General features: G+C 67.9%; 445 protein-coding genes, 2 tRNA genes, 2 pseudogenes and 2 riboswitches (1 of these 451 cut by a window edge). Of the genes and pseudogenes, 225 read left to right on the top strand and 224 right to left on the bottom strand.

Features of this window, described 5'->3' with window-relative positions:
* Positions 1–212, bottom strand: partial view of a ferrous iron transport protein A gene (locus tag EIK80_RS02200; RefSeq protein WP_125155324.1) — the 5' portion only. Its footprint begins 106 nt before the window's first position; 212 of the gene's 318 nt are visible here — the first part of the coding sequence; its start codon is at positions 210–212; its stop codon lies beyond the left edge, outside the window.
* A gap of 265 nt (positions 213–477) precedes the next feature.
* On the opposite strand from EIK80_RS02200, the gene EIK80_RS02195 reads away from it, so the two are divergent.
* From EIK80_RS02195 to EIK80_RS02185, 3 genes are all read left to right on the top strand, one after another.
* Entirely contained in the window at positions 478–1,752 is a 1,275-nt protein-coding gene (locus EIK80_RS02195; RefSeq protein ID WP_199743381.1) for an EAL domain-containing protein, read from the top strand.
* Positions 1,753–1,851: 99 nt separating this feature from the next.
* Positions 1,852–2,589, top strand: a complete 738-nt coding sequence (locus EIK80_RS02190) for a methylated-DNA--[protein]-cysteine S-methyltransferase (protein ID WP_125155322.1) — start codon at positions 1,852–1,854, stop codon at positions 2,587–2,589.
* Positions 2,586–3,272, top strand: a complete 687-nt coding sequence (locus tag EIK80_RS02185) for a 2OG-Fe(II) oxygenase (protein WP_125155321.1) — start codon at positions 2,586–2,588, stop codon at positions 3,270–3,272. Before EIK80_RS02190 ends, EIK80_RS02185 begins: the two co-directional genes overlap by 4 nt.
* Here the strand turns inward: EIK80_RS02185 and EIK80_RS02180 are convergent.
* Both EIK80_RS02180 and EIK80_RS02175 read right to left on the bottom strand, forming a co-directional pair.
* The gene (locus EIK80_RS02180) at positions 3,269–3,835 is read right to left on the bottom strand and encodes an NnrU family protein (protein WP_125155320.1); all 567 of its coding nucleotides are present in this window, start codon (positions 3,833–3,835) and stop codon (positions 3,269–3,271) included. The two genes, EIK80_RS02185 and EIK80_RS02180, sit on opposite strands and share 4 nt — an antisense overlap.
* Before the next feature lie 30 nt (positions 3,836–3,865).
* Positions 3,866–4,930: an aspartyl beta-hydroxylase gene (locus EIK80_RS02175; RefSeq protein ID WP_125155319.1), complete on the bottom strand. Its 1,065-nt coding sequence runs from the start codon at positions 4,928–4,930 to the stop codon at positions 3,866–3,868.
* A 58-nt stretch (positions 4,931–4,988) separates the two neighbouring features.
* On the opposite strand from EIK80_RS02175, the gene EIK80_RS02170 reads away from it, so the two are divergent.
* The 8 genes from EIK80_RS02170 to EIK80_RS02135 all read left to right on the top strand — a co-directional run bounded on the left by EIK80_RS02170 (position 4,989) and on the right by EIK80_RS02135 (position 13,547).
* On the top strand, positions 4,989–5,585 hold the full coding sequence (locus tag EIK80_RS02170) for an aspartyl/asparaginyl beta-hydroxylase domain-containing protein (protein ID WP_125155318.1): 597 nt from the start codon (positions 4,989–4,991) through the stop codon (positions 5,583–5,585).
* Between the two features lie 47 nt (positions 5,586–5,632).
* Entirely contained in the window at positions 5,633–6,493 is an 861-nt protein-coding gene (locus EIK80_RS02165) for a TIGR01459 family HAD-type hydrolase (protein ID WP_125155317.1), read from the top strand.
* Positions 6,494–6,512: 19 nt separating this feature from the next.
* A complete protein-coding gene (locus EIK80_RS02160; protein WP_199743345.1) occupies positions 6,513–6,938 on the top strand; it encodes a MaoC family dehydratase in 426 nt (141 codons plus the stop codon).
* On the top strand, positions 6,938–7,879 hold the full coding sequence (locus EIK80_RS02155) for a bifunctional riboflavin kinase/FAD synthetase (protein WP_125155315.1): 942 nt from the start codon (positions 6,938–6,940) through the stop codon (positions 7,877–7,879). The genes EIK80_RS02160 and EIK80_RS02155 overlap by 1 nt, the downstream gene beginning before the upstream one ends.
* Before the next feature lie 108 nt (positions 7,880–7,987).
* On the top strand, positions 7,988–9,091 hold the full coding sequence (locus EIK80_RS02150; RefSeq protein WP_125155314.1) for a S1C family serine protease: 1,104 nt from the start codon (positions 7,988–7,990) through the stop codon (positions 9,089–9,091).
* A 166-nt stretch (positions 9,092–9,257) separates the two neighbouring features.
* The gene (ileS, locus tag EIK80_RS02145; protein WP_125155313.1) at positions 9,258–12,221 is read left to right on the top strand and encodes an isoleucine--tRNA ligase; all 2,964 of its coding nucleotides are present in this window, start codon (positions 9,258–9,260) and stop codon (positions 12,219–12,221) included.
* Between the two features lie 99 nt (positions 12,222–12,320).
* The gene (lspA, locus tag EIK80_RS02140; RefSeq protein ID WP_233586429.1) at positions 12,321–12,848 is read left to right on the top strand and encodes a signal peptidase II; all 528 of its coding nucleotides are present in this window, start codon (positions 12,321–12,323) and stop codon (positions 12,846–12,848) included.
* Between the two features lie 126 nt (positions 12,849–12,974).
* Entirely contained in the window at positions 12,975–13,547 is a 573-nt protein-coding gene (locus tag EIK80_RS02135; RefSeq protein ID WP_125155311.1) for a DUF3035 domain-containing protein, read from the top strand.
* A gap of 61 nt (positions 13,548–13,608) precedes the next feature.
* Here the strand turns inward: EIK80_RS02135 and EIK80_RS02130 are convergent, their stop codons facing one another.
* On the bottom strand, positions 13,609–14,625 hold the full coding sequence (locus tag EIK80_RS02130) for a TraB/GumN family protein (protein ID WP_125155310.1): 1,017 nt from the start codon (positions 14,623–14,625) through the stop codon (positions 13,609–13,611).
* Between the two features lie 141 nt (positions 14,626–14,766).
* Here EIK80_RS02130 and mutL point away from each other — a divergent pair, with 141 nt between their 5' ends.
* Positions 14,767–16,677 carry a DNA mismatch repair endonuclease MutL gene (gene mutL, locus EIK80_RS02125; protein ID WP_125155309.1) on the top strand — a complete coding sequence of 637 codons (1,911 nt, stop codon included), beginning with the start codon at positions 14,767–14,769 and terminating at the stop codon, positions 16,675–16,677.
* Here mutL and EIK80_RS02120 read toward each other — a convergent pair.
* From EIK80_RS02120 to EIK80_RS02110, 3 genes are all read right to left on the bottom strand, one after another.
* Positions 16,674–17,450: a MerR family transcriptional regulator gene (locus EIK80_RS02120; RefSeq protein WP_125155308.1), complete on the bottom strand. Its 777-nt coding sequence runs from the start codon at positions 17,448–17,450 to the stop codon at positions 16,674–16,676. The two genes, mutL and EIK80_RS02120, sit on opposite strands and share 4 nt — an antisense overlap.
* A 78-nt stretch (positions 17,451–17,528) precedes the next feature.
* The gene (locus tag EIK80_RS02115; RefSeq protein WP_125155307.1) at positions 17,529–18,893 is read right to left on the bottom strand and encodes a hypothetical protein; all 1,365 of its coding nucleotides are present in this window, start codon (positions 18,891–18,893) and stop codon (positions 17,529–17,531) included.
* Between the two features lie 86 nt (positions 18,894–18,979).
* Positions 18,980–19,576 (bottom strand): GNAT family N-acetyltransferase, encoded by a 597-nt coding sequence (locus tag EIK80_RS02110; protein ID WP_125155306.1) that lies wholly within the window; start codon positions 19,574–19,576, stop codon positions 18,980–18,982.
* A gap of 151 nt (positions 19,577–19,727) precedes the next feature.
* Between EIK80_RS02110 and EIK80_RS02105 the strand changes: the two genes are divergently transcribed.
* Both EIK80_RS02105 and EIK80_RS02100 read left to right on the top strand, forming a co-directional pair.
* A complete protein-coding gene (locus EIK80_RS02105) occupies positions 19,728–21,035 on the top strand; it encodes an acyl-CoA dehydrogenase family protein (protein WP_125155305.1) in 1,308 nt (435 codons plus the stop codon).
* A gap of 148 nt (positions 21,036–21,183) precedes the next feature.
* Positions 21,184–21,696 (top strand): methylated-DNA--[protein]-cysteine S-methyltransferase, encoded by a 513-nt coding sequence (locus EIK80_RS02100; protein WP_125155304.1) that lies wholly within the window; start codon positions 21,184–21,186, stop codon positions 21,694–21,696.
* Here the strand turns inward: EIK80_RS02100 and EIK80_RS02095 are convergent.
* Together EIK80_RS02095 and EIK80_RS02090 are read right to left on the bottom strand one after the other, a co-directional pair.
* Positions 21,693–22,118 (bottom strand): DUF4345 family protein, encoded by a 426-nt coding sequence (locus EIK80_RS02095; protein WP_125155303.1) that lies wholly within the window; start codon positions 22,116–22,118, stop codon positions 21,693–21,695. The two genes, EIK80_RS02100 and EIK80_RS02095, sit on opposite strands and share 4 nt — an antisense overlap.
* 29 nt (positions 22,119–22,147) lie before the next feature.
* Complete coding sequence (locus tag EIK80_RS02090; protein WP_125155302.1) at positions 22,148–22,531, bottom strand: VOC family protein; 384 nt, start codon at positions 22,529–22,531, stop codon at positions 22,148–22,150.
* Positions 22,532–22,707: 176 nt separating this feature from the next.
* On the opposite strand from EIK80_RS02090, the gene groES reads away from it, so the two are divergent.
* From groES to EIK80_RS02075, 4 genes are all read left to right on the top strand, one after another.
* Entirely contained in the window at positions 22,708–22,998 is a 291-nt protein-coding gene (groES, locus tag EIK80_RS02085) for a co-chaperone GroES (RefSeq protein WP_013080760.1), read from the top strand.
* 57 nt (positions 22,999–23,055) lie between these two features.
* The gene (gene groL / locus EIK80_RS02080; RefSeq protein WP_125155301.1) at positions 23,056–24,699 is read left to right on the top strand and encodes a chaperonin GroEL; all 1,644 of its coding nucleotides are present in this window, start codon (positions 23,056–23,058) and stop codon (positions 24,697–24,699) included.
* Between the two features lie 246 nt (positions 24,700–24,945).
* Entirely contained in the window at positions 24,946–25,077 is a 132-nt protein-coding gene (locus EIK80_RS26545; RefSeq protein WP_233586400.1) for a hypothetical protein, read from the top strand.
* A gap of 39 nt (positions 25,078–25,116) precedes the next feature.
* Positions 25,117–25,431 carry a hypothetical protein gene (locus EIK80_RS02075; protein ID WP_125155828.1) on the top strand — a complete coding sequence of 105 codons (315 nt, stop codon included), beginning with the start codon at positions 25,117–25,119 and terminating at the stop codon, positions 25,429–25,431.
* A 4-nt stretch (positions 25,432–25,435) separates the two neighbouring features.
* Here EIK80_RS02075 and EIK80_RS02070 read toward each other — a convergent pair whose 3' ends face one another.
* Positions 25,436–26,443, bottom strand: a complete 1,008-nt coding sequence (locus EIK80_RS02070) for an IMCp domain-containing protein (RefSeq protein ID WP_125155300.1) — start codon at positions 26,441–26,443, stop codon at positions 25,436–25,438.
* Positions 26,444–26,584: 141 nt separating this feature from the next.
* Here EIK80_RS02070 and EIK80_RS02065 point away from each other — a divergent pair, with 141 nt between their 5' ends.
* The gene (locus tag EIK80_RS02065; RefSeq protein WP_125155299.1) at positions 26,585–27,739 is read left to right on the top strand and encodes a DUF3089 domain-containing protein; all 1,155 of its coding nucleotides are present in this window, start codon (positions 26,585–26,587) and stop codon (positions 27,737–27,739) included.
* A gap of 84 nt (positions 27,740–27,823) precedes the next feature.
* On the opposite strand, the gene EIK80_RS02060 is transcribed toward EIK80_RS02065, so the two are convergent.
* Entirely contained in the window at positions 27,824–28,006 is a 183-nt protein-coding gene (locus EIK80_RS02060; protein WP_125155298.1) for a DUF1328 family protein, read from the bottom strand.
* 139 nt (positions 28,007–28,145) lie between these two features.
* Here EIK80_RS02060 and cobT point away from each other — a divergent pair, with 139 nt between their 5' ends.
* The 4 genes from cobT to EIK80_RS02040 all read left to right on the top strand — a co-directional run bounded on the left by cobT (position 28,146) and on the right by EIK80_RS02040 (position 32,235).
* Positions 28,146–30,071 carry a cobaltochelatase subunit CobT gene (gene cobT, locus EIK80_RS02055; RefSeq protein WP_125155297.1) on the top strand — a complete coding sequence of 642 codons (1,926 nt, stop codon included), beginning with the start codon at positions 28,146–28,148 and terminating at the stop codon, positions 30,069–30,071.
* Positions 30,068–31,165 carry an esterase-like activity of phytase family protein gene (locus tag EIK80_RS02050; protein WP_125155296.1) on the top strand — a complete coding sequence of 366 codons (1,098 nt, stop codon included), beginning with the start codon at positions 30,068–30,070 and terminating at the stop codon, positions 31,163–31,165. The genes cobT and EIK80_RS02050 overlap by 4 nt, the downstream gene beginning before the upstream one ends.
* Before the next feature lie 206 nt (positions 31,166–31,371).
* On the top strand, positions 31,372–31,683 hold the full coding sequence (locus EIK80_RS02045; RefSeq protein ID WP_199743344.1) for a hypothetical protein: 312 nt from the start codon (positions 31,372–31,374) through the stop codon (positions 31,681–31,683).
* Between the two features lie 252 nt (positions 31,684–31,935).
* On the top strand, positions 31,936–32,235 hold the full coding sequence (locus tag EIK80_RS02040; RefSeq protein WP_125155295.1) for a hypothetical protein: 300 nt from the start codon (positions 31,936–31,938) through the stop codon (positions 32,233–32,235).
* Positions 32,236–33,430: 1,195 nt separating this feature from the next.
* Here EIK80_RS02040 and rpmB read toward each other — a convergent pair.
* Positions 33,431–33,730: a 50S ribosomal protein L28 gene (rpmB, locus tag EIK80_RS02035; protein WP_125155294.1), complete on the bottom strand. Its 300-nt coding sequence runs from the start codon at positions 33,728–33,730 to the stop codon at positions 33,431–33,433.
* A gap of 267 nt (positions 33,731–33,997) precedes the next feature.
* On the opposite strand from rpmB, the gene EIK80_RS02030 reads away from it, so the two are divergent.
* Positions 33,998–34,492, top strand: a complete 495-nt coding sequence (locus tag EIK80_RS02030; protein WP_125155293.1) for a DUF3617 family protein — start codon at positions 33,998–34,000, stop codon at positions 34,490–34,492.
* 206 nt (positions 34,493–34,698) lie between these two features.
* Here the strand turns inward: EIK80_RS02030 and EIK80_RS02025 are convergent, their stop codons facing one another.
* A complete protein-coding gene (locus EIK80_RS02025) occupies positions 34,699–35,274 on the bottom strand; it encodes a methylated-DNA--[protein]-cysteine S-methyltransferase (protein ID WP_125155292.1) in 576 nt (191 codons plus the stop codon).
* 83 nt (positions 35,275–35,357) lie between these two features.
* Between EIK80_RS02025 and EIK80_RS02020 the strand changes: the two genes are divergently transcribed.
* A complete protein-coding gene (locus EIK80_RS02020; protein WP_125155291.1) occupies positions 35,358–36,989 on the top strand; it encodes an amidohydrolase in 1,632 nt (543 codons plus the stop codon).
* On the opposite strand, the gene EIK80_RS02015 is transcribed toward EIK80_RS02020, so the two are convergent.
* Positions 36,986–39,091: a hypothetical protein gene (locus EIK80_RS02015; protein ID WP_125155290.1), complete on the bottom strand. Its 2,106-nt coding sequence runs from the start codon at positions 39,089–39,091 to the stop codon at positions 36,986–36,988. The two genes, EIK80_RS02020 and EIK80_RS02015, sit on opposite strands and share 4 nt — an antisense overlap.
* A 163-nt stretch (positions 39,092–39,254) precedes the next feature.
* Here EIK80_RS02015 and EIK80_RS02010 point away from each other — a divergent pair, with 163 nt between their 5' ends.
* Both EIK80_RS02010 and EIK80_RS02005 read left to right on the top strand, forming a co-directional pair.
* Complete coding sequence (locus tag EIK80_RS02010; protein ID WP_125155289.1) at positions 39,255–41,813, top strand: helicase-related protein; 2,559 nt, start codon at positions 39,255–39,257, stop codon at positions 41,811–41,813.
* The gene (locus EIK80_RS02005; protein ID WP_125155288.1) at positions 41,810–42,097 is read left to right on the top strand and encodes an RNA-binding S4 domain-containing protein; all 288 of its coding nucleotides are present in this window, start codon (positions 41,810–41,812) and stop codon (positions 42,095–42,097) included. Before EIK80_RS02010 ends, EIK80_RS02005 begins: the two co-directional genes overlap by 4 nt.
* On the opposite strand, the gene EIK80_RS02000 is transcribed toward EIK80_RS02005, so the two are convergent.
* The gene (locus tag EIK80_RS02000; RefSeq protein WP_125155287.1) at positions 42,094–43,428 is read right to left on the bottom strand and encodes an ATP-binding protein; all 1,335 of its coding nucleotides are present in this window, start codon (positions 43,426–43,428) and stop codon (positions 42,094–42,096) included. The genes EIK80_RS02005 and EIK80_RS02000 overlap by 4 nt on opposite strands.
* Before the next feature lie 36 nt (positions 43,429–43,464).
* On the bottom strand, positions 43,465–45,567 hold the full coding sequence (locus tag EIK80_RS01995) for a bifunctional diguanylate cyclase/phosphodiesterase (protein WP_125155286.1): 2,103 nt from the start codon (positions 45,565–45,567) through the stop codon (positions 43,465–43,467).
* Between the two features lie 263 nt (positions 45,568–45,830).
* Here EIK80_RS01995 and fdxA point away from each other — a divergent pair, with 263 nt between their 5' ends.
* From fdxA to EIK80_RS01965, 6 genes are all read left to right on the top strand, one after another.
* Entirely contained in the window at positions 45,831–46,172 is a 342-nt protein-coding gene (fdxA, locus tag EIK80_RS01990; RefSeq protein WP_125155285.1) for a ferredoxin FdxA, read from the top strand.
* A gap of 461 nt (positions 46,173–46,633) precedes the next feature.
* Entirely contained in the window at positions 46,634–47,137 is a 504-nt protein-coding gene (locus EIK80_RS01985; protein ID WP_125155284.1) for a CarD family transcriptional regulator, read from the top strand.
* Positions 47,138–47,283: 146 nt separating this feature from the next.
* Complete coding sequence (locus EIK80_RS01980; protein ID WP_125155283.1) at positions 47,284–47,646, top strand: BlaI/MecI/CopY family transcriptional regulator; 363 nt, start codon at positions 47,284–47,286, stop codon at positions 47,644–47,646.
* The gene (locus tag EIK80_RS01975; RefSeq protein WP_125155282.1) at positions 47,643–48,863 is read left to right on the top strand and encodes a TonB family protein; all 1,221 of its coding nucleotides are present in this window, start codon (positions 47,643–47,645) and stop codon (positions 48,861–48,863) included. Before EIK80_RS01980 ends, EIK80_RS01975 begins: the two co-directional genes overlap by 4 nt.
* Before the next feature lie 107 nt (positions 48,864–48,970).
* Complete coding sequence (locus EIK80_RS01970; RefSeq protein ID WP_125155281.1) at positions 48,971–50,260, top strand: DUF5690 family protein; 1,290 nt, start codon at positions 48,971–48,973, stop codon at positions 50,258–50,260.
* A 113-nt stretch (positions 50,261–50,373) separates the two neighbouring features.
* On the top strand, positions 50,374–50,763 hold the full coding sequence (locus tag EIK80_RS01965) for a DUF6491 family protein (RefSeq protein WP_125155280.1): 390 nt from the start codon (positions 50,374–50,376) through the stop codon (positions 50,761–50,763).
* A 46-nt stretch (positions 50,764–50,809) separates the two neighbouring features.
* On the opposite strand, the gene EIK80_RS01960 is transcribed toward EIK80_RS01965, so the two are convergent.
* The 13 genes from EIK80_RS01960 to EIK80_RS01900 form a co-directional block, all read right to left on the bottom strand.
* Positions 50,810–51,814 carry an acyltransferase gene (locus EIK80_RS01960; protein ID WP_125155279.1) on the bottom strand — a complete coding sequence of 335 codons (1,005 nt, stop codon included), beginning with the start codon at positions 51,812–51,814 and terminating at the stop codon, positions 50,810–50,812.
* A gap of 40 nt (positions 51,815–51,854) precedes the next feature.
* Entirely contained in the window at positions 51,855–53,222 is a 1,368-nt protein-coding gene (locus tag EIK80_RS01955) for a DUF1501 domain-containing protein (protein WP_125155278.1), read from the bottom strand.
* Between the two features lie 8 nt (positions 53,223–53,230).
* The gene (locus EIK80_RS01950) at positions 53,231–54,949 is read right to left on the bottom strand and encodes a DUF1800 family protein (RefSeq protein ID WP_125155277.1); all 1,719 of its coding nucleotides are present in this window, start codon (positions 54,947–54,949) and stop codon (positions 53,231–53,233) included.
* 78 nt (positions 54,950–55,027) lie between these two features.
* Positions 55,028–56,023: a P-type DNA transfer ATPase VirB11 gene (gene virB11, locus EIK80_RS01945; protein WP_125155276.1), complete on the bottom strand. Its 996-nt coding sequence runs from the start codon at positions 56,021–56,023 to the stop codon at positions 55,028–55,030.
* Positions 56,020–57,126: a TrbI/VirB10 family protein gene (locus EIK80_RS01940; RefSeq protein ID WP_125155275.1), complete on the bottom strand. Its 1,107-nt coding sequence runs from the start codon at positions 57,124–57,126 to the stop codon at positions 56,020–56,022. Before EIK80_RS01940 ends, virB11 begins: the two co-directional genes overlap by 4 nt.
* Positions 57,123–57,869, bottom strand: coding sequence for a TrbG/VirB9 family P-type conjugative transfer protein (locus EIK80_RS26050; protein ID WP_158624626.1), 747 nt, complete (start codon positions 57,867–57,869; stop codon positions 57,123–57,125). Before EIK80_RS26050 ends, EIK80_RS01940 begins: the two co-directional genes overlap by 4 nt.
* Positions 57,866–59,035 carry a type IV secretion system protein gene (locus EIK80_RS01930; protein WP_125155273.1) on the bottom strand — a complete coding sequence of 390 codons (1,170 nt, stop codon included), beginning with the start codon at positions 59,033–59,035 and terminating at the stop codon, positions 57,866–57,868. Before EIK80_RS01930 ends, EIK80_RS26050 begins: the two co-directional genes overlap by 4 nt.
* Entirely contained in the window at positions 59,035–61,407 is a 2,373-nt protein-coding gene (locus EIK80_RS01925; protein WP_125155272.1) for a VirB4 family type IV secretion/conjugal transfer ATPase, read from the bottom strand. The genes EIK80_RS01930 and EIK80_RS01925 overlap by 1 nt, the downstream gene beginning before the upstream one ends.
* Entirely contained in the window at positions 61,386–61,673 is a 288-nt protein-coding gene (locus EIK80_RS01920) for a type IV secretion system protein VirB3 (RefSeq protein ID WP_056045755.1), read from the bottom strand. The genes EIK80_RS01925 and EIK80_RS01920 overlap by 22 nt, the downstream gene beginning before the upstream one ends.
* 3 nt (positions 61,674–61,676) lie before the next feature.
* Complete coding sequence (locus EIK80_RS01915) at positions 61,677–61,997, bottom strand: TrbC/VirB2 family protein (RefSeq protein ID WP_125155271.1); 321 nt, start codon at positions 61,995–61,997, stop codon at positions 61,677–61,679.
* Entirely contained in the window at positions 61,997–62,617 is a 621-nt protein-coding gene (locus tag EIK80_RS01910; protein WP_199743343.1) for a lytic transglycosylase domain-containing protein, read from the bottom strand. Before EIK80_RS01910 ends, EIK80_RS01915 begins: the two co-directional genes overlap by 1 nt.
* A gap of 591 nt (positions 62,618–63,208) precedes the next feature.
* On the bottom strand, positions 63,209–65,518 hold the full coding sequence (locus EIK80_RS01905; protein WP_125155270.1) for a TonB-dependent receptor: 2,310 nt from the start codon (positions 65,516–65,518) through the stop codon (positions 63,209–63,211).
* Between the two features lie 103 nt (positions 65,519–65,621).
* On the bottom strand, positions 65,622–68,150 hold the full coding sequence (locus EIK80_RS01900) for a TonB-dependent receptor (RefSeq protein WP_233586399.1): 2,529 nt from the start codon (positions 68,148–68,150) through the stop codon (positions 65,622–65,624).
* Positions 68,151–68,434: 284 nt separating this feature from the next.
* Here EIK80_RS01900 and EIK80_RS01895 point away from each other — a divergent pair, with 284 nt between their 5' ends.
* The 5 genes from EIK80_RS01895 (at position 68,435) to EIK80_RS01875 (ending at position 72,719) form a co-directional block, all read left to right on the top strand.
* Positions 68,435–69,010, top strand: a complete 576-nt coding sequence (locus EIK80_RS01895) for an RNA polymerase sigma factor (RefSeq protein WP_125155268.1) — start codon at positions 68,435–68,437, stop codon at positions 69,008–69,010.
* Positions 68,964–69,995 (top strand): FecR domain-containing protein, encoded by a 1,032-nt coding sequence (locus EIK80_RS01890; protein WP_125155267.1) that lies wholly within the window; start codon positions 68,964–68,966, stop codon positions 69,993–69,995. Before EIK80_RS01895 ends, EIK80_RS01890 begins: the two co-directional genes overlap by 47 nt.
* A 115-nt stretch (positions 69,996–70,110) precedes the next feature.
* The gene (locus EIK80_RS01885) at positions 70,111–71,595 is read left to right on the top strand and encodes an amidohydrolase (RefSeq protein ID WP_125155266.1); all 1,485 of its coding nucleotides are present in this window, start codon (positions 70,111–70,113) and stop codon (positions 71,593–71,595) included.
* An 88-nt stretch (positions 71,596–71,683) separates the two neighbouring features.
* A complete protein-coding gene (locus EIK80_RS01880) occupies positions 71,684–71,920 on the top strand; it encodes a hypothetical protein (RefSeq protein ID WP_125155265.1) in 237 nt (78 codons plus the stop codon).
* Positions 71,921–72,155: 235 nt separating this feature from the next.
* Positions 72,156–72,719, top strand: a complete 564-nt coding sequence (locus EIK80_RS01875; protein ID WP_158624625.1) for an HdeD family acid-resistance protein — start codon at positions 72,156–72,158, stop codon at positions 72,717–72,719.
* A 121-nt stretch (positions 72,720–72,840) separates the two neighbouring features.
* Here the strand turns inward: EIK80_RS01875 and EIK80_RS01870 are convergent, their stop codons facing one another.
* Positions 72,841–73,638, bottom strand: coding sequence for a helix-turn-helix domain-containing protein (locus EIK80_RS01870; RefSeq protein ID WP_125155263.1), 798 nt, complete (start codon positions 73,636–73,638; stop codon positions 72,841–72,843).
* Between the two features lie 311 nt (positions 73,639–73,949).
* Here EIK80_RS01870 and EIK80_RS01865 point away from each other — a divergent pair, with 311 nt between their 5' ends.
* Together EIK80_RS01865 and EIK80_RS01860 are read left to right on the top strand one after the other, a co-directional pair.
* Positions 73,950–74,726, top strand: a complete 777-nt coding sequence (locus tag EIK80_RS01865; protein WP_158624624.1) for an oxaloacetate decarboxylase — start codon at positions 73,950–73,952, stop codon at positions 74,724–74,726.
* A 104-nt stretch (positions 74,727–74,830) separates the two neighbouring features.
* Positions 74,831–76,054, top strand: a complete 1,224-nt coding sequence (locus EIK80_RS01860; RefSeq protein WP_125155261.1) for a CaiB/BaiF CoA-transferase family protein — start codon at positions 74,831–74,833, stop codon at positions 76,052–76,054.
* On the opposite strand, the gene EIK80_RS01855 is transcribed toward EIK80_RS01860, so the two are convergent.
* A complete protein-coding gene (locus EIK80_RS01855) occupies positions 76,055–76,747 on the bottom strand; it encodes an isochorismatase family protein (protein WP_199743342.1) in 693 nt (230 codons plus the stop codon). It lies immediately after the preceding gene.
* 29 nt (positions 76,748–76,776) lie between these two features.
* A complete protein-coding gene (locus tag EIK80_RS01850; RefSeq protein ID WP_125155260.1) occupies positions 76,777–77,967 on the bottom strand; it encodes an acyl-CoA dehydrogenase in 1,191 nt (396 codons plus the stop codon).
* Positions 77,968–78,204: 237 nt separating this feature from the next.
* Here EIK80_RS01850 and EIK80_RS01845 point away from each other — a divergent pair, with 237 nt between their 5' ends.
* The 13 genes from EIK80_RS01845 (at position 78,205) to EIK80_RS01785 (ending at position 91,198) form a co-directional block, all read left to right on the top strand.
* On the top strand, positions 78,205–79,482 hold the full coding sequence (locus EIK80_RS01845; RefSeq protein ID WP_125155259.1) for a 3-isopropylmalate dehydratase large subunit: 1,278 nt from the start codon (positions 78,205–78,207) through the stop codon (positions 79,480–79,482).
* Positions 79,482–79,979 (top strand): 3-isopropylmalate dehydratase, encoded by a 498-nt coding sequence (locus tag EIK80_RS01840; RefSeq protein WP_125155258.1) that lies wholly within the window; start codon positions 79,482–79,484, stop codon positions 79,977–79,979. The genes EIK80_RS01845 and EIK80_RS01840 overlap by 1 nt, the downstream gene beginning before the upstream one ends.
* Positions 79,972–80,871 (top strand): oxaloacetate decarboxylase, encoded by a 900-nt coding sequence (locus EIK80_RS01835; RefSeq protein ID WP_125155257.1) that lies wholly within the window; start codon positions 79,972–79,974, stop codon positions 80,869–80,871. The genes EIK80_RS01840 and EIK80_RS01835 overlap by 8 nt, the downstream gene beginning before the upstream one ends.
* A gap of 4 nt (positions 80,872–80,875) precedes the next feature.
* Entirely contained in the window at positions 80,876–81,823 is a 948-nt protein-coding gene (locus EIK80_RS01830; RefSeq protein ID WP_125155256.1) for a polysaccharide deacetylase family protein, read from the top strand.
* 3 nt (positions 81,824–81,826) lie between these two features.
* Positions 81,827–82,753 (top strand): polysaccharide deacetylase family protein, encoded by a 927-nt coding sequence (locus EIK80_RS01825; RefSeq protein WP_125155255.1) that lies wholly within the window; start codon positions 81,827–81,829, stop codon positions 82,751–82,753.
* A 363-nt stretch (positions 82,754–83,116) separates the two neighbouring features.
* Entirely contained in the window at positions 83,117–85,288 is a 2,172-nt protein-coding gene (locus EIK80_RS01820; protein WP_125155254.1) for a TonB-dependent receptor, read from the top strand.
* Between the two features lie 83 nt (positions 85,289–85,371).
* A complete protein-coding gene (locus EIK80_RS01815) occupies positions 85,372–86,391 on the top strand; it encodes a zinc-dependent alcohol dehydrogenase family protein (protein ID WP_125155253.1) in 1,020 nt (339 codons plus the stop codon).
* Complete coding sequence (locus EIK80_RS01810; RefSeq protein WP_125155252.1) at positions 86,388–87,731, top strand: MFS transporter; 1,344 nt, start codon at positions 86,388–86,390, stop codon at positions 87,729–87,731. Before EIK80_RS01815 ends, EIK80_RS01810 begins: the two co-directional genes overlap by 4 nt.
* 29 nt (positions 87,732–87,760) lie before the next feature.
* Positions 87,761–88,432, top strand: coding sequence for a hypothetical protein (locus tag EIK80_RS01805; protein WP_125155251.1), 672 nt, complete (start codon positions 87,761–87,763; stop codon positions 88,430–88,432).
* Positions 88,433–88,440: 8 nt separating this feature from the next.
* Complete coding sequence (locus EIK80_RS01800) at positions 88,441–89,121, top strand: acetoacetate decarboxylase family protein (protein WP_125155250.1); 681 nt, start codon at positions 88,441–88,443, stop codon at positions 89,119–89,121.
* Between the two features lie 77 nt (positions 89,122–89,198).
* Complete coding sequence (locus EIK80_RS01795) at positions 89,199–89,687, top strand: cupin domain-containing protein (RefSeq protein ID WP_125155249.1); 489 nt, start codon at positions 89,199–89,201, stop codon at positions 89,685–89,687.
* On the top strand, positions 89,684–90,718 hold the full coding sequence (locus EIK80_RS01790) for a hypothetical protein (RefSeq protein ID WP_125155248.1): 1,035 nt from the start codon (positions 89,684–89,686) through the stop codon (positions 90,716–90,718). The genes EIK80_RS01795 and EIK80_RS01790 overlap by 4 nt, the downstream gene beginning before the upstream one ends.
* Before the next feature lie 3 nt (positions 90,719–90,721).
* Complete coding sequence (locus tag EIK80_RS01785) at positions 90,722–91,198, top strand: VOC family protein (protein WP_125155247.1); 477 nt, start codon at positions 90,722–90,724, stop codon at positions 91,196–91,198.
* Between the two features lie 78 nt (positions 91,199–91,276).
* On the opposite strand, the gene EIK80_RS01780 is transcribed toward EIK80_RS01785, so the two are convergent.
* Positions 91,277–92,548: a cytosine permease gene (locus EIK80_RS01780; RefSeq protein WP_125155246.1), complete on the bottom strand. Its 1,272-nt coding sequence runs from the start codon at positions 92,546–92,548 to the stop codon at positions 91,277–91,279.
* Between the two features lie 321 nt (positions 92,549–92,869).
* Here EIK80_RS01780 and EIK80_RS01775 point away from each other — a divergent pair, with 321 nt between their 5' ends.
* From EIK80_RS01775 to EIK80_RS01720, 12 genes are all read left to right on the top strand, one after another.
* Positions 92,870–94,045, top strand: coding sequence for a class I SAM-dependent methyltransferase (locus EIK80_RS01775; RefSeq protein WP_125155245.1), 1,176 nt, complete (start codon positions 92,870–92,872; stop codon positions 94,043–94,045).
* Positions 94,046–94,078: 33 nt separating this feature from the next.
* On the top strand, positions 94,079–94,426 hold the full coding sequence (locus tag EIK80_RS01770; RefSeq protein WP_125155244.1) for a hypothetical protein: 348 nt from the start codon (positions 94,079–94,081) through the stop codon (positions 94,424–94,426).
* 317 nt (positions 94,427–94,743) lie between these two features.
* Entirely contained in the window at positions 94,744–95,304 is a 561-nt protein-coding gene (locus EIK80_RS01765) for a cysteine hydrolase family protein (protein WP_125155243.1), read from the top strand.
* Positions 95,305–95,321: 17 nt separating this feature from the next.
* The gene (locus EIK80_RS01760) at positions 95,322–95,954 is read left to right on the top strand and encodes an isochorismatase family protein (protein ID WP_125155242.1); all 633 of its coding nucleotides are present in this window, start codon (positions 95,322–95,324) and stop codon (positions 95,952–95,954) included.
* On the top strand, positions 95,955–97,364 hold the full coding sequence (leuC, locus tag EIK80_RS01755) for a 3-isopropylmalate dehydratase large subunit (protein WP_125155241.1): 1,410 nt from the start codon (positions 95,955–95,957) through the stop codon (positions 97,362–97,364). It abuts the gene before it with no gap.
* A 2-nt stretch (positions 97,365–97,366) separates the two neighbouring features.
* On the top strand, positions 97,367–97,984 hold the full coding sequence (gene leuD, locus EIK80_RS01750; protein WP_125155240.1) for a 3-isopropylmalate dehydratase small subunit: 618 nt from the start codon (positions 97,367–97,369) through the stop codon (positions 97,982–97,984).
* A 130-nt stretch (positions 97,985–98,114) separates the two neighbouring features.
* A complete protein-coding gene (locus EIK80_RS01745; RefSeq protein ID WP_125155239.1) occupies positions 98,115–98,984 on the top strand; it encodes an oxaloacetate decarboxylase in 870 nt (289 codons plus the stop codon).
* Positions 98,981–100,138: an iron-containing alcohol dehydrogenase gene (locus tag EIK80_RS01740; protein WP_125155238.1), complete on the top strand. Its 1,158-nt coding sequence runs from the start codon at positions 98,981–98,983 to the stop codon at positions 100,136–100,138. The genes EIK80_RS01745 and EIK80_RS01740 overlap by 4 nt, the downstream gene beginning before the upstream one ends.
* A gap of 59 nt (positions 100,139–100,197) precedes the next feature.
* Positions 100,198–102,246, top strand: a complete 2,049-nt coding sequence (locus EIK80_RS01735) for a hydantoinase/oxoprolinase family protein (RefSeq protein WP_125155237.1) — start codon at positions 100,198–100,200, stop codon at positions 102,244–102,246.
* A 10-nt stretch (positions 102,247–102,256) separates the two neighbouring features.
* Positions 102,257–104,131: a hydantoinase B/oxoprolinase family protein gene (locus EIK80_RS01730; protein WP_125155236.1), complete on the top strand. Its 1,875-nt coding sequence runs from the start codon at positions 102,257–102,259 to the stop codon at positions 104,129–104,131.
* A 42-nt stretch (positions 104,132–104,173) separates the two neighbouring features.
* Positions 104,174–105,670, top strand: coding sequence for an NAD-dependent succinate-semialdehyde dehydrogenase (locus EIK80_RS01725; RefSeq protein ID WP_255414575.1), 1,497 nt, complete (start codon positions 104,174–104,176; stop codon positions 105,668–105,670).
* Between the two features lie 95 nt (positions 105,671–105,765).
* Positions 105,766–106,461, top strand: a complete 696-nt coding sequence (locus EIK80_RS01720; protein WP_125155235.1) for a dienelactone hydrolase family protein — start codon at positions 105,766–105,768, stop codon at positions 106,459–106,461.
* Here EIK80_RS01720 and nagE read toward each other — a convergent pair whose 3' ends face one another.
* From nagE to EIK80_RS01700, 4 genes are all read right to left on the bottom strand, one after another.
* Positions 106,462–108,273, bottom strand: a complete 1,812-nt coding sequence (nagE, locus tag EIK80_RS01715) for an N-acetylglucosamine-specific PTS transporter subunit IIBC (protein ID WP_125155234.1) — start codon at positions 108,271–108,273, stop codon at positions 106,462–106,464. It lies immediately after the preceding gene.
* 5 nt (positions 108,274–108,278) lie between these two features.
* Positions 108,279–110,795, bottom strand: a complete 2,517-nt coding sequence (gene ptsP, locus EIK80_RS01710; RefSeq protein WP_125155233.1) for a phosphoenolpyruvate--protein phosphotransferase — start codon at positions 110,793–110,795, stop codon at positions 108,279–108,281.
* 23 nt (positions 110,796–110,818) lie between these two features.
* Positions 110,819–113,101 (bottom strand): beta-N-acetylhexosaminidase, encoded by a 2,283-nt coding sequence (locus tag EIK80_RS01705; protein ID WP_125155232.1) that lies wholly within the window; start codon positions 113,099–113,101, stop codon positions 110,819–110,821.
* A 144-nt stretch (positions 113,102–113,245) separates the two neighbouring features.
* Positions 113,246–115,912, bottom strand: coding sequence for a TonB-dependent receptor (locus EIK80_RS01700; protein WP_125155231.1), 2,667 nt, complete (start codon positions 115,910–115,912; stop codon positions 113,246–113,248).
* Positions 115,913–116,037: 125 nt separating this feature from the next.
* On the opposite strand from EIK80_RS01700, the gene EIK80_RS01695 reads away from it, so the two are divergent.
* The 4 genes from EIK80_RS01695 (at position 116,038) to nagA (ending at position 119,192) form a co-directional block, all read left to right on the top strand.
* Positions 116,038–116,106, top strand: a complete 69-nt coding sequence (locus EIK80_RS01695; protein ID WP_125155823.1) for a hypothetical protein — start codon at positions 116,038–116,040, stop codon at positions 116,104–116,106.
* A gap of 79 nt (positions 116,107–116,185) precedes the next feature.
* The gene (locus tag EIK80_RS01690; protein WP_125155230.1) at positions 116,186–116,926 is read left to right on the top strand and encodes a GntR family transcriptional regulator; all 741 of its coding nucleotides are present in this window, start codon (positions 116,186–116,188) and stop codon (positions 116,924–116,926) included.
* Between the two features lie 38 nt (positions 116,927–116,964).
* Positions 116,965–118,056 (top strand): SIS domain-containing protein, encoded by a 1,092-nt coding sequence (locus EIK80_RS01685; RefSeq protein WP_125155229.1) that lies wholly within the window; start codon positions 116,965–116,967, stop codon positions 118,054–118,056.
* On the top strand, positions 118,056–119,192 hold the full coding sequence (gene nagA, locus EIK80_RS01680; protein ID WP_125155228.1) for an N-acetylglucosamine-6-phosphate deacetylase: 1,137 nt from the start codon (positions 118,056–118,058) through the stop codon (positions 119,190–119,192). The genes EIK80_RS01685 and nagA overlap by 1 nt, the downstream gene beginning before the upstream one ends.
* Before the next feature lie 80 nt (positions 119,193–119,272).
* Here nagA and EIK80_RS01675 read toward each other — a convergent pair whose 3' ends face one another.
* From EIK80_RS01675 to EIK80_RS01615, 13 genes are all read right to left on the bottom strand, one after another.
* On the bottom strand, positions 119,273–122,080 hold the full coding sequence (locus EIK80_RS01675) for a TonB-dependent receptor (protein WP_125155227.1): 2,808 nt from the start codon (positions 122,078–122,080) through the stop codon (positions 119,273–119,275).
* 270 nt (positions 122,081–122,350) lie between these two features.
* Positions 122,351–122,821 (bottom strand): chemotaxis protein CheE, encoded by a 471-nt coding sequence (locus EIK80_RS01670; protein ID WP_125155226.1) that lies wholly within the window; start codon positions 122,819–122,821, stop codon positions 122,351–122,353.
* Entirely contained in the window at positions 122,818–123,420 is a 603-nt protein-coding gene (locus tag EIK80_RS01665; protein WP_125155225.1) for a response regulator, read from the bottom strand. Before EIK80_RS01665 ends, EIK80_RS01670 begins: the two co-directional genes overlap by 4 nt.
* A 7-nt stretch (positions 123,421–123,427) precedes the next feature.
* The gene (locus EIK80_RS01660) at positions 123,428–123,808 is read right to left on the bottom strand and encodes a chemotaxis protein CheU (RefSeq protein WP_125155224.1); all 381 of its coding nucleotides are present in this window, start codon (positions 123,806–123,808) and stop codon (positions 123,428–123,430) included.
* 5 nt (positions 123,809–123,813) lie between these two features.
* On the bottom strand, positions 123,814–124,380 hold the full coding sequence (locus EIK80_RS01655; RefSeq protein ID WP_125155223.1) for a chemotaxis protein CheD: 567 nt from the start codon (positions 124,378–124,380) through the stop codon (positions 123,814–123,816).
* Positions 124,377–124,766 carry a response regulator gene (locus EIK80_RS01650; RefSeq protein ID WP_010918325.1) on the bottom strand — a complete coding sequence of 130 codons (390 nt, stop codon included), beginning with the start codon at positions 124,764–124,766 and terminating at the stop codon, positions 124,377–124,379. The genes EIK80_RS01655 and EIK80_RS01650 overlap by 4 nt, the downstream gene beginning before the upstream one ends.
* A 3-nt stretch (positions 124,767–124,769) precedes the next feature.
* Positions 124,770–125,804: a chemotaxis response regulator protein-glutamate methylesterase gene (locus EIK80_RS01645; RefSeq protein WP_125155222.1), complete on the bottom strand. Its 1,035-nt coding sequence runs from the start codon at positions 125,802–125,804 to the stop codon at positions 124,770–124,772.
* Complete coding sequence (locus EIK80_RS01640) at positions 125,804–126,682, bottom strand: protein-glutamate O-methyltransferase CheR (protein ID WP_125155221.1); 879 nt, start codon at positions 126,680–126,682, stop codon at positions 125,804–125,806. The genes EIK80_RS01645 and EIK80_RS01640 overlap by 1 nt, the downstream gene beginning before the upstream one ends.
* Complete coding sequence (locus tag EIK80_RS01635) at positions 126,682–127,149, bottom strand: chemotaxis protein CheW (protein WP_125155220.1); 468 nt, start codon at positions 127,147–127,149, stop codon at positions 126,682–126,684. Before EIK80_RS01635 ends, EIK80_RS01640 begins: the two co-directional genes overlap by 1 nt.
* Positions 127,150–127,152: 3 nt before the next feature.
* The gene (locus EIK80_RS01630) at positions 127,153–129,441 is read right to left on the bottom strand and encodes a chemotaxis protein CheA (protein WP_125155219.1); all 2,289 of its coding nucleotides are present in this window, start codon (positions 129,439–129,441) and stop codon (positions 127,153–127,155) included.
* 85 nt (positions 129,442–129,526) lie between these two features.
* Positions 129,527–129,892 carry a response regulator gene (locus tag EIK80_RS01625; RefSeq protein ID WP_062095129.1) on the bottom strand — a complete coding sequence of 122 codons (366 nt, stop codon included), beginning with the start codon at positions 129,890–129,892 and terminating at the stop codon, positions 129,527–129,529.
* A complete protein-coding gene (locus EIK80_RS01620; RefSeq protein WP_125155218.1) occupies positions 129,889–130,176 on the bottom strand; it encodes an STAS domain-containing protein in 288 nt (95 codons plus the stop codon). The genes EIK80_RS01625 and EIK80_RS01620 overlap by 4 nt, the downstream gene beginning before the upstream one ends.
* A complete protein-coding gene (locus EIK80_RS01615) occupies positions 130,176–132,149 on the bottom strand; it encodes a methyl-accepting chemotaxis protein (protein WP_125155217.1) in 1,974 nt (657 codons plus the stop codon). The genes EIK80_RS01620 and EIK80_RS01615 overlap by 1 nt, the downstream gene beginning before the upstream one ends.
* Before the next feature lie 344 nt (positions 132,150–132,493).
* Here EIK80_RS01615 and EIK80_RS01610 point away from each other — a divergent pair, with 344 nt between their 5' ends.
* Positions 132,494–132,805: a hypothetical protein gene (locus EIK80_RS01610; RefSeq protein WP_099444777.1), complete on the top strand. Its 312-nt coding sequence runs from the start codon at positions 132,494–132,496 to the stop codon at positions 132,803–132,805.
* A 103-nt stretch (positions 132,806–132,908) separates the two neighbouring features.
* On the opposite strand, the gene EIK80_RS01605 is transcribed toward EIK80_RS01610, so the two are convergent.
* The 5 genes from EIK80_RS01605 to EIK80_RS01585 form a co-directional block, all read right to left on the bottom strand.
* Positions 132,909–134,504, bottom strand: coding sequence for a globin-coupled sensor protein (locus EIK80_RS01605; RefSeq protein ID WP_125155216.1), 1,596 nt, complete (start codon positions 134,502–134,504; stop codon positions 132,909–132,911).
* 226 nt (positions 134,505–134,730) lie between these two features.
* Positions 134,731–135,879, bottom strand: a complete 1,149-nt coding sequence (locus tag EIK80_RS01600; RefSeq protein WP_125155215.1) for an acyl-CoA dehydrogenase family protein — start codon at positions 135,877–135,879, stop codon at positions 134,731–134,733.
* Between the two features lie 83 nt (positions 135,880–135,962).
* Positions 135,963–137,399, bottom strand: coding sequence for an amino acid permease (locus EIK80_RS01595; protein ID WP_233586397.1), 1,437 nt, complete (start codon positions 137,397–137,399; stop codon positions 135,963–135,965).
* Positions 137,400–137,466: 67 nt separating this feature from the next.
* Positions 137,467–138,468, bottom strand: a complete 1,002-nt coding sequence (locus tag EIK80_RS01590) for a putative sulfate exporter family transporter (protein ID WP_125155213.1) — start codon at positions 138,466–138,468, stop codon at positions 137,467–137,469.
* On the bottom strand, positions 138,465–138,737 hold the full coding sequence (locus EIK80_RS01585) for a DUF6356 family protein (protein WP_125155212.1): 273 nt from the start codon (positions 138,735–138,737) through the stop codon (positions 138,465–138,467). The genes EIK80_RS01590 and EIK80_RS01585 overlap by 4 nt, the downstream gene beginning before the upstream one ends.
* Positions 138,738–138,859: 122 nt before the next feature.
* On the opposite strand from EIK80_RS01585, the gene EIK80_RS01580 reads away from it, so the two are divergent.
* Positions 138,860–139,327 carry an Lrp/AsnC family transcriptional regulator gene (locus EIK80_RS01580; RefSeq protein WP_125155211.1) on the top strand — a complete coding sequence of 156 codons (468 nt, stop codon included), beginning with the start codon at positions 138,860–138,862 and terminating at the stop codon, positions 139,325–139,327.
* Between the two features lie 1,073 nt (positions 139,328–140,400).
* The gene (locus EIK80_RS01570) at positions 140,401–141,975 is read left to right on the top strand and encodes a hypothetical protein (protein WP_125155210.1); all 1,575 of its coding nucleotides are present in this window, start codon (positions 140,401–140,403) and stop codon (positions 141,973–141,975) included.
* Between the two features lie 121 nt (positions 141,976–142,096).
* On the opposite strand, the gene EIK80_RS01565 is transcribed toward EIK80_RS01570, so the two are convergent.
* Positions 142,097–142,726 carry a TetR/AcrR family transcriptional regulator gene (locus EIK80_RS01565; protein ID WP_125155209.1) on the bottom strand — a complete coding sequence of 210 codons (630 nt, stop codon included), beginning with the start codon at positions 142,724–142,726 and terminating at the stop codon, positions 142,097–142,099.
* 294 nt (positions 142,727–143,020) lie between these two features.
* Here EIK80_RS01565 and EIK80_RS01560 point away from each other — a divergent pair, with 294 nt between their 5' ends.
* Positions 143,021–143,863 (top strand): UDP-2,3-diacylglucosamine diphosphatase, encoded by an 843-nt coding sequence (locus EIK80_RS01560; RefSeq protein ID WP_125155208.1) that lies wholly within the window; start codon positions 143,021–143,023, stop codon positions 143,861–143,863.
* On the top strand, positions 143,863–144,954 hold the full coding sequence (locus EIK80_RS01555) for a glycosyltransferase family 1 protein (protein WP_125155207.1): 1,092 nt from the start codon (positions 143,863–143,865) through the stop codon (positions 144,952–144,954). The genes EIK80_RS01560 and EIK80_RS01555 overlap by 1 nt, the downstream gene beginning before the upstream one ends.
* Here EIK80_RS01555 and EIK80_RS01550 read toward each other — a convergent pair.
* The 3 genes from EIK80_RS01550 to EIK80_RS01540 are packed head-to-tail and all read right to left on the bottom strand — an operon-like array spanning position 144,951 to position 146,332.
* Positions 144,951–145,631: an HTTM domain-containing protein gene (locus tag EIK80_RS01550; RefSeq protein WP_125155206.1), complete on the bottom strand. Its 681-nt coding sequence runs from the start codon at positions 145,629–145,631 to the stop codon at positions 144,951–144,953. The genes EIK80_RS01555 and EIK80_RS01550 overlap by 4 nt on opposite strands.
* Positions 145,628–146,098, bottom strand: coding sequence for a hypothetical protein (locus EIK80_RS01545; RefSeq protein WP_125155205.1), 471 nt, complete (start codon positions 146,096–146,098; stop codon positions 145,628–145,630). Before EIK80_RS01545 ends, EIK80_RS01550 begins: the two co-directional genes overlap by 4 nt.
* An 18-nt stretch (positions 146,099–146,116) precedes the next feature.
* On the bottom strand, positions 146,117–146,332 hold the full coding sequence (locus EIK80_RS01540; RefSeq protein WP_125155204.1) for a DUF4287 domain-containing protein: 216 nt from the start codon (positions 146,330–146,332) through the stop codon (positions 146,117–146,119).
* 92 nt (positions 146,333–146,424) lie between these two features.
* Between EIK80_RS01540 and EIK80_RS01535 the strand changes: the two genes are divergently transcribed.
* The 3 genes from EIK80_RS01535 (at position 146,425) to EIK80_RS01525 (ending at position 149,295) form a co-directional block, all read left to right on the top strand.
* Positions 146,425–146,919, top strand: a complete 495-nt coding sequence (locus EIK80_RS01535; protein ID WP_125155203.1) for a hypothetical protein — start codon at positions 146,425–146,427, stop codon at positions 146,917–146,919.
* A 240-nt stretch (positions 146,920–147,159) separates the two neighbouring features.
* Positions 147,160–147,975 carry a LytTR family DNA-binding domain-containing protein gene (locus EIK80_RS01530; protein ID WP_158624622.1) on the top strand — a complete coding sequence of 272 codons (816 nt, stop codon included), beginning with the start codon at positions 147,160–147,162 and terminating at the stop codon, positions 147,973–147,975.
* 114 nt (positions 147,976–148,089) lie between these two features.
* Positions 148,090–149,295, top strand: coding sequence for a serine hydrolase (locus tag EIK80_RS01525; protein WP_158624621.1), 1,206 nt, complete (start codon positions 148,090–148,092; stop codon positions 149,293–149,295).
* Between the two features lie 258 nt (positions 149,296–149,553).
* On the opposite strand, the gene EIK80_RS01520 is transcribed toward EIK80_RS01525, so the two are convergent.
* The 10 genes from EIK80_RS01520 to phnC all read right to left on the bottom strand — a co-directional run bounded on the left by EIK80_RS01520 (position 149,554) and on the right by phnC (position 162,540).
* Positions 149,554–150,621, bottom strand: a complete 1,068-nt coding sequence (locus EIK80_RS01520; protein ID WP_125155200.1) for an alpha/beta fold hydrolase — start codon at positions 150,619–150,621, stop codon at positions 149,554–149,556.
* 290 nt (positions 150,622–150,911) lie between these two features.
* Entirely contained in the window at positions 150,912–151,271 is a 360-nt protein-coding gene (locus EIK80_RS01515; RefSeq protein WP_125155199.1) for a hypothetical protein, read from the bottom strand.
* 927 nt (positions 151,272–152,198) lie between these two features.
* Positions 152,199–152,813 (bottom strand): DsbA family protein, encoded by a 615-nt coding sequence (locus EIK80_RS01510; protein ID WP_125155198.1) that lies wholly within the window; start codon positions 152,811–152,813, stop codon positions 152,199–152,201.
* A 106-nt stretch (positions 152,814–152,919) separates the two neighbouring features.
* Positions 152,920–154,233, bottom strand: a complete 1,314-nt coding sequence (locus EIK80_RS01505) for a hemolysin family protein (protein ID WP_125155197.1) — start codon at positions 154,231–154,233, stop codon at positions 152,920–152,922.
* A 144-nt stretch (positions 154,234–154,377) separates the two neighbouring features.
* Positions 154,378–155,421, bottom strand: a complete 1,044-nt coding sequence (locus EIK80_RS01500; RefSeq protein ID WP_125155196.1) for a substrate-binding domain-containing protein — start codon at positions 155,419–155,421, stop codon at positions 154,378–154,380.
* 70 nt (positions 155,422–155,491) lie between these two features.
* Entirely contained in the window at positions 155,492–156,751 is a 1,260-nt protein-coding gene (locus EIK80_RS01495; RefSeq protein ID WP_125155195.1) for an OprO/OprP family phosphate-selective porin, read from the bottom strand.
* 295 nt (positions 156,752–157,046) lie between these two features.
* A complete protein-coding gene (locus EIK80_RS01490; protein WP_125155194.1) occupies positions 157,047–159,455 on the bottom strand; it encodes a TonB-dependent receptor in 2,409 nt (802 codons plus the stop codon).
* A 411-nt stretch (positions 159,456–159,866) separates the two neighbouring features.
* Complete coding sequence (gene phnE / locus EIK80_RS01485; RefSeq protein ID WP_125155193.1) at positions 159,867–160,700, bottom strand: phosphonate ABC transporter, permease protein PhnE; 834 nt, start codon at positions 160,698–160,700, stop codon at positions 159,867–159,869.
* Positions 160,701–160,708: 8 nt separating this feature from the next.
* Complete coding sequence (gene phnD / locus EIK80_RS01480) at positions 160,709–161,734, bottom strand: phosphate/phosphite/phosphonate ABC transporter substrate-binding protein (RefSeq protein ID WP_125155192.1); 1,026 nt, start codon at positions 161,732–161,734, stop codon at positions 160,709–160,711.
* Positions 161,731–162,540, bottom strand: a complete 810-nt coding sequence (phnC, locus tag EIK80_RS01475) for a phosphonate ABC transporter ATP-binding protein (protein WP_125155191.1) — start codon at positions 162,538–162,540, stop codon at positions 161,731–161,733. Before phnC ends, phnD begins: the two co-directional genes overlap by 4 nt.
* Positions 162,541–162,889: 349 nt before the next feature.
* On the opposite strand from phnC, the gene EIK80_RS01470 reads away from it, so the two are divergent.
* The 8 genes from EIK80_RS01470 to EIK80_RS01435 all read left to right on the top strand — a co-directional run bounded on the left by EIK80_RS01470 (position 162,890) and on the right by EIK80_RS01435 (position 170,684).
* Complete coding sequence (locus EIK80_RS01470) at positions 162,890–164,149, top strand: type III PLP-dependent enzyme (RefSeq protein ID WP_125155190.1); 1,260 nt, start codon at positions 162,890–162,892, stop codon at positions 164,147–164,149.
* Positions 164,150–164,289: 140 nt separating this feature from the next.
* Positions 164,290–166,044: a 6-pyruvoyl-tetrahydropterin synthase-related protein gene (locus EIK80_RS01465; protein ID WP_125155189.1), complete on the top strand. Its 1,755-nt coding sequence runs from the start codon at positions 164,290–164,292 to the stop codon at positions 166,042–166,044.
* A gap of 113 nt (positions 166,045–166,157) precedes the next feature.
* Positions 166,158–167,210 (top strand): deoxyhypusine synthase, encoded by a 1,053-nt coding sequence (locus EIK80_RS01460; RefSeq protein WP_125155188.1) that lies wholly within the window; start codon positions 166,158–166,160, stop codon positions 167,208–167,210.
* Between the two features lie 62 nt (positions 167,211–167,272).
* Positions 167,273–168,046 (top strand): phosphatase PAP2 family protein, encoded by a 774-nt coding sequence (locus tag EIK80_RS01455; RefSeq protein ID WP_125155187.1) that lies wholly within the window; start codon positions 167,273–167,275, stop codon positions 168,044–168,046.
* 68 nt (positions 168,047–168,114) lie between these two features.
* The gene (locus tag EIK80_RS01450) at positions 168,115–168,912 is read left to right on the top strand and encodes a phosphatase PAP2 family protein (protein ID WP_125155186.1); all 798 of its coding nucleotides are present in this window, start codon (positions 168,115–168,117) and stop codon (positions 168,910–168,912) included.
* Between the two features lie 42 nt (positions 168,913–168,954).
* Positions 168,955–169,440, top strand: a complete 486-nt coding sequence (locus EIK80_RS01445; RefSeq protein WP_125155822.1) for a Fur family transcriptional regulator — start codon at positions 168,955–168,957, stop codon at positions 169,438–169,440.
* A 45-nt stretch (positions 169,441–169,485) separates the two neighbouring features.
* Positions 169,486–169,671, top strand: a complete 186-nt coding sequence (locus EIK80_RS01440; RefSeq protein WP_125155185.1) for a hypothetical protein — start codon at positions 169,486–169,488, stop codon at positions 169,669–169,671.
* 65 nt (positions 169,672–169,736) lie between these two features.
* Positions 169,737–170,684 carry a thioesterase family protein gene (locus EIK80_RS01435; RefSeq protein WP_125155184.1) on the top strand — a complete coding sequence of 316 codons (948 nt, stop codon included), beginning with the start codon at positions 169,737–169,739 and terminating at the stop codon, positions 170,682–170,684.
* A gap of 121 nt (positions 170,685–170,805) precedes the next feature.
* On the opposite strand, the gene EIK80_RS01430 is transcribed toward EIK80_RS01435, so the two are convergent.
* Positions 170,806–171,696 carry an alpha/beta fold hydrolase gene (locus tag EIK80_RS01430; protein ID WP_125155183.1) on the bottom strand — a complete coding sequence of 297 codons (891 nt, stop codon included), beginning with the start codon at positions 171,694–171,696 and terminating at the stop codon, positions 170,806–170,808.
* 74 nt (positions 171,697–171,770) lie between these two features.
* On the opposite strand from EIK80_RS01430, the gene EIK80_RS01425 reads away from it, so the two are divergent.
* Positions 171,771–172,205: a DUF488 family protein gene (locus tag EIK80_RS01425; RefSeq protein WP_125155182.1), complete on the top strand. Its 435-nt coding sequence runs from the start codon at positions 171,771–171,773 to the stop codon at positions 172,203–172,205.
* Positions 172,206–172,212: 7 nt separating this feature from the next.
* On the opposite strand, the gene EIK80_RS01420 is transcribed toward EIK80_RS01425, so the two are convergent.
* Positions 172,213–173,001 (bottom strand): SH3 domain-containing protein, encoded by a 789-nt coding sequence (locus EIK80_RS01420; RefSeq protein WP_125155181.1) that lies wholly within the window; start codon positions 172,999–173,001, stop codon positions 172,213–172,215.
* A gap of 103 nt (positions 173,002–173,104) precedes the next feature.
* On the opposite strand from EIK80_RS01420, the gene EIK80_RS01415 reads away from it, so the two are divergent.
* The 4 genes from EIK80_RS01415 (at position 173,105) to EIK80_RS26540 (ending at position 175,964) form a co-directional block, all read left to right on the top strand.
* Positions 173,105–173,965 carry a crotonase/enoyl-CoA hydratase family protein gene (locus EIK80_RS01415; RefSeq protein WP_125155180.1) on the top strand — a complete coding sequence of 287 codons (861 nt, stop codon included), beginning with the start codon at positions 173,105–173,107 and terminating at the stop codon, positions 173,963–173,965.
* Between the two features lie 267 nt (positions 173,966–174,232).
* Positions 174,233–174,646: a hypothetical protein gene (locus tag EIK80_RS01410; protein ID WP_125155179.1), complete on the top strand. Its 414-nt coding sequence runs from the start codon at positions 174,233–174,235 to the stop codon at positions 174,644–174,646.
* Positions 174,647–174,899: 253 nt separating this feature from the next.
* A complete protein-coding gene (locus EIK80_RS01405) occupies positions 174,900–175,847 on the top strand; it encodes an MBL fold metallo-hydrolase (protein ID WP_158624620.1) in 948 nt (315 codons plus the stop codon).
* Positions 175,848–175,856: 9 nt separating this feature from the next.
* Positions 175,857–175,964: a fumarylacetoacetate hydrolase family protein gene (locus tag EIK80_RS26540; RefSeq protein WP_233586396.1), complete on the top strand. Its 108-nt coding sequence runs from the start codon at positions 175,857–175,859 to the stop codon at positions 175,962–175,964.
* A gap of 3 nt (positions 175,965–175,967) precedes the next feature.
* Here EIK80_RS26540 and EIK80_RS01395 read toward each other — a convergent pair whose 3' ends face one another.
* Genes EIK80_RS01395 through EIK80_RS01385 form a run of 3 tightly spaced genes read right to left on the bottom strand, consistent with a single transcriptional unit; the run spans position 175,968 to position 179,697 of the window.
* Positions 175,968–177,293 (bottom strand): c-type cytochrome, encoded by a 1,326-nt coding sequence (locus EIK80_RS01395; protein WP_125155177.1) that lies wholly within the window; start codon positions 177,291–177,293, stop codon positions 175,968–175,970.
* Positions 177,290–179,068 (bottom strand): GMC family oxidoreductase, encoded by a 1,779-nt coding sequence (locus tag EIK80_RS01390; RefSeq protein WP_125155176.1) that lies wholly within the window; start codon positions 179,066–179,068, stop codon positions 177,290–177,292. Before EIK80_RS01390 ends, EIK80_RS01395 begins: the two co-directional genes overlap by 4 nt.
* A complete protein-coding gene (locus tag EIK80_RS01385; RefSeq protein ID WP_125155175.1) occupies positions 179,065–179,697 on the bottom strand; it encodes a gluconate 2-dehydrogenase subunit 3 family protein in 633 nt (210 codons plus the stop codon). The genes EIK80_RS01390 and EIK80_RS01385 overlap by 4 nt, the downstream gene beginning before the upstream one ends.
* A gap of 49 nt (positions 179,698–179,746) precedes the next feature.
* On the opposite strand from EIK80_RS01385, the gene EIK80_RS26880 reads away from it, so the two are divergent.
* The 13 genes from EIK80_RS26880 (at position 179,747) to EIK80_RS01325 (ending at position 189,845) form a co-directional block, all read left to right on the top strand.
* Positions 179,747–179,872: a hypothetical protein gene (locus EIK80_RS26880; RefSeq protein WP_255414574.1), complete on the top strand. Its 126-nt coding sequence runs from the start codon at positions 179,747–179,749 to the stop codon at positions 179,870–179,872.
* Between the two features lie 252 nt (positions 179,873–180,124).
* Positions 180,125–180,523: an OsmC family protein gene (locus tag EIK80_RS01380; protein WP_125155174.1), complete on the top strand. Its 399-nt coding sequence runs from the start codon at positions 180,125–180,127 to the stop codon at positions 180,521–180,523.
* The gene (locus tag EIK80_RS01375) at positions 180,520–181,449 is read left to right on the top strand and encodes an AEC family transporter (protein WP_125155173.1); all 930 of its coding nucleotides are present in this window, start codon (positions 180,520–180,522) and stop codon (positions 181,447–181,449) included. Before EIK80_RS01380 ends, EIK80_RS01375 begins: the two co-directional genes overlap by 4 nt.
* Positions 181,450–181,795: 346 nt before the next feature.
* Positions 181,796–182,158: a response regulator transcription factor gene (locus tag EIK80_RS01370; protein ID WP_125155172.1), complete on the top strand. Its 363-nt coding sequence runs from the start codon at positions 181,796–181,798 to the stop codon at positions 182,156–182,158.
* Between the two features lie 122 nt (positions 182,159–182,280).
* Positions 182,281–182,937 (top strand): hydrolase, encoded by a 657-nt coding sequence (locus tag EIK80_RS01365; RefSeq protein WP_125155171.1) that lies wholly within the window; start codon positions 182,281–182,283, stop codon positions 182,935–182,937.
* A 65-nt stretch (positions 182,938–183,002) separates the two neighbouring features.
* Positions 183,003–183,296 carry a DUF1427 family protein gene (locus EIK80_RS01360; protein ID WP_125155170.1) on the top strand — a complete coding sequence of 98 codons (294 nt, stop codon included), beginning with the start codon at positions 183,003–183,005 and terminating at the stop codon, positions 183,294–183,296.
* 71 nt (positions 183,297–183,367) lie between these two features.
* Positions 183,368–185,224 carry an amidohydrolase gene (locus EIK80_RS01355; protein ID WP_199743340.1) on the top strand — a complete coding sequence of 619 codons (1,857 nt, stop codon included), beginning with the start codon at positions 183,368–183,370 and terminating at the stop codon, positions 185,222–185,224.
* A 58-nt stretch (positions 185,225–185,282) separates the two neighbouring features.
* Entirely contained in the window at positions 185,283–185,663 is a 381-nt protein-coding gene (locus EIK80_RS01350; protein WP_233586395.1) for a DoxX family protein, read from the top strand.
* 15 nt (positions 185,664–185,678) lie between these two features.
* A complete protein-coding gene (locus EIK80_RS01345) occupies positions 185,679–186,569 on the top strand; it encodes a VOC family protein (RefSeq protein WP_125155167.1) in 891 nt (296 codons plus the stop codon).
* 2 nt (positions 186,570–186,571) lie between these two features.
* A complete protein-coding gene (locus EIK80_RS01340) occupies positions 186,572–187,996 on the top strand; it encodes an alginate export family protein (protein ID WP_199743339.1) in 1,425 nt (474 codons plus the stop codon).
* Between the two features lie 2 nt (positions 187,997–187,998).
* Positions 187,999–188,202, top strand: coding sequence for a hypothetical protein (locus EIK80_RS01335; protein ID WP_125155166.1), 204 nt, complete (start codon positions 187,999–188,001; stop codon positions 188,200–188,202).
* A 99-nt stretch (positions 188,203–188,301) separates the two neighbouring features.
* The gene (locus EIK80_RS01330; protein WP_125155165.1) at positions 188,302–189,165 is read left to right on the top strand and encodes an alpha/beta fold hydrolase; all 864 of its coding nucleotides are present in this window, start codon (positions 188,302–188,304) and stop codon (positions 189,163–189,165) included.
* A 98-nt stretch (positions 189,166–189,263) separates the two neighbouring features.
* Entirely contained in the window at positions 189,264–189,845 is a 582-nt protein-coding gene (locus tag EIK80_RS01325; RefSeq protein WP_158624619.1) for a M17 family peptidase N-terminal domain-containing protein, read from the top strand.
* Between the two features lie 113 nt (positions 189,846–189,958).
* Here the strand turns inward: EIK80_RS01325 and EIK80_RS01320 are convergent, their stop codons facing one another.
* From EIK80_RS01320 to EIK80_RS01305, 4 genes are all read right to left on the bottom strand, one after another.
* Positions 189,959–190,927, bottom strand: coding sequence for an MBL fold metallo-hydrolase (locus EIK80_RS01320; protein ID WP_125155163.1), 969 nt, complete (start codon positions 190,925–190,927; stop codon positions 189,959–189,961).
* A gap of 13 nt (positions 190,928–190,940) precedes the next feature.
* Positions 190,941–192,041, bottom strand: a complete 1,101-nt coding sequence (locus EIK80_RS01315; protein ID WP_125155162.1) for an NADH:flavin oxidoreductase/NADH oxidase — start codon at positions 192,039–192,041, stop codon at positions 190,941–190,943.
* 53 nt (positions 192,042–192,094) lie between these two features.
* Entirely contained in the window at positions 192,095–192,898 is an 804-nt protein-coding gene (locus EIK80_RS01310) for an alpha/beta fold hydrolase (RefSeq protein ID WP_125155161.1), read from the bottom strand.
* A gap of 86 nt (positions 192,899–192,984) precedes the next feature.
* A complete protein-coding gene (locus EIK80_RS01305) occupies positions 192,985–193,806 on the bottom strand; it encodes an alpha/beta fold hydrolase (RefSeq protein WP_125155160.1) in 822 nt (273 codons plus the stop codon).
* 289 nt (positions 193,807–194,095) lie between these two features.
* Here EIK80_RS01305 and EIK80_RS01300 point away from each other — a divergent pair, with 289 nt between their 5' ends.
* A complete protein-coding gene (locus tag EIK80_RS01300) occupies positions 194,096–194,743 on the top strand; it encodes a response regulator transcription factor (RefSeq protein WP_125155159.1) in 648 nt (215 codons plus the stop codon).
* On the opposite strand, the gene EIK80_RS01295 is transcribed toward EIK80_RS01300, so the two are convergent.
* Positions 194,740–196,668, bottom strand: a complete 1,929-nt coding sequence (locus EIK80_RS01295) for a PAS domain S-box protein (protein WP_125155158.1) — start codon at positions 196,666–196,668, stop codon at positions 194,740–194,742. The two genes, EIK80_RS01300 and EIK80_RS01295, sit on opposite strands and share 4 nt — an antisense overlap.
* Before the next feature lie 146 nt (positions 196,669–196,814).
* Between EIK80_RS01295 and EIK80_RS01290 the strand changes: the two genes are divergently transcribed.
* The gene (locus EIK80_RS01290) at positions 196,815–197,402 is read left to right on the top strand and encodes a helix-turn-helix domain-containing protein (protein ID WP_125155157.1); all 588 of its coding nucleotides are present in this window, start codon (positions 196,815–196,817) and stop codon (positions 197,400–197,402) included.
* Positions 197,403–197,535: 133 nt separating this feature from the next.
* Here the strand turns inward: EIK80_RS01290 and EIK80_RS01285 are convergent, their stop codons facing one another.
* Both EIK80_RS01285 and EIK80_RS01280 read right to left on the bottom strand, forming a co-directional pair.
* Positions 197,536–198,381, bottom strand: a complete 846-nt coding sequence (locus EIK80_RS01285; RefSeq protein WP_125155156.1) for an AraC family transcriptional regulator — start codon at positions 198,379–198,381, stop codon at positions 197,536–197,538.
* A gap of 262 nt (positions 198,382–198,643) precedes the next feature.
* Positions 198,644–199,270 (bottom strand): hydrolase, encoded by a 627-nt coding sequence (locus EIK80_RS01280; protein WP_125155155.1) that lies wholly within the window; start codon positions 199,268–199,270, stop codon positions 198,644–198,646.
* A 226-nt stretch (positions 199,271–199,496) separates the two neighbouring features.
* On the opposite strand from EIK80_RS01280, the gene EIK80_RS01275 reads away from it, so the two are divergent.
* Both EIK80_RS01275 and EIK80_RS01270 read left to right on the top strand, forming a co-directional pair.
* The gene (locus EIK80_RS01275; RefSeq protein ID WP_125155154.1) at positions 199,497–200,069 is read left to right on the top strand and encodes a MaoC family dehydratase; all 573 of its coding nucleotides are present in this window, start codon (positions 199,497–199,499) and stop codon (positions 200,067–200,069) included.
* A 165-nt stretch (positions 200,070–200,234) separates the two neighbouring features.
* Positions 200,235–200,918, top strand: a complete 684-nt coding sequence (locus EIK80_RS01270; protein ID WP_233586394.1) for a DedA family protein — start codon at positions 200,235–200,237, stop codon at positions 200,916–200,918.
* Positions 200,919–200,926: 8 nt separating this feature from the next.
* Here EIK80_RS01270 and EIK80_RS01265 read toward each other — a convergent pair whose 3' ends face one another.
* A complete protein-coding gene (locus EIK80_RS01265; RefSeq protein ID WP_158624618.1) occupies positions 200,927–203,914 on the bottom strand; it encodes a sensor histidine kinase in 2,988 nt (995 codons plus the stop codon).
* Positions 203,915–204,145: 231 nt separating this feature from the next.
* On the opposite strand from EIK80_RS01265, the gene EIK80_RS01260 reads away from it, so the two are divergent.
* Positions 204,146–204,508 (top strand): hypothetical protein, encoded by a 363-nt coding sequence (locus tag EIK80_RS01260; protein WP_125155152.1) that lies wholly within the window; start codon positions 204,146–204,148, stop codon positions 204,506–204,508.
* Here EIK80_RS01260 and EIK80_RS01255 read toward each other — a convergent pair.
* The gene (locus EIK80_RS01255) at positions 204,505–205,128 is read right to left on the bottom strand and encodes a response regulator transcription factor (protein WP_125155151.1); all 624 of its coding nucleotides are present in this window, start codon (positions 205,126–205,128) and stop codon (positions 204,505–204,507) included. The two genes, EIK80_RS01260 and EIK80_RS01255, sit on opposite strands and share 4 nt — an antisense overlap.
* 306 nt (positions 205,129–205,434) lie before the next feature.
* On the opposite strand from EIK80_RS01255, the gene EIK80_RS01250 reads away from it, so the two are divergent.
* Both EIK80_RS01250 and EIK80_RS01245 read left to right on the top strand, forming a co-directional pair.
* Positions 205,435–206,364 (top strand): helix-turn-helix domain-containing protein, encoded by a 930-nt coding sequence (locus EIK80_RS01250; protein ID WP_125155150.1) that lies wholly within the window; start codon positions 205,435–205,437, stop codon positions 206,362–206,364.
* 242 nt (positions 206,365–206,606) lie between these two features.
* A complete protein-coding gene (locus tag EIK80_RS01245; RefSeq protein WP_199743378.1) occupies positions 206,607–207,443 on the top strand; it encodes an alpha/beta fold hydrolase in 837 nt (278 codons plus the stop codon).
* Between the two features lie 200 nt (positions 207,444–207,643).
* Here the strand turns inward: EIK80_RS01245 and EIK80_RS01240 are convergent, their stop codons facing one another.
* From EIK80_RS01240 to EIK80_RS26045, 3 genes are all read right to left on the bottom strand, one after another.
* Positions 207,644–208,846, bottom strand: a complete 1,203-nt coding sequence (locus EIK80_RS01240) for an MFS transporter (protein ID WP_199743338.1) — start codon at positions 208,844–208,846, stop codon at positions 207,644–207,646.
* Between the two features lie 175 nt (positions 208,847–209,021).
* On the bottom strand, positions 209,022–210,482 hold the full coding sequence (locus EIK80_RS01235; RefSeq protein ID WP_125155148.1) for a catalase: 1,461 nt from the start codon (positions 210,480–210,482) through the stop codon (positions 209,022–209,024).
* A 681-nt stretch (positions 210,483–211,163) separates the two neighbouring features.
* A complete protein-coding gene (locus EIK80_RS26045) occupies positions 211,164–211,844 on the bottom strand; it encodes a hypothetical protein (RefSeq protein ID WP_158624617.1) in 681 nt (226 codons plus the stop codon).
* On the opposite strand from EIK80_RS26045, the gene EIK80_RS26980 reads away from it, so the two are divergent.
* The gene (locus EIK80_RS26980; RefSeq protein WP_370450190.1) at positions 211,788–212,315 is read left to right on the top strand and encodes an ATP-binding protein; all 528 of its coding nucleotides are present in this window, start codon (positions 211,788–211,790) and stop codon (positions 212,313–212,315) included. The genes EIK80_RS26045 and EIK80_RS26980 overlap by 57 nt on opposite strands.
* On the top strand, positions 212,239–212,409 hold the full coding sequence (locus tag EIK80_RS26975) for an ATP-binding protein (protein ID WP_125155817.1): 171 nt from the start codon (positions 212,239–212,241) through the stop codon (positions 212,407–212,409). Before EIK80_RS26980 ends, EIK80_RS26975 begins: the two co-directional genes overlap by 77 nt.
* A gap of 134 nt (positions 212,410–212,543) precedes the next feature.
* On the opposite strand, the gene EIK80_RS01220 is transcribed toward EIK80_RS26975, so the two are convergent.
* On the bottom strand, positions 212,544–213,146 hold the full coding sequence (locus EIK80_RS01220) for a tyrosine-type recombinase/integrase (protein WP_370450189.1): 603 nt from the start codon (positions 213,144–213,146) through the stop codon (positions 212,544–212,546).
* Between the two features lie 80 nt (positions 213,147–213,226).
* Between EIK80_RS01220 and EIK80_RS26315 the strand changes: the two genes are divergently transcribed.
* Both EIK80_RS26315 and EIK80_RS01215 read left to right on the top strand, forming a co-directional pair.
* On the top strand, positions 213,227–213,373 hold the full coding sequence (locus EIK80_RS26315; protein ID WP_199743337.1) for a hypothetical protein: 147 nt from the start codon (positions 213,227–213,229) through the stop codon (positions 213,371–213,373).
* A 14-nt stretch (positions 213,374–213,387) separates the two neighbouring features.
* Positions 213,388–215,064, top strand: coding sequence for a recombinase family protein (locus EIK80_RS01215; RefSeq protein ID WP_125155816.1), 1,677 nt, complete (start codon positions 213,388–213,390; stop codon positions 215,062–215,064).
* On the opposite strand, the gene EIK80_RS01210 is transcribed toward EIK80_RS01215, so the two are convergent.
* Positions 215,020–215,096 (bottom strand) — tRNA-Arg (locus EIK80_RS01210). The two genes, EIK80_RS01215 and EIK80_RS01210, sit on opposite strands and share 45 nt — an antisense overlap.
* Before the next feature lie 264 nt (positions 215,097–215,360).
* Between EIK80_RS01210 and ggt the strand changes: the two genes are divergently transcribed.
* Positions 215,361–217,103 carry a gamma-glutamyltransferase gene (gene ggt, locus EIK80_RS01205; RefSeq protein WP_125155146.1) on the top strand — a complete coding sequence of 581 codons (1,743 nt, stop codon included), beginning with the start codon at positions 215,361–215,363 and terminating at the stop codon, positions 217,101–217,103.
* Between the two features lie 52 nt (positions 217,104–217,155).
* Here ggt and EIK80_RS01200 read toward each other — a convergent pair whose 3' ends face one another.
* The 6 genes from EIK80_RS01200 to EIK80_RS01175 all read right to left on the bottom strand — a co-directional run bounded on the left by EIK80_RS01200 (position 217,156) and on the right by EIK80_RS01175 (position 221,638).
* Positions 217,156–217,371: a hypothetical protein gene (locus EIK80_RS01200; protein WP_125155145.1), complete on the bottom strand. Its 216-nt coding sequence runs from the start codon at positions 217,369–217,371 to the stop codon at positions 217,156–217,158.
* Positions 217,372–217,486: 115 nt separating this feature from the next.
* Positions 217,487–218,977: a HAMP domain-containing sensor histidine kinase gene (locus EIK80_RS01195; protein WP_125155144.1), complete on the bottom strand. Its 1,491-nt coding sequence runs from the start codon at positions 218,975–218,977 to the stop codon at positions 217,487–217,489.
* Positions 218,978–218,986: 9 nt separating this feature from the next.
* Entirely contained in the window at positions 218,987–219,736 is a 750-nt protein-coding gene (locus EIK80_RS01190) for a TVP38/TMEM64 family protein (protein WP_125155143.1), read from the bottom strand.
* A complete protein-coding gene (locus tag EIK80_RS01185) occupies positions 219,733–220,791 on the bottom strand; it encodes a quinone-dependent dihydroorotate dehydrogenase (RefSeq protein ID WP_125155142.1) in 1,059 nt (352 codons plus the stop codon). Before EIK80_RS01185 ends, EIK80_RS01190 begins: the two co-directional genes overlap by 4 nt.
* Positions 220,788–221,132: a DUF952 domain-containing protein gene (locus EIK80_RS01180; protein WP_125155141.1), complete on the bottom strand. Its 345-nt coding sequence runs from the start codon at positions 221,130–221,132 to the stop codon at positions 220,788–220,790. The genes EIK80_RS01185 and EIK80_RS01180 overlap by 4 nt, the downstream gene beginning before the upstream one ends.
* Positions 221,129–221,638, bottom strand: a complete 510-nt coding sequence (locus EIK80_RS01175) for a histidine phosphatase family protein (RefSeq protein ID WP_125155140.1) — start codon at positions 221,636–221,638, stop codon at positions 221,129–221,131. Before EIK80_RS01175 ends, EIK80_RS01180 begins: the two co-directional genes overlap by 4 nt.
* Before the next feature lie 79 nt (positions 221,639–221,717).
* Between EIK80_RS01175 and EIK80_RS01170 the strand changes: the two genes are divergently transcribed.
* From EIK80_RS01170 to EIK80_RS01160, 3 genes are read left to right on the top strand one after another with little or no spacing between them, the layout of a single operon-like run.
* On the top strand, positions 221,718–222,866 hold the full coding sequence (locus EIK80_RS01170; RefSeq protein ID WP_125155139.1) for a homoserine O-acetyltransferase: 1,149 nt from the start codon (positions 221,718–221,720) through the stop codon (positions 222,864–222,866).
* Positions 222,863–223,555: a methionine biosynthesis protein MetW gene (gene metW, locus EIK80_RS01165; RefSeq protein WP_125155138.1), complete on the top strand. Its 693-nt coding sequence runs from the start codon at positions 222,863–222,865 to the stop codon at positions 223,553–223,555. Before EIK80_RS01170 ends, metW begins: the two co-directional genes overlap by 4 nt.
* Entirely contained in the window at positions 223,552–224,298 is a 747-nt protein-coding gene (locus EIK80_RS01160) for an endonuclease/exonuclease/phosphatase family protein (RefSeq protein ID WP_125155137.1), read from the top strand. The genes metW and EIK80_RS01160 overlap by 4 nt, the downstream gene beginning before the upstream one ends.
* Here the strand turns inward: EIK80_RS01160 and EIK80_RS01155 are convergent.
* The 3 genes from EIK80_RS01155 to EIK80_RS01145 form a co-directional block, all read right to left on the bottom strand.
* Complete coding sequence (locus tag EIK80_RS01155) at positions 224,288–225,799, bottom strand: phospholipase D-like domain-containing protein (RefSeq protein ID WP_125155136.1); 1,512 nt, start codon at positions 225,797–225,799, stop codon at positions 224,288–224,290. The genes EIK80_RS01160 and EIK80_RS01155 overlap by 11 nt on opposite strands.
* Positions 225,800–225,976: 177 nt before the next feature.
* Positions 225,977–226,321, bottom strand: a complete 345-nt coding sequence (locus EIK80_RS01150) for a P-II family nitrogen regulator (RefSeq protein ID WP_010918409.1) — start codon at positions 226,319–226,321, stop codon at positions 225,977–225,979.
* A gap of 72 nt (positions 226,322–226,393) precedes the next feature.
* Positions 226,394–227,200, bottom strand: a complete 807-nt coding sequence (locus EIK80_RS01145; RefSeq protein WP_125155135.1) for a class I SAM-dependent methyltransferase — start codon at positions 227,198–227,200, stop codon at positions 226,394–226,396.
* 71 nt (positions 227,201–227,271) lie between these two features.
* Between EIK80_RS01145 and gloB the strand changes: the two genes are divergently transcribed.
* From gloB to EIK80_RS01130, 3 genes are all read left to right on the top strand, one after another.
* Positions 227,272–228,021: a hydroxyacylglutathione hydrolase gene (gene gloB / locus EIK80_RS01140; protein ID WP_125155134.1), complete on the top strand. Its 750-nt coding sequence runs from the start codon at positions 227,272–227,274 to the stop codon at positions 228,019–228,021.
* Positions 228,018–228,500, top strand: a complete 483-nt coding sequence (locus tag EIK80_RS01135) for a cupin domain-containing protein (RefSeq protein WP_125155133.1) — start codon at positions 228,018–228,020, stop codon at positions 228,498–228,500. The genes gloB and EIK80_RS01135 overlap by 4 nt, the downstream gene beginning before the upstream one ends.
* 144 nt (positions 228,501–228,644) lie before the next feature.
* The gene (locus EIK80_RS01130; RefSeq protein WP_125155132.1) at positions 228,645–229,085 is read left to right on the top strand and encodes a hypothetical protein; all 441 of its coding nucleotides are present in this window, start codon (positions 228,645–228,647) and stop codon (positions 229,083–229,085) included.
* A gap of 112 nt (positions 229,086–229,197) precedes the next feature.
* Here the strand turns inward: EIK80_RS01130 and EIK80_RS01125 are convergent, their stop codons facing one another.
* The 4 genes from EIK80_RS01125 to EIK80_RS01110 all read right to left on the bottom strand — a co-directional run bounded on the left by EIK80_RS01125 (position 229,198) and on the right by EIK80_RS01110 (position 233,362).
* Positions 229,198–230,187: a LacI family DNA-binding transcriptional regulator gene (locus EIK80_RS01125; RefSeq protein WP_233586393.1), complete on the bottom strand. Its 990-nt coding sequence runs from the start codon at positions 230,185–230,187 to the stop codon at positions 229,198–229,200.
* A 237-nt stretch (positions 230,188–230,424) separates the two neighbouring features.
* Positions 230,425–231,207: a DUF4908 domain-containing protein gene (locus EIK80_RS01120; protein ID WP_199743336.1), complete on the bottom strand. Its 783-nt coding sequence runs from the start codon at positions 231,205–231,207 to the stop codon at positions 230,425–230,427.
* A gap of 134 nt (positions 231,208–231,341) precedes the next feature.
* Positions 231,342–232,064 carry a beta-ketoacyl-ACP reductase gene (locus tag EIK80_RS01115; RefSeq protein WP_125155130.1) on the bottom strand — a complete coding sequence of 241 codons (723 nt, stop codon included), beginning with the start codon at positions 232,062–232,064 and terminating at the stop codon, positions 231,342–231,344.
* A gap of 122 nt (positions 232,065–232,186) precedes the next feature.
* On the bottom strand, positions 232,187–233,362 hold the full coding sequence (locus tag EIK80_RS01110; RefSeq protein WP_125155129.1) for an acetyl-CoA C-acetyltransferase: 1,176 nt from the start codon (positions 233,360–233,362) through the stop codon (positions 232,187–232,189).
* Between the two features lie 218 nt (positions 233,363–233,580).
* On the opposite strand from EIK80_RS01110, the gene phaR reads away from it, so the two are divergent.
* The gene (gene phaR / locus EIK80_RS01105) at positions 233,581–234,246 is read left to right on the top strand and encodes a polyhydroxyalkanoate synthesis repressor PhaR (RefSeq protein WP_125155128.1); all 666 of its coding nucleotides are present in this window, start codon (positions 233,581–233,583) and stop codon (positions 234,244–234,246) included.
* A 49-nt stretch (positions 234,247–234,295) separates the two neighbouring features.
* Positions 234,296–234,625: a hypothetical protein gene (locus EIK80_RS01100; RefSeq protein ID WP_125155127.1), complete on the top strand. Its 330-nt coding sequence runs from the start codon at positions 234,296–234,298 to the stop codon at positions 234,623–234,625.
* Here the strand turns inward: EIK80_RS01100 and EIK80_RS01095 are convergent.
* Positions 234,622–234,924 carry a helix-turn-helix domain-containing protein gene (locus tag EIK80_RS01095; protein ID WP_125155126.1) on the bottom strand — a complete coding sequence of 101 codons (303 nt, stop codon included), beginning with the start codon at positions 234,922–234,924 and terminating at the stop codon, positions 234,622–234,624. The genes EIK80_RS01100 and EIK80_RS01095 overlap by 4 nt on opposite strands.
* Before the next feature lie 73 nt (positions 234,925–234,997).
* Here EIK80_RS01095 and EIK80_RS01090 point away from each other — a divergent pair, with 73 nt between their 5' ends.
* On the top strand, positions 234,998–235,063 hold the full coding sequence (locus EIK80_RS01090) for a hypothetical protein (RefSeq protein WP_125155815.1): 66 nt from the start codon (positions 234,998–235,000) through the stop codon (positions 235,061–235,063).
* A 57-nt stretch (positions 235,064–235,120) separates the two neighbouring features.
* Here EIK80_RS01090 and EIK80_RS01085 read toward each other — a convergent pair whose 3' ends face one another.
* Complete coding sequence (locus EIK80_RS01085; protein ID WP_125155125.1) at positions 235,121–236,404, bottom strand: acetyl-CoA C-acyltransferase; 1,284 nt, start codon at positions 236,402–236,404, stop codon at positions 235,121–235,123.
* Between the two features lie 115 nt (positions 236,405–236,519).
* Between EIK80_RS01085 and hemF the strand changes: the two genes are divergently transcribed.
* On the top strand, positions 236,520–237,407 hold the full coding sequence (gene hemF, locus EIK80_RS01080; RefSeq protein WP_125155124.1) for an oxygen-dependent coproporphyrinogen oxidase: 888 nt from the start codon (positions 236,520–236,522) through the stop codon (positions 237,405–237,407).
* Between the two features lie 4 nt (positions 237,408–237,411).
* Here hemF and EIK80_RS01075 read toward each other — a convergent pair whose 3' ends face one another.
* Positions 237,412–238,068 (bottom strand): O-methyltransferase, encoded by a 657-nt coding sequence (locus EIK80_RS01075; protein WP_125155123.1) that lies wholly within the window; start codon positions 238,066–238,068, stop codon positions 237,412–237,414.
* An 86-nt stretch (positions 238,069–238,154) separates the two neighbouring features.
* Here EIK80_RS01075 and EIK80_RS01070 point away from each other — a divergent pair, with 86 nt between their 5' ends.
* Complete coding sequence (locus EIK80_RS01070) at positions 238,155–238,793, top strand: TetR family transcriptional regulator (protein WP_125155122.1); 639 nt, start codon at positions 238,155–238,157, stop codon at positions 238,791–238,793.
* On the opposite strand, the gene EIK80_RS01065 is transcribed toward EIK80_RS01070, so the two are convergent.
* The 7 genes from EIK80_RS01065 to EIK80_RS26310 form a co-directional block, all read right to left on the bottom strand.
* Positions 238,790–239,437 (bottom strand): Isoquinoline 1-oxidoreductase subunit, encoded by a 648-nt coding sequence (locus tag EIK80_RS01065; RefSeq protein WP_125155121.1) that lies wholly within the window; start codon positions 239,435–239,437, stop codon positions 238,790–238,792. The genes EIK80_RS01070 and EIK80_RS01065 overlap by 4 nt on opposite strands.
* 42 nt (positions 239,438–239,479) lie before the next feature.
* Entirely contained in the window at positions 239,480–240,184 is a 705-nt protein-coding gene (locus tag EIK80_RS01060; protein WP_125155120.1) for a type 1 glutamine amidotransferase, read from the bottom strand.
* A 23-nt stretch (positions 240,185–240,207) separates the two neighbouring features.
* Positions 240,208–241,428, bottom strand: a complete 1,221-nt coding sequence (locus EIK80_RS01055; RefSeq protein ID WP_370450188.1) for a CCA tRNA nucleotidyltransferase — start codon at positions 241,426–241,428, stop codon at positions 240,208–240,210.
* A gap of 230 nt (positions 241,429–241,658) precedes the next feature.
* On the bottom strand, positions 241,659–242,309 hold the full coding sequence (locus tag EIK80_RS01050) for a CoA pyrophosphatase (RefSeq protein ID WP_125155814.1): 651 nt from the start codon (positions 242,307–242,309) through the stop codon (positions 241,659–241,661).
* Positions 242,310–242,320: 11 nt separating this feature from the next.
* Entirely contained in the window at positions 242,321–242,914 is a 594-nt protein-coding gene (locus tag EIK80_RS01045; protein ID WP_125155118.1) for a DUF1285 domain-containing protein, read from the bottom strand.
* 49 nt (positions 242,915–242,963) lie between these two features.
* Positions 242,964–243,512 (bottom strand): GNAT family N-acetyltransferase, encoded by a 549-nt coding sequence (locus EIK80_RS01040; protein WP_125155117.1) that lies wholly within the window; start codon positions 243,510–243,512, stop codon positions 242,964–242,966.
* A gap of 64 nt (positions 243,513–243,576) precedes the next feature.
* Positions 243,577–243,621, bottom strand: coding sequence for a hypothetical protein (locus tag EIK80_RS26310; RefSeq protein WP_199743377.1), 45 nt, complete (start codon positions 243,619–243,621; stop codon positions 243,577–243,579).
* A gap of 96 nt (positions 243,622–243,717) precedes the next feature.
* Here EIK80_RS26310 and EIK80_RS01035 point away from each other — a divergent pair, with 96 nt between their 5' ends.
* The gene (locus EIK80_RS01035; protein WP_125155116.1) at positions 243,718–244,983 is read left to right on the top strand and encodes an MFS transporter; all 1,266 of its coding nucleotides are present in this window, start codon (positions 243,718–243,720) and stop codon (positions 244,981–244,983) included.
* A gap of 3 nt (positions 244,984–244,986) precedes the next feature.
* Here the strand turns inward: EIK80_RS01035 and EIK80_RS01030 are convergent, their stop codons facing one another.
* Positions 244,987–245,466 carry a GNAT family N-acetyltransferase gene (locus tag EIK80_RS01030; protein WP_125155115.1) on the bottom strand — a complete coding sequence of 160 codons (480 nt, stop codon included), beginning with the start codon at positions 245,464–245,466 and terminating at the stop codon, positions 244,987–244,989.
* On the opposite strand from EIK80_RS01030, the gene EIK80_RS01025 reads away from it, so the two are divergent.
* Entirely contained in the window at positions 245,453–245,806 is a 354-nt protein-coding gene (locus EIK80_RS01025; RefSeq protein ID WP_370450162.1) for a TfoX/Sxy family protein, read from the top strand. The two genes, EIK80_RS01030 and EIK80_RS01025, sit on opposite strands and share 14 nt — an antisense overlap.
* On the opposite strand, the gene EIK80_RS01020 is transcribed toward EIK80_RS01025, so the two are convergent.
* Genes EIK80_RS01020 through EIK80_RS00995 form a run of 6 tightly spaced genes read right to left on the bottom strand, consistent with a single transcriptional unit; the run spans position 245,803 to position 250,543 of the window.
* Entirely contained in the window at positions 245,803–246,672 is an 870-nt protein-coding gene (locus EIK80_RS01020) for an NAD(P)-dependent oxidoreductase (protein ID WP_125155113.1), read from the bottom strand. The genes EIK80_RS01025 and EIK80_RS01020 overlap by 4 nt on opposite strands.
* A complete protein-coding gene (locus tag EIK80_RS01015; protein WP_125155112.1) occupies positions 246,669–247,184 on the bottom strand; it encodes a hypothetical protein in 516 nt (171 codons plus the stop codon). Before EIK80_RS01015 ends, EIK80_RS01020 begins: the two co-directional genes overlap by 4 nt.
* Entirely contained in the window at positions 247,184–248,155 is a 972-nt protein-coding gene (locus EIK80_RS01010) for an SDR family NAD(P)-dependent oxidoreductase (protein WP_125155111.1), read from the bottom strand. The genes EIK80_RS01015 and EIK80_RS01010 overlap by 1 nt, the downstream gene beginning before the upstream one ends.
* Before the next feature lie 35 nt (positions 248,156–248,190).
* The gene (locus EIK80_RS01005; RefSeq protein WP_125155110.1) at positions 248,191–248,961 is read right to left on the bottom strand and encodes an enoyl-CoA hydratase-related protein; all 771 of its coding nucleotides are present in this window, start codon (positions 248,959–248,961) and stop codon (positions 248,191–248,193) included.
* Positions 248,958–249,401, bottom strand: coding sequence for a MarR family winged helix-turn-helix transcriptional regulator (locus EIK80_RS01000; RefSeq protein ID WP_125155109.1), 444 nt, complete (start codon positions 249,399–249,401; stop codon positions 248,958–248,960). The genes EIK80_RS01005 and EIK80_RS01000 overlap by 4 nt, the downstream gene beginning before the upstream one ends.
* A gap of 44 nt (positions 249,402–249,445) precedes the next feature.
* The gene (locus tag EIK80_RS00995; protein WP_199743334.1) at positions 249,446–250,543 is read right to left on the bottom strand and encodes an MBL fold metallo-hydrolase; all 1,098 of its coding nucleotides are present in this window, start codon (positions 250,541–250,543) and stop codon (positions 249,446–249,448) included.
* 154 nt (positions 250,544–250,697) lie between these two features.
* Between EIK80_RS00995 and EIK80_RS00990 the strand changes: the two genes are divergently transcribed.
* Positions 250,698–252,053 carry a hypothetical protein gene (locus EIK80_RS00990; protein WP_125155108.1) on the top strand — a complete coding sequence of 452 codons (1,356 nt, stop codon included), beginning with the start codon at positions 250,698–250,700 and terminating at the stop codon, positions 252,051–252,053.
* Between the two features lie 64 nt (positions 252,054–252,117).
* Here the strand turns inward: EIK80_RS00990 and EIK80_RS00985 are convergent, their stop codons facing one another.
* On the bottom strand, positions 252,118–253,656 hold the full coding sequence (locus EIK80_RS00985) for an acetolactate synthase large subunit (RefSeq protein WP_125155107.1): 1,539 nt from the start codon (positions 253,654–253,656) through the stop codon (positions 252,118–252,120).
* Positions 253,657–253,771: 115 nt separating this feature from the next.
* On the opposite strand from EIK80_RS00985, the gene EIK80_RS00980 reads away from it, so the two are divergent.
* Positions 253,772–254,473 (top strand): lysoplasmalogenase, encoded by a 702-nt coding sequence (locus EIK80_RS00980; protein WP_125155106.1) that lies wholly within the window; start codon positions 253,772–253,774, stop codon positions 254,471–254,473.
* Here EIK80_RS00980 and EIK80_RS00975 read toward each other — a convergent pair.
* The gene (locus EIK80_RS00975; RefSeq protein ID WP_125155105.1) at positions 254,385–256,196 is read right to left on the bottom strand and encodes a feruloyl-CoA synthase; all 1,812 of its coding nucleotides are present in this window, start codon (positions 256,194–256,196) and stop codon (positions 254,385–254,387) included. The genes EIK80_RS00980 and EIK80_RS00975 overlap by 89 nt on opposite strands.
* A gap of 152 nt (positions 256,197–256,348) precedes the next feature.
* Here EIK80_RS00975 and EIK80_RS00970 point away from each other — a divergent pair, with 152 nt between their 5' ends.
* Together EIK80_RS00970 and EIK80_RS00965 are read left to right on the top strand one after the other, a co-directional pair.
* Positions 256,349–256,699 carry a YciI family protein gene (locus EIK80_RS00970; protein WP_125155104.1) on the top strand — a complete coding sequence of 117 codons (351 nt, stop codon included), beginning with the start codon at positions 256,349–256,351 and terminating at the stop codon, positions 256,697–256,699.
* Positions 256,696–257,928 carry an RNA polymerase sigma factor gene (locus tag EIK80_RS00965; protein WP_125155103.1) on the top strand — a complete coding sequence of 411 codons (1,233 nt, stop codon included), beginning with the start codon at positions 256,696–256,698 and terminating at the stop codon, positions 257,926–257,928. The genes EIK80_RS00970 and EIK80_RS00965 overlap by 4 nt, the downstream gene beginning before the upstream one ends.
* On the opposite strand, the gene EIK80_RS00960 is transcribed toward EIK80_RS00965, so the two are convergent.
* Both EIK80_RS00960 and EIK80_RS00955 read right to left on the bottom strand, forming a co-directional pair.
* The gene (locus EIK80_RS00960) at positions 257,925–259,259 is read right to left on the bottom strand and encodes a dihydroorotase (protein ID WP_125155102.1); all 1,335 of its coding nucleotides are present in this window, start codon (positions 259,257–259,259) and stop codon (positions 257,925–257,927) included. The genes EIK80_RS00965 and EIK80_RS00960 overlap by 4 nt on opposite strands.
* A 64-nt stretch (positions 259,260–259,323) precedes the next feature.
* Positions 259,324–260,475 (bottom strand): glycosyltransferase family 9 protein, encoded by a 1,152-nt coding sequence (locus EIK80_RS00955; RefSeq protein WP_125155101.1) that lies wholly within the window; start codon positions 260,473–260,475, stop codon positions 259,324–259,326.
* A gap of 109 nt (positions 260,476–260,584) precedes the next feature.
* Here EIK80_RS00955 and EIK80_RS00950 point away from each other — a divergent pair, with 109 nt between their 5' ends.
* Positions 260,585–261,382: a folate-binding protein YgfZ gene (locus tag EIK80_RS00950; RefSeq protein ID WP_125155100.1), complete on the top strand. Its 798-nt coding sequence runs from the start codon at positions 260,585–260,587 to the stop codon at positions 261,380–261,382.
* On the opposite strand, the gene EIK80_RS00945 is transcribed toward EIK80_RS00950, so the two are convergent.
* Positions 261,383–261,805 carry a hypothetical protein gene (locus EIK80_RS00945; RefSeq protein ID WP_125155099.1) on the bottom strand — a complete coding sequence of 141 codons (423 nt, stop codon included), beginning with the start codon at positions 261,803–261,805 and terminating at the stop codon, positions 261,383–261,385.
* A gap of 127 nt (positions 261,806–261,932) precedes the next feature.
* Here EIK80_RS00945 and EIK80_RS00940 point away from each other — a divergent pair, with 127 nt between their 5' ends.
* Complete coding sequence (locus EIK80_RS00940) at positions 261,933–262,523, top strand: DNA-3-methyladenine glycosylase I (protein ID WP_125155098.1); 591 nt, start codon at positions 261,933–261,935, stop codon at positions 262,521–262,523.
* Here the strand turns inward: EIK80_RS00940 and EIK80_RS00935 are convergent.
* Together EIK80_RS00935 and EIK80_RS00930 are read right to left on the bottom strand one after the other, a co-directional pair.
* On the bottom strand, positions 262,520–263,446 hold the full coding sequence (locus EIK80_RS00935; protein ID WP_125155097.1) for a family 16 glycosylhydrolase: 927 nt from the start codon (positions 263,444–263,446) through the stop codon (positions 262,520–262,522). The two genes, EIK80_RS00940 and EIK80_RS00935, sit on opposite strands and share 4 nt — an antisense overlap.
* Entirely contained in the window at positions 263,443–265,470 is a 2,028-nt protein-coding gene (locus tag EIK80_RS00930) for an acyltransferase family protein (protein ID WP_158624614.1), read from the bottom strand. Before EIK80_RS00930 ends, EIK80_RS00935 begins: the two co-directional genes overlap by 4 nt.
* Before the next feature lie 119 nt (positions 265,471–265,589).
* Here EIK80_RS00930 and EIK80_RS00925 point away from each other — a divergent pair, with 119 nt between their 5' ends.
* Together EIK80_RS00925 and ccrM are read left to right on the top strand one after the other, a co-directional pair.
* Positions 265,590–266,228 carry a ribonuclease HII gene (locus EIK80_RS00925; protein WP_125155095.1) on the top strand — a complete coding sequence of 213 codons (639 nt, stop codon included), beginning with the start codon at positions 265,590–265,592 and terminating at the stop codon, positions 266,226–266,228.
* Between the two features lie 137 nt (positions 266,229–266,365).
* On the top strand, positions 266,366–267,442 hold the full coding sequence (ccrM, locus tag EIK80_RS00920; RefSeq protein WP_125155094.1) for an adenine-specific DNA-methyltransferase CcrM: 1,077 nt from the start codon (positions 266,366–266,368) through the stop codon (positions 267,440–267,442).
* Here the strand turns inward: ccrM and mutY are convergent.
* On the bottom strand, positions 267,439–268,488 hold the full coding sequence (gene mutY / locus EIK80_RS00915) for an A/G-specific adenine glycosylase (RefSeq protein WP_125155093.1): 1,050 nt from the start codon (positions 268,486–268,488) through the stop codon (positions 267,439–267,441). The genes ccrM and mutY overlap by 4 nt on opposite strands.
* Positions 268,489–268,535: 47 nt before the next feature.
* On the opposite strand from mutY, the gene EIK80_RS00910 reads away from it, so the two are divergent.
* From EIK80_RS00910 to smc, 4 genes are all read left to right on the top strand, one after another.
* The gene (locus tag EIK80_RS00910) at positions 268,536–269,075 is read left to right on the top strand and encodes a DUF721 domain-containing protein (protein ID WP_125155092.1); all 540 of its coding nucleotides are present in this window, start codon (positions 268,536–268,538) and stop codon (positions 269,073–269,075) included.
* A 133-nt stretch (positions 269,076–269,208) separates the two neighbouring features.
* Positions 269,209–269,832: a DsbA family protein gene (locus EIK80_RS00905; protein WP_125155091.1), complete on the top strand. Its 624-nt coding sequence runs from the start codon at positions 269,209–269,211 to the stop codon at positions 269,830–269,832.
* Entirely contained in the window at positions 269,832–270,437 is a 606-nt protein-coding gene (locus EIK80_RS00900; protein WP_125155090.1) for a thioredoxin domain-containing protein, read from the top strand. The genes EIK80_RS00905 and EIK80_RS00900 overlap by 1 nt, the downstream gene beginning before the upstream one ends.
* A gap of 130 nt (positions 270,438–270,567) precedes the next feature.
* A complete protein-coding gene (smc, locus tag EIK80_RS00895; RefSeq protein WP_125155089.1) occupies positions 270,568–274,011 on the top strand; it encodes a chromosome segregation protein SMC in 3,444 nt (1,147 codons plus the stop codon).
* Here smc and EIK80_RS00890 read toward each other — a convergent pair.
* Positions 274,008–274,787: a TSUP family transporter gene (locus EIK80_RS00890; RefSeq protein ID WP_125155088.1), complete on the bottom strand. Its 780-nt coding sequence runs from the start codon at positions 274,785–274,787 to the stop codon at positions 274,008–274,010. The two genes, smc and EIK80_RS00890, sit on opposite strands and share 4 nt — an antisense overlap.
* A gap of 84 nt (positions 274,788–274,871) precedes the next feature.
* Entirely contained in the window at positions 274,872–275,261 is a 390-nt protein-coding gene (locus EIK80_RS00885; RefSeq protein WP_125155087.1) for a DUF6481 family protein, read from the bottom strand.
* Between the two features lie 359 nt (positions 275,262–275,620).
* Between EIK80_RS00885 and EIK80_RS00880 the strand changes: the two genes are divergently transcribed.
* The 5 genes from EIK80_RS00880 to EIK80_RS00860 all read left to right on the top strand — a co-directional run bounded on the left by EIK80_RS00880 (position 275,621) and on the right by EIK80_RS00860 (position 278,218).
* The gene (locus tag EIK80_RS00880; protein WP_125155086.1) at positions 275,621–276,001 is read left to right on the top strand and encodes an AtpZ/AtpI family protein; all 381 of its coding nucleotides are present in this window, start codon (positions 275,621–275,623) and stop codon (positions 275,999–276,001) included.
* Positions 276,002–276,006: 5 nt separating this feature from the next.
* Entirely contained in the window at positions 276,007–276,768 is a 762-nt protein-coding gene (locus tag EIK80_RS00875) for a F0F1 ATP synthase subunit A (RefSeq protein ID WP_125155085.1), read from the top strand.
* 46 nt (positions 276,769–276,814) lie between these two features.
* On the top strand, positions 276,815–277,039 hold the full coding sequence (locus tag EIK80_RS00870; protein WP_004615714.1) for a F0F1 ATP synthase subunit C: 225 nt from the start codon (positions 276,815–276,817) through the stop codon (positions 277,037–277,039).
* Positions 277,040–277,164: 125 nt separating this feature from the next.
* Complete coding sequence (locus tag EIK80_RS00865; protein ID WP_125155084.1) at positions 277,165–277,698, top strand: hypothetical protein; 534 nt, start codon at positions 277,165–277,167, stop codon at positions 277,696–277,698.
* A 10-nt stretch (positions 277,699–277,708) separates the two neighbouring features.
* The gene (locus EIK80_RS00860) at positions 277,709–278,218 is read left to right on the top strand and encodes a F0F1 ATP synthase subunit B (protein ID WP_125155083.1); all 510 of its coding nucleotides are present in this window, start codon (positions 277,709–277,711) and stop codon (positions 278,216–278,218) included.
* Positions 278,219–278,647: 429 nt separating this feature from the next.
* On the opposite strand, the gene EIK80_RS00855 is transcribed toward EIK80_RS00860, so the two are convergent.
* From EIK80_RS00855 to EIK80_RS00815, 9 genes are all read right to left on the bottom strand, one after another.
* Positions 278,648–279,115: a hypothetical protein gene (locus EIK80_RS00855; protein ID WP_125155082.1), complete on the bottom strand. Its 468-nt coding sequence runs from the start codon at positions 279,113–279,115 to the stop codon at positions 278,648–278,650.
* Positions 279,112–279,531 (bottom strand): hypothetical protein, encoded by a 420-nt coding sequence (locus tag EIK80_RS00850; protein ID WP_125155081.1) that lies wholly within the window; start codon positions 279,529–279,531, stop codon positions 279,112–279,114. Before EIK80_RS00850 ends, EIK80_RS00855 begins: the two co-directional genes overlap by 4 nt.
* 133 nt (positions 279,532–279,664) lie before the next feature.
* Positions 279,665–281,242 carry an aminomethyl-transferring glycine dehydrogenase subunit GcvPB gene (gene gcvPB / locus EIK80_RS00845; protein WP_125155080.1) on the bottom strand — a complete coding sequence of 526 codons (1,578 nt, stop codon included), beginning with the start codon at positions 281,240–281,242 and terminating at the stop codon, positions 279,665–279,667.
* Positions 281,239–282,585, bottom strand: coding sequence for an aminomethyl-transferring glycine dehydrogenase subunit GcvPA (gene gcvPA / locus EIK80_RS00840; protein WP_125155079.1), 1,347 nt, complete (start codon positions 282,583–282,585; stop codon positions 281,239–281,241). Before gcvPA ends, gcvPB begins: the two co-directional genes overlap by 4 nt.
* A gap of 69 nt (positions 282,586–282,654) precedes the next feature.
* A complete protein-coding gene (gcvH, locus tag EIK80_RS00835) occupies positions 282,655–283,020 on the bottom strand; it encodes a glycine cleavage system protein GcvH (protein ID WP_125155078.1) in 366 nt (121 codons plus the stop codon).
* A gap of 15 nt (positions 283,021–283,035) precedes the next feature.
* Entirely contained in the window at positions 283,036–284,148 is a 1,113-nt protein-coding gene (gcvT, locus tag EIK80_RS00830; protein WP_125155077.1) for a glycine cleavage system aminomethyltransferase GcvT, read from the bottom strand.
* Positions 284,149–284,311: 163 nt separating this feature from the next.
* A riboswitch (glycine riboswitch) is annotated at positions 284,312–284,402 on the bottom strand.
* Positions 284,403–284,460: 58 nt separating this feature from the next.
* Positions 284,461–286,968 carry a zinc-dependent metalloprotease gene (locus EIK80_RS00825; RefSeq protein WP_125155076.1) on the bottom strand — a complete coding sequence of 836 codons (2,508 nt, stop codon included), beginning with the start codon at positions 286,966–286,968 and terminating at the stop codon, positions 284,461–284,463.
* Between the two features lie 82 nt (positions 286,969–287,050).
* Entirely contained in the window at positions 287,051–288,853 is a 1,803-nt protein-coding gene (gene argS / locus EIK80_RS00820; RefSeq protein WP_125155075.1) for an arginine--tRNA ligase, read from the bottom strand.
* The gene (locus tag EIK80_RS00815) at positions 288,850–289,566 is read right to left on the bottom strand and encodes a Tat pathway signal sequence domain protein (RefSeq protein ID WP_125155074.1); all 717 of its coding nucleotides are present in this window, start codon (positions 289,564–289,566) and stop codon (positions 288,850–288,852) included. The genes argS and EIK80_RS00815 overlap by 4 nt, the downstream gene beginning before the upstream one ends.
* A gap of 142 nt (positions 289,567–289,708) precedes the next feature.
* On the opposite strand from EIK80_RS00815, the gene ispH reads away from it, so the two are divergent.
* Genes ispH through rnhA form a run of 3 tightly spaced genes read left to right on the top strand, consistent with a single transcriptional unit; the run spans position 289,709 to position 292,122 of the window.
* Positions 289,709–290,680, top strand: a complete 972-nt coding sequence (gene ispH, locus EIK80_RS00810) for a 4-hydroxy-3-methylbut-2-enyl diphosphate reductase (RefSeq protein ID WP_125155073.1) — start codon at positions 289,709–289,711, stop codon at positions 290,678–290,680.
* A gap of 42 nt (positions 290,681–290,722) precedes the next feature.
* On the top strand, positions 290,723–291,676 hold the full coding sequence (gene thrB, locus EIK80_RS00805) for a homoserine kinase (protein WP_125155072.1): 954 nt from the start codon (positions 290,723–290,725) through the stop codon (positions 291,674–291,676).
* Positions 291,673–292,122 (top strand): ribonuclease HI, encoded by a 450-nt coding sequence (gene rnhA, locus EIK80_RS00800; RefSeq protein ID WP_125155071.1) that lies wholly within the window; start codon positions 291,673–291,675, stop codon positions 292,120–292,122. The genes thrB and rnhA overlap by 4 nt, the downstream gene beginning before the upstream one ends.
* Here the strand turns inward: rnhA and EIK80_RS00795 are convergent.
* Positions 292,119–292,538, bottom strand: a complete 420-nt coding sequence (locus EIK80_RS00795; RefSeq protein WP_125155070.1) for a rhodanese-like domain-containing protein — start codon at positions 292,536–292,538, stop codon at positions 292,119–292,121. The two genes, rnhA and EIK80_RS00795, sit on opposite strands and share 4 nt — an antisense overlap.
* Before the next feature lie 87 nt (positions 292,539–292,625).
* On the opposite strand from EIK80_RS00795, the gene ftrA reads away from it, so the two are divergent.
* Entirely contained in the window at positions 292,626–293,579 is a 954-nt protein-coding gene (gene ftrA, locus EIK80_RS00790) for a transcriptional regulator FtrA (protein WP_125155069.1), read from the top strand.
* A 12-nt stretch (positions 293,580–293,591) separates the two neighbouring features.
* Here the strand turns inward: ftrA and EIK80_RS00785 are convergent, their stop codons facing one another.
* Positions 293,592–293,993, bottom strand: a complete 402-nt coding sequence (locus tag EIK80_RS00785) for a helix-turn-helix domain-containing protein (RefSeq protein WP_125155068.1) — start codon at positions 293,991–293,993, stop codon at positions 293,592–293,594.
* An 80-nt stretch (positions 293,994–294,073) separates the two neighbouring features.
* Here EIK80_RS00785 and EIK80_RS00780 point away from each other — a divergent pair, with 80 nt between their 5' ends.
* Together EIK80_RS00780 and EIK80_RS00775 are read left to right on the top strand one after the other, a co-directional pair.
* A complete protein-coding gene (locus EIK80_RS00780) occupies positions 294,074–294,919 on the top strand; it encodes an SDR family oxidoreductase (RefSeq protein ID WP_125155067.1) in 846 nt (281 codons plus the stop codon).
* Between the two features lie 62 nt (positions 294,920–294,981).
* Complete coding sequence (locus EIK80_RS00775) at positions 294,982–295,440, top strand: recombinase family protein (RefSeq protein WP_125155066.1); 459 nt, start codon at positions 294,982–294,984, stop codon at positions 295,438–295,440.
* Here EIK80_RS00775 and EIK80_RS00770 read toward each other — a convergent pair.
* The 5 genes from EIK80_RS00770 to EIK80_RS00750 all read right to left on the bottom strand — a co-directional run bounded on the left by EIK80_RS00770 (position 295,437) and on the right by EIK80_RS00750 (position 299,176).
* Positions 295,437–296,198, bottom strand: coding sequence for an ABC transporter permease (locus EIK80_RS00770; protein ID WP_125155065.1), 762 nt, complete (start codon positions 296,196–296,198; stop codon positions 295,437–295,439). The two genes, EIK80_RS00775 and EIK80_RS00770, sit on opposite strands and share 4 nt — an antisense overlap.
* Entirely contained in the window at positions 296,195–297,145 is a 951-nt protein-coding gene (locus tag EIK80_RS00765) for an ABC transporter ATP-binding protein (protein ID WP_125155064.1), read from the bottom strand. The genes EIK80_RS00770 and EIK80_RS00765 overlap by 4 nt, the downstream gene beginning before the upstream one ends.
* A gap of 103 nt (positions 297,146–297,248) precedes the next feature.
* Positions 297,249–297,710, bottom strand: a complete 462-nt coding sequence (locus EIK80_RS00760) for an NfeD family protein (protein ID WP_125155063.1) — start codon at positions 297,708–297,710, stop codon at positions 297,249–297,251.
* Positions 297,711–297,713: 3 nt separating this feature from the next.
* Positions 297,714–298,649: an SPFH domain-containing protein gene (locus EIK80_RS00755; RefSeq protein ID WP_199743376.1), complete on the bottom strand. Its 936-nt coding sequence runs from the start codon at positions 298,647–298,649 to the stop codon at positions 297,714–297,716.
* Positions 298,650–298,735: 86 nt separating this feature from the next.
* Positions 298,736–299,176: a TIGR02301 family protein gene (locus EIK80_RS00750; RefSeq protein WP_125155062.1), complete on the bottom strand. Its 441-nt coding sequence runs from the start codon at positions 299,174–299,176 to the stop codon at positions 298,736–298,738.
* Between the two features lie 158 nt (positions 299,177–299,334).
* Between EIK80_RS00750 and EIK80_RS00745 the strand changes: the two genes are divergently transcribed.
* Positions 299,335–299,562: a hypothetical protein gene (locus EIK80_RS00745; RefSeq protein WP_125155061.1), complete on the top strand. Its 228-nt coding sequence runs from the start codon at positions 299,335–299,337 to the stop codon at positions 299,560–299,562.
* Positions 299,563–299,566: 4 nt separating this feature from the next.
* Here EIK80_RS00745 and EIK80_RS00740 read toward each other — a convergent pair whose 3' ends face one another.
* The gene (locus EIK80_RS00740; RefSeq protein ID WP_125155060.1) at positions 299,567–300,109 is read right to left on the bottom strand and encodes a hypothetical protein; all 543 of its coding nucleotides are present in this window, start codon (positions 300,107–300,109) and stop codon (positions 299,567–299,569) included.
* A gap of 122 nt (positions 300,110–300,231) precedes the next feature.
* Between EIK80_RS00740 and EIK80_RS00735 the strand changes: the two genes are divergently transcribed.
* Positions 300,232–300,990: a Crp/Fnr family transcriptional regulator gene (locus tag EIK80_RS00735; RefSeq protein ID WP_125155059.1), complete on the top strand. Its 759-nt coding sequence runs from the start codon at positions 300,232–300,234 to the stop codon at positions 300,988–300,990.
* A 3-nt stretch (positions 300,991–300,993) separates the two neighbouring features.
* Here the strand turns inward: EIK80_RS00735 and EIK80_RS00730 are convergent, their stop codons facing one another.
* The 9 genes from EIK80_RS00730 to EIK80_RS00695 all read right to left on the bottom strand — a co-directional run bounded on the left by EIK80_RS00730 (position 300,994) and on the right by EIK80_RS00695 (position 307,609).
* Positions 300,994–301,959 carry a nitronate monooxygenase family protein gene (locus tag EIK80_RS00730; RefSeq protein WP_125155058.1) on the bottom strand — a complete coding sequence of 322 codons (966 nt, stop codon included), beginning with the start codon at positions 301,957–301,959 and terminating at the stop codon, positions 300,994–300,996.
* A gap of 138 nt (positions 301,960–302,097) precedes the next feature.
* Entirely contained in the window at positions 302,098–302,235 is a 138-nt protein-coding gene (locus EIK80_RS26305) for a hypothetical protein (protein ID WP_199743333.1), read from the bottom strand.
* A 136-nt stretch (positions 302,236–302,371) separates the two neighbouring features.
* The gene (locus tag EIK80_RS00725; protein ID WP_125155057.1) at positions 302,372–303,154 is read right to left on the bottom strand and encodes an SDR family NAD(P)-dependent oxidoreductase; all 783 of its coding nucleotides are present in this window, start codon (positions 303,152–303,154) and stop codon (positions 302,372–302,374) included.
* Between the two features lie 62 nt (positions 303,155–303,216).
* Positions 303,217–303,978 carry a site-2 protease family protein gene (locus EIK80_RS00720; RefSeq protein WP_125155056.1) on the bottom strand — a complete coding sequence of 254 codons (762 nt, stop codon included), beginning with the start codon at positions 303,976–303,978 and terminating at the stop codon, positions 303,217–303,219.
* A 33-nt stretch (positions 303,979–304,011) separates the two neighbouring features.
* Positions 304,012–304,431 (bottom strand): NUDIX hydrolase, encoded by a 420-nt coding sequence (locus EIK80_RS00715; protein ID WP_125155055.1) that lies wholly within the window; start codon positions 304,429–304,431, stop codon positions 304,012–304,014.
* 11 nt (positions 304,432–304,442) lie between these two features.
* Entirely contained in the window at positions 304,443–305,504 is a 1,062-nt protein-coding gene (locus EIK80_RS00710; RefSeq protein ID WP_125155054.1) for a patatin-like phospholipase family protein, read from the bottom strand.
* 10 nt (positions 305,505–305,514) lie between these two features.
* Positions 305,515–306,312, bottom strand: a complete 798-nt coding sequence (locus EIK80_RS00705) for a 3-hydroxybutyrate dehydrogenase (RefSeq protein WP_125155053.1) — start codon at positions 306,310–306,312, stop codon at positions 305,515–305,517.
* Positions 306,313–306,400: 88 nt separating this feature from the next.
* Positions 306,401–307,168 carry a peroxide stress protein YaaA gene (gene yaaA / locus EIK80_RS00700; protein WP_125155052.1) on the bottom strand — a complete coding sequence of 256 codons (768 nt, stop codon included), beginning with the start codon at positions 307,166–307,168 and terminating at the stop codon, positions 306,401–306,403.
* 42 nt (positions 307,169–307,210) lie between these two features.
* On the bottom strand, positions 307,211–307,609 hold the full coding sequence (locus EIK80_RS00695; RefSeq protein WP_125155051.1) for a DUF1801 domain-containing protein: 399 nt from the start codon (positions 307,607–307,609) through the stop codon (positions 307,211–307,213).
* Positions 307,610–307,735: 126 nt separating this feature from the next.
* Between EIK80_RS00695 and EIK80_RS00690 the strand changes: the two genes are divergently transcribed.
* Both EIK80_RS00690 and EIK80_RS00685 read left to right on the top strand, forming a co-directional pair.
* Complete coding sequence (locus EIK80_RS00690) at positions 307,736–308,188, top strand: hypothetical protein (protein WP_125155050.1); 453 nt, start codon at positions 307,736–307,738, stop codon at positions 308,186–308,188.
* Entirely contained in the window at positions 308,185–308,481 is a 297-nt protein-coding gene (locus EIK80_RS00685) for a transcriptional regulator (protein WP_125155049.1), read from the top strand. The genes EIK80_RS00690 and EIK80_RS00685 overlap by 4 nt, the downstream gene beginning before the upstream one ends.
* On the opposite strand, the gene EIK80_RS26300 is transcribed toward EIK80_RS00685, so the two are convergent.
* Complete coding sequence (locus EIK80_RS26300; RefSeq protein WP_199743332.1) at positions 308,478–309,476, bottom strand: hypothetical protein; 999 nt, start codon at positions 309,474–309,476, stop codon at positions 308,478–308,480. The two genes, EIK80_RS00685 and EIK80_RS26300, sit on opposite strands and share 4 nt — an antisense overlap.
* Before the next feature lie 103 nt (positions 309,477–309,579).
* Between EIK80_RS26300 and EIK80_RS00675 the strand changes: the two genes are divergently transcribed.
* Positions 309,580–309,903, top strand: a complete 324-nt coding sequence (locus tag EIK80_RS00675) for a hypothetical protein (protein WP_125155048.1) — start codon at positions 309,580–309,582, stop codon at positions 309,901–309,903.
* Here the strand turns inward: EIK80_RS00675 and EIK80_RS00670 are convergent.
* The 5 genes from EIK80_RS00670 to EIK80_RS00650 form a co-directional block, all read right to left on the bottom strand.
* Positions 309,878–311,287 (bottom strand): FAD-binding oxidoreductase, encoded by a 1,410-nt coding sequence (locus tag EIK80_RS00670; RefSeq protein ID WP_125155047.1) that lies wholly within the window; start codon positions 311,285–311,287, stop codon positions 309,878–309,880. The genes EIK80_RS00675 and EIK80_RS00670 overlap by 26 nt on opposite strands.
* 56 nt (positions 311,288–311,343) lie before the next feature.
* Positions 311,344–311,667, bottom strand: a complete 324-nt coding sequence (locus EIK80_RS00665) for a 1-deoxy-D-xylulose-5-phosphate synthase (RefSeq protein ID WP_125155046.1) — start codon at positions 311,665–311,667, stop codon at positions 311,344–311,346.
* Positions 311,668–311,671: 4 nt separating this feature from the next.
* Positions 311,672–312,649: an L-threonylcarbamoyladenylate synthase gene (locus EIK80_RS00660; protein WP_125155045.1), complete on the bottom strand. Its 978-nt coding sequence runs from the start codon at positions 312,647–312,649 to the stop codon at positions 311,672–311,674.
* Complete coding sequence (locus EIK80_RS00655) at positions 312,580–313,899, bottom strand: YceI family protein (RefSeq protein ID WP_125155044.1); 1,320 nt, start codon at positions 313,897–313,899, stop codon at positions 312,580–312,582. Before EIK80_RS00655 ends, EIK80_RS00660 begins: the two co-directional genes overlap by 70 nt.
* A gap of 72 nt (positions 313,900–313,971) precedes the next feature.
* Positions 313,972–314,595 (bottom strand): YceI family protein, encoded by a 624-nt coding sequence (locus EIK80_RS00650; protein WP_125155043.1) that lies wholly within the window; start codon positions 314,593–314,595, stop codon positions 313,972–313,974.
* A 184-nt stretch (positions 314,596–314,779) separates the two neighbouring features.
* On the opposite strand from EIK80_RS00650, the gene EIK80_RS00645 reads away from it, so the two are divergent.
* Positions 314,780–316,537, top strand: coding sequence for an acyl-CoA dehydrogenase (locus EIK80_RS00645; protein WP_125155042.1), 1,758 nt, complete (start codon positions 314,780–314,782; stop codon positions 316,535–316,537).
* Positions 316,538–316,603: 66 nt separating this feature from the next.
* Here EIK80_RS00645 and EIK80_RS00640 read toward each other — a convergent pair whose 3' ends face one another.
* Complete coding sequence (locus EIK80_RS00640; protein ID WP_125155041.1) at positions 316,604–317,581, bottom strand: alpha/beta fold hydrolase; 978 nt, start codon at positions 317,579–317,581, stop codon at positions 316,604–316,606.
* 126 nt (positions 317,582–317,707) lie between these two features.
* Here EIK80_RS00640 and EIK80_RS00635 point away from each other — a divergent pair, with 126 nt between their 5' ends.
* Positions 317,708–318,166 carry a MarR family winged helix-turn-helix transcriptional regulator gene (locus EIK80_RS00635; RefSeq protein WP_125155040.1) on the top strand — a complete coding sequence of 153 codons (459 nt, stop codon included), beginning with the start codon at positions 317,708–317,710 and terminating at the stop codon, positions 318,164–318,166.
* A 33-nt stretch (positions 318,167–318,199) separates the two neighbouring features.
* Here EIK80_RS00635 and EIK80_RS00630 read toward each other — a convergent pair whose 3' ends face one another.
* Positions 318,200–318,682, bottom strand: coding sequence for a peroxiredoxin (locus EIK80_RS00630; protein WP_125155039.1), 483 nt, complete (start codon positions 318,680–318,682; stop codon positions 318,200–318,202).
* A 129-nt stretch (positions 318,683–318,811) separates the two neighbouring features.
* Here EIK80_RS00630 and EIK80_RS00625 point away from each other — a divergent pair, with 129 nt between their 5' ends.
* Positions 318,812–319,411, top strand: a complete 600-nt coding sequence (locus EIK80_RS00625; RefSeq protein ID WP_125155811.1) for a YqgE/AlgH family protein — start codon at positions 318,812–318,814, stop codon at positions 319,409–319,411.
* Here the strand turns inward: EIK80_RS00625 and EIK80_RS00620 are convergent.
* The 12 genes from EIK80_RS00620 to coxB all read right to left on the bottom strand — a co-directional run bounded on the left by EIK80_RS00620 (position 319,408) and on the right by coxB (position 331,108).
* Complete coding sequence (locus EIK80_RS00620) at positions 319,408–321,075, bottom strand: bifunctional diguanylate cyclase/phosphodiesterase (RefSeq protein WP_125155038.1); 1,668 nt, start codon at positions 321,073–321,075, stop codon at positions 319,408–319,410. The two genes, EIK80_RS00625 and EIK80_RS00620, sit on opposite strands and share 4 nt — an antisense overlap.
* A 35-nt stretch (positions 321,076–321,110) precedes the next feature.
* Positions 321,111–321,689: a GNAT family N-acetyltransferase gene (locus EIK80_RS00615; protein ID WP_125155037.1), complete on the bottom strand. Its 579-nt coding sequence runs from the start codon at positions 321,687–321,689 to the stop codon at positions 321,111–321,113.
* A gap of 40 nt (positions 321,690–321,729) precedes the next feature.
* Positions 321,730–322,998, bottom strand: a complete 1,269-nt coding sequence (locus EIK80_RS00610; RefSeq protein ID WP_125155036.1) for a pitrilysin family protein — start codon at positions 322,996–322,998, stop codon at positions 321,730–321,732.
* Between the two features lie 46 nt (positions 322,999–323,044).
* Positions 323,045–324,442 carry a threonine synthase gene (thrC, locus tag EIK80_RS00605; protein ID WP_125155035.1) on the bottom strand — a complete coding sequence of 466 codons (1,398 nt, stop codon included), beginning with the start codon at positions 324,440–324,442 and terminating at the stop codon, positions 323,045–323,047.
* Positions 324,442–325,128 (bottom strand): SURF1 family protein, encoded by a 687-nt coding sequence (locus tag EIK80_RS00600; RefSeq protein WP_125155034.1) that lies wholly within the window; start codon positions 325,126–325,128, stop codon positions 324,442–324,444. Before EIK80_RS00600 ends, thrC begins: the two co-directional genes overlap by 1 nt.
* Positions 325,121–325,498, bottom strand: coding sequence for a DUF983 domain-containing protein (locus EIK80_RS00595; RefSeq protein WP_125155033.1), 378 nt, complete (start codon positions 325,496–325,498; stop codon positions 325,121–325,123). The genes EIK80_RS00600 and EIK80_RS00595 overlap by 8 nt, the downstream gene beginning before the upstream one ends.
* A 127-nt stretch (positions 325,499–325,625) precedes the next feature.
* Positions 325,626–326,498 (bottom strand): cytochrome c oxidase subunit 3, encoded by an 873-nt coding sequence (locus EIK80_RS00590; protein WP_125155032.1) that lies wholly within the window; start codon positions 326,496–326,498, stop codon positions 325,626–325,628.
* A 68-nt stretch (positions 326,499–326,566) separates the two neighbouring features.
* On the bottom strand, positions 326,567–327,232 hold the full coding sequence (locus EIK80_RS00585) for a cytochrome c oxidase assembly protein (protein ID WP_125155031.1): 666 nt from the start codon (positions 327,230–327,232) through the stop codon (positions 326,567–326,569).
* Positions 327,210–327,371, bottom strand: coding sequence for a hypothetical protein (locus EIK80_RS26295; RefSeq protein ID WP_199743331.1), 162 nt, complete (start codon positions 327,369–327,371; stop codon positions 327,210–327,212). Before EIK80_RS26295 ends, EIK80_RS00585 begins: the two co-directional genes overlap by 23 nt.
* Entirely contained in the window at positions 327,368–328,390 is a 1,023-nt protein-coding gene (gene cyoE, locus EIK80_RS00580; RefSeq protein ID WP_125155810.1) for a heme o synthase, read from the bottom strand. Before cyoE ends, EIK80_RS26295 begins: the two co-directional genes overlap by 4 nt.
* A 119-nt stretch (positions 328,391–328,509) precedes the next feature.
* On the bottom strand, positions 328,510–330,177 hold the full coding sequence (gene ctaD, locus EIK80_RS00575; protein ID WP_125155030.1) for a cytochrome c oxidase subunit I: 1,668 nt from the start codon (positions 330,175–330,177) through the stop codon (positions 328,510–328,512).
* A gap of 25 nt (positions 330,178–330,202) precedes the next feature.
* Positions 330,203–331,108 (bottom strand): cytochrome c oxidase subunit II, encoded by a 906-nt coding sequence (gene coxB / locus EIK80_RS00570; RefSeq protein WP_125155029.1) that lies wholly within the window; start codon positions 331,106–331,108, stop codon positions 330,203–330,205.
* Positions 331,109–331,475: 367 nt separating this feature from the next.
* On the opposite strand from coxB, the gene EIK80_RS00565 reads away from it, so the two are divergent.
* From EIK80_RS00565 to tldD, 4 genes are all read left to right on the top strand, one after another.
* Positions 331,476–331,802 carry a PadR family transcriptional regulator gene (locus EIK80_RS00565; protein WP_125155028.1) on the top strand — a complete coding sequence of 109 codons (327 nt, stop codon included), beginning with the start codon at positions 331,476–331,478 and terminating at the stop codon, positions 331,800–331,802.
* The gene (locus EIK80_RS00560; protein WP_125155027.1) at positions 331,799–332,362 is read left to right on the top strand and encodes a DUF1700 domain-containing protein; all 564 of its coding nucleotides are present in this window, start codon (positions 331,799–331,801) and stop codon (positions 332,360–332,362) included. Before EIK80_RS00565 ends, EIK80_RS00560 begins: the two co-directional genes overlap by 4 nt.
* Before the next feature lie 19 nt (positions 332,363–332,381).
* Positions 332,382–333,194, top strand: a complete 813-nt coding sequence (locus EIK80_RS00555) for a GIN domain-containing protein (RefSeq protein ID WP_125155026.1) — start codon at positions 332,382–332,384, stop codon at positions 333,192–333,194.
* A gap of 73 nt (positions 333,195–333,267) precedes the next feature.
* Positions 333,268–334,713, top strand: a complete 1,446-nt coding sequence (gene tldD / locus EIK80_RS00550; RefSeq protein WP_125155025.1) for a metalloprotease TldD — start codon at positions 333,268–333,270, stop codon at positions 334,711–334,713.
* Here the strand turns inward: tldD and EIK80_RS00545 are convergent.
* From EIK80_RS00545 to EIK80_RS26535, 3 genes and pseudogenes are all read right to left on the bottom strand, one after another.
* Positions 334,710–335,207 (bottom strand): GNAT family N-acetyltransferase, encoded by a 498-nt coding sequence (locus EIK80_RS00545; RefSeq protein ID WP_125155024.1) that lies wholly within the window; start codon positions 335,205–335,207, stop codon positions 334,710–334,712. The genes tldD and EIK80_RS00545 overlap by 4 nt on opposite strands.
* 277 nt (positions 335,208–335,484) lie before the next feature.
* Positions 335,485–337,380 carry a peptide MFS transporter gene (locus tag EIK80_RS00540; RefSeq protein ID WP_125155023.1) on the bottom strand — a complete coding sequence of 632 codons (1,896 nt, stop codon included), beginning with the start codon at positions 337,378–337,380 and terminating at the stop codon, positions 335,485–335,487.
* 51 nt (positions 337,381–337,431) lie between these two features.
* Positions 337,432–337,500, bottom strand: a pseudogene (locus tag EIK80_RS26535) (hypothetical protein); the annotation flags it as partial.
* A 91-nt stretch (positions 337,501–337,591) separates the two neighbouring features.
* Here EIK80_RS26535 and EIK80_RS00535 point away from each other — a divergent pair.
* Both EIK80_RS00535 and EIK80_RS26290 read left to right on the top strand, forming a co-directional pair.
* Positions 337,592–338,092, top strand: a complete 501-nt coding sequence (locus tag EIK80_RS00535) for a DUF427 domain-containing protein (protein ID WP_125155022.1) — start codon at positions 337,592–337,594, stop codon at positions 338,090–338,092.
* Between the two features lie 105 nt (positions 338,093–338,197).
* Positions 338,198–338,335 carry a hypothetical protein gene (locus EIK80_RS26290; protein WP_199743330.1) on the top strand — a complete coding sequence of 46 codons (138 nt, stop codon included), beginning with the start codon at positions 338,198–338,200 and terminating at the stop codon, positions 338,333–338,335.
* Between the two features lie 9 nt (positions 338,336–338,344).
* On the opposite strand, the gene EIK80_RS00530 is transcribed toward EIK80_RS26290, so the two are convergent.
* From EIK80_RS00530 to EIK80_RS00520, 3 genes are all read right to left on the bottom strand, one after another.
* On the bottom strand, positions 338,345–338,851 hold the full coding sequence (locus tag EIK80_RS00530; protein WP_125155021.1) for a molybdopterin-dependent oxidoreductase: 507 nt from the start codon (positions 338,849–338,851) through the stop codon (positions 338,345–338,347).
* 63 nt (positions 338,852–338,914) lie between these two features.
* Positions 338,915–340,276 carry a glutamate--cysteine ligase gene (locus tag EIK80_RS00525; protein WP_125155020.1) on the bottom strand — a complete coding sequence of 454 codons (1,362 nt, stop codon included), beginning with the start codon at positions 340,274–340,276 and terminating at the stop codon, positions 338,915–338,917.
* Positions 340,277–340,409: 133 nt separating this feature from the next.
* Positions 340,410–341,126 (bottom strand): 16S rRNA (uracil(1498)-N(3))-methyltransferase, encoded by a 717-nt coding sequence (locus EIK80_RS00520; RefSeq protein ID WP_125155019.1) that lies wholly within the window; start codon positions 341,124–341,126, stop codon positions 340,410–340,412.
* Positions 341,127–341,172: 46 nt separating this feature from the next.
* Between EIK80_RS00520 and ppk2 the strand changes: the two genes are divergently transcribed.
* Entirely contained in the window at positions 341,173–341,934 is a 762-nt protein-coding gene (gene ppk2 / locus EIK80_RS00515; RefSeq protein ID WP_125155018.1) for a polyphosphate kinase 2, read from the top strand.
* On the opposite strand, the gene EIK80_RS00510 is transcribed toward ppk2, so the two are convergent.
* Entirely contained in the window at positions 341,931–342,314 is a 384-nt protein-coding gene (locus tag EIK80_RS00510) for an iron chaperone (RefSeq protein WP_125155017.1), read from the bottom strand. The genes ppk2 and EIK80_RS00510 overlap by 4 nt on opposite strands.
* A 67-nt stretch (positions 342,315–342,381) precedes the next feature.
* Positions 342,382–343,878, bottom strand: a complete 1,497-nt coding sequence (locus EIK80_RS00505) for a S10 family peptidase (protein ID WP_125155016.1) — start codon at positions 343,876–343,878, stop codon at positions 342,382–342,384.
* A gap of 100 nt (positions 343,879–343,978) precedes the next feature.
* Here EIK80_RS00505 and EIK80_RS00500 point away from each other — a divergent pair, with 100 nt between their 5' ends.
* Positions 343,979–345,769 (top strand): DUF4153 domain-containing protein, encoded by a 1,791-nt coding sequence (locus EIK80_RS00500; RefSeq protein ID WP_370450158.1) that lies wholly within the window; start codon positions 343,979–343,981, stop codon positions 345,767–345,769.
* On the opposite strand, the gene EIK80_RS00495 is transcribed toward EIK80_RS00500, so the two are convergent.
* From EIK80_RS00495 to EIK80_RS00485, 3 genes are read right to left on the bottom strand one after another with little or no spacing between them, the layout of a single operon-like run.
* Entirely contained in the window at positions 345,770–347,563 is a 1,794-nt protein-coding gene (locus EIK80_RS00495; protein ID WP_125155015.1) for an ABC transporter ATP-binding protein, read from the bottom strand.
* Positions 347,564–347,594: 31 nt separating this feature from the next.
* Positions 347,595–347,891, bottom strand: a complete 297-nt coding sequence (locus tag EIK80_RS00490) for a DUF454 family protein (RefSeq protein WP_125155014.1) — start codon at positions 347,889–347,891, stop codon at positions 347,595–347,597.
* A 38-nt stretch (positions 347,892–347,929) separates the two neighbouring features.
* The gene (locus EIK80_RS00485; RefSeq protein ID WP_125155013.1) at positions 347,930–348,175 is read right to left on the bottom strand and encodes a hypothetical protein; all 246 of its coding nucleotides are present in this window, start codon (positions 348,173–348,175) and stop codon (positions 347,930–347,932) included.
* 133 nt (positions 348,176–348,308) lie between these two features.
* Between EIK80_RS00485 and ubiA the strand changes: the two genes are divergently transcribed.
* A complete protein-coding gene (ubiA, locus tag EIK80_RS00480) occupies positions 348,309–349,244 on the top strand; it encodes a 4-hydroxybenzoate octaprenyltransferase (protein WP_125155012.1) in 936 nt (311 codons plus the stop codon).
* A gap of 3 nt (positions 349,245–349,247) precedes the next feature.
* On the opposite strand, the gene EIK80_RS00475 is transcribed toward ubiA, so the two are convergent.
* Entirely contained in the window at positions 349,248–349,610 is a 363-nt protein-coding gene (locus tag EIK80_RS00475; RefSeq protein ID WP_125155011.1) for a lysozyme inhibitor LprI family protein, read from the bottom strand.
* A gap of 66 nt (positions 349,611–349,676) precedes the next feature.
* Between EIK80_RS00475 and EIK80_RS00470 the strand changes: the two genes are divergently transcribed.
* From EIK80_RS00470 to EIK80_RS00450, 5 genes are all read left to right on the top strand, one after another.
* Positions 349,677–350,621 carry a fatty acid desaturase family protein gene (locus tag EIK80_RS00470; RefSeq protein ID WP_125155010.1) on the top strand — a complete coding sequence of 315 codons (945 nt, stop codon included), beginning with the start codon at positions 349,677–349,679 and terminating at the stop codon, positions 350,619–350,621.
* Positions 350,622–350,706: 85 nt separating this feature from the next.
* Entirely contained in the window at positions 350,707–351,366 is a 660-nt protein-coding gene (locus EIK80_RS00465; RefSeq protein WP_125155009.1) for a methyltransferase, read from the top strand.
* A 46-nt stretch (positions 351,367–351,412) separates the two neighbouring features.
* Positions 351,413–351,766: a VOC family protein gene (locus EIK80_RS00460; protein WP_125155008.1), complete on the top strand. Its 354-nt coding sequence runs from the start codon at positions 351,413–351,415 to the stop codon at positions 351,764–351,766.
* A gap of 3 nt (positions 351,767–351,769) precedes the next feature.
* Positions 351,770–352,297, top strand: a complete 528-nt coding sequence (locus tag EIK80_RS00455) for a hypothetical protein (RefSeq protein WP_125155007.1) — start codon at positions 351,770–351,772, stop codon at positions 352,295–352,297.
* Between the two features lie 78 nt (positions 352,298–352,375).
* Positions 352,376–352,879 (top strand): YkgJ family cysteine cluster protein, encoded by a 504-nt coding sequence (locus tag EIK80_RS00450; protein ID WP_125155006.1) that lies wholly within the window; start codon positions 352,376–352,378, stop codon positions 352,877–352,879.
* Here EIK80_RS00450 and EIK80_RS00445 read toward each other — a convergent pair.
* Complete coding sequence (locus EIK80_RS00445) at positions 352,876–353,736, bottom strand: NAD(P)-dependent oxidoreductase (RefSeq protein WP_125155005.1); 861 nt, start codon at positions 353,734–353,736, stop codon at positions 352,876–352,878. The two genes, EIK80_RS00450 and EIK80_RS00445, sit on opposite strands and share 4 nt — an antisense overlap.
* A 34-nt stretch (positions 353,737–353,770) precedes the next feature.
* On the opposite strand from EIK80_RS00445, the gene EIK80_RS00440 reads away from it, so the two are divergent.
* The 10 genes from EIK80_RS00440 (at position 353,771) to EIK80_RS00395 (ending at position 361,592) form a co-directional block, all read left to right on the top strand.
* Positions 353,771–354,130 carry an MmcQ/YjbR family DNA-binding protein gene (locus EIK80_RS00440; RefSeq protein WP_125155004.1) on the top strand — a complete coding sequence of 120 codons (360 nt, stop codon included), beginning with the start codon at positions 353,771–353,773 and terminating at the stop codon, positions 354,128–354,130.
* Between the two features lie 118 nt (positions 354,131–354,248).
* The gene (locus EIK80_RS00435) at positions 354,249–355,088 is read left to right on the top strand and encodes an aldo/keto reductase (protein ID WP_125155003.1); all 840 of its coding nucleotides are present in this window, start codon (positions 354,249–354,251) and stop codon (positions 355,086–355,088) included.
* 52 nt (positions 355,089–355,140) lie between these two features.
* Positions 355,141–355,374: a type II toxin-antitoxin system ParD family antitoxin gene (locus EIK80_RS00430; protein WP_125155002.1), complete on the top strand. Its 234-nt coding sequence runs from the start codon at positions 355,141–355,143 to the stop codon at positions 355,372–355,374.
* Positions 355,371–355,760, top strand: coding sequence for a type II toxin-antitoxin system RelE/ParE family toxin (locus EIK80_RS00425; protein WP_125155001.1), 390 nt, complete (start codon positions 355,371–355,373; stop codon positions 355,758–355,760). Before EIK80_RS00430 ends, EIK80_RS00425 begins: the two co-directional genes overlap by 4 nt.
* Positions 355,761–355,825: 65 nt before the next feature.
* Entirely contained in the window at positions 355,826–357,100 is a 1,275-nt protein-coding gene (locus tag EIK80_RS00420) for a glutamate-5-semialdehyde dehydrogenase (RefSeq protein ID WP_125155000.1), read from the top strand.
* Entirely contained in the window at positions 357,066–357,716 is a 651-nt protein-coding gene (locus EIK80_RS00415; RefSeq protein ID WP_125154999.1) for a nicotinate-nucleotide adenylyltransferase, read from the top strand. The genes EIK80_RS00420 and EIK80_RS00415 overlap by 35 nt, the downstream gene beginning before the upstream one ends.
* Positions 357,717–357,849: 133 nt before the next feature.
* On the top strand, positions 357,850–358,281 hold the full coding sequence (gene rsfS / locus EIK80_RS00410) for a ribosome silencing factor (protein WP_125155808.1): 432 nt from the start codon (positions 357,850–357,852) through the stop codon (positions 358,279–358,281).
* A 167-nt stretch (positions 358,282–358,448) separates the two neighbouring features.
* On the top strand, positions 358,449–358,913 hold the full coding sequence (gene rlmH / locus EIK80_RS00405) for a 23S rRNA (pseudouridine(1915)-N(3))-methyltransferase RlmH (protein ID WP_125154998.1): 465 nt from the start codon (positions 358,449–358,451) through the stop codon (positions 358,911–358,913).
* Between the two features lie 118 nt (positions 358,914–359,031).
* A complete protein-coding gene (locus tag EIK80_RS00400; RefSeq protein WP_125154997.1) occupies positions 359,032–360,087 on the top strand; it encodes a murein hydrolase activator EnvC in 1,056 nt (351 codons plus the stop codon).
* A 113-nt stretch (positions 360,088–360,200) separates the two neighbouring features.
* Positions 360,201–361,592: a S41 family peptidase gene (locus tag EIK80_RS00395; protein ID WP_125154996.1), complete on the top strand. Its 1,392-nt coding sequence runs from the start codon at positions 360,201–360,203 to the stop codon at positions 361,590–361,592.
* A 69-nt stretch (positions 361,593–361,661) separates the two neighbouring features.
* Here EIK80_RS00395 and EIK80_RS00390 read toward each other — a convergent pair whose 3' ends face one another.
* Together EIK80_RS00390 and EIK80_RS00385 are read right to left on the bottom strand one after the other, a co-directional pair.
* On the bottom strand, positions 361,662–362,882 hold the full coding sequence (locus EIK80_RS00390) for a dipeptidase (protein WP_125154995.1): 1,221 nt from the start codon (positions 362,880–362,882) through the stop codon (positions 361,662–361,664).
* A gap of 57 nt (positions 362,883–362,939) precedes the next feature.
* Positions 362,940–365,342, bottom strand: coding sequence for a TonB-dependent receptor (locus tag EIK80_RS00385; RefSeq protein ID WP_125154994.1), 2,403 nt, complete (start codon positions 365,340–365,342; stop codon positions 362,940–362,942).
* A gap of 383 nt (positions 365,343–365,725) precedes the next feature.
* A riboswitch (glycine riboswitch) is annotated at positions 365,726–365,816 on the bottom strand.
* 205 nt (positions 365,817–366,021) lie between these two features.
* On the opposite strand from EIK80_RS00385, the gene EIK80_RS00380 reads away from it, so the two are divergent.
* From EIK80_RS00380 to EIK80_RS00365, 4 genes are read left to right on the top strand one after another with little or no spacing between them, the layout of a single operon-like run.
* Positions 366,022–367,203, top strand: coding sequence for a divergent polysaccharide deacetylase family protein (locus EIK80_RS00380; protein ID WP_125154993.1), 1,182 nt, complete (start codon positions 366,022–366,024; stop codon positions 367,201–367,203).
* 22 nt (positions 367,204–367,225) lie between these two features.
* Positions 367,226–367,714, top strand: coding sequence for an RNA pyrophosphohydrolase (locus tag EIK80_RS00375; RefSeq protein WP_125154992.1), 489 nt, complete (start codon positions 367,226–367,228; stop codon positions 367,712–367,714).
* A 23-nt stretch (positions 367,715–367,737) separates the two neighbouring features.
* Positions 367,738–369,234, top strand: coding sequence for an alpha/beta hydrolase (locus EIK80_RS00370; RefSeq protein ID WP_125154991.1), 1,497 nt, complete (start codon positions 367,738–367,740; stop codon positions 369,232–369,234).
* A 57-nt stretch (positions 369,235–369,291) separates the two neighbouring features.
* Positions 369,292–370,041 (top strand): alpha/beta fold hydrolase, encoded by a 750-nt coding sequence (locus EIK80_RS00365; protein ID WP_125154990.1) that lies wholly within the window; start codon positions 369,292–369,294, stop codon positions 370,039–370,041.
* On the opposite strand, the gene sugE is transcribed toward EIK80_RS00365, so the two are convergent.
* The 12 genes from sugE to EIK80_RS00305 all read right to left on the bottom strand — a co-directional run bounded on the left by sugE (position 370,038) and on the right by EIK80_RS00305 (position 378,934).
* Positions 370,038–370,361 (bottom strand): quaternary ammonium compound efflux SMR transporter SugE, encoded by a 324-nt coding sequence (gene sugE, locus EIK80_RS00360; protein WP_125154989.1) that lies wholly within the window; start codon positions 370,359–370,361, stop codon positions 370,038–370,040. The genes EIK80_RS00365 and sugE overlap by 4 nt on opposite strands.
* Before the next feature lie 132 nt (positions 370,362–370,493).
* The gene (locus EIK80_RS00355; protein ID WP_125154988.1) at positions 370,494–371,246 is read right to left on the bottom strand and encodes a hypothetical protein; all 753 of its coding nucleotides are present in this window, start codon (positions 371,244–371,246) and stop codon (positions 370,494–370,496) included.
* A gap of 225 nt (positions 371,247–371,471) precedes the next feature.
* Entirely contained in the window at positions 371,472–371,732 is a 261-nt protein-coding gene (locus tag EIK80_RS00350) for an ATP synthase F1 subunit epsilon (RefSeq protein WP_066686484.1), read from the bottom strand.
* The gene (locus tag EIK80_RS00345; protein ID WP_125154987.1) at positions 371,732–371,983 is read right to left on the bottom strand and encodes a hypothetical protein; all 252 of its coding nucleotides are present in this window, start codon (positions 371,981–371,983) and stop codon (positions 371,732–371,734) included. Before EIK80_RS00345 ends, EIK80_RS00350 begins: the two co-directional genes overlap by 1 nt.
* The gene (gene atpD, locus EIK80_RS00340) at positions 371,983–373,611 is read right to left on the bottom strand and encodes a F0F1 ATP synthase subunit beta (RefSeq protein WP_125154986.1); all 1,629 of its coding nucleotides are present in this window, start codon (positions 373,609–373,611) and stop codon (positions 371,983–371,985) included. The genes EIK80_RS00345 and atpD overlap by 1 nt, the downstream gene beginning before the upstream one ends.
* A gap of 46 nt (positions 373,612–373,657) precedes the next feature.
* A complete protein-coding gene (locus tag EIK80_RS00335; protein ID WP_125154985.1) occupies positions 373,658–374,533 on the bottom strand; it encodes a F0F1 ATP synthase subunit gamma in 876 nt (291 codons plus the stop codon).
* Positions 374,534–374,540: 7 nt separating this feature from the next.
* Complete coding sequence (locus tag EIK80_RS00330; protein WP_125154984.1) at positions 374,541–375,170, bottom strand: pseudaminic acid biosynthesis-associated methylase; 630 nt, start codon at positions 375,168–375,170, stop codon at positions 374,541–374,543.
* Between the two features lie 10 nt (positions 375,171–375,180).
* Entirely contained in the window at positions 375,181–376,713 is a 1,533-nt protein-coding gene (gene atpA / locus EIK80_RS00325) for a F0F1 ATP synthase subunit alpha (RefSeq protein WP_125154983.1), read from the bottom strand.
* Between the two features lie 49 nt (positions 376,714–376,762).
* On the bottom strand, positions 376,763–377,317 hold the full coding sequence (locus EIK80_RS00320; RefSeq protein ID WP_125154982.1) for a F0F1 ATP synthase subunit delta: 555 nt from the start codon (positions 377,315–377,317) through the stop codon (positions 376,763–376,765).
* Positions 377,318–377,509: 192 nt separating this feature from the next.
* A complete protein-coding gene (locus tag EIK80_RS00315) occupies positions 377,510–377,749 on the bottom strand; it encodes a hypothetical protein (RefSeq protein ID WP_125155807.1) in 240 nt (79 codons plus the stop codon).
* A 154-nt stretch (positions 377,750–377,903) separates the two neighbouring features.
* Complete coding sequence (locus tag EIK80_RS00310) at positions 377,904–378,236, bottom strand: hypothetical protein (protein ID WP_125154981.1); 333 nt, start codon at positions 378,234–378,236, stop codon at positions 377,904–377,906.
* Positions 378,237–378,517: 281 nt separating this feature from the next.
* The gene (locus EIK80_RS00305) at positions 378,518–378,934 is read right to left on the bottom strand and encodes a hypothetical protein (RefSeq protein ID WP_125155806.1); all 417 of its coding nucleotides are present in this window, start codon (positions 378,932–378,934) and stop codon (positions 378,518–378,520) included.
* Between the two features lie 151 nt (positions 378,935–379,085).
* On the opposite strand from EIK80_RS00305, the gene EIK80_RS00300 reads away from it, so the two are divergent.
* The 8 genes and pseudogenes from EIK80_RS00300 (at position 379,086) to EIK80_RS26285 (ending at position 384,991) form a co-directional block, all read left to right on the top strand.
* Positions 379,086–380,399, top strand: a complete 1,314-nt coding sequence (locus EIK80_RS00300; RefSeq protein ID WP_125154980.1) for an acyl-CoA dehydrogenase family protein — start codon at positions 379,086–379,088, stop codon at positions 380,397–380,399.
* An 80-nt stretch (positions 380,400–380,479) separates the two neighbouring features.
* The gene (locus EIK80_RS00295) at positions 380,480–381,115 is read left to right on the top strand and encodes a LemA family protein (RefSeq protein WP_125154979.1); all 636 of its coding nucleotides are present in this window, start codon (positions 380,480–380,482) and stop codon (positions 381,113–381,115) included.
* Between the two features lie 34 nt (positions 381,116–381,149).
* Positions 381,150–381,917: a YgcG family protein gene (locus EIK80_RS00290; RefSeq protein ID WP_370450156.1), complete on the top strand. Its 768-nt coding sequence runs from the start codon at positions 381,150–381,152 to the stop codon at positions 381,915–381,917.
* Between the two features lies 1 nt (position 381,918).
* The gene (locus tag EIK80_RS00285; protein WP_125154978.1) at positions 381,919–382,620 is read left to right on the top strand and encodes a TPM domain-containing protein; all 702 of its coding nucleotides are present in this window, start codon (positions 381,919–381,921) and stop codon (positions 382,618–382,620) included.
* 21 nt (positions 382,621–382,641) lie between these two features.
* Positions 382,642–382,725: pseudogene (locus EIK80_RS00280) on the top strand (CPBP family intramembrane glutamate endopeptidase); the annotation flags it as partial.
* A gap of 25 nt (positions 382,726–382,750) precedes the next feature.
* Positions 382,751–383,182 (top strand): DUF1330 domain-containing protein, encoded by a 432-nt coding sequence (locus tag EIK80_RS00275; RefSeq protein ID WP_125154977.1) that lies wholly within the window; start codon positions 382,751–382,753, stop codon positions 383,180–383,182.
* A gap of 95 nt (positions 383,183–383,277) precedes the next feature.
* Entirely contained in the window at positions 383,278–384,465 is a 1,188-nt protein-coding gene (locus EIK80_RS00270; RefSeq protein ID WP_125154976.1) for an acetyl-CoA C-acyltransferase, read from the top strand.
* Between the two features lie 388 nt (positions 384,466–384,853).
* Positions 384,854–384,991: a hypothetical protein gene (locus EIK80_RS26285; RefSeq protein WP_199743329.1), complete on the top strand. Its 138-nt coding sequence runs from the start codon at positions 384,854–384,856 to the stop codon at positions 384,989–384,991.
* Between the two features lie 67 nt (positions 384,992–385,058).
* Here EIK80_RS26285 and EIK80_RS00265 read toward each other — a convergent pair whose 3' ends face one another.
* On the bottom strand, positions 385,059–387,017 hold the full coding sequence (locus tag EIK80_RS00265; protein ID WP_125154975.1) for a methyl-accepting chemotaxis protein: 1,959 nt from the start codon (positions 387,015–387,017) through the stop codon (positions 385,059–385,061).
* A 176-nt stretch (positions 387,018–387,193) separates the two neighbouring features.
* Complete coding sequence (gene polA / locus EIK80_RS00260; protein WP_199743328.1) at positions 387,194–390,085, bottom strand: DNA polymerase I; 2,892 nt, start codon at positions 390,083–390,085, stop codon at positions 387,194–387,196.
* A 126-nt stretch (positions 390,086–390,211) separates the two neighbouring features.
* Between polA and EIK80_RS00255 the strand changes: the two genes are divergently transcribed.
* The 3 genes from EIK80_RS00255 to rarD all read left to right on the top strand — a co-directional run bounded on the left by EIK80_RS00255 (position 390,212) and on the right by rarD (position 393,685).
* A complete protein-coding gene (locus EIK80_RS00255; protein WP_125154973.1) occupies positions 390,212–391,561 on the top strand; it encodes an energy transducer TonB in 1,350 nt (449 codons plus the stop codon).
* Positions 391,562–391,658: 97 nt separating this feature from the next.
* Positions 391,659–392,687, top strand: coding sequence for an aspartate-semialdehyde dehydrogenase (locus EIK80_RS00250; protein ID WP_125154972.1), 1,029 nt, complete (start codon positions 391,659–391,661; stop codon positions 392,685–392,687).
* A gap of 92 nt (positions 392,688–392,779) precedes the next feature.
* A complete protein-coding gene (gene rarD / locus EIK80_RS00245; RefSeq protein WP_125154971.1) occupies positions 392,780–393,685 on the top strand; it encodes an EamA family transporter RarD in 906 nt (301 codons plus the stop codon).
* Here rarD and EIK80_RS00240 read toward each other — a convergent pair.
* The 4 genes from EIK80_RS00240 to EIK80_RS00225 all read right to left on the bottom strand — a co-directional run bounded on the left by EIK80_RS00240 (position 393,682) and on the right by EIK80_RS00225 (position 399,632).
* Positions 393,682–394,806 (bottom strand): serine hydrolase domain-containing protein, encoded by a 1,125-nt coding sequence (locus EIK80_RS00240; protein WP_125155804.1) that lies wholly within the window; start codon positions 394,804–394,806, stop codon positions 393,682–393,684. The two genes, rarD and EIK80_RS00240, sit on opposite strands and share 4 nt — an antisense overlap.
* Positions 394,807–394,810: 4 nt before the next feature.
* On the bottom strand, positions 394,811–395,662 hold the full coding sequence (locus EIK80_RS00235; protein ID WP_125154970.1) for a bifunctional hydroxymethylpyrimidine kinase/phosphomethylpyrimidine kinase: 852 nt from the start codon (positions 395,660–395,662) through the stop codon (positions 394,811–394,813).
* Positions 395,663–395,807: 145 nt separating this feature from the next.
* Positions 395,808–397,199, bottom strand: a complete 1,392-nt coding sequence (ahcY, locus tag EIK80_RS00230) for an adenosylhomocysteinase (RefSeq protein ID WP_125154969.1) — start codon at positions 397,197–397,199, stop codon at positions 395,808–395,810.
* Between the two features lie 120 nt (positions 397,200–397,319).
* On the bottom strand, positions 397,320–399,632 hold the full coding sequence (locus EIK80_RS00225; RefSeq protein ID WP_125154968.1) for an ATP-binding protein: 2,313 nt from the start codon (positions 399,630–399,632) through the stop codon (positions 397,320–397,322).
* 152 nt (positions 399,633–399,784) lie between these two features.
* Between EIK80_RS00225 and EIK80_RS00220 the strand changes: the two genes are divergently transcribed.
* Positions 399,785–400,186 carry a metallopeptidase family protein gene (locus tag EIK80_RS00220; protein ID WP_125154967.1) on the top strand — a complete coding sequence of 134 codons (402 nt, stop codon included), beginning with the start codon at positions 399,785–399,787 and terminating at the stop codon, positions 400,184–400,186.
* Positions 400,183–400,602: an SWIM zinc finger domain-containing protein gene (locus EIK80_RS00215; RefSeq protein WP_125154966.1), complete on the top strand. Its 420-nt coding sequence runs from the start codon at positions 400,183–400,185 to the stop codon at positions 400,600–400,602. Before EIK80_RS00220 ends, EIK80_RS00215 begins: the two co-directional genes overlap by 4 nt.
* On the opposite strand, the gene EIK80_RS00210 is transcribed toward EIK80_RS00215, so the two are convergent.
* A complete protein-coding gene (locus EIK80_RS00210) occupies positions 400,599–401,084 on the bottom strand; it encodes a GFA family protein (RefSeq protein WP_125154965.1) in 486 nt (161 codons plus the stop codon). The two genes, EIK80_RS00215 and EIK80_RS00210, sit on opposite strands and share 4 nt — an antisense overlap.
* Before the next feature lie 127 nt (positions 401,085–401,211).
* Here EIK80_RS00210 and EIK80_RS00205 point away from each other — a divergent pair, with 127 nt between their 5' ends.
* The 4 genes from EIK80_RS00205 (at position 401,212) to mmcB (ending at position 404,275) form a co-directional block, all read left to right on the top strand.
* Positions 401,212–401,835, top strand: coding sequence for a class I SAM-dependent methyltransferase (locus EIK80_RS00205; RefSeq protein WP_125154964.1), 624 nt, complete (start codon positions 401,212–401,214; stop codon positions 401,833–401,835).
* 163 nt (positions 401,836–401,998) lie between these two features.
* On the top strand, positions 401,999–403,141 hold the full coding sequence (locus EIK80_RS00200) for a ferritin-like domain-containing protein (protein WP_125154963.1): 1,143 nt from the start codon (positions 401,999–402,001) through the stop codon (positions 403,139–403,141).
* An 88-nt stretch (positions 403,142–403,229) separates the two neighbouring features.
* On the top strand, positions 403,230–403,763 hold the full coding sequence (locus EIK80_RS00195; protein WP_125154962.1) for a lipocalin family protein: 534 nt from the start codon (positions 403,230–403,232) through the stop codon (positions 403,761–403,763).
* Positions 403,764–403,816: 53 nt separating this feature from the next.
* On the top strand, positions 403,817–404,275 hold the full coding sequence (gene mmcB, locus EIK80_RS00190; RefSeq protein WP_125154961.1) for a DNA repair putative endonuclease MmcB: 459 nt from the start codon (positions 403,817–403,819) through the stop codon (positions 404,273–404,275).
* A gap of 12 nt (positions 404,276–404,287) precedes the next feature.
* Here mmcB and EIK80_RS00185 read toward each other — a convergent pair whose 3' ends face one another.
* Positions 404,288–404,617: a hypothetical protein gene (locus EIK80_RS00185; RefSeq protein WP_125154960.1), complete on the bottom strand. Its 330-nt coding sequence runs from the start codon at positions 404,615–404,617 to the stop codon at positions 404,288–404,290.
* A gap of 47 nt (positions 404,618–404,664) precedes the next feature.
* Positions 404,665–406,506, bottom strand: coding sequence for a DNA helicase RecQ (gene recQ, locus EIK80_RS00180; RefSeq protein ID WP_125154959.1), 1,842 nt, complete (start codon positions 406,504–406,506; stop codon positions 404,665–404,667).
* Between the two features lie 229 nt (positions 406,507–406,735).
* Here recQ and EIK80_RS00175 point away from each other — a divergent pair, with 229 nt between their 5' ends.
* On the top strand, positions 406,736–408,697 hold the full coding sequence (locus tag EIK80_RS00175; RefSeq protein ID WP_125154958.1) for a transglycosylase domain-containing protein: 1,962 nt from the start codon (positions 406,736–406,738) through the stop codon (positions 408,695–408,697).
* 122 nt (positions 408,698–408,819) lie between these two features.
* On the opposite strand, the gene EIK80_RS00170 is transcribed toward EIK80_RS00175, so the two are convergent.
* The 3 genes from EIK80_RS00170 to EIK80_RS00160 form a co-directional block, all read right to left on the bottom strand.
* Positions 408,820–409,554: a SprT family zinc-dependent metalloprotease gene (locus EIK80_RS00170; protein WP_125154957.1), complete on the bottom strand. Its 735-nt coding sequence runs from the start codon at positions 409,552–409,554 to the stop codon at positions 408,820–408,822.
* Positions 409,555–409,603: 49 nt separating this feature from the next.
* A complete protein-coding gene (locus EIK80_RS00165; protein ID WP_199743327.1) occupies positions 409,604–410,866 on the bottom strand; it encodes a polyhydroxyalkanoate depolymerase in 1,263 nt (420 codons plus the stop codon).
* 114 nt (positions 410,867–410,980) lie between these two features.
* Positions 410,981–411,571, bottom strand: coding sequence for an SCO family protein (locus EIK80_RS00160; RefSeq protein ID WP_125154955.1), 591 nt, complete (start codon positions 411,569–411,571; stop codon positions 410,981–410,983).
* A gap of 74 nt (positions 411,572–411,645) precedes the next feature.
* Here EIK80_RS00160 and EIK80_RS00155 point away from each other — a divergent pair, with 74 nt between their 5' ends.
* On the top strand, positions 411,646–413,046 hold the full coding sequence (locus EIK80_RS00155; RefSeq protein WP_125154954.1) for an ActS/PrrB/RegB family redox-sensitive histidine kinase: 1,401 nt from the start codon (positions 411,646–411,648) through the stop codon (positions 413,044–413,046).
* Between the two features lie 76 nt (positions 413,047–413,122).
* Positions 413,123–413,680 carry a stationary phase response regulator transcription factor SpdR gene (spdR, locus tag EIK80_RS00150; protein ID WP_125154953.1) on the top strand — a complete coding sequence of 186 codons (558 nt, stop codon included), beginning with the start codon at positions 413,123–413,125 and terminating at the stop codon, positions 413,678–413,680.
* A 42-nt stretch (positions 413,681–413,722) separates the two neighbouring features.
* Here spdR and EIK80_RS00145 read toward each other — a convergent pair whose 3' ends face one another.
* From EIK80_RS00145 to EIK80_RS00135, 3 genes are all read right to left on the bottom strand, one after another.
* Positions 413,723–414,508 carry an SDR family oxidoreductase gene (locus EIK80_RS00145; RefSeq protein WP_125154952.1) on the bottom strand — a complete coding sequence of 262 codons (786 nt, stop codon included), beginning with the start codon at positions 414,506–414,508 and terminating at the stop codon, positions 413,723–413,725.
* Between the two features lie 94 nt (positions 414,509–414,602).
* A complete protein-coding gene (locus tag EIK80_RS00140) occupies positions 414,603–414,884 on the bottom strand; it encodes a 4a-hydroxytetrahydrobiopterin dehydratase (RefSeq protein ID WP_125154951.1) in 282 nt (93 codons plus the stop codon).
* A 61-nt stretch (positions 414,885–414,945) separates the two neighbouring features.
* Positions 414,946–415,587, bottom strand: a complete 642-nt coding sequence (locus EIK80_RS00135) for an HAD-IA family hydrolase (protein ID WP_125154950.1) — start codon at positions 415,585–415,587, stop codon at positions 414,946–414,948.
* Positions 415,588–415,732: 145 nt separating this feature from the next.
* On the opposite strand from EIK80_RS00135, the gene EIK80_RS00130 reads away from it, so the two are divergent.
* The 3 genes from EIK80_RS00130 (at position 415,733) to EIK80_RS00125 (ending at position 418,635) form a co-directional block, all read left to right on the top strand.
* Positions 415,733–416,299 (top strand): hypothetical protein, encoded by a 567-nt coding sequence (locus EIK80_RS00130; protein ID WP_233586392.1) that lies wholly within the window; start codon positions 415,733–415,735, stop codon positions 416,297–416,299.
* A gap of 76 nt (positions 416,300–416,375) precedes the next feature.
* Positions 416,376–416,480 (top strand): hypothetical protein, encoded by a 105-nt coding sequence (locus EIK80_RS26530; RefSeq protein ID WP_233586391.1) that lies wholly within the window; start codon positions 416,376–416,378, stop codon positions 416,478–416,480.
* 4 nt (positions 416,481–416,484) lie between these two features.
* A complete protein-coding gene (locus EIK80_RS00125) occupies positions 416,485–418,635 on the top strand; it encodes an AsmA family protein (RefSeq protein ID WP_370450187.1) in 2,151 nt (716 codons plus the stop codon).
* Between the two features lie 6 nt (positions 418,636–418,641).
* Here EIK80_RS00125 and EIK80_RS00120 read toward each other — a convergent pair whose 3' ends face one another.
* Complete coding sequence (locus EIK80_RS00120) at positions 418,642–419,124, bottom strand: GNAT family N-acetyltransferase (RefSeq protein ID WP_125154948.1); 483 nt, start codon at positions 419,122–419,124, stop codon at positions 418,642–418,644.
* Between the two features lie 260 nt (positions 419,125–419,384).
* On the opposite strand from EIK80_RS00120, the gene EIK80_RS00110 reads away from it, so the two are divergent.
* A complete protein-coding gene (locus EIK80_RS00110; RefSeq protein WP_125154946.1) occupies positions 419,385–419,660 on the top strand; it encodes a YjhX family toxin in 276 nt (91 codons plus the stop codon).
* 1 nt (position 419,661) lies between these two features.
* On the opposite strand, the gene rsmD is transcribed toward EIK80_RS00110, so the two are convergent.
* Positions 419,662–420,225 (bottom strand): 16S rRNA (guanine(966)-N(2))-methyltransferase RsmD, encoded by a 564-nt coding sequence (gene rsmD, locus EIK80_RS00105; protein WP_125154945.1) that lies wholly within the window; start codon positions 420,223–420,225, stop codon positions 419,662–419,664.
* Entirely contained in the window at positions 420,225–420,845 is a 621-nt protein-coding gene (locus tag EIK80_RS00100; RefSeq protein WP_125154944.1) for a TMEM175 family protein, read from the bottom strand. The genes rsmD and EIK80_RS00100 overlap by 1 nt, the downstream gene beginning before the upstream one ends.
* A 123-nt stretch (positions 420,846–420,968) precedes the next feature.
* Between EIK80_RS00100 and EIK80_RS00095 the strand changes: the two genes are divergently transcribed.
* Positions 420,969–421,940 (top strand): CPBP family intramembrane glutamic endopeptidase, encoded by a 972-nt coding sequence (locus tag EIK80_RS00095; protein WP_125154943.1) that lies wholly within the window; start codon positions 420,969–420,971, stop codon positions 421,938–421,940.
* Here EIK80_RS00095 and EIK80_RS00090 read toward each other — a convergent pair.
* Positions 421,937–423,214, bottom strand: a complete 1,278-nt coding sequence (locus EIK80_RS00090) for a pseudouridine synthase (RefSeq protein WP_125154942.1) — start codon at positions 423,212–423,214, stop codon at positions 421,937–421,939. The genes EIK80_RS00095 and EIK80_RS00090 overlap by 4 nt on opposite strands.
* A 58-nt stretch (positions 423,215–423,272) precedes the next feature.
* Here EIK80_RS00090 and tadA point away from each other — a divergent pair, with 58 nt between their 5' ends.
* Positions 423,273–423,755 carry a tRNA adenosine(34) deaminase TadA gene (gene tadA, locus EIK80_RS00085; protein ID WP_125154941.1) on the top strand — a complete coding sequence of 161 codons (483 nt, stop codon included), beginning with the start codon at positions 423,273–423,275 and terminating at the stop codon, positions 423,753–423,755.
* Here the strand turns inward: tadA and EIK80_RS00080 are convergent.
* On the bottom strand, positions 423,752–424,171 hold the full coding sequence (locus EIK80_RS00080) for a hypothetical protein (protein ID WP_125154940.1): 420 nt from the start codon (positions 424,169–424,171) through the stop codon (positions 423,752–423,754). The two genes, tadA and EIK80_RS00080, sit on opposite strands and share 4 nt — an antisense overlap.
* Before the next feature lie 131 nt (positions 424,172–424,302).
* On the opposite strand from EIK80_RS00080, the gene pseB reads away from it, so the two are divergent.
* The 3 genes from pseB (at position 424,303) to EIK80_RS00065 (ending at position 427,732) form a co-directional block, all read left to right on the top strand.
* A complete protein-coding gene (gene pseB, locus EIK80_RS00075; RefSeq protein WP_125154939.1) occupies positions 424,303–425,343 on the top strand; it encodes a UDP-N-acetylglucosamine 4,6-dehydratase (inverting) in 1,041 nt (346 codons plus the stop codon).
* Positions 425,340–426,512 (top strand): UDP-4-amino-4,6-dideoxy-N-acetyl-beta-L-altrosamine transaminase, encoded by a 1,173-nt coding sequence (gene pseC / locus EIK80_RS00070; RefSeq protein WP_125154938.1) that lies wholly within the window; start codon positions 425,340–425,342, stop codon positions 426,510–426,512. The genes pseB and pseC overlap by 4 nt, the downstream gene beginning before the upstream one ends.
* 119 nt (positions 426,513–426,631) lie before the next feature.
* A complete protein-coding gene (locus tag EIK80_RS00065; protein ID WP_199743326.1) occupies positions 426,632–427,732 on the top strand; it encodes a DUF5694 domain-containing protein in 1,101 nt (366 codons plus the stop codon).
* 50 nt (positions 427,733–427,782) lie between these two features.
* Here the strand turns inward: EIK80_RS00065 and EIK80_RS00060 are convergent, their stop codons facing one another.
* A complete protein-coding gene (locus tag EIK80_RS00060) occupies positions 427,783–429,483 on the bottom strand; it encodes a hypothetical protein (RefSeq protein WP_125154937.1) in 1,701 nt (566 codons plus the stop codon).
* 221 nt (positions 429,484–429,704) lie between these two features.
* On the opposite strand from EIK80_RS00060, the gene EIK80_RS00055 reads away from it, so the two are divergent.
* From EIK80_RS00055 to EIK80_RS00025, 7 genes are all read left to right on the top strand, one after another.
* The gene (locus EIK80_RS00055; RefSeq protein ID WP_125154936.1) at positions 429,705–430,424 is read left to right on the top strand and encodes a response regulator transcription factor; all 720 of its coding nucleotides are present in this window, start codon (positions 429,705–429,707) and stop codon (positions 430,422–430,424) included.
* Positions 430,399–432,018, top strand: a complete 1,620-nt coding sequence (locus tag EIK80_RS00050) for an ATP-binding protein (protein ID WP_125154935.1) — start codon at positions 430,399–430,401, stop codon at positions 432,016–432,018. The genes EIK80_RS00055 and EIK80_RS00050 overlap by 26 nt, the downstream gene beginning before the upstream one ends.
* Before the next feature lie 23 nt (positions 432,019–432,041).
* Positions 432,042–432,473, top strand: a complete 432-nt coding sequence (locus EIK80_RS00045) for an HPr kinase/phosphorylase (RefSeq protein ID WP_233586425.1) — start codon at positions 432,042–432,044, stop codon at positions 432,471–432,473.
* 75 nt (positions 432,474–432,548) lie between these two features.
* A complete protein-coding gene (locus EIK80_RS00040; RefSeq protein ID WP_125154933.1) occupies positions 432,549–432,956 on the top strand; it encodes a PTS sugar transporter subunit IIA in 408 nt (135 codons plus the stop codon).
* A 3-nt stretch (positions 432,957–432,959) separates the two neighbouring features.
* The gene (locus tag EIK80_RS00035; RefSeq protein WP_125154932.1) at positions 432,960–433,229 is read left to right on the top strand and encodes an HPr family phosphocarrier protein; all 270 of its coding nucleotides are present in this window, start codon (positions 432,960–432,962) and stop codon (positions 433,227–433,229) included.
* A gap of 223 nt (positions 433,230–433,452) precedes the next feature.
* Positions 433,453–434,355 carry a hypothetical protein gene (locus tag EIK80_RS00030; protein WP_125154931.1) on the top strand — a complete coding sequence of 301 codons (903 nt, stop codon included), beginning with the start codon at positions 433,453–433,455 and terminating at the stop codon, positions 434,353–434,355.
* Between the two features lie 1,033 nt (positions 434,356–435,388).
* Complete coding sequence (locus EIK80_RS00025; protein WP_125154930.1) at positions 435,389–435,655, top strand: hypothetical protein; 267 nt, start codon at positions 435,389–435,391, stop codon at positions 435,653–435,655.
* A 3-nt stretch (positions 435,656–435,658) separates the two neighbouring features.
* Here EIK80_RS00025 and bioB read toward each other — a convergent pair whose 3' ends face one another.
* Positions 435,659–436,702 carry a biotin synthase BioB gene (bioB, locus tag EIK80_RS00020; RefSeq protein ID WP_125154929.1) on the bottom strand — a complete coding sequence of 348 codons (1,044 nt, stop codon included), beginning with the start codon at positions 436,700–436,702 and terminating at the stop codon, positions 435,659–435,661.
* A gap of 99 nt (positions 436,703–436,801) precedes the next feature.
* Here bioB and EIK80_RS00015 point away from each other — a divergent pair, with 99 nt between their 5' ends.
* Both EIK80_RS00015 and EIK80_RS00010 read left to right on the top strand, forming a co-directional pair.
* A complete protein-coding gene (locus EIK80_RS00015) occupies positions 436,802–438,283 on the top strand; it encodes an inorganic triphosphatase (RefSeq protein ID WP_125154928.1) in 1,482 nt (493 codons plus the stop codon).
* 114 nt (positions 438,284–438,397) lie between these two features.
* Entirely contained in the window at positions 438,398–440,422 is a 2,025-nt protein-coding gene (locus tag EIK80_RS00010) for a phytase (RefSeq protein ID WP_125154927.1), read from the top strand.
* Positions 440,423–440,479: 57 nt separating this feature from the next.
* Here the strand turns inward: EIK80_RS00010 and EIK80_RS00005 are convergent.
* Positions 440,480–440,556 (bottom strand) — tRNA-Met (locus EIK80_RS00005).
* Between the last annotated feature and the right edge of the window lie 37 nt (positions 440,557–440,593).

Below are 440,593 nucleotides of genomic sequence, written 5' to 3'. Positions count from 1 at the left end.
TCATGCAGAACCTCGATGGCCGCGCCCTCGACGAAGCCCATCTCCAGCAGGCGTCGCTCGAGCTCCTCCGCCACCACGGCCTCGGCCGCGCCGGACACGCCGGTGACCTTGACGATCACCCCGCGATCGCCCCGCCCGGCCGTGGCCAGGGGACGCACGTCGAGAGTATCGGCGGGATTGAACTGAGGGGACAACGCGAACGCTTCGGACATAATGGCTCCGATTAGATTGCGAACGATTATCAGTCGAAGAGGCCAATGTCGATTCAACGATCCGCGCGTCTTGGGTTATGATCGTCCTTAAGGGTGTTCCGCCGAAGCGTGTTTGCGGTTCGACGGCCGGAAGACCCGCAACTAAGGGGCGCTCGCCTGCCCGGCTGGCGGGCTGTTGGGACCGAATGGCGCAGGGTCGTTAATAGATTCGACTCTTCGACCGTGGGTCGGTCTGATTGCGTGTTACGATTCGTATGGGCGAATGATGCGTAGGCTGATGCTGGGGCTCCTGACGGGGGCTTATCTTTGTCTGGCTCTGATCGTCTCCCTCTTCCTCTGGAGGATGGGCGCGACCCCGGCTGTCGGCGTCTCGGCCTTCATCGGCGCGCTGGGCCTGTGCTTCGCCTTCCACGGCCTGCTGGGCCAGACCTTCCTCGCCGCCGCTCTGCGCGGCGATATCGACACCGTGCGCGAGGCGCACGCCATCCTGCTGGACCAGATCGAGAAGGTCGACGCGCGCGTGTCGGATCTCGTGGAGTCGGTCGCCGCCGACGCCCAGCGCCGTACGGAAGAGCTGTCGACCGAGGTCCATCAGTTGGAAGACCTGATCGGTCAGATGAACGACCGGCTCGAGCACCAGCTCAGCCACCAGGTCGCCGCCGCCTCGGCCCGCAGTCACAATCTGGGCCGCGAACGCGCGCCGCAGACCAGCCACATGCTTCAGGTCGTGCAGGACGCCCTGGCCGAGAACCGCGTCGACCTCTACCTGCAGCCGATCGTCAGCCTGCCCCAGCGCCGGACCGTGTTCTACGAGAGCTTTTCGCGCCTGCGCGACGAAACCGGTCGCGTGATGATGCCGGCCGAGTACCTGGCCGTGGCCGAGCCTGAAGGCCTGATGACGGCCATCGACAACCTGCTGCTGTTCCGCTGCGTGCAGATCGTCCGTCGTCTGGCCAAGCAGGATCGCAAGGTCGGGATCTTCTGCAACATCTCCCTGGCCAGCCTGGGCGACGAGAGCTTCTTCCCGCAGTTCCTGGAATTCATGCAGGCCAACAAGGACCTGGCCGGCGCGGTGATCTTCGAGCTGGGCCAGGCGGCGTTCGATCGCCGGGGCCCGGTCGAGGCCCGCCACATGGCCCGCCTGGCCAGCCTGGGCTTCAGCTTCAGCCTCGACAAGGTCAGCGACCTGGACCTGGATTTCCAGGATCTGGCCCGCGCCGACGTCCGCTACCTGAAGGTCGGCGCCCAGATGATGCTGGACCAGCTGGAAGAGCAGGACGGCAAGCTGGTGATCGCCTCGCTGCCCGACTTGAACGCCGCCGACTTCGCCGCCCTGACCCGCCGCTATGGCATCGAGGTCATCGTCGAGAAGGTCGAGGCCGAGAAGCAGATCGTCGACATCCTGGATCTCGACATCGGCTACGGCCAAGGCCACTTGTTCGGCGAACCGCGCGCCATCCGCGACGCGGTGCTGGCCGAGGCCGAGCCGCCGCAGGACTTCATCCGCGGCGCCCTGCGCCGCCGCGCCGTCGGCTGGTAGGCCCTTTCGACTGCTGACAGCTTTGGGCGCGGAGCCGCAAGCTTCGGAATGATCGCCGGCATAGTCCGGCGCATGGTCTCCTTACGAAAGGAGATCCCCATGATCGCTTCGACCTATCCCGATGATGACGCGCGCTGGGACGCCATGCGCGCCAAGGACCGCGCCGCGGAGGGCGCCTTCTATATCGGCGTGCGCACCACCGGCGTCTATTGCGTCGCCAGCTGCGGCGGCCGTCCGCTGCGCAAGAACGTCGCCTTCTACGCCACCCGGGAAGACGCCCGCGCCGCTGGCCTGCGCGCCTGCCTGCGCTGCAAGCCCGACATCAATCGCGAGACCCTGCGCTGGGCCGTCGGCGAGACCAGCCTGGGCCTGACGCTCGTGGCCCGCTCGGACGCTGGCCTGCGTCTGGTCACGCTGGGCGACGACGTCGAAGCGCTGAAAGCCGACCTGGAAAAACGCTTCAGGCACGCCCGCATTGCGCCGGACGCCGAGGGGTTGGCCGTCGACCTGAACGCGGTGGCCGATCTGGTCGATCATCCCGACCGCGCGCCGAACCTGCCGACCGACGCGCAAGGCACCGAACTGCAGAAAGCCGTCTGGGCCGCCCTGCGCGAAATCCCGGCCGGCCGGACCACCTCCTATGCCGAGATCGCCCGCGCCATCGGCCGGCCCAGCGCCGCGCGCGCCGTGGCCCAGGCCTGCGGAGCCAATCCGCTGGCGGTGATCACGCCCTGCCACCGCGTGGTCCGCGCCGATGGCGGCCTGTCGGGCTACCGCTGGGGCGTCGAACGCAAGCAGGCCCTCCTGGCGCGTGAAGGGGCGCGCGTGGCCGCGTGACACTCGACTGGATTCGCATCGGCTCCGAGCTCGACGCGCGCGGCTGGGCCCTGACCAGCCCGATCCTGAAGCCCGAGACCTGCCAGGGGATCGCCGACCTCTATCCCCAGGAGGCGGGCTTCCGCAGTCGGGTGGTCATGGCCCGCCACGGTTTCGGACGCGGCGAGTACAAGTATTTCAGCTATCCCCTGCCGGACGTCGTGCAGCGGCTCCGGCAGCGCCTCTACGGTCCGTTGTCGACGATCGCCAACCGCTGGGCCGAGCGTCTGGGCGAGGACCGCCGCTTCCCTGAAGCACTGGACGACATGCTGGCGCGCTGCCGCGAGGCCGGCCAGGCACGGCCCACGCCCCTGCTGCTGACCTACGGCCCCGGCGACTACAACTGCCTGCACCAGGATCTCTACGGCGAGCACGTCTTCCCGCTGCAGGCGGCGTTCCTGCTGGACGAGCCGGGCCGGGACTTCGACGGCGGCGAGTTCGTGATCGTCGAGCAGCGGCCCCGCCAACAGAGCGCGCCGCAGGTCGTGCCGCTGAGGCAAGGCGAGGGCGTGATCTTCGCGGTGCGCGAACGGCCAGCCCAGGGCGTGCGCGGCGTCCACCGTCGCGTGCTGCGGCACGGCGTGAGCGAGATTCGCTCAGGCCGGCGGCGGACCCTGGGCGTCATCTTCCACGACGCCACCTAGGCTAGCGGCGAGACCCCGAACAGCAGCCGGTGCAGGAAGACCACGAACACCGCATACAGCGCCGTGCCCGCCACGACCGCGATCACGTCCGCGATCGGCTTGGTCACCACCGGCGCCGGCTCCCCGCGTCCCAGCGCCGAAATCAGGTCCACGATCGCCCAGACCAGAAACGCCCCGAACAGCAGCGCCGAGGCCTGGTCGCCATTGGCCAGCAGGTGGCCGGCCGACCACAGGATGGTCCCGAGCAGCATCGGGTGGCGCACGGTCGCCTTGATCCGTCCGACCGGCCCGTTCGAGCCGGCCAGCAGCACGAAAGCGATCCAGACCAGGCCCATCGCGGCGTGACGGCCCCAGGGTGGCGGGTCGTAGAGCTGCGGCGCCATCGGCCGGAACTGGATCCAGCCCCAGATGATCAGCCCCAGCCCGACGGCCGAGATGACAGAATAGAGCCCTTTCCAGCGCCCCGGATTGGCGGCGACCTGGGCGTTGCGAAACGGCGCGGCCAGGATCCGCACCGAGTGGACGCCCAGAAACAGCGCCAGCCCCAGGATCAGTATCGTCATCGGCCCCTCCCGCTTATCCCGGGATCATAGTCACGGAACGACGATTTCCGAAAGCTGGCGCAACCGCGCGTGAGCGGTCGCCAGGCGGCCCTCGCACGCCGCCAGGATCGCGGGGCTGATCTCGCGGCGCTTGGCCTCGCTGTCGGGCGTGAAGGCCTCGCCCGGGACCTTGGCGTTCACGCCCGCGACCGCCCGCATCGCCGCCTCGACGTCGCAAGCCAGCGTCAGTCCGAAATGCGGCATCACCCGCGTGAACACCGCCTCCGGCAGGTCGCTGTAGTCGATCAGCAGCCCGCCGCCGCTCGCCCAGCCGTCCAGCGCGCCCTCGCAGACGCTCGCCAGAACGGCCGCGTGGTAGAACGGATCCCGCGGGTTCCCCCACGCCAATCCGAGGATCGAGGACGGAACCAGCGAGGGGACCATCTGGCTTCCGGCGCGGCGGGCGTGGGAGACCATCACCTCGACGGGCGCGCGGTAGGAGAAGATCCAGGGCGTGTCGGGAAAGGCCGCCCGAAACAGTGGGAGCGCCCGACTGTTCCAGCAATCCAGCTTCAGGAACAGCCGCGCCTCGCCGATCCCGCGCGGCCGGGCGAAGGCGGCGACCACGGCGCGCAGCAGGGTCGGGTCGCCGGTCCGCACCGCCGCGTCGATCGGCTGAGCCTCCGAGATCACGGTGGCGTCGCGATCGGCCGCCAGCATTCGCCCGATCAGGGTCGAGCCACAGCGGGACATGTGAAAGACGAGGCCGTCCGGCGCGCGCGAACCGGGCGGCAACGCCGAGAGCGGCGTCTCGACGGCGAACAGCCGGTTGATCGCCAGAAAACCCGCCGTCTGCAGTTCGTGCGCGTAGAAGCCGTCGTGCAGCCCCCGGCGCCCGAACCACCGCCAAGACACCCGGTCGTCGTCGATCGCGGCCGGCAGCCAGCCTGGTGGCGGCGCCTGGTCGAGCCGGATCGGCTGAGCCTGCCAGCCGGGCTGTTCCAGACCCAACGCCAACGCGGCCGCGCCGATGTCCTGCTCCTCGGCGAGACGCGCGCGAAGATCCGCATCGGACAGCAGCCGCCCGAAGGCCGCCAGGCTCGGCGCGAGGGTCATTCGGGCTCCGGAAGATCACCGCTTGTGGCGACGCGGAGCACCAGCATAAGCTGAAACCATGCGCTTTCCAGACCGCGTGCGTTTGCCCTTGGCCTTCGATCCGGACCGGCTGCGCGCGGATCTCGCGCGGGTCGAAGCCGACACGACCTGGGTCTCGCATTTCGTCCGCCAGAACTATGACGGCGACTGGAGCGCCATCGCCCTGCGCTGCATGGCCGGCGAGACCCATCCGATCCGGATGATCTATTCCGACCCGGTCCGCACCGACTACGTCCCGACGCCGTTCTTGGAGGCCTGCGCCTATTTCCAGGCGGTCCTGGCCGCCTTCGAATGCCCGCTGACCAGCGTGCGGCTGATGAAGCTGGCGCCCGGCTCGGTGATCAAGGAGCATACCGACCTCGACCTGTGCGCCGAGGACGGCAAGGCGCGGATCCATATCCCGATCACCAGCAATCCGGACGTCGAGTTCAGGGTCAACGGCGTCGCCGCGCCGCTGGCCCCGGGCGAGGCCTGGTACCTGCGCCTGTCCGACCCTCATACGGCGGCCAATCGCGGGGCCACGGACCGTGTTCACCTGGTCATCGACGCCCGCATGAACGACTGGCTGGCCGAACAGATGAGCCTGGCCCTGGCGATCGAGGGCGCGAACGCCTAGATGGCTCCTGGTTGACGCCCACTCCCGCGAGCTTTACCGCCCAATCCATGATGGACTTTCCCGCTGGCCTTTCCGCCCTTTCCGACCGCTACGACGTGGTGCTGTGCGATGTCTGGGGCGTGATCCACAACGGGGTGGAGAGCTTCCCAGAGGCTTGCGCGGCGCTGACCCGGTGGGGCCAGACCAAGGGTCCGGTGGTGCTGATCTCCAATTCGCCGCGCCCCTCGTACGACGTGGTCGCTCAGCTGGACGGCCTGGGCGTGCCGCGCTCGGCGTGGCAGGGCTTCGTCACCTCGGGCGACGCGACCCGGGCCCTGCTGACGCCGCACACGGGAACCAAGGTCTGGAAGATCGGTCCCGAGCGCGACGGACCGCTGTGGGCGGGCTTCGACCTGACCCTGGCGGGCCCCGAGGACGCCGACTTCATCCTGTGCTCGGGCCTCTACGAGGACGAGAAGGAAATCCCCGAGGATTATCGCGATCGCCTGAAGGTCGCCGCCGACCGGGGGCTGCTGTTCATCTGCGCCAATCCCGATCGCGTCGTGCAGCGCGGCGAGCGCCTGATCTTCTGCGCCGGGGCCCTGGCCGATCTCTATGAGACCCTGGGCGGCAAGGTGATCATGGCCGGCAAGCCCTATGCGGCGATCTACGACCTGGCCGTGGCCGAGGCGGCGCAGCTGCTGGGCCGTCCGGTCGACCGCGACCGCGTGCTGTGCATCGGCGACGGCGTCATCACCGACGTCAAGGGCGCCCACGACCAGAGGCTGGCCTGCCTGTTCATCGCCAAGGGCATCCATGGCGAGAAGGCGATCGGTCCCGATGGCCTGCTGATCCCGGACGCCGTCCGGGCCCTGCTCGACGCCGAGGCCGTGGGCGCGACCCACGCCATCGGCGACCTGGTCTGGTGACAACAAGAACAAGGGGATCGTGATGCAGGGCAAGTTTCTCGAAGAGCTGAGCGTCGGCCAGTCCGCGCAGCTGGTCCGCAAGGTCGGCGAGGCCGACATCGTCGCCTTCGCGCAGGTGACCGGCGACACCAATCCGGTGCACCTGGACGCCGACTACGCGGCCACGACCAGCTTTGGCGAGCGCATCGCCCACGGCATGCTGTCGGCCGGCTACATCTCGGCGGTGCTGGGCACCACCCTGCCCGGGCCGGGCGCGATCTACCTGTCGCAGACGCTGAAATTCAAACGCCCGGTCAAGATCGGCGACGAGGTCACCGCCGTGGTCACCATCTCCGAGATCAACGAGGCCAAGGCCCAGGTCACCCTCGCCACCGTCTGCAAGGTGGGCGGCAAGGCGGTCGTCGACGGCGAGGCCGTGGTCATGGTTCCGCGCAAGGCCGCCTGATGTCGCTCAAGACCGTCAACGCCTGGAAGAACCTCCCCGCCGACGAGCGCGGCGCCGCCGTGGCGCTGGGCAATTTCGACGGCGTGCATCGCGGCCATCAGCAGGTGATCGCCCAGGCCGCGAAAGCGGCCCTGGCCGACAAGACGCCGCTGGGCGTGATCACTTTCGATCCACACCCGCGCCGCCTCTTCCGGCCGACCGAGCCGGCCTTCAAGCTGATGACCCACGGCCAGCAGGCCCGGGCGCTGGGCGGCCTCGGCGTCGACCTGCTCTATCTGCTGCCGTTCGACTTCGAGATGGCCAGCTTCAGCGACCGAGAGTTCGTCGAAAAGGTGCTGGTCGAGGGCCTCGGCGTGAAGCACGTCGCCGCCGGCTTCGACATCTCGTTCGGTCGCGGCCGCAGCGGCAGCGCCGACCTGCTGAAGACCTATGGCGACGAATACGGCTTCACCGTTTCGATCGCCGAACCCGTGGCCAGCCGCGACGGCGACAAGTTCTCCTCGACCGGCGTCCGCGACGCGCTGCGCAACGGCGAGCCGGACCAGGCCGCCCGCATCCTGGGCCGGCCCTTCGCCATCGAGGGCGTGGTGCGCCGGGGCCAGCAACTGGGCCGCCAGTTGGGCTTCCCCACCGCCAATGTCGAGGTCGAGGACTATGTCGTCCCCAAGCTCGGCGTCTACGCCACCCGCACCCGTCTGCCCGACGGCCGCGAGGTCCCCGGCGTGGCCAATCTCGGCAACAATCCCACCACCGGCATGGTCGAGACGCGGCTGGAGACCTGGCTGTTCGACTTCGACGAGGATCTCTACGGCCAGATCATCGAGACCGACCTGATCGCCTTCCTGCGCCCGGAACTGAAGTTCGACAGCCTTGAGCTGATGATCGAACAGATCCACCGCGACGAGCAGGCGGCGCGGGCGATCGTGGCGCCGGGGTTCTAACTATTTTTCCCTCCCCTTGATGGGGGAGGGGGGCTCTCCCGACGCACGAAACCCTTTCCCCTCTTCCCACGCCCCGTTAACCTTGTTTAACGGCTGGGTGGGGACCGCATGCTCAAGGGGCGCAAGTACCAACATTTCGCGCGCGCCAAGCGGCCGAAGACGCACACCCACGAGATCCTGGCCTATCCCGAAGGCGCGCGGTTCGTGTTCGACACCGGCAAGGCGCTCGAGGTCGAGGGCGGCTATTGCGCCCTGCCCGACGGCGACTTGCTGGACGCCTATTCCAACGCCGTGGTCCGCGCCGTCGAGCGGGTCGGCCCCAGCGTCGTGCGCATCCATCCGATGCTTGAGGATCCCCGGATGTCCGGCGTCGGCTCAGGCTTCGCCATCGGCGCCGACAAGGAGCTTGGGGGCGGGCTGATCCTGACCAACAGTCACGTGATCCAGGGCGCCAGCCGCTTCGTGGTCATCACGGCCGAGGGCCGCAATTTCACCGCCCGCTGCGTCGGCGACGATCCCGACACCGACCTGGCCGTCATCAAGATCGACCAGGCGGCCGACATTCCGGCGGCCCGGCTGGGCGACTCCAAGAAGCTGCGGCGCGGCCAGCTGGTCATTGCCATCGGTGCGCCTTTGGGCTTCGAGGCCACAGTGACCACCGGCGTCGTCTCGGCCATGGGCCGGTCGTTGCGCGGCGAGCGCGGCCGCCTGATCGAGGACCTGATCCAGACCGACGCGGCGCTCAACCCCGGCAACAGCGGCGGACCGCTGGTCAACTCGACCGGCGAGGTGATCGGCATCGCCACGGCGATCATCGCCGGCTACCAGGGCCTGTGCTTTGCGGTGGCGGCCAACACCGCCAGGTTCGTGATCGGCGAGCTGCTGGCGCACGGCCACGTGCGACGCGGCTCGATCGGCCTGATCGCCCAGCAGGCCCCGATCCCGCCCGCCCTGGCGCGAGCCACCGGCGTCCAGCAGCCCTATGCGGTCTATGTCGCCCATGTCGATCTCGGCGGCCCCGCGGCCAAGGCGGGCGTCAAGGAGGGCGACCTGCTGATCGCCGCCGGCGACCGCCCCTTGACCGGCCTTGACGATCTGCTGCGCGCCCTTGACCACCACAGCATAGGCCATCCGACACCGTTCCTGGTCATCCGCAACGCCCGCCTGATGACCGTGACCGTGACGCCGAAGCTGCGGAAGCCGGGGGCTTAGCCGAAGCCTTTGCGCCCCGGCCCTCCCTCTGCTATCCCGCTGGCCATGAATTTCGTTCGGAAGATTTCGCGAATTATCCGCCCGGCGTGACGCCGCCGGACGATCCTCCAGCGCGCGCCGGGTTTTCCCGCCCTCTTCCGATACCTTCAAGCCGGACACCTATTCCATGGCCGACGACGCCACGACCGCCCGCGACTATCGCGAAACCGTCTTCCTTCCCGACACCCCGTTCCCGATGCGCGGGGGCCTGCCCAAGAAGGAGCCCGAGATCCTGGAGGGCTGGGCCGCCCTGTCGCCCAAGGGCCTCTACGGCGCTGTTCGGGCGAAGAGACAAGCCGAGGGCGCCCCGCTGTTCGTGCTGCACGACGGCCCGCCCTACGCCAATGGCGCGATCCACATCGGTCACGCCCTGAACAAGACGCTGAAGGACTTCGTGGTCCGCTCGCGCTTCGCCTTGGGCTACGACGTCGACTACGTGCCGGGCTGGGACTGCCACGGCCTGCCGATCGAGTGGAAGATCGAGGAAGAGTTCCGCGCCAAGGGCCGCCGCAAGGACGAGGTCCCGGCCGAGGAGTTCCGCACCCGCTGCCGCGAATATGCCGGCGGCTGGGTCGAGGCCCAGAAGACAGAGTTCCAGCGCCTGGGCGTCCTGGGCGACTGGTGGAACCGCTACGCCACCATGGACTTCACCTCCGAAGCCACGATCGTCGCCGAGTTCCACAAGTTCGCGGCCTCGGGCCAGCTCTATCGCGGCTCCAAGCCGGTGATGTGGAGCCCGGTCGAGCGCACGGCCCTGGCCGACGCCGAGATCGAGTATCACGACCACGTCAGCCCCACGATCTGGGTGAAGTTCCCGGTCAAGGTCTATGACGACGAGCACTATGCGCTATCGGGCAATCCGGCCGGCGACAACGTCTTCCGCCTTCAGCCCAACGACGCCTCTGTCGTGATCTGGACCACCACGCCGTGGACTATCCCCGCCAACCGCGCCATCAGCTTCAACCCGAAGGTCGAGTATGGCCTCTATGAGGTGGAAGCCATGGAGGAGAACCTCGAGTTCGCCCCGTGGTCGAAGGCCGGCGACCGCCTGATCATCGCCGACAAGCTGGCCGAGGACGTCCGCAAGGCCGCCAAGGTCGCGACCTGGCGCCGGATCGAGCCCGTCGATCCCACCGGCCTGATCTGCGCGCACCCGCTGGCCCAATTCGACGAGGGCTTCGGCTTCGACGTGCCGCTGCTGGCTGGCGACCACGTCACCGACGACGCCGGCACGGGCTTCGTCCACACCGCCCCGGGTCATGGCGCGGACGACTATCTCGTGTGGCTGAAGAGCGGATACGCACTGGACTCCATCCCCGACACCGTCGACCCGGACGGGGCCTACTACCCGCACGTCCCCCTGTTCGCGGGCCTCAAGGTCATCGAGACCGAGGGCAAGAAGGCCGGCAAGTTCGGTCCGGCCAACGCGGCGGTGATGGACAAGCTGATCGAGGCCGGGAACCTGCTGGCGCGCGGCCGCGTCGAGCACAGCTATCCGCACAGCTGGCGCTCGAAGGCCCCGATCATCTTCCGCAACACACCCCAGTGGTTCATCCGCATGGATCAGCCGCTTGAGAGCGGCAAGACCCTGCGGGAGACGGCCCTCCAGGCCATCGCCGACACCGCCTTCCACCCCGACGCCGGCCGCAACCGCATCGGCTCGATGGTCGAGACGCGCCCCGACTGGCTGGTCAGCCGTCAGCGCGCCTGGGGCACGCCGCTGGCCATGTTCGTCGACAAGGAGACCGGCGCGCCGCTGATGGACGCTGACGTCAACGCCCGCATCCTGGCGGCCATCCGCGAGGGCGGGGCCGACGCCTGGTTCTCGCGTCCCGACGCCGACTTCCTGGGCGACGCCCATGACCCAGCCCAGTACGAGAAGGTCGGGGACATCCTGGATGTCTGGTTCGACTCCGGCTGCACGCACGCCTTCACGATCGAGGGCCGCGACGACAGTCACTGGCCAGCCGACCTCTATCTGGAAGGCTCCGACCAGCACCGCGGCTGGTTCCAGTCATCCCTGCTCGAAGGCTGCGGCACCCGCGGCCGCGCGCCCTACAAGGCGGTTCTCACCCACGGGTTCACCCAGGACGAGAACGGCGAGAAGATGTCCAAGTCCAAGGGCAACACCGTCGAGCCGCAGACCATCACCAAGGAAAGCGGCGCCGAGATCCTGCGCCTGTGGGCGGCGATGGTCGACTATTCGGAAGACCAGCGGATCGGCAAGACGATCCTGGCCACCACCACCGACGCCTATCGCAAGCTGCGCAACACCACGCGCTACCTGCTGGGCGCCCTGGCCGGCTTCGATGAGGCCGAGCGGGTCACCGACTACGCCGACTTCCCGCCGCTGGAGAAGTACATCCTGCACCGCCTGTGGGAATTGGATGGCCAGGTGCGCGCCGCCTACGAGGCCTATCGCTTCGCCGACGTGACGCGCCCGCTGATCGAGTTCTGCCAGGGCGATCTGTCGACGCTGTTCTTCGATATCCGCAAGGACAGCCTCTATTGCGACGCGCCCAACGCTACGCGCCGTCGGGCCTATCGCACCGTGCTGGACTATGTGTTCGAGCGCTTGACCATCTGGCTGTCGCCCTTGACCAGCTTCACCATGGAAGAGGCGTGGCAGACGCGCTTCCCCGAAGCGGGCTCCAACAGCCTGCGGGTGATCCCGGCGACGCCGGCCGAGTGGCAGAACGACGCCGAGGCCGCCCGCTGGGCCAAGGTCGAGACCGTGATGTCGGTGGTCACCGGCGCCCTGGAAGTCGAACGCCGCGAAAAGCGCATCGGCTCGGCGCTGGAGGCGGCGCCGGTCGTGCACGTCGCCGACGCCGATCTGCTGGCCGCCTTCGACGGCCTGGACGCCGCCGAGGTGTTCCGCACGTCGGCCGCGACCCTGGTCGCCGGTGAAGGCGGCGCGTTCACGACCGACGAGGTCAAGGGCGTGTCGGTGGATCCCAAGCTGGCCGAGGGGAACAAGTGCGCCCGCTCGTGGCGCATCCTCCCCGAGGTGGGAACCGATCCCCGCTATCCGGAGCTTAGCCTTCGCGACGCCGAGGCCGTGGCTTATTGGGACGCGACGCACAATTAGCCCCCTTCCTTCTTGATGGGGGAAGGGTTGGGGATGGGGGTGACGGGGCGCTGGCCGTGCTCGCGACGATCGCCGCATCACCCCCACCTACGCTCCCCCATCAAGGGGGAGGGAAGAACGGAGAAGGCCTTGAAAATCACCCGCCTCGGCTGGACCGCCTACGCCGTCGCCGCCGCCACCCTGGTTCTGGACCAGATCTCCAAGCTCTGGATCCTGGGGCTGCTGGGCCGCGAGCAGGGCTCGTCCGTGCAAGCCATTGGTCCGCTCTACCTGACCATGGTCCATAACTACGGCATGAGCTTTGGCCTGCTGAAGGACCACGACTGGGGCCGCTGGCTGCTGATCGGCTTTTCGATTCTCGTGGTGATCGGCCTGTCGTTCTGGGCGCGCAAGGCCACCAAGCTCCTACCGGCCATCGGGGTCGGCATGATCATCGGCGCGGCGATCGGCAACAACCTGATCGACCGGGTGCTGTACGGCTATGTCGTCGACTTCATCGACGTCTCGCGCCTGAACTTTCCCTGGGTTTTCAACATCGCCGACTCGGCGATCAACATCGGGGTGGCCCTGCTGCTGATCGACAGCTTTCTCTACGGCGAGAAGAAGCTGGCCGACCCCGCCGAGTAGCCTGGCCGCGCGAGTTCGGGCCGAATAACGCCGCATTCGCGTGGGAGATTGGCGCCCGGGCGCGGATGTCGTATCGAGAGCGTCCAAATTTCTGGGCCGGGGGTCGGCCTGCTGGAGCATGGTTTGATGAGTTTCAATCGGGTCGCGACCGTGAGCGCCCTGACCGCCATTGCCGCGATCGGCATGGCTGGCTGCACCTCGACCCAGAAAGCCCTGGGCATGAACAAGGTGGTTCCCGACGAATTCCGCGTCGTCAGCAAGGCCCCGCTGGCCGTGCCGCCGGACTATGCCCTGCGCCCGCCGGCGCCTGGCGAGCCGCGTCCGCAGGAACTTCAGCCGGAAAGCGCCGCCCGCGCCGCCCTCATCGGCCAAAGCAACGCCGCCGGTCGTTCTGAAGGTGAAAAGCTTCTGGTCGCCCGCGCCGGCACCGACAAGGCCGATCCGCTGATCCGCTTCGTGGTCGACGATGAGAACGGCGACCTGGCCCACAAGGACGAGAGCTTCGCCAGCAAGGTGATGTTCTGGAAAAAGGGTCAGCCCAAGACGACGAACGTGGCCACCGCCGCCGAGTCGGGCGCGAACGCCCCGGCCGAGATCGACGCCGCCGCAGAGGAAGCCCGCCTCAAGAAGCTGGTGGGCGCCGGTGGCGTGGTCATCAGCCGCGAGAAGAAGACCGGCATCAAGCTGCCGGGCCTCTAAGGCTTTAACGACTTCAAGATACGAACGGCCCGGAGCCTCGCGGTTCCGGGCCGTTTCGTGTTCAAGGCTGGACTTCGTCCGGCGTGGTGATCGTGTAGCCCTTGGCCTTCAACTTGCTGAGTACGCCCTCCTCGGACAGCAGCGGGCGGAAGTTGACCAGCGCCACCGACTTGCCGGGCGTCTTCAGGGCCTGATCGATGGCCTTGGTCGAGCGATCGATCGTCTTGCGGATCTCGGAGGCGACGCCCGGCGTCGCCGACAGGCAGGCCTGGTAGCCGCGATCGGCCGCCGCGAGCTTGACCACGTCGCCCTCGGCCCAGCGCTGAGCGGTCTCGACGGTCCGGAAGCCGCCGGCGTCGGCCTCGCGCAGGCCCGCGTCCAGGCAGAACTCCTGCATCGGCTTGGGCAGCGAGCCGACCGACTTCAGGGCGTCGATCACGTCGTAGCCGTCCAGCTTCTGGATGCGCGGGCGCTTCTTCAGCTCGCCCTTCTTGGCGATCTCCTCGACCTTGTCAGCCACGCCGCCGCTCTGGATGTTGATCGAGCCGCCCTTCTTCATGTTGGCGACCAGGAAACCGGCGAAGGCCGGCTTGATGTCGTCCATGCTGTCCAGCTTCTCGTCGCTGTCGGCGAGACGCTTCTCCAGGCGAGCCCGCAGCTCGGGCGGCAGGGTGTCGCGCATCGGCTTGTCGGCCAGGAAATAGCGCCGGCCGCCCATGGCCAGGCCGATGACCCGGACGATGCTGATCTCCGGCTCGGGAGCCATGATCAGACGATTGGCGCCATCAAGGCGACGTTCCAGCACCGAGGTGTCGAACGCCAGGGTCTTGGGCGACAGGGCCGGGATGGCCAGAATGTAGACGGTGCTGTCGGCGTCCGACACCTTCCACCAGGCCGGTCCGGGCAGCTTGGCGTTGACGACCAGTTCCTCGACCAGGGTTCCTTCCGGATCGACCGCGCGCAGATCGACCGGCGCGGTCTGGTGGATCGAGACCTCATTGCGAGCCTGCCCCAGCGCCGATCCCCCGCAAAGCAGCGAAAGGGCGAGGCCGGCGGCGGCGAAACGGCGAAGGGTCACTATCTGTCTTCCTCGAACGGCGGCGGAATCGAGATAAACTCCGCATTCTCCCTTCGTTGGCCGATCCGTGTTTGGCCGGTCAACTTAAGGAGTTGCAATGCTGGCGCTTCCGCTCCGGCCTGCCTGGTGAAAGTCCGTGTGATGCCCATCCGTCGCCTGCCGCCCGAGACCGTCAACCGCATCGCCGCCGGCGAGGTGGTCGAACGGCCCGCGAGCGCGATCAAGGAGTTGGTCGACAACGCCATCGACGCCGGCGCCACGCGGATTGAGGTCGAGGCCCACGGCGGCGGCCTGACCCGGATCCTGGTCGCCGACGACGGCTGCGGCCTGTCGGCGGACGAACTGCCGGTGGCCATCGAGCGCCACGCGACCTCGAAGCTGGCGCCCGACGAAGACGGTCTCTGGGACCTGTTGCGCATCCACACCATGGGCTTCCGGGGCGAGGCCCTGCCGTCGATCGGTTCGGTGGCGCGGCTGTCGATCAGCTCGCGGGCCAAGGGGTCGAGTGACGCCCACTCGATCCTGGTCGAGGGGGGCCAGGTGGGCGAGGTTTCACCCGCCGCCTTCCCTGGCCCGCATGGGGCGCGGATCGAGGTGCGCGACCTGTTCTACGCCACCCCCGCGCGGCTCAAGTTCATGAAGTCCGAGCGCGCCGAAGCCCTGGCGATCACCGAGGAGATCAAGCGCCAGGCCATGGCCAACGAAAGCGTCGGCTTCTCGCTGGACATCGACGGCCGCCGCATCCTGCGCCTGCCGCCCGAGCATCCGGGGCCGCAAGGTCGACTGGCGCGCCTGGCCGCCGTGCTGGGCCGCGACTTTCAGGACAACGCCATCGAGATCGACCAGGTGCGCGACGGCGTGCGGCTGTCGGGCTTCGCGGGCCTGCCGACCTACAACCGCGGCAACGCGGCCCACCAGTACCTGTTCGTCAACGGCCGGCCGGTGCGAGACCGCCTGCTGCAAGGCGCCCTGCGCGCGGCCTACGCCGATTTTCTGGCGCGGGATCGCCACCCGACGGCGGCGCTGTATGTGACGCTCGACACCAGCGAGGTCGACGTCAACGTCCACCCCGCCAAGGCCGAGGTCCGCTTCCGCGACCCGGCCCTGGTGCGCGGTCTGATCGTCGGGGCCCTGCGCCACGCCCTGGCCGGGGCCGGCCACCGCGCCTCGACCACCGTCGCCGCCCAGGCGCTGGACAGCATCCGCGCCCAGCAGAGTCCGTTCCCGGGGTATCAGCCGGGGCCTTCTCCGGCTGGCTTCTCGGCCTGGCGCGAAGGCGGCTGGACGCCGCCGACCCAGCGTCCGATGGATCTGCCGGGCCTGAACGCGGTGTCGGCCCGCGTCGAACCCGGCTATTCGCCGGGTTTCGGGGGCGAACTGGCCGAGGTGGTGCGCGAGGCCTATGCCAACGTCGCCTTCGAGGACCGTCCCGCCCCGGACTACGCGTCCGCCGCGCCGTTCGACCCCGTCGACTTCCCGCTGGGCGCGGCCCGGGCCCAGGTGCACGAGACCTATATCGTCGCCCAGACCCGCGACGGCATGGTCATCGTCGACCAGCACGCCGCCCACGAGCGCCTGGTCTATGAGCGCATGAAGGGCGAGATGGCCGCCGGCGGCGTGTCTCGCCAGACCCTGCTGCTGCCCGAGGTGGTCGACCTGGACCCCGCCGAGGCCGAGCGCGTGGTCGCCCGGTCCGAGGAACTGGCCAGCCTGGGTCTGGTCATCGAGAGCTTCGGCCCCGGCGCGGTGCTGGTGCGCGAGACGCCGGCCCTGCTGGGCAAGACCGACGCCGCCGCCCTGGTCCGCGACATCGCCGACGACCTGGCCGAGAACGGCGCCGCCCTGGCGCTGAAGGAGCGGCTGGAGGAGGTCTGCTCCACCATGGCCTGCCACGGCAGCGTCCGCGCCGGTCGCCGCCTGAACGGGGCCGAAATGAACGCCCTGCTGCGCGAAATGGAGGCCACGCCCCACTCCGGCCAGTGCAACCACGGCCGCCCGACCTATGTCGAACTGAAGCTGGCCGACATCGAGAAGCTGTTCGGGCGGCGCTAAGCCGTCCGCCGCTCCGCGAACGCGCGCATCGCTTCAGCCAGATACTCCGTCAGCCCCGGCGCGACCGCTTCGTAGCGAGCGGTGAACTCCGGATTGTCCAGGTACAGCCGCCCCAGGCCCGTGAACGCCTCCGGCGTGGGTTCGCGGTTCCAGCCCTTCGCGATCCAGCCCCACCAGCGGCGCATGACCGCGCTGACTGCGTCGCTATCGGCGGGCAGGCCTTGGGTCAGGGCCTTGGCGACTTCCGCCTCCATCTCCAGCTGCTCGGCCTGGAAAGCGTTGAACTCCGCCTTCGTAAGGCTGCTCAGCTTGGCCTTCGCTGTGGCGATGGCCTCTACGGCCTTGCCTTCGCCGAGGCGCTCGGTCAGCCAGGCCTCCCGCGCGGCCTGCTTCGCCGGGTCGAAGCCATCGAACATCTGCTTGTCGTCCATCGTCTCGTCTCCTTTAAGGTCGGCGAGGGTGCGGTCCACGATGTCCACAAGCTTGGCGTAGCGCTCGACCTCGGCCGCCAGGCGTTCGCGATGGGCGCGAAGCGCGGCGGCGAGGTCGAAGACCGGGTCGTCCAGCGCGGCCCGGATGTCCTTCAGCGGAGTCTCCAGGGCGCGATGGAAGAGGATCTGCTGCAGGCGCAGCAGGTCCTGACGGTCATAGTAGCGATAGCCGTTGGCCCCGACGGCGCGAGGCCGCAGAAGACCGATGGCGTCATAGTGGTGCAGAGCCCGCACCGAGACACCCGACAGCTTCGCCATCTGTTTGACCGTGTAGACGCTCAAGTGAGACCTTCCCTCTCGATGGGGCGATCAGTCAGGTCTGACGCGACGTCAGGGTCAATGCATGAAGATAGGCAGGTTCTAGGCGGCGTTTGCCGCCGCCAGGGTCGCGCCGTCGGGACTTGCGACCGGCTTGTCCAGCAGCTCCGTGACCGCCGGGCCGCGGACGATGGCGATGCCGCCGGCCTTGCAGGCCTCCAGCTCCACCGAAGAGCCGACATTGGCCACCGCCTGCGCCACGTCCTTGGCGACATAGGCGGCCTTGCGCTCGACGAACTTGAGGATCTGCTTCAACCGGTCGTGCTCGGTCTCGCCGTTCAGCACCAGGGTGATGCTATCGACCAGCTCGGGCGGCAGACCAGAGATCGGGAAGGTCGGGTCGGTGACCTGGACGTCCATCCGCGAGAAGCTGCTCTTCAGGAGCAGGCGCATCTGCTGCAGCATGCCGATCGAAGCCTCGCGCGGCGTGGCGTAGATCGTGGCGGTCAGACGCGGCTGCTGGTCCAGCGGATAGCGCGACAGGCGGCTCTTATAGGCGTCCTGCGAGGCGGGCGTGGTCAGGTTCCAGAACCCGAACGGCACATGGATCTCACCGAAGGTCGCGGTCTTCAGGGCGGCCTGCGTGTCGGTCAGACAGATCAGGTCGCGCTTCAGGAGCTTGGCGTCGTCCTCGGGCGGCGGACCGATCAGGTCCGAGCGCATGCTGATCGCCGAGCCGACAAAGGCCCCCAGGGCAAGATCATAGACGCCCCACCAGCCGGTCTCGGCCGGCGGCGGCGGCGGCGCGACCTTGGCGGCGGGCTTGGGCGCGGGCGCCGGCTGAGCCTTGGGCTTTTCCGGCGCGACGGGCGCGGTGGCGGGCTGCGTGGCCTCGGCGGAGACCGGCTTGATCGGTTCGGCCGTGGGAACGGTGGACACGGGCGCGGCGGCCTTGGCCGCTCGCTCCGGCGTGACGGTCGTGGCGGCGGTCAGGCCCTGTTTCTTGGCGCTGGCCTTGTCCTCGGCCAGGGTCTTGGCTTCCGCGCGCGTGCTGGGGCGGGGCTCGACGCTGTCGGCGGTGACGACGTGGACACGGCCGGCCGGGCCCTCATAGCCCTCGCCCGCCATCAGCCCGGCCAGCTCGGCCTGCGACAGGGCGGCGAACTGCAGAACCGCCTGCTCGTCGCCCTCGAAGGTCATCAGGGCGATTTGACCAATCGGACGTCCGGGGAACAGCACCTTCTCGAGCTCGGCGGCCAGGGCCTGCATCTCGGTGGGGTTGAGGGTCTCGACCCGATTGTCGGCCAGGACGAAGGCCAGGGGCGCCACGGCCCCGCACTTGCGCGGCTTGCGCCATCTCGCCTTCAGGAACGCGTCCGCCACCCCCTGAGCCTTGTGCTTGGGGACTTCACCCGGCTGGCTCTCGCCAACGGTGAACAGGATACGCAGGCAGCAGATGGCCGTCATGAGGCCAGACCCTAGCGGCCGAAGCTTTGTGAACGGTTACAACCGCCGGGATAACGACGTTTTATTTCGCTGGCGCGGGAACCTTTTTAGACGAAGGTCTCGCTAAGGCGGAATTCCAGCCGTTCGCGGACGGCCGGCCAGTCGTAATCGGTGATCGAGAACACCGCCGTGTCGCGGATGTGGCCGGTCCAGGTGACCTTGTGATTGCGCAGCACGCCTTCCTTGCTTGCCCCCAGCTTCTCGACGGCGGCCTGGCTGCGGGCGTTGCGGACGTCGATGTTGAACTCGACGCGGATGGCCCCGGCCTTCTCGAAGGCGTGGGCCAGCATCAGGCGCTTGCTCTCGGGATTGACCGGGCCCGAACGCGCGTCGGGGTTCAAGAAGGTCGAACCGATCTCCAGCCCCCCATGCAGGCGACGGATGTTGAGATAGCTGGAGGTGCCGACGATCTTGCCGTCCGAAAGGCGGCGGATGACGTAGCCGATGCGCTCGCCGCGGTCGGTCTCGCCTTGCAGCGCGCCCCAGAAGTCCTCGAAGCCCTCGCCGCAGCCGTTGACCGACATGATCTCCCAACTGGCGGGATCGCAGTCGACGGCGTCCCGCAGGGCGTCGCGGTGATCGATGGTGATCGGTTCGAGCCGGACATAGCGGCCCTGCAGGGTGTCGGCGGTCAGGTTCAGCATGGTCCCGTTGTCGGACAGGACGCGCGCCCTGACAACCCGCCTCGAAAGTCTCCTTGAGCAAGACGGGACCGCTTGCCGCCCGCGTAAAGCCAGTCTACAAACACTTCAAACAAGCGTTTGACACATTGAGAACCGGGCAGAGGGAACGACCATGGATTTCGACATCTCCCCCACGCAGCGCGCCTTCCTGGACCGCGTCACCGCGTTCATGGACGAGCACATCTATCCGGCGGTCCCCGTCTACGACGCCGAGATGAACGTCCTGGGCGCCGAGCGCTGGAAGGTCGTCCAGGTCGTCGAGGAGCTGAAGGCCAAGGCCAAGGCCGCCGGCCTGTGGAACTTCTTCATGCCGCCGCACAGCGGCCAGGTTCATGTCGACGACACCTTCCAGTTCGAAGGCGTCCAGCTGACCAACCTGGAATACAGCCTGATCGCCGAACAGCTGGGCAAGGTCGGCTTCGCCTCGGAAGTCTTCAACTGCTCGGCGCCCGACACGGGCAACATGGAAGTGCTGATGCGCTACGGCACGCTGGCGCAGAAGGAAAAGTGGCTGCGCCCGCTGATGAACGGCGAGATCCGCTCGGCCTTCCTGATGACCGAGCCGGCCGTGGCCAGCTCGGACGCAACCAACATCGAGACCCGAATCGAGCGCGACGGCGATCACTATGTGATCAACGGCCGCAAGTGGTGGTCCTCTGGCGTGGGCGATCCGCGTTGCAAGGTCGCCATCGTCATGGGCAAGACCGATCCGGACAACCCCAGCCGCCACGCCCAGCAGAGCCAGGTGCTGGTGCCGCTGGACGCGCCGGGCATCGAGATCGTCCGTATGCTGCCGGTGTTCGGCTATGACGACGCCCCGCACGGCCACGCCGAGGTCATCCTCAAGGACGTGCGCGTGCCGATCGAGGACGCCCTGCTGCTGGGCGAAGGCCGCGGCTTCGAGATCGCCCAGGGGCGCCTGGGCCCCGGCCGCATCCACCACTGCATGCGCACCATCGGCACGGCGGAAGTCGCGCTGGAGAAGATGTGCAAGCGCCTGATGAGCCGGAAGGCCTTCGGCAAGTACGTCTCGGACCACTCGGTGTGGGAAGAGCGCGTCGCCGACGCCCGCATCGACATCGAGATGTGCCGCCTGCTGTGCCTGAAGGCCGCCGACATGATGGACAAGGCCGGCAACAAGTCGGCCCGCCTGGAGATCGCCATGATCAAGGTCGCCGCCCCGCGCCTGGCCCTGAAGATCATCGACGACGCTATCCAGGCCCATGGCGGCGCCGGCGTGACCACCGACTTCGGCTTGGCCAAGGCCTATGCCGGCATCCGCACCCTGCGCCTGGCGGACGGCCCGGACGAGGTGCACCAGCGCACCATCGCCCGCATGGAATACGGCAAGTACGGCGACCTCGTTTACAAGCAGAAGGCCGAGAAGGAAGCCGCGCTGCACGTGCCGGGGATCCGTTGATCTAGCGCCTTGCTTGCCCCCTCCGCGCTTCGCGCTCTTCCGCCCCCCGAGGGGGCGGACGACCGCGAAGCGGTCAGGTGGGGGCAAGTGAGGCGGCCGCCACAAGATCCGGGCGGACACCCTCGCCCTGCCCGGCGATGATCGCCCCATGAGTCGCCCCGCTCGCCTCTTCCTCGACCGCGCGCCCTCGCCGATCGGCGAGCTGCTGATCGTCACCGACGAGACCGAAACCCTGCGCGCGCTGGACTTCCACGACCACGAGCACCGCCTCCACCGTCTGCTGAAAACCCACTACGGCCCGCTGCGGCCGAACGTCGGCGCCGCGCCCGCCCGGATCCGCGACGCCGTGGCCGCCTATTTCGCCGGTGAGTTCCACGCCCTGAACAGCATCGCCTGGGCGACCAACGGCACGACCTTCCAGCACGCGGTGTGGACGGCGCTGACCCAGATCCCGGCCGGCGCGACCATCACCTATTCGGAGCTTGCCCGTCGCGCCGGGCGTCCGCTGGCGATCCGCGCCGCCGGCCACGCCAATGGCTCCAATCCGTTGAGCATCGTCGCGCCCTGCCACAGGGTGATCGGCATGGACGGCGCCTTGACGGGCTACGGCGGCGGCGTCGAACGCAAGCGCTGGCTGCTCGCGCACGAGAAGGCGCTTTAGGCTAGCCTCGCGCCGTCCAGCACCACGCGGCCGATATTGAAGAACGGCAGGCTGAGCGTGACGCCGATCAGCGCGTTGAACACCATCGCGCCGCTGTTGTAGCGCCCGGCCTCGCCGTCCAGCGCCGCCGAGACCGCCCGGCCCGCCGCCGCGCCCAACCAGGCGACGGCCAGCGCCATGGCCATGGCGGCCCCAATGCGGGGCTGATAGCCCAGATAAAGCGCCGCCACGCCGTGCGAGGCGATCAGCACCCCGCCCAGGGCTCGCCCTTCCGCGAACAGCGGCGGCTTGGGGGTGTCGTCATCGGCGAGCCCCGCCAGGCCCAGCATGGTCTGCGGTCGCGCCAGGATCATGCCGCCCAGGGTCCCGCCGATGACGCAGGCCAGGACCGCCAGGAACAGCGACAGGACGTAGCTCGACATAGGCCTTGGTGCTCCTGCTATTCTCGACGCTATTCCGGCGCGCGGCAGACGGCCTCGACGTTGAAGCCGTCCGGGTCCAGAACGAACGCGCCGTAATAGTCCTTATCGTAATGTGGGCGAAGTCCGGGCGGACCATTGTCTTTTCCGCCGGATTTCAACGCGGCTTCGTAGAAGGCGTCGACCTGGGCGCGCGTCTCGGCCGCGAAGGCCACGTGGAGCTTGCCCTGGGTCGCGTCTTGCTCGGAAATCCAGAACATCGGCCGTGTGACGCCGTAGCCGGCGGCGTCCACCCCGCCGGTGAATTCCTTCGGCACGACATAGAGTCGGCGAATCCCCAGCGGGTTTAGCGCGGCGTCATAGAAGACCGCCGAGCGCTGGAAATCGGCGACCCCGAACCCCACATGATCGAACATCGAACCCTCCCGCATTAACCGGCGCCGCAAAAAGTTCGCGGGCGTCGTCCTTGACTCCCCCGAGCCTCCTGCCTAACTCACGTCCGACGTTGGCACTCGATGGGAGCGACTGCTAACAAAGCAGCTCCCTCGGTCCGACGCAGCCTTACTTGAAACCGTTCCGACGGAGAACACCCATGAAATTTCGTCCCCTGGGCGACCGCGTCCTCGTGAAGCGCGTCGAAGAAGAAACCAAGACCAAGGGCGGGATCATCATCCCCGACACCGCCAAGGAAAAGCCGCAGGAAGGCGAAGTCGTCGCCGTCGGCCCCGGCGCGCGTAACGATAAGGGCGAAGTCGTCGCCCTGGACGTCAAGGCCGGCGACCGCATCCTGTTCGGCAAGTGGTCGGGCACCGAAGTGAAGGTCGACGGTCAGGACCTCCTGATCATGAAGGAAAGCGACGTCCTGGGCGTGGTCGAGGCCTAAGGCCTCCCCGTTCCCATCGCTTCCGAACTCAAGTTTCTCTTTTAGAAGGGCTCTCAGATGGCCGCTAAAGACGTCTATTTCTCCTCCGACGCGCGCGACAAGATGCTGCGCGGCGTCAACATCCTCGCCAACGCGGTGAAGGTGACCCTGGGCCCCAAGGGCCGCAACGTCGTCATCGAAAAGTCGTTCGGCGCTCCGCGCACCACCAAGGACGGCGTCTCGGTCGCCAAGGAAATCGAACTGGCTGACAAGTTTGAGAACCTCGGCGCGCAGATGATCCGCGAAGTCGCCAGCAAGACCAACGACAAGGCCGGCGACGGCACCACCACCGCCACGGTGCTGGCCCAAGCCATCGTCCAGGAAGGCCTCAAGTCGGTCGCCGCCGGCATGAATCCGATGGACCTGAAGCGCGGCATCGACAAGGCCGTCCTGATCGCCGTCGAGGACATCAAGGCCTCGTCGAAGAAGGTCACGACCAACGCTGAAATCGCTCAGGTCGGCACCATCTCGGCCAACGGCGACAAGGAAGTCGGCGAGATGATCGCCAAGGCGATGGACAAGGTCGGCAACGAAGGCGTCATCACGGTTGAAGAAGCCAAGACCGCCGAGACCGAACTCGACGTCGTCGAAGGCATGCAGTTCGACCGCGGCTACCTGTCGCCGTACTTCATCACCAACGCCGACAAGATGGAAGTTCAGCTGGAAGAGCCGCTGATCCTCCTGTTCGAAAAGAAGCTGTCGTCGCTGCAGCCGCTGCTGCCGGTGCTGGAAGCCGTCGTCCAGTCGGGCCGTCCGCTGGTCATCATCGCCGAGGACGTCGAAGGCGAGGCCCTGGCCACGCTGGTCGTCAACAAGCTGCGTGGCGGCCTGCGCGTCGCCGCCGTCAAGGCTCCGGGCTTCGGCGACCGCCGCAAGGCCATGCTGGAAGACATCGCCATCCTGACCGGCGCTCAAGTCGTGTCGGAAGACCTGGGCATCAAGCTCGAGAACGTGTCGCTCGACATGCTCGGCAAGGCCAAGAAGGTCTCGATCACCAAGGACGACACCACGATCGTGGACGGCGTTGGCGAGAAGGCCGACATCGAGGCCCGCATCGCTCAGATCAAGCGCCAGATCGAAGACACCACGTCGGACTACGACAAGGAAAAGCTGCAAGAGCGTCTGGCCAAGCTGGCCGGCGGCGTCGCGGTCATCCGCGTCGGCGGCTCGACCGAAGTCGAAGTGAAGGAAAAGAAGGACCGCGTTGACGACGCCCTGAACGCGACCCGCGCGGCCGCCGACGAAGGCATCGTCCCGGGTGGCGGCACGGCTCTGCTGAAGGCCTCCAAGGCCCTGGCCGGCGTGACCGGCGACAACGACGACCAGACGGCCGGCATCGCCATCGTCCGTCGCGCCCTGCAATCGCCGATCCGCCAGATCGCCGAGAACGCCGGCGTCGAAGGTTCGATCGTGGTCGGCAAGATCCTGGAAAGCGACAGCGCCTCGTTCGGCTTCAACGCCCAGACCGAGCAGTATGTCGACCTGGTCGCCGACGGCGTCATCGACCCGGCCAAGGTCGTCCGCACGGCTCTGCAGAACGCCGCTTCGGTGGCCGGCCTGCTGATCACCACGGAAGCCGCGATCGTCGAAGCCCCCAAGAAGGGCGGCGGCGCTCCGGCCGGCGGCGGCATGCCGGGCGGCATGGGCGACATGGACTTCTAAGAGAAGTCCATAAAGTCGCCCATCTTCCAAGGAGATCGGGATCGGCAAGCCGATCCCGAGCGGCGACATGGACTTCTAAAAGAAGTCCTGTCAGCTAAACGCTGAAATGATCGAGGGCGGGGCCGCGAGGCTCCGCCCTTTTTCTTTGTCCGCATGGCGACGATCTCACACTCCCGTGACGAGCGAGAACCAAGGCCAAGGATCGACGTTAACCTTCCGCTCACGTTTCAGGGCATGGAGGCTGAAATGTCGTTCGTGCGTTCGTATTCCACTCATCGTCGGCGCCGCGCGTCTCGCGCCAATCTTATCGTATTGGGCGTCTCCGCCTGGCTCGTGCTGGGCCTGATCAGTCAGGCCGCGTTCCAGCTGATCGGCTAGGCCCTATCCGCGAGGCCGAGCGAGCGCTACATGCGCTCCATGTTCCGCCAACGCCCCGACGCCGATCTGATCGTTCAAGGCTGGGTCATCGGCGTGATGGTCGAGGTCCAGGGCGAGCGCTTGCCGGTTCGTCACTACTTCGCCGTTGGAAAGGCCGATCGCGCCCGGGCCGAGTGGACGGCCGTAGACCTGGCGATGGACGCTGGCTCGGTGGCTTCCAGCCCCATCGGCGGCCAGGAGCCCGTCGAGGCCCTGCGCGAGATCGTCGCCTACAGGATGCGCGAGCTGGGCCTGAAACCCGGCGAGGCCCGCGCTCTGGGCGACAAGAGCCCGAGGCGCTGGCTCTCCCTTTGAAATCCTAGTGACGCTTGCCGCCGCCGCCGCAGGCGCTACAGCCGCCCTTGCCGCCACCGCCGTGATAGCCGCCGCCGATGTGGATCGAGGACGACGCCGAAGCGGAGGCCGAGCTCGAGGCGTAACCGCTCGAAGAACCGCCAGCATAGCCGCCTGCGTAGCCGCCACCGCCAGCTAGGCCGGGACCGCCGTAGCCGCCGCCGCGTCCGCCGGACTGCGCGCCGATATAGCCCATCGGCAGAGGCGGCGGCTCGATATAGTTGCCCCAGGCCGAGCTGCCGGCCGAACCCGCGTTCCAGCCGCCGCCGGCGCTGTAGCGCGACTCCGAATAGTCGTAGGATGACCGCTCGCGGCTCTCCTCGTAATAGCTGTCCTCATAGCGATGACCCCCGCCGCACGGGCTGCACTGCTGCTGGACGACAGCGCCGCCGCAGACGCGCGGCTGGCAGGCGCCTTGCGGCTGGACCGGCACATAGACGGGACGATCGACATAGACGTAGATCGGCACCTGGACGATCTTCTCGACGACCTCGCCGCCGCAGGCCCGTTGGCACGGGGCGGGTTGCGGGACCGGCACGGGGCGATCCACGGGAACGGGACGATCGACATAGACCGGACGATCAACCGGCACTTCGACCCGCTTCTCAACAATCTTCTCGACGGGACGGTCGATATAGACGGGTCGCTCCACGATCTTCTCGACCGGCACCTGGACCAGCTTCTCGACCGGCACCTCGATGCGCTTTTCGACCACGACCGGCCGCTCGACGATCACCGGCTTCTCGACGATCTTCTCTACGACCTGGGTGGTGGGACGGTCGACATAGACCGGCACGCGGCGCTCCACCACGCGATCGACATAGACCACCTTGGCGCGCGGCTTGACCCGTTTTGGCGCATGGGCCTGACGGACGGGCGCGCGCTCATAGCCGTCGGCCAGCACGGGCGAAGTCAGGGTGAGGCTGGCGAAAGCGGCCAGCACGCCGACGCGGAGAAGGATCTTGGGGCTCATGGCCAACCTCGATGCGGAACACGGAACGTCCCTTGTCGGGACAGTCCCGGCTGGCGTCGCAAGCCCGGCGCCAAGCCCCCTTGGCGATCCGCGTTCCCTCGGCCATTGTCCGGGCCAAACAAGTGTTCGGGGAGGATGACGATGGCGAGATTTCTGACGGCCCTGGGGCTGACCATGGGCTTGGCCCTGACCGGTGTGGCCTGCGCCCAGGTCCCGGCCAACACCGCCCCCAACGACTACGGCAAGAAAGAGAACTGGCTGTGCCTGCCGGGCCGACAGGACGCCTGCGCGGTCGACCAGACCACCACCATCGTCCAGGCCGACGGCAAGACCTCGACCGAGACTTTCAAGCTGGCGACCAACCCCGCCTACGACTGCTTCTACATCTATCCGACCGTCTCGACCGATCCGGGCGGCAACAGCGACATGGTCATCGACGAAGCCGAGCGCCGGGTGGTCGAGCAGCAGCTGGCGCGCTTCGGCGGTCAGTGCCGCCTGTTCGCGCCGATGTACCGTCAGGTGACCCTGGCGGCCCTGCGCGCCGTGATGATGGGCCAACCCTCGCCGGGCGACGGCGTCCTGGCTTACGGCGACGTGCGCGACGCCTGGCGCTGGTATCTGGCGAATGAGAACAAAGGGCGCGGCGTGGTCTTGCTCGGCCACAGCCAGGGCTCGCGAATGTTGCTGGACCTGCTGAAGAACGAGGTGGACGGAAAGCCCGCCCAGAAGCAGATGATCTCGGCCTACGTCCTGGGCATGAACACGCCGGTGACCGACGGCCAGTTCGGCTCCATCCCGCTGTGCGACAAGGCCGATCAGGCCGGGTGCCTGGTGACCTATGTCTCGTTCCGCGCCGCGAGCCCGCCGCCGGCCAACAGCCGCTTCGGCAAGACCGACGAACAGGGTCGCCGCGCCGGCTGCGTGAACCCCGCCGCCCTGGTCGCCGGCAAGGCCTCGACCGACGAGACGCCGGTGCACAGCTATCTGAGCAGCAAGGGCTTCCTGTCGAGCGGCGAACCCAAGCCGTTCGCCAAGGATGTGACGGTCTCGACCCCGTTCGTCTCGCTGCCCGGCCTGATCTCGGCCCGGTGCGTCAGCGAGGGCGAATTCACCTATCTGTCGGTCGCGGTGAACGCCGACCCGGCCGACCCGCGCACCGACGAGATCACCGGTGATGTGATGGTCGCCGGCCAGCCGCTGAAGGACTGGGGTCTGCACCTGATCGACGTCAATCTGGAGATGGGCGACCTGAATGCGCTCGTGGCCCGTCAGGCCAAGGCGTACGCGGGACGCTAGGACCTCTCCCACGGGGTCCTAGCGCCACACTGATGCCGGCGGCGGGGTCGACATCCGCTCCGGCCCGCGCAAGGCGCGCGGCGGCTATTTCGGGCCGGCCGCCGCCTTGAACACGGTCACGCCCAGCAAAGCGACGATCACGAAGCCGAGCAGGAACAGGAAGAACAGAATCTTGGCGACGCCGGCCGCCGCGCCGGCGACGCCGGTGAAGCCCAGGGCGCCCGCGATCAGCGCGACGACGGCGAGAATGATGGCCCACTTGAGCATTTGCGTCTCCTTACGAGGGCGTCAGAGCGGCGCCATTGACGGATTCCGGAGGCGCCGAAGCGGCGCCGATGAAAAATCAACGTCTCGTCCAAGCACGGCGTTCCTTGTTTTCGCCGCCCGGCGCCGCTAACTCGAAGCCATGGCCTCCAAGCCCGAAAGCCCGACCGAACCCTTCAAGCGCGCCCTGGCGCACGCGGCGCGCTCGCTCGCCGAAACGCCGGACCTTGAGGTCGTGTTCTCGGGCGACGGCCCGCAGCTCCTGGGCAAGCGGGCGGTTCTGCCGCATCCGCCGCGGGACCTGAACGCCAAGGAGGCCGCGCGCATCCGGGGCCTGGCCGACCAGATGGCCCTGCGTCTGGCCCACCACGACCCGATGGCCCACGCCCGCGCTCGTCCGGCCTCGCCCGACGGTCAGGCGGCGTTCGAGTCGATCGAGCAGGCGCGCCTGGAAGCCATCGGCGCCAACGCCCTGGGCGGGGTGCGCCAGAACCTGACCGCCGCCCTCGAGGCGCGGCTGGAGAAGCAGGGGCTGACCCGCGCCATCGCCACCGATCGCCAGTCCGCGCCCATGGCGGAGATCCTGGGCCTGATGGTCCGTGAGCGCCTGACCGGCGACGCGCCGCCCGACGGCGCCAAGGCCCTCGTGGACATCCTGCGTAACGACATCGAGATGAAGGCCGGCAAGGACCTGGATCGCCTGGCCGCCGCCATCGACGACCAAGCCGCGTTCGCCCGCGTGACCCGCGAGATCCTTCGCGATCTCGACTTGGGCGAAGAAATGTCCGACGCCACCGACAGCGCCGACGAGGACGATGGCGAAGAGGAAGGCGCGACCGAGAATTCCGACGAGGATCAGGGCGAGGGCGAAGGCGAGCAGCCCGAGGGATCCTCGCCGCAGGAAAGCGAGGCCTCCGACCGCGAGACCGAGGCCGGTGACGAGGAGATGGTCCAGTCGGACCAGGAGGGCGAACCCGAGGAGTCCGACGAGCAGCCCGAGATGGGCGACGGCGCCAAGCCGGCCCGTCCCGATCCGGGCGCGTCGCAGGGCGGCGAGCCGCTCTACAAGATCTTCACCACGGCCCACGACGAGGTCGTCGACGCCGAGGACCTGTGCGACGCCGAGGAACTGACGCGCCTGCGGGCCTATCTGGACCAGCAGCTGTCGGCGCTGTCCAGCGTCGTCTCGCGCCTGGCCAACAAGCTGCAGCGCCGCCTGCTGGCCCAACAGAACCGCGCCTGGACCTTCGACCTCGAGGAAGGGATGTTGGACGTCGCCCGCCTGACGCGGGTGATCATCGATCCGACCGCCCCCCTCTCCTTCAAGCAGGAAGAGGACCAGGAGTTCCGCGACACGGTCGTCACGCTGCTGATCGACAATTCCGGCTCTATGCGCGGGCGACCGATCATGGTGGCGGCGATCTGCGCCGACATCCTTGCTCGGACCCTGGAGCGCTGCGGGGTCAAGACCGAGGTGCTGGGCTTCACCACCCGCGCCTGGAAAGGCGGAACCAGCCGCGACGAGTGGATCAAGGCCGGCAAGCCCGCCGCGCCGGGCCGCCTGAACGACCTGCGCCATATCATCTACAAGGCGGCCGACTCCCCGTGGCGCCGGGCCCGCAAGAACCTGGGCCTGATGATGCGCGAGGGGCTCCTGAAGGAGAACATCGACGGCGAGGCCCTGATGTGGGCCCACCAGCGGAACATCGGCCGGCCCGAAGCCCGCCGCATTCTGATGGTGATTTCCGATGGCGCCCCGGTGGACGACTCCACCCTGAGCGTCAATTCGGGCCACTATCTGGAGCGTCACCTGCGCCAGGTCATCAGTGAAATCGAGACCAAGAGCCCCGTTGAGCTGATCGCCATCGGTATCGGCCATGACGTCACGCGCTACTACCGCCGGGCCGTCACCATCGTCGACGTCGAGCAATTGGGCGGGGTGCTGGTCGAGCAGTTGGCCGCCCTGTTCGAGGAAGAGCCGCGCCAGATCGCCCGCGCGCGGGGCCTGCTGGCCCCGCCGCCCGTCGTGACGCCGCAAGCGCCCAAGGTCGGCAAGGTTTCCGCGTGATCGGTCTTCGCGCCGCGCTCGTCCTGGGCATGGTCGGCGGCTTGAGCGGCCTAGCCACCCAGTGCACGCCGCGCAGGCCGCCGCCGGTGGTGTCAACCCCGCCGGCGCCGGTGAAGGTTGGGCCTGAGATCACGGTCACCGCCACGCCCGTGCCGCTGGACGCGTCCAACCCGGCCAAGACCGCGCTGGACGGCGGCTTCTCTTACGCCGGCGGCCTGGTCCTGACCAGCACGACCACCTCGCGCCTGCATGGCCTGTCGGACCTGTCGGTCACCGCCGATGGACGGCTGACGGCGATCAGCGATGAAGGCGACGTCTTCGAGGCCAAGGTCCAGTTCGACGCGGCCGGCCAGCTCGTCGGCCTCACCGACACCAAGCTGTGGCCGCTGAAGGGACCGGACGGCCAGCCGCTGCGAAACAAGCAGCAGGCCGACGCCGAGGGCTTGGCCGTGCTGCCCAACGGCGACCGCCTGGTCAGCTTCGAGCGCGACCACCGCATCTGGCGCTACGCGGTCGGACCCGATGGGACGTGGAGCCTTCCAGCCCCCGCGCCGAAGCCCGCCACCATCTTTCCGGACAACGAGGGCATGGAGGCGATCTCGGCCTACCCCGCCGCCGGTCCGGACGCCTATATCGTCGGCGGCGAGGAGGGCGAGGTGTGGCTGTGCCGGTTGTCGGCTGATTGCAAGGCGCTGCCGCCGCAGTCGGGCCCGGACTTCACCTGGGGCCTGACCGGCTTCGCGCCTTTCCAGGGCGCGGCCGTGGCCACCCTGCATCGCGGCTACGACCCCATCCGCGGCTGGCGCTCGATCGTGCGTTTCATCTCCGACCCGACCCAGCCCACGGCCCGCCAACGCACCGCCGCGACCTTGCGAATCGAAGGCTCCTTGCCGCGGGACAACTTCGAAGGCGTGTCCATCACCGCCGCGCCGCCAGGCGCGCCGGCCGGCGCGACGCGCCTCTATCTAATCTCGGACGACCAGGCGATCGGCGCCAACCAGCGCACCCTACTGCTGGCCTTCGACTGGGTCGCCCCGCCCCTGCCCGCGCCCATGCCGCCCAAGGCGATCCGCAAGCCCGTTCGCAGACGCTAAATCCGTTTCGTTTCAGACGAGACGGTTTCATTGCCAACCATATGATTAAATTGGACTTTTTGTCTCATAGGCCGATTTCGCACTTGCGAAAGGTACCGGTACCATATATTCAGAACCTCGACGGACGACGAGGCGAGATCCTGGGGGCCGTCAGAGGAACGCGTCGGGAGGCGGTTGCCCTCAACCTCCTTTCCGGGACTACCAACATGATCCGTCTTCTCGTTATCGCCCTTACGGCCCTCATGGCCACCACCGCCGCTACCTCGGCCAGCGCTGGCGAAATCAAGGTCAAGGTCGCCGGCCGCGACACGGCCGCCGTGCACGCCGAAATCGTCCAGGCCGCCAAACAGCTGTGCCAGGAAGACCTCTTCGGCAATCCCTACGCCGTCCAGATCGCTCCCTATTGCGTGCGCGACGTCGCCCGCGACGCCATCAGCCGCGCCCGCAGCCGCGACCTGATCGCCTACGACAAGGCTCAAAGCCGCGACGTCTATTTCCTGAAGATCGCCACCCGCTAACAGCGATCAGCGCTTAGACGACAGAGCCCGCGAAACCCCCGTTTCGCGGGCTTCTTCGCGCCTGCAATCGGTTGTTCGCACGCGAAGCACGGCCGGACTCCACCTTGGGTGCACTGCAACATAATCGTTGATAACTCATGAGAACGTTGCTATAGGCGACGGGACGGGCTGAGCAGGCGATAGACCGGGGACGGGCCGTCAGAGGAACGCGTCTGGAGGGGGTTGAACCCAACCCTCTTTCGGAACATCGACATGATCCGCTCCATCGTTCTGGCCGCCTCGGCCATCGCCCTGTTCGCCGCCGCTCCGGCCTCGGCCGCCGAAGTCCGCGTCAAGCTCGCCGGCAAGTCGGCCGCCGAAGTCCGCGCCGAAATCGTCAAGGCCGCCTCGACCGTCTGCTGGCAGGACGTCCGTGGCGAAGCTCTCGCTGGCTATCTGTACCCGGCCTGCATCCGCGCCTCGGTCAACGACGCCGTGTCGAAGATCAACAACCCGGCCCTGAGCGCCTACAACTCGGCCAACCCGTCGTCGGGCGCCGTCGTCGCGCGCTAAGCGACAACAGCTTTCAGTACCAAGCTTACCAGTACCAAGCGTTCAAAACCCGCCGCGGCTCAGTCGCGGCGGGTTTTGCTTTGTCTGGATGGGAAGGCTGCTTCCGGGACGATGTGAGGTTCGGTTGTCGACCCAAGTCGGACCTTCGCTATGGAAGAGGGTCCGAAGATTTTGCCGCCTTAGTATAGCCCAGATTACGACACAACCCGAGGGCGATATATTCGTCTCGAGTTGGGGGCGGCATGCAAGTTTTCCGACGGCGGCGGCTTGCCTCCATCGCTGCGCTCTCACTAGCGCTCCACATTGTGGTACTGGCCTGGCTGGCTCGCCCTGCCACTCCAAATCTGCTGACGACCGGCCCTGACCTGCCCTTGATGTCAGTTGAATTGTTAAGACCCGTGAGGCCGAATCCGCCGTCAGTACGAACCGCCGCCGGTCGCGTCGTGCCGCAAGCTTTTGCGCCCGCGCGCGCTGTGGTGACGACCCAAGCTCCATTCCTACCCGCCGTACCTGCTGAGACCGGCACTGTTCCAGTACCGGCTAATCCCGGCGTCGCGGAAAACCTGCGCGCCGCGCTGCGTGCTGGCGCTGGCTGCGCGGAAGGGACCTTCCGGTCACGGGAGGAGCGAGAAGCTTGTGCTGAGCGGCTTGGCCGGCTCCGCGCCGGGGCTCCTAGCTACAATGCCGCGATAGACCCTGGGAAGCGGGCCTACTACGATGCGGTCGTCGCAGCGGGATCGTCGGGCGGGAGCTATGGCGAACCCAAGCCCAAGGGCGCGAACCCGGACGGCGACTACTTCCGCGTCTTCAACTGTTCGATCCCCTTTGGCGTCGGCAAGAAGCCGAAGAGTCGCCAGGGCGAGCTTCGCCTAGGGCGAACACCATGCTCCATTCCCTTGCAAGGTAGCTTTTTCACGCCCGAAGCCAGCGTCCCAAAGCAGTAGACTATGCCCCCCTCCGCCAACACGTGAGGACGGGCTGACGAACCATCCCCTGAACCTGCCGATCGATACGCCGCCGCGGTGCTCTCCGCGCCGCCGGCGCTTAAGCTTGGGAATGGCCCAAACCTACCCAACGGCGACGCTCTAAACGTCCGCCATGGATCACGCTCGCCTTCCGCGACCTCGCCCACGACGAAAAGCCCGCCGGGATCGCTCCCGGCGGGCTTTCAATCGTCAGTCGAGACCGTGAAGCCTTAGGCGGCTTGAGCGGCGGCCTTGGCCTTGGCCTTGACCTGCGACTTGATCTTCAGGGCGCGCGGCGACAGCTGCTCGTCCTTGGCGCCCAGCAGGAACACGTCCAGGCCGCCCTTGAAGTCCAGGGTGCGCAGGGCCGCGTTGCTGATGCGCAGCTTGAAGCTCTGGCCCAGCGACTCCGACTGGAGCGTGGCGGGCGACAGGGCCGGCAGGAAGCGGCGCTTGGTCTTGATGTTCGAGTGGCTCACATTGTGGCCGACCATCGGACCGATACCGGTAAGTTCGCAACGGCGCGACATGGTGGTTACCTTGGCTTGGGCGAAACCGTCTGGCTCGGTGAAGAGCCTGGTCCCGATAAGATATGAATTCGGACACGCGACTGGACCAGGCCGACCGCGCGAGAGCGGGCGATATAGGCGAAGGGTCGCCCCTGAGTCAAGGCGTCTGGCCAAGGATGTCCCGCATCCGCGCCGGCGCCCCGACAAGGAACCGGCCGCCCAACCTCCGCCTTCAAGCAGGGTTCATATGCCGCTCTATATAGGAGCGGTATGAAGGAGACCCGCCGCATGCGTTCGACCGCCCTTGCCGCCGCCATTCTGGTTCTCGCCGCTGGCGGCGTCACCCTGGACCAGCCCGTTGTCCACGCGGCGACAGCCAAGACGTCCGCCTCGAGCAAGACGACGATTCTCCCGGGGCAGTGGGAGTACGACTACAAGGTCGGCGTGATCCCGGTCAGCAGCGAGCGAAAGTGCCTCAAGCCCGCCGACGCCGAGCAGTTTTCGCGCGGCATCTGCACCCGGCGCTACCGCTGCGACTACACGACCAATGTCGTCAGGGACGGCAAGATCCAGCTGAAGGGCACCTGGACCGACAAGAAGGACCGCGTCTCACCGGTGACGGCCGAGGGCAGCTACACGCCCGAGAGCTTCAAGATGGACATCCACATCAAGACCATCAGCGGCATGAACCTGGCCGGCAGCATGAACGCCAAGCGCGTCGCGACCGAGTGCGCGCCAGAAGAGAAGACGGCGGAAAAGGCCCCGGAAACGACATCGAGGTAACGCCGCTCCGCGAAACCCATTTGTGGTTAATCCGCTTTAAGCTACAATAGCTTGTAGGGAACAAACACCGAATTGGCCGACGTCGCCGATTCGGTCATGATTCGTTTCGCCCCTGTTCGAAGAAGCGTTACCGCGCGTTAAGAGGCGTGAGCGGACGGTCCTCGGAGATCGTCGAAACTCCATCGCAGGAAAGCGGGCGTCCGCCTTCAGCCCCCACGCCGCGGCGCGACCGAGAACTCCAGGTCGAACAGCGTCGGGACCGCGTCGGTCCGCGCCTTCTCGAGGGTCAACAGCCTGGCCTTGGTTTCCGCCCCGCCCGGCGCGGAAAAGCCGCCCATATTGCCCGAAGCGCCCAGCACCCGATGGCAGGGCACCACGATCGGCCAGGGGTTCTCGCCCAAGGCCTTGCCGACGGCCCGCGCCGCGCCCGGCTCGCCCATCGCCTTGGCCACCTCGCCATAGGTCGAGGTCTCACCCGGCGTGATGGCCCGGGCGATCTCATAGACCCGCAGGTTGAAGGCCGGCTGGCCGTCCAGGTCGAGCGGGATGTCGGTCAGGTCGTCGCGACCGCCGGCCAACAGTCCGCGGATACGCTCGATGATCGCCTCGATCTCGGCGGTCGGCTCGTCTTCGACCGCGTCGGGGAAGCGCTTGCGCAGCTTTGCCCAGGCCGCGCCCGGCGAGCTCTCCGGCAGTTGCAGGCCGATGAGGCCGCGATCGCCCCAGGCGACGCCGCAGCGGCCGATGATCGTGTCGAACAGGACAAAACGCTGGGCGCTCATGACGAAAAAATAGCAGGCCTGTTGCGACTTGGGAGGGGCGCGCCGTACGTTTTCCGAAACTTGCCAAGCTTCGGAGGTCGCCTTTGCGCCGGACCCTACTCGCCGCCCTGCTGGCCGCGACCTCTTTCACGGCCGCGAACGCCGGCGATATCCTGATCCATGGCGGCCCGATCCACACCGGCGTGGACGCCAAGCCGACCGCGCAGGCGGTGCTGCTGCGCGACGACAAGATCCTGTTCGTCGGCGATCTGGCCGCCGCCAAGGCCAAGGCCGCCAAGGACGTCCGCGACATCGACCTGAAGGGCGCCGCCGCCTACCCCGGCTTCGTCGACGCCCACGCCCACTTGACCGGCATCGGCCTGCGCGAACTGACCCTCAATCTCGATCAGGTGAAGTCGGTCGCCGAGCTGGTCGCCGCCGTGAAGGCCTATGCCGCCGCCCATCCGGAGGGCGTGATCTATGGCCGGGGCTGGATCGAGACCCACTGGCCCGAGAAGCGCTTCCCCACCAAGGCCGATCTCGACGCCGCCGCGCCGGGGCGGATCGTGGTGCTGGGACGATCGGACGGCCACGCCAGCGTGGCCTCGTCCGCCGCCCTAGCCAAGGCCGGGATCACCGCCGCCACGGCCGCGCCGGCGGGCGGCCAGATCCTCAAGGGCGTCGATGGCCAGCCGGACGGCATGTTGATCGACCACGCCCAGGCGCTGATCGAGGACGTCATCCCGCCTCCCAGCGAGGCGCTGAAGCGCGAGGCCCTGCGCAAGGCGGGCGCGCTCTACGCCGCGCGCGGCTGGACCGGCCTCGACAATATGAGCGTCATGGCCGACGACCTGGCCTTGCTGCGCGACGAGGCCGCCAAGGGAAGCTTCCACATCCGCGTCGACAACTACATGGACCCCAGCGGCGCGGCCGAGGTGCTGAGCAAGGGTCCCCAGACCGACGCCACCGGCCTGATCCGGACGCGCGGGATCAAGCTCTACATGGACGGCGCCCTGGGCTCGCGCGGCGCGGCCCTGCTCGAACCCTATAGCGACGCCGAAGGCCTGGGCCTGCAGCTCACCCCGCAGGACAAGGGTCTGGCGCTGATGAAGCAGGCCAGGGCCGTGAACGCCCAGGTGGCCATGCACGCCATCGGCGACCGCGGCAACCGCATGACCCTGGACTGGTTCGAGCAAAGCCTGGCCGGCGATATGAAGGCGCGCTGGCGCATCGAGCACGCACAGATCGTCGCCGACACCGACGTGCCGCGCTTCGCCAAGCTGGGCGTCATCGCCTCGATGCAGCCCAGCCACGCCATCGGCGACCTCTATTTCGCGCCCGCGCGCCTGGGCAAGGACCGCCTGCACGAGGGCTATCGCTGGAAGGACTTCCTGAAGGCCGGTGTCGTGGTCGCGGCCGGCTCGGACGCCCCGGTCGAGGTCGGCGACCCGCGCATCGAGTTCTACGCCGCCGTCTATCGCCACGGGCTGGACGGCTTCGCCAACGCCGACTGGCATCTGGAAGAAGCCGTCACCCGCGCCGAGGCCCTGAAGATGCTGACCCTGGCTCCCGCCTACGCGGTGTTCCGCGAGAACGAGCTGGGCACGCTGGAAGCCGGCAAGAAGGCGGACCTGACCGCCTTCGACAAGGACCTGATGACCATCGAACCCAAGGAGATCCTCACCGCCCAGCCGGTGCTGACCGTGGTCGACGGCAAGGTGGTGTTCAGCCGTTAGGAGTTCAGCGGGACCACGCGGATCTCGTTGACCCCGATACCCAGCAAGCGGGGATCAGGGACCCCATGGAACGGGGGCGGCGCGGCGGCCTCGGGCAGGCGCAACTCGACCCTGGTCGGCTTGCCTGGGGTCGCGCCGCCGATCTGGACCGAGAAGACGCCACGGGTGATCCGCGTGCGACGCTGGACCTTTCCGTCCAGCACCACCTCGATCGCCTGGGTGTCGTCCTTTGACGGGCCGATGGCGATGACGTTCAGAAGCAGCACGAAATCGCGCGCGCCTTGGGTGTCGAGGATCAGCCACGCGGCCTTGCCGTCGCTCCAGATGGCGAACTGCTCGGGCAGGCCCCAGCCCGGCCCGAGCTCCGGCGGCTTGACGCCCTTGTTCAGGTAGATCACCGGCGCGGCGGCCAGTTGCTTGGCGGAGACGGCGACATAGGGCTGCAGCCCCCGGACCGTCTCAAGGCCGCGCCCGCACAGCAGGCCTCGAACGAAACGGTAGCAGTCAGAACGCTGGCCGAAGGCCTCGAACAGGGCAGGCTTCTCGACGGGGTCGCCGATCACGGCGGTGATCGTCCGGTCTCCGGGCGCGGCGTCGACCTTGGCCGCCGACTCGACCTCGCAACTGACCACAAGCGGGCGGGCCACCGGTCCGGAATTGGAAACGCCGTGGCGGCGCAACGCCAGATGCGACAGCTGCATCGTCGCCCAGGCGTCGACATTGCTGGAGCACTCGATCACCGGCTGGAAGCGCCAAGGACGGCCTTCGAGCGCCGGATCGGTGCGCAGCACGGCGTCGTAGAAAGGCGTGGTCCGCACATAGACGCCGCGCACGGCGCGGATCATCTGGCTCATGTCGGCGACCTGCAGCGCCAGGGCCAGGATTAGCAGGCCGATGCCCAGGCGGCCGGGCTGGAGACGATCGACCTGGACGACGCCGAACGCCAGGATCGCGTAGCCGACGATCCAGAAGAATCGTCCGTGGCAGCGGAACAAGCCGACGATGTCGCCGAACAGTCCTGTCGGACGCCCGACGTCGAACATCAGGAAAGGCCCGAAATAGGGGCGCGGTCCGATCGCGTAGACGATCAGCACGACCAGAGCGGCGATCAACGGCCCAAAGCGGCGCCAGGCCGCGGCGTCCGGCTTCCAGCCGCGCACCAGGCCAATCACGACCTGGACTCCGGCGGCGAAGACGATCAGCAGCACGCCCGCGCCGAGATAGTTGTAGCCCTCGAAGGGCTGGCCCAGGACCTCCAGCGTGCCGGTGAACCAGACGCCGTTCCATGTCTGCCCGGCCAGGGCCGAGGCCTGGGGCCAGAGCGGGCCCAGAACGTTCATCGAGAAGGAGCCCAACGACACGCCACCGCCGGACATGCCGACGCCGCCATAGCCCAGCGCCCAGGCGGCGAAAGCGACGGCGGCGACGAAGGCGACCGCGGTGACAGCCGCATTGGTCCAGGCCTTGGCGCGCCGCTGCAGCAGCTCCGACAACAAGCCCGCGCCGAGGCAGGCGGCCACCGGCACGAGATGGTAGGGGTGGGTTCCCGTGACCACCAGACCGAGCATGGCGATCTCGATGATCCGCCGCCGAGTGAGGCCGAACCGCGCGACCAGTACGGTCCAGGTCGCGCCCAGGATCAGCAGAAAATGGCCAGCCAGGGCGATATGGCCCAACTGGCGTGAAAGCCAGGCCGGGAAGAACAGCGACAACAGTCCTCCCAGCAGCAGGGACGACAGGCGCGTCACGCCGCAGGCCCGCAGCAGAGCAACCATGGCCAGGGGCTGGGCGACGTAGGCGATCAGCAGGAACAGGGCCAGCGGGTTCAACACCCGACCGAGACCCAATGCTTTCATGATCAGCGTCAGCCACGGCAGGCTGTCGGTGTAGACGATCGATGTGGGTACGGCCTCGCCGCGCAGCGCGGTCGTCACGCCCAGCGGGAAATGCCAGGTTTGGTCGATGATGGCGTAGTGACCCGCCATCATCGTGGCCATGTCGCCGCCCGGCTCGAGCCAGTAGTCGTGGTCCGCGCTCAGCAGCGGCAAGCCGATGACGATGTGAAACAGGACGACCGCCGCCAGAACGAGCACGGCCAACATGGCCGATCTGGCCGATACAACACGCTGCACGACGCTCTAGCCCCCAAGAACGTTGCCCTAGCGCTACCCAAGGGTGAGGGAGTTGTCCACCTCCATCGGACGTGAAGTCACGGCGGCGCCGCACCGCCTTGCCTCGTCACGATTCCCGCCCCACCTTGAATCCATGAGTGATCGTTCGACCGGCCTGGCTCCTTCGAAGCTGACCGCGGTCCTGGGCCCGACCAATACCGGCAAGACCCACCTGGCCGTCGAACGCATGTTGGCCCATGGCTCGGGCATGATCGGCCTGCCGCTGCGCCTGCTGGCGCGCGAGATTTATGATCGGGTCGTCAAGCTGCGCGGCAAGGCCTCGGTGGCGCTGATCACCGGCGAGGAGAAGATCGTCCCGGCCCGGGCGGTCTATTTCGTCTGCACGGTCGAGGCCATGCCGCTGGCCCGCGAGGTCGAGTTCCTGGCGGTCGACGAAATCCAGCTGTGCGCCGATCCCGAGCGCGGCCATATCTTCACCCACCGCCTGCTGCACGCGCGCGGCAAGTTCGAGACCATGTTCCTGGGCGCGGGCACCATGGCTCCGCTGGTCCGTCGCCTGCTGCCGGACGCCGAGATCGTCTCGCGCGAGAGGTTTTCGAACCTCTCCTACGCCGGCTCCAAGAAGCTGACCCGCCTGCCGCGGCGCACGGCGATCGTCGCCTTCTCCACCGACGCGGTCTATGCGATCGCCGAGCTGATCCGGCGCCAGAGGGGGGGCGCGGCGGTCGTGATGGGGAGCCTCAGCCCCCGCACCCGCAACGCTCAGGTCGCGCTCTACCAGTCGGGCGAGGTCGACTTCCTGGTGGCCACCGACGCCATCGGCATGGGCCTGAACATGGACGTCGACCACGTGGCCTTCGCCGGCCTGCGCAAGTTCGACGGCAAGCGCACCCGCTGGCTCTATCCGCAGGAGGTCGGCCAGATCGCCGGCCGGGCGGGCCGCTACACCCGCGACGGCACCTTCGGGGTCACCAGCGACTGCGAGGAGATCGACGAGGACCTCGTTGAAGCCGTCGAGAGCCACACGTTCGAGCCGATCACCCAGGCCGAATGGCGCAACGCCCGCCTCGACTTCGGCTCCCTGCCCGGCCTGCTGCGCTCGCTGAACGAGACGCCCAAGCGCAACGGCCTGTCCCTGTCGCAGGAAGCCCTGGACGAACGCACCCTGCGCGCCCTGGCCCAGCAGGAAGACGTGATCAAGCGCTGCAAGACCGACCGCTCTGCCCTGCTGCGTCTGTGGGACGTGTGCCAGACGCCGGACTTCCGCAAGACCACAGACGACGACCACCAGCGCATGGCGCGCACTCTGTTCGACGACCTGACCACCGGCCGCAAGCGCCTGCCCGAGGACTGGATCAACAGCCAGTACAAGGCGCTGGACCGCGTCGATGGCGAAATCGACAGCCTGGCCGGCCGCCTATCGGGCGTGCGCACGCTCAGCTATATCGCCAACCGCCCGGACTGGGTGGCCAATCCCGCCCACTGGCAGGGCCTGACCCGCCAGCTTGAGGATCGGATCAGCGACACCCTGCACGAGAAGCTGATGGCCCGGTTCATCGACCGGCGCACCAGCGTGCTCATGAAACAGCTGGGCGAACGCGAGACGCTCTATGCCGGCGTCGGCCAGGACGGCGAGGTGACGGTCGAGGGTCACGTCGTCGGCCACCTGTCGGGCGTCGCCTTCACGCCGGTCAAGGCGACCTCGCCCCTCGAAGAGAAAGCTCTGCGCAACGCCGCCCAGCGCGCGGTCGGGCCCGAGATCGCCAAGCGTTTGGGCTTGCTGGCCAGCGAAGCCGACGACGCCTTCGCCCTGACGCCCGACGGCGCGATCCTGTGGCGGGGCGAGGCGGCCGGGGCCGTGCGCCGCGACCTGCCCCTGCTGTCGCCCCGCGCCCGCCTGCTGGGCGAGCTGGGCCCCGCCGCCGTGCGCGAGCGAGCCGAGCGGCGTCTGGACGCCTTCCTCGCCTCGGAGGTCGACAGGCACTTGGCCCCATTGCGCAAGCTGGAGCGCGCCCTGGCCGGCGGCGAGCTTCGCGGCCTGCCCCGCGGCGTCGCCCACCGTCTTCTGGAAGCCGGCGGGGTGCTGGACAAGCGTCCCGTCGACCCGGAACTGAAGGCGCTGAGCCAGGCCGAGCGCCGCACCCTCAAGAGCCTGGGCGTGCGGATCGGCGCGTTCAGCCTCTATTGCCCCGCCGTGCTGAAGGCCGAGGCCGTGGCCTGCGCTCGCGCCCTTAACCCGACCGGCTGGCGCGGCGCGCTGACGACGCTTGAGCCCCTGCCCTCGCCCGAGCCGTCGGCCCGCGAACTGTCGGCCAGCGGCCTGCGCGCCGTGGCCGGCTTCAGCATTCCGGTGGGAGCGCTGGAAGCGCTGGACGCCCTGCTGCGCGCCGAGCAGCAGCACGGCGGCGTGGTGCTGACCGACAAGGCGCTGGAGACCTTGGGCTGGACCGCCAAGCAGGCGTCCAACGTCCTGCGCGCGCTCGACTACACCCCGGCGATCCGCGCCAAGCCCCACCAGCCGATCGTCTGGAAGCGTCGCGGCGCCGCCAAGCTGGAGCAGAAGCCGGTCAAGGCGCGCCCGGACTCGCCATTCGCTGCGCTCGCCAAGCTGACCGAACCGCCGCCTCCGCCCGAGCGCCGCAAGCGGCCGCGGCGGCGCAAGCCAGCCGCGGCCAAGCAGGCCGCGTCATGACGGACGTCCATGGAGACTCCGTCCGCGCCGACGTGTGGCTGTGGCGCGCCCGCTTCTTCAAGACCCGCTCCCTGGCCGCCAGGTTCGTCGACGAGGGCCGCATCCGCCTGACGCGCGCCGGAACCGAGAGCCGTATCGACAAGCCCTCGCGCACGGTGAAGCCCGGCGACGTGGTGGTGTTCGGCCTGGGCGGCCGCCTGATCGCCGTGCGCGTTCTGGACTGCGGCGAGCGCCGAGGTCCGGCGACCGAGGCGCGCGGACTGTACGAGGCCGTCGAGGGTTAGCCCTCCGTCGCCGCCGCGGGCGGCCAGATCCTGGCGACGACTCCGCCGCCGTCGCGATTGCCGATCGCCAGCTTGCCGCCGAATCGATTGATCAGCCGCTCGGCGGTGGGAATGCCGAGGCCGAAGCCGCCGGTGTCGCGAGCCCGCGCCGCGTCGCCTCGGAAGAACGGTTCGTAGATGCGGGCCATGGCGTCGGCGGTCAGGCCCGGCCCCTGGTCCAGCACCTCGATTAACGGCCCCTCCGGACCGCCCGCGACAAGCCTGACGCGCGCCTGACCGCCGAAGCGCACGGCGTTGTCCACCAGCCGGATCAGCGCCTGCTCCAGAGGGCCACGATGGGTGGTGATCTCCAGAGCCTTGCCGCCTTCGTAGCGCGCCGCCTCCGGCCATCGGGCCGTCACGCCCTGGATCAACGAAGGCAGGTCAACGACCTCGGCGGTGCTGGACGAGTGCTGGGCGCGCAGCCAGTCCGAGAGCGATCGCAGCATCGCGTCCAGTTCGCCGACATTGTCGGCCACCAGGGTCTTGATGTCGTCCGGCTCGATATAGTCCGCCGCCAGGGTCAGGCGGGCCAGCGGCGTGCGCAGGTCGTGGCTGAGCGCCTCCATGGCCCGAGCCTGGTCTTCGATCAGGCCCGCGATGCGGCGCTGCATGTCGTTGAACGCCCGGCCCAGCTCGACGATGTCGTTGGGCCCTTCGATCACGATGGGCGACGGCGGCGCCGCGCCGACCTGGCGCGAAGCCTCGGTCAGGCGACGCAGCGGCTCGCCCAGCTGACGCAGCGCATAGGCGCCCAAAGCCACGCAAGCCAGGGAGAAGACCAGGGTCGTGGCCACCGCGCGCAGGGCGATCGGCCAGGGTCGGGGGAAGTTGCGCGAGCGGAAGGTCAGCCACCGGCCGTCCTCCAGCCCCATGACCCCGACCAGGTCTCGGCCGCCCTCGGGCCGGCTTTCGGACCACAGGCGCAGCGGCCGCGCGGCGAGGCTCGGCTCCCACTGGCGGACATAGTCGGCGATGGCGTTGGCCTCGGCCATCCGGCTGCGCGTGACTGGCGGCCCCTCCGGCGGCAGGATCGCGACCTTGGCCTCCATGTAGTGCGAGGTCATGACCTTGTCGAAATCGGCCTCGCCCAGCCTGGCCACTCGCTCCCCGACGACCAGCAGTTCGCCGATCCGCCGCGCGTGGTCTTCGCGCAGCGTCTGGCGATCGATGGCGCTATAGAAGGCGACGCTGGCGCCCAGCTGCACCAGCACGACGGCGACCACCACCCAGATGGACCGCCCCACGAAGCCGCGAGATCGCCACGGCGCCTTGCCCATCGTCAGAGTCATGCCCTCAGGCTATACGAGGCCGTGGGCCCAAGGCCACTAGGGGTTGACCCCGAACCCCTTCAGAAATCCCGCTACCTCGTCCGCCGGCATGGGCCGGCCGAAGTGATAGCCCTGAACCTGGTCGCAGCCGTAGTGCTCCAACGCCTTCAGTTGCGCGGCGTCCTCGACCCCTTCGGCGACCACCTTCATGCCCATCGAGGAGCCCAGGGTGATCACCGCTTTCACGATGGCCTCGTCCTCGGTGTTCTGGACGAAGGACTTGTCGATCTTCAGGCGGTCGATCGGGAATTGGCGCAGGTTGGCGAGGCTGGCGTAACCGGTGCCGAAGTCGTCCAGCGCGATCATCACCCCGGCGTCGTGCAACTGCTTGACGGTGCTGCTGACGAGATCCGAACCCCAGCCCATATAGACGTTCTCGGTGACCTCGATGGTCAGCCGCTCGCACGGCACGTTCCAGCGGGCCAAGCGCTCCTGGATCTCCTCGGCCAGGCGGCCCGAACGGAACTGGGCCGAGCTGATATTGACCGCCACGCGGCCGAATTCGACGCCGTCCTCCAGCCACTGGCGCATCTGCTTCAGCGCCGCCTCGAAGGCGACATCGCCTAGCTTCAGGGAAAGGTCCTGGTCCTCGAACGCCGCCATGAAGCGGGCCGGAGTCAGCACGCCCTGCTCGGGGTGAACCCAGCGCATCAGGGCCTCGAATCCGGCGACCTTGTTCTCGCGGATATCGACCACCGGCTGATAGAACAGGGTGAACTCGTTCTCGACCAGGGCCGCGCGGACGTCGCGCAGCAGCTCGAGCCGCCGCTCGACCTCGGAGCGCATCGACGGCTCGAACACGATGCTGCGGTTCCGGCCGGCCTCCTTGGCGCGATACAGCGCGATGTCGGCGTTCTTGATCATGTGGGCCGGATCGGCGTCCGGGTCGCCGTGCAGGGCGGCCCCGATGCTGGCGCTGGCCGTGAAGCTGCGGCCGCCGTGCTCGATCGGCTGGCGCAGCAGGTCCTGCAGCTTGCCGATCGGCCGGGTCATGTCGGCTTCGCCGTGCAGTCCCCTGAGGATCACCGCGAACTCGTCGCCGCCAAGGCGCGCCACCGTGTCGTTGCTGCGGAAGGCGCGCTGCAACATGCCGGCCAGTCGCTTGAGCAGGGCGTCGCCGGCGTCATGGCCCAGGCTGTCGTTGATGTCCTTGAAATGATCGACATCGATCATGATCAGGCCGAACATCTCGCCCAGCGTCTCGGACGCCGTCACCGCCTCCTGGAAGCGGTGCTGGAACAGGGCGCGGTTGGGCAGCCCGGTCAGTGGATCCTTGAAGGCCAGGGTCTCGATCGCCTCGGTCTGGCGGCGGCGGTCGGTGATGTCCTTGAAGAGATTGACCAGCTTCTCGGGCTTGCCGTCGGCGCCGACGAACACCTTGCCGACCGAGCGGACCCAGGTCTCGACGCCATCCTCACGATTGAGCTTGAACTCGAAGACCCGCGCCTCGCCGATCTTGCGGGTGGCCACCAGGTCGGCGCAGCGCTGGCGGTCCTCGGGATCGACGATCTCGAGCGGGTCGTCCTTGAAGGTGCAGTACTTCTGCAGAGCGGGCGCGTGGCCCGAGAAATAGACCTCCTTGGTCCGCAGGTCGTATTCGCGGACCAGCAGATCATCCAGTTCCAGAGCCATGGTCAGGCGCTGCTTGTCGCGCTCGGCGCGCAGTACGCTGTCGGCATAGCCGGTGACGTCGCGCGCGGTGATCATCACCGCATAGGTCTCCTCGCCCCCTGAGGCCGCGTCCCGGCAGGCGCTGAACTCGGTGCGCCAGACACGCTGCGCGCCCTCGGCGTCGACGGTCGGCAGGTAGCGCGAGAAGGCGATACCCGCCTCGGCGCAGATCAGCAGCGATCCGACGTCCTCGGACGCCACCAGACCGCCCGCTCCGGCGTCGTCGCCGAGGGTCAGGCTGGGCGCTATGCCTTGCCGCGCCCACTCGCGGCTGACGGCGACCAGCACAAGGTCGCGATCCAACAAGGCCGCGGCGAACGGAACCTCGCGGACGAACTCGCCGAACGCACGGGCGCGCGCCTTGGCCAGGGCGCGCGTGGCGGCGTCGGCCTCTGGAACGGGTTGGGCGGCCAAGGCTTCAATTTTCATCGGTGTCGGCTTCCCGACTTTGTTTTTATTGGGCGTTTCCAATCCCACATATTGGCGTTCGTTCGATAAGAAAGTGTTTGCGGCGGCAACACCTCCGAAGGGCGCATTGTCGCGTCCGTCGGGCACGGCCTCAGAAAGAGGGCAGAGACTGGCTACGCATAGAGAATTCCTGGGCGCGCGCGCGGCCAAGCCGCATTGACAAGCGAGCTTCAGACTTCGAAAACGCCCGCGCCGAACTCTGTCCGACATCATTCGAGTTATCGATGACCTACATCGTCACCGACGCCTGCGTCCGCTGCAAGTTCATGGACTGCGTGGAGGTATGTCCGGTTGATTGCTTCTACGAGGGCGAGAACTTCCTCGTCATCAATCCCGACGAATGCATCGACTGCGGCGTCTGCGAGCCGGAGTGCCCGATCGACGCCATCAAGCCGGACACCGAGGATGAACCGGACGGCAAATGGCTGAAGATCAACGCCGACTACGCCAAGATCTGGCCGAACATCACCGTCAAGGGCGAGCCGCCCGCCGACCGCGAGGATTTCGAGCGCGAGACCGGCAAGTTCGAGAAGTACTTCAGCGAAAAGCCCGGCAAGGGCTCGTAAGCTCGCTGGCGCGCCCGTTCTGGTGGGATATCAGAAACGGGTCGGCAGGCTCGGCTTCCAGCGCCAGGAATGTGGCGGGCGTTGAAGCCGCTTAGATTTCGACTGCCGCGCTCCGTCGCGATTTCTCAAGCTTGATCCCCCGCCAAGCCGCGAAAGCTTGGCGGCGCGCCCGCCTTTGCCGGACGCAACCCTTTCATAGGGCTGAATTTTATGCTATTGTCGCTGTCGACGTGACGGTTGCGGCTAATCGCGACGGTCCGTCTTGTCGAAGAAGCCGTTTCAGCAAACCAGTTTGAACCGGCCCGCCCGATCGAAGGCGAAGGGTGTCTTAGAGATCTATTCCCAATCCTGACAGGTCTGGCCCCGCGCACCTTCTTCCGCGGAGCAAGAACCTGTCGTTTTTGATTTGGGAATGGAACACGGCGTTCGGGCCCCGCGGGCCCGCATAGATGAGGACGAACATGAGCAAGAGCGGTCTGGAATTCTCGGTCAGCGACCACGTCGTTTACCCCGCGCACGGCGTTGGCACCATTCAGGCGGTCGAGACCCAGGAAGTGGCCGGTATGTCGCTCGAAGTCTACGTCATCACCTTCGACCACGAGAAAATGACCCTCCGCGTTCCGACCAAGAAGGCCAAGACGGCCGGTCTGCGTCCGCTGGCGGAAGGCGGCACCGTTTCGCAGGCGCTCACCACCCTGAAGGGCCGCGCCCGCGTGAAGCGCACCATGTGGTCGCGTCGCGCCCAGGAATATGAAGCCAAGATCAATTCGGGCGACCTCATCTCGATCGCCGAGGTGGTCCGCGACCTGCACCGCGCAGAGAACCAGCCGGAACAGTCCTACTCGGAACGCCAGCTGTATGAATCGGCCCTGGACCGCATGGCCCGCGAAGTCGCCGCCATCGAGCGCATCGACCGCGAAGCCGCCATCGGCATCCTGACCAAGTCGCTGGTCAAGGCCGCCTAAGCGTCCCTACCGTTCCGGCTACCGAAAACGCCCCTCGCCTCGCGGGGGGCGTTTTTGTTTGCCCGCGCCCTGGACGAACAGCGGTTGACCAAACCGATGACAGCTGTCAACGTCGACTCGTTGACAGCTGTCATCAGGAGGCGACCATGAAGATCAGTTCGGCGGAAAGCGTCGTGATGGAGGCGCTGTGGCGCCGTAGCCCCCTGACCTCGGAGGCCATCATGGCCGAGGTCCGCGAACCGCAAGGTTGGACCGAGGGCACCGTGAAGGTGCTGATCAGCCGCCTCCTGAAGAAGAAGGCCATCGCCGCCCAGGCCGAGGGCCGGCGCTACCTCTATTCGCCGCTGGTCTCGCGCGGATCCTATGTCCAGAGCGAGAGCCAGGGCCTGCTGGATCGGCTGTTCGGCGGCCGTCTGGCGCCGCTGGTCACCCACTTTTCTGAAGGCGACAAGCTCAGCGACGAGGACATCGCCGAGTTGAAGGCCCTGATCGAGAAGATCGGCAAATGAGCGCGGCGATCCTTCCCGTCGTCCTCCAGGCCAACCTGGTCCTCGCCCTCGCCGTCCTGGCGATCCTTGCCCTGCGCCGACCCGTGCGAGAGCGCTTCGGCCCGCTGGCCGCCTACGCCCTATGGCTGGTCGCCCCGATCTGCTTGCTGGCGGGCCTGCTCCCCGTCCATGCCCCGCCGGCGGTCGCCACGCCCGTCGTAACCCTGGTCGGCGCCGGCGCGCGCGGCCTGGCCCCCGTGGCCCGGCAGGCGGCAAGTCTGACGCCCTGGCTGGTCGCGGTCTGGGCGTGCGGCGTGATGATCACGGCGGCGTTGTTCGCCGCGCGCCAGGTTCAGTTCGTCCACGCGCTGGGCCGCCTCACAGCGCTGGAGAGCGATCCCGACATTCTGCGTGGCGAGCACCTGGGCGGCGGGCCGATGCTGCTGGGCGCTGTTCGGCCGCGCATCGTCGTCCCGGCCGACTTCGAGACGCGCTTCGCCGGCCCAGCCCGCCGTCTGGTCCTCGAACACGAGCGGGTCCATCAGGCGCGCGGCGACGCCGCGATCAATGGATTGGTGGTCGGCCTGCGCTGCCTGGCCTGGTTCAACCCGCTGGCTCACCTCGGCGCCCGGCGTTTCCGCGTCGACCAGGAGATCGCCTGCGACGCCGCCGTCACCACCGCCAGCCCCGAAGACCGGCGCCTCTACGCCGAACTGCTGCTCGGCGCCGCCATGACCCCTTTTTCCGCACCGTTCGGCTGCCACTGGCCGGCGACCGGCGTCCATCCCCTGAAGGAGAGACTGATGATGCTGAATGTTGTTTCCACGACGACCGCCCGCCGGCGCGCGGGTCTGGTCCTGGTCGGCGCGATCGCCCTGGCCGGCGCCGGCACGGTCTGGGCCGCCACCCCCGCGCCCGCCAAGCCTTCGATCATCGCGCCGGATTGGGCCACGAAGCCGACCGCCCAGGATCTGGTGCGCTACTATCCCGCCGAGGCCGCCAAGGCGAAACTCCCCGGCCGGTCGACGGTCAGTTGCGACGTCAAGCTCGACGGGCATCTTGAGAACTGCACGGTGCTTTCGGAAAGCCCGACGGAGGCTGGCTTCGGCGAGGCGACCCTGGCGCTGACCCAGTACTTCCAGATGAAGCCGGCCTCGCTGGACGGCAAGCCGACCGCCGGCGGCAAGGTCACCATTCCGATCGTTTTCCAGGCCGGGCCCGACGCCCCCAGCCAGTAGCCTGACCAGAAGGCGCTCCGACCACGGAGCGCCTTCGTTCCCCTGATTGCCCGCGCGCGACAAAGCAGGCTAGCTGAATACCTTCAGCCTTGGGGACGAAATTTCGCATGGACGCCAGGGCCGAAGCCAAAGCCCCGCAAGGCGCGGTCACCCACTTCCTGGCCTCGGCCCCGCCCTGGGTGTTCGCGCTCTACGGCGGTCTTTCGTCGTTCGCTGTCTATTTCGCCATGTTCGGCTATCGCAAACCGTTCACCGCGGCCGCCTTCGCCCATCCCGACGGCTGGCCGTTCGCCTTCGACTTCAAGATCGCCCTCGTGATCGCCCAGGTCGCCGGCTACGCCACCGCCAAGTTCATCGGGGTCAAGGTGATCTCCGAGATGAGGGCCAGCCGCCGGGCCGCGGCCATCCTGATCCTGATCTTCGGGGCTCAGTTGGCGCTGCTGCTGTTCGGCGTGCTGCCGACGGTGATCGGGCCGATGGCGCTGTATCTGAACGGCCTGTGCCTGGGCATGATCTGGGGCCTGGTGTTCGGCTTTCTGGAAGGCCGTCGCCTGACCGAGGTCCTGGGCGCCATGCTGTGCGCCAGCTTCATCCTGTCGTCGGGCGTAGCCAAGTCGGTCGGCAAGATGCTGCTGCTGTCCAATGTCGCCGAAAAGTGGATGCCGGCCGTGGCGGGTCTGGTCTTCGCGCCGCTGATGCTGATCGCCGTGGTCGCTCTGGCCCAGTTGCCGCCGCCCTCGCCCGCCGACGAGGCCGAGCGCGTACGCCGCGCGCCGATGAACGCCAAGGATCGCGCCGCCCTGTTCGCCGCCCACGCCCCGGCCCTGATCCTGCTGATCGCGGTCTATGTGATGCTGACGGCCCTGCGCGATTTCCGCGACAACTTCTCGGCCGAGATCTGGACCGAGCTGGGTTTTCCGAACGCCGCCTCGATCTTCACCCTGTCGGAGTTGCCGGTGGCGGCCATCGTTCTGGTCGGCCTGGCCGCCCTGATGGGGGTCAAGGACAACCGCCGCGCGGTGACCTTCAACATCGGTTTCGTGGCCCTGGGCTTCGCCCTGCTGGGCGCCTCGACCCTGGCCTACCAGTTGCACATGCTGCCGCCAGTCTGGTGGATGATCCTGGCGGGCGCCGGGCTCTACATGGGCTACACGCCGTTCAACGCCATGTTGTTCGACCGGATGATCGCCGCCACCGGCAAGGTCGGCACCGCCGGCTTCCTGATCTATGTGGCGGACTCGTTCGGCTATGTCGGCAGCATCTCGCTGCTGCTGGTGAAGTCGTTCGGTCACTTCGACATCGCCTGGGGCCAGTTCCTGGCCATCGGGGCCTATGTCGCCTGCGGACTGGGCCTGGTCGGCCTGTTCTTCGCCAACCGCCTTCTGGCGAAGCCATGACCCCGTCCAGGTCGGCATGCGATCTCGCGACGAACCACGCCCGGCGCCCCTTGAACTTTAACCAGCGTCGGCGCGACAATGCCGACGGCGGGCGTCCTTGGAAGTAAGAGCTCATGCGTGTTCTGATCGCCTCGGCGGCCGTGCTGGCCATCCTCGGCGCCGCTCCAGCCTTCGCGGCCGATAAGCCCGAAAAGCCCAAGCCCGATCGCAGCCAGTGCTTCCGGGCCGACGACATCAACGGCTTCAGCGTCGTCGATGACCAGACCGTCGACGTCTCGATCGGTCCGCGTAATGTCTGGCGCCTGACCCTGTTCTCGCCGGCCCGCGACATCGACACGGCCGTGCGCATCGCGGTCGAAGCGCGCGGCAGTTCGTGGGTGTGTCAGGGCATGGACGCCATGGTGATCGCACCAGGCCCGTTCGGCGTGCAGCGCTATCCGGTGACCGCGGTCCGCAAGCTGACCCTCGAAGAGCTGGCGCTGAAGAAGAAACCGAAGTCCTAGAGCATTTTCCGACGAAGCGGATGCCGGTTCGTCGTCAGAAAATGCTCTAGACGGGCTGTTCCACCCGCCCAGGGACCAGGTTCACCGCGCCAGGCAGGCGCGCCTTCAGACGCAGGGCCGGCTTCTCGACCAGGAACCACGACGCCGCCGCGAACGGCAGGGCCAGGGCAAGCGAGGTCAGCACATCGAGGCGGCCGTGTTCGGCCAGCACCTGCTGAAGCGGGAAACTGTAGATATAGAGGCCATAGGACAGGTCGGCCGGCAGCCTCGGCGCCGGCATTCGGCCCAGGGCCACGACGGCCAGGGGCAGACCCAGGAACCAGGCCGGGGTCGGCAGCAGGACGAGACCGACCGCCGCCGTCCAGGCCGGCGGCTTGACGTCAAACGCCTCGAGCGCCGCCCCGCACAGGAACAGCCAGCCATTCAGAGTCGCCAGCGAGGCCAGTCGCGCCAGTTCGCCCCGCGTGTCGAGGCCGGTGAAGTGGACGACCAGGAAAGCTCCACCCGCCAGCAGCGCCAGCCCGGCCAGCACCGGCGCGCGCGCCAACCGCAGGGCGCCGAGCGCGGCCAGACCCAGATAGGCGGTGAACTCCAGCCGCAGGCTCCACAGCGAACCATTGACGACATTGGGGTACGGCGCGTCCGCGAAAACACCCGGCAGGTCGTAGGTGACGGCGTAGAGGCTGAGATTCTTGAGCACATAGAGCAACGGCGCGGCGTCGCCGAAATAGTCCGCGACCGGAAGGTCGCTGACCAGCGGCCCCAGCACCAGCGCGGTCAGAAGCAGCGCCGCCAGCAGGCCCGGCGCGATGCGCAAGACCCGCTTGGCCAGGAAGACGCCGACGCCTGGCGTGCGGCGCAGACTTGCGGTGACCAGATAGCCGCTGATCACGAAGAAGATCCCGACGCCCAGCGCGCCGGGATCGGGTCCCCATCCGATCATCCAGGGCGCGGCGCCGTTCAGCACGCGGGCGTGATGAACCACCACCAGCGCGGCCGCGATCAGCCGGAGGCAGTCGAAGCCATTCGCGGGTGAGCCGGGCCGAGACACCCACCCTGCTTAAGGGCGCCCGTCCCGACCTGGCAAGCGGTTAGCCGAACAGCGGCACCGGCCCACGCCCGCCGCCGTTCCAGGCGCTCCAATTAGGGAATACATAGGGCAGATCGGCGGCGCTGACGCCGTACCATCGGGCGATAGCGCCGACATATTCCTCGGTGGCGATCGAGGGGATCCAGCGGCCGTCGTTGGAGGCGTCCTCCGGGCCGCCGAAGGTCACGTCCGGATAGCGGCCGTGCACCTTGCCGTTAGCGAGCGCCCCGCCGACCACCAGGTGGTTCGAGCCCCAGGCGTGATCGCTGCCGCCGCTGGCGTTGCCTTTGTAGACGCGGCCGAAGTCCGACATCGTGAAGGCGGTGACGTTGTCTTGCAGGCCCAGGGCCTTCATGGCGTTGTAGAAGCCGGCCAGGGCGTTGCCGAGGTCGGCATAGAGGTTCTTGTGCGCCGCCACCTGGTTGGTGTGGGTGTCGTAGCCCCCCTGGCTGACGAAGAAGGTCTGCTTGGCGTGGCCCAGGGTGTTGCGCGCCTCGATCATCCGGGCCGCCCGTAGCAGCTGGCGGGAGATGTCCGAGGTCAGGGCCGCGCCGGTGGTCGGATTGACGAAGTGCTTGTCCACCGCCGAGGTCGTCGCCGTGACGATGCTGTTGGCCTGCACCGCCTGGGCGTAGGCCGAGGACATGCCCTTGCCGGTCAGGTCGGTGATCGCGCCGTACGAGGCGGCGTCGGCGAAGACGTCCAGAGCGGCCTGGCGGGCCTTCACCGCCGCGTCGGTGCTGGCGGCGTTATAGCCGTTGCGGACGATCGAGCCCGACGACGGCAGGATCAGCGGCGCGGTGCGGTCGCCGATCAGGGCCAGGTTCGAGCCGCCGATCGAGATCAGCGGCGGCAGGTTGGCCGTACTGCCGGCGCGGTCGTGGATCCGCCCCATGAAGCCGTCCTTGTTGGCGGCCCGCATGCGCATGCCCTGCCACTGGTTCTGCTGGTCCTCGTGGGACATCAGGTTGACCGGGCGCAGGTCCGGGCGGCTGGTGTAGAGGGCCTTGGTCAAGGGCGCGAACAGCGTGCCGGTGTTGAGCACCACGCCCAGGCCGCCGTCGTCCCAGACAGACTTCAGGGCGGTCATCGACCCGTGGAGGCCAAAAGCCGTGCCGGTCAGGGGCGCGAGGCTGCTCTGAGCCAGGGCCAGGCTCGCCCCGCGCTGCTTGGCGTAGTCGGCGTAGCGGCCGTCGGTGGGCGCCACCATGTTCCAGGCGTCGTTGCCGCCGAACAGGAAGACGCCGACCATGGCGCGGTAGGCGCCGCCATCGGCGGCGAGCGCGCTGGAGAGGCCCAGTTGGCCCAAGGCCGCGACAGCCGAGCCGCCCGCGACCATCTGCATGATTTCACGACGAGAAACGGTCATGGTTACGCCTACCGATCGACTTGGAAGAGCGGCGAGGAAGCCGCGATGTAGAGAGCGACCTGGGCGCGCTTGCGGGCCTGCAGGGCCGGGTCGTTGTTCTTAACGGCGGCCATGGCCGTCACCAGCGCCTGGCGCTGGGCGGACGTCATCGTACCGTTCAGCAGCACGAGGTTGATGCGGTCGATGGTCTTGCCGTCGTTCGTCCCGTTGGCTTCCCAACTGGCCCAGTTGGGGATCGTGCCGGTGGCGCCGAGGGTCGGCTTGAACTCGCCGCGCGTGGCGTCGCCGCCGACCGTCCAGTCGTAGAGGAAGTTGTGGCGGGCGATGATGGTGGAGGTGGTCATCAGCTTGGTGACCGGGCTGAGCAGACCCGCGCCTTGCGGCAACGGGAAGTCGTAGGGGTAGTAGTTGAACACCGACGGCGCGCGGAACGGGGCCTGGCCCATGCCGGCGTCGCGCGTCGTGAAGGCATAGCCGTCGGTCGTGTAGCCGATCGCCCGGGCAAGCGACGTGGCCAGCAGCACCGGCTCCTTGACCTTGCCCGGCAGTTGCGAGCCAGTGCGGGCCTCGCTGTCCAGGTAGATCGCCTTGACCACCGCCTTCATGTCGCCGCGCACGCCCGCGCCGTTGTCGGCGAAGACGGCCGCGACCCGCCCGACATAGGCCGGGGTCGGATTGGCGATGGTCAGTTGCTGGATCAGCCGCTTGCAGATGTAGGGACCGGTGTTGGGGTGGTTGAACACCGCGTCCACCACGGCGTCGACGCTGACCTGCTGGGTGGCGTTGGCCGGCACGGTCTTGCCCAGGAAGCTCTTGGCGCCGGTATCGTAGCGCGCGGCATAGACCACCATCGGCTTGGTCCAGTCGCGATTGGTGTTGTCGGTCAGGGCCGCGCCGTTCAGGCGGGCGTAGGTCCAGCCGCTGAGCGCCCGGGCCACTTCCTTGACGTCGGTGTTGCTGTAGGCGGCGATGGTCGCGCCGGCGTTGTCCGTCTGCGGCGTGCCATCGGGATTCAGCAGGACCGTGCCGACCGAGAACAATTGCATCAGTTCGCGGGCGTAGTTCTCGTTGGGCTGGCTCTTGTTGCTGTCGGCCATGTCCAGGTAGTCGCCCATGTACGGGTTCAGGGTGACGGCCTTGAGGATGTCGCGGTAGTTGCCGAACGCGTTGCTCAGCAGGATCTGGTTGAAGGTCGCCAGGCCTGCGGTGTTGCCGACTTCGACGGCCGAGGCGACGATGATCTGCGACAGGGCGAAGGCGACCCGCTGGCGCAGCTGGTCGTCCTTGCCGATGGCGTTGGCGTAGAACCGCATCTGCATCGGCGTGGCCGTGAAGTTGTCGCGATTGCAGTTGGTCAGATCGGTCCCGGTCAGGGTCGAGCAGAAGTTGCTCGGCACGGGCTTGGCCGCCATGTCGGCGTAGCTGCTCGAGGAAAGCGCGAACTGCTCGTTCAGCCACGCTTCCGCGCCGCCCAGGGCGTAGATATGATCGATCAGCTCGAGCGTCGGCCCAAAGCTGCCCTGCTTGGCGAGACGGGCGGCCGTTTCGCGGGTGAAGTCCTCCGGCGCCGTCGGCGAGGTGCCGCCCAGGCCGCCGGTCGCGATCGACGCGGGCTTTTCGGCGCTGGACGATCCGCCGCCGCTGTCGCCGCTTGAGCCGCCGCCGCAGGCGGTGAGGAAGAAAGCCAAACTCAGCGCGGCCGCCGAGCCAAGGTCCTGTTTACGCATGACAAGGTCCCTGACGCGCCGCGAGGGGGCAACGCGCCTTAAGCTGGAAAACCAGGAAAATTGAAGGGTTGTGCGGGCTTAGCGGTCTGGGAAGACGACCTCCCGGACCACTCTGACGCCGTTCTGGCGGTGAAGTTGGACGAACACGTCGACGACGCGCCCGACATGGTCGACCACGTCGGCGCGGCGAAGATTGGCGCCGGCCTGCAGCGCCATCAGCGCCAGCTGTTCGACCGCGCCGGCGGGATCGTCGGCATGAACCGTGGTCATCGAGCCAGGGTGTCCACTGGACACGGCGCGCAGGAACGAGAAGGCTTCGGCCCCGCGCAGCTCGCCCAGGATGATCCGGTCAGGCCGCAAGCGCAGCGAGGCCTGCAGCAGATCCTCGGCCGTGACCCGCGCCTCGCCCTGCTCGCCGCGCGTGGCCACCAGGCCGACGGCGTTGGGGTGGACCAGGCGGATCTCCGGCGCGTCCTCGATCAGCACGAGACGCTGGTCGAGCGGGACTTCCTTGAGAAGGGCGTTGAGAAAGGTGGTCTTGCCGGCCCCGGCGCCGCCGCTGACCACGATGTTCTTGCCGGCCCGCACGGCGCCGGCCAGGAAGTTGCGGATGTCTCCCGCATCGAGAAAGGCCCGCAGGATCGCGTCGGCGTTGGCCTTCGGGACCAGGACCTGATCGAAGGCGCCGGACGCGGCGTAGTCTGTCAGGGACAGATCGCTGACCACGTGCTTGCGGATCGCCAGGGCCAGGCCCTCGCGCGTCGCCGGCGGGGCGACGACCTGCACACGGGCGCCGTCGGGCAGCACGGCCGAGAGCAGCGGATGCTCGCGACTGACGCCCTGGCTGGACAGGCTGGCGACCTGGCGGGCCAGCCGCCACAGGTTGGTCTCGTCCAGGGCCGGGACCTCGACACGTTCGGCGACGCCTCCCAGGCGCTCGACCCACAGCTCGCCGGGACGGTTGACATAGAGGTCCGTCACGGCCGGCTCGGCCAGCCACGGCGCGAGCGGAGCGAGATAGGCCTCCAGATAGACGCCCAGTCTCGAAAGAGGGAGCTTGGCGGGGGCGGTCATTGCCGCACGCCCGAGAAGTCGAGGTCGCGGGCCACGAAGATCGTCACCGGCGCGCCCTGCGGAGTCTGGATGGTCGGGGCGACCTGGTCGCTCTTCATCACCGTGCCCGCCAGGTTGGCCGCCTCCGACGCAGAACCGATATAGATCTGCGAGGTCGAGCGGGTGTTGCCCACGGCCGCGACGCCGGCGTTCAGCACCGACATCAGGATCGAGCCGCCGAAGCGGCTGAAGAAGTGGCGGTCGACCTTGCCTTCCAGCCCGCCGCGCCCCAGCGGGTCGGCGGCCGGAGACGCAATCTGGATCGAGACGCCGTCCGGGCGGATCACCCGGGTCCAGACCACGAAGACGCGCGAGGCGCCCATGGCCACGCCCGACTTGTACTGACCGATCACCCGGCTGCCGCGCGGGACCAGCACGGTCGAGCCGTCGAAGCTCTTGATGTCGCGGGTGACCATGGCTCTCGCGAGGCCCGGCAGGTCGGAATTGATCGCCGTTTCCATCACCGCCGGGATCACCGCGCCCTGCGGAATCATGGCGTCGAGGTTGCGCATGGCCGTGGCCTTGGCCGGCTCGGCGTCGCTGGTCCCGACTCGGTCGGCGAATTTCTCGTCGGCGTTCAGGCCGTTGTCGACGGCCTTGCCAGCCATCGGCGCGGCCTGATCCGTCGCGACGCGGGCCTTAATCAGAGCTGGCGCGCCGCCGAAGTCGACCACCAGGGTCGGGGCGCGGCGGCGCTGGTCGAGATCGGCTGGCGGGGTCGGCGGCAAGGGCTTGGCGGTCATGGCCGCGACCTGAGCCGGAGTCGGCGGCAGGCTGTTGTTCTCGGTGAACTGCGGACCTGGGATGACGGCTGGCGGCGCGGCGGGCGCGCTCATAGCGGTCGTAGCCGCGGCCTCGACCTTGGCTGGGCGCGGCGGACGCGGCCGGGCGTCGGCGCGGTGACTGGCCATCCACAGGAAGACCGCGACGCCGAGCAGGCCAAAGCCCGCCACGATCACCGGCGTCGGCAGACCGGCGTGAGCGCGGGCCACGGCCGGGCGCGCCAGGGCGTCGGCGTCGGCGAGATCCCGCTGGACTTGGGCGGACTGGCGGGGATCGCTCATCGGACGGCCTGCTGTGTAAAGGCGGCGTTGGTCACGGTCAGGCTGGACTTGCCCGAACGCAGGACGAAGCGCGGGGCCAGTTGGTCGACGACCAGATAGCCCTCGCGGACCGCGGCGTTGGCCAGGCCCTCGACGCCGTCGCCGCCGACCACGAACACCGCCGGCAGGTCGGCCTGGACCGGCCAGGCGAAATAGGTGGCCACACCGTCGTCGAAGACGCGGGTCGGCTGGATCACGGCGTCGCCCTTCACGACATAGGCGCTGTTGCGGACGACCGGCGCGCTCGGCGGCGCGGGCGGCGGCGCGATGATGGCGACGGGCGCGGGCGCCGGGACCAGGAGCCGGACCACATAGGCCAGGTCTTTCGCCGAGGCCTTGGGTCCGGCCACGACCAGCTCGAACACGTAGCGGCGGCGGTCGGTGACCACGGTCATGTTGGTGGCGGCCGTGCGGTCCAACGGCTTGAGGAACAAAAGGTTGGCCTTCTTGTTCGGCGTCACCTGCCAGCCCATGGCGTCGCCGATCGAGACGTTCTCGATCCGCTCGTCGGGGGAGAACTCCAGCATGGTCTGGATGCCGAAATAGCCGGTCAGGCGCACGACCTGGTCGGGGTCGTAGGCGACGGTGCGGATGCGCGGATCGACGGCGCCGGGGCGCGGGGTCTCGGTAGCCAGCGCGGGGCCGGCCAAGGCGACGCCCAGGGCCACGGCGGCCAGAAGAATGCGGGGGCAAGCGAAGGTCACAGGTCTCTCCGGGCGCTGGAGGCGGCGCGGCGGGGGGCGGGCGTGCGGCGATAGCTCTGGCCCAGAGGCGCGATGGGACCGGCCTGGGCGGCGGAGCCGGCCGTCGGGCCGCGATCCGACACGACGGTCAGCATCCGAGGCCCGATCGGATCGGACGACGGGGCGACGGGCTCTCGGCGGTCCATGGCCACGGCGGCGGCGGCGATGGCGGCCGCCCGGCCCATCGGCTCGACCTGAGCGGTGGCGTAGCGCGGGGCGCCAGGAACGGCGTTCCGGTCCGACCAGGCGGCGCCGGCCAGGCCGCGCGGCAGGCGCAGGCCGGCGGCGATGACGCCCAGCGCGATCACGGCCAGCAGCATGACCAGGGCGAAGACCGTGGTCAGCACCAGCACCGTCACGGCGGGGTTGATGTCGAAGGCGGCGAACTGCTGGGCCGCGCGCGCATCGGCCAGGGCTCTCAGCGATGGGGCCAGCATGGCCAGCTCCAGCGAGAGGGTCAGGGTCGCGACCAGCGGGGTCAGGGCCAGGGCGATCATCGCCTTCAGCCACCCCTCGACCAGGCCGCGCGTGGCCTCGAACAGGGCGAGGCCGACGACCAACGGCGCCAGGGCCAGAAGGATGGCCAGCACGACCTTGCTGGCCAGCAGCACGCCCAAGGTGGACAAGACGAGCGTCATGCCGCCGGTGTTGACCGCGAAGGCGCCGAAGCCCGGCCCGCCCTGGGTGGCGGCGGCGCCGACGCTGGCGCGACTGGCCATCAGGGTCGCCGACTGCTGCAGGCCGTCGAAGGCGTCCTGCAGGCGCGTGAACGGCGCCTGGCCCTCCAGCAGCACACCACCCAGTTCGGTCGGGGCCTTGGTCAGGGTGTCGTAGACCAGGATCTGGAACAGGCCCCAGTTGGAGGCCAGGGCCACGACCAGACCGATCTTCAGCATCGACAGGGCCGCGTCGCCAACCCTGAGCCCCCCGCGCCCCAGGATCAGGCGATAGCCGATGAACACGATATAGAGGGTCAGCAGCCCGGTCAGCAGCAGACCGACCGGCGAGCCCGGTCCGGCCAGGGCCGCGAAGCCACGCTCGGCCAGATCATGAACCCGGCAGTCGACCGAGCCCATCAGGCCCGGGACCATCGGGGCGTCGACGGGGAGTTGGGCGCAGGACGCCATCACGCGGCCCTCACCAGTTGGGCCATCCAGGCCTGGGGATCATCGCCCAGCTGTTCGCGCAGGGCGTCCAGCTTGCGGACGCTGGTCTCGCGGCCCGACAGCACGGTCAGCAGCTCCGGCGCACCGGCCAGGTTCAGACGGGCGACGACGCTGTCGGTCCCGTGCTTGATCAGGAAGCAGCGCGAGGTGTCCGGCAGGGTCTTGACCAGCTCGAACTCGTACTGGGTCAGGCCGAAGCCTTCGCAGTAGTCCTTCGCTTGCGCCTTCGGGTTGGCCATGAAGATCTGGGTCGCGGCCTGTTCGATGATGGCGCTGGCGATGCGACTCTCAAGGGCGTCCTGCGCGCTCTGGGTGGCGAAGCCGACCACGCCGTTGCGCTTGCGCAGGGTCTTTTCCCAGTCGCGGATGCGCGCCACGAAGACGTCGTCGTCCAGGGCCTTCCAGCCCTCGTCGATGACGATCAGGGTCGGGTGACCGTCCAGGCGCTGCTCCACGCGGTGGAACAGGTACATCATGGCCGGGGTGCGCAGAGCCGGGTCGTCCAGCAGCTGGGTCATGTCGAAGCCCAGGGTCAGGGCGTCGAGGTCCAGGCCGTCGGCCTCGTTGTCGAACAGCCAGGCGTGCTCTCCGGTCCCGTGCCAGGGCGCGAGGCGCGCGGCCAGATCGGCGGCGTCGGGACGGCGGGCGCCCCGGAACAGCTCCGCGAAATAGCGCAGGCGGCGCAGGCCCGGGGCCTGGTCGAAGCTGGCGTCGACAGCGTCCTTGATCCGCGCGATGTCGTCGGCAGACAGGGCCTCGCCCGGAACCGAGACCAGCTTGGCGACCCACTCTGTCAGGAAGCGACGGTTACCGGCCGTGTCCGGGAGGACCAGCGGGTTGAAGCCCGTCGGCTGGCCGGGACGCAAGGTCTCGTAGCGGCCGCCGATGGCGCGCAGGAAGATCTCCGCGCCCCGGTCCTTGTCGAAGAACACGATGCGCGGGCTGTACTTGCGAGCCTGGGCCAGCAGGAAGTTCAGCACCACGGTCTTGCCCGAGCCCGACGGGCCGATGACCGTGAAGTTGCCGAGATCGCCCTTGTGGAAGTTGAAGTGATAGGGGCCGGCCGAGGTGGTCTCCAGCAGCGTGACCGCCGGGCCCCAATGGTTGGCGTCGGCCTGGCCGACCGGGAAGTTGTGGCCGCTGGCGAAGCCGGCGAAATTGGCGGTCGAGATCAGCGCCTTGCGCGCGATGTCCTTGAAGTTGCCCGGGAACTGGGCCCAGAAAGCCGGCTCCAGATTGATGTCCTCGCGCACGGCGATGGCGCCCATCTCGGTGAAGGCCGACATCACCTCGGCGGCCAAGCGGTCCAGGCCGTCCAGACTCTCGCCGCGCACCAGCACGGTCAGGTGATGCTCGCCGAAGGCGGCGCGACCCGAGACGACATCGTCCTTGGCGCGGGTCAGGTCGGCGCGCAGGGACAGACCATCGTCGTCGGCGGCCTTCATCCGGCGCAGGGCCAGGTTCATGCGCTCCAGGGTCGGCTGGCGGTCGACGAAGCCGAAGCTCTGGGTGATGACCATCTCGCACGGCAGGCGAAGCAGATCGTCCAGCATCCCCGGCGTGGTCTGGGCCGGATAGTCCTTGATCGAGACCATGGCCCCGAAGCCGCGCGCCAGGGCGCCGGCGCGGGAGAGCTCCAGCGTCTCCAGGCCGAAGCTGGCGCGGCGGTACGGCAGGTACTCGCCGGCGTCGCCCTGCGGGACCAGCACCGGGCGCATCTCGCCATTGTAGAGGCAGGACAGGAATTCCAGCGGCTCGGAGCAGCGGCCCGTGGCGCCGTCATAGACGCTCAGCACCCGGGCGCCGTACGGGGCCAGGGCCGAGATCAGGCTGTCGCGGGCGCTGTCCAGCTCGCGGCGGTCGGCGGCCTGGACGGCGGCGGCCTCGGCCTTGCCGGTCCCCTTCAGGGCGCGCAGAACGCCGTCGATGACGCCGCCGTGGCCCTGCAGCGGACGGCGGACGATCGTCAGGAACAGGTCGTTGACGTAGAGCTTCCGCGCGGCCAGGCGCTCGCTCCAGGCAGCGTCGAGCTCGGCGCTGAAAGCGTCCGGAAACGCCCCCTGCGTGCGGGCGTCGACCTGGCGGCGGACCACGTGGTGGTAGATGGCGAAACGCGAGCTGGAGAGGCCGCGCAACATCACGTCGCGCACGGCCTTGCGGTAGTTCAGCTCCTCGCTGTCGGCCGTCTCGAACGGCAGGCCGGCCAGATGGATCACCTGCATCAGCAGGCCATCGCGCGTCTCCAGCGTGACGTCGTCGAGGTGACGGGCGTACGGCAGGCGCTTGCCGGCCGTCATTTCCTTGCGGGGGTTCAAGCGCTGTAGCTGTTGCATCGCCAGGCTCGGAAATTGGGTACGCGGGGACAGCGGCTGACCTTGGTCAGCCAGAGATCGAAGATGCGGGGTTCACGCAGGCACGCCGCGTAGCCGATCGCGTGGATCACCAGCGCGGCCGCGATGGCCCAGAACGACTTGGTGATCAGGAAGAGTTCGGCCGTCACCACGCCGTTGATCACGAAGTAGCTGTAGGTCACGCCCGCGAACATCTGCGGGCGCGTCAGGGCGCCGAACACCACGTCGCGATCCAGCGGCGCGGCCATGGCCTAGGCCGCGCCCGAGGCGGCGCGGATGCCGCTGACGATCGTGGTGGCCCCGAACAGGATGAAACAGCCCAGGATGACCGTCGCGCCGTAGCGCCAGTTGAGACGACCGGTCAGCATCATGAAGCCGACCGCGGCCACGGCCATCACCGCCACGGCGGTGGCGACATTGCCCATCAGCGACCCTTGCAGCCACATGACGCCGGCCAGCAAGGCGCTGGAGCCTTGCGGATCGGACGGCGCGGCCTGGGCGTGAGCCTGACTGGCGGCGGCGGTGACGGCGGCGGCCAGGCCGGCCGCCTTCGGTTGGAAGAACTTACGCATCACTGGGAGGCTCCAAGAACGGGGACGGCGAGAGGCGCGCCGGAAGCGGCCATGCGACCGAGGATCGAGGTCACGTAGGCCTGGGTTTCAGCATAGGGCGGCACGCCGCCGTGCTTGCGGACGGCTGCGGGGCCGGCGTTGTAGGCGGCGAGCGCCAGGCGGACGTCGCCGCCGAACGCCGACATCATCCGGCGCAGATAGAGCGCGCCGCCGCGAATGTTCTGGACCGGGTCGTGGGGATCGACGCCCAGGTCGCGGGCGGTGCCCGGCATCAGCTGCATCACCCCGATCGCGCCCTTGTTCGAGCGGGCGTCGGGACGGAAGCGGCTCTCGCGCCAGGCCACCGCCTCGACCAGCTTCGGGTCCAGGGCGTAGACGCTCGCGGCGGTCGAGATCTGCTGACGGACGGCGTCCGCGCCGATCGCGGCGTCGGCGGCGGGCGCGTCCAGGATCAGCGTCTTGGCGCCGTCGTCTGTGAACACGACGGGACCGTCGAACCGGGTCACAGCGCCGTCGGCGCCGATCTCCAGCACCTGGGCCGAGGCCGGCCGGGCCACCAGGCCGCCGATGAACATCGCCACGGCCAATAACGCGGCCTGACGGGCGAAAACAAAGCTCAAGTACGCCCCCTTTACTCGACGGGTACAAATCGGTCCGATCGACCAATATGTATCCGGAGTACTCAATCGGGGTAATGCGGCAGGTTAGCGCATTCGCATTTTGAATTCAGCGTCAAAAATACTGATCAATAAGAGCTTTTTATGCTCAAGCTTGGCGAAATGTCGACCTTTCAACTTATATTAGATTATTAACTATCTCTTAATTCATGGAATGGCGCGACACTCTGCTTCCAGAGAGCTGATCGCGAGAGAACATAATCCAACAAACTTCGCCGAAGGCCTCCGAACACGATTGCCTGTGGATAGAATCACTCGGCAGCCTACGGTTCAGTTTAGTCAGGGGCGTTCCATGTCGGCGTTGAACAAAACCAGGAACTGGCTGTCTCGTAACTTCGCGGGCAGCCTGCTCGGCGGATGGCTGATGATCGCGATTATCGGCGGGTACAACGTCTTCCACTGAGTTCGCCAAATCCGCGCCGGCCAAGGGCGTCGGCGAACTGGCGAGAGCATGGCCGATGACGCTGGACACGCAGCTGGCGCGTGAAGCGCCCGAGGCGACGGGCGGGCGCTAAGCCCACCCGTCACTGGACTCTAGAAGCGCTTGCGGACCTGGAAGCCCGCCGTGCGCGGATTGATGCTCACCACCTGCTGCTTGTTGTTCACAGCCGAGGTCACGCTCATCAGCCCGACTTCATCGGTCACGTTGTTGACGAAGAGGTACGCGCCCCAGTCCGCCCCCTCGACCCCGGCGCGGAGGTTGGCGTAGCCGTAGTCGCCCTGCTTCTCGTAGTAGACGTAGGTCGGACGGAACTGCGAGGCGGACTCCCCGACATAGGCGTAGTCAGCGCGAACCAGACCGTTCATGTCGCCCTTCAACGGCCAGGTGTATTCGACCGCGGCCGAACCGCTGAACTTGGCCACGTTCGGGAACTTGTCGCCGCGCAGGCCGGTCGAGCCGGTGATCAGGATGGTCGAGTTGGCCTGGTCTTCCGTCAGCTTGGCGTCGACGACGGCCGCGGTGCCGCTGATCGTCAGGCCGGAGATCGGACGGGCCGTGGCCTCTATCTCGAAGCCCTTGATCTTGGCCTTGCCGGCGTTGGTCAGATAGCTGAAGGCCCCGTTGGCGCTGGTCGCCGAGATCTGCATGTTCGACCAGTCGATCTGGTAGACGGCCGCGTTCAGGGTGAGGCGACGGTCGAACCACTGGCTCTTGATGCCGCCTTCGTAGTTCCACAGGCTGTCGGGCTGGTAGGCCAGAAGCGCGCTGGCCAGGCCGGGCACGTTGTTGGCGCCGCCCGGACGGAAGCCCTTGGCCGCCACCGCGTAGACCATGACGTCGGACGTGACCTGGTACGACGCGTTCAGCTTGCTGACCCAGCCATCCGCGCTGGCGTCGACCTCGGCGGCCGGCCCGACGTAGGACTGGGTGATGAAGTTGCTGATCAGGACCTGGCCGGAGACGGTCTTGTCGTACTTGAAGCGGCGCAGGCCGCCGGTCAGGGTCAGCTTGTCGATCGGCTTGTAGGACACTTCACCGAAGAAGGCGGTCTGCTTGGTGTCGGTGCCGACGTGACGCCAGGCGGTCAGGTCGTTGGGATTGATGACGCCCGTGGTCGCGTCGCCCTTGGCGACCTTGCTCTCGATATAGTCCTCGCGCTTTTCGAGATAGGCGCCGGCCGTCCAGTCGAGCTTGTCGTCGAACAGCGAGCCGGTCATGCGCAGCTCGTGGTTCCACGAGGTCAGGCCCATGGGTTGATACAGCGCGCCCGGGGTGCGGCTGTCGGCATAGGCGGTGAAGGCCGTCAGCTGCGTCGCCGTACAGGCCGGGTTCGTGGAGCCCGTCGCGGCCGGACCGCCGGCGACCCAGTTGCGGCACGCGGTGGCGTTGGCCCGGCTGCCCGACAGCGTCGGGCTGTAGTCGGAATTCCGCAGCAGCGTCCACTTGTAGTAAGACGAGGTCGCCGTGACCGTGGCGAAGCTCAGGTCCCACTTGCCCGTGACGTTGTAGAGCCGCAGGTTGTCACTGGTCGGGGCGATGACGCGGGCGTTGGTCTTGTACTCTTCCTTACCCAGCGCGGGGTACCAGCTGTTCTGACCGTCCAGGGTGGTCTTCTGGTACAGGCCCGTGGCGTTGATCGTCAGGTTTTCGGTGGGCGTGAAGCCCAGCATCAGGCGACCGCCGCTGGAGTGCTGGTCGTTGATGTCCTTCTTGTTCAGCAGGACGTCGTCGACATAGCCGCCGCCCTCGGTCTTGTAGAGCACCAGGCGCGCGGCCAGCTTGTCCTCGATCAGCGGCACATTGACCATGCCCTTGACCGAATAGCCGTTGCTGCCGCCCTTGGTGCTGGTTCCCTGGGCTTCGACGGCGCCGGCGTAGCGGCTGGTGTCGGGCTTGTTGAGGATCACGCGCAGGGTGCCGCCCATCGAGCCCGAGCCGTAGAGCGTGCCTTGCGGACCGCGCAGGACCTCGACGCGCTCGGCGTCGAACAGGTTGACGTCGGCGCTGGTCGAGCTGGCGTCGGCGGTCGTGCCGGCGGGACCCGTCAGCGGGGTTTCGTCGTAGTAGAGGCCCACGGTGGCTTCACCGGCGCTGCGCACGCCGCGCAGGGTCAGGCGACGGCTGGTCGGCGAGTTGCCGTCGACCTGCAGGTTCGGAACCGTGCGGAAATAATCCTGGATGCCCTGCGCGCCCAACGCCTGTAGCGACTTCTCGGTGACCGCGCTGACGCTGATCGGGGTGGTCTGGACGGTGGTGGAGCGCTTCAGCGCGGTGACGATCACTTCCTCGATCGTGCCGGCGTCCTTGGGTTCGCTCGACTGGGCGAACGCCTGGCCGGCGACGAGGCTCGTCAGGGCGCTAGCGCCCAGGGCGAGGGCCCGAAGGCCTCGAAACTGCATCATTGTAGATCCCCTATTGTCGGCGCGCTCGACGGCGGCCTGTAGGATCAGACGCAAGGGCGAGACGCTTCCTCACCCCGCCGGCGCCAAAAAGGACGCGCCCGGATCAGAAGCGGCGTTCGACGCCCACGCGCAGCATGCGCGGCGCCACGCCGAAATACTCGACCGGGCCCGAGGTGTTGCGCGTCGCGGTGGCGCGACCGGCTCGGTCCAGCAGGTTGTCGAGCGACAGGTCAAGGGTCCAGGCCCGGCCCTCGAGGCTGAAGCTGACGCCGAAGACCGCGTAGCCGCCCATCTTCAGATAGTCGCTATTGGCGGCGTTGAAGGCCGAGCGCGCGGTTCCGGCATAGGAGCCGTCGAGGCGAAGCCGGCCGGCAAGGTCGCCGGGCAGGGCCCAGCGACGCTCCATCGAGGCCGAGGCCGTCATCCGGGGTACGATCGGCAGGCGGTCGCCCTCCAGCCCCAGGCCGATCGCGGTGTTGGTCAGTTGGTCGGCGGTCAGGCGCGCGTCGGTCACGGTCAGGGAGCCCGCCAGAGTCCAACCCATCACGCCCTGGGCGGCGGCCTCGAGCTCCAACCCATGGATGCGCGCCGCGCCGATATTGGTGACGTAGTTGAAGGCGCGGTTCTGGGTTTGGGCGGCGTACTGCATGTCTCGCCAAGCGATCCTATACAGCGCCACATTGCCGGTGAGGCGTCGGTCGGCGCTCTGGACCTTCAACCCCAGTTCGGCGTTGTTCAGGCGGTCCGAGCGATAGACGGCAAGAGTCTCGGGCAGTCCAGGCACCACATTGACGCCGCCGGGGCGAAAGCCCTGCGAGACCTGGGCGTAGCCGAACAATCCCGGTCCGAACTGGCGGCTGGCGAGCGCCTTCAGGCTCCAGCCCTGCTCCTGGGTCCGCGCGTCGATCGCATAGTCGGCCCAGGTGCCGGAAACGACATTGGCGACCTGCACCGCGCCACGGTCTCGCTTGTGGTAGTCGAAGCGCCGCGCGCCCAGGGTCAGCTGGGTCCGAGGCGCGATGGCGTAGGACATCTCGCCGAAGACCGCGCTTTGAGTGAGATGGTTCTCGATGTCGCGACGGCCGATCAGCACCGGCGGTTCGGCCAGGGCGCCGGTATCGGGATCCACGTGCCGCACCTGACTGTCGATGGAGTCGCCGCGCACCTCGCGGTAGGCGCCCAGCGTCCAGGTCAGTGGCCCCTCGCCGACCGACGAGACCCGGACTTCGTGGATCCGGGCGGTCAATTCAGCCGGTTGGTTCAGGATCGCCGGATAGACGCTGTCGACATAGGCCGAGTAGCTGGCCATCTGCGTGGCGTCGCAGGCCTGGGCCAGGGGGAACATCCGCGCGCAACCGGCCGCGTTGGTTCGTTCGCCCAGCAGTACGCCGCTGTAGTCGGAGCGGCGGGTCAGTCGCCAGCGGTACCAGGACGACACCGCCGTGAGATCCACCGCGTCGCCACGCCATTTCAGGGTCGCCGCCGTCAGGTCGATGTCGCCGTCGAAGGGCGCGCGAGCGGCGTGGACGGTCCGCCAGGGGCCGGCCGTGTCGTTCCAGGCCGAGATGTCGTCGCGGCGGCTCGCCTGATGCGTCGCCGACACCAGGGCCGAAAACCGCGACCCTGGCGCCCAGAACGCCGCCAGCCGCGCGCCCCGCACGCGGCTGGCGTCGACATCCTTCAGCCCCAGCCGAACATTGTCGATCACACCGGGCTGGCGCTGGTCGTAGGCCGTCAGGCGCAGGGCAAGGGTCTCGGGGATCGCGACGAGGTTCAACGCCGCGTTCGCCCCACCGCCTTGCCCGCCGTGAGCGGCGGAGGACAGCGCAGCGCCGACCGAGGCGGAATCCGCCGAGAGTTCGGGGCGCTTGAACAGAATCCGTAGCGCCCCGCCCATCGCGCCCGAGCCGTAGAGCGTGCCCTGCGGTCCCCGCAAAAGTTCGACGCGGTCGACATCGACCAGGGCCAGCTCCGGCGCCATCACCCCGGGATCAGCCGTGGTGCCCACCGGTCCGGTCATCGGCGTCTCGTCGTAATAGAGCCCCGTCGTCGCTTCGCCAGCCCCGTAGACCCCCCGCAACACCAGGCGCCGGCCAAAGGCGGTGGAGATCAGCTTCAGACCCGGCAGCAGGGGCGCGGCCTTCTCCAGGTCGACTATGCCCGCTCGCGACAGTTGCTCGCCAGAGAGCACGGTCATGCTGATCGGCGTCTGCCGCGCCAGACTGGAGCGCTTCAGGGCCGTCACGACGACCGAATCGATGGCCACGGACGGCGGTGGCGGCGCGGCCGCCCGCGCGGTCGCCGCCGAGCTTCTCGCCGGCTGGGCGGCCGGCAGCACCAGGAAGCTGCGCCCTTCGAGCTGGACCGTGAGTCCCGACCCCGCCAGCAGCTGGTGCAGCGCCGCCTCCGCCGTGAACACCCCGCTCAAGCGCTCGCTGCGCTTGCCCTGGGTCAGGGCGGGCGAAAACAGGATTTCGCGATCGCTCCTTAGCGCCAGCTGATTTAGCGCCTGGCTCAATGGTTGCGCGGGGATGTCGAAGCGGAGGGCGGCGTCCGGGCGGCGCGGCGCGGCGATCGCCGCCGCCGCCGCGGTCGCCGCGGCTGTCAGGGCCGTGGCGCACAGCAAGGCCAAGACGGCGCCGCGCCTCGCGCGCGCTTCCGAGCCTCTGACCCTGGGCAACAACGAATACCGACCTCCCCTGGCGGCCTGGAATCTCACGCCGTCGAGGGCGCGCACCATGCCTTACTTCGCCGGCCCGCCGTGCTTCGCGGCGTCTCCTGACGGCGCAAGATCGCGTATTGCATAGGCAATAGGCAACCGGTCACAGGTTGCGCCCTCGTGGCCTCGCTCGGGGAACCTCTCTTGACAGGGGCGAGACCGCAATTTCACCTGACGGTCATGTCGGGGCGTAAACAATGATCTGGGGCCGCAAGCCCGCCGAGCCTCCCGGGGAGGTTCGCGACCTGTCGGACAGCGGCGCGCGCTTCACGCCGGCGCTGCGCGCCTTCTTCTCCCGTCGCGCGAACGCCAACGACGTCGAGGATCTGGTGCAGGAGGTTCTCCTCCGGATCCAGAAGCGACAGCCGGGCGCCGTGGTGACCAATGTCGAGGGCTATCTCTTCGAGGTCGCGGCCAATGTCCTGATCGATCGCGGACGGCGCGACCGCACCCGTCGGCGGTCCGACCACTGCGAACTGCAAGAAATTCATCATCCCGTTGATGAAGTCTCGCCCGAACGCGTCTTACAGGGACGTGAGCAGATGGCGCGCGCCATGGCGGCCCTCAACGAGCTGCCGGAACGCACGCGACGGGTTTTCATTCTCGTGCGCTTCGAGGAGATGAGCTACAAGCTCGTCGCCCAGCGCCTGGGGGTCTCCGTCAGCGCTGTCGAGAAACATGTGATGAAGGCGCTGCGTCACCTGCACGCGCGTCTGCGAGACCAGGATGACGTCGACCACGTCGGGCAAAGAGATACACGACGACCCGGATAGCGCGGCCGCCCTCTGGTTCGCGCGACTGCAAGGCGATGACGTGCCGCCGCGCGACCGGCGGGAATTCGAGCGCTGGCTGAAGGCCGACGCCCGCAACGCCGCCGCATGGGAAGATCTCGACCGCACCTGGAACAACCTCGCCGCCATCGAGCGCGATCCGGCCTTCGCGGCCCTGCGCACCGATGCGCTGGGCGCGGGCGAAAGGCGTCCGCATTGGAATCGCCGCACCCTCGGCCTGGCGGCCGCCGGTCTGGTCGCCGCCGTCGGCGGCGGCATCGTCGGCAAGCGCTGGCTGAGCGGAGAGGCTTCGCGTGCGCCGGCCGCCGACGAACCGGTGTTCAGCACGGCGGTAGGCGAGCGCTCGACCTTCCGTCTCGCGGACAATTCGGTGGTGACCCTCAGCACCGACTCCGCCGTGCGGGTGAACCATTGGGCCGAGGAGCGGCGGCTGACGCTGCTGCGCGGCCAGGCCTTCTTCCAGGTCGCCAAGGATCCCTCGCGCCCCTTCGTGGTCGCGGCCGGCGACAAGCGCGTCACCGCCGTCGGCACGGCCTTCGACGTGCGCATGGAGCCGGGCAAGCTGTCGGTGACGCTGGTCGAGGGCCGGGTCCGCATCGCCGCCGACGCGCCCGCCAATGGACAGGGGGGCGAACGGCGCGTCGAGATGTCGGCGGGCTCGCGCTTCGTGGCCGCCGATCCCGCCGACTGGCTGATCTCGGCCGTCGACACCGCCAAGGAATCCGCCTGGCTGAAGGGGCGGCTGGTGTTCGACGGCGAACCGCTGTCGGCCGTCGTCGCCGAGATGAACCGCTTCTCCGAGCGCAAGCTGATGCTGGCCGATCCGGGCCTGGGGGCCACGCCGGTCAGCGGCGTCTTCAAGACGGGTCAGATCGACGCGTTCGTGGCCGCGCTCAAGACCTACGGCCTAGCCGACGTCGGCCGCGCCGACGGCGAGCGGGTCGAACTGGTGCGCCCCCGCGCCTGACGCGCCGCGCGGCCCGACAAATTTTTCACGCTCCAGGTGAGGAGCGCTCTTCGCCCTACGTCGTATAGATGGGCGCCTGTCTGGCGTCGTCCTTCGCCACCGGGGAAACCGTTCCATGAAGCTTTCCGCTCTGAAGCTCGCCCTTCTGTCCGCCAGCATGGCGACGGGCGTGCTCATGACCCAGGCCCAAGCCGCGCCGCTCAGCGACGCCGCCCGCGCCCAGATCCTCAAGGCCGTCGACGCTGACGCCCCGCAGATCCAGGACGCGGCCCTGAAGATCTGGGGCTTCGCCGAGGTCGGCTATCAGGAGGTCAAGAGCTCGGCCCTGCTGCAAGGCCAGCTGAAGGCGGCCGGGTTCGACGTGAAGGCCGGCGTCGCGGGCGAACCCACCGCCTTCGTGGCCAGCTTCAAGAACGGCGCCGGCCCGGTCATCGCCATCCTCGCCGAATTCGACGCCCTGCCCGGCCTGGCCCAGACCGCCGCGCCGGTGAAGACCGCGATCCCTGGCCAGATCGCCGGCCACGGCTGCGGCCACAACCTGTTCGGCGCGGCCTCGGTCGGCGCCGCCGTCGCCATCAAGGACTGGATGGTCAAGAACAACATCAAGGGCGAGCTGCGCGTGTTCGGCACGCCCGCCGAGGAAGGCGGCTCGGGCAAGGTCTATCTGGTCCGCGACGGCCTGTTCAACGACGTCGACGCCACGCTGCACTGGCATCCGGCCAACGCGAACTCGGCCGTTCAGGGCGTGTCGATGGCCAATATCAGCGGCAAGTTCCGCTTCCACGGCATTTCGGCCCACGCCGCCGGCGCGCCCGAGAAGGGCCGTTCGGCGCTGGACGGCGTCGAGGTCATGGACGTGGCCACCAACTTCCTGCGCGAGCACACCCCCGACAAGACGCGCATCCACTATGTGATCACCGCCGGCGGCACCGCGCCCAACGTCGTCCCCGACTTCGCCGAGGTCTATTACTACGTCCGCCACCCCGATCCCGCCGTCGTCAAGGACGTCTGGTCGCGGGTCGAGAAGGCCGCCGAGGGCGCGGCCCTGGCCACCGGCACGACGGTCGACAAGGAAATCACCGGCGGCGTTTACGCCCTGCTGCCCAACGACACCCTTGGCCGCGTCATGGACGCCAACCTGCGCAAGGTCGGCGGCATTACCTGGACTCCCGAGGAGCAGGCCTTCGCCAAGAAGATGCAGGAGACCCTGCCCGGCGCGCCGTCGATCGACACTGTCAAGACGATCGAACCCTACAAGATCGAGCTGGAAGGCGGCGGCGGCTCGACCGACGTCTCCGACATCAGCTGGGTCACCCCGACCGTCGGCCTGGGCACCGCCACCTTCGTTCCGGGCTCGGCCGGACACAGCTGGCAGAACGTGGCCGCCGCCGGCTCCTCGATCGGCGTCAAGGGCGCGGTCAACGCCGCCAAGACCCTGGCCCTGACCGGCGCGGATCTCTTCTCCAATCCCGACGTCGTCAAGAAGGCGAAGGCCGAACTGGACCAGCGTCGCGGCCCCAACTTCGCCTACAAGGCCATGCTGGGCGACCGCCCGCCGGCTCTGGACTACCGCAAGCCCGCCTCGGCGGGACGCGAATAACGATCGCTTCCCCCAAGCGATCGTCAGCGGCCGGCGCCGTCCTCCCGGGCGCCGGCCGCGCCTCTTTAGACGCCCATTGGAGTTCGACGTGATCCAGACCATCACCATTAGCCTCGAGCGCTTCGAAGCCCTGAAGGCCGCCCTGCCGGCGATCACCCGCGAGCACCTGACCGACGTCTACGGGATCAGCGAGACGACCTGGACCAAGCTGCGCAAGGGCGAGCCGATCAAGCTGAAGACCTGGGAACGGATCCAGGCGCGACTGGCGCGGCGGATACAGACAACGCCGTCGAATTTCGAAACCGCCCGGTCCGAGGCCGCCTGAGCGCCTCCAAAGCCTGACCCGGGCCCGTCTTTCGAAGGCCCGCGCACCGTTCCCTGCTTCCAACGCACCATGACGTCCCGCATCGCCCGCGGGGAAGCTTGACGGCGATCAATACGGAGCCGCGCCCGCCGCGCATTGTGGGGTCTCGGATGGGAGCCCGATCGGACAGGCGCATCCGTCGGCTTGGCGGCGCTGGGCGCCGAGGCCGCACCGCATGGTCAAGAGGAGCAAAGTCATGACCACCTCGCATATCGAGAGCCCCTTTGGCGTTCAGATCCAAAAAGGGGCCAACCGCCTGATGTGGCTCGGCGGCGCGCTGCTGGTGGTCGGGATCGCGGCGCTGGTGTTCCCCGTTCTTTCGACCCTGGTGGCCACCGCCTTCGTGGGCTGGCTGGTCTTCATCTTCGGCCTGGCGACGCTGTTCGCGTCCTTCTCGATCCGCGAGGCGGGCCCCTTCTTCGGCGCCCTCCTGAGTTCGCTCCTGTCGATCGCCGGGGGCGTCTTCATTCTGATGCGCCCGGACGTCGGCGCGCTTGGCCTGACCATCTGCCTTGGCGCGCTCTTCATGGTCCAGGGCGCGTTCGAAATGATGCTGGCGTTCCATCTGCGGCCCGAAAAGGGCTGGGCCTGGATGCTGGTGTCCGCCGTGACGAGCATCCTTTTGTCGCTCGCCATCGTCTCGGGCCTGCCTGGGACCTCTCTGATCTCGCTGGGCGTGATCCTCGGCTTCAACTTCATCAGCACGGGCGTCGCCTACCTGTTCGTCGGCGGGACCGTGAAGCACGAGGTCAGGACCTAGAGGTCGTCTACGGCAAGGTGGCTCAAGCCCCGCCAGCGCGCGAGGCCGCCGAGATGCCGGAGTGGAACCGGCAGGCGTAGGGCCGAAAATGGCCGCGCCCGGCGCCGCCTGTCGGATAGCGTCAGGCGGCCGCGCGGCCCTGAACGTCCCGCAGCTCATCGCTGATCATCCGGGCGGCCGCGATCAGATCGTCGGCGTAGCGGCTGGCGGCCTCGTCCATCTTTATCGCGGAAGAGAAGAACACCAGCGTCAACGCGCCGCAGACCACGCCGTCTTCGAAAATGGGCGCGGCGATCGAGGACGTCTTGCCCGGCGTGGAGGTGAAGCGGTTCCTGGCGCGCGTCGCATAGCCCGCGTCGCGGATCTCTTCAAACAGGATGCCCGACTGGAACAGCGATAGCGTATGCGGATCGATTCCCGGCCCGACCTCGTCGATGCTCTCCAGAATGCCCGCCCTCTCCTCTTCGGTGGCGAACGCCATGTAGGCCCGCCCGGACGCGCACTCGAGCAAGGGGAAGGTGTCGCCAGGATGGTAGTTGTTGAAGCTCAACGATGTCAGGGCATGGGTGCTGTCGCGCACCATCATCGATTGCCCGACGCGGGTGGCGATCAACATCGGCCAGAGATGCTTCTTCGTCAGGGCGACGATATGGGGGCGCGCGATTGAGGTGACCCGGCTGAAGTCCTGGTAACCGCTGGCGAGCGTCTGAACGAGCGCCGTCGGGCGATAGTGCTTTCTGGCGGGCTCCCGCTCGATCATGCCCTCGTGCAGCAAGGTCTGCACAATCCGACAGGCGGTCGGATAGGGAACCTTCGACTGAACGGCGATATCCATCATCGACAAGGAGCCGGCGCGGTTGATCGCCCGCAGGACGGCCAGGCTTCGGGTAACGGACCGAATGGGAACGCCTTTTTCCATTTGGCGAGCTCTCCTCAGAACATTGTTCGAAACTCTGTGCCGGATTCCACGCTCGCGAACCGCTTAGCCATATTTATCCGCCAGGCGATAAAATTTGAACTTCAATCGAGCCGGATAGGAAGTTTGGCTCGCCTAAACGACCGACCAGCGGCTAAGCGGATTAAGTTGCGGGCGCCCGCCGAGGGTTAGGCACCCAACGCGTGACGGTTTCGAAAGCTCTCCCTATGCTTACAAAGCTATTTCCCGTTGGACTCTCGGGGGAACTGACGAGCATGGCCGCAAAGGCCCACGTGTCGAACTTCGAAGCCATGGTGGCCGCGCGCGCGCGGGGCGGCGGCGGCCTGCTGGCGGCGCCGGGCTGCTGGGACGCCTTCAGCGCCCGTATCGCCGCCGAAGCCGGGGCCGTCGCTCTCGGTCTGTCGCCCCGTACGGTGGCCATGGCCCGGTACGGTCGCCCCGACGAGGATCAGGTCACGTTCGGAGAGATCGCCGACCTCACGCGGTCCATCCGCGAAAGCTCCGATCTGCCTTTGATCGTCGACGCCCAGGCTGGATACGGCAACGCGCTCAACGTCATCCGGACGGTTAAGCTGTTCGAGCGCGCCGGCGCCTCGGCGATCAACATCTCGGACGCCGTCAGCCCCGGCAGCGCGCAGGAGGGCGCTGGCGACATTGTCGTCCGTCCGGCCGACATGATCGGTAAGCTCAAGGCGGCTCTCGACACGCGGGCGGACGCCTTGATCATCGTCCGCACCCAGGCCGCGGGTGTTGAAGGCTTGGCCGCGGCGCTCGACCGCCTGGAGGCCTATCTCGAAGCCGGCGCCGACCTGATTCTGGTGGATCGCGCTTCGGATCGCGCGTCAGCACAGCGGGTGGCGGCGCACTTCGCCGGCCGCATCCCGTTGATCTACGACCTCGAGTTCGACCGCGGCGAAGGTATGACGGCGGCGGTGCTGGAAGATCTCGGCTATGCGATGGCGTTGAGCCCGTTCGCCCTCCTGAACGCTATGTCGCAAGCCGCGCCGCGGGCGCTGAGCGGCCTCACGCCACCGCGCCGGCTTCGGCCCATCGGAGTCGTGAAATCCTGACGCCTTCCGTGCGCCGCTATCCGCAGTTCGGGTAGCGCGCGCGAGCCCCCTCGTCGACCGCCCCGGTGACGCTAGTGTTCTCGCCAAATTAGGAGAGCGGGCTTTTGGGACCTCTTAGGGGCGTAACGGTGCTGGATCTCACGCGCGTGCTCGCGGGGCCATGGGCGACCCAGACACTTGCCGATCTGGGCGCCGAAGTGGTCAAGATCGAACGGCCTGGCGCGGGCGACGACACCCGCGCCTGGGGCCCGCCGTTCCTCGACGGTGACAACGAGGCGGACGCGCGCCGCGACGCGGCCTACTTCACTTCGGCCAACCGCAACAAAAGGTCGGTCACCGCGAACCTGGCGACCGAGGAAGGTCGAGACATCGTCCGCGCCTTGGCGATGCAGGCCGACATTCTCGTCGAAAACTTCAAGGTGGGCGGACTCGGCCGCCATGGTCTCGACTACGCCAGTCTCGCCAAGCTGAACCCCCGGCTGATCTACTGTTCGATCACCGGCTTTGGCCAGACGGGGCCGGAGGCCAGTCGCGCTGGCTACGACGCCATGATCCAGGCCATGGGCGGACTGATGTCCATCACGGGCCAACCCGCCGGCGCGCCGGGCGACGAGCCCATGAAGACGGGCGTGGCCGTCGTCGACCTGTTCACCGGCATGTACGCGGCGACCGCGATCCTGGCGGCCCTGCTGCACGTGCGGGCGACCGGGCAGGGTCAGCACATCGATCTGGCCTTGTTCGACGTCCAGCTGAGCATGCTCGCCAACCAGGCGTCGAACTACCTGGCTTCGGGGCGATCGCCCGGGCGGCTGGGCAATGCTCACCCGAACCTGGTTCCCTATCAGGTGTTCGAGACCGCTGACGGCGCCCTGGTCCTGGCGATCGGCAACGACGCCCAGTTTCGCGCCTTCGCGGCCCTTTGCGACGACGAACTGGCGACCGATCCGAGGTTCCAGACCAACGCCTCGCGCGTCAGGAACAGAGCCGAGCTCGTGGAGGTCCTGAGGTCGCATTTGCGCGGACGCACGACGGCGGAATGGGCGCGACTGCTCGATCGCGCCGGCGTGCCTTGCGGCCCGATCAATTCGGTCGCCCAGGCCTTCGCCGAACCTCAAGCGATCGCGCGCGGCGCCGTGGTCGAGCAGGCCCGCGACGACCTTGAAGCGCCGATCCGCACCGTCGCCTCGCCGATCCGGCTTTCGCGGACGCCGCTGGAGTATCGCTTGGCGCCGCCGGCCCTGGGCGCCGACACCCGCGCCGTTCTGGCCGAACGCCTGGGGCTTTCGGAGGACGCGCTCGACAGCCTGGCGTCGAAGGGCGCGATCTGACTACCGCGCGGAAAGCCAGGCCTCGACCTCACCGACATCAACCACATCGGCGTACTTGAGCAGAAGGTCGGTTAGATTGGCGAAGTGGTAGCTCTCATGCTTGTCGGCGACGCACTGCTCCGGAACGATGGTGCGGTAGCCGTGGGAGAGCGAGTCCACCGCCGTCGCCCGCACGCAGCCCGAGGTCGAGCCACCGGTGATCACGACGGTGTCGACCTTGTGCCAGACGAGGTAGCTGGCCAGCGGCGTCTCGAAGAAGGCCGATGGCATCCGCTTGGTGAACACGAGGTCGCGCGCTTCGTCGATCTCCACCCGCGGATCGAACAGATGGCGCTCGCTCTCGTACTTAATGTTCTGCAGGGAATCTGGCGTATCGGTTCGCGTACCCCAGACGCCCGCGTCGCCCCCGTCGGGCTTATAGGCGACGCGGCTCCAGATCACTGGCATGCCCTTGGCGCGCGCGAGGGCCGATATGCGGTTGGTGTGTTCGATCTGCCTCGGGTCGGTGACATAGGCGCTCTTCGGAAACAGATCGGGCCGCGTATAGGCCTGCTGAAAGTCGATATTCATGATCGCCAGCTTCTCGCCAAAGCCGAACCGCGCCCGGGCGGGGTTGGCTTTCACGACATCGTAGAGCTCGCGCGCGGTTTTGTGCTCGCGGACCATGGTTGGTTCGAAGACAAGATCCGTCATCGGTTCAACTCCCTTGCTTGCGGGTCATTCTAGAAGGCGCTCTCGCCGGTGATGGCGCGGCCCAGGATCAGGGCGTGGACGTCATGGGCGCCCTCGTAGGTGTTCACCGTCTCGAGGTTCGCGGCGTGACGCATGACGTGATACTCGCCGGAAATTCCGTTGCCGCCGTGCATATCGCGAGCGACACGGGCGATGTCGAGCGCCTTGCCGCAGTTGTTGCGCTTCATCATCGAGATGGCCTCGGGAACCCACGCCCCCTCGTCGAGCAGCCGGCCGAGCGCCAAGGCCCCTTCGAAGCCGAGCGCGATCTCGGTCTGCATGTCGGCGAGCTTCTTCTGGACGAGCTGACGCGACGCGAGCGAGCGCCCGAATAGCGAGCGGCTGGAGACATAGTCGCGGCTGGCGTGGAGGCAGAACTCGGCGGCGCCCATGGCGCCCCAGGCGATCCCGTAGCGCGCCTTGTTGAGACAGGAGAACGGCCCGCGCAGGCCCGATACGCCCGGCAAGATCATGTCCTCGGGCACGAACACGTCGGCCAGCGCGATCTCTCCAGTGACGGAGGCGCGCAACGACAGCTTGTTGCGGATCGTGGGTGTTCTGAAGCCTTCCGCGCCCCGCTCGACAAGGAAGCCGCGGATCACGCCGTCGAGCTTGGCCCAAACGATGGCCACGTCGCAGATGGGGCTGTTGGTGATCCACATCTTGGCGCCATTGAGCACATAGCCGCCGTCAACCTTTTTGGCGACCGTGCGCATGGAGGCCGGATCGGAGCCGCCGTCGGGTTCGGTCAAGCCGAAGCACCCCACCACCTCGCCCGCCGCCATGGCCGGCAGGAACTTCCGCTTCTGCGCCTCGGAGCCGAAGGCATGGATCGGATACATGACGAGTGAGGATTGCACGCTCATCGCGGACCGATAGCCGGAATCGGCAGCCTCGATTTCGCGGGCGATGAGCCCATAGGCGACGTGGCTGACGCCAGCGCCGCCGTACTCTTCGGGCAGGGTCGGGCCGAGGAAGCCCAACGCGCCCATTTCCGTGAGGATCTCTCGGTCGAAGCGCTCCTCGGCATAGGCCTCAACGACCCGGGGCATGAGCTTTTCGCGGGCGTATTGCCGCGCTGTCTCCCAGATCATCCGCTCTTCGTCAGTGAGTCGAGCGGCGAGGTCGAATGGATCTTCCCAGCGAAACGTCTTCTGGCTTTGCCCCGGGGCGGCGGACATGGATGCTCCTCTGGCCGGACTTTGGGATCGGCCGCTATCGGTTCGTGCTCGCGTTCCAACTCCGCCGAGCCCGGCCGGATCGCCAGTTCGGAGACGGTCTTGGTCGCACAGCGGATAAGGCTGTAGCTTCGACCTATACGGATCCGCGCCGCCGCTTAGGGTGGGCCCATGATGCGAAGGAGCGGGGAGAGCAAGCTGTTGCCTGGTGCGATCGGGGATGCGGAGAGCCGGGCCGCGATGACAATGGTCGAGAAGATCATCGCGCGCGCCGCCGGCTTGAACAGCGTCAAACCCGGCCAGATGGTGACCGCCAAGGTCGACTTGGCCTTCGCTCATGACTCCTCAGGCCCGCGCCGTTGGCGCCCGATGCTCGAGGAGCTCGGCGTCGGGCTCTGGGACCCCGACAAGGTGGTCATCGTCTCCGACCACTACGTTCCCGCCGTCGACGCCGAGACCGCCGAGATCCTGCGCGTCACCCGTGAATTCGTCCGCGACTATGGCGTGCGCAATTTCTTCGACATGGTTGGCATCAGCCACCTGCTCCTGCCCGACCACGGCCTGATCCGCCCCGGCGCCTTTATCGCCGGCGGGGACAGCCACACGCCGACGGCCGGCGCCTTCGGAACCTATGCGGCGGGCTATGGCGCGACCGACATGGCGGGCATCGTGGCCACAGGCGAGACCTGGCTCCAATGCCCTGAGACCGTGCGCGTGATCCTGAACGGCCGCTTGCGGCGCGGGATCTCGGCCAAGGACGTCATGTTGCGTCTCTGCAAGACGCTCGGCCTCGACAACGCCTTCCGCGCCATCGAGTACGCGGGGACCGCCGTCGAGGCCATGGGCATGCCCGAAAGAATGGTGCTGGCCAACATGGCCGCCGAACTCGGAGCCGAGACGGGCGTCGTCGCGCCCGACGACGTCACCTTCGCCTATCTGCGCGAGCGCGGTCGTCCTGTGGAGGACGAAGTCGCCGCCCTGGCGCTCGCCTCCGATCCCGACGCCGTCTTCGCCGCGACCCATGTCTTCGACGCATCGGAACTCGCCCCGCAGATCGCCGCGCCGCACTCACCGGCCAACACCTTCGACGTCGGTGAGCTGGCCGGCCAGAAGATCGACCAAGCCTATATCGGCGCCTGCGTGGGGGCGAAGATCGAGGATCTGCGCATGGCCGCGACCGTGCTCAAGGGCCGCAAGGTCGCGCCCGGCGTGCGGCTGCTCGTGGCGCCGGCCTCGTCGAAAACCACGGCCTTGGCCGCCGCCGACGGCACGCTCTCGGTGCTGATGGAAGCCGGCGCCACGCTGATGCCGTCCGGCTGCGGCGCCTGCGCGGGCTACGGGGCCGGCGTGCTGGCTCAGGGCGAGGTTTGCATCTCCTCGACCAACCGCAACTTCCAGGGCCGCATGGGCTCATCGGGCGCGAAGGTCTTCCTGGGCTCGCCCTATTCGGTGGCCGCCGCCGCCGTCGTGGGCGCGATCAGCGATCCCCGCGAGCTTCTCGAACAGGAAGCGGCGTGATGGGCCGCGCGTTCGTCTTCGGCGACAATGTCGACACCGACCTCCTGGCGCCCGGCGCCTACATGAAATCCAGCGCTCGGGAACTCGCCAGCCATTGCCTGGAGGCGCTCGACCCGTCCTTCCCCTCCAGCGTGCGTCAGGGCGATCTCGTGGTCGCCGGCGCCAATTTCGGTATGGGGTCATCGCGCGAACAGGCGGCGGTGTCACTGAAGCTGCTGGGCGTCTCGGCGGTCTTGGCGACGTCGTTCGCGCGAATCTTCTTCCGCAACGCCATCAATCTCGGCGTCCCGGCGGTCGTGTTCCGACAGGCGGCTGAAATCTCGCCAGGCGATCAGTTGCAGATCCGCTTGGAGGAAGGCGCCCTCGATAACCTAACGACGGGCAAGACCTATGAGCTCGAGCCCCTCCCCCGTCATATCATGGCGATGATCCGCGACGGCGGGCTATTGCCGCACCTAAAGCGCCGTCTGGCGGCGCCGGAGTCCGACGATGAATAAAACCCTGTCGCAGAGGCTGGCCGGGAGTGAGGCCCTTCTCGCCCCCGGGGCCTACGATCCTCTTTCGGCGCTGATGATCGAGAACGCCGGGTTCGAGGCGGTCTATCTTTCGGGCGCGGCGATCTCCTACACCCAGCTGGGCAGGCCCGACATCGGGCTCGTAAGCCTCGACCATGTGGTCGACGTGACGGCGCGGATTCGCGAACGGGTGTCCGTGCCGATCATCGTCGACGCCGACACCGGCTTCGGCGGCTCGATCAGCGCTCGCCGCACGATCAAGCTGCTGGAGCGCGCCGGGGCCTCGGCGATGCAAATCGAGGACCAGTCCTTCCCCAAGCGCTGCGGCCACCTGGCGGGCAAGACGGTGATCTCCGTGGAGGAGATGTGCGGCAAGCTCGCCGCCGTGCTTGACGCCCGCGAGTCCGCCGAGACCCTGGTGATCGCGCGAACGGACGCCATCTCCGTGATCGGCTTCGAGGAAGCGATCGAGCGGGCGGTGCGCTATCGCGAGACCGGAGCCGACGTCATTTTCGTCGAGGCGCCGCGCACCGAGGCGGAGATGAGAGCCATCGTGAAGGCCCTGCCTGGCGTTCCGCTCATCGCCAACATGGTGGAGGGAGGAACGACGCCGCCCTTCACCCTGGCCCAGCTCTCCGACATGGGCTTCAAGCTGGTGATCTCGCCGGGCGCGCTCGTGCGCAATCTGGTGCATCAGGCCGAAGTCTTCCTGAAGAGCCTGCGCGAAAACGGCTCCACTCAGCCGATGCTGCGCAGCATGCTCGACTTCAAGGGACTGAACGAGCGCCTCGGCATCGACGAGATGGCCACGCTCGGAGATCGCTACGATCCAGGCCTCAAATTGGAGCTCTACCGTGCGGCCGCGGAGCGCTGAGTCCATGCGCGCCGATCCGAACCTCTACGACTATTGGCCGTATCGGAACCGGCCCAAGATCGTCTGGCCAGGCGGCAAGAAGCTCGCCTTCTGGATCGCGCCCAACATCGAGTTCTACGAATTCGACCCGCCGAAGAACCCGTCGCGGCCGGGCTGGCCCAAACCGTCCCCGGATGTGGTCGGCTATTCCCAGCGCGACTGGGGCAACCGCGTCGGTCATTGGCGGCTGATGGAATTGATGGATCGCTTTGGCCTGCGCGGCTCGATCTCGCTGTCGACCGCGCTCATCGACCACCATCCGGAAATCATCGAGGCCTGCGCCAAGCGCAATTGGGAGTTCTTCTCCCACGGCATCTACAACACCCGCTACTCCTACGGCATGGATGAAGCCCAGGAGCGGGCTATCATCGAGGACTCGATCCGCTCGATCCAGAGCGCCACTGGGCAGCGGATCCGCGGCTATCTGGCCCCGGCGCTCACCCACACCGAGCGGACCTTCGACCTGCTGGCGGAATACGACTTCTGGTACACCTGCGACCTCTTCCAGGACGACCAGCCGCAGCCGCTGAAGACCAAAAGCGGGCGTCTCGTCTCGATGCCCTATTCGCTGGAGGTCAACGACGTCATCACCTATGGCGCGCTCGCCATGGATCCCTGGCGTTACGCCGAGGTGCTGAAGCGGCACTTCGACCAGTTGCTGGAGGAGGGCGACCGCAGCGGCACGGTGATGTGCATCCCGCTTCACGCCTATCTGGTCGGCCAGCCACACCGCATCCGCGCGTTCGAAGACGCCCTGACCCATATCGTCGACCACGGCTCCGACGTCTGGTTCGCGACCGCCGCCGAGATCGCCCAGGTCTATCGCGAACAGTACTGGGACCAGACGGTCGCCGACATCGAGGCCAGAGGACTGGCGACCGGCGGGACCGGCTTCGAACTGACGGAGGACTGACCGATGCCGATGCCCTCGGAATATCTGGACTATCCGCATCGCGCCTACGGCATGGACCAATCGCTGTACGACTGGCGGCCGGCGATCTCGCGGCCAAGGATCGCCTGGCCAGGCGGAACGTCGGTGCTTGGCGTCATCGTCGTTCCGCTCGAGCATCACATGCTCAATCCGTCGGGCAAGCCGTTCAAGCATCCGGGCGCGATGGTCACGCCCTATCCGGACCTGCGCCACTACACCACCCGCGACTATGGCGCTCGCGTCGGTGTCTTCCGCATCCTCGACGCCCTCAAGCGGGAAGGTCTCAAGGCTACCTTCCCGATCAACGCCGTGTTGCTGCCGCGGTTGAAGCCGCTCATCGAGTCGATCCTGGAAGACGGCCACGAGGTGGCGGCCTACGGAGTCGACACCGATCACATCCACTGGGGCGGCCTGGACCGCGAGACCGAGAACGCCTGGATCGAGGAGACCAAGGCGGCGTTCGCCGAGGCGGGACTTTCGCCCAGGACATGGATGAGCCCAGCTCGTCAGCAGTCGTTCTCCACACTGGAATTGCTCGCCGGAGCGGGCTTCGAGGTCTGCCTGGATTGGGAGTCGGACGAGGTTCCGCTGCCGATGGCGACGCCGGCCGGCGGGATCCTTTCGCTGCCTATCTCCAACGAATTGGATGACCGCGCGCTTTTGAACGATCGACGCCAGACCGAGGACCAATGGGCCGATCAGGTTCTGGCCGCGCAGGCCTACCTTTCAGGCGACGCCGAGCGTTTCGGCGGCCGGGTGCTCGGGTTCACGCTGACGCCTTATGTGGCTGGCCAGCCTTTCCGGATCGCGTCCCTTCGCCGGATGCTCGCCGGTCTGGCGGGCGCGAGCGGCTTCGCGGCGGTCACGGCCGGCGAGGCCGCGGATCTATTCGCGGAGAGCGAGCAGGCCTGAGCCTGGTTCGCCTCGCCCGGCCCATCAAAGGCCAGGGCGAGGAAGATCACGCCTGGTATCGAGAGTCCCTGAGCGCTCCAGAAAATTTCAGACAAGGACAGGTTGTGATGACGCCGGCGCTTTGACTGGCGTTGAGCTTCGTTTTTCTGCTGATCCGTGCTCGTGATTTCTGTGCGTGGGCGGAGCGCATATCCGATAGACGATCATGTACCTTATTTCAGGTTCAAATCCGAAGACCCGCACATAGTCTGCGTGATGAGATCATCAATTGGCGCCGAGCCGCGCCTTGGATTTTCGCACTCCAAAGTTACGGATTTATAAAAACGCACCAATATACGCGACACAGAAGGGGACCGTAGAAAAATGACTAAGATCTATAGGCGCAAGTCTTCCATTTATATGGGAATTACAGTCTTCGCGACGGTCTCGTCGGCAGCTTTGCTATCGGCGCCTGGAGCCTGGGCCCAGGATCAAGCGAACGATCAGAGCGCTCTGGAAGAAATCATCGTCACCGCTCAACGCACGTCCGAGAACCTTCAGCGCTCGCCCGTGGCTGTGACCGCCCTCACCGCCCAAACGCTCAAGAACCGTCAGATCACGAGCGTTCGCGACCTCAGCAACAGCCTTCCCAACACCCTGATCTCGCCCCCGACCGCCGTGTCCAACGCGGCCCGGATCTATATTCGCGGTGCGGGGCAGGACAACTCCGGCATCCTGGCCGACCCGGCCGTGGCGATCTACGTGGACGGCGCCTATATGCCGCGCACCAACGGCGCGCTGTTCGACTTCTCCGACGTGGATCGGGTGGAAGTGCTGCGGGGGCCGCAAGGCACCCTCTATGGCCGCAACGCCTCGGGCGGCGCGATCAACATCATCACCAAGACGCCCGGCCAGACACCGGAGGTGTCAGGCGACGTCGCCTACGGCAGCTTCAACACCCTTGACGCCCGCGCCTATGTCGCGGGTCCGCTCGCGGACAATCTCACCGCCTCGATCAGCGGGCTTTACCGCCGCCGAGACGGGCTCGTGGAGAACACGATCACCGGCGACAAGCTGAACAACCGCAACCTCATCTCGACGCGTGGGAAGCTGCACTACACGCCCACCGACAGGTTCACCATCACGGCGACCGCCGACTACACCAAGGACAAGTCCCATTCCCTGACGGGCGTCAACCTGACCAACTATCCTGGGGTCACCTTTCCGCTCGCCAAGCCCGACCGCGATCCGTTCACCACCGAGATCACCGGGAAACACTACGGCAACCTGACGTCCTGGGGCGCCGGCGTGCAGGCCCGCTACGAGGTCGGCGACTGGACCCTGAACTCCATCAGCAGCTATCGGCGCCTGAACAATCGGTTGATCATTCCGCTGGTGATGGTGACGAACACCGCGCCGATCCTGATCGACTTCGACATTCACGACAAAAGTTGGAGCCAGGAGTTCAACGCGAGCTACGACACGGAACGGTTCAAGGGCGTCGTGGGAGTCTACTACTTCAACGAAAACGCCTACGACTTCGAGCCGATCACGTCGCCGCCCAAGAACCTGTATCGCAAGACGGACGCCGCGGCGGCCTATGCCCAGGGGACGTTCAAGATCACCGACACCGTCGGGCTGACGGGCGGTCTTCGCTACACCTACGAACAGACCAAATTCACGCAGGCCTATTATACGCAGCGGACCTACGGTCAGGCCGCGAAGCAGGACTGGAAGGCCTGGACGCCGAAGATCGGGCTGGAATGGCAGATCCAACCGTCGTTCATGACCTATGTGTCCTTCACCAAGGGCTTCAAGAGCGGCGGCTTCAACGCCATCTCGCCAAACACCAATACCGGTACGGGGATCGAAGGCGGCCCGATCGCCTATGATCCGGAAAAGGTCAAAAGCTACGAAGCTGGCTTCAAGTACCAGACGCCCGACAATCGCTTCCGTCTGAACGGCGCGATCTTCAGGGCCGTGTACAACGGCCTGCAACTGCCGGTCTATTTCCCCGGAACGGTCAACACCTATACGTCCAACGCGACGGGCGCCCGGGTCCAGGGCATCGAACTGGAGGCCAACTATCGGCCAAACCAGGCGCTCGAGCTCTACGGCTCCTTCTCGCACCAGGACGGCAAGTACACCGCGCCGTTCTCTTGCAGCGACGCCTACAACGTCATCCGCAACTGCCAGGATCGCGAGATCAAGGCGCTCATCCCGACGCAGGCCTCGGCTGGCTTCACCTACACCCCCGACCTCGACATCCAGGGCAAGATCCGTCTGAATGGCGGCTGGACCTACATCTCCGGCTACTGGAACAACGTGTCGAACACCGTCGATCTCGAGAAGACGGGCTCGCGCGGCTTGCTCAACGCGTCGGTCGCCTATCAGACCCCGAACGGCCATTGGACCTTCTCGGTCGAGGGCAAGAACCTCGCGAACGAGAAGTACTACGCGGCTGTACTGCAGGTCGCCAACGCCACCTCGCCGTCAGTGGCCGGCTACCCGGCCGACCCTCGCGTCGTGATGGCTCGGATCAGCTTCAACTACTAGTCTGACAGGTCCCGGGGACGCCGCTGGCGGGCGGCCCCGGGACCGAACCTGAGTGTGCTTTCTTCGAACTTGCGAGTGGCCTGATGAAAACCTTGGCGGTCGTCTATAAGCGCAACGGCGCCCCTCTCGAGGTGGCCGAACTTGATACGATTGATCTAGGTGACCCGCAGGCCGACGAAGCGATCGTGCAGATCGAGGCCACGCCGATCCACATGGCGGACCTCTTCTACATGGAGGGGCGCCTGCCCCAGTGGGCGCCCGCGCCGCCGGCCATGGCCGGCATCGAAGCGTGCGGACGCATCGCCCAGATCGGCGCCGACGGCGGCTTCGAGATCGGGGATCGCGTCTTTCTTCCCCGTCGCGGCGGCACTTTCAGCCAGTATGTAAAGGTCAAGACCGAGAAGCTGACCAAGGCCGTCAATCACGGCGATCCGGTGCAGTTGTCGCTGATGCCGATCAACGGCGCGACCAGCTACGCGATGATGACACGCGTCGTTGATTTGAAGCCTGGCGAGTGGGTCCTTCAGAACGCGGCGAATTCCAGCTGCGGCCGGTTCAACATCAGCATCGCCAAGCAACTGGGCCTGAAGACCATCAATGTCGTGCGGCGCCAGGAACTCGTTCCCGATCTGCTCGCGCTAGGCGCGGACAAGGTGGTGGTCGACGGCGACGATCTGCGGGAACGCGTCTCGGAAGCCACCGGCGGCGCGAAAATCCGCTATGGCATCGACGCGGTGGCCGGCGCGGCGACGAACCGCATGGCCGAGAGCCTGGACATTGGAGGCGTGCTCGCGGTTTACGGCATGATGTCGGGCCAACCCTGCCAGGTGGCCGGCGACCTTTTCCTGATGCGGGACCTGACGTTGCGCGGATTCTGCACTCCCTATTTCGAGGTCGACCTGTCCGTCGACGACAAGCAGAAGATGATGACGTCCTTGGCCAACTGGTCGGCGGACGGCCTGCTCGTCGCCAAGATCGCCGCGACCTATCCGCTCAGTGATTTCAAGGACGCCATGCGTCACGAAATGGAGAGCGGCGCGGCGCGGGACGGCAAGGTCGTGATCCTGCCCAATCCCGAGCTCATCGGCGGGAACGCACTATGACGACCGAGAGCGCCCCCACCAGCGTTGCGCCTTGGCCCTCGCCCGTCCGAGCCTGGTACGTTGTCGCCGTCCTGGCGTTCGCCTACGCGTTCGCGATCCTGGACCGCATCGCCATCGGCATCCTCGTCATTCCAATCCAGACCGACCTTGGGCTGACGGACACCGAGATGGGCGTGCTGCAAGGCGCGGCCTTCGGCGTTTCCTATAGCCTGTTCGCCATACCGCTTGGCCGCTTCGTCGATCGCCACAGCAGGCGCACGCTCCTGGCCGCGGGCATCTGCGTGTGGAGCCTGGCGACCATAGCCTGCGCCTACGCCCGCGACTTCATGGGCTTTTTCATCGCCCGAATTTTCGTGGGTATCGGCGAGGCGAGCGTTTCGCCCGCCGCGGCGTCGCTGATCGCCGACTATTTCCCGCCCGAACGCCGTGGACGCGCCTTCAGCGTCTTCATGCTGGGCAGCACGCTGGGCATCGGCCTAGCCTATCTTCTGGGGGCCGTGGCGCTGCACCTCTCCGGCTTCGTGAAGGGGCTGGGCTGGACGATGCTCGCGGGGATGAAGAACTGGGAGATCGTCTTCATCCTCGTCGGCGTGCCTGGTCTACTGCTGGCCATCCTGGCCCTGACCACGGTGCGCGAACCCGTTCGTCGAGAAAAAGGCGCGGTCGCGACCGGGTCCTCCATGTCCCTGAAGCAGGCTCTCGCGAAGAACCGTTTCGCCTACCTCGCGGTGATCAGCGGCGCGGCCCTGATCATGATCACGGTCTACGCCCAACTGGCCTGGCTGCCGACGCACTTCATCCGGCGCTATGGCTGGAGCGCCAGCGAAGTCAGCGTCGCCTTCGGGGTCGGCTTCCTACCGATCGGGGTCTTCAGCAGCCTGAGCGCCGGATGGGTGCTGAACTGGCTGCGCAAGCGTGGCCGTCAAGACGGCCCTCTGTTGGTGATCGCTTTCCAAGGGTTGGTCGTGATGACCTGCGGGGCGCTGATGTGCGCGGCTCCGACGGCGCCGCTCGCCTACCTCGGCTTCATCCTGGTCACGGTCCCTGGCACCTGGTCATACGTCGCGGCGCTCGCGGGGCTCAACGAAATCACGCCCAACGAACTGCGCGGACAGGTCACGGGCCTCTTCACCCTCGTCACCGGCCTGATCTCCCTGGGCGGAGGCGCGTTCGCGGTCGGGTTCCTGTCCGACACCCTTTTCCCCGGGCCGAACGGCGTCGGTCTGGGCCTGATGGCCGTCAACACCGTGGCGACGGTCATAGCGGTGATCATCGTGCTGCTGACGATCAAGGAATACCGCGACACCGTCAGCCGGTCGACCTGGTTGGGCCAGGCATAGGGCGTCACATGTCGAACGAGGCGTAGGCGATGAAGATAGGCCAGGACTTGCTCGTGCTTTCCTTCGAGCCCCCGAAGGGCCTCGAGGACCTGATCGTCGATCCGGCCTGCCCGCGCACCGGCCCCGCGGTCCTGTTGTTCGCCGACTCCATCGACCTCGACCTCTGGGCGAAGAAGCCCCTGGAGCCGCAAGAGGCGCTTTGGACGGAGGTCGCGGTCGGCTACGGCTGCGAGGTGGGCGGCCAGCCCGCGACCGCGTTCCACTATCCCTACCTCATGCTCTCGGGCGCCAAGAGCGACCGGGGCATCGCCGTCGCCGACGTCGAGATGACCCGCTTCCACGCCGCCTGCCCCTACTATGAGGGCGGCGCGCCCGGGCGGGGTTGCGCGGCGACAGCCCGGACCATCGGCGGACGGCCGATCGTCGACCTCGACATCACCCTCGAACAGCCGGCGGCCAAAACTCCCGAGGGCCTGCTGCGCTGGGTCAACAGGGTCCGCTACGGCGACGTGACGGCGCCCGGCCACGATATCGATCGTGGCTTGTGGCTCGTAACCGCTATCGACCCGCGGGTCGCCGACCTCTGGACAGGCGTCGGTAGCGCCACCTTCGCCGAGGGGATGGGCTGGTCGGGCACGGTGCGAGGCGACGCCTGGTCGCTCGGCGTGGTCTACGATCTCGCGGTCGGAGAACGCTTGTGAATCCATCGATGATCAAACGCGCCTGCGGACAGACCTCGCTCGCCGCGGTCTGCGAGCTGGAACCGGGCCGCGTGGCGAAGCTGCTGCCCGCGCCCCTCACGGCCATCGCCGACCGGGCCTTCATCTACCTGGTCTGGTGCTCGCTCTACAGCGAGACGAGCACGGTCCGCGAGCGCTCGTTTCTAGAGGCCAATATCGCCATTCCGTGCGATGGGCCGGCTGGAGAAGGCACCTGGTTCGCCGCCGCCTACTTCAACTCGCGCCAGATCGTGCGGCACGCGCATCTGAGCGGCTGGGTCGGAGAGCATGCCCAAATCGAGATCGGCCGCGTGCCCGCGGGCGTCGCTCGTCTCGTGTGGCCTTCACGGGCGCCGGTCGGCGGCTGGGTGGCGCGCGGCGGTCGGCGGGAGATCGAGATGGTCGTCCGCCCTGGCGAAGAGGTCGACCTCGACACGACCCCGCTGCACAGGTTCCTGCGCGTCTACGGCGTGCGCCAGTTCGCTGATCAGCCCGACGTCACGCTTGAATGGCACAATGAAGACGTGATCCACCGCATCCGCGAGGCGAACGCCGAATTGACCCTGGCTGGAGACGCCGCGGCGCTGCTGGGGCCCGTGACCGTCTCGTCGGCCTATCTGATGGAGTTCGGCATCGACCTGGGGGGATCAAGGCTCGTCTCCGGCAGGTGATCAGCCGCCCCTTTCCTCGCCGCCGATCTACGCGGCCGACCTAGTCTCGACGCTCCTGTTTCCCGAGGAGCAATGACATGTCCAAACAAGACGACGCGCCGGAGAACACGCTCGGCTACACCGCCTCGAGCGCCATCGCGTACTCGCGCTTTCGCATGTACCAGGTCGACGAGAGCGACCTGGAAAAGGCGCCGCTGTTCTCCTTCCCCATGCTCGAAGGGGTGATGAACAAGGCGATCAACGTCGGGATCGATGAGCCCGCGACCCAGGTGAATTTCGAGGAATTCCTTCCCGGCCACGACATCAGCTGGGCGATGTTCCACGACGAACTGCACTACGTGACGTCTGGCGAGTGCGAGGTCACCTATCACCTGGCGCCGATGATGACGATCAGCGGCACGGTCATCGCCAGGCCAGGCTGCATCTATCTCTTGCCGCGCGGGGCGCACATCAAGTGGAAGGTGCTGGGCGACAAGCCGTTCCGCCACCTCTGCATCTGCATCCCCAATCCGGGCTATCCGGTCCCGTTGGCCGACAGCGTGCGCAGAGCCGAGGGCGGTCAATGAGCAAGTCGGCGCACTACCGTCGCGATGAGCCGGCCTTCTACAACTTCCTGTCGCTTGAGCGTGAAGCGCTCGACGCGCCCGATCTGATCGCGGGGATGCGCGGCTCGCTGATGAGCATGGACGCCCACAGCGGCTCGCGGACCTATGTCTGTGAACTGCCGCCCGGCTTCCGCGTCCGCACGGACGGCAAGGAAGCGTCCCTGGAGTTCTTTGTCCTCCGAGGCGATCTGGCCCTGAACGGATCGTCGGTCGGCGTCAGCGGCTACATCCATGCCCCGCAGCTTTGCGGCGGCGGGGAGGTCAGCACGGTCTCCGGCGCTCTCGTCCTGGCGTTCTGGAACCCCAACATGCCGGCCTATGCCTATCCGGTGACGCGCAACCGCGTGATCCAGACCGACAAGATCGAGTGGGTGAACAGCGTGCCCGGCTCGCACGGGGTGATGCACAAATCCCTGCGCGTGCCCGACGCCGTGCCCGGCCCGAGCGGCGAAGGCTTCGACGGCGGCCCCGGCGGGTTCCTGCGCTTCCAGTACATTTCCCCGCAGGCGATCGCGGACCTGGAGCACGTGCACCATGAATGTTGGGAGGAGATCATCGTGCTGAGCGGCGACATCCTGCTGGTCAACGAGGGCCAGATGGGCGCCGGCAGCGTCGTTTCCCACCCGCAGGAATGGTACCATGCGCCCTTCGTCTCGCGCAGCGGCGCCCTCATCCTGTGCCACACCGACGGGCCCATGGGTTATCCGTGGCCCACGCGGGACTACCCTCGGGGACGCTGCTTCTGCGAGCGCTACATCGCCGAGACCCCCTGGGATGAACCGGCGAGGCACATCCCTTGGGCCGAACATCCCTATGCGGCCGAACAAGAGGCGTCGGAGGCCTATCAAGCCTATCGCGCCTCGCCGGGGGGCGTCCTCTGGGGCGGTGACGAGCCCGACGCCGAGGTGCCTCGCGCGCCCGCGGGTCGCGGCCGGCAGAGCCGTTTCCGCGCCAGTTGGGTGCGGTCCGAAGACGATGAGTCGAAGAGCTGAGCCATGATCACAGACCTGCATCACACGACCCTGTTCGTGAGCGACATCGATCGCTCGATCGACTTCTATCGCGACGTTCTCGGTCTGGAGCTCGTCAGCCGTTCGGACGCCTGGGGCGGAACCTATCTCGGCAAGGTGTGCGGCATGCCCGACACCGACATGAGGCTCAACATCGCGCTCATTGGCGTCGGTCCGAAAGGCAAGATCTTCGAGCTGATCGAGGTCCTGCAGCCGCTGGGCGAGCCGACCGACGTCTCATCGCGCGGCCGCGGCATCGCCCGTATCGGCTTTGAGGTCGATGACATCGATTCCGCTGTCGCCAAGCTGAAGGAACGTGGCGTCACCTTCCTCAGCGACGTCATCACCGTCGCGGTGGAAGAAGGTCAGCACTACTCGGACGGCAAGGCCGTGAAGTTCCTCGATCCGGACGGCATCGTGTTGGAACTGCAGCAACCCCCGGTTCCTGGCCGGGTGACCTGAGACCGGCCGCCAGCGCGCGGCGTCTCCTGCCCCCACCTCCCCCGAGCACGCTCGCCGGCGCGCTCGGGGGAGTTTTTGTCAGGTGCGTTCGCTGACCAGTTGGGCCCGGCTGCCGGTCCGGCCCAACAGGCGATAAAGGCCAAAGGTGATCGCGAGCGTCACCGGGGAGGAGAAGCTCGCGACCGCCCCGCCGCTGGCCATCATGGTCAGGCCAACGGCCGCGCCGGCGAACCAGGCGACCAGACCTTGGGGAATGAAGGTCCGCGTTTCCACCGCCGTCGCGGCCTCCGACGACGAAATCGCGCGCGAGGTGATGTAGGCGAGAGCCACGCCCACCCAGGCGGTCAGGATCACGGCCTGATAGTTCACGGCGATCAGGATGTACTTCAGCACGTCGCTCGCCGCGGTGAAGGCGAACACCACGGCGCCCACGAGCAGCGTGCAGATCAGCCGAGGCACGCGCACGCGGAGGGCGTCCCGCAGGAAGGCTTGCAGATTGCTCGACGAGAGGAAGAAGTTCGCCGTGTTGATCCGGGTCTGGGTCACCCAGATGAACAGCAGGCCCAGCGGCCCGCCCAGCACCATCAGGCAGACGTCGATCACCGCTGTCTCGGACACCACCGCCATGTTGGCGCTGGCGGCCAGATAGATGCCGACGCTCATGTTCACCAGGAAGGTGGCCACGTAGAACGGGAAGCCAAAGGTGATCTTGGAGTGGTGTTCGATGTCCTCGGTCTTGCCGAACCGGCCGATGTCCAGCGTGATCATCATCAAGAGCTGCATGCCGAACACGGCGATGAAGCAATACCACCAGCCCGCTGGCGTCGGGTTCGCGGCCGGGATGTTCAGCCACTCGCGCGAATAGCCGAAGCGATGGATCGACATGGCGACCACCGCGATCAGGCCGATGACGTAGATCGGCAGCAGGACGGCGTTCAGCTTGTCGAGCCACTTCTGGATGCTGCCGACCGCGAGCGCGATGCTGTAGACGGCGATGATCGCGCAAGCTTGGACGTAGTTGATCGCGCTGAACACCTTGACCGCCGCAGCGGCCACGACCGCGCTTTCGAACACCGCGTAGTAGATCGCGATCACCGCGAAGATCAGGGTGGCGAGGGAGGCTCCCAGCGTTCCAAATATCCGGCGCGACAGCAGGTAACAGCTCTCGCCGCTTCGGATCGCGAAGCGTGAGAAGATGTAGCCGAGGCCGCTCAGGGCCACGACGCCGAGAAATGTCCCGATCAGGGCGTTGCGCGTCCCGAAGGTCGTGGCCAGGGTCGCGCCCAGCAGCAGGTAGAAGATCGCGCTGCAAAGCGAGAACCACACCATGGTGAGCGGACCACGGGACATTCTGTCCTCGTCGCTGACCCGTTTGGTCGCTGAATCGTGGGATTCGCTGTGAGCCATTCCCCGGTCTCCATCCTGGCTTTAAGGCGCGCGCGCCGTGGGGCGCCCCCGAGGCGCCATGCCAGGCAGCCTGTTCGCGCGGCCCCTAACCACAATGTCGTTCGCAGATTTATCCGAGGTCCGGACAGTTTCGCGGTCCGGCATTGCTCGGCGTCGAGCGGTCGTCGCTAAATCGCCGGCGTGGGCTCATCAAGTCGCAGGCCTTGCTTCCTCAAGCCCACACGCCGCTGGCCTTCCGCAATGACTGATGTTGGAGTGACGAATATGGCTGTGACCGGAGAACTGACCGAACAGTTTGCTCACGCGGTTTTGCCCGAAACCACGTCGGAGGAATATTCACGGCAAGAGTTCGTGAAGTCGCTGAAATTCCACTTGGCGTCGACGGTCAGCCTCGGCATCAAGGCGGCCTATCAGGTGCGCGCCCAGCCGCAGTTCAAGCAGGCCAAGGGCCGCGAGCCGGAAACCTATCGTGAAGTCCAGCACGCCATGGCGGGCGAGCCCTACTACCAGTTCTGGAGCGCGATGCAGCGCAACAGTCAGGAAATGATGTGGAAGGCGGCGCAGGTGCCGGTCGAGCGCCAGCTCCCGTCCCTGATCGACGCCTTCAAGAACGCTTCGGGCTCGAAGGGCTCGCTGACACTGGATCCGACGCTCGAGACTCCGCGCTATCACCGCCTGGTCGACATCCACTGCATGCCAGGCGGCTACCACACCGAGTTCGCCGAGGAGGACATCGCCAACGGCGCCGTCTACGACCGCGCGGTCTATGTCTATGTGATGGGCCGCATGGGGCCGCTCAACTCCGATATCGGCGACAGCACCGCCAACTTCATCAAGGCCAAGTTCCCTGATCTGAAGCCGCGCCGGATCCTCGACATGGGCTGTGGCGTGGGCCACTCGACCCTTTCATACGTCGACGCCTATCCGGACGCGGAAGTCCACGGGATCGACGTCGGCGCACCGATGCTGCGCTATGCGCACGCCCGCGCGGAGTCGCTGGGCAAGCCCGTCCACTACAGCCAGCAGAACGCCGAGAAGATGAACTTCCCGGACGGCTACTTCGACCTGATCGTCAGCCATATCCTGGTCCACGAGACCAGCCACGTGGCGATCCGCAACATCATGCGGGAAACCAACCGACTGTTGTCGCCCGGCGGCGTCGTGGCCCACACCGAGACCCCGCCCTACCGCCAGTTGGAGCCCTTCGACGCCTTCATGCTCGATTGGGACACCCGCAACAACAACGAGCCCTTCTGGGGGGCCAGCCACGAGATCGTTCCGGCCGACATGGCCGAGGAAACCGGCTTCGAGGGCGCCAAGGCGTTCGAGGGCCTGCAACCCAGCGCCTACGAATCCGCCGACGCCCAGCGCACCAAGGTGTTCCAGGGCGGCGACTTTGGCGGCGGCGGAGCCTGGTACATCTGGGGCGTTCAGAAATAGACGCCGCGTCCGTTAGACCTCGGGAGTTTTTTCATGAATTTACAACAAGGGGCCAAGGGGGAGCGACCGCGTTATTTCGCCGACCCCGGCATCGACAAGGTGCTCTCGATGACGATGGCTCTGGCGGGCGAGGTCGCGGTGATGCGCGATCGCATCGACAGCCTTGAGCGTCTGCTGGAGACCCAGCAGCCCGTGAGCCGCGCGACTCTCGACGCCTATACGCCCGACGACGAGGCCCGCGCCGAACGGGACCATTGGCGCGCCCGGTTCCTCGACATCGTTCTGCGCGCCGTCCACCAGGAGCGGGAGGCCTTGGAGCGGCGACTGAACGCCCAGTCCTACACGGCCGTCATCGAGGACGTTGAAGCGACGACCGCATAGGCATGCGGTTTGTCTGGCGTCAGCTTCCGGAGCCTGTCTCTGGAAGCTGACGCCAGCATCGTTTCCTTTCTGTTCGGCATTTCGGCCAGCGGCCCGATCGGCGGGCGCGACGCGGACGCCGGCCTTTGGCCTCCCACGACCGGCCGCCTAAGAAGCCACGCACCGAGGGTTGGCCGTGAGGCGGCGGTTCCCGGCGTTGGCGCGCAGAGCGCCTCAACACGTCAGCGACGTCACGCGAACTCTATCCAGACCGGTCGCCGACGAGGCGGAGCGGGACGATCGCCGGCAAAAGCGATTAGCAATCTTCAAGGAAATCAATGTCCGAGACCCATTCCAAGACCGCCGTTCTGTTCATGGACTTCCAACCCGGCATCATCGGCGGCTTGCCCAACAACAACGAACTGATCGCCACCGCGGCCGACGTGCTGGCGCGCGCGCGGGCCGCCAGCCTTCCGGTGATCTTCATCCGCGTCGCGTTTCGCCCTGGGCATCCGGAAGTCAGCGACCGCAACCAGATGTTCAGCGCGATCAAGAAGGCCGGCCGCATGCAGCTGACCGATCCGGCCAGCGAAATCGATCCGCGCCTGGCGCCGCTCGACACGGAGTTCGTGGTGGTGAAGCACCGCGTCGGCGCCTTCTACGGCACCGAACTGCAGCCGATCCTCAGCGCGCACGACATCGACACCCTTGTCCTGCTGGGCGTGGCCACGGGCGGGGTGGTGCTGTCCACGGTCCGCGCCGCCGCCGACCAAGACTATCGCCTGCTGGTGGTGCGCGACGGCTGCGCGGACGCCGATCCGCAGATCCACGAGACGCTCATGGACAAGGTGTTCCCCCGCCAGGCCCAGGTGGTCTCCGCCGCCGACCTGCCGTTTTGATCGGAAGAGCGGCGACCATGACCGGTCACGAAGACCTCGATGCGAACTACGCCGTCGCCTTCGACGGCGCCTTGCCCTTCGGCGAGCGCCCCGCGCTGCTGATCGTCGACGTGGTCGTCGCCTATCTGACACCTGGATCGCCGCTCTACGATCCGGCCTTCGAGACGGCGCTGGCCAGCAATGAACGGTTGGTCGCCGCAGCTCGCGCCGCGGGCGTGCCGGTGATCTTCACCAATGTCGTCTATCAGCCTGGCGGGGCCGACGGCGGCCTGTTCTACCGCAAGATTCCGGCGCTGAAGCTGTTCGATCGCGGTTCGGCCGCCGGCGCCTTCCCAGCCAGCCTTCAGCCGCTGCCGACCGAAACCGTCGTCTCGAAGCAGTACGCCTCGGCCTTCTTCGGCACCTCGCTCGCGGCAACCCTCACCACCATGAGGGTCGACTGCCTGCTCATCACCGGGTTTTCCACGTCCGGCTGCGTCCGCGCCACCGCTCTGGACGCCATGCAGCATGGGTTCGCGCCCTTCGTCGTCAGCGACGCCTGCGGCGACCGTCACCGCGCGCCGCACGAGGCCAACCTGTTCGACCTGCGGGCCAAGTACGGCGAGGTGGTCACCGAGCGCGAGGCGATCGCGCTGATTGGAGAGACCTGAATGTCGGCCCCGGCGAAGACGCTCTACGACAAACTCTGGGATGACCACGTCGTGGCCGACGAGGGTGACGGCGTCTGCCTGCTCTATATCGATCGCCAGATCCTTCATGAGGTCTCCAGCCCCGTGGCCTTCGCCGGCCTGGAGGCGCGCGGCGCGAGCGTTCGTCGCCCCAAGGCGCAACTCGCCACCGTCGACCACGCCATCCCCACCAAGGACCGAGACAAGCCGGTCGCCGATCCTCTCGCGCGCTCCCAGATCGCGCTGCTTGAGAACAACGCGACCGCCCACGGGATCACCCTCTATGGCTCCAGAAGCCCGCGCCAGGGAATCGTCCACGTCGTTGGGCCCGAGCAGGGCTTCACCCAGCCGGGCATGACTCTGGTCTGCGGCGACAGCCACACGGCCACGCATGGCGCCTTCGGAACACTGGCCTTCGGCGTTGGCACCTCCGAGATCGAATGCGTGCTGGCCACGCAGACGCTTCGCCAGTCCAGGTCTCGCAACATGGCGCTCAGGGCTACAGGAACGCTGGGTCGGGGCATCTCGGCCAAGGACTTGGCCATGGCCGCGGTGGGCCGCATCGGCGCGGGCGGCGGGTCCGGTTACGCGATCGAGTACATGGGCGCGGCCATCTCGGCCATGTCGATGGCCGCCCGCATGACCCTTTGCAACATGACGATCGAGGCCGGCTCCCGCATCGGCATGGTCGCGCCCGACGAGACCACCTTCGCCTTCCTTGAAGGCCGTCCCTTCGCGCCCAAGGGCCCGCTGTGGGACGAGGCCGTCGCCTATTGGCGCACGCTTCCCAGTGACACGCGGGCGCGCTTCGACCGGGTGCTGGAGATCGACGCCGGCGCGCTGGCGCCGCAAGTCACCTGGGGCGCCAGACCCGACCTGGTGCTGCCAGTCACTGGCCGGACGCCCCATCCCGACAACGCCGCCAGCGCGCCGGAGCGAGAAAGCCTCCTGAAGTCGCTCGCCTATATGGGCCTGACGCCCGACACCGCGCTGCAGGATATCTCCATCGACTACGCCTTCATCGGGTCGTGCACGAACAGCCGCCTCGAGGACCTTCGGGCGGCCGCCGAGATCGTGGCGGGAAAGCGCGTGGCCAAGCACGTCACGGCCCTGGTCGTCCCGGGCTCAAGCACGATCAAGCGCCAGGCCGAGGCCGAGGGGCTTGACCTGATCTTCCGCCAAGCCGGCTTCGAATGGCGCGACGCCGGCTGCTCCCTTTGCGTGGCCATGAACAACGACCGCCTCGCGCCGGGCCAGCGCAGCGCCTCGACCTCCAATCGCAACTTCGAGGGGCGGCAAGGCCCGGGCGCGCGCACGCACCTGATGAGCCCGATGATGGTCGCCGCAGCGGCGATCGCCGGGCATATCGTCGACGTGCGGGAGATCGGCTGACCATGGAGCCGTTCGTCAGCATCGCCTCGATCGCCGCGCCCTTGCCCGAGCGCGATATCGACACCGACATCATCTTCCCTGCCCGTTACCTGCTGCTGACCAGCAAGACCGGCCTGGGTCGATACGCCTTCTTCGAGCGGCGCTACGAGGCCGACGGCAAGACCGAAAAGGCCGACTTCCCGCTCAACCAACCCGCCTTCCGGGGCGCCCAGATCATCGTCTCCGGATCGAACTTCGGCTGCGGCTCCAGCCGCGAACACGCGGTCTGGGCCCTGGCCGATCTCGGTGTGAGGTGCGTCATCGCCGACAGCTTCGGCGACATCTTCTATTCGAACTGCTTCAAGAACGGCCTGCTGCCGGTGATGGTCACGCCCGGACAGCGCGCCGACCTGACGACCCGCGCCTCGGCGGGAGAATCTCTGGACGTGGACCTCGAACACCAGGAGATCCGCACCGCCGACGGCGGGGTCATCGCCTTCCGGGTGGACGGCTGGCGGCGGGAGGCCCTGCTGAACGGTTGGGACGAAATCGCCACGATCTCGCAGACGCGCGGCCAATCCATCGCCGCCTTCGAAGACGCGCAGAGGAGGCGGTCCTCCTGGCTCTACGCGGACGAGTGATCGCGGGGCGCGCGTATCCGGGCTGTCCGCATCGCGGATAGTCTCGCCTCCGTCCGAGCGAATTCCAGCCACTGGCCTAAGTCTCGCGACGTCGCGGACTTCGCGCGGCGCCTCGTTGCAGGGTTGTCAGATGGCCGATCCCATCATCCGGCGGAAGCTCGACCTTAAGGAGTTCTTCGTCGCGCCGGGCGTGCAGGACATGATTACCGCCGCCATCTGTCGGAAGGTCGGCTTCGAGGTGGTCTATGGCACGGGCTACTGGCTGACGGCCTCGGCCTATGGTCTGCCCGACGCGGGCATCGCCACCTACAGCCAGATGCTCGACCGCATGGCGACCGTGGTCCGCTCGTCGACCGGCGCGGTCATCGCCGACGCCGACACTGGCTACGGCGGCCTGCTTAATGTGCATCACACCGTACGCGGCTACGAGTCCGCCGGCGTCACCGCGATCCAGCTGGAAGACCAGGAATTCCCTAAGAAGTGCGGCCACACCCCCTTCAAGCGGGTGATCTCGCTCGAGGACATGGTCGACAAGATCCGGGTCGCCGTGGATGCCCGCGAGGACAAGCAGAACTGTCTGATCATCGCACGCACCGACGCGCGGGCGAGCGAGGGTATGGACAAGGCCCTGAAGCGCGCCGAGGCCTACCGGAAGGCCGGCGCCGACGTCATCTTCTTCGAGGCGCCCCAAAGCGAAGAGGAGATGCGCCGGGCCTGCGAGACCATCGATGCGCCGATGATGGCGAACATGGCCGATGGCGGAGTCACCCCGATCCTGCCGGCCCAGGTGCTGAAGGACATTGGCTACGCCTTCGCCATCTACCCCTCGATGACGAGCCTGGTCGGCGCCGCCGCGATGGAAGCGGCGCTCGTCAAGCTGAAGACCACGGGCGTCAGCGCCGACCCGGCGACCCCGATGTTCGACTTCAAGGAGTTCTGCGGCCTGATCGGCTTCGAGGAGGTCTGGGCCTTCGAACGCAAGTGGGGGGGACAGGCGTGACCGGCTTCACCTTCGAGACCACCCCACGCATCCTCTGTGAGGACGGCGCCAGCGGCAGGCTCGGCCAGCTCGCCGCCGAGCTCGGGATCAAGCGGCCACTGATCGTCACCGACCGCGGACTGTTTGAGCTTGGCGTCCTGGACGACGCGCTTGACAGCTTCAAGGCTGCGGGTTTGCCCGTCGAGCTGTTCCGCGATGTGCTCGCCGACCCGCCAGAAGCCTCGATCGAGGCCGCCGCGCGGTTCGCCAGGGCTCGCGACACCGACGGCGTGATAGGTCTCGGCGGCGGCAGCTCGATGGACACCGCCAAGCTGGTCGCCCTGCTGGCGGGCCTCGGCGGCCAGACCCTGACGCAGGCCTATGGCGTGGAACGGGCGCGCGGCCCGCGCCTGCCGCTGATCCAGGTTCCGACCACCGCGGGCACCGGCTCGGAAGTCACCTCCATCGCCATCGTCACCACGCCGGACGATCAGAAGGTCGGCGTCGTTTCCCGCCTGCTCTATCCCGACATCGCCGTCCTGGACGCGACCCTGACGTTTGGCCTTCCGCCCCGCATCACGGCCATGACCGGCATCGACGCCATGGTCCACGCCATCGAGGGCTATACCAGCCGCATCAAGAAGAATCCGGTCTCCGACAGCCTGGCGCTGAAGGCGTTGGAACTGCTGTCGGGCTCGATCCGCGCCGCCGTGGCCGACGGGCGCGATGTCGTCGCCCGCCGCGCCATGCTGCAAGGCTCGCTTCTGGCCGGCATGGCTTTCGCAAACGCACCGGTGGGCGCGGTCCATGCGCTCGCCTACCCCATCGGCGGCCTGTTCCATGTGCCGCATGGCCTGAGCAACGCGCTGGTACTGTCGCCGGTGCTGGCGTTCAACCAGGAGGCGGCCCAGGCGCACTACGCCGAGCTCTGCCGCGTGGTCGCTCCGCGAGCCGCGGGCGCCACCACCGAGGCCGCCGCCGCGGGCTTCGTCGCCGCCATGCGCCAGCTGGTCGCCGACATGCCCATGGAGCAGCGCCTGACCCAAGTCGGCGTCCGGCGCCAGGACATCGAGCGCATGGCGACCGACGCCATGAAGGTCTCGCGCCTGCTCGTGAACAACCCCCGCGACGTCAGCCACCAGGACGCCGTGGATCTCTATCTCAAGGCGCTCTGAGGCGTCGAACCGACAGATCGAAAGGGCGGGGGCGACCCCGCCCTCGGGAGCAGATCAGAATGGCGTATCGATTGGGTGTTGATGTCGGCGGGACCTTCACGGACCTGCTGTTGCTCGAGGAGCGGACCGGCGCGTTCTGGCGGCACAAGACGCCATCCACGCCCGCCGACAGCTCCATCGGAATCCTGAATGGCGTAACCGCCATCTGCGAGGCCGCGGGCGTCGCGCCGGCCGACATCGAGGTTTTCCTGCACGGCACGACCGTCGCCACCAACGCGGTGCTGGAAGGCAAGGGCGCCCGCGTCGGCCTGATCGTCACCCGAGGCTACCGTCAGATCATGCAGATCGCGCGCAGCTTCGTACCCGGCGGCCTGGCCGGCTGGGTGGTGTGGAACAAGCCCTCGCCGCTCGCGGCCCTCGTTGACACCTTCGAGATCGGCGGTCGCATGGACGCCCGCGGCGCCGAGCTCGAGCCCATCGACGACGCCGAAATACGATCGGCGCTCGAACGTCTCAAGGCCCAGGGCGTGGAAGCGATCACGGTCTCCCTGATGAACGCTTACCTGAACGGGGCCCACGAAAGGCGCGTCGGCGAGCTGGCGGCCGAGATCATGGGCGATGTCCCGACCTCGCTGAGCCACGAGGTCCTGCCCGAGATGCAGGAATACGAACGCACGCTCACCACGGTGGCGAACGCCAGCGTCCGGCCCATCGTCGGACGCTATGTCCGCAATCTGCGCACGAAGTTGCGCGACGCGGGCGTGGCCGGAAAGCTCTCCCTGCTGCGTTCGGACGGCGGCCTGATGTCGTCGGAGAAGTCCGAGCACCATCCGGTCTCGCTCCTGATGTCGGGCCCAGCGGGCGGTGTCACCGGCGCGCTCTGGGTCGGCAAGAAGGCTGGCATCCACAACATCCTCACCTTGGATGTCGGCGGGACGTCGACGGACGTCGCCCTGATCGAGAACCTGGACGCGCGCCGCGTCCGCACGACGGAGGTCGGCCACCTCTCGGTCCGCGCCTCGGCTCTGGACGTGAAGACCGTCGGCGCCGGCGGCGGCTCCATCGCCTATGTTCCCGAACTGACCAAGGCCCTTCGCGTCGGCCCGCAATCGGCCGGCGCCGTGCCCGGACCGGTGGCCTATGGCAAGGGCGGGACCCTTCCGACCGTGACCGACGCCAATGTCGTTCTGGGCTATTTGCCCGAGGCCCTGCTCGGCGGGACCTTCAAGCTCGACCGCGAAGGCTCTATCCGCGCCGTGCAGACAATCGCCGACGCGCTTGGCATCGGGCTCTATGAAGCCGCGCGCGGCATCATAGACATCGTCAACGAGAACATGTTCGGCGCTCTGCGCATGATCTCGGTCCAGCAGGGCTATGATCCGCGCGATTTCGCCCTCATGGGCTTTGGCGGCGCGGGTCCCTTGCACGTCAACGCCGTGGCCCGCCTGATGGGCAGTTGGCCGGCGATCTCGCCGGTTTCCCCGGGGGTGCTCTGCGCGCTTGGCGACGCGACCACCCGGATGCGCACCGAGACCGCCCGCTCGTTCTCGCGGCGATTCGACCAGACGACGTCGGAGGAAGTCATCGCCCTGCTCGAGGAGATGGCGCGCCAGACCCGCGACGAACTCATGGCGGACGGCCTGCCCGAGGCCGAGATCACCTCGCTCTTCGAGATCGACGTCCGCTACGAGGGACAGGCCTTCGAAGTGCCGCTCGCCATTGATCCGGAGACCTTGCGGCGCGATGGCCTGGCTGGCGTGACCTCGAGGTTCGATGAGGAGCACCAACGGCTCTTCACCTTCAAGATGGATACCCCGCACGAGCTCGTGAACCTGCGGGCCGTGGCGCTCGGGACCGCTCTGGACCTTCCGGCGGCCGAGCCGCCTCAGGGGACCGGCGACCCCATCGCCGCCAAGATCCGCGACCATGAGCTCTGGATCGACGGGCGGATGCACCCGGCTGTGATCTATGAGCGCGCCAAGCTCTGCAAAGGCGACGTGATTCCGGGGCCGGCGATCGTCACCGAGATGGATTCCACCACCCTGATCGAGCTCGGCTGCGTCGGCACGGTCGACGCTATCGGCAACATCCTGATCACTCTGGCTTGAGGAGCAGACCATGCCCGCCACGATCATCCAGAGCAATTCGACGCCGTTCGAGAAGATCGCCATCGACCCGGTGACCCTCGAGGTCATCGAGAACGCCCTGCGCAACGCCCGCGTCGAGATGGACGCCACACTGGTGCGCACGGCCATGTCGCCCGGCATTCGCGAGCAAGGCGACGCCTTCCCCCTGATCGCCGATCACAAGGGTCGCATGGTCGTGGGCCAGTTCGGCTCCTACATCGGCCCGTTTCTCGAAGGCTTCGAGGGCACGGTCGAGGACGGCGACATGATCTTCCTCTCCGACCCCTACTCGGTCGGCGGCGCGATCAGTCATTCCAACGACTGGCTGGTGCTGCTGCCGGTGTTCAAAGACGGCCGGCTGATCGCCTACACGTCGATGTTCGGCCACCAGTCCGACATCGGTGGCAAGGTGGTGGGCTCCATGCCGATCGACGCCCGCTCCATCTTCGAGGAGGGTGTCCGCATCCCGCCCGTGAAGATCTGGAAAGCCGGGGTCTACAACGAGGACCTGATCCGCCTGGTCATGCACCAGACCCGCAAGCCCGATTGGTGCGCGGCGGATCTCAACGCCCTGGTCGCGGCTTGCCGCGTGGCCTCGCGCCGGGTGATCGAGCTCGCCGAGCGTTTCGGCGACGACGTCTATGTGTCCGCCACCGAAGAGCTGCTGGCCCGCAACTACCGCGCCATGAAGCAGCTGATCCTGACCTCAGTCAGCGAGGAGGCGGTCAGCTTTGAAGACTATGTCTGCGACGACGGTCTCGGCTATGGGCCCTACAAGATCCGTTGCACCATGCAGCGCGTGGGCGAGAAGGTCGTGCTCGACTTCTCCGGCACCGATCCCCAGAGCCAGGCCTCTATCAACTTCTTCCTCAACGAGAACATGCTGCGCATGTTCTTCGGCATCTACATGATCATGGTCTTCGACCCGCAGATCCTGTTCAACGACGGCTTCTACGACCTGATCGAGGTGCATATCCCGGAAGGCTCGCTGCTGAAGCCCGCCTTCCCCGCGGCGCTTTCAGGCCGCACTCACGCGCTCGGCCGCATCTTCGACATCCTGGGAGGGCTGCTCGGCCAGAAGACGCCCGAGTTCCTGACCGCGGCGGGCTTCTCGTCCTCGCCGCACCTCTTCTATTCGGGCTTCGACGCCAAGGGGCGGTGGTTCCAGCTCTTCCAGATCGGGTTCGGCGGCATCCCCGGCCGGCCCATCGGCGACGGCCCGGACGGCCACTCGCTCTGGCCGGGCTTCACCAACGTGCCCAACGAGTTCCTGGAGCGCTACTTCCCGCTCGTCATCGAACGCTACGAGACCGTGGCCGACTCCGGCGGCCCCGGTCTTCATCGAGGCGGCAACGGCATCCACATGACCTACCGGTTCCTGGAGCCCGGCACGATCGCCATCCACGATGATCGCTGGTTCATCCCGCCCTGGGGCGTGAACGGCGGCGAACCGGGAGCTCGCGCGCGCAAGCTCCTGGAAAAGGCCGATGGTACGACCACCGTCGTCGGCAACAAGGTCGAGGACGTGCCGGTCGAGGACGGCGACCGCCTACATTTCATCACCTGGGGCGGTGGCGGCTGGGGTGATCCCCTGGATCGCGATCCGTCCCTTGTGGCGCTGGAAGTGACGCAAGGCCTGGTCACGGTCGAGGGCGCCCGCCGCTATGGCGTGGTGATCGCGGACGGCGGACTGGACGCGAGCGCGACCTCCGCGCTCAGATCCCGGATGCGCGCCGCGCGTCCCGCCGAGCAGGGCGTGTTCAACTACGGTCCCGACCTGGAGACCTTGCGCCGTAACTGCCTGGCCGAGACCGGCTTGGAGCCTCCCAAGCCGCCGATCCGGCCGACGCGCCTCGCCGCCGAGTGACCCGCGGCGATGCACGCCGGGGAGAGCATCCGGACGGTGGAGATGTTCCAGGACATGGGGGTGGGTGTGAACGTGCGGAATGTCAGCCGAATTCCTGGTCTGCAGCGTGCCGACCTGGTCCGTAGCGAGGCGTTCATCGGTGGCGCGTGGGTTGGAGCCGAGAGCCGGATTCTAGTCGACAACCCCGCGGACGGCTCGGTCGTCGGCGACGTCCCCAACCTCGGCGCGGCCGAAGCGATGGACGCCGTGACCGCCGCCCGGGATGCGATGCCCGGCTGGCAGGGGCTCACCGGCAAGGCGCGCGGCGAGGTCCTTCGCCGCTGGTCCCAACTCATGCTGGCGCACGCCGAGGATCTGGCGCGGATCATGACCGGCGAGCAGGGCAAGCCGTTGACGGAGGCCCGAGGCGAGGTCGCTTACGCCGCGGGCTTCCTCGAATGGTTCGCCGAGGAGGCGCGTCGCGTGAACGGCCATGTCCTGACCCCGCACGCCGCGGACAAAAGGCTCACGGTGCTGCGGCGGCCCGTGGGGGTGGTGGCGGCGATCACGCCCTGGAACTTCCCTCTGGCGATGATCACGCGAAAGGCCGGGCCGGCCCTGGCGGTTGGCTGCGCGATGGTTCTCAAGCCTTCGGAGCTCACCCCCCTGTCGGCGCTCGCGCTTGCGAAGCTCGCCGAGGAAGCGGGCGTCCCGCCCGGCGTGTTCAACGTGATCACGGGCGAGGCCGCCCCGATCGGCGAGGTGCTGACCGGCGACCCTCGCGTCCGCAAGTTCACCTTCACGGGATCGACGGCGGTCGGGAAGATGCTCGCTGCACGATGCATGGCGACGGTCAAACGGGTGTCGCTGGAACTCGGCGGCAATGCGCCTTTCATCGTCTTCGACGACGCCGATATCGAGGCCGCGGTGGACGGCGCGGTCGCCTCGAAGTTCCGCAATACCGGCCAGACCTGCGTCTGCGCCAATCGGTTTTTCGTCCAGACGGGCATCCACGATCGCTTCGCCGCCGCCCTCGCCGAGCGCGTCGGCGGCTTCCGGCTCGGCTCCGGCCTGACAGGTGAATTCGACCAGGGCCCCCTCATCGACGCACGGGCCGTCGCCAAGGTTCGCGCTCACATCGCCGATGCGGTTGAAGCCGGCGCGCGCATCCTGACCGGGGGCCAGTCGGCGGGTGGACTGTTCTTCGAGCCGACCGTGCTCGTGGACGTGAAGCCGGATGCCCTGGTGAACCGCGAGGAAACGTTCGGGCCCCTGGCGGCCATAACGCGGTTCGAGACGGAGAGCGAGGCCGTCCGAATGGCCAACGACACCTCGGCCGGGCTCGCCGCCTACGTCTTCACCAAGGACATGTCTCGAAGCGTGAGGCTAAGCGAAGCGCTTGAATGCGGCATGGTCGGCCTGAATACCGGTCTGATCTCGACCGAGATCGCGCCATTCGGCGGGATCAAGGAGTCTGGCATGGGACGAGAGGGATCGCGATATGGACTGGAGGACTACCTCGACCTGAAGCTCGTCTGCGCCGAGATCGACCTCGAATAGTCGACGCTCACACGGTCCGACAGGATCGTTCAAGCGTGGGGGCGCGCCAAGGTCGAAACTCGCGGCATCCCCAGATCCGCCGCAGGAGCGCGACCGTGTCCGAGTATCTGACCATCACTGTCCCCGATGGCGACTTCCAGGCCCTGGTGGCGCGTCCCCGTTCGGAGCCCGCCCCGGCCATCGTCCTCATTCAGGAGATCTTTGGCGTCAATGACGGCATAAAGCAGATCGCCGGCGAGCTGGCCGCCCAGGGTTATATCGTCATCGCCCCCGACCTCTTCTGGCGCTTTGAACCCGGCCTGGCGATGTCCGAGGCCTCGCCCGAAAACTGGGAGAAGGCCTTCGGCTTCTACAACCGCTTCGACTTCGACAAGGGCGTCCAGGACGTGGTCGCCACGATCAAGGCCGCGCGGACGATCGACGGCGCCAACGGCAAGGTCGGGGTGACCGGTTACTGCCTGGGCGGACTGATGACGTTCCGGGCCATGGCGGCCAGCGACGCCGATGTCGGCGTGGTCTATTACGGCGGTGGGACCGACAACTACGTGGCCGAGGGCGCGCGCATCAAGAAGCCGCTGCTGATGCACCTGGCCGGCGACGATGAATATATCGGCAAGGAGGCCCAGGCGAAGATCCACGACGCCCTGGACGGCCATCCGCTCATCCAGATCCACACCTATCCCGGCCGCAACCACGCCTTCGCCCGGCCCGGCGGCGACCACTATGACGAGGCCGACGCCAAGCTCGCCAACGCCCGCTCGGCGGCCTTCTTCAAGGCCCATCTGTTCTAGCTAGGGCAACTGGCGGCGCACCGCTTCGCCGACGCGCTCGGCGTCGGGACCCAGCACGACGTGGACGACGTGTTCGCCGACCCGGACCACGCCGCGCGCGCCCAGGGCCTTCAGCGCCGGTTCGCTGACCGCGCCCTGGTCGGCGACGACCAGGCGCAGACGACTGGAGCAGGTCCCGACACTTCTCAGGTTCGCGGGCCCGCCCAGGGCGCTCAGCAGCTTCTCGGCCTTGCGGTCGTCGTCGATGCTGGGCGCCGCCGCGGGGGCGGCTCTGGCGACTCTGGCGGCGACCGCGGGCGTCGCGGGCGCGGGCGCCCTCGCGTCACCTCGGCTCAGGGCGGCGCGGATCTCGCCGGCGACGCTGTCGGCGATCGGGCCCAGAACGACTTGCAGCGCCTTGTCGGAGGGCTTGACGATACCGCGCGCACCGAGGGCCTTCAGAGCCGGTTCGCTGACCGCGCCCTGGTCGACGACGATCAGGCGCAGGCGGGTGGTGCAGGCGTCGACGCTGGTCAGGTTGCCCGCGCCGCCCAAGGCCGCCACGAAGTCCGCGCCCCGGCCGCCGCCAGTGGTGACGGTCTCGACGGCGACGGCCTCCTCGTCCTCGCGGCCAGGGGTCTTGAGGTCGAAGCGGAGGATCGCGAAGCGGAAGACGCCATAGTAGATCGCGCCATAGACCAGACCGACCGGGATCAGCAGCAGCGGGTGCGTGGCCTTGTTGAAGTTCAGCACATAGTCGAACAGGCCTGCCGAGAAGCCGAAGCCCAGCTTCACGTCGAGAATGTTCATCAGGGCCATCGACAGGCCCGTCAGCACCGCGTGGATCGCGAACAGCGCCGGGGCCAGGAACATGAAGCTGAACTCGATCGGCTCGGTCACCCCGGTCAGGAACGAGGTCAGGGCCAGCGAGCCCAGCATGCCGGCGACGGCCTTGCGCCGCTCGGGCTTGGCGGTGTGCAGCATGGCGAGGCACGCGGCCGGCAGGCCGAACATCATCACCGGGAAGAAGCCGCTCATGAACGCGCCGGCGGTCTTGTCGCCGGCGGCGAAGCGGTTGAGGTCGCCGGTGACGCCGTTGAAGTCGCCCAGGATGAACCAGACCACGTTGTTGAGGATGTGGTGCAGGCCGGTGACGATCAGCAGGCGGTTGAATAGGCCGAAGACGAACAGACCAACATTGCCCGACGCCGTGACCAGATGGCTCAGCCCGTCGACGCCGGCCTCCAGAGCGCCCCAGCACGAGCCGAAGATCAGGGCCAGGATCACGCCCGCCAGGCCGGCCACGATCGGCACGAACCGACGGCCGCCGAAGAAAGCCAGGTACTCCGGCAGCTTGATGTCGCTGTAGCGGTTGTAGAGCCAGCCGCTGATCACGCCCGACAGGATGCCGACGGGGATCGACAGCTTGCCGATCTCCTTGGCCTTCCAGGCCGCCGCCGTCAGGTCCTTGGCCTCGGCAACCACCTTGGCGGCGACCTCGGGGGGGACGACCATCAGGGCGTCGACGCCCTTGGTGGCGATCACGTAGCAGACGACGCCGGCCAGGCCCGCCGCGCCATGGTTCTCCCTGGCCAGACCCACGGCCACGCCAATGGCGAAGATCAGGCCCAGGCTGCCAAAGATCGCGCCGCCGGCGGCGGCGAAGACATTGGCGATGCTCAGCGAGACGCCGTGGGTGATGACGGCCAGCCCCGGCGCGCCCAGCAGGTCGGTCTGGCCGACGCGCAACAGTAGCGCCGCCACCGGCAGCACCGCGATCGGCAACATCAGGGCCCGACCCAGGGGCTGAAGGATCTCGAGCGGAGACTTCATCGGGTTCAGGCTCCGAAGGATTTCACGAGGGCGCGGACCGCCTCGGGCGAGGCCTGGTCCAAGGCCTGGGCCGCGAGGCCACGGCAAGCTTCAAGAGAAAGGCCACGGACCCGGGCCTTCACCTCGGGCGCGATCGAGGCCGTGGTCGAAAGCTCGGTCACCCCCAGGCCCAGCAGGATCGGGGTGGCGGCGACGTCGGACGCCAGCCCGCCGCAGACGCCGACCCAGCGATGATGCCTGGCCGCGCCCTTGCAGGTCTGGTCGATCATCCGCAGCACCGCCGGGTGCAGGGCGTCGATGCGGGCCGCCAGCTCGGGATTGCCCCGGTCCATGGCCAGCACGTACTGGGTCAGGTCGTTGGTGCCGATCGACAGAAAGTCGGCCTCGGCGGCGAGCAGGTCGGCGGTCACGGCCGCGGCCGGGGTCTCGATCATCACGCCCAGCTCGATCTTGTCGGCGACGCCCATCTCGCGCTTGGCCTCATCCAGCACGGCGCGGACGGCGCGCAGCTCGTCCAGGCTGGCGATCATCGGGACCATGATCTTGCACTGACCGAGTGGTCGAACACGCAGGATGGCCCGCAACTGGGTCTTCAGCAGATGCGGACGCCACAGGCTGACGCGGACCCCGCGCAGGCCCAAGGCGGGGTTCTCCTCGGCCGGGATCGGTAGGTAGGGCGCGGCCTTGTCGCCGCCGACATCCAGGGTGCGGATGATCAGCGGCTTGCCCTCCAGGGCCGAGGCGATGGCCTGGTACTGGCGAGCCTGCTCGTTCTCGTCGGGCGGGGTCTCGCGGTCCAGGAACAGGAACTCGGTGCGCAGCAGGCCCGAGCCCTCTGCGCCATTGGCCAGGGCGGCCAGGGCGTCGTTCAGCGAGCCCGTGTTGGCGAAGACCTCGATACGGACGCCGTCCTTGGTCACGCAAGGATCATGCGCGGCGGCCTGGGCGGCGGCCTTGCGCGCCTGACGTTCGGCCAGGGCTGTCTGGGCGGCTTCGAGGGCCGGCGCGTCGGGCGCGACACGCAAGACCCCGCTGTCGGCGTCGAGGATCAGCGTCGCGCCGTCCTTGACCTTGAGCAGCGCGCCGCCCAGGGCGACCATCGCCGGGATGCCCATGGCGGCGGCCAGGATGGCGACGTGCGAGGTCGGGCCGCCGCGCGCGGTGGCGAAGCCGGCCACGGCGCTGGGATCGACGCCCATCAACTGCGAGGGCAGCAGTTCGTCGGCCAGCAGGATCGAGCCGGGCGGCAGGACCGGGCCTTCGTCCTCTTCACCCGACAGGGCGCGCAGCACCTGGCGCTCCAGATCCACGAGGTCGTCGACGCGTTCTGCCAGGCGGCGGTCGCCCAGGCCGCGCAGAGCCTCGACATAGCCGCCGACCGCCTTGCGCCAGGCAAAGCCGGCGCTCTTGCCCTCGCCGATCAGGCGGCGGGCGCCGGCGGCCAGTTCGGGATCTTCCAGGAAGGCCAGGTGGGCGCCGAGAATGGCTTTGCGGGCCTTGTCCCCCTTGGCGGCGTTCTTCTCGATGCGGGCGCGGACCACGTCGAGGGCGGCGGCCAGAGCGGCCTCCTCGTGGGCGGTCCCCTCGCCCTGCTCGCGCACGACGATGTCGGCGGCGGCCAGGCGCACGGCCTTGCCGATGGCCAGGCCCGGCGCAGCCAATACGCCCTTCAGCACGCCATCGCGCGGCAGTTCGACCGGCGCGGTCGGCTCCGACGTCACGGCGGCCGGCGCGGTGGCGAGGCCATCGGCGGGAACCGACCCGCCTTCGCCCATGCCGCCCTCGATCAGTTCAGCCACCGCCCGGATCGCCGCCTCCGCGTCCATGCCGGAAGCCACGACTTGTATGGTGTCGCCGTGGCGGATGGCCAGGGACATGACGCCCACCGGGCTCTTGGCGCTGGCGCGGCGATTGACCGCCACCAGGGCGACTTCGGCCACGAACTTGCGGGCCGTCTCGGCGATGCGGGCGGCCGGACGGGCGTGGACGCCGTGGACCAGGGGAACGATGACCGCGCGCGCGACCTCGCCGTCGCTCACCAGGCCGGCGGCGGCCGTTCCGCCGATCGGCGCCAGCTCCATCAGGAAGTCGCCGACCGACACCTCGAGGTCCTGGTCGCGGCGGACGATCTCGAAGGCGTCCGGATTGGTGATCACCACGGGGGAGATCAGGCTTCGGGCGCGCTGGGCCAGGAGGTCGATGTCAAAGCCCAGCAGCTTGTCGCCGGCCTTCACGCTCTGCCCTTCCTTGACGAAGACGCTGAAGCCTTCGCCATTCAGGGCCACGGTCTCCAGGCCGACATGCATCAGGATCTCGGCCCCGTTGGCGGCGCGCAGGGTCACGGCGTGACGGGCGCGGTGGACGGTGGTGACCACCGCGTCGCAGGGCGCGTGCAGGGTCGAGTCCAGCGGATCGATGGCCAGGCCGTCGCCCAGCATCCGCTCGGCGAACACGGCGTCGGGAGCCTCGTCGAGCGGCGCGATCCAGCCCTTCAGCGGCGCGGAGAGTACGAGGTTGGACACGGGCGCTACTCTGTCTGGAACGCTTATTGGGACTTCAGGGTCACGCGCTCGATCACCCAGAAGGGATCGAGGGTCTTCGAGGTGAAGGTCAGGCACAAGTCCGCCCGGCCCGCGCGGGCCGGCAAGCGGGCGGTGACCGTCGACAGGCCGGGATTCCTGGCGGCGTCGCCCAGCGGGATGGCGGCGATGCGTTCGCCAGCGCAGCCGAGACGCACTTCGAGCTCGCCGCCTGGCGTGGCCGGCGGGTGGAGCGGAATGTTGTCGCGATCCTTCCCGACCTGGAAGTTGAACGGGATCTGGGTGATCCGGGCGGTCAGCACAGCGCCCTTGTCCAGCTTGGCGTCTTCCCAGATCCAGCACGGGTTGAAGATGTCGACATACATCATCGGCCGCTTGTCGAAGGCGGCCGGCGCGTCGTCGATCAGCGTCAAGGGCACCTTCTCGGTGCAGGCCTTCAGCTGGCCACTGACGCGAGTGTCCAGCAGGGCCGGCGTGATGGTCCAGGACCGCGCGCGGCCCAGGGCCTGGCCTTCGACGAAGGTCTGGGCCTTCACCGTCGCGCCGCTGGTCAGCGCCAGGGCGCCCGCATAGACGCTGGAGGCCGCCGTCGGGGCCTTGCCGTCGGTGGTGTAGCGGATCTCGCCGACGCCAAGGCCGGTCGAGAGAACCAGATTGGTCTTGCCGCTCTCGCCCTCCGACGGCGAGCCTTGCGGCTCGAACGGCACGGTGTTGGCGGCGACGCCCAGGATCTTCAGGCGGGCCATCTCGGCCGGCAACCGGCGGGCGAAGTCGTCCCAGTTCGCGTCCGCTTCAGACGACCAGCCGCGCTCGGCCAGGGCCACGGCGCGCGGGAAGGCCATCAGCTCCATGCGCTGGTCGGTCTGCATGTGCTCGGTCCAGACATTGGCCTGGACGCCCAGGATGTGCTCGCGCTCGTCCGGGGTCAGCTGGGCCGGGGCCGGATCGAAGGCGTAGACGTCCTTCAGGCTGGAGACATGGCCACGACCGGTCGGCTCCTCGGGCGACGTGCTCTGGCGGTTGTCGAGATAGAGCACCGGATGCGGCGACAGCACCGTGTCGTGGCCCTGCTTGGCCGCGGCGATGGCGCCGTCGATGCCGCGCCAGGACATGACCGTGGCGTTGGGCGCCAGGCCCCCTTCCAGGATCTCGTCCCAACCGATCAGGCGGCGGCCGCGCCTGTCGAGCGTCTTGCCGACCCGCTGGATGAACCAACTCTGCAGTTCGTGCTCGTCCTTGAGGCCCAGTTCCTTGATCTTGGCCTGGATCCTGGGGCTGGCCTCCCACTGGTCCTTGACCGCCTCGTCGCCGCCGACGTGGATGAAGGTCGAGGGGAAGATGTCCATCACCTCGTTCAGCACGTCGTCGAGGAAGGCGAAGGTCGCGTCGTCGGTGTTGTAGAGCCAGGGAAACACACCCCAGTCGCCCATCTTGCTGGCGTCCGGCGCGGCCGTGCCGAGCGAGGGGTAGGCGACGATCGGCGCCAGAGCGTGGCCCGGGGTCTCGATCTCCGGCACCACGGTGATGTTACGGGCGGCGGCGTAGGCCACCAGCTCACGGGCCTGATCCTGGGTGTAGAAGCCCCCGTACTTCGGATAGCCGCGCGCCGCGCCCGGATCGGTGCGCCAGGCGCCGACCTGGGTCAGCTTCGGATACTTCTTGATCTCCAGCCGCCAGCCCTGGTCGTCGACCAGGTGCCAGTGGAAGGTGTTGAGCTTGTGGGCCGCCATGGCGTCTATGACCGCCTTCAGCGTGTCCAGCGACTGGACGTGGCGCGCGCTGTCGACCATCAGGCCGCGCCAGGCGAAGCGCGGGGCGTCCTCGATCGACGCGGCGGGCACGGCGACCGGGCCCTTGGCCGCGTCCGGCGTCGCCAGCTGCCACAGCGACATGGCGCCGTAGAACAGGCCCGCGCGCTTGGCGGCCGCGATGGTGACGGATGTCGGCGAGACGTCCAGCTTGTAGGCCTCGCCCGCAGGGCCTCCGCGGGTCAAGACGATGGCGGCCTCGCCGACGGCGGGCGCCCCCTCGACCACGCCGGGCTTGAAACCGCGAGAGCGCTGAATCAGGTCGGCGAGTTGGGTGGCGACACCCTTGGCCTCGACATCACCCTTGGCGACGTGGATGCGGGTGGCGGCGGACAGCTGGAAGGCCCCTTCGGCGCGAACCGCCTTGGCCGGCGCGGGGGTCAGGGTCAGGCCGGCGGAGTCGGCCAGGGCGCTCGTCGCGAGCGCGGAAGCCAGAACAACCGCCGAAACGGCGATGGTGCGCAGCGGAGTCTTGGTCACGCGGCCTCGCGGGGGAACAGGCGGCAAAAAGCGGGCGGGACAGCCAGGCCGCCCCGCCCCAGCTCCATGCTTGCAGTCAGGAGGTGTTCGATCAATGCGCCGTGGTGGCGGAGGCCCCGTGAGGAGCCCCCGCCACCGAGCGGCCTAGAAGGCCACGTTCAGCGTGGCCTGCAGCTTGCGGCCCGTGCGATAGACGCCGCGCGGCAGGGCCGTGGTGTTGGCGTAGGCGTAGTACTCGCTGTCCAACAGGTTCTGGCCGGACACCGACATGGTGATGTTCTGGTTGATCGCGTAGCCGACCGTCGCGTCCAGCGTCTTCGACGCCTTGACGAACATGTCGTCGCCGCGGTCGACGCCCGTGAAGTACTTCGAGCGCCAGTTGAACGTCGCCCGGGCCGAGAACGGACCATGTTCGTAGAAGGGGCTGACGTTGATCTGGTTCTTCGAGTTGTACGGCAGCGGCGCCCCGCCCTGGCCGGAGCCGTCGGCGTAGGTGTAGTTGGCCAGGAGGCCGAAACCGTAGGCGAAGTTCTGCTGGTAGGCGACCGCCAAGCCCTTCACTTCGGCCGAGCCCGCGTTGAACGGACGGCTGATCTGATAGGTCGTGACCTTGCCTTGCGACTGGTTGAAGTACGATTCCGGCTGCGTGCGGGTCAGGATGTAGTTCGAGATGTCCTTGTAGAACACTTCGGCCGACAGGATCGCTTGCGGCTGGAAGTACCACTCGGCCGAGGCGTTGACGTTGCTCGACTTGTAGGGCTCCAGGTTCGGATTGCCGCCGCCGCCCGTCAGGATGCCGTCCGACAGCCAGAAGTAGTTGGTCATGTCGGCGTAGTTCGGGCGGGCGATCACCTGGGCGGCCGCGAAGCGGAACACCAGGTCCTCGCGGGCGTCGACGATGATGTTCACGCTGGGCAGGACGTTGTCGTAGCTCTTCTTCGTCGTCGCCCAGGTCCAGTCGGCGGCGGCGTTGCAGGCCGCGCCGGGCTTGCAGACATAGCCGGCGCTGTCGACCGAGGTCTTCACGTAGCGGACGCCGAAGTTGCCGCGGACGTTGTCGGCCTTGAAGTTGGCCTGGGCGTACAGCGCGTCGATGTTTTCCTGGATGTTCCAGTTGCCGGCCGTGAACTCGGCGGCGGCGAAGATCGACGGCTTGGGCATCGAGGCGCCCGGAGCCAGCCACTTGCCGCTGTCGACGTACGAGACCATCGACTGGCCATCGATGCGGAAGCGGTTCGCCATCTGCTCGCCGACGCCGTCGAAACCCTTCAGATAGTTGCTGGGCACAGTCGACGGGTCGAACAGCGAGGCCGGGGCCGCGACGCCGGTGATGGCGATGCCCGAATACTGCTGGCCGGTCTGGTGCTCACGACGCTTGTAGCCGACCTGGACGCGCTGGATGACGCCGTCGAAGTCCTTGCCCAGATCGAGCTGGGCGTACTTCTCCTCGTCGCTGGTCGGCTTGCTGACCAGGTTGCCGCTCCAGCCCGGATCGGTCGCGAAGGCCGACGGATTGCCCATGACGTTGGTCGTGTAGGTCAGGCTGCCGGGGCTCTTGGGCGCGCCGGAGATGTCGACGGTGTAGTTGGCCCAGTTCAGGAACTCGAGGAACACCTGACGCTTGGTGCCGCCGTCGGCGGTCGACTTGCCGATCTCGCCCGACAGATCCCAGCCGTCGGCCTTGTACTGGCCCTTCAGGTGGTAGGTGTCCGACTTCAGCTCGGCCTCGCGGTACTGCACGTCCAGCACGCTCAGCGCGTTGTTGAACGAAGCCTTGGTGACGACGCCGTTGTTGACGGTGAGGTCCGTCAGGGCGCCCAAGCTGTTCCAGGTGTTGCCCTGGAAGGCGTACATCGACTGGTTGGTGTTGTCGTAGTCGGCCTTGATCTTCATCCAGTTGAAGTCGAACGACAGGGCGTCGGTCGGCTTCCACTGCAGGGCCGTGGTGTAGGTGGTGCGGGTGCGGTCCTGCTCGAAATACGAGGCGCCGAAGGCGTTCGGGCTCCGGGCCGTCAGGTTCGAGGTCAGGGTCGTGGCGCACGAGCCGGTGCAGCCCTTGGTCCGCGAGTCGACCGGGTTGTCCGGATTGCCGCCGGCCCACTGGTTGGCGGCCATGGTGCCGTAGCTCTCGACGCCGTCGCGACGCAGCTGGTCCTCGGCCCGCTGGACCGAGAAGCTGGCGCCGAAGGTCTGGGCGTCGTTCTTCCAGCTCAGGAGCAGCGAGCCCTGGGCGTCGCCCTTCTTGGAGCGATCATTGTAGAGATAGCTCACCGCGCCAGCAACGAGGCCGGCCTTCAGATCCAACGGCTTGCGGGTGTTGACGATGACCGTGCCGCCGATGCTGCCTTCGTCGATACGCGCTTCGGGCGACTTGAAGACCTCGACCTTGCCGACGATCTGCGGGGCCAGAAGGGCGTAGTTGAACGTGCGACCCGGAGAATCCAGGATGAACCAGTCGGCGGACGCCACGGTCTGGCCGTTGAGCAGAGTGCGGTTCAGCGCCGGGTCGGTGCCCAGGATGCTGACCTTCTCGCCTTGACCGAAGGCGCGGTCGACGGTGACGCCGGGCACGATGGTCAGGGCTTCGGCGACGTTGCTGCTCGGGAACTTGCCAACATCCTCGGCGGTGACGACGTCGACGATGGCGTCGGCGCGGCGCTTGGACTCGATGGACTGCAGCAGCGAAGCGCGGATGCCGGTGACAACCACCTCTTCCACGGCGGTGTTGTCTTGCGCGAAGGCCGGCGCGGCGGCCATGACGGCCAAGGCGCTGACTGATACAGCCAGCACGGATTTGCGGAAATTAGACATAACTCGGCTTCTCCCCATTTTTGCCGGGCCTACTGGACCGGAGCCGAACCCCGAAGCCCAATGTGATACCAATTTTCCGGGATGTTCCGCAGAAAGTGGCGCTTCTCAGGCCTCGGAAGAGAACTGTGACGGAAATTTTTCGGATGACAAGGCCAAAAAGAAACCAATTGCAGACCACGTTCTTATTGGTATGAAAATGGTCATATGCTATTCAACGCTCACTGAGGGGCGCCGCCGGTTTGCGCGGAGAAATCTGGTCGGGGGAGGCTGTAAATGACGTTTGCTGAACGGATCGGGCGGCTCGACACCGCCGATCACGCCCCGCTTTACAGGCAGCTGCAGCGCGCCCTGCGCGAGGCCATCCAGAAGAAGGTCTTGGCGCCCGACGACGCCCTGCCGGCCGAGCGCGATCTGGCGGACGAGTTCAGCGTCTCGCGCATCACGGTTCGCAAGGCGCTGGACGGCCTGGTCAGCGAGGGCCTGCTGACGCGCCGCCAGGGCGCGGGCACCTTCGTCGCCGCGCGCGTCGAGAAGAGCTTTTCCAAGCTCTCGTCCTTCACCGAGGATATGATTTCGCGCGGACGCGTGCCGCGCAGCGAATGGATCAGCCGCGCCGAGGGCCAGGTGACTCCCGAGGAGTCGCTGACCCTGGGGCTGTCGCCCGGCACGCCGGTCTATCGTTTCGCCCGGATCCGCTACGCCGACGGCGCGCCGATGGCCGTGGAGTACACCACCATCGCCGCCTTCGCCCTGCCCTCCACCGAAGTGGTCGGCGTCTCGCTGTACGAGGCGCTGGAGAGCACCGGCCACCGGCCCGTGCGCGCCCTGCAGCGCCTGCGCGCGGTGTTGTTCCAGGCCGAGCAGGCCGACTTGCTGGGCGTACCCGTCAAGGACGCTGGTCTGCTGATCGAGCGGCGCGGCTTCCTGCGCGACGGCCGGGCGGTGGAAGTCACGCAATCCTACTATCGCGGCGATGCGTACGATTTCGTCGCGGAACTGAACTCACTGTCGTGAGCGCCAGTCCCGAGCGTTTGGAGTCTGAGGAGTAAAGTTTGGAGGCGACCGTCTTGACCCGTCCCGAGACCCCCGCGCAGACGCGGCCGGCGCCCCGGAATCTCGCGCCAGAGTCCACGCGCATGTTCCTGGAAGCCGGCCAGGCCTCGGAGGTCACGGCGATCCAGCTGGCCGCCAACGCCCGCAAGATCGAGGCCCTGGCCGAGCGCCTGCGCGCCAACCCGCCGCGCGTCGTCGTCACCTGCGCCCGAGGCAGCAGCGACCACGCCGCGACCTTCGCCCGTTATCTGATCGAGACCAAGGCCGGGGTGTTGACCTCGTCGGCCGGTCTGTCGGTCAGCTCGGTCTATGACGCCTCGCCCAACCTGGAAGGCGCGCTGGTTCTGGCCATCTCGCAGTCGGGCAAGAGCCCCGACCTGCTGGCGGCCGTGAAAGCGGCCAAGGCCGCCGGCGCCTATGCGGTGGCCCTGGTCAACGTCGTCGACTCGCCCCTGGCCGAGCTGGCCGATGAGGTGATCCCGCTGCACGCCGGCCCCGAGCTCAGCGTCGCGGCCACCAAGTCCTACATCGCCGCTCTCGTGGCGATCACCCAGCTGATCGCCGCCTGGACCCAGGACGATGCGCTGACCCAGGCGCTATCGGCCCTGCCGGCCGCCTTGGCCGAGGCCTGGACGCTGGACTGGACCCCGGCCGTCGAGCGCTTGAAGCCGGCCCGCAATCTCTATGTCCTGGGGCGCGGCGTCGGCTTCGCGGTCGCCCTGGAGGCGGCCCTGAAGTTCAAAGAGACCTGCGGCCTGCACGCCGAGGCCTTCAGCGCCGCCGAGGTGCTGCACGGGCCGATGGCCCTGGTGAAGGCGGGCTTTCCGGCCCTGGTCTTCGCCCAGAACGACGAGAGCCGCGCCAGCGTCGACGAGATGGCCGAAGGCCTGCGCGAGCGCGGCGCCGATGTCCTTTTGGCCGGGCCCGGCGCCCCCGCGCCAGGCGCGCTGCCGACCCTGGCCAGTCATCCGGTCCTCGAACCGATCCTGATGATCCAGAGCTTCTACCGAATGGCCAATGCGCTTTCGGTCGCGCGCGGCTACGATCCCGACAGCCCGCCCCACCTCAACAAGGTCACTGAAACCGTCTGATGCAGGCTGCACTTATAAATGGCCGCGTCCTGATGGAAGCCGGCCTCGTCGAAGACAAGGCCATTCTGATCGAGAACGGCGTGATCGCCGCGATTGTCGACGCTGGCGCGATCCCGGCCGGCGCGCGAGCCCACGACCTGGCTGGCGGCCTGCTGGTTCCCGGCTATATCGACACCCAGGTCAATGGCGGCGGCGGCGTGCTGTTCAACGACTCGCCTACGCCCGAGGCCATCGCCGCGATCGGCGCGGCCCACAGGGCCTATGGCACGACCGGCTTCCTGCCGACCCTGATCAGCGACGACCTCTCGGTGGTCGACCGGGCTATGCGCGCCACTGAGCAAGCCATCGCGCAGGGCGTGCCGGGCGTGCTGGGCGTCCATATCGAAGGCCCGTTCCTCAACCCCAAGCGCAAGGGCATCCACGACGAGGGCAAGTTCCGCGTCATCGACGACGAGGCCCTGGACCTGCTGACCTCGCTGAAAGTCGGCAAGACCCTGGTCACCCTGGCTCCCGAGCGCACCACGCCGGACATGATCAAGCGCCTGGCCGACGCCGGCGTCCGCGTCGCCGCCGGCCATACCAACGCGCTCTACAAGACCATGCGCCAGGCGCTGGACCATGGCCTGACCGGCTTCACCCACCTGTTCAACGCCATGTCGCCGCTGACCAGCCGCGAGCCGGGCGCGGTGGGCGCGGCGCTGGAGAGCCAGACAGCCTGGGCCGGAATCATCGTCGACGGCCGCCACGTCGATCCGGTGACTCTGAAGATCGCCCTGCGCGCCCGGCCGCTCGACCGCTTCATGCTGGTGACCGACGCGATGCCGACCGTGGGCATGACCGACAAGCGCTTCGTCCTGCAGGGTCGCGAGATCGTCGTGCGCGACGGCGTCTGCGTCGACGAGAACGGCACCCTGGCCGGCTCGGACCTCGACATGGCCGGCGCGGTGCGCAACGCCATCGCGCTGCTGGGCGTCAGCCTGGAGGACGCCGTGATGATGGCCTCGGCCGCCCCTGCGGCGTTCCTGGGCCTCGAAGGCCGACGGGGAAGGATCGCGCCCGGCTTCGCGGCCGACCTCTGCCTGCTCGACGACGCGCTCAACGTCACGGCGACCTGGATCGACGGGGTCGCCAGGTAACCCTCCGCTCCGGCCGTCCCCGCAAAGAAAAAGGCCGCCGGTCACCCGGCGGCCTTTCCCGTTCACGCCTTGCGGCGTGACTACATCTTGTAGCGGACCCCGAACATGATGGTCCGGCCGAAGTGGTTGTATTCGTAGTTGCGATCAGCCGCGAGGTCGGTGAAGCGGTCGCGGTACTCGTCCGTCAGGTTCACGCCTTCCAGCGAAACCTCGAAGTTGTCGTTGAGGCGATAACGCATCGAGGCGTCGACATTGACGGAGCTGTTGTAGCCCTCGAACACGTTGCCGGTGTCGCTGGCGGCGTCGATATAGCCGCTGCGATAGGCGATCGAGGCCCGGGCGCTGAACTTGTCGGCCTCGTAATAGAGCGTGGCGTTGACCGCGCGCTTGGACAGGTCGAACAGCGACGCGCTTTCGTTACGCGCGACCAGGATCGGGAAGTTGCCCGTCGCGGTCGGGGCGGCGGTGGCCGCGCCATTGACCCGATAGTCGACGTTGGAGTCGACCAGCGTCAGGTTGGCGATGCCGCCGAAGTTCGACCAGAAGCCCGGCAGGAAGCTGAACGGCCCCTGCACGGCGAACTCGACGCCCTTCAAGGAAGCGCCCTTGCCGTCGATCGTGGTGCCGATCGTCCAGGGACGCCCTTCGGGATCGGCCGCCGCCGGCGAGCTGGCCAGGATCAGCGAGGTCGGCAGACCGGTCGACGCGTAGGTGCCCTGCACCGAAGTGCTGAGCGGGAAGCTGGCGATGTCCTTCTTGAAGACCGCGATCGAGAAGATCGACTCGCGAGCGAAGTACCATTCGACCGAAGCGTCATAGGCCTTGGCGCGATAGGGCTTCAGTTGCGGGTTGCCCGAGGTGACCCGATAGTTGAAGCCGTCCACCGAACCGCCGGGCGTCAGCGAGCTCAGGTTCGGGCGGGTCATGACCTTGGCGGCCGAGGCGCGCAGGATAACCTTTTCCATCGGATAGAGCACCAGGTTAGCCGCCGGCAGCCAGTCGTCGTAGCTGCGATCCACGGTGACGGTCTGGCCGCTGTTGATGCCGGTCGAGGTCTGCTCGGTCTTCACGTACCGCACGCCGGCGTTCAGCGCGTAGTCGAGATCGCCGATCTGGCTCTTCACGTCCATTTGGACGAAGGCGCCGGTGTCCTTCTCAGTGACGGCGCGGGTGTTACCGGCCTGCTGGATGAGAGGACGGCTGTAGAGATTGACCAGGGCCGCCGCCGCATCGAGGTTCGGAGCCGCCCAGCTGATCGTCGTGCCGGCCGGGGCCTCCGCGCCGGTCAGGGTGAAGTTCGTGGTCAGCGCCGAGGTGACCGGCGCCCCATAGGTCCCGGCCGCGCAGGTGAAGGCCGCGCAGTAGGTCGAATCGCGGGCCCCTTCGCGCAGGTTCAGATCGAACTGACGGAACGACGCCCCACCCTTCAGCGTGATCGCATCGTTCATCGCCCAGTCGCCATTCAGGCCAACGGTCTTGAACTTGTTGGTGTTGTTCGAGGGACGGTCGCGGAATTCGGCGAACTGGAAGTTCGTCGGATCGCTGATGCTGGTGCCGAACGCCAGCACCGGCTTCTTCATGTTGGTGTAGTCGTAGCTGTAGCCGGTGGCGTCCCGGTCGTCGAAGATGATCGTCGTCTCATACGGAATGTCGGCGTCCGACTTCGAGAAGCCGGCCAGACCCTGGATCTTGAACCGGTCCGAGAACTCGTGAGTCAGGTTGGCGCCGAGTTGGTAGAACGTGGTGTCCAGCTTGCGCTCGTAGTGCTCCAGGCGCACCCAGGCGTTGTCGAACGTGCCTTTGATCAGGTTGTTGTTGCTGTCCAGCGTGTAGTCGCGGACGTTGATCGAGCGCTCGTTGGAGCGGAACAGGACCTCGGCCCACTTCTCGTTGCGGGTGGCGCTGTACTTCGAATACAGGCCGTCGATCGACAGCTTGGTGCGGTCGGTCGGCGCATACTGGAAGCTGCCGGTCAGCCCCAGGCGCTCGCGATCATGGGTGACCTGGCCGTAACGCGGAATGCGAGGATGGAAGGCCAGCGCCACTTCGTTACAGGCCGCGCTGGGCACGTAGGAGCCGCCGCTGTTTTGCGTGGTGAAGCAGTTGGTCGAGCCCACGCGGTTGAAGCGGGCCTGGGCCCAGCGCACCGTGTTGTTGGTCGACTCGATCTGTTCCTGCTGGGAATAGGCGGCCGAGATCGACGCGCCCCACTTGCCGCTCGGATGACGGTAGTTGACCAGGCCGGCCAGGCGCGGCCCCAGATCCTTGCTCAGGCTGTTGTATTGGCCCTGGGCGCTGAGGGCGAGCGTGAAGCCGTCCTTCCCGGCCAGCGGATTGCCGGTGTTCAGGTCGACGACCGCGCCCAGAGAGCCTTCGTCGAGCGAAGCCTCGGCGGTCTTGTGGACGACCAGCGAGCTGAACAGCTCCGAAGCGAAGACGTTGAAGTCGAAGCCGCGCTCGCGGTTGGCGCTGGCGCCGTCCGAGGTGGTGGCGACGGCTTCCATGCCGTTGACCCGCACGCGGGTGAAGCGCGAGCCCAGGCCGCGGACGGTGATGGCGCGGCCTTCGCCGCCGTCGCGAACGATCGAGATGCCCGGAACGCGTTGCAGCGACTCGGCGAGGTTCTGATCGGGGAACTTGGCGATGTCTTCGGCGACGATGACGTCGACCGACGAGACCGAGTCGCGCTTGGCGTTAAGCGCGGCATCGAGCGACTTGCGGAAACCGGTGACCACGATGGCCTCGACTTCGTCGGCGGGCGGGGCCGCGACTTGGGCGTCAGCCGTCTGCGCGGTCGCCGCGCCGGCGAACGCCATCGCCAGGGCCAGAGCGCCGGCGGACACGCCATATTGCAGGGCGCGCACGCGTCCCGTGATTTTCTTGGACATAGAACCTCCTCCCGATGAGACCATTTGGAGACGGCGTTACCGCCGCCCTTGGCCTTCGTTCCGGCTTCGCGTCCTTCCCACGAAGCCGTCCTCCGGCCATAGATCTTGATTTTTGCCACCGGTGTCAGAAGCAGACACTCGTTTTTGACACCGGTATCAGAGCACTAACAAAGCGATTAGCGGCCGACAAGGCCACAAAGCGGACACAACCCTTCAGACTGTTGCAGCCGTTGCGTTTCCGACACATGGGACGGTTGGTCGCGGGGCCCGTCAGACCTCGTCGGGACGGTGGTGACTGACCTGATAGAGGCCTTCCAGCATCGCGTCGCGCTGAGCCGCCGGCAGCTGGGCGCCCATGGCCCGCAGCAGCTTCAAGGCGTTGAGATGCACGTCGACCGCGTCCCAGCGCCAGACCCCGGTTTCCGCCAGGCTGTCGGCCAGGGTGCAAAGCGACACCGCCGCCTTATCGACCCCCGTGTCGGAGACGAAATGTCCGACGTCGATGATCCGTGAGCTGAGCAGATAGAGCCCCTCGAACGGCTCATGCTCGCGGTCTTCGGCGCCCTTGCCGAAGCGGCGCTCGATCTCGGCCAGCGTTTCGTCAAGCGCGGCCAGCGAGGCCTCGCGCAGGCTCTCGACCCCCGCCTCGGCGGCGACGAGGGCGTCCTGGGCCAGGATGCCGCCCCGCTCCTTGATCATGTTGGCCAGGCGGTTGGGGGGACGGAATTTACGGACGGTCATATCTGCACCTTCGCTGGGCGCATCAGGTTGGCGATTTCATCATCCGACATGTTGGGCGTCTGCGCATCGCCCACCTCCGCCGGGAGGTCATCCTTCCGCCGTCCGTCCGTCCCCGGCGGGGGTCCCTCGTGCTTGAAACGTCGATCGGGCCCGATGTAGCTGTCGCACTCGATGAAGGCTCGCTCTTCCCGGGCCACCCAGAAGATACGCTCCAGCAGAACCTTGGGCGTGATCGGCTTGGCCACCACATAGTTCGACCCCGCGTCGCGCAGTTTGAAGATCTGCGAGGTGCGGGTGTGACCCGTGACCAGGATGACCGGGACATAGCGGTTGTTCTCGCCGCCTTCCTTCCGCAGCCACTCTATGAACTCTATGCCGTCGGTGACGGGCATCTGCACGTCGCTGATGATCAGATCGAAGGTCTTGGTGCGAATCAGCGCCTGGGCGTCCGCTACGCTTTCGGCGCGGAACAGCTGCTTGACGCCGAAGCCGGAGACCACCTGCGACAAAATGTCCAATGAGGCGCCGTTATCGTCCAGGACCAGAACCGTGGCCTTTTCGAGATTGATCCGCGTCGAGGGCAGGAGCGGGTCGGCCATCGCGCGCCTAGAAGAAGTCGAGTTCGCCGGGGTCGGCGCGCTCGCCCTGCCGCTCCTCGGCGCGCAGCCTCACGACCATGTCTGAAAGGCCCAGGCCGCTCAGCAGGGGCTCGATCGAGACGTTCCATTCTCCGGAGGCGTGCTGGCCGATGCGCTCGAGCACCTCGGACAGGCCGTGCAGGCGCTGGCTCAGTTCGTCCAGCGACTGCAGGCGCGTCAGGTTCTCCAGCGTCGCCCCGCCCTTGGCGAGGTCGCCAGCCAGGTGCTCGCAGTCCCGGCACAGGGCCGCGGCCGAGGCCAGCTCCACCGCTAGGCGTCGCGACAGCTCCCCGACCGGCAGGTGCTCGGTCGGTGCGATCGTCGGCGTCTGGAGCGGCAGCGCGGTCATCAGGCTCAGAACAGATCCACGTCGCCGCTGGCCACCGCCGGCATCGGCGGCGGAACGGGACGGCGGACATCCTGCGGCGCGTTGTCGACCGCCACCAGACGCTGGCGCACGCGCCCCGAGGTGGGCCAGAACTCGACGCGACGGGCCGAGACCCCGCCGGTGCTGGACGAGACGATCGGGATGCCTTCGTCGCGCAGGAAGCGTTCGGCGAAGGCGGCGTTGCTGGCGCCGACGTCCGAGAGACCGTCGAACAGCTTGGCCCCGCCGAAGATCTTGGCTTCCATCCGCTCGCGGCGGGCGCCCTTCTTCAGCAGATCGTTGATCAGCACTTCCATGGCGTAGGCGCCATAGCGCACGGCGTCGCCGCCGGTGCGGCCATCGCCCGAATCCGGCAGCAGGAAGTGGTTCATGCCGCCGACACCGGCTTGCGGATCGCGGATGCACGCGGCGATGCACGAGCCCAGCACCGTGGTCATCACCACCTGAGGGTCGCCGGTCACATGGCTTTCGCCCTGGGTCACGTGAACCTTGACCGCCCGTTCCGTGTCGTCGTTGTGGGAGAATGGCGTCATGTCAGCTGCCCGAACACTTGTTCGATCTTCTCTTTCAAGCCCTGAACCGTGAACGGCTTGACGCAGTAATTGTTGACGCCGAACTGCACGGCGCGCTGGACCAGCTCGCGGTCGGCGCGGCCCGTCAGCATGACGAAGGCGGTCTGGCGGATCGGCGGGTGCGAGCGCACCGCGCGCAGCAGCGCCAGGCCATCCATCTTCGGCATGTTGAAGTCCGAGATGACGAGGTTGGCGGGCTTGGCCAGGAGGTTCTTGAGAGCCTCCTCGCCGTCCGGCGCCTCACGGATGTCCTTGAAGCCGATCTGCTGCAACGCATTGCGGATCAGAGCCCGCATGGTGAGCTGGTCGTCGACCACGAGTACGGAGATGGTGCTAGCTTGCGGCATGGTTCATCGCCTCGCGGAGGCCAGATCGAGGATGGATTGGCCCATGTGGGACAGGGAGACCTGCTTCTCCACAGCGCCAATTTCGAAAGCGGAGCGCGGCATGCCGTAGACGACGCAGGAAGCTTCGTCCTGGCCCAGCGTCCTGGCGCCGGCCTTGCGCATGGCCAGAAGGCCCTGGGCGCCGTCGCGGCCCATGCCGGTCAGGATGGCCCCAACCGCCTTGTCGCCGACGGCGTTGGCCACCGAGTTGAACAGCACGTCCACCGAAGGACGGTGGCCGCTGACCGGGTCGCCCTGGACCAGGCGGCAGCGCAGGCCGGCCGAGCGAACGACCTCCAGGTGCGCCACGCCGCCGGGGGCGACATAGACCTTGCCGGGTTCCAGCAGGGCGCCGTCGACGGCTTCCTGCACCTTGGCCCCGCTGGCGCGATCCAGGCGCGCGGCGAAGCTGGCGGTGAAGGTCGCCGGCATGTGCTGGGTGATGACCGTCGGCGGGCAGGTCTCGGGGAACAGGGTCAGGATCGACAGCAGGGCTTCCACCCCGCCGGTCGACGAACCGATCGCCACGATGTCGCCCGACGGCATGAAGTCCTTGCGACGCACGGGCGCGGCGGCCGGCGCGGCGCCGGCGTTGGTGCGGACCGAGGCGCGGGCGGCGATCTTCACCTTGGTGACGATCTCGGCCAGGGCTTCCTGGGTTCCGGTGGCGTCGGCGGGCTTGCCCACGCAATCCACCGCCCCCAGTTCCAGGGCCCGCAGCGTCATCTCGGCGCCGGCCTGGGTCAGGGTTGAGACCATGACCACCGGCATCGGCCGCAGGCGCATGATCTTCTCGAGGAACTCGATGCCGTTCATGTTCGGCATCTCGATGTCGAGCGTGACGACATCGGGGTTCAGGGCCTTGATCATGCCCCGGGCCTCGAACGGGTCGCCGGCGCCGCCGACCACCTCGATCTCCGGGTCGCGATTGAGGGCCGCAGTGATCAGGCTGCGCATGGTGGCGGAGTCGTCGACGACGAGAACGCGAATCTTCGGCATCAGCGGCCCACCTTCCGATAGGCGGTCAGGCCGCAGCTTTCGAACGCGGTGACGTTGGCGCCCACGCGCTCGGAATGGCCGACATAGAGACGGCCGCCCGGCGCGAGGAGCGGCGCGAAGCGGCTCCAAACGCGTTCCTGGGTAGGTTCATCGAAATAGATCACGACATTCCGGCAGAAGATTGCGTCAAAAGGCCCCTTCATAGGCCATGACGGACCGTTGAGATTTAGTTCCCGGAACGCGACCAGGCTGCGGGCCGCGTCGCAAACGCGCCAGGCGCGTCGATCCGAGGCGTCGCGCTCGAAAAACTGGCTCCGGGCCGAGGCCGGGATCCCTTCCAGCAGCGATTCGTCGTAGACGGCCTCGCGACCGGTCGCCAGCACGTTGGTGTCGATGTCCGTGCCCAGGATCCGGATGTCCAGATCGGCCGCGTTCGGCCAGACCGACAGCACCGTGAAGGCCATCGAATAGGGCTCCTGGCCAGACGAGCTGGCGGCCGACCACAGCCGCAGCCGCCCCCCGGCGCGCACCTTGTCGGCGACGGGCTCCAGCACGTTGGCGCGCAGGTCGTCGAAGTGGTGCGGCTCGCGGAAGAAGCGCGTGACGTTGGTGGTCAGCGCCCGGAGCATCTCCTGGCTCTCGTCCTGGCCCTTGTCGCTGGCGACGAAGGCGCAGTACTCGGTGAAGGTCCGCAGACCCAGGGTCCGCAAACGCTTGGCCAGACGCGAATAGACCAGCGTCGCCTTGCTGTCGGGCAGGCTGATGCCGGCCAGGTCGTACAGCAGCGCGGCGATGCGCTTGAAGTCCTGGGTCGTGAACGCGAACTCGCCATCGACGATGGCTTCGCGACGTTCTGAGGTGGAAGCGAAACTCGTCATCAGGCGGCCAGGGCCTCCCGTTCGGGCAGGATGCGGTCCAAGGAGATCTCGCTGATCATGCGGCCCTCGATCGAGATGATGCCGCGCACGAAGTTGCGGACGGTGTCGCAGGCCATGTCGGGGGTGGGCTGCATCATGTCGTCGTTGATCGACAGGATGTCCGACACCGCGTCGACCAGCAGGCCGACGGTGCGGTCGCCCGCCTTGACCACGATGAAGACGCTGCGAACGGTCGGCTCGATCACCGGCATGCCCAGACGGCAGGCCAGATCCATGATCGGCAGCACCGCGCCGCGCAGATTGATCACGCCGCGCATGAAACCGGGCGACTGCGGAAGCACCGTGGCCGGGCTCCAGCCGCGGATCTCTCGAACCGCCATGATATCGACGCAGTACTCCTGGTCGCCGACGCGAAAGGAGATCAGTTCCCGGCGGTCAATGCCTGTGGCGGTGGCATGGTCGGTCATGACTTACTCCGCGGCGATGAGGGTGGGTTCTGTGGGGCGAGGCGCGCCGCCTTCGCGGCGGCGCATGGCGATCGTTGCGTCGACGTCGAGGATCAAGGCCACGCGGCCATCGCCCAGGATCGTCGCGGCGGCGACGCCTTCGACCTGCTGGTAGTTCTGCTCCAGCGACTTGATGACGACCTGGCGCTGGCCATGGATCGCGTCGGCCACCAGGGCCGCGCGAGAGCCGTCCTCGCCCTCGACCAGCAGCACGACGCCGTCGGTCGGGTTGGGGCTATGGTCGCGGTAGCCGAGCGTCAGGCCGACGTCGATCAGCGGCACGAAGCTGTCACGGACGGCCAGCACCGAGCCGACCGGCCCCAGCGGGCGAACCTCTTCCGGCTTCGGACGCAGGCTCTCGACGATGGCGGCCAGCGGCACGACCAGGGTCTCGCCGGCCACGTCGACCACCATGCCGTCCAGGACCGCCAGGGTCAGCGGCAGGCTGAGGGTGAAGGTCGAACCGTGACCCGGACGCGAGGTGATCGAGATGCGGCCGCCCAGGGCCTGGACCGAGCGCTTGACCACGTCCATGCCGACACCGCGTCCCGACACGTCCGAGATCTTGTCGGCGGTCGAGAAGCCCGGAAGGAAGATCAGGTTGTCGATTTCTTCGTCGGTCAGGGTCAGGTCGGGCGAGATCAGCCCCTTCTTGACCGCGATCGAGAGCACCCGCTCGCGGTTGATCCCCTTGCCGTCGTCCGAGACCTCGATGACGATCCGGCCGCTGCGGTGCAGGGCCGCCAGACGGACCACGCCTTCGGGATTCTTGCCGGCCGCCTTGCGCTCCTCGGGGCTTTCCAGCCCGTGGTCGATGGCGTTGCGCAGCATATGGGTGATCGGGTCGGACAGACGCTCGATGACCGTCTTGTCGACCTCGGTGTTTTCGCCGTCCATGACCAGACGGGCCTGCTTGCCCGTCATGTTGGCGACTTCGCGGACCAGACGCGGCATGCGCTGGAACACCGACTTCACCGGCTGAGCGCGGATGGCCATGACGCTGTCCTGGATCTCGCGGGTGAGCTGTTCCAGCTCATCCAGACCCATGGCCAGGTTGGAGGACGGGGCGATGCCATACTCGCCGACGCGCTGCGCCAGCATGGCCTGGTTGATGACGAGTTCGCCGACGAGATCGATCAGGCGGTCGATGCGCTCCGGATCGACGCGGATGACCGACTGCCCGGGACCTGGGACCTCGACCTGCGTGGCCTTCGGCGTCGGGGCGGCGGGCGCGGCGGGCTTGGCGGCCTCAACCACAGGCGCGTGGGCCGGCGCGACGGGCGCGACCTCGGCGACGGGCGCCAAAGCCGGTTCGGGGGCGTGAATTTCGATGACGGCCGGAGCGGCGGGCTCGACGGCCGTTTCAGGGATGGCCTCGGCGGCGGTCAGCAGCGAGGCCAGGGCGTCCTCGACCGCGGCTTCGCCACGGGTGATCTCCAGGTCGCAGTCACCGTCGACGAACTCGAAGACTTCGCGGATCGCGGTCTCGTCCTCCTCGGTCTCGAGGCGGACGCTCCAGGTCACGAAGGCGGCTTCGGGATCCAGGTCTTCCAGGGCCGGCAGGGCGCGATCGTCCAGCGTCGCCTTGATCGGACCCAGGCGGTTGAGCTCGCGCAGCAGCAGCGCCGTCTCGTTGGCCTTGCGGTAGAGGTCCGACTTCGGACGGATCGACACCGTCCAGACATTGGCGGGGATCAGGTCGGCGTCGGCGGCCTGCGCCTCGACCGAGATGGTCTGGGGCACGAAGACGAAGCCCAGATCGTCATCATCCATCGCTTCGTCGGCGGCCGCGTCGGAAGCAATCGTGGTCGGAGCCGGAGCGGCGTTCTCGATGATCGGAGCGGCGGCCGCCGGCGCGGGCGCGGCGTTCGGGTCGGTCCAGGTTTCCAGCTCGGCGGCCATGGCGGCCGAGGCGGCCATGTCGACATCGCCCAGGCCGCGCGCGGCGCTGACGTGGTCGGCCAGAATGTCGGAAGCGCGCAGCAGGACAGCCGCCAGCTCGACCGTATTGGGCACCGAACCGGCGCGCACGGCGTCCAGCAGGGTCTCGAACACGTGGGCGAAGCGCACCAGCGGCTCGAGGCCGAAGGCGCCGGCGCCGCCCTTGATCGAGTGGACGGCGCGGAACACGGCGTTGACCGTTTCGCTGTCGCCGGCCCCTTCCTGCATGGCCAGGAGACCGCCTTCGAGGTCGGCGAGGAGCTCCTCGCATTCCTGGAAGAAAGTAACCTTGATGGCCTCTAGCTCGTCCATGTCCCGTACGTCCTAATTCGCGTCTAGCAACGGGTAGTCAAAATTCGGTACGCGGTACTTGGGCCTGGATCAGCCGGCCCCGGACCTAGGCGGCGACGCGGCGGATGGCGTCGACCAGCTTTTCCGGGTTGAACGGCTTGACGATCCAGCCCGTCGCGCCGGCTTCACGAGCCCGCTGCTTCTTCGCCGGGTCGCTTTCCGTGGTCAGGACCAGGATCGGGATGGCGCGATAGTCGTCATCGACCCGCACCGCCTCGATGAAGCCGAAGCCGTCCAGCTTGGGCATGTTGATGTCCGTGATGATCACGTCGGGGCGATGGGCGGAGAGAACCTCCAGGCCATGTTCGCCGTCGACCGCTTCGACCACGTTGAAGCCGGCGCCGGCCAAGGCCATGCGCAGCATGTCCCGCATGGTGCGGGAATCGTCGACCGTGAGAATCGTACGCGTCACGACTCAGCTCCTTGGAATTCCGCCGAGAGGAGCGCCCCTTCGGCGCCGAAAAGACGGGTGGTTTCGACAAAGGCCTCGGAAGGCCCCTTGATGGAAAAGGCTTGCCCGTCCTGGTCCCACGCCTTGCGGGCGGCCAGCAGAACCTGCAGGCACAGGCCGCCGAGGCGACGGACCTGATCGGCTTCCACGGTGATCGCCGCGCCGCGGCGTTCGAGGAAGGCGGCCTTGAGAGGGGCCGCGGCCTTCAGATCCAGGGTTTCGGGCAGCGCGATCGCGGCGGCCATCAGAATTCCTCCCAACCATCCGTGGCGGGGGCCTGAGCGACAGCCGCCGAACCACTGCTCCGGCCCGGACGGGCGAAGGTGTTCAGGCGGGCCTGCTGCTCGGCCACCGGGTTGCGCGCCGGAGCGTGCTGCGCCGCGTCGGCCATCGCCGGGCGGGTGTAATTCGAAGCGCCGTTCCCAACTTGGAAGCGGGCCATCAGGCGCACCAGTTCACCGGTCTCGCCTTTCAGCGAGTGCGTCGCGGCGGTCGATTGCTCGACCATGGCGGCGTTCTGTTGCGTGACCTGATCCATCTGGTTCACGGCCGTGTTGACTTCATTCAGACCGGTCGCCTGCTCCGCGGCCGAAGCCGCGATCTCGGTGACCAGAGCGTCGATCTCACCGACCTTCGCCACGATCCGTTGCAGCGCCTCGCCCGTCTGGCCGACCAGGCTGACGCCTTGGCTGACCTGCTGGGTCGAGCTGGAGATCAGAGCCTTGATCTCCTTGGCCGCTTCGGCCGAGCGCTGAGCCAGGGCCCGAACTTCCTGGGCGACGACCGCGAAGCCGCGGCCGGCTTCGCCCGCGCGCGCGGCCTCGACGCCGGCGTTCAGGGCCAGAAGGTTCGTCTGGAAAGCGATCTCGTCGATCACCCCGATGATCTGGCTGATCTGCTTGGACGAGTTTTCGATCTCCCCCATCGCCGACACTGCCTGATGAACGACCTGGCCGCTATGCGTCGCTTCGCCACGCGTCGTCGAGACCACGTCCGAAGCCTGGCGGGCGCCCGAGGCCGTGCGGCGCACGGTGGCGGTCAGCTCGTCCAGGGCGGCGGCGGTTTCTTCCAGGCTGGCGGCCTGCTGTTCGGTGCGGCGCGACAGGTCGTCCGACGCGTGGGCGATCTCGTCGGCGCCGGTGCGCAGGCCGTCGGTCGAGGCGGCGATGACCTTCATCGTCTCCTGCAGCGAACCCATGGCGCCGTTGAAGTCGTCCTTCAGCTTGCGGTACTCGCCGGGGAAGTCGGCGGTCACGCGGAAGGTCAGGTCGCCCGAGGCCAGCTTTTCCAGGCCCTGGGCCAGGTTGCTGACGACGGTCGAGGCTTCCTGAGCGGCGGCGGCGGCGGCGGCTTCCTTGGCGCGGCGTTCGTCGGCCGTGAGGGCGGCGGACTTTTCCTGCTCGGCGCGCAGCGTGTCGAGGTGCAGTTGGTTGTCGCGGAAGACCTTCAACGCCGTGACGATGGCGCCCAGCTCGTCGCCGCGCGTCAACTTCTCCAGGTCGATGGTGTTGTCGCCCTTCGACAGCTTGTCGGTGGCGCCGGCGATGTCGTTGATCGACTTGCGGGTCGTCATGACGGTGAACCAGGCCAGACCGCCGACAGCGGCGAGGGTGATTAGCGACATCACGATCGTAACGCTCATCGCGGCGGTCGCTTCGGCCTGACGCTTGGCGCTCTCGGCTTCGATGCGCTTGTTGGCGGCGTTGACGACCTGGTCGAGCGTGCCGGTCATCTTGGCGTACTGTTCTTCGAACGGCGCGATGAAGCCCACGGCCATGTTGAAGTCGACGCCGATCATGCCGCTGACCGTGTCGATGGCGCTGCGGCACTCATCGAGCTGCTTGATCAGTTCGACGATCTTGGGTTGTTCAGCCGCTGGCAGCTTGGCCTTGAGCGCGGCCAGCTCCTTCTTGATCGAGTCGGTCTCGGTCAGCACGGCGGCCATGCGAGCGTCATTCTTGGCGACGTCGATGTTACCGGCCTTGTGGGTCATGACGGTGTAGAGCTCACCGTTGACGTTCGAAATGCGCTTGGAAATCTTCTGGATTTCCAGGTTCTCGCGCATGTCCCTTTCAACGACCTGCTTCATGGCCGCCGACTGGCTTTTCTGAACGACGATGGCGCCGCCGGCCATGAGAGCCAGCATGAGCAGCGCGAAAGCCGGCGCAAAGCCGATTTTGATGATCAACGGCAGATCGACAAGACGGATCCGTTTCATCGCGAGGTCCCCTCCAACCAGCGCTCCGTGCCCACGGATCGCTAAACTGAAGCCGGATAATCCCGATAGATTCCTAACAACCTCTGACTTGGTTAAAGGGAATTCGATATAACCTTCACTTGCGGCCTCCAGACGGTCATTTGGCCGCAGGCCACGGGCGCGGCGTCTATAAGGAGGGGCTCCCATAGCGCGAGTCCCGCGAAGGCGAGGCGATGGTTACTCGGCAGTAAACTACAATATTATTTGGCGACTCAGACTCTCTTAACTCGCTTCTGCGAGAAAGCCCCTGCGTCCGATTGGCGCGTCGTCCACAGGACGTGACACTTTTACTTGGGAGCAGCGGGATGAAATATCCGATCGCTATTGCCGCGGGAATCGCTGGCAGCTTTTTCGTCGCTCAGGCCGCTTCGGCCGCCGGCGGTTTTGAAGACCAGATGGGCCGTTGCCTGCAGCAGTTCGCGAACACCCGCGACGCCGCCCAGGTGATGCTGGAATGCACCGCCGACGCCGGCAAGCTGTCGGACTGCAAGGTCGTCGACAACAGCGCGGCCGGCAAGGGCTTCGACAAGGCCGCCATGTGCATCGCCGAAAAGCTCCCCATGGGCGCCAAGACCGGCACCGTGAAGGTCCCGTTCCGCTTCCCGGGCGGCGCGTAAGCGTCAATCCCTTCCGGGGAACACATAACGCCCTCGCCGACACCGTCGGCGGGGGCGTTCTGCTATTCGCAGGTCAAGATCCGCGTCTGCCCCGCGCCTTTACTCAGAACTCTTCCCACTCTTCCTTGAACGCCGCGGCCGCATTGCCTCGCGTCGCTGGAGCGGAGCCGCCGGGGCGGCTGACGGGGCGGGCGACAGGCGGCGCGCGCGTCGGCGTGGGCGTCGCCGGCGCGGCGGCCTTCTGGCGCGCCGAGATCGAGAATGTCGCCACCTGCTTGACCAGTTCCAACGTCTGACCCTTGAGGGAATGGGTCGCGGCCGTCGTCTGCTCCACCATGGCGGCGTTCTGCTGAGTGACCTGGTCCATCTGATTGACGGCCGTGTTCACCTCGTTGAGCCCCTGGGCCTGCTCCTGGGCCGAGCTGGCGATCTCCACGATCAGGGCGTCGATTTCGGCCACCTTGTCGACGATGCCGCGCAGGGCCTCGCCCGTCTGGCCGACCAGACCCACGCCGCGATCGACCTGGGCGGTCGAGCTGGCGATCAAGGTCTTGATCTCCTTGGCCGCGTCGGCCGATCGCTGGGCCAGGGCGCGGACTTCCTGCGCCACGACGGCGAAGCCGCGACCGGCCTCTCCCGCGCGCGCCGCCTCGACCCCGGCGTTGAGGGCCAACAGGTTCGTCTGGAAGGCGATCTCGTCGATCACCCCAATGATATTGCCGATCGACCGCGAGCTGGTTTCGATCTCGCCCATGGCGGCCACGGCCTGGTCGACGACGATGCCGGACTTCTCGGCCTCGGCCTTGGCGCCGATCACCACGTCCTGCGCCTGCTTGGCGCCGGCCGCCGAACGGCGGACGGTCGAGGTGATCTCGTCCAGAGCCGCCGCCGTCTCTTCCAGGCTGGCGGCCTGCTGTTCGGTGCGGCGCGACAGGTCGTCGGCGGCCTCGCCGATCTCGTCGGCGCCCGAGCGGATCCCGTCGGTGGCGTCGGCCACGCGGCTCATCGCCTGCTCCAAGATGCCGACGGCGTTGTTGAAGTCGTCCTTCAGCTTCTGGAACTCCGGCGTCACTTCGGCCGACAAGCGGCCAACCAGATCGCCCTGGGCCAGGCGGTCCAGTGCGTCCCCCAGAGCCTGGACCACCGCGTTCTGGCTGGCCTCGTTGGCCAGGCGCACCGCCTCCAGGCGCTGGCGTTCGGCCTCGATGGTTTCCAGATAGATCGAGATGGCGAAGTCCATGTCCAGCATGACCGCCTTCATCAGCGCGCTCACCGCGTCGCCGGCCTTCGCCGCGTCGCCCTTGGCCATGAAGCCCTTGGGCCACTCATGGTCGATCGTGGCGCGGATCAGGTGCTCGCTGACCACCGCGTAGCCGCCGATGTACCAGCGCGGCTCCAGGCCGATGCGGGCGTGGGTCTGGCCGATGGCGCGCACGGCCTTGACGTAGGTGTCGTCGAACTCGGCGCGCGAGATCAGGTCCCAATGGGCCTGCTGGCGGCTCGAGGCGGACTGCATGTGCTTGTCGTCGGCGAAGAACTTGCGGGTCTCGGGCGTGGCGCGGACCTTGGCGTAGAAAGCATCCAGGGCGGGGCCGACATTGGCGCGGACGACGGGCTGAAGCGCGCGGAGGGCCGCTCGCGCCTTGTCGTCCAGACCCATGAAAGCCACTCGTTCACTGATCGCGTGATCCTGGCTCATGGCCGTCCTCGTTCTAAAATCCTGGGACAACCTCGTCTGGCATACTTAACGCCAGCTTAAATATTCTCCGCACGCGGGCGACAGGATGACGCATACACTCAAGGGTCGCGGATATTCCTTTGAGTAACGACGCGTTAAAGACATTTGCGCGCATGGAAGAGAGCCGCCTCCATGCGGCGTGACGCCACGGCTCCGCCGAGCGTCTAACGCGACATCTCGCCGCGGCCTAGCCGCCGCGCTTCAAGGTCTCGCGGGCGATGACCAGCTGCTGGATCTGGCTGGTGCCCTCGTAAATCCGGAAGATCCGCACGTCGCGATAGAGACGCTCGATTCCATAGTCGGCGACATAGCCGGCCCCGCCGAACACCTGCACCGCCCGGTCGGCGACGCGGCCGACCATCTCCGAGGCGAACAGCTTGGACGCCGCCGCCTCCAGGGTGACGCCAACGCCGGCGTCGCGCTTGCGGGCGGTTTCGAGCACCAGGGCCCGGGCCGCCAAGGCCTCGGTCTTGCTGTCGGCGATCATCGCCTGGATCAGCTGGAAGCTGGCGATCGGCTGGCCGAACTGCTTGCGCTCGCTGGCATAGGCCACGCAGTCGGCGATCAGCCGCTCGGCCACGCCGACGCAGACGGCGGCGATATGCAGCCGACCGCGGTCCAGCACCTGCATGGCGACCTTGAAGCCCTCGCCTTCCTCGCCCAGCCGGTTCCAGGCCGGCACGCGAACATTGTCGAAGGTGACATCGTGGATATGGGCGCCCTGCTGGCCCATCTTCTTCTCAGGCTTGCTGACCGACAGGCCGGGCAGATCGCGCGGAACCAGGAAGGCCGAGACCCCCGACCCGCCCTTGGCGTCGGGGTTGGTGCGGGCCATCACCGTGAACAGCGAAGCCTTGCCGGCGTTGGTGATGTAGCGCTTGGCGCCGTTCAGGACGTAGCAGTCGCCGTCCAGCGTGGCGCGGGTCTGCACCGCGGCGCTGTCGGAGCCGGCTTCCGGCTCGGTCAGGGCGAAGGACGTGATGATCTCGCCCGACGCGATGCCCGGCAGCCACTTGGCCTTCTGGTCGTCGGTTCCGAACATCACCAGGCCCTGGCTGCCGATGCCGACATTGGTGCCGAACACCGAGCGGAAGGCCGGCGAGGCGCGGCCCAGCTCGACGGCCACCAGCGCCTCTTCCTCCATGTTGAGGCCCAGGCCGCCGAATTCTTCTGGGATCGACAGGCCGAAGAGACCCAGGCCCTTCATCTCCTCAACGATGTCGGCGGGCACCGCGTCGTCCTCGGCGACCTTGGCCTCGATCGGCCGCAAACGCTCGGCCACAAAGCGGGCCACCGTCTCGATCAGCTGCTCGCGGGTTTCCAGATCGAGGGCCATGCGCTTCTCCCGGCATCAAACACTTGTTTTGACGCGGACTGTAGCGATGGCCCCCAAGAATGGAAGAGAGCGATTGGAAGAGCCTAGCGCGCCGCCTTCTCCGCCTGGGCCAGCACGCTCTTGCGCATGCCGTAGGCGAGGTAGACCACCGCGCCGATGATGTGGGCGAACAGGAAGTAGATCTGGGTCTTGGCCGGCAGGCTGTAGAACAGATAGAGGCACCCCAGGATGCCGGCGGGGGCCACGATCTGCCAGGCCGGGGTCGAGAACACGCGCGGGCGGTTCGGCTCGCGCCGGCGCAGCACGATCACCGACAGGCCCACGGCGATGAACGCCGCCAGGGTGCCGGCATTGGCCAGCTCGGCGATGTCCTTCAGCGACAGGAAGCCCGACAGCACCGCCGACAGGGCGCCGGTCAGCAGGGTCATCAGCACCGGCGTGCCGGTCTTGGCGTTGACCTTGGAGAGAGCGCGCGGCAGCAGGCCGTCGCGGGCCATGACGAAGAAGATCCGGCTCTGGCCGTACATGAAGGCCAGGATCACGGTCGGCAGGGCCACGACGGCGGCCAGGGCCACCAGCTGGGCCATCTTGCCGTGCTGCAGGCTCTCCAGGATGAAGACCAGCGGTGCCTCGCTCTTGGAGAAGATCTCGGTGCGCGACGCGCCGATCGAGGCGGCGGCGACGATCATGTAGATGGCCGTGCAGGCGGCCATCGAGCCGACGATGCCGATGGTCAGGTCGCGCTTGGGGTTCTTGGTCTCCTCGGCGGCGGTCGAGACCGCGTCGAAGCCGTAGAAGGCGAAGAAGATCAGGCTGGCCGCGGCCATCACGCCGATCTTGGCGGCGTCCGGCGCGGCCCCGGCCGGCACATGGGCCGAGAAGCCGTTGGGCATGAACGGGGTGAAGTGGCTGGCGTCGAAGGCCGGCAGGCAAAGGGCGACGAAGATGACCAGGGCGATGATCTTCACGAAGACCAGGACCATGTTGACCGTGGCGCTCTCGCGGGTGCCCAGGGCCAGCAGGCCCGCCACCGCCATCGAGATGATCACGGCCGGCAGGTTGACGACGCCGCCGGCGTGCGGTCCGGCCAGCAGGTAGTCGGGAAAGCCCGCCATCTTGAACAGGCCATGAGCGTGGGCCGACCAGCCGACGGCGACGGCCGCGCAGACCAGGGTGTATTCGAGGATCAGGCTCCAGCCGACGAACCAGGCCACCGGCTCGCCCATGGCCGCATAGCTGTAGGTGTAGGCGCTGCCCGCCGCCGGCATCAGGGTCGACAGCTCGGCGTAACACAGCGCGGCGCAGGCGCAGACCGCCCCGGCGATCAGGAACGACAGGATCACGCCCGGCCCGGCCAGGCCCGCGCCGACGCCGGTCAGGGTGTAGATGCCGGTGCCGACGATGGCCCCGACGCCCAGGGCGACCAGGTGCGGCCAGCTCAGGGTCTTCTTCAGCTGATGGCTGTCCGCGTGGCCCGCGGTGATGGTGTCGATCGCCTTGCGACGCGTCCAGATGCTCAAAATCAGGTCCCTCCGACTCTTGGGGCGGACCATGGAGCGGGTTTCGTTCCCCGCCAAGGCCTGATCTTTAGAAGAATATTCTCGTCAGGGCGTAGGCCAGGACCGCGACGGCGACGGTGACCGTCGCCAGCATGACCGCCAGCTTGGGCTCGACCTCGAGCAGGGCCTTGGGGCCGAGCTTGGCCGAAATGGCCCCGACGCCGGCCAGCAGCAGGAAGCCGGAGCAGGCCGCCATGGCCGCGACCAGGGCCGGCGGGATCAGGCCCAGGCCGCGGGCTGCGGCGAGAGCCGCAAAGCCTAAAACAAAAAGCGGCGGGGCCTTCAGCCCGCCGACCACGCCGCCTTGCTGGGTGCGGGTCAGCATCAGGCCGATCAGGACGACCGCCGGGCCCAGCCAGACGATGCGGGCCAGCTTGGCCAGGGCGGCGGTGCTGGCCGTCTCGGGCGAAACCGAGGCCCCGGCGCCGGCCACCTGGGCGACGTCGTGGATCGAGAGGCCGAAGAACACGCCCGACTGGTGGGCGCTCAGGCCCAGGGCGTGGGCGATCGGCGGATAGGCCAGCATGGCCACGGTCGACAGCAGGTTGACGCCGACGATGACCAGCGCCGTCGTGCGCTGGTTGGCCGGACTGGCCGGCGCGGCCTGCGACGCGGCCAGGGCGGCGGAGGCCCCGCAGATCGAGCAGGCGGCGGCCGCGATCAGGGCCTCGGCGAACGGCAGGCCCAGGGCCGTGCCCGCCAGCGCCCCGACGCCCAGCCCGCCCAGCACCACCGCGCCGCTGGCGACGATGGCCGGACCGCCCAGAGCGGCGAACTCGCTCCAGCTGATCTGGGCGCCCATCATGGCCACGCCCAGCCGCAGGCCGGGCTTGGCGAAGACGTCGAGACCCGCGCCCAGCTGGGCCTGCAGGCCCAGGGCGCCGAGCATCATGCCCAGCACCACCGCGACCAGCGGCGCCGGAGCGTGCAGGTTCGCGGCCAGCAGCTTGGCCAGGATCGCCAGCAGCAGGCCGGCGATCAGGCCGGGCCCCAGCCTGCCGGCGCTCAGGCGCAGGGCGGCGGTCGTCATCCGCGGACGGTCTCGCCGGAGATTTGCCCCGAGAGCGGCGCGGCGGCGGCGAAATGGGCGTCGGCCTTGGCGCAGCGGCTGGACAGCCGCTCGTGCAGCCGGCGCACCGTCTGGCTGCCGGTGCGCTCGAAGGCGAACGGCAGCAGACCGTGGACGAGACAGGCCAGGCCCGCGCCCAGCAGGGTGAAGCCGAAGCTCCAGGCCACGCCCATATGCTGGCCATAGCTTTCGCCGACCGACTTGGGATGACGCGTGAAGGACAGGTCCATGGGAGCCCCGTTGCTGTGCCGAGGCCCCCTAGGATGGCGAGGATTCGAAGAAAGACATGGTTTGAAAGGTTACCCGTTCCGCGATACGGAGAATTTCATTCTCCAAAACAGGGGATCGCGAGATGATTGATCTCGATCAGGTCGACCGCCGCCTCCTGGCCATCCTGCAGGAGGACGCCACCGTCGCCATCGCCGAGCTGGCCGAGCGGGTCGGCCTGTCCCAGACCCCGTGCTGGAAGCGGGTCAAGCGCCTGCAGGACGCCGGCGTCATCACCGCCCGCGTCGCCCTGCTGGACCGCGCGGCCCTGGACCTGTCCCTGACCGTCTTCGTGGCGGTCAAGACCGGCCGCCACGACGAGGCCTGGCTGACCCAGTTCGCGGCCGGCGCCAGTTCCCTGCCCGAGGTCGTCGAGTTCTACCGGATGAGCGGCGAGGTCGACTATCTGCTCAAGGTCGTGGTCAAGGACATCGCCGCGTACGACCGCTTCTACAAGCGCCTGATCGCCACCGCCCCGCTGACCGACGTCTCGTCCAGCTTCGCCATGGAGCAGATCAAGTTCACGACGGCGCTGCCGATCTGCCCGAGCTAGGCTCACGGCTTCGCCGCTTCACGCGGCGCGACCGCTGAAGGCGTGTGGGGAGGCGACGGAGCGGCCGGGCGAACCCGGAGACCGTGAGGTTTGTTTTTGTTTCGGCTCGCTGACCGCTCCGCCAGGCTGTTCTTGCCCGTGAGGTCGGGAGGCGTGAGCGTTATCTGCTCGGGTCCCCGTTTACCCCCGGACGGGCGCGGACCAAGTCGATCGGCTACATCCGTCTCGACCCCGACGATCCACGATAGGCGGCTTGTACGATCACCGCCCTGTCGATCCGCTGTCGGCTTTGGCCCCGGAGACTGCCCGTTCGCCAACCGATCCGCCTAAAGAGTACGGACGGGGCGACTTTCGAGCCTCCGGGAACCGCCAGCGGCCCCGCTCAACCTACCCCCGCCGCCGTATTGGGCCGGATCCAAACGCCCTCCCCCGCGACGGGGACGCATTGAGTATCGCGGCGGATTCAACGCGGATCATTCAGCGGCGTGAAAAATCGACAAGCCATTGATTTCGTGGGGTTCGGCGCCGCGAACGCCGAGGATACAGCCCCCTCAATCCCCGTAGATCCTCCCCCGCGATGCGGGGGAGGTGGCCCAGAGGGCCGGAGGGGGCCAGCTGGACCTATGCCGCGCTAGCCCCCTCAGTCGCTCCGCGACAGCTCCCCCGCATCGCGGGGGAGCATCTGGGGCGTGCGCCCTCTTCCCGTCCAAGCCGCCTTCCGCCCCGGAAGAGCGCCCGCCTTACATCTCACGGCGAGACGATCGCAGGGCTGTCCAGGTCACTCAAGGACCGCCCTCCGGGCGGCCGCGCGCGGCGGCGAAGCCGTCCTTGACTGACCTGGACAGCCCTGCACGCTGCAGCCTCCAAGAGATTTAAGGAGGACGCCCGGCGCGGGCGTCGGCTTTGCCTCGCCTGAGGCATTGGAAGGCCCGCCGCCTTAGACGGGATAGCCTTCCATTTGGTAACCTAGGCGCGACTTTCGTTCTTGATATATTCCACTCAGCCGTGCCAATCTTGACTCTATGAAGTTCCCACGGCTCAGCCTCTATCGGACCGGTGGCACGACCACCAATATGAAGCTCAGCTTGCCCGTCCCGCGAACGCCCGACGGCAGGGCTTACCGCTTCTCGCCGAACGAGGACGCGCAACCGCGCCACTTTGTAATAGGCAGCGTCGTGGCCGACGTACCGCTTACCGCAGAGCTCCGCGCGCGAATGAAGCACGATCCGCACATACCGAAGACGGTCTGCCCGTACAGCGGCACAATCGCAGACGATGCGGCGTTCACACATCCAGAAGATCAGAAGGCAGCACGGGAGCTCGTGAAGCACGAACTCGACCGCGACGTCGAAGATGCCGTGGCGCAGATGTTCAAGGACGCATTTAAGGGCAGCAAGCACGTCACCTTCAAGCCCCGCAACCGCAGCATGCCGAAACCGAAGCCACGGTTCACGCGGCAGGACCTCATGCGCGAGCTGGTCTGCGACCACTGCGGCCGCGACTACGGTGTGTTCGCCATTGGTCTCTTCTGCCCCGATTGCGGCGCACCAAATCTCCGGCTGCATTTCACACGCGAGGCCGAGCTCGTCGATGACCAGGTGTCGCTTGCTGAGCAGATCGACGGCGACAGTGAAGAGCTCGCATATCGGCTCCTCGGAAACGCGCACGAGGACGTCCTCACAGCCTTCGAAGCCACGCTGAAAGCGGTTTACCTATATGGCAAGGTTCAGGCCAGTGCGCCCCTCCCCCCAAAGGTTGGCAATGACTTCCAAAACGTCGAGAAGGGTCGGAAGCGCTTCGCCGAACTGGGCATCGACCCGTTCGTCGGATTGAGCGATGCCGAACTCGCGGCGCTCAAGCTCAACATCCAGAAGCGCCACGTGATCGGGCACAATCTCGGCGTCGTCGACGACAAGTTCGCGACCCACGACGGTGCCGCAAAGGTCGGTGAAACCGTGCATCTTGTCGGTGAGGACATCCGCCAGTTCGCAGCCATCAGCCAGAAGGTCGTTGACGCGCTGGACACCTGGCTCGGCGGCAGCGCGTCGCCAACGATCAATCAATCACATTTATTACTGAACGTGAAGGAGCCCGAGGCGCACCCGGATGATCCGAAGAACCTCATGGACCTCGACCTCGAACTCTCTCTCCTCGCGCGGAAGATTGCGGTCTGGGTCGCCGAGCAGGATAGCGATGGTTGGCGCAACTTTGTCGACCCCGACAAGCTGCGCGAGGCCTTCAAGGACAATAGCGACTCGGAACTCGAGGAAGCGATCGCGGAGCTGGAGACGGATGGATTCGCAGAGATGTCGCGCACACTCGGCGGCGGCCTGCCGGCCTTCCGACCTTCACTCGACCTCTACTTAACGTTCGATAGCCTGGCGTTCGATCGGGATTCAATAGCTGACACCATAACGGTCGGCGAACTTGTGCTGGCAGGCGATGACAGCGTCAGTGGCGAGACGATCTTCGAGCAAACCGGCTGGGATGAACGCCGGTTCAATCCGGCGTTCGAACATATCGCGTCGCAAATTCCCGACGGCCGCGTGAGCAAGACCTTCGGCACAAAGTTCACAGTGCCGTGGTTCCACATGCTTCCTGAAGATCGCGTCCGAATGAAGCGCTTCGTCGCCAACCTCAAAGGCTAGCCAGCCCCCGAACGTGAGCGTTGGCAGTGTTATCCGCTTCAACGAGCAAGGATTACCGGGGCAGCTTAGAAGGTCTGGTTCGCAGCACGCTCCCAAAGACTGCTTCTTGCGAAACTCCCCCCTATTCCGGCCACAAATCCTGCACATCACCTTTCCGGTTCAGCATGTGCGTGGCCCGCTTGATCAGCATCAGCAGGCGCTCTTTCCGGCCGTCCTTGTCGTAGGTCAGGGTCGTGCGGGCCAGGCCTTCCAGCATGAAGCGCGCCAGGTCGCGGCTGGCCTGGAAGCGGGGGCCGGCGCCGGCGTGGAGGATCTTCAGGAAGTGGTCGCCGGCCTGGGCGCGGTCGAACTCGGCCTGGGCCGGGGCCAGCAGGGCGTGGATGGCCGGGTCGGTGCGGCCTGCGTCCTCCAGCTCGCCGAAGGCCAGGAACGGCACGCTGTGCAGCAGGTCCCAGTAGCTGTCGATGGCGTGCTCGGTGACGTCGGCGCCGGCGGGCAGGTTCTCGGCGGCGGCGCGGAACAGGGTCGAGCGCTCGGCCTGGATGTGGGCCACGGCGGCCTCGACCAGGGCCTCGCGAGTCGGGAAGTGGTAGAGCATCGCCCCGCGCGTCAGGCCGGCGGCGTCGGCGATCACCGGGTTGGTGGCGGCGTGGTAGCCGATCTCGGCGAACAGGCGCATCGCCTGGTCCAGAATCCGCGCGCGGGTCTTCTGGGATTTCGGCGTGTCCTTGGCGAGGCGGGCGGCGTCCATGCCGGTGATCTAGTCGCCGCGATGCTGCACCGCAACAGGCTTGCCGCCCTCGAGCAACCCCAAGCGGCGAAAGGGATTGCTTATCGGTCCAGAATTTTGACAATCACGTCGAAACTGCGCGTTTCGCGGGCAGAGCCGGGCCGAAGCGCGGGAAGCGGCGCCGGGCCGGCCGGCGGATCGGCCGGGCCCCCGTTTCATTAAAGCGACATGCAATCAGCTTAATCGCCTGCCGTTGGCCGCCATCTTCCGATCCGGGGACGGAACGATCTCGCGGCGCCACACGGGGGTTCGACCATGAGCGCCGACGTCGCCGTTCGCCGCTACCGCTCCATCTTCATCAGCGATCTGCACCTGGGCACGCGCGGGTGCCAGGCCGAGCTGCTGCTGGACTTCATCCGCCATGTCGAGTGCGACAAGCTCTATCTGGTCGGCGACATCATCGACGGCTGGAAGCTGCGCAGCGGCTGGTACTGGCCCCAGGCCCACAACGACGTGGTCCAGAAGATCCTGCGCATGGCCCGCAAGGGCACCGAGGTGATCTACGTCCCCGGCAACCACGACGACCGGATCCGCGACTTCTGCGGCGTCCACTTCGGCGGGGTGATCGTGGCCCGCGACGTGATCCACGAGGCCGCCGACGGCAAGCGCTATCTGGTCGTCCACGGCGACGAGTTCGACGGCATCGTCCAGCACGCCAAGTGGCTCGCCTTCCTCGGGGATTGGTCCTATAGAACCATCCTCATGCTGAACACTCTGGTGAATCGCCTGCGGCGCCGCCTGGGGTTCGGCTATTGGAGTCTGTCGGCGTTTCTGAAGGTCAAGGTGAAGAACGCGTTGCAGTTCATCGAGAACTTCGAGGCCGCCGTGGCCGACGAAGCGCGACGTCGGGGGGTGGACGGCGTGATCTGTGGTCACATCCACAAGGCCGAGATGCGCGACATCGACGGCGTCCGCTACATCAATGACGGCGACTGGGTCGAAAGCTGCACGGCCCTGGCCGAGCACGCCGACGGCCATCTCGAGATCCTGGAATGGGCCAAGCTGCGCTCGTGGTCGGTGATCGACCGCGCCCGTTCGGTCGCGCCTCAAGCCGCTGAAGCCGCCGACGAGCCGTTGCCGGAGCCCGCCGCCGCCTGATGCGAATTCTGCTTGCGACCGACGCCTGGGAGCCTCAAGTCAACGGGGTGGTCCGGACCCTGACCCGGGTGGTCGAGGAACTGCGCGCCATGGGCCACGAGGTCGATGTCGTCAGCCCCGAACAGTTCCCGACCTTCCCGCTGCCGACCTATCCCGAGATCAAGCTGGCGATCGGCGCCTACGAGCCGGTGCAGGAGCGCTTCAAGCAGTTCGAGCCCGAGGCGATCCACATCGCCACCGAGGGTCCGATCGGCCTGGCCGCGCGCCGCATCTGCCTGGAGTGGAAGCTGCCGTTCACGACCAGCTATCACACCAAGTTCCCGGAATATGTCTCGGCCCGCCTGCCGCTGCCGCTGGCGGCCGGCTACACCTACATGCGCTGGTTCCACAAGCCGTCGGGCCGCCTGATGGTGGCCACGCCGACCATGCGCGACGAGCTGGCCAAGCACGGCTTCCGCAACCTGTCGCCCTGGTCGCGGGGCGTCGACACCGACATCTTCAAGCCGCGCGTCGAGGGTGATCCCGACCCGTTCGAGGGCCTGCCGCGCCCGATCTTCCTCAATGTCGGCCGCGTCGCCGTCGAGAAGAACATCGAGGCCTTCGCCAGCCTGGACCTGCCGGGCACCAAGGTCGTCATCGGCGACGGCCCGCAGCGCGAGGAGCTGGCCGAGAAATATCCCGAGGTGAAGTTCCTGGGCGCCAAGTTCGGCGACGAGCTGGCCCGCTATTTCGGCGGGGCGGACGTGTTCTGCTTCCCCTCCCTGACCGACACCTTCGGCCTGGTGATCCTGGAGGCCATGGCCGCCGGCGTGCCCGTGGCGGCGTTCTCGGCCCCGGGTCCGGTCGACATCATCCCCGGCTCCAACGCCGGCGTGCTGGCGCCCGGCCAGACCGACGGCCTCAAGGAAGCCTGCCTGGCCTGCCTGGACCTGGACCGCACGGTGGTCCGCAAGTTCGCCGAGAAGTTCTCGTGGCGCTCGTGCGCCGAGGAGTTCTTCCGCAACCTGCAGCCCTATCCGGAGCCGGAGAAGACCCGCTTCTGGCGGCGGCTGCGGCGCCTGGCGCGGCTGCGCAAGAAGACGGCCGCCTAGAGCAGCCGTCCCTGCAGCCACAGGATGGCCGGATAGGTCGCCAGCCAGGTCCAGAAGAACCGGTTGAGGCCGAACAGGCAGGCATTGGCCAGGTGGAAGGTCGCCGCGACCGCCAGACCGGCGACCAGGGCCGGCTTCCACAGCAGGGTCAGCGGAAAGGCCAGCTCGAAGCCCATCACCGCCCAGGACATGACCCGCAGCAGCTGGGGCCGCTCGGCGAAGCGACGCAGATTCTGGGAGACCGGATAGGCGGAAAACTGAAAGACGTCGGCCAGCGCCCGGCCCGAGCGCCAGTCGGGATTGACGATCTTGACCCCGCCCGAGATGAAGTAGCTGAGCATCAGCTGCGCGCCGAGATAGCCGAACGACAGCTCCTTCAGCGCCGGGGTCGGCAGCAGCCGGGTCAGGACCAGGCACCACAGCGCCAGGAGGCCCATGCGGTCGCTGCCGCCGTTATAGGGCCCCTGGAAGCGGTGAAGGATCAGCAGCGACAGCCCCGCCAGCCCGACCAGCGGCCAGGGCGCGGCGACGCCGGCGATCACCAGGCCGCACAGGACGACGCGGACGCCGAACAGGATCCGCTCGTCGCGGAAGCCGCGCAGGTGCTCCAGGCTCTGCTGGACCAGGGCCAGCGCCAGCAGGATCTCGGTCAGGCGGACGGCCGCTTCAAGGCTCATCGGATCGCGATGTCCTTCAGCAGCCGAGGCGCGGGCTGGACCATCACCTCCTCGGTCAGCGCCTCGCCCTCGCGGCTGACGAAGACCAGCCGAAAGCACAGCCACGGCCGCGTGGGGTCCTGGGGCTCGAGGGCCCCATCCGCGACGAGGTCGGCGGCGATGCGCTTGAAGAGTTCGGCCTCGCTGTGGGCCGGGTTGCGGTCCTCGGCCAGTCGCTCGGCGCAGCTCATCACGAACAGGGTCTGGTTCCAGCGCGGGTTCCAGAAGAGGCGCTTGAGCAGGGTCGCCAGCGACACGTGCTCGGGCCGAGGCCGGAACGCGCGCCAGACGCCGGTCGTGTCGCCGGGCGAGGCCAGCAGGGCGTACTCCACCCGCGGCGCCGGCGCGATCACGTCGAAGAAGTTCCACGACGGGATCAGGGCGGGGAGCAGCAGCCTGAGGGGGGCGAGGAGGGTTCCAGTCGTCATGCTCCGCTCCTCCTGGCGCTACTTCAGACCATCCTGCGCCAAGGTGTGCGCGACCACCGCGTTGGCGTGGCCATGGCCCATGCCATGCTGATCCTTCAGAAGCGCGACCAGGTCCATGTGCCTGGCGGGATAGCCGTCCCGCACGATCTGCTGCCAATGGGCGATCGGCTGGCCGTATTTCTTCTCGATCGAAGGAAAATACGACGCCGGTCCCTTCACGGGGTCTTGGGTCATGGGCAACTCCTGATCGCCCCGATATCGCACCGGGCGACCGGGCTCCGCAACGGGTGGTTGTCGGACTTCACGCGACCGAGCATCATCCGCGAATGGTCACGTTTCACCAGTTCGAAGACAGTATTCCAGACGAAGCCAAAGCCCTTCGATTGATCGGCATGCCTGTGTCGGTATTCGACCATTGGCTCACGGAAGACGAGTTTATCAACACGACCCCGTTTCTTTCATACGGCGAGGCCAGGGAGAAGGGTTTCGCCGCCGACTACCTTGAGACGGAAGACCGGTTCCTGACACTTCTCGATGGCATGGCGAAGGGCGGAGTCTCTTTGATCCGCTTTCCGGATGGGCTTCAGCGGGTGAGCGAGACCTCTTCTAAATGGCGAAATATCGTTCGCAGGGGGCTGCGCTACAAATCCTCGGATGAGCTGTACTTTCATCAGTACGAAGCGCGCTTCCTCTTTGGCTGGGATCTCACGCACTGGTTCATTTTCCGGGAGAGAAGCAACACCGTCGCCGTCGCTGATCTGGTGAGGAAGGCGGGTCTTCATGTCCTCGACTTGCACCCATCCGTCGTGGCGGCCGACTAGGTCATCCTAACCCACAAGCAGACGCCTGAAGGGGCGGACAAGGGTGGATGGAAGACGTTCGCTGCGCGTCTAGGCTATCGTTGTTGCGCGCCAATAGCTGACCCGGCCCGCGTGTCGCCATGCGGACATCGCCGATCCCGGATGGACGGGAGCCATTGCGAACGCCGGCGCACAGTGTGACCTTGGAGGATGCGTTTGCGCCCTCGCCTCACAATCGGAAACCCATTCGGACCGGACACGGTGGCGACCGGCGGGCTGCTGGGTCTGGGCCTGGCCTTGCTCTTTCTCGGGTACCTGATGGCGTTCGCCGCCACCTTGGACCAGCCGTTCGTTCGGTCGGCTGGCTTCGCCGCCGTCAACACGCTGGGCGCCGGCGTCACCGCGTTTCTCTTCCAGCCGGTGCTGAACCGCCTGGTCTTGGGCCGTCGCGCATGTAAGCTGATCTTGCTCCACCCGCTTTTGGCGGCGGCGTTCTCCATCATCTGGTACTTCTGCACCTTGGCCGGCTACGCGCTGTCGCCTGACTGGCTGGACCGCGGCTTGAAGGCCGCGCCATTCGCCCAGGGGGCGCTTAGCTGGCAGATCTTTCAGGGCGTAACGGTCTATGCGGCTCTGGCGCTGTTCACCGCCTGGCGCGCCGCCGTACAGGAGTTGGCGGTCTTGCGTCGATCGAGCACGGTCACCAGCCCCCAGGCCGCTGCTCCGCCGTCCGGCCCCGCCAAACCCCCTCTGTCCGCCTCGCTCCTGATCCGCTGCGACAGAGAGGTCGTGCCCATCCTGGCCAACGATCTGATCCGGATCACCGGAGCCGACGGCTATTCGGAAGTGGTCACGCGCCAGCGCCGCATCCTATCGACCACGCCCCTGTCGCGGTTCGAGGAAATGCTTCAGTCCGATCAGTTCGTACGGGCCCACCGCTCCCACATCGTCCGCTTGGGCGCGGTGGCGCATGCCGAGCCGGCCGGAAACGCCCGCATGTTGCTGCACCTTGAGGACGGCGAGAGGATCATGACCAGCCGCGCCGGCGCCAAAAGGCTGCGAGAGCTCACTGTTTAGCCGGCGCGGCGCGTCGGTTCGGCCGTGCATGCGTCGATTGGCGGGTTTTTCCTCGGCGTCTTCCGACGCGAGGCTAGACCCATGAGCTCTCTCTCCGGCCTAGCGGATCCTTTCATGTGCTCCCGACACCTGGGTGCGATTTCGCGCCTCACCATCACCGCCGTCTTGCTGCTCGCCAGCACCCTTCCCGCGCAGGCGAAGGCGCCTCGGAACGCGCTTCCATCGGCGACCGACGTCCGTGCGATCGACCGGCTCGTCAAGCGCCACAGCGTCGTCACCGCCGGCATGGGCGTCATTCGCGGTGGGGTCCTCGTCTGGCAGCACCATGCCGGCGAGCAGTCGCCGGGCGTTCCGGCCAGCCCCGCGACGCGCTACAACGTCGCCTCGATCACCAAGACGGTCACGGCCGAGACGATCCTGCGCCTCGTGGGCCAGGGGCGCCTGTCTCTCGACGAGTCGATGGCGGCCTATTGGATCGATCCCGACTTAGCGAGCGACCCGCGCGTGAGGCTGCTCACGCCGCGCATGGCGTTGAACCACACCACCGGGTTGCCGAACTGGCGCTTCTTCCTGCGCGGCGGCAAGCTGGCCTTCCAGCAGACGCCCGGCGAGCGCTACGGCTATTCCGGAGAAGGCCTGGACTACGTCGCCCGCTACGCCGAGCGAAAACTCGCCACGCCCTTCCCCGACCTCGTCGACGAGACAGTATTCAAACCGATCGGGATGAACCACAGCAGCATCGTGGTGCATCGCGGCGATACCGAAACGATCGCTCGGCCCATCGACGAGCGCGGCGTCTTCCACGGCTACTACTGCCGTCCGGCGGGAAAGGCCGCCTGCCGAGCCGAGGGAAGCTATGCCGCCGCCGACGACATGGTCACGACGGTGGACGACTACGCGGCCTTCCTGCGCGCGGTGGTCGACGCCAAGGGCTATGGCCCGGCCCTAGCCGCCGATCGCGATCGCATCCAGACGGACAAGGCCGACCAGCGGGTCGTCGACTGCGCCGCGCGCCCAGCCGTCCTTTGCCCCGACGCGCAGGGCTACGGCCTGGGCTTCAATGTGCTGCGCTATGGCGACGCGGTCATCCTTGAGCACGGCGGCGCCGACTGGTCGGAGCTAGCCGTGGCCTATATCGCCAAGCCGTCTCGCTCGGGGGTGATCGTCTTTCTCAACGCGCCCAACCGCCGCGCCCTCGCCGCCATGCCCGAGATTCTGGAACGGATCGATCCCGGCTCGCCATTCCTGCAGGAATACCGGCGGTGGCTCGCCGAAGCCCAGGCGCAAGAGGCAAAGGCCGCGACAACACCGAAGTCCTAGGATCGGAAAGCGCCAGCTTTTCGCGTTTCGCCTGACCAAGCCGAATGTCCGCTCGGGGTCGGGTGCAGCAGTGAACGCCGCGCCGGTACCGGACATTGGGCACCATTCAGGTAGCGGACCTGGCGACGGTCTGCTCGGGGTGGGGAACGGCCATTTATTCGTCGTTGGGCGCAAGGACCAGCGAGCCTATTTTCGCCTGTGCTGCGCGAAGACTTCGAGCCGACATCGTACGATCGGATATCGGTGGCCGCGCGCACCTCACTGTCCGTCCTTCACCATGGCCTCGCCGCGAACCTGCTCCAGAGCCGTGAGTTGGGCGTCGATCATCGTCTGGTTGGGGTCGTGCCCCGTACGGGCGAGCGGCACGAACACCTTCTTCGGCGCGGTCAGATCGTCGAAATAGGCTTTGGAGACCTCCAGCGGGGTCACCAGATCCGCCTCGCCCTGCAGCATGTAGACTGGCATGGAAAACGCCATTCCCAGCTTGCGCAAGTCGATCTTCGGCCCCATGCCGTCGCCAGCGAGGCCGACGAAGTTCAAAAAGGAATAGTCCTCGCCGGCGGTGTAGTCGGTCTCGTAGGCGGGGGTGTCGTAGCCGGGGCCGAACGTGAACCAACCCTTGGGCGGGGCGTCGGTCGCCAGACCCTCGTACTTGCGGGTGATGCGGCGCAAGATCCCGAAAGCACGGGGATTGGTCCACGGCGGGGCGCCGAGATCCTCCAGCTTGCCAATCGACTCCGTGTCGCCGGCGGCTCTCGCCAGACCCAGGGTCTTGGCGTAGCTGGCCGCCATGTCCAGTTGGTAATTCACAAGCTGGGCTGTGCCGACATAGGCGCTGAATAGGTCCTGGGCCGCCATGGCGATGTTGACCGCCAAGGCCGAGCCCCAGGAGCCGCCCATGATGATGACTCTGCGCTTGCCGAAGCGCTGGGTCGCATAGCGGGCCATCTCGACGCCGTCGGCCGTCAGGTGCTGGAGGGTCAAAGGCTCGTCTTCGGCCGGCTTGTTGGCCCCATAGGTCTTGCCCGAACCACGCTGGTCCCACTGGACGACGGTGAAGTCCCTTGCCCACTCGCCGAACAGGGCGTGGGCGAAAGGTGTGTTCGGGTTACCGGGACCGCCGTGGACGATCAACACCACCGGATTGGCGCAGTCGCGCCCCTCGACCGTCACCCACTGCCGGATGCCGCCAATGGTGATGAAGCCGGACTCGTTGATGGGCTGGCCCAGCGTTCGACATCCCGGGCTAAGCTCCGTCGCGCGGGACTCCCCGACGATGCCCCAGGCCAACAGCAACGCCGCCGTGGCCAAACTCAATACCCTCATGTCGCCCCCAAGACGCCGCTCATCACCCAGGATGGACGTGCGAGCTGTGGCGCTTATCACCACGGGCGCTTGTGGCGAAGTCGAAACCCAGGGCGTCGCTCAAGGTTTGTTTCGCTAGAACAGCCCTTGAAGCGCAAAGATGAACCGCCTCGGAAGTCTAGGGCATGTGCAATCAGCGCCACGGCCCCGCTCGCCCAAAGCGGACAGTTTCAATTTCTGAGAGGGGTGGATCCAAGACATTGGCGTGCTGGAACTGCTCTAGTCACTGATGGCTTACGCGAGGTCCGCCTTCAAACCGGATTGGCCTTGATAAACTTCCGCCAGCGCCTTTCCAGGCCGGCATTGGAGAGCGGCGAGCCAGGCTTCCTTCGATCCAACGAGGTCAACCATTTGTCGATTTCCAACTTGTCGAACGCTTGGCCGAGAGGCGTAAGCTGCGAGTGGAAGATGACCAAATCGGCGCGGCGTGAAACATCAATGTCCGCAGCGATCAAGCCATGTTCGGCAAGAAACTCCGCGAGCAGATAGTAGCTTTCAGAGACCCGGCGATGCCACTCGCCATCGTCGGGGATCTCATTCAAATGCTCATCATAGCTCCGAACAACGCGCTCGAAGACAGAGGGTAGGTCAACGACCTTCCAGTCAGCCATAGGGAAACGATGACATGGCGGGCGCCGCCTTCCAAGATTGGACGAGCCCGTCAACGGACCGAGCGAAGGTCTGGCTAGGGTCGTGAGCCGTCTTCCCTAGTCACCCCCGCAGCAGACGCCGACGTTCGTTGATGCTAGGTAGGCGACGCGGCGGAGGGAAGGACACCCCGTTAGGGTCACCAGAGGGTAATGCTGACCGCGCCCAGGGTCTTGGGCACCGTCTGCGTAATAGTCAGGCGCAGACCCAGCCCCGCCGCACCTTCATGTCCGACTAGGGTGGTCAGGAGACCTTCACCTGACGCCGATGACGTGGCAACTTCGCGCATGGGCCTGATCCTACTGCCAGCAATCCTCTGCCTTGCGACATGGGCATACAGGGCCGCGTTTGGCGCTGCGTTGCTGGTAACCCGCGCCGAAATGAACTGGCCGCGACGCCTTGGCGACATAGCAATCGCTATAACGACGCTATTTGCGGCAGCGATTATACTTGATCAGATTCCAGCTGCGCGGCGTTGCTTTCTTCTCGTGGATTCTAGCTGCCCCGTGCCGGGAGTTGACCTGATAGGCGAGGTTGGCTTCGGCCTTCTGTTCCTATGGCCTCTAAGCGTTATTGCCACTGCGTGGGCTGTTTTTGAGATTTTCCTTCGGTTCAAACGTAGACGTGCAGTACGCGGCGACTGAACCTAGCTCTGCCAAAAACTGGACGTGCCCCAACGTCCGACTTGGGTCGGGAGGGGAAATCAGCCCCCGGCCACAAGCCCGTCATCCCCCGCATATGCGCGGGGCCCATCTGTCCGCCGCGGGTGCGGAGCGGAAGAAAGCTTACGTTGACGTTGAACCATGAGCCCCGCGCATGAAGCGCGGGATGACGACGAGGATTGGGGCCGCTTGCGGACGCCCGGCTCGGCAGCGCCCACTCCCCTTCAGCTAGGCGGCCGGCGGCGCCGCGCGGATCTTCGGGATCAGGTCCTTTAGCTGCTCGTCCGAAAGCGCGCCGCGGATCAGATAGCCGTTGATCACCAGGCCCGGCGTGCCTTGCAGCGCCAGGAGGCCGGCCTCGCGGGCGTTGCGCGCCAGGATGGCGTCGATGTCGCGGCCGTGGGCCTTCAGGTCCCTCGCCAGCCTGGCCCCGTCGACGCCGGCCTGCCTGGCGACGGTCTCGACCATGTCCTTGTCGCTCAGCCGCGTGGGCGAGAGCATGAAGGCCCGATGCACCGCGTCGTACCGGCCTTGATAGGTCGCCGCCAGGGCCACCCGCGCCGCGTACTCGGACACGTCGCCGAAGATCGGCCACTCCTTGTGGACCACGGCCAGGCGGCGGTCCGCCTTCAGCGCGTTGGCCAGCACCGGCTCCATGCGTTTGCAGTAGCCGCAGTTGTAGTCGGCGTACATCACGATCACGACGTCCGCGTCCGCCGCCCCCGCGCGCGGCGCGCCAGGCTCGCGCAAGAGGTCCTTGAAGCCGTAGTCGCCGGCGCCGGCCGGCGCGGAAACGGCGAAAGCGACCAAGGCGGCCAGAGCCATGACGTGACGAAAAAGCATCGGGTGCTCCAGGAACGGTCGATCGGCTGGCTGGGCAAGGGCGGCGACGCGCCTTGAGATCCAGAACCTGTCCTGGGCGCCTCAAGATCGCGACGCTGGAATGGCCCTACCCCTCCAGGGGGCCCTTCCTGGGCTTGCCGGGCTTGAGGATGACCTTGTCGATCCGCGAACCGTCCATGTCGACGATCTCGATGTCGAAGGCGCCGATGGCGACGTGCTCCCCCTCCTCGGGTATGCGGCCCAGGCGGTCCAGGATCAGACCGGCGACGGTGTGATAGCCGCCATCGGCCTCGAAGTTCTCGCCCAGGTGATCGTTCAGTTCCTGGATGTCGAGGCGGGCGTCGATCAGCCAGCTGCCGTCCTCGCGACGGATGAAGCGCTTCTCGTCGTCCTCGTGGTCCTCCGGGAAGTCGCCGGCGATCATTTCCAGCAGGTCCAGAGGCGTGATCGCGCCCTGCAGCGAACCGAACTCGTCGACGACCAGGGCCATGTGCAGGCTGGTCTGCTTGAATACCCCCAGGGCCTTGAGCAGCGACATGGTCTCGGGGATGGCGATCGGCTGCTGGACGTGGGCCTTCAGGTCCAGGGGCTCGTTCGACAGGCAGGCGTCCAGCAGGTCCTTCTTCAGCACCACGCCGACCCCGCCGTCCAGATCGTCGTCGGTGGCGACCAGGATGCGCGAGTGGGCGCTGGCGCGGATCTCGGTCAGCACCTGCTCGGGGCTGTCGGCCAGGGACACCCAGAAGAGGTCGCGGCGCGGGGTCATGGCCACGCGGACGGGACGGTCGCCCAGGCGCAGCACCTCGTTGATCATCGCCCGCTCCTCGGGCTCGATCAGGCCGGCGTCGGCGCCCTCGGCCAGGACGGTCTCGACCTCCTCGGAGGTGATGCCGCTGTTGCGCTCGTCGCGCACGCCCATCAGCTTCAGCACGGCGGCAGTGGAGACGGTCAGCAGGGTCACGAACGGGCGCAGCACCGTGGCCACGATGGCCAGGAACGGCGACATGCGGCGGGCGATCACGTCGGGGAACATCAGCGCCAGGCGCTTGGGCACCAGTTCGCCGAGGATCACCGAGACATAGGTCAGGCCGATGACCACGATCGTGGTGGCGACGGCCTCGGAATATTTGGCCAGGGCAGGGAGGGTGGTCTCCACCCATGTGTCCAGCGCGCTGGCGATGGTGGCCTGGCCGTAGGCGCCGGCGAAGATGCCGATCAGGGTGATGCCGACCTGGACGGCTGACAGGAACCGCGTCGGGTGCTCGGCCATGTCGAGGGCCAGCTTCGCGCCTCGATCCCCCCGCTCGGCGAAGCCTTGCAGACGGGCCTTGCGGGCCGAGACGACGGCCAGTTCGGACATGGAAAAGACCCCGTTCAACAGAACGAGGAGAAAGACGACGGCGAGCGCGACGAGGATCATGGCCCTGCAGGGTCAAGGACGCGGGCCCGGACGGCGACCGCGGCGCGGGCATGGGGAGACCCGGCGCGGCCCACTATACAAAGAAAAACGCCGCGGCCCATAGGACCACGGCGTCTGTCTTGGTCTAACTCGACCGGCGCCGGCTTAGGAAGCCGGACGCGCCATCGTGGTCTTGTTGGCCACGGCCGCCTTCTGGGCTTCGTGCTGACCCGGAGGCAGCGGGATCAGGCCACGGCCTTGCAGGTAGCCGCCACGGCCCGTCGCGGCGTCCGAGGTGAACTCCTTCAGGAACTCTTCCAGGCCCGGGGTGACGCCGATGTTGGCCTTCTTCACGTAGATGAAGAGGGTGCGCGACAGCGGGTACGAGCCGTCCGAGATGGTCTGGGCCGAGGGACGCACGCCGTTGACCGAGGCGCCCTTGATCTTGTCCATGTTCTCTTCGAGGTACGACCAGCCGAAGACGCCCAGCGAGCCGGGGGTCTTGGTCAGGGTGCCGACGATGGCGTTGTCGTTTTCGCCGGCGTCGATCCAGCCGTCGCTCCGCAGCGGGTCGACCTGGGCCTTGAACTTCTTTTCGTTGTCCGAGCGGATGGCGTCCAGCGTCGGATACTTGCGGGCGCCGGCCTCGATGGCCAGCTCGACGAAGGCGTCGCGGGTGCCCGAGGTCGGCGGCGGGCCGTAGACCTGGATGCGGTTGCCCGGCAGGCCGCCGGCCACGTCGTCCCAGTTCTTGTTCGGGTTCGGGATGAACTGGCCGTTCTTATACACGAGCTTCGAGAGACCCATGTAGAGGTTCTCGGTCTTGAAGTTGTAGTCGGCGCCGTCCTTGTCGGTGGCGACGACGATGCCGTCGAAGCCGATCTTGATCGCGATGATGTCCTTGACGCCCTTGGCGGCGCAGGCGTCGAACTCGGACTTCTTCATCGGACGCGAGGCGTTGGCGATGTCCGGGAAGCCTTCGCCGTTACCCGAGCAGAACAGCTTGATGCCGCCGCCGGTGCCGAGGCTTTCGATCTTCGGAGCCTTCTTGCCCGACTTCTTGGCGAAGTTCTCGGCCGTGCGGGTGGCGAACGGGAACACGGTCGACGAACCGGCGGCCCACACATAGTCGCGGGCGGCGTGGGCGGGCGCGGCGGCCAGGCCCGACAGGGCGACGGCGGCGGCCGCGCAGGACAGGAGCTTCTTCATGGTCATTTCCTAAGGGAATGAAGCAAAGGAGGTCGGGCGGACCCGAGGGTCCGCCCGAAAACTGGGTGTCTTAGAAGTCCAGCTGAGCGCGCAGCTGGAACTGCTTGATGTCGTAGTCCTGGTTCAGGCCGACATTGTCGGACTTGCCGTCGGTGTAGTTGGCCTGGAAGCGGACGTACGAGGTCGGGTAGTAGTTCACGCCCAGGGTCCAGCCCGTGTACTTGCCGGCTTGCGAGGTGGCCGGCTTGACCTTCAGGGTGTCGTAGGCGTCGCTCAGGTCGGCGTAGTCGTAGCGCACCGCCAGTTCCAGGCCGCCCATGCCGCCGGCCGTGACCGGGTTCAGGATCTTCGGACGCTTGAACTCACCGGCGGCGGCGTCGTAGTTGCGCATCTCGCCGGTCGGCCAGAACGACACGAACGCGTAGCCGACCTTCACCTTCGGATCGTCGCCGACGACGGCCGGGTTCTGGCGGGTGACGTCGATGTTCGAGTACTCGCCCTGGATCGAGAACGGGCCGTGGACATAGGCGCCTTCGACGGCCAGGGTCTTGTCCCGGTTGCCGATGCCGCCCGTGGTGTAGAACGTGGTGCCGTTGCTGTAGGCGGTCGTCGTGCGGCCGGTATAGGCGAAGGCGTTCTCGTCGCCGCGGTTGCGGTAGCGATACGACAGGGCGACGTGCAGCTTGTCGGTATCGGTGTTGATCGGGGCGAAGTGACCGCGCGCCGTCAGGCCGAAGCGCTCCTTGCTGTCGGCGCCGGCGTTGGCGACGTCGGCGGAGTTGATGCTGTTGCCTTGGACGGCGAACGTGGCCGAGTAGTTGAAGCCCTGGTACTTGGCGACCGCGCTGAGCAGGTAGCTGTCGACGCCGAAGTCACCGTAGGGACCACGGTCCATGAAGGTGGTGAAGCGGGTCGAGGTCAGGTTCTCAAGGCCGGCGGCCTTGATGTTCCCGAACAGCAGCGAAACTTGTTCGTTCGGCTTGTACTCGATGACGACGTCGTCCCACGAGGCCGAGCCGCCGTTCACCCAGCCGCCTTCGGCCTTGTAGGCGAAGTAGTTGTTCAGCTTGCCTTCGACGCCCAGGAACACCTGGCGACCGCGCCAGTTGCTGGTCTTGTAGTCGCCGCCGGGGCCATCCCGGCTCACGTCCTGATTGACGTAGTCGACCAGGATACGACCCCGAAACTTGAACATCGTGTCGTCGTTCGAGAACTGCGGCGCGCCGCTCCACTTGTAGGCCATGTCCTGGGCTTGGGCCGCGACGCCCAGGCTCAGAGCAAACGCGACGCCCAGCGCCGAACCGGCGACCAGCGAGGTCTTGATGCTCATTGTGAAGTTTCCCCTTGAAGTGCCCCTGCCTCTCTCGCCCGATGAAGGACGGGATCAGGACAGTCGCGGGCTTACCGGGGGGCCATGACGGTTCCGCCAATGATTTGTGACAGCCGCGCAACAACTGTTGTTCGCCGGCTAAACTGTGTCACGGCGGCAACATGGGAAAATCACGGGAATAAAGCAGAAGATCCGGTCTCCGGGGCGGGGGATAGAGACCGGAAATCCGTATCCCTCCCCCTCCCGGATGTCGGAAGGGCGGCCCGTCGCCGAGCCGCCCTTCGTCACGTCGGGCCTAGTATTTCACGCGCAGTTCAATGCCGTAGGTGCGCGGCGGGTTGAAGTTGGCGTAGTCGCCGATCGTGCCGCGGTTGGCGGCCGAGATGCGGTAGATGTGCGACTCGTTCAGCAGGTTGCGCGACCACAGCGACAGGCTGGCCGAACCGGCGTCGCCCATCGTGATGTCGGCCAGGGTCAGGTTGCCGTTGACGATGAAGCTGCTGTCGCCCTTCACGGCGACGTTCTGGACCAGCTTGCCGGTCGGCGAAACGTCGGCGAACTCGGTCTGGAACGAGTACTGGGCGTCGGCGTAGTTGGCGTCCAGGTGCGCCTTGAACGTCATCGAACCCACCGGCTGCTTGAAGTCGATATAGGCCGAGGCGGCGTTCGGCGGCGTGTAGACCACGTTGACCGGGAACGGCGTGCCCTGCGGGACGTCGGCGTTGCCAGTGAACGGGAACGGCGCGGCCGGCACCTTGACGTCGGTGTAGGCGTACGAGACGCCGACCTGGATCTGGCTGGTGACCTGGGCGGTCAGGTCAGCTTCGAAGCCGCGGATCTTCGAGGTGCCCGGCGCATTGCGGGTCTCCTCAGTGTGCGCGCCTTGCGTCGGGCTGCCGGGGGTGGTGTCGACGTTGTCGAAGTCGATCTGGGTGCCGTCGCGGTTCATGGCGTAGGCGGCCAGGTTCAGACGGACGCGGTTGTCGAGGAAGTCCATCTTGGCGCCGATTTCGTACGCCTTGACCTTTTCGGCGTCGAACGCCTGGAAGGTCTGCGAACGGTCGTTGGCGCCGCCGGCGCGATAGCCGGTCGAGAACTTGGCGTACAGGTTCACGCCTTCAGCCGCGTCGTAGGCCAGGTTGACCAGCGGGTCGAAGCGGCCCTTGTCGTAGGTGAACGTGAAGTTCGTGGCCTTGCCGTTGACGATGTAGAGCGTGCCGTCGCGCTTGTCCTTGGTGTAGCGACCGCCGACCGTCAGGTGCAGCTTCTCCATCGTGGCCGGGGTGTAGGTGCCCTGGCCGTAGATGGCGTAGCTCTCGGCGTCGGCTTCCGAGGCGCGGGTCAGGAAGCGCGTGCCGCGCTCCCAGCCGGCGGTGCCGGCCGCGGCCTTCGACGTGCCCGCCGACGAGCGGATGGTGTAGGCGGTGCCGTCGGCGTTCCACTGGTTGGTGAACGGCGTGGCGGCCGATTCCTTGGCGTGTTCCTTGAAGTAGTACAGGCCGGCGACGTACTGGAAGGTGTCACCGAAGTCGCCGACCGCCTGGAATTCCTGGCTGTACTGGTTCTGATACAGGTCCGAGAGGCTGTAGCGGCCGAAGTTGGCGTTCGGGGCGAAGACGTTGCGGGCTTCGATGCCCGAGTTGTCCCACTGGTTCGTCGCGACGGCGCGGGCCGCCGTGATCGAGCGCAGCTGCAGGTTCGGCGAGACGTTGTACTTCAGCGTCATCATCGCGCCGCCGGTCTCGTCGACGCTGGGCTGCTGGACGGTGCCGATGTCCGAGACCTTCTGGCGGTCGGTGTGGACCTTCACCAGCGAGGCCAGCGGGTTGATCGTTCCGGCCGGAGCGCTGGCCGTGGCCTGGACTTCAGCCAGGGTGCGGACGCGCTTGCCATAGGGGTTGTAGTTGATCAGCTGGCTGAAGAACGGGGTGTTCTCGTCCTTCGCGTAGTCGACGGCGACCAGGGCGCTGAACTTGTCGTTCGGGCGATACAGGGCCTGGATGCGGCCGCCCTTGCGGTCGTACTGGTTCCAGCCGGCTTGACCCGACATCGGGTTCTTCACGGTCGGATCCTGGTGTTGCAGCAGGCCGTCGACCTTGATCGACAGGCCGTTGAACTCCTGGAAGTCCTGGTGCAGCTCGGCGGTGTAGGCGCCGTAGTTGCCGACGCCGGCGACGATGCGGCCGCCGGCCACGCCCGACGGACCCTTCGAGACGATGCTGACAGCGCCGCCTTCGGTGTTACGGCCGAACAGCGTGCCTTGCGGGCCGCGCAGCACTTCGACGCGCTCCAGGTCCAGCAGGGCGACGTTCAGGCCTTGCTGACGGCCCAGATAGACGCCGTCGATATAGACGCCGACGCCCTGGTCGCGGGCGGTCTGGTTGGCGTCGAACGGGACGATGCCGCGGATGCCGACGGTCAGGGCCGACTGACGAGCCTCGAAGGTGGCGACGCGCAGCGAGGGGATGGCGCCGTCCATCAGGCTGATCAGGCTCTCGGCGTGGCGGTCGGCCATGGCCGTGGCGCTCAGCACCGACACCGCGATCGGCGTGGTTTGCAGGTTGGTTTCACGCTTGGTGGCCGTGATGACGACCTGCTCCAGCGCCGTGCCGTCCGCATCGGGCGCGGGATCGGCGGCGTAGGCGGTCGAAGCCGTGGCGACCATCAGAGCGACGAGCGCCGCCCCACCGAAATAGTTACGCATTTGGAGGTACCCCTGTTTGGTTGGCCGGGGGGATAGTCCGCATGCAGTGATGGTTCAGTGACGCCACTGTGTATGTTTTAAGACGTGATAATTTTGCGCCACGCCGGCTCAACTCAGAATATCCGAACGCATTCGCCCGCCGCGCGAACCCAGACACAAAACGTTACGATACAGAAACAAAACGTCTTGATCTGGACAAGTTTCAGAAATTCGATACCGGCGTTATCTGTTTCATTTCGATACATGAAACAGCTGTATGATCTCGATGAATATTCCACCCAATACTGAGGATCGAAGCCCAAAAGGCGCCACGCTCCGGCTCCGCGCGGAACGTCGGAAACGCGACGGGCGCGCCAGCGTCTGGCTGGCGCGCCCGGGTTTTTCGATCGGGCCGGAACGAAGGATCGGCGGCTAGAGCAGCCGCGTACGGATCACTTGCGACAGCAGGTCGATGATCGACACCGCCACGACGATGACCAGCACGATGCAGCCGGTCTGGTCGAACTGGAAGGCGTTGATCGAGTCGAACAGGATCTGGCCGATGCCGCCCGCGCCGATGATGCCCAGCACGGTGGCGGCGCGGGCGCTCGATTCGAAGCGGTAGAGCGCGTAGCTGGTCCACAGCGGCGCCACCTGCGGGATCACGCCCCAGACGATCTCCTGCAGCTTCACCGCGCCCGTGGCGCGGACGCCCTCGACCGGGGCCTTGTCGATCGACTCGACGGCTTCGGCGAACAGCTTGGCCAGCACGCCGCCGGTGTTGAACATGATCGACATCACCCCGGCGAACGGCCCCAGGCCCACGGCGGTGATGAAGATCAGGGCCACGACCAGGTCGGGGATCGAGCGGATCAGGTCCAGCAGGCGGCGAACCGGCTGCTGAATCCACACCGGCGCGATGTTGCGCGCGCCCAGCAGACCCAGCGGGATGGCCGCGATGATCGCCAGCGCCGTGCCCCACAACGCCATCTGGATGGTCTGCCACATCTTGCCGATGAACAGGCCCCACTCCATCGACATGAAGAGCTTGGGATCGGTGAACGGCTTGAAGAACAGCTTGGCGAAGCCGCTGGTCCGCTCGGTGTCGGTGAACAGCTGCGGGAACTTGTCGATCTCGGCCGGCCTGAAGCTGACGATCAGCAGCAGGATCACCCCGCCCCAGAGCAGGACGTCGAAGGCCAGGGCCGAAGCCGAGCGCTTGGGCGGCGCCGGGATGGCCCCATCACTTTTGGCGGCGTCGCTCATCGAGGACCTCAGTTGGCCGGCGTCGCGGCGACGCCCGCCTTGCCCTCGGCGGCGACGCGTTCGGCCTTGACGCCCTCCAGCGTCTTCTGGGCCGCGGCGATCTTGGCCTGGTCGCCGGACTCGCGGGCCAGGCCCAGCTGCTCGGTGGCTTCCATTTCGCGCACCACCAGCAGGTGGGTGTCATCCGCCGGCTTGAAGCCGCCGATCGACAGCTTCTTCAGATAGCCGCGCTGCTGCTGCGCCGCCGGCGTGTCGCCCTGGGCGTAGGTCAGGAAGAACTGGCGCAGCTTTTCCTTCACCACCGGGTCGAGATCCTTGCGCCAGACGATCGGGTCCTCCGGCAGGGTCGGCGACTCCCAGATCACCCGGATCCGGTCGGTGACGCCCTCGCCGCGCGCCCTGGAGAGATTGATGGCGGTCGAGTTGTTGGTCGCCGCGTCCAGCTTGCCGTTGGCCACCGCGAACAGGTTGGCCTGGTGGTTGGCGCTGATCACGGTCTTGAAGCACTCTTCGGGCTTCTTGTTGGCCGGGATGAACACATAGGTCATCGGGGCCAGGGTGCCCGAGGTCGACTTCTTGTCGCCGATGCCGAAGTTCAGCGACTTGTCGCACTTCAGCAGGTCCTGGATCGTCTGGACCTTGCTGGCGGCCGGGACGATGATCACCGACTTGTAGCCGTCGGTGCCCGACGGATCGAACGTGCGGGCGAAGACCTCGCCGTTCGAGCGGCGCACGGCTTCCAGGCCCGATTGGTTCGAGAACCAGCCCAAATCCGTCTGCTTGGCGCCCATGGCCACGATCAGAGACGAGTAGTTGGACGAGAAGAACGGCTTCACCTTCAGGCCGGTCTGCTTCTCCATGTCGGCCAGGATCGGCTTCCAGTAACCTTCCATGTTCTGGGCGGACTCGGTCGACAGGATCGAGAAGGTGACCGTGTCCTTGGCGGCCGGGGCGTCGGACTTCTGGCCGCACGAGGCCAGGGCCAGGGCCGACAGGCCGGCGGCGAATACGAGGGCCGAGCGGCGGCTGATCATTGGGGAGCTCCTTCCCAGAACACGTCTTCGAATTCCGGGCCGTAGATATCGATGAGTTTTTCACGCTTCAGGCCGGAGGCCGGGCCGTCATAGACCTTCCGGCCGGCCTTCAGGGCCACGACCCGGTCGCAGTAGCGCAGGGCGTAGTCCACCTGGTGCAGGGTGACGACAACGGTCAGGCCGTCGCTTTGATTGAGATCACGCAGGATCTCCATGACCTTGCGCGCCGAGACGGGGTCGAGCGAGGCGACCGGCTCGTCGGCGAGGATGATCTTGGCCTTCTGGACCAGGGCCCGGGCGATGGCGCCGCGCTGCTGCTGGCCGCCCGACAGGGTGTTGGCGCGCTGGCCGGCATAGTCGGCGACGCCGACCCGAGCCAGGGCCGCCATGGCCGCTTCCCGCGTTTCCTTCGGCCACTGGCCGAACAGGCCCCGGACGAACGGGATCCGGCCCAGTGAGCCCAGGGCCACGTTGCTGAACAGCGACAGGCGGCCGACCAGGTTGAACTGCTGGGCGATGAAGCCGATGCGGATGCGCGCCTTGCGCACCTCGCCCGACACCCGACCCTTGGCCTGCACCGGACCGCCGAAGGCCTCGATGTGGCCGCCCTCTTCGCCTTCTCTAGGGGCATCGATGGTCTGCAGGCCGTCGATGGAGCGAAGGAGCGTGGATTTCCCCGAGCCCGAAGGCCCGATGAGCGCGATCATCTCGCCTCGATTGACGTCGAGGGAGACGGTGTCCAGCGCACGGCGAGACCCGAAGGTCTTGGAGGCGGCGCGGATCGAGAGAACAGGGTCCGACGTCATGGTCGGGGCGAATCCTTAACGTGGTTTCGGTGCTTGGGAAATGCGTTCTCCGGTTTGGGCCAGGTAAGCAATGGATTTGTGACGGCCCGAGCCTCTTATCGGGTTCGGATCAAGCCATCCGGGACGGACAATGGGCCCCGTTTTTCTTGTCTGGAGCGCGTTCCGCGGCGAAACCGCCCATACTTTCGCCTGACGCGCGCCCCTGGATCGTTTGGTCTCAAACGGGGCCGCAAAAGGGACTTTACATCCCCGACCATTGCCCCTATCTCGCTCGCTCCGGCGGACCCGAAGTCCTCATAAGCGCTGCTAACGCCGGCCTGGGTTTAACTTCTGCAGGGGTCTACGTGAATTGCACACGTACCATACTCCCCTGGACCTGGTCCGTGAGCGGTCACCGGAACGTCCTGTCGCACTCGTGCGACCGGACGCGGTGTCGGTAGCGGCGCGCTGGTTCCAGTCCGAATTTAAAGGCGACGTCTTCTACGCGGTGAAGGCCAATCCTTCGCCGTGGGTGATCCGCGAGCTGGCGCAGGCCGGCTTGCGGTCGTTCGACGTCGCGTCGCTGAACGAGATCGAACTCGTGGCCAACGAGGCCCCGGGCTCGCGCATGGCCTTCATGCATCCGGTCAAGAGCCGGGTGGCCATCTCGGCCGCCTATTTCGACCACGGCGTGAAGACCTTCTCGTTCGACACCCACGAAGAGCTGGCCAAGATCCTGGACGCCACCGGCCAGGCCAAGGACCTCAACCTGATCGTCCGCATGGGCGTGCAGGCCGAGGGCGCGGCCTACAGCCTGTCGGGCAAGTTCGGCGTCGAGCCGCACAACGCCCCGGGCCTGCTGCTGGCCGCGCGCCGCGCCACCCAGGACCTGATGGGGCTCAGCTTCCACGTCGGCAGCCAGTGCATGCGCCCGACGGCCTATCAGGCCGCGATGGCCCAGGCCTCGCGCGCCCTGGTTCGCGCCGGCGTGCTGGCCGATGTCGTCGATGTCGGCGGCGGCTTCCCGTCGATCTATCCGGGCATGGTCCCGCCGGATCTCTCCGAGTACCTGGCGGCCATCGACCGCGGCTTCGCCGAGATGATGGTCCACGAGACCACCGAACTGTGGTGCGAGCCGGGCCGCGCCCTGGTGGCCGAGGCCTCGTCGCTGCTGGTCAAGGTCGAGCTGAAGAAAGGCGACGCGCTGTATCTGAACGACGGATCGTACGGCTCGCTGTTCGACGCCGCGCACATGAAGTGGCCCTTCCCGGTCAAGCTGTACCGCAAGAACGGCGAAGTCGTCGAAGAGGGTCTCAAGCCCTTCCGCTTCTACGGCCCGACCTGCGACAGCGTCGACCACATGCCCGGCCCGTTCTACCTGCCGGAAAGCGTCGACGAGGGCGACTACATCGAGATCGGCATGCTGGGCGCCTATGGCGTCGCCATGTCGACCCGCTTCAACGGCTTCGGCGAGAACGAGACCGCCGAGGTCCAGGACGCGCCGATGGCCTCGATGTACGGCCTGGCCAAGCGCTCGATCCCGGCGGTCCGCCAGGAGAACGAGGAGCGCAAGATCGTCCGCTTCTCGCGACCCAAGGGCGCGGCCGGCAAGCGCAAGCGCCGCCGCTAGACGCGGACGCCGCAACGATCCGGAGGCCAGGGCCTGTCCCTGGCCTCTTTCGTTTCGGCCCGACTTTTCAGCCTGAGATTGCGGCTGGACTTTTCCACGCGCGTCCGACACACGAACCGCTCGAATCCGGCGGAGCAGGCATGACCACGATCTCGGAATCCGAGCACGCGACCGACGCTCCATCGGGCCGCCAGCCGCGTCCGGTCATCGTCCTGGCCACCCTGCTGCTGACCGCTCTGCTGCTGGTGGGCTCGACCCTGGTCCGGGGCGCGGGTCCCAGCGACAGCGTGGTCTACAACACCGTCTGGGTTCACGAGTTCATCGAGGCCCTGCGCCGGGGCGACCTGCCGCCCCGCTGGCTGCCCGGAGCCTTCCAGGGCCTGGGCGCGCCGTCGTTCTACTACTACCCGCCGATGGCCTTCTACGTGGCCGCCGTGGTCGACTTCGTCACCCTGCACAAGCTGAACGCCCTGCAGGTGACGGCCTGGGCGAACTTCCTGCTGCTGCTGGCCTCGGGCGGCGGCATGTTCGCCTGGCTGCGCGGCCGCGCCGGCGACCGCTGGGCCCTGATCGGCGCGGTCGCCTACATGCTGGCGCCCTATCACACGATCGACTTCTACTTCCGGGGCGCCTTCGCCGAGGTCACCGCCTACGCCGTCCTGCCCTGGCTGCTGCTGGGGCTGGAGCGCGCCGCCTCGCAGAGCCGGGGGATCGCGCTCCTGGCCCTGAGCTACGCGGCCCTGATCCTGTCGCACCTGCCCAGCGCCCTGCTGGTCACGCTGATCATCGTTCCGGCGGTCGTCGGCTGGCGGGTGTGGACCGCCGCCCCGGCCGACCGGATCGCCGTCGCCGCGCGCTGCCTGGCCGGCGGCGTGCTGGGCCTGGCCCTGGCGGCCGTCTATCTGGGTCCGGCCCTGCTGATGCAGAAGGACGCCCAACTGGTCTGGCTGTGGGGCGGCGACACCGACGGCTGGAGCCTGCTGGCCTTCAGCCGCTGGCCGGCCGGCGGCTTCATGACCAAGATCGCCCTGTCCAGCTGGTGCGCCGGCGCGGCCGGCCTGGCCGCCCTGTTGGCGGCGATCGACGCCCCGCGGCGCCGCACGGCCGTTCCGGCGATGCTGTTCGGCGCGGTGGCGGTGCTGGCCACCGTCCTGCACGCCCTGCCCTGGGTGTGGAAGGTCCAGCCGCTGTCGCAGGTGCAGTTCGCCTATCGCATCATCGTGGTCAGCGAGGCCGCCGCCGTGGCCGCCGTCTGTCTGGCCGCCGTGTCCGGCCGCCCCCGTCGCCTGGCGGCGCTGATGGTGGTCCCGGCGGTGCTCGCCGGCTGGCTGCTGGTCCTGGCCTGGCCTGGCCTGCGCGCGGTCACCACCATCCCCGTCGACCCGGGCGGCGAGGCCCTGATCGCCGCCGGCCGCGCGCCGAACGAGCACCTGCCCGCCGGCTATCCCGTCTATCCCGCCTTCGACGACCACGACCTGCTGAACGCCTTCCCCGGCCAGCCGCTGGTGGCGCTGGGCGAGGCCGGCGGCAAGGTGCTGGCCGCCAGCGGCTTCCCGGACGGCAGCGTGGCCATGGACCTCGACCTGCCGGCCCCGACCACGGTGACGGTCAAGCGCTTCTACTTCCCCAGCTGGCGCGCCGAGCGCGTCGACGGCCGCCAGAAGACGCCGCTCCAGGCCCTGCCGATCGGCGCGACGCGCTTCGTGTCGTTCCAGGCCCAGGCCGGCCGCCACGTCTACCGCATCCGCCAGGTCGCGACGCCGGTGGAGCGCGCCAGCAACGCCGTGACCCTGGCCGCGCTGCTGGTCGTCGCCGCCCTGCTGGCCGCGCCGGCCGTGACGCGTCGGCGACGCGCGCGGCCGGAAAAGACGGAAACCGCGATTGGGACTCGATAATCGTCGCAAACCTTCTATATAGCGCGCCCTTGCAACCAATCCCCTCGCCGGTCGCTCCGTCCCGGCGTGCTCGCGGGACACGACGGGCGCTCACCTTCAGAGGATCCTCTGTCATGAACGCTCCCGTTCCGAACAACACCAAGGCCGAACTGCTGCAGACCGTCGTCGAGCACATCGACATCACGTCGTTCGACGCCCGTCCGATCATCGACTCCATGCGCAAGATGTCGTTCTCGAGCCGCGACACCGCGCGCGCCGCCGACATCTTCAACATGGCCCTGGCCGACAAGGGCTGCTCGCCCTGGCTGATCCTGGCCGGTTCGACCTCGGCCGGCGGCTGCATGCACGTCTACCGCGACATGGTGAAGAACGGCATGATCGACGCCGTGGTCGCCACCGGCGCCTCGATCGTCGACATGGACTTCTTCGAGGCCCTGGGCTTCAAGCACTATCAGGCCGCCGGCCCGGTCGACGACAACGTGTTGCGCGACAACTACATCGACCGCATCTACGACACCTATATCGACGAAGAAGAGCTGCAGAACTGCGATCACACGATCCTGGAGATCTGCAATCGCCTGGAGCCGCGCGCCTATTCCTCGCGCGAGTTCATCTGGGAAATGGGCAAGTGGCTGAGCGAAGGCAACGCCAAGAAGCCCGGCTCGCTGATCCAGACGGCCTATGAAGAAGGCGTGCCGATCTTCTGCCCGGCCTTCGTCGACAGCTCGGCCGGCTTCGGCCTGGTCAAGCACCAGAAGGAAAAGATCGCCGCCAAGCAGCCCTATCTGATGATCGACGCCGTCGCGGACTTCCGCGAACTGACCGACATCAAGATCGCGGCCGGCACCACGGGCCTGTTCATGGTCGGCGGCGGCGTGCCGAAGAACTTCGCCCAGGACACCGTCGTCTGCGCCGAGATCCTCGGCGTCGAGGCCGACATGCACAAGTACGCCGTCCAGATCACGGTGGCCGACGTCCGCGACGGCGCCTGCTCGTCGTCGACGCTGAAGGAAGCCGCCTCGTGGGGCAAGGTCTCGACCACCTACGAACAGATGGTCTTCGCCGAAGCCACCACGGTGGTGCCGCTGATCGCCAGCGACGCCTATCACCGCGAAGCCTGGAAGGGCCGCGAGAAGCCGCGCTGGAACAAGCTGTTCGGCAAGTAAGCTTGATCCGACTCCAGTGAAAATGCAGGGTCCCCGGAATTGCTCCGGGGGCCCTTTTTCATATGCGTATTCTGGCCTTGGCCGCCCTTGTCGCCCTCACGGGCTGCGCCACGCTCGGCGGCGACACCGCCCCGGCGGGCCGCTACCTGACCAAGGCCCAGTTCGACGCGCGCGATCACTTGGCCCCGCCGCCCGCCAAGGGCTCGCCGGAGGCCGAGAAGGACCGCCAGATCTTCCTGGCCACCCGCAAGCTGGAAGGCACGCCGCGCTGGACGATCGCAAAGGCCGACGACGAGGAGGAGAACGTCCTCGCCGCCTTCACCTGCGCGCTGGGCTACACGCCGACCCGCGAGAAGAACCCCAAGCTGGCCGCCATGCTGCTGCGGATGAGCCGCGACGTGCGCCCGGCGGTGTCGGGCCCGAAAATGAAGTACCTTCGCGCCCGCCCCTTCCGGTCGCAGGGCGGGCCCTTGTGCATCAAGCCCGGCCTCGGCTTCTCGCTGTCGCCGGACTACCCATCAGGCCACGCCACCTGGGGCTGGACCGTGGGCCTGCTGCTGGCCGAGGCCGCGCCGGACCGCTCCGAGGTCATCCTGGCCCGCGCCCGGGCCTTCGGCGAGAGCCGGGTGATCTGCGGCGTTCATAACGCCAGCTCGGTCGAGGCCGGCCGCAAGAACGCCGAGACCCTGTTCGCCGCCTTGTGGGGCTCGGAGGCCTTCAAGAACGACCTGGCCGGCGTGCGGGCCGAGCTGGACGCCACCCGCGCCCAGGCCTCGCCGCCCGATCCGGCCCGCTGCACCGCCGAGGCCAACCTGCTGAGCGCGCCGCTGCTCTAGTCGCGGCCTTGCGAGTGTCACGCTTGGGAGTCAGGGTCCGCCGCATCATTGTTCGGGGACCTGTCTTCATGCGCTTCAAGCTCGCTCTCGCCGCCGGCGCCGCCCTAGCCATCGCCGCCTCGGGCCTCTCGGTCTCGGGCATGGCCTTCGCCCGCCAGGAGGCCCCCGCGCAGAAGGGCTACCTGCCGCCGGGCGCGCTGGACACCTCCAAGATCCTGCCGCCGGCGCCCAAGGAAGGCGAGGCGCGCTACGAGAACGACCGCAAGATCTTCCTGGCCACGCGGGGCCTGAAGGACACCCCACGCTGGACCCTGGCCCAGAACGACGTCGACGAGCGCAAGATCATCGGCGACTTCGCCTGCGCCCTGGGCTTCACGCCCGACCCGCAAAAGCTGCCAAAGACCACCGCCCTGCTGATGAAGCTGCGCTTCGACGTGATCGACGCGGTCAACAAGCCCAAGGACCTCTACCAGCGCAAGCGTCCCTACCTGATCGACGAGGGCCCGATCTGCGTCGACAAGACGGACGGCCTGGCCAAGAGCCCGGACTATCCGTCGGGGCACACCACCTGGGGCTGGACCGTCGGCCTGATCCTGGCCGAAGCCGATCCGGCCCACGCCACGCCGATCCTGGCCCGGGCCCGCGCCTTCGGGGAAAGCCGCCTGGTCTGCGGCGTGCACAACAACAGCGCGGTCGAGGCTGGCCGCACCAACGGCGCGGCGCTGGTCGCGGCCCTGCACGGCTCCAAGGCCTTCCGCGACGACGTCGACGGCGTGCGCGAGGAGATCGCGGAAGCCCGCAGGGCCGCGACCGCCCCAGCCCAGTGCGACGCCGAGAGCGCGCTGGTGGCCAAGTCCCCGTACTAGGCGAAGGTTGCGCTGGAGAGCCGTGGCCTCTACCTGTTGGCCATGGCCCACGGCTCTCCTTGCGGACACGATCACCATAATCACGGCGTCGCCGGCGCGAGCCTCGCGGCCGAGCTCGAGGCGGCCGAGGCCCGGTGCGCGGCCGCCGAACAACGCCTGACGGCCCCGCGTCGCCGGGTGCTGGAGCTGCTGCTGGAAGCCGGCCAGCCGGTGAAGGCCTATGACCTGATCTCGACCTTCGGAGGCGACGGCCCGCCGGCCAAGCCGCCGACCGTCTACCGCGCCCTCGACTTCCTGGAGAAGCAGGGTTTCGCCCACCGGATCGAGAGCCTCAACGCCTATGTCGCCTGCCGCAAGGAGGCCGACGGTCACGCCGCCGCGTTCCTGATCTGCGACTGCTGCGGCGCGACCCGCGAGATCGAGCCCAAGGCCAGCGCCGAGATCATCGCCGCAGGCGCCGCGGCCGGCTACGCCCTGACCGCCGTGACCATCGAGGCCCACGGCCTCTGCGCGGACTGCCGGAACTAGGTCACGCCCAGCCCGGTTGTTTCCTCGAACCGCGAGGAGATCGTCATGGCCGACCAACCCAATACCGATGGCCGCGAGGCCAATGAGGCCGAACCGCTGGGCGACTTCACCGCGCTCGGCGGCAAGAAGGCGGTCGAGAAGACCGGCGAGGAATCGCGCAAGCGCGCCGGGCCCGACGGCGGCGACGCCAAGGAAGTCGGCGACACCTTCAAGAACGCGGGCAAGCGTTAAGCTAGCCAAGCTTCGTCGAACACCGCTAGGCTCGAACGGCTGTTCAACACCGTGCGAGAGACGCCATGACGACCGCTGAGACCCTCCCCGGCGTCGAGATCTGGCGGGGAGGCGTCAACACCTGGGACTGCGACGAGATGGGGCACATGAACGTGCGCCACTACGTCGTCCGCGCCCAGGAAGGCCTGATCGGCCTGGCCGCCGAACTGGGCCTGCCCCAGGCCTTCTCGCCCCACGCCAACGCCACGCTTCTGGTCAAGGAACACCACATTCGCTTCCTGCGCGAGGCCCACGCCGGCGCGCCGCTGACCATGCTGGGCGGGGTGATCGAGATGAGCGAGACTGAGGCCAGGCTGCTTCAGTTGCTGATCCATCCGGCCTCCGGCGAGCTGGCCGCGACCTTCCAGACCACCGTGGTCCACGCCACCCCGCGCGAAGGCCAGCCCTTCCCCTGGCCCAGGATCGCCCATGCGCGCGCCGAAGCCCTGAAGGTCACGATCCCCGAGAAGGCCCGCGCCCGGAGCATCGACCTGTCGCCGTTCACGCCGACCGCCAGCCTTGAGCGCGCCGCCGCCCTGGGCCTCTCGCGGATCGGCCTGGGCGGCCTGCTGCCGTCCGATTGCGACGTATACGGACGAATGCGCGCCGAGCAGTTCATCGGGCGGGTTTCCGACGGCATCGGCGCGTTCATCCATCCATTCCGCGACATCGTGGTCGACCACGCGGACTCCAGGCCCTCGCGGTACGGGGGCGCGGTTCTGGAGTACCGGATCGCCTACCTGGCCTGGCCCCGGCCCGGCGACCGCGTCGAGCTCCGCTCCGGCCTGATCGGCACGGACGCCCGCACCATGCGGATGGCCCACTGGATGCTGGACCCGGCGACGGGGCAGCCGTGGGGAACCTCGGAAGCCGTAGCGATCACCTTCGACCTCGACGCGCGCAAGGTGGTGCCGGTGACGGACGCGGCGCGAGCGGCCCTCGCGGCGCATGAGGTGGAGGGGCTCAGCCTCTAAGCCCAATTCTTGTCATCCCGGCAGCCTCGTAGAGGCTGTCCGGGACCCAGGGGTCACCGCCCGGCCATTGGCCCCTGGGTCCCGGCTCGGCGCGCTACGCGCTTGGCCGGGATGACAGTTCCTATTGTGTCGCCATGTCGAACAGCGCGTCGCGCACCACGTCCGGCCGTTCCATGGGCAGGAAGTGGCTGGTTCCCGCGATCGTCTCGATCTTCACGTCCCGGCCCCGCCGCGCGAAACCGTCGCCGGCCATGCAGGTCGAGTGCTTCTCGGCCTTGAGGATGCGCACGGGCGCCTTGACCCGCTTCACCGCCCGCCAGGGATCATGCGCCTGGGCCGCGTAGTTCGAGGCCTCCCACGCCGGCGCGCAGGCCAGCTCGACCTTGCCGTCGTCGCGGGCGACGAAGCCGCCGGCGACATAGTCGGCCAGCATGGTCTCCGGCCAGGTCTTGAAGGCCCCGCGGCCCTTGTAGCCGGCGAACACCTGCTCGCGGTCGTCGAACACGGCCCGGCGGCGGAGGGCCGACTGGACCAGGGGCATGTGCTTCCAGAGACGGCCCGAGGTCCACGGCGCCTTGGCGTAGAGGGTGGCCAGCCACGGCATGATCACCGGGTCCAGCAGGACAAGGCCCTTGACCCGGTCCGGACGCTCGGCGGCGGCCAGCAGGCTGACCGTGCCGCCCATCGAGTGGCCGGCCAGCACCAACGGCGGGCCGTCCAGGACGTCGAGCAGTCCGGTCAGGTCGTCGCGCAGGTCGCGCCAGGACCGGCGGCCCTCGGGATTGGCGGGCAGGGTGGTGTCGCCATGGCCGCGCTGGTCGATGGCCAGGATCCGCAGGCCCGCGCCCAGCGGCGACAGCAGCACGCGATAGGTCTGGGCGTTGAAACCGTTGGCGTGGACGAACACCACGTCGATCGGCCGGTCCTGGGGGCCAAACTCCAGGGCCGCGATCTCGCCGCCGGGCACGGCCACGGAGCGCTTGCGAGGTTCGCGAAAGACGGCCGCGTCCATCGACTTGGCTCCCTTGGGACTGATGGGCGTTAAGGTAGGCTGGCGGAGACCCCGCGTCCATGGAGCCTCGCGATATGAATAAGCTCGCCACCATCGGCTACGAAACCGACACGCAGGGCGGCATGATCGCGCGGCTGAAGGCGGCCGAGGTCGAGCTGGTCGTCGACGTCCGCGCCGTGGCCAGTTCGCGCAAGGTCGGCTTCTCAAAGACCCTGCTGGGAAACAGCCTCAAGGACCAGGGCGTCGGCTATCTGCACCTGCGGCCGCTGGGCACGCCGAAGGCGGGCCGGGATGCGGCGCGGGCCGGGCGCACCGACGAGATGCGCGCCATCTTCAACGCCCATCTCGAGGAGCCCGAGGCCCAGTTGGCCCTGGCCCAGGCGACCGACCTGGCCAAGACCAGGCGGATCGCCCTGCTCTGCTACGAGGACGATCCGAACTGCTGCCACCGGCGGATCGTCGCCGACCGGATCCGTCAGACGCTGAAATGCGAGGTCATCGACCTCTGAACGCCCCTTAGGCCTGGGTCACCTGCCACTCGCCGCGCGCGTCCTTGCAGGCGCTGTAGCGCTGGCTGGTGGCGCGCTGACCGCCGCCCGACACCGACGCGTCGATCACGCGGCAGCTGGCGACCTGCTGGCCGTACGGGCGCACCAGCGAGGCGGCGGCGTAGCCGACGCCGTAGCCGCCGCGACCGACCAGCACCCAGCCGCCCGTCGGGACCACGCCCAAGGCGTCGAAGCTCTCGCCCGCCGCGATCTTGCCGACCACCTTGGCCTTGGTCGACGGGCCCGCGCGCAGGTTGGCCGTGGAACTGGCGACATAGGCGCCGCCGGCGGCTTCAAAGCTGGGCAGGCTCTGAACGCCGGCCGAATAGCGCAGGTCGCGGCCGTCGATCGGCGGGCCATAGCTGGACGAGACCACCGCGATGCGGCCCGAATTGCCCGTGCGACTGTTGGACCAGGTCTGGGCGACGCCGGTCTCCAGCGCCTTCTTGGTGGCCTGCTCGGCCAGGGCCGCGTCGGTCGACTGCATGCGGCAGCCGATATAGCCGCCCGCGGCCGCGCCGGCGGCGGCGCCGACCAGCGTGCCCAGGGTCTTGTTCTTGCCGCCGATCTTGTTGCCCAGCAGGGCGCCGGCCGCCGCGCCGATCAGGGCGCCGCCTTCCTGCTTGCCGCCCGAGCCTTCGCAGGCGAACAGGCCGCTAAGGCCGCGCGATTGGGCCAGGGCCGGAACGGGTGCGGCGGCCAGGCTGGAGGCCGTCACGGCGATCGCCAGGGCGGCGGAAATCTTGCGGGTGGTCATGGCGGCGTTCCTCTTCCGTCAGGTCAGTGTTGTGGTCGCCCTCGCCCCGGTTGATAGTCCGTGATCAACGATCATCAAACCTATCCATGGGGGAGAGCCAGGCATGAGTGGCCACGATCAGAACGAGTATAGCTGTTTCAAGGTCGAGATCGAGGCCGGCGTCGCGCACATCCAGTTGAAGCGTCCCGAAGCCATGAACACCATGACACGGCCCTTCTGGAACGAGCTTCCCGCGATTGTAAAAGATATTGATGACAACGCGCGCGCCCGCTGCATCGTCATTTCCTCGACCGGCAAGCACTTCAGCGCCGGCATGGACCTTTCGGTGTTCACGGACGACGAGGGCGTCACCGCCCGCCAGGACGCCGACCGCTGGGTGGCCGCCGAGAGCTTCCGTCGCTTCGTCCACGTGCTGCAGGACAGCTTCTCGTGCCTGGACAAGGCCCGGATGCCGGTGATCATCGCCATCCAGGGCGGCTGCATCGGCGGGGCGGTCGATTTCGTCAGCGCCTGCGACATCCGCTACGCCAGCGCCGACGCCTTCTTCCAGATCCAGGAAATCAACATCGGCATGACCGCCGACGTCGGCACCTTCCCGCGCCTGTGCAAGCTGATTCCCGAGGGCTGGGTGCGGGAGCTGGCCTATACCGGCCGCCGCCTGCCCGCCCAGCGCGCCCGCGATATCGGCCTCGTCAACGAGGTGCTCGACACCCACGAGGAGGTCGTCGCTCACGCCCTGGCCACGGCCCGGGAAATCGCCGGCAAGTCGCCGCTCGCCGTGGCCGGCAGCAAGGTGATGATCAACTACGCCCGCGATCACTCGATCGCCGACAGCCTGGACTACATCGCCACCTGGCAGACCGGCATGTTCTCCGGGCCCCACATGGCCGAGGCCTTCACGGCCAAGGCGCAGAAGCGGGACCCGGTCTATCCGGACCTGCTGCCGCTGAAGAAGAAGATGTAGCGCTCATCCCTCTCCCGGTCCGAACGCCGGCGGGAGAGGGCGGCCCGCCGGCTCTGGACGGGATGCTGAGCGCTCTGCCCGACGGCTTTCCGCCGTCGATCAGCGACCCGATCGCCGAGGGCGTCCGCGCCCCGCATGGTTCCTGAACGCCGCGAGCCCCCCATTTCGCGCGATATTGGTACAAGCCAGCCCTGCGGCAATTCCCCAGTGTACGGTGCCGGCCCTCGATCGAGGATTGCCGGACGGACCTTCGAACGAGGACGCCCCATGCAAGCCGCGCCGCCGCCTGTGGTCACACAGGAGCTCAGAATCATCGATCCGGAGGGCCACGACCGTATCGTTATGTCAGCTGCTGGAGGCGCGCCCCAGATCAAGATGATGCGTCCCGACGGCCATGACGGCCTGGCCATCACGCTCGATGGCGCCGGGCGCGCCAGCATACGCCTGGCCAACCCCCTGGCGACCGGCCCGAAGGCGGCGCTGGAGGTCGACGACAAGGGGGCCCACGTGAAGTTCGACCGTGAGGGCGGGGCGTCGAGCTACCTCTTTCTGAACAACGAGGGGGCTTCGGGCGTGGTGCTGATCGACAGCCAGGGCGTTCGCCGACTGAACATCACGCTCGATGCCGCCGGAACGGTCGCGATCACACGCTTCGACGCTCAAGGTCGGGCGCTGCCCTAGGTCCGCGTCCGGCCGTCGGCGGTCAAAGCGGAAGTTGCGCTTTCAAAGAGAAGTGAACATGCGTCCGGGACCGCCTCTGTGGCGGCCAGGCCGCCCGCCGAGCGCGGTAAGTGACGGCCGTGAGACCGTCGCTCCCCGCCGCGCCACGCCTCTTTTCAGCACGCGGGACCAAACCTCCGCTCATACAAGCAAGCCAGCCGGGCGCCCGCGTGAGACCCATTAGCTTCAGCATTTCCCTATGGAGGTTTCCGCCATGCGCATTTTGCCGCTCTTGATCGGCGCCGCCGCCTTGCTGGCGCCGATGGCCGTCCCGGCGCTCTGCGCCGCCGCCGAGCCGTCGCCCACGGTCGCCACGTTCCGCCTGAAGGTCGGCGAGGCCAGCATCGTCGCGCTCAGCGACGGCGTCTTTCCTCTCCCCGCCGACCAACTTCTGATCGCGGACCGCCCCGGAGTGGTCGAGCCGTTGCTCCAAAAGGCGGGTCTTCCGGCGGCGCCGGAGACCACGGTCAACGCTTTCCTCATCGAGGTCGGCGGACGCCGCATTCTCGTCGACACCGGTTCCGGCGCGCTGCTGGGTCCAAGTCTGGGGGGTCTCGCCGCCTCCCTCAAGGCTGCGGGCTACGCTCCCGACCAGATCGACGAGATCTTGATCACGCATCTTCACCCCGACCACGTCGGCGGACTGACGGCCGACGGCGGAGCCGTCTTTCCCAATGCGACCGTGCGCGTAGCTAAGGCAGACGCCGACTACTGGCTCGACAAGGCGCATCAGGCCAGCGCCGATGCAAGCGTCAAGGGCGCGTTCGACGGCGCAGCCGCCTCGCTTGCCCCCTATATCGCAGCGGGAAGGTTCAAGCCTTTCGAGCCCGGCCAAGCCCTGTCCCCCGGCCTGACGGCGCTGTCGACACCCGGTCACACGCCCGGGCACGCCTCCTATCGCCTGGTCAGCAAGGGCCAGACGATCGTCTTCTGGGGCGACATCGTTCACGTCGCGGCAGTTCAGTTCCCCGATCCGGCGGTGACCATCCATTTCGACACCGATCCGACCCAGGCCGCGGCCACCCGCAAGGCGCTCTACGAACAGGCCGGCGGCAATCATGCGCTGGTCGCCGCCTCGCATATCGCCTTCCCCGGCGTCGGCCGCGTCAGCCAGGTCGGCAAGACCTTCATCTGGTCGCCGGTCTCCAACGTCGGGCGCTAGCCCCCCGGCGTGGGCTTTGCCCGCAAGCCGCCGCTTTGGATGCAGCCGGGCGATATCTGCACCGTCGAGATCGAGCGGGTGGGCGTCCTGCGCAACCCGATCGTCCAGGGCGGCTAAGGCCTACCGGCCGGCCGAGGCGCGCCGGCCCCTGGCCACCTCGCCGCGGCTGACGGGACGCGCCTGGTTGCCCCAACTCGTGCGAACATAGGTCAGAAGCTGGGCCATTTCGCGATCGTCCAGGCGATCGGCAAACCCCGGCATCGAGAACTGGGCGGGCGAGCTGGGCGTCAAGGGTGTCTGCCCCCCGAACAGGGCGATGCGCACGATCGACTCGGCGCGCTCGTCGACCACGGCGGGATTGCCGGCCAGCGGCGGAAAGACGCCGCTATAGCCGCGGCCGTCCGATCGGTGGCAGGCCGCGCAATTGTCGAGATAGGCCTGCGCTCCCGGCGAGGACAGCTCACCGGCCTTCAAGCGGCGCGCCTCGGCCGCATCGTAAGCGAAGGCGCGACCAGGGGGCTTGGGCAGGGATTTCAGGAAGCGACCGATCGCCTCGGCGTCGCCCGGCGTCAGGCGGGCTGTCCCATGCTCGATGGCCGGCGCCATCGCCCCGAAGGCGGCGCCGCGAGCGTTGCCGCCGTGACGCAGGAAGTCGGCGATGTCCTGTGACGTCCAGTCGCCAAGGCCGCCTTGCCCGCCTGCCCGCAGGCTCGGCGCGGACCAGCCATCGATGCTGGCGCCGGCGAGGAAGGCGGGTCCTTCGGCGGCCGAGCGCGCCTTGACCTGCAGGGCGAACCCCCTCGGGGTGTGGCAATCGCCGCAATGGCCGGGCCCTTCGACGATGTAGGCGCCCCGCGCGACGGCCGGGTCGGCAGCGCTCGGCGGGGCGATGGCTTCCGGGGCCTTGGCGAACAGCCAGCGCCACAGGGTGAGCGGGAAGCGCATCGAGAGCGGAAAGAGGATCTCGTTCCTGGGCGCCGGCGTGGCGGCGGGCGCTACGCCGGCGGAGAAATAGGCGTAGAGCGCCTCGGTGTCGGCGCGGCTCATGCGCGCATAAGCGACGTAGGGCATGGCCGGGTAAAGCGACTGATCGCGCCGATTGACGCCATAGCGGACGGCGCGGTCGAAGTCGCCGAAGCTCCACCCGCCGATGCCGTAGGTCTTGTCGGGGGTGATGTTGCTGGTCATGACCCTGCCGATGGGCAGCGCCATGGCCAGCCCTCCGGAATAGTCGGGACGGTCCGGGACGCTGTGGCAAGCCGCGCAATCGGCGAGCCGGGCGACATAGGCGCCGCGGGCCACCAAAGCCGGGGTGACCGGCTGCGACAGCGTCTCGCGGCGGTCGCCCGCCGCTCGATCCGACAGCGCCGTCGCGGTCAACACCGCTCCCCCCAGCACGGCGGCGGCCCCGCCGACCAGCCAAGCCTTTTTGGCGATCGGCGTCATGCGTCCACCAGCGGACCGGGGGCCTTCAGATAGCGATCGCGGATCTCGGCGGCCGAGAAATAGGCCAGACCCGCCAAGAGGCCGGTCGGATTGTAGCCGAGGTTCTGCGGGAAGGCGCTGGCGCCCATCACGAAGAGGTTTGGCACGTCCCAGGACTGGGAGTAGCGATTAATGACGCTGGTCGCGGGATCGGCGCCCATGATCGCGCCGCCCGTGGTGTGGGTCGACTGATAGCGGCGCACGTCGTAGTTCTCGCCGGGCTTGATCAAGTTGACGCCGATCGACTTGGGCTTCATGGCCTCGACGATGGACCTGGCCTTGGCGTTGGCGTGGGCCGCCAGCCGGTACTCGTTTTCATGCCAGTTGAAGGTCATGCGCAGCAGCGGCTGGCCGAGTGCGTCGCGATAGGTGGGATCCAGGTCGAGATAGGCGTCGCGGTAGGACATCACCGCGCCCATCGTCGCCACGCTCATGCTGTGGCCATAATGTGCGGCCGCGGCCGCCTTCCAGCCAGCCCCCCAACGGGGCGCATCGGGCGGCAGGTTCATCTGCTCGATAGGTCGCGCGCCCGTGGCGCCGGCGAAGATCAACGAGCCGCCGATGAAGCCGAGGCCGGTGTGATCGAAGTGGTCGGAATTGAAGTCGTCGATCACCTGCTGGCCGCCAGCTCCAGCCCCGATAAAGGGGTTCAGGTGGACGTCCTTGTCGAAATAGGCCGAGACCGACGAGACCATCTGGTAGGCGTAGTTCTTGCCCACCACGCCCTTGCCGGTGGCCGGATCATAGGGCTCGCCGATCCCCGACAGCAGCAGGAGACGCACGTTGTGCATCTGGAAGGCCGAGAGGATCACCAGATCGGCGCGCTGCTCGATCAGATCGCCCTTCTCGTCGACATAGGCCGCGCCGACGGCGCGCTTGCCGTCGCTGTCCAGCAGGATGCGGGTGACCTGGGCGTTGGGGCGCACCTCCAGGTTCGTGCGGTGCTTCAGGATCGGCAGGATGGTCGTCTGCGGCGAGGCCTTGGAATAGAGGAAGCAGCCGAACCGTTCACAAAAGCCGCAGAGGTTACAGGGCCCCATGCGCACCCCATAGGGATTGGTATAGGCGCGCGAGGCGTTGGCCGCGGGCATCGGAAAGGCGTTGTAGCCAAGCTCTCGCGCCGCCCTTGCGAAGCGGATCGAGCTTTCGATGTCGGCGACAGGCGGATTTGGAAACGCATCGCTGCGCGGACCCTCGAAGGGGTTGCCGCCCGGCATCAGGGTTCCGCGCAGATTGCCCGCGCGCCCCGAGACGCCCGCCACCTTCTCGAAGTGGTCGAAGTGCGGCTCCAGCTCCTCGAACGTGACGGGATAGTCCTGGATGGTCATGTCCGGCCCGATGGCCTGGGCGCCGTAGCGCTCCAGAACGTGGCTGCGAAATCGCAGATCCTCGGGCGAAGCGCGCCATTGCTGGCCGTTCCAATGCGTCCCCGCTCCGCCGACCCCGTTGCCGAGCACGAAGCTGCCGTATTGGCGATAGGGAACGGCCTCCTGATCGAGGCGATGGCGGATGGTCACGGTCTCCCGGGCCAGCGGTTGCCAGTACTCGCCCCGGATCCCGTGTCGAAGTTCGTCAGCCACCTGGGGATAGGAAAAGTCGGGGCTTGTGTCGCGCATGGGTCCGCGCTCGAGGGCCACGACGGAAAGACCCGCATCGGTCAGGGTCTTGGCCATGATCGCGCCGGTCCAGCCATAGCCGATGATCACCGCGTCGACGGGTTTGGGACGTGGGCTCATCCGAACTTGCGCCCGCCGATCGAGACCGGGCCCAGCGGATAGGGCGCGCCGGGCTTGTCCATCCAGTCGGTAAAGTCGGCCCGCGCGCCCGGAAACCCGACCATGCGCCAGGCGGCCATGCCGCGATTGCCGCCGTGGATCGGGTCGGAAAAGTACCCTTCCCGGGTGTTGCGCCAGGCCAGGTCGAAGAATGCGGAGGCCGAGACGCCCTCGAGACCCACGCCGTCGGCTTCGACGAGTTTCAGGTAGGCGTCGCGCGCATCCGGGGAGAGCGCGGCGAAGGCTTTGCCGTGACGCCGGCGGACATCAGCGTCCAGGCCCGCGATCGCCTGGCGATACAGCGCGCGCGGCGTATGGGGATGCTGATAGCCGAGCGTGGCCGGCGCGTCCGGGTGGAAGGGGCCGCTCATGTACCAGTAAGCGCCCGCGCCGTAAGGACCGGCCAGTTGCAGGTCGATGAAGCCCGGAACACCTGCCTCGATCGCGCCGGGTCCGGTCGCGTCAGGCGGAATAAGGCGGTCGACCCACGCATTGACGAAACGCCATTCCGCGCGCGTGAAAAACTGTGGCTCTCGGTCATCGAGCTGCGGCGCCGCCGAAGGCGCGCACCCGCTGACCATGCCGGCCATGCCTCCGACCGCGAGGGGTCCAACACCGGCGGCAAGGACCGCGCGACGCGTGGGCCTGCTCGGCTGCGACGCGGGCCAGGATGGCTCGAGCGCCGGCGCGTCGGGCGCTGGCGAGGACGTGTTCTCGGCCTCGGTCACGGGCTTCTCCACGATGACGATCACACCGCAAGGCTAGCCAGACGAACCTTGGCTCGACATCCATACCAAGGGTCTAGGCTTGGCGTGCGCCGCCGCAGGCCAGAGACCGCGGCGCCGGAAGAAGGCGAGGCAATCCAGGGCCCTAATCTTCGGGTGAAGCCCCCAACCTTGGTATGGGGCCCCGCGGACAGGCGAGAACATCGCGCCAATTCCAGCCAAATCACCGCCAAAGCCGACACGACGCGCCGACGGCGCGGGCGCAAGACGGCGGGGGAGAAGGAGAATAATCATGGCCTCTCGCGCCCAAGGCTCGACCTCCCCCACGCCCTTCCAGGTGATGATCGACGTCGGCGGCCACAGGCTTGTCGCCGATGAGCCCCACGCCCTGGGCGGAACCGACGCGGGGCCTTCCCCCTTTGGCTTGGTCTTGGCGGGCCTGGTGGCTTGCACCGGCACGACCTTGCGCATGTACGCCGAGCACAAGGGGTGGGCGCCGGTCGAAATCCGCGTCGAACTGGCCTTGGACCTGCGCGGCGAACGACCCTTGATCGATCGCAAGGTCGTGGTCGTCGGCGCGCTCGACGAGCCGGCGCTGTCGCGCTTGCGCGATATCGTCGAACGCACGCCCGTGACCCTGGCGCTCAAGTCGGGATTCGACATCGCCACCGAACTTGGCGCGACGGCGTGACCGCCCTGGCGACCATCGTCCTGCCGATCTTCGCCCTGATCGGCGCGGGCTGGGGTGCGCGCCGCCTGAACTGGTTGGGACCGACCGCCGCGCGCGAACTCAACCGCTTCGTCGTCTGGCTCGCTCTGCCGGCCTTGATGTTCGACATCATCGCCAAGGCCCAGTGGAGTGAGCTCTACCGACCCGGGTTCATCGCGGTGTTCGGCCTGGGCTGTCTTTTGGTCTTCTGCGCGACCACCGCGCTCAGGATGGCGAGCGGCGCCGCCGCAGCGGATGCCTCGGTCGACGGACTTACGGCCGGCTACGCCAATGTCGGCTTCATCGGCTTCCCGCTTCTTGGAGCGGCGTTCGGCCCGACCAGCATGGTGCCGGCCAGCATCGCCTCGATCATCACCGTCTGCCTGCTCTTCGCTGTCGCCCTGGTCGTGGTTGAGGCAGGTTCCGCCGCCAAGGGCAGCGCTTTGAGCATTGCGGCCAAGGTCACGCTTGCCCTGGGCAAGAATCCCATCGTCATCGCGCCGATCGCCGGCGGCCTGATGTTGGCTTCGGGCTGGACGCTTCCGGCCGGGATCGATCGGTTCCTGACCTTGCTGGCCTCGGCCGCCAGCCCCGCCGCGCTGGTCTCCCTGGGCCTGTTCCTGGCCGGTTCGCCCGGCAAGATCGCCTGGCCGGTGGTCACGCCGCTCGTGGCGGCCAAGCTGATCGGGCAGCCGGCGGCGACCTGGCTTCTAGGACGCTACCTCCTGCCGCTCCCGCCCGGCGACCTGGCGATCGCGGTCATCCTGGCGGCCCTTCCCACGGGAACAGGTCCCTACATGGTCGCAGACCTCTATCAGCGGGATGGCGCGATCGTCGCCAACGGGGTTCTGCTTTCGACCATCGTCTCGATCGCGACCGTGACCGTGCTTCTGGGGGTGTTCGCATAGCGGCGCGCCGTCGGACGGATTTGGCCTGATTGTCCAATTGCAATATTTTGCAGGCTGGCCGAGGGCGCGGCGCGTATCAGGAAGTCTTGTCGGCGCGCGCAAACGCGATACGACCGCCTCCGGCGGACTCCATAACGGTTTGCGCCCCCCCCTGAAGGCTGCCGGCGAGCGGCCCTTTGCGGCGCCGAGGCGCTGCCCTGGAGCCGGCGGCCAACGCCCGCCGAGCCGGAAGTTTGCATAAAAAATCACAGTTCACCCTAAACTTGTGTAGGGGTTTGAACCGGTTTCGACAGGGTCTAAGGCGTGAAGCTCTTGCGCTCGCGGCGAGCGCATACCGAGATCGCTCATGACCCAGCGGCGCGCCATCGCGCTCATCGACGACGACGCCTTGGTGCGTTCGAGCATGACGAGCTTGTTGCGATCGTTCGGGCTGTCGGTTCGCGCGTTCGATTCGGCCGTCGCCTTCCTCGAGCTTGACCCCTCGCAGTGGGACTGTCTGATCTCCGACGTCCACATGCCGCAAATGTCGGGCCTGGACCTGGCCCGCCGGCTGTTCGAGAGCCATCCCAGCCTGCCGATCATCCTGATCACGGCCTTCCCCGATGCGGGTGTGCACGAGCAAGCCGGCGGTACACGTCGCGTGCTTGAAAAGCCCTGCGCGCCCGAGGCCATCCAGGAAGCCTTGGAAACATTCCTCGGCCCTCTGTAGCCGGGCGGTTCACGGTCACGGTCGGATCAAGTCAGACCAAATCGCCGTGGACTGGAACAAGACCCCCCAACGCCTCGGCGACAGTATCGACGGACCATTCTTTCCGCAGCAAGGAACCGCCGATGCCGATCAAGGCCACCCCCACGCCGGGCGCTCAACTGATCTCGCCCAAGGATCACACGCTGATCATGATCGATTTCCAGTCGCAGATGGCGTTTGCGACCAACTCGATCGATCCTGTCAGCCTGCGCAACAACGCCGCCCTGGTGGCCAGCGCCGCCGCCGGCTTCGGCGTTTCAACGATTTTGACCACCGTGGCCGAGAAGAGCTTCTCCGGCCCGATGTTCTCGGAAGTCACCGATCCGTTCCCAGGCGAGAAGCTGCTGGACCGCACCTCGATGAACACGTGGGAGGACGCCGCCGTCATCGACCGGATCAACGCCATCGGCAAGGACCGGATCGTGCTGGCGGGCCTGTGGACCGGCGTCTGCATCGTCGGCCCCGCCCTCTCGGCGCTGGCCCAAGGCTATGAAGTCTATTTCATCTCCGACGCCTGCGGCGACGTCTCCGCCGAGGCGCACGAGCGCGCCGTCCAGCGCATGATCCAGGCTGGCGCCCGGCCGATGACCGCGCTGCAGTACATGCTGGAGCTTCAGCGGGACTGGGCCCGCAGCGAGACCTACGACCTGACCACCGGTATCGCCAAGAAGTACGGCGGCGGTTACGGCCTGGGCATCATCTACGCCAGGACCATGTTCAACGCCTCCGAAGCCCACTGACCGCGATGGCGCGCGGCCTGCTGGCCGCGCGCGTGTTCCCATTCCATCCGCGCGGGAGAGTTCCGATGAAGATGTATGTTGTCGCCCTGGGCGTCGGCCTGCTGGTGGGCGCGATCTACGGATTGCTGCATGTGCGCTCGCCGGCTCCGCCGGTCGTGGCGCTTGTCGGGCTGCTAGGCATGCTGGTCGGCGAACAGCTGGCGCCGCTGGCGCGCGAGGCGATCGCCGGCCGATCGCTGGCCGCCTACCTCCACATCGGCGCGACCCATCACGTGTTCGGCAAGCTGCCGGATGGCGCGACGCTCGCCCAGGCCAAGGCCGCCGCCATCAAGAGCGCGCACGAGAGGTCGCAGACATGACGCCCTCGCGCCGCTCGGTCATGGCCGCGGCCCTGGTTTCCGCCTTTGCAACCCCGACTTGGAGCGCCCCTATGGCCGCAAGCGACCTGCTGCTGATCAACGGCAAGTTCACCACCCTCGACCGCAGCAACCCGCGCGCCGACGCGGCGCTGGTCCGCGACGGCAGGTTCGCCGCCGTCGGCGAGGAGGGCGAGGTTCGCGCCGCGGCCGGCCCGAACCCGACGATCATCGATCTTGCGGGCCGCCGCGTGATCCCGGGCCTAATCGACAGCCACATGCACATCATCCGCGGCGGGCTGAACTACAATATGGAGCTGCGCTGGGACGGCGTGCCGACCCTGGCCGACGCCATGGCCATGCTGAAGAAGCAGGCCGCCAACACCCCGCCGCCCCAGTGGGTGCGCGTCGTGGGCGGCTTCACCGAGCACCAGTTCGTCGAGAAGCGCTTGCCGACCCTGGACGAGATCAACGCCGCCGCGCCCGAGACGCCGGTGTTCATCCTCCACCTCTACGACCGCGCCCTCCTCAACCGCGCCGCCCTGCGCGCCGTCGGCTACACCAAGGACACGCCCAACCCGCCGGGCGGCGAGATCCAGCGCGACGCCTCGGGCGAACCGACGGGCCTGCTGCTGGCCCAGCCCAACGCCACGATCCTCTACGCCACCCTGGCCAAGGGCCCCAAGCTGCCGCCCGACTACCAGCTGAACTCGACCCGCCACTTCATGCGCGAGATGAACCGCCTGGGCGTGACCGGGGTGATCGACGCCGGCGGCGGCTTCCAGAACTACCCCGACGACTATGAGATCATCGAGAAGCTGCACGCCGACGACCAGCTGACCCTGCGCATCAGCTACAACCTGTTCACCCAGAAGCCCAAGGCCGAGCTGTCGGACTTCCAGTCGTGGTCCAAGCAGGTCAGGCCGGGCCAGGGCGACGACACGTACCGCCACAACGGCGCGGGCGAGATGCTGGTCTACAGCGCCGCCGACTTCGAGGACTTCCGCGTCGAGCGTCCCGAGATGCCACCAAGCATGGAGACCGACCTGGAGCCGGTGATCCGCCACCTGGTCGAGAACCGCTGGCCCTGGCGGCTGCACGCCACCTATGACGAGACCATCTCGCGGGCCCTGGACGTCTACGAGAAGGTCAATCGCGACATGCCGTTCGACGGCCTGCACTGGTTCTTCGACCACGCCGAGACGATCAGCGATCGCAACATCGACCGCATCGCGGCCCTGGGCGGCGGCATCGCCGTGCAGCACCGCATGGCGTTCCAGGGCGAGTACTTCATGGAGCGCTACGGGGCCAAGGCCGCCGAGGCCACGCCCCCGATCGGCAAGATGCTGAAGGCCGGAATCCCCGTGGGCGCGGGCACCGACGCCACCCGCGTGGCCAGCTACAACCCGTGGGTCTCGCTGAACTGGCTGGTGACCGGCAAGACGGTGGGCGGCACGCGGCTCTACCCGCCGGCCAACCGCGTCGACCGCGAGGAGGCCCTGCGCCTCTGGACCACCGCCAACACCTGGTTCTCGAACGAGGAAGGCAAGAAGGGCCAGATCGCCGTCGGCCAGCTGGCGGACCTGGCCGTGCTGTCGGACGACTACATGACCGTGCCCGAAGATGAGATCCCGCACCTGTCGGCGGTGCTCACCCTGCTGGGCGGCAAGGTCGTTCACGGTCAGGGCGACTACGACAAGCTGGCGCCGGTGCTGCCGCCGCCCATGCCCGACTGGTCGCCGGTGCGGACCTTCGGCGGCTATCAGGACCGCTCGCGCGGCCACGCCCGGGCTCTCGCCAGCGCCTGCGGCTGCGCCAGCCGCTGCAACGTCCACGGCCACGACCACGCTTCGGCCTATGCCCGCGCGGCGCCGACCAGCGACGCCCGCTCCTTCTGGGGCGCCATGGGCTGCGGCTGCTGGGCGGTATGACCATGGACACCCCCGCCCTTCTTGGCCGAGCGCGGGACGCGCCTACCTCGCGCCTTGGGTGCGATGGATCGCCTTGCTCGGCCTCTGCGCGGCGTATCTGCAGGGCGGGCTGACCAAGGCCTTCGACTTCCCGAGCGCCCTGGTCGAGATGGAGCATTTCGGCCTGGCGCCGGCCGCGCCTCTAGCCGCGGCGGTCATCGTCCTGGAGATCGGCGCCTCAGCGCTCATTCTGGCGGGACGACTGCGGTGGCTCGGCGCGCTGGCCCTCGCGGGTTTCACCATCATGGCGACCTTCCTGGTCAACCGGTTCTGGGAGATGGCCCCGCCAGAACGCTTCGCCGCGACCAACGGCTTCTTCGAACATCTGGGCCTGGTCGGCGGGTTTCTGCTCGTCGCCTGGCACGACCTCAAAGGCCGCGACGCCGGCGCGCGCGCCTGACGACAGGATTTCCCCATGCGTCTTTCTTCCCTCGTTCTGGCCGCCGCTCTGGCGCTCAACGCGCCCATGGCGGCAAGCGCCCGGCCCGCCGCTACGCCGATGGTCGCCGTCGCGCCGCAATACGACACGACCCATGTCTACGTCGCGCCCCAGGACGTCGACGCCTTCGTGGCGGCGTTTATCGGCGTCTTCGGCGGCAGGAGCACCCGGCAAGTGGTCGCCACGGTGACGCCCACGCCCAGCAGCACCACGTCCCAGCTCCTGCAGACGCCCGTCGGGACCGTGTCCCTGTTCGGCTTCAAGACGCCCGCGCCCTATCCGTTCGGCGCCGAACGGACCGGCTATCTGGTCGAAGACATGGACGTGGCGGTCAAGGCCGCCCGCGCCGCCGGCGCGGACGTGATCGTCGAGCCCTTTCCCGACCCCATCGGACGCGACGCCGTCATCCAATGGCCAGGCGGCGTCAACACCCAGCTCTACTGGCACACGAAGACGCCGGACTATCCGGCGTTCGAGACCCTTCCGGAGAACCGGGTCTATGTGTCGAGGGACCGCGCGGACGCCTTTCTCAAGAGCTTCGTCGCCTTCTCCCATGGACGGATCGTCGACGACGACGCCAAGGCTTCGGCCCGGGAGATCGGCCGTCCCGCGGAGACCTTCCGCCGGGTTCGGGTGAGCTCCAATTTCGGCAAGCTGACCGTCATGGTCACCGACGGCCACTTGCCGTTCCCGTACGGTCGCGAGATGACCGGCTACGAGGTCGCCGACCTCGACGCTACGCTCGCCAAGGCCCGCAGCCTCGGCGTCCAGGTGCTGGTCGAACCACAGGACCTCCAGGATCGCCGCAGCGCGATGGTGAGCTTCCCCGGCGGCTACATCGCCGAGATCCACGCCGGGCGGCGTTGATCATGTCGCCAGCCCGACATCACTTCGCGGGACTTCTGCTCGCCGCCGGCATGTCTCTGGCCAGCGGCGCGCATGCGCAGACGGCCGCGTCGGAGAGCACGACCGACAGCGCCGTGAAGTCGCCTGCCCGTCCGGCGATCAAGACCAACCGCTGGCAGGAGGACTGGTCGGCCCTTGCCAATCCCGCCCTCCGCACCGAGCCGCTCGACCGCCTGAAGTATCTGCCGCTGGGCGACGCCGGATATCTCACCCTGGGCGCGACCCTGCGTGAACGCGTCGAGACCAACAACGCCGCGGCGTTCGGCGTCACCGGATCCGACGACACCTACCTGCTTCAGCGCCTCCAGGCGCATGCTGACGCCCGGCTGGGCGAGAACTGGGAGGTCTTCACCCAGCTCGAAGACGTGCGCGCATTCGGAAAGCGCCAGCGCGGCGGCGCCGACCAGAACCGGCTCGACCTGCGCCTGGCCTTCGTCGCCTATGAGAACACCACCGCCCAAGGGACGTTCAAGGCCAGGGTCGGGCGCCAGGACATGGCGTTCGACAAGCAGCGGTTCATCTCCTCGCGGGACGGACCCGCCGTACGGCAATCGTTCGACGCGGTGTGGGCCGATTGGGAGACCGGTCCGTGGCGGATCCTCGGCTTTCTGAGTCAGCCGGTGCAGTACGCCGACCACAAGGCCTTCGATGACACCTCCAGCGGCCACTTCCGCTTCGACATGCTGCGCGTCGAGCGCCATGTCCTGGGGACCAACGAGCTGTCGGCCTACTACGCGCGCTATGCGCGCTCCTCGGCCCGCTATGGCGACGCCGCGGGCGAAGAGGACCGCGACGTCTTCGACGCGCGCTACGCCGGCACGGTCGGGGCGCTGGACTGGGACGTGGAGGGCATGGCCCAGCGCGGCTCGGTAGGGCCAAGCCAGGTCCGCGCCTGGGCGCTGGGCGCCATCGGCGGATACACGCTCAAGAACGTGACCTGGACGCCGCGCCTGGGCCTTCAGATCGACGCGGCCAGCGGCGATCGCCACAAGGGCGACGGCAAGGTCGAGACCTTCAACCCGCTCTTCCCCAACGGCGTCTATTTCACCAAGGCCGCCTACACCGGTTACGTCAACCTGACGCACGTTCGCCCGTCGGTGACGGTCAAGCCCAACGCCAGGCTCTCGGTGCAGATGGCCGTGGCGGGTCAATGGCGCCAGACGACCCGAGACGCGATCTACACGGCGCCCAACATCGCCCTCCCCGGTTCGGCGGGGGTCGGCGGACGCTGGACGGGCGCCTACGGCCAGGTCCACGCCGACTATGTCTTCAACGCGCATCTGACCGGCCTGATCGAGGCGGTCCACTACGAGGTCGGCCGGTCCATCCGCGATGTCGGCGGTCGTGACAGCGACTACCTCGGCGTCGAACTTAAGTTTGGATGGTGACCATGGCCCGATCCCTCAGCCTGCCGCTGGTGATGAGCTTCAACGGCGGCTCTGTCGACACGGCGGGGTTTCTGGCGCTGCAGGGTCTTTTCACGGCGCACGTCACCGGCACGTTCGGCGCAGCGATGATTCAGGGCGCCAGCGGCGGCGCTTTGACGGCCACTGACGTCGTTTACCGGCGCCCGGAGCAAATTTGCAGAGATTGAAGCAAGCCCTGGCCGCCACCCGGCGGTCAAGATCTCGACGGCGTCGGGCCGCTTCTACTTTCCCAAGGCGTGACCTCCACGCCGCCCTGGATGAACACAATGATTCAAGCCGAAAGCCATACCGTACGCGCCAACGGCATTCGCCAGCACTATCTGGCGGCGGGCGAGGGCCCGCCGGTGATCCTGTTGCACGGCTTTCCCGAGACCTCCTACGCCTGGCGCTACCAGATCCCGGTTCTGGCCGCGAAATATCGCGTCATAGCGCCCGATCTTCGTGGCTACGGCGAGACCGACAGACCCTCGACCGGTTACGACAAGCGCACCATGGCCAATGACGTTCGCGCGCTGATGGCCGAGCTCGGCATCGAGAAGGCCGCCATTGTCGGCCACGATCGCGGCGCCCGCGTCGCCACCCGGTTCGCCAAGGACCATCCTGGCCTGATCGATCGCCTGGTGGTGATGGACAATGTGCCCACGCGAATTGTCGCGCGCGAGATGAAGCCCGCCGTGGCCAAGGCCTACTGGTTCTTCCTCTTCCACCTAGTTCCCGATCTCCCCGAGGCGCTGATCGCCGGGCGTGAGGATCTGTGGCTTCGTCACTTCTTCTCCGACTGGTGCTACGATCCCCACGCGATCTCGGGCGAGGCCTTCGACACCTACGTGGCGGCCTATCGGCGCCCCGGCGCGGTGCATGGCGCCATGCTGGACTATCGCGCCAACGCCGAGGATCTGGCCCAGGACCAAGTGGACGCCGACGTGAAGATCTCCGCGCCGACGCTGTCGCTGTGGGGCGCCAATTTCTACGCGGTGGGCGAGATGTTCGACATGGCCGCGATCTGGGCGGAAATGGCCTCTGACCTGCGGACGGCGGCGATCCAGCGCTGCGGACACCTCCCGCAGGAAGAGCGTCCCGAGGAGGTCAATCGCCTGTTGCTCGACTTCCTCGCCCCCTGGGAAGGCTAGGCTTTGGTGCGCCGACGCTCGGCCCTGTCGACCGCAAGCTCCTCCTGCCGGATCGCGCCCCGGACATGACGGGACCAGAGCGCCGTTGGGTTGGACGCGTGGCGGGCATCGACATCGAGGTGGCCGCCGTCGACGCCGTCACCGCGGCCGTCGACCTGGCGGTTGCGGGCCTCTTCACGCGAGAGGTGTCGCGCCTGGCCGGGGGCATGGAGCATCTGGACCGCGCCCTGCAAAGGGTTCCGACCCGCCTGCGGGACGAGGGCGTCTTCACGGGCGCGGCCTCGAGCTCGATCCTCATTCGCCACCCGCCCGCGCCGATCATGTCCGGCGCGATCCTGGTCGTCGGCCTAGGCGAGCCAAGCGAGTTCGCACCGGAAGTGTTGGCGAACGCCACCCGCCGCACCTTCGACACCGCCATGCTGCTAGGGGCTCAATCGATCGCCTTCGCGCCCAGCATCCTGGACGGCGGCCTGGTTCCCGACGGCGACGAGAACCTGAGCCAAGCCATGGTGACCGGCATCGCCCAGAGCGCGCGAGCCGCTCGGCGGCTGGCGGCGCTGGGGTTTTCCCCACCCAGCCCCCTGGTCTGCTGGCGGTTCGCCGCCAGCCCAGCGCACTTGGCCAAGGCCGCGGACGCCTTTCGCCGCGCCGTCGCGGGAACGCCGGATCCGCGTGAATGAGGGCGCCGTCCACAGCTAGGGATTCGACCTGGTCAGCAGGTGGTCGCCGAGGCGGCACTTGGACGGCCGTCGCCTCGACAGTCTTCGGCCTATGCCGGTCCTAACGGGCCGCGCTACCGGTTCAGGCTATAGTTGACCGGCGTCCAGATGAAGCGTCCTGCCCCGGCGTCGCGCACATAGCCAAGGCCTGGGAACGAGATATGGGCGGCTGCTATAAGGTAACCCTTGGCGGCCGCGTCGGCGAAGACACTCTGGCGTGCGGCGATCGCCGCCTTGTCGTCGCTGTCATAGCGGATCGCCACGGCGGGATCCTCGAACTGGACCGGCGCGAAATGAACCGTGTCGCCCCAGATCAGGAGTTTCTGCCCCTTGCTTTCGACCGCGTAGTAGGCGTGACCCGGCGTATGGCCTGGAGAGAGGATTGCGCGAATGCCTGGAGCGACCTCCTCATTCTCGGAAAAGGTCCTGAAGCGGCCTTGGGCGATATAGGGCGCCAGCACCTGCTGGGCGCCGTCGAACATCGGCCCCAGGAAGGGGGCGGCTTTGCTACGATTGCCGTCGTCCAGCCAGAAGTCTGCGTCGCGCTTGGAGGCGTGGATCACGGCCCTGGGGAAGACGGCCTGGCCCTTCAGCATCACCCCGCCCACATGATCGCGGTGCAGGTGGGTGAGGTAGATCTCGTCGATCTGGTCGGGCCGGTAGCCGGCGGCGGCCAGGTTGGCCAGCAGCAGGCCGCCGTCCTTGCCGTAGAGTTCGCCCGCGCCGGTGTCGATGAGGATGAGCTTGTCGCCGGTGTTGATCAGGAAGGCGTTGATCATGCCTTCGACCGGAGAGGTCATGTGTGAGCGCGCAAGCAGCCTCTCGACCTCGCCCGGTTTGGCGCCCACCGCCAGTTTGTCGACGTCGACCCCATGGGTGCCATCCAGCAGCGCGGTGACCTCGTAGTCTCCCAGACTGTAGCGATAGAAGCCCGGCGCCTGGGCGTGGGCCTGGGGCGCGCCGGCCCGGGCGGGCTGCACCGCAGGCGGGGCCATCGCCATCAACACCGCCGCGGCGGCGGTCACGAAGAAATACGAGCGCATGGCGGCGTCCTTGTCAGGGGATGAAGAGGTCGGGAAAGCGCCGGGGCTGGCAGCGAAGGTATTGGCTGGGAACGTGCACGCTGGCGCCAAGCTTGGCGGCCGCATGCCACGGCCAGCGCGGGTCGTAGAGCATGGCCCGGGCAAGGCCCACGAGGTCGGCGTCGCCGACGCCGATAATGGCGTCCGCATGCTCGGGCTCGGTGATCAAGCCCACCGCGATGACCGGAATGTTGACCACCTGGCGCACGGCCCGGGCGAAGGGGACCTGATAACCGGGATAGGGCGCGATCGCCTGATCGGGCGAAAGACCGCCCGAGGAGATGTGCAGGTAGTCCGCGCCGCGCGCGGCGAGCGCCTGAGCGAGCGCCAGCGTCTGCTCTAGGTCCCAGCCGCCGGCGACCCAGTCGGTGGCCGACAGGCGCACCCCGACGGGCCGTCCGGCCGGGAAGGCCTCGCGAACCGCCTCGAAGACTTCCAGCGGCAGGCGCATGCGATTTTCGAGCGAGCCGCCGTAGGCGTCATCGCGCTGGTTCGCCAGCGGCGAGAGGAACTGGTGGAGCAGATATCCGTGGGCGGCATGGATTTCGATCAGGTCCAGGCCCAGCATCGCCGCGCGCCGGGCCGCGGCGGCGAACTGGGCGCGCACCCGGGCGAGGCCGTCCGCGTCGAGCGACAGGGGCGTCGTGCGATCGTGACGAAAGGCGAGCGGCGACGGCGCGAGCGTCCGCCAGCCGCCCTCGGCGAGCGAAAGTTGCGCCCCGCCGGTCCAGGGAGGATGAACCGAAGCCTTGCGGCCGGCATGGGAGAGCTGCACGCCAAGGGGCGTGGGCGACCAGGCGCGGACGGCTGCGAGCACATCGCCCAGGGCCTTGGCCGTCTCGTCGGAATAGAGGCCAAGGTCGGCGGCGCTGATCCGACCTTCCGGGGCCACGGCGGTGGCCTCGAGAATCACCAGACCCGCGCCGGAAACGGCCATCTGGCCAAGGTGCATCTGGTGCCACGCGCCAGCCTCGCCGCTCTTGGCGGAATACTGGCACATGGGCGCCACCACGATGCGATTGGCCAGGGCCAGGTCGGCCAGGCGGATCGGCTGGAACAGGGAACTTGCGGTCATGGTCGCCTTCGCAGGGACGAGCGCCGGGCTCGGCGAGGAGCCCGGCGCGGTTGTCAGCGGGCCTGGGCCTGCACCGACTTGACGGCGTCTTCGATCACCGCGGCGACTTCGGCCGGGTGCGACAGGAGCGACACGTGGCTGGCGGCCAGGACCGTGGTCTTGGCGTTGATCTTCTTGGCCAGGTCACGCTCCATCTGAGGGTTGATGACCCGGTCGTTGGCCGAGACGATGTACCAGGAGGGTCGCGTCTTCCACGCCGCGTCGGTGACCTTGTCGCCGAAGGTGCTGGCCGCCAGCGGCCCTTGCGTCACCGCCAAGGTCCTGGCCTCGACCTTGGGGATGTCCGGCGCGAAGTTCTCAAGGACGCCCGCCTCGCTCTGTCGCAGGAAACCTTGGCCGTCGTCGACCGCGGTGCTCAGGGCCGGGGGCTTTTCGTAGGCGCCGACGAGGTCGCCGCCCGACTGGCCATCGCTGTTGGCGAAGGCGGCGACATAGACCAGCGCCTTGACCTTCGGATCTGTCCCGGCCTGGGTGATCACCGTCCCGCCCCAGCTGTGGCCGACCAGGACCACCGGCCCCTTGGCGTTGTTCAGGACGCGCCGGGTGGCGATGACGTCGTCGGCCAGGGACGTCAGCGGGTTTTGCACGCTGAGCACGGTGACGCCCTTGGCCTGCAGCAGCGGGATGACCTTATTCCAGCTCGAGGCGTCGGCCCAGGCGCCGTGGACAAGCACGACGGTGACCGGGCCAGAGGCCGGCGTTTCGGCGGCATGGACCGGGGTGACTGCGAAAAAGCCGGCGGCGGCCAGGAGGACCGAGGCGGCGGCGCTGACCGCCAATTTCTTGAGGGTGTTCATGAGTGATCTCCGGCCGCGCCGCCACGCGGCGCGCCTATGCGAGGGTGTCGGGAGAGACCTGCGGCGTGCGCGGGCCACGGGGGGTCTCAGCCTTTCAGGAAGGCCAGGAGATCCTCGTTGAGCTGATCCTTGTGGGTGTAGACCAGACCGTGCGGCGCGCCCGGATAGATCTTCAGCTGCGAGCCGGGGATCATGGCGTGGGCGAGCTTGGAGGTGGTGTTGATCGGCACGACCTGGTCGTCGTCGCCGTGGATGATGAGGGTGGGCACCGTGAAGGCCTTCATGTCGGGCCGGAAGTCGGTCTGGGAGAACGAGCCGACGGTATCGTACATGGCCTTGATCGACGCTTGGTTGGCGATCTGCAGCGTCTGGGCCTTGATGCCGTAGGGGACGTCCTTGCCTTCCCGATTTGAGCCGAAATAGGTGTCGGCGAAGCCGTTGACGAAGTCGCTGCGGTCGTTGAGCAGACCCGAGCGGATCCAGTCGAACACCGAGGGATCGACGCCGTCGGGATAGTCGGCGCTCCTGCCGAAGATCGGCGTGATGCAGGAGACGAGCGCGGCCTTGGCCACGCGCGCGGTTCCGTGGCGGGTGAGGTAACGGGCCACGTCGCCGCCGCCCATGGAGAAGCCGACGATCGTCACGTCCTTGACGTCGAGATGGTCGAGGACGGCGGCGATGTCGTCGGCCAGGGTATCGTAGTCGTAGCCGGTCCAGGGCTGGCTCGAGCGACCGAAACCGCGACGGTCGTGGGCGACGACGCGATAGCCGTTCGAGGCCAGGAACATCATCTGGTATTCCCACATGTCGGCGCTCATCGGCCAACCGGCGCTCATGAAGACGACGGGACCCGCCCCCCAGTCGTTGAAGTAGATTTCGACTCCGTCGCGCGTGGTGACCTTCGACATGGTGACTCCTTCAGTCCGCGGTTGAAGCCGCCGGCGCCGTTCGAGGCCGCCAGCAACGTCGCGACCCTAGGCCCGCCCGAACAGCCCGGGCTTGTATCGCTTGGGCGCGTTTGGGTGTGGGTTGCTGCAAAGCGCGGCGCCGCCCGCCCGGGGCCGGCGGCGACTTGGATAAAAGGGCTGGGTTTGGAACGAGAGGGCGGTCGAAGCGCAGCGCGCGTCTTGGCGCGCCTTGAGACGCTGGCGGCGTCTTCGTAAGAGCGTTGCGAGTTTGAGTTTTCAGGTGCGAGTCATGCCCACGACCACGACCGCCGGACGGTCCAGGGCGGATGATGCCGCCCAGACGGTCCTGATCATAGACGACAACGAACTCTTCCGCGGGTCGATGGACACCCTGTTCCGGTCCATAGGCTTGAAGACGGCCCTCTACGCGTCGGCCCAGGAGTTTCTCGACGCGCCCATGCCGCAGACGGCCAGTTGCATCGTCGTGGACGTCCGCATGCCCAAGATGAGCGGACTTGATCTTCAGATGGAGCTGGTCAACCGGCGTGTGCGCACGCCGATCATCGTCATGACCGGGCACGCGGACGTGCCCATGACGGTCCGGGCGATGAAGGCCGGCGCCATCGACTTCCTGGCCAAGCCGTTCAGGGACCAGGACATCATCGATGCGGTCACCGCCGCTCTCAGCAAGGACGCCGCCCGCCGTCGTCAGGAGTCCGACAGCTTCGATGTCCAGGCGCGGTTCGAGGCGCTGACCCCGCGCGAGCGCCAAGTGATGCTGCTGGTCGCATCAGGGCTGATGAACAAGCAGGTCGCCGGCGAGCTGGGGCTGCAGGAGATGACCGTCAAACTGCACCGCGCCAGCCTGATGAAGAAGATGCAGGCGCGCTCTCTCGCCGACCTCGTGCGCATGGCTGACGCCATCGATCCTGGCTAGTCGGGCCGGTCGGCCAGGGGCAGCCGGATGCGCACCTGTCCGCCCGGGCGATGGGGGCCGGCCGCCAGGATATGCATGGAGCCTTCGTGCGCCGCCACGGTGGAGGCGCAGATTGCCAGGCCAAGGCCCATGCCGCTGGCCTTGGTGGTGTAGAAGGCCTGGCAGGCGCGCTCGGCCGCTTCTTCGGAGAAGCCCGGGCCGGTGTCCAGGACATCCAGGACGACATGACCGGCCTCGAGATGCGACCGGAGGGTCAGGATGCGAGGCGCAGGGGTTTCGGACATGGCCTGTGCGGCGTTGAGCATCAGGTTGATGAGAACCTGTTGAAGGAGCACGCGCTCGCCGGCGACCTGGGCTTGGGCGCAGCCCAGTTCCAGGATCAGCTCGACGCAGGCGGCCTCCAGGTCACGGCTCACCCAGCGGGCGGCTTCGGCCACGAGCGGGTCCACGGCCAGATTGGCCAGCCGGGTCGGAGCCTGGGCGAGCAGGTTGCGCACGCTCTTGACGACCTCTCCGGCGCGATCGCTCGCGCGCGCCACATCGGCCAGCGCCAGGTGCGCCTCGTCCAGGTTGGGCGGATCCTGCGCCAGCCATCGCCGCGCCGCTCCAGCGGCGTTGGAGGCCGCGCTGATCGGCTGATTGACCTCATGGGCGATGGAGGCGGTCAGAACGCCGATCGAAGCTGCACGGAGGGCATGGTCGAGCTCGGCTCGCGCCTGGTCGAGGCGCGCCTGGAGCCTTCGGCGTTCCGTGAGGTTGAAGACCGAAGCCTGGATGCTGTCCAGGCAGGCGCCGCCGGGGGGGAAGGACAGGGCGACGATGACGGGAATCAGCTCGCCCGAGCGGCTGCGCACGGCGGTCTCGGATTCAAACCTCTCATGGCCCTCGTCGATGGCGATCAGGCATTGCTCGAAGCTCTGGTCCGTCTCCGGAAGAAAGTCGTGCAGGTGGGCGAAGAAATCTGTCTTCTCGGCCACGCCCATCATCTTGAGCGCAGTCGCGTTTACGTCCGTGATGCGGACCATCGCCCGGGCCTCACGGACAAACTGCGGATTTTCGGCCAGATAGGCTCTCAGATCGGTGACCCCGGCCGCGTGTAACGCTTCGAGCGCGGCCTTCACCGGCCTGAAATCGTGCTCCCAGATCGAAACGGCCAAGGTGTCGAAGATCGTGCGGTAGCGCGCCTCGCTTCGCCTCAGCGCCTCAATGGCCTGATGAAGCTGGGTGACGTCGGTGTTGGTCTCGAGGATCACCGCCTGCCGCCCCTCGTCGAGTTCGAGGGTCCATTGGCTCAGGACCGTACGGATTTCGCCGTCGCGCCGCCGCTGGACGATCTCCCCCTCCCAACGCCCCTTGCGGGAGAGATGTTCGAGGATCGCGTCTAACGGCTCGGGAAATCGTGTGTCCAAGACCTCGTGCGCCGCACGTCCAAGCATCTCCGCGCACGGCCAGCCGTAGAGCCGCTCGGCGCCGCGGTTCCAGAAGGACACGCGCCCTTGCCAATCGCGCGTGAAGAGCGCGTCGGAGGTGACGTCCAGCAGCCTTGCCTGCGTGACCAGCAACTGTCGGGCCGCATGGTTGCGCTGCATCAGCAAGGCCGCGGCGGAGATCGCCGCCAGACTGAACACCAGGCGTAGGAGGGCGGCGAGAGACGGGGCGTGACCGTGCGCCACCAGAAAGCTGACGACCGCCAGCGCCGCGCATCCGACGGATAGCATCCAGATGCCGCGTCCGGAGATGACGTCCGCGGCTAGCATCAGGACGACGACATAGAGCACGGCCACCGCGCTGCTCAGCGCCGTGAAGGTGTCGATCCAGAAGATCGCCGCCCCGATGACCAGAGCCACGCCGAGCCGAGGCCAGCGCTCCTGCAGGGAGGCGCGGACAGATGGGCGGGGCTTGAGAATTAGAACCTGCGGGGTCAAGGGCGGCGCGTCTCCGCCGCCACCCCAAACCAAGGCATAGGGTCACCAAACTTAGTCGATACGCTCAACCAACGTCCGTTCGATGGTTCCGGCTCGACTTGGTCTCCTAGTCTCCTGGTCACCGAGGGCGGCTGGAGACCAGGACGATGTTGCAGATCAATTGCGAGCACAGCGGACTGCGCAGCGCTGCGCCGCTCAACCGAACCTACGCGCCGCGAGCCCTGAATCTGGTCGAGCGGCTGCGCGCGGCGATCGACGAGGATCCGCAATCGGCGCGTCTGATGCTTGACGAGCTGAGCGTCGTGCTCGCTCCGGCGCTGGCCGGCGAAGGGCCGAGCTTCGCGCCCGTCGTCCCCGCCTCCCCTCAGCGCGGCGGTCTGGCCGCATGGCAGCTTCGCCAGGTGAAGATCCATATCGAGGAGAACCTCGCCGACCGCCTCCACGTCGAGACCCTGGCCTCGCTGGCGCGATTGAGCACCAGCCATTTCTGCCGAGCCTTCAAGAACAGCACCGGCGAGACAGCCCACACCTACATCATGCGCCGTCGGCTCGAGCGAGCGCAGGCGTTGATGCTCGGGACGGCCGAGAGCCTCTGCCAGATCGCCGCCGCCTGCGGTCTGGCCGACCAGGCGCATCTGACTCGTCTGTTCCGCCGCTACACCGGGCAGACCCCGTTCAATTGGCGGCGCACCTTCCGCACCCTCGACCCGGCGCTGGCCCTGCCGGCGGCTTGACAAAGACAAAGGCGCAGGGGTCATCCAGCCGGCCCAGAAAGATCATTGGCGTGCATCACAGGACGGGTGGCGCGGTCGCGGCTGGCGATCTTGTAGATAAGTCCGTTTTTGGGATCTGAAGGCCGTTTGCTGGTCAAGGCCGCAACTGCCTGCGCCAGGCGCCGGGCGTCTGCCCCGTCACCCGCGTGAAGACCCGGGTCAGGTGGCTCTGGTCGCTGAAACCGCAAATCGACGCGATCTGAGCGATCGGCATATCTGTCGAGAGCAGGGCCTTGGCCTCCGACACGCGGTGCTCGATCAGCCAGCGATGGGGAGTCACGCCGGTGGCGGCGCGGAAGGCCTTGATGAAGTACCCGCGTGACAGGCCGCATTCTTCGGCGATTTCGGCGATCGAAACGTCGCGTCGGCTGTGGGCGGCCATGAAATCCGTCGCTCGGACCTTCTGCCGATTGGACAGGCCTCCGCGGTGCGGATGCCCGCTGGTCTGGCCATAAGCATGGAGCAGGTGGGCGGCCAGGGCGTAGGTCATCTGATCCACGAAGAGGCGTGAGGCGCTGGCCGGGTCGGCCAAGGCCGGCGCCATGGCCTGCGCGATCTGGAAGACCACGTCGTCGCGCGCCCCCTGCGGACTGCGCAGTTCCACGAGCTTTCGCCGTCCCTCGCCCTCGGCGAAGGCGGCCAGCTCGGCTCTGGGCAGATGGAAACGCACGTTGTCGAACGGCGAGCGATGGTCGCATCGCCAGGTCTCCCGCATGTCCGTGATCGCCAAGCTGCCGGCGGCGTGACCGCCCGCATGGATCAGTCCGCCGCCGCGGTAGAGCCGGTGGTCGGCAAAATCCCGAAGCTGGACGATGACGCTGTAGCCGTCCGAAAGCGGAAGGGTCTCGCCGGGCGGAAGATCGTGGCGCTGCGAAGAGATCCGCATGATCGAGAAGGCCTCGCCCGAGAGCCTGCTGATCTGGATCCCAGGCCTCGTCATGAGCGATGGCGCGTCGGCGCAATCCCTCTGGATGGGGTCGGTCAACCGCGCCCCCGCGAGATCGCGCCGGTTTAGCAAAGCGCGGCGGCTCCTCGGGACCCCAGGTCAATTCGCCTCAAGACAGCTCCTCGTCCGGCCGGCGCGGTGTTGCGGTCCCGCAGCGGACACGACTCAAGATCCGAGCCTTAGGGCGCAGCTGGAAGCCGCGCTTGAACAAAAGGGACGGAACTTGCACAAAAGTCGCCGCCGATCCGGACTGGCGTCAGGCCGGGCGGATCATGTCCCTGGCGTAGGCCAAGCCGATGCCGTAGCCGCCCGCATGGTCTTCGACGATGGCGCGGGCGGCGTCGTAAGTGGCCTTGCGGGTCCAGTCGCGCTGCAATTCCAGCAGAACCTGGATCCATGACGTCATGGCGGCCCCAGCGGCCTCCAGACGCCGAAGGGCCAGGTCGTGGCTGGCGGGCGTGAGGCCGCCACAGGCGTCGCCGACCACGAAGACCTCATATCCGGCCGCCAGAGCCGAGAGCACCGGCTGGGTCACGCAGGCCTCGGTGAGCAGGCCCGAGACAAGCAGGCGCCGTCGCCCCGACGCTTCCACCGCCGCCCTCGCCGCATCGTCCTCCCAGAGGTTCATGCTGCGGCGCTCGAAGACCTCGACGTCGGGGATGACCGAGCGAACGGCGGGCATGACCGGACCGCTATAGACCTTGGTCGCCGAGGTCGAGGCGATGACCGGAATCCGGAAGGCGGCGGCCGTCTTGGCGAGGGCCACGACGTTGTTGAGCAGACCTTGGCGGTCGATCGAGCCGACACCGAAGGCCAAGCCTGCCTGCTGGTCGATCAGCAGCAGGGCGCAATCTTGCGGTTCGAGCAGATGGGTTCGGGTCATGGACGCCTCCGGGGTTGAGCCAGCTGGTCCTAGCGCGACGTGCGCCTCGCGGGCTTGGACGGGGTGTCGCCGTTTTGCCTCGAACGCCGGTGACGTGGCCGCGGGCGCTTTGCATCCAGACGGTTCAAACGATCGCCTGTCGGGCCAAGACCGTCCCGGGGTCGGCCGCCATGCTCGCCGGGTTGAATGAGGCGAGCTTCATCCTTGACCTCGACGGAGATAGACCATGAGCCAAGGCTTCGACCCTTCTCGCTTCCAGATCGTACCGCCGCGGCGGTTCGAGGACCTGAAAATCGGCGAGGTCTTCCGGGCGCCGAGTCGCACGGTGACGGACGCTCACGCCACGGCGTTCCAGGCCGTCTCGTGCGACAACCATCCTATCCACTACGACCAGACCTACGCGCGTGCGCACGGTCATCGCGCCCCGGTCGTCCATGGGCTGCAGGTCCTGGCGTTCACGGCGCCGGGCGCGACGCTGTTGCCGCATGTCTTCGGCGCGGTGTTCGTCGCCTTCGTCGAACAGAGCTGCGCCTTTCTGGAGCCGGTCTATGCCGGCGACACCCTCTATCCGGCCTTGGAAATCACCGCCCTGACGCCGCAGGGCGACACCGGCCTGGTGACGACGGCCGTCACCGTCCACAATCAGGACGGCGCGCTCGTGCTGGAGGGCTCCCACACCTACCGCCTTCGCACCCAGCCATCGCTTTGGGAGCCCTCCTCCCCGACCGATCAGGACCGGCTTCTCGACGAAGCGCTCGAAGAAACCTTTCCCGCCAGCGATCCCATCTCGCCGAGCTGAGCGGCCTTCGCGCGCGGCGGACGCGGCGTCACGCGCGGCCTTGCGACGCTCTCATGCGGCAAGGTTATGGCGCATTTTTAGAAACGATGACTTTCCATCATTTCCATTTCGGACAGACCCGCGTGGCTGCATCTTCGTACGCCTAACACCAGGAAAGCATGCGCAGTGGCCAACCTTGCTCAGACCGCATCCGTCTTCATCGCCGAGCATCGCGCGCTGGGCGCGGCGCTCGTCGGCCTCGTCGCCTTCGGCGAGTCGATGATGGTGGTGGGCGCCTTCCTGCCGGCCACGGTCCTGCTGATCGCCGCGGGGAGCCTGATCGCCGCGGGATTGCTGGACGGGCCTTCGGTGCTCCTTTGGGCGACCGTCGGGGCCGTGGCGGGCGACAGCTTGTCGTTCGCGATCGGCAGGACGTTGGGGCCCCGCCTTCTACGGGGGCGGCTTTTGAAGCCTCACGCCCGCGCCATCGCCCGCACTAGGCTTCTGATCCGTCGCTTCGGCGGCCTGACGATCTTCATCGGCCGCTTCGCCGGTCCGCTTCGCGCGCTGGTCCCGGTCATGGCGGGCATGGCGGGCATGCCGCAACGACGCTTCCAACTGGTCAATTTCGCCTCCGGGATTGTTTGGGTCGCCGCTTTCGTGGGCCCAGGCTATGCGGGCGCTCGCGGCATGGCGCTCTTGTCGCATCTGAGCTGGCAGGCCCTGGCCCTCTCGGCGGCCGCTTTTCTGCTGGCGGCGACGGCAGCGTTCAATCGCCGCCGGATCGTCGGGGCGGTACGCCTTGGCCTGCCGAGTATCCGCGCCAGCGCGGCCATCCTGGGTGGCGCGCCTCAACTGGCGGCGCGCTAGGGCCGGCTTCAGACGGGCCGACGCAGATCCCACCAACGCCGCGGCGCGGCTCTGTACGCCGAGCTCGACGGGACGACCAGCTCGACTTCCACGCCGGCCGCAGGCCGGCTGCGGATCGCCAGCGCCCCTCCGATCCTCGCGGCGCGCTCGCGCATCCCCGTCAATCCGAAGTGCCCCTGACGCCCCCCCGCCACGAGCACGGCCTGTTCAATCCCCACGCCATCGTCGCGCACCCTGACGCCCAGCTGGCGCGGGTCGTAGGTGACTTCGATCACCACAAGCTTGGCCTTGGCGTGGCGGTACGCGTTGAACAGCGCCTCCCCCACGATCATCTCGATCTCGTCGGCGACGATCGGATCGAGCGATTGAACGGCGCCCTCGGTCAGCAGCCGGGTCTCGACCTTACGGTCCGGATCGGCGCGGGCGGCCAGTTCGGTGAGCGTCAGCGTGAGATCCTCCCCGCTGGCGGTCCGCAAGCTGCGCACCCGCTCGCGCGCCTCGCGCATGACGTCGTCGGCGCGATCGAGCGCGCTCTCAAGCTGACGGTGGGCGGGAAGGTCCTCAGGCACATGCCGGGTGGCGGCATGGAACTTCAGCATCAGGCCCTGCATGCCCTGAAGGAGGGTGTCGTGGAGGTCGCGGGCGATGCGTTCGCGCTCGGCGATGCGATCCTGCATTCGGCTCTGGATGCTCCGCGAGACCTGCCGAAGACGCAGGGCGTAGGCCAGCCAGGCGGCGAGCGCGCCGGCCAGGATGCACAGCGCGGCGAAAAGCTTGCTCTGCGCGAAGGTCGGCGGCAGCTCAAAGCGCAGGCTTGCGCCGGTCTCGTTCCAGACGCCGTCTTCATTGGCCGCCTTAACCTGGAAGACGTACCGACCGGGTTTGAGGTTGGTGTAGAAGGCTTGCCGGCGGCGCCCCGGGTCGACCCAGTCGCGATCGACGCCTCCTAGCTTGTAGCGGAATTTGACGCGTTCGGGGGTCGACAGGCTCAGGCCCGCGTAGTCGATCTGCAGGCTCCTGGCGCCCTTTGGCAAGACGACGTCCTGCGGCTGGAGCGTGGCCTTTCCATCGACCGTCATGCTGGTGATGGACACAGGCGGCGCGATGCGATTTCGGTAGAGGTTGCGGGGATCGATGACAAAGACGCCCGAGGTGGTGGCCAGCCACACGCGACCGTCACCGCCGACGGCCACCGCATCCCTGAGGGCTCCGGTTCCCGACCCGACGAGGCCGTCCAGGAGCGAAAAGGTGCGGCTCGGCGGCGTGAAGGCCTGATCGTGGAACGCGCGATCAAGGTCCGAAGCTCGCACCTGGGTCACCCCGCCCTTGGCCCGCACCCAGGTGGCGTCGCCGGGCGCGCGGGCGAGGCCGTTGATGTCTTGCAGCCAGGACAGACGATCGTCGCCGATGAATCGCGCCTGGTCCTTGTCGAGGCGCGTCAGGCCATTGCTCGACACGACGATGGTCGCGCCGCGATCGCGCCGGATCTGGACGAGGTTCCCGGGGAAGAAGCGCTCGGCGCCATAGTCGATCGGCTTCAGACTTTCCGCGTCCGCCTGGAAGAGGCGGCGGTTTCGCACCAGCAGCGCTCGCCCGGCCCCATTGGCCACGACCGATGAGAAGTCCGGGATGTCCTCGGCCCTATAGGCTCGCCAGCGCGCGCCGTCCCAGCGCCGGGCGGGCGCGTCCTCGGCGGTCACCCACAGGCCGCCGGCGTCGTCGACGGCGCAGGCCCTGGTGCGGGACGGCGCAGACGGGAGGCGAACCTCGGTGCGGCGACCATCCTGAACGCGGAAGACCCGATCGGGCCGCCCGGCGCCTTGCGCTGCGAACATCCAGAGGACGCCGGAGCGGCCTTCGCAAATGACCCCGGGATTGAAGTCGCTGAACCAAGGCTTGAGTCCCTGACCAGGCTCGGCCTTGAAGAGGGCCTTGCGGTCGCCCACCAGCACGGCGCCGGCCAGGGTGGCGGTAATGCTGTAGCCGAAGGGCGAATCCGCGCCGATGATCGGCTGGCGCATGACGTTGGCATGGCGGAACCGGTCAAGTCCGCCGTTGGTGCCGACCCAGATCGTTCCTTCGCGATCTTCGAACACCGCCCAGACGACCTCGCCGGTCAGCCCGTCCTTGACGTTGAAGCCTTCGACCTTGCGGGATTGGGCGGGACCGCGGGTCGCGGTCGCCTGGGCGCGGACCCGGAAAAGGCCCGCCCCGAACCCTCCGCCCCACAGGTTCTGGTCGTGATCGACGAGGATATGGCTCCAGCGCGAGGCGGTTGCGACCAGCTCGGCGCTGCCGGGCGCGATCCGCCCGCTGCGCGGGTCGGCGAAGCGCCGCACACCCAGGGAGTCGCCGATCCAAAGCCGGCCGGCGCCGTCTTCGGCCAGGCCCGGCCCGACGCCAACGCTCGTCTGCACGGTGCGGATCGTCTGTGTTCCCGGCGCGAGATAGCCCAGCCAGTGGTCTCTCCCGAACCACAAGGTCCCGTCACGCGCCGGATGGATCGTCGTGAGCATGCCCGGCGGCAGGCCCCAGTCGGCGCCCATGATCCGCCAGACGCCGTTGTGGAAGCGTGCAAGCTGGCTGTTGTTGCTCCCGAGCGCGACCCACAACGCGCCGTCCTTGTCCTCGGCGATCGCGCGAACCGTAGCCCGAACCCTCCTGTGTTCCAGGTAGGTGAACCGTCCCCGCTCATAGACCCCGACCCCACCCAGATCGAACCCTACGACCAGCGCGCCGGACCGCGTCACCAGCAGGGCGTTCACGCCGGAGCCGTGGCGATGCTTGGGATTGGGCGTCGCGATCGGTTCGAACCGCGCGCCGTCATAGCGGTAAAGTCCATCGTCTGCGCCGAGCCACAAAAATCCGTCCGGCGTCTGGACGATGGCGCGCACCTCGGTGGGCGCCCCGTCGTCGGAGGTCCAACGCGTGTGGTGATATTGCGCCAGGCTGCGGGCGGGATCCAAGGCCAGGGCGGGCTGCAACCCTGCGAGCAAGAAGAGTATCGCCCCGACAAGGCAGGACCGCCAAGGCGCGCGCGCGCCCAGCCTGGCGCCCCCCTGACCGACAGCCTTCGATTTGGCCCAAGCTCTGCGCAACATGAACCTCACGAGGTGACGACACTCAAGCCTGCCCAACCGACCAGCGCTCTGGAGACCGTTTGGGTGGCCCCCAGCCCCCCTGGACGGAGCTGACGCGAGCGCAGCCGATGGCCTAGACTTTCCATCATGGCCAGATCCTTTCCGATTTTTCCCGTCGGCGCGACCGGCGTGGGGATAGCGCTCGCTCGAGCCGCCTGCGGCCTGCTGCTGGCCTTGGGCTCGGTGAGCGCCGGACGGCCCGATTGGATGGAGTTGCCCGCCGTCCTGCTGGCCATAGCCCTGGTGCTCGGAATGTTGACCCGGATCGCCGCGCTGCTCGGCGCGCTGCTTACCGTTGTCGCCGCGCCCAACCTGCACCAGGCGCCGCTCGTGGTGCTGCTTCTGTGCGCCATGAACATCGGCTCCCTGGCCTGCACCGGCGCGGGCGCCTATTCGATCGACGCCCTGCTGTTTGGCCGGTCGAACATCCGGCTGCCGGGGCAAGGCTAGATCTGGATAATGCCCCGACGATGGGCGACGGTCACGGCCTGGGTTCGATCGTCCACGTCGAGCTTGGCGAAGATGTTGCGCAGGTGACCCTTGATCGTGTCCTCGGAGAGGGACAGCGCCCGGGCGATCTCCTTGTTGGGTCGGCCGGAGGCCACCCGCCGCAGCACCTCCACCTCGCGATCGGTCAGCGCCTCGCCGATCGCGTTGACGGCGATCTCGTGGGCCACTTCCGACTGCAGATGGCGCCGGCCCGCGTGGACGGCCCGGATGGTTTCGATGAGCTCCCGCCGAAGGCTGCTCTTGAGGAGATAGCCGCTGGCCCCGGCGCGAAGGGCTCGAAGCGCCTGGGCGTCTCCGGCGTAGGTGGTCAGGACCACGATCCGCGCATCGGGCGACTCGGCCCGAATCGCGCTGATCGCCGAGACCCCATCCGCGCCCGGCATCTTCAGGTCCATCAGGGTGACGTCCGGTGCGAGCGCGATGAACTTGGCCAGCGCCTCGGCGCCGTCCCCGGCTTCGCCGGCGATGATCATGTCCGCTTCTGCGCCGACCACGGCGGCCACGCCTTCGCGAAGCATCGGGTGATCGTCGACGATCAGGACGGAGATCTTGTCACCCATCTGTGCGCGCAGCGTCCTTGGGATGCTTACCGAGCCCCGGCCAAGGCCGGGTTCGAAAAGCGGATATGGGCCGGTTTGCCCCTATCCTCGAAGCTAACCAAATGGAGACGCGCCAGCTAGTCCCACACCCTGCGCGGACGCGAGGACCGCGCCCGGTGACCGAAGGACGGTCGATGACGCTGCGTCCGTTGAGCCGACACGGGCGGATCGAACGACACTTTAGTGTGGGGCCCAAGCCACCCGCCCGAGATTTACCTTGAACCGACGCTGGCCGACGCTGGGCGGCTTTCCCGACGGAGTCCGGACATGGCCTGCATCGCGCGATCGATGGATCGAACGCAGACGCGAGAGGCGAGCGCAAACCCGGCCGACGCCATCGAGATCCACGAAGTCGACAGTCAGCGGGCTCCCGTCCGGCTTCCCGACGTCGGCCCAGCAATCCTCGTGCGGCATATGCTGGGGCCTTATCTGGGCGAGGCCGACGTCGGCGCTCCGGGGGCGTCCAGGCTCCTGGCCTTGCGCGCGGGCGCGACGCTGATCGAGGACCTCCAGCTTGGGTCACGCCTTCGGATGGCCCGGCCCTTCCACGCCATCGACGTCGTCATTCCCTGGTCGGTGCTGGACATCATCGCCATCCAGGCCCACGCCGCGCCGATCGAGGGCCTGGAGGCGTCCTCGGGCGTCGATCTGGCCGACCCGACCATCGAACATCTGATCGGCGCGATGCTCGCGCCGCTGGGCGAAGGCTTCTTCTCCTCACGGCCCTATCTGGCCCACTTGAAGCTGGCCCTGGCCACGCACGTCGCCCACGCCTACGGCCGGCCGCGCCCGCACGAGCGGCTGGCGCGCGGCGGTCTCGCGCCACATCTCCTCCGCCGCGCCCAGCAGATCCTGCAAAGCAACCTGCAAGCGGGCCTCTCCCTCGTGACGCTCGCCAAGGCTTGCGGCCTCTCGACGCGCCATTTCGCGCGCGCTTTCCAGGAATCGGCGGGGGTCACCCCGCACCAGTGGATGACCACCGCTCGCATCACGGCGGCCAAGGCCATGATGCGCCAGACCGCCCTGCCGCTGGCGCAGATCGCCGACCTGTGCGGCTTTTCCGACCAGAGCCACCTGACGCGCGTCTTCAAGCGCGAGGAAGGCCTGCCGCCGGCAAGCTGGCGACGCGATCACCGCCAGACGCGGGAGTCCTGTCGCGGCGTCGGCGGCGTGATTGGAGCGGTTGGTCCAAACTAGCGACACGGCGGTCAAGCCTTCGGCCGGCCGCCACCCCAAAGTGGCCTTGGATCGAATGCACCGCAGCTCGGCGCGATCGCAAAGGGATTCAGATGAGCCAAGACCAACCCGAAGACGCCGGCGCGTCGCGCCGCGCCGTCCTCACCGCGGGCCTGAGCCTCGCGGCCCTGACGGCCATGCCGTCGCTTTCCCCGGCGTCGGCCATGGCCGCGCAATCCACCACAGCCAAAGGAATTCCGCACATGAGCAGCGGCTATGTCACCACCAAGGACGGCGTGAAGATCTTTTATAAGGACTGGGGTCCCAAGACCGCCCAGCCGATCGTGTTCCATCATGGCTGGCCGCTGAGCGCCGACGACTGGGACGCCCAGATGATGTTCTTCGCTCTGCAGGGCTATCGGGTCATCGCCCACGACCGCCGTGGCCACGGCCGTTCGGACCAGACCGACACCGGCAACGAGATGGACACCTACGCCGCCGACGTGATCGCCCTGACCGATCACCTGGACCTGAAGAACGCCGTGCACATCGGCCACTCGACCGGCGGCGGCGAGGTCGCCCACTATGTCGCCCGCGCCAAGCCGGGCCGCGTGGCCAAGGCGGTTCTCATCGGGGCCGTGCCGCCGATCATGGTCAAGACGCCGGCCAATCCCGGCGGCCTGCCGATCGAGGTGTTCGACGGCTTCCGCGCCTCTCTGGCCGCCAACCGCTCCCAGTTCTTCCACGACGTGGCGGCCGGCCCGTTCTACGGCTTCAATCGCGAAGGGGCGAAGGTCTATCCCGCCGTCGTGGAGAACTGGTGGCGCCAGGGCATGATGGGCGGCGCCAAGGCTCACTACGACTGCATCAAGGCCTTCTCGGAGACCGACTTCACCGAAGATCTGAAGAAGATCGACGTGCCGGTCCTGATCCTGCACGGCGAGGACGATCAGATCGTGCCGATCGCCGACAGCGCTCTGCTTTCGGCCAAGCTGGTCAAGAACGGCACGCTGAAGACCTATCCGGGTTATCCGCACGGCATGGCCACCACCCACGCGGACGTCATCAATCCGGACCTGCTGGCCTTCATCAAGGGCTAGTCCGTTCCGCCCTCGCCGGGCGCCCCTGCACCGCAGGGGCGCCCGCTGCTGCGTCCGGACGCCGGAAACGGCCCAAGCAACCCTGCGGCTCGTCCGCTCCGCGATCGTCGCGCAGCAGCAACCGCTCGGGCGGCCAGATGAGCCGACGCCGCAGCGCCTCTTTGACGGACCGATGGAAGTACCGGCGGCCTGCCGCCACCCTAGACGGCTTTGGCCGCGGGCGTCGTGCGGGAGAAGTTGAGACCCTGAAGGGCGGTGGCGATAGCGCCCAAGGAAAGGCCCAGGAGCGTCACGGCCAACCAGCCGCCTGATTTCCAAGCCGCCGAAGCGGCCGCCGAACCGAAGGCGCCGCCAAGGAACATGGAGCCCATCAGCACGGTGTTGAGACGCGCGCGCGCCTCGGGCTGCAGGGTGAAGGCGATGTGCTGGTTGGAAACCAGGGCCGACTGCATGGCGAAGTCCAGAACGATGACGCCAACGACCAGCCCCACCAGCGACGTCCAAAGGCCGAAGATCAGCCAGGAGACCAGGATCAGGCCGGCGGCCAGGATGACGATCGGCTTGGGGCCACGCTTGTCGGCGAACCGCCCGGCCAGAGGCGCGGCGAAGATGCCCACCGCGCCGACGACGCCGAACAGGCCCGCCACGTCCGCCCCCAGGCGGTAGGCCGGCGACTGCAGACGAAAGGCCAGGATCGTCCAGAAGGCGGTAAAGGCTGCGAAGATCAGGCCTTGAGTGACCGCCGCCAGACGCAGGGCGGGGAACGCTCGCCACAGGCCGATGATCGAACGCAGCAGTTCGCCATAGCTCAGCCTGGAGTCGGGCGCCACGCGCGGCAGGGTGGCGTACATGAGCGCGCCGGCGATCATCGCCATCGGTACGCCAAGCCAGAACATCTCGCGCCATCCGGCGTGGGTGGCCACAAAGCCGGCGAGCGTCCGGCTCAGCAAGATCCCCGTCAGTATGCCCGAGAGCACGGTCCCGACGGTGGCGCCGCGCTTGTCGGGCGAGGACAGGTGGGCGGCCAGCGGTACGATCTGCTGGGCCACCGTCGCGGTCAAACCCACCGCGAGCGAGGCGATCACGACCAGAACCGCGCTGGGGGCGATCGCCGCAAGAGCAAGCGCGACGGCCAAGACCATGAACTGGACCCCGATCTGCCGCCGGCGATCGATGATGTCGCCCAGCGGAACCAACAGGAAGAGGCCCACGGCATAGCCGAGTTGAGTGGCGGTCGGGATCAGGCCCGCGAGCGGGCCGGGCAGGTCCTGCTCGATCAAGCCGAGCATGGGCTGGTTGTAGTAGATGTTGGCCACCGCGACGCCGGCGGCGGCGGACATGCACAGGGCCATCAGGCCCGAGAGACCGGTCTTGGCGGGGGGCGGTGCGGGGTCGGTGGACATGACGGGGTCCTAAAGGCGCGTTTTCGTCGGCAGGGCGCCGAGCCAGGCTGAAGATGTTGTCGCGGGCCATGCGAGCCGATGCTCGGCAGGGAGTGGGCCGTCCTTCGTGACGGGGGCGTTGAAGGACGGCCCGCGGGTCCGGCAAGCTGCGGTGGGCCGGACCCGAATTGATCGGCTATTCGGCCGCCACGGCCGGCGACGACAGGCGCGCCAGCGCTTCGGCCACACCCTCGCCATAGGCCGGGTCGGCCTTGCAGCAGTTGGCGACGTGGCGACGCTGGATGTCCGTCGAAGCCCCGCCGATGGCGCGGGCGGTGTTGTCGAACAGAACCTGGCGCTGGTCCGCGCTCATCAGGCGGAAGAGATCGCCTGGTTGCTGGTAGTGGTCGTCGTCGAGACGATGGTCCCAGTGCGCCGCGGCGCCGTCGATAGGGAGGGGGGGCTCGGCCAGATCCGGGCGGTCCATCCACTCGCCGCGGCTGTTGGGCCAGTAGGTCGGGGTGGCCCCCAGGTTGCCGTCGGTGCGCATCGCGCCATCGCGATGATAGCTCTGGAACGGGCACTTGGGCGCGTTGACCGGAATGAGGTTGTGGTTGACCCCCAGGCGATAGCGATGGGCGTCTCCATACGAGAAGAGCCGCGCCTGCAGCATCTTGTCGGGTGAAAACCCTATGCCCGGCACGATATTGGCCGGCGTGAACGCCGCCTGCTCGACCTCGGCGAAGACGTTATCCGGATTGCGGTTGAGCTCCAGTTCGCCGACCTCGATCAGCGGAAACTCGCCCTTCGGCCAGACCTTGGTCAAGTCGAACGGATTGAAACGAAAGGCCCGCGCCTGTGCGTCGGTCATCACTTGAACCGACATCGTCCAGCGGGGATAGTCGCCGCGCTCGATCGCCTCGAAGAGATCGCGCTGGCTGCTTTCACGGTCCTTGCCGACCAGGATTTCGGCTTGCTGGTCCGTCAGGTTTTCGATGCCCTGTCGGCAGCGGAAATGGAATTTGACCCAGATGCGCTCGTTCTGCTCGTCGATGAAGCTGTAGGTGTGGCTGCCGAAGCCGTGCATGTGACGGTAGCCGCGCGGCAGGCCGCGCTCGCTCATCAGGATGGTGACCTGATGCAGCGCCTCCGGAAGAAGCGTCCAGAAGTCCCAGTTGTTTTGGGCGCTGCGCATGCCGGTGCGCGGATCGCGCTTGACCGCATGGTTGAGGTCCGGAAAGCGAAGCGGATCGCGGAAGAAGAACACCGGCGTGTTGTTGCCCACCAGGTCCCAGTTGCCCTCCTCGGTGTAGAACTTCAGGGCGAAGCCGCGAATGTCGCGCTCGGCGTCGGCCGCGCCGCGCTCGCCGGCCACGGTCGAGAACCGGGCGAACACCGGCGTCTTCTTTCCGATCTCCGAGAAGAGCTTGGCCTTCGTGAAGCCGGAGATGTCGCCGGTGACGGTGAACACACCGTAGGCGCCCGAGCCCTTGGCGTGCATGCGCCGCTCGGGGATCACCTCACGATCGAAGTGGGCCAGCTTTTCCAGCAGCCAGATGTCCTGCAGCAGAGCAGGTCCGCGCGGGCCTGCCGTTTCGATATTGACGTTGTCGGCGACCGGCGCGCCGTTGGCGCGGGTGAAGCGGGCGTCGGACATGAGGGGCTCCAGCGTTCAAGTTCGACGCGAGCTTCACGATATCGGCAGCCGAGAGATTGAACGGCGTGGCGACAATTTGGTCCAAATGTCAGGGCTGTCCCGCCCGGACGGAAAGCGCTCCTCCCCTCGCCTCTTCAGCGAGGGGCGATCGAATGGCGCGCCGCCACGCGGACCAGAAAGGCGCCGAAGCTCCGCCCCTGAGCTGACCGGAAGCTGCGAAAGATCGCTTGAATTCACTGACCCCGGTCTAAACGGCCGACCACAACGGGCCGAGCCCGCAGAAAATCGCAAGCGTTTGATTTAATGCGGGAAAGTGGCGCGCCCGGAACGAGAAGGCGTTGGTGGTCGGCGAAGCGCCGAAATCCAGCCCGGCGGGGCTTCGCGAGGGCTTTGACGTTCGAATGTGGGACATGATTGTGGGACAGTTTTGTGGGACAGAAATCGCCGCTTGAGCGGGCTTCTCTGCTTCTCGGTGGGAGACCGGATACGGGGCCGGGTGTGGCCAGTTTTGGCGGCTGTGGGAACTTGGAAGACTGACGGCAGGTAGGTTGGTGTACCTGAGCTGTTGAGGCCGCTTTCAGCCCTTTATTTCCGGATCGGCCATTTAGGCCACCTCTCGCTTGCCGAGCACAATCTCCCTCCGGAAGCGGTGCAGTTCAGGCAGGGATTGGGCCGTGGCGGCTAGCAGGGCCCGGCGCTCTTCAACTGTACCGACGCCGCTATAGGCCAGGACCAGGTCGTCGATCCTGTCCGCCAGGGCGTCGAGCTGGGGAGAAGACCCCGCCTCGCAAGTTTTCCGCCCTCGACCGCGAAGACAGCTTCGAAGAGCGACCCGTTCCTGTCCGCCGAAGAGACCTTGGCCAGGGCATTAGCAACAACGGGGACCGACATCAGCCGCTTGATAGCAGCCTGTCCGGGGCGGGTGTGCATGTCGTAGCTGCAGGACAGAATCTGGCCAAGACCGGGGTCGTCCGGCAGATCACCGGGAACGAACCGGAGCTGATCCTCGTCGGCCTGGATCATCTGCCACATCGGCAGCAAGGAGGCGTGCATACATCCACCGCCTCGAATCGCGGCCCGGTCTGCCAGATAGCAGAGCACGAGCGGCATACCCGCCCGAACCATGAGGCTCATGAGCCGTCCCCTCGGACGATCGTTCCAAGACGGCGCGTTCAGGTTCGGAAATCGCTTGGTGCCTGCAAGCATCCAGGTTGCAGCCATGCGGTCCACCACCGGACGCCCAAGGTCCGTAGCCGCATCGGCAAGTGCTTCGTCAGACCAAGCGGCCAGCGCTTCCATTTCGCTGTGGCGGGCTCGGTCGAAGTCGACGGCCACAACGAGATTGCAGGCGGTCCGATCCATCGCGCCGGATGCCAGCGCTTGCGCCAGCCATACGACCGTCCTGAGATCGCCAACCGCTCGGCGGGCGACGTGGTTTACCGCCCTGGACGAGGTCTGGATCGCGGCTATCTCGCGGACCTATTGACCTGTCGCTGGGCCGAGCATCGGCGCAACATTCTCATGACCGGGCCGACTGGCACCGGCAAAACCTGGCTGGCTTGCGCTTTGGCTGTTCAAGCAGCAAGGAATGGCTATTCCGTTCGGTATGTACGGACCAGCGCCCTTCTCGCCGATCTGGCGATCGCACAGCAGGACGGATCTGTTGTCCGATTTCGGCAGGCCCTGGCGAAAGCCAAGGTGCTAGTGCTCGATGACTTTGGGTTAGGAACCCACGCCAGCTGGGAAGCAAGGTCTACTGGATCTCCTCGACGATCGTATTGGAGCGACCTCGACCATTGTCGCCGGCCAACTGCCTGTCGAAGAGTGGTTTGACTATATCGCCGAACCTGCGGTTGCCGACGCCATCCTCGACCGGCTTGTTCATAGCGCCCATCGGTGGAAGCTGACGGCGTCCGCCATTCCCTAGCGACATCTAAGCCTGAGCTCTGGACCACTACGATTACGGCGATGTGTGTCGTCGGTGCCGGAGCGGACGATTTCTTGGCTCTCGCCGGACGAGGGCGCTGGCCGGGGATGGTCGAACCACTCGGCTCGCCCCGGTCAGAATTTCGGCTGTTTGCACCAGAAGGGGCCACCCAGAACATTGACCACGTCGAAGCCGAAACTCAGCTTCAGGAGGGCGTCGCGCTTTCGAGAAAGCGGAAAAGCGCCCCCGTACTTCGAGGTCATCGTTCCGGCCGAGTGCCCGACCAGCGCGCCGATCTCTTCATCAGGGCAACCAACCTTCCGCAGCCGATCGACAAAGGTATGCCGCCAAACGTGGTTGGCGCGCCCCGGAGCGTGCAGCTTCAGCGCCTGGAGGTAGCGGCGAGAAAACTGGGTGATGCCGTCGGTGAACTTGCCCGGACCGCCGAGCCGGAAGCAGCCAAACAGCCGCTCGCCCGAATGACGCTTGGCGCAACGCTCGACGAACGCACGCAAGCCAAGCGTAATCAGGTCGGGATGCAGCGGCACATCACGCACGGAGGTCTTGTTCTTGACCGACTTGGTGGCTTTGCCGCTGTCGTCGGTCTTGCGCACCTTCAGATGGGGGATATCCGCGTCAAACCTGAAATCAGCAGGAAGCAGTTGGCACAGCTCTCCCGCCCGCATCCCAGTATACATGAGCAGGATCCAGGCCTCGGCACGCCGCCATGACGGCATCTCTGTCGGCCGGTGGCCGGGCAAGAATCGCTTCGACCGCCCGCTGAACGCGAAACCCCTCCTTTATGAACTCGCCACTGTTGGCCAAGCCCCCGGCAGGAACCGCCTCCATCACCGTCACCGATGACTGGCCCGACGCGGTCCCAGTGACGGACCACGAAGCCCGGATCATCGAAGCCTTCTTCGCCGACGTGCTCGACGACTTGTTCGGTGATCTCCCTCGATAGAGCAGGAGTCTCCCATGCGCGACGCGATGGTCCCCGAACAGACCTCCACGGCGTCGCGAGCGGCCCTTTACCTGCGGGTCTCGACCGGCCGTCAGGCCGAGAGCGATCTTTCCATCCCCGACCAGCGCCGCCAACTGGAGGCCTATTGCGCCGGCAAGGGCTGGACCTTGGGCGAGGTGTTCGTCGAGCCGGGCAACACCGCCACCGACGACCACCGGCCCTCGTTCCAGGCAATGATCGAGGCGGCCCTGGCCAAGCCGGCCGCGTTCGACGTCATCATCGTCCACTCGTTCTCACGCTTCTTCCGCGATCAGTTCCAGTTTGAGTTCTATGTCCGCAAGCTCGCTAAGAACGGCGTGCGTCTGGTCTCCATCACCCAGGAACTGGGCGACGATCCGATGAGCACCATGATGCGCAAGATCATGGCGCTCTTCGACGAGTACCAGTCGCGCGAGAACGCCAAGCACACCCTGCGGGCCATGAAGGAGAACGCCCGACAGGGGTTCTGGAACGGCTCGCGCCCGCCGCTGGGTTATCGCATCGTCGTGGCCGAGGAGCGCGGCGCCAAGCTCAAGAAGAAGCTGGAGATTGACCCGATCCAGGCCGACAAGATCCGGCTGATCTACAAGCTCGCCCTCTTCGGCGTCGATGGCTGCGGCCCCATGGGCTTCAAGGCCATTTGCAACCACCTCAACGACAACAACGTCCGCACCCGCGATGGCGGACGGTTCGGGATCGACGCGATCCACAAGATCCTCAACCGCCCCACCTACAAGGGCGAGCACCACTTCAACGCCAGGGACCACAAGACCAAGACCAAGCGCCCCGAGGAGGAGCATGCGGTCTGCTCCGTGCCCGCCATCGTCTCGGCCGAGGAGTTCCAGGCCGTGCAGGACTCGCTGCGTCTGCGCCATTCCTCGTTCATGAGTCCGCGCTTCGTGGCCGCCGGCACGCTCTTGGGCGGCATCTGCTTTTGCGGCCTCTGTGGCGGGGCCATGACCCTACGGACGGGCAAGAACGGGGCCTATCGCTATTACACCTGCTCGACCAAGGCGCGGATGGGCAAGGAAGCCTGCGCGGGCATCACTGTGCCCATGGACAAGCTGGACGACGCCGTGGTCGATCATCTGGAGCGGCGCCTGCTGCATAGCGAGCGCCTAGAGGTGCTGTTGGGGAACGTGCTCGACCGCCGGGCCGAATGGATCGACCGTCGCCACGCCCACGTCACCGAGCTTCGTCAGCGGGCCAGCACCGCCGCCGCCAAGCTCTCGCGGCTCTACCAGGCGATCGAGGACGGTGTGGCCGACACCGCCGATCAGGACTTCAAGGATCGCATGAAGGAGCTTGCCTCCATGCGGGACGAGGCTCGTGCGGACGCTGACAGGGCCGAGGCGGCCATTGATCGCCTGGGGCCGAACCTCACGCCTGAGAAGCTCCGGGCCTTCGCCCTGGCCGCCCAGGCGCGCTTAAGAGCCGAAGACGGCTCATACCGCCGCGAGCACGTTCGCGCGGTGGCTCAGCGCGTCGAGGTGCTCTCTACGAAAGAGATCCAGATCATGGGAAATCGGACTGATCTGCTTCGAACCCTGGTCGCCTCAACGGGCGAAAACACAGCGATTCTCGAAGTTCGCAGTTTCAAACCGAAATGGCGCGCCCGGAACGATTCGAACGTCCGACCCTCAGATTCGTAGTCTGATGCTCTATCCAGCTGAGCTACGGGCGCGCATTGCCTTTCGGCGAGGCGGGGGAAGTAGCCCGTCCCTTTCGGGAACGCAAGCCCGGTTTGCAGGAAAATTCGAAAAGTTTCGCACGCCGGCGTTCGCTCGGCGGGACGGCCTTGCCGCGCAACGGTTCAGGGCGCGGGATTGAAGCGGCTTGCAGACTATCTGGACGTGACAGCGTCGCTTGATTGGTGTCCATGGGTGGCCTCGGGACGGCGGGCAGGCCCTCCCCAATGTTCGCCCCTCGTCCGCCATAGAGGATCCGTATGCGTCGTTTCGTTTCCCTGCTCGCCCTCGCCGCGTCGCTCCAGCTGGCGCTGGCTCCGGTCTCCGCCGCCCACGCCGAGTCGATCCCGCTGGGCATGCCGGCGGCCAAGCCGGCCTCCATCTCGACGCCCGCCAAGGGCATGGTCGCCGCGGCCAATCCGCTGGCGGTGGAGGCGGGCCTGCGGGTGCTGCGCGACGGCGGCTCGGCCGTCGACGCCGCCGTGGCCATCCAGGCCGTGCTGGGCCTGGTCGAACCACAGAGCTCGGGCCTGGGCGGCGGGGCGTTCATGGTCTTCTACGACGCCAAGACCGGCAAGGTGACGGCCTATGACGGCCGCGAGACCGCGCCCGCCGGCGCTTCGCCGGACATGTTCATGGGATCGGACGGCAAGCCCCTGCCCTTCGTCACGGCGGTGCTGTCGGGCCGCTCGTCGGGCGTGCCCGGCGCGGTGGCCATGTTGTCCCTCGCGCAGAAGGAACACGGCAAGGTCGCCTGGAACACCCTGTTCAAGGACGCCGAAAAGCTGGCCGACGACGGCTTCGTGGTCAGCCCGCGCCTGGCTGGCATGATCGTCAGCCGCGCGCCGCAAGCCTCGCAGCCGGACGCGGTGAAGTACTTCACCAAGCCGGACGGAACCCGCTACCAGGCCGGCGACCTGCTGAAGAACCCGGCCTATGCCGAGACGGTGCGCAAGATCGCCGCCGAGGGCACCGCGGCCCTGCTGGACGGTCCGATCGCCCAGGCCATCGTCGACCGCCTGCACGAGGGAGACCTTCCCAGCAGCATCACCCTGGCCGACCTGAAGGCCTACAAGCCGCGCGAGGCGCCGGCCCTGTGCCGGCCGTGGAAAGTCTACACCGTCTGCGTCCCCAACCCGCAATCCTCGGGCCTGGCCGTGATCCAGGCGCTGCGGATGCTGGAGCACACCGACATCGGCAAGCGCGGCCCGACGGATCCGGTGGCCTGGACCCAGCTGGCCCAGGCCGAGCGGGTCATGTACGCCGACCGCGACCGCTATGTCGGCGACCCCGCCTTCGTGACCGTGCCGGTCGACGGTCTGCTGGATCCGAAATATGTCGCCGAGCGCGCCAAGCTGATCACCGACACGGCCGGCGCGGCCCCCCCGTTCGGCAAGCCGAAGGGCGCGCCCAAGGTCGGGATCGACATGACCAAGGAGCCGGGCGGCACCACCCATCTGGTCGTGGTCGACCCGGCCGGCAATGTCGTGTCGATGACCACCACGGTCGAGAGCATCTTCGGCAACGGCCGGATGGTGAACGGCTTCTTCCTCAACAACCAGCTGACCGACTTCTCGTTCTCGCCGAAGGAGAAGGACGGCGCGCCGGCCGCCAACGCCATCGCGCCGGGCAAGCGCCCGCGCTCGTCGATGTCCCCGATCATCGTGCTGGACAAGAAGGGCAAGTTCCTGGCCGCCGTCGGCTCGCCGGGCGGCAACGCGATCCTGTCCTACAATCTCAAGGCCATGGTCGGGCTGTTCTACTGGAACCTGAACATGCAGGAGGCCGTGTCGCTGCCGAACGTCGTGGCGCGGGGCGACACTTATTCCGGCGACGCTCAGTGGTTCGGACCCGCGATGCTGTCGGCGCTGAACGCGCGCGGCGTCAACATCAAGGTCGGCCAGGTCGAGGGCTCTGGCCTGCACGGCGTGATCGTGCGGCCGGGCGACGTGCTGGAAGGCGGCGCGGACCCGCGTCGCGAGGGCGTGGCCAAGGGGCTCTGAGCCTCTTCCCAAGGACTAGGCGTGAGCTTGGTGTTCTTCCCTGATCGAACGATCAGGGCTCCAGGCCCGCCTCGACCTCGGCGCGAGAGAAGACTTCCTCCTGGCCGTCCAGCAGCAGTTCGGTGTCGGACGCCTCCTGCACCGTCACCATGGCCGCCACGCGGCGCAGGGCGGTCGGAACGTCGGGCGCCTCTACGGTGATCTCGTGGATTGGCGCGCTGTCCGCCGAGGCGCCGATCATCACCGCGATGGTCCAGGTAGTCGTCATCGGACTCTCCTAGAGCCTGTCCGTTCTGATCAAAACACCAGAAACGGACAGGCTCTATCTCAAACATTTGGAGCGTGGCAGACGCCGAAACCGCTCACACTTCGGCTGCCACGCTCTAGGACGCTGAAGCGTCAGCCTTGTCGTCCGGCTCTGGCAGCGGTTCGGGCGCGCCCGCCAGGGTGAGGTCGAACACCGAGCCGCCGGGCCCGGTCTCGACCAGCGCCAGGTCGCCGCCATGACCCTGGGCCAGCTCGCGCGCGATGGCCAGGCCCAATCCGGTGCCGCCGCGGCGCACCGAGCCGACGAAGGGCTGGAAGAGATTGGCGCGGGCGCGCTCGGGCACGCCGGGCCCGTCGTCCGACAGGCGCAGGATGCTGTGGCCGGCGTCGCGGCGCAGCTCGACGAAAACCTTGCCCTTGCCGCCGCGGTCGGTCGCGCCCTCGATGGCCTCGCGGGCGTTGCGGAACAGGTTGGTCAGGATGCGGTGCAGTTGGTCCGGATCGGCGACCACCTGTTCGCGCGGACCGATGACAGTCTCCAGCGCCACGCCCCGCGGAGTCAGCCCGGCGTCCTCGGCGGCCATGTCCAGGGCCGGGCGCAGCGGGATGATCCGCGTCACCGGCTCGGGCTCCTTGGACTTGCCATAGGCCATGACGTCCGAAGCCAGGGTGATGGCGCGGTCCAGGGCCCGTTCCAGGCGGGGCAGGGCCTGGGCCACCTTGGGATCGCCGAGGGCGGCCAGGCGGTCGGACGCCATCTGGGCGCTGGTCAGCATGTTGCGCAGGTCGTGATTGATCTTGGCCACCGCCTCGCCCAGGGCGGCCAGGCGGGCCTTGGAGGCCAACGCCGCCAGCAGGTCGACCTGCATGCGGTCCAGCTCGGCCTCGGCGCGGCCGATCTCGTCGCGGCGCTTGGAGACGGCGATGCGCGCCTCCGGGTCGCCGGGATCGACGCGAAAGGCTTCCATGGCGCGGGTGATCCGCTGCATGGGCCGGACCAGGAAGATGTTGAGGAAGGCGTAGACGAACAGACCGGCCAGGGCGGCGACGAAGATGGTCACGCCGGCCAGCCGCCAGAAATACTCGACCAGCGCCGCCTTCAAGGGAGCGTCGGGAACCACGACCTCGACGAACTCGGCCTTGCGGAAGCGCGGCTCGGCCATCACGCGGACCATGCTGCCCTTGGGGCTGGTCAGGGTGAAGAACGGCGCGGCCAGCCATGAGCCGGGGTTCTGGCGGCGCAGGTCCACCAGATACGGCGTCTTGAACGGCTCCTTGGGCGGCAGGACCAGGCGGCGGGCGCCCTCGGCCTGGACGGCGACGGTAACAGCCCCGGCCTGGTCGAACATCTGGTTGGCGACCGCGTCGCTGACCCGCAGGTCCGGATCCGACTCGGCGATGGTCGAGGCCAGTTCCCCGGCCCGCACGCGATCCAGCAGCCACTGCTCCTCGTAGGCCGCCAAGGTCGGCGGCAGGGTCAGCAGGCCGCCGAAGGTGACGACGATGGCGGTGAACAGCAGCAGGCGCGCCGACAGGCCGCCGGGCCACGGAAATCGCTTCCGGGGCGGGGCGGGCTCAGTCTCTGACGGCGAAACCGTTTCGACCATCCGGGGCGGCTACTTCTCGTCCAAGGGCTTTGGCAGGGGCGCTGCTCCGCGCCGATTGCGCCAATGGCGCCACAACGGCGGCAGAAAGGCCAGAACGCCCATGCCGACAATGGGAAGATAAATCCGTGGCGAGAAGAGGGTCTCCAGCGTCACGGGGCCGCCCCGCGCGAAGAGATGGCCAAGTCCCGCGCCGATGCCGGCATAGACGAAGGAGCTCGGGATCATGCCCAGCACCGAGGCCAGGACGAAGGTGCGGGCCGGAATGTTCATCAGCCCGGCCGCGACATTGACGATCAGCAGCGGAAAGGCCGGGATCAGGCGCAGGGTCAGCAGGTAGTTGAAGGCGTCGTGCCTGAAGCCCTCCTCGACCCGCGCCAGGAACGCGCCGGGTCTGCGGCGCAGCATGTCGCCGAACGCGGTGCGGAACACGAGATAGATGATGGTCGACCCGCCCGTGGCGCCGGTCACCGCCGCGAATCCGCCGCCTATGGGTCCGAACAGGAAGCCGCCCGTCAGCGACAGGATCAGGGCGCCGGGCAAGGATACGGCGACGGAGGCGATATAGATCGCCAGATAGATGGCCGCGCACAGCAGCGGCTTTTCGTGCGCGAAGGCCTGGAGCCCGGCGCCGCGCGCGCGCAGCTCCTCCAGCGAGATGTGATCGGCGACGCCGCTGGCGAAGGCGGCCACGAACAGGATCACGATGACCACCAGCGGGCCAAAGCGGCGCAACAGCATCAGAGCGCGGTCTCGCGTCATGCGGCGCCGACCGCGTCCTCGACGGCGGCGAAGCCATCGGCCCGTAGGCGGGCCGCGAGCTCGCGCTTGATGCGGGTGACCAGGCCCGGGCCGCCGTAGACGAGGGCCGAATAGAGCTGCACGGCCCGCGCGCCGGCCCGGATCTTGGCGTAGGCCCCGGCGCCGTCGGCGATCCCGCCCGCGCCGATCAGGGCCACACGGCCGGCCGCGGCGGCGTGGAAGCGCTTCAGCACCTGGGTCGAGGGCTCCAGCAGCGGCGCGCCGGAAAGGCCGCCGCTCTCACCGGCGTGGACCGACTTGAGGCTGGCGGGGCGAGCGATGGTGGTGTTGCTGACGATGATGGCGTCCAGGCCCGCGTCGACCACCGCCTCGACGATGGCCTCGACCTCGCCGTCCTCAAGGTCAGGCGCGACCTTCAGGAAGATCGGGTAGTCCGCGCCCGAGGCGACCTTCATCGCCTCGCGGGCCTCGGAGACACGGCCCAGCAGGTCCTCCAGCGCCGCCTTGGTCTGCAGGGCGCGCAGGCCCGGCGTGTTGGGCGAGGAGATGTTGGCGGTGAAATAGTCCGACAGGCCCCAGAGGCGGGTCAGGCCGGTGACGTAGTCCTCGATGCGGTCGCTGGCGTCCTTGTTGGCGCCGATGTTCGCGCCAACGATCCCGCCCTTGCCCTGGCGCGCCTTCAGCCGTCGGACGAACGGGTCGAGGCCGCCATTGTTGAAGCCCATGCGATTGATGACCGCTCGATCCTCCGTGAGACGGAAGAGCCGCGGACGCGGATTGCCGGCCTGGGCCAGCGGCGTGACGGTGCCGGCCTCCACGAAACCGAAGCCGGCGGCCAGCATGGGATCCGGAACCTCGGCGTTCTTGTCGAAGCCGGCGGCCAGGCCCACGCAGTTGGGCAACTCGAGGCCGGCGATCTTCACCGCCAGGATCGGGTCGTCCGGGCCGGTCTCGCGCGGGCCCAGCCCCATCTTGAGGCCCCGGATGGCCCAGCCGTGGGCGTCCTCGGGATCGAGGGCGCGCAGCGCGCGGGCGGCGAGGTCATGCGGGCTCATGCGAGATGATCTCCCAGCCGGGGAACGCCATCGGCGTCGAGACCAAGATCGGCCTCGGTGACCACTTCGCTGGTCAGCAACGGGCGATAGAGATGCGGGAACAGCGCGCCACCACGCGAAGCCTCCCACTTCAGGTCCGCACCCAGGCCCTCGGCTTCGACGCCCAGCAGGACGAGGTCCGGCTGATCCTTGAAGTATCTGGCGGCGGTCTCCTGGGCCTGGTCGGCGGCGGAGAGGTGGATGAACCCGTCCTGAAGATCGACGGCCGAGCCTTCGAAGCGGCCGGCGGCCTTGGCGGCGTCCCACTCGGCGCGGGACAGGATCTTGTAGATCAGGGTCATTCGCCGCCGGCTCCGCCGTTTTCGTGCGCGTAAAGGAGGTGCTCCAGCACGGGACCCCTGTCGGTCCAGCCGAACACCACCGTGGTCGAGGTCGGGAAGCGACCGCGCAGCTTGTTGGTCTGGATCGGCGAGGCCTCGCCCTGCTGGGCCAGGCGCAGCGCCAGCTCGTGCAGGCCCGGATTGTGCCCGACCACCATGATCGTGGCCGCGCCCTCGGCGTGCGCCTCGATCACCTGAACGACATCTTCCGGGTCGGCGTGATAGAGGTCACGGAGCTGCTCGACCCGCGCCTTGGGGAAGTTCGGCGCGACGCGCTCGGCCGTCTCGCGCGTGCGGCGGGCCGACGAGACCAGCAGCAGGTCGGGCGCGACGCCCGCTCCGGCCAGCACCTGGCCCATGACGGCCGCATCGGCCCGGCCGCTTTCGGCCAGGGCGCGTTCGAAATCACCGCCGCTCTGGGCGTGCCGCTCGGCCTTGCCGTGGCGCATCAGGATCAGTCGCTCCATGCGACCTCCATAGCCGTCCCCAGCCTTGTCAGGAAGCCGGCGGTTGACACCTTCTTCGCCAAGGGGTCCAAGGCGGACCATGGCTGCGCTCGATCTGGTTACACATGCCGGCGGGGGAACCTGGCGGTTTCCCGCGAACGAACCCCTGCGGCTCGATTCCGGGGCCATGCTCGAGGGCCTGGAGATCGGCTACCGGACCTATGGCGAACTCAACGCCGACAAGTCCAACGCCATCCTGATCTGCCACGCCCTGACCGGCGACCAGTACGTCGCCTCGCCGCACCCGACCACGGGCAAGCCCGGCTGGTGGCTGCGGATGATCGGCCCCGGCAAGCCGCTGGACCCCGAAAGGCACTTCATCATCTGCACGAACGTGATCGGCGGCTGCATGGGCTCGACGGGGCCGGCCTCGATCAACCCGGCCACCGGCAAGGTCTACGGCCTGGCGTTCCCGGTCATCACCATTCCCGACATGGTCCGCGCCCAGGCGATGCTGGTCAGCGCGCTGGGCATCGAGACCCTGTTCGCGGTGATCGGCGGCTCGATGGGCGGGATGCAAGCCCAGCAGTGGGCCGTGGACTATCCCGAGCGGGTATTCAGCGCCGTGGTGCTGGCCTCGGCCTCGCGTCACTCGGCCCAGAACATCGCGTTTCACGAAGTTGGCCGCCAGGCGATCATGGCCGATCCGGACTGGCGCGGCGGCGCCTATGCCGAGCATGGCGTGCAGCCCGGCAAGGGCCTGGCGGTGGCGCGGATGGCCGCGCACATCACCTATCTGTCCGAGCCCGCCCTTCAGCGGAAGTTCGGCCGCGAGCTGAAGCGCGACGGCCTGTCCTGGGGCTTCGACGCGGACTTCCAGGTGGAGAGCTATCTGCGTCACCAAGGCGCCAGCTTCGTCGACCGGTTCGACGCCAACAGCTATCTCTACATCACCCGGGCCACCGACTATTTCGATATAGCCGCCAGCCACGGCGGGGTGCTGGCCAAGGCCTTCACCCGCGCCCGCGACGTGCGGTTCTGCGTGCTCAGCTTCACCAGCGACTGGCTCTATCCCACCGCCGAGAGCCGCCATCTGGTCCGCGCCCTGACCGCCGCGGGGGCCCGCGCCGCCTTCGCCGAGATCGAGAGCGACAAGGGCCACGACGCCTTCCTGCTGGACGAGCCGGTGATGGACGCCGCGCTGGCGGGCTTCCTGAGTTCGGCCGAACGGGATCGGGGACTGATTTGACCTCAAATTCCCAGAATAAGGTCCGCGAGGACTTCCGAGAGATCCTGCGACTGGTGCGCCCCGGCTCGCGAGTGCTGGACGTCGGCTGCGGCGAAGGGGCGCTGCTGGATCTGCTGAGCCACGAAAAGCAGGTCGACGGCCGGGGCCTGGAGATCAGCGCCAGCGGCGTGGCCGCCTGCATGGCGCGCGGCCTGTCGGTGGTGCAGGGCGACGCCGACCTGGACCTCGACCACTTCCCTAACCGCTCGTTCGACTATGCGGTGCTGTCCCAGACCCTGCAGGCCACGCGCCATCCGCGTCACGTGCTGGACGAACTGCTGCGCATCGCCGACAGGGCCATCGTCTCTTTCCCCAACTTCGGCCACTGGCGGGTGCGCTGGTCGCTGCTGAGCCGAGGCCGGATGCCCGAGACCAAGGCCCTGCCGATGCCGTGGTGGTCGACGCCGAACATCCACCTCTGCACCCTGGCCGACTTCCTGGCCCTGACGGCCGAGCTCAACCTGCGCGTCGACGCCTGCGCCGCTTTCGCGGGCGCCGGTCCGGCCCGACCGATGAATCCGGCCAGCGCGCTCGAGAACTGGCGGGCCGAGACCTGCCTGTTCATGCTCAGCCGCAACGCCGCGACGACGCAAGGAAACCATCCTGGGGGGGAACTTCCGCCGGTCTCGGGCGATCTGTTCGACGGATGAAGACGCTTCGTCTCATGACCTACAACGTCCACCGCTGCGTGGGCACGGACCGCAAGCTCGATGTCGAGCGGGTGGCCGAAGTCATCGCGGCCGAAAAGCCCGATGTCGTCGCCCTGCAGGAACTGGACGTCCTTCGCGCCCGCACCAAGGGCGTCGACCAGGCCCACCGCCTCGCCGAACTGCTGAAGATGAGCTTCCACTTCCATCCGGCCATGGCCGTGGAGGAAGAGCTCTATGGCGACGCCATCCTGACCGCCCTTCCCGAGCGACGGGTCAAGGCCAGGAGCCTGCCGCTCTACAAGCGCGTGCCGGGCCTGGAGCCGCGCGGGGCCCTGTGGGTGGAGGTGGATGTCGGCGGGACCAAGGTCCAGATCATCAACACTCACCTGGGCCTGGTGCCACAAGAACAGAAGCGCCAGGCCGCCGCCCTGCTGGGTCCGGACTGGATGGGCGCGGACGAGTGGCTGGCCCCTGGCGTGGTGCTGGGCGACTTCAACGCCACGCCCTATTCGGCGACCTACCGGATGCTGCGAACCGCCCTGCGCGACGCCCAGGCGCCGACGCCAAGCTGGCCGCGACCGGCCACGGCGACCTTCCCGTCCAGCTTCCCGTTCATGCGCATCGATCACGTCTTCCTGACCAAGGGCCTGGAGACGCGCGGGGTCAATTCGCCGTTCAGCCCGTTGGCCCGCGTGGCCTCCGACCACCTGCCGCTCGTGGTCGAGCTGGAGGTCACGGCTTAAGCCGCTCCGGAGGCTCGGGCGGCGGCTGAGTAAGCCGGGCGATGTCGCGCTTCAGGCGCGTCCGGCGGCCCCAGGGTCGCCAGGCGTCGTCGGGCGCGATGGCGTCGCCCAGGCTCCAGTCGGCGATGAACTTCTGAACCCCGCTCAGGTGACGCGCCGGCACCGGCCGCAGCCGGCGTGGCGGGCCGCCCTTGACGTCCAGCGCGTTGATCGCCGCGCCCAGGCCGCCTTCGCGATCCATGGCCTCCAGGACATCGGCGGCCGGACGATCGATGAAGTGGCCGACCAGACGGCCCAGGAAGGCGCGCACCGTCTCGCGCTCGATCTCGCTCCTGGCCTCGAAGGCCAGGTCGCACTCGCTGTCGAGCCCGATCGAGCGGTTGTTCAGGTTGGCGCTGCCGATCCGCAGCATCCAGTCGTCCATGATCGCCACCTTGGAGTGGACGATGATCGGCGCCCCCTTGGGCGTATGGGCCGAGAAGGCCGAAAAACGCCCATGGATATCGACCTCGCGCAGGCGGTTGATGGCCGAGGTCCGCGCGCTGTCCATGGTCATCTGGTCGAAATAGCTGGGGCTGCGCGCTGGCCCGACCGTGACCACCTCGGGCCCATCGGGCTCGGCCAGCCGTTCGGCCAGGGCTTCGACGATGATCGGCGAGGTCAGGTACTGGTTCTCCAGATAGATCAGCCGCTTCGCGCGCTGGATCGCCGAGAGATGCAGCAGAAGGCACTCGATGATCTCCGGGCGCTGCTGCCACGCGGCCGACGTGCGGGCCACGGCGACCGGCAGGCGGCGCAGATCGGGCAACAGGCCGTCGGGCCAGGGCGTCTCATCGGGGCGGTCGGGGCGGTCGACCGGATCGCCGCCCGAGGCCTTCCAGCGATCGACGAACAGGTCGGCCATCGCCTCGCCCGCCCGGCCGTCGACCAGGATCGAGACCTCGTGCCGGGCGGGATAGTGTCGCCCGGTCGGCAGTCGGCGCAGGGGATTGTTGTCCAGGTGACGAGTGTCGTCCCAGCGGTCGACGCCGATGTCGCCGCCGCTGACCAGCGCGGTCACGCCGTCGACGATCACCGCCTTCTGGTGATGGCAGGCGCTGGCCGGCAAGGTGGCGTCCAGCCGGTACTTGACGCGGGATCCCGCGAAGAAGGCCGCGCCGCGATGCGGACCGAACAGCTGCGAGGCGGCGATCGGAAGCGGCATGTCCCAGGTCAGCACCCGCACGTCGAGCGCGGGATTGAGCGCCGCCTGCCGCCGCAGAATCAGGCCGATGCGGTCGGCGTGGCTGGGATCACGGCTTTTCCTGACGCGGTCGGGATCCAGGCGCGTCAAGGGGTCGAACACCCAAGCCAGGATCCAGATCGACTTCCTGGCGGACAGGATCAACGGCTTCAGCGCGTCGAACGCCTCGTCGTTGTCGATGAACAGGGCCACGCGATCGGCGGGCTCGACCCGCCAGCAGTTGTATCCCGGTTGGAAGACTGAAGACCGTGGATCCATGTGCCCCTTGAGCGTGGCAGCCGAAGTGTGAGCGGTTTCGGCGCCTGCCACGCTCGGAATGTTCACCCCCCGTCAGGTTCTGAACGACCTGGCGGGTGGACGCCGTGAGCTTCGACAACGCGCGGGGCCGGTTATGGCTCCGCTTGTTCACGACTTCACGACGTCGCGGCGAATCGGTCAGCCGGCGATGGCCGCCGCGTCGCGTTCGCCGGTGCGGATGCGCAGGGCTTGTTCCAGGTCCATGACGAAGACCTTGCCGTCGCCGATCTTGCCGGTGTTGGCGGTGCGCTGCAGGGCTTCGATGACGGGCTCGAGCACGTCGGTCGGCACGGCGATCTCCAGCTTGACCTTCGGCAGCAGCTTCACCTCGTATTCGGCGCCGCGATAGACCTCGGTCTTGCCCTTCTGGCGGCCGTAGCCGCGCACCTCGGTGACGGTCAAACCCGACGCGCCCGCCTCGGTGACCGCTTCAAGCACCGCATCCAGGCGGCTCGGCTTAATCACGGCGACGATCATCTTCATGGCGGTGTTCCCGAGAGCGAACGGTTGTCAGGACCACAAGCTAGGCGTCCGCGCGCTTCGCTCCAAGTAAGATCAGACGTCCCGACCGCTCGGCGCCTGAGGAACGGGCGCCTGATGAGCGGGAACGGACCTCCCGCCTTCGTGCCGCGCCGGAGTCGGTCCGGCCGGACTGGGCAGCAGGACGCCGGGCGCGAACACCCGGGCGCGGGCGCGATGGCCGCGGGGCTTGACCGCGAAAGTCTGCTTGATGGCCTCCATCAGGATCACCCCGGCGAAGCGCGGCCACAGTCGCGCGCCGACCTGCTCGAAGCCCTCGGCCCACGACGCCATGGCCCCGACCGGCGGCACATAGAGCGCCCGCGTCCAGCCGGCCGGCTCCAGGTCCGCTTCCCGAATCAGCGACTCCAGCTGGCTGCGGCTGTAGGGGCGGCCGTGGCCGAACGGCGTGGTCTCGGCCCCCGTCCAGACGCCATCGCGCGACGACACCGCCACGATCAGACGGCCCGTCGGCGCCATGACGCGGCCGATCTCGGCCAGCAGGGCGGCCGGGTCGTCAGCCTCTTCCAGCGCGTGGACAGCCAAGACGCGATCGAACATGGCGTTGGGCAGGGGCAAGGCGGTCTCTTCGACCAGGCAGGCCTGGTTGCGACCGCCGTGCGGCCAGACCTCGACCCCCTGTTGAGCGGGCATGGCGGCCACCACCCGGCGGGCGTTGCCCCGGGCGGCGTCCAGGAAGGGGGTGGCGTAGCCGACGCCCAGCACGTCGAGATCCCGCGTATTGCCCCAGGCCTCTTCCACCTTGCGGGTCAGCATGGTCCGCGCCGCGCGGCCCAGCGGGGCGGCGTAGAAGGCTCTCAGGTCCAGCACGTCGCGGCGCATTGAGTCTCCCGAGCGTCGAGGCCATCCTTGTAGGCGCGCCCGCGTCGGCGCGATAGAGCAAGCGCCCCGTGATGCCCCTGACAGTTCATCAGTTCCCCTGCCTGTCCGACAACTACGGCTTCCTCGCGCGCGACGAGGCGACCGGCAAGGTCGCGACCATCGACACGCCGGACGCCGACGCCATCCTCGCCGAGCTCGACACGCTGGGCTGGAGTCTCGACCTGATCCTCAACACCCACTGGCACCCCGACCACGCCGGCGGCAACGCGGCGCTGAAGAAGGCGACCGGCGCGATGATCGCCGGCCCGGCCGAGGTGACCCGCATCGCGCCGCTGGACCGCGTGCTGCGCGGCGGCGACGTCGCGCCGCTGGGCGAGACCCGGTTCGAGGTCATCGACAGCGGCGGCCACACCCTGGGCCACATCGCCTATCACGACGCCGCCGACGGCATCGCCTTCGTCGGCGACACCCTGTTCGCCCTGGGCTGCGGCCGCCTGTTCGAGGGCACGCCCGAGCAGATGTGGGCGTCGCTATCCCGCGTCACCGCCCTGCCCGACGACACCACCGTCTACTGCGCCCACGAATACACCGCCTCGAACGCGCGGTTCGCGCTGTCGGTCGACGACGACCCCGCCCTCAAGGCCCGCGCCGACGCGGTGTTCGCCGCCCGTGAGCGCGGCGAACCGACCGTGCCCACCACCATCGGCGCCGAGAAGGCGACCAACCCGTTCCTGCGCGCGCCCCTGCTGCGGCCGAGCGCGCCCACCCCCGCCCAGGCCTTCGCCAAGATCCGGGCCGCCAAGGACAGCTTCAAGGGATGAGTGACAGCGTGATCGACCCAAACATTTCGGAGCGGGCTATCGCCGGCGACCTAGGCGCCAAGGAAATCATCCGCATGCTGGACATGCAGCCCCATCCCGAGGGCGGCTGGTACAAGCGGACCTTCGAAGACGAACCCGGTCCCGACGGCCGCGCCCATTCCACCTGCATCTACTACCTGCTCGAGGCCGAACAGATGTCGGCCTGGCACCGTGTCGACGCCGTCGAGACCTGGCACTGGTACGCCGGCGCGCCGATCTCGATCACCCTGTCGCCGCCCGACGGCCGGGGCGCCGCGGCCCATGTCCTGGGTCCGGACCTGCGCGCCGGCTGCCGGCCGCAGGTGGTCGTGCCGATGCTGTGGTGGCAGACCGCGGTCAGCCTGGGCGCTTGGACCCTGGTCGGCTGCACTGTCGCCCCGGGCTTCCGTTTCGAGGGCTTCGAGCTGGCGCCCCCCGACTGGAAGCCCTCGAAAACCTGAGCCCTCCATGCCTGCGACAACCGGTCGCGGATGCTCAGATAGGGTACCCATAGTGGGCAACTTGGTCGCATGGCGTCGTTCATCGAGCCATGCAATCCTTTTCACGTCGCGTCGCAACGTCGACCCTGGGGAACCGAGTAACCTATGTCCGATGAGTACATCAACGCTCGCGCGGCGACCCGCTACGCGACGGACTACATTCTGCGCTGGGTCGAGATCGCTAACGAAGTCCATGGTTCGGACCTCCTCTACGCCCTCGTTTTCACGACCCTTTGGGCGGGCAATTGCTCGCACATCCGAGGTGGCCTCTATGCCGAGGTCGACGACATTCCCCCGGACCACGAGCGTCGCCCCCTGACCGTGCGCCAGGTGGCCGACTCGCTGGCCCTGCCCTACGAGACCGTGCGCCGCCGCTTCGTCGAGATGCTGGAAAAGGGCATGGCCCAGCGCGTCGGCCGCGAGGGCTTCATCGTCCCGCAATCGGCCCTGTCCAAGCCCGAGGTCGTTCAGGGCCTGCGCCGTTCGCACCAGAGCCTGGCCCGCTTCCTCAAGGAACTGAAGTCGATCGGCGTCGAAGCGGCCTAGAAACGGCCCCAGCGAACGCCGGAGCGCGGATGCCCGGCGCCGCTGCTTGTCCAGCGGTCGCCGCCGGCGCGGGCCTTCGATCTCGTGAAGGATCCCGATCGGCAAAACGCCGCTAAACGCTTGAGCCGCGCACCACCAGTTCGACCGGCGACAGGGTCCCGGGCGCATCCTCGCCGGCCATGCGGCGGAACAGCAGGTCGACCATCGCCCGGGCCCCGAACGCGAGATCCTGTCGGATCGTGGTCAAGGGCGGATTGCCGTAACGGGCCAGGACGATGTCGTCGAAACCGACCACCCCCACGTCGCCAGGCACGCTCTTGCCGGCCGCATTCAGGGCGCTGATCGCCGCCAGGGCGATGACGTCCGAGAAGGCGAAGGCGGCGTCGAACGACGCGCCTGTCGCCAAGAAGGCCGCGATCGCTTCCTGAGCCTCTTCCATCATGTAGGGCGCGGGCACGACCAGACTCGGGTCGAAAGGAAGGCCCGCCTCCGCCAAGCCCTGCTTGTAGCCCTCGAAACGCTGAGCGGCCTCGGGCGCGTGGACCGCGCCGAGGAAGGCGATGCGCTTACGGCCGGTGGCGGCCAGGTGCGCGACGGCCAGTCGACCGCCCTGAACGTTGTCGCTGCCCACCGCGCAATAGCGCTGGCCCGGCAGTTGGGCGCCCCAGACCACCATAGGCCTGTAGGTGTCGGCGACGACGTTCAGCGCCTCATGCTGGGTGCTCTGGCCGATCAGAACCAGGCCATCGGCGCGATGCGACTGGATGATGCGGTCCAGCCAGCCCGGTTCGGTCACGACCACCTTGTTGAGCAGGACGGAGTAGTCGCGGCGCGTAATCTCGTCGGCCAGCCTCCCGAACATCTCGAGGAAGAACGGGTCGGAGATCAGCTGCCCCGCCTCGTGGGCCAGCGGAATGATGACGCCGATGGTGTCGGTCTTGCGCAGGCGCAGGGACCGCGCCGACTGGTTGACGACATAGCCGTGGGTCTGGGCGATCTCGACGATCTGGTCGCGCAGCGTCTTGGGGATCAATGGATTGCCCGCCAGAGCGCGCGACACCGTCGAGATCGACACGCCCGCCATGCGGGCGATGTCGGCCATCTTCAGCCGCCCACGTTCAGGAAACTCGGCGAGGTCGGAGCTTTCCATGACCAGACAATAGAACCTTGCGGATGCACGAAAAGCCTCGCTGGCGTCGCACTAGCGGGGTTGATCCCGCGCGGCGGCGCCATCGAAGCCGTGTGCCATCAAGCTAGACCATTCGGGTAAATGGTCGCTGAGGACTTATGGTTACGCTTGAAGAACGATGTTCGCTAGAACTCAATGACCCGAGGTCGATCAGCGGTTCATGACCTTGATGATCCGCTTGGACGATGGCCGGCCGGCCAGGCCCTGGTCCGGCGAATAGGTGATGGTCAGCGCCCCGTCCTTCAGCGCCGCTGACGGTTTGCGGCCCTCGGCCAGCAGGACGCGGAAGACCTTGGCGATGATCGAGCGGTCACCCTTGCGAGCCATGCGCTCGAAGGCCTCGGCCACGACGGTGGCGGAGTCGGCGGCCAGGACCGAGGTCTCGGGCCGCACGTCCTCGACGGTCGAGAACTCGATATCACGCTGGGCCGCGCGGCTGGCGCGGGCCGTGGCGATGCGGACGCGCTGGACGAACACGTTGAACGACATGATCGCCGGCGGCTGGATCGACGAGGCGCGGCCCGACAGGGCGGCCGCCGCGCCCATCGGGGCGTCGTCGGTGAACAGGATGATGCCGCCCAGCTTGGTCACCCGCAGCACGGGCTCGCCAAGATCGTTGCGGTAGATGGTGTCGCCGCGCGAGGCTGGCTGGGCCGACAGCACCCAGACCTCGGCGCTGTTGTCGAACTTCATCAGCGGCTGGGGCGCGGCCTGGTCGAAGATGAAGGCGCCGCCGCTTTCGGAGACATAGCGCCCCACCGGCGGGGCGGCGACGCGGCGGGCCTCGGCCGGTCCCTTATGACCAAGCAAGGCGTCCCGCAGCGAATGCGGAAGCTGCTGGGCGTTCGCGGACGCCGTCATGACCATCAGAGCCGCGATCGCCAGGGACGCACGGGCCCCGAGGTCAGCCAACTCCGCCTTACAGAATTTCATGCGATCCGTACTGCCCGCCGACTGGGGCGAATCTTGGACGCGTTAACGTCCATTCCCCGAAGCCGGCGGCATGAGGCCCAACCGCAACAGTCGGCGTCAAGCCTTGGACTTCGGGGAACCAGGATCAGCCCGCGTCAGGCCATGTATTGGCCGCCGTTGAGGCTCAGCGTGGCGCCGGTGACGAAGCCGGCGCGTTCGCCCGACAGGAACGAGACCATGTCGGCGATCTCCTCGCCCTTGCCCAGGCGACCCACGGGGATGCCGGCGATGATCTGGGCCAGCACGTTCTCGGGCACGGCCGCCACCATCTCGGTGTCGATATAGCCGGGGCAGATCACGTTGACCGTCACGCCCTTCTTGGCGTTCTCGAGCGCCAGCGCCTTGGTGAAGCCGATCAGGCCGGCCTTGGCGGCCGAATAGTTGGTCTGGCCCATCTGGCCCTTCTGGCCGTTGATCGAGCTGATATTGACGATGCGGCCCCAGCCGCGGTCGCGCATGCCTTCGATCACCGGACGGGTCATGTTGAAGGCCGAGTCCATGTTGACCCGTATCACCTCGGACCACTGCTCGTAGGTCATCTTGTGCAGCATGCCGTCGCGGGTGATGCCGGCGTTGTTGACGAGGATGTCGATGGGGCCGAGCTCGGCCTCGACCTTTTTCACGGCGGCGGCGCAGTCGTCGAACGAGCCGACATTGCCCTTCACCACCATCACGCCCAGCGCCTTGGCGCAGGCCGCGGCCGCCTCCTCGTTGCCGGAATAGCCCGCCGCCACCTTGTGGCCGTCGGCGATCAATCGTTCGCAGATCGCCCGGCCGATTCCGCGGGTGCCGCCGGTCACGAAAGCCACTCTCGTCATCTGATCTCTCCCGAACGCAGTTTTCTTATGGTTCACGTGATCCGCGCGCCCCAGCAAGGCTGAAAGCGCGCGGCCACGGTTAAGGTTGCGCGAAGGTTTTTAGTCAGCCGCCGCGTGTGCCCCTAGACGGCCTCGACGCACATGGCCACGCCCATGCCGCCGCCGATGCAGAGGGTGGCCAGACCCTTCTTGGCGCCCGAGCGCTTCATCTCGTGCAGCAGGGTGGTCAGGATCCGCGCGCCCGAGGCGCCGATCGGGTGGCCGATGGCGATGGCGCCGCCGTTGACATTGACCTTGGCCGGGTCGAGGCCCAGTTCGCGGACCACGCACAGCGATTGGGCGGCGAAGGCTTCGTTGCTTTCCACCAGATCGAGGTCTGCGACGGTCCAGCCGGCCTTTTCCAGCGCCTTTTTCGAGGCCGGGATCGGCCCCGTGCCCATGATCTCGGGCTCGACGCCGGCATTGGCCCAGGAGGCGATCCGGGCCAGCGGCTTGAGGCCGCGCTTGGCGGCTTCGTCGGCGGTCATCAGCACGAGGGCGGCGGCGCCGTCATTGAGGCCCGAGGCGTTGGCCGCGGTGACCGAGCCTTCCTTGTTGAACACGGGCTTCAAGCCCTGGACGCTTTCCAGGGTCGCGCCGTGGCGAATGAACTCGTCCTTGTCGACGATGGTGTCGCCCTTGCGGCCCTTGATGGTGACCGGAACGATCTCGGCGTCGAACTTGCCGGCCTTCTGGGCGGCCTCGGCCTTGTTCTGGCTGGCGACCGCGAAGACGTCCTGGTCCTGGCGGGTGATCTGCCAGCGGTTGGCGATGTTCTCGGCCGTCTGGCCCATGTGATAGCCGTGGAAGGCGTCCCACAGGCCGTCCTTGATCATGGTGTCGACGAACGACAGGTCGCCCATCTTCTGGCCGCCGCGCAGGTTCTGAGCGTGTGGGGCCTGGCTCATGCTCTCCTGGCCGCCGGCCACGACGATCTTGGCGTCGCCAGCCGCGATCTGCTGGGCCGCCAGGGCCACGGCGCGCAGGCCCGAGCCGCACAGCTGGTTCAGACTCCAGGCCGGGCTCTCGACCGGAATCCCGGCATTGACCGAGGCCTGGCGGGCGGGGCCCTGGCCGGCGGCGGCCTGCAGCACCTGGCCGAGGATCACCTCGTCGACATCGGCGGGGGTGATGCCGGCGCGCTCGACGGCGGCCTGGATCGCGACCTTGCCCAGGTCCGAGGCGGGCAGGCTGGACAGCGCCCCGTTGAACGAACCGACCGGCGTACGCGCGGCGGAGACGATGACGATGTCGCTCATGGATAGGCTCCCGTGACGTTCTGACGTGACGCCTTCGCGGTTGCGGCGCCCGTGCTTTTGCGATGCAGCATCCAACATGCACATCGCGACGGCGTTCGTCACGGCCACAATTTCACGGCTTGGCGACAGCTCCAAGTCATCTGACCACTGGCGCCGCGCCTTTGCATTAGCGATAGTGCGGTGCGAGAAGCGGACCAACCGCTACCCTAGGGAACGAAATGTCCGAGAACCCTGAAAAAGGCGAAACGGCCGCCAACACCGAAAAGGCGGGCGCCGAGAAGGCGGCGGGTCAGCGCGTCATCATCAAGAAGTACGCCAACCGTCGTCTCTACAATACCGCCTCGTCGTCCTACGTGACCCTCGAACACCTGTCGGACATGGTGAAGGAGGGCGTCGACTTCGTGGTCTATGACGCCAAGACCAATGACGACATCACCCGCTCGGTCCTGACCCAGATCATCTTCGAGGAAGAGAACCGCGGCGGCGGCCAGAACCTGCTGCCCATCCAGTTCCTGCGTCAGCTGATCGGCTTCTACGGCAACTCGATGCAGGCCTTCCTGCCGTCGTACCTGGAGATGTCGCTGGAAAGCTTCTCCAAGCAGCAGGAACGCATGCGCGGACAGTTCGCGGGGCTGGCCCCCGGCAAGATCCCCGGCATGGGCGTCTATGAAGAACAGATCCGCCAGAACATGGCTCTGTTCGACCGGGCCATGAAGATGTTCTCGCCGTTCGCCTATGTGCGCCCAGAAGACGGCGGCGCGGCGCCCGCGGAGCCTCAGCCGACACCCCCGCCCGCTCCCGCCGGCGACGACTCCCTCGCGGACCTGAAGCGCCAGATGGAGGCGATGCAGGAGCAGTTGGCCAAACTGGCGAACAAGTCTTAACCAAGACGCTCCAGCCGTTCTTAACCGTCCGGCTTCTAGGCTCTTCACCATGAGCGGCCCGATCGATCCTCTTCGACGCCCTGGTCCCGCGCGCCGCGCCTTGCCGGCGCCGCGCGATGGCGAGCGTCCGGAGGCCGAAGAAGAGGTCGTGTTCGTCGTGGAGGAAGACGCCCCCCCACCGCGTCAGGAACCCCCGCCGCGCCGGGGAGGCTTCGCCGCCTTCGCCGCGCACGTCATGGGCCAGTCCGGACAGAAACGCGGCCTGCGTGGTGGGCAGGAAGTGCTCGATACGGCCAGATCGACCTATCTCGGGACGGAATATTCCGGTCCGGCCGATCGCCGTCCCCCAACGGGCCTGCTGAAGAAGACCAAGATCTAGCCTTTCAGGCGCGCCAGCTCGGCCTCGAGCGCGGCGACCCGCGCCTCCAGCGCCGCGAGGCGCTGGGCGTCGCTGGCCGGTGGCGGCCGCACGCCGGCGCGGGACGCGGCCTCCGCCGGCGAAACGCCCAAAAGCTCGGCGAAGACAGACACTTCCCGCATCGACAACTCGCGCTGATCCTTGAAGGCCAGCGCCAGATCGGCCTCGGTCATACCGGCCGCGGCGGCCAGGATCGTACGGGAAAGACCGCGCTCGGCGAGACGGTCGTCGTACCAGGCGGCGTCGAAGAACAGAGCCATCAGCGGGAACCGTGGGGTTGGCGCCCGTCTTGCTTATGCGTTGGCGAGTTCATCGCCCACGGGTTTTCGCATGCTGTCCGTCGCCATCCGCATCTTCGACGTCGCCGTCGTGGCCCTGATCTTCACGGCCCTGACCTAGGCTTTTCGTTGACGCGCGACGGGCGCCAAAACCGGCGTCCACTTTTGGCTGTCGCGCTTACGCGCTCTCCAGCAGCATCATCGTGCCCTGACCACCGTCGGCGCAGATGCTGACGATCGCGCGCTCGCCCTTCGGACGGGCGGCCAGCTCCTTCACCGCCTGGCTGAGAATCCGCGCTCCGGTCGCCCCGAACGGGTGACCCAGCGCCAGCGAGCCGCCGAACGGGTTCATGCGATCGCGCGGGAACGCGCCCATCGGCGCAGTGACGCCGGCCTTGTCGCTGAGAAACTTGGCGCTTTCCCACGCCGCGATGTGCGACAGCACCTGGGCGGCGAAGGCCTCGTGGATCTCCCACAGCCCGACATCGGCATAGGTCATGCCGTTGCGGGCCAGCATGCGCGGCACGCCATAGGCGGGGGCCATCAGCAGGCCCTCGTGCCGCAAGTCTATCGACGTGACCTCGTGATCGACGATCTTCACCTTCGGGGTCTCTGACGGCAGGCGGGCCATGCCGGCCTCGGAGCCGACCCAGATCGCCGCGGCCCCGTCGGTCAGGGGCGAGGAGTTGCCGGCCGTCAGCGTGCCCTTGCCGCTGGTCTTGTCGAAGGCCGGCCCCAACTTGGCCAGCTTCTCCAGCGTCGAGTCCTTGCGCGGGATGGTGTCGCGCTTGGCGCCGCCGATCGGGATGACCAGGTCGTCGAAGAAACCTTCCTCCCAGCCCTTCACCGCGCCCTGGTGGCTGGCGAAGGCGATAGCGTCCTGGTCGGCGCGCGACAGGCCCCATTCCTTGGCGGTGATCTCGGTGTGCTCGCCCATCGACAGGCCCGTGACCCGGTTGGCGACCTTGGGGATGAACAGCTTCACGTCCTTCAGGTTCAGCGCGCCCAGGGCCTGGAGACGCTGGCCGCCGGTCTTGGCGCCCTGGAACTTGCGGATCCAATCCGAGAGGGCGACCGAAAGGCCGATCTGCACCCGGCTCATGCTCTCGACGCCGCCGACCAAGGCGAGATCTCGACCGCGCCCGTCGATCATGCCGGCCGCCTCGATCGCGCCGATCATGCTGGTCGAGCAGGCCATGATCGTGGAGAAGGCCGGAATGGTCGGGTCGGCCCCGGCGTCCAGCAAGACCTCTCGCGCCAGGTTGCTCCAGGTCAGGTTCGGAATGACCGTGCCCCAGACCGCGAAATCAGGCCGCGCCCCTTTCGCCAGCATCGCCTTCACGACTGGCACGGAAAGCTCGATCGCGTCGTAGGACGCCAGCGGCCCGTCGACCTTGGCGAACGGGGTGCGGACGCCCGAGGCGATCCAGACATCGGCCGAGGACTTGGCGGCGGCGGGCATGGGCGAACTCCGGAAGGCGCTGAGACCTTGATCTATATGGGGCCGCCGCGCCGTTCTTGTCGAATATCGCCATGACCGATTTGCGCGGCGGCGCGCGGCGGCTTAATCGGACGACATGAGCACCGACCAAGATCTCGAAATTCTGGCCCTCGACGACAAGAAGGTCAGGGCCCGCGCCTGGTTCGAAAGCCTGCGCGACCAGATCTGCGAGCAATTCGAACGCCTGGAGGACGAGGCGCCCGCCGATCTCTACCCAGGCGCGCCCGGCCGCTTCGAGAAGAAGCCCTGGAACCGGGAGGCCGGCGGCGGCGGCGTCATGGGCATGATGCACGGCCGCCTGTTCGAGAAGGTCGGCGTCCACGTCTCGACGGTGCACGGGACCTTCACGCCCGAGATGGCGAAGAACATGCCGGGCGCGGCCGAGGACCCGCGGTTCTTCGCCACCGGCATCAGCCTGATCGCGCACATGACCAATCCACGCGTGCCGGCCGTGCACATGAACACCCGCTTCATCGCCACGACCAAGAGCTGGTTCGGCGGCGGCGGGGATCTCACCCCCCTGCTCGGCTATCAGCGCCAGCAGGACTTCCCGGACGCCATCGACTTCCACGCCGCCTACCAGCGGGCCTGCGACAAGCACGATCCGGACTGGTACGCCAAGTACAAGGCCTGGTGCGACGAGTACTTCTTCCTGCCCCACCGTAACGAACCGCGCGGTATCGGCGGCATCTTCTACGATCACCACGACAGCGGCGACTGGCAGCGGGACTTCGCCTTCACTCAAGATGTCGGCCGGGCGTTCCTGGAGATCTATCCGACCCTGGTCCGCCGCCGGATGGGCGAGGCCTGGAGCGCCGACGAGCGCGAACAGCAGCTGGTCCAGCGCGGCCGCTATGTCGAGTTCAATCTGCTCTACGACCGCGGCACGATGTTCGGGCTCAAGACCGGCGGCAATGTCGAGTCGATCCTCAGCTCGATGCCGCCAGCCGTGAAATGGCCTTAAGAGCCTAGAGCCGCATCGACAGCTCGACATCCTCGCCGAACGGCACGGACAGGTAGCCAGCCTCGGTCGACCGCACGCGCGCCAGATAGTCCGGCGCGTAGTCGGCGTTGTCGGCTATGATCAACGCGCCCGGCCGCAGGCGGCTTTCCAGCAGACCGAGGATGTCCGGATAGAGCGCCTTGGCGCCGTCCAGCAGGACGAGGTCGATCGTCTCCGGCAGGTCGACGGCCAGGGTCTGCAGCGCATCGCCCAGGCGGATCTCGACCAGGTCCAGCAGGCCGCCGGCCACCAGGTGCTCTTGCGCGCGCTCGGCCTTGAAGGCCTCGAACTCGGTGGTGATCAGCCGACCGCCACCCCCGTGCCCCCAATTGTCGCGCAGGGCCGCGGCCAGGTGCAGGGTCGAGACGCCAAACGAGGTCCCGAATTCGACGATCGTCTTCGCGCCGATCGATCGCGCCAGCATGTAGAGCAGCGCGCCCGTCTCCCGCGACACCGCCAGCGGGAATTCCTTCAGGGCGCCGTAGAGCTCGAGATATTCGGTCTTGCTGCGCATCAACCGCTCGCGCTCTGCGGCGGGCACGCCGGAGAAGACGGGGCGCGCCGTGTCGCTCAAATCGAACAGACGGCCCAGTAGCGGCCCAAGCTTGTTCAGGGTGTTCATGGAGGTCTCCCAAAGCGCGGTGTTGCGCCGACCTCAGAAATGCGACTAATTCGTCAGGTTTCCTAGTCGCGTTGCTGGACGCCCCGATGCCCGATCACCCAAGCCCCCGGATTTCCTCGCGAAAGCAGCCCAAGCAGGCCCGATCGACCGAGTTGGTGGCGGCGATCCTGGAGGCGGCTGTTCAGGTTCTGACCAAGGAGGGCGCGGCGCGTTTCACCACCGCTCGGGTCGCCGACAAGGCCGGGGTCAGCGTCGGTTCGGTCTACCAGTATTTCCCGAACAAGGCGGCGATCCTGTTCCGGCTGCAGAGCGACGAATGGCGCCAGACCACCGACCTGCTGCGCGCCATCCTGGAGGATAGCGCCAGGCCGCCGCTGGAGCGCCTGCGCGCCCTGGTCCATGCCTTCGTTCGGTCGGAGTGCGAGGAGGCGACAATGCGCACGGCGCTGAACGACGCCGCGCCCCTCTATCGCGACGCGCCCGAGGCCCAGGAAGCGCGGGTGTCGGGAACCGACACCATCCGCGACTTCATGCGCGAGGCGCTGCCGGACGCCGCAGAGGCGATCCGTGTCCAGGCCGGCGACCTGATCACCCTGACGCTGAAGGAGGTCGCCAAGGCCTTCTCGGAGGCACCCCGGACGGACGCCGAGATCACGGCCCATGCCGACGCCATGGCCGACATGTTCGCCGCCTATCTGGCTAGCCTGGATTCAAGACGGCCCTAGGCGGGCTTGGGGCACTTGGCGCCGGTGTCTATCCACGCCTTGATCAGCTCGCCGAACTGCGCCTGCGTGCCGGGGGCCGGGATCCGTCCGGCGCCCGGGTTCCAGGCCCAGCCGACCAGGTGATCCTGCGCCATGTGATGATGCAGCTCGGCCATGGACTTGCCGCCGTTGGTCGAGGGATTCTTGATCTGGGCGCAGATCTGGCCCAGCGACTTGCCCTGCCAGGCCATCTCGGCGGGGGCCAGGGCCCATTTCGGATCACCGGGGATGCTCTTGATGTCCGCGCCCCAGGTCGGGACGTTGGCCGCCGTATGGCACGAGAAGCACGGCATGCCCGCTGGCCCATGGCCGCTGTCGCCAGCGACCATGGGCGGATCGTGCGGATGCAGGTTGTCGCCCTGCGTCGGGGCGCGCTGGACGGGGTGACAGTTCAGGCAGCGCGGGCTCTGGATCACCTTGCCCGCCTCCTGGAACAGGGCGACCGACCGCGCGGCCGGGTCCTTGATCGACTGGAAGCTGGCGGCGGACTTCAGCGCGACGGGCGCCGGGGTCGACTTGGCTTCGGGCGCGGCCTGGACGCTGGCGACGACCGCGCCGGCTGCGGCCAGGGTTCCGGCCAGGATCACGACAGTAGCGATACGCATGGACGGACCTCCCGGATTTCACCGCGGGAGGAACGCGCCTGCTTAGCCTTGGGTTTCCTGCTTCAGGAAACCAATGATCCATTCGGCCATGCGCGTCTGGTCGTTGTCGGCGCCCAGGCTGGCGATGGCCGCGTCGGCCTGCTCGTCGGTGAAACGCGTGCCACGCCGCGCCTCGATCAGCGCCGTGGCGTAGGCCGGCGAGAATTCGGGATGGAACTGCATCGAGATCGCCCGTGCGTCGTCATAGGCCAGGATGCCGTACGGCGTGAACGCGCTGCCGGCCAGCACCCGCGCGCCGGGCGGCAGGGCCGTCACCTGGTCCTGGTGCGAGCCGGGCACGGCCACGTGGCGGACATCGTCCATCCACGGCGCGCGGTCCGAGACCTCGTAGGCCTGCAGGCCCACGCCCCAGCCCTTGTCTGACTTCTCGGCCTTGCCGCCGAACGCCTCGGCCATGATCTGGTGACCGAAGCACACGCCGACCATCGGCTGCTCGCCCTTGGCCTCGCGCAGAAAGGCCTTCAGCGGCTCGATCCACGGCAGCGGGTCATAGACCCCGACCGCCGAGCCGGTGATGACATAGGCGTCGTTCTCGGCCGGATCGGCGGGCAGCTCGCCTTTCTGGACGTCGTAGACGCGGTAGCTGTGCTCGGGACCCAGCAGCGCCTCGAACATCGCCGAATAACTGCCATGGGTCTCCGCGAGGTCGCCCGGCGGATTGCCGGTCTCGAGCAGGCCGATCTTCAAGACACCCCTCCGAACCTTGGACGCTAATAGACCATACCTTGCGCGACCGCCTTCAGTCGCTCGATAGCGCTGAACTTATCCTCGATGAAGTCCTGGTCGATCCACCAGATCTCGATCTCGCGCATCACCTCGCCGACCATCGGCCCCTTGGGCACGCCCGCCTGCATGATCTCGTCGCCCGACAGCGGGAAGGCCGGCGGGCTCCAGGTCTCCGCCAGGGCCAGCAGGGCCCGCCATTGAGGAGCGGTGGAGTCGCGGCCCGATCCGGCCCAGGCCAGCTTGATCCGGTCGCTGAAGGCGCGCACGCCCAGGCCGTAGACGGCGCGCCGCGCTTCACGCGGGCTCATCCACGAGACGACGCGCGGACTCTTGCCTACAGCGTCGACGATCCGATCACGGACATTGTTGGGCAGGCGCAGACGCTCGGCCAGGTCGGCGGCCTGCTTGGGATCGTCCGGGATCAGGGCCGCCAGGCGCAGGTCCGGGTCGTTCTCGAACAACTGCTCGGTCTCAATGGCGACCAGGGCCTCGAAGCGGGCCAGAGACTTCACCTGCGGCAGGATCGAGGACAGCACGCTGGTCGCCGCCATCAGGCGCAGGGCCGGACGCGGGTCGTCCGCGGCCAGCATCTTCATCAGTTCCTTCTGAGTGCGCTCGGCGGCGCGGCCTGAGACCATGCCCTTCAGCGCCTTGCAGGCCGCCAGGGCCTTCTGGTCGGCCTCCCCCTTGCCGTACCAGGCCTGGAACCGGAAGAAGCGCAGGATGCGCAGATAGTCCTCGCGGATGCGGGTCATCGGATCGCCGACGAACACCACCCGGCCCTCGTGGGCGTCCTTGATCCCCTCGCCCGTCGGGTCGTAGAGCCGCCCTTCCAGGTCCGCGTAAAGGGCGTTGAAGCGGAAATCGCGACGCTCGGCGTCCTGACCCCAGTCCTGGGTGAAGGCCACCACCGCCCGGCGGCCGTCAGTCGAGACGTCCTTGCGCAAGGTGGTGATCTCATAGGGCCGGCCGCCCGACAACGCCGTGATCGTGCCATGGTCGACGCCGGTCGGAATGGCGCGCAGGCCGGCCTGCTCCAGGGCGTCGATGATCAGGTCCGGCGTCAGGGTGGTGGCGATGTCGATGTCGTCTATGGGCTTGCCCATCACCGCGTTGCGCACGCACCCGCCGACGAAGCGCGCGCAGCCCGGATAGCCGCGCGCCTCCAGGGCGGCGAAGACCGCCCTTGTTTCAGGTAGCGCCATCCACGGCTGAACATCGATCGTTTCAGTGCTCAACGCCTGTCTCCCCACAGCACGCGCTTCGCCCCTTGAATGGGGCGACATTGTTAGGCCAGGAGACCCTGGCTTCGCCAGAGCCTGTCCGTTTCGGACCGCACAAATCCGAAACGGATAAACAGGCTCTGTTCAAACATTGGAGCGCGATAACCGCCGAAACCGTTCACACTTTCGGCTATCGCGCTCTGCGAAACACCCTATTCGGAGGGTGCCCGTCCGCTTTCGTCGTAAAGCGCCTCGTACAACGACCGGAGCATGCCGGCCGTCGCGCCCCATATGAACCGGTCGTTCCAGGGCATGGCATAGAAATGACGCCGCGCCCCGTCCGGCGCCTCACGCGACTGCCGCTGATGGTTGATCGGGTCCATCAGGAAGGCGAACGGCGTCTCGAAGACGTCGGCCACCTCCTCGGGACTGGCGACGAAGGTCGCCTTCGGGTCGATGAAGCCCACCACCGGCGTCACGTGAAAGCCGGTCACGGTCTGGTAGCCATGCAGCAAGCCCGCCACGGTCACGAGCGCCGGGTCGAGGTTCACCTCTTCCTGGGCCTCGCGCAGGGCCGTCTGCCAGGGCGTCTCGCCCGGATCGCAGCGACCGCCGGGAAAGGCGATCTGGCCGGTGTGGCTGCGCAGGGTGTCGGAGCGGCGGGTCAGCAGGACCGTCAGCCCGTCCTCGTGCTCGATCAGTCCCACCAGCACGGCGGCCGGACGCAGGGCGTGCGGATTGTCGACCTTGAGGCCGGGGTTGAGGTCGTAGTCGGACTTCTTCGGATTGGCGAGGCTGGGGTCGTAGTCCGAGATCGGATGCAGGCGGCTGGTGATCCAGGCGCGGCGTTCTTCCCGCGTCATGTCCGGGTGCGTCATGCCGCGACGGCTCCCGGCGGCGCGATCGGGAAGAACGCGCCGTTCGAGCCGACGCCCCAGACGCCATCCTGTTCGCGCGCCATCTCGGCCAATTCGTAGAACACCGGCCGGGCGATCAGCGCTTCAAGGCCGCGCCGGACGTGGACATAGGGACGCGGCTCGCCGCTGTCCGGATCGATCTCGACGCGGATGGCATTGTCCGGCCCCGCCTCGACCGTGTCGCCGACATTGGTCTGGAAGACCAGCGCATCGCGCCCATCGTCCTTTTGGATGCGGTCGACGCGGGTGGCGATGAACGGCGCGTCCTCGACCGTGATCCTCATCTTCTCGACGGGCGTGACCAGGTGATAGCCGTCCGGATCGAGTCGCAGCACGGTCGAGAACAGCCGCACCAAGGCCTCCCGGCCGATCGGCGAGCCCTCGTGGAACCAGACCCCGTCCTTACGAATGCGGATGTCGATCTCGCCGCAGTGCTCAGGATGCCATAGATGAACCGGCGGCAGGCCGCGCCCGCCGGCGCCCCCGCCTTGCGCGATCTGGGCGGCCTGGGCGACGCCGTCCAGCCCGGTCTTGGGAGATGCGTCGGTCATCACGGATCAGTTAGGCCCATAGGCCATCGCACTCAAGCAAGAGTGGCGCTCAAGCGCGCGGATCGATCGCGACCAGGCCCGCAAGCCCTTCGTCCCCGGCTTCCCTAAGCGGCAGCAGCAGCACGCGGCGCTGATCCACCGGGCCGGGCATGACGACGCCGGCCGTATGGGCGTTGGTGAAGCCGACCCGGCCGAAATAGGGACCGTCGCCGACCAGCAGCACCGCGCGCCAGCCGGCCGCGCGGGCGGCCTCCACGGCGCGCTCGACCAGGGCCTGGCCCAGGCCCGCGCTGCGCTCATCGGGATCCACCGCCAGCGGCCCCAGGAAGGCGACCGGCTCGCCGCCGATCGTCACCGGCCACATGCGGCAGCAGCCGACCGGCTTGTCGTCGCGCAGGGCCACGAACGAGCAGTCGGCCAGCAGGGTGTTGCCCTCGCGCAAGCGCTCGGACGACTTGGCGAAGCGGCCGGGGCCGAACACCCGGTCGATCAGGCGCGTGACCGCCGCCTCCATCTCCGGGGTCTCGTTGACCAGGGGCGGATAGGCGGGCGCGGGCGGAACGGTCTTTTGAACGTCTAACTTGGAAAGAGAGGTCATCGGCCTTCGGGAAATGCGAAAGAGCGTCGGGGGCTCCCGACGCGAAGGCGCGACCGGGAGGGCGTCAGATCGTGGCGCGTTCGCGCGTCATTCGTCGCAGGCGTCGCATCGCCTAAACCTCCAAAAGATGCGCGCGCTGTAGGGCCAAGCCTTTCTCAGGTCAATAACGTTGCGGTGCGCGAAGCGCGGCCTATGTTGCGGGCCGATGTCCGACCTCGCCTCCCCCGCGCCCCCTGTTCCCGACACCTCTACCCGCGCCCTGTTGCGGGAGCGTGACTTCCTCCTCTTCTGGGTGGCGCGTTTCGTCTCCACCCTGGGGGTGCAGGTCCAGTCGGTGGCCCTTGGCTGGCAGGTCTACGCCATCGCCCGCCTGACCCACTCGGTGGGCGAGTCGGCCTTCATGGTCAGCATGATCGGCCTGGCCCAGTTCGTGCCGCTGTTTCTGCTGACCCTCGTGGCCGGCGAGACGGCCGACCGACGGACCCGCAAGTTGATCGTCGCTCTCACCCTGTGCCTGGACGCGATCAGCGCCAGCATATTGCTGGTCCTGGCGCTGATGGGCTCGCACGCGTTGTGGCCGATCTTCGCCGTCTCCGTGATGTTCGGGGCCAGCCGCGCGTTCCTCTCGCCCGCCAGCAGCGCCATGGGCCCGATGCTGGTGCCGCGCCCGCTCTTGCCGCGCGCCATCGCCTGGAACTCGCTGTCCTGGCAGAGCGGCTCGATCATTGGCCCCGCGCTGGGCGGCCTGCTGTTGATCCACTCGCCGGCCCTGGCCTTCGGGGCCTCGCTGGGCCTCTACCTGGCCGCCGCCCTGCTGGCCCTGGCGATCCGCAAGAACACCAGGCCGGAGACGCAGCCCGGCTCGCGCGTCGAGCTGATCAAGGAGGGTCTGTCCTACGTCTGGAACAACAAGATCGTCTTCGGCTCGATCTCGCTGGACCTGTTCGCGGTGATCCTGGGCGGGGCCACGGCCCTGCTGCCGGTGTTCGCCAAGGACGTGCTGCACATCGGCCCTGGCGGCTTCGGCCTGTTGCGCGCGGCCCCGGCCATCGGCGCCTCGCTCGTCGGGATCTACCTGGCCAGCAACCCGATCCGCCGCAACGCCGGCAAGATCATGTTCACCGGCGTGGCCGTGTTCGGCCTGGCGACGGCGGTGTTCGGCCTCTCCAAGCTGGAATGGCTCTCGGTCGGGGCCCTGGCCGTGCTGGGCGGGGCCGACATGCTTTCGGTCTATGTCCGTCAGACCCTGGTCCAGATCGTCACCCCTGACGCCATGCGCGGCCGCGTCGCCGCCGTCTCGGGCGTGTTCATCAGCGCCTCCAACGAACTGGGCGAGGTCGAGAGCGGGGCCATGGCCTGGCTGCTGGGTCCCATCGGCGCGGCGGTGTTCGGCGGTGTCGGGGCCATGGCGGTGACGGCCCTCTGGGCCTTTCTGTTCCCCGACCTGCGCAAGGCCGACCGCCTGGAATAGACTCTAGAGTCCCGCCAGCTTGCGGATGCCGTCGCCGGTCAGCCGGCGGATGATCCATTCGCCCATCGCGGCCGCGCCGAGGCTGTCATAGAAGGCGATCGACGGGGCGTTCCAGTCGAGCACCGACCACTCCAGGCGGCCCAGACCCTCGTCGACGCAGCGCTTGGCGAGGTTGGCCAGCAGAGCCTTGCCCGCGCCCGCGCCCCGCGCCGAGGGCCGCACGAAGAGATCCTCCAGATAGATCCCGTGCCGGCCCACGAAGGTCGAGTAGTTGTAGAACCACAGGGCGAAGCCGACGGGCTGGCCGTCGAGCTCGGCGATATCCGCGAAGGCGCGGGCCTTGGGACCGAACAGGGCCGCGGCCGTATCGGCCTCCGTCGCCTCCACCGTGTCGAGCAGCTTTTCATAGTCCGCCAGATCGAGGATGAACTGGTGGATCAGGGCGGCGTCGGCGGGCGTGGCCGAGCGAATGGAAACGGACATGGCGGTCTCTGCGGACTATCGGGACTTCGTTGTGGAGCAACTGGCCCCGCTGGGCCAGATCACCGCGCGCCGGATGTTCGGCGGAGTCGGCGTCTACGCGAACGGCCTGTTCTTCGCCCTGATCGACGACGACGTCCTCTACCTCAAGGGCGATGAGACGCTGAAGGGCGCGTTCGAGGCCGCCGGCTCACAGGCCTTCGCGCCCTTCGGCCACGACAGGCCCATGGCCTACTGGACCGCCCCGGCCGAGGCGCTGGACGACCAGGACCTCCTGCTGGAATGGTCGCGCAGGTCGCTGGAGGTCGCTGCGAAAGCGGCGACATCCAAGAAGAAGCGCTAGCCGATCTTCACGCCCGGCGGCGGCGCGCTGCTCTCCGGCACGAAGAAGTCCGGCATCAGGGTCGCGGCCGGATCGACCTTGTACTGGTCAAAGTCCCGCACGCCCTCGCCATACAGGAAACTATCATCAATCAAGAAGTTCCCCGAGAACTCACGCGACGGCTTGCAGAAGATCGCGTGGGCGGCGTCGGCCATGATCTCGACCGTCCGGCAGTGCTTGAGACCCTCGTCGCCGGCCAGGGCGAACTGGATGGCGGCGGTGGCGATGCCGGTGCGCGGCCACAGGGCGTTGAAGGCGATACCGTCGCTCTTGAACTCTTCCGCCATGCCCAGCACGCACATCGACATGCCGAACTTGGCCATGGTGTAGGCCACGTGCGGCCCGAACCAGCGCGGCGACATGTCCAGCGGCGGCGACAGCATGAGAACGTGCGGGTTCTCGGCCTTCTTCAGATAGGGGATGCAGGCCTTCGAGGTGACGAACGTGCCGCGCGTATTGATCTGGTGCATCAGGTCGTAGCGCTTCATGTCGGTCGACAGCGTCCCGGTCAGCGAGATGGCCGAGGCGTTGTTCACGCAGATGTCGATCCCGCCGAACCGCGCGACGGCCTTCTCGACGGCCTCCTGGACATTGGCCTCCTCGCGCACGTCGACCACCAGCGGCAGGGCCTGGCCGCCGGCGTCCTCGATCGCCTTGGCCGCGGTGTAGATGGTGCCCGGCAGCTTCGGATGCGCCTCGGCGGTCTTGGCGGCGATGACGATATTGGCTCCGTCCCGCGCCGCGCGCAGCGCGATGGCCAGGCCTATGCCGCGCGAGGCGCCGGTGACGAAGAGGGTCTTGCCCCGAAGCGAATTGGGCTGGCTCATGCGGGTTCTCCACGCGCTTTGATCAGGTCGACGCCGGCGGCGATGAAGCCGAGGATAAAGCTCATCTTGGCCACGTGCGCGACGGGACCGTGATCCTTCAGAGCGACGCCGACAAGGCCGATGACGAGCGCGACGATCCACAGACCGGCGGCGATGCGGAACGTCTTGGCCCGGAGCAGGTCGACAGCCCAGACCACCATGCCGATCGACCAGACGCTGGAGGCGATCATGTACGAGGCCTCGCCGAACATCCTGGCCGACGAGGTCCGCACCAGCATCAGGCCCAACAGGGCCAGGACGAACCCGGCCAGGCCCAGAGGGCTGGCGGCGCGCTGGCTGGCCGACCAGACGCCCAGCATGCCGAACATCAGCAGCAGATCGATGGCCACGTAGACGAGGTGCGGCTGAGGCTCGACCAGATGCGGATAGATGACGAACGGCGCGACGATGTCGATCACCGCGCCGATGATCGTGGCCCCGCCGGCCAAACGCAGGACGGAACGATCGTCCATCAGGCGCCGGCGCCCGTGGTCTTGACGGACAGATCCCACAAGCGGTCGGCCGCCTCGAGGTCGAGGGCGTGGGGCATGACGCCGTTCCAGGGGTGTTCCTGGCTCCACGGGACGGCCTGGTTGCAGTCCTCCAGATAGAGCCCGCCGACGCCGTCCAGCTCGTCGCCGACCGCGGCCCACACGCTGGTCGCCGCGCCCTGCTCGGTGCTCTTGAAGCCCTCGCGCGGCTTGTCGTGCTCGTCCAGCCAGCCCATGGCCCGCTGCTCGTCCAGGCTCATGTGCCGCTGCAGCGGGGTCATGATGCCGCCCGGCATGACGGCGTTGGCGTTGACGCCCTGGTCCTTGAACCGCTTGTCGAAGCCGACCGCGAACAGGCTGTTGGCCGTTTTGGCCTGGCCGTAGGCCTCCCACTTGTCGTAGGGCCGGGTCTGGTAGTTCGGGTCCTCGAAATGGACCGGCGAGCGACGGTGGCCGATCGAGGACAGGGACACCAGCCGCGATCGGTGGCCCGAGTGCTCGGCGCCGTCGACCAGGTTCGGGGCCAGCAGCACCGACAGCAGGAAGTGGCCGAAGTGGTTCGTGCCGATCTGCATCTCGAGGCCGTCGACCGTGCGCGACAGCGGGCAGGCCATCACGCCGGCATTGTTGATCAGGATGTTCAGCCGGCGGTCGCCCCAGCGGTGAGCGAAGTGGCGGATGGCCTCGAAACTGGAAAGATCCAGCATCCCGAAGCTGGCCCGCTTCATGCCGACCTCTTCGTTGATCTGGTTGGCGACCGCCTCGCCCAGCTCCGGCTTGCGCGCGGCGATGATCACCTCCGCGCCCGCCAGGGCCAGGGCCCGCGCCGTCTCGACGCCGATCCCGGTGGCCGCGCCGGTGACGATGGCGACCTTGCCCGACAGGTCATGGCCCGCGACGACCTCGCGCGCCGTCGACTTCGCCCCGAAGGGCGAGGTGATCCGTTCCGCCATCTGATCCTCCCAGATCGTAGTGTTGTCGGCGGAGCTTAGACCACCTTCGAGAAGTCGGGAGCCCTTCGTTCGGCGAAGGCCATGAAGGCTTCGCGGGCCTCGGCCGTCTGCAGGCGCGCGGCGAACTCGGCGCCCTCGACATCCATCAGGGCGGCGATCTTCTCGGCGTCGCGCATCAGGCGCTTGGTGACGGTCAGGGCCCCCAGCGGACGCTTGGCCAGTTGGTCGGCGGCGGCGCGGGCGCGGGCGCGCAGGTCACCGAGCTCGGCCGAGCCATTGGCGAGGCCCCAAGCCACCGCCGTGCCGCCGTCGATCGCCTCGCCCAGAGCGAACATGGCGTAGGCGCGGGCATGGCCGATGCGGGCCGGCAGCAGCCAGCTCGACGCGGCCTCGGGCACCAGGGCCAGGTTGACGAAGGGCGTGGTCAGGCGCGCGTCGGGCGTCACGAACACCAGGTCGCAGTGCAGCAGCATGGTCGTGCCCACGCCCACGGCCTGGCCCTGGACGGCGGCGACCAGCGGCCGGGTGGCGTTGGCCAGGGCCTTCAGGAAGCGGAGCACGTGTCGCTCGCCGGTAAAGGCGCCCGTGGCCTGGGCCGCGAAGTCCTGCAGGTCGTTGCCGGCCGTGAAGCTGTCACCGTCGGCCCGGATGACCACGACGCGGACGGCGGGATCCGCCTCGGCCGCCTCCAGGCTGTCGGCCAGCACGCCGTACATGGCGTTCGACAGGGCGTTCTTCTTTTCCGGACGCGCCAGGGTGAGGGTCATCACGCCGGCGTCGATCTCGACCTTTACGTGATCGGTCATTGTTGGTCTCCCTTGGGGAACTTGGTCTGCAGACTGGCGAGCCAGCGCGCGACGACGCCGATCTCCTCGTCCGTGAAGCCTTCGGTGAGGTGGGCGTTGACGCCATCAAGGCCCGCTTTCGCGTCCTGGCGGGCGGCGCGGCCCTTGGCGGTGAGGCGCAGGCGCATGGCGCGGCCATCCTTGGGATCGGCCTGGCGCTCGACCAGCTCGGCGCGGGTCATCCGGTCGATCAGGCCGGTCATCGCCGACGGAGCCAAGTCCAGGGCGTCGGCGGCCTCGCCGATCAGCGCCCCGTCCCGCTCGCCGAGATAGAACAGCACCCCCGACTGGGCGGCGGTCAGGCCACCCTTGGCCGCCATCTTGCCCTCGATCCAGCGCTGCACCCGCCGATGGCCGGCGTTGAGCAGGAAGATGAGGCGGCGGTCGGCGGGCACGGACATGCTCGCAGATTATGTTTCGTATGCGAAATGTCAAACAGACGTTTCTAGTCGGGACTAGAAAAAGCCGAATACCAGGCCACGCCGTCTCCATCCAACTGACGCCGGATCTTGCCGCGACCGATCAGGCAGTTGAGATGCGCCAGCGCCTCGCCCGTCGCCATGCCCAGAAGGTCCGGCCCGATGGGGCGAGCGAACAGCGCCCCGAAGGTGTCGACCACCCGCTTGGGCTCGACCAACTTCTTTTCCAGTCGCGCCAGGCCGCGCTCGTGGCCTGAGATCAGGCCGTCGACGCGGGTGTGCAGCCCTTCGAAAGGATCGTTGTGCGCCGGCAAGACAATGACGTCGTCGGGGACCGTCGCCTTGACCTTGGCCAGCGATCGCAGCCAGTCGCTCAACGGATCGGCGTCCGGCTCGGTCGGGAACACCGAGACGTTGGACGAGATGCGCGGCAGCACCTGGTCGCCGGAAATGAAGACGTTGAGCTCCGGGCACCAGAGGCAGGCGTGGTCGGGCGAATGGCCCTGCCCCGTCACCACCCGCCAGGTCTTGCCGCCGATGTCGAAATCCTCGCCGTCGGACAGCCGGCGATAGCTGTCGGGCAGGGCGTAGATCGCCTTGCCGAAGCCGCCGAAGCGGGCCTTGTAGTTCTCGATGGCGTCCTCGTCCCAGCCGGCGGCGTGAAAGAACCTGACCCCGTCCTCGGGCGCCTCGCGGCCGGTGTCGGCGACCAGCATCCGGCACTGGAAGTATTCCAGCCGGGTCATCCACAGCCGGCAGTCGAACTTGCGGGTCATCCAGCCGGCCAGGCCGATGTGGTCCGGATGCAGGTGGGTGACGATCACCCGGGTGACGGGCCGCCCGCCCAGGGCGTCGGCGAAGGCGTCGCGCCAGGCCTGGCTGGTCTCGCGGGTCTGGACGCCGGTGTCGACGATCGCCCAGCCCTCGCCATCCTCGATGGCCCAGACATTGATGAACTGTAGCGAGCCGCCGAGCGGCATCCGCAGCCATAGCACGCCCGGCGCCACCTCGACGGCGCCGCCCGAGCCGGCCTCGGGCGCAGTCTCGAACGGATAGACAAGCCGCCCGGCCTTGCGGACTTCCGGCGCCTCGGCCGCCGCTTCATCCTCGAATCCGTCGCGCATTTTCGTTTCCCCAGGCCCCGTTCAACCGGCGCTTGTCGTTGATCCAACCCATTTTTCGCCCTGAAACCCAGTCATCATCATGCCTAGGTCGGACGGCATCTTGACCCCTGATACAAGCACGCGCTTATGTCCGCGCGAGGAATCCACCCAGGAGATGTTACCCATGAGGCCTTTCGCGATCGGCCTGTCGGCCGCCCTCGCGGTCGCCATTCTCATTCCGGCCGCCGTCATTTCGGCGCCGAAGGAAGAGAAGAGCAAGCCCGCCGCCATCGACGCCAAGTCGCGCGCGATCGGCAAGAAGGACGCCCCGGCCATCATTCAGGCCAGCGGCGCCAGCTGCACCGTCTCCGACGCCCGCTTCATGGGCGAGGACAAGAAGGCCGGCGACAAGTACTACGAAGTCGCCTGTAGCGAAGGCATGGGCTTCGCGGTCATCGCCAAGAAGGAAGGCGCCCCGCAGCTCTATTCCTGCCTGGAATCGAGCCAACCGGGTCCGGACGGCAAGGTCGGCGGCCTGGCCTGCCTCCTGCCCGGCAACGCCAACCCCGGCGCTCAGTTGGCCCCCTACGTCAAGAAGGCCGGCGTGACCTGCGAGCAGGAAAACGCCCGCGCCATCGGCTCCGGCGCCAAGAACTCGTTCTTCGAAGTCGCCTGTAAGGGCGGCGCCGGCTACATCGTCCAGACGACGAACCCGATGAATCTGAACGGCGAAGTCGTCGCCAACAGCTGCCTGCTGTACGAAGAAGGCGGCAATGTCAGCTGCAAGCTGACCAACCGTCAGACCCAGCTGCAGCTGGTCGACACGCTGAACACGGCCGCGGCCAACAACTGCGTGATCAAGGACCGTCGCTACGTCCTCAGCACCAAGGCCGACAACTATTTCGAAGTCGCCTGCCAGGACGGCAAGGGCTACATGTATCAACAGACGATGGCCACCGGGGCCTTCGTCAAGTCGATCCCCTGCGCCCAGGCCGGCTTCGTCGGCGGCGGCTGCACCATGACCGACGCCGTCGCCGCTCAGACCGAGCAGGCCGGTTTCTACGGCAAGCTGTCGGCCAAGGCCGGCTTCCCCTGCGACGTCGAGAAGTACGGCATGCTGCCGAGCGCCGACCCGAAGAAGGAAGTCGTCGAGCTGAAGTGCAAGGGCAGCGAAGTCGGCGCCATCGCCATCTTCACCGCCGCCGGCGGCGGCACGGTGTTCGACTGCGTGACGGCCGAGCTCAACGGCTACCGTTGCTCCTTCACCAAGAAGGACACCCAGTACGCCCGTCTGAGCCAGGACCTGGTCGGCTTCAACAAGGCCTCGTGCAAGGTCTCGGATGTTCGCATCATGGGCTCGACCGACAACGAAGGCTTCGTCGAAGTCGCCTGCTCGGACGGCTTGCCGGGCTGGGTGCTGGGCTATCCGACCGGCGTCGCCAAGCCGGCGGCCAAGGAGTTCCTGTCCTGCGCCCAGGCCAAGGGCATCGGCGGCGGCTGCAAGCTTCCGACCAACAAGGTCAAGGGCTGATCCCAGCCTTTGATCCTTGAATGATCAGGCCCGTCCGGAGCGATCCGGGCGGGCCTTTTCGTTGCTATATCGCCGCCTCGATCAGCCTCGGACCCGGGGCGGCCATGGCGCGGGCGAAGGCGTCGTCGAAGGCTTCGGCCGTCTCGGCGCGCTCGGCGGCCATACCCATGCCTCGGGCCACGGAGACCCAGTCGATCCGCGGGTCGCCCAGATCCAGCAGCCGCGAGGCCGCGGGCCCTGGATTGCCCGCCCCCGTGCGGCCCAGTTCGATGCCCAGGATGCGATAGGCGTGGTTGGCGAAGACCACGACCGTGACGTCCAGCCGTTCACGGACGATCGTCCACAAGCCCTGCACGGTGTACATGCCCGCCCCGTCGCCGGTCAGGGCCAGAACCTTGCGGTCGGGACAGGCCACGGCCGCGCCGATCGCCAGCGGGATCCCCTGGCCGATCGCGCCGCCGGTCAGGGACAGCCAGTCGTGCGCCCGTGCGGCCTTAGTCTGGGTGAAGATCGGCAGGCCGGCCGTCACCGCATCGTCCGAGATCACCGTGTCGGCCGGCATGCGCCGCGCGATCGATGCGCCGATGGCCCAGGCGTCGAATCGTCCAGCGGGCGCGTCGGGCGCGGCATAGGTCTCCACCGCCCCCGTCGCCGGCGCGCCGACCGCGTCGGCCAGGGCGTTCAGGGCCGCCGCCGCGTCGACCTCGCGGCCGCACAGGGTCTCGACCGAGCAGCCCTCGGGGACCAGCACGCTGGGTCGGTCCGGATAGGCGAAGAAGGCCACGGGACGCTGGGTCGAGACCAGGATCATCAGATCGACGCCGTCCAGGTCCTTCAGGGCCTGCTCGCCGAAATAGGGCAGCTTGTCGGGACGGAAGCGTCCCTCGCCACGGGCCTGACGGGCGGTGAAGGTGTCGGTCAGGACGCGGACACCGTGCGCCGCCAGCCGCCCGGCCGCCGCCAGGGCGACCTCGCCGCAGGCGCCCGAGCCCAGCAGCAGCACCGGCTTACTGGCGAAGCCCAACGCCTTGGCGACCGTGTCGATCGCCACCGCGTCGGGATCGGCGAAGGCCGGCGGCGTGACGACCGGCCCCTTCACCGTCGCTTCGTTCCAGGCGGCGTCGGCGGGCAGGATCAGGCAGGCGTTCCCGCCGGGCGTCCCGTAGCTGGCGACGATGGCCTCGGCGGTCAGGGGGCCGACGCTGTCGGCTGTCTCGGCCGACCTGACCCAGAGCGAGTTGGGCGCGGCCAGGGCGGCGATGTCGCTGTTCAGCGGCGCGTCGAAGCCACGGTGATAGGTGGCGTGGTCGCCGATGACGTTGACCACCGGGGTGTACGCCCTGCGGGCGTTGTGCAGGTTGGCCGCGCCATTGGCGTAGCCCGGCCCCAGGTGCAGCAGGGTGCAGGCGGGCTTGCCGGCCATGCGGCCGTAGCCGTCGGCGGCCCCGGTCGCCACGCCCTCGAACAGGCACAGCACGCTGCGCATGCGCGGCTCGCGGTCCAGGGCCGAGACGAACTGCATCTCGCTGGTGCCCGGATTGGCGAAGCAGGCGGTCACCCCGTTGTCGGCCAGGGTGGTGATCAGGGCGTCCGCGCCGTTCATGCGTTCCTCCGCTTTTTAGGCCTCCTGTCTCCGACATTTCGGCAGGCAGGCCAACCCGGTTGCGCATAGGGCGGTCGCCATTGCAGTCTGATCGGCGAAACGGGGGAAACGTTCGATGCAAGGGATGAGCGCGGTCGCGCGGTGGACGCTGATCGCGTCCGTGATCGCCGGCGTCAGCTATGTGGCGACCTGGGCGCTGGACCTGCCGCCGGGCGTCGAGACGGCGTGGAAGGGCGCCGGCGTGGCGCTGCTGACGGTCCACGCGGCGCTGCGGGCCAGATCGCCGGACGGCTGGCTGCTGGCGGCAGTCATGGCGTTCGGCGCGGGCGGCGACGTGCTGCTGGAGACCCACGGGCTGACGGTCGGCGCGCTGTCGTTCCTGCTGGGCCATGTGGTGGCCAGCGCCCTCTATCTGCGCCATCGCAAGCCAGGTTCCTGGCTCCCGTTGACCCTGATACCGGTCGTGGTCGGGATCTCGTTCCTGCTGCCGCATGATCGATCCGGCGCGCCGGGCATCGCGCTCTACAGCCTGTTCCTGGCGGTGATGGCCGCCACGGCGCTGATGAGCCGTTTCCCGCTCAAGACCGTCGGCCTGGGCGCCTTGATGTTCGTCGTTTCGGACCTGTTGATCTTCGGCCGCCTGGGGCCGCTGCCGGACAACCTGGCCACGGGCCTGGCGGTCTGGGGCCTCTATTATTTCGGCCAGCTGCTGATCTGTCTGGGCGCGGTTAGAGAACTAGAATCTCTTCATCCGGCGTCGCCGCGAACAGCCGCTCCAGTTCCTTCGGACGCCGGTCCCGCGCCAGGGCCTGGTTGATATAGCCCTTGTCGGTCAGCTCGCCGCTGGCCGCGTCGGGGGCGCCCTCCAGGATCAGGGCGCGGGCGATCCTGCCGCCGCCGCCCTTGGCCGCCGCGTTCATCCGCGACAGGCCCTCGACGATCGCCGCCCGGACGGCCACCGCGTCCCCCAGCCGCTCGCAGGCCTTGGCGTCCAGGAACAGCATCAGGCCGACGCCGTCCTGGCCCTCGCCGCAGACCACCGCGTCGGAGACCACGCCGCCGATCGCCGACACCGCCGCCACCCGCAGGGCGCCGGCCGCCACGAAGGTGCCGCTGGCCAGCTTGAAGTTCTCGACCAGCCGCCCGTCGAAGACGAGGCCTGCCGTCGGATCCTCCGGATCGGCCAGACGCGCCGCGTCGCCCAGGCGGTAGAAGCCGTCCTCGTCGAAAGCCTGGGCGGTGGCTTCCGGCTGGTCCAGATAGCCCGGCGAGACCTGCGGCCCCTTCACCCGGATCTCGAACTTGCCGCCGTCGCCATCCTTCGTTCCTGGGGCCGGGACCAGCTTCACAGCCGTGCCCGGCGTCGGCAGGCCGACCATGCCCGAGCGGGCGTTCAGCCAGTGGATGTTGCAGGCCGTCGGCCCGGTCTCCGTCGCCCCATAGCCGGCCGCGAAGGTGATCCGCTCTCCGACGGTCTTCACCGCCACCGCCTGGACGCGGTCGAGGATCGACTGGGCCATCGAGGCCCCGCCATATTGCAACACCCGCACCTTCTCGAAGAACTTCGCGGCCAGGGCCTCGTCGCGCTCCAGCTCGCCGACAAACAGCCCCCAGCCAGCCGGGACCATGTTGTGATAGGTCGTCGCCACCTCGCCAAGGTTCCGCACCGTCTCGGCGAAGCGTCCGGGCGCGGGCTGGCCGGCGTCGATATAAAGCGTCCCGCCCCTGTGCAGCACCATGTGCAGGATGGCGTTCGCCCCCAGGCTGTGGCTCCAGGGCGCGGAATTGACCAGCACCGGCGGCTCGGGATCGGCGTAGCAGGCTTCGATCTGGGCGGCGTTCAGCGCGATGTTGGCGTGGGTGCAGACCACCGCCTTGGGCCGTCCCGTGGAGCCGGAAGTCAGCAGCAGCTTGGCGATGTCGTCGGGCTGCGCGACCGGCTTGACCGGCGCGCTGTCCAGCAGGTCGTCGAACGCCACGTCGCCCGGCCGCGCATGGCGACTGACCACGACCGGCAGGCCGGCCAGGAACGGCGCGGCCAGGGCGTCGCCGAAGGTCTCGGCGTCGTCGGCATAGACAGCCGCCGGCTTCAACCGTTCGACGGCGTGTCGCAGCCGGGTCAGGTCCGCGCCCCTCAGCCCGTACTGCGGCGAGACCGGCGCGGCGGGGGCGCCCAGGCTCATGGCGGCGTAGGCGATCAAGGCGTGGTCGATCCCGTTGCGGGCCAGGATCAGCAGCGGCCGGCCGCGCGACAGGCCAAGGCCCGCGAGCCCGCCGGCCAGGGCCGCGACTTTGGCCTGGGCCTCGCCGTAGCTCACCTTTCGCCAGCCGTCGCCGTCCCGCTCCGCCAGCCAGACCCGGTCCGGCGCCTCGGCCGCCCAGCGCGCCAGCGGCTCGGTCGTCGTCCGCACCGCGTCCGAATAGGGCATCGGATTGCGCAGGATCAGCGTCTCGCCCCCATGGACGCGCTCGACCTCCAGCGCGCGGGTCGCGTAGCGGGCGTCGCGGAAGGGGGCGGTGGTGAGGGCTGATCCGTCCATGCCCTGTTATGCGACCGCCCCCGGCGCGGTTCAATATGGCCGCCGCGGCGTCCCTCTCGACATTTTTCGTCGCCCGCTGTCGAATCCCCCCGAGCCGGCGCGTCTCTCAGGTCCAAGCGTCGCGATGGCCGCGCGCTCATGGGAGACGAACGATGCGATACGCCCTGCTGATCTATGAGAACGAAGACCTCTACCGCGCGGGCGACGGCCGGGCGATGGACGACATCATCGCCGCCCACCAGGCCCTGGCCGGCGAGTTGGCGGCCGCGGGCGTCCTGCAGGGCGGTTCGGGTCTGAAGACGGTCGACACGGCCACCACGGTGCGCAAGACCGGCGGCCAGCACGCCCTGCACGATGGCCCCTACGCCGAGGCGCGCGAGCAGTTGGGCGGCTTCTACCTGGTCGAGGTTCCTGACCTGGACGCGGCGCTGGCCATCGCCAAGCGGATCCCGCTGGCTGGCGACGGCGCGGTCGAGGTCCGCCCCGTCATCGACGAAGATTGAAAACGCTCGATCCCGGAACGGCTCTCGAAGGGGCCGCGCGGGAGGCCGGGGGGCGCATCGTCGCCGCCCTGGCCGCGACCTTCCGCGACCTGGACCTTGCCGAGGAGGCCTTCGCCGAGGCCTGCGCGCGGGCCGCCGCCATCTGGCCGACGGCTCTTCCCCTGGACCCGGCCGCCTGGCTCTACGTCACGGCGCGCCGGTGTGCGCTGGATATGATCCGTAGACGAACCGTTCGTCGCCGGCTCACGCCAGAGGCTCCCGCCCCCGAGGCCACGGCCGAGGACGTTCTAGCTTCGGACGCGCGACTGATCCCCGACGAGCGGCTGAGGCTGATCTTCGTCTGTTGCCACCCGGCCGTCGCGCCCGAGGCCCGCGCAGCGCTGACCTTGCGGCTGGTCTGCGGTCTGTCGGCGCGGGAGATCGCCCGCGCCTTCCTGATCGCCGAGCCGGCCCTGTTCCAGCGCCTGACCCGGGCCAAGAAAAAGATCGCCGAGGCGGGCGTGTCGTTCGAGGTCCCCGGTCCCGACGCCTGGCCCGAGCGCCTGGCGGCCGTACTGTCGACCCTGGAGGTCGCCTATGCCCGCGCCCACGAGGACGCCGCCGGGACCGGGACCCACGCCGGCTACGCCCGCGAGATGCTGGACCTGACGGCGGTCTTGGCCGAGCTGCTGCCGAACGAGCCGGAATGCCTGGCCTTCGCCGCCCTGGTCCGCTTCGCCGAGGCGCGGCGACCGGCGCGACTGGATGCGGAAGGGGCGATGGTTCCGCTGTCGGAGCAGGATCCGAGGCTGTGGAGCCGGCCCCTGATCGCCGAGGGCGAGGCCCTGCTGCGGGCGGCCGCGCGGCTGAACAGGCCGGGGCCACGCCAGCTGCGGGCGGCGCTGCACGGCGTCTGGTGCGCGCGTCGCTCGCTGGCCGAGCCGCCGCCGTGGTCGGCGGCCCTGGCGCTGTACGACCTGCTGCTGGACTGGCGGGAAGATCCGTTCGTCAGGCTGAACCGGGCCGTGGTGCTGGCGGAGGTCGCTGGACCGGCGGCGGGCCTGGCCGAGATCAAGAAGCTGGACGCCGCGCGGCTGGACGACTTCCAGCCGTTCCACGCCGTGCAAGCCGACCTTCTGGCGCGGCTTGGCCGCCCGGACGAGGCGCTGGCGGCCTACGATCGGGCGATCGCCATGGCGCCCGGCGCCGCCGAGCGACTATGGTTAATCCGTAGACGGACCGAACTCTAGCCAGCCAGCGTCTCCAGGAACCGCACCGGCTCGCCCTTGCCCGCCGCGACGATCTCGTCGTCGCGCATGACCACGACGCCGCGCACGATGGTCGCCATCGGCCAGGCCTTGGCCTCGAAGCCGTCGAACGGAGTCCAGCCGGCGCGGTTGGCCATCTGCTCGTGCGTGATGACACGGCGGGCCTTCATGTCGACGATGGTGAAGTCGGCGTCGAAGCCCTCGGCGATGCGGCCCTTGTCAGCCAGGCCGAACACGCGGTTGACGCCATGGCTGGTCAGGTCGACGAAGCGTTCCAGGCTGAGCTTTCCGTCGACCACGTGGGTCAGCATGACCGGCACCAGGGTCTGGACGCCCGGCATGCCCGACGGCGAGGCCGGATAGGGTCGGGCCTTTTCCTCGCGGGTATGGGGGGCGTGGTCGGAGCCCAGCACGTCGGCGATGCCCGCCTCGATCCCGCGCCAGACGCCGGCCACGTGGTCGGCCGAGCGGATCGGCGGGTTCATCTGGGCGAAGCCCTTCAGCCGCTCATAGGCCTCCGGCGCCACCAGGGTCAGGTGCTGAGGCGTGACCTCGACGCTGGCGACATCCTTGTTCTGGGCCAGGAAGTCGATCTCTTCCTTGGTGGTCACGTGCAGCACGTGGATGCGCTTGCCCAGGGACTTGGCGATGCGGACCAGGCGGTGGGTCGACTGCAGGGCGGCCTGAGCGTCGCGCACCTCGGGATGGCTGGTCCAGTCGCCGGGACGGGCCAGGTGGCGCCGGTCGGCCAGACGGTACTCGTCCTCGGAGTGGAAGGCCGCGCGGCGGTTGACGTGGCGCAGCACGTTCTCGACGCCCTCGTCGTCCTGCACCAGCAGCGAGCCCGTCGACGCGCCCATGAACACCTTGATGCCGCAACAGCCCGGCAGGCGCTCCAGCTCGCCCAGGAAATTGGCGTTCTCGTGCGTGCCGCCGACATAGAAGGCGTGGTCGGTGTGCATCCGGTTCTTGGCGCGGGCCAGCTTGTCGGCCAGGGCGTCCGGGTCCGTGGTGGTCGGCTCGGTGTTGGGCATCTCGAAGACGGCGACCACGCCGCCCAGGGCCGCGCCGCGCGAGCCGGTTTCGAGATCTTCCTTCCACTCCAGGCCAGGCTCGCGGAAGTGGACCTGACTGTCGATAACGCCCGGCAGGACGGTCAGGCCCTTAGCGTCGAACACCTCGTCGGCCGAGGCGTGGGAGAGGTCGCCGATGGCGACGATCTTGCCGCCTCGGACGCCGATGTCGGTGATCCCGCGTCCCGCGTGGTTCACCACTTCGCCGCCCCGCACGATCAGGTCGAAGGTCTGGGTCATGGCAGGGCTCCTGGCGATGGGTCGAGGCGGTCGTAGGACTGGCTCGCGCGCGAGGCAACCGAAACTAGCTGGCGTCGCGCTCGGTCATGCGCTCTTCGGCCGGAACTTCCTCGACCACGGCGTCGACGGCTTCGGGCGCGGACTCCTCCACCGGCGGCGCGATCTCGGCGCCGGCGGCGTCCGCCGCGTTCGCATCCTCGACCGCCGCCGTCCGTGGCGACGTCTCGGCGGCGGGTGCGGTGCGGATCAGCAGGGCCTTGGCCTCGCGGACCACCGTGGCCACCGGCAGGTCGCTCATGTGGCGAATGGCCTGCGAGAGGTCGGGGTCGACGGCCCGGAACTGGTCGAAAGTCCGGGGACCGCGCACGGCCACGGCCTTGTCGCCCCAGGGGGCGTAGCGGCGCTCGTCCGAGGGTCCGAACAGGCCGAGGGTCGGGGTCCCGGCGGCGGCGGCGATGTGCATCAGGCCCGAGTCGTTGCCGATGAACAGGCGCGCCCGACGCAGACAGGCATAGGCGGTCAGCAGATCCACCTTGCCGGTCAGGTCGATGGTGCGGCCGCGGGTCGAGGCCCTGCGCAGCTCCTCGACCATGCGGGTGTCCTCGGGGCCGCCCAGGATCAGCAGACGTCCCCCGGCCATCGGGCCGTCCTTGTCCAGCAACTGGGCGGCCGTCTGGGTGAAGCGCTCGATCGGCCAGACCTTGCCGACCCAGTTCGCGGCCGGCCCCACCGCCAGGATCGGCCCCTCGTCCCGCGTTCCGTTCAGGCCCAGCAGGTCGTCCGCCAGGGCCTGGACGTCGGGGGTGATGTAGAGGTGCGGCGCAGGCGGGTCGCCTTCCAGTTTCAGGGTGCGGGCGGCGTCGAGCACCTTGTGCGTCACCTCGCCGGGCAGCTTCTTCCAGATCGCCCGCTTGTCGCGGCGCAGGAAGAGGGCCGTGGCGCTGCCGCGCAGGTCGACGACCAGGCCCCACTTCTTGTGGCGCACCTGCCGCCAGAGCCTGAACCAGTGGCCCTTGCCCTTGCCTTTCTCCATGACGATCACGCGGTCCAGGCCCGGCACGTGGGCGAACAGCGGCGCGGCCAGCGGGCCGGCGACGATCGTGAAGCGGGCGTTGGGGACTTGGTCGGCGAGAAATTTGATCAGGCCGGACGAAAGCACCGCATCACCGATGCGGGTGGCCGTGATGAAGAGAATCGGGAAGGCCCGCTGTGTCATCGGACTATCCATAGATCAGTCGGCGAGTCGGCGCATCCCACGTTAACGGTTGAGCTTTCCCCGTTTTCAGGGACTGGTTTTGGTGCGGACTCGGCGCCACATCTGCGGGATGAGCTCGCTTAATGTCGCCCGCCTCGCTTCCCGCGCCGTCATCGCCGTCTCCGGCCCGGACTGGAGAAGCTTCCTGCAAGGCCTGCTGACCCAGGACGTCGAGACGCTCGCGCCGGGCGAGCTGCGCTTTTCCGGCCTGCTGACGCCCCAAGGCAAGCTGCTCTACGACCTGTTCGTGGCCGGAACCCCGGAAGGAATGGGCGACGGCGCCCTGCTGGACGTGGCGGCCGAGCACCGCGACGCCATTCTGCAGCGCCTGACGATGTACCGCCTGCGGGCCAAGGTGACGCTGGAGGCCAGCGACCGGCCGGTGCTGGCGGTGTTCGGCGACGGCGTCTCGGGTCCCTATATCGACCCACGCCTCCCGGGCCTGGGGGCGCGCGCCTATGACGACCGCCCCTCGACAACCGACGAGCACGCGTACGAAGCCCATCGCCTTGCCCTCGGCGTCCCCGGCCCCGCCGACTGGGGCAGCGAGACGACCTATCCGATCGAAGCGGACTTCGACCTGATGGCGGGCATCGACTTCAAGAAGGGCTGCTTCGTCGGCCAGGAGACGACCAGCCGCATGAAGCGGCGCGGCGTGATCAAGAACCGCATGTTGCCGATCGTCTTCGACGGCCCCGCACCGGCTTTCGGGACCGAGGTGCTGGCCGGCGAGCTTCGGGCGGGCGAGGTGCTGAGCGGCGGCGACGGGCGGGCCATGGCCTTGCTGCGCCTAGACCGCATCGAGGGCGCGGACCTGACGGCGGACGGCCGGCCGGTGCGCGTTGACCGGCCGGCCTGGCTAACCTAGCTAGCGGCAGCGGCCGAAGCGGTCGGGCGAGGCGCCTGGACCACCGCGCCAGCCGGGCGGGTTCTCCCAGTTGGTGCCAGGGCCGCCGCGCGGGCCGGGCGGGTTGTTGTCGTTGTCCAGCCAGCACCGGGCCGCCTGATTCCACCACCCGTAACGCGGGTGATAGTAGCCATAGGCGCGGTTGTAGTAGTAGCCGTTGCGATAGCGGAATTCGACGCGCTTGCCGTGCCAGCGGTAGTAGCGGCGGTCGGGCGAGGCCCCCGGACCGCCACGCCAGCCGGGCGGGTTCTCCCAGTTGGTGCCAGGGCCGCCGCGCGGGCCGGGCGGGTTGTTGTCGCGGTCATGGCGCTGGGCCAGGACGGGCGTCGCGGCCACGGTGGCTGTCGCCAGGGCCAATAGGGCGAGAGTCTTCAGGCGCTTCATCGGCGTCTGCTCCTTGGCTTAATCCCTCTAACGCCTTGTAACGCACCAAGGCGGCCGATCCGTCGCGCGAAAACGCATGTTCCTGAAAAGTTCTGGCCAGTTCGCGATCTTCTGCTAGCTTCGCCGCATGACCGAACCCACACGCTGCACCTGGAAAGGCATGAACGGCGACCCGTTCTACGAGGCCTATCACGATCATGAATGGGGCGTGCCCGAGTGGGACAGCCGCGCCCTATGGGAGAAGCTGGTGCTGGACGGATTCCAGGCCGGCCTGTCGTGGATCACCATCCTGCGCAAGCGCGAAGGGTTCCGCGCCGCCTTCGCCGACTTCGATCCGGAGAAGGTCGCCCGCTTCGACGAGACCGACCGCGCCCGGCTGATGGCCGACGCCGGCATCATCCGCTCGAACGGCAAGATCGACGCGGCGATCTCGGGCGCGCGGATCTATCTGGACATGCGCGAGCGCGGCGAGGACTTCGGCCAGTTCCTGTGGGACATGGTCGGCGGCGCGCCGATCCAGAACCAGTGGCGCGCCGGAGAGGTCCCGGCCCAGACGCCGCTGGCCGTCGATATGGCCAAGGCGCTGAAGGCCAAGGGCTTCAAGTTCTGCGGCCCGGTGATCGTCTACGCCTTCATGCAAGCCACCGGTCTGGTCAACGACCACCTGGTGACATGCTATCGCCACGAGGAATGCAAGGCGATGGCCAAGCGGGTCTAGGGGCGGAGGCTCCTTCGACTAAGCCCCCGCTGGCTCACCCGCACCCAATCCACCTCCATCGTCGCCGGCAGGGCGGTCTCGTCGACGCCCTTGGCGTTGGCGCCTTCCGGCCAGCGGCCGCCGAAGGCGAGGTTGAGGATCAGGTGGAAGGGCTGGTCGAACGGCGCGGCCGCCTCGTCGCGGTCGTCGCGCTTCCACTGGGCGGCCTTGACCTCGGCGTAACGCTGTCCGTCGACGAACCAGACGATGGCCTCGGGCGACCATTCGACGGCGTAGACGTGGAAGCCGCCATCCGCTCCAGAGGCGGAGGCCGGCATCGGCGCGGCCGTGCTGATCTGCCGGTGGCCGCCGGTCGCGTCGCCGGCGAAGTGGATCGTGCCGAAGATCCGGTTCTCGCGACCGCCCTCGCAAGGTTCGCAGGGGGCGCCCAGATTGACCGTCTCCAGGATGTCGATCTCGCCCGAACGCGGCCAGCCGCCGTAGGTCTCGTGCTCGGGCATCATCCAGATCGCCGGCCAGACGCCCTGGCCGCCGGGGACGCGGGCCCGCGCCTCGATGCGACCATAGAGCCACGACGCCTTGCCCTTGGTCAGGATCTTGCCCGAGGCGTAGTCGCCGGTCTTCATCGGCCCCGTCGGTCCGGCCCACGGATTGGCAAGACCCCGGGTCTTGCGCTTGATCGCGGTCAGCTTCAGCACGCCCCCGCCGACCGAGACGGTGTCCGGGCTGACCACGTAGCATTGCCGCTCGTCATTGCCGCCCCCGCCGCAGTCGGCGGCGTGGGTCCACTTGGTGTCATCCAGCCTGTCGCCCTCGAACTCGTCGGACCAGACCAGCTTCCAGCCCCCCTCGTCGGCGCGGGCGTGGGTTGGCGCGGCGAGTGAAAGCAGAGCGATGGCGAGGGCGATGGTCTTGAAAGTCATGACCCATCTAGACGCGCCGGATCCGATTTCGCCAAGCTTGACCAGCCCGTTTCCAGCCAGGCCGGCGCCAGGCGGCGCGCGCCCGAGGCGCTGAGATGGTCGTCGTCGAAGTAGATCGGCTCCCCGTCCATCATCGCCAGGCAACGGCCGTCGCGGCACAGGGTCTCGGACGGGAACACCATCGCCACGTTCGGGCGATCCTGAACGGCGGCCCGCAAGGCGTCCTCGGCCGGCAGGGCGCGCGACAGGGGCAGGTCGGCGGCGACGCTGGCGCAGACCCCCGGCCGACCGCCGAGCTGCTTTTGCTGGGCCAGGCACTCCGGCGCGCCCAGGGTCAGCTCCGGGAACGGCCCGACCACCAGCACCCGGATGTCGGGCCGCTTGCGGGCGATGGCGTCCAGCGTGGCCCTCAAGGCGGTCGACACGCTCTGCCGCTTCCCGGGCCGGCCGATCGCCTCCATCGTCACGCGCGGCGAGTTGACGTCGTAGAACGGCGGCGCGTCGCGATAGAGCGGCCAGCGGCCCATTAGTACCACCAGCTTGAGCTTCCGGTCGGCGGCGATCAGGGCCATGGCCTGGTCGGCGGCGGCCGCGCACTCCAGCTTGAAGCGGTACATCGAGCGGACATTGACCCCGACCAGCGGCGGGCAGCCGCCGCGCGCCACCTCGCGGACGCTCCAGCCCCGCGCCACAGCCCAGTCGACCACGCCGGGTGTCAGGGCGTCGGCGTGGGAGTCGCCCCAGACGAGGACGTCGTCGCCCTGAGCACCTGGATCCGCGCCGAAGCGGCAGTCCTCGGGCTTGGCCGTCCTGGCCTTCTCGAAGCAGGCCTCGCGCGCCGGATTGACGTCGGTTTCCTCCAGGTCGGCCAGGGCCTTGGCGGCGGGCGACAGCCGCTGGGGCAGGCCGTGGCCGAAGAACAGCGCCGCGCCGATGGCGATCGGGACCAGCAGCGGCAGGAGTTGGACGCCCAGGCGTCGCCACGGACGATTGAGCGGACCGCGCCGGAACGGCTGTTCGATGAAGCGCCAGGTCCAGACGGCCAGCGCCAGCGACAGGGCGACAAGGCCCAGACGCTGCGGCGCCGTCAGCGGTTGTTGGGCGACGTCGGCGGCCAGGACCAGCAGCGGCCAGTGCCAGAGATAGAGGGAATAGGACACCCGGCCCAGGCCGACGACCGGCGCCAGGCGCAGAACGGCAAGGCCCGGGTGGACGCCCATGCCGCACCAGATCAGCAGCCCCGTCCCCAGACAGACCGGAACGGCCGAGAGCCCCGGAAAGACGCTGGCCTCGTTCAGCAGGGCCAGGCTGGCGGCGATCATCAGCCCGCCGATCACCCCGGCCAGATTGGCCGTCGCGCGGTCGACCGGCGGCTTGACCAGGCCCAGGGCCAGAACGCCGCCGGCCAGGAACTCCCATATCCGCGTCGGCAGGCCGAAGAAGGCCCAGGTCGTCGCGCCCCGCCCGACCAACGCCTGGGCCAGCACCAGCGAGCCCAGCAGCAGGACCAGCGCCAGGGTCGCTCGCCGCCCCCGCAGAGGTCTCCACCACAACAGGGCAAGCAGCGCCGGCCAGACAAGATAGAACTGTTCCTCGACGCCCAGCGACCACAGGTGCAGCTGCGGATTCTGCTGAGCGCCGGGCGCGAAATAGCCGGCGGTCTGGGCGAACAGCATATTGGCCGCGAACAGGCCCGAGGCCGCGGTCGCCGCGCCGGTCATGGCCAGCAGGCGTGGCATTTCTATCCAGGCCGCCAGGGCCGCCGTGACCAGCACGACCAGCAGGTAGGCGGGGATGATCCGCCGCGCCCGGCGCAGGTAGAAGCCGCCCCATGAGAAGGTCCCCGCGTCCCGCGCTTCGGCGATCAGCCGGGTGATCAGGAAGCCGGAGATGACGAAGAAGATGTCGACGCCGACAAAGCCGCCGGGCGGCAGGTCCGGAAAGGCGTGGTGGATGACGATGGCCGCCACCGCTACGGCCCGCAGGCCGTCGATGTCGCGCCGATAGCCCTGGCCGACGTCCATGCCCACCCCCATATTACAACTGTAATCAATTGAGCAGCGACCACCCGACGTCGTCAAGAAAAATTATTACGGTCGTGAACTTCTTTTCCAGAACCGCGAACCGGCTTAGACACCGGCCCATGCGCGCCGGACCCGACATGATGCTGGAACTGGCCTGCGGACCGGGGCCGGTCTGCGGGGTGGACGAGGCTGGACGCGGTCCCTGGGCCGGGCCGGTCAGCGCCGGGGCGGTGATCCTGGATCCCGACCGGGTGCCCAAGGGCCTCAACGACTCCAAGAAGCTGAGCGCCAAGGCCCGCGCGGCCCTGGAGGAAGAGATCAAGGCCGTCGCCATCGCCTGGGGTGTCGGCATGGCCTCGATCGAGGAGATCGCCGAGCTCAACATCCTGCACGCCGCCGGCCTGGCCATGTGCCGAGCCGTCGAGGGCCTGTCGGTGACGCCGACCATCGCCCTCGTCGACGGCAACTACGCCTTCAAGCTGCCCTGCCCGATCAAGACCGTGGTCAAGGGCGACAGCCTGTCGTGCTCGATCGCGGCGGCCTCGATCCTGGCCAAGGAAGCCCGCGACCGGATCATGGTCGAGATGGACGCGGTCTATCCCGGCTACGGCTTCGCCGGCCACAAGGGTTATCACGCCCCGATCCATGTCGAGGGCCTGCGGAAGCTTGGTCCTTCGCCGATCCACCGCCTGGGCTGGGCCCCCGTGAAGGCCGCTCTGGCGGGTGAGCTCGCGCTAGGCGACGACCTAGACCTCTGATCCGAAAGAGGTTTTGAGTCTGATCGGACTCACACCTCCGCGTTTGACTGGCGTTAACGCCCCGCTAACCACGTCTGCTCACCTCGCATTTACCAGCAAGACTCATGATTCCGTTCTCTTTTGTAGGGACGCGGGACATGAAGTTCGGGCCGGAAACCATCATCCTGGGCGACTGCATCGAGCAGATGAACGCCCTGCCGGAGAAGTCGGTCGACCTGATTTTCGCCGACCCGCCCTATAACCTGCAGCTGGGCGGCGACCTGCTGCGTCCGGACAATTCCAAGGTCGACGCGGTCGACGACCACTGGGACCAGTTCGAGAGCTTCGCGGCCTACGACAAGTTCACCCGCGAATGGCTGAAGGCCGCCCGCCGGGTGCTGAAGGACGACGGCGCGATCTGGGTGATCGGCAGCTATCACAACATCTTCCGCGTCGGCGTGGCCGTGCAGGACCTGGGCTTCTGGATCCTCAACGACATCGTCTGGCGCAAGTCCAACCCGATGCCCAACTTCAAGGGCACCCGCTTCGCCAACGCCCACGAGACCCTGATCTGGGCCTCCAAGAGCCAGAACGCCAAGCGCTACACCTTCAACTACGACGCCCTGAAGATGGCCAATGACGAGGTGCAGATGCGCTCGGACTGGACCATCCCGCTGTGCACCGGCGAGGAACGCATCAAGGGCGTGGACGGCCAGAAGGCCCACCCGACCCAGAAGCCGGAAGCCCTGCTCTATCGGGTGATCCTGTCGACCACCAAGCCGGGCGACGTGATCCTGGATCCGTTCTTCGGCGTCGGCACCACCGGCGCGGCCGCCAAGCGTCTGGGTCGCAAGTTCATCGGCATCGAACGCGAGGCCGAATATCTGGAACACGCCAAGGCTCGCATCGCCAAGGTCGTTCCGATCGCGCCGGAAGACCTGGACGTCATGGGCAGCAAGCGCGCCGCGCCGCGCGTGCCGTTCGGTACGATCGTCGAGAGCGGCCTGCTCTCGCCGGGCGACACCCTGTACTGCAGCAAGGGCAATCACGCCGCCAAGGTCCGCCCGGACGGCTCGATCACGGTCGGCGACCTGTCGGGCTCGATCCACAAGATCGGCGCCCTGGTGCAGTCGGCCCCGGCCTGCAACGGCTGGACCTACTGGCACTTCAAGACCGACGCGGGCCTGGCGCCCATCGACGTCCTGCGGGCCCAGGTCCGCGCGGGGATGAACTAGATCAGCCGCTCCGCCGCCAGCGCTGCTTTCAGGAACACGCTGGGCAGAGCGCCCAGGCCTTCGCGCGGGGTCCAGACGAAGTCGCCAGCATTCACGCCGTCTGCCGCGAACACCCGCAGCGTCAGGGAAAAGTGGGTGAAGACATGCTCGACCGCGCCGAGGTCGCGCCAAGCGGCGGAGACCGGCGCTGCGGCCACCGCCTCGGCGTCGGAGAACGGCGCGGCGCGCCAGTCGCTGGTCGGCAGGCCCAGCATCCCGCCCAGCAGGCCCTTGGGCGGACGGCGGACCAGAGCCATATCGTCGCCGCGCGTCAGGACATAGGCCACGCCGTGGCGGCGCGGGCGGTCGGCCTTCTTGGTCTTGCGCGGATAGGTCTCCGGCGCGCCGCCCTTGTAGGCCGCGCACCAGTCCGAGATCGGGCAGCGGTCGCACAGCGGGGCCTTGGGCTTGCAGACCGTGGCCCCCAGATCCATCAGCGCCTGGGCCCAGTCGCCGGGGCGATCGTCGGTGACGAGCTCCCCGGCCAGGGCCTTGAGTTCCGGCTTGCTGTCCGGCATCGGCGCCTCGACGGCGAACAGCCGCGCCATCACCCGCTCGACATTGCCGTCGACGACATTGGCCGCGCGGTCGAAGGCGATCGCGGCGACGGCGGCGGCGGTGTAGGCCCCGACGCCGGGCAAGGCGCGCAAGCCCTCCTCGGTGTCGGGGAAGACGCCGCCGTGGGCGCCAGCCACGGCCCGGGCGCAGGCTAGCAGGTTGCGGGCCCGGGCGTAGTAGCCGAGCCCCGCCCAGGCGGCCATCAGGTCGCCATCCTCCACGGCGGCCAGGGCGCTGACCGTCGGCCAGCGCTCCGTGAAGCTCAGGAAGTAGGGCGTGGCGTGCGGCACGGTGGTCTGCTGCAGCATCACCTCCGACAGCCAGACGCGGTAGGGGTCGCCCCGCACGCCGGCGCGGCGGTCTGCGGGCGAGACGCGCCAGGCCAGGGTCCGGGCCTGGGCGTCGTACCAGGTCAGCAGGGCCGAACGGATCGCTTGACGGTCTTTCATCGTCCCTCGCCTACCGCGAACCGAGCCCGGCATGCTAGTTTCCTCGCATGCGCCACCCCCTGCCCACCGCGGAAGAAGCCCTCGCGATCCTGCGCGCCAAGCGCACGCGTCCCCAGCGCCGCCCGCCGCCGCCCGCCGGCAAGAGCCTGGCGCCGCTGCTGAAGTCGCTGGAAGACCGTTTCGGCAAGGGTCCGGCCGCCCTGCAGGCCCGCTGGCGCGAGATCGTCGGCGACACCCTCGCGCGTCGGACGGAGCCCGTTCGCATCATCAAGGGCCGCAATGGCGAGGGCGGCGCCCTGGAACTGCGCGTCGACGGCCCGGTGGCCTCGCTGATCCAGCACCAGGCGCCGCAGATCACCGCCCGCCTCGACATGCTGCTGGGCAAGGGCGTCGTCACCCGCCTGCGCATCGTCCAGGGCCCCGTGAAAGCCGCCGCCGCGCCAGTCGCGCAACGTCCGCGCCGCAAGCCGCCGCTGGACGCGGCGCTGGAAAAGCAGCTCTCCGACAGCCTGGCCGACCAGCCCGACGGCGGCCTCAAGGACGCCCTGCTGAAACTGGGGCGCGGCGTGCTGCGCGAGCATCCTTGATGCCTCCGATCCACAGACCTTCCGATTGACAACCCGACCCTGATCGCGCTGTTGCAAGGCCTTATCGGCGCCCTTTTCGCCGCCTCTAAGAATCGCGCTTAACTTCGCCGCCGTACCGCAAGGAAGATCGAACATGCGTCCGCTGACCCGCCGGCTCCTGACCGCCGTCGCCCTCACCGCCTCGCTGGGCGCTCTGACCGCCTGCGGCCCCACGGGAACCAAGGTCACCGCCGACGACATGACCCTGGGCAACCCCGCCGCCAAGGTCACCGTGGTCGAATACGCCTCGGTCGCCTGCCCGCACTGCGCCACCTGGAACGCGGAAGTCTTCCCGGCCTTCAAGGCCAAGTACATCGACACCGGCAAGGTCAACTACGTGGCCCGCGAAGCCCTGACCGGCGAGCCGCGCCTGGCCAACGCCGGCGCCATGCTGGCCCGCTGCGCCGGCAAGGATAAGTACTTCCAGGTCACCGACGCGATCTACGCCGCCCAGATGCGCATCTTCCAGACCGGCGACATCCGCGGCGAACTGCTGACCATCGCCCAGGCCGCCGGCATGAGCGAAGACCAGTTCAACGCCTGCCTGACCGACGAGAACGCCGCCAAGTCGGCGGAGCGCATCGAAAAGTCGATGAAGGCCGACAAGATCGAGGGCACCCCGACCTTCATCGTCAATGGCAAGAAGGTCGGCGGCGAGTCCGGCGGCGAGGTCACCCTGGCCCAGCTGGACGCGGCCATCGCGGAAGCCTCGAAATAATGGGCCTCGACCGGCGCGCGCTGATCGTTGCGGGTCTCGCTCTGACGGCGAGCCCTCTGGCCGTGCGCGCCGCGCCGCTGCCGCCGGTCCCGGGCGAGATGGCGCTGGGCTCGGCCAAGGCGCCGGTCCAGCTGGTGGTCTACGCCTCGGCCAGCTGCCCGCACTGCGCCCACTGGTGGACGACGGTGCTGCCCGAGGTCCGCAAGACCTTCATCGACACCGGCAAGGTTCGCCTGGTGTTCCGCGAGTTCCTGACCCCGCCCAACGAGTTCGCCGCCGCCGGCTTCATCCTGGCCCGCCGCGTTCCGGGCAAGTATTTCGAGGTGCTGACCACCGTCTTTCAGAAGCAGGAAGAGATCTATCGCAGCGAGAAGCTGTTCGAGGGCCTGCAGGCGATCGGCAGGCAGTACGGCCTGACCGACGCGCAGTTCAAGGCGGCGCTGGAGGATCCGGCGGCCCTGAAGGCCGTCAACGAGCGCATGGCCAAGGCGGTGAACGATGGCGTCGAAGGTACGCCGACCTTCTTCGTCAACGGCGCGCCCTACGATCACAGCGCCGACTTCGCCGTGCTCTCCAAGGCCTTCGCCGCCGCGGCGAAGGGCTAGAGCGTGGCAGCCGAAAGTGCCAGCGGTTTCGGCGCCTGCCACGCTCCAGGCAAACAGATAGAGCCTGTTTATCCGTTTCTGATGGTCCCATCAGAAACGGACAGGCTCTAGGCCCCAGGGGACCGCCTCCGTGCAGTTCCAGCGCCTGCGCCTTTCGGGCTTCAAGTCCTTCGTCGAGCCGACCGAGTTCCGGATCGAGCCCGGGCTGACGGGCATCGTCGGCCCGAACGGCTGCGGCAAGTCCAACCTGCTGGAAGCCTTGCGCTGGGTGATGGGCGCCAACTCCGCCAAGGCCATGCGGGCTGGCGGCATGGACGACGTGATCTTCGCCGGCAGCGGCGCGCGCCCGGCGCGCAACCACGCCGACGTCGCCCTGACCATCGACAATACAGACCGCACCGCGCCGGCCCAGTTCAACGACGACCCGGTGCTGGAGGTCGTGCGACGGATCGACCGCGGCGAGGGCTCGACTTACAGGATCAACGGCCGCGAGGTGCGGGCTCGCGACGTCCAGCTCCTGTTCGCCGACGCCTCGACCGGGGCCAATTCGCCGGCCCTGGTGCGCCAGGGCCAGATCAGCGAGCTGATCGGCGCCAAGCCGCAGAACCGCCGCCGCATCCTGGAAGAGGCCGCCGGGGTCTCGGGTCTGCACACCCGCCGCCACGAGGCCGAGCTGCGCCTGCGCGCCGCCGAGAGCAACCTCGCCCGGCTGGAGGACGTGGCCCGCGAGCTGGAGACGGCCCTGAACCGGCTGCGTCGCGAAGCCCGCCAGGCCGAGAAGTACAAGCGCCTGTCGTCCGAGATCCGGGCCGTGCAGGGCGCGGTGCTCTACGCCCGCTGGACCGAAGCCCGCGACACGCTGGAGCGGACGACGAGCGAGGCCACCCAAGCCGCCCGCCTGGTCGAGGAGACCGCCCGCGCCAGCGCCGCCGCCCAGGTCGCCATCACCGAGGCCGAGGCCGCCATGCCGCCGCTGCGCGAGGAGGCGACCATCGCCCAGGCGATCCTGGGCCAATTGGCCATCCAGAAGGACCGCGCCGAGCGCGAGGCCGAGGCCGCCGCCGCCGAATTTGAACGCCTCGGAAGCGATCTGGCGCGCATCGACGCCGACCTGGCCCGCGAGGCGCAGGCCAAGGATGACGCCGCCGCCGCCCTGGCGCGCATCGACGCCGAACTCACCGAAGTGCGGGAGCTGGTCGCCGCCGCGCCGGAGCGCGGGCCCGAGCTGGCCGCCGCCGCCAAGGTCGCCGAAGAGGCCCGCGCCGCCGCCGAGGCCGCTGTCGAGCAACTGGCCGCCCGCGTCGCCGCCGAGGAAGCCCAGTTCCGCGCCGCCGCCGCCCGCCTCTCGGAAGCCGAGGCCCGCGCCAACCGCACCAGCCGCGCCCTCGATCAGGCCAAGGCCGAGCGGGCCGCCGTCGGTCCGGAGGTCGATCCGGCCGCCGCCGAAGCCCGCCAGCGCTTCGCCAACGCCGAGGCCGCCCTGGCCGCCGCCCGCGCGGCGCTGGAGGAGGCGGAAAACGAACGGGTCAAGGCCGCCGAGCAGGAGGCCCAGGCCCGCCAGCTGGCGCGTAATGTCGAGGACCAGCTGGGCCGTCTGCGCACGGAAGCGCGCGGCCTGGCTCAGCTGACCGCCCCACGCTCCAAGAGCGGCCACGCCCCGGCCCTCGACAGCGTCTCGCCGGACAAGGGCTATGGCGCGGCCCTGGCCGCCGCTCTCGGCGACGACCTGGACGCCGCGCTCGACGCCAAGGCGCCGTCCTACTGGGGCGGGGCCGAGGCGCCGGCCCCGACCTGGCCCGAGGGCGCGCAGCCGCTGGCCCCGCTCGTGAAGGCCCCGCCCGCCCTGGCCGCCCGTCTCTCGCACGTCGCCGTCGTGGCCCGCGCCGACGGCGACCGGCTCCAGGCCGCGCTGAAGCCCGGTATGCGCCTGGTCTCCAAGGAGGGCGACCTGTGGCGCTGGGACGGCTTCGTGGCTCGCGCCGACGCGCCCAAGCCCGCCGCCGTCCGCCTTGAACAACGCACCCGCCTGGCCGAGGTCGAGGCCGAGATCGACCTCATGACGCCGCGCGCCGAGGCCACCGCCGCCGCGTTGAAGACCGCCGCCGATCGGATGCGCGCCATCGAGGACCTGCTGCGCGACAAGCGCCGCGGTCCGCCGGACGCCGAGCGCCTGCTGACCAGCGCCCGCGAGCAGGTGGCCAAGTTCGAGCGGGAGCAGGCGCTACGGGCCGCCCGCGCCCAGTCGCTGGACGACACCATCGCCCGCTTCGAGGCCGAGAAGACCGAGGTCGACGCGGCCCTGGCCGAAGCCCGCGCCGCCCACGCCGCCGCCCAGACCTCGGGCGACCTGCAGCCTAAGTTGGCGGAGGCGCGCCAGGCCTCGGCCCAGGCCCGCGAGGCCGCCAGCGCCGCCCGCACGGCGCTGGATGTCGAAACCCGCGAGCGCGCCGGTCGCCAGCGCCGCCTGGAGAGCCTGGAGCGCGACCGCGCCGACTGGGCCAAGCGCGCCGAGACCGCCGGCAAGCGCGCGGAGTCGCTCGCGGACGACCGCGTGAAAGCCGCCGCCGCCCTGGAGGGCGCGCGCGAGGCGCCGGCGGCGCTGAAGGAGAAGCTGGTCGTCCTGCTGGACGAGTTCGGCGCCGCCGAAGCCCGGCGCGCCAAGGCCAGCGACGCTCTTGAAGCCGCCGAAACCACCCGCCTTCACAACGACCGCGCCGCACGGGCCGCCGAACAGGCCGCCGGCGAGGCCCGCGAGAGGCGCGCGGCCCTGGTCGCTCACCTGGACGGCGCCCGCCAGCGCTTCGGCGAGGTCGCCTCGGCCATCCGCGAGCAGGCCCGCATGGAGCCCGAAGAGCTGGGCCGCCACGTCGCAGGCGAGGCCGTGGCCGTGCCGAAGGACGCCGCCGGGGTCGAGGCCCACCTGTTCGCGCTCGAACGCGAGCGCGACGCCATCGGTCCGGTCAACCTGCGCGCCGAGGAGGAGGCCCAGGAATATGCCGGCCGCCTGGAGACCATGCGGGTCGAGCGCGCCGACCTGTCGGGCGCGGTCGGCAAGCTGCGGGCGGGCATCGAGGAGCTGAACGCCGAGGGCCGCGAGCGCCTGCTGGCCGCCTTCGACGTGATCAACGCCAACTTCCAGACCCTCTTCCAGGCCCTGTTCGGCGGCGGCCAGGCCGAACTGAAGCTGATCGAGAGCGACGACCCGCTGGAGGCCGGCCTGGAGATCTTCGCCTGCCCGCCCGGCAAGCGCATGGCCAGCATGAGCCTGATGAGCGGCGGCGAGCAGGCCCTGACGGCCAGCGCCCTGATCTTCGGCGTATTCCTGGCCAATCCGGCCCCGATCTGCGTGCTGGACGAAGTCGACGCGCCGCTGGATGACGCCAATGTCGATCGCTACTGCAACATGCTGGACGAGATGCGCCGGCGCACCCAGACCCGCTTCATCGCCATCACCCACAACCCCGTGACCATGAGCCGGATGGACCGCCTGTTCGGCGTCACCATGGCCGAGCGGGGCGTGAGCCAGCTGGTCAGCGTGGATCTGTCGACGGCCGAGAAGCTGGTCGCGGCCTAGAACCCGACCGCCTGGCGCAGCGGGTTGGCCGGATCGGCCAGCAGCTTCACGGCCATGGCGCACGAGATCACCACCAGCAGCGGCCGGATCAGCCTGGGTCCGAAGCGCATGGCCAGCCTCGAGCCGACCTGGGCGCCGATGAAGGCGCCGGCGGCCATGGCCAGGCCGACCGGCCAGACGACCGCGCCCTTGAGGACGAAAAGGCAGAGGCTGCCCAGGTTGCTGGCGGCGTTGGCCAGCTTGGTGTGGGCGGTGGCCTTCAGCACGCCGTAGCCCAGCAGGGTGACGATCGCGACCATGTAGAAGGCCCCCGCGCCGGGGCCGAAGATGCCGTCGTAGAAGCCGACCAGCGGGGCGACAAAGCAGGCGAACGGGATCAGCGCCATGCGCGGCGCGACATCCTCGGCCTTGAGGGCCCGCGAGAAGCCGAAATAGAGGGCGATGGCGATCAGCAGAAGGGGCACGATCGCCCTCAGCAGCTGGGGCGAAAGCAGGCTGGCGCAAAGCGCGCCGCAAAGGCCGGCGATCGCGGCGGCGCCGGCGACCGGCAGGGCGGTCTTCCAGTCGATCAAGCCGCGGCGGGCGAAGGCCGTCGTCGAGGACAGGGCGCTGACCGCGCCCTGCAGCTTGTTGGTGCCCAGGGCCTGGACCGGCGACAGGCCGGCCAGCAGCAAGGCCGGCAGGGTCACCAGTCCGCCGCCGCCCGCGATGGCGTCTAGCGCGCCCGCGAGCGCGGCGACCACGAACAGGCTGGCGATGACGTCGAAATGGACCATGAGCGGCTCATGATCCCGTTCGAGGCGCCGATCAAAGGAAAAGGACCGGGCAAAGAAAAAGGGCCCCCGAAGGAGCCCCGATCCTTAGCCGAGCAGGCTGGCCCACTGGTGAGCGCGCGACTGCTTGCTGTTGGTCGACTTGCCCAGGGCGCGAAGCTCGTCGCGTTCCTTGGCCTTCTCTTCCTTCCGCACGCGCATCTCGGCGGCTTCGAGCGCCTTGCGCTCCTTGCGCTCGGCGCGCTTGGCGGCCATCAGCTCTTCTTCGCGCGCCAGGGCTTCAAGACGGGCTTGTTCCTTGGCCTCGGCGCGGGCGGCGCGGACAGCCTCGAGTTCGGCGGCGCGCAGTTCCTCGCGCTTGTCGAAATCGGGGTCCTGGACGGTCGGCTTGGCCTTGAACTTTGCCAGCATGGCCTTCTTGGCCTCTTGCTGAGCGGAGATACGATCGGCGAATCCGGTGTTCTTCAGGTGCGACATGAATCTTCGTGTTGTTTGGAGGCGGCGGCTCTAAAGCCCAGATCGACGAAAAAATCAATGCGTCATCGGGCTACGCCGCACCTTGCCTGGGAGGTGTGGCGCCGAGAGAACGCGCGACATGTAGGGAGCCGTTCCCGCTTTCGATAGGGCCGCGACCCGATGATCGCTCCGGCGAAATGGGGATGGTTTTGCCCCTCCCTGAGGCCAATGGCTAAATCCTTAAGTATTCCCGTTACTTGGCCCGCGAAGCGCTTACCTTGACGCACCGCAGCGAGGTCTATAGGTTCCGCGCCGATCAAGCCGGCCGGAAATGCGCCTTGTTTTGGCGCGCCCGCGGCGTTTTCGGACCTGCCGCTCCCATGCCCAAGGCCGACGAACCGAACGACAAGGCTCTGGTAAGCCTCGACGCTCGGCTCGACGCATTTGAGGCGAGGAAGGCGGCGGAGAAGCCGGCGAAGGCCGCGTCCGAAAAGGCCAACCAGGACGGCTATCGCCTCCTGGCGGATTTGATCGGGGGCGTATTGGTGGGTCTTGGCTTCGGCTGGCTTCTCGACCATTACGTCCACACGAGCCCCTGGGGCATGGTCGGCGGTCTGCTGATCGGCCTGGGGCTCTCGATTTTCTCCGTCGTCCGCAAGGCGACGAAAATGAGCGCGCAGGCGTCGGCGCCGTCCCCCCAAGGGAATGCCGACGGAGACACGGGAGACGGGCCAACCGTCCCCAAGCAGAAGAGAGACTAGGGCCGATGGCCGATCCGATGCACCAGTTCCAGATCCAGAAGATCGTGGAACTGCCCACCGTGACCGTACCCGGCCTCGGCGCGATCGACCTGTCGATCACGAACTCCGTGGCCGCGATGATGCTGGCCGCCCTGCTGGTCATCACGTTCTACAGCCTGGCCGCGCGCAAGGCCGTCATTCCAGGCCGCCTGCAGGCGGTCGGCGAGATGCTTTACGGACTGGTCGATGGGCTCGCGGAGTCGATCATCGGCCACGACGGCAAGAAGTTCCTGCCGTTCATCTTCACGCTGTTCGCCTTCGTGCTGTTCATGAACCTCCAGGGCATGTTCCTGGTGTTCACCGCCACCTCGCAGCTGGCCGTGACCCTGACGCTGGGCCTGATGGTCATCCTGACCGTGGTCGCCGTCGGCTTCGCCAAGAACGGCATCAAGTTCTTCAAGCTCTTCGCCCCGTCGGGCGTGCCGTGGCCGCTGTACTTCCTGCTGGTGCCGATCGAGATCCTGTCGTTCCTGATCCGCCCCATCACCCTGGGCCTTCGTCTGTTCGGCAACATGCTGGGCGGCCACGTGGTGCTGAAGATCTTCGCCGGCTTTGTGATCGCCCTGGGCGGTCTCGGCGTGCTGGGCTGGGCCGGTTCGGCCCTGGCCCTGACCTCGGTCGTCGCCCTGACGGCCCTCGAGTTCATGGTGGCCTTCCTGCAGGCCTTCGTGTTCGCGGTGCTCGCCTGCGTCTACATCAACGACGTCGTGCACCTCGACAGCCACTGATCAACCTTTAGTCTTTCCAACAAATACCCTCCAAGGAGTCTCAATCATGGACGCTGCTGCAGCTAAGTACATCGGCGCTGGCCTGGCCATGCTCGGCATGATCGGCGCGGGCGTGGGCCTGGGCGTGATGTTCGGCAACTACTTCCAAGGCGCCCTGCGCAACCCGACGGCCGCCGCTCAAGAGCGCCCGATGCTGTTCCTGGGCATGGCCCTGACGGAAGCCCTGGGCATCTTCGCCCTGGTCATCGCCTTCCTGATCCTGTTCTCGTAATCCGACCCTGGAGCGCGGCGCTTCATCGGAAGCGACGCGCTCCATGCTTTTGTTTTCTCGCGCTTCCTGGAGCGGGCCGGATCACGGTCCGCTCCAAGCGCACTAGCTGAGAGGCGCCTTCGCCCATGGCGACGGAACATCACGGCGCGGTCGAGACGACTGAAGCCCCCAAGCACGAAAGCGGCGGCCTTCCGCAGCTGCAGTTCGAGCACTGGGGCGGTCAGATCGTTTGGCTGCTGCTCATCTTCGCCGTCCTCTACGCGGTGCTGTCGAAGGGCCTGCTGCCCCGTGTCAGCGGCGCGATCGAAGAGCGCGGCGCCAAGATCGCCGGCGACATCGCCGACGCCCGTCGCATGAAGGACGAGGCGGAAGCCCAGGCCCGCGCGGCGGCCGCCGAGGTGGCCGAGGCGCGCGCCAAGGCCCAGAAGACCGCGGCTGACGCCAAGGCCAAGGCTTCGGCCGAAGCCGCCGAGCGTCAGGCCAAGGAAGAGGCCGTCCTGGCCGAGAAGCTGGCCGCGGCCGAGGCTTCCATCCAGGCGGCCCGCGACGCGGCCATGAGCCACGTCCGCGAAGTGGCCCAGGACACCGCCGGCGCGATCGTCGAGAAGCTGACCGGCAAGGCGGCTTCGGCCGCCGAGCTGAAGTCGGCCCTGGCCTAAGGAGCTGAAGATGGAACACGAATCCCTGTTCAGCCTCGCCAACCCGGAATTCTGGGTTCTGGTCGCCCTGGTGATCTTCTTTGGCCTTCTGGTCTATCTGAAGGTCCTGCCGGGCGCGCTGTTCGGCGCGCTGGACGGCTATGCCGCCAAGATCAAGGCCGAACTCGACGAAGCCCAGCAGCTGCGTGAAGAGGCCCAGGCCCTGCTCGCGGACGTCAAGGCCCAGCGCGAGGAAGCCGAGCGCCAGGCCGTCGCGATGATGGACGCCGCCAAGGCCGACGCCAAGCGGATGGCCGAGGAAGCCAAGGAAAAGCTCGAGGAGCAGATCAAGCGCCGCGCCGAAATGGCCGAACGCAAGATCGCCCAGGCCGAGGCGCAAGCCGCCGCCGACGTGAAGGCCGCCGCGGTCGATCTGGCCGCCCAAGCCGCCGAGACCGTCCTGGCCGCCCGCCTGGCCGGTTCGACCAACGACGGCCTGGTCGACGCCGCCATCCGCCAGATGGGCGCCAAGCTGCAATAGCGGCGAGCGACATCGGACAAGACAAAAGGGCGCGGACCGCAAGGTCCGCGCCCTTTTCGTTTGGGGGCGTTCGGCAAAGCGGAATCGGCAGGTGTCTTAGAAAGGTGGTGTCAAACGTGTTCCCAAGGGCGCCAGATCGAGTAAACGCCCACGCAGACAAGAAATGCGCAATAGGTCCAATAGCTGAATGGTCGAACGGATCTTCGGATGGTGAGCCCATTGACTATTACGTACTGACCGGCCCTCAGCCCACGCAGAACCAGCCAAGCGATGAAGCACTCGTATGCAACAAGGAGCAATACCACCAAGAGGTCAGACGGATGCGCCACGCCTTTCCCTTCTCCTAAGCATCAAGGCTTCCCGATATAATCTGTATCTCGCCTTCGAGCGCAAGCCGCCTGCGCGGTAGCCGACGTACCTGACGTCTGCTCAGGCTCGAAAGCCGACGCCTTGCTTAGCCGGCTTCGCCATCTTCCGCGCGACGTACTTCTTCACGCGCTTGCGGGTCTTCTTCAGCAGACGCCAGCGGGCGCGGCGCAGGACCATTTTCTCTGTGCGGAGCATCTGCTGCCAGACCACCAGCAGCACCTCGGGCTCGCGGCGCATCAGGCGGCGGATCGGGAAGACCAGCTTGGGGTGGCGCTTCTGCCAGCGGATGAAGGTCTTCCGCGCCGCGAACGAGTAGCGCAGCACAATCATCAGCCCGATGACCAGCAGCGGCAGGCCCAGGTGCCCCGGCAGCGGCGTCAGCACCGCTCCGGCCAAGATCACCAGCGTGCCGAAGCCGATGGCGATCCAGCGGAAGGCGCGGGCGGCGGACTCGCGCAGCAGCAGGGCCAGCCGCGCGCGGCGGCGGACCTTGTGCTTAATATCGTCAATCGTGGCGACCGCGCTCACCTTTGGCTGCGCTTCACGGCGCGCTGCTTGAGGGACTTGCGCCAGCGAACGGCCACCCGCCACTTGCGCGGCACGATCAGGCGCTCGACGCGCAGGGCCTGCTGCCAGGCCACCAGCACGACCTCCGGCTCGCGGCGCAACAGGCGGCGCAGCGGGAAGATCAGCTTGGGATGAGCGTGCTGGAAGCGGACGAACTGCTTGCGGGCCTTGAACGAGTTGCGCAGCACCAGCATCAGGCCGACCACGGTCAGCGGCAGGCCCATGGGGCCAGGCAGCGGCGCGATCAGGATGCCGCCGAGGACCAGCAGCACGCCCAGCGTCACCAAAATGACGCGCAGAAAACGCGCGACGAGCTCACGGGCGAGGTCATCGGCGGTGCGTCGGGCGCGCGGCATGGCGAGTGCGAAAGCAGTCATGGGAGGACGGAACGGGCTTGCGCGCCGCTTGCTCCCTGGAAAAGCCAGTCAGCCCGGATGCGCCCCCCCGATATGTGGAGACAACAGGGCGCCGTAAAGGCGCCCTGCCGTCGCAAGGGGGGTATGGAATTTGCTATTCAGCGGCTAGTGGCGCCGCGGCCACAGGTTTCCACCTCAACCGGGGCTTGCGGGCCGCCAGGGTCTCGTCGAGGCGGCGGAGCGGAGCGTGGAACGGCGCGCCCTTGAAGCGCTCCGTATCACCCGTCTTGGCCGCGCCGGCGAGCAGGCGAAGCGCCTCGATGAAGCGATCCAGCTCCTGCTTGCTCTCGGTTTCGGTCGGCTCGATCAGCATGGCGCCGTGGACGACCAGCGGGAAGTACATGGTCATGGGGTGGAAGCCTTCGTCGATCATCGCCTTGGCGAAGTCGAGCGTGGTCACCCCGGTGCCTTCCAGCCAGCTGTCGTCGAACAGGGCCTCGTGCATGCACGGACCATCCGGGAAGGCCGGGCTCATCACGTCCTTCAGGCGGGCCTTGATGTAGTTGGCGTTGAGAACGGCGTCCTCGGCCACCTGGCGCAGGCCGTCGGCCCCGTGGCTTAGCATGTAGGCATAGGCGCGGACATACATGCCCATCTGGCCGTGGAAGGCGCTCATACGGCCAAAGGCGGTCTCGGCCCCCTCTTCGCCGGCGTGCTCGACCAGGGCGAAACCGTCGTGGCCGTGGACCAGCCAGGGCGTCGGCGCGAAGGGCGCCAAAGCCTCCGACAGCACCACAGGACCCGCGCCCGGACCGCCGCCGCCGTGGGGCGTCGAGAATGTCTTGTGCAGGTTGATGTGCATGGCGTCGACGCCCAGGTCGCCAGGACGAACCCGGCCGACGATGGCGTTGAAATTGGCGCCGTCGCAGTAGAAGTAGGCTCCGGCCGCATGGGTCAGCCGGGCGATCTCGACGACGTCGCGCTCAAACAGGCCGCAGGTATTGGGGTTGGTGACCATGATCGCCGCGACGTGGTCGCCGAGCTTGGACTCCAGGTCCGCCATGTCCACCCGGCCGTCTTCCGTCTGGGCGATCTCGACGACGGTGTAGCCGACGAAGGCCGCCGTGGCCGGATTGGTGCCGTGGGCGCTGGTCGGGGCCAGCACCGTCTTGCGGTGGCCCTGGCCGTTGGCTTCGTGAGCGGCGCGGATGGCCAGCATGCCGCACATCTCGCCGTGGGCGCCGGCCTTGGGCGTCAGGGCCACGGCCGGCATGCCGGTCAGGGTCTTCAGCCAGTGTGCCAGACGGTCCATCAGCTGCAAGGCGCCCTGCACGGTCGACTGCGGCTGCAGCGGGTGAATGTCCGAGAAGCCCGGCAGGCGCGCCATCTTCTCGTTCAGGCGCGGGTTGTGCTTCATCGTGCACGAGCCCAGCGGATACAGCGCCAGATCGATGGCGTGGTTCTTCTGGGACAGGCGCACATAGTGGCGGACGGCTTCGGGTTCCGACAGGCCCGGCAGGCCGATCGGGCCGGACCGCAGCAGGCCAGCCAGATCGTCCGACGGCGCGGCGGCTTCCGGCAGGTCGACGCCGGTCTTGTTCCAGCCGTCCAGCTCGAAGATCAGCGCCTCGTCCTGCAGGAGACCGCGACCGCCGGTCAGGGTCTCGTGGCCGGTCGCAGCGTCATTCGCGGTTTCGGGGCGCGTGGGGCGGCCGACGTTGTTCATGCTCATTGGGCCACCGCCTTGGTGAGGATCTTGGCGAAGAAGGTGATGTCGATGTCCAGCGTGGTCTCGGTAGCCGCGACCAGCAGCACGTCGTCCAGGCCCGCGCCCGCGTCGAGGCGCGAGAACGGCACGCCGGCGATGACGCCGTGGCCGGCCAGGGTCTCGACGACCTCGGCGGCGTCCTTCGGCAGCTTGATCGCGAACTCGTTGAAGAAGCGCGGGGTCAGGATCTCGACGCCCGGCACGGCCTTCAAAGCGTCGCGCAGGGCTAACGCCTTCTGGTGGTTCAGCGCCGCCAGCTGGCGCAGGCCAGTCTCGCCCAGCAGGCTCATGTGAATCGAGAAGGCCAGGGCGCAGAGGCCGCTGTTGGTGCAGATGTTCGAGGTGGCCTTGTCGCGGCGGATGTGCTGCTCGCGGGTCGACAGGGTCAGGACGAAACCGCGCCTGCCGTCGGCGTCGACGGTCTCGCCGCACAGGCGGCCCGGCATCTGGCGGACGAACTTCTCCTTGCAGGCGAAGAGGCCGACATAGGGGCCGCCGAAGTTCAGGCCGTTGCCGATCGACTGGCCCTCGGCCACGGCGATGTCGGCGCCCATCTCGCCGGGCGACTTCAGCAGGCCGTACGAGACGGCCTCGGTGGTCACGACGATCAGCAGCGCGCCGGCGGCCTGGGCGGCCTCGGCGATCTTGGTGACGTCGGTGACCGTGCCGAACACGTTGGGGGTCTGGACGACGACGCAGGCGGTGTCGGCGTCGATGGCGGCGATCACCGCGTCCTCGGCGTCGATGGCCGGAGCCATCGCCTGAGTCATGACGCCGGCCGCGTGGGCCAGGGTCTCGATGGTCTCGACATAGTGCGGATGAACACCGCCCGACATCACCGCCTTGTTCCGGCGGGTGACGCGCTGGGCCATCATCACCGCCTCGGCCGCGCCGGTCGAGCCGTCATAGAGCGAGGCGTTGGCCACCTCCATCCCGGTCAGGGCCGCGACCTGGCTCTGGAACTCGAACAGCACCTGCAAGGTGCCTTGGGCGATTTCCGGCTGGTAGGGCGTGTAGCTGGTCAGAAACTCCGACCGCTGGATGATGTGGTCGACCGTGGCCGGCACGTGGTGGCGATAGGCGCCGGCCCCGCAGAAGAACGGCCCCTCCCCCGCGGCGCGGTTGCGACGAGCAAGGCCCGCCATCTCGCGCTCGACTTCGATCTCGCCGGCGTGCGGCGGCAGGTCGACGGTTCCGGAACGCTGGGCCGAGGCCGGCACGTCGATGAAGAGGTCGTCGATCGACTTCACGCCGATCGCGCCGAGCATCTCGACGCGGTCTTCGGGGGTCAGGGGGAGGTAACGCATCTTTCGGTCCTTCTCCCTTCCCCCTCGATGGGGAAAGGGTCGGGGATGGGAGTGTCTACGGCGGTGGAGCTAGAGCGTGCTCAGGAACGCTTCGTACGCGTCGCGGTCCATCAGGGCGTCGACCTCGGCCGGGTTGCTCAGCTTGATCTTGGCGAACCAGCCGCCGCTCTCCGGCAGGGCGTTGACGGTTTCCGGCGCGTCGCCCAGCTCGGCGTTGCCTTCGACGACCTCGCCCGACACCGGGGCGTAGACGTCCGAGGCGGCCTTGACGCTCTCGACGACGGCCAGCTGCTCGCCCTGCTTGACGACCTTGCCGGCTTCCGGGGTCTCGACGAACACCACGTCGCCCAGCTGCTCGGCGGCGTAGGCGGTGATGCCGACCGTGGCCACGTCGCCTTGGACGATGACCCATTCATGATCTTTGGTGAAACGCATTGCCTGGGCCCTTGATTAGAGTTTGCGGACGTAACGGTTGGCGACGAATGGGGTCGCGACCACCTCGGCGGCGGCCTGCTTGCCACGGACGATGACCTTGAGCTTCGTCCCCACGGCCGCATAGGCCGGCGGGGCGAAACCGATGGCGATAGGGAAGCCCAGGCTGGGGGCGAAGCCGCCGCTGGTCACCTTGCCGATGACATTGCCCGCTTCGTCGGCGATCTCGGCGCCTTCGCGGGCCGGCGCGCCTTCCAGCACCTTGAGATTGACGCGGACGCGCGACAGCTCGCCGGCCAGTTCCTTGGCGATCCGGGCCGCGCCCAGATAGTCGCCGGCCTCGCGGCGCGACTTGCCCACCGCGAAGTTCAGCCCAGCCTCGATCGGCGAGACGGTCTCGTCCAGGTCATGGCCGTACAGCGGCAGGCCCGCTTCCAGGCGCAGGCTGTCGCGAGCGCCCAGGCCGATCGGCTTGACGCGCTCGTCGGCCAGCAGGGTGTTCCACACCCGCTCGGCGGCGTCGGCCGGGACCGAGATCTCGTAGCCGTCCTCGCCCGTATAGCCCGAGCGCGAAATGATGGCGTCGACGCCGAAAGCGGTCAGGGCCAGCGTGTCCATGAACACCATGCCGGCGGCTTCCGGCACATGAGCAGCCAGGACGGCGGCGGCCTGCGGACCTTGCAGCGCCAGCAGCGCGCGGTCCTCCAGGCGGGTCACCGTGGCCTCGCCGGCCAGGGCCTTGGCGATGATCTCGTAGTCGTTGTCCTTGCAGGCGCCGTTGACCACCACGAACAGGCCGTCGTCGTCGGGACGCGCCGTCATCAGGTCGTCGATGATCCCGCCCTCGTCGTTGAGCAGCACGCCGTAGCGCTGCTTGCCGGGCTTCAGACCCTGGTAGTCGGCCGAGACCACCTTCTCGAAGCTCTTGGCGGGGTTCTCGCCGCGGATGCGGGCCTGGCCCATGTGCGAGACGTCGAACAGGCCGGCGTGCTCGCGGGTCCAGAGGTGCTCTTTCAGCACCCCGTCCTTGTACTGCACGGGCATGGCATAGCCGGCGAACGGCACCATGCGGGCGCCCAGCGCCACATGGGCGTCGAAGAGCGGGGTCTTCTTGAGGTCTTGATCGGACACTGGATGGGCTCCAAGCGGGGTCGGCGACGGGACCGGCGTCCGCCGGCAAGTCGCCCCCGCTGTCCCTTGGACCTGAGAGATTCCGGCCTCGCCCCTCTGCCGGACGGGTTTGGCCTTGCTCCTTCGGCGAGCCGCCCTTTCGGGGGCCTCTTTCCAGCGTTCCTAAACCCGCGCGGTCCTTTTGCCTGAGCGTTTCCGGGGCGGTTGCGCCTTCGGCCTCGGGAGCGAATCCCGATGTCTCCCGCGAGGGTCTTCGGCGTAGTGCGGTAGCAGGCCATGCGAGTCAAGCACGGCCTGCGATGGCCGTGCGCCTTACCGCGAAAAGTCTCCGAACCAGTCGTCCTCGCCGATCGGCGGGCCGGGCGGGATGGCCACCTGGGCCTTGCCATCCTCGATCAGCGCCGCGAGACGCTCGCCGCTCTCGTCGGTGACGACACCGGCCAGGATGCGGGCCTGGGCGCGGTCGGCGGCGTCGCCAGCAGTCACGGTCTTGAGGCCCTTGCCCCAGTCGGCCAGACGCGCGCGGATCACCGCGGCGGCGGTCGGGGACAGGTCCTTGTCGCCCAGGGCGTTGGCCAGGTTCACCACCATCCGCTGGCGGACGCGGCGGGCCAGCTCGCCCTGGCGGCCCGTCGCCTTGCCGTCGAAGGCGGCTAGGGCGAGCGACTTGTCCAGCAGCCCCTCGACACCCGGCTGGGCCGGATCGCGGCGCCTGGCCTCCATCAGGCGGTTCAGGCGCGCCGGCGCGAACAGGTCGCCCCAGACGAGATCGGCGGCCACGTCGGCGGCGGCCGGCAGATCGAAGACCGGCCCCTGGCCGAAGGTCTCGATATCATTGGCCTTGTCATTGCCCTGCGACTGGCCCGAGGTCAGCACGTCGAGCGTCTTGTCGGAGAGATCCACCGCGGCGGGCGCAAGCGTCCGCAGCAGGGCGTCGATAGCGGCGGTCTGGCGCGCCGCCGGCACGATCTTGCTGGCCTCGTGGCCGTCGCCCTCGACGCCGTAGGTGAAGTCGACGCCGCCGACCAGCTTGGCCGTCGCATCCACCTGGTAACGGTGGAAGATGTAGATCGGCGCGATGATCCGGCGCAGGTCGGCCACCGAGGCTCCCTTGGGCAGGTTGGGCAGACCGAAGCGGTCCAGGGCGATCTTGCGCACCGCCATCAGATGGTCGAGCTCGGCGACGGGGTCGGAGCCATTGTCCCAGACGGCGCCGATCGGCTGGGCGGTGTCGGCGGCTCGAGCGTCCTCGTCCGAGACGTAGCGCAGGCCGTCGGCCTGACTCCTGTCGGCCTTGGCCTTCAGCCAGGCCTTCTCGTCGACGCCGGTCGGGGCGACGCCATAAAGCCAGTCGATCACGAACTTGTCCCAGGCGCCGACCCCGCGCCCATAGGCGTCGGAGAAGTCCAGCTGGCCGTTCTTGATGGCGATCCTGGGCGCGGGATAGTCCATGACCGAGGCGCGGTCACCGTAGGTGCTGGCCGCGAAATTGTGCTGCAGGCCGATGGAGTGGCCGATCTCGTGCGGGGCCAGCTGGCGCAGACGGGCCAACGCGATCTCGATCGGGTCGTTGGGACCGCCTTGGCCGCTCTTGTCCGCGCCCGCCAGGCCTTCGAAGATCAGCCGATCTTGACGGACACGTTGGGAGCCCAACAGCACGTCGCCCTTGATGATCTCGCCGGTGCGTGGATCGACCACCGCGTGGCCGTAAGACCAGCCGCGCGTCTGGCGGTGGACCCAGTTGACGACGCTGTAGCGGGCGTCGAGCGGGCTGACGCCCTCGGGCAGCAGCTCGACCTTGAAGGCGTCGATGAAGCCGGCGGCCTCGAAGGCCTGGCTCCACCAGCGACCGCCCTCGATCAGGGCCGAGCGGACCGGCTCGGGCGCGGCGCGATCGACATAGAACACGATCGGCTTCTTGACCGGCGAGCGGGCGGCGGTCGGGTCGGTCTTCTCCAGGCGGAAGCGGTGGACCAGGCGATAGACCAGCGGCTCGCCCAGCGGCGCGGAATAGTCGGCGACGGTGTGGTCGATCACCCCGACGCGCGGGTCGTTCTGGCGCGGCTGATAGCCGGGCTCGGGCAGGGCCACGAACGAGTGGTGCAGGGCCAGGGTGACGTTACGCGGATCCGGGACGATGCCGCGAACCTCCGAACCCGGATCGTCGCCGACAAACGTCTCAACCGCCTCCAGCTCGACGTTCAGCGGGAAGACGTTCACCGCGCCGGTGTCGGCGTAGGACAGGCCGTCGTTCAGGCGGAAGTCGCCCTGCTTGGCGCGTTTCAGGGTCTTGGCGACGCCTTGCGCGTCACGGGTGAGGAAGCTGGTCACATCGACCAGCAGGCCGCCGTCCGGGCTCTCGGCCTCGATCGCGTTCGACCAGACGCTGGAGATCGGGAACGAGTCGGCCACCGCCTTCTGCTCGTCGACCGAACCACGCGCGGCCGAAAAACCCCAGTTCTCGAACTGGGCGACGACCTTCCCGCCCACGCGGCGGAAGGCGATGATCTGGGTGTCGCCCGGCGCCGAGCGGTCCAGGCCCGTCGGGTTCGATCCCAGACCCGACCGCAGATAGGTCTGGTAGATATAGCGCCCCGCGATCCCGTCCGCGCCCGGCTTGGGCAGCAGCACCAGGATCTTGCCGTCCTTCTTGTCGACGAACACCGGCAGGAGGCCGTCCTTGCGGTCCAGGCCGGCGGTGGCGTCGGCGTACTTGTCGGTCTTCTTGTCGGAGGACTTGGCCTTCTCGGCCAAAGCCGGTGCGCCTATCGCACTGACGCAGACGCTCGCCATCAACATGGCGACCACGGACTTGTTCATAACCCCTCCCGACGCACGCAAACGCGGCCGGGACTGTCGTGCGCCCCCGCGGCGATTGCAACCGCCGCGAGGGGCTCGAACCCTACATCCGTTCCGGCGCTTCGATGCCGAGCAGATCGAGGGCCAGCAGCAGCTGGCGCAGGGTGGTCTCGGCCAGGGTCAGGCGCGAGGCGCGCAGGTCCTCGGTGTCGGCGCTGACGATCGGGCAGGCCGCGTAGAACTTCGAGAACGACTGGGCCAGCTTGTAGGCGTGCTCGGCCACGAAGTTCGGGGCCTTCTTGTCGTAGGCCTCCTGCAGGGCGCCCTCGAAGGCGTCCAGCAGCATGGCCAGGTCGCGTTCGGCCGGCTCGTGGATCACGATGCGGCCGGCGACGGCGCCGGCCTCGGCGGCGCGGCGCAGCACGCTCTTGATGCGCACGGACTGATACAGCAGGTACGGGCCGGTCTTGCCCTCGAAGCTGGTGAAGCGGTCGAGGTCGAAGACGTAGGAGGTGCCGCGGAAGTTCTGCAGGTCGGCGAACTTCAGGGCCGCGACGCCGACCTTGTGGGCGGTGTCCTCGAACTGCTCTTCGGTCAGTTCGGCGCCGAGGCCGGCTTCGCGCAGGCGCTCGCGGGCCTTTTCACGAGCCATCTCGATCAGGTCGTGCAGCTTCAGAACGCCGCCGGCGCGGGTCTTGAACGGCTTTCCGTCCGTACCGTTCATGGTGCCGAAGCCGATGTGCTCCAGCGAGCCCTCGGCGGCGTAGCCGGCCAGGTAGGCGGCGCGGAACACCGTCTCGAAGTGCAGGGCCTGGCGCTGGTCCACGCAGTAGAGGATCAGGTGGGGGTCGAACGACTTGCGGCGGTCCAGGATCGTCGCCAGGTCGGTCGTGCCGTACATGGCCGAGCCTTCCGACGACACCACCAGCAGCGGCGGCACGTCCTGCTTGTCGCCCTCGCGGGCCACGCGGACGATGCGGGCGCCCTGGTCGTCGACCAGCAGGCCCTTGTCCTCCAGCTGACGGACCATCGGCTCGATCAGGTCGTTGACGTCGCTCTCGCCCTTCCACAGGTCGAAGTCGACACCCAGGGCGTGGAACTCGCGCTCCAGGGCCACGCGGCTGACATTGACGAAGTGACGCCACAGCAGGCGATAGCCGAAGCGGCCGTTCTGCAGTTCGGCGGTCGCCTTGCGCGCGCGCTCCTTGAACGCCGGATCTTCCTTCTGGCGCACCGATGCGGCCGGATAGATGCGGTCGAGGTCGGCCAGGGTGATGCGGCTCTGGAACTCGGCCATCACCTTGGCCTCGTCGGCGGCGCTGAAGCCGCGCGGGGCCTCCGGCAGCTTCTGCATCAGGGCGTTGATGAACGCGTCCTCGTCCATGATGGCGCTGATCAGCAGGCCCATCTGGAAGCCCCAGTCGCCGAAGTGGGCGTCGCCCACCACGTCGTCGCCGCGGAAGCGGTACAGGCGCTTGACCGACTCGCCGATGATCGAGGCGCGCAGATGGCCCACGTGCATCGGCTTGGCCACGTTCGGACCGGCATAGTCGACCAGCACCCGGCGCGGGCTTTCCAGCAGCTGGGCGCCGGCGCGGTCGTCGGAAGCGATCTCGCGGGCGCGGGCCGACAGGGCCTCGTCGCTGACGCGCATGTTGATGAAGCCGACCCCGGCGATCTCGACCGACGCCAGGCGCGGGTCGCCCTTCAGGATATCGACAACCTGCACGGCGATCTCGCGCGGGTTGCGCTTGGCGCTCTTGGCCGCCGCGAGGGCGCCGTTGCACTGGAAATCAGCCAGGTCGGGACGGTCGGAGGCGGTGACGCGTCCGAATTCGGGGGGCAGTCCGGCGGCCTGGAAAGCGGCCGCGGCCGCCTCGCTCAGGGACCGCTTCAAATCGTTCATTGCTTGGTGGTGTTCCCTGCTTGCCCAGCTTGCTGAGCCTGTGCGGTCTGGCCGGCGTTGACGCGGAAGCGCTTGCCGTCACGGTTGAAGGCGGCCATTTCCGGCGTCACGTCGAAGCCCAGCAGGACTTCGAAGTTGCTGCCGCTGACCTTGTCGTCGGCGCGCGGAATGGTGATCTGCTCGATCGTGTCGGTGGCGTAGGCCCGGTCCTTGCCGGGCGCGAAGGTCACTGGCAGGTCGAAATATTCCTTGGCGATCACCGACTGGTTCCGCTCGGTGACGGCGACCCAGTAGCGATAGACGTGCTTGTCGCCGTCGGCCTGCGGGCCGCGGCCCAGCTGGAACAGGGCTTCGATGCGGATCCGGATCGGCTCGTTGGCCTTGTAGGCGCAGCCCGACGAGATGCTCTGGATCTCGCCGGTGAAGCCGGCCTGATTGGCGGCTTCCTTGCCGTCCTTGAACTCGACATAGCGGCTGGCGTCGTAAAGCACCTTCACATAGGGGCACGGGCCGGCGTTGCGCAGCTGCTGCAGCGGCGCCTTGGGTTGGTTCCACTCCTCATCGCGCTTCTTCTTCTTGGCGGCGCCGCTGTCATCGTCGGGGCCGCCGCCCTGGCCACCGCCAGGTCCCATCTGCGCATGAGCAGTCGTCGCCGTCGCGACGAACGAGACAGCCATCATGGCGCTGAGGGCGAGCGGAAGAATGCGGCGCATGAAACGTCCGGTTCGAGAAAAGAGGAGCCAAGCGGGACCATGCAGCCCCTTCGGCGTCATGCAGCCTGATAAAGGCATATGCGTGACGTCGCAACGACGCAGACTCCTGGCGCCTGACCGTCCGAACGACTAGCTTCCGCGCATGAACGCCCATACGCCCGCCCCCACCCCGGTTCGACGCCCGATTTCGCTCGTGCTGGCCAGCCCGCGCGGTTTCTGCGCCGGCGTGGACCGCGCCATCCAGATCGTCGAACGCGCCGTCGAGAAGTTCGGCGCGCCGGTCTATGTGCGCCACGAGATCGTCCACAACCGCCACGTGGTCGACCGCCTGAAGGCCCTGGGCGCGGTGTTCATCGAGGAACTGTCCGAAGCCCCCGACGATCGCCCGGTGGTGTTCTCCGCCCACGGCGTTCCCAAGTCGGTGCCGGCCGAGGCCAAGTCGCGCCAGATGATCTATCTGGACGCCACCTGCCCGCTGGTCTCCAAGGTCCACGTCGAGGCCCAGAAGCATTACGACGCCGGCCGCGAAATCGTGCTGATCGGCCACGCCGGCCACCCCGAGGTGATCGGCACCATGGGCCAGCTGCCCGAGGGCTCGGTCACCCTGATCGAGGATATCAAGGACGCCGCGGCCTGGGAGCCGAAGGACGCCGCCAATGTCGCCTTCCTGACCCAGACCACCTTGTCGGTCGACGACACCGCCGACATGGTCGCCCTGTTGCGCGAGCGCTTCCCCGGGATCGCCGCCCCCCACAAGGAAGACATCTGCTACGCCACCACCAACCGCCAGGACGCGGTCAAGCACCTGGCCGAACAGGCCGAGCTCGTTCTGGTGGTCGGCTCGAAGAACTCGTCCAATTCGGTTCGCCTGATGGAGGTCGGCCTGAAGGCCGGCGCCAGCGACGCCCATCTGATCGACGACGCCAATGGCCTCGACTGGTCCTGGTTCGAGGGCGTCTCGCGCGTGGGCCTGACCGCAGGCGCCTCGGCGCCGGAGGACCTAGTGCAGGGCGTCATCGACGCCATCTCGGCGCGATTCGACACCACCGTCGAGGAACTGGTCGAGGCGCGGGAAACCATCACGTTCAAGCTGCCACGGCTATTGACGGCCTAGCGGCGGCTTGACCCGAGGCCTCGCGTCGAGCATCCCGACGCCATGGCCGTCTATACCGACATCACCGACGCTGAACTCGAAGCCTTCCTGGCGGGCTACGATCTGGGCTTGCCCCTCGCCTTCAAGGGCATCGCCGAGGGGGTGGAGAACTCCAACTTCCTGCTGGAGACCGAGAAGGGCCGCTACATCCTGACCGTCTACGAGCGGCGGGTGAAGGCCGACGACCTGCCCTACTTCCTGAACCTGCTGACCTGGCTGGCCGACAAGGGCTACCCCAGCGCCCGGCCGATCCCGACGCGCGAGGGCGCGACGCTGTCGAGCCTGCGCGGCAAGCCGGCCGCCATCGTCGAGTTCCTGCCCGGCCTGTCGGTGCGCAAGCCCACCGTCGCCCACTGCCGCGAAGCCGGCGAGGGACTGGCCTGGCTGCATCTGGCCGGCGAGGGCTATCCGGGCCGCCGCGCCAACGACCTGGGCCAGAGCGCCTGGTCGCCGTTGTTCGCCAAGCACCGCAAGGCCGCCGAGGACCTCAAGCCCGGCCTGTCGGCGACCATCGACAACGACCTGGCGCAGCTGGCCCTGATGTGGCCGCGAAGCCTTCCGTCGGGCGTGATCCACGCCGACTATTTCCCGGACAACGTCTTCTTCCAGTCGAATGGCAAGTTCGCCGCGGCGATCGACTTCTACTTCGCCTGCGAAGACAGCTACGCCTACGACGTGGCCGTCACCCTGAACGCCTGGTGCTTCGAACCCGACGGCAGCTTCAACATCACCGCCGCCAAGGCCTTGCTGAACGGCTATGAGCGCCGCCGGCCGCTGAGCCCGGCCGAGAAGGAGGCCCTGCCGATTCTCGCGCGCGGCGCGGCCATGCGCTTCTTCCTGACCCGACTGGCCGACTGGGGTTCGACGCCCGCCGGCGCCCTGGTCAAGCCGAAGGACCCGCTGGAGTACGAGCGCAAGCTGGCCGTTCACCGCGAAGGCCTCGTGCTGTTCGCATGACGCCCAAGGTCACGATCTATACCGACGGCGCCTGCAAGGGGAATCCGGGTCCGGGCGGCTGGGGCGCCATCCTGTTCTATGGCGACAAGAAGAAAGAGATTTGCGGCGGCGAGCCGGCGACCACCAACAACCGCATGGAGCTGATGGCCGCCATCCAGGCGCTGGAGCTCCTGAACCGGCCCTGCAAGGTCGAGCTGCACACCGACAGCCAGTACGTCATGAAGGGCATCCAGGAGTGGATCCGGGGCTGGAAGGCGCGGGGCTGGAAGACCGCCGACAAGAGCCCGGTCAAGAACGACGACCTCTGGAAGCGCCTCGACGCCGCCCGCGAACGGCACGACGTCGACTGGCGCTGGGTCAAGGGCCACGCCGGTCATCCGCTGAATGAACGGGCCGACGCCCTCGCCAATGAAGGCCTGCGCCAAGCCAATCCGCGGTTCGTCTAAGCCGCGAACGCGCCTGGCTCCTCGCCGTTGGCGAACGGCAGCCCTTCGTCCTCCCAACCGGTGATCCCGCCGATCATCAGCTTCACAGGCCGGCCCAGCCTGGCCAGCTTCAGCGCCGCGCGGTCGGCGCCGTTGCAGTGCGGGCCGGCGCAATAGACCACGAAAAGCGTGTCTGCCGACCATGCCGCCATGCGCTCGGCGGTCATGTCGGCGTGGCGAAGGTGGACCGCGCCCGGCAGGTGGCGTCGCGCATAGGCCTCGGGCGAACCCACGACATGCAGCAGAACGAAGTCGACCGCGTCCGCCCGCATCGCGGCGGCGACGTCGGCGCAATCGGTCTCCAGCGACAGCCGCGCGGCGAAGTGGGCGGCGGCGACGGCAGACGGGGCGGCGGGACTCTCGGACACGAAGCTCATGGCGCTCTCCAGGTTTGGACGCCCCTAGACTTGCCGCGCGGACCGCGCCCGCGTTAGCTGGCGAGATCGACATTGACCGTGAAGATCATGCCAAATCCCCTCGTTGTCGCCCTCGCCTATGACGGCCTCTGCACCTTCGAGTATGGCGTGACCGTCGAGCTGTTCGGCTTGCCGCGTCCGGAGATGGGGCCGGACTGGTACCGCTTCGCCACCGCCGCCGTGGAGCCGGGCGACCTGAGGGGCCTGGGCGGCGTGCGGATCGTCGGCGACGGCGGACTGGAACTACTGAGCGAGGCCAGCGTCATCGTCGCCCCGGGTTGGCGGGGGATCGATCATCCCGCGCCCACGCCACTGATCGAGGCGCTGCGAAAGGCCCACGCCAGGGGCGCGCGGCTGATGTCGATCTGCTCTGGGGTGTTCGTGCTGGCGGCGACGGGCCTGCTGGACGGACGCCGGGCCACCACCCACTGGCGCTATGCCGACGCCTTGCGCCAGCGCTATCCGGCGATCGTAGTCCAGCCCGACGTGCTCTATGTCGACGAAGGCGACTTGCTGACCTCGGCCGGCAGCGCGGCGGGCATCGATCTTGGCCTGCACCTGATCCGCCGCGACTTCGGACCCGAGGCCGCCAACACCGTGGCCCGCCGTCTGGTCGTGCCGCCGCATCGCGACGGCGGCCAGGCCCAGTTCGTCGCGCGGCCAGTGCCCTTGGCGCACGAGGCCTCGCGGCTTTCCCCGATCCTCGACCGCATGCGCGCCGATCTCGCCGGCGACTATACGATCAAGACCCTGGCCGGCGCGGCGGGGATGAGCGAGCGGACCTTCCTGCGCCGGTTCGAGGCCGCCACGGGCGAGACCCCGGCCCGCTGGCTGCTGGCCGAACGCCTGAACCGAGCGCGAGACTTGCTGGAGACCTCGCCGGCCGGAATCGAGCAGGTCGCGCAAGCCGTGGGCCTGGGCGCCCCGGCTCTCCGCCACCACTTCCGGCGCCAGTTCTCGACCACGCCCGGCGCCTACCGGGCGCGGTTCGCCAAAGTCTGATGGAAAGAGCGCTTAGATGACTGGCGCGTCCTCTGGCTCGCCCACCAGGATCCGGTCGAGATTGAGCTCGATCCAGTCGGCCAGGCCGCGCACCTTCTCGGCGACCTCCAGGCCCAGGGGCGTCAGGCTGTACTCCACGTGCGGCGGCACGACCTGATAGGCCACGCGGCGCACGAAGCCGTCGCCTTCCAGTTGCTGCAGGGTCTGGGCCAGCATCCGCTCGCTGACTCCGCCGATGCCCCGGCGCAGTTCGCTGAAACGATGTGTCCCCGTCTCCAGGGCCATTAGCACCAGCACGCCCCAGCGGCTGGTCACATGCTGCAGCACGGCGCGCGATGGACAGTCGGGCGCCATCAGGTCGCCGCGTAGCAGTTTCTCGGAGAGCGGCGCGGGAGGGGGCGAATTTTCTTTCATGCTTACATTTATGTGGGTACTTACGAAAAGTAAGCAAGGCGCCCAGATCGGTCCCATCACACCCCATCGGGAGAACGATCATGACCATCGCCATCACCGGCGCCACCGGCCAGTTGGGCCGCCTCGTCGTCGAAAGCCTCAAGGCGCGCGTCCCGTCCGGCGAGATCCTCGCCCTGGTCCGCGATCCGGCCAAGGCCGCCGACCTGGGCGTGGCCGCCCGCGCCGCCGACTACACTAAAGCCCAGACCCTGGGGCCGGCGCTCGAAGGCGTCGACACCCTGCTGCTGATCTCGGGCAATGAGGTCGGCCAGCGCCTGCCCCAGCACCGCGCCGTCATCGAGGCCGCGCAGGCCGCCGGCGTGACGCGGATCGCCTATACAAGCATCCTGCGCGCCGACACGTCGCCGCTGGTCCTGGCCGACGAGCACAAGGCCACCGAGGCGCTGCTGAAGGCTTCGGGTGTCGCCTACACCCTGCTGCGCAACGGCTGGTACGCCGAGAACTATGCCGGAGCCATCCACGGCGCCGTGGCGTCGGGCGCGCTGATCGGCAGCGCCGGCCAGGGCAAGATCTCGGCCGCCGCCCGCGCGGACTATGCGCAGGCCGCCGCCGTCGTGCTGGCCACGGACGGCCACGAGAACAAGACCTACGAACTGGCTGGCGACACCGCCTTCACGATGGCCGAACTGGCCGCCGAGATCTCGGCCAAGGCCGGCAAGACCATCCCCTATAACGACCTGCCCGAGACCGAATACGCCAAGATCTTGGAAGGTCTGGGCCTGCCCGCCGCCTTCGCCGCGATCCTGGCCCAGTCGGACGTCGGCGCCTCGCAAGGCGGCCTGTTCGATGACGGCCATCAGCTGTCGGGCCTGATCGGCCGCCCGACCACGCCGATCTCGGCCCTCGTTGCGAACTTGCTGGCTTAAGAAGCTGTGGGCGGTCCCGGAAAGTCCTCGCCAAGGCTCTCCGGGTTTGCCAAGCCGGCGCGATGAACCGCGTCGGCTACTACCGCCTGCCGCCCGTCAGGGGCGTCTTCTTCAGCCCGGTCCAGGAGGAGCGCCTGCTGCTCCTGGGCTGCCAGGAGGTGTTCAGCGACCGGTGCCTGACCAACGCCATCATCCGCCCCGGCCTCGACAAGGCCCTGGCGGCCCTGGCGCCCGGCGGAACCCTGGCGGTGCTCAGCCTGCACGCCCTGGCCGGCACGACGACGGACCTGCTGGAGGCGGTGCTGAAGCTCAAGGCCCGCGGCCTGCATCTGGTCGTGGCCCAACCCGCGATCGACACCAACGCCGATCCCGGCTTCTTCGCCACCTGCGAAATCCTGACGGCCTTCAACGCCGAACGCGCCATGGTCAAGGCCGCCGAGGCGGCCCTGGTGAGCAAGGGCGGCGGCGCGCAGGGGCTTAAAGCCGGCGCGCCGCCCTCCCAAAGCGAGGGTGGCGACTAGACCTTCAGCCGGTAGCCCGTCTTGAAGATCCAGCCCACCGCCGTCAGGCAGATGAACAGGAACACGCCGGTCATGGCCAGGCTGATCCCGACGCCGACGTCCGACTGGCCGTAGAAGCTCCAGCGGAAGCCGCTGATCAGATAGACCACCGGGTTGAACAGGGTGACCTTCTGCCAGACCTCCGGCAGCATCTTGATCGAGTAAAAGCTGCCGCCCAGGAAGGTCAGCGGCGTCACGATCAGGGCGGGCACGATCTGCAGCTTCTGGAAGTTGTCGGCCCAGACCCCGATGATGAAGCCGAACAGGCTGAAGGTTACTGAGGTCAGGACCAGGAACAGCAGCATCACGAACGGGTGGGCGATCTCGAACGGCACGAAGATCCGGGCGGTGGCCAGGATCAGCAGGCCTAGGCAGATCGACTTGGTGGCGGCGGCGCCGACATAGCCGGCGACGGCCTCGAACCAGGCCACCGGGGCCGAGAGCAGCTCATAGATCGTGCCGGCCCATTTGGGCATGTAGATGCCGAACGAGGCGTTGGAGATGCTCTCGCTGAGCAGCGACAGCATGATCAGGCCCGGGATGATGAAGGCGGCGTAGCTGACGCCGTCGATCGACTGCATGCGCGAGCCGATCGCCGAGCCGAACACCACGAAATACAGCGAGGTCGAGATGACCGGCGCCAGGATGCTCTGCAGCAGGGTGCGGAACCACCGCGCCATCTCGAAGCGGTAGATGGCCTTGATTGCAAAGAGGTTCATTGCGGGGTCCTCACCAGGCTGACGAAGATGTCTTCCAGAGAGCTCTGGTCGGTCTTGAGGTCCTTGAAGTCGACGCCGTGCTCGGCCAGGCGCTTCAACAGATCGGCGATACCGGTGTCGTCGGCCTGGGCGTCGAAGGTGTAGACGAGGTCTGCGCCGTCGTTGATCAGGCTCAGCGAGGGGTCGGCCAGACCGACCGGCAGGGCGGCCAGCGGCTCGCGCAGGTGCACGGTCAGCTGCTTCTTGCCCAGCTTGCGCATCAGCACCGACTTGTCCTCGACCAGGATGATCTCGCCCTTGTTGATCACCCCGATCCGGTCGGCCATCTCCTCGGCCTCCTCGATATAGTGGGTGGTCAGGATGATGGTGACGCCGCTCTCGCGCAGTTGGCGGACCATCTCCCACATGTCGCGGCGCAGCTCGACGTCGACGCCGGCGGTGGGCTCGTCCAGGAACAGGATGGTCGGCTCGTGGCTCAGGGCCTTGGCGATCATCACCCGGCGCTTCATGCCGCCCGACAGCGCCATGATCTTGCTGTCCTTCTTGTCCCACAGGGAGAGGTCGCGGAGGATCTTCTCGATCAGGGCGTCATTGCGCGGCTTGCCGAACAGACCGCGCGAGAAGCTGACCGTGGCCCAGACCGTCTCGAAGGCGTCGGTGTTCAGCTCCTGCGGCACCAGGCCGATCTTGGAGCGGGCGGCGCGATAGTCCTTCACCACGTCGTGGCCGTCGGCCAAAACGACGCCCAGGCTGGGATTGACGATACCGCAGATGATGCTGATCAGGGTGGTCTTGCCGGCCCCGTTCGGACCCAGGAGGGCGAAGATCTCGCCCTTCTCGATGTCCAGGTTGATCGTCTTGAGGGCCTGATGGCCAGACGCATAGGTCTTGGTCAGACCCTTTACCGATATGATTGAAGTCACGCCGTCTCCCCTAAACGCGACGATTCAGCGTCGCGCATGCCCTGCAAGGTGGCTGATGCGGGGCTCAAATGGTGTCGCCGTCGGCGGATAACAGGGGCAGACGCCGCGATCTGTCAGCAGGTCTCCGTCAGGTCGGGATCTTGCGGACCTTCAGCACCGCGCCATCGAGGCCGATGACCACGACCTCCTGGCTGATGGCCGGGATCGGCTCCTCGGTCTCGGCCGGCCAGTCCTTGCCGTCGACGAACACCCGGCCGCGGCCCTGCTCGAAGGTCGACAGCACCTGGCCGCGCTGGCCGATCAGCCGTTGCAGCGGGTCGTTGAGGTCCGGCGACTTCGGCTCCAGCACCGGTCGCAGGAAGCGACGGGCCAGATAGGTCGAGGCGATGGTCAGGACGGCGAAGAGCCCGATCTCTGGCGCCACGCCCGGATGCAGAGCCTGGGCGATCAGGCCGACGACAAAGGCGCTGGCGGCCGGCCACAGGAGCCAGCCGGTCCCCGTCGAGACCTCGACAGCCAGGCAGAGGGCCGCGACGGCCAGCCACAGCCAGAAGGGATGCAGGGCGTAGAAGCCGGCGATCGCGCCCATGACCTAGGCTCCGCGCTTGGCGGGCGGCGGACTGGTCGGCGCCACGGTCGATGCGCTCCGCGGCGGCGGCGGCGCCTTGGGGGTATCGGCGCCCAGGCTCTTGATCAGCTCGGCGACGCCGGCGACGGTCCCGGTCAGGCCCGAGAAGTCGGCCGGCACAATGACGGTCTTCTGCTGCGGGCTGCGGGCCAGTTCGCCGAAGGCTTCCACGTACTTCTGGGCGATGAAGTAGTTGATGGCGTTGACGTCGCCCTTCGAGATCGCCTCGGAGACGAAGGCCGTCGCCTTGGCCTCGGCCTCGGCCTCGCGTTCGCGGGCCTCGGCGTCGCGGAAGGCGGCCTCGCGGCGGCCCTCGGCCTGCAGGATGGCGGACTGTTTCTGGCCCTCGGCGCGGGCGATCTGGGACTGCTTCTCGCCCTCGGCCTCGGTGATCACCGCGCGCTTCTCGCGCTCGGCCTTCATCTGGCGCGCCATGGCGTTGGTGATGTCCGGCGGCGGCGTCAGGTCCTTGATCTCGATCCGCGCCACCTTGACGCCCCACGGGCCGGTGGCGTGGTCGATGGTCGAGAGCAGCCGGGTGTTGATCGCGTCCCGCTGGCTCAGCACCTCGTCCAGCTCCATCGAACCGACGACCGTGCGCAGGTTGGTCTGGGCGAGCTGGGTGATGGCGTACATCAGATTGTCCACCCGATAGGCGGCCGCGGCGGCGTCCATTACCTGAATGAAGACGATGGCGTCGACCTTCACCGACACGTTGTCCTTGGTGATGACCTCCTGCTGGGGAACGTCCAGCACCTGCTCCATCATGTTGACCTTGCGCCCGATCGTCTCGACGAAGGGGGTCAGGATGCTGATGCCGGGCTTCAGGGTGCGGGTGTAGCGGCCGAACCGCTCGACCGTGAATTCGCGCCCCTGCGGCACGATCTTGATGACGCTCATCACCAGCACGAAGGCCAGGACCAGCAGAACGATCACGACGATGGACGTGCCCAAGAGCAACGCTCCTCTACAAACCTGGGTAGAGGTTAGCGCGCCGCTTCGCCGTACGCCATGGAATCCGGCGCGGGCGGCGGCGACGTCGGGCGCATCGACTGCGAAAGCCTGCGGGCCAGGGCCTGGCCCTTGCGGGCGGCGGCCTGCTCGGCCTTGCGGCTGGCGTCGTCGCAGACCGGATACTCGCTGCGGCGCGAGGCGAAGCCGGTGTTGAACCGCTCGCGCATCTGGGCGTCGAAGGCCTGATCGGCCTGCTCCACCTCGGTCAGGCGAACCATGCGCGAACGCCAGTACTGGTCGTCGACGCCCTCGCAGGCCTGGCGCAGGGCATGGCTCTCGCCCAGCGTATAGGCCAGGTCCAGCAAGCGCTGGCGCTCGTCAGCGGCCCGCTCCTGACCGAAAGCCTTGGGGGCCAGGACCGGCGAAACGACGAGAGCGCCGAGGAGGACGCCGAGGAGGAACGGACGCGACATGAGCCTGTTATCGCCAAACCGCGGCCGCCTGTCACCGTCCCGCGCCTGACGGGCGAGCGAGCGGCCTCCGCCTGGGGACAAAATGTCCCTCGGTGTCAAAAAAAGCTTGAGCAATAAGGGCCTTGTGATCGCCACAGATCAGGCGTTCCCTGTGGATACTGCAAGGAGGTCTAGTCATGACTGAGGTGCATTATGGTGTCGTGCGGGTCGGCGATCGCTGGTCCATCATCGGCGACAACCTGCGCTTTGGCGCTTACGAAACCCGCGGGCAAGCCAGCGCCGCGGCCCGACGACTGGCCGAACATCCGGCCGGCCTGGGCCTGCATGTGATGCTGCACGAGCAGGAAGAGGACTGGGTGCTGCCCAGCCCGACGGCGCTCAGTTGAACGCCTAGGCTTCCGCGGTCTGCTCGTCCTCGCCGTACAGGAACGGCTTGATGACCCGCCACACCTGGAGCACCGACGCGACCGCGCCCACCACGGACGCAACGACCTGGAACGCCTGCCAGACGAAGCCGACCAGCGGGTCCTCGCCCAGCATCTCCGCCAACGGATAGATCAGGTGGCTGACCACGATCCGAAACTGGGCGTAGGCGGTGGAATACTCCACCGACGCCCCGGCGATGGCGGCCGTGACGATCACCGCCAGCACCGGCGCCCACAGCAGCGGCAGGATCAGCAGCAGGGCCAGGGCGGTGATCAGCGACTTGGTCGAGAGACTCACGTCCGTGGCCAAGGTGATCCCGACGCCGGTGATGACCGCCATGCCCAGCAGGGCCAGGGCGATCGGCAGGGCGAGGTCGGCGGTCTCGGCCAGCGGCATGCCCACGCCAAACACCATGGCGGCCATGACGAGCAGGGTGACGACGAACGATCCGAGCCACAGCGCGCCGTACTGGCTCAACCTCCGCCGCAAGTGCCGCTTGGCGATCATGGTCCTTCTCCAGGCTCGGCTCCCAGGCCCGCCGGGAGGGTGCTTCGGAAGAGTCTCTTCGTCCACGGGAAACTAAGCCGTGCGCCATGCGCTTATGCAGTCGAGCTTCACGGGAGGCACGCATGACCGCCATCACCCGCATCGTCCGCAGCACCGTCGAAGGCGACGCCGCGCCGACCTATGATTCCAACCGTCTGCTGGCCGCCCTGCGCCCGGACGCCCTGGCCGAACTGGCCGCGCACATGGTCCTCGTCGACCTGCCGGCCGACGCCGTCCTGTTCGATGTCGGCGACGACGTCGAACACACCTACCTGCCCTGCGGCCCAACCCAGGCCTCGTTGCTGGTCGTGACGGCGGACGGCCAGGAGATCGAGGCCGCCAGCATCGGCTTCGAGGGCGCGATCGGCGGCGTGGTCAGCGCCGGCTTCAAGCCGGCCTACGGTCGCGCCGTCGTCCGCGTGCCCGGCCACGCCTTCTGCCTGCCGACCGCCAAGCTGGAGGAGGTCAAGCTCCGCCACGCCGTCGTCGGCGACCTGTTCGATCGCGCCGCCGACACCTTCATCGCCCAGATGATGCAGGTCGCCGCCTGCAACGCCCTGCATCCGATCGAGCAACGCGTCTGCCGCTGGCTGCTGTTCGCCCACGACCGCTCGGGCAAGGAACCGATCCGCCTGACCCAGGAGACCCTGGCCCAGATGCTGGGCGTGCAGCGCACGACAGTCAGCGCCGTCGCCCGCGTCCTGCAGGACGCCAAGGTCATCCACATCGGTCGCGGCAAGGTCGAGGTTCTGGACCGTCCGGGCCTGGAAAAGCGCGCCTGCGAGTGCCACGCGGCCGTCGAGGCGCACTTCCAGCGAATCCTGCCGCCGCACGAGCGCTAGGATTCAGGTTCGATAGGCCGACGCCCGGTCTAGCGCCGCCTCGGCCTCGCTGACGAGCCGCGCCACGATCTCGCCGGCCGGCAGCACCTCGCGCACGCCGCCCGCGCTCTGGCCCATGGCGAAGCACGACTTGGCCGGGTCGAGCCCCTCGATCTGACCGCCGATACCGCCCATCGCCCCGTTCCGGATCGAGAGCATGGCCTGCTGCGGGAACGGCTGGATGTCGGCCGGCCGCGCCTCCCAGTCGTCGACATAGGGGTTCTTCTTCACCCGCATCGGCTTGCCCGAGTAGCAGCGGGTGCGGACCGTGTCCTCGTCGGCCGCCTCGACCACCGCCTGGCGATAGAGGTCCCCGGCGTGGGCCTCATGGCTGGCGATGAAGCGCGTGCCCATCCAGACGCCTTGGGCGCCCAGGGCCAGGGCCGCGGCGAGGCCTCGGCCGTCATGGAGCCCCCCCGCCGCGACGACGGGAATCTTCACCGCCTCCACCGATTGCGCGACCAGCGGCAAGGTGCCGACGAGACCCGTGTGGCCGCCGCCCTCCCCGCCCTGACAGATGACGGCGTCGCAACCGGCCTGCTCGGCCTTGACCGCGTGCTTCACGGCGCCGCAGACGACCATGACCTTAAGGCCGGCCGTCTTGAGGCGCTCGATGATCGGCAGAGGCACGCCCAAACCGGCGATGAAGGACGAGGCGCCCTCCTCGATGATCACCTCGACGCTGGCGGTGAGCGCGTCGGGCGTAGCGGCCAGCAGGTCGACGCCGAACGGCTTGTCGGTCAGGCTTCTGACCTCCCGCATCTGGGCGCGGATGAAGTCCGGCGAGGTCCCGGCCATGCCCAGCACGCCGTAGCCGCCGGCGTTCGACACGGCCGCCGCCAGCGGCGCATAGGACACCCCGCCCATGCCGGCCAGGAGGATCGGATGCTCGATGTGCAGTAGATCGCAAAGCGGCGTGCGCAGACCCATGACCGGTCCTCCCGTTGTTTTCCGGGAGGATTTCGCGCCACGCCCGCGCCCGCAAGCGTGCCGCGAGGTTAGCCGCGGCCCTTTACCTGGCGCGCGACGGCCGCCAAAACCGGCGGCCACTTTCGGCTGTCGCGCTAATCAGTTGTGACGGGCGAGTTCGGTCTCGACGTCGGACTCGGCAGTCCAGAAGCAGCTGGCCATGGCCGTCAGGACCAGGGCGATCAGCGTCAGGACGCCGCGCGGCGGCGCCAGGCTGACAACGTCTTGGGGCGTCATCGTCTTTGTTTCCTCGTCGGCGCCCGGATCTGATGTCCAGGCTGCCGTGAAGAAAGCTTCTCACCGCGCGGGCGGTTCTGCAAGACCCTGTTTTACATGGATTTTTATTGGACTCATGAGTCCAAGAAACACGCCGTCAGAAGATCGAGTATCCGCCGTCGATCACCAGCGTCGTGCCCGAATGGTAGCTCGACGCGTCCGAGGCCAGATAGACGGCCATGCCGCCGAAGTCCTCGGGCTGGCCCCAGCGGCGGGCTGGCACGCGCGGAATGACCTTCTCGGCGAAGGCGGCGTTCTCCTGCGCCCCGGCCGTCATGTCGGTGGCGATCCAGCCCGGCAGGATGGCGTTGGCCCGCACGCCATAGCGGGCGTGTTCGACGGCCACCGACTTGATCATCGAGATCACCGCGCCCTTGGTGGCGGCATAGGCCTCGTTGCGCGCCGCGCCCTCGATGGCGGCCAGCGAGGCCACCCCGACCAGCGACCCGCCCGGATCGCCGGTCTTGGCCCGGTCGACCATATGGCGGCAGGCCTCGCGCAGGGTGAAGAACACCCCGTCCAGATTGACCGACAGCACCTTGCGATAGGTCTCGGTCTTCATGTCGACGAAGGAGGGCGAGCCGTAGCCGATCCCGGCGTTGGCGAAGACGGAGTTAACCCGCCCCATGGCGGCCACGGCCTCCTCCATGCCCTCGCGGACCTGGGCCTCGTCGGAGACGTCGACGGTCTGGGCCTTCACCCGCACGCCCAGGGTGGTCAGCTCCTTCTCGGCGGCGAGGTTGCGTTCGGGGTTGGAGCCCCAGATGACGATGTCGGCCCCGGCCTCCGCCATCGCCTTGGCCATGCCGAGGCCAATGCCGCGATTGCCGCCGGTGACCAGGGCCACCTTGCCCGACAGATTGAACGGCGCGTAGGCCATGGCGAACCTCCCTCTTATTCCTAAAACATTTGTTTGAAGGAGAGGCGGTCAGGGGCGGAAGGTCAAGAGCCCCAGAAGTGGAAGGCCTGCCAGCCGGCGCCGACGGCCGGCCGCGAAACGCCCAAGAGGTCGGTGACCAGCAGGGCCGCGCCGAAGATGAAGCCGCTGACGCCGGGGACCCAGAAGATCAGGGCGAACAGGACGAGAAAGCCGATCCGCTCGATCTTGACCATCCTGGCGCGCAGGCCGTCCGGCAGGAACGGCCGGATGACGCCGTAGCCGTCCAGGCCCGGGATCGGCAGGAGGTTCAAAACGAGAGCGCTGGCCTGCAGCAGGGCCAGCAGCGACAGGGCGTTGTACAGCGGACCCGAGGCGACGAACGGCAGGGCGATGGTCAGGACCACCAGCACCACCAACGTCCCCAACGGTCCGGCCAGCGAGGCCAGCGACCGCCAGCCCCTGGACCGCATCAGGTCCTCGCGCAGATAGACCGCCCCGCCGGGAAAGCCGATGCCGCCCAGGGCCAGGGCGAGCAGCGGGAAGATGATGGTGGTGACGAGGTCCGAATATTTCAGCGGATCGAGGGTCAGATAGCCCTTCTCGACGATGGTCGTGTCGCCGGCCTTGTGGGCGACGAAGGCGTGACCGAACTCGTGCACCCCGACGCTGAGGATCCAGGTCGCGGCGACAAAGGCGAAGGTCAGCGGTCCGGCGGGCGGCAGCTCGGCCGCCACCGCCCAGCCCAGACCCACGCACGCGGCGATCAGGATCAGGGCGTTGGGGCTGAGAGAGGTGCGCGGGGCGCGGGCTTCAATAACGGTCATGGTCTGGATTGAGCACGAGGGCCTCGGCGGAGGCTAGGCCCCGAACCGCTGATACGTTTCCGCGATCACCCGCCGCGTTTCCTCCCACTCGACCAGGGCCATGGCCTCGTCCAGCGTCACGAACCTCGCCTCGGCCGCATCGTCGCCGGCCACCGGCTCGCCACCGGTCCACCGGGCGGCGTAGTCGATCATCACGTAGTGACGGGTGATCTCGCCCCCCGGCCTTGCCGGAAACACGCCGTCGACCACGTCGAGAAGGCCCAGCAGCTCGGCCTCGACGGCGGTCTCTTCCTTCAACTCGCGCAAGGCGGCGACCTCCAGGGTCTCGCCCCACTCCAGCCTTCCGCCAGGCAGGCTCCACTGGTTCAGCCGGGGCGGCGTGCCGCGCCGGATCAGCAGGACCTCGTCGCCACGCAGGCAGACGACGCCAACGGTCGGCACGGGGTGGTTCATGGCCGGGTCCTTCAGGGGAAGCCGACCTTGAGATCGACGCTGGACTTTACGCCGATGCAGTTTCCACAGTCGGCCAGCCAAGCCTCCGCCGCCTTCTGGCCGCGCGCCTTGAGGTCGGTCAGGAAACTCCATTCCGTGTTGAACTTGGTGGAGAGCGACAGATCCGCCAGCGGCTTGTCGGCGGTGATGGCGTGGACCAGCATCCGGCGGTAGCGGCCCCGAGCGTTCTCCTTCAGCAGGCCCTCGTCCAGCAGCTTCTGCACGAAGCCGATGGCCCGCAGCTCCGAGGCCAGGGAGGCGTTGAAGGTGATCTCGTTCAGCCGATCCATGATCTCGCCCGGCGACTTCGGCGTCTCCTCGCGGACGAACGGGTTGAGGCTCACGATCAGGATGTCGTCGGGGGTGTCGTCATAGAACAGCGGCCACAGCGGCGGATTGGCCAGGAAGCCCCCGTCCCAATAGGGCTCGCCGTCGATCTCCACGGCCTGGAAAACCTGCGGCAGGCAGGCGCTGGCCATGATGTGGCGGGATGTCAGCTCGGTCTCGCGGAAGATCACGGACTTGCTGGTCCGCACCGCCGTGGCGGCGACATAGAGCTTGATCGGGCTCTTCTCGCGGATCTGGCTGAAGGTGATCTCGGCTTCCAGCGTGTCGTGCAGAGGGTTCAGGTTGAACGGATTGAACTCGTAGGGGCTCAGCGACAGGGCGAAGGTCTCGGCCATCCGCCAGCCGGGGGTGTTCTTCAGCCAGTCGGCCCCGCCGCTGAAGGCGGAGGTCCAGATCGAGGTGTCGCCGAAGACATTGCGCCCGCCCTGCCGGTTCACCTGCCGCCAGAAGGAGTCGAGACGCTTCCGAGCCCCGGCCTTGCCGTCGTCGATCAGGCCCTGGGCCAGGCAGACGGCGTTCATCGCGCCGGCCGAGGCGGCGGTGACCGCCCGGATCTCCAGATCGTCCTCCTCCAGCAGGCGGTCGAGCACGCCCCACTCGAACGCCCCGTGCGAGCCCCCGCCCTGCAGGGCCAGGCTCAGCGTCCGGGGGCCGGACTTCTTCTTGATGAAAGGCGGGATGGGCACCCGGCCCAGCCTATTGCGCGACCCAGCCGCCGTCGATCTGGAACGCCGCGCCGTTGGCCGAAGCCCCCGCGTCGGAGACCAGATAGAGCAGCATGCCGCCCAGCTGTTCGAAGGTGACGAACTGCTTGGTCGGCTGCGCGGCCAGGATCACGTCCTTCATCACCGCCTCTTCCGAGATGCCGCGGGCCTTGGCCTGGTCGGCGATCTGGGCCTCGACCAGCGGGGTCTTCACGAAGCCAGGGCAGATGGCGTTGCAGGTGACGCCATGCTCGGCGACCTCAAGGGCCACCGTCTTGGTCAGGCCCAGGATGCCGTGCTTGGCCGCCACATAGGCCGACTTGAACGGCGAAGCGACCAGACCGTGCGCCGAAGCGATGTTGACGATCCGCCCGCGTCCCTGCTCCTTCATGATCGGCACGGCCGCCTTGGTGGCGTGGAAGGCCGACGACAGGTTGATCGCGATGATCAGGTCCCACTTGTCGTCCGGGAAGTCCTCGATCGGGGCCACGTGCTGGACGCCGGCGTTGTTGACCAGGATGTCCAGCTCGCCGAACTCTGCCTTGGCGGCGCGGACCATGTCGGCGATCTGGTCGGGCTTGGTCATGTCGGCGCCGTGGTACAGCACCTCGACACCGTGGGTTTCGGCCATCTCGGCTCGGGCCCGTTCGATGGCGTTCATCTCGCCCAGGCCGTTCATAACGATGTTGCAGCCCTGGGCGGCGAGCGCGTCGGCCAGGGCGTGGCCGATGCCGCTGGTCGAGCCGGTGACGATGGCGACCTGCCCCTGCAAACCGAAATCCACGGCCATGCACACACGCTCCCTGCATTTGCTGCGACGCAGCATATAGCTCGCCCATGCGAGAGGCGAGCGCTTATAAATTCATCGATAGATGAATTCAGGGCTGCGGGCGAGCGAAAACCCAGTCGGTCTCTGTCGAAAGGTTCGGCTTGAAGGCGTAGCCATCCAGATCGAAACCCTTCAGCCCTTCGGCGCGGTCGATCCGGTTGTCGATGATGTAGCGGGCCATGCGGCCCCGCGCCTTCTTGGCGAAGAAGCCCAGCACCCGCAGTTCGCCGTGCTTTTCTTCCTTGAAGTGGCAGGTGACGACGGGAAGCTTCAGGGCCTTGGCGTCCACGGCGCCGAAATATTCCTGGCTGGCCAGGTTCACCAGGGTCGGGTCGTCGTGCCCCTCGGCCGCGGCGTTCAGGGTCTTCGAGATCGTCTCGCCCCAGAAGTCGTAGAGGTTTCCGCCGCGCTTGGTCTTCAGGCGCGTGCCCATCTCCAGGCGATAGGGCTGCAGGGCGTCGAACGGGCGCAGCACGCCATAGAGACCTGACAGGATCCGCAGGTGATCCTGCGCCCACTCCAGGGCCGGGCGATCCAGCTCGCGGGCCGCCAGGCCGGCATAGACGTCGCCGTTAAAGGCGATGATCGCCTGCAGGCCGTCCTCGAGCTCGGAGTCGAAGGCCTGGAACCGCTCTCGGTTCAGCTTGGCCAGAGCGTCCGAGATGTGCATGAGGCGCTTCAGATCCGCGGCTGTCAGCTTGCGTGTGACCTTGGCCAGCTCGACGATCTGCGGTTTCAGCGCCGGGGTGGTGAGCGGCAGCACATCCTTGGGAGCGGTGAAGTCCAGCGACTTGGCGGGCGAGATGACCATCAGCATGGCCGGGGAGATAGAGACTTAGGGGCGACGGCGCCAGCTATGTCATTCCCCTGAGTCGACACGCCGCCGCATGTCCGCATGGGCGGCGGCGATCAGCTCGGCCAAGGCCGACTCGTCGATCGGCTGGCCCCAACGCAGCTTGACGTGCCGCATTCGCTTGCCGGCGCCTTCCAGCAATCCGGCGGGATCCGGCAGCGACGCTCCCTCGTAGAAGCCTATGCCGGCATGGGCGGCGAAGGCGTCGACATAGGCGAAGGCGGCGTCGTCGACGCAGGCTGTCGGATGGCCATCATGCAACACCTCGCGAACGTCTTCGCCGCTGGCCCGCAGCCGTTCGAACCAGCCCTGAACCAGTTGGCGCAGCGGGTCATCGGCCGAGAACCAGGTCTCGACCCCGGCGTGACGCCGCACGGCGCCGGCGAACCGGAAAAGCGTGCTCATGCCGCCATCAAGCTCGCCCCTGTCGAGGTTGTCGAGTCTATCACTTTCCACATTGGAAAGTTTTCGCTTGCCAGATCGGAAAGTCATCAACTATGACTTTCCACAACGGAAAGTAAGGAGGTCGCCATGACCCGAGACGAAGACGCCCTGCGGATGCTGGCCGAGGTTGAAGCCGCCAATGCCGATCTGGCCGAACGCGCCAAGGCGCCGACCTGGTACCACCCGGCCCTCGGCCTGCTGATCGGCGGCATGGTGGCGGTCCAGGGCCTGCCGATCATCGGCAAGATCGGCTGCTATCTCGTGTTCGCGGCGGGCCTTTCCTTGCTGATGCGCGCCTACAAGCGTCACACCGGCATGTGGATCAATGGCTATCGCGCCGGGCGCACGCGCTGGGTCGCCGTCGGCCTCGCCTTGATCACCATGCTTTGCATGCTGATCGCCGTCTGGCTGGAGCGCGAACGCGGACTGACCTACGCGCCTCTCGCCTTTGGCGCGATCGTCGCCGTCATCGTCACGATCGGCGGCTTTGTCTGGGAGGCCGCCTTTCGCGCCGACCTGCGCGACGGGGACCCGCGATGAGCGCCGAACTCGACACGGTGATCCACGCCCCCAACCGCCTGCAGATGTGCTGCATGCTGGCGGCGGTGGACATCGTCGACTTCGCCACCGTCCGCGAGGCGCTGGACGTCTCGGAGTCGGTGCTCTCCAAGCACGTGAAGACCCTGGAGGAGGCCGGCTATGTCAAGGTCAGCAAGGCCGCGTCCGACGGGCGCCAACGCACCTGGCTTTCGCTGACCGCCCCCGGTCGCAAGGCGCTGAAGACCCACCTGGCGGCGTTGAAGGCGATGATGGCGAACGTGCCGGAGACCTAACGCGTCAGAACGATCGGCTTGACCGCGCCGCCCGAGACCGAGACCAGGGTGACGATCGTGCCGCCCTCCTGGACCATGTAGCCGCCGCCATCGCCGGCCGGGCTCTCGATACTGACCACGGCGGCGACGTAGTAGTCGCCGTCGGGCAGGCGGTCGAAGGCGAAGCCGCCCTGGGCGTCGCAGGTCTCGATCGTGACGCCCGGATCGAACGGCTGCGGCTCCCAGCTCGTCCGGCGGGCGAAGCCGCCCGTCTCTGCGCCATAGGCGCGACGCACGAAGGCGATAGTGGAAGGACCGCGCGGGAACAGACGGACCGGCGAGCCGGCGCAGCTGCGAGTCTGGCCATTGCGCGTGCGCAGGAAGGCCGTGCCCTTGATGATGTTGCTGCTGCTCACGACCGGCGGCGGCGGCGGCGCGACCGGACCCCCGGAGAGCGGCGGGGGCGTATAGACCGTCGGCGGCGCCGGTGCGTAGGCCGGCTTTGGGGGCGGCGGCGGAGCCGGCGTGTAGGGCCGCGGCGCGACCGGCTCGGGCGCGTGGGCCGGCTGCCGAACGGCCGGCGGCGGCGGGATCGGCTCTGGCTGCGGGACTTCGGCGGGCAGGTCGTAGGGTCCGGCCCGCTCCAGCTTCACGAAGGCCGGATTGGGCACGAGGTCCTGGGTGGCCCCGGTGGCGGAGTCGATGCCGACCCCGATCAGACCGCCGATCAGGACGTTGCCGGCCATGCCGGCCGCGCCCGCCTTGGCGGTCTTGTGGGTGACGGTGATGGCGGCCGGGCGGTACCCCGGCTTGGTGACCGTGGCGACGAACTCGCTCTTGCGGCTCATCCGGATCGCGCACGGCGTCGCTTCGCAGAAGTGGCCGTTTGTCGTCTCGACCTTGGCGCCGATCGGGTCGCTGTTGACCTCCCAGGCATCGGTCGAGCCGCGCGTCACCGACGCGCAGGCGCAGAGCAGGACGCACGCGGACGCCGACACCACCAAACCAAGCTTCATGATTTCCCCGCCCGTCCCCTGACGGCTTCGCTTATGACGCCCAGGAGTTGAGTAACCGTGAAGGCGGCTCGACCGATCCGGGCGAGACGGCTATGCAGCGCCCATGACCCAGACTCTAGGCCTGATGGCTGCTCTCGCCTGGCCGCTGCCGATGATCGTAGCCCTGTTCCTGGTCGCCCGCGACCGGACCCTGAAGTTCCGCATCGTGTGGGCGCTGATGTGCTTCGTCGGGATCGGCGCGTTCTGGATGGAGCGGAGCACCGGCGCGTGGGGCTTCATCCCGCTCGCCATCAACGTGCTGGGCCCCAATTCGCAGCCGGGCTTCTATAAGGCCGTGATCCCGGCCGGCGCGATCGGGGTGCTCGCGCTTCAGGTCCTGCGCGCCCGCAAACGCCGAGCGCTCAGAACAGAACCCGCGGGTTCATGATCCGCTTGGGGTCGAGCGCGCCTCGGATCGCCCGCAGGGCCGCGACCTCGATCGGATCCTTGTAGGTCAAGGCCTCGGCCGTCTTCATCGCTCCCAGGCCATGCTCGGCGCTGATCGAGCCGGCGAAGCTGGCGGTGATGTCGTGGACGATCCTGGCCCCCTGTTCACGCAGGGCGTCATGGGCGTCGTCGTCCGCGCCGACGGGCTTGAGCACGTCATAGTGGACATTGCCGTCGCCGACGTGGCCGAAGGCGATGATGCGCACGCCGGGGAAAGCCTCATCCAGCGCCGCGTCGGCCTTTTCGATGAAGGCCGGAATCTTCGAGACCGGCACCGAGATGTCGTGCTTCCACACCGCGCCCTCGGGCTTCTGGCCCGCCGAGTGGCCCTCGCGGATGTGCCAGAAGGTCTTCATCTGGGTCTCGGTCTGCGCGACGGCGGCGTCGGCGATCAGGCCGTCGCCCAGGGCCTTGGCCAGAAGGCGTTCCAGCGCCGCTTCGGCCGTCCCCGGCTCGCCGCTGGCGATCTCGATCAGCACGTACCAGGGATGCTCGGTCGGCAGCGGGTCGCGCAGGCCCGGCACGTTGCGGATGGTCAGGGCGAAACCCAGCAGGCCCATCAGCTCGAAGGCCTCGACGCCGCCGCCGGTTTCGTCCTTCGCCCTCGCGAGAAGCTGAATCGCGTCGGTCGGCGAATTGAGGCCCACGACCGCCACGGCTCGCGAGGCCAGCGGCGCGTGCAGCTTCAGCGAGGCGGCGGTGACGATCCCCAGCGTGCCCTCCGCGCCGATCAAGAGCTGCTTGAGATCGTAGCCGGTGTTGTCCTTGCGCAGGCGCTTGAGGCCGTTCCAGATCTCGCCATTGGGCAGGACCGCTTCCACGCCCAGCACCTGCTCGCGCATCATGCCGTAGCGCAGCACGGCCGTGCCGCCGGCATTGGTCGAGATCAGTCCCCCGATCGTGCAGGAGCCTTCCGAGGCCACGCCCACGGTGAAGCGACGACCGACCCGGGCGGCCTGCTGGTGGGCCTCATGGAGGGTGACGCCGGCCTCCAGCACCATGGCGTCGTCAATCGGGTCGACGTCGCGGACCGCCGTCAGCTTCCGGGTCGAGAGCAGGATCTCGCCATGCGGGATCTGGCCGGCGACGAGACCGGTATTGCCGCCCTGGGGCGTGATCGCCACGCCCTCGGCGGCGCAGATCCCCACCACGGCGGCGACCTCGGCGGTGGTGCGCGGCGTCACCAGCAGCGGCGTCTCGCCCCGCCAGCGGCCGCGCCATTCGACGAGGTGCGGCGCCAGCACGTCCGGGTCCTGACTCCAGCCGCCCTCGCCGAGCACGGCCTTGATCCGGGAGACGACATCGGCGGGAACGGGCTTGGTCATGACGCGGAGTATAATCGCCGAATAGGGCCGATGTCAGTGTCCGCTGTGGCGACGAATTAGCCCAGGGCGGGGTCGGGAAGGCCCCGGATGTCGCGCCAATATTCCTCGCGCGCATTGTCGTCGATCACGGCCGGATCGCCCGCGCCCTTGAACAGCCGGTCGGCGCCGTCCTTGCGCGCCCGGGCGATCCAGTACGGATGGCCGGTCACGCTGTCCTGGAAATTGGCCTTCAGGCCCGAGTGGCGCAGCGCCGTGAAGGTCTGGCCGGCGTAGTGCAGGGTCTCGCCGCTCTTGGACGAGACGACTCGCCCGATCCGCGCCGGCCCATTGATGCCCTTGGACTTGTCCTCGACGTACATGATCCGGGTTCTCGTCTTCATCGGTCTATCCCACGAAGCCGGCGGCGCGACGCAGCCGGTCATTGATCGCCTCGCCCAGGCCGTCTTCCGGGATCGGCGCGACGGCGATGGCCGAGGGGCGAAGACGGTCGGCGGCGCGCAGGTACGAGAACAGGTTGGCGGCGGCTTCGGCCAGATCGCCCGCCGGACTCAGGTTGAACACGCGCGGCCCTCCCGGCCCGTCGCCGAACGCCAGATAGGCCTCGTTGGGCTCCGGCGCCTTGGCGTTGATCCGCACCGGCGCGTCGGGGGCGTAGTGCAGGGCCAGGCGTCCGGGCGAGCGCTTGGCGTCGTCTTCCGCCTCGGCCAGGGGGCCGACGATCCGCTGCAGTTGGAAGCGCGTGACGGCCCCAGGCCGCAGCAGGCGCGCCTGACCGTCCAGAACCGAGACGACGGTCGATTCCAGGCCGACGGCGCTCGGGCCGCCATCCAGGGCGGCGGCGGCCTTGTCGCCGGTCTCGGCCATGGCGTCCGCATAGGTGGTCGGGCTGGGTCGGCCCGAGCGATTGGCCGAGGGGGCGACGACCGCGCCGCCGAACGCCGCCAGCACCGCCCGCGACAGAGGATGGCCCGGCACGCGGATGGCCACGGTGTCGAGGCCGGCGCGCGCCAGATCGCAGACGGCGGCCGCGTCCTTGATCGGCGCGACGATGGTCAGCGGGCCCGGCCAGAATTCGCGGGCCAGGGCCCAGGCGCGATCGTCGAACTCGGCGATCCGCGCGGCGGTCTCAAGGTCGGCGACATGGGCGATCAGCGGATTGAAGCGCGGCCGGCCCTTGGCCTCGAAGATCGCCGCCACGGCCGCCGGGTTCGCGGCGTCGGCCCCGAGCCCGTAGACCGTCTCGGTCGGCAGAATGACCAGCCCGCCGGCGCGCAGGGCGGCGGCGGCGGCCCTTATTTCCGCTTGGCGGTCAGGTTGAAGCTGACCTTCACCTTCGCCGCGATTTCGTCCGTCGACGCCCATTCGCCCTGCCCAACTCCAAACGTCGTCCGGTCGAGGGTGGTTACACCCCGCGCGGTCGCCGTGTCGCCGTCGATCTTCAGGGTGAAGGGCAGGCTGAGCGGCTTTTTCACGCCCCGCAGGTCCAAGGTCCCGTCGGCGACGAACCTGCCCTCGCCGGTCTTGCGGAACTTGGTAGCCGTGAAGGTCGCCTTTGGGTGCTCGGCGGTGTCGAAGAAGTCGCCGCTGGGCAGGCTCTGGTCACGCTGGGCGTCGCCGGTGTCGACCGAGGCGGTGTCGATAGCGACGGTCAGCTTCGAGCGGTCCAGGGCCTCGGGCGAGAACAGGATATCGGCGGTCCAGGTCTTGAACCGGCCCTCGATGGCGTTCTCCGACCAGGTGGCGCTGAAGCCCAGGGTCGAACCCTTCTGAACCGTCCAGTGTACGGGGTCCTTGAAATAGACCGCTGCGGGCGTCTCGGCGGCCTTGACGAAGGCCTCGCTGGTCTCCTTGGAGACGGTTCCGGCCACGCCCTTGAATTTCTCCAGATCCTCCTGGGTGCGCGGCAGCTGCGCTTCCTCATCCGCGGCTGGCGCGGGCGGCGCGGCGGGCTTGGCCTTGGCGGCGGGCATGTAGAGATAGCCGGCGGCGATCACGGCAGCCAGGCCGGCGGCGGCCAGCCAGGCGCGAGGCTCCTTCCAGCCGGGGCGGGCGCCGGGCGCCATGTTCGCGAACACCTCGTCCTTGTCGAGGATCTGGTGCTTGGCCACCGCGCCCAAATGCAGGATCAGCAGCAGATAGGTGACCTTGACCAGCACGCCGTGACCCAGCTCGCCGATCTCGTGCCACAGATGCTTGGGACCGGCCGCCAGCTCGGGCAGGCCGGGAATGTGCGGCCACGGGATCGTCCCGAACAGCAGGGTCGGGATCGGCACGCGGCTGGTCGAGACCAGGATCCAGCCCGTCAGCGGCAGGCCGATCATGATCACATAGAAGCCGACGTGGACGACCTTGGACGCGACCTGCTCCCACTTGGGCTGTCCTTCGGGGGGAGCCGGCGGCGTGTTGAACAGCCGCCAGGCCAGCCGCGCCAGGCTGAGCAGCAGGATGGCGATGCCGATCGACTTGTGCATCTGGAACAGGGCGTAGGTCGTCGGGCCCTTGGGTCCGTCGCCCATCCGCCAGCCCAGGATGATCTGGAAGATGAGGGCCGCGGCGATCAGCCAGTGAATGACGATCGCCACCGTCGTGTAGCGCGTACGGCTTGCGGCCATGCGAGTCTCCCGGGTCCCCTGAACCTATACCTGGATCATGGCGGGGTTCGCCCGCCATGATCCAGCGCAGTTTTACTTCTTTTGGAACTCGACTTCGATGTTCAGGGTGACGTCGTCGCCGACCAGCGGCACGTACTTGCCGACGCCGAACTCCGACCGCTTGATGGTCGTGGTCGCCGAGAAGCCCGCGCGGGTCTGCAGCGGGTTCATGCCCGGGCCGGAGCCGTTGAAGGTGACGTCCAGCACCACCGGCTTGGTCACGCCATGGAAGGTCAGGTCGCCGGTCACGGTGCCATGCTGGCCATCGCCGACGTTCACGACGGTCGAGACGAAGGTGATGGTCGGGTACTTGGCGGCTTCCAGCCAGCCGTCGCCGATCAGTTCCTTGTTGAACTTCAGGCCGAACTCGTCCGCGCCCGTGGAGGTGTCGATCGAGGCCGGGTCGACCGTGACGGTCAGCTTGGCCGCGGTCGGCTGGGCCGGGTCGTACTGATAGGAAGCGTCCAGCTTGGTGAAACGCAGGGTGTAGTTCGACAGGCCCATATGCTTGAGCTTGGCGGTCAGCGAAGCGTGAGTCTTGTCGAGCACGTAGACGCCGGCGGGCATCTTGGCCGGATCGGTCGACGGCGCGGCCATGGCGGCCGGCGCGGTCAGCAGGGCCGCGGCGAGCGTGGCGTAGAGGAAGGGCTTGTACATCGGGGCGCTCCAGGGCGTAATTAAAACAGCATTAGTTGCAGTTCCCCGACTTAGGCACTCCAGCACGGCTTTGAAGGGGCGCAAGATCACGAGACCGTGATCTTCACCATAAAGACGGGGATGGCTTGGCGACGTTGCGTCACCCCGCCTAAACAGATCGCCGCCCCTCTGGAGTTTGTCGGCCATGACCTATCGCGCGCCCGTCCGTGACCTCGCCTTCTCGCTGCGGCACGCGGCGGATTTCGGGCGGCTGGCCGACGCCTTTCCAGAGGCGGACGCCGACACGGTCATGGCGGTGCTGGAAGCGGCCGGCGCCTTCGCCGCCGACGTGCTGGCTCCGCTGAACCGTCAGGGCGACCTGGTCGGCGCCAAGCTGGAAAATGGCGTGGTCCGCTCCGCCCCCGGCTTCGCCGACGCCTACAAGCAGTTCGCGCAGGGCGGCTGGACCAGCCTGGCCGCGCCCGTCGCGCACGGCGGCCAGGGCCTGCCCAAGACGCTCGAGGTCGCGGTGCTGGAGATGATTCAGGCGTCGAACATGGCCTTCGGCCTCTGCCCGATGCTCAGCCTGGGCGCCATCGAGGCCCTGGAGCTGTGCGGAACGGACAGCCAGAAACACACCTACCTGCCCAGGCTGGTCTCCGGCGAATGGACCGGCACGATGAACCTGACCGAGCCGCAGGCCGGCTCGGACCTGGCCGCCCTGACCACGATGGCCACCCCCGATGGCGACGGCGGCTGGAAGATCACCGGCCAGAAAATCTTCATCACCTGGGGCGACCACGACGCGGCCGACAACATCGTCCACCTCGTTCTGGCCCGCACCCCCGACGCCCCTCCCGGCGTGAAGGGCGTCTCGCTGTTCCTGGCCCCCAAGGTCCTGGTCGACGAGGACGGCAAGCTGGGCGAGGCCAACGCCCTGCGTGTCGGCGGGCTGGAGCACAAGCTGGGCATCCACGGCTCGCCCACCTGCGTGATGCTGTTCGAGGGCGCCAAGGCCGAGCTGGTCGGCGGCCTGGGCCAGGGCCTGCCGAACATGTTCGTGATGATGAACGCCGCCCGTCTGCAGGTCGGGGCCCAGGGCGTGGCCATCGCCGAGCGCGCCTACCAGCAGGCCCTGCACTTCAGCCAGGAACGCGTCCAGGGCCGCTCGGCCTGGACGGGCGCCTATCCCTCGCGCCTGTTCGACCATCCGGACGTGCGCCGCTCGCTCGTCTTGATGAAGGCCCATATCGAAGCCGCGCGCGGCATCTGCCTGTCGACCGCCGTCGCCGCCGACCTGTCGCGCGCCGCCGCCGACGAGACGACCCGCGCGAGCGCCAAGCTGCGCGAGGAACTGCTGACTCCGATCGCCAAGGCCTGGTCGACCGATGTCGGCGTCTGGGTGGCCTCGCAAGGCGTACAGATCCACGGCGGCATGGGCTTCATCGAGGAGACCGGCGCGGCCCAGCACTATCGCGACGCCCGCATCGCCCCGATCTACGAGGGGACCAACGGAATCCAGGCCATCGACCTGGTCGGCCGCAAGCTCTCCATGGGAGAGGGCCAGGCCGTGGCCGACCTGATGGACGACATCCGCGACACCATCGACGCCCTGAACGCTTCGGAGTTGAAGGCCGTCGGCCTGCGCCTGGGCGCCGCCCTCGACGCCGCCGCCTCGGCTACCGCCTGGCTGGTCGAGCGCCGCGCCAAGTCGATGCCGGACGCCCTCTCCGGCGCCACGGCCTATCTGAAACTGCTGGGCGACGTCGTCGGCGGGTGGATGCTGGCTAAGGGGGCGCTGGCGGCCTCGGGCGAGGCCGACGCAGCCTGGGCCGACAGCAAGCGGGCCCTGGCCCGCGTGTTCGCCGAGAGTGTGCTGGCTCAGGTTCCCGGCGCGGCGGCCGGCGTCATGCTCGGCGCGGCCGACCTTGAGGCGATGACGCCGGACGTGCTGGGGGCCTGACAACAAAACGTATCATCCCGGATCGGCTGCGCCGGCCGGGATGACACGGCTTTTTCGCGTTCAGACCTAAGCCTTGAAGAAGGCCAGCAGGTCGGCGTTGATGATCTCCGGGTGGGTCGAGGCCATACCGTGCGGCAGGCCCGGATAGGTCTTCAGCGTGCCCTTCTTCACCAGCTTGATGGCCAGATGGGCGCTGTCGGCGACCGGGACGATCTGGTCGTCCTCGCCGTGCAGGATCAGAACCGGCACATCGACCTTCTTCAGGTCGTCGGTGAAGTCGGTTTCCGAGAAGGCCTTAATGCAGTCGTAGTGGGCCTTGGCGCCGCCGGTCATGCCCTGGCGCCACCAGTTGTCGATCAGGCCCTGGCTGACTTTCGCGCCCGGACGATTGAAGCCGTAGAACGGGCCTTCGGGGATGTCGCGGAAGAACTGGGCGCGATTGGCCAGCAGGGCGGAGCGGAAGCCGTCGAACACCTCGATCGGCAGGCCGCCAGGGTTGGCCGGCGTCTTCAGCATGATCGGCGGCACGGCGCCGATCAGCACTACCTTGGCCACCCGGCCGGGCTTGGCGCGGGCGGCGTAGTGGATGGCCTCGCCGCCGCCGGTCGAGTGGCCGACGTGGATGGCGTTCTTCAAGTCCAGATGATCGGTCAAGGCGATGACGTCGGCGGCGTAGGTGTCCATCTCGTTGCCCGTATCGGTCTGGGTCGAGCGGCCATGACCCCGACGGTCATGGGCGATGACGCGATAGCCCTTGCCCAGGAAGAACATCATCTGGGCGTCCCAGTCGTCGGCGCTGAGCGGCCAGCCGTGGTGGAAGACCACCGGCTGGGCGTCCTTCGGGCCCCAGTCCTTGTAAAAGATCTGGACGCCGTCCTTGGTGGTGACGAAGCCGCTCTGGGCTCTGTTGGCGGCGCGCGGCGCGGCGCCGGCCTTCGGGGTCGCGGCTTGGGCGTTCTGGCCCAGCGAGGCGGCCGCCACGGCGGCGAGACCGAAGCCGGCGGTCATCACGCCGCGACGGGAAGCTTGGTTCGACTGGCTCACGGATCAACCCTCATTTCTTGCTCGCGATAATTGTTATCGCGATAATGAGAACCGGTCTAAGGCGCCGCCGCGGGCCTGTCCAGCAATTTATTTATCGTGATATCATTTTTCGTGGTAAGAAGGATCATGACGACGAAGACCCCGCCTCCGCGCCCGCTGGACCAGCAGATCTGCTTCACGCTCTACGCCACAAGCATGGCGATCACGCGCGCCTACAAGCCCCTGCTCGACGCCCTGGGCCTGACCTATCCGCAGTACCTGGTGCTGAACGTGCTGGGCGAGGCGCCTGAAGGCAAAGGAGGAGGGATCACGATCGGCGGCATTGCCGAACGCCTGGACCTTGAATCCAGCACCGTCACGCCGCTGGTCAAACGGCTGGAGGCCGCCGGCCTGGTCGCGCGGCGGCGCGGACTCGAGGACGAGCGCCGGGTCGAGGTGACAATGACAGAAGCCGGACGCGCGCTCCTGGGCCGCTCGGGATGCCTGAACGACGCCCTGCTCGAGCGGTCGGGCATGGAAGGCGAGGATCTGGGCGCGCTCAACAAGCGAATCCAGGCGCTGCACGAAGCGATCGCGCGGGCGTAAGGGGCGCGGCGGGACCGCCGCGCCCTTCGGGTCTTAAAGCTGCTCGAGCAGGTACTCGGCCGACGAGACCTTGAACTGGCCGGCTTCTTCGACGTTCAGCTGGGTCACGACGCCGTCCTTGGCGATCAGCGAATAGCGCTGCGAGCGCGGGCCCATGCCGAACTTCGAGCCGTCGAAGTCCAGACCGATCGCGCGGGTGAAGTCGCCATTGCCGTCGGCCAGCAGCAGAACCTCGCCGTCGATGCCCTGGTCCTTGCCCCAGGCCTTCATCACGAAGACGTCGTTGACCGAGACGCAGGCGATCGTATCGACGCCCTTGGCCTTGAGTTCGGCGGCCTTTTCCTTGAAGCCCGGCAGGTGCTTGGCCGAGCAGGTGGGGGTGAAGGCGCCGGGAACGGCGAACAGGGCGACGGTCTTGCCCTTGAAGATGTCGTCGCTGGTGATCGGCGCCGGCCCTTCGGCCGTGCTGGTCATGAAAGTCGCCGCGGGCAGCGTGTCGCCAACCTTGATCGCCATGGGCCGTGTTTCCTCGTGTGCGTGTGAAATCGCGCCTGCTCGAATATCCCTCGCGAGAGCGGACGCCAAGCACGCTTTGAAACGTTCGACGACTTGAAACCGTCGCGACGAAGGCCAATGCTCTATCTCATGGACAGCTTCATCGACGAAGAGCCCCATGACGACGAGGACGGCGATTTCCTGATCGGACGGCTCCTGGTGGCCATGCCCGGCATCGAGGACCCGCGCTTCGAGCGCGCCGTGCTCTATCTGTGCGCCCATGACGAGGAGCAGGCCATGGGTCTGGCGGTCAACCGTCCGGTGGAAGGCCTGACCGTGTTCGAACTGCTGGCGCGCCTGGGCGTGAAGTCGCGGATCCAGGCTCCGAGCGATCTTGTGTTGCTAGGCGGGCCTCTGGAACGCGAGCGCGGCTTTGTCTTGCACACCGACGACTTCACCTCGCCGGACTCGACCCTGCCGGTGGCCGACGGCCTGGGCCTGACCGCCACCCGCGACGTCCTGGACGCCATGGCCAGCGCCAATCGCCCGCGCAGGGCGATCCTGGCGCTCGGCTATGCCGGCTGGGGTCCCGGACAGCTGGAACAGGAGCTGCGCGACAATGTCTGGCTGATCTGCGACGCCGACGAGGACCTGCTGTTCGACGAGGACCACGAACACAAGTGGACGCGGGCCCTAGCCAAACTGGGGATCACCGCCGACCACCTGTCGGCGACGGCGGGCCGGGCCTAGCCGCGCGCCTTCACCGGCGCGGCGCCATCGACATAGGCTTCGTTGAGGTAGACCTCGGCTTCCTGCGGCGACAGCGCCGGAGCATAGCCGAAGCCCTGGCCATAGTCGCAGCCCAGCGACTGCAGGGCGTGGGCCATCTCGGCGTTCTCGACGCCCTCGGCCACGACTTCGAGATCCAGATCCTGGCCCAGCTTGACGACCGAGCGCACGATCTTGGCCGAGCCGGCGTTGGAGCCCATGGTCCGGACGAAGTAGCGGTCGATCTTCAGCGTGTCGAACGGCAGCCGGGTCAGATAGGACAGCGACGAGAAGCCCGTGCCGAAATCATCCAGCGCCAGGCCGGCGCCGGCGTCGCGCAGGGTCTTCAGGATCACGGCGGCCCGCTCGGGGTCGCGCATGATGTCGCTTTCGGTCACTTCCAGCTTCAGGGCGCCGCGCGGCAGGCGATTGACGCGCAAGGTCTCGGCCACATCGGTGACAAGGCCGGGACGGTCGATCTCGCCGGTCGACAGGTTGACGCTGACGGTCAGGGCGCCCATCGCCGGATGGCTGTCGCGCCACGTGGCCAGCTGCTTGGCGGCGGTGTGCATCATGTGCGCCCCGAGCTCGCTCATCAGCCCCATCTCTTCGATCAGCGGCAGGAACTCGTCCGGCGGCAGCATGCCCCGGCGCGGGTGGATCCAGCGGGCCAGGGCCTCGAAGCCCGACAAGGCCCCGGTCGACAGGCGTACCACGGGCTGGAAGTACGGCTTGATCTCGCCCCGAGCGATGGCGCCGCGCAGGTCGGCCTCCAGGGCCAGACGCGAGAGGCCGTCGGTTTCCATAGAACGGCCGTAGGCGGCGGCCCCGCCACGGCCCGCGGCGGCGGCGGCCTCGACGGCCAGTTCAGCGCGACGCAGCAGTTCGCAGGCGTCCGGCGCGTCCAGACCGCCTTCGGCGGAGACCGCCCCGATCGACAGGGTCGGATGGATGTCGAACCCGGCCACGCGCAGCGGCTGCTCCAGAGCCGAGCGCAGCATCTCGGCCGGCTCGTAGCCCTTGGGCGCGCACAGCACGGCGAACTCGTCCTCGCCGATGCGGCCCAGCAGGGCGTCGCCCGGGAACGAGGCGGCCAGGCGCGAACCGAGGGCGGCCAGAACAAGGTCGGCGCGCTCATGGCCAAGGGCCTCATTCAGGCGGCGCAAGCGATCCAGGTCGGCGACGACCAACTCGTGAACCCCGTCCTGATGCAGGCGCTCGCGGGCGCGGGCGATGAAACTGCGGCGATCCAGCAGGCCCGTGAGCTCGCAGCGCTCCGAGGCCGAGAATTTCGTTTCGGGGGCGACGACGCCGGCGGCGCGAACGCCCTCCTCCAGCCACACGCCCCGCCACAGGCAGGTCTCGCCGCCGCGCACACGAAAGCGGGCGACGACCTCGCAGCCCGGCTCGCGCATCTTGAGAACTTCCTCGGCCTGGGCGCGGTCCTGGGGCAAGGCGAGCGCCCGGAAGGCGGCGGAAGAACACTCAGGGGCCAGCGGCCCCAGGCCCAGAGCGCGGGCGGCGCCGTTCAGGCGCAGGCGATCGGCTTCGGGCTCCCAGATCCACAGCGCGACATCGGCCGCGCCCAACGCCTCGAGCGTGGCGGTCGTGTCCCAGATCCGTCGTTCAGTGGCCTTGAAAGACATGCCCGTCCCAAAAACTCGTCGGTCGGGCCGCGGCGCTACTCGGGCGCGACCATGCCGAACAAACGATGATCTCGCCAACCGCCGTTAATTTTCAAATAAGCGGGCGCATATCCTTCCTCGGAAAACCCACATTTCAATAACAGGGCGGCCGAGGCGGCGTTCTGCGGCATGCACGCGGCTTCAAGTCTGTGGAGGCCCAGACCCGTGAAAGCAAAGCGGATCACCGCCTGAACGGCGTCGCTCATCAGGCCTTGCCGCGTAAAGGACTGACCTATCCAATATCCAATCGAGCCTGTCTGAGCGACGCCACGTCGCACGTGGAAAAGTCGCACGGCGCCGACCAGAACGTCATCGGACCGACGGAAGATGAAGAACGGATACGCCTCCCCCAGCTCCAATTCGCGGGCATAGGCGGCGAGTCGGGCCCGAAAGGCGGCGCGGGTCAGGTCGTGCTCGGGCCAGGTCGGCTCCCAGGGCTCGAGAAAGGAACGGGACTTGGCGCGCAGGGCCGCCCAGGCGTGATGGTCCCGCGGAAGCGGCGGCCGCAGATAGACGGCGCGACCCTCCAACTGGAGACGGGGGCGGGTCTTCAGGAATGGGAGCAGGGCGGACAAGGACAACGCTCGGTCTGAATCACGCCCTCACCTTCCAATGTCAGGCCTTGGAGGACAACGCCTTGCTGAACGCCTCGCCGGCCTTCAGCGCCGACTTGGCGCCGAGCACGGCGGTGGCGGCCTGACCGGCCAAGAGGCGCCGACCCAGGCGCGCGACGTCGGCGGGGGTCACCGCGTCGACCTCGGCCGCGAGCTCCGATGTCGGATAGAGGCGGTCGAACAGCAGGACCTGCCCGGCCCCCTGCTCCGCGCGCGACAGCGGCTGCTCGCGGGCCATGAACATGTGCGCCTTCAGCTGAGCCTTGGCGCGGGCCAGTTCGGCGTCGTCGATGCGCTCGACCAGCTTGACCAGTTCCTCGGCGCAGACCTTGGCGGTCTCGACCGCGTCGCCGGCCGCGCAACCGGCATAGACGCCCAGCGCCCCGTGGTCGGCGTAGGTGTCGGCATAGGCGTCGATATTGTAGGCTAGGCCCCGCTTCTCGCGGGCTTCCTGGAACAGACGCGAAGACATGCCGCCGCCCAGGGTCTCGGCGAAGATGCGCAGGGCGAAATAGTCCCGCTCGCGCGCGCCGCAGGCCGGCAGCATGAACACCAGATGCGCCTGCTCCAGCTTGCGGGTCTCGGCCTGAGGGCCGCCGATGAAGGCCGCCGGCGGCGGCGCGGGCGCGCCGAGCGTCGACGGCAGATCGCCGAACGCGCGCTCGGCGGCGGCCATCAGCTCGGCCTCGTCGACCGCGCCCGTGGCGCTGATCACCAGACGGTCGGCGGCGTAGAGCTGGCCGCGCCAGTCGGACAGGGCCTCAACCGTCGCCGCTTCGACCGTCGCGTCACTGCCCAGGATCGGACGGCCCACCGGGTGGTCGCCCCAGCTGGCGCGCTGGATCAGGTCGAAGACATAATCGTCGGGGGCGTCGGCGGCCTCGGCGATCTCCTGGGCGACGACCTGCTTCTCGCGGGTCAGATCGGCGGGATCGAGCGTCGGGCGGCGGACCAGGTCGGCGATGACGTCCATGCCCAGGTCCAGTCCGCCCTTCAGCGCCCGGACCTGGAAACTGGTGCGCTCATAGCCGGTGGCGGCGTTGATCGAGCCGCCCTGATTCTCGATGACCTCGACGATGTCGCGGGCCGAACGGCCGCCCGCGCCCTTGAACACCATGTGCTCCAAGAGGTGCGACCAGCCCGACCGCGCCGGATCCTCATAGGCCGCCCCGCGCCCCGCGACGACGGAAAGGGCCAGGGTTTCAAGACCCGGCATCGGGTCACAGACGACGCGAACGCCATTGGGCAGGGTGCGGAGGATCGTGGTCATGAGCGGCGGTATCTAGGCGCTCGCGCGCCTAAACACTAGCCCAGGCTCAGGTATTCGCCGCGAAGGTGCGCACGAAGGCCTTCACCGCCGCGCCGTCGGCCGGCAAGCGCTCGAACTTCTCCGGCTTCTTCGACAGGTCAGGCGTGGCGCGCGGGGTCGAGGGCAGCAGGCCCGTGGCGGCTTGGACCGCTTCGGGGAACTTGGCCGGATGAGCGGTCGACAGCACCACCACCGGGACCGAGACCGGGACATCCACGCCCCGCGCGGCGGCCAGGCCGACGGCGGTGTGCGGATCGATGACCTCGCCGGTCTCGTTCAGGGTCGAGAGCATGGTCTTGGCCGTGTCGGCCTCGCTGACTGAGGCGCCGCGGAACAGCTCGCGCATCCAGGCGTGGGCGCCCGGCGGGATGTCCAGCAGACCCGTGTCGGCGAAGGCGCGGAAGGCGCGGCCGGTCTCGGTGCCGTCGCGGCGGACGGCTTCGAAATAGAGGCGCTCGAAGTTGCTGGCGACCTGGATGTCCATGGCCGGGCTCTGGGTCGCGGCCACGGCGCCGCGCGCATAGCGGCCGGTCTCGATGGCGCGCGCCAAGATGTCATTGGAATTGGTGGCGGCGGTCACCGAGTGGATCGGCAGGCCCAGCTTCTTGGCCACGAAGGCGGCGTAGGCGTCGCCGAAATTCCCCGTGGGCACCACGAAGGCCACTTCACGGTTCGGAGCGCCCAGGGCGACGGCCGAGGTGAAATAGTAGACGCTCTGGGCCGCGATCCGCGCCCAGTTGATCGAGTTGACGCCCGACAGATCGACCGCGTGGCGGAACTGGTCATCCTGGAAGGCCTGCTTGACGATGGCCTGGCAGTCGTCGAACGAGCCGAGCACCGAGATGCAGGCCACGTTGGCGTCGACGGCCGTGGTCATGAACCGGCGCTGCACCTCGCTGATGCGGCCTTCCGGGAAGAGGGCGACGATGCGGGCGTTCTTGCGGCCCCGGAACGCCTCGACGGCCGCGCCGCCCGTGTCGCCCGAGGTGGCGCAGATGATGGTCATCTTCCGCGACTGGCGTTCCAGCACGTAGTCGTACAGCCGGCCCAGCAGCTGCATCGCGACGTCCTTGAACGCCAGGGTCGGGCCATGGAACAGCTCCAGCAGGTAGCGGTTCGGAGTCAGCTGCTTCAGCGGCGTCACGGCGGTGTGGGCGAAGGTGGCGTAGGCCTCTTCGCACATGTTGAGAAGGTCTTCGGCCGGGATGTCGTCGCCGACGAACTTGCCGACCACGGCGGCGGCCACCTCGGCATAGGGCTTGCCCGCGAAGCCCGCGATCTCGGCCGCCGAGAAGCTGGGCCACGCGTTGGGCACGTACAGGCCGCCGTCGGGGGCCAGGCCGGCCAGCACCGCATCCAGGAAGCCGATGGGCGCGGACTGGCCGCGGGTCGACACATAGCGCATCAGGGTTTCAATCTCCGCCAGAGCATGGCGGCATAGATAAACAGCAGGGTGACGGCAAGACCGAACCACGTCAGGGCGTATTCCAGGTGCCGATTGGAAATTTCTGCCGGCAGCGGCGCAGGGGTGATTCCGGCTGGCGCGGGGGTCTCGCTCTCGGCCATCAGCACCAGCGGCGCGGGCTGGCGGCCAGGAAAGCGCTTCAGGACCTCGACCCGGTCGCCGCCTAGCTGCTTGATCGGCATCAGCACGCCGACGACATGCCGCGGCGCGTCAAAAGTCCGCGGCGGCGGCGCGACCTGACCCGTCAGGGCCGGAACGACGCCTCGGTCCGCCAGGAGCATGTTGTAGGGACCGGCCAGGACGGCGCAGGGGGCTTGGGCGCGCCAGACGACGTCGCCGTCGCGAACGCCATAGACCAGCGGCAGCGGCGGGCCGGCGACGTCGCCGCAGTCGACGCTCACCCGCGTCCAGGCCAGGTCCTCGACCCGGGCCTCGGCCGTCAGCACCTGGATCAGCGGCAAGGCCGGCGCCGTCTTCAGGGCCTCGATCCGCGCCAAGACGCCTTGCTTCCAATGCAGGCGCTGGACCTGCCAGGCGCCCAGGCCGCAGAGAATGGCGAAGGCGATCAGTGTGGCGATCGTCAGGCCGACCGGAAAACCAGGTTTGCCGGCTTGGGGCTCAGACATGGTCGCGCCCCGCCTCGGAGGCCTTGTGGGCGACCTGGGCGGCGACCATCAGCCCCTTGGCGGGGCGCATCAGGCCCAGACTGATGATCACGACCGCGGGCAGCCAGACGATCAGCAGCGCCCAGATCGGCCAGTTCCAGGCGAACATCGAGAACAGCGCCCCGAAGGCGCAGACCGATCCGGCGATCAGGATGACGAAGGTCGCCGCGCCGTCGCCGGTCTCGAACTTGCCCAGGTCGAAGCCGCAGGCCTCGCAGGTCGGGGCGACCTTGAGGAAGCCCGTGAACAGATGGCCTTCCCCGCAGTTGGGGCAGAGGCCGCGCGCACCGGCGGCGTAGGGATTGGTCTTGTGGGCGGAAGAAGGGGTCATGAGTGCGGGCCTCCGAAACGAAAAAGGCCCGGAACGCTGATCCGCGCTCCGGGCCCCTCAGGATCTTGCGACCCCCGAGCGCGTCGCCGCGCTCAAACTTTGAGGCTAGAGCCCTCTCATGAGGGCTCTAGTGGGGCGAGGCCCCGAAGATCACGTAGATGAACGCGAACAGGAACAGCCAGACCACGTCCACGAAGTGCCAGTACCAGGCCGCCGCTTCGAAGCCGAAGTGCTGTTTGGGCGTGAAGGCGCCGTTCAGCAGGCGGATCAGGCAGACCAGCAGGAACAGGGTGCCGACGAACACGTGGAAGCCGTGGAAGCCGGTGGCCAGGAAGAAGGTCGAGCCATAGAGGCCCGAGTTCGCGGCCGCTTCCGAGTAGAACAGCTTCTCGTGGTTGATGTGGCTGTACTCGTAGATCTGGATGGTCGTGAACAGAACGCCCAGCAGGATGGTCAGGATCAGGCCCCACTTGGCGCCCTTGCGGTCGCCGACCTGCAGCGCGTGGTGCGCCCAGGTGACCGTCGTGCCCGAGAGCAGCAGGGTCAGGGTGTTGACCAGCGGCAGGTGCCAGGGCGAGACGGTCTCGACGCCGGCGGGCGGCCAGGTGGCCCAGGCGGTGCGGACTTCCTCGATCGCCGACAGGGTGCGGTGATGATGGAACAGCGCCATCTCGAAGAACATCCAGAACCACGCCACGAAGAACATCACTTCCGAGGCGATGAACAGGATCATGCCGTAGCGCAGGCCGATCGAGACGACCGGGGTGTGGTCGCCGGCCTTGGCTTCCTTGGCCACGTCCGACCACCAGCCGAACATGGTGTAGAGCACGCCCGCGATGCCGGCGGCGAAGATGGCCCAGTTGCCCTTCTCGATGCCGAGGACGCCGCCCTTGATCCAGCCGATCAGGCCGATGGCCATGACGGTGGCTGCGGCCGAGCCCACGAAGGGCCACGGGCTGGGCGGAAGGATGTGGTAGTCGTGTTTGACGGCGCCGGCCATGTTGCTGCTAACCCTTATATCCCTCTGATCACGGTCGCTGGTCCCCCGCGCCGTGGTCGTTGTGAACGCTATAGCCCTCTCGACGGTGCGCCGCCAAGGGGTTCCACGATGCGAGGCGTCGCCGCCGCGGCAACTTTGGTCTTCTTGCCGTCATCGACGGCGGGGAAGAACGTGTAGCTGAGCGTGATCTCGTTCTTTCCGACAGTCTCGGGATCCTTCACGTATTGCGGATCCACGAAGTAGACGACCGGGAACTCCACCGTCTGGTGGGGCTGGATCGTCTGGCTGGAGAAGCAGAAGCACTCCAGTTTCTGGAAATACGGCCCCGCCGATTCCGGCACCACGTTGTAGAGCGCCCGGCCGGTCATCGGCTTGTCGCTGGGGTTGGTGACCTTGAAGAAGGCCAGGCCCGTCTCGCCGATCCGCACGTCCTGGCTGGACTGCACCGCCTGGAATTTCCAGGGCAGCTCGCGGATATTGGCGTCGAAGCGGATGGTGACCTTGCGGTCGAGGATCTTGTCCGGCTTGGCCTCGGCCTTGCGGACCGTGCCGTCGAAGCCCGTCGCCTGGCAGAACAGCTTATACAGCGGGACGGCCGCATAGGCCGCGCCGATCATGCCGAAGAAGGCGGCGGCGCAGATCAGGGCCACCTTGCCGTTACGGCGCGCGGCCTGCTCCTGCGGGGTCAGGTCCGCCTTGGACGGGCGCGGCTTAGGGGTGCGGGTGGGCGACATTGGCGCCGAGCCTCACGAGGGTGACGACGAAGACCATGATGACGAAGGCCACGAGGCCCAGGCCGAGCGCGATATTGCGCCCGTCCCGCGCCTTCTTGGCGACGTCCCTGGACGTTTGGTTGTCGACGGGTTGATTCACTTGAGCAGCTCCAGGGCGTGGACGCCCGACACGGCTTCGCCCAGCAGGGCGGCGAACATCGCAAAGAGATAGAGGATCGAGAAGGCGAACAGATTGCGGGCGGCTTTCGCGCCGGCGGCCTTCTCGTCCTCGGTGACGTCGTAGAGGGCCCGGTCGGCCACGCGCGGATCGGCCGCGTCTCCGGCCTTGCTGGCGAAGACGCGCCAGGCGAGGATCAGGAACACCGCGCCGCCAAGGCCGGCCACCGCAAGATAGATCGGGCCGCCCAGGCCGGTCAGCACCGGCGCCAGGCAGATCGGGATCAGGATCAGGCTGTAGATCAGGATCTGTTTGCGGGTCTCCTTGGCGCCCTTGACCACCGGCAGCATCGGCACGCCGGCCTTGGCGTAGTCGGTGGTGACGTAAAGCGACAGCGCCCAGAAGTGCGGCGGGGTCCAGAAGAAGATGATGGCCACCATCAGCCAGGCGTTCAGCGGCGCCGAGCCCGTGGCGGCGGCCCAGCCGATGGCCGGCGGCAGAGCGCCGGCCAGGCCGCCGATGACGATGTTCTGCGCGGTCCAGCGCTTGAGCCACATCGTGTAGACGACGGCGTAGAAGACGATGGTGAAGGCCAGCAGGGCGGCTGCGAACCAGTTGATCGCGAAGCCCAGGAACATCACCGACAGGATCGAGAGCACCACGCCCAGCGAGGCGGCTTCCTCGCCCTTGACCTTGCCGGCCGGGACCGGACGGCCGCGCGTGCGGCGCATCTGCTGGTCGATGTCGGCGTCGTACCACATGTTCAGCGCGCCCGAGGCGCCGGCCCCGACGGCGATGCACAGCACCGCGATGGCGCCCAGGACCGGATGGATCGGCGCGCGGGCGGCCAGCAGGCCGGTCAGGCCCGTGAACACCACCAGCGACATGACGCGCGGCTTCATCAGCTGGAAGTAGTCCTGCCAGCGCGCGGCCTGAGTCAGATCGGGCCGCGTCGTATCGGGCTGAACGGTCTCCGGGGTCATGGCGAGGGTCTTCGACATCGGGGTGAACATATCGGTCTTGAATGGTCGAAGGGCGCGGCCCGGACCCTTAAGGATCCCGACCGCGCCCCTTTTTGCTTCAGGTCAAACCCGGAAGCCCGGCTTTAGCGAAGCCGGCCTTAGTGGTGGCCGTCTTCCTTGATCACCGGCGGTTCGCTGAACTGGTGGAACGGCGGCGGCGAGGACAGGGTCCATTCCAGCGTCGTGGCGCCTTCGCCCCACGGGTTGGCTTCCGCCGGGCGGCGACGGATCGCGGCTTCCAGCAGCATGATCATGAAGATGCCGACGGCGACCACGGTGATCATGTAACCGACCGTCGAGACGTAGTTCCACTTCGTGAAGGCGTCCGGATAGTCGACGTAGCGACGCGGCATGCCTTGCAGGCCGAGGAAGTGCTGCGGGAAGAAGATCAGGTTCACGCCGACGAACATCACCCAGAAGTGGGCGCAGCCGAGGAACTCGTTGTACTTCACGCCCCACATCTTCTCGAACCAGTAGTAGAAGCCCGCGAAGATGGCGAAGACGGCGCCCAGCGACAGCACGTAGTGGAAGTGGGCCACCACGTAGTAGGTGTCGTGCAGGCTGTAGTCGATGCCGGCGTTCGACAGGACCACGCCGGTCACGCCGCCGACGGTGAACAGGAAGATGAAGCCCATCGCCCACAGCATGGGCGTCTTGAAGTCCAGCGAACCGCCCCACATCGTGGCGATCCAGCTGAAGATCTTCACGCCCGTCGGGACGGCGATGATCATCGTGGCGGCCACGAAGTAGGCGCGCAGGTTGATGCTCATGCCGACGGTGTACATGTGGTGCGCCCACACGACGAAGCCGACGAAGCCGATGGCGACCATGGCGTAGGCCATAGCCAGGTAGCCGAAGACCGGCTTCTTGGAGAAGGTCGAGACGATGTGGCTGATGATGCCGAACCCAGGCAGGATCAGGATGTACACTTCCGGGTGACCGAAGAACCAGAACAGGTGCTGGAACATGACGGGGTCGCCGCCGGCGGCCGGGTCGAAGAAGTGGGTGCCGAAGTTGCGGTCGGTCAGCAGCATGGTGATGGCGCCGGCCAGGACGGGCAGCGACAGCAGCAGCAGGAAGGCGGTGATCAGCACCGACCAGGCGAACAGCGGCATGCGGTGCAGGGTCATGCCCGGCGCGCGCATGTTGAAGATCGTGGTGATGAAGTTGATCGCGCCCAGGATCGAGCTCGCGCCGGCCAGGTGGAGCGACAGGATCGCCAGATCCATGGCCGGGCCCTTGTGGCCGATGGTCGAGAGCGGCGGATAGATCGTCCAGCCGCCGCCGAAGCCATGGCCCGGGCCGCCGTCGACGAACATCGAGGTGACCAGCAGGACCCAAGCGGCGACCAGCAGCCAGAACGAGATGTTGTTCATCCGCGGGAAGGCCATGTCCGGCGCGCCGATCATGATCGGGACGAACCAGTTGCCGAAGCCGCCGATCATGGCGGGCATGACCATGAAGAAGATCATGATCAGGGCGTGGGCGGTGACCACGGCGTTATAGCCGTGCTTCCCCTTGAAGATGCCCATCTGCGCCAGCATGCCGGTGTCGGAGAACACCTGGATGCCCGGCTCCATCAGCTCCCAGCGGATCAGGCCCGACAGGGCGCCGCCGACGATGCCCGCCATGATGGCGAACAGGATGTACAGCGTGCCGATGTCCTTGTGGTTCGTCGAGAAGAACCAGCGGGCGATGAAGGGCGGCTTGTGGTCGGCGTCGTCGTGACCGCCGTGCGCGTCGTGAGTGTCTGCGGCGTGAGCCATCGGACTTCTATCCTACGATCGTATCTTAGGCCGCCGGCGCGGCGGGAGCCGCGGCCGGAGCGGAAGCGGGAGCGGCGGCGGGAGCCGAAGCGGGGGTCACGGCGGCGGCCGGAGCCGGCGGCGCCACCTTTTCCTTGACCCAGGCGTCGAACTCGCCCTGCGAGACCACCTGGATCTCGATCGGCATGTTCGAGTGGTCGACGCCGCAGAGCTCCGAGCACTGGCCGTAGTAGACGCCGGTCTTCTCGGCCTTGAACCAGGTTTCGTTCAGGCGGCCCGGGATGGCGTCGATCTTCAGACCGAAGGCCGGAAGGGCGAAGGCGTGGATCACGTCGGCGCCGGTGACCTGGACGCGGACCACCTGGCCCACCGGGACGACCATCGCCTTGTCGGCTGCCAGCAGGTACGGGACCTTCTTGGCGTCGGCCTGCTCCTTGGTGAGCGGCAGCGACACGATCTCGCTGATCTTCTGGTCCGGGTACTCGTAGCCCCAGTACCACTGATAGCCCGTGGCCTTCACGGTCATGTAGGGCTTGGGCATGTTGTTGTAGGCGAACAGCAGGCGGAACGAGAAGATCGCGATCAGCATCAGGATCAGCACCGGGACGACCGTCCAGATGATCTCGATCGTGGTGTTGTGGCTGAACTTCGCCGGGACCGGGTTCGCTTTCTTGTTATAGCGAACGATGATCCAGATCAGCAGGCCCAGGACCAGCAGGGTGATGGCCGTGATGATCGGCATCAGCACCAGGTTGTGGAAGCGGATCGCGTCGTGCTTCAGGACCGAGGCGGCCGGCTGAAGATCGATCGCTCCCGGCGTCGGCTGGCCCAGCAGATCCTCGGCGAGGGCGTTCCCCGCGAACATCATCGTGGCGGCGAGGGCGGACGCGCCCGTCATGATCCGCCGAATCCCCGAAAATTGCGCCTTCATATCCCTCACGGCCCATTTCGGCGGCGGTTTGAGCCCGATCAAGGCCGCGCCACGCCGACTTGCATATTACGATCCCAGAGCGCCCCACAATCGACTACGCGCTCGTAGAATCGCGCGTCGACGGCAGCCCGCCCAAGGATCGGTCCGGAGGCTGCATACGCGCATCCCTAGCGGTTGCCAAGCGCCAGAGACCACGCGCGCGGCATGGGATTGCCCGTTATCCCGGCCCAGGGCCGCTCCAGTCGAGAACCATTCTCATCAAGCCCAAAAACGTCCGTCCGGATCATTACGTATCGTTCATAAGTAGGTACCTTGCACCACTCAGTACCTGGCGGTAGAAGAGAGCATCAACGGAGGCAAGGACGCCGTGCCGGAAACGATTGAAATCCAACTGAAGAAAGGCGTGCTGGCGCTGTGCGTGCTGGCCCTGCTCTCGCACGCCGACAGCTACGCCTACGAGATCGCCAGCAGGCTGACGAGGGACATCGATATGGGGGAAGGGACGATCTATCCGCTGATGCGCCGCATGCAGTCGGATGGGCTGGTCGAGACCTACCTGGTGGAAAGCCAGAGTGGTCCGCCGCGCAAATACTACCGCTTGACCACCGCCGGGCGCCAAAGCCTGGAGCAGCAGAAGGCCGAATGGTCGGCGTTCTCGCGAGCGGTCAACGACATCGTGGGAGCCGCCGCATGAACCGCGCCGAGTTCATCACCCGCCTGCGTCGGGGTCTCGCCGGCCTGCCGGTGACCACCATCGCCGACATCGTCGCCGATCACGAGGCGCACTTCGCCGACGCGCAAGCCGCCGGCCGCAGCGAGGCCGAAACGGCGGCGGCCCTCGGCGATCCCGACCGCCTGGCCCGCGAACTGCGCGCCGAGAACGGTCTCAAGCAGTGGGAGGAGAAGAAGAATCCCTCCAACGCCCTGGCCGCCGTCCTGGCCCTGCTGGGCCTGGGGGCCCTGGACGTGATGTTCCTGCTGCCCCTGCTGATGGGCGTGCTGGGCGTCCTGTTCGGGATGCTGGTCGCGGTCGTGACCATCTTCATCGCGGGCGGCTTCGTCTTCGCCGCCGGCCCGCTGACCGGACCGCCCGGCGGACCGCTCACCGCGTTCCTGGCGGGGCTGGGCATGATGGGCGTGGCCACGTGCCTCGGCGCCCTGCTGACCCTGGCCACCGTCGGGGTCTTCAACGCGGTCGTCTGGTACGCCCGCCTTCACTTCCGGCTGTTGAAGCCGGCCATGGACCAAGCCTGAGCGGCATTAGGAGGGGACAATGTTGATCCGCAATACGCTCATCGTCGCCGGGGCCAGCTTCGTGCTCGCCGTCGGCTGCTTCGCCGGGGTGGCGGCTCTCGCCGGCCCCGACATTCTCAAGAATGGCTGGACCCTGCCGCTGGAGCATGACGAGACCATCGTCATCCGCGAGAACGGCAAGGTGGTCCGCACCGGACGGCACTTCGTCCGGGGCCGGCACGCCGAGCCCAGCGTCGACCGCACCTTCGCCTGGACGGGCAAGGACGAGCTGATCATCGACCTGCCGGTCGACGTGGTCTTCGTCCAGGGCGCCGAGGCCAAGATCGTCGCCTCGGGCCCCAGGAGCTACATCGACCGCCTGCGCGTCGACGGCGGCCGCATCACCCTGGCCGACAACGACGGCGTCGACCACGACAGCATCACGATCAATGCGTTCGGCGTGCATGTCGAAAGCGACTCCGATCGGGTGAAGATCACGGTCATCGCCCCGGACGTCACCAAGTTCGACGTCCGCGGTTCGGGCGACCTGGAAGTCCGCAAGTACGACCACCCGGCCTTGGCCGTGTCGGTCAGCGGCAGCGGCGACGTCGAGGCCGCCGGCCGGGTCGAGACCGTCGCGGTGGACAATTCGGGCTCGGGCTACGTCAATCTGACCGACCTGAAGGCCATGGACGCGGTGTTCGACGTCTCGGGCAGCGGCGGCGGCGCCCTGTTCGCCACCAACAAGGCCAAGATCGACATCTCCGGCAGCGGCGACGTCGAGCTGCGCACCGAACCCAAGACGGTGACCAGCGAGATCAGCGGCTCGGGCGAGATCCGCCGCGAATACTGATCAGGGCTGCGAAGGTCCTCGCGACAAAAGGGGCGGGGTGACGGACGCGTTCGGAAGGCCTACCTGTAGGCTTATGAACGCTCCGCTCTCCGCCTCTTCCTTGGCCGCCCCTTCCCTTCTGGACGCCGCCGGCGTCGACCGCGACCGCGCCCAGTCGATACTCGGCGAAGCCCTCGCCGGCGCCGACGATGGCGAACTGTTTCTCGAACGTTCGGAGAGCGAGGCCTTCGTCTTCGACGACGGACGCCTGAAAAGCGCTTCCTATGACAGCGGCGAAGGCTTCGGCCTGCGCGTCGTGGCCGGCGAGACGGCCGGCTACGCCCACGCCGCCGAAATCTCCGAAGCCGCCATCCGCCGCGCCGCCGATTCGGCCAGCCTGGCCAAGCGCGGCCACGCCGGCGTCAGCGCCGAGGGTCCGCGCTCGACCAACGAGCGCCTCTACGGCGAGGACGACCCCGTCAGCGCGCCCGACTTCTCCGACAAGGTATCCTTGCTTCAGGAGATCGACGCCTTCGCCCGCGCCCGCGATCCGCGCGTCGTGCAGGTGATGGCCTCGCTGGCCGGCGAGCGCCGCGTGGTCGAGATCCTGCGCGCCGACGGCAAGCTGCTCCGCGACGTCCGCCCGCTGGTGCGGGTCAATGTCCAGGTCACCGTCGAGAAGGACGGCCGCCGCGAAAGCGGATCGTCCGGCGCCGGCGGCCGCGCCGGCTTCGCCGCCTGGATCAGCCCCGACAAGTGGCAAGACCAGGTCGATGAGGCCCTGCGCATGGCGCTGGTCAATCTGGATGCCGTCGCCTGCCCGGCCGGCGAGATGGACGTGGTGCTGGGCCCCGGCTGGAACGGCGTGCTCCTGCACGAGGCCGTCGGTCACGGCCTGGAGGGCGACTTCAACCGCAAGGGCATCAGCGCCTTCTCGGGCCGCATCGGCGAGCGCGTGGCGGCCAAGGGCGTCACCGTGTTCGACGACGGCTCGCTGCCCGGCCGCCGCGGCTCGCTGACCATCGACGACGAAGGCACGCCCACCGAGCGCACGATCCTGATCGAGGACGGCATCCTCGTCGGCTACATGCACGACCGGATGAGCGCGCGCCTGATGGGCATGAAGGCCACCGGCAACGGCCGTCGCCAGTCTTACGCCCACATGCCGATGCCGCGCATGACCAACACCGGCATGCTGGCCGGCCAGGACGATCCCCGGGAAATGATCGCCTCGCTGAAGCGCGGCCTCTACTGCGCCAATTTCGGCGGCGGCCAGGTCGACATCACCAACGGCAAGTTCGTCTTCCAGTGCACCGAGGCCTATCTGGTCGAGGACGGCAAGATCACCGCCCCGGTCAAGGGCGCCACCCTGATCGGCGACGGCCCGTCCGCCCTGACCCGGGTGACGATGATCGGCGACGACTTCGACTTCGACCCGGGCATCGGCGTCTGCGGCAAGTCCGGCCAGGGGGTGCCCGTGGGCGTCGGCCAGCCGAGCCTGAAGATCACAGGCCTGACGGTGGGCGGGACGGCGGTTTAGAGCCTCCGCTCCAGATAGGTCACCGTCTTCTTCCCGCCGTGGATCTCCGCCGTCCCCACGGGGACGAAGCCGAGCGCGGCGTGGAACCTGTCCGAAGCCGGGTTGGGCGGATCGGAATTGACCTCGCAGACGATACGGTCGTGGCCCGCCGCCTTGGCCGCCGCGAACAGGGCGTCATAGAGCCTGCGCGCCAGGCCCCTGCCCCGCGCGCTGTCGGCCACCACGACGCGGTCGACATAGACGAAGCTCGGATAGCGCTCGCGGAACCACAGGTAGTTGACGCTGTCATAGTCGGCCGCCTGGTCGAAGGTCAGCAGCAGGGCGTCGGCCACGCCCACGCGGCGGGCGACGAAGGCCTCGCCGACCAGATGCGTCAGGCCCTCGGGCTCCAGCCACGACAGCTCGACGGCGTGGGCGTTGTTCAGGGCCAGCAGGGCCTCGCCGTCCGCGCCGGTCAGGTCGTCGGTCGTCAGCGGCGTCACAAGGTCGGTCATCGGGCCCCTCCGTCGAGTCACGGACCTATGGGCCAGGCCCGCCCCGCGCAACCTTGCAAAGGTTTAATCCACCTGTCGGGCTTGTAACTTCCCTAGCGGCACGGCGAGCGCCACCCTGGCTCCAGGTTTTCGCCAAAGAGCTTCGGGTAGGAGCGGAAACGGACTTCGGGGTTTGAGCCACCGCGAAGGACGGTCCCACCTGGGGTCGAGGCGCGGCCCCTCCGCGCCTCGTGAGAAGGGCCCCAGTCCATGCTGGGGCCCTTCGTTCCTTTTTTGGCTAGGCTCCAGAGACGTCGGCGACCTGCGGGCCGGTGGTGTCGTCGGCGCCGTGCGACCACTTCTTGAGGATCGGCGACAGCAGCAGGAAGCCGATCCCGATAACCACCGACACCAGGCCGATGATATTGAACACCTTCAGCGAGGCGGCGAGCGCCGCGCCGGGGTCCAGCACCTGGCCGCCGACCGTCTCGGTGGCCGCCAGGCCGGCGATCTTGCCGCCGACCCACTGGGCGATGGCCACGGCCATGAACCAGACGGCCATCATGAACGACACCACCGCCGCGGGCGACAGCTTGGTCATCTGGGACAGGCCGACCGGCGACATGCACAGTTCGCCGGTGGTGTGCAGCATGTACATCAGCGCCAGGAAGATCAGCGGCATCTTGAAGGCGCCGTCGGCGAAGGTGGAGCCCCATTGCAGCAGCAGGAAGCCGGCGCCGACTTGGATTAGGGCCAGGCCGAACTTGACGACCGGGTTGGGGTCCTTGCCGCGCGCGCCCAGGAAGGTCCAGAGCGCGGCCAGGATGGGCGCGAAGATCAGGATCCAGCCGGCGTTCAGGGCCTGGGTCTGCGGGGCGTTGAAGCTGGTGTTGACCCAGAAGGTCGAGGCCGCGTCGATGCCGGCCTTGGCCAGTTGCTCGGGCGTGGCCAGGGTCACCGCGCCGTCGAACAGCCGGACGGGCTCGCGGACGAGATCCAGCTGGACATTGGTCGCGGCGAACAGGCTCAGCGACGAGCCGGCCTGCTCGAACAGCGTCCAGAACACCACCGCGCCGAAGATCAGGAACACGGCCAGGGCGAGACGCTCGCGCTCTTGCTTGTCGCATTTGCGGAACATGAACCAGCCGATGTAGCCCAGCGACGCCAGGATGCCGATGTTCAGGGCGACGCCGACCACGGCGTTGAACTGCACGAGGAAGAAGATCCCGATCAGGCCCAACAAGGACACGGCGTAGATGACGAGTTCGCGGTTGATGGGACCCAGGATTTTTTCCTTCAGGACCTTCGGCTGAGGCGGCTCGGCCTTGCCTTCCAGCCAGGGCTTGCCCAGCACGAAGACCACGAAGCCGGCCAGCATGCCGACGCCGGCCAGACCGAAGCCTGCCCACCAGCCGACGTTCACGCCCAAGAGGCCGCAGAGGATCGAGGCCCAGAACGAGCCAAGGTTGATGCCGTAGTAGTAGAGGGTGAAGCCCGGATCGCGGCGCGGATCGCCTTGCGGGTACAGCTGTCCGACGATGGTCGAGATGTTGGGCTTCAGGAAGCCGACGCCCAGGATGATCAGCGACAGCGAGAACCAGAAGATGTTCAGGTACAGCGGATCGCGTCCCGTCACGTCCAGCTTGTAGTCCGCCTTCGGGAGCACCGCGGGCAGCGGCGCGCCGGCCGGCAGGTCCTTGATCGCGAAGTCGCCGGCCTTGGTCGCGGCCACGTCATAGGGCTTGCCCGCCACCACCAGCCTGGCCACGCGGTCCTGTCCGCGGCCCTCGGCCTGGAACTCATAGGTCGCGCCCTGATAGGTCAGGGTCTGCACGGCGGGCTTGCCTTCGATCGCCATGGCCAGGTGGCCCGCGACGAGCAGGATCGCGCCGAACGCGACCGCCTTGCGCGTGCCCAGCCACTTGTCGGCCAGGAACCCGCCAATCAGCGGCAGCAGATAGACCAGGGCCGTGTAGGAGCCGTAGTGGCCGGACGCGACCTTCGGGTCGAACAGGAAATGCTGAGTCAGATAGAAGATCAGGATGGCGCGCATGCCGTAGTAGGAGAAGCGCTCCCACATCTCGGCCAGGAAGCAGATGATCAGGCCGCGCGGGTGGCCGCGCAGCAGCTGGACCAGGACGGGAATGCCGGTCACGAGCGTGACCAGAATCCCCGCGGCGATGACGATATTCATACGCTAGCCTTGAAACATGACGAGAGACGGGAACCTGACCCCCCGGTCAAATCATCCCCATCGACCCCAATTTGGCGGGGAGAAGATCACGCGGCTGACGGTTTCACAAGCAACGGCTTGCCGTTGACGTGAACGGCCCCATGTTTGCCCCGGGAGCTTGGCGGTCGCCCCGCGCGTTTGGCCAGGCGAACCCTTTAGACGGGAACCCGCCATGAAGATCCCCGACGAAAGCCACCCCATCACCATCGACCGATCGCCGACCGCGGTGCGCGTCCTGTTCGAGGGCCACGAGATCGCCGACAGCGACGACGTCCTGGTCCTGAAGGAAGCCAGCTACCCGCCGGTCTATTACTTCCCGCGCGAGGACGTGCGGATGATGTTCCTGCGCCGAACCGACAAGGTGACCCACTGTCCCTACAAGGGCGACGCCAGCTACTTCACGATCTATCGCGACGCCAAGGTGGTCGAGAACGCCGTCTGGACCTACGAGACCCCGTTCGCGGCGGTCGGCCAGATCGCCAATCGCGTGGCCTTCTATCCCGAGCACGTCGAGTTCGAGCTGGGCGAGTTCAAGGGCGCCGATAGGGTCAGTGTCGACGACGTGATCCGTCACACCGACAGCGGTTCGGGCCGCAGCCAGGCCGATCATTGGCCGCCGAACGTCGACATGCCCGATCCGGAACGGACCGAGCAGGACATCGACCAGCCCTAAAGGGCGCGGGTGCGCTGTAGGGTCCCGCCGGGTTTAAGCCGGCCTTAACCTTTGGGAGCGTGACCATGCGGTTCAGCTCCCGTCAGAGGGGCGCGGAGGAAAACCATGGCCTACGTCTCGTATGATCGGGCTGTTCACGCGACCAACCCCGTTCGCCGCCTCGCCTGGGGCCGGCTCTTCACGCTCGCGGCCGCCATCGGTCTCTGGGCGGGCATCATCGTCGGCGCGCGGGCGCTCCTCTAGGGCGGCGAACTAGTGAGCGTGGCTGGAGACGGCCGCGCCGCCGCGATGGCGGATGACGGTGATCCTGGTCACGCCCCGCGCGGAGCGGGCGGGGCGCAGGTCACCTTCCACAACCAGCCTGAACGGTGCGTCCTTGGCCGCCAGCGCCGCGCCGTCTGCGCGGTCGGCGAGGATTATGCGGTTCGCGCGCGTACCCGGATCCGCCTCGGCTAGGCCCAGCGCAACCGTGTAGCCATCGCTGGCCTCGACCAGCACGACATCGGCCATCTCCGGCCCGTGCAGGGCCTTGCCCGTCGGCGCGCCGGCCTTGGCCAGAACGTCGATCAGCAACGGACCCTCATAGACATGGCTTTCACCGTGGGTCGCGAAGGCGACGGTCTGGCGCGGCAGGGCGGCCAATTCGGCGGCGTTCAAGGCGACAGCCTGGCCGTCTGGCCCGACCAGAGCGAGGTTCTGCGCCAGGACCGGCGTCGCCAGGACGGTCAGCGCGAAGGCGGCCAGCAGCGAGCGAAACATTCGAAACCCTCGTTATGAAGTTAAACCTCATAACGAGATTTCACGCGGCGCTCCACCGCGATCTCAGTACGCGCAGTCGGTGAAGACGCGGCTGATGTCGCCCCCCCATGCGCCGTTGTAAAGCGACAGCAGCTTTTCGGCGGGGGTGACGCCGCTGTCGGCGATCTGCTCCAGCTCGCCCAGATAGATGGTCTCGTCCAGGAAGCCGCCGTTCAGGTTGGCGCGGTTCTTCAGGCCCGACTTGGCGATGGCCACGAAGTCCTTGGCCACGTCCTGGGCTGAGCGGCCGGCGACGGTCGCCTTCAGGCCCAGCTTCGGCACGTCGCGGCGCAGGCCCTCGCGGTCCTCCAGTGTCCAGTCCTTGCAGAGGTCCCAGGCGGCGGCCAGGGCCGCGTCGTCATAGAACACGCCCGTCCACAGCGCCGGCAGGGCGCACAGGCGGCTCCACGGGCCGGCGTCGGCGCCGCGCATCTCCAGATAAGTCTTCAGACGCACTTCCGGGAAAGCGGTCGTCGTGTGGTCGGCCCAGTCCTTCATCGTGGCGATCTCGCCCGGCAGCTCGGGCAGCTTGCCCTCGATGAAGTCACGGAAGGATCGTCCAGCCACATCGATGTACTTGTCGCCGCGCTTGACGAAATACATCGGCACGTCCAGCGCGTAGCGGGCGTAACGCTCGAAATCGAAGCCGTCCTCGAACACGAAGTCCAGCAGCCCCGTACGGTTCGGATCGGTGTCGGTCCAGACATTCGCCCGGGCCGACAGGAAGCCGTTCGGCTTGCCTTCGGTGAACGGAGAATTGGCGAACAGGGCGGTGGCGATCGGCTGCAGGGCCAGGCTCATGCGGAACTTGGCGACCATGTCGGCTTCGCTGGAGAAGTCGAGATTGGCCTGCACCGTGCAGGTGCGCAGCATCATGTCGAGACCCAGATTGCCCACCTTGGGCATGTAGTTTCGCATGATGACGTACCGGCCCTTGGGCATGACCGGCACCTGCTCGCGCGTCCATAGCGGCGAGAAGCCCAGGCCCACGAAGCCCAGGCCCAGCTCGTCGGCGACGGTCTTGACCTCATCCAGGTGCTGGCCAGTCTCGTCGCAAATGTCGTGCATGGTCGCCAGCGGCGCGCCGGAAAGCTCGAACTGCCCGCCCGGCTCGAGACTGACATTGGCCCCGTTGCGTTCCAGGCCGATGACGACCTCGCCCTCCATCACGGGCTTCCAGCCGAAGCGCTGAAGCCCGGTCAGCAGGGCATGGACGCCCTTGTCGCCTTCGTACGGCACCGGCGCGTGCGAGCCGAGATAGAAGCCGAACTTCTCATGCTCGGCGCCGACGCGGAAACGCTCCTTGGGCTTGGACCCTTGAGCGAAATATTCGGTCAGATCAGCGAGCGTCAGTTGACGCTCTTGGACGTTAGCGGTGTCGGCCATGCAAGCCGTCCCTCCCCAGGGTGCGATGCTGCGGGAGGAGAGGGCCCATTCTCTCCGCCGACGGCGAACTTCAGTCTCGCCCAGTTGGGCGTTTTCTTTGCGAACCTCAAGGGGCGACCTTGAGCATATATTTTTACCGCCAATCCCCAGCGGCCGCCTGCCAGAGGGTCATGGCCGAGATCGCGGCGGTATCGGCCCGCAGGATGCGAGGGCCGAGCGACACCGGCGTGACGAAGGAAAGTCCCCGCAGCCGCTCGCGTTCCTCAGGCGCGAACCCGCCTTCCGGACCGATCAGGATGGCCGCAGGCGCGCCTGTTCCCGCCAGCGCTTCGATCGCCGGCTTCGCATCGCCGCCCTCGTCGCAGAACACCAGGCGCCGGGCCGAATCCCAGTCGTCGAGAATCTTGTCCAGCTTCACCGGGTCGGCGACCTCGGGCACGTCCAGGCGGCCGGTCTGCTCGGCGGCCTCCATGGCGATGGCGTCCAGGCGGCCGAGCTTGACGAAATCGACGTTGGTGCGGCGGGTGACGGTCAGCCGCACCCGCCGCGCCCCGAGCTCGGCGGCCTTCTCGACGATGGTCTCGACCCGGCCGCGCTTGACCATGGCGATGATCAGATCGAGGTCGGGCCCGGTCTCCATTGGCCGGGTCTGTTCCTCGGCCTTCAGCAGGCAGCCGCGCTTGGTCGACTCGATGATGGCCGCGCGCCACTCGCCGTCACGGCCGTTGAACAGCGCCACCTCGGCCCCGACGCCCAGACGCATCACCGATGTCAGATAGCGCGACTGGTCGACGGTGGGGACGACGCCGGCCCCGGCGGAGAGATCGTTGGGAACGAAAAGACGGATCATGCGGCTCTTCTAGCGCAACTCCTCTTTCCGGGGGTAGGCTCCGCGCATGAGCAAGCACGACGACTACGAGAACGAACTCGCCCAGCTTCAGCTGGCCCTGATCGCCATGCAGAAGAAGGCGATCAAGGACAGCTGGAAGATCCTGGTGGTCTTCGAGGGCCGCGACGCCGCCGGCAAGGACGGCACGATCGCGCGGGTCACCGAGCACCTGTCCAAGCGCGCCACCACGGTCGTGGCCCTGCCCAAGCCCAACGACCGCGAGCGCAGCGAGTGGTACTTCCAGCGCTATGTCGACTACCTGCCGGCCTGCGGCGAGGCGGTGATCTTCAACCGCTCCTGGTACAATCGCGCCGGGGTCGAGCGAGTGATGGACTTCTCCACGCCCGAGCAGCAGGAGCAGTTCCTGCGCGACGTGCCCGCCTTCGAGCGGATGCTGGTCGAGAACGGCCTGCGCTACGTCAAGTTCTGGCTCGACATCAGCCGCGAGGAGCAGGCTCAGCGCCTGAAGGCCCGCCGCGAGGACCCGCTGAAGGCGTTCAAGACCAGCGACCTGGACAAGGTCGCCGAGGAAAAGTGGGACGACTACACCAAGGCCCGCGACGAGATGTTCATGCGCACCCACAGCGACGTCGCGCCGTGGATCTGCGTGCGCGCCGACCACAAGAAGGAAGCCCGGCTCAACGTCATCCGCTGGCTGCTGCACGCGGCCGGCGACAAGAAACTGGCCAAGGGCGTGGCCAAGCCGGATCCCAGCGTGATCTTCTCGTTCGAACCGGCGGCCCTGAAGGATGGGCGGCTGGCGCGTTAGCGCGCCTTTCGCGCCGCCCGCTCTGCGGCGATCTCGAGATTTCGCGCCACGCAAAACGAGACGATGTCCCGGACAAGCTCCGGCGGCAGCGGGTTTTCGGGCTGGAAGCGGATCGTGCCCTTGGCGGTTTCGAACCCGGCCAGGCGCTCGGCGAACGCCTCGATCACCGCGCCCGGATAGAAGGCGCAATGCCTGGCGGCCGCGCCGAAATGCACGAGATTGCCGTTCAGCTTGAAGGTCGGCAGGCCGTAGCTGATCGTCTCCTCGGCCTGCGGGACCACCGCGCGGATCTGGCCGCGCAGGGTCTCGAGGGCCAGGCGCTGCTCGGCGGGCAGCTTGGACAGATAGTCGTCGATGGACGCGGCGGGGGGCTTCATCATCGGGTGCTCCTCAGATCGCTTGGACCAAAGAACGTCCGGGACGGTCCCCCGCCGACATCGCTTGCCCTTATTTCCCGGCGTACAGCGCCATGACGTCCCGGCGGAACGCGGCGCCGCTGTCGGGGCGGCTGTAGAACATGTGCCCGCCCGGATAGTTGGCCAGGGTCACGCGACCATTGGCCGTCGCCGGGATGGCGTCGACGATCAGGCGCGAGGCGAAGAACGGGCACGACAGGTCGTTGTAGCCGTGCACGATCAGCACCTTCAGCTTCGGATCGACCGAGACGACCTTGCGCAGGTCGGTGACCGATTCGGTATCGGCGCCGCGACCCCGATCCCACAGGCGGTTGACGTTGCCCGACAGGGCCTCGTAGCGGGCCTCGGGCTTCCAGCCGACGACGCGGGTGGTGAAGTCGACAATGGCGCTGGTGGTCGGCGCGATGATCGCGTCGAGGATCGGGTCGTTGACCTCCTGCTCGGGCGCGTTGGGGAAGGGATCCAGCGCGGTGACGTTGCTGTCGTAGCGGCTGCCCAGGCGCCCCTTGTCACGGAACACCTCGCGCAGGAACGACTGGGTTTCCAGGCGGCCGCCAGCGCGGCGGACATAGGTCGGATCCAGGCCCGTCATGGCCGAGACCTTGGTCGTCAGACGGTCCAGGGCGGCGGGGTCCGAGCCCTTCATCAGGTCGACCATGTATTCGCCGCGCGTATAGTCCTCGACGGCCTTGATGGTCTCGGGCGTCAGCTTGCCGTCGCGCTCCAGCTTGGCGGCGGCGATGGACGGCAGGGTCCACATGGCCGGCAGGGGCGAGACCTCCTGGCTGGCGCGGCCGGCGCTGGACAGCAGCGGCGAGACCAGCACGACGCCCTTCACGGCGACGCCGAGGTCCGTCTGCAGCTCATAGGCCAGGCGCGGGCCGCGGAAGCCGCCATAGCTTTCGCCGACCAGGTACTTGGGCGAGGCCAGGCGCTCGGTCTTGACCAGGTAGTCGAAGACGATGCGCGACAGGTAGTCGATGTCCTGCTTGACGCCATAGAAGCGCTTCTTGGTCTCGTCCTCGCCGACCAGCGAGCGCGAGAAGCCGGTGCCGACCGGGTCGATGAACACCAGGTCGGTGAAGTCCAGCCAGCTGGCGGGATTGTCTTCCAGCTTGCTGAATGAGGAGGGGCTGTCGCCCTCGGCGCCGAACTGCACGCGCTTGGGGCCCAGGGCGAAGTTCAGATAGACCGAGGCCGCGCCAGGGCCGCCGTTGAAGGCGACCGTGATGGGGCGGTTGGGATCACGCGGGCCGTCGACGATGTACGAGGTGTAGACCACCTCGGCGACCTTCTTGCCCTTCTCGTCGCGCACCGGCAGCACGCCGACGGTCGCGGTGTACGCGACCACCTTGCCGCCGATCGTCGCCGTCTGCTTGACGGACTTGTCGGCCGGAAACGCCGGCAGGTCGGACTTGGCCTCGGCGGCCGGCTTGTCGCCGCCCTTGTCCTGGGCCAGGGCCGGCGCGCCGCCAAGCACCGCCGTGACGAGAAGGGCCGCGACGCCGGCCCGGAAAAGCTGTTTCATTACTACCCCTCCAAAGAGGGAGAAATTGCTAAGCCAAGCGGGGAAGCTTCACAACCGCGCGCGGGCGTGATGGTCTGAGGCCGACAAGGGGAGACGCCGGATGAGCTCGACCGACGCCATGACGGCGCGAAAGACGGCGGCGACGCGCCTGGCCATCGGCCTGGCTCAGGGGATCGCCCTCTTCCTGCTGCAGAAGGCCGACGAGTCGAAGGCCTGGCCGGCGACCGTACCGATGCTCTATGCGCCCCTGCTGGTCTGCGCCCTGATGGTCCCGATGATTCCGCTGGCCGCGCTGTCGGCCATGCGACGCGCGGCGCTGATCGCCTGGACCGTCCTCGCGACCGGCCTGACCGCGGTCCTGGCCGTCCACGCCGCCTGGACCGGAGCCGAGCCTCAACGCCTGGGCGCGGGCCCTCTGTCGCCGCCGATCTTCATCGCCGCGGCCGCCTTGCTGTTCATCGCCCATCACCTGGTCCAGCCGGCCGACGCCGCCCGCAAGCCGGTCGCGCCCTATGCGGACTATTTCGACCTGGCCTTCACCAACCTGATCCGGCTGTTCCTGTCGCTGGCTTTCACCGGGGCCTTCTGGCTGCTGCTGTTCCTGGCGGGAGCGCTGTTCAAGCTGATCGGCGTCCAGGCGATCCAGAAGCTGATCGGCGAGACCGCCTTCGCCTTCCCGGCTACCGGCCTGATGTTCGCCGCCGCCGTCCACATGGCCGTGCAGTTGACCGAAGCCCGCGCCGGCCTGGTGCGCGGCGTGCGCACGGTCGGCCTGACCCTGCTGGCCTGGCTGTCGCCGCTGATGGTGGTGATCGCCGGCGGGTTCCTGGCCACCCTGCCCTTCACGGGCCTGGCCCCGCTGTGGGGCACCAAGGCCGCCGCGTCCCTGCTGCTGTCGGCCGCCGCCGCCCTGATCATCCTGGTCAACGCGGCCTATCAGGACGGGGTCGAGCCGCCCTCGACGATCCCGCGCTGGGCGGCGCGGATCGCCGGCCTGCTGCTGATTCCGATCGTGATCCTGGCCGCCTACGCCCTGTGGCTGCGGGTCGACCAGTACGGCCTGACGCCCGACCGGGTGGTCGCCGGCGCCTATCTGGTGGTGGCGATCGGCTTCACCATCGGCTATGCGATCGCCGCCCTGAGGCCCGGTCCGTGGATGAAGACCCTGGAGCCGACCAATCTGATCATGGCCGCCCTCTCGGTGCTGCTGCTGCTCGCCCTGTTCACCCCGATCGCCGATCCGGCGCGCCTATCGGTGGAGAGCCAGGTCAAGCGGCTGGAGGGCGCCAAGGTCACAGCCGCGAAGTTCGACTTCCAGTTCCTGCGTTTCGACAGCGGACGGTACGGGCGGCTGGCGCTCGACCGCCTGAAGGCCCACCCCGACGCCGAAGTCGCCAGGCGTGCTGGCGAGGCCGCCGCCAGTACGGAGAAGCGCTACGCCGCCAGCGAAGCGCGCCCCAATTTCAAGGCTATGGCTGTCTATCCGGTTGGCAAGACTCTGCCCAAGAGCTTCACCACGCAGGACTGGTCGAAGCCGTCGGGCTCGAACTGCACTGGCGCGGCCATGCAGTGTCCGGCCCTGATCGCCGATGTCGACGCCGACGGTAGGGACGAGGTCCTGCTGGCCGAGGGCGACCGCCTGAAGGTGTTCTCGGAAGGCGCGGATCACACCTGGAGCCTCACCGCGATCGCCATGGCGGGTTGCGAGAGCTATGACCTCGAAACCTGGATGAAGGGGGGCCCGCCCGCGCTGGGCGAGCCCGTCACCCGTCGCGACCTGATCCTCGATGGTCGGCGCCTGTCCCTCCAGCCCGCGAGCAAGGACTGCCAGGCCAGCGGCGCGGCGGCCGCTCCGCCGAGGGACGGCGGTGTCAACCCCGACAAGAAGTGACTACGCCACGCCCGCGCTGATCGCGTTCAACCGGGCATAGACCCCGCCCCCCGCCGCCAGCTCGGCATGGCGGCCTTCCTCGACGACGCGGCCGCCCTGGAAGACCAGGATGCGGTCGGCGCCGCGCACGGTCGACAGGCGGTGGGCGATCACGATGGTCGTGCGCCCCTCCATCAGCGCCTCGGCGGCGGCCTGGACCTGACCTTCCGTCTCGACGTCCAGCGAGGAGGTCGCCTCGTCCAGGACCAGGATTGGCGCGTCCGTCAGGAAGGCGCGCGCGATGGCCACGCGCTGGCGCTCGCCGCCCGACAGCTTGACGCCCCGCTCGCCCACCAGGGTGTCGTAGCCCTTGGGCAGGCGCAGGATGAAGTCGTGGGCGCGGGCCTTCTTCGCCGCCGCCTCGACCTCCTCGCGGGTCGCGCCGGGACGGCCGTAGGCGATGTTCTCGTAGAGCGAGCGGTGGAACAGGGCCGGATCCTGCGGCACCACCGCGATGGCGCGGCGCAAGCTGGCCTGCGTCACTTGCGAAACGTCCTGGCCGTCGATGATCACCGCCCCGTCCTGCAGGTCGTGCAGGCGCTGGACCAGCTTGACGAAGGTCGACTTGCCCGAGCCCGTCGGCCCGACCAGCGCCACCCGCTCGCCGGGCGCGATCTTCAGGGAGAAGTGGTCGTAGAGCGGCGCGCCGGCCGCCTTGTAGCGGAAGGTCACGTCCTTGAACTCGATCGCGCCCGCGCCCGGCTTGAAGTCCGGCGCGCCAGGGGCGTCGGCGATCTGCGGCTCAAGGCGCGTCCAGGCGGCGACGTCCTCGGTGTCGTCGATGCCCTTCTGCAGCATGCGGATATTCTCGCCCAGGTTCCGCAGATAGCCGCTCATCAGCATGAAGGCGGTGATGGCGAAGGCGACGTCGCCCGGCGTGGCCGTGCCCTTGGCCCAGCCCCAGACCATCGCGCCGGTCAGGCCCGCCTGCAGCACGACCAGCAGCAGGTTCTGGCCCAGCCAGACGTCGGTGAAGCGGCTCCAGGTGACCATGACCGCGTCACGCCAGGCGGCGGTGACCTCGGCCAGGCGCGCGGCCTCGCGCTGTTCGGCGCCGAAGCTCTTGACGGTCGGGTTGGAGGTCACGGCGTCGGCCAGGGCCCCGCCGATCTGGGAGTCCAGGGCGTTGGAGCGCAGGTTGCTGGGCCGCACATAGCGCTCGGTGATCCACAGGTTTACCGACAGATAGGCCACGACCACCACCAGCGACACCGCGCCCGCCAGGGGCTGGCGCAGCAGCATGCCGATCGACAGGCCGACCAGCACGATGATCCCCGGCCCCAGCCAGATGGTCACCGCGTCGGTGACGCTGTCATAGCCCCACATGGCCCGGGTCAGCTTGCGCACGGTCGCGCCGGCGAAGCTGTCGGCGTGCCAGTCCGACGAGAAGGCCTGGACCTTGGCGAAGCCCTCGTTGGTCATCTCCTCCATGTTCCGGGCCGCCAGCGGGATCCAGAACCGGTGGGCGATGTTGCGGATCACCGCGAAGGCGAAATAGACGCCGATGAACATCGCCAGGGCCGACCAGGCGCTGGTGTCGCCGCGCGGCTTGCTGGTGACGGTGTCGACCAGGTGGCCCGAAGCGTAGGGCAAGGCCAGGTCGAAGGCGATCGCCACCAGGGTCAGGCTGACGCCGAAGCCGAACAGCACCGGCCGCCGCTTCCAGAACCGAGCCACGAAGCCCAGCACCTGGCGGTTGGACAGCGCGCGCTTGCGGGCGCCGATCTCGTCTTCGTCCTCGAAAGCGTCGGTCATGGCGGGGAGATAGGGGTTTCCCGCCCCATAGTCAGCCCTGTCGTTTGGCCCGACGCTTACGCTTGCGCCCGCCGCCGAACGGTCGCCATCGCAGAAACCAGACAATCGCCGGCCCGACCACCGGCACGCGCAGCATCGGCCGCACGGCGTGGGGGCGGGTCTTCAGGAAGCACAGCACCGCGCCGATCCAGAACACCGTGGTCGGCATGCCCGGCGTGACGATCCCCACAGCGCCGGTCGCCAGCAGCGCCCCGCCCAGGCCATCCAGCACCCAGCGCTCGACGCGGCTCAGGCGGCGGCGCGGCTTGCGGGCGGGTTCAGGAGTCATGCGCCCAAGCTAACGCGTCGCGTTCGCGCTCGGAAGCCTTAGAACGCCTCCGCCACCCCGCCCACGCGGCGCGGCGGACGGCTGTTCAGGCCGCGCCGGATCTTCGGGCCGAACTTGGTGGCCGAGGTCAGCCGCGCCACCATGCCGTGGTCGCCAGCGAGGGCGAACAGCTTGCCGGCGGCGGTCCACAGGCGGGTGGTCACAGGGTGGGGCAGGACGATGCCGGCGCCGACGCCGGCCAGCAGCAGGCTCCAGCCGGAGAGACGGATTGCGGCGGTGGTCATAATTGTCGCTCCTGCGAATGACTTGCAAAAGACCTTGACCTCATCGCCCCCACAAATCCAATTGATTGTTTCTCTCGGCGAGATCGATCTTCCCTATGGGATTCCGCGCGGTTTGCGCGGTAAGCCTCGCCACATGACCGCCACCACCGTTCTCCCCGACGCCGTCGCGACCAACTGGGTCGACCGCCACGCGCCGGAGCGCCTGCGCCCTTGGCTGAAGCTGGGACGCTTCGACCGGCCGGCGGGGATCTGGCTGCTGATGCTGCCGGGCTGGCAAGGCATCGCCCTGGCGGCCGCCGAGCAGGGCCGCTGGCCCAACCCGCTGTTGCTTCTCGCGGTGTTCGTCGGCGCGGCTCTGATGCGGGCGGCCGGCTGCGCGTTCAACGACATCGTCGACCGCGACTTCGACGCCCAGGTGGCCCGCACCGCCATGCGGCCGATCCCGGCAGGGCTGATCACCGTCAAGCAGGCCTGGCTGTTCCTGATCGGCTGCAGCCTGGTCAGCCTGATGATCCTGCTGACCCTGGGCTGGGTGGCGATCGGGCTGGGCGTGCTGTCGCTGGGCCTGGTGGCGGGCTATCCGTTCATGAAGCGGATCACCTGGTGGCCTCAGGCCTGGCTGGGCCTGACCTTCAACTGGGGCGCCCTGCTGGGCTACGCCGCCGCGACTCACCACCTGTCCTGGTCGGCCGCCCTGCTCTACGCCTCGGGCGTCTTCTGGACCCTGGGCTACGACACGATCTACGCCATCCAGGACATCGAGGACGACGCCCTGGCCGGCATCAAGTCCTCGACCCGACGCCTGGGCGACCACGTCCAGATTGGCGTGGCGGGCTTCTACCTGGCGAGCTTCGTCTGCGTGGTCGCGGCCGGCTGGGTCGGAAACATCGGGCCGCTGTTCCTGCCCTTGGCCGCCTTGTTCGCCCTGCACCTGTCGCGCCAAGCGGCCGCCGTCCGCATCGACGACGGCCAAGGCGCGCTGAAGCTGTTCAAGTCCAACGCCGTGGCGGGACTGATCGTGTTCGCGGGACTGGTCGCCGGACTGTGGAAGCCGGGCGTGCGGTTCTGACGTCTAGAATGGCCCTTGCTGGTACACCCGCTCCATCACCGTGTTCAGCTGGCGAATGCGGTTGTCGTAGCTACGCGCCAGGCAGGCGCGGTTGCCGCCGCAGGTCTTGCGCGCCGCCAGCCACGCGCGCTGGTCGTCCATGATCGCGCCGCGCCCGCCCATCGGCACCAGGTGGCGGGTGATGCCGTAGAGCTGGTCCATCCGGACATCCTGGTCGTTGAGATCGCGATTGGCGCAGATCGCCTTCTCGTCGGCGGCGCGGGCCTTGCGGCAGTCGAAGCTGGCGGCGGCGGCGGGCGTCGCGCCCATGGCGAAGACGCCGGCGCAGGCGGCGGTCAGAACGAAAGCGGGGATCAATCGGCGCATGGCGGCTCCAAAAAGTGACGTCGGGTCATCCTGTCAGGCCTAAGCTGAATGTGCGATGATCGTTCCATGGCCGTCGCACCCCGCGTCAAACCGCAGGATCTGTTCACGCCCGACGAATGGACGCGCATCTCCGCGCGCTCGTCCTGGCGCGGGATCTTCATGGTCGCCCACGCCTGGGCGGTGATAATCGGCGCCGGGGCGCTGTTCGTCTTCTTTCCCAACCCGCTGACCTACGTCCTGGCCGTGATGCTGATCGGCGCGCGCCAGCTGGGCCTGGCCATCCTGATGCACGAGGCCGCGCATGGCGGGCTGCATCCGAACCTCAAGGTCAATGACTGGCTGGGCGAGTGGTTGTGCGCCGCCCCGACCGGTGCGTCTCTCGCCAGCTATCGCCCCTACCACCTGACCCACCACAAATACGCCCAGCAGGCCGAGGACCCGGACCTCGTCCTGTCGGCGCCCTTCCCAACCACGCGGGCCAGCCTGCGCCGCAAGATCATCCGCGACCTGACCGGCCAAACCTTCTTCAAGCAGCGCTTCGGGCCTTTGCTGGGCAAAATGAAGGGGGATCAGCCGAAAGGCGCGATCTTCGCCGGCGAGGTGGCCCGGCAGAAGCCGTTCCTGCTGTGGAACCTCGGCATCCTGATCGTGCTGTCGGCGCTCGGCCTCTGGTGGGCTTGGTTCGCCCTGTGGATCGTGCCGATGGCGACCTGGTTCCCGCTGGTCACCCGCCTGCGCAACATCGCCGAGCACGCCCTGGTGGCCAAGGACGAGCCCGACCCGTTCCGCCACGCTCGCACCACCCACGCCAACTGGATCGAGCGCGCCCTGATCGCGCCCTATCACGTCAATTTCCACGCCGAGCACCACCTGTTCATGCACACCCCGTGCTGGAACCTGCCGATGGCGCACCGGCTGCTGGAGAAGAAGGGTCTGACGTCGGGCATGCTGACCGCGCCGGGTTACCTGACCGTGCTGAAGGCCGCCTCGAGCAAACCGGTCGCCGCTTAGCCTGGGGCGCGCTCTTGTTCGTCGGCGAGCCTGTTTTTCCGTTTCCGCTGTTTCACATCTGAACCGGACAGGCTCTAAGGCCGGCATGATCGTCCAGACCCTGGAAGGCCGCCGGGCCTTCATCCGCGACAACACCCGCTTCCAGCCGACGCCACACGCGCCGGAACTGTCGCTTCACCTGGCCGACGAGATCACGCCGATCTGGAAGCTGACAGAAGAGGCGCTGGAAGAGATCGGCCTGCCGCCACCCTTCTGGGCCTTCGCCTGGGCCGGCGGCCAGGCCCTGGCGCGCTACATCCTCGACAACCCCGAGACCGTCGCCGGCAAGCGCGTGATCGACTTCGCCACCGGCTCGGGCATCGTCGCCATCGCGGCGATGAAGGCCGGCGCGGTCAGCGTGCTGGCCGCCGATATCGACGTCTTCTGCGAGGCGGCCGTCGGGCTGAACGCCGAGGCCAATGGCGTCGTGGTCGCCTTCACCGATGTGAATCTTCTGGACGCTCCGCCGCCGGAAGCCGACGTCCTGCTGGCCGGCGACATCTGCTACGAAAAGCCGATGGCCGAGGCGGTGATGGACTGGCTGCGGCAGGGCAGGACCAGCGGCGCCAGCGTGCTGATCGGCGATCCGGGCCGCACCTATTTCCGCAGGGACGACCTGGTGAAGCTGGCCGAGTATCAGGTCGAGACCACCCGCGAGCTCGAGGACTTCGCCGTGAAGCGCACGAGCGTCTGGACTCTGCCCTAGCGGCGAACTAGAACATTTAGAGAACATCGTTTTCGGGAGAGCACCCATGCGTGAGGACGGCAAGATCGACTATATCGAGTGGCCGGGCGGCGACCTGCCGGCGACCAAGAGCTTCTATTCGGCCGCCTTCGGCTGGAGCTTCGTCGACTACGGCCCCGACTATGTCGCCTTCGAGGGCCAGGGCGCCGATGGCGGCTTCGCCAAGCCGCAGGAGGGCGCGACCGACCGTCCGCTGGTGATCCTCTACGCCCACGACCTTGAAGCCATGCTGGACAAGGTGGTGAAGGCCGGCGGCGTTGTCACCGCCCCGATCTTCAGCTTCCCCGGCGGTCGCCGCTTCCATTTCACCGACCCGTCCGGCAATGAGCTGGGCGTCTGGAGCGCGACGGGGATCGAGTAGACCATGCGTCTGGTGAGCGTGAGCATCTTGCTGTCGGCGATGGCCGGAGCCGCTTGGGCGGAAGATCCGCCGCCGGCGCCCGTGCCGGCCGAGGTTGGCGCGCTGCAAGGCTGCTGGCGCGGCGGAGGCGACGTCATGGGCAAGGCGGTCGAGATCACCCTCGCCGCCAAACCCGTCGCGCTGGGGACGATGTTGGCTGTGGACGCCGACAGCCGCGCCAAGGCCGATCCCAAGGATCGCTACGCCGCCCACCTGGTGTTCGGCGGTCGGGGCGCGGCGCCGAAAGGCGGCGAACCCACCGGCGTGTCTGGCTTCTGGTCCGACAGCTTCGGCGGCGACTTCACCGCCGTCGGCCGGGGCGCGGCCCAGCCGGGCGGATTCGACATCGCCTACGCCTATCCGGACGCCAGCTTCGTCAACCGCTGGCGGCGAGACGGCGACAAGTTGACCTGGACGATCGTGATGAAGAGCGGGGCCAAAGAGACGCCGTTCGCCCGCTACGACCTGGCCCGGACGACCTGTCCGGCATAGCCTCCGCCCCATCAAACCGTCACACGGTGTCGCTACCGTCCGCCTCCTGACGATCAAGCTCAATTCGGGCAGGAGCGGATGGGCGACAAGAGTTGCGGCGACTGCGGCCTGTGCTGCAAGGTTTTGGCCATCGAGGCCCTGAACAAGGCCGACGGCGTCTGGTGCTCGCACTTCAGGAAGGGCGGCGGCTGCGGCAATTACGAACGACGGCCCCAGGCGTGCCGGAGCTTCATGTGCCTGTGGATCACGTCCGAAAGGCTGGGCGACGCCTGGCGGCCGGACAAGGCCGGCTTCGTCCTGTATTCCGACCGCGACGGCAAGCGCCTGAACGTGGTGGTCGACGCCAGCAAGCCCGCCAGCTGGCGGCGCGAGCCGTACTATTCCTACATCAAGAACATGTCGCGCCGGGCGCTGGATGGGTATGAGCTGGTGGTCTGCATCGGCGACCGCCGCATCGTGGTGTTCCCCACGGAAGAGATCGACCTGGGCGTCCTGCCGCCCGATCGCAAGCTGGTCAGCGGCTATGTCGAACGCGACGGCGGCCTGACGCCCTTCGCCATGGTGCTGGCCGACGCGGACTAGAACCGCGGGTGGAACGCCCTCGGCCTCCACTCGAAGTCCCGCATCGCCGCGGAGCTGTCGAAGGTCAGGTCCTGGCCCATCCGCGCGCCCATGGCCACCGTCGCACCCGGATAGAACGGCTTGGCCAGCCGCATGATCAGGCCAAACAGCCAGGTCGGCATCGGCAGGCTGCGCGGAGTCTTGCCCATACCCTCGAAGATCCGGTCGACCATCAGGCGGTAGGTCACGGTCTCGCCGCCCACCAGGTCATAGGCTCGGTTCCTCGTCGCCGGCGCGTGGGCGGCGGCCAGCGCGCCAGCCGCCAGATCCTCGGCATGAACCGGCTGGCGCAGGCCCGCGCCGTCGCCCGACAGCGGCATCACGTGGAAGCGGCGGATCAGGCGGGCGATGCGGCTGACGTTCTCGTCGTGACCCTCGTCATAGATCAGGGTCGGCCGCAGGACGGTCCAGGCGACACCGTGCTCGGCGCACCAGGTCTCGACCGCCGCCTCCGCCTCCGCCAACCTCCGCGCCACCGCTCGCTCGCCCTCGTCCGGCGAGTCGACCTTGGTGAAGCGGCTGGTCGAGGAGAAGGCGATCAGGCGCTCCATGCCCCGGCTCTTGAGCGCCGGCAGGGCTGGCGGCAGCAGCCAGATGGGCGACAACGCGAACACCGTCGCCGCCACCGGCAGGCGATCGTCCAGGTCGGGATCCTTCAGGTCGCCGCCGATCCAGCAGGTCTCTTCGGCCGGCGGGCGCCGGCTGAACGCCGTCGGGTCCAGCCCCTCGGCCTTCAGCCGCGCCAGCAGGTGCCCCCCGATCAGGCTGGTCGCGCCCAGCACCAGGACCGGCGTCTTCAGGGTGTTCTCAGCGTCCATTCCCCACATATAGTCGCGCTGGGGAAGAGAGCCCATGACCTACGACGACGTCAGAGCGTTCGCGTTCAAATTGCCCGGGGTCGAGGATGGGACCGCCTATGGCCGGCCCTGCCTGAAGGCGCACGGCAAGTTCCTGACCCGCCTGTTCGAGGACGGCGAAAGCCTGGTCTGCCCCGCCGTGCCGTCCGATGAACGCGAGATGCTGGTCGAGGCCGAACCGGACGTCTTCCATGTCACCGACCATTTCAGGAACTACCCCTATGTCCTGGTGCGCCTGGCCCAGGCTCATCCGGGCACGGTTGAGCGACTGGTCCTCCGTCAATGGCGCGCGACCGCGCCCAAGAAGCTGCTGAAGGCCTGGGACGACGCCCATCCGACGGCGGCCCCGCCTTGAGGATCCGCGCCGGGCGAGCCTTCGCCATGGTCTTGATCGCCCTCTCGCGCGTTCGAGCCAAGGTGGCGCTGGCCAGGCCAGAGCCTATATGCGCCTGACGTCTTCCCAGGAGTTCTCCATGTCCAAGCTCGTTCCCGCCATCCGTTCGGGCGACGTCCTGATGCCCGCCCTCGGCTTCGGCACCTGGCAGCTGGAGAACGGCACGGCCGTCCCCCTGGTCGAGAAGGCCCTGGCGGTCGGTTACCGCCACATCGACACCGCCCAGATCTATGGCAACGAGCGCGACGTCGGCGCGGGCATCAGGAACAGCGGCGTCAAGCGCGACGAGATCTTCCTGACCACCAAGGTCTGGATCGACAAGTTCCACGATGGCGACCTGCAGCGCTCGGCCGAGAAGAGCCTGGAAAAGCTGGGTGTCGACCATGTCGACCTGCTGCTGCTGCACTGGCCCAAGCCCGAGGCGCCGCTGGCCGAAACCCTGAAGGCGCTGAACGAGGTCCAGTCGCGGGGCCTGACCCGCGCCATCGGCCTGTCGAACTTCCCCTCGGCCCTGCTGGAAGAAGCCGCGAAGCTGTCGGAAGCCCCGATCGCCAACGATCAGGTCGAGTATCACCCCTACCTGTCGATCAAGACCCTGAAGGCCAAGGCCGACGCGCTGGGCGTCTCGATCACGGCCTGGTCGCCGCTGGCCCAGGGCAAGGTCGCCCAGGACCCGGTGCTGGTCGAGATCGGCCGCGCCCACGGCAAGACCCCCGGCCAGGTCACCCTGCGCTGGATCATCCAGCAGGGGATCATCGCCATCCCGCGCACCAAGAACCCGGCGCGGATCGAGGAGAACTTCGACATCCTCGACTTCGCCCTGTCCGACGACGAGATGACCCGGATCCACGCCCTGGCGCGGCCGGACGGCCGGCTGGGGGACTGGCTGGACAAGGCTTATGCGTGGGACGCGGAGTAGCACGTCAAGCGCGGCCCTTGCCAATTTTTGCCAAGAACCGCATCCTGATCCCATGACCACGATGAACATCTCGTTGCCGGACGCCTTGAAGGCCTTTGTCGACGAACAAGTCTCTGGCCGCGGTTACGGGACCAGCAGCGAGTATGTCCGGGACCTGATCCGCAAGGATCAGGACCGCCAGCATCTCCGCACCCTGCTGCTGGACGGCGCGGCCACGCCGTCTGGCGCCAAGGCGGACGCGAAATACTTCGACGCGCTTCGGGCGCGGGTGCGCGACCGCTCTTGAAGTCCAAGGACGTCATACCGCGCGCCCTGGCGGAGCGCGACATCAACGACGCGCTGGATTTCTATCTGGCGGAAGCCAGTCGGAAAGTCGCACTCGGCTTCATCGACGCGCTCGAACGGGCCTATCGGTTGATCGGCGAACGACCGGACGCCGGCTCGAGCCGCTACGCCCACGAACTCGACCTGCCCGGCCTGCGCGGTTGGCCGTTGCGCGGCTATCCCTATGTCGTCTTCTACATTGCCCGCGAGGATCACATCGACGTCTGGCGTGTGCTGCACACAGCCAGCGACATACCGGCCTGGATGGCCGGCGACCCATCCCGAAGCGAGACCGCCCCAACAAAACTCCGTCCGTTTTCAGACGAACCTTGTTTCATCCTGCCCTGAAAGCGCCTAGGTAAGCCTCAACCTGAGCATAACTTACCAGGACCATCAGGATCAGGACGGGGACGATGGACGACGCGGGCGCCAGCTTGCAGGCGACGATGGCGGGGATGGGCCGGACGGCTCGCGAGGGCGCGCATGCGCTTCGCCTCGCCACGCCAGAGCAGCGCACCGCCGCCATCCAGGCCATGGCCGCCGCGATCCGCGAGGACGCCGTCGCCATCCTGACCGCCAACGCCAAGGACCTGGGCCGCGCCGAGGCCAACGGCGTCTCCGGCCCGATGCTGGACCGCCTGGCCCTGGACGAGGCGCGCCTCGAGGGCGTCGCCGCCGGGGTCGAGGCCGTGGCCGCCATCCCCGATCCGGTCGGCGTGGCCACCGCGCGCTGGACCCAGCCCAACGGCCTGGACATCAGCCGCGTCCGCACCCCGATCGGCGTGATCGCCATGATCTATGAAAGCCGCCCGAACGTGACCGCCGACGCGGCCGCGCTGTGCGTGCGCTCGGGCAACGCGGTGATCCTGCGCGGCGGTTCGGAGTGCATCCACTCCAACCTCGCGCTGCACGCTTCGATAGAACGCGGTTTGAAGGCCGCTGGCCTTCCCGCCGCCGCCGTCCAGATCGTCAGAACCCCGGACCGCGCCGCCGTCGGCGCCATCCTGTCGGGTCTGGACAAGGCCATCGACCTGATCATCCCGCGCGGCGGCAAGAGCCTGGTCGCCCGCGTCCAGGCCGAGGCCCGCGCCCCGGTGCTGGGCCACCTGGAAGGCCTCAACCACGTCTTCGTCCACGCCGGCGCCGATATGAAGAAGGCCGTCGACATCGTCGTCAACGCCAAGCTGCGGCGGGTGTCGGTCTGCGGCTCGGCCGAGACCCTGCTGGTCGACAAGGCCGCCGCCGAAAAGCTCCTGCCCCCGATCGCCGACGCCCTGATCCGGGCCGGCTGCGAACTGCGCGGCGACGCCGCCGCCCGCGCCATCGAACCTACGATGAAGAAGGCTACCCCTGAGGACTGGACCACCGAATACCTGGCCCCGATTCTGGCCGTGGCCGTGGTCGACGGCGTGGCCGGCGCCGCGCGGCACATCGCGGCCCATGGCTCGGGCCATACCGACGCGATCGTCACCGAGGACGCCTCAGCCGCCGACGCCTTCGTGGCCGAGGTCGACAGCGCCATCGTGCTGGTCAACGCCTCGACCCAGTTCGCCGATGGCGGCGAGTTCGGCTTCGGGGCCGAGATCGGCATCGCCACCGACAAGCTTCATGCCCGCGGCCCGGTTGGGGCCGAGCAACTGACGACGTTCAAATATGTGGTTCGCGGGACCGGCCAGACTCGTCCCTGAGGCCGGCCGGCCCAACGCTCAGCGTCTTGGCTTCCATCTGGAGCCGGGCATGCGCGTCGGCCTGTTCGGCGGCAGCTTCAACCCGGCGCACGAGGGCCATGCCCACGTGGCCGAGACGGCCATGCGCCGCCTGGAGCTGGACCGCGTCATCTGGCTCGTGTCGCCGCAGAACCCGCTGAAGTCGTCGCACGAAACCCGGCCGGTGGCCGAGCGGATGGCGAACGCCCGCCGCTGGGCGCGCGGCTCGGGCATGATCGTTTCCGACGCCGAGACGCGGCTGGGCTCGCAATACACGATCGACACCCTGCGGGTGCTGCGGGCGCGCTATCCCGGCGTGAAGTTCGTCTGGGTGATGGGCGCCGACAGCCTGGCCACCTTCCATCGCTGGCGGGGCTGGACCCAGATCATGCGCGAGGTGCCGGTGGCCGTGATCTCCCGCCCCTGGATCGCGCTGAAAGCCCGCACCTCGCCGGCCGCCCGCCGCTTCGCCTTCGCCCGCTGGCCCGCCAGCGCCGCGGCCAAGCTGCCCGACGCCCAGTCGCCGGCCTGGGTCTACCTCACGGGACCGCTGAACTTCGCGTCCTCGACCGCCATGCGGGCGCGGCAAAAGGGCTGAAAGCCAAGCTTTCGAGCGTTGCGTGAACGCCTCAGGGCCACTGGCGAATCGGCGTTCGACCATCACCCCCTCACGGTTCGCCCAATTCCGTGCTATGAGGACTATCCACAGCGACCCCATAAGGAGCAATCCGCTGCGTAGCGACCCCGCGCTTAATGCGCACGAAGGCCCGGCCGGCGCCGAGTCCTCGACTGAATCCCCGGGCCTGAGTCTGCCCCTCGATCTCAAGGCGCTGGAGCGCCTGATCCTCGAACGTCTGGATGACGACAAGGCCCAGGACATCGTCCACATCGACTTGGCGGACAAGAGCTCGGTCGCCGACAGCCTGATCGTGGCGTCGGGCCGTTCGCACCGTCACGTCGGCGCTCTGGCCGACCACCTGCTGCGGGCGCTGAAGGAAAACGGCTACGGCAAGGCGCGGGTCGAAGGCCTGCCGCACTGCGACTGGGTGCTGATCGACGCCGGCGACGTCGTCATCCACCTGTTCCGTCCCGAAGTGCGCAGCTTCTACAACATCGAGAAGATCTGGGCGGTCGACGCCCCGCACCGCACCGCGGCGAATTGATCCCTCGTGCTCGGCCGTCGCTCTTCGCTGAGTGACGGCCTAGAGCATTTTCCGATAAGTGTGAAACGGTTATCGGATCGAAAAATGCTCTAAGCTTTTGAAATAGAGCCCTTTTTATCCGATCTGATTGATGCGATCAGATCGGAAAGGGCTCTAGAGCTTCCTTCATGAAGATCACCATCCTCACCGTCGGAAAGCTCGGCCGCATGGTCGAGGCGCAATTGGCCGTGGACTATGCGTCCCGCGCCACCGCCTCCGGCCGCGCCCTGGCCCTGGGTCCGGTCGAGATCCTCGAGGTCGAGGCCCGCAAGCCCGGCAAGGCCGCCGAGGCCGAGGTCCTGCGTCCGCACCTCGACGGCGCCCACGTCATCGCCTGCGACGAGCATGGCAAGACCTGGAAGAGCCGCGCCTTCGCCGATCATCTGGCCCGCCTGCGCGACGACGGGGCGCGACGGGTGGTGTTCCTGATCGGCGGGGCCGACGGCCTGGATCCCTCGATCCTGGCCGCCGCTCACGAGACCATGGCCTTCGGGCCGCAGACCTGGCCGCACGCCCTGGCCCGGGCCATGCTGGCCGAGCAGATCTATCGCGCCGCCACCATCCTTTCGGGCTCGCCCTATCACCGCGATTAGGGCTAGAGCATTTTCCGATCCAACTGGATCGGTGAAATGCTCTAGCGTTCTGTTTTGGCGCATTTTCTGACGACGAACCGGCATCCACTTCGTCGGGAAATGCTCTAGAGGTTGGACGATGTCCCGCTCGCGACTCGTCATCGCCCTCTGCGCCCTGGCCCTCGCCGTCCCGACGGCCGTGGTCGGCTGGCAGCGCGCCGATCGCGCGATCGAGGACCAGCGGGCCAAGGATCGCCAGACCGCCATCGACACCCGCCGCGAGATCGAGGATCTACGGGCCGAGCTGGACCGCCTGGACCACGCCCGCATCGCCGCCGGCGGCGATGTCGACGCCAAGCGGGCGCGGCTGGAATCCCTGAACGCCCGCGAGAACGCCATACTGGCCGACCTGGGCGCCAACCGGCAGCGGCTGTCGCTGCTGCTGTCGGCCTTGCAGCTGTTTCGCCGCGATCCGCCGCCGGCCCTGCTGGTGACGCCGAACGACGCGCGCGACGCGGTGCGCGCCGCGATCCTGATCCGGGCCATGACGCCGGAGCTGCAGCGCCGCGCCGAGGCCTATGGCCGCCAGGCCGTGGCGGTCGGGACCCTGCGCCGCGAGGCCGCCGCCGCCTCGGCGGAACTGTTCACCGCCGAGAGCGCGGTCGCCGACCGCAAGGGCGAGATCGAGCGGCTGATCATCGAGAAGACCCAGCTGGAGCGGGCCTATGCCCAGGAAGCCCTGACCCAGCAGAATGAGCTGCGCACCCTGGGCGCCCTGACCGACGGCCTGGGTCGGGTCGAGGCCACCGGGCCGCTGGTGCTGCGCCCTCCCGCCGCGGGCGAGATCGTGCGCCGCTTTGGCCAGGACATGCCGGCCGGCGGCAAGTCGCCAGGCCTGACCCTGCGCACGGAGAAGGGCCTGACCGTCAACGCGCCGGTCGCGGGGACGGTCGAATACGCCGGCGCGCTGAACGGCTGGGGCGCGGTGCTGATTCTTCGAGCCCAGGGCGCCTATCACGTGGTCGTGGCGGGCCTCGACCAGATTACCGCGTCACCCGGACAATCTGTCGCGGCCGGCGCCCCCATCGGCAAGATGCCGGATCATGTATCTTCGGAGCCGGAACTCTATCTAGAGGTCCGGGAGAACGGCGCGCCGGCCGATCCGGAGCGTTGGCTCAAACAGGAGTCGCGGTAGACGGCTTTTTCAGTAATGGTGGCCGTAATTATACCTCCGGCTTCTGACAGTGGTTGGATGGGGCTAAAATTGGTTTGCGACGCCGCGCGTCGCCAGGGAGCCTTCTGGGCCTAATGCGCAAGTATCTGCTCATCGGAGTTTCGGCCTTCGTCCTCGGCGCGGGGGCCATGGCCTATGTCAGTCCCATCGCCCAGGCGAACAACGCGCCCAAGACCAAGACCTACAAGATGCTCGAGCTGTTCGGCGACGTGCTGGGCACGGTCGAGGACCAGTACGTCACCGAGGTCGACGACAAGAAGCTGATCGAAGCGGCGCTGGACGGCATGCTGACCAGCCTCGACCCGCACTCGGGCTATCTGTCGCCCGACAGCTATGAGGACATGCAGGACACCACCCGCGGCGAATATGGCGGTCTCGGCCTGGAAGTGACCAGCGAGGACGGCGTCGTGAAGGTGATCTCGCCGATGGATGGCACTCCGGCCTCGCGCGCCGGCGTCCAGGCGGGCGACTACATCACCGCCGTCAATGGCCAGAGCGTGCTGGGCCTGACCGTCAACGAGGCGGTCAAGCAGATGCGGGGCCAGCCCGGCGAAGCCGTCACCCTGACCATCGCTCGCGATAAGACCGATCCGTTCGACGTCAAGCTGGTCCGCGAGGTGATCAAGCCCAAGGCCGCCATCGCCCGCATGGAAGGCGACTACGGCTATGTCCGCCTGCCCGGCTTCAACGAGAAGGCCACCGACGCCCTGGTCGCCTCCATCAACGAGCTGAAGGCCAAGAACCCGAAGATGAAGGGCTTGATCCTCGACCTCCGGAACAATCCGGGCGGTCTGCTGGACCAGGCGGTCGGTGTGGCCGACGTGTTCCTGGACGGCGGCGAAGTGGTCAGCCAGCGCGGCCGCGATCCGCGCAATATCCAGCGCTACAACGCCCGTCCCGGCGATCTGCTGAACGGCATGAAGATGGTCGTGCTGATCAACCAGGGCTCAGCGTCAGCGGCGGAAATCGTCGCCGGCGCGCTGCAGGATCGCCACCGCGCCGAACTGGTCGGCCTGACCAGCTTCGGCAAGGGTTCGGTCCAGACCGTGATCCCGCTGCGCGGCGGGGCCGACGGCGCCCTGAAACTGACCACGGCGCGCTACTTCACGCCGTCGGGCCGCTCGATCCAGAAGACCGGCATCGCCCCGGACCTCGAGGTCGCCCAGACCCGCGACCAGGCCCAGGACATCGCCAACCGCGTCTGGTTCAGCGAGGCCAGCTTCAAGAACGCGCTGAACGCCGACGAGGGCAAGACCCGCGTGGGCGTCCACACGCCCGCCGAAGCCCCGCCGACGGCCTTCGACGACAAGAAGGGCGACTTCCAGCTGCAGCGCGCCATCGCCGTGCTGAACGCCGGCGGCGTCGCCAATACGCCGAAGCTGCCCAAGCCGGCGGCCAAGGTCGCCGAGGTCACCGCCAAGGCCGCCGCGGCGGCGGCCGGCAAGCCGGTCAGCGAAAACAAGTAAGGCTTTCCGCCTTCCTCGATCCAATCAGCGCCGCTCCGGGCAACCGGGGCGGCGCTTTTCGTTTCTGCCCTACGCGGCCTTGGCCGCCTCGGCCGCGCGCAGCAGCCGCAGGACATTGCCGCCCCAGATCTTGGCCAAGTCGTCGCGGGTGTAGCCCTCGGCCAGCAGGCGCTCGCTGATCTTCCAGTAGTCCGAGGCGTCGTTCAGACCGGTCACCCCGCCGCCGCCGTCGAAATCGATGCCGATCCCGACGTGGTCGACGCCGGCCACCTTCAGCGCGTGGTTCAGGTGGTTCATGAAGTCCTCGAAGGTCGCCTTCGGGACCGGGTACTTGGCGTCGATGGCCTTCATCTCGGCCATGAAGCCCGCGCGTTCGGCCTCGGTCATCTTGGCCCGCGCGCCCGCCTTGGCCCGCAGCGCCGCCATGGCCGCGTCGCGCTCGGCGTTCTTGGGCGTCTCGATCAAGTAGCTGGAATAGGCGTCGACCTGGATGACGCCGCCGCTGGCCGCCAGGGCCTTGATGCGGGCGTCGTCGACATTGCGCGGATGGTTGAACACCGCCTTGCAGCCCGAATGGGTCAGGATCACCGGCGTCTTCGAGAGTGCGATCAGCTGATCCAGCACTTCGTCGGACGAGTGCGAGCCGTCCAGCACCACGCCCAGGCGGTTGGCCTCGGCGACGAACTGTTTCCCCAGCGGCGACAGGCCATGCCACTCGGGCGTGTCCGTCGAGCTGTCGGCCATGTCGTTGTTCTTGAAGTGGGCCAGGCCCGAGATCCGCACGCCCAGCGCATAGAAGGTCGACAGCAGGGTAACGTCGCCATCCATCGGATAGCTGTTCTCGACGCTGACGAACACCACGCGCTTGCCCTGGGCGGCGATGCGCTCGGCGTCGTCGGCCTTCAGGGCCAGGGCGAACTTGTCGCCGTGCTTGGCGACCATTTCGCGGATCTCGACGCCGCGGATGATCGCCGCGTCGCGGGCCGCCCGCGTGGCCTCGGGCGTGCGCGGTCCCTGGTTGGTGAAGATGGCGAAGAAGCCGCCGTCCAGCCCGCCCTCGACCATGCGGGGATAGTCGATCTGCGAGCCGTCCTTGTCGGCCGAGTGGCGGTCGAGGATGTCCCAGCCCGGCCGGCCGAAATTAGCGGGGGTGTCCAGGTGGGTGTCGAGGGTCAGCAGGCCCTCGTGCAGCTTGCGCGCGGCGGCCGGATCGGCGGCCCAGGCCGTCATGGGCGCGGCGCCGGCGACCAGGGCCAGGGCGGCGGTCGTGGCGAGAAGGAAACGGGTCATGGGTACGCTCGAAAAGGGTCCGGCCGGCCCTTGCAGAGGCCGACCGGAGGGCGGGGACTAGAAGTCGGCGGAGATCGTGAACTGGATCGTGCGCGGCGGCGCCGGGCGGAAGCTGGCGGGCGTGTTCACCGTGGTGTTGATGGTGCCCAGATAGTCCTTGTCGAACAGGTTATCGATATTGACCCGCGCCTTGACCTGGCTGAACGGCCCGGCCGCGAAGCCGTCGCCGATGTCGATATAGGCGTTGACGATGGTGTAGCCGCCGACCTTCTCGCTGTTGATGAAGTTGGTGAAGCGGCTCTCCAGGTGGCGGGCCGAGATGTTCATCAGCAGGCCGTCGAAAGGCTCCAGCGTCACGCCGCCCTGGAACACCCAGTCGGGGAAGTCCGGCACCTTCTTGCCGGCGACGGCCAGGGTGGTCGGCGCGGCCGTGGTGCTGGCGCGATAGTTCAGGACGTCGTCCTGGAACTTGGCGTCGTTATACGAGACGTTGGCGTTGAAATAGGCCTTGCCGGCGAACAGTTCGGGCTTCCACTGGCCGCTGAACTCGACGCCCTTGGCCTTCACCGCCCCGACGTTCTGGTAGAAGGTCTCGGTCGTGCCGCCGCCGCCGGGCACCAGCGAGGCGAAGGCCTGCAGGCGGTTCTTGAACTCGGTCTGGTAGGCCACGATCGAGGCGTTGAACGTCTTGTGGTTGGCGCGGTAGCCCAGTTCCCAGTTGGTCGAGGTCTCGGGATCGGGGCCGGCGACGGTCGGGCTGGCGGCCGAGAAGATGTCGTCGGCGCCGCGCGGCAGGGCCATGTTCTCCGAATACGAGGCGAAGATCTGGTCGCGGCCGGTCACGCTGTAGACCGCGCCGACCTGGGGCAGGAAGCTGTCCTTCCAGTTGTCCTTCAGGATCGGGTGGCGGCCGTTGATATAGTCGGCCGGATTGCGATAGCCGGCGATCTTGTAGTCGATGTCGGTGGCCTTGAAGCCCAGCTCCAGCTTCAGCTTGGCGTCCAGCAGGGTGACGGTGTCCTTGACGAAGAACTGCTTGGTCTCGCGCAGCGACTTGTAGTCGCGCTGGGCGTGGACCCGCTCGTTGAACAACGGCTTGCCGTCGGGATTGCCGTTCTCGACATTGTAGCGGTTCTGGGTGCGGTGATAGTCGTCGTTCTCCAGCCAGAGGCCGGCCTCGATCTTGTTGAAGCCAAGATGCCAGGCGACCTTGGCGGTGACGCCCTTGCGGATCCCGTCGATGCCGGACAGGCCGTACTGGATGCCGCGTGGGGCGACGATGCCCGCCACCTTGCCGACCTCGGCGTCGTAGCTGGCCTTGGACGTGGCGTAGGCCTCCGGCGAGACGCCGTAGCCGCCCTTGTCCTCGTAATAGGCCGTGGTGGTCAGGTCGAAATTGTCGGTGATCGGCGTGTTCAGCGTCAGACCGTAGAGGTGGTCCTTCCGCTTGTTGACGGCGAACTTGTAGTACTGGGCGTAGTTGGCGTTGGAGTACGGCACCCCCGCCACGGCTTCCGGCAAGCTGCCCGTCGGGATCGACAGCGGCGTGCCGAACGGGACCGAGGTCGGCACCGCGCCCAGATAGGCGAAATAGCGCCCCTGGCGGCCGAACACGTCGCCCGCCGTCCCGGCGTACTGGGCCTTGGTGATCGACGGGCTGTCATAATCGAAATAGTCGTTGTGGACGGTCTGGAAGCTGATGTCGCCGCCGTTGGGCAGGTCGTACTTCAGCTTGCCCTCGTAGTGCTTGCGATCGATCGTGCCCGGACCGCGCCACAGATCGCCCTTGATCCACGAGCCGCTGACATAGCCCGACAGCGGACCCACCTTGCCAGACTCCAGGCGCAGGAAGGTGCGGCGCAGATCGTCGCTGCCGAAGGTCTGGCTGATCGCGCCGCCAGCGTCTTGCGACGGGGCCTGGGTGAAGTAGTCGACGATGGGGCCCAGCGAAGCGTAGCTGGGCAGGGCGACGTCGCCGGCCCCAGCCGAGGCGGTCACCCGCAGCAGGTTCTCGTTGTCGACATAGCGATAGATCGGGCTGCCGCCGAACTGGTCGCTGCGGCCCATCGGGATGCCGTCCAGCAGGAAGCCGATCTGCTGGAAGTTGAAGGCCCGCACCGAGACCGAGTTGCCGAACTCGTACATGCCCAGGGCGTCGTTGGCCTGGACGTTGAAGCCCGGAAGGCTCTCCAGCATCTTCAGACCGGTGATCCCGGCCGGCGCCGACAGCAGGGCCTCGCGGGTGATCGAGACGGTGGCCGTGGCGTGGTCGGTGCCGATGGCGACACTGGCTTCCGACAGGCGCTTGCCCGTCACCACGACGGTTTCCAATTCGGCGGCCTTGTCGGCCTCCTGGGCCAGGACCGGCGTCGCGCCCCCCAGGACGGTGGCTGCGAGAAGAAGCGCCCTAAGGCGGGCGGCGGTGCGTGCGGATCCGTGAGTGGTCATGACTATCCCCAATCATTTTGACCAGGGCAACGTCATCAAGGCGACACCATCGGTAAATCAAGAAACGTAAGGAATAGGGCCAAATATTCACAAAGTTAAAACGTTGCACAGCTTTGCCGAATTTATGAACATCGGTAATATTGATAGGTGAACTTATAATAGATATTTCGCGAAAGTCGTTCATGACGATCGCGTTCAATACATTTCGCTATATCGATAAACGGGATCAGCTAGATCGACATTGGCGCACGCGTGGGTCTGAGCGAACCGGGACGGCTCGCCTTCACACCCCCGCTGTCCTTGGGCCTGAGAGATTCAGCGCCCCGCCTCCGATGGACGGGCGGTCGCCTTGCTCCTTCGGCGAGGGCGGTACGCGCCCTGCTTTCCAGCGTTCAACGTCTCGCGCGGTCCTTCTGCTTGAGCGTTTCCGGGGTGGTTTCGCCTTCAGCGCCGGGCCAGGGGCCCGATCTCTCCCGCGAGAGGTCTTCAGGAGATGGGCCATGCGCGCGCCCGTCAACCGATCAGGTCTCGCGCGAACGCCGTGATCGTTCAGCGCCCGCCGCGATTGCAGAAAACGCCAATTTCAGCGGCGCCCGCGTCGCCGCGTCGCAGCGCGAGGGCCGGCAGGACGTCCTCTGGCCATATCTCGTTAACCATATGTTGGAAGCTTCCCCGCTAGCCTCAACGGGTCATGGCCGTCTCCTTCTCGCGTAAGCCCGCCTATGCCGCCGCCACGCCCGCTCCGGGCGGGTCCGGCGACCTGCGCGCCAAGCTGATGGCCGCGGTCAGCAATCCGTTCATCGGCGCCAGCGGCGCGGCCTGCCTGTTCCTGGCCTCGCTGGCGACGCTGGTCCTGATCACCAGCGACCCCCATGCCGGCTCGCCTGTGATTCGGCTGGAGCTGACGAAGATCGGCGCCACCAAGAACGCGCCCGAAGGCTGGCGCGAAGGCCTGGGCGGCGAAGGCGCGCACGAGGCCGAACTGGTCCCCGGCCAGCTGGGCCTGTCGGCCAATCCCTTCGCGCCCGTGAAGCCCGAGGACGCCCAGGCCCCGACCGCCGAGGGTCTTCAGAACCTGCCGCCGATCCAGCAGGGCCCGGGCCTGGCCCAGGCGCCGATCGCCGGCCTGACCGCGCCGGGCCCCGGCGGCGGTCCGCTGCCGATCATCGGCGCCGACGGCCGCACCGCGGCCGAGGCCTATGCCCGCCCGTTCACGCCCAACGGCCGCCCCAAGGTGTCGGTGGTCATCGGCGGGCTGGGCCTCAACGCTCAAACCACCCGCGCGGCGATCGAGACCCTGCCCGGCGAGATCACCCTATCCTTCGCGCCCTATGCCGAGGGCCTGCAGGGCTGGATCGATCTGGCCCGCGCCCACGGCCACGAGGTCCTGCTCGAGACCCCGATGGAGCCGGCCGACTATCCGGCCAACGATCCGGGTCCCTACACCCTGATCGCCGCCAACCGGCCCGAGGACACCGTGCGCAAGCTGGAGTGGCTGATGTCGCGCGCCACCGGCTATTTCGGTCTGTCGAACTATCTGGGCGCCCGCTTTGTCGACAACGACCAGGCGATGGCGACCTTCAACGGCGTGCTCAAGTCGCGGGGCCTGGCCTTCGTCGACGACGGCCTGGCCTCACGCCGCGCCGGCCCGATCCCGCGCGCCTCGGCGGACCGGGTGATCGACGACGAGCTGTCGGCCGGCGCCATCGACACCCAGCTCAGGGCGCTGGAGACGGGCGCGGCCGGTCGCGGACAGTCGCTGGGCTCGGGTTTCGCCTATCCGGTGACGATCAACCAGGTGCGCATCTGGGCCGCCGGCCTGCAGGCGCGCGGGATGCAGCTAGCCCCGGCGTCGGCCCTGGCGCACCACTAGAACTCGTGGAACAAGGCTCGGCATGACCGAGCTCGACCATCCCAAGCACCGCCCGAATGTCGGCATCGTCCTGTTCCATCCTGACGGCCGCGTCTGGCTGGGTCGTCGCCACAAACAGCCGCCGCCCTACAACTGGCAGTTCCCGCAAGGCGGCGTCGACGAGGGCGAGGACCTGGAGGCGGCGGCGCGCCGCGAGCTGGCCGAGGAGACCGGCGTCAGCTCCGTCGAACTCCTGGGCCGCACCGAAGGCTGGATCACGTACGACTTTCCGCCCGAGGTGCTGGCCAACGAAAAGCGCTCGCGCGGCTGGCTCGGGCAGAAGCAGGTCTGGTTCGCCTATCGCTTCATCGGCGACGAGGCCGAGATCGATCTGGAAGCGGACGAGCACGTCGAGTTCGACGCCTGGAAATGGGGCAGGCTCGACGAAGCACCCGAACTGATCGTACCCTTCAAGCGCGGGGTCTACGAAGCTGTGGTCGCCGCGTTCCAGGGGTTCGCGCGCGGCGGCTGATCTCCCGCGCTGGGGAGTACCGAATGGCGGATACGGTTCTGCTGATTCACGGCTACGGCTGCGCGGGGGATGTCTGGGGTCCCGTCGCCGCGCGGCTGAAGGCCGAAGGCTATAGCGTGGTGGCGCCGACCATCCGGTCGGCGGTGCGCACGGTCGAGGGGCCGCGCGCGGGCCTGGTCGGCCTCTCCCTGGCCGACTATGTCGCCGAGATGAGCGCCCTGGCCCAGACCCTGGCCAAGGAGACCGGCAAGAAGCCACTGGTCTTCGGCCATTCGATGGGCGGGCTGATCGCCCAGAAGGTCGCCGAGGCCGGCCATGCGTCGGCTCTGGTGCTGTTCGCCCCGGCTTCGCCGGCCGATGCGCGCGGCAAGCCCAAGCTTTCTCCGGTCTTCACCTTCCTGAACATGGCCCTCCAATCGAGGCCCGAGACCCGGGCGGGCAAGATGTGGAAGACCGGCTTCAAGTTCGGCGTCATGAACGCCGTGCCGGCCGAGCGTCACGACGCGCTCTACGCCACGATGGTCTATGACAGCGGCCAGGCGCTGGCCGACCTGGCTTGGCCGCACAAGGACGTCCACAAGACGGCCTATGTCGATGAAACCAAGGTGACCGTGCCGATCCTGGTCAATGCCGGCGCCTTGGACCGCACCACGCCGCTGGACGATGTCCAGCGTCTCGGCCGCAAATACCCGCAGGCCGAACTCAAGATCTACCCCAACAACGCCCATTATCTCATAGACGAGCCCAACACGATGAAGATCCTCGACGACGTGATCGCCTGGCTGACGGGCAAGAACAAAGCTCCGGCCGCCACGGCGGCTCCGGCTCCCGCGCCCGCCGCGGCTCCGGCTCCGGCTCCGGCTCCGGCCAAGCCGCCCGAACCCGCGCCGACGCCGGTAAAGGCGGCGGAGCCTGCCCCGACGCCGGCTCCAGCCCCAACGCCGGTCCCGGCCCCCGCGCCAACCCCCGTGGCGGCCGCTCCCGCTCCGGCGGCCGAGAAGCCCGCGCCGAAGAAGGCCGCGGCCCCCAAGGCCGCCGCCAAGCCGAAGACCGAGGCGAAGCCCAAGGCGACGGCCAAGGCCGCGCCCGCCAAGACCGAGGCCGCTCCGAAGCCGGCCACGAAGGCCAAGGCCGCGCCGGCCGCCAAACCCGCGCCGGCCGCGAAGGCTGCTCCGGTCGCCAAGCCCAAGGCTCCGGCCAAGGCCGCCGCCGCGCCGAAGCCCGCCGCCAAGGCCGCTCCGGCCCCGGCCGCGAAGGCCGCGCCTGCCGCTAAGCCCAAGGCTCCGGCCAAGCCGAAGGCCGAGGCCGCTCCGGCTCCCGCCAAGACCGCCGCGCCGAAAGCCGCCCCGAAGGCTCCGGCCGCGAAGCCGGTCGCCGCCAAGGCCGCGCCCAAGGCGGCCGCTCCGAAAGCCGCCGCGGCCCCGAAGACCACGGCTCCGAAGGCGGCCGCCGCCAAGGCGCCCGCGACAAAGGCGCCCGTGACAAAGGCGCCCGCCAAAACCTCGCCCAAGGCGAAGTAGAGCGTGTAGGCTGATCCCCGCCGACTGCTTCGTCGGCGGGGTTTTCTTAGGGCGTTCATGCGCGCACCCGTGATCATGGTCCACGGCGCCTTCTGCGGCGGCTGGACCTTCGACGCCTTCCGCGCGCCGTTCGAGGCGGCGGGTCATCGCGTGCTGACGCCAGACCTGATCGGGCATGACGGCCAGAGCAGCGCCGCCGGAGCCTCGATGAGCGACTACGCGCGCCAGATCGCGCGTCTGATCGAGACCTGCGAGACACCGCCGATCCTGATCGGCCACTCGATGGGCGGCTTGGTCGCCCAGATGGCCGCCGGCCGCGCCAAGACCTCCAAGCTGATCCTGCTGGCTCCCTCCGCGCCCTGGGGCGTCTCGGGCGCGAGCCTGGAGGAGGCGGTCTCGGCCGTCAGCCTCTATACTCTCGGCCCCTACTGGCTGCAGGCCATCGCCCCGGACTATGGCGTCGTGCGCCGCTACAGCGTCGACCGCCTGCAGCGCCCCGAACGCAAGGCCATCTTCGCGCGCATGACAGCCGAGAGCGGCCGGGCCCTCTGGGAAACGCTGAACTGGTGGCTGGATCCTTTCATGACCACCTCGGTCACGGCGCCGGGCTGTCCCGTGCTGGCGATCGCCGGCGGCCAGGACATCATCCATCCGCCCGCCACGGTCCGCCAGACAGCCGCGCGCCTGGGCGGCGGCGTCGAGGTGTTCCCCGAGATGAGCCACTGGCTGCCCGGAGAACCCGGCTGGGAGGCGGTCGCCGAGCGCTGCCTGGCGTTCATCGGCGACGAAGGTCGGGCGGCGGCTTAGGCCGTCGGCGAGAAGACCTTCAGCCCCAGGATTCCGGCCACGATCAGGCCCAGGCAGACGAGCCTGGCCGCGGTCGCCGGCTCCTTGAAGAGCACGATGCCGACGATGGCCGTGCCGACCGCGCCGACGCCGGTCCAGACGGCGTAGGCCGTGCCCAGCGGCAGGGTCTTCACCGCCCAGCCCAACAGGCCCATGGACAGCGCCAGGCTGATGGCGGTCAGCGCGATCGGGATCGGCTTGGTGAAGCCTTCGGTGAACTTCAGGCCCACGGCCCAGCCCACTTCGAAGAGGCCGGCGATAAGGAGGATGATCCAGGCCATGACGAGCCCCTTTTCTGAAAAGGTGGGGTCGTCCCCGGACAATCGGTCTTCGCGACAAGCAAAAGGCGCGGGGGTCGTCCCCCGCGCCTCGCCTAGATAGATCGCGCCGCCCCGGAGGGCAACCAACCGGCCTTAGCGGCTGGTGGTGCTGTAGAGGATCTGGGCGCGTTCGAAGTTCTTGCCGACCGAGGTCTCGTCCAGCTTCTTCAGGCGCATGAACACCAGACCGGCGTGACCGCCCGCCCAGGCGTCGTCCCACGACACGGTGAAGCGGCGGAAGTCGCTGCCGACCGTCTGGTCGTTGCGGATCAGGCGCAGCTGCGGGCTGTTTTCCCAGGTGGCGTAGTCGTGCAGGGCGTTGGCCAGTTCCTGGGCCTGCTCGGGGGTCTGCGCGTAGTCGATGGTGATCGTGCAGACGTTCTTGTTCGAACCCGGGTTGTCCAGGGTGATGTTGTAGGGCTTCTCGAGGGCGAAGACCCACTGCTCCTTCTTCTTCTTGAAGCCGTAGTCCTTGACCAGCTGGGCGAAATCGCCGCCAGCCACCGATGGCTTGCAGACCCTGTCCAGCACGTCCATCAGGCGGACCGACAGCGGATCGGTGGTGCGCGGACCGCGAACCGGAGCGGTATAGGTTTCGGCCGGAGCGGCGCCAGCGGCGGTCGCGGCGACGGGCGGCGCGGCTTGATCAGCCGGAGCGGCGGCGGGAGCGGCCTGATCGGCCGGGGCCGGGGCCGGCGCGGCGGCCGGAGCCGGAGCGGGCGTGGCGGCGGGAGCGGTGGTTTGCTCCTGAGCAACGGCGGCGGTCGAGACCGCGCCGAGGGCGATCAGGCTGACGAGCGCAAGGCGCATAGGCTGGATATCCCCAACAAGACGAGAGGTCGGCATTAAAACCGACAGGCGGTCCCTCGCAACCCTTATGGGTGCGGATTAAGACCAAGATTGGGCCACAAGTGTAATTTTCTCGCGCATGGCGCGATGGACGGCCGCCCCGCACGCGAAAACGCCCCCGATCCGGGGGACCGAGGGCGTTTCAAAGCGCGTGGGCGAAACCCTTTTTGCCGCACGATGGCCGCCGAAACCGGTATCCACTTTCGGCTATCGCGCTTGGCGTCAGGCCGCTTCGACGGCGTGCTCGGCCAGGATCGTCAAGCCTTCCGGACCGACATCGGCGAAGCCGCCCTGGATGTCGAACACCTTGGTCGTCGCGCCGTCCTTCACGGTCACCTTGCCTTCGCGCAGGGTGGTCATGAACGGGGCGTGGTTGGCCAGGACGCCGAAGTCGCCTTCCGCGCCCGGAGCCTGGACCATGTCCACGTCGCCGGAGAACAGTTCGCGCTCGGGCGCGACCAGGGAAAAGTGCAGTTTGGCCATCAGTTGAAGGTCTCCTCGACACCGCCAAGAGCGGCCTCGATATCCTCGTCGGTCTGGATTTCGGTCCCGCAGAACGGGCAGAAGTGGATCGTGGCCAGCATCAGGCCGGTCTCGCCCTCTTCTTCCCGCTCGCCGAGGTTCAGCAGGATCAGGCCGCTGTCATGCTCGATGAGACCGGCGGAGGTGTCCGGAGACACCGCCTCCGCCAGCTCCTCGCAGCAGAAACCGGCCAGTTCCGTGTCTTCGGTCATCAGGCTTCGGCCGCCATCTTTTCGGCCTTGGCCACGGCTTCCTCGATCGGGCCGACCATGTAGAAGGCGCCTTCCGGCAGGTGGTCGTATTCGCCGTCCACGATGCCCTTGAACGAGCGGATGGTGTCCTTCAGCTGGACGAAGGCGCCCGGCGTGTTGGTGAACTGCTCGGCCACGTGGAAGGGCTGCGACAGGAAGCGCGAGATCTTGCGGGCGCGCGACACGACCAGCTTGTCCTCTTCCGACAGCTCGTCCATGCCCAGGATGGCGATGATGTCCTTCAGGGCCTTGTACTGCTGCAGCACTTCCTGGACGCGACGGGCGACCGTGTAGTGCTCCTCGCCGATGACCAGCGGGTCCATGATCCGCGAGGTCGAGTCCAGCGGGTCCACGGCCGGGAAGATGGCCTGGGCCGCGATGTCACGCGACAGAACGGTGGTGGCGTCCAAGTGGGCGAACGAGGTGGCCGGAGCCGGGTCGGTCAGGTCGTCGGCGGGGACGTAGATGGCCTGGACCGAGGTGATCGAGCCCTTGTTCGTCGAGGTGATGCGCTCCTGCAGGTTGCCCATCTCGGTGGCCAGGGTGGGCTGATAGCCCACGGCCGAGGGGATGCGGCCCAGCAGAGCCGACACTTCGGCGCCGGCCTGGGTGAAGCGGAAGATGTTGTCGACGAACAGCAGCACGTCCTTGCCTTCCTCGTCGCGGAAGTATTCCGCGATCGACAGGCCGGTCAGGGCGACGCGGGCGCGGGCGCCCGGGGGTTCGTTCATCTGGCCGTAGACCAGGGCGCAGCGGCTGCCTTCGGTCGAGCCGTTGTTGGCCTTCGGGTCGACGTTGACGTTCGACTCGATCATCTCGTGATAGAGGTCGTTACCTTCGCGGGTGCGTTCGCCCACGCCGGCCAGAACCGAGTAACCGCCGTAAGCCTTGGCGATGTTGTTGATCAGTTCCTGCATCGTCACGGTCTTGCCGACGCCGGCGCCGCCGAACAGGCCGATCTTGCCGCCCTTGGTGTAGGGGCACATCAGGTCGATGACCTTGATGCCCGTGACCAGCACTTCGGCGGTGTTGGTCTGCTCGGCGAAGGTCGGAGCGTCGCGGTGGATCGTGCGGCTGATGTCCGACCGGATCGGGCCCTGCTCGTCGATCGGCTCGCCGATGACGTTCATGATGCGGCCCAGGGTGCCCGGACCGACCGGAACGCGGATGGCTTCACCCGTGTCGCGCACCGGTTGGCCGCGAACCAGGCCCTCGGTGGCGTCCATGGCGATGGCGCGGACGGTGTTCTGGCCCAGGTGCTGGGCGACTTCGAACACCAGGCGCTGGCCGGTGGCCTCGTTGACAGTCTCGACGGCGTTCAGGATCGCCGGCAGGGCGCCGTCGAACTCGATGTCGACGACGGCGCCGATGATCTGCACCAGACGGCCGGTGGCGCCGGCCAGGTTGGCGGTCGGAGCCTTCGGCGCGGCGGCGGCCTTAGGAGCGGCCGGCTTCCTGGCGGCGGCCGGAGCCTTAGCGGCGGCGGCGGGAGCCTTGGTCGCGGCGGCCTTCGGCGCGGCGGCGGCCTTGGGGGCGGCGGGCTTCTTGGCGGCGGCGGTAGCCGGCTTTTCGGTCGGGGTCTTGGCCATGGCTTGCGGTCTTTCGGTCTCTGCGTGCTTGTGTCGTTAGGCTAGATCAGACGGCTTCGGCGCCGGAGATGATCTCGATCAGCTCCTTGGTGATCTGGGCCTGGCGGGAGCGGTTATATTCGAGGGTGTAGCGCTTGATCATATCGCCGGCGTTGCGCGTGGCGTTGTCCATGGCGGTCATCTGGCTGGCGTAGAAGCCGGCCATGTTGTCCAGCAGGGCCGACAGGATCTGGACCGTCAGGTTGCGCGGCAGCAGGGTCTCGAGGATGGCCTCTTCCGAGGGCTCGTATTCGTAGACCGCCGCCGGACCGGTCGGGGCTTCGACGCCCTCGACGGTGGCCGGGATCAGCTGCAGGCCGGTCGGGATCTGCTGCACCACCGACTTGAAGCGGCTGTAGAACAGGGTGACCACGTCGGTCTCGCCCGCTTCATACAGGCGGGTGACGGTGTCGGCGATCGGCTGGGCCACCGACAGCGTCAGCTGGCGATAGGCCGACAGGTCGAAGGTCTCGACGATCTTGCCTGCGTAGGGGCGAGTGAGCTGGGCCGTCACCTTCTTGCCGACGCAGATGATCTGCACCGTCTTGCCTTGTGCGATCAGGCTGTCGATGTGGACCCGCGCGGCGCGGACGATCGACGAGGTGAAGCCGCCCGCCAGGCCCCGGTCGGCGGCGGCGACGACGACGAGGTGTCGCTCGTCGCGGCCCGTGCCGGCCAGCATCTTCGGCGCGCCGTCGCCGGACACGCCCGAGGCCAGGTTGGCGATCACGCTCGCCAGACGCCGAGCATAGGGACGCGCGGATTCCGCCGCGTCCTGGCTCCGGCGCAGCTTGGCCGCCGCCACCATCTGCATCGCTTTCGTGATCTTCTGCGTGGCTTTCACGCTCGAGATCCGATTGCGCATTTCCTTTAGGCTTGCCATCCGCCTATCAGACCTTCCTAAACAGCCACCAGGTGGTGTCGTCCATCACGGTCGTTCTTCTCCAGAAGAATCCGTAATCAACCAGCACCAGATCCGGGAACAGATCCAAATAGAGCGAGCCGAAATCGTTCTTAAACAGAAGATCCGTCTCGCCTCGGTACATAATCGTTTCCGCCTTCGGCGAAAAATACTCGGCGCAGAGGACGTACTTGGCCGAAACGCGATGAATCTCGCGCATCGTCGCCTCGAGCTGGGTCGGATCCACATGGATCAGAACGCCCGAGGTGAACGCCATGTCGACCGCGCCATCCGCCAGCGGGATGCTGTGCCCGAAGCCCTCGAACAGACGCTCGGGCGGCAGGACGCCATCCTCGAGGATCTGCTTGCGGGCCACGCCATTGGGCTCGATGCCCCACAGCTCGGCGTCGGTGATCGCCTGGAGACCCCGCAGGTTCAGCCCGACGTTCGGACCGACTTCCAGGATGCTCTTGGGCGGATCGCCGACCAGACGCGGCAGCACTTGCCCCCAAGCCCTTGCCCGGCCGCGCACGGCGTCGACGGTCACGGAATTCCGCTCGGTATAGCGGTCTCCGAACTCGCCGGACCACGCGTCCAGGGTCTTGGGGGCGTCAGCCATCTGCGGCCTCTTAGGCGAAGGTCGCCGAGAAGCTGTCGAGCGCGCTCTTCAGCGTGTTCTCCAGGTCCTTGTCGAGGGCCTTCTTGGTGCGGATGCCTTCCAGCAGATCGGCGTGCTGGCTGTGCAGACGGGCCAGGAGCTCGGTCTCGAAACGGCGGACGGCCGAGGTCGGGATCTTGTCCAGATAGCCGCGCGTGCCGGCGTAGATCACGCAGACCTGCTCTTCCACCGCCTGCGGGGCGTATTGCGGCTGCTTCAGCAGCTCGGTCAGGCGTTCGCCGCGGGCCAGCATCTTCTGGGTCGAGGCGTCCAGGTCCGAACCGAACTTCGCGAAGGCGGCCATTTCACGATACTGGGCCAGCTCGCCCTTGATCGGGCCGGCGACCTGCTTCATCGCCTTGATCTGGGCCGACGAACCGACGCGCGACACCGAGATGCCGACGTTCACGGCCGGGCGGATGCCCTGGTAGAACAGGTCGGTTTCCAGGAAGATCTGGCCGTCGGTGATCGAGATCACGTTGGTCGGGATGTAGGCCGACACGTCGTTGGCCTGGGTTTCGATGATCGGCAGCGCCGTCAGCGAGCCCGAACCGTTGTCTTCGTTCAGCTTCGCGGCGCGTTCCAGCAGGCGCGAGTGCAGGTAGAAGACGTCGCCCGGATAGGCTTCGCGGCCCGGCGGGCGGCGCAGCAGCAGCGACATCTGACGGTAGGCGACGGCTTGCTTGGACAGGTCGTCATAGATGATCAGGCCGTGCAGGCCGTTGTCGCGGAACCACTCGCCCATGGCGCAACCCGAGAACGGGGCCAGGTACTGCAGCGGGGCCGGCTCCGAGGCCGAGGCGACGACGACGGTCGTGTATTCCAGAGCGCCGTGCTCTTCCAGGGTCTTGACGATCTGGGCGACGGTCGAGCGCTTCTGGCCGATGGCGACGTAGACGCAGTAGAGCTTGGCGCTCTCGTCCTTGCCGGCGTTCACGGCCTTCTGGTTCAGAATGGTGTCGATGGCGACGGCGGTCTTGCCGGTCTGACGGTCACCGATGATCAGTTCGCGCTGGCCGCGACCGACCGGGATCAGGGTGTCGATCGACTTCAGGCCGGTCTGCACGGGCTCGTGCACCGACTTCCGCGGGATGATGCCCGGGGCCTTCACGTCGACGCGGCGACGCTCGGTGTATTGGATCGGGCCCTTGCCGTCGATCGGCTCGCCCAGCGGGTTGACGACGCGGCCCAGCAGGCCACGGCCGACCGGCACGTCGACGATCTCGCCAAGGCGACGGACTTCGTCGCCTTCCTTGATTTCCTGGTCCTGGCCGAAGATCACAGCGCCGACATTGTCGCGCTCGAGGTTCAGGGCCATGCCCTTCACGCCGGCCTTCGGGAATTCCAGCATTTCACCGGCCTGGACGTTGTCCAGGCCGTAGATGCGGGCGATGCCGTCACCGACGGACAGCACCTGGCCGACGTCGGAAACGGCGGCTTCTTCGCCGAAGTTGGCGATCTGCGACTTGAGGATGGCCGAAATCTCGGCGGCGCGGATGTCCATGGTCTTCTGGGCTCTCTGCGATCTAATTTTTTAGGGCGCGCTTATACGCTCAGGCGCGCTTCAGGGCGAATTTCAGGGAATCGAGCTTCGAACGGAGCGAAGCATCGAAGAGACGCGAACCGACGCGCACCTTCAGGCCGCCCAGCAGGGACGGATCGACGCGCGTGGAAACTTCGGGGGTCTTGCCGAGCGCCCCGGCCAGGGCGGCTTGCACGCCCTTCAGCTGGGCGGGCGACAGGGCGGCGGCCGAGACGACCTCGGCGGTGACGACGCCGCGGTGCTTGGCCGACAGCTCGGTGAAGGCGGTGATCGCGCCCATCAGATCGCCAGCGCGACCGTTGGCGGCGACGAGACCCAGGAACTTGATGGTCAGCGGCTGGAAGCCGGCCTTCTTGGCGACGGCGGACAGGCCCTTGCCCTTGTCCTCGGCGGAGAAGGCCGGCGAGGCGATCAGGCGGCGCAGGTCGGCGCTGTCGCCCACCATGGCCTTCAGGCTCTTCAGGTCGGCCTCGACCTTCTGCAGGGAGCCGTTCTCGATCGTCAGTTCGAAGAGGGACTGCGCATAGCGCTGACCCGCATCCGTCGCCTTGGTTTCGTCCGCCACTTGGTATCCGCCCGGTGCGTTGTAAATGGCCGCGAACAAGAAGGTTAACCCTTATCGCGGCTTAAAGGCTTGAGCATGCTTATAAAAAGCACATGGACGGCCGACGCGTCCGCGCCGCCCTGTCCGAAGCCGCGCGCCTGATAACACGGGCCTTTCGCAGTCGCAACCAAAGGGGCGAGGCTGGTTAGCCGTTCAGTCCGCGGCGCGGCGGAACACGGCCGAGGCGGAAGCCGCCAGAGCGCCGTCCGGACGGCGCAATTCGCCCTGGGCGAAGACCAGACTGCGGGTGCCCCGTTCGATCCAGGCCTTGGGCTCCAGACCCTCTTCGACGCCGCCTCCGGCATAGTCCACGGTCATCGAGGCCAGGGCCGTTCCCTCGCCCGCGGCCTTGCGCAGAACGGTTTCCAGCTGGGCGGCCAAGCTCATGTCCATCAGCGTCAACTAATCACTGGTCCGAAAAAGAAAAGGGGCGGCGGAAGGTTTCCGCCGCCCTTGAAGGCGAATGCTCGAGGAAACAGCCAGACCGGGCCGGAGAAACGGCGACCCACAACGCGTCTGGTACTCAGGTAAAGCGCGGTACGTGTTCCTACTTAGCCGAGGCCAGGGACGAACCACCCTTGGCCGAGGCGTTGCAGCGGGTCAGATCGTCGGCGTCCAGCGACTTGGCTTCGCCGCCGAAGGCCGAGACGCGACCCACTTCCTTGGCGAGCGCCTTGCAGGCGACCGCGGTGAGAGCCCGCGAGGGGGCTTGGGCCGAGACACACTCGGCGCCCTCGCAGACGAAGACGGCCCCGCCGGCGACGACCTTGGTCTTGGCGGCCACGGGAACGTCCAGGGCGGCGGCGATGCGACCGTCGGCGAAGGCCGAGGTGGCGAGCATGGAGAGGGCGGCCGCGGCCGCCAGGGAACGGAGCTTCATTGGAAAGCCCTCCGGTATCGGGGAAGTTGCGGTCAGATCGTTGATCGGTGAAAAGCGGTACTGGCCGCCCGGACCCTGCCAATTCCTTGGGGCCACCCTATCTAGGCATGGCCGCACCGGTATCCCCACCGGTGCTTCGGATCCGAACTAAGCATCGCTTAGATATCAGTGATAAGAAATTGCGCAAGCGGAAATTCGCACGCGCCTCGCATTTTCAGAAAACGGGGATTTCGGATCGATCGCGGCGAAGGCCGCGCGGAAACGGTGAAAGGGCGCTCGCCCTACAGCCCCAGAATCTGGTCGATCCGGCTCTCGGCCTGGGCGTGGATGGCGCGCTCCTCGACCATGCCTTGGGCGCGGGCATAGCGGCCGTCCTTGCCGGCGCGGCGTTGAATGCCCTCGGCGCTGAGCACCGGCGCGACCGGCTTGGGCTCGGTGAAGGCGCCGAGCAGGGCGGACATGACCGCGCCGATCACGGCGGCCGCGATCGGGCCGCTCATGCCGATCCAGTCCTCGCCGAAGATCGCCTGCAGGCGCATGATCAGCACCTCGCGGTTCGGCTGGCGCTCCATGACCTCGATGGCCCAGTAGACCCCGCCCTCGACGAGCACGGCCAGGACGATCGGCAGCAGCACGCCCAGCCAGCGCGGCCGGACGAACAGCCCGAGCGCGGCCCCAATGATCGCGAAGGCGGCCATGGTGATCATGGCGACACCCTAGGCTCGCCCTGGTCAAGGACCGGTTAAAACCTCGTTCCGCAGGGGCATGGTTGGCCGCGGCCGCTCGCCGAGCTTAGTCTCCCTAATCACAAGATGCGCGCCAGGAAGCGCAGGTTAGGGAGGCTTCGCCATGGACTTCCAACTGCCCCCGGAGCTGACCGCCTATCTGGGCGAGCTCGACGCCTTCATCGACAGGGAGATCGCGCCCCTGCAGGCGCGCGACGACAACGACCGGTTCTTCGACCACCGCCGTGAATGGGCCCGCACCGACTGGGACATGGGCGGCCTGCCTCGGCACGAGTGGGAGGAACTGCTGGCCAAGGCCCGCAAGCTGGCCGACCAGGCCGGCCACTACCGCTTCGCCCTTCCGAAGGCCTATGGCGGCCAGGACGGCTCCAACCTCTGGATGGCCGTGATCCGCGAGCATCTGGCCAGCAAGGGCCTGGGGCTGTTCAACGATCTGCAGAACGAGCACTCGATCGTCGGCAACAATCCGTTCGTGCTGATGATCCGCGACTTCGGCCGGCCCGACCAGCAGTCCCTGATCACCGACATGCTCGACAAGGGCGCCTTCCGCCCGACCTTCGGCCTGACGGAGCCCGAGCACGGCTCGGACGCCACCTTCATGGAGACCCAGGCCGTGCGCGAGGAACGCCATGGCGAGGCCGGCTGGCGGATCGACGGCGAGAAGATGTGGACCACGGGCATGCACGCGGCCACCCACTGCTGCCTGTTCGCGCGCACCTCCGGCGAGGATGGCGACGCCCGCGGGATCACCGCCTTCCTGGTCCCGGCCCACGCGCCCGGCGTGAAGATCGAGGAGTACCTCTGGACCTTCAACATGCCGACCGACCACCCGCGCGTCAGCTTCACCGACGTCTGGGTCCCGGAGTCGGCGATGTTCGGGCCCGAGGGCGGCGGCCTGGCCCTGGCCCAGCACTTCGTGCACGAGAACCGCATCCGCCAGGCGGCCTCCAGCCTGGGCGCGGCGACCTACTGCATAGAAGAGAGCATCAAGTACGCGCGCGCGCGCAAGCCGTTCGGCAAGGCCCTGGCCGAGAACCAGGCCATCCAGTTCCCGATCGTCGAGCTCTCGACCCAGGCCGAGATGCTGCGCCTGCTGATCCGCAAGACCGCCTGGGAGATGGACCAAATGACCAAGCCGGAGGTCGAAAAGCGCCTCTCCGACAAGGTCTCGATGTGTAACTACTGGGCCAACCGCCTGTGCTGCGAGGCCGCCGACCGGGCCATGCAGATCCACGGCGGGATCGGCTACTCGCGCCACAAACCGTTCGAGCACATCTATCGCCACCACCGCCGCTACCGGATCACCGAAGGCAGCGAGGAGATCCAGATGCGCAAGGTGGCCGCCTGGCTGTTCGGCTATATGGGTCCGCGCAAACAGGCCTTCGCCCAGGAACGGGCGGACATGGATAAGGTTTAACCCGTCGCGACCTGACGTGTATCAATGGACGCGCTATCTAACCGCGATACGCGAACATACGTGTTCGCGCAGGAGGCTCCATGAACCGTCTCGTCCGTTACGCCGCGCGCGTCGCCCTGATCGTCGCCATTCCCGCGACGCTGGCCGGCTGCGGGATCAACACCATCCCCACCCAGGACGAGGCCACCAAGGCCGCCTGGGCCGAGGTGCAGAACCAGTACCAGCGTCGCGCCGACCTGGTGCCGAACCTGGTCGCCACGGTGAAGGGCTACGCGGCCCAGGAAAAGAGCGTGCTGGTCGAGGTCACCGAAGCCCGCGCCAGCGCCACCCAGGTCAAGGTCGACGCCTCGACCATCACTGACCCGGCCCAGTTCCAGCAATACGCCGCGGCCCAGGACAAGCTGTCGGGCGTGCTGGGCCGACTGATGGTCATCCAGGAACAGTATCCCGACCTGAAGTCGAACCAGAACTTCCTGGCCCTGCAGAGCCAGCTGGAAGGCACCGAGAACCGCATCACGATCGCGCGCCGCGACTACAACAGCGCCGCCCAGACCTACAACACCACGCTGCGCACCTTCCCCAGCGTGCTGTGGGCCAAGACCGTCTATAGCGGCCAGAAGCCGGCCCAGCTGTTCCAGGCCACGGCCTCGGCCCAGAGCGCCCCGACGGTGGACTTCTCCAGCCCGCCGACGGCGACGCCGCCGAAGGTCAACTAGGTTGCAACTCGCCCCGCCCATGGTCCGGGCGCGCGTGAGGACGTGGCTGCTGGCCCTCGTGGCCATGCTCTTCGCCCTCCCCGCCTTCGCCGAACCGAAGTTCCCGCCCCTGACCGGGCGGGTGGTCGACGACGCCCAGATCCTGTCGCCCCAGGTCGAGCAGGACCTGACGGGCAAGCTGGAAAACCTCGAGACCACGACCGGCCGCCAGTTGGTCGTGGCCACCGTGCCCAGCCTCGACGGCTATCCGATCGAGGACTACGGCTACCAGCTGGGCCGGACCTGGGGCATCGGCGAAAAGGGCAAGAACACCGGCGTGATCCTGCTGGTCGCGCCCAACGATCGGAAGGTGCGGATCGAGGTCGGCTACGGCCTCGAGCCCGTGCTGACCGACGCCCTGTCCAGCGTCATCATTCAGAGCGTCATCCTGCCGAAGTTCCGCGACGGCGACATGGAGGGCGGCGTCGTCGCGGGAACCGACGCGCTGGTCGAGCAGCTCAGCCTGCCGGCCGACCAGGCCAAGGCCCGTGTCGCCGAGGCCAGCCAGCCCGACCGGCAGAAGGCCAAGGGTTCACCGATCGTCGGCTTCCTGATCTTCCTGTTCATTATCTTCGTCTTCTCCAGCCTGTTCCGGGGACGCCGCGGTCGCGGCGGCCTGGGCTCGGCCCTGCCGTGGATCATCCTGAGCGCGCTGAACAACAGCGGTCGAGGCGGTGGCGGCTGGAGCGGCGGCGGAGGCGGAGGCGGCTTCTCCGGCGGCGGCGGATCGTTCGGCGGCGGCGGCAGTTCGGGGAGTTGGTGAGATGGCCCAGGGCATGACCCCACGAGACCTAGACCGCATCGCCAACGCGGTGGCCGAGGCCGAGAAGACCACCGGCGGCGAGATCTTCTGCGTGCTGGCGCCCGAGGTGTCGGACTATCGCGAGACGCCCCTGGCCTGGGCGGCGTTCGCGGCCCTGGTCCTGCCGGCCGGCGCCTTGTTCGCCGGCTTCCGGCCCGAGATGCTGACCCGCCTGTTCGGCGGCTGGAGCATCGGCCACCAGGCCGCGCTGGACGGCGCGATCCTGTCGGCGCTGTCGACCTACATCACCCTGCAGCTGGTGGTTTTCGTCGTCGTCGCGCTGGTGGTGTCGATCCCCCCCGTCCGCCGCGCCCTCACGCCGGGCTCGCTCAAGGCCGCCCGGGTCAAGCGCGCGGCCATGGAGCAGTTCCTCGGCCACGGCCTGCACGTCACCCGCGACCGCACCGGCGTGCTGATCTTCGCCGCCCTGGCCGAGCACCGGGTCGAGGTCATCGCCGACGAGGGCATCTACGCCGCCGCGCCCAACGCGGTCTGGGACGAGGTTGTCGCCGACCTAGTCGCGGGCCTCAAGCGCGGCGAGATCGCCGACGGCTTCGTCGCCGCCGTGAGCCGCGCCGGAACCATCCTGGCCGCCCACGTCCCGCCTCGCTCCGACGACCGCAACGAATTGCCCGACGGCCTGACCATCCTGCCGAAGCGATAGGAGGCGGGCGACAGCCGTCCGCGCTCCGCCGAAGCCGCCGCCCTCACGATATTGAGCTTGGCGTTGTTCCGGTTCTGGCCTCCCATGCGGCCAGAACAAGAGCGCCGAGGCGCCGACATCGGAGGAACCCTTGTCCAGCATCGACCCCACCCGCGAGCAGTTCGACGCGTTCAAGGCCCTGCCGCGCGACACGCCGATCCAGATGCTCAACCTCGTGCGGCTAAGGGCGGTCGCCGACTACCCCGAAAGCCATCCCAACCACCGCAAGGGCATGAGCGGCCTCGAGGCCTATCGCGAATACGGCCGCACCACCGCCGTGCTGTTCGCCAGCCTGGGCGGTCGCCAGGTCTGGGCCGGACGGCCCGAGGGCGTGGTCACCGGACCGACCGACGAGCGCTGGGACCTGGCCTTCATCGCCGAATATCCGAACGCCGGCGCCTTCCTGGCCATGGTCACGAATCCGGACTACCGCGCCTTTGTCCAGCATCGCACGGCGGCGGTCGAGGACTCGCGACTGATCCGCCTCGCGCCGATGGAGCCGGGCGAAGGGTTCGGAGAATAGACCTGCCGTTGACGCAAGCGTCATCTTTCGCCGCGCGGAAAGCCGGTTTAGGGTGAGGCCAATTCAAACTAACGTTTAACGGGGAGTGCGCCTCTATGCGCGAAGCGGTTATCGTCTCTTACGCCCGCACGGGCCTGGCCAAGTCCAATCGGGGCGGCTTCAACAACACCCATGGCGCGGCCATGGCCGGCCACGCGATTCAGCACGCGGTGAGCCGCGCGGGTCTCGACGGCCCGGAAGTCGAGGACGTCGTGCTGGGCTGCGGCGGCCCCGAAGGCGCCACGGGCATGAACGTCGCCCGCAACGCCGCCATCTGGGCCGGCCTGCCGGTGACCACCTCGGGCCAGACCGTCAACCGCTTCTGCTCGTCGGGCCTTCAGGCCATCGCCACGGCGGCCAACTACATCCGCAACGACGGCGCACCGGTCGCCATCGGCGGCGGCGTGGAGTCGATCTCGCTGGTGCAGGGCGGCGGCCACATGAACCGCTTCCACATCACCGAAGACAAGCTGATGAAGGAAAAGCCGGCCCTGTGGATGGCGATGATCGACACCGCCGACATCGTGGCCAAGCGCTACAACATCAGCCGCGAGTACCAGGACGAATATTCGCTGCGCAGCCAGCAGCGCATCGCCGCGGCCCAGGCCGCCGGTCTGTTCGACAACGAGATCGTGCCGATGGCCACCAAGATGAAGGCGGTCAACAAGGAGACCAAGGAAGAGAGCCTGGTCGACTACGTCGTCACCAAGGACGAGTGCAACCGTCCGGAAACCACCCTCGAGGGCCTGGCCAAGCTGGAGCCGGTCAAGGGTCCGGGCAACTTCGTCACCGCCGGCAACGCTAGCCAGCTGTCGGACGGCGCCGCCGCCGTGGTGGTCATGGAAGCCAAGGAAGCCGCCAAGCGCGGCCTGGAGCCGCTGGGCCTGTTCAAGGGCTTCGCCATCGCCGGCTGCGAGCCCGACGAAATGGGCATCGGCCCGGTCTTCGCCGTACCGCGCCTCTTGGAACGCCACGGCCTCAAGGTCGACGACATCGACCTGTGGGAACTGAACGAGGCCTTCGCCTCGCAGTGCCTCTACAGCCGCGACCGCCTCGGCATCGATCCGGAGAAGTACAACGTCAATGGCGGCTCGATCGCGATCGGCCACCCCTTCGGCATGACCGGCGCCCGCTGCGCGGGCCACCTGCTGCTGGAAGGCAAGCGCCGCAAGGCCAAGCTGGGCGTGGTGACCATGTGCATCGGCGGTGGCATGGGCGCCGCCGGCCTGTTCGAAATCTTCTGATTTCGATCAGGACGGAGGACGGCGCCCATCACTAAGAGTGGCTGAGATCGCTCTTCGCGATCTCAGCGCGGCGCCGCCGGCCTGTTCGAAATCTTCTGATTTCGATCAGGACGGAGGACGGCGCCCATCACTAAGAGTGGCTGAGATCGCTCCTCGCGATCTCAGCGCGGCGCCGCCGGCCTGTTCGAAATCTTCTAAGTCCGCTTTCGCAGCGCATCGATCCTAAAAAGGCCGGGAACCCACAAGCGGGTTTCCGGCCTTTCCTATTGGATCAGGACGCTTCGGGACCACAGGAACCCGGGCCTTGAACCTGGCGGCGGCGAGGCCATCTAGGCCCTCGTCGACGCCCGCGAATTGTCGCTTCAAGACGTCAGACCCGAGATAGGACATGGCTGCCAAGGCCTTCTTCACCGTCGCCCTGCTGATCGCCGCCGCGATCGGCCTGGCCCTGCCGACGCCGAACCCGAGCCACGGCCCCCGGACCACTCAATCGTCGTTCGAGACGATCGCGCTGAACCGCGGCTGAAGCGGATAGGCGAAAGGCTCCCCGGTTTCTCGGAGAGCCTCCCGATCGTCCGCCGATCGTTGGACGATCAGAACTCTTCCCAATCCTCGCTGACCGCCACGGCGGCCGAACCGCGCCCTGGGCGAGCCGTGACCGCCGGTCGCGCGGGCGCGGGCCGGGCTGCAGGCCGAGCCTGGGCCTGAGCTGGCGGACGATAGGTCGTTTGAGCCGGACGCGACGTGGCCGGGGCGGCGCTCTCGGCCACGCGGAAGCGGCCAACCAGCTCCATCAGGGCCTTGGCCTCGTTCTTCAGCGAGTGCGAGGCGGCGGTGGCCTCCTCGACCATGGCGGCGTTCTGCTGGACGACCTGGTCCATCTGGTTCACCGCGCCGTTGACCTCGTTGAGGCCCGTGGCCTGCTCGGTGGTCGAGGCCGAGATCTCTTTCATCAGCGCGTCGATCGAGGCGACCTGCTCGACGATGCGGCTAAGCGCCTCGCCGGTCTGGCCGACCAGGTCCACGCCCGTCTCGACCTGCTGGGTCGAGGTCGAGATCAGGGTCTTGATCTCCTTGGCGGCGTCGGCCGAGCGCTGGGCCAAGGCCCGCACTTCCTGGGCGACGACCGCGAAACCGCGGCCGGCTTCACCCGCGCGAGCGGCCTCGACGCCGGCGTTCAGGGCCAGAAGATTGGTCTGGAAGGCGATCTCGTCGATCACCCCGATGATCTGGCTGACCTGATTGGACGAGGTCTCGATCTCGGTCATGGCCGCGACGGCCTGGCCGACGATCCGGCCCGAGCGTTCGGCGTCCGACCGGGCGTTGGCCACGACCTGCGAGGCCTCCTTGGCGCCCGAGGCGGTCTTGCGGACCGTCGCGGTGATCTGGTCCAGGGCGGCGGCGGTCTCTTCCAGACTCGCGGCCTGCTGTTCCGTCCGGCGCGAAAGATTGTCGGAGGCTTCGGCGATCTCGTCGGCGCCGCTGTTGACGCCGCCGGTAGCCATGTTGATCGACTGGATCGCCTGCTGCATGCGGTCGGCGGCCGCGTTGAAGTTGGCCTTGAGGCTTTCGGCCTTGGGATCGAAGGTCGTGGTGATGCGGTGGGTCAGATCGCCGCCGGCCATGTGGTCCAGAGCCTCGTTGAGGGCGGCGATGGCGATGGCGTCGTTGCGGGCGATCTCGGCCTTCTCGGCCTCGTTGGCGGCGCGCTCGTTGTCGGCGGCCCGGCGATGCTCGGCGGCGGCGGCCTCGATGCGGACCTTCTCGGCCTCGGAATCCTTGAAGTAGGCGACGGCGGCGGCCATTTGGCCGATCTCGTCCTTGCGGCCCTGGGCCGGCACCTCGACCGTGCTGTCGCCCGAGGCGAGCCGGCGCATGGCGTTGGTCATGGCGGTGACGGGCGCCGCGATGGCGCCGGTCAGCAGCAGGCCGCCGGCGATGGCGATGCCGGCCGTGATCAGGATGCCGATGGCCAGGGCCAGGGTCGATTCCAGCGAGGCCTTCTTCTGGGCGGCGGCCTCCGTCGCCAGTTCGGCCTCGGCGTTCTTGGTGATGGCTTCGATGGCGTTTTCGACCGGCTCGACCGCCTTGTCGGCGACGCCGTCGTTGCGCACAAGCTCGACCGCCTGAGGACGAGTGGCCGGATCTGCGCCCAGCCGCTCGCCCGGCTCGATGGCCATCTTGCGATAGTTGGCGTAGGCGGCGTCGACGGCGGCGATGCGGGCCAGGTCTTCCTGGTCGCCGGCGGCCAGCGCGCGCATCTCGTCCAGCGCCTTCAGGAACTTCGGCTTGTGCGCCTCTTCCAGGCGCTGGACGTAGTAGTTGTCGCCCGACAGCAGGAAGCCGCGCAGCGAATTCTCCTGACGGGTCAGGCGGAAGGCCGCCGTATCCGCCTGGCGCAGCATCTCATAGGCGCGCTCGGTGCGTTCCACGGAATGAGCGAGGGCGACCTTGTTGGCGTAGAGGGACACGCCCATCACAACGATGGTCGTGAGCATGACAGCGAAGACCGCCATCAGCTTGTGCGGAATTTTCAGATCGCCAAAAGACACCGGCCGGGGCTCCTCGAAATGGGGCGGCGACCGCTAAACCTCGGATAACACTACTCTTTGAAACTGCACTACGGTTCGCGGGCGTCACGGATAGCAGTGAGCCCCGAACCCTTGCTGGGGCATTAACCGTCCCGTGGCGGAATGTCGCACGAACGACCATTTCGCCTTTATTTTGATCAGTGGGCCTCATCCCAGTTGAGCGCGGCGCGGGCCTCGACCGTAAGCGGCACCGACAGGGCCACCGCCGGCTCGGCGGCCTTTTCCATGACCTCGCTGATCACCGCGCAGGCGCGGTCGGCTTCCGCCTCGGGCGCTTCGAAGACCAGTTCGTCGTGCACCTGCAGCAGCATCCGCGCCTCGAGACCAGCCGCCTCGAGGGCGGCGGGCATACGGATCATGGCCCGGCGCATGACGTCGGCGGCCGCCCCCTGGATCGGCGCGTTGATCGCCGCGCGCTCGGCGAACTGTCGCTGGCCGACCGATTTGGACTGAATCTCCGGGATGTTGATCTTGCGGCCGAAGATGGTCGAGACGTAGCCGTGCTCGCGCACGAAGGCCTTGGTCGCGTCCATATAGGCCTGAATACCCGGGAAGCGCTCGAAATAGGTCTTGATATAGGCCCCGGCCTCGCCCTGGCCGATGCCCAACTGGTTGGCGAGACCGAAGGCGCTGATGCCGTAGACGATGCCGAAATTGATCGCCTTGGCCCGGCGGCGGATCATGGGATCCATGCCCTCGATCGGCGTGTCGAACATCTCCGAGGCCGTCATGGCGTGGATGTCCAGGCCCTGCTGGAACGCCTTTTTCAGCTGCGGAATGTCGCCGATATGGGCCAGGAGGCGCAGCTCGATCTGGCTGTAGTCGGCGCTGATCAGCACCTTGCCCGGCGGCGCGATGAACGCCTTGCGGATCTTGCGGCCTTCCTCGGTGCGGACCGGGATGTTCTGCAGGTTCGGGTCGGACGAGGACAGGCGGCCCGTCGTCGTGGCCGCCAGGGCGTAGGAGGTGTGGACCCGTCCCGTGGACTCGGCGATCGCGGCGACCAGGTTCTCGGTGTAGGTGCCCTTCAGCTTGGAGAGCTGGCGCCAGTCGAGCAGGACGCGCGGCAGTTCGTGCTCCAGCGCCAGGCTCTCCAGCACGTCGCTGTCGGTCGACCATTGGCCGGTGGCGGTCTTCTTGCCGCCCTTCATGCTCATCTCGCCGAACAGCACGTCGCCGATCTGCTTGGGGCTGCCCAGGTTGAAGGGGCGGCCGACGATCTCCTGGGCGCGCGCCTCGAACTTGGCCATGCGCAGCGAGAACTCGTTGGAGAGCAGGCGCAGCGCCTCGGGATCGACCTTGACCCCGTTGTTCTCCATCATCGCCAGCACGGCCGGCAGCGGGCGTTCCAGCGTCTCGTAGACGGTCGCCAGGCCCTCGCGGGCCAGGCGCGGCTTCAGCGTCTGCCAAAGGCGCAGGGTGACGTCGGCGTCCTCGGCGGCATAGGCCGTCGCCTCGTTCAGGCCCACATGCTTGAAGCTGATCTGGGCCTTGCCCGTCCCGGCCACCTGCTTGAACGGGATCGGCTTGTAACCCAGGTGCAGCTCCGACAGTTCGTCCATGCCGTGGCCATGCAGGCCCGCCTCCAGCACGTAGGAGATCAGCATGGTGTCGTCGATCGGCGCGACCTGGATCCCGTGGCGGGCCAGGACGGCGATGTCGTACTTGGCGTTCTGCGCCACCTTCAGCACCGCCGGATCCTCCAGCAGCGGCTTCAGGGTCGCGATGACCTCCTCCAGCGGGATCTGCACCAGGTCGGCGGCGGCCTCCAGCGCCAGGCCGTCCTTCTCGCAGTGGCCGACCGGGATATAGCAGGCCTCGCCGGCGTTGATGGCCAGGGACACGCCGCACAGACCGGCCGTGGCCGACGACAGGGCGTCGGTCTCGGTGTCGAAGGCCACCACGCCCTTGGCCGTGGCCTTGGCGACCCAGGCCTTCAGGGTGTCGAGATCCTGGATGCGGACATAGGACGCATGGTCGATGCTGATCGGCTCGGCCACCGCGCTGGCGGCGGCGCGCGCGGCCGCGCCCATGTACGACACCGTGCTGACCGGCGCCTTGGGCTGGGCCGGCGCCCGCTCGAGCGTGCCCGGCGCCGCAGCGGCCGAGCCGTCGCCGACCCGGCGAGCCAGGGTGCGGAACTCCATCTGTTCGAGGAAGGCCGCCAGGACCTCCTTGTCCGGCTCGCGCACGGTCAACTCATCCAGCGGCTGGGGTAGCGGCGTGTCGCAGTCCAGCTTGACCAGGGCTCGCGACAGGCGGATCTGGTCGGCGAATTCGATCAGGGTCTCGCGGCGCTTGGGCTGCTTGATCTCGCCGGCCCGGGCCAGCAGGGTGTCGAGGTCGCCATATTCGGTGATCAGCTGAGCGGCGGTCTTGATCCCGATCCCCGGCGCGCCCGGCACGTTGTCGACGCTGTCGCCGCACAGGGCCTGAACGTCGACGACCTTGTCCGGATAGACGCCGAACTTCTCGAACACCTGCTCGCGCTCGATCCGCACGCCCTTCATCGGGTCGAACATCGAGACGCCGTCGCCGACCAGCTGCATCAGGTCCTTGTCGGACGAGACGATCACCGCCTCGCCGCCGACCTCGCGGGCCTTGCAGGCGTAGGCGGCGATCAGGTCGTCGGCCTCGTAGCCGGGCAGCTCGATGGCCGGCACGCCGAACGCCCGAGTGGCCTCGCGCACCAGCGGGAACTGCGGGATCAGGTCTTCCGGCGGCGGCGGACGGTGGGCCTTGTACTTGTCGTAGAGGGTGTTGCGGAACGTCTTCTCAGAGTGGTCCCAGATCACCGCCAGGTGGGTGGGCGTGTCGCCCTGCATGTCGCGCATCAGCTTCCACAGCATGTTGCAGAAGCCCTGGACGGCGCCTACCGGCAGGCCGTCGCTCTTGCGGGTCAGCGGCGGCAGGGCGTGATAGGCGCGGAACAGATAGGCCGAGCCGTCGACCAGGAAGAGCCGGACGGCGGGGCCGTCCTGGGTCAGATCGGAAACGTTCGGAAGCGGGGGCGCGGCGGCGTCGGTCATGGCCGGCAACATAGGGGGCGCGAGGGGCGTCGGGAACCCTCTGGCGGCGCGCAAATGGATCGCTTAGCCTCCACCTAAGGTCGAGCCGCGAAGGGGTCGTGCGCCGGCTGGTTCCAGGGGTTTCCCGTGTCGCGCTCCCTCCTGCTGGCCATGCTCACGGCCGGCCTTTTCGCCACCGCCCTGTCGACGGTCGCCCTGGCCCAGGCCGAAGACGACGCCCCGCCCTCGGGCTGGCGGCCGAACTTCGTCACCCGCGTGCCCCAGGCCAAGATGAAGGCCGCCTTCCCCAAGGGCGCGACCGTCACCGGCAAGGCCATGCTGGGCTGCGTCGCCGACAAGGGCGGACGCCTGGTCGACTGCAAGGTGCTGCGCGAGGATCCCGTCGGCCAGGGCTTCGGCGAAGCCGCCCTGTCGGTGGTCGGCTATGAGCGGATCGCGACGAAGGACGCCCAGGGCGCCTCGGTCGAGGGGCGGCCGGTCCGCACCACCTTGGAGTTCCTGGCCCCCGGCGACGCCAATCCGGACTGGGTCCGCAAACCCAACGGCGCCGAGATCGCCAATGTCTTCCCCAAGAAGGCGCTGGACAGGCGCGTCGGCGGCAAGGCCACGATCCGCTGCAAGGCCACGGTCGAGGGTTTTCTCGAGGCCTGCCGGGTGCTCTCGGAATCGCCCCAAGGCATGGACTTCGGCGGCGCCGGTCTGCAGCTGGCTCCGCAGTTTCGGATGTCGCCCAAGATCCGCGGCGGCCGCGCCGTGGCGGGCGGCGAGGTCACCATCCCGATCACCTGGGAGGAGCCGCGCGGCGCCGCGCCGATCAACACTACCTCCATCGTGCTGGACCCGCCCTGGAGCCGCGTCCCCACCCAGGCCGAGCTCGCCGCCGCCTGGCCCAAGGCCGCGGCCGGCGAGCCGTTCGGTCAGGCCGCCCTGCGTTGCGTCCTCATGAAGACCGGCCAGCTGCGCAGCTGCGACGTGATCTCCGAAAACCCGCGCGGCAAGGGCTTCGGCAAGGCCGCCCAGGACCTCTCGAAACTGTTCATGGTCAATATCGGTCCGGCCGACGCCAAGACCTTCAAGGACTACAAGATCGACCTGCCCTTCCGCTTCCGTGATCCGGCGGCGCCCGAGGCCCGCAAGCTGACCAAGCCGCGTTGGATCCGCACCCTGTCGGCCGAGGGCATGGCGGAGGTCTATCCGCAAGCGGCCGCCAAGGCGGGAGTCGCCTCGGGACTGGGCGCGGCGACGTGCGCGGTCACCGCCACCGGCGAGCTGGCCGACTGCAAGCCCGCGCGCGAGACCCCTGCCGGCCTCGGCTTCGGCGCGGCCGCGGTCGAGGCGGTCAAGCTCATGCGCATGAACCCCTGGACGCGGGAAGGCGACACCGTCGACGGCCTGACCGTCACCATCCCGGTGCAGTTCACCCTGGACGTGAAGGCCCAGGACGAGCCCGCCGCTCCGGCTGGCAAGCCGGGCTGATCGCCCCGCCAGCTTTCCTCGCCTTGCGCGCCGGGACCATGAAGCGTACGGGAACCTCGCTCCGCGCGGTACGCGGGCACAGTTTCAGGAGAGCGCGATGGGTTACCGGGTCGCCGTGGTCGGCGCCACGGGCAATGTGGGCCGCGAGATGTTCAACATCCTCGAGGAAGTCAAATTCCCCGTGGACAAGATGCACGCCATCGCCAGCCGCAAATCCATCGGCGTCGAAGTCTCGTTCGGCAGCCAGATCCTGCACTGCGAGGACCTGGAGAAGTTCGACTTCTCGACGGTCGACATCGTGCTGATGAGCGCCGGCGGCGCCATCTCCAAGGCCTGGGGCGAGAAGATCGGCGCGGCCGGTCCGATCGTCATCGACAACAGCAGCCACTTCCGGATGGATCCGGACGTGCCGCTGGTGGTGCCGGAAGTGAACCCGAACGCCGTCGACAAGCTGCCGAAGAACATCATCGCCAACCCCAACTGCTCGACCGCGCAGCTGGTGGTGGTGCTGGCCCCCCTGCACGCCGAAGCCAAGATCAAGCGCGTCGTCGTCTCGACCTACCAGTCGGTGTCGGGCGCGGGCAAGGAAGGCATGGACGAGCTGTGGGACCAGACCAAGGGCGTCTTCGTCCTGGGCGCGCCGCCGCCCAAGAAGTTCACCAAGCAGATCGCCTTCAACGTCATCCCGCACATCGATGTGTTCATGGAGGACGGCTATACGAAGGAAGAGTGGAAGATGATGATGGAGACCAAGAAGATCTTGGATCCGTCCATCAAGCTGACCGCCACCTGCGTGCGCGTGCCCGTCATGGTCGGCCACGCCGAAGCCGTGAACATCGAGTTCGAGACCCCGCTGGACGAGGACGACGTCCGCGAGATCCTGCGCGACGCCGAGGGCGTGGAAGTCATCGATAAGCGCGAGGACGGCGGCTACATGACGCCGAAGGAAAGCGCCGGCGAATTCCCGGTCTACGTCTCGCGCATCCGAACCGACCCGACGGTGGAGAACGGCATCGCCCTGTGGTGCGTGGCGGACAATCTGCGCAAGGGCGCGGCGCTGAACGCCGTACAGATCGCCCAGCTCCTGCACGACAAGGGCCTGATCAAGCAGAAGACCCCAGCCTAAGCCACGATCCGCAATAAGCGGGTGGAAATCAGGGCTCCCGGGGCAGACCTCCCGGGAGCCCTTTTCATTTCCGCGTTCAGAAGGACGACGCCATGTCGGCGAGCGTGAACCAACCCCACGCCGAAAGTCGCCCGGCCTACGTCGCCGGCGTCGGCTGTTACGTGCTCTGGGGCTTCCTGCCCCTCTACTTCCACCTGCTGTCGAACCTGGGCGCCACCTCCTGGGAGATGATCGCCCACCGGACGCTGTGGTCGGTCCTGTGGGCCGGCGGCCTCGTCTTGATCGCCAGGCAGGGCGGCCAGGTGGCCCAGGTGCTGCGCCAGCCGCGCACGCTGGGGATGCTGCTGCTGTCGACGGCGGCGATCTTCGGCAACTGGACGATCTACGTCTTCGCGGTGAACGCCGGCCACGTGATCGAGGCCAGCCTCGGCTATTACATCAACCCGCTGATGAACATGGCCGCCGGCGCCCTGCTGTTCCGCGAGCGCATGACCGGCGAGGGCAAGGTCGCCATCGGCTTCGCGGCCGTCGGCGTCGCCATCCAGACGATCGCCCTGGGCCACCTGCCGATCGTGTCGTTGGGCCTGGCCGCCACCTTCTGCGCCTACGCCATCCTGCGCAAACAGGTGAAGGCCGACGCCCAGACGGGCCTGTTCATCGAATGCGCCTATCTGGCGCTGCCGGGCCTGGCCTATGTGCTGTATCTGCAATCGACGGGACAGGGCCATTTCGGCCACGGCGCCGCCGTCACGGGCCTTCTGGCCCTGGCCGGTCCGGCCACGGTCATCCCCCTGGCCCTGTTCGCCTGGTCGGCCCGCCGCCTGCCGCTCAGCGCCGTGGGCTTTCTGCAGTTCATCGCCCCAACACTCCAGTTCCTGCTGGGCGTGGCGTTCGGCGAGGCGCTCACGCCGCTGCGGGCGCTGTCGTTCGTGTTCATCTGGCTGGGCGTGGCGACCTTCGCCTATGGAGCCTGGAAGAGGACCAGGGCGCTCGCCTAGAGCGAGGCGTAGGCCGCCTCGATCAGGCGCACGGCGCGGGGATCGCCGATCAGGGCGGAGCCCTGCTTGTTCATCACATAGGCCCCGGAGACGCCCCGCGCCGGGTCGGCGAAGGCGCACGAGCCGCCCCAGCCCGAGTGGCCGAAGGCGTCCGGCGTCGGGCCGTAGAACATGTTCGGCGTGTTGCGCATGAAGCCCGCGCCCCAGCTGATCACGTAGGGCAGGACCAGATCCTGGCCGACAATGCGCTGGGCGCTAGCGGCCTTGATCCCGGCCGGGGTGATGATCGAGCGGCCGCCCAGGGTTCCGTCGGTGGCCAGGGCGCCCATCAGCCGGGCCAGGGCCTGCGCGGTGGCGTGGCCGTTGGCCGAGGGGATCTCGACCCGCCGCCACTCGGCCGCGCCGCGCCCGCCCGGCGAGGACCAGGGCTTGAGGAAGGCGGCGGTCACGGCGGCGTTGATCTCGCCGAACTTGGGCAGGGCCGTCGGACGCATCAGGTCGGCGACGCGGCCGTGCTCGCTGTCGGGCAGGCCGATCCAGAGATCCAAGCCCAGCGGGGCGCAGATGTCCTCACGCAGCGCCGTCCCCATGGTCCGGCCGTCGACGCGGCGGAAGATCTCGCCGGCGATGTAGCCGTAGGTGACCGGGTGATAGCCGCTGGCCGAGCCGATCGGGAACAACGGCGCCATGGCGGCGAGCTTCGCGCAGGTGGCGTCCCAGTCGAACCACAGGGCCGGATCGGTCTCGTCGGGGAACCCCGACAGGCCGGCCTGGTGCGACAGGGCCTGCTCGACCGTGACCTCGCCCTTGCCCGCTTGCGCGAACTCCGGCCAGACGTCGGCGACGGGCTGGTCGTAGGCCAGGCGCCCCTCGTCCACCAGACGCGCGACCATCAGGGCCGCCACGGCCTTGGTCGTCGAGAAGAGCGCCGTCAGGGTGTCGGGACCGAAGGCGACCTCGCGCTTGCGGTCGGCGAAGCCGCCCATCAGGTCGACGACGATCTCGCCATCGACCGCGAACGAAAAGCGCGCGCCCAGCTCGCCATGGTCGGCGAAATTGGCTTCGAACGCCTCGCGCACCCGGGCGAAGCGATCAGGGCAGAGGCCGGTGATTTCGCCCACCATCTTAAGCCAGCCGTTCGATGCGGACCGTCGGCGAGGTCTGCTTGATCCGCGCGCCCATGGCCACGATCGGCAGCTCGGGCGCGTTCCAGATGTTGGCCGCGGTGACCGTCTCGGCCACCCCGCCGACGGCGCGGGCCAGGCCGTAGGAGAAGGTCTGCCCCTCCAGGATCGAGGCGGCGTAGAGGGCGGTCAGCAGGTCGCCCGTGCCGTTGGGCGAACGCTCGGCCTTAGCGTGGGCGGCCAGCCAGGCTTCCTTCCTGTCGGCCAGCACCGCGCCGATCTCGGCCCCGCGATGCACGGACGAAACCAGGGTGGTCTTGCCCAGGAGGCGCGCGGCGCGCATGGCCGCCTGGGGGTCGCGGGTGTCCGTGCCGGTCAGCTTCTGCAGCTCCCAGCTGTTGCAGGCCACGACGTCGGCGCGCGGGATCAGGTCGGCGATGATGGCGTCGGCGGTCTCGGCCGGAATGTAGAGGCCCTTGCCGGCGTCGCCCATGGTCGGGTCGACGACGACGGTCGGCCGCCGGGTCGCCGCGCCGTTCGGACGGGGCGACTCGCGCACGGCGTCGATGACCCGGGCGGCGGCCCGCGCCTGGGCGGCGGTGGCGAAATAGCCGGTGATCACGAGATCGACGAGGCCGAACAGCCCGTTGGCCTCGATGCCGTCCATCATGCCCTCGAACACCTCGATCGGCACGGGCGCTCCACCGGGAATGCCCCAGCCGGGATGGCGGCCGTACAGCACGGTCGGCACGACCATCGAGTCGATGCGGAACTGCGCCAGGGCGGTGGCTTGCGCCGTCGCGCCCACCTGGCTGCCGGCGACGTGGCTGGAGATGATCAAGGCTAACGGCATGGCAAAGCGATTAGCCGAGCAAGGCGGACTTGAATAGGGCGTCCCGGCCTGAGACCCAAAAGAAAAGGCCCACCGTCACCGGCGGGCCTTTCCTCTTGGCTTCAAAAGATTTCCGCAGCGGAAACTGGCGCCGCGGGTGTCGCTATTAATAGCGATAGTGGTCCGGCTTGAACGGACCCTTTTCCGGCACGCCGATATAGTCGGCCTGATCCTTGCGCAGGGTCGACAGCTTCGCGCCCAGCTTTTCCAGGTGCAGGAAGGCGACCTTCTCGTCCAGGTGCTTGGGCAGGGTGTAGACTTGGTTCTGGTAGGCGTCCTTGTTCGTCCAGAGCTCGATCTGAGCCAGCGTCTGGTTGGTGAACGAGGCCGACATCACGAACGAGGGGTGGCCCGTGGCGTTGCCCAGGTTCACCAGACGGCCTTCCGACAGGACGATGATCTTCTTGCCGTCCGGGAATTCCACGTGGTGGACCTGCGGCTTGATCTCGTCCCACTTGAAGTTGCGCAGGCCGGCGATCTGAATTTCCGAGTCGAAGTGACCGATGTTGCAGACGATGGCGTTGTTCTTCATCCGGCGCATGTCGTCGACCGTGATGACGTCCTTGTTGCCCGTCGCCGTGACGAAGATGTCGGCCTTGTCGGCGACGTCCTGCAGGGTCTGGACCTCATAGCCTTCCATCGCCGCCTGCAGGGCGCAGATCGGGTCGATTTCGGTGACGATCACGCGGGCGCCGCCTTGGCGCAGCGAGGCGGCCGAGCCCTTGCCCACGTCGCCGTAGCCGCAGACCACCGCGACCTTGCCCGACAGCATGACGTCGGTGCCGCGACGGATGGCGTCGACCAGCGATTCACGGCAGCCGTACAGGTTGTCGAACTTCGACTTGGTGACGCTGTCGTTGACGTTGATGGCCGGGAACGGCAGGTCGCCCTTGGCGGCCATCTGGTACAGGCGGTGCACGCCCGTGGTGGTCTCTTCCGAGACGCCGCCGACGGCCGCGCGGATGGCCGAGTAGAAGCCCGGCTTCTCGGCCAGGTACTTCTTCATCACCGCGAACAGGGCTTCTTCTTCCTCGTTCTGCGGGTTGTTCAGGATCGACGGATCCTTCTCGGCCTTCGGGCCGAGCACGCAGAGCAGGGTGGCGTCGCCGCCGTCGTCGAGGATCAGGTTCGGGTAGCCGCCGTCGTGCCACTCGAAGATCTTGTGGGCGTATTCCCAGTACTCGACCAGGTTTTCACCCTTGAAGGCGAACACCGGCACGCCCGAGGCGGCGATGGCGGCGGCGGCGTGGTCCTGGGTCGAGAAAATGTTGCACGACGCCCAGCGGACCTCGGCGCCCAGCGCCGCCAGGGTCTCGATCAGCACGGCGGTCTGGATGGTCATGTGCAGGCTGCCGGCGATGCGGGCGCCCTTCAGGACCTGGGCCGGGCCGTACTCGGCGCGCGTGGCCATCAGGCCCGGCATCTCGGTCTCGGCGATGGCGATTTCCTTGCGGCCGAAATCGGCGAGCGAGATGTCCTTGACGATATAGTCGGCCACGGTCGGGCTCCTGCGGTCGGGTGAGATCTTGCGGGGCTTATAGCGCGCCCGACCCTTCCTAGCAATTAACGCATAAAGATATCTTTATGTCCGACGGCCGAGCGAGCGCGCCGGCGCTCGTCAGAAGCTCAGTTCGGGTTGCATCGCGCCGGGCTGCTGGGTCTCGGGCAGGTGGCAGGTGAAGGTCGAGCCGGCGCCCGGCTCGCTCTCCAGGGCCACCCAGCCGCCGTGCAGCTCGACCAGCGCCTTGACCAGGGCCAGGCCCAGCCCCGGGCCGCCGCGATCGCGACCGACGAAGCGGTCGAAGATGTGGGCCTGGACGTGGAACGGCACGCCGCGGCCGGTGTCCGAGACATCGAGTCGCACCTCGCCCAGGGCGCGGCGGGCCGACAGGGTGACGCGGCCGCCCGGCGGGGTCTGGCGCAGGGCGTTCTCGACCAGGTGGTCCAGAGTCTGGGCCAGGCGCTTGCCGTCGCCGCGGATCAGGCCGACGTCTTCCTCGCACTCGACCGCCAGGGTCACCGCGCCCAGCTGGGCGTCCTTCAGGGCGTGCTCCTGGGCGTTGAGCAGCAGGTCGGAGACGCGGATGTCCCCGATCTCCAGCGCCATTTCGCCGGCGTCGATCTGGGCCATGTCCAGCACGTCGTCGATCGAGCGGGCCAGCTGGGTGGCGGCGGCGCGGACGGCGGCCACGTGGTTGCGGCCGCGCTCGGAGATGCCGTCGGCCCGTTCCAGGAGCTCGGAATAGCCGATGATCGTCGTCAGCGGCGTGCGCAGCTCGTAGCTGACATTGCCGACGAAATCGCGCTTCAGGCGCTCGGCCTCGGCCAGGGCGGCGGAGCGATCGGCCAGGGCCGATTGCAGGTCGCGGGTGTCGGTGACGTCGGCGAAGGCGATCAGGGTCGCGCCATCCGGCAGGGGCCGGCTCTGATAGACCACGATGCGGTCGTCCGAGGTGCGGACCTCGCCAGAGGTCGGGGCGCGCATCTGCGGATCGGGATCGGCCACCCGCCCCTTCAGCTCGCGCCAGAAGGCCAGGTCGTGCAGGCGCGGCACGCACAGCTCGACCACGCCCTCGAAGTCGCCGGCCGCCTCCAGGGCGAAGGCGCTGACGTTCCAGAAGGTCTCGAAGGCCTCGTTGTGCAGGCGCAGGCGGCCATCCGAGCCGAACACCGCGACGGCGTCGTTCAGCTTGTCCAGCGTGGCTTGCTGCACCTGGATCAGGGCGTTGTACTGGGCCTTCAGGCGCAGCTCGCCGGTGATGTCGGAATAGATCAGCAGCATGCCGCCCAGCGGGTGGGGCTGGCGCACAACCTTCAGCGTCCGACCGTCGGGCAGGTGCCAGAGGTCGTCGGCCTGAGGCCCCACGTCCTCGTAGCGGGCCAGCTCGGCGGCCTTCCAGACGGCGTAGTCGATGGTCTCGGGCAGGCGGCGGCGCTGGCGCAGGCGGTCCAGGATCTCGCCATGGGTCGGACGGTCGGCCAGCCAGGCCGGCTCCAGGCCCCACAGTTCGGCGAAGGCGGTGTTGTGGAACGACAGCCGCCGCGTGGCGCTGAAGATCGCCACGGCCTCGGCGATGTGGTTCAGGGTCTCGTCGTGGGCCTCGACGTGCTTCTTGAAGGCGTCGCGGACGTCCTCGATCTCGGTGACGTCGGCGCAGAACACCCCCACCCCGCCGCCTTCCAGCGGCTGGGCGGAAAGCCGGAACGCGCGGCGGCGGCCTTCCAGATTGATCCAGCGCACGGCTTCGCGGCGCTCGCCCTTCTCGACGGCCTCGACGACCAGGGCGTCGGCGGACCGGTCGAAGCTCTTGCCCGCCAGCGCGCCGGCCGAGGCGACGCTGGCCCCGACGGCGCGAACGAAGGCGGCGTTGCCCCAGACGGCCTGGCCATCGGCCCCGGCGATCCAGGCCGGCTCGGCCACACTGTCGACGAAGGCGGCGAAGCGGGTCGCCGACGGCAGTCCGGAATCACCGCCGCTGCCGGGCATCAGGCGCAGCCAGGCCAGCGCCCCGACCGCGCGGCCCTCGACCGATACCCAGCCATTGCCCCCGCGAACCTCGAAGACGCAAGCCTCGCCGCGCTCGAACAGCGCCGCCAGCTTGTGGGCATGATCGGGATCGGCCCCGCTCAGGGCGGCGATCACCGCCTCGACCTTGGCCTCGACGCCCAGCACCCGCGCGCAGGCCGAAAGGCCGTCGGCCCCGGCGGCCAGGTCGGCCCGGCCGCCCTCGACGGCGATCACGGCGGTGTCGAAGGCCTCGACCCAGGCGGGCGCGTCCAGGGGCTCGCCGCCTTGCAGGCCAAGGCGCGCCTTCAGGGCGGCGATGCGGGCCTCATAGCCGCGGCGCTGCCCCAGCGACCACAGGGTGACGCAAATGGCGAGACAAACCGCGCCGGCCACCGCCGCGAGGATCAGGTCGTACGAAGTCATCAGGCGCGTCGCTTACCCCAGCGGGTCGTCGAATCAGAATCCCAGATTAGTCGGGCCGTGACCAGAGCGCGATCAGGGGGAGCGTGACTGTCTGTCGCGATTTCGTCGCCACACCCGGTGGCTTAACGCTCCAATCGCTCTATTTGGAGACCATGACCTGGTCCGACCGCCTCGCCCCGTCGCTCGACGACTTCGCCGTCCTGGCCCGACAGGCCTTCGACGCCCTGCCCGACCAATTCCGCGCGCTGACCGGCGACGTGGTCATCCGGGTCGACGACTTCGCGGCCGACGAGGTGCTGGACAGCCTGGACATCGAAGACGCCTTCGAGCTGACCGGCCTTTATCAGGGCGTCGACCTGGGCCGCCGCTCGGTGCTGGACTATGGGACCGAGCCGTCGCGGGTGTTTCTCTATCGTCGCCCCATCCTGGACGAGTGGGCCGAACGCGGCGACGTCTCCCTGGGCGACCTGATCGCCCACGTGCTGGTCCATGAGATCGGCCACCATTTCGGCCTGTCGGACGACGACATCCACCGCATCGAGGACGAGGCATGAGCCCCAATCCCAGCCAACTCTTCGATACCGAAACCTGGCGCGAGCGTATGGATGAGCGCTGGTTCGACACCGGCGCGGCCATGGCCGAGGCCGGCGCCGTCGACCTGGTGGCGATCGAGGACGAGAAGGTCACCGCCCACGTCACCGGCAGCGTCGGCGACCTCTATGTCGTGCAGCTTTGGGCTCCGGCCGGCGAAGGCCTGTGCACCTGTCCTGGCTTCGAGAAGTTCGGGGCCTGCAAGCACCAGGCGGCCGTGGTCACCGCCGCCAACGCCGCCGACCTGACCAAGGTCCGCGAGCGGATGGCCAAGCTGCGCGACGGCCTGGCCCTTGACGGCAAGGACGCCCTGATCGAACGCCTCGCCGAACTCGCGCGGACGCAGCCGGCCGTGCTGGCGGCGCTGGAGGGGCGCTAGAGGAAGTCGTCGATCGGCGCCTTGCGCTTGGCCTTCGGCTTCGGTCGCTCCCACATCACGCCGGGATAACCCTTCAGCGGGACCAGCTTGCCGCCGCCATAGGCCCAGTCGGGCGCCTGGTCGAGCGACGTGTGATAGCGCGGCTCGCGGCCGGTGCGGGTTTCGAACAAGGCGCGCGGCAGGTTGATCATGGTCGGCGCCCGCTTGCGCTCCATGAAGATCGGCGTCCCACAGCGCGAACAGAAGCCCCGGGCCGTTCCCTCGCGCTCGTGGCGGGTGACCAAGCCCTCGCCCTCCAGCCACCGGAAGCGGCTGCGATAGCTGGCCGTGTAGGTGACATAGGCGCAGCCCTGGGCGCGGCGGCTGGCGGCCGAGTGATCGTGGAACGCCCACCGCGCCGGCACGCCGATAGCGACCCGCACCGCCCCGCACGCACAGGCGCCCTCGGCTTCCTCGGCGGGCGGTTTGAGGGGCTTGGGCATGGGGAGAACTCCAAAGCGACTGGCCATTTCCGAATAAAGCGCACTGCTGCCAGATCTGACAGCAGGCGGCCTTGACCGCGCCCGACCCGCGCCGCTCTGCTGCCGGATACAATTGGGGGAAAACGCCATGGCGACGCTGTACGAGCGCTACATCCTGCCAAAGCTGCTGTGCTGCGCGTGCGGCGCGCCGGCGTTCCGCGCGCAGCGGACCAGCCTCGTGCCCCAGGCCAGGGGCGAGGTGCTGGAGCTCGGCGTCGGCGGCGGCTTGAATCTGGCTTTCTACGACCCGGTCACGGTGACCGGCGTCACCGGCGTCGACCCCTCCGCGGAGCTGCGCGCCCTCGCGGAGGCCGCCCCGCGCCCCGAAGGCCTGGCGGTCGAGATCGTCGCGGGCGAGGGCGAGCGCCTGCCGTTCGCCGACGCCGCTTTCGACACCGTGCTGTGCACCTTCACCCTGTGCTCGGTGCGCTCGCCCGCCGCCGTGCTGTCCGAAGCCCGCCGGGTGCTGCGGCCGGGCGGCCGGTTTCTGTTCTGCGAGCATGGCCTGTCCCCCGACGCCGGCACGGCGCGCTGGCAGCGACACATCGAACCGCTGTGGAAGCGCCTGGCGGGCGGCTGCCACCTGACCCGGCCGGTCTCGGCGGCGGTCGAGGCGGCCGGCTTCCGCCTGGACGAGAACCACCGCATCTATCTCGACAAGACGCCGCGTCCGCTGGGCTGGTGCGAGCGGGGCGCGGCGAGCCTCGCCTAGAGGATGGGCGTCGCCGCCCCGCTTTCGTCGCCAAACCTGACGCCGCCGTCATTTTTTGTTTGACCCGTCCGCTCACATGAGTTGACAGTGTTCAGATGGGCCGAGATCCGCGCAAGACGGAGCCCGCCCGATGGACATCGCACGGCCGATAGGGAGCGCCGACATGACCGACCCAATTTCCAAAGACCGGAATATCACCAAGGACGCGATGTACGACGCGGTCGCGCCGGACGACTTCGAGTCGATGCTCGAACTCGACCGCTACGGCAACCGCTCCAGCGCCTTCGACAAGATCATTTCCGCGACCCACGACCACTTCTGGGATCCGCTGGACAAGACCTATATCGACTTCGACGAGCCGTTCGACATGGAGAACCAGGCCCTGGTTCCCGAGGACATGGTCATCGCCCTGTCGACCGACTACGTCTCCAACCACCTGTCCGATCCGAAGACGCGCATCCGCTTCATCAACCAGTCGGTGCTGCGCAGCTTCTCGTCGATCCTGCACGGCGAGCAGGGCGCGCTGAACCTGTCGGCCAGCCTGTGCCACGTGCTGAAGGACCAGGGCGCCCAGGAATACGCCGCCAACCAGACCCGCGAAGAGGCCCGCCACGTCACGGCCTTCGCCAAATATATCAAGGCCCGCTGGGGCAAGCCGGTCGAGTGCGGCCCGGCCCTGAAGACCCTGCTGGTCGAGATCATCGGCGCGCCCGAGGTTTACAAGAAGATCATCGGCATGCAGATGCTGGTCGAAGGCCTGGCCATGGGCGCCTTCGCCACTTTCTACAACAATATCAACGATCCGGTCGGCAAGAAGCTGCTGCAGCTGGTGATGACCGACGAGGCCTTCCACCACAAGTTCGGGAAGATCTGGGCCGACCGCACGGTGCCCAAGCTGAGCCCCGAAGAACACGCCATCATCGAGGACTGGGCGGCGCACTGCTTCCAGACCCTGCTGTTCAACCTCGTCTCGCCGCACCAGCAGCTGGATCTCTACGCCGCGTTCGGCCTGGACCCCGACAAGGTGGTCGAGGAGTACGGGAAGATCATGACCGACGACGTGCGTCGGGAAAATATGAAGGAGCAGACCAACATCTTCCGGGTGCTGGTCAAGACGCTGCTCAACGCCGGTATCATCACCGACCGCACCCGCGCCTTCTACGCCATGTATGTCGACATCGACGAGCTGAAGGCCGAGGGCGACCGGATGGTCGGCGACGACATCGCCGAGGAAGGCATCCGCCACCTGCAGGCCATCAACTTCAAGGACCGCCCGGTCGGCGCCGTCAGCATCGCGGCCGAATAGGAATCCCACCTTCCTGTTCGTCGCGAGCCGCCCCGCCGGAACTCCGGCGGGGCGGTCGTCGTTTCTGGCCGTCCCCACGGAGACTTCCATGCGCGCCGCCCTGCTCGCCTTGCCTATCGTCCTGACCCTCGGCGCCTGCGTGGCGGGCCCGAGCGGCAATCCCAATCCGCCGCAGCCGGCCAAGGCCGTGGAGCTCGAGCGCTATCTGGGCAAGTGGTACGAAGTCGCGCGCTACGACATGCGCTTCGAGAAGGGCTGCGAAGGCGTCACGGCAGAATATTCCAAGCGCCCCGACGGCCTGATCCGCGTGCTCAACACCTGCCGCCAGGGCGCGGTGGACGGTCCCGTGAAGGTCGCCGAGGGCAAGGCCAAGGTCGTCGATGCGGCGACCAACGCCAAGCTCAAGGTCAGCTTCTTCGGCCCGTTCTTCGGCGACTACTGGGTCCTGGACCACGCCGACGACTACAGCTGGTCCATCGTCGGCGAAGGCTCGGGCAAGTACCTGTGGCTGTTGTCGCGCGGGCTTCCGACCGACGCCGACCGGGCGGCCCTGACCGCGCGCGCCAAGGCGCTGGGCTATGACGTCACGATGCTGCGCCCGACGAAGCAGCCGGCGCCTTAGGGCCTCTTGAGGGCCTCTTGCCTCGCGAACAAAGCTGGAACATTATTCCGGCGATGGACGTGATTATCCAGCTGCAGCCGTCCCGGCCCGAAACCACCCTGACCGTGACCCGCGGGGCCGCGCGGCTGCTGGTCGACCTGGGCTATGCGCCGCTGGCCGAAGTCACCCTGCCCAACGGTCGCCGCGCCGACCTGATGGCGCTAGGCCCTAAGGGCGACGTGCTGATCGTCGAGGTGAAGTCGGGATTGGAGGATTTCCGGGTCGACCGAAAGTGGGGCGAGTACGCGCCCTATTGCGATGCGTTCTATTTCGCCGTCGCGCCGCACTTTCCCGAAGGCGTGCTGCCGGATGAGCCGGGGCTGGTCGTGGCCGACGGTTTCGGCGGCGCCGTGGTGCGGGAGTCGCCGCTGACGCCCTTGGCGCCGGCGCGACGCAAGGCCCTGACGCTCGCGTTCGCCCGCCTCGCGGCCCTGAGGGCCGCGGGCGTCAACGCCGAGCGCCTGAGCCTGTAGAGGCGTCTCCAGCTAGTCCAGATTGCGCGCGATCAGGAAACCCACGCCCAGGCCGATGGCGAACGCGCCGAAGGCGACGCCGATCGGGTGTTCCTCGGCGGTGTGATGAACCACCTGGGCCTTGTCGCGAGTCCAGGCCGCGCCGACCTTGGCCTTTTGCTCGGCGAAGGTGCGGGTCTGCTGGGCCACTTCGGTGGCGGTCTCGCGGGCCGACTTGACGGCCTTGGTCACCGCCTCCTTGGCGCGCTTGGTCTTTTCGGAGGTCGTCTTCTTGGCGCCGTCCAGGGCCGAAGCGGCGGCGGACGAGGCGTCGTTCGGGGTAAAGCTGCTGACGTCGGTCATGGGGGAGGCTCCTCGGCTTGACGGGGAGCTAACGCGCGGGGAGCCGTCTAGTTCTCCCGTACCACCTTCAAAACCGCCTCGCCGTAACGATCCAGCTTGCCTTGGCCGACCCCGCCGGACTTGCCGAGCGCCGCCAGGGTAGCCGGTCGCGCGGCGGCGATCTCGGCCAGGGTGGCGTCGTGGAAGATGACGTAGGGCGGCACGTGCTGCGCCTGCGCCTGCTCCTTGCGCCACGCGCGCAGGGCCTCGAACAGCATCTGGTTTTCCAGCGGGATGGTCAGCGCCTTGCCCTCGCGGCGCTTGCGGGCGCCCGTGGCGCGGCCGGTCTCCGGCGCCTCGGCCGTCTGACGCAGGGCCACGCGACGCTCGCCGCGATAGACCTGGCGCACGCCCTCGACGTCGCCCAGGCCGATCAGCGGCCGGCCGTCATTGGGGTCCTCGCGCAGCAGGCCTTCGAAGATCAGGGTGTCGAACAGGTCGCGCCAGACCGGCTGGCTGAACTCGCGGCCGATGCCGAAGGTCGGCAGCTGGGCCTCCTGGGGCGTGACGTCCTTGGTCTTGCCCATCAGGTGCTCGATAATCCGGCCGCGTCCATAGCGCCCGCCCATGCGGTGGACGGCTGACAGGGCCTTCTGGGCCGCCTCGGTGGCGTCGACGCCGGTCGGCGGCGAGACGCAGATGTCGCAGACCCCGCAGCGGGCCACGCCCTCCTCGCCGAAATAGCGGCGGACGGCGGCGGCGCGGCAGGTGACGCCCTCCAGCATCGCATAGAACTGGCGCAGCTTGCGGCCTTGCGCCTGCTTGACCTCGTCGGGCGCGTCCTTGGTCTCGATGCGGCGCCCCGCCCAGGCCATGTCGGCCGAGCCGTAGAGGGTGATGCCCTCGGCCGGCTGGCCGTCGCGCCCGGCGCGGCCGACTTCCTGCCAGTAGGCCTCGATGGCGGCCGGCGGGTCGGCGTGGATCACGAAACGGACGTCGGGCTTGTCGACGCCCATGCCGAACGCGATCGTCGCCACCATCACCGCGGCGTCGGCCTCCAGGAAGTCCTCCAGCCGCTTGGCGCGGACGGCCTTGTCGAGTCCGGCGTGATAGGCCACGGCCGGGACGCCCTCGGCGTTCAGCTTCTCGGCCAGCTTCTCGGTGCTGTCGCGGCTGCCGGCATAGACGACGCCGGCCCGGCCAGGGCGCTCCAGCACCAGTTCGACCACGCGATCGTGGCCCTTGCCCCGCTTGCGCTCGGCGGAGAGCGCAAGCTCGGGACGCGCGAAGCTGTCGACGAACTCGGCCGCGCCCTGCAGCCGCAGCTCGGCGCGGATATCGTCTCGGGTCCGGGCGTCGGCGGTGGCGGTGACGGCCAGGCGCGGCACGTTCGGGAACAGTTCGGCCAGCCGCCCCATCATCCGGTATTCGGGCCGGAAGTCGTGCCCCCACTGACTGACGCAGTGGGCCTCGTCGACGGCGACCAGGGCCAGCGGCGTGCGCGAGAGGCGGTCCAGCATCCACGGCTGCATCAGGCCTTCGGGCGACAGGTAGAGCAGGTCCACCTCGCCGGCGTCGATGCGCCGCCAGATGTCCGAGCGCTCGTCCATAGAGACATTGCTGTCCAGCCGCTCGGCCGCCACGCCCGCCTGGCGCAGCCCCTGGACCTGGTCGGCCATCAGCGCGATCAGCGGCGAGATCACCAGGCCCACCCCGGGCCGGATCAGCGACGGGATCTGGTAGCACAGGCTCTTGCCGCCGCCGGTCGGCAGCACGGCCATGGCGCTGCGGCCGGCCAGGATCTCGTTGATCACCCCGGCCTGCATGCCCCGGAAATCGGCATGGCCGAAGGTGCGCCGCAGGACGTCGCGGGCGTGATCGAGTTCGGGGGATTCGGGAGGAACGTACACGGGCGCTCTTTTGGCAGCGTCCGGCCCCCAGGCCAAGTGTCGCCCCCTGGACGTCCGCTCACCCCTTCAGTTCCCGCTCGCCTATCGCCGTGATCGGCGGAGCGCCACAAGAGCGCCTCAGGCCGCGTTTACCGCTCGTCAATCTTGTCGCGCGTTCTGTGGGCTTGGGCTAAACGGAACACGCGCGAGCGTGGGCCTCCTCGCGGCCGCATCTTGGAACAGGACGACCATGGCGAACGGACCCTTCGGCGGGAACAAGGCGGCCAGACCGCAGCGCACCCCGCTCCAGGCCCTCGTCTATTGGGGCACGGTCCTGGGCGTCTGGGGCCTGATCTTCATCGTCGCCTTCTTCGCGGTGTTCGCCAGCGACCTGCCGGACACCTCCAAGCTCTACGACGTCAAGCGCCAGCCCTCGATCAACTATCTGGACCGTTCGGGCGCCCTGCTGGCGGTGCGCGGCAGCCAGTACGCGCCGCCGGTCGATATCGACGCCCTGCCGAAATACGTGCCGGCCGCCTTCGTGGCGATCGAGGACCGGCAGTTCTATCACCACTTCGGCTTCAACCCCTGGGGCATCATGCGGTCGGTGGCGTGGAACGCCACCCATGACGGCCCGCAGCGCGGCGGCTCGACCATCACCCAGCAGCTGGCCCGCAACCTGTTCCTGAGCCCGGCCCAGAACTATCGCCGCAAGGCCCAGGAGCTGATCCTGGCCGTCTGGCTGGAGATGAAGTTCAGCAAGAAGCAGATCCTGGCCCTCTACATGAACCGGGTCTATTTCGGCGCTGGCGCCTACGGCATCGAGGCCGCCTCGCAGCGCTACTTCAACAAGCCCGCCAAGGAGCTCACCATTGGCGAGTCCGCGCTGCTGGCCGGCATGATGAAGGGCCCCGCCCGCTATTCGCCGGTCTCGGCCAAGGAGCGCGCCGCACGCCGCGCCACCATCGTCCTGGACGAAATGGTGCGCATCAAGGCCATCACGCCGGAAGAGCGCGACGAGGCCTTCAAGACGCCGGTTCAGGTCTCGGCCACCCTGGCCAACCAGCGCGCCCAGTACTTCACCGACTATATCGACGCCCAGGTTCGCTCTCTGGTCGGCGAACCGACCGAGGACCTGGTGGTCGAGACCACGCTGGACCTGCCGATCCAGGCTTCGGCCGAGCGCGCCGTGAAGCTGGGCGTCGACGGCCATGCGGCCCAGGGCGTGCAGCAGGCGGCGCTGGTCGCCATCGACGGCGAAGGCCGCATCCGCGCCTATGTCGGCGGCGCCGACTATGCCGACAGCCAGTTCGATCGCGCCACCACCGCGCGCCGCCAGGCCGGTTCGGCCTTCAAGCCGTTCGTCTACCTGACCGCCATGGAGCAGGGCCGCACGCCCGCCGTCATGGTCGTCGACGAGCCCGTCAAGATCGGCAACTGGGAACCGAGGAACTACACCAACAAGTATCTGGGCCCGATCACCCTGCAGACGGCCCTGGCCCAGTCGATCAACACCGTCGCCGCGCGGCTGGCCAACGAGGTCGGCACCAGCAACGTCGCCGCCACCGCCCGTCGCCTCGGCATCACCAGCAAGATCCAGCTGGACCCGTCGATGGCCCTGGGCGCGGTCGAGGTCTCGCCGATGGAGATGGCCCAGGCCTACGCCCCGTTCTCGAACGGCGGCTTCATGGCCAAGGGCTACGGCATCGAGCGCATCCGCACCGCCAGCGGCAAGGTGCTGTATGACCACAGCGTCGACCGCCAGGCCCGCTCGGCCGTGATCGGCTCGCCGGCCCTGCAGTACATGAACCAGATGATGCGCCAGGTCGTCGCCTCGGGCACCGGCACGCGCGCCAGGGTCCCAGGCTACGACATCGCCGGCAAGACCGGCACGACCAGCGACTACAAGGACGCCTGGTTCGTCGGCTACACGGGCGGCTTCGTCACCGCCGTCTGGACCGGCAAGGATGACAACACCCCGATGAAGCGGGTCACCGGCGGCGGCGCCCCGGCCGAAATCTGGCGCACCTTCATGGCCGCCGCCCTGCCCCGCCTGAAGGCCACCCCGATCCCGGGCGGCGTCGTCGAGCCTCCGCCGATCGAGAACACCGACCCGATCGGGGACCTGATGAACACCACGCCGGGTCCGGAAGGCCCGGCGGCGGAAACCCCGGCCGGCGCGGCCCCGCCGGCGGATCAGCTGCCTTACTAATAGATGCTCCCCCGCGATGCGGGGAGGTGGCCCAGAGGGCCGGAGGGGGCCAGTGCGGCTTACGCATAGCTCGCCCCCTCAGTCGCTCCGCGACAGCTCCCCCGTATCGCGGGGGAGCATATTTAGGCCCCGATCGCGTGCAGCTCCGCCGCGTGCGCCCTTAGCCACGCGCGGTGGGGCGCGGGATCGCCGGCCAGTTGCTCGCACAGCGCCCAGAACCTTGGGCCATGATTGGCCTCGATCAGGTGGGCGCACTCGTGGGCGGCGACATAGTCGGCCACCGCCGCCGGCGCCAGGATCAGCCGCCAGCTGTAGCGGATCGCCGCCGGAGCCCGGGACGTCGCCGGGCGACAGGATCCCCAGCGGGCCTTGGGATCGGCCACCGCCACCGACGGCATCGGCCGGCCCAGGGCGGCGGCGTGGACGGCGGTGCGCTCGGTCAGGACGGAGAGCGCCTCGCGTTTGGCCAGCCGGATGACCTTCAGCCCCCAGTTGGCGTCGTCGGGCGCGACGATGCGAGGGCCGTCGCCATGGGCGTCGTCAAGGCGAGCCCGCCCTGGACCGACCTCGAGGCGATAGGCCTTGTCGTTGAGCCGCAGGATCCCGCCGGGCGCCAGGTTCATCCGCTCGGGCAGGGCCGCCAGCTGCTTGGCGATCCAGCCGGACTTCTCCTGGGCGAAGGCGACCGCCTCGTTCAGGCGCTTGAGGTTGGGGGCCAGGGCGACGATCTCGGATTTGGCGCGGTCGACGCGCAGCGAAATCCGCCGCGCCCGGCCGTCCACCCGCAGGCGAACCGGCCAGCCGCCGATCTCCAGTCGATCGCCGTCGGAAAAACGTTGGGCCTTGAGCGCGAACATCCGCCCTTAGATCGCGTGACCAGGGCCGCGCCGCAAGATGGACCCGACGTTACGCCTCTTCCTCGAAGTGCGGGTCGCACTTGCGGATGAAACGGCGCACGCGCGGATAGATCTCCTCGCGGAAGCGACGACCGTTGAACACGCCGTAGTGGCCGACGCCGGGCTGCACATAGTCCAGCTTCAGCGCCTCGGGGATGTTCGCGCACAGGCCATGGGCGGCCTGGGTCTGGCCGATGCCAGAGATGTCGTCGTTCTCGCCCTCGACCGTCATCAGGCCGATGTCGCTGATGGTCTCGGGCTTCACCCGGGTCCCGCGATGCATCAGCTCGCCCTTGGGCAGCAGGTACTGCTGGAAGACGATGTCGATGGTCTGGAGATAGAACTCCTCGGTCAGGTCCAGCACCGACAGATACTCGTCGTAGAACTCCAGGTGCTTGTCGGCGCTGTCGCCATCGCCCTTCACCAGGTCGTTGAAGTAGCGGCGGTGGGCCTCCTGGTGGCGCTCGGCGTTCATGCTCATGAAGCTGGCCAGCTGGACGAAGCCCGGATAGACGCGCCGGCCCGCGCCCGGATAGGGCGGCGGCACCGTGTAGATCATGTTCGACTGGAACCAGGTGAACGGCTTTTCCTCGGCCAGCTGGTTGGTCACGGTCGGCGACAGGCGCGCATCGATCGGCGAGCCCATGAAGGTCATGCTGGCCGGCCGTGACGGATGATTCTGCTCGGCCATCAGGGCGGCGGCGGCCAGGACCGGCGGCCCGGGCTGGCAGACGGCCACGACGTTCGGGCGCGGCCCCAGCACGGCCAGCATCTCGATGATGTGGTCGATATAGTCGTGGAAGTCGAAGCGGCCTTCCAGCACCGAGACGTTGCGAGCGTTGACCCAGTCGACGATGAACACGGAGTGGTCGGGCAGGAAGGCCTCGACCGTGCCCCGCAGCAGGGTGGCGTAGTGGCCCGACAGGGGCGCGACGATCAGCACGGCGGGATCCAGCGAGAACTTCCCCGCCCGGCGCATGTCGGCCATGTCGCGGTCGAACTGGATCACCCGCGCCCAGGGGCTTTGCCAGACCACGGTCTCACGGACGCGGACGTCGACCTGACCGATCCGGATCGTATCCAGGTTCCACTTGGGCTTGCCGTAGCGCCGCGTGACGTTGGCGAACAGGTCCGCGCCGGCGTGCATATGTCGACCGACGGCCGAGTCGGCGGCGGGATTAAGCGGCGATCCCCAGAAGTCCCGGGCCGCCCGCGCCGCGAGGCGCATCGGCGTGGAGGCGTAATAAGCCGCCTCATGTAGAGCGTAGAGCATGGCGCACTCGCGATGTTGCATCGCAACATAGCACGCCAAAGCCTAAGAGAGTCTACCTTTCACAGCGATTTGCGCCGCGTCATCGCCCCGCCTCGCGCCGGAGTGGTAGCGCTCTCAGCCCTCGCGCATCGCGTCGCTGATCCGGCGCGCAATGTCGGCCGGCGGCAGGTTGTACGGGATCACTGTCTTGAAGCGCCCCTTGGGGTCCATCAGGTAGATCGCCGTCGAGTGGTCCATGGTGTAGCCGGGGCCGTCGCCGACCTTGGCGTAGTAGACCTTGTAGGCCTTGGCGGCCGCCTTGACCTGCTCCTGGGTTCCGGTCAGGCCGATCGTGGATTTCGGCACGTAGTCGGCCGACAGATAGGTCTTCATCTGCTCGGGCGTGTCGCGGGCCGGGTCGATCGAGATGAAGACGATCTGCAGGTCCTTGGCCTTGGGACCCAGCTGGTCGGTCGCCGCCGACAGGCCTTGCAGCGTGCCCGGGCAGACGTCGGGGCAGTAGGTGAAACCGAAGAACACCGCGCTCCATTTCCCCTTCAGCGCCTTCTCGGTGGTCGGGACGCCGTCCTGGTTCACCAGCTGGAACGGCCCGCCGACCGCGGCGGACGCTTGGGACTTGAACACGCCGGCGCGCCACGCCAGCCCCGCCGTCACGGCGAGGCCCAGGACGCAGGCCAGGATCAGGACAAGGCGGTGGCGAGGCATGTGCTTTTCATCCTTTTCTTGCCGCTTGTCCTTTTGCTCTCGCAAAGCGCGCAATTCTGGACAATCCTGCGACCATGACTGACGTATCGTTCGCGAGAGCGCCCGACGATCAACGTCACAAAGGGCTCGATAAGCCGGGCGACGAACCGGCGCAAGACGACGCCTGGTCCTGGACGGCTCCAGGACTGCGCCGCGGACGCTTAAGGGTGCGAACCCTTCTGGCGCAGCGCTGGCTATGGGTGGTCGGCCAGACCGCCGTCCTGCTGATTTCCGGCCTGGTTTTGAAGCTTCAGGTGCCGTGGGCGCTATGCTTCACCCTGATCGCCCTGTCGGCCTGGCTGAACGTGCTGCTGGGCCTGGCCTCCAGCGGCCAGCGCCTGGCCCGCGACGGCGAGGCCACCGCCCAGATCGCCTTCGACATCCTGCAGCTGTCGGGCCTGATCTATCTGACCGGCGGCGCGCACAACCCCTTCGCCCTGCTGCTGATCGCGCCGGTGACCCTGGCGGCGGCGACCCTGCCGGCCCGCTACGCCATAGGCCTCGGCGCCCTGGCCATCGTCGCCTCCGTGCTGCTGGCGCTGTTCCATATGCCGCTGCCGACCATAAGCGGTCGTCCTTGGCCGTTCGAGCCCAACCCGTTGATGCTGTGGACCATCGTGTCGGCGCGGATCGTCGGCATCATCCTGACCGCCGCCTATGCCTGGCAGGCGGCCAGCGAGTCCGCGCGGATGGAGCTGGCCCTCAACGTCACCGAAACCGTGCTGGCCCGCGAGCAGCGCCTGTCAGCCCTCGGCGCCCTGGCGGCGGCGGCGGCCCACGAGCTGGGCACGCCGCTGGCGACGATCTCGGTCGTGGCCCGCGAAATGGCGCGCGGCGCGCCCGACGACCAGACCCGCGAGGACGCCGAGCTTCTGATCGGCCAGGCGGCCCGCTGCCGCGAGATCCTCCAGCGCCTGACCGAAATGCCCGAGGCCCAGGACGCCGTGCACGAGCGCATGAGCCTGGTCCAGCTGGTCCAGGACGTGATCGAGCCGCACCTGGTGCATGGCGTGCGCGTGGAGGCGGTCGTCAACGGCCCTTCCGGCGAGACCGCTCCGGACGTCTGGCGGCGGCCGGAAATCATCCACGCCATGACCTCGATCGTCGAGAACGCGGTCGACTTCGCGCGGGGCGAAGTCATCGTCATCGCCCGCTTCGACGCCCGCTACATCGTCATCGAGGCCCGCGACGATGGTCCGGGCTTCTCGCCGGAGGTGCTGGCCAAGCTGGGCGAGCCGTACGTCACAACACGTCCGGGCGCGGAAGGGTCGCGAACGGGGCATATCGGCATGGGTCTGGGCTTCTTTATCGCGAAGACCTTGCTGGAACGAACCGGCGCGACCGTCGATTTCCGTAATGGTCGCCGGGGTGGAGCGGTCGTTTCGGCGCGCTGGCCTCGGGCGGCCTTGGAAGCTCCGGGTTTTACGGGGGCTTGAGTAAGGCGCGGAAGCACGAAAGTATGGGTTGTTATTTGGCCTGTTGAGTATTGGCGCTGGGGAGGCGCGGACTTCTATGGCGGATATCGGTGAGCTGGTTTCGGCGCTGCCGGACAAGACGCTGCTCTTGTTGGATGATGACGCTCCGCTGCGGACCCGGCTGGGTCGAGCGCTGGAGCAGCGTGGGTTCGAGGTGACGCTGGCCGCTTCCGTGGCCGAGGCCCTGACGATCCTGCGCAACCACGCGCCAGCCCATGCGGTGCTGGACATGCGGCTGGAGGACGGCTCGGGCCTCAAGGTGGTCGAGGCGGTGCGCGACGCCCGCGCCGACGCCAAGGTCATCATGCTGACCGGCTACGGCAACATCGCCACGGCCGTGGCGGCGGTGAAGGCGGGGGTTGTCGACTACCTCTCCAAGCCCGCCGACGCCGACGACGTGGCCCGCGCCCTGCTGGCCGCCAAGGACGCCGCCCCCGTGCCGCCGGAAAACCCGATGAGCGCCGACCGCGTGCGGTGGGAGCACATCCAGCGCGTCTACGAGATGTGCGGCCACAACGTGTCGGAGACGGCGCGCCGGCTGAACATGCACCGGCGGACGCTGCAGCGGATCCTGGCCAAACGCGCGCCGCGATGAGAGACCGGAGGCTCCCCCGCGCCGCGGGAGAGCCTCCACTCGTCACATCGCCGAAATGCCGCCGTCGACCTTGATCTCGGCGCCGGTCATGAACCGGCTCTCGTCGCTGGCCAGATAGAGCACGGCGTTGGCGATGTCGTTCGGCTCGCCGATACGGCCCAGCGGCACCTGGCGGGCCAGCTTGGCGAAGGCCTCTTCCTTGCCGAACCGGGCCGAGAAGCCGTCCAGGATCGGGGTGTCGATAAAGGTCGGGTGGATGGAGTTCGAGCGGATGTCGAGCTTCATCTTGGCGCAGTAGAGCGCGATGTTCTTGCTGAGCAGCCAGACCGCCGCCTTGGAGGCGTTGTAGGCCGGCGAATTGCCGTTGGCGATCAGGCCGGCGATCGAGCTCAGATTGATGATCGAACCGGGTTGATGCGCCCGCATGTGGGTCAAGGCGTGCTTGGCGCCCAGGAACACCGAGTCGACATTGACCGACATCACCTTCTTCCAGAGACCGAAATCCAGGGTCTCGATCGGGCCGTCGCCGCCGATGCCGGCGTTGTTGACCAGCACCGACAGGCCGCCCATGTCGCCGGCGGCCTTTTCCAGCACCTCGATCCACTGGTCTTCCTGGGTGACGTCCAGCAGGTAGGCGAAGGCCGTGCCGGCGCCATGGGCGGCGTTGATCTCGTCCGCCACGGCTTGGGCGCCCGCCAGGTTGAGATCGGCCAGGGCGACCTTGGCGCCTTCCTTGGCCAGCATCCGCCCGGCCGCCGCGCCAAGGCCCTGGGCCCCGCCGGTGATGAAGGCCTTCTTGCCGGCGACCCGGCCCGTGCTCTGCGCCATGCGGCGTCCTCCCGATTGTTCAAACAACAGTTTGAACCGGGCATGGGGGTAGGGGAAGCCGAAATCTCTCTTCCCCCGGAAGGGGAGGAGAATCCTAGGCGGCGCTGTCCATGAACTTCGCCAGCGTCACGTCCAGTTCCGTCACGCCGTCGGCGTCATGGGTGGTCAGCAGCACCTCGACGCGGTTGTAGACGTTGAACCATTCCGGGTGATGGTCGAGCTTGTCGGCCATCAGCGCCACGCGGGTCATGAAGCCGAAAGCTTGATTGAAGTCCGCGAACTTGAAGGTCTTGGTGATCGCGTCCTTGTCGGAAGCGGCGCTCCAGCCGGAAAGCTGGGCCAGCGCGGCTTCGGCGCCGATCTTGGGACGGGACATGGGATTCCTCTTCCGACGATGAAGAAAAGCCCGTGGGGTGCGAGCTTCCGGGGTTTCCCCCTCAGAACGCCAAACCGGTCGCTTCGGCAAGGTCGCTCAGCAGCTGAGCCTCGGTCGAGACCTTGATGGCTGTCATGCCCAGGGCCGCCGCCGGCTTGCAGTTGATCCCCAGGTCGTCGAGATAGACGCAAGCCTCCGGCGCGACGTCCAAGAGCTCGCACATCATCTGGTAGATGCGCGGATCCGGCTTGCGCACCCCGGCCTTGGAGCTTTCGATCACCGCGTCGAACAGGGCCATGATCTCGCCGACGGCCAAGGCCTTTTCGGGGCTCTGGGCCATGCCGGGGCCGTGCCCCGTCGGCACGTTGTTGGTGATGCAGCCGACCTTGAACCTGGCCTTGCAGGCCCTCAGCGCGTCCATCACGCGGGGCCGCAGATCTCCATAAAGCAACGGCAGCACCTCCGCGCCACGCACCGCATGGCCCAAGCGCGTCGCTTCCTCCAGGAAGAGGCCGTCGAAGGCGGCCGCGTCGATCTCGGCCCGCTCGAAGCGCGCCCAGGCGTTCACGTCCGGATCGGTGGCGTTGACCGTGCGGATGAAGTCCTTGGGCAGACCGCGCTCGGTCTCGTAGCGGCGGAAAGCCTCGAACGGCGAGGTCGTGAACACCCCGCCGAAATCCCAGATCACCGCCTCGATCGCCATGCCGCCCTCAAACAGATGTTCGAGGCGAACGCTACCCGTCCCACGCCGCGAGGGGAACCCCGCCATGGCCACGCTCGCGCGACGGGTGAAAGAAGAGTTACGGCCGCTCCGGAAATGTTTTGTTAACCACCATCCGGAGTCGCCCATGATCGCCCTTCGCCGCCTGACCACGATCGCTCTCGCCACGGCCGCCGTCCTGACGGCCGCGCCCGCGCTGGCCGGTTCGAACCGTGGCGGCGTCGGCGGCCCTCCGGGTCCGGAAATCCTGCCGCCCAACGCCGCGCCCGGTCAGTGCTTCTCGCGCCGGGTCACCGGTCCGGGCGGGGCTTATCGCTGGGACCGCGTCGAGTGCGACAGCGCCTATGGCGGTTACGGCTATGGCTATGGCGGTCGCTTGGACGTCCAGACACAGGCCGCGCCCAGCCATGGCTACGGCCACCAGGGCGGCTACGCGCCCGATTGCGGCTGCGGCGGCTATCAGGACGGCTACGCCTATGGCGGCGACTATGCTGGCGACCGCTATGGCGAGCGCCGCTATGACAGCCGCTCTTCACAGTCGCAGTACGCTTACGAAAGCAGTTCATACAGCGGCGGTTACGCCTATGGCCGTGGGGGCCCGGGCGTGAGCTATCCGCCGCCGTATGGATACGGTTACGTCGCCGCCGGGCGCGACGAGGCCGGTTATCTGATCTGGCCCGGAAAGACGCCCTAAACCCCAAAGTGGGTGGCGCCGCCCTTGCGCCGGAAGCGTCGACTTGCACCAAAATGGGACGGGGGAACTTTCTATCATGCGCACGCCAAGCCGGCCGTTTTTCAAGGCCTATGAACTCGTGGCTATCGCCGTCTTCATCGTCGCGGGGGTAGTCGTCTGCCGGATCGGCCTCGTCTACTGACGGGCTGATCCAAGGGACGGCCCGAAGGCCATTCGCTTCAATTTGGAACACGATCGCCGGCCTCACGCGTTGTGGGGGTTCAACCGGAGCCACGATCCTGTCCACGCTCGACGTCACGCCCGCGCCCAGACCGCCCCGGAACCCGTTTCGCGGCCTGTCTCGGCGCGCGCGGATCGGCATCGGCGCGGCCCTGACCCTGGTCGCGGCGATCATCGCCTTCCTCGTGATCTTCGACTGGAACTGGCTGCGCGGGCCGATCGGCCGCTACGCCTCGGCCCAGCTTCAGCGCGAGGTGGCGATCACCGGCGACCTGCGCGTCCACCCCTGGTCGTTCTCGCCCAAGGCCGAGGCCTTTGGCGTGCGGATCGGCCAGCCGGCCTGGGCCAAGTCCGTCGATCCGCAAGCCGGCCAGATGGCGCGGGTCGAGCGCATCGCGGTGCAGATCAAGATCCTGCCGCTGCTGCGCGGCCAGATCGTCCTGCCGTTCCTGGCCATCGACAGGGCCGACGTGCGCCTGCTGCGCGACAAGGAGGGCCGGGCCAACTGGACCTTCGGCGCGCGCAAAAGCGACAAGCCGCTGAAGCTGCCCGCCGTCCAGCGACTGGTGATCAACGAGGGCCGGCTGCGGGTCGACGACCGCCAGCACGGGGCTCTCTTCGTCGGCACGGTCAACGCCCAGGAGCGCGCCGGCGACAAGGGCGGACGCTTCGTGCTGGAGGGCAAGGGCGATCTGAACAGGTCCGCCTTCGTGGCCCAGGTCACGGGCGGACCGCTACTCAACATCTCGCCCAGCCGCCCCTACCCGTTCGACGCCGACATCCGCGCCGGCTCGACCCGCATCACGGCCGAGGGCAAGGTCATCAAGCCGTTCGATCTGGGTCGCTTCGAGACGCAGCTGACCGTGTCCGGCGCGGACCTGAACCGCTTGCACGACCTGACCGGCCTGACCCTGCCCAACACCCCGCCCTACAAGGTCTCGGGCCATCTGGTCCGCAAGGGCGACCGGTACGACTTCGAAAAGCTGTCGGGCCGGGTCGGCGACAGCGATCTCTCCGGCGACCTCTTCGTGCTGACCGGCCGCGAACGGCCCTATCTGGAGGCCGACCTGCGCTCGCGCCGGCTGGATTTCGACGACCTGGGCAGCCTGTTCGGCGCCGCCCCGGCCACCGGTCGCGGCGAGACCGCCTCGGCCGGCCAGAAGGTCGAGGCGGCGCAACGTGACGCGACCCAGCGCCTGCTGCCCGACGCCACCCTGCAGGTCGACCGCATCCGCGCCATGGACGCCAAGGTCAGCTACCGCGCCGAGACCGTGAACGCGCCCAATCTGCCGCTGCGCAAGGTCAGCGCTGAGGTGGTCCTGGAGAAAGGCGTGCTGACCGTCGACCCGCTGGCCCTGACCTTCTCGCGCGGCGATCTCAAAGGGAAGGTTCGCCTGGACGCCCGTCCGGCCACGCCGAAGACCGACATCGACGTGCGCCTGCTGAACGGCCGCCTCGAGGACTTCATCCCCTTCAAGTCGGACGGCAAGCCGGCCATCGAGGGCGCGGTCATGGCCCGCGCCAAGCTGACCGGCACGGGCAACAGCGTCCATCGCGCCGCCGCCTCGGCCGACGGGTCGGTGACCCTGGTCGCCCCGCACGGCCAGATGCGCCAGGCCTTCGCCGAACTGCTGGGCGTCAACGCCTCCAAGGGCCTGCTCCTGCTGCTGTCCAAGAGCGACAAGGAGACGCCGGTGCGCTGCGCGGTCGCCGACTTCGACGTCCGGAACGGCGTCATGACCACCACCGCCCTGGTCGCCGACACCGGCGTGGTGCTGGCCAAGGGCCGCGGCACGGTTAACCTCGCGACCGAGCGTATGGACTTCCGCATCGAGGGCGACAGCAAGAAGCCGCGCCTGCTGCGCCTGTTCATCCCGATCACCATCAAGGGCCCGATCATGGCCCCCAAGCCGGGCCTCGACGTCAGCAAGACCCTGGGCCAGGGCGGCGTCGCCACGGCGCTGGGCTCGCTGATCAACCCGCTGGCGGCCCTCCTGCCCTTCGTCACCACGGGCGAAGCCAAGGACGCCGACTGCGCCGGCCTCGTCAGCGAGGCGCGTCAGCAGGGCGCGCCGGTGAAGGTGGGACAGACGACGGCGGCCAAGGTCAAAAAGTAGGTTTGGCTAGCGCAACGCCTTGACCAGCAAGAGCGTGGTCAGGCCGCTGTTCCATTCCTTGTCCGGATAGCGGTCGACCTCCCGATAGCCTCTGGACGCATAAAACGCCTGCGAGCGCGTGTTGAAGCTATCCGTCTCCAGACGAACTTCGGAGAAACCCAAGCCTGCGATCTCTGCCTCAGCTTGGTCCATCAGCCGTGCGCCGACACCCAGGCGCGCATGGCTGGACCGCACGTGAAGCGCGTTTACGAAGTCCGCCTCCCAATCCACGAACCCCACGACCTCACCCTCCCGCCCCGCGACCCAGAACAGGGCGCCACGCTCGGCGACGTATCGGGCCGGGCGGTCCTCGTCGCGGAAGGCGCGCGCCGCCTCGGCTGTCACCTGAGGAAGCCAAGTGCTCGCGTAGGTGTCATGCAGGATCTCCCGCAGCACGGCGGAGTCGAACAAGGTCGCACGGCGGATCGACAGGCCTGGAAGCAACGACATGCCAGCACGGTAAGCCCGCCGACGAAATCATCGCAACCGGTCACCAAGGACCGGGGGAGGCGTCGATGCTTGAGCTTCGCCGAACTTTCCCCCATCTTCCCGTCATCAACCTCTCTTGTGTGGTTCATGTCCGAGATTGTGCGCGAGGCGCGGGCCTAACAGGCTCCGAGCTTCGGTTCGAAAGTCTAGAGGCCCGCTATCCGCCCGCGTATCCGCCGGCCGGATGCGCGATCGTATGCCTCGATCTCTCGGACAATCCCTTGAACATCTCCAAACCGCAGCAAAGGACGCTGCACGCGCTGGCCCAGGGCGGCCGGATCGAACTCGAACGCGACGACAACGGCAAGATCGTCTCGGCGCCTTGCATCACCCGCGACGGCTGGGCCCTGACCGATTGCACGGTCGGCGTCTTCCAGTCGCTGAAACGCAAGCGGCTGATCGCCAGCCAGGACGGCGGCCCCTACCGGATCACCCGGCTGGGGCTGGGCCATCTCCGGTCCCAACTGGACAACCGGGTGGGGGCGAAGGGCTGGTGAGCTACAGAAGCTTGTAGAACAGCACGCGCGCGGCGCCGTAGTCGCGCGCGTCGATCTGTTCGAAGCCTTCCAGAACCGGGTCGATCTCCCCCCGGCCGCGCTCGAACATCAGGATCGCGCCGGGGGCCAGCCAGCCGTGGGCGCGCAGCTCGGCGACGGCCTTTTCGCCCAGGCCCTTGGCGTAGGGCGGGTCGAGGAAGGCGATGTCGAACGGCGTCCCGGCGCTGGCCGGGCGGGGTCCAAGGTCGGTGGCGTCGCGGCGGTGGACGCGGGTGACCCCGAACAGGTGCATGGCGTCGATGTTCTCGCGGATCGCGCCGCGCGCGGCGTCGTCCGTCTCGACGAACAGGCAGAAGCCGGCCCCGCGCGACAGGGCCTCCAGCCCCAGAGCGCCAGAGCCGGCGAACACGTCGATGACCCGCGCGCCGTGCAGCTCGGGCGCCCAGGCGGCGTGCTCCAGGATGTTGAACACCGCCTGGCGGGCGCGGTCGGACGTCGGGCGAGTGGCCTCGCCCGGCGGGGCGACGATGGCCTTGCCGCGATACTGGCCGGAGACGATGCGCATCAGGCGGCCTTCGGCGCGGCGCCCAGCCGGCGGCCGATCCAGTTCAGGCCCAGCATCAGCCCGGCCAGCAGGGCCCAGCCCCACGGGTTGACCAGGCTGAAGATCGTCAGCCCGCACATCAGGCCGGGCAGCAGCGCCACGCGCAGCAGCACGAACACGGCCTCGCCCACGGGCATGGGCTCGGTCAGCTTGCCGACGAAGGCCGCGTAGGCCCAGACCAGACCCATGGCCAGGCCGATCACCGCCACGTGGCCGACATAGACGAGCACGACCTGTCCGCCGCCCTCCCACAACAGTTCGGTGCTCAGCGGGAGCAGGGCGATCAGGCCCAGCACCACGAAGTTGAACACGTCCAGGCCGCCATCGGCCCGGACCAGGCGGGCGAACACCCGGCGATGGCTGAACCAGCAGACCCCCACCACCGCGAAGCTGACGGCGTAGGCGGTCAGCTTGTGGCCCATCTGATGGAACAGGTCCGCCACGCCCCGCCAGTGCTCGGGCGGATGGATCTCGATGGCCAGCAGGGTGATGGCGATCGCGAAGACGGCGTCCGAAAACAGCACCAGCCGATGCAGATGCCCCGCGCCCGTGTCGCCTTTGCCCGAAACCCCGTCACCCATGCCTGTCCCCTTACAACTCGTAACCGGATGTGTGCCGTCCCCCGCGCGCCACGGCAAGCACCCGCTTTACAAGATCGCGACCCTTCCCTCTTAGTCGGCCCGGAAGCGAGAGGCGATCGAGTGATGCGCATGGGCGAGCTGATGGAGGCGGTGAAGCGTTCGCGCTTTCTGGCCGACCTGTCGCCCTATGACCGCGACCCGTGGCGGACGGTGTTCGCCGTGCCGGTGGGCATGCTGGCCGGAGCGGTGGCGGGCCTGCTGGGCGCGATCACCGCCACCCTGATCAGCCTGCTGGTGGTCAGCGGCCTGGACGGCGCGCCGGCGGCCGGCGACCTGTTCAGCGTCTTTTCCGATCCCAACCTGACCGAGCCGACGGCGCGGCAGTCGCTGTTCTTCCTGGCCGTGCTGGCCGGCGTGAACCTGGGCGCGGCGGTCGGCTTCGTGTTCGCGGCCGGAGCGATCCACCACCGCCGCATCACCGACTACATCAATCGCGGCCAGCCCGTGCGCTGGCGCCTGCTGCTGGGCGGCCTCGTCCTGGTCGGCGGGGTGATGATCGCCGTCACCGGCGTCGCCGCCGCCCTGGGCGAGTCCCTGGATCCGCCGCTGTGGAAGGTCTCGCCGAACCTGGTGGGCCGTGCGCTCTACGCGGCCATGGCCATCGCCCTGCTGATCCTGGCCTCGGCCGCCGAGGAACTGGTGTTCCGCGGCTGGCTGCTGAAGCAGAGCGCGGCCTATGTCCGCGACCCCATCGTGCTGATGGTGCTGAACGGCCTGCTGTTCGCGGCCATCCACTTCGACCCGAACATCGACGCCTTCCTAGTCCGCGCGGCCATGGGCGCGGGCCTGACCTGGATGGCGCTGCGCCTGGGCGGCATCGAGCTGGGCATCGGGGCTCACGCGGCCAACAACGCCGTGATCCTGCTGCTGATCCGGCCGATGACCACCCGCCCGGACTCGCCGCACGAGTTCAAGGCCGGCCTGATCGCCAGCGCCCTGGTGGTGCTGGCCGGCTTCATCGGCGTCGCCGAGCTGTCGGTGCGCTGGCCGGCCCTGCGCCGCTGGACCGGCGGCTCGAGCCCGGCGGCGGCTTAGCGCTTCGGCGGACCGCCGCGCGGGGCCGGACCGCGCGAGGGCCCAACGCCCCGCGAGGGCTTGGCCGCCGCCGGACGCGGGGCCGCCCTGCCCGGCTTCTCCGACACACGCCGCGCCGCGCCGTCCACTGGCTTACCCGGCGACTTGGCCGCCGGCTTGCCGCGCGCGGCGGGCTTGCCGATGTCGATGAACTTGCTCTCCATCGACTTGGGCGCGCGCTTGGCCTTCGGCGCGGCGATGCCCTTGCTGGCGCCCTTGGCCGGCGCGTGGGGCGAGACCTTCTTCTTCGGCTTGGCCCAGCCGGCCTTGTAGACCGGCTTCTCGGACTTTTGCGGCGCGTCGATCACCACCGCCCGGTCGGCGCGCGGAACGCCCCGGCGCTGCAGGTCGCCGCCGCCGGGCGTGCCGGGGGCCTTCACGGCGCTGGCGATACCGTTGAACTTCGGACGATCGCCGGTCGGCATGTTCTCTTCGGAGACGATGCCTTCCAGCAGTTCGCGGATCACCCGGGGCCCGACCTCCTCGATCTGGCCGGCTTCCAGCGGACCCAGGGCGAACGGGCCGTAGGACATGCGGATCAGGCGGTTGACCTTCAGGCCCAGGGCTTCCAGCACCTTGCGGACCTCGCGGTTCTTGCCTTCCGACAGGCTGACCGTGATCCAGATGTTCTTGCCGCCGCCGGCCTTGTCGTGGGCCTTGTCGATCTTGGCCTCGATCGAGCCGTACTTGACGCCCTCGACCGTGATGCCGTCCTTCAGCGTGTCGAGCTTGGCCTGGGTGGTGTCGCCGAAGGCCCGGGCGCGATAGCGGCGGACCCAGGCGTTGCTGGGCGTCTCCAGGGCGCGCGACAGCTCTCCGTCGTTGGTCAGCAGCAAGAGGCCCTCGGAGTTGAGGTCCAGGCGGCCGACCGAGATCAGACGCGGCAGCTCCTTGGGCAGCGACTGGAACACCGTCGGCCGGCCCTTGGGGTCGTTGTGGGTGGTCATCAGCCCGGTGGGCTTGTGGTAGCGGAAGAGCCGGGTCGGCTCGCGTTCGGCCACCAACTGGCCGTCGACGGTCAGGAAGTCGCCGGGCTGGACCTTGACCGCCGGGGTGGTCAGCACCTTGCCGTTGATCGCCACGCGACCGGCCTCGATCAGCCGCTCGACCTCGCGCCGCGAGGCCACGCCGGACCGCGCCAGGGCCTTGGCGACGCGCTCGCCGGGACCGCCGTCGAGATCGCCGTCTTGACCGTCGAGTTCAGGCTCGTACAGGGGATCGTGCGGCTTGGTCATTTTCGGCGTCCTTCTCGGGCTGGGCGCATCTCTCGATGGGCTGTTTCAGGTTCAGGTAATGCACACCGATCTCGCCGACGATCAAGACCGCCGCATGATGCGCCTGGCCCTCGAGGCCGCCCGCGCGGCGGCCGAGGCCGGCGAGACGCCCGTCGGCGCGGTGATCCTCGACCCCAGGACCGGCGAGGTCATCGCCACGGCCGGCAACGGCCCGATCGCCGCCCACGACCCCACGGCCCACGCCGAGATCGCGGCTATGCGGGCGGCGGCCGCCAAGCTCGAGAACTACCGCCTGACCGACCTCACCCTGGTCGTCACCCTGGAGCCCTGCGCCATGTGCGCCGGCGCGATCAGCCACGCGCGGATCGGCCGGGTGGTGTTCGGGGCCGAGGACCCGAAGGGCGGCGCGGTCGTCCACGGCCCGAGATTCTTCGCTCAACCCACCTGCCACTGGCGCCCTGACGTGACGGGCGGCGTCCTGGCCGAGGAGAGCGCGGATCTGCTGCGGGGGTTCTTCCGCGCCAGGCGCAGGAAAATCTAGCTGAGCAGGGTCGAGCCCAGCAGGACCTTGGCGCCGGGCTTGCCGACCACCTGGTCGCAGGCCTTCTGCAGTTCGCGCGCCACATAGTCGAGGTCGGGCGGCGCCCCGCCGCGCAGGCCGGCGGCATAGACCATCAGCACCTGGGCGAAGGCCGCCCGCAGGCGCGGCGTCGAGGCCTGGGCGCGCTCCATCAGCTTGGGATCCTTGGCCTCGATGCCGGTCTCGACGGTCATCACGCCCCGGCGGCCATCGCGGCGCAGGACCACCGCGTTGATCGGATCCAGGGCGAAATAGGTCGGCGGCGCCTTCTTCTCTTCCTTGCCATGGGCGCTGGCGAAGGCGACCGTCGGCGCGGCCAGGGAGCCGCCGGCGAGGGCGGCGATCAGGGCGATCGGAAGGAGGCGGTTTCGGCGCATGTCGCCTTGCTACCGCACCGTGGTTGACGTCCTCTTTACGCCTGCGAGCGCACACAGGGGGTTAACCACGATTCGTCGCCACGCCCGCTCAGGGCGCCTCTGGGGCGGGCGGACGTCGCAGGAGGCAGACCTTGGGCCGTTTTTCCCCCAAATCCCTCGATCTGGACGGCAAGGTGATCCTGGTCACCGGCGGCACCGGCTCGTTCGGCCGGCGCTTCATCGAGACCGTCCTTCGCCGCTACACGCCGCGGAAGGTGATCATCTACTCCCGCGACGAATTGAAGCAGAGCGACATGCAGCTCGAAATGCGCGAGCAGTTCGACGAGGCCACCTACGGCAAGCTGCGCTTCTTCCTGGGCGACGTGCGTGACCGCGAGCGCCTGACCCTGGCCTTGCGCGGGGTCGACATCGTCATCCACGCCGCGGCCCTGAAGCAGGTGCCGGCGGCCGAATACAATCCGTCGGAATGCATCCATACCAATATCATGGGCGCCGAGAACGTGGTCTGGGCCAGCCTGAACAACGCCGTGAAGCAGGTGGTGGCCCTGTCGACCGACAAGGCCTGCAACCCGACGAACCTGTATGGCGCGACCAAGCTGGCCTCGGACAAGACCTTCGTGGCCGCCAACAACCTGTCGGGCGACATCGGCACGCGGTTCTGCGTCGTGCGCTACGGCAACGTCGTGGGCTCGCGCGGCAGCGTCGTGCCGCTCTATCGCCGCCTGCTGAGCCAAGGCGCGACCGAGCTGCCGGTCACCGACCCGCGCATGACCCGCTTCTGGATCACCCTGAACGAGGGCGTCGACTTCGTGCTGTCGTCCCTGACCATGATGCGCGGCGGCGAGATCTTCGTGCCGAAGATCCCGTCCATGGCCATGCCGGACCTGGTCAAGGCCATGTCGCCGGACGCCGGCATGAAGGTGGTCGGCATCCGTCCGGGCGAGAAGCTGCACGAGATCATGATCAGCGCCGACGACGCGCGCGCCACCGTCGAGTTCGAGGACCGCTACGCCATCGAGCCCAACTTCGCCGAGTTCGGCCGCACGCCCTATTCGGAAGCCGACGGCGCCAAGCGCGTGGCCGAGGAATTCTCGTACAGCAGCGACAACAACCACGACTGGCTGACCCCGCAGGGCCTGCTGGACATGCTGGAGGAGAAGGCCGCGCGATGAGCGGCTTCCTGCCCTACGGCAAGCAGACGATCGAGGACGACGACGTCGCGGCCGTCGCCGAAGCCCTACGCGGCGATTTCCTGACCACCGGCCCGACGGTCGAGGCCTTCGAGACCGCCTTCGCCGCCAAGGTGGGCGCCGAGCACGCCATCGCCGTCTCCAACGGCACGGCCACCCTGCACCTGGCGATGTTGGCCCTGGGCGTCGGCGCCAATAACGAGGATGGGGGCGACGTCTGCATCGCGCCGTCGATCACCTTCCTGGCCACCGCCAACTGCGCCCGCTACGTCGGGGCCGAGGTGGTGTTCGCCGATGTCGATCCCGACAGCGGTCTGATGACGCCGGACACCCTTGCCAAAGCGCTGAACAGCGCGCCCGGCAAGCGGGTCAAGGCCGTGCTGCCCGTTCATCTGCGCGGCGACGTCTGTGACCTGCCCGCCTTGAAGGCCATGGCCAGCGCCTCCGGCGCGGTGCTGGTCGAGGACGCGCCCCACGCCCTGGGATCCATCGGAACGTTCGGCGGAACCGCCCACCCGGTCGGCGACTGCGCCTTCTCCAGCTTCGCCAGCTTCTCGTTCCATCCGGTCAAGACCCTGGCCACGGGCGAGGGCGGGATGCTGACCACCAACGACGCGGCCCTGGCGGCCAAGGCCCGCCTGCTGCGCTCGCACGGCATGGTCCGCGAGCCCGGCGGCGATCCCTGGTGGTACGAGATGCCGGAGCTGGGCTTCAACTATCGTATCCCCGACGTGCTCTGCGCGCTGGGCCTGTCGCAGCTGAAGAAGCTGGACCGTTTCGTCGCCCGCCGGCGGGAACTGGCGGCGCTCTATGAGACGCTGCTCGCCGAACGCGCGCCGCGCGTGCGCCTGGCCGCCAGCCCGGCCCATTCGAACCCGGCACTGCACCTGCTGACCGTGCTGATCGACTTCGAGGCCGAAGGCATTTCTCGCCGCACCGTCGTCGAGAGCCTGAAGGCCCAGGGGATCGGGACCCAGGTCCACTACATTCCGGTGCACCGCCAGCCCTACTACGTGAACCGCCAGGGCCTGGCCGACCTGCCCGGCGCGGACGCCTGGTACGCGCGCTGCCTGACCCTGCCGCTGTATCCGACCATGACCGACGGCGACGTCGAGCGCGTGGTGGACGCCCTGGCGGGGATCCTGGGGTAGCGCGGCAAGGCCGCCTCTCCGCTCATCCACGCGGCGAAGCGATCATTAAATAAAAGTCAGGCGCCTCCGTTCGCCTATCCCCGGGCCTCTAAGCTTGAGCAGCTGTCCGAGGGGCCTTTATGTTTCGCACCGTTCGTATTCTCGTCGCCGGCGTTGGGGCGCTGGCCCTGCTGGCCGGCGCCGCCCAGGCGCAGGACTATAAGCCCACCTTCCATCCCGAGACGCTGAAGGGGCCGCCCGCCGGCAAGGCCAACGAGGTGCTGGTGCTGGGCACGGCGCACCTGTCGGGCCTGCCCAAGACCTTCGACATGGCGCTGCTGGCGCCGCTGATCGACCGCCTGGCCGCCTGGAAGCCGACCGGTATCGCCACCGAGGACCTGTCGGGCCTGCAGTGCGACGCCCTGCGCCGCTATCCGGCCCGCTACGCAGCGACCGTGAAGAGCTATTGCTACGACCCCGGCAAGGCGGGCCAGGCGATCGGTCTCGACGTGCCGGCGGCCAATGCCGAGGCCGAGCGCCTGCTGGCCGCCTGGCCGACCCAGCCCACGGCCGCCCAGCGCCGGCGCCTGGCGGCGGTGTTCATCGCGGCGGGCGAGCGCAACTCGGCCCTGGTGCAGTGGCTGCGGTTGCCAGACGCCGAGCGCCATGCTGGCGATAGCCTGAACGACGAACAGGCCGCCTTTCTGGAATCGTTCAAGACCCGCCGCAACGAGACCACCGTGATCGCCGCCGTGCTGGCCGCGCGGCTAGGCCTTGAACGCCTGTGGAGCGTCGACGACCACTCGGCCGACACCCCCGATAGCGGCGCCCCGGAGGAACAGAAGGCCTACGAAGCGGCGATCATGAAGGCATGGGATAACCCCGTCAGCCATGCCCGCCGGGCCCAGGACGAGGCATTGCGCGCGAACCTCTCCAAGCCGGACGGCGTCCTGAACCTCTACCGGGCCTACAACACAGCCAACGCCCAGTTGATGGCCTTCAAGGGCGACTTCGGCGCGGCGTTCGTCGAACCCTCGCCCCAGGGCTTCGGCCGGCAATATCTGGGCTTCTGGGAGACCCGCAACCTGCGCATGGTCGGCAACATCCGCGACGTGCTGGGCCAGCACCCCGGCATGCGGATGCTCGCCATCGTCGGGGCGTCGCACAAGGGCTACTACGAGGCCTATCTGAACCAGATGCACGACGTGCGGCTGGTGAGCTCGGACGCGGTGCTGAAGTGAGGACGATAGCTCCGGCGGCGGCCTGACCGTCCTCCGGCGGCAGGCGCGCCCTAAGCCGCCTGCGCCAGCAGGGTCTTCAGCAGGTCCATGGTCTGCGGCGAGCCCTGGAGCTGTTCGCGCGAGGTCGGGTCGCGGGCCAGTTTCAGGGCCTCGACCCGGGCCTTGTCGGCGACCGGGCCGGTCGGGCCGGCCTCGCCGAGGGCCAGCTTGGCCAGCAGTTGCAGACGGTGCGGCAGTGGCGCGGGGGCGCGGACCAGCATGGTCAGCAGGCGCGAGTCGCCCTCGATCAGCGCGCCGATCTCGCCCAGCTTGGCGCACAATGGCTCGAAGTCCTCACGCACCAGGCCGGAGCGGACCAGCTGACGCTGCAGCCCCGCCAGGTTGCTGAGCTTGGCGACCGGCGAGTCGGGGCCGGCGCGCAGCTCCTTCTCGAAACGCATGGCGCTGATGTTGGCGTTCAGCCAGCGAGCGGCGTTGCGCTTGTTGACCGCGCCCATGACGTTCTCGGCCAGGCGGATCAGCATCTTGATCTCTTCATGGGCCGAGCGGTCGCGGCCCAGCAGCGCCTCGATGAAGTCGCCGTTCAGCAGGGTCTTGGAGCGGGTCGTGAAGGCGCCCTGGATGTCCTCGGCCTGGAGGATGCGGCCGGCGGCGGCCGTCAGGCTCATGGCCAGGGCGCGCAGATATTCGATCTCGGCCTCGGCGTCGCTGGGCTTGAGGCGGCGCACGCCGTTCAGCTCGGTCAGCACGCGCTCGGCGATGGCCTTGCGCACCGACGGGAAGTTGTCGCCAGCCAACCATTCGCCGAGACGACGGGCCGTGCCCGACAGCTCCGGCATGCAGCCGCGGACGCTGGCTTCGATCTTGATCAGGGCCTCGACGGCGACGCCGCCGGTCAGGCGGGTCATGGCCGCCAGGGTGACGCCGAGGTCTTCGTTGGTGGTGTTCAGCAGGTCGGCCATGCCGGCCCGCGAGCCGATGATCTCGGCCAGCGGCTGCTCGATGGCTTGCAAGGCCGCGAAGCGGGCGCGCGGCTCTTCCGGGGCGGCGTCGGCCAGGTCCAGCAGGCGGGCGATCTTGGCCGACCAGCTGACGGCCGGCGCGATCGAGGCGGCGACGCCGGCGCCCAGCAGGAACGCGCGGTCGGGATCGGCGACCAGGCGCTCGGCGGCCTTGGCGAAGCCTTCCTTGTCGAGATCCGGCAGGGCTCCCTTCTTGAAGGCCTTCATCAGGTTGGCGACGGTGCGCTCGACCAGGCCCTGGAAGTGGCGGATGACCTCGTGCACGGACTGGCCGCGCGCCTCGGCTTCCGGAATGGCGATCTTTTGCAGCGCGTGCTGCAGGTCGGTGCCGGACGCCTCGAGCTTCTCGACGAGATCGGGGCGGTGCAGCAGTTCGAACGGCGTGGCCTTGTGCCGGGCCAGCCAGCCTTCCAGCAGGCGGCCGATGCGGTCACGGGCGTGGGCGGTGTAGAGGTCGGCCGGCTGCACGCAGAGGGGGTCGCGATCCTCGACCTCCTTCTTGGGCTTGCCGCCGTCGACCAGGCCCTTGGTGAAGATGGCGATCGACTTGTATTCGCCGGTGGCCTCGTCGAGGGTTTCCTTGCTGACGCGCACGGCGACGGCGCGGTTCTGAACGAGGACGTCCTCGGCGACCTGCAGCGCGTGCGCGCGGTTCTCCGAGGCGATCTCCAGCGTCCACTGGGCCCCGACTTTCCGCCGGACAAACAACTCGTAATGGACTTGGCTCATGCCCGCCCCGCTTCAGGAGGCCCCACTATGGGTGTTCAGACCTTAAGGTGAGGTTGAGGGAACCCGCCCATGACGGCCGTCCGCGCCGCAATCGCGCCTTTCTGGAGCCGTAAAGCCCAGGAAGAAGCAGGGAAAGCTTTACCGCGCCACGCGTTGAAGCCAGGACGTTCGACCGATAGGATCGGCCGACGCAAGAAAAGGCTAAGGACAAGAACGACCATATGGCCGCCATCACGCTCATTGACGACGACGAGAACATCGTCGCCTCGGTCTCGCTGGCCCTGGAAAGCCACGGTCACGCGGTGAAGGCCTATTACGACGGAGCCTCGGGTCTCGAGGCCGTCGAGGCCAACCCGCCCGATCTTGTCATTCTCGACGTCAAGATGCCGCGCATGGACGGCATGGAGGTGCTGCGGCGCCTGCGCCAGACGTCCGAGATCCCGGTGATCATGCTGACCTCGAAGGACGACGAGATCGACGAGATCCTCGGCTTCAACCTCGGCGCCGACGACTACATGCACAAGCCGTTCAGCCAGCGCCTGCTGCTGGAGCGGGTCAAGGCCGTGCTGCGCCGCGCCCGTCCGGACGACGAGGACCTGGCGCCGATGGCCGGCTCGGCCGCCGCGGCGGCGGGCTCCAAGGTCATGAAGCGCGGCAAGCTGACCCTCGATCCGGCCCGCCATGACAGCCTGTGGGACGGCCGGCCGGTGCGTCTGACCGTCACCGAGTTCCTGCTGCTGCAGGCCCTGGCCCAGCGCCCCGGCTTCGTGAAGAGCCGCGACAACCTGATGGACGCCGCCTACGACGATCAGGTCTATGTCGACGACCGCACGATCGACAGCCACATCAAGCGCATGCGCAAGAAGTTCCGTCAGGTCGATCCCGAGTTCGACTCCATCGAGACCCTGTACGGCGTTGGCTACCGTTACCGCGAGTCCTGAGGCGGAGAGCCAAAGCGAAACCCCCAAGGCCAGGCGACGCTTCGTCTGGCCGCGCGGGTCCAGGCTCGGCCGGCTGATCATCGTCCTCAACGTGCTGGCGCTGGCGATCGTGGTCGTCGGGGCCCTGGTGCTCAACGAACTGCGCAGCGGCCTGATCGCCGCCCGCATCGACAGCCTGTCCACCCAGGGCGAGCTGATCGCCAACGTCATCGACCAGACTGCCACGGTCGGCGAGCCCGAGCCGGCGCTGGATCCCTATGTCGCCAGCCAGCTGCTGCAGGTGCTGTTCATCCCGCGCAACCAGCGGGCCCGCCTGTTCGACGCCCACGGCAAGGCCCTGGCCGACTCGTTCGTGGTCGCCGACCGCGTCGACTGGAAGGTGCTGCCGCCCGCGCGCAAGCCGGGCGACAAGGACGCCCCCCCGCACCTGACCCCCGCCGCCCAGGCCCGCGCGGAGAAGGCCCGTCAGGCCCTGGCCGACGAGATCGCCCAGGCGATGAAGGGCCGCCCCGTCGCCGGCACCCGCATTGCCGAGGATGGCGAGCGGGTGGTCTCGGTGTCGATCCCCATCCAGCACGTCCGCGCGGTGCTGGGCGTGCTGACCTTGGAGGCCGGCGATGTCGACGAGATCATCTCGGCCGAGCGCAAGGCCCTGCTGCCGTTCATCGTCGTGGCCATGGTCGCGATCGTGCTCTCCAGCGTCCTGCTGCACCGCCTGATCGCCGTGCCGGTGCTGCGCCTGGCGCGGGCCGCCGACCATGTGCGCCTGCAAGGCGCGCGCGCCATCTCGCTGCCGGACCTGTCCGAACGCCGCGACGAGCTGGGCGACCTGTCGCGCTCGCTGGAGGACATGACCCACTCGCTGTCCGAGCGCATGGACGCCATCGAGCGCTTCGCCGCCGACGTGGCCCACGAGATCAAGAACCCCCTGACCTCGATCCGCTCGGCCATCGAGACCCTGGACCTGGTCACCGACCCCGCCGCCCGGGCGCGGCTGCTGGCCATCCTGCAGAACGACGTCAACCGCCTGGACCGCCTGGTCACCGACATCTCCAACGCCTCGCGCCTGGACGCGGAGCTGTCGCGCGAGCATCCCAAGGCCATCGACCTCTCCAAGCTGCTGGCCGAGGTCGCCAGTCTGTACGAGGCCCAGCTGCGCCCCGGTCCGGCGCCGGGCAGCGTGCGGGTGCGATTCGGGGCCGAGATCCCCCGCCCCATCCTGGTGCTGGCCCGCGAGACCCCGATCGGCCAGGTGTTCCGCAACCTGATCGACAACGCCCGCTCGTTCAGCCAGGACGATGGCGAGGTGCGGGTGTTCGTGATCCGCCCGCGCGGCAAGTCGACCGTGGCCGTGATCGTCGACGACGACGGCCCCGGCATCCCCGCCGAGAACCTGGAGACCATCTTCGAGCGCTTCTACACCTCGCGTCCCAAGGGCCGGGCGTTCGGCGGCAATTCGGGCCTGGGTCTCTCGATCGCCCGGCAGATCGTCGAGGCCCACGGCGGCCAGATCCACGCCGAGAACCGCAAGGACGAGGCCGGGGCCGTGATCGGCGCCCGCTTCGTGGTCGAGCTGCCGGAAGTCCGGGAGTGATTCGCCCCGAAGCCCCGCCGGAGATCCGTCACGCCGGCCTGATCGCCCGCCGCCAGGACGGCTTCTGGCGCGGAGCCCTGATCGAGGGCCCGTCGGGGATCGGCAAGAGCGACCTGGCCTTGCGAGCCCTCGACGCCGGCTTCCGGCTGGTGGCCGACGACCGGGTCTTGATGTTCGCCGCGGCCGGCCGCCTCTACGGCAAGGCGCCGGAAACCCTGGCCGGGCTTATCGAGGTGCGCGGCCTGGGCGTGATCGACGCCGCCGCCCTGCCCTTCTGCCAGGTGGCCTTGGTCATCCGCTGCGTCGCCGACCCCGCCGCCGTCGAACGCCTGCCCGATCCGCGATCCGCGACGATCAAGGGCGTTTCCGTTCCCGTTTTCGACCTGTGGCCGCGAGAACCCGCCGCCCCGACGAAAATAGGCCGCATGATGCAGTCTCTTGGAGTCGCCTCCTAACGAGCGTATCAAGGCCGCCCGCGCGACGTTCTCCCCGTCGCCACGGGAATGGGGATCCCTGTTGAGATACAAGGCATGATCGGGCTCGTGATCGTGACGCACGGGCGTCTGGCGGAAGAGTTCATCTCCGCCATGGAACATGTGGTCGGGCCGCAGGCCGCCGTGAAGGCGATCTGCATCGGCCCCGAGGACGACATGGAACGCCGCCGTTCCGACATTCTGAAGGCCTGCGCCGAGGTCGACACCGACGGCGACGGCGTCATCCTGCTGACCGACATGTTCGGCGGCACGCCCAGCAACCTGGCCATCTCGGTCATGGAGCAGACCAAGGCCGAGGTCATCGCCGGCCTGAACCTGCCCATGCTGATCAAGCTGGCCAGCGTACGCCAGCGCGAAACCCTGCAGGCCTGCGTCGCCCACGCTCAGGAGGCTGGACGCAAGTACATCTCCGTGGCCTCCTACGTGCTCGCGGGGGAAAAGTAGGGCATGGCTTCACGCACGGTCGAGATCGTCAACGAGCGCGGCCTGCACGCGCGCGCCTCGGCCAAGTTCGTGAAGATGGCGTCCAGCTTCGACGCCGAAGTGACCGTCAGCCGCGACGGCGCCTCCGTCGACGCCCGGTCCATCATGGGCCTGATGATGCTGGCCGCCGGCATCGGCTCGACCATCGACATCAGCGCGGAAGGCCCCGAGGCCGCTTCGGCGGTGGAAGCGCTGTGCGAGCTGGTGGCCAACCGGTTCGACGAGGAGCGATAGCGGCGCGGGCCTGCCGTGAGGCGGGCGGGACGACCGCTAAGGGTGGAAAGCGCCCCATCGGATGCCGCATTCGCTGAAGGTGGGTTGTCGAAGACGCTGAACTTTGCGGCTTTAAAATATTCCGCCTGAAACAGGACGTTCTTAGTTTGGGTACCCCTGATCTACTGTTGATAGCTTGGCCATAAACGGCTTCAATCTCGGTTGAATCAACCGGAGAGCGAGCATGAGGCCCGACTTATTCCTTCCGTTCTGCAACGAGCGCCTGACGTGGCTTGGCGAGTGGATCGACGGCACGAAGGATCGCTCCGGCCACGCCACCACGGTTGGGGCAATCACCTTCGTTGTCCTTGGGACCGCAGCTCTGTTCATCTTCCTGCACCGCGAGCGGCTGTCACCACTCCTGGCGTGGATCAAAGCCAGGCCAGCTATGTCGTCGGTCATCGGGGTTGTCATCGGCGTGCCGCTGGTGAGCTTCGTTCTGATGTGCCTATCCAAGTATCTGACGTTCGCCTCGGCGCTGGCGACGACGGTCGGCGTGCTGGTCGCGCTGGCCAGCAACAACCGGACCCATGAGCGCGAGGAACAGCGCTTCGCTCGGCAGGGCAACGCCGCACGCATGGCGCTCCCTTTGGAACTGTCGGCTCTAGGCTCCTACTGCCGGTCTTACGGCGAGGCTCTGAACCAGATGCCTAACGCGAAGGCCCCCATGCAGTCGCCAGCCGAAGGGATTACCTTCCCCAAGCTTCCTTCAACGCTGGTGGCGACATTCAAGGAAGTCATCACTATGACCAAAGACGAGAAACTCGCTAATCGTTGCGGCTTGATTTTGAGCTATGCCCAATACGTGGATGGCTACATTGACCTTCTAAACAGCAAATGGAACGTCTCGGTCGAGCGTAACGTCAATCATGCCAAGTTTCGCCTCGCTGTTCTCTACGCGCTGATATCATCCTTTTTCGATTGGGCGCGAATGGAATCCGAGGAGATTAACGATGTTACTTGGCTGCTTGTCGATCAGGCCGTTGCAAACCTGACTATTGGCGGGACCAATTCTTTCGCCAAATACTTTGAAGAGCGTCGCCACCATCAAAGTCCGCTTGACGTTCTGAATCACAAATTCAAATAGAAATCATATATGCCTTACTATTAATTCCAGTATTTAAATTAGGCTGGCGGCAGGTATCTAAATATAACCGCTGGAGGCTGTCTCACACATGAGAGTCCGCAACGGGTCGAAAGCCGACCTTGGTCGGTGCGATCCTTAAATCTCTTGGAGGCTGCAGCGTGCAGGGCTGTCCAGGTCAGTCAAGGACGGCTTCGCGGCCGCCCGGAGGGCGGTCCTTGAGTGACCTGGACAGCCCTGCGATCGTCTCGCCGTGAGATGTAAGGATGGCTCCGACCTCGGGGGTCGGGCGGCGGCGAGGGGCGGGAAGAGGTCGCGCACCCCAGATGCTCCCCCGCGATGCGGGGGAGCTGTCGCGGAGCGACTGAGGGGGCTAGCGTGGCATAGGTCCAGTTGGCCCCCTCCGACCCTCTGGGCCACCTCCCCCGCAACGCGGGGGAGGATCTACGGGGATTGGGCGCGCTCAATCCCCGGCGTTCGCGGCGCCGAATCCCACGAAATCAACCGCTTGTCGATTTTACGCGCCGCTGAATGATCCGCGTTGAATCCACCGCGATACTCATAGCCATCCCCGTCGCGGGGGAGGGCGTTTGGATCCGGCCCAAAACGGCGGCGGGGGTAGGTTGAGCGGGGCCGCTGGCGGTTCCCGGAGGCTCGAAAGTCGCCCCGTCCGTACTCTTTAGGCGGATCGGCTGGCGAACGGGCAGTCTCCGGGGCCAAACCCTCAGCGGATCGACAGGGCGGTGATCGTACAAGCCGCCTATCGTGGATCGTCGGGGTCGAGACGGATGTAGCCGATCGACTTGGTCCGCGCCCGTCCGGGGGTAAACGGGGACCCGAGCAGATAACGCTCACGCCTCCCGACCTCACGGGCAAGAACAGCCTGGCGGAGCGGTCAGCGAGCCGAAACAAAAACAAACCTCACGGTCTCCGGGTTCGCCCGGCCGCTCCGTCGCCTCCCCACCAAACTCGCAGCCGCTCAGGCGCGAGGATGCTGCAACACGTTCCTTCCCCCTGGATGGGAGCAGGAGAGAGAATGACCCAATCCCTGATCCACGCTCGTCACACGCGCATGTTCGGCAAGGGACGCCATCGCAAGCGTCGCCTTCGGAAGAGCGACGACATCTGGCTGGAGCTGATCGACAGGGTGACGACGATCCTGGACGAGGCCGAGCATGACATGCGCGCGATGACCCGGGACTATCCGCCCAACATCCTGGCCGGATACCTCGCGGACGCAGCCGAGACGCGGCGTGAGCTCGAGGCCCAGCGCCGCGATATCCTGCTGAATCCGCGTGGCTAAGGCCTACTCGGCCGCGACGATCTCGTGATCGTGGTGATGCGCCTCGACCCGCACCGCGCCGCCCATCGGGCGCAGGTCCAGGTCCTGGAACAGCTGGCTGTCCTCGTCCTGGCCCGGCAGCGGCGTGGTCAGCAGCTTGCCGCCGACGAAGATCGAGTTGGCGCCGGCCAGGAAGCACAGGGCCTGCAGTTCGCGGCTCATGCCCTCGCGGCCGGCCGACAGGCGGACCATGGATTTCGGGCAGACGATGCGGGCGACGGCGATGGTGCGGACGAACTCGATGGCGTCGATCGCCTTGCCCTCGGCGAGCACCTTGTCGCCCAGCGGCGTGCCGCTGACCGGCACCAGGCCATTGATCGGCAGGCTGTCGGGATGGGCCGGCAGGGTGGCCAGCTGGTGCAGCAGGCCGGCGCGGTCGCGACGGCTCTCGCCCATGCCGACGATGCCGCCGCAGCAGGTGCTCATGCCGGCGTCGCGGACGTGGGCCAGGGTGTCGAGGCGCTCCTGATAGGTGCGCGTCGTGACGACGTCCTTGTAGTAGTCCGGCCCGGTGTCGAGGTTGTGATTGTAGTAGTCGAGGCCCGCGTCCTTCAGGGCCTTGGCCTGGTCGGCGGTCAGCATGCCCAGGGTGGCGCAGGTCTCCAGGCCCAGCGCCTTCACCTCGCCGATCATTTCGGTCAGCTTGGGCAGGTCGCGGTCCTTCAGCTCGCGCCAGGCCGCGCCCATGCAGAAGCGCTGGGCGCCGCCGTCGCGGGCGGCGCGGGCCTTGGCCACCACGTCGTCGGCGGCCATCAGCTTCTCGGCCTTGAGCCCGGTCTTGAAGTGGGCCGACTGGCTGCAATAGCCGCAGTTCTCGGCGCAGCCGCCGGTCTTGACCGACAGCAACTGCGACAGCTGCATCTCGGAGGGATCGAAATGCGCGCGGTGCACGCTCGCGGCGTCGAACACCAACTCCATGAAGGGCCGTTCGAACAGCGCCTCCACCTCGGCGAGGGTCCAGTCGTGACGAGCCACAGGTGAGACGGGCGAAGCGTTGATCTTACTCATGGCGCGCACGTTTGAACCGCTCCATGACGCTTGGCAAGACGTCGGCGAGGCGGCATAGCGCTAAGGGAGCGGAAGGGCCGCCCGGGAGTTGGTCAGGTCATGGATCGCGAGATCGAGCTGAAATTCCTGATCCCGCCCGAAGCAGCGGCCGAAACCCTGGCCCAGTTGAAGGGCGAGGGCGCGGTGCGCCAGCTGGACGCCACCTATTTCGACACCCCCGGCCATATCCTGCGCAAGGCGGGCTTCGGCCTGCGGGTTCGCGACGGCGAGGGCGGCCGCAAGCAGACCCTGAAATCGGCCTCGGCCGGCGGCGTGTTCTCGCGCGGCGAATGGGAAGAGAAGATCGCCGGTCCCGATCCCGACCCCGACGCCCTGTCCCGCACCCCGGCCGCGGCCATGCTGGCGGGCCAGACGCTGGCGCCGGTGTTCACCACCCGCGTCCAGCGCACCGTACGGCTGGTCGAGGTGGGCGGCGCGACGATCGAGGCGGCCCTCGACCAGGGCGAACTCCTCGCCGGCGGTCGAAAGGCCCCGGTCTGCGAGCTGGAACTGGAATTGAAGAGCGGCCCGGCCAGCGCCTTGTTCGACCTGGCCCGCGACGTCGCCCGCCACGCGCCCCTGCGGCTATCGCTGGTCAGCAAGGCCGAGCGCGGCTACGGCCTGGCCGCCGGGAACGAGGGCGGCTCGCCTCGTCGGCAGACCGCGATGCTGGACCGCCACGCCACCGTCGGCGAGACGCTGCAGGCCTTGGGCCATGCGGATCTGGCCCATCTCTGTTCGGCGCTGGAATCACTGCGCGGGCGGCCGGAGCCCGAGGGCGTGCACCAGGCCCGCGTCGCCACCCGCCGGCTGCGGGCGCTGCTGAAGATCTTCAAGCCGTTGGCCCGGGACTCCGCCGCTCAAATGCTCGACGAAGGCCTGCACTGGCTGGCGGCCGAGTTCGACACGGCGCGCGATCTGGACGTCTTCATCGGCGACGTCTGGGACCAAGGCGGCCGCCGGGCTCGCTTCGACGGTCGCGACGATTTCGAACGCGCCTTGAACGCCGCCCGCGCCAGCGCCTATCTGCGGATGGAGGCGGCGGTGGCCAGCACCCGGGCGCGGGAAGTCCTGCTGGAGGCCGCGGCCTGGCTCGAGACCGGCGCCTGGACGCGCGATCCGGACCTGGCCGATGTGCGCGACGGCCGCGCCGACGCCTTCGCCGCGGGGGTGCTGGATCACCGCCTCAAGCAGGTCAGGACCCGCGCCAAGCATTTCGACGAGCTCGACGCCCAGGCGCGGCATCGCCTGCGGCTGAAGGGCAAGACCCTGCGCTACGCGGCCGAGGATCTCGCCCCCCTGTTCCCGGACCATCCCCATCGAGTCGAACGGTTCCTGGAGGCCTCGCGGGCGGTGCAGGACACGCTGGGCGCGCTCAACGATCGCAGCGTTCGCAAGACCCTGGTCGAGACGGTGACCCAGGGCGACGCCGGTCAGGCTCGGGACGTCGCGCGCGTGGCCCTGGCCGACGACGAGGACGACCTCGTGGACGCGGCGCGCAAGGCGCTGAAGGCGCTGCTGGAAGCCAAGCCGTTCTGGTGAGGTGAACGCGAAGCCGATCCCACGACCCGTTCTCACGCGGTTGTCATCGACACGCGGTATGCGGACGAAACGGGGGGCGCGGGAGCGGGCCGCCGAGCACGAGGGGCGCAAGCCATGAACCGCCTGAGACTCACCGCCAGTCTGCTGGCCCTGATGACCACGACGCCGGCCCTGGCTCAGACCTCGCCGACTGTGGGCGTGGTCGGCGCCACCGTCCCGACCGCGCAAGGCGGCGCGAACGGCGTGGCCCTGCTGCGCGATCCGAAGGACCCGGCGCGCGGCGTGATCGCCGCCAGCGCCAAGCTGGGCGGGCTCGAGCTCTACGGCTTGGATGGCCAGCGCATCGCCGCCATCCCGGGCGGCGAAGTCTATGCGGTCGACACCCGCGACGATGGCCCGCGCGCTCTGCTGGCCGTTCTGGACCGCCAGGCCGGCCGCCTGCGACTGTTCGGCCGCGACCACGCCAGCGGCGGGACCGCCGCGATCGACGCCCGCCCGCTGTTGCTGGACTATTCCGGGGAGGGGATCTGCCTGCATCGCAGCGTCCGCGACGGCGCGCTCTACGCCTTCGTCATGGGCCGCGAGGGGCAGCTCGATCAGTGGCTGCTCTACCCCGCGGCCGACGGCAAGCTCGACGGCCGCGTGGTCCGCACGCTGCGTCTGTCGTCCGAGGCCAAGTTCTGCGTCGCCGACGACGCCAGCGGCGCGCTCTATGTCGCCCAGAAGGCCGTCGGCGTCTGGCGCTACGACGCCGATCCCGAGGCCGAGCCGGTCCCGGTCATCGTCGACATCAATCGCCTCGGCCACATCGCCGGCGAGGTCGGCGGACTGGCGGTGATCAACGGCGGCAAGGGCGCGGACTATCTGGTCGCCGCCAATGCCGACGCCGGCGACTACAACGTCTATGACCGGAGCGCGGGCGACCGTTTCGTCGGCGCCTTCAGGGTCCAGGCGAACGGCGGGGCGGCGATCGAGGGGCCGTCGGGCCTGTTCGGGATCCGAGCGCCCGTCGGCCCCAGCCTGCCGGCCGGCGCGCTGCTGATCGCCGACGACCGCAACGCGGGCGCCAACAGCAAGATCCTGTCGTGGCGGGATATTGCCTCGGCGCTGAACCTCTCGCTCGGCCAGGACGCGCCGGCGGCCGAACCCAGCAAGACGGTGCTCGTCCAGGCGACCATGGAGACCGAGCCGGTCGGCCATGACGGCGACGCCGCCGACGATCCGGCCATCTGGGTCCACCCGACCGATCCGGCCCGCAGCGCGATCATCGCCACCGACAAGAAGGGCGGCCTGCTGGTCTACGACCTGTCGGGCAAGCGGCTGCAGTACCTGGCCGACGGCAAGATGAACAATGTCGACCTGCGCGGCGGCTTCAAGCTGGGCGGCAAGACCGTGACCCTGGTCGCGGCCAGCGATCGGACCCGCAAGGCCATTGGTCTTTACACGATCGATCCCGAAACCCGCCTGCTGACCAGCGTGGCCGATGGCGTCCAGGCCAGCGGCCTCTCGGATCCTTATGGTCTGTGTCTATACCGCGACCGCAAGGGGGTGATCTTCGCGTTCATCAGCGACCCCGACGGCTTGGTCCGGCAGTACAGCCTGACCGCCACCGCCAAAGGCAAGGTCGCCGCCAAGGCCGTGCGCGACCTCAAGTTCGACACCCAGACCGAAGGCTGCGTCGCCGACGACGAGACCGGCGCGCTCTATGTCGCGGAGGAAGATGCCGCGTTGTGGAAGCTGGGCGCCGACGCCAAGGCTGGCCGGGCCCGCAAGGCCGTCGCCCGTGTCGCCGACAATCCCGCGCTGAAGGACGATCTGGAAGGCGTCGGCCTCTACGCTCAGCCCAATGGCAAGGGCTATCTGGTCGTCTCCAGCCAGGGCAATAACAGCTATGCGGTGTTCCATCGCGAGGGCGACAACGCCTATGTCGGCAGTTTCGCGGTGACCGCCAACGGCGACAACGGCGTCGATGGAATCTCTGAGACCGACGGCCTGGACGTGACCAGCGCCTCGCTCGGTGCGGGCCTGGAGACCGGCGTCTTCGTCGCCCAGGATGGCCGCAATATCTCGCCGCCCGAGCACCAGAATTTCAAGCTCGTGCCGTGGTCGGCGATCGCGGCGAAGCTGAAACTCGAGTGAGGCGATGGCGAGAGACGAAAAAAGCCGCCCGAAGGCGGCTGTTTTACGAAAGACCCTTGGGTGCGGGGACAGGATTTGAACCTGTGACCTTCAGGTTATGAGCCTGACGAGCTACCGGGCTGCTCCACCCCGCGTCAGGGTGTTTTGGATTGTGATGCAGGGTTTTTGGAC

Source organism: Caulobacter sp. 602-1, from assembly GCF_003931565.1.
In the GTDB taxonomy this organism is placed as follows: Bacteria; Pseudomonadota; Alphaproteobacteria; order Caulobacterales; family Caulobacteraceae; genus Caulobacter.
The sequence above is the reverse complement of the archived record's forward strand: the minus strand, read 5'-3'. Positions and strand labels throughout refer to the sequence as shown.

What these genes read in the sequence shown, in the direction of transcription:
- EIK80_RS01280 (WP_125155155.1), bottom strand. Translation starts at nt 199,270, where the DNA reads ATGACCCGAACCCATCTGCTCGAACCGCAAGATTGCGCCCTGCTGCTG.
- EIK80_RS02095 (WP_125155303.1), bottom strand. Translation starts at nt 22,118, where the DNA reads ATGTCGAGCTACGTCCTGTCGCTGTTCCTGGCGGTCCTGGCCTGCGTC.
- cyoE (WP_125155810.1), bottom strand. Translation starts at nt 328,390, where the DNA reads ATGTCGAAGACCCTCGCCATGACCCCGGAGACCGTTCAGCCCGATACG.
- EIK80_RS01045 (WP_125155118.1), bottom strand. Translation starts at nt 242,914, where the DNA reads ATGACCGACGCATCTCCCAAGACCGGGCTGGACGGCGTCGCCCAGGCC.
- EIK80_RS00960 (WP_125155102.1), bottom strand. Translation starts at nt 259,259, where the DNA reads ATGACCCAGACCTTCGACCTGATCGTGCGGGGCGGCGAAGTGGTGAAC.
- fdxA (WP_125155285.1), top strand. Translation starts at nt 45,831, where the DNA reads ATGACCTACATCGTCACCGACGCCTGCGTCCGCTGCAAGTTCATGGAC.
- EIK80_RS00250 (WP_125154972.1), top strand. Translation starts at nt 391,659, where the DNA reads ATGGGTTACCGGGTCGCCGTGGTCGGCGCCACGGGCAATGTGGGCCGC.
- EIK80_RS02005 (WP_125155288.1), top strand. Translation starts at nt 41,810, where the DNA reads ATGACGGACGTCCATGGAGACTCCGTCCGCGCCGACGTGTGGCTGTGG.
- EIK80_RS01940 (WP_125155275.1), bottom strand. Translation starts at nt 57,126, where the DNA reads ATGAGCGATCCCCGCCAGTCCGCCCAAGTCCAGCGGGATCTCGCCGAC.
- rpmB (WP_125155294.1), bottom strand. Translation starts at nt 33,730, where the DNA reads ATGTCGCGCCGTTGCGAACTTACCGGTATCGGTCCGATGGTCGGCCAC.
- EIK80_RS01610 (WP_099444777.1), top strand. Translation starts at nt 132,494, where the DNA reads ATGAAATATCCGATCGCTATTGCCGCGGGAATCGCTGGCAGCTTTTTC.
- EIK80_RS01690 (WP_125155230.1), top strand. Translation starts at nt 116,186, where the DNA reads ATGACGTTTGCTGAACGGATCGGGCGGCTCGACACCGCCGATCACGCC.
- atpD (WP_125154986.1), bottom strand. Translation starts at nt 373,611, where the DNA reads ATGGCCAAGACCCCGACCGAAAAGCCGGCTACCGCCGCCGCCAAGAAG.
- EIK80_RS01955 (WP_125155278.1), bottom strand. Translation starts at nt 53,222, where the DNA reads ATGACCGTTTCTCGTCGTGAAATCATGCAGATGGTCGCGGGCGGCTCG.
- mutL (WP_125155309.1), top strand. Translation starts at nt 14,767, where the DNA reads ATGCCCATCCGTCGCCTGCCGCCCGAGACCGTCAACCGCATCGCCGCC.
- EIK80_RS01895 (WP_125155268.1), top strand. Translation starts at nt 68,435, where the DNA reads ATGATCTGGGGCCGCAAGCCCGCCGAGCCTCCCGGGGAGGTTCGCGAC.
- EIK80_RS01335 (WP_125155166.1), top strand. Translation starts at nt 187,999, where the DNA reads ATGGCCCGATCCCTCAGCCTGCCGCTGGTGATGAGCTTCAACGGCGGC.
- cobT (WP_125155297.1), top strand. Translation starts at nt 28,146, where the DNA reads ATGGCCTCCAAGCCCGAAAGCCCGACCGAACCCTTCAAGCGCGCCCTG.
- EIK80_RS01725 (WP_255414575.1), top strand. Translation starts at nt 104,174, where the DNA reads ATGTTCCAGGACATGGGGGTGGGTGTGAACGTGCGGAATGTCAGCCGA.
- EIK80_RS01180 (WP_125155141.1), bottom strand. Translation starts at nt 221,132, where the DNA reads ATGACCCTGATCTACAAGATCCTGTCCCGCGCCGAGTGGGACGCCGCC.
- ftrA (WP_125155069.1), top strand. Translation starts at nt 292,626, where the DNA reads ATGCCAAATCCCCTCGTTGTCGCCCTCGCCTATGACGGCCTCTGCACC.
- EIK80_RS00490 (WP_125155014.1), bottom strand. Translation starts at nt 347,891, where the DNA reads ATGACTCCTGAACCCGCCCGCAAGCCGCGCCGCCGCCTGAGCCGCGTC.
- hemF (WP_125155124.1), top strand. Translation starts at nt 236,520, where the DNA reads ATGAGCACCGACCAAGATCTCGAAATTCTGGCCCTCGACGACAAGAAG.
- EIK80_RS01655 (WP_125155223.1), bottom strand. Translation starts at nt 124,380, where the DNA reads ATGACGCCATTCTCCCACAACGACGACACGGAACGGGCGGTCAAGGTT.
- EIK80_RS01125 (WP_233586393.1), bottom strand. Translation starts at nt 230,187, where the DNA reads ATGGCCGACATCGCCCGCATGGCGGGCGTGTCGATCTCGACGGTGTCG.
- EIK80_RS02015 (WP_125155290.1), bottom strand. Translation starts at nt 39,091, where the DNA reads ATGTTGGCCGTGCTCGTTCTGGCGGCGGTCGTCCTGTTTCACATCGTC.
- EIK80_RS01950 (WP_125155277.1), bottom strand. Translation starts at nt 54,949, where the DNA reads ATGCGTAAACAGGACCTTGGCTCGGCGGCCGCGCTGAGTTTGGCTTTC.
- rnhA (WP_125155071.1), top strand. Translation starts at nt 291,673, where the DNA reads ATGACGCCCAAGGTCACGATCTATACCGACGGCGCCTGCAAGGGGAAT.
- rarD (WP_125154971.1), top strand. Translation starts at nt 392,780, where the DNA reads ATGTCGGCGAGCGTGAACCAACCCCACGCCGAAAGTCGCCCGGCCTAC.
- EIK80_RS01915 (WP_125155271.1), bottom strand. Translation starts at nt 61,997, where the DNA reads ATGCGTAAGTTCTTCCAACCGAAGGCGGCCGGCCTGGCCGCCGCCGTC.
- EIK80_RS00530 (WP_125155021.1), bottom strand. Translation starts at nt 338,851, where the DNA reads ATGTTTCGCTCGCTGCTGGCCGCCTTCGCGCTGACCGTCCTGGCGACG.
- EIK80_RS01365 (WP_125155171.1), top strand. Translation starts at nt 182,281, where the DNA reads ATGCCGATCAAGGCCACCCCCACGCCGGGCGCTCAACTGATCTCGCCC.
- EIK80_RS02000 (WP_125155287.1), bottom strand. Translation starts at nt 43,428, where the DNA reads ATGACTCTGACGATGGGCAAGGCGCCGTGGCGATCTCGCGGCTTCGTG.
- rsmD (WP_125154945.1), bottom strand. Translation starts at nt 420,225, where the DNA reads ATGCGCATCGTCTCCGGCCAGTATCGCGGCAAGGCCATCGTCGCCCCG.
- EIK80_RS00870 (WP_004615714.1), top strand. Translation starts at nt 276,815, where the DNA reads ATGGACGCTGCTGCAGCTAAGTACATCGGCGCTGGCCTGGCCATGCTC.
- EIK80_RS02045 (WP_199743344.1), top strand. Translation starts at nt 31,372, where the DNA reads ATGATCCGTCTTCTCGTTATCGCCCTTACGGCCCTCATGGCCACCACC.
- EIK80_RS00435 (WP_125155003.1), top strand. Translation starts at nt 354,249, where the DNA reads ATGTCCAAGCTCGTTCCCGCCATCCGTTCGGGCGACGTCCTGATGCCC.
- EIK80_RS00600 (WP_125155034.1), bottom strand. Translation starts at nt 325,128, where the DNA reads ATGTCTGAGCCCCAAGCCGGCAAACCTGGTTTTCCGGTCGGCCTGACG.
- EIK80_RS01190 (WP_125155143.1), bottom strand. Translation starts at nt 219,736, where the DNA reads ATGACGCGAGACCGCGCTCTGATGCTGTTGCGCCGCTTTGGCCCGCTG.
- EIK80_RS00055 (WP_125154936.1), top strand. Translation starts at nt 429,705, where the DNA reads ATGGCCGCCATCACGCTCATTGACGACGACGAGAACATCGTCGCCTCG.
- EIK80_RS01870 (WP_125155263.1), bottom strand. Translation starts at nt 73,638, where the DNA reads ATGGAAAAAGGCGTTCCCATTCGGTCCGTTACCCGAAGCCTGGCCGTC.
- EIK80_RS01040 (WP_125155117.1), bottom strand. Translation starts at nt 243,512, where the DNA reads ATGACCTCTCTTTCCAAGTTAGACGTTCAAAAGACCGTTCCGCCCGCG.
- EIK80_RS01000 (WP_125155109.1), bottom strand. Translation starts at nt 249,401, where the DNA reads ATGTCCGTGCCCGCCGACCGCCGCCTCATCTTCCTGCTCAACGCCGGC.
- EIK80_RS00345 (WP_125154987.1), bottom strand. Translation starts at nt 371,983, where the DNA reads ATGACCGAAGACACGGAACTGGCCGGTTTCTGCTGCGAGGAGCTGGCG.
- EIK80_RS01215 (WP_125155816.1), top strand. Translation starts at nt 213,388, where the DNA reads ATGCGCGACGCGATGGTCCCCGAACAGACCTCCACGGCGTCGCGAGCG.
- EIK80_RS00930 (WP_158624614.1), bottom strand. Translation starts at nt 265,470, where the DNA reads ATGGACGTCGGCCAGGGCTATCGGCGCGACATCGACGGCCTGCGGGCC.
- EIK80_RS26545 (WP_233586400.1), top strand. Translation starts at nt 24,946, where the DNA reads ATGTCGTTCGTGCGTTCGTATTCCACTCATCGTCGGCGCCGCGCGTCT.
- EIK80_RS01320 (WP_125155163.1), bottom strand. Translation starts at nt 190,927, where the DNA reads ATGCGCTCGTATTTCTTCGTGACCGCCGCCGCGGCGGTGTTGATGGCG.
- EIK80_RS00670 (WP_125155047.1), bottom strand. Translation starts at nt 311,287, where the DNA reads ATGACCAAGCCCGTTCCCGCCGATGTCGTCTCCCGGATCAAGGCCGTG.
- EIK80_RS01830 (WP_125155256.1), top strand. Translation starts at nt 80,876, where the DNA reads ATGCGCGCCGATCCGAACCTCTACGACTATTGGCCGTATCGGAACCGG.
- EIK80_RS00645 (WP_125155042.1), top strand. Translation starts at nt 314,780, where the DNA reads ATGACCTATCGCGCGCCCGTCCGTGACCTCGCCTTCTCGCTGCGGCAC.
- EIK80_RS00120 (WP_125154948.1), bottom strand. Translation starts at nt 419,124, where the DNA reads ATGTCGTTGCTTCCAGGCCTGTCGATCCGCCGTGCGACCTTGTTCGAC.
- EIK80_RS01160 (WP_125155137.1), top strand. Translation starts at nt 223,552, where the DNA reads ATGAAGACGCTTCGTCTCATGACCTACAACGTCCACCGCTGCGTGGGC.
- gcvH (WP_125155078.1), bottom strand. Translation starts at nt 283,020, where the DNA reads ATGCGTTTCACCAAAGATCATGAATGGGTCATCGTCCAAGGCGACGTG.
- EIK80_RS01345 (WP_125155167.1), top strand. Translation starts at nt 185,679, where the DNA reads ATGCGTCTTTCTTCCCTCGTTCTGGCCGCCGCTCTGGCGCTCAACGCG.
- EIK80_RS01405 (WP_158624620.1), top strand. Translation starts at nt 174,900, where the DNA reads ATGCGCATTTTGCCGCTCTTGATCGGCGCCGCCGCCTTGCTGGCGCCG.
- thrB (WP_125155072.1), top strand. Translation starts at nt 290,723, where the DNA reads ATGGCCGTCTATACCGACATCACCGACGCTGAACTCGAAGCCTTCCTG.
- phnC (WP_125155191.1), bottom strand. Translation starts at nt 162,540, where the DNA reads ATGACGTCGGACCCTGTTCTCTCGATCCGCGCCGCCTCCAAGACCTTC.
- EIK80_RS01440 (WP_125155185.1), top strand. Translation starts at nt 169,486, where the DNA reads ATGGCCGACCAACCCAATACCGATGGCCGCGAGGCCAATGAGGCCGAA.
- EIK80_RS01185 (WP_125155142.1), bottom strand. Translation starts at nt 220,791, where the DNA reads ATGAGCCCGCATGACCTCGCCGCCCGCGCGCTGCGCGCCCTCGATCCC.
- EIK80_RS00785 (WP_125155068.1), bottom strand. Translation starts at nt 293,993, where the DNA reads ATGAAAGAAAATTCGCCCCCTCCCGCGCCGCTCTCCGAGAAACTGCTA.
- EIK80_RS02195 (WP_199743381.1), top strand. Translation starts at nt 478, where the DNA reads ATGCGTAGGCTGATGCTGGGGCTCCTGACGGGGGCTTATCTTTGTCTG.
- EIK80_RS01635 (WP_125155220.1), bottom strand. Translation starts at nt 127,149, where the DNA reads ATGACCGACCATGCCACCGCCACAGGCATTGACCGCCGGGAACTGATC.
- EIK80_RS00195 (WP_125154962.1), top strand. Translation starts at nt 403,230, where the DNA reads ATGCGCGCCGCCCTGCTCGCCTTGCCTATCGTCCTGACCCTCGGCGCC.
- EIK80_RS01055 (WP_370450188.1), bottom strand. Translation starts at nt 241,428, where the DNA reads ATGGCGCTACCTGAAACAAGGGCGGTCTTCGCCGCCCTGGAGGCGCGC.
- EIK80_RS01780 (WP_125155246.1), bottom strand. Translation starts at nt 92,548, where the DNA reads ATGTCCCGTGGTCCGCTCACCATGGTGTGGTTCTCGCTTTGCAGCGCG.
- EIK80_RS01135 (WP_125155133.1), top strand. Translation starts at nt 228,018, where the DNA reads ATGAGTGACAGCGTGATCGACCCAAACATTTCGGAGCGGGCTATCGCC.
- EIK80_RS01075 (WP_125155123.1), bottom strand. Translation starts at nt 238,068, where the DNA reads ATGAACACCCTGAACAAGCTTGGGCCGCTACTGGGCCGTCTGTTCGAT.
- EIK80_RS00535 (WP_125155022.1), top strand. Translation starts at nt 337,592, where the DNA reads ATGAAGATCCCCGACGAAAGCCACCCCATCACCATCGACCGATCGCCG.
- EIK80_RS02065 (WP_125155299.1), top strand. Translation starts at nt 26,585, where the DNA reads ATGGCGAGATTTCTGACGGCCCTGGGGCTGACCATGGGCTTGGCCCTG.
- polA (WP_199743328.1), bottom strand. Translation starts at nt 390,085, where the DNA reads ATGACCGACGCCGCCGCGCCCCCGCTTCCGAACGTTTCCGATCTGACC.
- EIK80_RS00450 (WP_125155006.1), top strand. Translation starts at nt 352,376, where the DNA reads ATGGGCGACAAGAGTTGCGGCGACTGCGGCCTGTGCTGCAAGGTTTTG.
- EIK80_RS01995 (WP_125155286.1), bottom strand. Translation starts at nt 45,567, where the DNA reads ATGAAAATTGAAGCCTTGGCCGCCCAACCCGTTCCAGAGGCCGACGCC.
- EIK80_RS01770 (WP_125155244.1), top strand. Translation starts at nt 94,079, where the DNA reads ATGAATTTACAACAAGGGGCCAAGGGGGAGCGACCGCGTTATTTCGCC.
- EIK80_RS01730 (WP_125155236.1), top strand. Translation starts at nt 102,257, where the DNA reads ATGCCCGCCACGATCATCCAGAGCAATTCGACGCCGTTCGAGAAGATC.
- EIK80_RS00865 (WP_125155084.1), top strand. Translation starts at nt 277,165, where the DNA reads ATGGCGACGGAACATCACGGCGCGGTCGAGACGACTGAAGCCCCCAAG.
- EIK80_RS00655 (WP_125155044.1), bottom strand. Translation starts at nt 313,899, where the DNA reads ATGGCCGCAAGCCGTACGCGCTACACGACGGTGGCGATCGTCATTCAC.
- EIK80_RS00310 (WP_125154981.1), bottom strand. Translation starts at nt 378,236, where the DNA reads ATGAAGCTCCGTTCCCTGGCGGCCGCGGCCGCCCTCTCCATGCTCGCC.
- EIK80_RS00825 (WP_125155076.1), bottom strand. Translation starts at nt 286,968, where the DNA reads ATGAACAAGTCCGTGGTCGCCATGTTGATGGCGAGCGTCTGCGTCAGT.
- EIK80_RS00040 (WP_125154933.1), top strand. Translation starts at nt 432,549, where the DNA reads ATGATCGGGCTCGTGATCGTGACGCACGGGCGTCTGGCGGAAGAGTTC.
- EIK80_RS00090 (WP_125154942.1), bottom strand. Translation starts at nt 423,214, where the DNA reads ATGACCAAGCCGCACGATCCCCTGTACGAGCCTGAACTCGACGGTCAA.
- EIK80_RS00135 (WP_125154950.1), bottom strand. Translation starts at nt 415,587, where the DNA reads ATGGCGATCGAGGCGGTGATCTGGGATTTCGGCGGGGTGTTCACGACC.
- EIK80_RS00175 (WP_125154958.1), top strand. Translation starts at nt 406,736, where the DNA reads ATGGCGAACGGACCCTTCGGCGGGAACAAGGCGGCCAGACCGCAGCGC.
- EIK80_RS26290 (WP_199743330.1), top strand. Translation starts at nt 338,198, where the DNA reads ATGGCCTACGTCTCGTATGATCGGGCTGTTCACGCGACCAACCCCGTT.
- EIK80_RS01445 (WP_125155822.1), top strand. Translation starts at nt 168,955, where the DNA reads ATGGCCCACGGCTCTCCTTGCGGACACGATCACCATAATCACGGCGTC.
- EIK80_RS00585 (WP_125155031.1), bottom strand. Translation starts at nt 327,232, where the DNA reads ATGTCGCCCACCCGCACCCCTAAGCCGCGCCCGTCCAAGGCGGACCTG.
- EIK80_RS01200 (WP_125155145.1), bottom strand. Translation starts at nt 217,371, where the DNA reads ATGACGACTACCTGGACCATCGCGGTGATGATCGGCGCCTCGGCGGAC.
- EIK80_RS00730 (WP_125155058.1), bottom strand. Translation starts at nt 301,959, where the DNA reads ATGGGTCTGCGCACGCCGCTTTGCGATCTACTGCACATCGAGCATCCG.
- EIK80_RS00330 (WP_125154984.1), bottom strand. Translation starts at nt 375,170, where the DNA reads ATGGCTGACGCCCCCAAGACCCTGGACGCGTGGTCCGGCGAGTTCGGA.
- EIK80_RS01745 (WP_125155239.1), top strand. Translation starts at nt 98,115, where the DNA reads ATGGCCGATCCCATCATCCGGCGGAAGCTCGACCTTAAGGAGTTCTTC.
- mutY (WP_125155093.1), bottom strand. Translation starts at nt 268,488, where the DNA reads ATGAAAGACCGTCAAGCGATCCGTTCGGCCCTGCTGACCTGGTACGAC.
- EIK80_RS01245 (WP_199743378.1), top strand. Translation starts at nt 206,607, where the DNA reads ATGAGCAGCGGCTATGTCACCACCAAGGACGGCGTGAAGATCTTTTAT.
- yaaA (WP_125155052.1), bottom strand. Translation starts at nt 307,168, where the DNA reads ATGCTGATGGTCATCTCGCCCGCCAAGTCGCTGGACTTCACCGCTCCC.
- EIK80_RS00160 (WP_125154955.1), bottom strand. Translation starts at nt 411,571, where the DNA reads ATGCCTCGCCACCGCCTTGTCCTGATCCTGGCCTGCGTCCTGGGCCTC.
- EIK80_RS01085 (WP_125155125.1), bottom strand. Translation starts at nt 236,404, where the DNA reads ATGCCCGCCGCCGCCAAGTCCTCGGCCGATGTCTGGATCGCCTCGGGC.
- EIK80_RS01925 (WP_125155272.1), bottom strand. Translation starts at nt 61,407, where the DNA reads ATGCAACAGCTACAGCGCTTGAACCCCCGCAAGGAAATGACGGCCGGC.
- EIK80_RS00440 (WP_125155004.1), top strand. Translation starts at nt 353,771, where the DNA reads ATGACCTACGACGACGTCAGAGCGTTCGCGTTCAAATTGCCCGGGGTC.
- EIK80_RS00465 (WP_125155009.1), top strand. Translation starts at nt 350,707, where the DNA reads ATGATCGTCCAGACCCTGGAAGGCCGCCGGGCCTTCATCCGCGACAAC.
- EIK80_RS00200 (WP_125154963.1), top strand. Translation starts at nt 401,999, where the DNA reads ATGACCGACCCAATTTCCAAAGACCGGAATATCACCAAGGACGCGATG.
- EIK80_RS00780 (WP_125155067.1), top strand. Translation starts at nt 294,074, where the DNA reads ATGACCATCGCCATCACCGGCGCCACCGGCCAGTTGGGCCGCCTCGTC.
- EIK80_RS01355 (WP_199743340.1), top strand. Translation starts at nt 183,368, where the DNA reads ATGGCCGCAAGCGACCTGCTGCTGATCAACGGCAAGTTCACCACCCTC.
- groES (WP_013080760.1), top strand. Translation starts at nt 22,708, where the DNA reads ATGAAATTTCGTCCCCTGGGCGACCGCGTCCTCGTGAAGCGCGTCGAA.
- EIK80_RS01380 (WP_125155174.1), top strand. Translation starts at nt 180,125, where the DNA reads ATGGCCTCTCGCGCCCAAGGCTCGACCTCCCCCACGCCCTTCCAGGTG.
- EIK80_RS02025 (WP_125155292.1), bottom strand. Translation starts at nt 35,274, where the DNA reads ATGAGCGCCCAGCGTTTTGTCCTGTTCGACACGATCATCGGCCGCTGC.
- coxB (WP_125155029.1), bottom strand. Translation starts at nt 331,108, where the DNA reads ATGAAGGCGCAATTTTCGGGGATTCGGCGGATCATGACGGGCGCGTCC.
- EIK80_RS01495 (WP_125155195.1), bottom strand. Translation starts at nt 156,751, where the DNA reads ATGAGCATCAAGACCTCGCTGGTCGCCGGTTCGGCGCTGGGCGTCGCG.
- EIK80_RS00375 (WP_125154992.1), top strand. Translation starts at nt 367,226, where the DNA reads ATGACCGAGCTCGACCATCCCAAGCACCGCCCGAATGTCGGCATCGTC.
- EIK80_RS00685 (WP_125155049.1), top strand. Translation starts at nt 308,185, where the DNA reads ATGAGCGCCGAACTCGACACGGTGATCCACGCCCCCAACCGCCTGCAG.
- EIK80_RS01390 (WP_125155176.1), bottom strand. Translation starts at nt 179,068, where the DNA reads ATGAGCCCACGTCCCAAACCCGTCGACGCGGTGATCATCGGCTATGGC.
- EIK80_RS01285 (WP_125155156.1), bottom strand. Translation starts at nt 198,381, where the DNA reads ATGACGAGGCCTGGGATCCAGATCAGCAGGCTCTCGGGCGAGGCCTTC.
- EIK80_RS02115 (WP_125155307.1), bottom strand. Translation starts at nt 18,893, where the DNA reads ATGACGGCCATCTGCTGCCTGCGTATCCTGTTCACCGTTGGCGAGAGC.
- EIK80_RS01275 (WP_125155154.1), top strand. Translation starts at nt 199,497, where the DNA reads ATGAGCCAAGGCTTCGACCCTTCTCGCTTCCAGATCGTACCGCCGCGG.
- EIK80_RS00925 (WP_125155095.1), top strand. Translation starts at nt 265,590, where the DNA reads ATGCGCGCCGGACCCGACATGATGCTGGAACTGGCCTGCGGACCGGGG.
- EIK80_RS01250 (WP_125155150.1), top strand. Translation starts at nt 205,435, where the DNA reads ATGGCCTGCATCGCGCGATCGATGGATCGAACGCAGACGCGAGAGGCG.
- EIK80_RS01065 (WP_125155121.1), bottom strand. Translation starts at nt 239,437, where the DNA reads ATGCGTATCGCTACTGTCGTGATCCTGGCCGGAACCCTGGCCGCAGCC.
- EIK80_RS00485 (WP_125155013.1), bottom strand. Translation starts at nt 348,175, where the DNA reads ATGACCACCGCCGCAATCCGTCTCTCCGGCTGGAGCCTGCTGCTGGCC.
- EIK80_RS00080 (WP_125154940.1), bottom strand. Translation starts at nt 424,171, where the DNA reads ATGCGCCGAAACCGCCTCCTTCCGATCGCCCTGATCGCCGCCCTCGCC.
- EIK80_RS01100 (WP_125155127.1), top strand. Translation starts at nt 234,296, where the DNA reads ATGAGCGGCCCGATCGATCCTCTTCGACGCCCTGGTCCCGCGCGCCGC.
- EIK80_RS01015 (WP_125155112.1), bottom strand. Translation starts at nt 247,184, where the DNA reads ATGGACGATCGTTCCGTCCTGCGTTTGGCCGGCGGGGCCACGATCATC.
- EIK80_RS00760 (WP_125155063.1), bottom strand. Translation starts at nt 297,710, where the DNA reads ATGGGCGCGATCGCCGGCTTCTACGCCCTGCATCCCTTCTGGCTGTGG.
- EIK80_RS00735 (WP_125155059.1), top strand. Translation starts at nt 300,232, where the DNA reads ATGACCGCCATCACCCGCATCGTCCGCAGCACCGTCGAAGGCGACGCC.
- EIK80_RS02060 (WP_125155298.1), bottom strand. Translation starts at nt 28,006, where the DNA reads ATGCTCAAGTGGGCCATCATTCTCGCCGTCGTCGCGCTGATCGCGGGC.
- EIK80_RS01840 (WP_125155258.1), top strand. Translation starts at nt 79,482, where the DNA reads ATGGGCCGCGCGTTCGTCTTCGGCGACAATGTCGACACCGACCTCCTG.
- EIK80_RS01700 (WP_125155231.1), bottom strand. Translation starts at nt 115,912, where the DNA reads ATGTCTAATTTCCGCAAATCCGTGCTGGCTGTATCAGTCAGCGCCTTG.
- EIK80_RS01810 (WP_125155252.1), top strand. Translation starts at nt 86,388, where the DNA reads ATGACGACCGAGAGCGCCCCCACCAGCGTTGCGCCTTGGCCCTCGCCC.
- EIK80_RS01050 (WP_125155814.1), bottom strand. Translation starts at nt 242,309, where the DNA reads ATGACGCGGGAAGAACGCCGCGCCTGGATCACCAGCCGCCTGCATCCG.
- EIK80_RS00980 (WP_125155106.1), top strand. Translation starts at nt 253,772, where the DNA reads ATGCAAGGGATGAGCGCGGTCGCGCGGTGGACGCTGATCGCGTCCGTG.
- EIK80_RS00880 (WP_125155086.1), top strand. Translation starts at nt 275,621, where the DNA reads ATGCCCAAGGCCGACGAACCGAACGACAAGGCTCTGGTAAGCCTCGAC.
- EIK80_RS01775 (WP_125155245.1), top strand. Translation starts at nt 92,870, where the DNA reads ATGGCTGTGACCGGAGAACTGACCGAACAGTTTGCTCACGCGGTTTTG.
- EIK80_RS00590 (WP_125155032.1), bottom strand. Translation starts at nt 326,498, where the DNA reads ATGGCCGGCGCCGTCAAACACGACTACCACATCCTTCCGCCCAGCCCG.
- mmcB (WP_125154961.1), top strand. Translation starts at nt 403,817, where the DNA reads ATGGACGTGATTATCCAGCTGCAGCCGTCCCGGCCCGAAACCACCCTG.
- EIK80_RS00510 (WP_125155017.1), bottom strand. Translation starts at nt 342,314, where the DNA reads ATGATGAAGCCCCCCGCCGCGTCCATCGACGACTATCTGTCCAAGCTG.
- EIK80_RS01110 (WP_125155129.1), bottom strand. Translation starts at nt 233,362, where the DNA reads ATGAGCGACATCGTCATCGTCTCCGCCGCGCGTACGCCGGTCGGTTCG.
- EIK80_RS01145 (WP_125155135.1), bottom strand. Translation starts at nt 227,200, where the DNA reads ATGCGCCGCGACGTGCTGGACCTGAGAGCCTTCTACGCCGCCCCGCTG.
- EIK80_RS01175 (WP_125155140.1), bottom strand. Translation starts at nt 221,638, where the DNA reads ATGGAGCGACTGATCCTGATGCGCCACGGCAAGGCCGAGCGGCACGCC.
- EIK80_RS00350 (WP_066686484.1), bottom strand. Translation starts at nt 371,732, where the DNA reads ATGGCCAAACTGCACTTTTCCCTGGTCGCGCCCGAGCGCGAACTGTTC.
- EIK80_RS00520 (WP_125155019.1), bottom strand. Translation starts at nt 341,126, where the DNA reads ATGATCCGTCTTTTCGTTCCCAACGATCTCTCCGCCGGGGCCGGCGTC.
- ctaD (WP_125155030.1), bottom strand. Translation starts at nt 330,177, where the DNA reads ATGGCTCACGCCGCAGACACTCACGACGCGCACGGCGGTCACGACGAC.
- rlmH (WP_125154998.1), top strand. Translation starts at nt 358,449, where the DNA reads ATGAAGATCACCATCCTCACCGTCGGAAAGCTCGGCCGCATGGTCGAG.
- phnD (WP_125155192.1), bottom strand. Translation starts at nt 161,734, where the DNA reads ATGATCAGCCGCCGCTCGGCCCTCGTATTCGCCGCCGGCCTGTCGGCC.
- EIK80_RS02105 (WP_125155305.1), top strand. Translation starts at nt 19,728, where the DNA reads ATGGATTTCGACATCTCCCCCACGCAGCGCGCCTTCCTGGACCGCGTC.
- EIK80_RS02165 (WP_125155317.1), top strand. Translation starts at nt 5,633, where the DNA reads ATGATGGACTTTCCCGCTGGCCTTTCCGCCCTTTCCGACCGCTACGAC.
- EIK80_RS00555 (WP_125155026.1), top strand. Translation starts at nt 332,382, where the DNA reads ATGTTGATCCGCAATACGCTCATCGTCGCCGGGGCCAGCTTCGTGCTC.
- EIK80_RS00205 (WP_125154964.1), top strand. Translation starts at nt 401,212, where the DNA reads ATGGCGACGCTGTACGAGCGCTACATCCTGCCAAAGCTGCTGTGCTGC.
- EIK80_RS01580 (WP_125155211.1), top strand. Translation starts at nt 138,860, where the DNA reads ATGATTGATCTCGATCAGGTCGACCGCCGCCTCCTGGCCATCCTGCAG.
- EIK80_RS01505 (WP_125155197.1), bottom strand. Translation starts at nt 154,233, where the DNA reads ATGATCCTCGTCGCGCTCGCCGTCGTCTTTCTCCTCGTTCTGTTGAAC.
- EIK80_RS00625 (WP_125155811.1), top strand. Translation starts at nt 318,812, where the DNA reads ATGGACAGCTTCATCGACGAAGAGCCCCATGACGACGAGGACGGCGAT.
- EIK80_RS01130 (WP_125155132.1), top strand. Translation starts at nt 228,645, where the DNA reads ATGTCCGATGAGTACATCAACGCTCGCGCGGCGACCCGCTACGCGACG.
- EIK80_RS01675 (WP_125155227.1), bottom strand. Translation starts at nt 122,080, where the DNA reads ATGTCCAAGAAAATCACGGGACGCGTGCGCGCCCTGCAATATGGCGTG.
- argS (WP_125155075.1), bottom strand. Translation starts at nt 288,853, where the DNA reads ATGAACGATTTGAAGCGGTCCCTGAGCGAGGCGGCCGCGGCCGCTTTC.
- EIK80_RS01460 (WP_125155188.1), top strand. Translation starts at nt 166,158, where the DNA reads ATGAACGCTCCCGTTCCGAACAACACCAAGGCCGAACTGCTGCAGACC.
- EIK80_RS00060 (WP_125154937.1), bottom strand. Translation starts at nt 429,483, where the DNA reads ATGAGCCAAGTCCATTACGAGTTGTTTGTCCGGCGGAAAGTCGGGGCC.
- EIK80_RS00795 (WP_125155070.1), bottom strand. Translation starts at nt 292,538, where the DNA reads ATGAGCTTCGTGTCCGAGAGTCCCGCCGCCCCGTCTGCCGTCGCCGCC.
- EIK80_RS01665 (WP_125155225.1), bottom strand. Translation starts at nt 123,420, where the DNA reads ATGGCCGACCCGCTCCTGCCCTCGACGCGGATCAATCTCGAAAAGGCC.
- EIK80_RS00875 (WP_125155085.1), top strand. Translation starts at nt 276,007, where the DNA reads ATGGCCGATCCGATGCACCAGTTCCAGATCCAGAAGATCGTGGAACTG.
- EIK80_RS00030 (WP_125154931.1), top strand. Translation starts at nt 433,453, where the DNA reads ATGAGGCCCGACTTATTCCTTCCGTTCTGCAACGAGCGCCTGACGTGG.
- EIK80_RS01155 (WP_125155136.1), bottom strand. Translation starts at nt 225,799, where the DNA reads ATGGATCCACGGTCTTCAGTCTTCCAACCGGGATACAACTGCTGGCGG.
- phnE (WP_125155193.1), bottom strand. Translation starts at nt 160,700, where the DNA reads ATGAGCGACGCCGCCAAAAGTGATGGGGCCATCCCGGCGCCGCCCAAG.
- EIK80_RS00955 (WP_125155101.1), bottom strand. Translation starts at nt 260,475, where the DNA reads ATGACACAGCGGGCCTTCCCGATTCTCTTCATCACGGCCACCCGCATC.
- EIK80_RS01570 (WP_125155210.1), top strand. Translation starts at nt 140,401, where the DNA reads ATGAAGCTCAGCTTGCCCGTCCCGCGAACGCCCGACGGCAGGGCTTAC.
- EIK80_RS26045 (WP_158624617.1), bottom strand. Translation starts at nt 211,844, where the DNA reads ATGGATCGGACCGCCTGCAATCTCGTTGTGGCCGTCGACTTCGACCGA.
- EIK80_RS01885 (WP_125155266.1), top strand. Translation starts at nt 70,111, where the DNA reads ATGAAGCTTTCCGCTCTGAAGCTCGCCCTTCTGTCCGCCAGCATGGCG.
- EIK80_RS01305 (WP_125155160.1), bottom strand. Translation starts at nt 193,806, where the DNA reads ATGTCGAAGGTCACCACGCGCGACGGAGTCGAAATCTACTTCAACGAC.
- EIK80_RS02170 (WP_125155318.1), top strand. Translation starts at nt 4,989, where the DNA reads ATGCGCTTTCCAGACCGCGTGCGTTTGCCCTTGGCCTTCGATCCGGAC.
- EIK80_RS00620 (WP_125155038.1), bottom strand. Translation starts at nt 321,075, where the DNA reads ATGTCTTTCAAGGCCACTGAACGACGGATCTGGGACACGACCGCCACG.
- EIK80_RS01430 (WP_125155183.1), bottom strand. Translation starts at nt 171,696, where the DNA reads ATGGACGCGGCCGTCTTTCGCGAACCTCGCAAGCGCTCCGTGGCCGTG.
- EIK80_RS00815 (WP_125155074.1), bottom strand. Translation starts at nt 289,566, where the DNA reads ATGCGCCGCATTCTTCCGCTCGCCCTCAGCGCCATGATGGCTGTCTCG.
- EIK80_RS00560 (WP_125155027.1), top strand. Translation starts at nt 331,799, where the DNA reads ATGAACCGCGCCGAGTTCATCACCCGCCTGCGTCGGGGTCTCGCCGGC.
- EIK80_RS00300 (WP_125154980.1), top strand. Translation starts at nt 379,086, where the DNA reads ATGGACTTCCAACTGCCCCCGGAGCTGACCGCCTATCTGGGCGAGCTC.
- EIK80_RS00910 (WP_125155092.1), top strand. Translation starts at nt 268,536, where the DNA reads ATGCGCCACCCCCTGCCCACCGCGGAAGAAGCCCTCGCGATCCTGCGC.
- EIK80_RS00130 (WP_233586392.1), top strand. Translation starts at nt 415,733, where the DNA reads ATGATCGCCCTTCGCCGCCTGACCACGATCGCTCTCGCCACGGCCGCC.
- EIK80_RS00770 (WP_125155065.1), bottom strand. Translation starts at nt 296,198, where the DNA reads ATGAACCTCTTTGCAATCAAGGCCATCTACCGCTTCGAGATGGCGCGG.
- EIK80_RS00935 (WP_125155097.1), bottom strand. Translation starts at nt 263,446, where the DNA reads ATGACTTTCAAGACCATCGCCCTCGCCATCGCTCTGCTTTCACTCGCC.
- EIK80_RS01615 (WP_125155217.1), bottom strand. Translation starts at nt 132,149, where the DNA reads ATGAAACGGATCCGTCTTGTCGATCTGCCGTTGATCATCAAAATCGGC.
- EIK80_RS01855 (WP_199743342.1), bottom strand. Translation starts at nt 76,747, where the DNA reads ATGACGGATCTTGTCTTCGAACCAACCATGGTCCGCGAGCACAAAACC.
- EIK80_RS01120 (WP_199743336.1), bottom strand. Translation starts at nt 231,207, where the DNA reads ATGAAATTCTGTAAGGCGGAGTTGGCTGACCTCGGGGCCCGTGCGTCC.
- EIK80_RS01150 (WP_010918409.1), bottom strand. Translation starts at nt 226,321, where the DNA reads ATGAAGATGATCGTCGCCGTGATTAAGCCGAGCCGCCTGGATGCGGTG.
- EIK80_RS00215 (WP_125154966.1), top strand. Translation starts at nt 400,183, where the DNA reads ATGAGCCCCAATCCCAGCCAACTCTTCGATACCGAAACCTGGCGCGAG.
- EIK80_RS00495 (WP_125155015.1), bottom strand. Translation starts at nt 347,563, where the DNA reads ATGACCGACGCTTTCGAGGACGAAGACGAGATCGGCGCCCGCAAGCGC.
- EIK80_RS01980 (WP_125155283.1), top strand. Translation starts at nt 47,284, where the DNA reads ATGAAGATCAGTTCGGCGGAAAGCGTCGTGATGGAGGCGCTGTGGCGC.
- EIK80_RS00220 (WP_125154967.1), top strand. Translation starts at nt 399,785, where the DNA reads ATGACCTGGTCCGACCGCCTCGCCCCGTCGCTCGACGACTTCGCCGTC.
- EIK80_RS00420 (WP_125155000.1), top strand. Translation starts at nt 355,826, where the DNA reads ATGGACGACGCGGGCGCCAGCTTGCAGGCGACGATGGCGGGGATGGGC.
- EIK80_RS01310 (WP_125155161.1), bottom strand. Translation starts at nt 192,898, where the DNA reads ATGAACACCCTCAAGAAATTGGCGGTCAGCGCCGCCGCCTCGGTCCTC.
- EIK80_RS02135 (WP_125155311.1), top strand. Translation starts at nt 12,975, where the DNA reads ATGAGTTTCAATCGGGTCGCGACCGTGAGCGCCCTGACCGCCATTGCC.
- EIK80_RS01220 (WP_370450189.1), bottom strand. Translation starts at nt 213,146, where the DNA reads ATGCCGTCATGGCGGCGTGCCGAGGCCTGGATCCTGCTCATGTATACT.
- EIK80_RS02175 (WP_125155319.1), bottom strand. Translation starts at nt 4,930, where the DNA reads ATGACCCTCGCGCCGAGCCTGGCGGCCTTCGGGCGGCTGCTGTCCGAT.
- EIK80_RS01565 (WP_125155209.1), bottom strand. Translation starts at nt 142,726, where the DNA reads ATGGACGCCGCCCGCCTCGCCAAGGACACGCCGAAATCCCAGAAGACC.
- EIK80_RS00395 (WP_125154996.1), top strand. Translation starts at nt 360,201, where the DNA reads ATGCGCAAGTATCTGCTCATCGGAGTTTCGGCCTTCGTCCTCGGCGCG.
- EIK80_RS01410 (WP_125155179.1), top strand. Translation starts at nt 174,233, where the DNA reads ATGCAAGCCGCGCCGCCGCCTGTGGTCACACAGGAGCTCAGAATCATC.
- EIK80_RS00540 (WP_125155023.1), bottom strand. Translation starts at nt 337,380, where the DNA reads ATGAATATCGTCATCGCCGCGGGGATTCTGGTCACGCTCGTGACCGGC.
- EIK80_RS00010 (WP_125154927.1), top strand. Translation starts at nt 438,398, where the DNA reads ATGAACCGCCTGAGACTCACCGCCAGTCTGCTGGCCCTGATGACCACG.
- EIK80_RS00165 (WP_199743327.1), bottom strand. Translation starts at nt 410,866, where the DNA reads ATGCTCTACGCTCTACATGAGGCGGCTTATTACGCCTCCACGCCGATG.
- thrC (WP_125155035.1), bottom strand. Translation starts at nt 324,442, where the DNA reads ATGCGCTATGTGTCGACCCGCGGCCAGTCCGCGCCCATCGGCTTCCTG.
- EIK80_RS01555 (WP_125155207.1), top strand. Translation starts at nt 143,863, where the DNA reads ATGCGAATTCTGCTTGCGACCGACGCCTGGGAGCCTCAAGTCAACGGG.
- EIK80_RS00940 (WP_125155098.1), top strand. Translation starts at nt 261,933, where the DNA reads ATGACCGAACCCACACGCTGCACCTGGAAAGGCATGAACGGCGACCCG.
- EIK80_RS01360 (WP_125155170.1), top strand. Translation starts at nt 183,003, where the DNA reads ATGAAGATGTATGTTGTCGCCCTGGGCGTCGGCCTGCTGGTGGGCGCG.
- EIK80_RS02070 (WP_125155300.1), bottom strand. Translation starts at nt 26,443, where the DNA reads ATGAGCCCCAAGATCCTTCTCCGCGTCGGCGTGCTGGCCGCTTTCGCC.
- EIK80_RS01975 (WP_125155282.1), top strand. Translation starts at nt 47,643, where the DNA reads ATGAGCGCGGCGATCCTTCCCGTCGTCCTCCAGGCCAACCTGGTCCTC.
- EIK80_RS01330 (WP_125155165.1), top strand. Translation starts at nt 188,302, where the DNA reads ATGATTCAAGCCGAAAGCCATACCGTACGCGCCAACGGCATTCGCCAG.
- phaR (WP_125155128.1), top strand. Translation starts at nt 233,581, where the DNA reads ATGTCCGAGAACCCTGAAAAAGGCGAAACGGCCGCCAACACCGAAAAG.
- EIK80_RS01030 (WP_125155115.1), bottom strand. Translation starts at nt 245,466, where the DNA reads ATGTCCGTTTCCATTCGCTCGGCCACGCCCGCCGACGCCGCCCTGATC.
- EIK80_RS01240 (WP_199743338.1), bottom strand. Translation starts at nt 208,846, where the DNA reads ATGTCCACCGACCCCGCACCGCCCCCCGCCAAGACCGGTCTCTCGGGC.
- pseC (WP_125154938.1), top strand. Translation starts at nt 425,340, where the DNA reads ATGAGCGGCTTCCTGCCCTACGGCAAGCAGACGATCGAGGACGACGAC.
- EIK80_RS01585 (WP_125155212.1), bottom strand. Translation starts at nt 138,737, where the DNA reads ATGGACCTGTCCTTCACGCGTCATCCCAAGTCGGTCGGCGAAAGCTAT.
- EIK80_RS01455 (WP_125155187.1), top strand. Translation starts at nt 167,273, where the DNA reads ATGCGTATTCTGGCCTTGGCCGCCCTTGTCGCCCTCACGGGCTGCGCC.
- EIK80_RS00035 (WP_125154932.1), top strand. Translation starts at nt 432,960, where the DNA reads ATGGCTTCACGCACGGTCGAGATCGTCAACGAGCGCGGCCTGCACGCG.
- spdR (WP_125154953.1), top strand. Translation starts at nt 413,123, where the DNA reads ATGGCGGATATCGGTGAGCTGGTTTCGGCGCTGCCGGACAAGACGCTG.
- EIK80_RS26305 (WP_199743333.1), bottom strand. Translation starts at nt 302,235, where the DNA reads ATGACGCCCCAAGACGTTGTCAGCCTGGCGCCGCCGCGCGGCGTCCTG.
- EIK80_RS00650 (WP_125155043.1), bottom strand. Translation starts at nt 314,595, where the DNA reads ATGTACAAGCCCTTCCTCTACGCCACGCTCGCCGCGGCCCTGCTGACC.
- EIK80_RS01930 (WP_125155273.1), bottom strand. Translation starts at nt 59,035, where the DNA reads ATGGCGTCCTGCGCCCAACTCCCCGTCGACGCCCCGATGGTCCCGGGC.
- EIK80_RS00390 (WP_125154995.1), bottom strand. Translation starts at nt 362,882, where the DNA reads ATGACCCGTTTCCTTCTCGCCACGACCGCCGCCCTGGCCCTGGTCGCC.
- EIK80_RS01025 (WP_370450162.1), top strand. Translation starts at nt 245,453, where the DNA reads ATGGAAACGGACATGGCGGTCTCTGCGGACTATCGGGACTTCGTTGTG.
- EIK80_RS01660 (WP_125155224.1), bottom strand. Translation starts at nt 123,808, where the DNA reads ATGACCGCGCTGCCGCTCCAGACGCCGACGATCGCACCGACCGAGCAC.
- EIK80_RS00905 (WP_125155091.1), top strand. Translation starts at nt 269,209, where the DNA reads ATGCGTCCGCTGACCCGCCGGCTCCTGACCGCCGTCGCCCTCACCGCC.
- EIK80_RS01735 (WP_125155237.1), top strand. Translation starts at nt 100,198, where the DNA reads ATGGCGTATCGATTGGGTGTTGATGTCGGCGGGACCTTCACGGACCTG.
- EIK80_RS00720 (WP_125155056.1), bottom strand. Translation starts at nt 303,978, where the DNA reads ATGACCGTTATTGAAGCCCGCGCCCCGCGCACCTCTCTCAGCCCCAAC.
- EIK80_RS01395 (WP_125155177.1), bottom strand. Translation starts at nt 177,293, where the DNA reads ATGACGCCGATCGCCAAAAAGGCTTGGCTGGTCGGCGGGGCCGCCGCC.
- EIK80_RS01010 (WP_125155111.1), bottom strand. Translation starts at nt 248,155, where the DNA reads ATGGCGGAACGGATCACCTCGCCCTTCGGGGCGAAGTCGACGGCGCGC.
- EIK80_RS00505 (WP_125155016.1), bottom strand. Translation starts at nt 343,878, where the DNA reads ATGAAACAGCTTTTCCGGGCCGGCGTCGCGGCCCTTCTCGTCACGGCG.
- EIK80_RS01605 (WP_125155216.1), bottom strand. Translation starts at nt 134,504, where the DNA reads ATGAGCCAGGATCACGCGATCAGTGAACGAGTGGCTTTCATGGGTCTG.
- EIK80_RS00595 (WP_125155033.1), bottom strand. Translation starts at nt 325,498, where the DNA reads ATGACCCCTTCTTCCGCCCACAAGACCAATCCCTACGCCGCCGGTGCG.
- EIK80_RS00210 (WP_125154965.1), bottom strand. Translation starts at nt 401,084, where the DNA reads ATGCCCAAGCCCCTCAAACCGCCCGCCGAGGAAGCCGAGGGCGCCTGT.
- EIK80_RS01290 (WP_125155157.1), top strand. Translation starts at nt 196,815, where the DNA reads ATGTTGCAGATCAATTGCGAGCACAGCGGACTGCGCAGCGCTGCGCCG.
- EIK80_RS00945 (WP_125155099.1), bottom strand. Translation starts at nt 261,805, where the DNA reads ATGAAGCGCCTGAAGACTCTCGCCCTATTGGCCCTGGCGACAGCCACC.
- EIK80_RS01985 (WP_125155284.1), top strand. Translation starts at nt 46,634, where the DNA reads ATGAGCAAGAGCGGTCTGGAATTCTCGGTCAGCGACCACGTCGTTTAC.
- EIK80_RS02100 (WP_125155304.1), top strand. Translation starts at nt 21,184, where the DNA reads ATGAGTCGCCCCGCTCGCCTCTTCCTCGACCGCGCGCCCTCGCCGATC.
- ggt (WP_125155146.1), top strand. Translation starts at nt 215,361, where the DNA reads ATGCGTCGTTTCGTTTCCCTGCTCGCCCTCGCCGCGTCGCTCCAGCTG.
- EIK80_RS01500 (WP_125155196.1), bottom strand. Translation starts at nt 155,421, where the DNA reads ATGAAGAAGCTCCTGTCCTGCGCGGCCGCCGCCGTCGCCCTGTCGGGC.
- EIK80_RS00295 (WP_125154979.1), top strand. Translation starts at nt 380,480, where the DNA reads ATGAACCGTCTCGTCCGTTACGCCGCGCGCGTCGCCCTGATCGTCGCC.
- EIK80_RS01415 (WP_125155180.1), top strand. Translation starts at nt 173,105, where the DNA reads ATGAGTGGCCACGATCAGAACGAGTATAGCTGTTTCAAGGTCGAGATC.
- EIK80_RS00455 (WP_125155007.1), top strand. Translation starts at nt 351,770, where the DNA reads ATGCGTCTGGTGAGCGTGAGCATCTTGCTGTCGGCGATGGCCGGAGCC.
- EIK80_RS01520 (WP_125155200.1), bottom strand. Translation starts at nt 150,621, where the DNA reads ATGAGGGTATTGAGTTTGGCCACGGCGGCGTTGCTGTTGGCCTGGGGC.
- EIK80_RS01815 (WP_125155253.1), top strand. Translation starts at nt 85,372, where the DNA reads ATGAAAACCTTGGCGGTCGTCTATAAGCGCAACGGCGCCCCTCTCGAG.
- EIK80_RS01970 (WP_125155281.1), top strand. Translation starts at nt 48,971, where the DNA reads ATGGACGCCAGGGCCGAAGCCAAAGCCCCGCAAGGCGCGGTCACCCAC.
- EIK80_RS01795 (WP_125155249.1), top strand. Translation starts at nt 89,199, where the DNA reads ATGTCCAAACAAGACGACGCGCCGGAGAACACGCTCGGCTACACCGCC.
- EIK80_RS01905 (WP_125155270.1), bottom strand. Translation starts at nt 65,518, where the DNA reads ATGATGCAGTTTCGAGGCCTTCGGGCCCTCGCCCTGGGCGCTAGCGCC.
- EIK80_RS01260 (WP_125155152.1), top strand. Translation starts at nt 204,146, where the DNA reads ATGGCCAGATCCTTTCCGATTTTTCCCGTCGGCGCGACCGGCGTGGGG.
- EIK80_RS01820 (WP_125155254.1), top strand. Translation starts at nt 83,117, where the DNA reads ATGACTAAGATCTATAGGCGCAAGTCTTCCATTTATATGGGAATTACA.
- EIK80_RS00715 (WP_125155055.1), bottom strand. Translation starts at nt 304,431, where the DNA reads ATGAACCACCCCGTGCCGACCGTTGGCGTCGTCTGCCTGCGTGGCGAC.
- EIK80_RS02075 (WP_125155828.1), top strand. Translation starts at nt 25,117, where the DNA reads ATGTTCCGCCAACGCCCCGACGCCGATCTGATCGTTCAAGGCTGGGTC.
- EIK80_RS00610 (WP_125155036.1), bottom strand. Translation starts at nt 322,998, where the DNA reads ATGACCACGATCCTCCGCACCCTGCCCAATGGCGTTCGCGTCGTCTGT.
- ubiA (WP_125155012.1), top strand. Translation starts at nt 348,309, where the DNA reads ATGACCGCCACCACCGTTCTCCCCGACGCCGTCGCGACCAACTGGGTC.
- EIK80_RS00100 (WP_125154944.1), bottom strand. Translation starts at nt 420,845, where the DNA reads ATGGGTGACGGGGTTTCGGGCAAAGGCGACACGGGCGCGGGGCATCTG.
- EIK80_RS01835 (WP_125155257.1), top strand. Translation starts at nt 79,972, where the DNA reads ATGAATAAAACCCTGTCGCAGAGGCTGGCCGGGAGTGAGGCCCTTCTC.
- EIK80_RS00850 (WP_125155081.1), bottom strand. Translation starts at nt 279,531, where the DNA reads ATGACTGCTTTCGCACTCGCCATGCCGCGCGCCCGACGCACCGCCGAT.
- EIK80_RS00675 (WP_125155048.1), top strand. Translation starts at nt 309,580, where the DNA reads ATGACCCAGACTCTAGGCCTGATGGCTGCTCTCGCCTGGCCGCTGCCG.
- EIK80_RS00755 (WP_199743376.1), bottom strand. Translation starts at nt 298,649, where the DNA reads ATGAGCGTCATCAAGATCGTGCCGCAGGGGCGCGAATTCACGGTCGAG.
- EIK80_RS00545 (WP_125155024.1), bottom strand. Translation starts at nt 335,207, where the DNA reads ATGACCGACCTTGTGACGCCGCTGACGACCGACGACCTGACCGGCGCG.
- EIK80_RS01170 (WP_125155139.1), top strand. Translation starts at nt 221,718, where the DNA reads ATGGCTGCGCTCGATCTGGTTACACATGCCGGCGGGGGAACCTGGCGG.
- EIK80_RS00400 (WP_125154997.1), top strand. Translation starts at nt 359,032, where the DNA reads ATGTCCCGCTCGCGACTCGTCATCGCCCTCTGCGCCCTGGCCCTCGCC.
- EIK80_RS01825 (WP_125155255.1), top strand. Translation starts at nt 81,827, where the DNA reads ATGCCGATGCCCTCGGAATATCTGGACTATCCGCATCGCGCCTACGGC.
- EIK80_RS01760 (WP_125155242.1), top strand. Translation starts at nt 95,322, where the DNA reads ATGACCGGTCACGAAGACCTCGATGCGAACTACGCCGTCGCCTTCGAC.
- EIK80_RS00185 (WP_125154960.1), bottom strand. Translation starts at nt 404,617, where the DNA reads ATGACCGACGTCAGCAGCTTTACCCCGAACGACGCCTCGTCCGCCGCC.
- EIK80_RS01515 (WP_125155199.1), bottom strand. Translation starts at nt 151,271, where the DNA reads ATGGCTGACTGGAAGGTCGTTGACCTACCCTCTGTCTTCGAGCGCGTT.
- EIK80_RS00015 (WP_125154928.1), top strand. Translation starts at nt 436,802, where the DNA reads ATGGATCGCGAGATCGAGCTGAAATTCCTGATCCCGCCCGAAGCAGCG.
- EIK80_RS01450 (WP_125155186.1), top strand. Translation starts at nt 168,115, where the DNA reads ATGCGCTTCAAGCTCGCTCTCGCCGCCGGCGCCGCCCTAGCCATCGCC.
- nagA (WP_125155228.1), top strand. Translation starts at nt 118,056, where the DNA reads ATGCAGGCTGCACTTATAAATGGCCGCGTCCTGATGGAAGCCGGCCTC.
- EIK80_RS01535 (WP_125155203.1), top strand. Translation starts at nt 146,425, where the DNA reads ATGGTCACGTTTCACCAGTTCGAAGACAGTATTCCAGACGAAGCCAAA.
- EIK80_RS01965 (WP_125155280.1), top strand. Translation starts at nt 50,374, where the DNA reads ATGCGTGTTCTGATCGCCTCGGCGGCCGTGCTGGCCATCCTCGGCGCC.
- EIK80_RS00985 (WP_125155107.1), bottom strand. Translation starts at nt 253,656, where the DNA reads ATGAACGGCGCGGACGCCCTGATCACCACCCTGGCCGACAACGGGGTG.
- bioB (WP_125154929.1), bottom strand. Translation starts at nt 436,702, where the DNA reads ATGAGTAAGATCAACGCTTCGCCCGTCTCACCTGTGGCTCGTCACGAC.
- ccrM (WP_125155094.1), top strand. Translation starts at nt 266,366, where the DNA reads ATGAAGTTCGGGCCGGAAACCATCATCCTGGGCGACTGCATCGAGCAG.
- EIK80_RS00750 (WP_125155062.1), bottom strand. Translation starts at nt 299,176, where the DNA reads ATGTCGCGTCCGTTCCTCCTCGGCGTCCTCCTCGGCGCTCTCGTCGTT.
- EIK80_RS01620 (WP_125155218.1), bottom strand. Translation starts at nt 130,176, where the DNA reads ATGGCCGCCGCGATCGCGCTGCCCGAAACCCTGGATCTGAAGGCCGCG.
- EIK80_RS01645 (WP_125155222.1), bottom strand. Translation starts at nt 125,804, where the DNA reads ATGCCGAAGATTCGCGTTCTCGTCGTCGACGACTCCGCCACCATGCGC.
- EIK80_RS00380 (WP_125154993.1), top strand. Translation starts at nt 366,022, where the DNA reads ATGGCCGTCTCCTTCTCGCGTAAGCCCGCCTATGCCGCCGCCACGCCC.
- gcvPA (WP_125155079.1), bottom strand. Translation starts at nt 282,585, where the DNA reads ATGCGTTACCTCCCCCTGACCCCCGAAGACCGCGTCGAGATGCTCGGC.
- EIK80_RS01560 (WP_125155208.1), top strand. Translation starts at nt 143,021, where the DNA reads ATGAGCGCCGACGTCGCCGTTCGCCGCTACCGCTCCATCTTCATCAGC.
- EIK80_RS00970 (WP_125155104.1), top strand. Translation starts at nt 256,349, where the DNA reads ATGCGATACGCCCTGCTGATCTATGAGAACGAAGACCTCTACCGCGCG.
- EIK80_RS01890 (WP_125155267.1), top strand. Translation starts at nt 68,964, where the DNA reads ATGACGTCGACCACGTCGGGCAAAGAGATACACGACGACCCGGATAGC.
- EIK80_RS01650 (WP_010918325.1), bottom strand. Translation starts at nt 124,766, where the DNA reads ATGCCGCAAGCTAGCACCATCTCCGTACTCGTGGTCGACGACCAGCTC.
- EIK80_RS01005 (WP_125155110.1), bottom strand. Translation starts at nt 248,961, where the DNA reads ATGACCGATCACGTAAAGGTCGAGATCGACGCCGGCGTGATGACCCTC.
- EIK80_RS02090 (WP_125155302.1), bottom strand. Translation starts at nt 22,531, where the DNA reads ATGTTCGATCATGTGGGGTTCGGGGTCGCCGATTTCCAGCGCTCGGCG.
- gloB (WP_125155134.1), top strand. Translation starts at nt 227,272, where the DNA reads ATGCCCCTGACAGTTCATCAGTTCCCCTGCCTGTCCGACAACTACGGC.
- EIK80_RS00170 (WP_125154957.1), bottom strand. Translation starts at nt 409,554, where the DNA reads ATGTTCGCGCTCAAGGCCCAACGTTTTTCCGACGGCGATCGACTGGAG.
- EIK80_RS00365 (WP_125154990.1), top strand. Translation starts at nt 369,292, where the DNA reads ATGCGCGCACCCGTGATCATGGTCCACGGCGCCTTCTGCGGCGGCTGG.
- EIK80_RS00890 (WP_125155088.1), bottom strand. Translation starts at nt 274,787, where the DNA reads ATGGTCCATTTCGACGTCATCGCCAGCCTGTTCGTGGTCGCCGCGCTC.
- EIK80_RS00095 (WP_125154943.1), top strand. Translation starts at nt 420,969, where the DNA reads ATGCGCATGGGCGAGCTGATGGAGGCGGTGAAGCGTTCGCGCTTTCTG.
- EIK80_RS00235 (WP_125154970.1), bottom strand. Translation starts at nt 395,662, where the DNA reads ATGCCGTTAGCCTTGATCATCTCCAGCCACGTCGCCGGCAGCCAGGTG.
- EIK80_RS01420 (WP_125155181.1), bottom strand. Translation starts at nt 173,001, where the DNA reads ATGACCACCCGCAAGATTTCCGCCGCCCTGGCGATCGCCGTGACGGCC.
- EIK80_RS00885 (WP_125155087.1), bottom strand. Translation starts at nt 275,261, where the DNA reads ATGTCGCACCTGAAGAACACCGGATTCGCCGATCGTATCTCCGCTCAG.
- EIK80_RS01370 (WP_125155172.1), top strand. Translation starts at nt 181,796, where the DNA reads ATGACCCAGCGGCGCGCCATCGCGCTCATCGACGACGACGCCTTGGTG.
- EIK80_RS01195 (WP_125155144.1), bottom strand. Translation starts at nt 218,977, where the DNA reads ATGGTCGAAACGGTTTCGCCGTCAGAGACTGAGCCCGCCCCGCCCCGG.
- EIK80_RS00995 (WP_199743334.1), bottom strand. Translation starts at nt 250,543, where the DNA reads ATGCGCGACGGATTCGAGGATGAAGCGGCGGCCGAGGCGCCGGAAGTC.
- EIK80_RS02150 (WP_125155314.1), top strand. Translation starts at nt 7,988, where the DNA reads ATGCTCAAGGGGCGCAAGTACCAACATTTCGCGCGCGCCAAGCGGCCG.
- EIK80_RS00900 (WP_125155090.1), top strand. Translation starts at nt 269,832, where the DNA reads ATGGGCCTCGACCGGCGCGCGCTGATCGTTGCGGGTCTCGCTCTGACG.
- EIK80_RS01115 (WP_125155130.1), bottom strand. Translation starts at nt 232,064, where the DNA reads ATGACGAGAGTGGCTTTCGTGACCGGCGGCACCCGCGGAATCGGCCGG.
- EIK80_RS01510 (WP_125155198.1), bottom strand. Translation starts at nt 152,813, where the DNA reads ATGCTTTTTCGTCACGTCATGGCTCTGGCCGCCTTGGTCGCTTTCGCC.
- EIK80_RS01785 (WP_125155247.1), top strand. Translation starts at nt 90,722, where the DNA reads ATGATCACAGACCTGCATCACACGACCCTGTTCGTGAGCGACATCGAT.
- EIK80_RS00470 (WP_125155010.1), top strand. Translation starts at nt 349,677, where the DNA reads ATGGCCGTCGCACCCCGCGTCAAACCGCAGGATCTGTTCACGCCCGAC.
- EIK80_RS01020 (WP_125155113.1), bottom strand. Translation starts at nt 246,672, where the DNA reads ATGAGCCAGCCCAATTCGCTTCGGGGCAAGACCCTCTTCGTCACCGGC.
- EIK80_RS01800 (WP_125155250.1), top strand. Translation starts at nt 88,441, where the DNA reads ATGATCAAACGCGCCTGCGGACAGACCTCGCTCGCCGCGGTCTGCGAG.
- EIK80_RS00305 (WP_125155806.1), bottom strand. Translation starts at nt 378,934, where the DNA reads ATGGCCGCCTTCGCGATCATTGGGGCCGCGCTCGGGCTGTTCGTCCGG.
- EIK80_RS26300 (WP_199743332.1), bottom strand. Translation starts at nt 309,476, where the DNA reads ATGAAGCTTGGTTTGGTGGTGTCGGCGTCCGCGTGCGTCCTGCTCTGC.
- EIK80_RS00860 (WP_125155083.1), top strand. Translation starts at nt 277,709, where the DNA reads ATGGAACACGAATCCCTGTTCAGCCTCGCCAACCCGGAATTCTGGGTT.
- EIK80_RS00370 (WP_125154991.1), top strand. Translation starts at nt 367,738, where the DNA reads ATGGCGGATACGGTTCTGCTGATTCACGGCTACGGCTGCGCGGGGGAT.
- EIK80_RS01490 (WP_125155194.1), bottom strand. Translation starts at nt 159,455, where the DNA reads ATGCGTAACTATTTCGGTGGGGCGGCGCTCGTCGCTCTGATGGTCGCC.
- EIK80_RS00145 (WP_125154952.1), bottom strand. Translation starts at nt 414,508, where the DNA reads ATGGCGCAGAGCACGGGCCGGGTCGCCGGCAAGAAGGCCTTCATCACC.
- EIK80_RS00705 (WP_125155053.1), bottom strand. Translation starts at nt 306,312, where the DNA reads ATGGCCGTGGATTTCGGTTTGCAGGGGCAGGTCGCCATCGTCACCGGC.
- EIK80_RS00950 (WP_125155100.1), top strand. Translation starts at nt 260,585, where the DNA reads ATGAGCTCGCTTAATGTCGCCCGCCTCGCTTCCCGCGCCGTCATCGCC.
- EIK80_RS01545 (WP_125155205.1), bottom strand. Translation starts at nt 146,098, where the DNA reads ATGACGACTGGAACCCTCCTCGCCCCCCTCAGGCTGCTGCTCCCCGCC.
- EIK80_RS01600 (WP_125155215.1), bottom strand. Translation starts at nt 135,879, where the DNA reads ATGGCCCTCGATCTGGAAACCCGCGAGCAGCTGATCGAGACGGTGGCC.
- groL (WP_125155301.1), top strand. Translation starts at nt 23,056, where the DNA reads ATGGCCGCTAAAGACGTCTATTTCTCCTCCGACGCGCGCGACAAGATG.
- EIK80_RS02030 (WP_125155293.1), top strand. Translation starts at nt 33,998, where the DNA reads ATGCGTTCGACCGCCCTTGCCGCCGCCATTCTGGTTCTCGCCGCTGGC.
- nagE (WP_125155234.1), bottom strand. Translation starts at nt 108,273, where the DNA reads ATGAAGTCTCCGCTCGAGATCCTTCAGCCCCTGGGTCGGGCCCTGATG.
- EIK80_RS01070 (WP_125155122.1), top strand. Translation starts at nt 238,155, where the DNA reads ATGCCCGATCACCCAAGCCCCCGGATTTCCTCGCGAAAGCAGCCCAAG.
- EIK80_RS01425 (WP_125155182.1), top strand. Translation starts at nt 171,771, where the DNA reads ATGAATAAGCTCGCCACCATCGGCTACGAAACCGACACGCAGGGCGGC.
- ppk2 (WP_125155018.1), top strand. Translation starts at nt 341,173, where the DNA reads ATGAGCAAGCACGACGACTACGAGAACGAACTCGCCCAGCTTCAGCTG.
- EIK80_RS00315 (WP_125155807.1), bottom strand. Translation starts at nt 377,749, where the DNA reads ATGGACATGAGCTTGGCCGCCCAGCTGGAAACCGTTCTGCGCAAGGCC.
- EIK80_RS01875 (WP_158624625.1), top strand. Translation starts at nt 72,156, where the DNA reads ATGACCACCTCGCATATCGAGAGCCCCTTTGGCGTTCAGATCCAAAAA.
- EIK80_RS01235 (WP_125155148.1), bottom strand. Translation starts at nt 210,482, where the DNA reads ATGTCCGACGCCCGCTTCACCCGCGCCAACGGCGCGCCGGTCGCCGAC.
- EIK80_RS00270 (WP_125154976.1), top strand. Translation starts at nt 383,278, where the DNA reads ATGCGCGAAGCGGTTATCGTCTCTTACGCCCGCACGGGCCTGGCCAAG.
- EIK80_RS02155 (WP_125155315.1), top strand. Translation starts at nt 6,938, where the DNA reads ATGTCGCTCAAGACCGTCAACGCCTGGAAGAACCTCCCCGCCGACGAG.
- EIK80_RS01525 (WP_158624621.1), top strand. Translation starts at nt 148,090, where the DNA reads ATGTGCTCCCGACACCTGGGTGCGATTTCGCGCCTCACCATCACCGCC.
- EIK80_RS00225 (WP_125154968.1), bottom strand. Translation starts at nt 399,632, where the DNA reads ATGACTTCGTACGACCTGATCCTCGCGGCGGTGGCCGGCGCGGTTTGT.
- EIK80_RS00690 (WP_125155050.1), top strand. Translation starts at nt 307,736, where the DNA reads ATGACCCGAGACGAAGACGCCCTGCGGATGCTGGCCGAGGTTGAAGCC.
- EIK80_RS00430 (WP_125155002.1), top strand. Translation starts at nt 355,141, where the DNA reads ATGACCACGATGAACATCTCGTTGCCGGACGCCTTGAAGGCCTTTGTC.
- virB11 (WP_125155276.1), bottom strand. Translation starts at nt 56,023, where the DNA reads ATGACCGCCCCCGCCAAGCTCCCTCTTTCGAGACTGGGCGTCTATCTG.
- EIK80_RS00740 (WP_125155060.1), bottom strand. Translation starts at nt 300,109, where the DNA reads ATGATCGCCAAGCGGCACTTGCGGCGGAGGTTGAGCCAGTACGGCGCG.
- EIK80_RS00445 (WP_125155005.1), bottom strand. Translation starts at nt 353,736, where the DNA reads ATGGACGCTGAGAACACCCTGAAGACGCCGGTCCTGGTGCTGGGCGCG.
- EIK80_RS01340 (WP_199743339.1), top strand. Translation starts at nt 186,572, where the DNA reads ATGTCGCCAGCCCGACATCACTTCGCGGGACTTCTGCTCGCCGCCGGC.
- EIK80_RS00415 (WP_125154999.1), top strand. Translation starts at nt 357,066, where the DNA reads ATGTGGTTCGCGGGACCGGCCAGACTCGTCCCTGAGGCCGGCCGGCCC.
- gcvPB (WP_125155080.1), bottom strand. Translation starts at nt 281,242, where the DNA reads ATGAGCATGAACAACGTCGGCCGCCCCACGCGCCCCGAAACCGCGAAT.
- EIK80_RS00065 (WP_199743326.1), top strand. Translation starts at nt 426,632, where the DNA reads ATGTTTCGCACCGTTCGTATTCTCGTCGCCGGCGTTGGGGCGCTGGCC.
- EIK80_RS01670 (WP_125155226.1), bottom strand. Translation starts at nt 122,821, where the DNA reads ATGACCGTCCGTAAATTCCGTCCCCCCAACCGCCTGGCCAACATGATC.
- EIK80_RS01640 (WP_125155221.1), bottom strand. Translation starts at nt 126,682, where the DNA reads ATGACGAGTTTCGCTTCCACCTCAGAACGTCGCGAAGCCATCGTCGAT.
- ileS (WP_125155313.1), top strand. Translation starts at nt 9,258, where the DNA reads ATGGCCGACGACGCCACGACCGCCCGCGACTATCGCGAAACCGTCTTC.
- EIK80_RS26530 (WP_233586391.1), top strand. Translation starts at nt 416,376, where the DNA reads ATGCGCACGCCAAGCCGGCCGTTTTTCAAGGCCTATGAACTCGTGGCT.
- EIK80_RS00335 (WP_125154985.1), bottom strand. Translation starts at nt 374,533, where the DNA reads ATGGCAAGCCTAAAGGAAATGCGCAATCGGATCTCGAGCGTGAAAGCC.
- EIK80_RS01550 (WP_125155206.1), bottom strand. Translation starts at nt 145,631, where the DNA reads ATGAGCCTTGAAGCGGCCGTCCGCCTGACCGAGATCCTGCTGGCGCTG.
- EIK80_RS01255 (WP_125155151.1), bottom strand. Translation starts at nt 205,128, where the DNA reads ATGGGTGACAAGATCTCCGTCCTGATCGTCGACGATCACCCGATGCTT.
- sugE (WP_125154989.1), bottom strand. Translation starts at nt 370,361, where the DNA reads ATGGCCTGGATCATCCTCCTTATCGCCGGCCTCTTCGAAGTGGGCTGG.
- tldD (WP_125155025.1), top strand. Translation starts at nt 333,268, where the DNA reads ATGAACGCTCCGCTCTCCGCCTCTTCCTTGGCCGCCCCTTCCCTTCTG.
- EIK80_RS01300 (WP_125155159.1), top strand. Translation starts at nt 194,096, where the DNA reads ATGCCCACGACCACGACCGCCGGACGGTCCAGGGCGGATGATGCCGCC.
- EIK80_RS01465 (WP_125155189.1), top strand. Translation starts at nt 164,290, where the DNA reads ATGACCACGATCTCGGAATCCGAGCACGCGACCGACGCTCCATCGGGC.
- EIK80_RS00635 (WP_125155040.1), top strand. Translation starts at nt 317,708, where the DNA reads ATGACGACGAAGACCCCGCCTCCGCGCCCGCTGGACCAGCAGATCTGC.
- EIK80_RS02040 (WP_125155295.1), top strand. Translation starts at nt 31,936, where the DNA reads ATGATCCGCTCCATCGTTCTGGCCGCCTCGGCCATCGCCCTGTTCGCC.
- EIK80_RS00975 (WP_125155105.1), bottom strand. Translation starts at nt 256,196, where the DNA reads ATGGACGGATCAGCCCTCACCACCGCCCCCTTCCGCGACGCCCGCTAC.
- EIK80_RS01590 (WP_125155213.1), bottom strand. Translation starts at nt 138,468, where the DNA reads ATGACGACCGCCGCCCTGCGCCTGAGCGCCGGCAGGCTGGGGCCCGGC.
- EIK80_RS02110 (WP_125155306.1), bottom strand. Translation starts at nt 19,576, where the DNA reads ATGCTGAACCTGACCGCCGACACCCTGCAGGGCCGCTATGTCCGGCTC.
- EIK80_RS00695 (WP_125155051.1), bottom strand. Translation starts at nt 307,609, where the DNA reads ATGAGCACGCTTTTCCGGTTCGCCGGCGCCGTGCGGCGTCACGCCGGG.
- EIK80_RS00155 (WP_125154954.1), top strand. Translation starts at nt 411,646, where the DNA reads ATGACTGACGTATCGTTCGCGAGAGCGCCCGACGATCAACGTCACAAA.
- EIK80_RS01385 (WP_125155175.1), bottom strand. Translation starts at nt 179,697, where the DNA reads ATGGCCGGCATGGTCAGCGGGTGCGCGCCTTCGGCGGCGCCGCAGCTC.
- EIK80_RS01035 (WP_125155116.1), top strand. Translation starts at nt 243,718, where the DNA reads ATGTCCGACCTCGCCTCCCCCGCGCCCCCTGTTCCCGACACCTCTACC.
- EIK80_RS00500 (WP_370450158.1), top strand. Translation starts at nt 343,979, where the DNA reads ATGAGCTCGACCGACGCCATGACGGCGCGAAAGACGGCGGCGACGCGC.
- EIK80_RS01920 (WP_056045755.1), bottom strand. Translation starts at nt 61,673, where the DNA reads ATGGCCGCGCCGCTGGATCGCGACGTGGTGTTCGGCGCCCTGACGCGC.
- EIK80_RS26285 (WP_199743329.1), top strand. Translation starts at nt 384,854, where the DNA reads ATGGCTGCCAAGGCCTTCTTCACCGTCGCCCTGCTGATCGCCGCCGCG.
- EIK80_RS00285 (WP_125154978.1), top strand. Translation starts at nt 381,919, where the DNA reads ATGGCCCAGGGCATGACCCCACGAGACCTAGACCGCATCGCCAACGCG.
- EIK80_RS00475 (WP_125155011.1), bottom strand. Translation starts at nt 349,610, where the DNA reads ATGCGCCGATTGATCCCCGCTTTCGTTCTGACCGCCGCCTGCGCCGGC.
- ispH (WP_125155073.1), top strand. Translation starts at nt 289,709, where the DNA reads ATGAACGCCCATACGCCCGCCCCCACCCCGGTTCGACGCCCGATTTCG.
- tadA (WP_125154941.1), top strand. Translation starts at nt 423,273, where the DNA reads ATGCACACCGATCTCGCCGACGATCAAGACCGCCGCATGATGCGCCTG.
- EIK80_RS02180 (WP_125155320.1), bottom strand. Translation starts at nt 3,835, where the DNA reads ATGACGATACTGATCCTGGGGCTGGCGCTGTTTCTGGGCGTCCACTCG.
- EIK80_RS00660 (WP_125155045.1), bottom strand. Translation starts at nt 312,649, where the DNA reads ATGGGCGTCGACGGACGAAATCGCGGCGAAGGTGAAGGTCAGCTTCAA.
- EIK80_RS01765 (WP_125155243.1), top strand. Translation starts at nt 94,744, where the DNA reads ATGTCCGAGACCCATTCCAAGACCGCCGTTCTGTTCATGGACTTCCAA.
- EIK80_RS00025 (WP_125154930.1), top strand. Translation starts at nt 435,389, where the DNA reads ATGACCCAATCCCTGATCCACGCTCGTCACACGCGCATGTTCGGCAAG.
- EIK80_RS00725 (WP_125155057.1), bottom strand. Translation starts at nt 303,154, where the DNA reads ATGGCCTACGCGCCGTTCAATCTGTCGGGCAAGGTGGCCCTGGTCACC.
- EIK80_RS01095 (WP_125155126.1), bottom strand. Translation starts at nt 234,924, where the DNA reads ATGGCTCTGTTCTTCGACGCCGCCTGGTACGACGACCGTCTCGCCGAG.
- EIK80_RS02010 (WP_125155289.1), top strand. Translation starts at nt 39,255, where the DNA reads ATGAGTGATCGTTCGACCGGCCTGGCTCCTTCGAAGCTGACCGCGGTC.
- EIK80_RS01805 (WP_125155251.1), top strand. Translation starts at nt 87,761, where the DNA reads ATGAAGATAGGCCAGGACTTGCTCGTGCTTTCCTTCGAGCCCCCGAAG.
- EIK80_RS00775 (WP_125155066.1), top strand. Translation starts at nt 294,982, where the DNA reads ATGAACCGCGTCGGCTACTACCGCCTGCCGCCCGTCAGGGGCGTCTTC.
- EIK80_RS00525 (WP_125155020.1), bottom strand. Translation starts at nt 340,276, where the DNA reads ATGGCCGACACCGCTAACGTCCAAGAGCGTCAACTGACGCTCGCTGAT.
- leuC (WP_125155241.1), top strand. Translation starts at nt 95,955, where the DNA reads ATGTCGGCCCCGGCGAAGACGCTCTACGACAAACTCTGGGATGACCAC.
- EIK80_RS00140 (WP_125154951.1), bottom strand. Translation starts at nt 414,884, where the DNA reads ATGTCCCGTCCCAAGATCGGCGCCGAAGCCGCGCTGGCCCAGCTTTCC.
- EIK80_RS01315 (WP_125155162.1), bottom strand. Translation starts at nt 192,041, where the DNA reads ATGACCGCAAGTTCCCTGTTCCAGCCGATCCGCCTGGCCGACCTGGCC.
- EIK80_RS01630 (WP_125155219.1), bottom strand. Translation starts at nt 129,441, where the DNA reads ATGGACGAGCTAGAGGCCATCAAGGTTACTTTCTTCCAGGAATGCGAG.
- EIK80_RS00990 (WP_125155108.1), top strand. Translation starts at nt 250,698, where the DNA reads ATGTTACCCATGAGGCCTTTCGCGATCGGCCTGTCGGCCGCCCTCGCG.
- EIK80_RS01790 (WP_125155248.1), top strand. Translation starts at nt 89,684, where the DNA reads ATGAGCAAGTCGGCGCACTACCGTCGCGATGAGCCGGCCTTCTACAAC.
- leuD (WP_125155240.1), top strand. Translation starts at nt 97,367, where the DNA reads ATGGAGCCGTTCGTCAGCATCGCCTCGATCGCCGCGCCCTTGCCCGAG.
- EIK80_RS01850 (WP_125155260.1), bottom strand. Translation starts at nt 77,967, where the DNA reads ATGTCCGCCGCCCCGGGGCAAAGCCAGAAGACGTTTCGCTGGGAAGAT.
- EIK80_RS01845 (WP_125155259.1), top strand. Translation starts at nt 78,205, where the DNA reads ATGACAATGGTCGAGAAGATCATCGCGCGCGCCGCCGGCTTGAACAGC.
- EIK80_RS00665 (WP_125155046.1), bottom strand. Translation starts at nt 311,667, where the DNA reads ATGAAGACGAGAACCCGGATCATGTACGTCGAGGACAAGTCCAAGGGC.
- EIK80_RS01540 (WP_125155204.1), bottom strand. Translation starts at nt 146,332, where the DNA reads ATGACCCAAGACCCCGTGAAGGGACCGGCGTCGTATTTTCCTTCGATC.
- EIK80_RS00355 (WP_125154988.1), bottom strand. Translation starts at nt 371,246, where the DNA reads ATGCCGACCTCTCGTCTTGTTGGGGATATCCAGCCTATGCGCCTTGCG.
- EIK80_RS01435 (WP_125155184.1), top strand. Translation starts at nt 169,737, where the DNA reads ATGACGACCGCTGAGACCCTCCCCGGCGTCGAGATCTGGCGGGGAGGC.
- atpA (WP_125154983.1), bottom strand. Translation starts at nt 376,713, where the DNA reads ATGGACATCCGCGCCGCCGAGATTTCGGCCATCCTCAAGTCGCAGATC.
- EIK80_RS02190 (WP_125155322.1), top strand. Translation starts at nt 1,852, where the DNA reads ATGATCGCTTCGACCTATCCCGATGATGACGCGCGCTGGGACGCCATG.
- EIK80_RS00630 (WP_125155039.1), bottom strand. Translation starts at nt 318,682, where the DNA reads ATGGCGATCAAGGTTGGCGACACGCTGCCCGCGGCGACTTTCATGACC.
- EIK80_RS00460 (WP_125155008.1), top strand. Translation starts at nt 351,413, where the DNA reads ATGCGTGAGGACGGCAAGATCGACTATATCGAGTGGCCGGGCGGCGAC.